Consider the following 333,955-nt stretch of genomic DNA (forward strand, 5'->3'; position numbering starts at 1 on the left):
TGCCGGCCGGAACCTCGACGGCCTGGGCGATGGGGAAATCCGAGCCCGGTATCTTGTGGCGCACCACCTCCGCGGCCGAGGCGCCGGCCGCGGCCATCGCCAGTGTCCCGAACACGATAGCGCCGGTCAGAAATTTCATGTCGATGCTCCTATCTTGCGTCCTTCACGTCCTCGGCCGTCGCGGCATCCTTGTAGTCGTTGCCAAAATGGGTGCGCACGTAGTTGACGACGGCCGCCACCTGCTCGTCCGACATCATCTCGCCGACGGGGGGCATACCCTTCTGGCCGTGCAGGATGATGTAGATCGGGTAGCCGGCGGATTCGAGGTTCTCGTTCTTGGCGAGCGGCGGATACTTGCCCGCGCCGACCGCCCCCTCTCCTTCCGGCATGTGACAGGCCTGGCAGACATGGGTGTAGATATCCTCGCCCGTCTTCTGCGTGACCGTATCCGAGCGCGCAGGCGTCGCGCCGGCGGAATCGGCAAGCGCGGTCCCGGCGGAAAGGCCGGCGGCAAGGAGCGTTGCGAGCCCCAGCGTGTATTTTCTGTGATTGGACATGGCAGAATCCCTCACTGAATCCTCGAGGTCGATTGAACGGGCGCGCGTCATCCCTGCATCACCCGCTTGTGCAGGCGCTCGATGGCGTCGAGCGAGGACAGGATCGCCCCCTCCTGCCAGGCCGGGATGTAGGACGCATGCTCGCCGGCAAGGACGATGCGGCCGTCGATCTGGCAGAGGTTGTCGTAGTGCTGCTTGCGGGCCTCCTCCGTCCAGTCGCCGGCGCAGCCGAGCGTGAACGGGGAACGGTGCCATGCCCAGGACACGCCGTTCTCGAACTCGTCCTTGTATTGCGGGTGGATGATCGTGCCCTGCTCGACGACCGCCTTGACGCGGTCCTCCGGCTTCATCGCCGTGAAGGCGTAGGAGGCCGGGCCGTTCCAGGTATAGCAGCCGAGGAGGACGCCCTTGCCGCCCCTGTTGTAGTCGGTGCTCGGGTAGGAGATGTTGGTGATCGGCAGGTCCGTATAGGTGACGCCGCCGAATATCAGCTCGTCCTCCTCCCAGAAGCGGCGCTTCATCTGGAGGCCCACCTTGACCGAGGAGGCGTAGGGCACCGCCCCGATGGCGGCCTTCATCTTGTCGGAGACCTGGATGTCGATCTGGCTGAGGATCGTCAACGGAATGGTGCACACGCACCAGTCGGCGCTCTCCGTGCGGGTCTCGCCGGGCTTCTGCGCGTCCTCGTAGGTCACGGTCACGCCCTTGTCGCCCTGCTCGATCTTCACCACCTTGGCGTTGAAGGTGATGAGGTCCTTGACCTCCTTGGCGAAGGCATCGCCGATCCGCCCCATGCCGCCGACCGGCTGGAACATGGTCGTCTGGAACTCGTACAGCGCGAAATTGGCGAGCGAGCCCCACAGGCCGGAGGAGAGCAGGTCGTTGAAGGCGAGCGGCTCGCCGGGCACCGGCTCGGCCCCGAGGCCGCCGCCGGGATCCTTCGCATAGCCGCGGAACTCGCCCGAGACAGCGCCCTTGGCGTAGCTGTAGTCCTTGTCGAGCGCGCCCCAGGAGCGAAGCGCCTCCAGGAGCATTTCCTGGTCTTCCTTGCCGACGCCCTCTTCCAGCTTGCCCTTCTGCACGACCTTGGCCAGAAGCTCGGAGACGTGGCCCTGGAAGTCGATCTTGACGTCGCGCACGCGCTGCGGCTTGCCACCGAAGCCCTTGGTGGAATGCAGGAACGCATTGTGGTTGAGCTGCTGGAACGGCTCGAGCTGCACGCCGAGCCGACGACAGTAGGCGAGCAGCCCGTTATGGTGATAGGGAATGCGCCACGGGCCGGGATTGATGTAGAGCCCTTCGTCGAACTCGCATTTCTGCGTGAAGCCGCCGAGTTCCGTGACGGTGTCGCCGCCGCGGATGGTCCAGTTCCGCCCGCCCGCGCGGTTGTTGTATTCGAGGATCTTGACCTTGTAGCCGGCCTGGCGCATTTCCATCGCCGCCAGCATGCCGGCAAGCCCGGCGCCGAGGATGAGGACGGACGCCCCCTTGGGGTCGCCCTCCAGCTTCACCGGCCCCTTGTAGCCGGACTCGGCGGCAAGGCCCAGAGTGGTCATCGCCTGGTACATCGCGGCCGTGCCGGCCGTAAGCCCGATCATCTGCAAGAGCCTGCGCCGGCTCATCCCGATAAAGGGTTGCTCGTTCATCATCTCCCACCTCCTGATTTCATTGGGGCGCTGACGGGATTTCTATTGGGAAAACTGCTTCAGGTAGGCGATGACATTGGCGATGTCCTCGTCCTTCTTGAGCCCCGCGAAGGCCATCTTGGTCTTGGGAACGACATCCTTCGGCTTGCGAAGGTACTTGGTCAGCGTCTCGTCGTTCCAGACGAGGCCGTTCGCCCCCGCATCCTTCATCGCGGGGGAATAGCTGTAGTCGGCATGGGTGCCGGCCGTGCGCCCGATGACGCCCTTCAGCGAGGGACCGACCTTGTTGGTGTCCTCATCGGCGACGTGACAGGCTTTGCATTTGTTGAAGACTTGCTGGCCTTTCCCGGCATCCTGTGCCAGAGCGCCGGACCCGGCGGCGAAGGCGAGCGTCATGGGAAGCAAAACGGCAAAAAATCGCATTTTTCCAATCCGCGGAACATGGTGTGTTGCATCTGCGCGCAAGCGCGAAAAGCGGATTCTCGACGCCTGCCAGAACTCTACATAGAGCGCTGCCGGGCGGATCAATACGATCGGGGAACTTTTTAAAACTTGATATTTATCCACCACTTAACGGGTGGCGGTGGAGCGGGAACGTGCCCGTTCCCGCCCGGGCGGGCGCCCTTCGGCGCCCGTCATCCCGGCCGGAAAAGACGGCTCAGAGGAGGCCGTAGCGGCGGAGAATGCCGGCGATCTTCTCGTCCTGCTCCGCATTCGGCAGAAGGGCCGGCTGGCGGCTGGCGCCGACGGAAGAATCCTGCAGGTAGAGCGCGCGCTTGACCATCGCCGGGGCGAAGCCGAGGGCATAGAGATCCGTGCGGAAGGCGGCGAAGGTCGCCTGCTGCTTTTCCGCCTGCGCAATGTCGCCCACGTTGTAGGCCTTGAGGAGATCGGCGAGCACCTGCGGCATGGCGTTGCCGAGGCCGGAGATGCAGCCGGCCGCGCCGTTCTGCAAGGCCCAGAGCACCAGATGGTCCGGGCCGGAATAGACCTCGAAGCCGTCCACCTCCTTCGCCACCTGGAGATAGGCTTCCAGCGTCTCCCTGGCGCCGCCGGAATCCTTTATGCCGGCGATGTTGCCGTGGCCGGCGAGCGTGCGCGCGGTCTCCGGCTCGATGTGGTTCTGCGTGCGGGCCGGGATGTCATAGAGATAGACCGGCGTCGTCACCGCATCGGCGACCGTCGAGAAATGGCGGATGAGGCCGTCCTGCGTGCAGGCGATGAAGAAGGGCGTGATGACGGCGATGCCCGTCACGCCGATGCGGTCGAATTCGCGCGCCAGCTTCAGCGTCTCGAAGGTCGCGGGCATGCCGGCATTGACGATGACCCTGACGCGTCCGCCCACCTCGTCGACGACCTCCTCCGTCAGGCGCACTTTCTCCTCGAAGGTGAGTGCCGAGAAGTCGCCGTTGGTGCCGGCGCACATGATGTTGTTGCCGGCCTCGACCTGGCGGCGGACCTGCGCGCGCGTCGCCTGATAGTTGACGGTCTCGTCCTCGTTGAAGCAGGTGACGAGGGCGACGAAGGCTTGTTTGGTCATCGGTCTTCCTTTGGCTCGGGCGCGCTCAGGAGGCGGCGCGTTGAAGGCGGGCGGCGCGATGGGCGGCCTGGACGTCGGGATCGGGGTCGAGGCCGGCGGAAAGGAGCGCACGGGTGTACTCCTGCCGCGGCGTCTCGAAGACCGCGCGCACCGTGCCGAGCTCCACGATATCGCCCTTCTGCATGACCATCACATGGTCGGCGAAATCGCGCACCACCGGCAGGTCATGGGCGATGAAGATGAAGGCGATGCCCATCTCGCGGCGCAGCTTGTCGAGCAGCTCGATCACCTGCGCCTGCACCGAGACGTCGAGCGCGGAGACCGCCTCGTCGCAGATGATGAGCTGCGGTTCGAGCGCGAGCGCCCGGGCGATGGCGATGCGCTGGCGCTGGCCGCCGGAGAACTGGTGCGGGTAGCGGCCCATGTGCTCCGGGCCGAGGCCCACCTGCACGAGGAGTTCGGCGACGCGCTCACGCCATTTCGCCTTGGGCAGGATATCCGGGTGGATGACCCAGGCCTCGGAAATGAGCTGGAAGACCGTCATGCGCGGGTTGAGCGACTGGGTCGGGTCCTGGAAGACCATCTGGAGGTCGCGGCGCAGCTTGTAGAGCTCGGCCGGCGACAGGGTGAAGAGATCGCGCCCCTTCCAGTGCGCGGTGCCGGCGTCCGGCTCGTCGAGCCGCAGGAGGATGCGGGCGAGCGTCGACTTGCCCGACCCGCTCTCGCCGACGACCGCCATGGTCTCGCCGGGCATGAGGTCGAAGGAGACGCCCTTCAGCGCCTCGAAGGAGCCGTAGGTCTTGCGCACGTCGCGCACGGAAAGGACCGGCTCGGCGCGGGCGGCGGGCGCGTGCATCTCGCCCTTGCCGGGCGCGGCGGCGATCAGCTTCTTCGTATAGGGATGCTGCGGGTTCTTGTAGACCTCGCGCACCGTGCCGGCCTCCACCAGCACGCCCTTCTCCATCACCACGACGCGGTCGGCGATCTCCGCGACGACGCCGAGATCGTGCGTGATGATGAGGACGCCCATGCCCGTCTCTTCCTGCAGTTCCTCAAGAAGGGCGAGGACTTCCGCCTGGACGGTGACGTCGAGCGCGGTGGTCGGCTCGTCGGCGATCAGGAGGTCCGGGCGCAGCGCCAGCGCCATGGCGATCATGACGCGCTGGCGCTGGCCGCCGGAAAATTCATGCGGATACTTGCCGAGCGAGCGTTCCGGCTCGGGAATGCCGACGCGCGTCATGAGCCGCAGCGCCTCGGCTGCCGCGGTGGCGGCGTCCGCCCCGTGGGTGGTGAGCGCTTCGCGGATCTGCCAGCCGACCGTATAGACCGGATTGAGATGGCTGAGCGGATCCTGGAAGATCATGGCGATCCGCCGGCCGTTCACCGCGCGCCGCTCGTGCGGCGGCAGCTTGAAGAGGTCGACGCCGTCGAGCAGGACTTCGCCTGAGGTGATGCGCCCCGGCGGCATGTCGATGAGGTTCATGATCGCCGAGGAGGAGACGGACTTGCCCGAACCGCTCTCGCCGAGGATCGCCAGCGTCTCGCCGCGGTCGAGATGGTAGGAGATGTCGCGCACGGCATGGACCACGCCGCTAGCGGTGTGGAACTCGACCGAGAGGTTACGCACTTCCAGGAGATGGTCAGCCATTCTTGCGGCCTTTCATTTCGAGACGCCAGCGCTGCACCGGATCGAGCGCGATGCGCAGCCAGTTGGAAAGCATGTTGAGCGACATGGTGGTGAGGATGATCGCAAGGCCCGGCCAGAACGAGAGCCACCAGGCATTGGTGAGATACTGCCGGCCCTGCGAGATCATCAGGCCCCAGGTGATTTCCGGCGGCTGGATGCCGATGCCGAGGAAGGAGAGCGCGCTTTCGGCCAGCATCACATAGGCGAAGTCGAGCGTGGCGAGCGTCGTCAGCGTCGGCAGCACGACCGGCAGGATGTGCCGGAAGAGGATGCGCCGGTCGGACGCGCCCATGACGCGGGCGGCCTGCACGAACATGCGCTCGCGGATTTCCAGCACCTCGGCCCGCGTCGTGCGCAGATAGACCGGGATACGGGTGATCGCCAGCACCAGCATCAGGTTGAGGATGGACGAGCCGAGGATATAGAGCACGATCACGGCGATCAGCAGCGAGGGGAAGGACATGATGACGTCCGCCAGCCGCATGATCACCTGGTTGACGCGCGGCGAGGAAAAGCCGGCGACGAGCCCGAGCAAGGTGCCGACGGCGGCCGAGAGTGCCACCGCGCCGGCGGCGACCATCAGCGTGTTCTGCGTGGCGACGACGATGCGGGCGAGCAGCGGCCGGCCGAGCGCGTCGGCGCCCATCCACCACACCCAGCCGCGCTCCCAGTCGAAGGGCGCGGCGTTGCGGCCGCGAAGGTTCTGCTTGGTCGCCAGCTCCCCGAGCCAGCTCGGCCCGACGATGGCGAGGATCACGATGAAGACGAGGAAGATCGCCGCGCAGAGCGCGAACTTGTCGGCAAGCAGCATGCGGACCATGCGCGTTGCGAAATTCGGTTCGTCGGCGAGGATGGTATCGGTCTGAAGGGTCATTTCCGCCTCCTCAATGCCGGATGCGCGGATCGAGCAGCGCATAGGCAAGGTCGATCAGAAGGTTCATGAGGAAGATCGCCAGCGCCGTGACGAGGATCGCGGCGAGCACGACGTTGAAGTCGCGCTGGAGGATGGAATCGATCATCAGCTTGCCGACGCCCGGAAAGCCGAAGATCGTCTCGACGATCACCGCGCCGTTGAGGAGGCTCGCCGCCTGGTCGCCGATCACCGTTATGACCGGCAGCATGGCGTTGCGCAGCGCATGGACGAAGATGATCGAGCGCGATTTGACGCCCTTGGCCCGGGCCGTCTTCACATAGGCCGACGAAAGGGCGCCGATCATCGAGCCGCGCACCACCTGCACGATGATGCCGAAAGGACGGATGAACAGGACCGCGATCGGCAGGATCCAGTGCAGCAGCGAGCCGGTGCCCGAGGTCGGCAGCCAGGCGAGGTTCACGGAGAAGACGACGATCGCGACGATGGCGACCCAGAAATCGGGCACGGAAGCACCGATCAGCGAGATGATCGAGGAGAGGCGGTCGAAGAAGCCGCCGGCGCGAAAGGCGGCAAGCGAGCCGACGAGGATGGCCGCGCCCGTGACGAGGCTCATGGTGATGACGGCAAGCCAGAGCGTCCAGGTGAAGGCCTCCAGCACGACGTCCAGCGCCGGCCGCGCCTTGCGCAGCGATTCGCCGAGGTCGCCCGTCAGCACGTCGCCGACATAGTGGGCGAACTGCACCAGCAGCGGATCGTTCAGGCCGTGCAGTTCGCGGAACTGCTGCTTCATTTCCGCGGACGCCTCGACCGGAAGGAAGAGCGCGGCCGGATCGCCCGTCAGGCGGGACAGGAAGAAGACCATGACGATCAGCCCGACGAGGGAGATCAGACTGGCCACAGCGCGTTTTCGAACGAATTTCAGCATGGCGCCCTCGGATAAACCCGGCGGCGGGATCATCCCGCCGCCTTGATTGCTGTTGTGGCCGGCGAACGCAGGGTTCGCCAGAGGCATTTACTTGATCTTGATCTCCGAGAGCTGGAGCGTCCCGTTCGTCGCCATGGTGGGCGTGAAATCGAGACGTTCGGAAACCCGCGAGAAGCCGACCATGTGGAACAGGAGCACATCGGCGACGACGTCGTCATGCAGATAGGCGATGAGTTCCTTCCAGAGCTTGGCGCGTTCATCGCCGACGGCGGCCGAAGCGCGCTTGATCAGGTCGTCGACCTTCGGATCGGAGAAGCCGGACTGCGTGCCTTCGGAGTCGTACTTGAAGAACATCGAGAACGACGGGTCGCCCTTGGAGTTGTCATGCATGGCGGCGACGAGGATCGGGCCGCGGCCTTCCTTGAAGGGCTTGGAGTAGTACTGCTCGTGCTCGGCGACCTCGACGAACTTCAGGTCGATCTTGAAGCCGACGTCCTGGAGCTGCGCCTGGATGGCCTCCATGATCTCGGTGACGTTCGGGAAGTTGGCCGTGCGGGCGATGATGGTGATCGGCGTGTCGACCTTGACGCCGTCGGCCTTGGCTTCTTCCAGGAGCTTCTTGGCGCCGTCCGGATCGAACGGGAAGACCTTCACGTCCGGATTCCAGCCGAGCGTCGGCGGCGGCACGATGGCGGTCGCCAGCAGCGCGCCCTCGGGCACCAGCGTGCCGAGGAAGGCCTGGCGGTCGATGGCAAGGTTCAGCGCACGGCGCACGCGCACGTCGTTCAACGGCTCGATATTGTGGTCGATGCGCAGGTAGACGGTCTCGCTGTCGAGATAGGAGAAGTCGGTCGCCGGGTTGGTGGCGTCGAGCTGCGAGATCGACGGGGAAAGGTCCGCCTCGCCGGTCTGCACCATGGCGGCGCGGACGGACGGATCGGCGCGGAAGAGATAGGTCGCTTCCGTCACTTCCGGCTTCTCGCCCCAGTAGTCGTCGCGGGCGGTGAGCACGATCTGCTGGCCCGGCGTCCATTCGGTCAGCTTGTAGGGGCCGGTGCCGACGGGCTCGCGCACGAATTCCATCGGCGTTTCCTCCGGAACGATCGTCAGCAGCGACATCAGTAGCGGCAGGATCGGCTGGACCGGATCGGCCTTGAAGTCGATCGTGTAGTCGTCGACGACGGTCGGCGTGATCGTCATGCCGCCGAAGTAGCGGCGCGACTCGCAAGAGTTCTTGTCGCTCATGATGCGGTTGAAGCTGTGCTCGACGTCCTTGGCGTCGAAGCCCGTGCCGTCGGAGAACTTGACGCCCTGGCGCAGGTGGAAGCGCCAGCTGCCGTCGGCGTTCTGCTCCCACTTCTCGGCAAGGCGCGGCATCAGGCCCTTGTCGCCGCGCACGTCGAGCTCGGTCATCGTCTCGCTGACATTCTCCATGATGACGCGGCCGATATTGGAGCGCGTCGCCATGCAGGGCTCGAGCAGGTCGGCCTCTTCCGGAAGCACGATCTTGATCGGGCCGGACCCGGCGAAGGCGGTCGAAAGGGTGGACCCCAGCATGAGGGCACCCAGGATGAGCATTTTTTTCACGGCATTTCCTCCCTAGTGAAAGTCGTTCAGGCAGATGTCGGTTTTCCCGATCGCGCGGCGATCAGTGCCGCGCAACAGATGAGCCCGCCGCCGCACAGCGTCGTCAGGGCGATGTTTTCGCCGAACAGCGCGAACCCGCCGAGCGCCACCAGAGGCAGGCGCAGGAAATCGACGGGGGCGACGATGGTGGCGGGGGCGAGCGAGAAGGCATGGGTCATCAGCCCCATGCAGGCGGCGCCGATGACGCCCTGCAGCGCGAGCAGCCCCATCTCCTTCGATCCGGGCATGGTCCAGAACGGAAGCGCGAAGAGGAGCGCAATCGGCACGGTCAGGAGAAGGTTCCAGACGACGAGCGTTCCGGTCGCATCCCCCTTCGACATGGATTTGAGGATGAGCTGGATGGCCGACTGGAGCACCGCGCCCGCAAGCGCAAGAAGAATGGCAAGGCTGAAGCCGGCGCCGGACGGCCCGATGACGAAGAGCGCGCCGACGAAGCCGATGGCGACGGCGCCGATCATCGCCGGGCCGGGCCGTTCGCCGAGCGTCAGTGCGGCGCCGAGCACGAGAAAGACCGGCGAGGTGAAGGCGATGGCCGTGACGTCGGCAAGCGGACCCCAGCTGAAGGCGGCGAAGAAGGCGACCATGGCGAGAAGCTTGAAGCCTGCGCGCACCGCATGCTGGCGCAGGGGATGGACCGAGCGCAGCACCGAGGGGCGCAGGGCGATCCACGGAAGAAGCACGACGGCGCCGAAGAAGGCCCGGAAGAAGCCGATGACGAACGGATGCACCGCACCGTCGAGGGCGCGCACGATCACCGCATCGCTCGCCGCCAGGATGGCGGCGCCGACGGCAAAGATGACGGCCGCCCTGGCCTTCGGGGGTTTGCCGGTTACCGGCATGGAATCCTCCTTCCCGGCGTCCTCCCGCCGGCTTGACCAGACCATCCCCTTTTCAGGCAAGTTTGTCAATTTGTTTCGCAATGTAAAATCGTACGTTTTAAAACCATAAAAATTATTCGTTTTAAATCAGTTATTTATGTAAAGATAACAGCAAAAATTAGAAGACGAGTAACATACTTAAACTTGACAACTTTGGAAATTTCGCGATTTTCGACACCATGCAGGAGGAGGAGCGCGAAATGGACCCGCAAGAAATAGCCCGCAACATGAATGGCCTGCTCCAGGCCGTTTCGCCCGAGCGCGCGGAGGCCCTGCTGCCCTCGCCCATGGTGCAGAACCATGCGGCGTTCCTGCACATGCTCTCCGACGGGGCGCTCGTCTGCGCCTGGTTCGGGGGCACGCTGGAAGGCAAGTCGGACATCTCCATCTTCGCCTCCGTCCTGCCGCAGGGCGCGACGCAATGGGGGCCGCCGCAGCGGCTGAGCTTCGATGCGGATCATTCCGAGCAGAACCCGGTACTCTTCACCGCCCCGGACGGCCGGCTCTGGCTCTTCCACACCTCGCAGCCCTCCGGCAACCAGGACGAATGCCGCATCCGCATGGCCGAAATCCGGCGCGACGCATCCGATCCGCTGGTGCTGACCGCATCCGAAGGCCGCTACCTCGACCTGCCGCGCGGCTGCTTCGTGCGCGCGCCGCTGGTGGTGCGCGACGACGGGGCGTGGCTGCTGCCGATCTTCCGCTGCGTCCAGCGTCCCGGCCAGAAATGGAACGGCAGCCACGACACGGCCGCCGTCGGCATTTCGCCGGATCAGGGCGCGACCTGGCGGCTGGAGGATCTCGGCCAGTCCATCGGCTGCGTGCACATGTCGCCCGTCTCGCTGGGCGAAGGGCGCCTTGCCGCCTTCTTCCGCCGCCGGCAGGCCGACCATGTCTACCGCACCGAGAGCCGCGACGGCGGGCGCTCCTGGTCCGCGCCTGCGGCCAGCGACGTGCCGAACAACAATTCCTCCATCGCCGCCGTCCACCTTTCGGACGGGCGGGTCGCGATGATCTGCAATCCCGTCAGCGCCGCCCAGTCGGCAGACAGGCGCGTCTCGCTCTATGACGAGCTCGGCGAAAACGACGACCGGCCCGACGCGGATCCGGCCGGCGGCTGCGTACCCGTCTGGGGCGTGCCGCGCGCGCCGGTCGCCCTTTGCCTTTCGGAAGACGGCGGGAAGACCTTCCCCGTGCGCCTTCTCATCGAGGACGGCCCGGGCACCTGCCTTTCCAACGACTCGACCGACGGCCGCAACAAGGAAATGTCCTATCCCTGGCTACTGGAAGGGCCGGACGGCACGATGCACCTTGCCTACACCTACCACCGGCGCGCCATCAAATATGTCCGCCTTGCCCCCGGCTGGGCGAGCGCCGACGCACGGAGACTTTCATGAGCAACATCATCGGCATAACCATGGGCGACCCGTGCGGGGTCGGCCCGGAGATTTCCGTCCGCGCGCTGGCCGGCATGTCCTCCGGGGAACGGGCGACGATCCGCATCTACGGCAATCTCGCGACGCTCGAGGCCGCCCGCACGGCGCTCGGCATCGATATCGACCTTGCCCCTTACGTCGTGGACCTTCCCGTCGAGGGGGCGCCGCTGCCCTGGGGACAGCTCAGCCCCGTGGCGGGCGACGCCGCCTTCCGCTTCATCGAGAAGGCGGTGCGCGATGCCGAGGCCGGCGTGATCGGCTGCATCGTCACCGCGCCCATCAACAAGGAGGCGCTGAACCTTGCGGGCCACCACTACGACGGCCATACCGGCATGCTGCGCAGCCTGACCGACGCCAAGGCGGCCTATATGCTGCTCGCCTCGGACCGTCTCAAGGTCATCCACGTCTCCACCCATGTCTCGCTGCAGGAAGCGATCCGCCGCTCGACGACGGAGCGGGTGCTGGCGACCATCCGGGCGGGCAACGCCCACCTCAAGCGCATCGGCTATGCCGCCCCGAAGATCGCGGTCGCCGGCATCAACCCCCATTGCGGCGAGAACGGCCTTTTCGGCACGGAGGACGACGACCAGATCGCGCCGGCCGTCGCCGCCGCGCGCGCCGAGGGCATCGACGTGCAGGGCCCGATCTCGGCCGACACCGTGTTCTACCGCGCCTATTCCGGCGCCTTCGACCTGGTGGTGGCGCAGTATCACGACCAGGGCCACATCCCGATCAAGCTCGTCGCCTTCGACACGGCCGTCAACGTCTCGGTGGACCTGCCGATCGACCGCACCTCCGTCGACCATGGCACGGCGTTCGACATCGCCGGCAAGGGCATCGCCAATCACGGCAACATGAATTCCGCCATCGCCTATGCCCGCAAGCTCGTGGCCGGCGACGCCAAGCGAGGATGACACCATGACCATCGCTCCCATCACCCTTCACCAGCCCCGCCGCCTTGCCGTCGGGGCCGGCACGGTCGCGGACGTCGGCGCCTGGGCGGGCGATGCCGCCACCATCCTCGTTATCGCGACGCCGGTCACCGCCGGCTTTGCGGATCGCCTGAACCTTTCCGGCCGCGTCACCGTCTTCGACGCGATCCCCGGCGAACCGGATATCGTAACCCTCGACGCCGCGCTCGACGCCGCGCGGCGGGCGAGGCCCGACCTCGTCGTCGGCCTCGGCGGCGGCTCGGTGCTCGATGTCGCCAAGCTCGTCGCCGTGCTGTGGGACAGCGAGCAGACGCTCGCCGACGTCGCCGGCCCGAACCGCGTCGCCGGCCGCCGCACGCGGCTCGCGCAGGTCGCCACCACCGCCGGCACCGGCTCGGAAGCCGGCATCCGCTCGCTGATCACCGACCCCGCCAAGGGCAACAAGATCGCGGTCGAAAGCCCGCACATGATCGCCGACTTCGCCGTGCTCGATCCGGAACTCACCTATTCCGTGCCGCCGGCCGTGACCGCCGCCACCGGCGTCGACGCCATGGCGCATTGCGTCGAGGCCTTCACCAACCGCCGCGCCCATCCGATGATCGACGGTTTCGCCCGCATGGGCTTCCGCCTCGTCGGCAAATATCTCGCCCGTGCCGTGAGGGACGGGGCGGACACGGAGGCGCGCGAGGGGCTGATGCTCGCCTCCTACTACGGCGGCATCTGCCTCGGCCCGGTGAACACCGCCGCCGGCCACGCCATCGCCTACCCGCTCGGCACGCGCCTGCGCCTGCCGCACGGCCTTGCCAATGCGGTCATCTTCCCGCACGTCCTTGCCTTCAACCGGCAGGTGGCGGCGGACAAGACGGCGGAAGTGGCCGAAGCGCTCGGCCTCGGCGAGAACCTTTCCACGGAAGCGCTGCTCGACACCGCCTGCGGCTTCTGCCGCGACCTCGGCATCGAGATGTCGCTTGCCGCGCACGGCGCGATGGCGGACGACCTGCCGCTCTATGCCGGCGAAGCCCACGCCAACCGCCGCCTGATGGACAACAACCCCATCGACATGAGCGTGGAAGACGTCCTCGCCATCTACAAGGCGGCCTTCTAGAAGGACCGCCGATCCTCCCAAGGGAAAAGCCGCCGGATCGCTCCGGCGGCCTCTTTCGTTTGGCGGGCAGCCGAAGCCTCCCCCACCGTCGTCAAGCCCGAGCATGACGGAAGAGAGAGGGAAAGTGAACGAAGCCTACTTGCTCGTCTGGAACAGGCGCTCGCGCGAGCCGCTGAGGTGGTCGTGCATGAGCTGGCGGGCCTTGGCGCCGTCCCGGCGCGTAATGGCGTCGGCGATCGCCTCGTGCTCGGCGAAGACCCGGCTGAGGCCGGTCGTCTCGCGCTTTACCGAGGCGCCGTGGAAGCGCATGCCGACGGCGATATGGTCCTTGAGGGCTTCCATGGCCGTGAAGAAATAGCTGTTCTGCGCCGCGCGGGCGATGGCGAGATGGAACTGGAAGTCCGCATCCTCGCGGTGGGACTGCCGGTTGGTGGCGTCGCGCATCAGCTCGAGCGCCTGGCGGATGGCGCTCATCGTATCGGCGTCGTGGCGCTCCGCGGCCGCAGCGGCCGCGGCCGGCTCGACGGTCAGGCGGAACTCGTAGCAGTTGAGGAGATCGGCGACGTTTTCGAGCTGCCCGAAGCCGAGCGGCTCGCGCATGCCGACGGCGCGCACGAAGCTGCCGGCGCCCCGGCGCGAATAGATGAACCCCTGCTCGCGCAGCCGCCGCAGCGCCTCGCGCACGACGGGGCGGGAAACCTCGAACTCGATCGCCAGGTCATGCTCCGTCGGCAGCCGCTCGTCCGCCTGGTAGGCGCCCGACTTGATGGCGCGGTGCATGCGCTCGAAGACGATGTCGCCGAGGCTCTTGCGTGCTGTTCCGTTCTCCAGTCCCATCTGTCATCCCGTCCTGCGGAGGATTTCCTCCGCGATCTCCTTCAGCGTCTCCGGCCCGCCGAATCCGCCCGATTTCGCGATGATGCAATGTCCCTCGGCGTGCGCCAAGCCCAGGCCGGGCAGGCATTCCCCCATCAGGCGAAACCGCGTGATCCCCATTTTCGAAAGCACGGCCTCCGCCGTCGCCCCACCGGAAAGAAGCAATGTCGATGCGCCCTCCGTCAAGGCTGGGCAGACACTTTCGGCAAGCGCTAGCGAAACCGCCTGCCCCGTCGCGGCCGTCGCGCCCGGCACGGCCTGCACCAGCGTGATCGCGCCCGCGTCACGCACGGCGCCGGGAAGGCGGCCGTTCGGCGCCGGCAGGTAGCGCGGATCGACGGCCGCGCGCAGCGCCTCGATCTGGGCAAGGGTGATCGGATCGCGCGAACCGATGACGAAGAGCCCCCTGCCCGCGGGGATTTCCGCGGCCCGCGGCGCTACATCCCCGGCCATCCGCTCGGCCAGCGCCTCGGCAAGGCCGCGCGCGCCGATGAGGAGGTCGACGCCGTCCTCGATCGCAAGATCGAGCGCCGCTGCCATGTCTTGCGCGGTCATCGTGTCGGGGATGCGGGCCCGCGCGGCATGCCGGCCGAGCCTTTCCGCGACGGAGATCGGCGTTTCCACGCCGAAGCCCTGCACATGGCCGTTCCTGACCACCCGGCCGAAGGCCGGGATCGCCGGCGCCACCAGCGCCGAGCGGAACGGCACGGCGTCGAGCTCTTCGGCGATATGGCCCTTGAGGCGGGAATCCACCTTCTTGAAGAGGCGCGTTCCGGGCGGCAGCGCGGCAAGCGCGGCGGCCGCCACGTCACGCGCCGCGGCGGCGTCGATCTCGCGCGAGGCAAGCGTGACCGAGAGAACGGCCGGGTTTTCCCGCACCGCCGCCGCAATGGCCCCGACATCCAGGGCCACCTCGACATGGAGCCCCCGGCTCGCGAAAGGCGCGGCCGTATCCAGCGCTCCCGTCAGGTCATCGGCGACTATGGCAAGCATGCAGAACCCGTTATTTGTTGTTATCTTTATAACGCGCTTCAATATTGAAATGTCAATGTAATTCTACTGGAATTAACAAATCTTGTCCACGCCGGAAACCCGGCCGGAACAATGCCTCCCACAGCCGGCTTCTTCGACCGTTTCGCGGACCGCCGCGTCGTCCTCCTCGGCGAGGCGAGCCACGGCACGTCGGAATTCTACCGCGCCCGCGCCGCCATCACGCAGCGCCTCATCGAGCGGCACGGCTTCACCATCGTCGCGGTGGAGGCAGACTGGCCGGATGCCGCCGCCGTCGACCGCTTCGTGCATGGCGGAACGATGGAAGGGCGGGAGCCGCCCTTTCGGCGCTTTCCAGCCTGGATGTGGGGGAGAACGGCCGGGACAGGTGCCGGACACGTTCCCGTTCGGGCTTTGAGCCCGTTACCGCACATGCCGGGCAGGATCGTCGTTCTCGTCCGGATTGGGGGTCGGGTCCTCGTCGGGCAGGCGGTCGGGCTCCGGCTCCTTGATCGGCGGAACCGGCTTGTCGATGGGCGGCAGGTCCGGCACCGGGTTCGGGCCGGGCTGCGGATTGGGATCGTTCGGAATGATGGCCATGGTGATCTCCTACTCGTCTGCGTCGCGCGGCAGGTGGCTATCGACGCCGCGGGCAAGCAGCCCCTCCGCCTTGAGGCCGCGCAGGCCCTTCACCCCGCGCAGAAGCGCGATGAGATGGCGCCGGTCCTCCTCGCCGTCGACCGAGCCGTCCAGTTCGACGACGCCGTCGCGTATGGTGATCTCCAGCAGGGCGAGATCGACGCGGGGATCGTTCTCGAGCGCCTGCGTGATGCGCTCCTCCAGGTCGTCGTCCGCGATGACGTCCTCGCTGCCGTCGAAAAAGGGCAGCGGCGCGCCGTCGACGTCGCGCAGCTCGGGGTCCGCGGTCACCTCGACGCCCTTGTTGTCGCGCACGTCGAAATTGGCGCCGGGCGCACCATAGGAGGCATTCTCACCTGCCTTGCGGTCGCCGTCGCTGTCCGAATAGGGCCAGCCGTCGCGGGTGTCGCGCTCCTCGTAGTCGCGAAAATCCTCTTCGCGGGAGCCTTGCTTGCGGTCGTTCATCGCCTTCTCCACTTCGTCGCTCGTGCCTTTGGCTGTGTGGATCGAACCGATCAGGGCGGCCATTGTTCCACCGCCCGGAACCATTCGCCGCGCGGCCAGTTGCCCCTCCAGCGAAACCGGACAAGGAGCATCCCATGCCGATCACCTATCATGTCGTGCCGCACGAGGACGGATGGGCCTATCGGCTGGAGGACGTCTTTTCCGAAACCTTCCCGAACCATGCCGACGCGCTCGCCGCCGCCCGCATCGCCGCCGAGCGCCACGAGCAGACCGACGAGGACCGCTTCATCTCCTATCAGGCGGAGGACGGAAAATGGCACAACGAGGTGGCCGCGGGACGCGACCGGCCGGAAACGGAAATCAGCGATTGCGCAAAGACGGCAGGCGACGATCCCGCCGCATGATCCTCAGCCTTCGAGGTAGGGCTTGATCTTCCGCAGCTCCGCCACGAAACGCCCCCTTTCCTGCTCGGCATCGGGGCGGCCGCGCGTGCGCAGGAGCGCGGAGGGATGGACGGTGATCAGCGTCGGTATACCGCTTTCCGTCTCGACGATGCGGCCCCGGTCGGCGGTGACGGCATGGCGCTTTCCGAGAAGGGCGAAGGTCGCCGTCGCGCCGAGGGCGACGAGGAGTGCCGGCTTCAGCCGCGCGATCTCCCCGCCCAGCCACCAGGCGCATTGCCGGACCTCGCCGGTGTTCGGCCGTTCGTGGATGCGCCGCTTGCCGAACCGCTTGAACTTGAAATGCTTGACCGCATTGGTGAGGTAGCAGTCCGCCCGGTCGATGCCGGCCTCTTCGAGGCAGCCGTCGAGGAAGCGGCCCGCCGGCCCCACGAAGGGATGGCCGAGCTGGTCCTCCCGGTCGCCCGGCTGCTCGCCGACCAGCAAGACCCTCGCGCGCGTCGCGCCTTCCCCGAAGACGACCTGCGTCGCCTCGCGGTAGAGGTCGCAGCGGCGGCACTCCGCCGCCGCCGCATGCATGGTTTCGAGATCGTCCTGCGCATGCTCCTGAAAGGCCGGCGCGGGGGCGTTCACCTTCTTCAGCATCGTCTTGGGTCCCGGGTCGCGATGGCCTTGGGCGGAAGGCGGCCGGGATGGCCGCCGTTCCGTGCGGCGTCAGGCCGCCTTCTTCGCCTTCGGATTGGCGGCCGTCTCGGCGAGCTTCGTCAGCTTCTTGTCGGTTGCCGCCTCCTCGTCGAGATTGGCCTGAAGAAGCGGAACCGCCTTGTCGAGGCCGATCTGACGGGCCCAGGCGATCAGCGTGCCGTAGCGGGCGATCTCGTAATGCTCCACGGCCTGCGCGGAGGAGATGAGGCCGGCATCGAGCGCCGCCGTGCCCTTGAACTCGTCCATGATCTCCTCGGCTTCGGCGATGATGCCCTGGATGGCTTCGCAGGTCTTGCCCCGGGCATTCTTGCCAAGGAGCTCGAAGACCTCTTCGAGGCGCTCGATCTGGCCCTGCGTTTCGTCGCGATGGTGGAGGAAGCCCTGCTTGCCCTCTTCCGACTGCGCTGCCCGCGCCATCTTCGGCAGGGCCTTCAGGATCTGCTTTTCGGCGAAGTAGATGTCCTTGAGCGTATCGAGGAACAGGTCGTCCAGTGTCTTCTCGGTTGCCATTGATATCTCCATGGGTTGAGGGAACGGATACCAATCGCAAGGCCGGCCGAATGTTCCGTGACGCGGAGACTTTCCCGCCGCGGCACGCGGTAAACCGCCCTGCCACACTCATAAAATCGTGGCCGGGGCAAAAAACCTGCGGCGCGGCCGGCAAAGACAGGGTAATCGAGCGTCATGACTCAAGGACCGATACCGAAAGCCCGCATGCCGATGCGTGACCTCCTGAAGCGCTTTGCATTCTACTACCGCCCGCATCGCGCCCTCTTCGCGCTGGATTTCTCCTCCGCCGTCGCCGCCGGCCTGCTGGAGCTCGCCTTCCCCGTCGCCGTCACGCTCTTCATCGACCGGCTGCTTCCGACCGGCCGGCTCGACCTCATCGCGCTCGCCGCCGTCGGCCTCTTCCTCATCTACCTCCTCAATGCGGGCCTCCAGGTCATCGTCACCTATTGGGGCCACATGCTCGGCATCCGCATCGAGGCCGAGATGCGCCGCAAGGCCTTCGACCACCTGCAGAAGCTCTCCTTCGGTTTCTTCGACAACCAGAAGACCGGCCATCTCGTCGCAAGGCTGACGAAGGACCTCGAAGAGATCGGCGAGGTCGCCCATCACGGGCCGGAGGACCTCTTCATCGCCATCATGACGCTGGTCGGCGCCTTCTTCCTCATGCTCTGGGTGCACGGGCCGCTGGCGCTGATCACCGCCGTCATCGTGCCGCTGACGGCCTTCGTCACCACCCATTACGGCGCGCGCATGACCTCGACCTGGCACGCGATCTACGGCCGCGTCGCCGATTTCAACGCCCGCATCGAGGAGAATGTCGGCGGCATCCGCGTCGTGCAGGCTTTCGCCAACGAGGACCACGAGCGCCGGCTCTTCGCCGAGAGCAACCGCAACTATCTCACCACCAAGCTCGAGGCCTACAAGGTGATGGCCGCGTCCGCCTCGCTCTCCTATCTCTCCATGCGCTTCGTGCAGGTGGTGGTGATGCTGGCGGGTGCGTGGTTCGTCACGCGCGGCGAGCTCTCTGCCGGCGGCTTCGTCGGCTTCCTCCTCCTCGTCAACGTGTTCTTCCGGCCGATCGACAAGATCAACTCGATCATCGAGACCTATCCGAAGGGCATTGCCGGCTTCACGCGCTATACGCAGTTCCTCGATACCGAGCCGGACATCATGGACCGGGCGGGGGCGAAGGACGTCGCGCGGCTTGCGGGCGATATCGAATACCGCGGCGTCGGTTTCGGCTATGGCGGCGGAAGGGCGGTCTTTGCCGGGCTCGACCTTGCGGTGAAGGCGGGCGAGACGGTCGCCTTCGTCGGCCCGTCGGGCGCCGGCAAGACGACGATCTGTTCGCTGCTGCCGCGCTTCTACGAGGTGGCTTGCGGCGCGATCACCATCGACGGCATCGACATCCGCGACATGACGCTGAAATCGCTGCGCTCCAATATCGGCATCGTGCAGCAGGATGTCTTCCTCTTCGCCGGCACGGTCCGCGAGAACATCGCCTACGGCCGGCTCGGGGCGGGCGAGGCGGAGGTCCGGGACGCGGCCCGCAGGGCGCGGCTCGACGACGTGATCGCCAGCCTGCCGGACGGTCTCGACACGGTCATCGGCGAGCGCGGCGTGAAGCTCTCCGGCGGGCAGAAGCAGCGCCTCGCCATTGCCCGCATCTTCCTGAAGAACCCGCCGATCCTCATCCTCGACGAGGCGACGTCGGCGCTCGACACCGAGACGGAACGGGCGATCCAGCAATCGCTCGCCGAGCTTTCCGAGGGCCGCACGACGCTCGTCATCGCCCACCGCCTCGCCACCATCGCGAATGCCGACCGCATCCTCGTCGTCGACGAGGGCCGCATCGTCGAAAGCGGCACCCATGCCGAGCTCATCGCGCGCAAGGACGGACGGTACAGGAACCTTCAGGCGGCGCAGACGGAGAGCGGAAAAACGCCGCCCGCGGCAAAGGTGGCCTGCCCGGCGGACGGCGAGCCCTCCTGAGGCGCCTTACCCGCGATCGAAGATGACGCGGTTGCGGCCGGCCGCCTTGGCGGAATAAAGGGCGTGGTCGGCACGCGAGATGCCCGAACTGACGCTCTCGCCCGGCGCGCAGATCGCGGCCCCCATGCTGGTCGAGACCGGCAGGCACGTCTTGGCGACGAGGAAGGGCTGCGCACAGACCGCAAGCCGGATCTCCTCGGCGACCGCAAGAACGTCCGTCATGCCCTCCGGCCGGGCGAGAACGATGGCGAACTCCTCGCCGCCCATGCGCCCGAAGCAATCCTCCGCCTGGAGCACGGCGTTGCAACGCCGTGTGAACTCGACGAGGACCAGGTCCCCGACGCCGTGGCCGTACTTGTCGTTGATGGTCTTGAAGTGGTCGATATCCAGCATGAGGAAGGCGACCGGCCGGCCCTTCCCGTGGCGGCGGTCGGCCTCCTCGAAGAAGCGGCGCCGGTTCATCGCCCCCGTCAGCGGATCGGTGTCCGCCAGCACTTTCAGCTCCCGGGCATAGGCCCGTTCGCGCGTGACGTCGATATAGAGGTTGACGTTGAAATTGCCGATCGTGCGGTGGCGGAACTGGATCGTCCGCCGCTCGCCGCGCGCCGTCGCCACGTCGAGGTCGAACGGCGTCATCTCGCGGTTCTCGGCGCGCGCGGCGGCAATCGACGTGTACCATTGCGAGCGTGCGAAGGCGCGGTAGTCGGGATCCGGATAGGCAAGCCGCCACCAGTCGTCGATATTGGCGATATCGTCCTGCGAATAGCCGAACATGTCCTTGAAGGTCGAATTCGCGAACTGGATCTGGTCGTCGGCGCTGGCGATCTCGAAGCCGAAGGGCAGCCAGTTGAGCAGGGAAAGGACGTTCTCCTGCCAGCCCGCCAGCGTGACGGAGCCTTGCGGCGGGGCATCCATGAAGGTCAGCAGCCGCAGGGTCTCGCCCTCGACGACGATCTTGGTCGCCTGCACCATGAGGACGCGCTCCTGCCCCTGCACGACGGCGCGGATGAGGAAGGGCTCTCCCGGCACGCCGACGGGCGCGACACTCCAGATCTGGCCCAGCATGAGCGTCGCCTCGGGGCCGACGAGGCCCTCGACCGGATGATCGCGGAAGGCTTCTAGGCCGATGCCGAAGAGGATCGCCGCGTTGCGGTTCGCATAGCGCACCGTCAGCACGGTCTTCTCCACCAGCACCATCGGAGCGCCGATGCAGTTCATCCAGAAATCGAGTTCCTGCCAGGAACGGCCCGAAGCCGGCTCCCCGCATGCCGCATCGTTCGATGCATCGCCAATCGAAGCTGCGATTTCAGGCTTCTTCATGCGTTCGACACTCACAACGGACCGGCGCGACGCTTCACGCCTCGCGCGAGACTAGGGTGTCGGCGTAAGGATTTGGTTTACTCGATAAAGCGTGAACGGCGGCAGCGGCTTGCTCCTTCGGAAACCCCGCGAAAGCATTCCATTTTCCGTGCAACAGGAAACGGTAAATAGAATTTTTTTCCGTAAGTGTGGACATTACGGCATCGCCATGCCATAAGGTGTCCAAATTGCGACGCGCTATCTTTTTTGCGAAACCCTTTCGCATGCGCGTCTTTCATCCCGCTGATTGCTTCATCGGCTCAAGGCAGACAAAGGAGAGCGCCCCGCTTGCGGAGCCGGGCCCAGGACAATATGGCATTTTCAACTGAGAGCGGCCTTCCGGCAGACGACCGGCCGGTCAAGATCAGTATCAGGAACGTTTTCAAGGTTTTCGGCGAGCGCCCGGAAAAGGCGCTCGCCCTTCTCGAAGCCGGCAGGACCAAGGCGGAGATCCACGCCGCGACGGGCTGCACCATCGGCGTCAACGACGCCAGCTTCGATATCCGCGCCGGCGAGATCTTCGTCATCATGGGGCTTTCGGGTTCCGGAAAATCCACCATGCTGCGCCTCGTCAACCGGCTGATCGAGCCCACCTCCGGGGCGATCGAGATCGACGGGCGGGACGTCGCGCGCATGCCGCGCAGCGAACTGATCGCGCTGCGCCGCCGCGACATCAGCATGGTCTTCCAGTCCTTCGCGCTGTTGCCCAACCGCACCGTCATCGACAATGCCGCCTTCGGGCTGGAGGTCGCCGGCGTCGGTGAGGCCGAGCGCAGGGAGCGCGCCCGCGCCGCGCTGCGCGCCGTCGGGCTCGACGGATACGACGACAGCCGCACGGACCAGCTTTCCGGCGGCATGAAGCAGCGCGTCGGCCTTGCCCGGGCGCTTGCCGGCGAGCCTTCGATCCTGCTGATGGACGAGGCCTTTTCCGCGCTCGACCCGCTCATCCGCACGGAGATGCAGGACGAGCTTGTCCGCCTCCAGGCCGAGCACAGCCGCACCATCGTCTTCGTCAGCCACGACCTCGACGAGGCCATGCGCATCGGCGACCGCATCTGCATCATGCAGAACGGCGAGGTGGTGCAGGTGGGCACGCCCGACGAGATCGTGCTGAAGCCGGCCAACGACTATGTGCGGTCCTTCTTCCGCAATGTCGATGTCTCGCAGGTCTTCCGCGCCGGCGACGTCGCCCGCAAGACGCAGGTGACGATCATCGAGCGGCAGGGCGTTTCCGCCGCCGCGGCACTGGAGCGCATGGAGCACTACGACCGCGAGGTCGCCATCATCCTCGGCCGTGACAAGACCTATCACGGCATGGTCAGCCGGTCCTCGCTGATCGAGACCGCCCGCGACGGGGCGAGCGATCCCTACCGCCGCGCCTTCCTGCCGGACATCGAGCCGATCCCCGCTGCCGAGAGCCTTTCCAACGTACTCGGCAGGGTCGCCGCCAGCGCCTTTCCGGTGCCGGTCGTCGACGAGGCGAACCGCTACCTCGGCTCCATCAGCAAGTCCGCGCTTCTCGAAACGCTCGACCGCACCGCCTGACCGCGCCCCTTCGGAGACAATCCCATGACTTTCGATATCGGTGACGGCGTCGACAGCGCCGTCAACTACATCCTCGACAATTTCGCCCCGCTGCTCGATTTCATCGCCGCCGCCATCGGCGCGGTGACGAACAGCATCCAGGCGCTGCTGCTGGCCGCGCCCATGCCGCTCGGCCTTGCCGTCTTCATGCTGCTGTCGCTCTGGCGCGTCGGCTTCGGCTTTGCCGTCTTCACCGCCCTCTCGCTCTGGCTGGTCGACCATATGGGCCTGTGGCCCGCCATGATGGAGACGCTGTCGCTGGTCATCGCCTCGACGCTCGTTGCCATGCTGATCGGCCTGCCGCTCGGCATCGCCATGGCGCGCAGCAACCGGGTCGCCGCCGTCGTGCGGCCCGTGCTCGACCTCATGCAGACCATGCCGGCCTTCGTCTACCTCATCCCGGCGGCAATGTTCTTCGGCCTCGGCGCCGTGCCCGGCACCATCGCGACGGTCATCTTCTCGATGCCGCCCGTCGTGCGTCTCACCAATCTCGGCATCCGCCAGGTGCATGTGGAATTCATCGAGGCCGGCAACGCCTTCGGCTGCACGGCCTCGCAACTGCTCTTCAAGGTGCAGCTTCCCAATGCGCTGCCCTCCATCATGGCCGGCATCAACCAGACGATCATGCTGTCGCTCTCCATGGTGGTCATCGCCTCGATGATCGGCGCGGGCGGCATCGGCAACACGGTGCTGACCGGCATCCAGCGCCTCGACGTCGGCACCGGCTTCGAGGGCGGCATCGCCGTCGTCATCCTCGCGGTGATCCTCGACCGGATCACCCAGAGCCTCGGGAAGGAGCGCGCCAGCTTCTGGCGCGGCCTTTTCCGCCGACAGGCAGACCAGCAGGTGGCCTCCACCGCTGCGGCCTGAAAAGGGCGGCCCCGCGCCGCCACATGCGAACCTTCCAAAAAGGAGCAAAGATGTTAAAGACACTCGTTACAATGAGCCTTGCAGCCGGTCTCTTCGCCGGCACGTTCGGCACGGCATTCGCAGAAGACAAGGCGCCGGTGAAGATCGGCTGGGCTGCCTGGTCCGACGCCGAATTCGTGACCAAGCTCGCCGCGAAGCTCATCGAGGACGAGCTCGGCCGGAAGGTCGACCTGGTCCAGACCGACGTCGCGCCGCTCTACCAGGGCGTCGCCCGCGGCGACCTCGACGCCATGATGATGGCCTGGCTGCCGCAAACCCATGCCGACTACTTCGCCAAGGTGAAGGACAAGGTGACGACGCTCGGCACCGTCTATGACGGGGCGAAGCTCGGCTGGGTCGTGCCGAAATACATTCCCGAGGATGCCATCTCCTCCATCGAGGACCTGAAGAAGGACGAGGTGAAGGAGAAGCTGAAGGGCCGCGTCGAGGGCATCGACCCGGGCGCCGGCCTCACGCGCCTTTCGGAAGAGGCCGTCAAGGACTACGGGCTCGACGGCTACAAGCTGCAGATATCCAGCGAGGCCGGCATGCTGACGACGGTCGACCGGGCGATCCGCAAGAAGGACTGGTTCGTCGCCACCTCCTGGAGCCCGCACTGGATGTTCGGCAAGTACGAGCTTCGCTACATCGACGACCCGAAGGGCGCGCTCGGCGAAGCCGAGCATGTCGACGTCCTCGCCCGCAAGGATTTCGAGAAGGACGATCCGGAAGTCGCCGGCTTCCTGTCACGCATGAAGCTGCCGATCGGCGATCTCGAAGCGGCGATGTTCGACGCCCAGGAGACCTCTTACGAGAAGGCCGTCGACAAATACATCGCGGCCCATCCGGACGAGGTCAAGGCCTGGCTCGGCAAGGAAGACGGCTGATCCCGCGCCTCGATGCAAAAAACGCCCCGCGGACGATCCGCGGGGCGCCCCCAGACAAGGAGTACCGACATGCCTTATGACGCAACCCTTGCACCGCACGCTGCGGCCGACACCGCCCACGACACGATCGGCGGCCGGATCTCGCTTGCGCGCGATGCCGTCGGCCTCACGGTCGAGCAGATTTCCGCCGTTGCCGGCGTGACCGTGGAGACATGGACCAACTGGGAAAACGACCGGGCCGAACCGCGCGCCAACCGCCTCGACATGCTGGCGCGCATCCTGCAGGTCAGCATAAGCTGGCTTCTCGACGGCCAGGGAACGGGCCCCGCCGACACGGCGGCCTGAAATTTGTAAACGGCCCCGCATGCCTTCGCATGCGGGGTCGTTCGCTTGCGCGTCGGCCCGTCAGTGCAGGCCGAAGAGGTTCAGCAGGTCCTCGCGATAGCGCACGAATTCCGGCGCGCTGCGGTCGCGCGGGCGGGGAAGATCGATCTCGATCAGCCGCGGCGCGGCATTCTTCTCCCGCGGCAGGATGAGGATGCGGTCGGCAAGGTAGACCGCCTCTTCGAGATCGTGGGTGACGAGGATGGTCGTCACGTCCTCGTCGCGCCAGATGCGGGTCAGTTCCTGCTGCATGCCGATCTTCGTCATGGCGTCGAGGGCGCCGAGCGGCTCGTCGAGCAGGAGGATTTCCGGCTGCACCGCCAGCGCCCGGGCAATGCCGACGCGCTGCGCCATGCCGCCGGAAAGCTGCCGCGGATAGGCGTTCTCGAAGGCCTGCAGGCCGACGAGCTGGACATAGCGGCGCGCCCGGCTCTTCGCCTCCGCCCGGCTGACGCCGCGCGTATCGAGGCCGAAGGCGACATTCTCGATGACCGTCAGCCAGGGCAGCAGGCGCGGCTCCTGGAAGATGACGGCGCGCTCGGCGCCGACGCCCGAAACCGCCTTGCCGTCGATCAGCACCTCGCCGCCGTCGGCATTCTCAAGCCCGGCGAGGATGCGCAGCAGCGTGGTCTTTCCCGAGCCGCTGGCACCGACGATGGCAAGGCTCTCGCCCGAGCGGATCTGCAGGTTGAGGTCGGCAAGGACGGGCAGCGGCCGTCCGTTCAGGGTGTAGTTCTTCGAGAGGTGACGGATCGTCACCTCTCCACGGATCGTCTCGGCGGAAAGGCTCATGGGTCGCGCCTCAGTTCGTTGCCGTTTCGGGGGAATAGAGGATGTCCTTGGCGACGAGCTGGCCTTCCTTCAGCTTGCCCTCGCGCACCAGCACGTCGATCCAGAACTGCACGTCCCGCTCGACCGGCAGGCCGCCGGCGCGAACGCCGTAGCCCTGGAAATACTGGGCGATATCCGGGTTCTCGCCGCGCGCCTCCAGGGCCTTCGCGAGGATCTTGCGGGTTTCCTCCGGGTGTTCGCGGGCGTAGTCGAGCGCGCGGGCCGACTGCTCCACGAAGACCTTGGTCGCCTCGGGATGCGCCTTCACGAAATCGCGCCGCAGGACGACGAAGCCGCCGGCGATCTCGCCGAGCACGTCCGTATCGTCGAAGACGGCGCGCAGGCCGCCGTTCTTGCGCGCCGCGCCCTCGAAGGTCGATTGCCAGTAGCCGAAGGCCGAGATGTCGACCTGGCCGGAGCGCAGGACCTGCTCGAGCTGCGGGCCGGGCACGACGACCTGGTTGGCCGCGTCGGTCGGCAGGCCGACGGAATGCAGCGCCTCGCGGATCGTGTGGTCGAGATGCGCGCCGAGCGTATTCACGGCGATGCTCTTGCCGGCGATGTCCTTGATCTCATGGATGGGGCTGTCCTCCAGCACATAGAAGATGGACTGCACCTCCTTGTTGATGCCGTTCGAGGGATAGGCGGCGATGAAATCGTTGCCGACGGCGATCGAATTGAGGACGGCGGCGGTCGCCGCGCTGCCGATCTCGACGTCGCCGGAGGCGAGCGCGATCAGCGAGGCCGGGCCGCCGCCGGCATAGCCGACGTTTTCCAGCGTGATGCCGGTGCCCTTGAAGTAGCCGAGCTCGTCGGCAAGCTCGTGGGCGGCAAGGCCGCCCTGGCTTGCAAGATAGCGCAGCTTCACCTCTTCCGCCGAGGCGGCGTTCGCAAGACCGAGAAGGAGCGCGGCGGAAAGAAGCAGTTTACGGGAATGGAGGGTCATGTCGGTTTCCTTTGGGAAAATGGAGAAGGGGAAAGATCAGACGGCCGGCTGCGCCCAGCGGCACAGCTTGCGCTGGAGAAGGACGAGCGCGGCATTGGCGGCAAGGCCGAGGAGCGCCAGCAGCAGGATCGCCGCGAACATCAGCGGGATCTGGAAATTGTACTGCGCGTTCATCACCTGGAAGCCGATGCCCTTGTTGGCGCCGATCATCTCGGCGGCGATGAGGAGCAGCAGCGCCGTGGTGGCCGAAAGGCGCAGGCCCACGAAGATGGCCGGAACCGAGGCCGGCAGCACGACCCGGCGGAAGATGGCAAGCCGGCCTGCCCCATAGGTCCGCGCCATTTCGATCAGCTTCGTGTCGACCTCCTTCACCCCGCCGATGGTCGACAGCAGGATCGGGAAGAGGGTCGCCCAGAAGATGACGAAGACCTTCGAGGTCTCGCCGAGCCCGAGCAGCAGGATGAAGACCGGATAGAGCGCCAGCGCCGAGGTCTGCCGGAAGAACTGGAACAGCGGGTCGAGCGCCTGTTCGACAGCACGCGCCTGCCCCATGACGAGGCCCAGCGGAATGCCGACGGCGACGGCCGCGGCAAAGGCGATGCCGGCCCGCTGGAGGCTGATCGCGATGTCGTCGACCAGCGCCCCGCTGGAAATGCTGCCCCACAGGACCGAGACGATGACGTCGAGCGGCGGGAAGACGGCCGGGTTGACCCAGCCGCGCGTGGCGGAGATTTGCCAGAGCGCAAGGAAGCCGACCACCAGCCCGTAGCGGGCGAGGAAGGGCGAGAGGCCCGCCTTGAGCCTTGCGGCGAGCACCAGGACCGGACGCGGCCGGGCCGTCAGGCGGAAATCCGCGCCGAGGGTGGAGTTGACGTTCTCGTAGGACATTGCTTTCTCCTTACTCGGCGGCCTGGACGGCGGCGCGCGCGCCGGCCCAGCGGTTGACGGGGAACGGCAGGCCGAGGTTTTCCCGCAGCGTCCGGCCTTCGTACTCGGTGCGGAACAGGCCGCGGCGCTGGAGCTCGGGGATCACCAGGTCGACGAAATCGTCGAGCGCGGTCGGCAGCCACGGCGGCAGGATGTTGAAGCCGTCTGCAGCTTCGTTCTCGAACCATTCCTGCAGGGTATCGGCGATCGTCTCGGCCGTGCCGACGACGGTGAAATGACCGCGGGCGGTGGCGACCCACTGGTAGAGCTGGCGGATCGAGAAATTGTTCTCGTCGGCGATCTGGCGGATGAGCGCCTGCCGGCTCTTCATGCCTTCCGTCGGCGGGGCCGGCGGCAGCGGCCCGTCGAGATCGTAGCCGCGAAGGTCGAGCGTGCCGCCGGTCAGGCCGTTGAGGAGGCCCACGCCGTCCGCCTCGAGGATATACGACGTCAGGCGGTCGTATTTCTCCTCAGCCTCGGCCTTCGTGCGGCCGACGAAGGGTGCGACGCCCGGCATGACGAGGATATGGTCGGGGTTGCGGCCGAGCCCCCGGGCGCGGGCCTTGATGTCGCGGTAGAATTCCTGCGCCGTCTCGATGTGCTGGTGCGCGGTGAAGATCACCTCGGCGGTGGCGGCGGCAAGCCCGCGCCCGTCATCCGACTGGCCGGCCTGCACGATCACCGGATGGCCCTGCGGCGAGCGGGGCACGTTGAGCGGTCCGCGCACCTGGAAATGCTCGCCGCGATGCTCGCTCTCGTGCAGCTTTTCCGGATCGTAGAAGACGCCGCTCTCCTTGTCGCGGATGAAGGCGTCGTCCTCGAAGCTCTCCCAGAGCTTCCTGACCACCTCGACATGCTCGGCGGCGCGGCGATAGCGGGCGGCATGGGGAAGCTGGGTCTCGAGATTGAAGTTCTGCGCGGTCGGATCGCCCGTCGTCGTCACGACGTTCCAGCCGGCGCGCCCGCCGGAGATGAGGTCCAGCGAGGCGAATTTGCGCGCCGTGTTGTAGGGCTCCTCGTAGGTCGTGGAGGCCGTGGCGATGAAGCCGAGATTGGTGGTGAAGCCGGAAAGCGCGGCAAATAGCGTCACCGGCTCGAAGCCCGCCACGCGGGCGCTGCCCCCCTCCCGCGCGCCGCCGAAGCCGATGGACAGGTTGTCCGCCAGGAAATAGGCGTCGAAGAGGCCGCGTTCGGCCGTGCGGGCGAGCTGCTTGTGGAATTCCAGACTGGTGGCGCCGTCGGCCGGCTGGTCCGGATGCCGCCACGAGGCGATGTGCTGTCCGCCACCGGGAAGGAAGGCGCCAAGCCTGATCTTGCGTGTCATGTCGTTTCCTTTCGTCTCGACAGGTCGGCCGTCGTGCGGCCGCGGGTTCTCGATCCCGCCGGCGGCGGGTGGTGCATGCGTTGAATTTCGTGCCGTGGAATGGGGCCGTTCAGCCGGTGCCGGCGACGGCGTGGTAGCGGCCGTCCTGGTAGAGCAGCGAGCGGCCGGCGCCGATGCGGATCGCCAGTACCTTGCCGATGACGAGGACGTGGCTGTGGCGCTCGATGGCTTCCTCGACGGTACAATCGATCGCGGCGACCGCATCGGCAAGCAGCGGCGCGCCGCTGACCGCCGTCGTCCATTCCGCACCGTTGTAGCGGGCGGGGCCGCGCAGGCCCCCGCGCCCGGCGAACTGGTTGGCGAGCCCCTCATGCTCGGCGCCGATCACGTTGATGCCGAGATGGCCGTAGCGCTCCACGACCGGCCAGGTGGACGAGGCGCGGTTGAGGGAAACGAGCATGCGCGCCGGCTCGACGGAAAATGCCGTCGCGGACGTGACGGTGGCGCCGGTGCGGGCCTCGCCTTCGCCCGCGGTGATGATGCTGACACCGCCGCCGAGCGTGCGCAGGGCCGCCCTCAGGTGATCGGCATCGACCGGCCGCTCGGCCGCGACCGTCCGTTGTGGATTGAAATGCGTGTTCTCGATATGGGCATTCATCGTTCCCGCTCCGCTATCTCCTTGGGTCTTCATAGGGATAACAAACGAAAACGGGCGGCAGCAGGCACGCCGTTCTTTATTTGACTATTTTTATAGAAAATATGCTTTTCTCAATTCCAAGGCGTGCAACGAAGGCCTCGGAAGCACGGGGGCCGGGCCGCACGAGGCTGCGGCCCGGCCGGAAGGATGCGGGCCGGCTAGGCCGCTTCGGGCCGCCGGTCCTCGATCCGGGGCAGGAACCAGGTGAGAAGCCCGGCAAGCGGCAGGAAAGAGCAGATCCGGTAGACGCTCTCGATGCCGATGCTGTCGGCAAGGCCGCCGAGTATGGCCGCGGCGATCCCCGCAAGGCCGAAATTGAGGCCGTAGAACAGCCCGCCGACAAGCCCGACCCGGGTCGGCGCCAGTTCCATCGCGTAGATCAGGATGGAGGCGAAGGCGCTCGCCATGATCAGATTGATCAGGACGGTCAGCACGCCGGTCCAGAAGAAATCCGCATAGGGCAGCAGGAGCGTCAGCGGCAGCGGGCCGAGCACGGATATCCAGATGATGCGGTAGCGACCGATCCTGTCGCCGATGATGCCGCCGATCAGCGCACCGGCGGCCGAGGCCAGCAGGAACACGAAGAGCATGACCTGCGAGGTCTGGATCGAGGCGCCGAAATGATCGATCAGGTAGAAGGTGTAGAACGAGCGGAAGCTCTCGCCATAGGCATTCTTGGAGAACATCAGCAGCGTCAGGACGATGAGGCCGAGCAGCACGGTCGACGGCGGATGCGGGCTGGCGGCCTTGGCCGGGTTCGAGGCCTTCGCCGCCGCCAGCCGCTTGCGGATGGTCGTGTGCTTGCCCGCGGTCCAGACCATCAGCAGCATGGCGAGCAGCGCGGCGGCCGCGAACCAGGAAAGGCTCGTCTGCCCGCGCGGAACGATGATGAAGGCGGCAAGCAGCGGCCCGAGCGCGCCGCCGGCCTGCCCGCCGATCTGGAACAGGCCCTGCGCCAGCCCCTGCCGGCCGCCGGAGGCGTTGCGGACCATGCGCGTCGCTTCGGGATGGAAGATCGACGAGCCGATGCCGATGCAGGCGGACGAAACGAGGATGAGGCCGTAGCTCGAGGCGAAGCCGAGCCCCAGCAGCCCGACGAGCGTGAAGACCATGCCGGCGACCGTCGAATAGGGCATCGGGTGCTGGTCGGTGACGTGGCCCACGACCGGCTGCAGCAGGGACGCCGCCACCTGGAAGGTCATGGTGATCATCCCGATCTGCACGAAGTCGAGCATGTAGGCGTCCTTGATGATCGGGTAGACCGCCGGGATCAGGGACTGGATGAGATCGTTGAGCAGATGGGTCAGGCTCAGGACGAGCAGGACGGCCATGTGCGTTTGCGGGCGAGCGGCCACGGGCAGGGTCTCATTCATCGCTCACGTCTTCTCCTTCAACTGCAATCTGCCGCCCGCCCGCATCGGGCAGGCGGCGATCCAGTTGTTTGATGTTTGCGAAGTCGCGTCAAGTAATGAAATCCGGTAAGCCGGAGGGGACGGAGCCGGCATGTGCGGCTCCGTCCGGAGCGTCATCCCACGACGGTCGCGAGCACGCCGACGCAGTCGCCAGGCTTGACGAGGCCCGGGAAATGGCGGGCGGTGAGGATGCCGTCCATCCGCGCCTTCACCTCCAGCGGCTCGGCGCCGGTGCGCCCGGCGGGATAGATGCGGGCGAGGACGTCGCCGGTCCCGACCTTTTCTCCCAGATCGAACAGCGGTTCGAGAAGCCCGCCGTCCTCGGCAAAGGAGAAGCAGTTGCCGTCCGGCATGTCGAGCCAGGTGGTCGCGGCCGCCTCGACCGCGCCCTTGAGGATACCCGCCGCCTTCAACACGTTCGCAACGCCCCGCTTGGCGATGCCGGCGCTTTTGGCCGTCGCCGTGCCGCCGCCGCCGAGCTCTGTCGTGATAAAGACCTTGCCCATCTCCTCGGCCGCCGTGTCGTACATGCCGACCGCATCGATCTCCAGCATCTTCATCGACCAGGGCGCGCCGAAGGCGGAAACGAGGTCGAAGGCTTTGGCCTCCTGCGCCTTGTCGGGCAGGATATGCGCGGCGCAGAACGGCAGGAAATCCAGCGTCCTGCCGCCCGAATGAAAGTCGAGCACGATGTCGGCGAGCGGCAGCAGTTCGCGCTGGAAATAGTCGGCAATCTTCTGCGTCACCGTGCCGTCCGGCGCGCCGGGGAAGCTGCGGTTCATGTTGCCCTTGTCGATGGACGAGGTGCGCGTGCCGGCAAGGAAGGCCGGATAGTTCATCGCCGGGACGATGATGACGCGGCCGGTCACGTCCTCGGCCTTCAGCGTGCGCGCAAGGTCGAAGAGCGCGATCGGCCCTTCGTATTCGTCGCCGTGGTTACCGCCGGTCAGCAGCGCCGTCGGCCCCTCGCCGTTCTTCACGACCGTGAGCGGGATCATCACCGAGCCCCAGGCGGAATCGTCCCGGCTGTAGGGCAGGCGCAGGAAGCCGTGCTGCACCCCCTCGGCCGAAAAATCGACCGTGGGGCTGATCGGCGAGGGACGCAGGGGACGATCCAGCATGGCTCAGTCCTTCACCAGCAGCTTGCGCGGCACGTCGGCAAGGCATTCGACGCCGGTTTCGGTGATGAGGATGCTTTCCGTCGTCTCGAAGCCCATGTCCTCGAGCCAGAGGCCCGTCATGAAGTGGAAGGTCATGCCGGGCTTCAGCTCGGTCTTGTCGCCGGGGCGCAGGCTCATGGTGCGCTCGCCCCAGTCCGGCGGATAGGAAAGACCGATCGGATAGCCCGTGCGGTTGTCCTTGACGATGCCGTATTTCTTGAGGACGGCGAAGAAGGCGTTGGCGATGTCCTCGCAGGTATTGCCGGGCTTTGCCACTGCAAGGCCCGCCTCCATGCCTTCCAGCGTCGCCTTTTCCGCATCGAGGAAGGCCTGCGTCGGCTTGCCGAGGAAGACGGTGCGCGAGAGCGGCAGGTGGTAACGGTTATAGCAGCCCGCGATCTCGAAGAAGGTCCCCTCGCCCGACTTCATCGGCCGGTCGTCCCAGGTGAGGTGCGGCGCGGAGGCCTCGACGCCCGAGGGCAGCAGCGGCACGATGGCGGGGTAATCGCCGCCGATGCCGTCCGTGCCGCGGATGCCGGCATCGTAGATCTCGGCGACGAGGTCGCATTTGCGCATGCCGACCTCGATCCTGTCGAAGATGCGCTGGTGCATCTTCTCGACGATGCGCGCGGCGTTGCGCATATATTTGATTTCCGTCTCGCTTTTCACTGCCCGCTGCCAGTTGACGAGCGCGGTGGCATCGACGAAGCGGGCGTTCGGCAGGTGCTTTTGCAGCGAGGCGAAGGCGGCGGCGGAGAACCAGTAATTGTCCATCTCGACGCCGATCACCAGCTTGTCGAGGCCGCGCTCGGCGAGCTTGGCGGACAGATAGTCCATCGGGTGGCGCTCGGTGGACTGCACGTAATTGTCCGGATAGCCGATGATATTCTCGTGGCTGAGATAGGCCGTGAACTTCGCGCCGTTGGCATCCTGCCCGCGGCCGTACCAGATCGGCTCGCCCGTCGGCGGTACGACGACGCACTGGTGCACATAGAAGGACCAGCCGTCATAGCCCGTCAGCCAGTTCATGTTCGACGGGTCGCTGGCGATCAGCACGTCGATGCCCTTGGCCTCCATGGCTTTCCGCGTCTTTTCAAGGCGCGCGTCGTACTCCGCTCTGGAGAACTTCAGGTTCGCTTGTTTCATGGCTGTTTCCTCAGCTTTCGAATGTCGTTCCGGCCTGCGCCGCCGCCGCGCGGGCGGCCGCGAGCGTGGCGATGGCCGTGTCCTGGATGCCCGTGCCGGTCAGGTCCGCCACGGTGATCTCGTCGGGGCCGCTGCGGCCCGCCTTGCGCCCGGCGACGATCTCGCCGAGCTCGGCGAAGACCGCGCCCTCGGTCACCAGGCCGGCTTCGATGGCATGGTGGAGTTCGCCGAGCCGGCGCGTCTGCTTCAAACTGTCGGCGACATAGAGGCCGGCGCCCGTGATGACCGCGGGCTCGATCTCGTTCTTATGCTCGGCATCCGAGCCCATGGCCGTGACGTGCTGGCCGGGCTGGAGCCATTCGGCCCGGAGCACCGGCGTCTCGGAGGGCGTGGTGGTGACGACGACGTCGGCCCCGTCGACCGCCGCCCAGCCGTCCGCCTCGGCGCGGACGGGAAAGCCGAGCTTCACCGTCAATTCCGCCGCCGTCGCCTCGGCCTTCACGACGTCGCGCGCCCAGATGCGCGCCTCGCGGATCGGCCGGACGAGGCTGAGCGCTTCAAGCTGCAATTTCGCCTGCATGCCTGCGCCGAAGATGGCCGCGACCGAGGCATCCGGCCGGGACAGATGCCGCGCCGCCACCGCGCCGGCGGCCGCCGTGCGCACGTCGGTGAGATAGCCGTTGTCGAGCAGCACGGCCTGAACGAGGCCGGTCTTCGTCGAGAACAGCACCATCAGGCCGTTGGTGCTCGGCAGGCCGAGCTTCGGATTGTCGAAGAAGCCGGGGCTGATCTTGATGGCGAAGCCGTCGAGGCCCGGCACATAGGCCGTCTTGACGTCCACCTCGCCGCGATGCTCGGGAATGTCGAGCCGGAGGATCGGCGGCATGGCGACGGCCTTCGTGGCGAGCGCATGGAAGGCCTCCTCCACGCAGGCGATGGCTTCGAGGTCGAGCGGCACGATGCGCCGGAGGTCCGTTTCGGTGAGGATCTTCATCTTCGTCATGCCGCATCCCCGCCGTTGGCGACCCGAAGGTGCTGGCCCATGTCCACGTTACGGCCGGAAAGGATGACGGCGACCGGCCCGTCCAGCCGGCCGAGCCGGCCCGAAAGCAGCGCCGCGATGCCGACCGCCCCCGCGCCTTCGACCACCTCGCGCTCCTCGCGATAGGCATGGCGCATGCCGGCGGCGATCTCGGCTTCGGAAAGCAGGATCACGTCGTCGAGCAGCGCACGGCACATCTGGAAGGTCACCTCATTGGCAAGGCCGATGCCGCCGCCGAGCGAATCGGCAAGGCTTTCAACCTCCTCGACCTCGACCGGATGACCGGCATCAAGGCTCGCCTTCATTGCCGCCCCGCGCTCCATGGTGAGGCCGATCACGCGCGTCCTCGGCGAACGCCCCTTGACGGCCGCGGCGACGCCCGCCGCGAGCCCCCCGCCGGAGAGCGGCACGAGCACGGTCGCCACGTCCGGCATGGCCGCGACGATCTCCAGCCCGAGCGTGCCCTGCCCCGCGACGACGGCGGGGTGATCGAAGGGCGGCACCATGACGAGGCCGTCTTCCGCGACCAGCCGGTCCACCTCGACCTGCGCCTCGTCCTGCGACTTTCCGATGATGCGGACATTCGCGCCGAGCCGGCGGATTTCCGACACCTTGTTCTCCGGCACGAGCCGCGACATGCAGATCGTCGCGATCGCCCCTTCCGCCTTGGCGGCATGGGCGAGCGCGCGGCCATGATTGCCCGTCGAGGCCGCGACGACGCCGCGTGCCCGCGCCTCCGGCGAGAGCGAAAGCACCGCATTCGTCGCGCCGCGCAGCTTGAAGCTGCCCGTCGTCTGGTGATGCTCCAGCTTGAGGCCGACCGGTACGCCGCAGCGCTCGGTGAGCGCGGCGGACAGCACGAAAGGCGTTTCGAGGACGCGGCCTTTTATACGGCGCGCCGCCTGTTCGATCTCCGCCAGCGTCACGGGAAGGTTCGCCATGGCTTACATACCCGGATAGGCGAGCGTCATCAGCCGCCCGCGCTCCGGCCGCGGCGTGTCGTCGCCGCAAAGGCGCAGGCACGCCCAGGCGGTGGCGAGGTTGCTGGTGACGACCGGCTTGCCGATGGCCGCCTCGATCCGCGCCGCGACGCCCGCCGCCCGCACCGCGGTGCAGGAGATGAAGAGCGCATCGCTGTCGGGCGTCGTCGCCTCCTTCGCGAAGGCGACGATCTCGTCCGGCGAGATGCGCGCCATTTCACGGTCGTCGGTGAGGCCGAGGCAGGTGAAGCGGGCGATGTCGAAGCCGAGCCCCTCGAAATAGTCGGCCATCGACCGGCTGGTTGCCAGCGTATAGGGCGTGAGGACGGAGATGCGCTCCGCGCCGAAGGCCCTGAGGCCGGACACGGCGGCGGCGGTCGGCGTAACGACGGCCGCCGTGGGCTTTGCGGCCTTCACCGCCGTCTCGATCTCCGCATCCCCGATGACCACCGAGGCGGAGGTGCAGGAATACATCACCACGTCGAGCGGCTCGTCCGGCAGGATGAGCGCGGCGCCCGCCGTCAGCGAGGGCTGCATGGCGCGCAGGTTCTCCGGCGTCACCGGATTGGCGTAGGGGATGCGCGTCGCATAGACGCCGATCCGCTCGCCCGCCACCATGCGCTGGAAATCCACTTCGCTCGTGTGGTCGGTCGCAAGGATGATGAGGCCGACGCGCTTTTCGAGCGGGCGGTCGTCGAGCTTCGGCGCGCGGGAGGCCAGTGTCAGGTCCATCAGCGTTCCTCCAGGCGGGAATAGCGTTCTTCCAGCCAGCGCAGGAAAACGACGGAGATGAGGCTCATGATGAGGAAGAACACACCCACCAGCGTCATCGGCTCGATATAGCGATAGCTGCTGTTGGCGACGCTCTTCGCCTGGTTCATCAGCTCCAGCACTGTGATGGCCGAAAGCAGCGGCGTTTCCTTGAACATGGCGATGAGATAGTTGGCGAGCGCCGGGATCATCGGCGGGATCGCCTGCGGCAGGATGACGTGGATCCAGGTCTGCCGGCCGGTGAGGTTCGTTGCCTTGGCCGCCTCCCACTGGCCGCGCGGTACGTTCTCGATGCCGGCGCGATAGACCTCCGCCGCATAGGTGCCGTAGTGAAGGCCGAGGCCGATGACCCCGGCCGTCAGCGCCGGCAGGCGGATGCCGATATCCGGCAGCACGTAGAAGATGAAGTAGAGTTGCACGAGCAGCGGCGTGCCGCGGATGAACTCGACGATGAAGCTCGTCGCCCTCGCGACCGGCTTGGGCGCCGTCATGCGCAGGATGGCGAAGACAAGGCCGATGACGGCGGCGACGACCGATCCGAGCGCGGTGGCGAGGATGGTGATCTTCAGGCCCTCGAGGAGGGTCGGCATGATCTGCCAGACGAAATTCCAGTCCCATTCCATCGTCAGGTCCTCACGCCGTCGAGCCCGCGGGTCATGCGCCGCTCCAGCCAGCGCATGGCGTAGGAGATGGCGAGCGCCATCAGGAAGTAGAGAACGAGGATCGTCGCGAAGGGGATCAGCGTGCTGCCGGTCTGCGCGCGCACCACCTGGGCCTGGAAGGTCATGTCGGTGAGCGAGATCAGCGAGACGACGGCCGTGCCCTTCAAAAGCTCGATCGCATTGTTGCAGAAGGTCGGCAGCATGAGGGGAAGCGCCTGCGGCAGGATGACGTAGCGCATCGCCTGTCCGCGCGTCAGGTTGAGCGCGATGCAGGCCTCGCGCTGCTCGCGGCCGATGGCCTTCACCGCGCCGCGCACCACCTCGGCCCCATAGGCCCCGACATTGAGGCCCAGTGCCAGAACGCCCGCCTGCAGCGGCGAGAGCGTGACCCCGGCAAAGGGCAGCACGAAATAGACCCAGAAGAGCTGCACGAAGATCGAGGTGCCGCGGAAGAACTCGATATAGGTGGTGGCAAGCGCCCTCACCGCCATGAAGCGGCTGACCCGCCCGAGCCCGGCGAGGAACGCCATGACGACGGCGAGCGCCGAACCCATGACGGTCAGCTCCACCGTCACCAGCGCGCCTTGCAGGATCAGACCTATGTAGCCGGACCAGTCGGTCATGACGTACCCAATCCGGTAGATGCGGCGATCTGCGGTACACCCCCCTCTGCCCTGCCGGGCATCTCCCCCTCAGGGGGGGAGATCAGCAAGAAGCATGAGCCTCGCTCCCGTCGCACCAGCGGAGATGGGCGAAGCGCTGCTCCATCCAATCTCCCCCCTTGAGGGGGAGATGCCCGGCAGGGCAGAGGGGGGTGCCTTAGCGTCATATGCGAGTGTCCAGGTTACCTATTTCGCCGCGCAGAGCTTCTCGCGCGTCGTCGACATCGCGGCCTTGGCGGAGAAGCCGTAGGGCTCGATGATCTTGGCGAACTCGCCGCTTTCCTTCAGCTTGGCGAGCTCCACGTCGAAGGCGTCGCGCAGCGCCTCGTCGCCCTTCTTGAAGGCCGCGCCGTCGCAATAGACCGGCGCACCCTCGACCGGGGCCACGACCTCGATGCCCGGATCGTTCGCCTTGGAGACGAGGTCGTTGATGGAGAGGACCGGCAGCGAATAGACATCGATGCGGCCGTCCTGCAGCATCTTCAGGCCGCTCTGGCCGTCCGGCACGACGATGACGCGGTCGCGCGGAACGCCCGCCTCGAGCGCCAGCTTCTCTTCCGTGCCGCCGCCGGGCGCGCCGATCTTGGCATCCGGATTGTCGGCGATGTCCTTGTAGCTCTTGAGGCCGAGCGGATTGCCCTTCTTCAGCGCGAAGGCTTCGGCATCGCACAGGATCGGCTCGGAATAGGCGACGGCCGCGCAGCGCTCCGGCTTCATGAAGAGGCCGGCGGTGATGACGTCGTGGCGGCCGGCCTGAAGGCCCGGGATCATCGCGCCGTATTCCGAGATCGAGGCGACGATGTCGGCGACGCCGAGCCGCTTGAAGACCTCGCGCGCCACGTCGGGCGCCGCGCCCGAGACCTTGCCGTCGGCGGCGACGGCGGTGAACGGCGGCTCGTTGGCGATGGCGACGCGGGCAAAGCCCTGCGCCTTCAGCTCCTCCAGCTTGCTGTCGTCGGCAGCGGCCGGCATGACCGAAACGCTTGCCGCCAGCGCGGCGACACCGGCGGCCATGGTCAAAAACTTCCTGATCGTCATGGTTGCGAACTCCTCTGGCTGTCCTTGGTTGTTGCTTGGGGCCTTGTTTCCGGCGACGGATGTCGCTCAGACGCGGTGCCCTGCCGCGATGATCTTGCGCAGGAAGGCCTGCGTGCGTTCCTGCCTGGGATTGCGGAAAATCTCGTCCGGCTTGCCCTCCTCGACGATCTTGCCGCGGTCGAAGAAGAGGATCCGGTCGGCGAAGTCGTGGGCAAAACCCATCTCGTGGGTGACGAGCAGCATGGTCATGTCGGTCTCGGCGGCAAGCTTGCGCATGACGTTCAGCACCTCCTCGACCAGTTCCGGGTCGAGCGCCGAGGTGACCTCGTCGAAGAGCATGATCTTCGGCGAGAGCGCGAGGGCACGGGCGATGGCGACGCGCTGCTTCTGTCCGCCGGACAGCTGGGCCGGCATGCTCTTCGCCTTGTCGGCAAGGCCCACCATGTCGAGAAGCTCCATCGCCCGCTTCTCCGCCGCCGCCCGCGCCACGCCCTTCGTCAGCATCGGCGCGAGCGTCACGTTGTCGAGCACGCATTTGTGCGGGAAGAGGTTGAAGTGCTGGAAGACCATGCCGATCTTCTCGCGCATCCGGTGCAGGTGCCGGTCGTCGGCGGCCACGAGGCTGCCGTTCTTCGGCATATGGTAGAGCTGGTCGCCGTCGACCTCGATATGGCCGTCGCTGATCGTCTCCAGCGTCATGAGGATGCGCAGGATCGTCGTCTTGCCGGAGCCGGACGGGCCGATGAGGGCGAGCTTCTCGCCGGGCAGCACCTCCATCGACAGACCGTCGAGCACGGTCAGCGGACCGTAGCGCTTCACGATGTTGTCGATGCGGATGATGGGTGCGGCCATGCATGTCTCTCCCTGCTGAGACAAGTGATGGCCTAACGATGCGCGGCGATCAAAATCATGTCAATCCGAATAATAATATCATGACAATTATTCTTCGGACGCTCATTTGATGGGCAATTCCGTCAGATCGCGAGCAGCAGCGCCTCCGGGCTTCCGCTGGCGAGCGAAGCGAGGATGCCGAGCCCCGTGCGCAGGTCCTGCTCGCTGGTCGAGCCGAGCGAGATGCGCACGGCCGGGTGCCAGCTCTCGCCGCAGGTGCGGAAGGACGAGCCCGGCGCGATGGCGACGCCGCGAAGGCGCGCCTGCGAGACGAACCCCTCCTCGCTGTGCCCTTCCGGCAGCGGCAGCCAGACATGCAGGCTCTGCGGATGGGCGTTGTAGGGCAGGCCCGCGAAGGCTTCCTCCGCAATGGCATGGCGCACCGCGAGCGCCCGGCGCTGCCAGTTGACCAGTTCCAGCGCCGTGCCGTCACCGACCCAGCGCGTGGCGATCTCCGCGATGGAGGGCGTCGCCATCCAGTTGGAGACGAGGTGGCGGTTGGCGACGGCCGCGACATAGCGGTCGGGCGCGGCGAGATAGCCGATGCGCAAGCCCGGCACCGTGATCTTGGTGAAGCCGGTGACGTAAAGCGTGCGTTCCGGCGCGAAGGCGGCGAGCGGCGGCGTGCCGCCCTCGACGAGCGGCCCGAGGATGTCGTTCTCGACGATCGCGATATCGTGGCGCCGCGCGACCTCGGCGAGCGCCTGCCGGCGCGCCGCGCTCATCAGCGTCGCGGTCGGGTTGATCACCGAGGGCTGGAGGAAGACGGCGCGGATGACGCCCTTGCGGCAGGCCTCGTCCAGCGCCTCGGGGATCATGCCGTCACGGTCGATCGGCAGGCCCTCCAGATGTAGCCCGAGATAGCTGGACAGCGGCACCAGCGTGTGGTGGCTGATCGCCTCCGCCGCGATGGTCGAACCGGGCGGGGCGACGCTCATCAGCGCGGTGGTGATGCCGGACGTCGCGCCGTTGGTGAGGTTGATGTTGAGCGGCGAGATATCGAGCCCGCAGCGCACCAGCCATTCGGCCGCGACCTTGCGGTGACGCGGGAAGACCATGTTCGGCCGGAAGGAGAGCGCCGAGCTCGACGGCAGGTTCTCCGCAAGCCAGCCGAAGGCCTCGCGCATCCGCTCCAGGTGGATCTGCTCGCAGACGGGTTTCAGGATCGACAGGTCCACCAGCTCGCCGAGGCGTTCGGGCAGGTAGGGCGGCTCCGGCTCCTTCGGCCGCGTCTGCACGAAGGAACCGCGGCCGATCTCGCCGGAAATCAGCCCGCGGCGGATCAGCTCGTCATAGGCGCGGCTGACGGTCTGGACCGAGAGCTTCAGGTCGTCGGCGAGCTTGCGATGGGTCGGAAGGCGGGCGCCGTTCGCCAGCAAGCCTTCCTGGATGGCGCGGGCGATCTGCTCGGCAAGGGAGAGGTAGGCCGGCCGGCGCAATTGGGATATATCTGGTCGCCAACTTGTCATGATTTCAACACTGCGCAAATTCAGTTCAATTGACAACGCCAAAATGGCTTTCCATTGTCTTTTTCCCTGCTTTGACATGATCCCCGCCCGGAGGGCGACCCGCATGAAACTCGACGCCATCGACCTGCGCATCCTGGAAGCGATCCAGGAGAACGGACGCATCACCAAGCTGGCGCTGGCGGAACGGGCGGGCCTTTCGCCCACCCCCTGCTGGCTGCGCCTGCGCAAGCTGGAAAAGGCGGGCATCGTCACCGGCTATCATGCGCGGGTCGCGGTGCGGCGCCTCGCCCCGGTCGCAAGCGTCCTGATGGAGGTGACGCTCGCCAATCACCGCCAGGCCGATTTCGACCGTTTCGAGCGCGCCGTGGCGGCAACGCCGGAGATTGTCGCCTGCTGGTCCGTCGGCGGCGGCGTCGATTACATCCTGAAGATCATGGCGGCCGATATCGACGCCTACCAGCGCCTCGTCGACGGCCTGCTCGACCGCGACCTCGGCATCGACCGCTACTTCACCTACATCGTCACCAAGACGGTGAAGGAGGAGACCGTGCTGCCGCTTCCGACGCTGCTGCCCTCTTCCGAATAGAGAGATTGTCTACGGCGCCCCGCACCTTTGGCCAAAGTCTCTGCGGCCGGCCCCGCCAATAGACAATCTGACGCCCGCCCCTCTGGCAGACTCCGTCCGACAGCCAGAGGAGGCCGCCATGACCGCCGTATTTGCCAGAACCGTCTTCCACGAAGCCCTTGCCCGGCTCGGCGATCCCCACCTGCTGCGCGAGCTCGCCTATGTCGGCGGCCGCTGGGTGGCGGGGCGCGGCGGCAGCAGCTTCCCGGTGACGGACCCCGCCTCCGCCGCCACGCTCGCCCATGTCGCCGCCCTTGACGGCGACCAGACGGCGCAAGCCGTCGATGCGGCCGCAGAGGCCTTTCCCGCCTGGCGGGACAGGCTGCCGCAGGAGCGCGCCGCGATCCTGCGCAAATGGCACGCCCTCATGCTGGAGGCACGCGAGGACCTCGCGCTGCTGATGACGCTGGAACAGGGCAAGCCGCTGGCGGAATCCCGCGGCGAGATCGACTATGCCGCCTCGTTCATCGAGTGGTATGCCGAGGAAGGAAAGCGCCTCAATGCCGAGAGCGTCACCAGCCACCTGCCCGACGCGGAGATGATCGTGCGGCGCGAGGCGCTCGGCGTCGTCGGCATCGTCACGCCGTGGAATTTCCCCTCCGCCATGATCACCCGCAAGGCGGCCGCCGCGCTCGCCGCCGGCTGCACCGTCGTCGCCCATCCTTCGAGCGAGACGCCGCTTTCCGCGCTCGCCCTTGCCGAGCTCGGCGAGCGCGCCGGCCTTCCGGCCGGCGTCTTCAACGTCGTGACGGGGGACGCGGCCACCATCGTCGGCCGCATGAATGCCGATCCGCGCGTGCGGGCGATGAGCTTCACCGGCTCGACGGAGATCGGCCGGCGGATCGCCGCCGAAAGCGCCCCGACCATGAAGCGCCTCGTCATGGAGCTCGGCGGCCACGCGCCGCTGATCGTCTTTGCCGATGCCGACATCGACAGGGCCGCCGACATCGCGGTCAACGCCAAGTTCGCCACCTCCGGCCAGGATTGCCTTGCCGCCAACCGCATCTATGTCGAGCGCCCGGCGCTTGCCGCCTTCACCAGGGCCTTCGAGGCGCGCATCGCGGCGCTGAAGGTGGGTCCCGGACTGGAGCCGGGCAGCGAGATCGGCCCGCTGATGCACGAGCGCGCCATCGCCAAGGTGGAGGAGCAGGTGGCCGACGCGGTGAAACGCGGCGCGAAGCTGCTGGCCGGCGGCAAACGCCACAAGGCCGGCCCGCTGTTCTACGAGCCGACGCTGCTGGTGGATGTGCCGGACGACGCGCTGATCATGCGCGAGGAAACCTTCGGCCCCGTCGCAGCCGTCACCGCCTTCGACGGCGAGGCGGAGGTGGTCGCCCGGGCCAACGACACCGAATACGGCCTCGTCGCCTATGTCGTCACCGAGAACGGCGCGCGCCAGATGCGCCTTTCCCGCGCGCTGGAATACGGCATGGTGGCGATCAACCGGGTGAAGATCACCGGCGGCCCCATTCCCTTCGGCGGCTGGAAACAATCCGGCCTCGGCCGCGAGGGCTCGCGCCACGGCATGGAGGCCTTCACCGAACTCAAATACCTCTGCATCGACACCGCTGCCTGACCCTCCCACGTCATCCTCGGGCTTGACCCGAGGATGCACAACCCGGGTGCCGCATGGATCCTCGGGTCAAGCCCGAGGATGACGGAGGTAAAGGGTGTACGGCTTGAAATAAACCGACCTCGAAAGGAAAGACCATGGCCGACAGACGCAACGAACTCACCGCCTGGGACCGCGACCACTTCTTCCATCCCTCCACCCATATGGGCATGCACGCCCGCGGCGAGACGCCGACCCGCGTCATCGGCGGCGGCGAGGGCGTCTACATCACCGACACGAACGGCAAGACGAGCCTCGACGCCTTTGCCGGCCTCTATTGCGTGAATGTCGGCTACGGCCGCCAGAAGATCGCCGACGCGATCGCCGAACAGGCCAAGAACCTCGCCTACTACCACGCCTATGTCGGCCACGGCACGGAAGCCTCGATCACCCTTTCCAAGATGATCATCGACCGCGCGCCGGAAGGCATGAGCCGCGTCTATTTCGGCCTTTCGGGCTCGGATGCCAACGAGACGAACATCAAGCTCATCTGGTACTACAACAACATCCTCGGCCGGCCCGAGAAGAAGAAGATCATCTCCCGCTGGCGCGGCTATCACGGCTCGGGCGTCATGACCGGCTCGCTGACGGGCCTTCACCTCTTCCACAACGCCTTCGACCTGCCGCGCGCGCCGATCCTGCACACGGAAGCGCCCTACTTCTTCCGCCGGCCCGACCGCGCGATGGACGAGGAGCAGTTCTCGCAATACTGCGCCGACAAGCTGGAGGAGATGATCCTCGCCGAAGGCCCGGAGACGGTCGCCGCCTTCATCGGCGAACCCATCCTCGGCACCGGCGGCATCGTGCCGCCGCCGAAGGGCTACTGGCAGAAGATCCAGGCCGTGCTCGACAAGTACGACATCCTGCTCGTCGCCGACGAGGTCGTGACCGGCTTCGGCCGCCTCGGCACCATGTTCGGCTCCGACCACTACGGCATGAAGCCGGCGCTCATCACCATCGCCAAGGGCCTCACCTCGGCCTATGCGCCCCTCTCCGGCACCATCGTCTCCGACAAGGTCTGGGACGTGCTGGTGAAGGGCTCGGACGAGCTCGGCGCCATCGGCCACGGCTGGACCTATTCGGCCCATCCGATCTGCGCGGCGGCGGGCGTCGCCAATCTCGAACTCATCGACGAACTCGGCCTCGTCGAGAACGCCGGCTCCACCGGGGCCTATTTCCGGGACGGGCTGGCAAAGGCCGTCGGCGACCACAGGCATGTCGGTGAAGTCCGCGGCGACGGCCTGATGGCAGCCATCGAATTCGTCGAGGACAGGGACGACCGCGCCTTCTTCGATCCGGCCCGCAAGGTCGGCCCGCAGGTCGCCGCCGCCCTTCTCGAGCGCGGCGTCATCGGCCGCGCCATGCCGCAGGGCGATATCCTCGGCTTCGCCCCGCCGCTCTGCCTCACGAAAGAGGAGGCCGATATCGTGGTGAAGGCCACGGCCGACGCCGTGAAGTCGGTTCTCGGCTGACCGGGATCGAAACAGCCGGGGCGGCCGCCGCGCCGCCCCGGCCACGCCGCAAGAGGGGACGTTCGAGCAGGGAGTAGCCCGCGATCCCCACGGCGATACCGGCGCCGGCCGACAGGGCGAATGTCACGCCCTCCGGCAAGCCGAGCATCGGGCCCACCCTTGCGGCAAGGGAGACCGCGAAGGTGTGCCAGAGATAGATGGAGTAGGACGCGCTGCCGAGGAGGGCCGGAACCGAAAGGTGCGGAACGCCGCCCCGCCTTTCCAGCGCCGCGGTGCCATAGACCAGCGCACAGGCGAGCGGCCCGCAGGTCCATTCATCGAAAGGCAGCCTGAGGATGCCGATGGCCGCGAAGCCCAGAAGGCCGACGGCGACCAGCCCGAGCGCCAGCGGGCGACCCGGAACGTAGCCGGCAAGCCAGAGCCGGGCGATCCCCATGCCGGCAACGAATTCCAGGATGATCGGCCGCGTATAGGTGACGATGAGCGGAGCGTCGCTTTTCACCACAAGGCCGATGGCGACCAGCAGGCAGAAGACCGCGGCCATGACGGCGAAGCGGATGCGCGACCGCAGCATCAGGCAGGCCGCGAAGACCAGGTAGAAGAACATCTCGTAGTTCAGCGTCCAGCCCTGCACGAGCACGGGCCAGAGCTCGCCGCTGCTCGGCGAGCGCGCCGGCACGAAGAAGAGCGAGGCGGCGACGTGGCCGGCCGTCAGCACGAGATTGGGAAAGAGGCCGGCAAGCCCGCCCGCCACCATCACGCCCGTCGCGAGCCAGTAGACCGGCACGATACGGCGGATGCGCTCGGCAAGGAAGCGGCCGGGCGAGACGGGACGCCGCTCGACGATCACCCACATGATGAAGCCGCTGATGACGAAGAAGACGTCGACGCCGGCCGCGCCGATGGCGAAGGCATGGCCGGTGCGCTCGGCGGCATGGAAGACGACGACGGCAAGGGCGGCGAACGCACGCAGGTACTGGATGCCGTAGAGCGTTTCCCGGCTCTCCGCCGGCAGGCTGCGCGCCGTCATGCGAGCGCCGCCCGATAGGAAAGAGGCTGGCGGACCGGGCTCCTGCGCCCGTCGGCCAGCTTGCCGGCGGCGAAATAGAGCAGGAACGAGCCGACGTGATAGGGATTGAGGATGTCGATCTCCACGAAAGTACGCACCGTCAGCAGCGCGGCGACGGTGAAGAGCACCAGCGCCTCCCCGTCCCGCGTCGCCGAGAGCAGCCGGCCGAGATGGCCGCCGAGGGTGACCAGGAGCACCATGGTCAGGAGCAGGCAGCCGACAAGCCCGGTCTCGACGGTGGTGGCGATGAAGGTATTGTGGAAATGGAAGCCGCTGCGCGTGCCGATGAAGAAATCCGCCCAGAGCCGCTCCGCATCGGCGAAACCCTGCACCCAGAACGCCTGGTAGCCGATGCCGACGAAGGGCGCCCTGCCCGCCGCCTCGATGCCCTGCTGCCAGAGATAGGTGCGCCCGGTCAGCGTCGCGTCCTTGCCGAAGGCGGCAAGGAGCATCTGGTAGCCGCCGCCATAGGCCGCCGCAAGGATCGCCAGAACGCTCAGCACGCTAAGCGACAGGAACAGCATCTTGCGATGGCGCGGCGCGAGGCGCTCGAGCGCCCGCAGCGAAAGGCAGAGGCCGGCGATCACGACGGTGGTCAGCACCGAGGTCGCCGACTGCGAGGCCTTGAGGCAATAGAGCGCGACGAGGATGCAGCCGACGGCGAGAAGCTTCCAGACCCCGCGCTCGACACCGAGGAAGAGCGCAGCAAAGGCGAAGAGCACGGCGAGCGAGGCATAGAAGCCGAGCTGGTTCTTCGAGGCGAAGGCGCCGACGAAGCTGTAGGTGCCGTCGAGCGGATCGAGATGATAGACGCCGAAGGCGAGCGAATAGGCAAGCACCAGCCCCGTGCCGATCAGCCCGCCGCGCACGAGCATGCGCGTATCGGCAACGCGCATGGCGATCAGCGCGCAGATGACGTGGGAGAGATATTGCACGCCGGCACGCGCCGTCGTGCCCGGGGCCTGCGACCAGAAGACGGAAAGGCAGGCAAAGAGCGCGAAGGCGAAGATCCACGCATAGCGCGCGTAGTTGCCGAGCACCCGCCGGTAATCGAGGGCGACGAGCGGCAGCCACAGCGCGTAGTAGGCAAGGATCGAGACCTGGCCGAAGCGGAAGGAATAGGCGAAGACGAAGAAGGAGAGCGCCAGGGCGAACGCGGCATAGGCCTCGTTGCCGACGGGTCCGATCAGGCGCGCCTTCGCGATCCGCATGGCCGCCTCACTGCGTCGCGAGGCTGATATCCACCTTGACGACATCGCCCGGCAGGATGGGCGTCGTCTCGGTGGCGCGGATCTGCTCGGCCTTTCCCTTCACCGTGCGCAGGATCGAATAGCCGATATTGGCGGCGGAAGCGCCGCCCTTCAGCGTCACGGCATCTGCCGACTGCAGCATGGCCTCGGACATGAGGTCCCGGCTCGTGCCGAGCTTGAGGGTGAGCGTATCCAGCTCCTGCTCGGTATTCTGCATTTCCTGGGCGAGCTGTGCATCCCAGTCGTTCTGGAGATTGGTCTCGTCCTGCGAGGCCTTGTTGATATCCTGCTTGGCCTTCAGCGAGGCCGTGTCGATATCGAGGAGCGCGGCCTGCAGGTCCGCCGCGCGCTGTTCCAGCGCAAGGCGCCGGGAGCTGATGGCAAGGCCCTTCTCGGCAAGCGAATCCACCTTCGTCAGGTCGCCCTGCACCAGTTCGAGCTGGCGCGTCTGGGTCTCGGATTTCTTGCCGAGCGCGTCGATCTCGTTGGTGAGCAGCGACTTGAGGTCGGCCAGCGCCGTCAATTGCAGGCGCAGGCGCTTTTCGCGCGAGGCCATCAGCGCCTTCTCGCTTTCGAGGATGGCGCGCGCCTCGTCCGAATCGCCGAGCTCCTTCGGCATGACGATATCCTTCGCCGCACCCATCTCGGCGGCGATGCGGGCGCGGCGGATCAGGAGGCGGTTGCGCTCGGCAAGCTGCACGGCGGCCTCGCCCTCCGAGCGCAGGAAATCGCGGGTGAAGCGCTGGCCGGGATCGGCCCGCTTGAGCCCGCCGCCGAGGCTGACGGCCTTGAGGACGGTGAGGCCCGGCGCATAGGGATAGGCGCCCGGCGTCTGCACCTCACCGGCAAGATAGACGGGCCTGTACTCGGCGATCTCCACCGAGGCGGAGGGCAGGTCCTTGAGGCCGAACAGGACCTGCATCTTCCTGCCGATCTCCTCGGCAAGCTCGGCGGTCGTGCGCCCGTCCGCCGGCAGCGTGCCGATGAACGGCAGGGAAAGCGCGCCGTCCGCGCCGATGCTGTAGTCGCCGCTGACGGCGCTCCAGTCACGGATGGCGCCCTCCGCCGTCTGCCATTCGGCAACGCGGATGCGCAGCTTGTCCATCACGCCCAGCCGATACTCCTCCGCGAAGGCGGCAGCCGGGGCGGCAAGCGCGAGCGCAAGGCACAGCCCGCCGAGCATTCTCACGGGAAAGGCGGTCGCGGCGGAAGCCGCGTTCGGGAACGTCTTCATGAACCTGTCCTTCTTTCGGATCAGTAGCTGCCGCGCGACAGGCAGACGGCCGGAATGGTGCGGGCGACGATGACGAGATCGGAGGCCAGCGACCAGTTGCGGACATAGTGCGTATCGAAGGCGACGCGCGTCTCGTAGGACACGTCGTTGCGCCCGCTGACCTGCCAGAGCCCGGTGAGGCCGGGACGGGTCTGCAGGTAGTAGACGGCGGCGGCCTCGTAGAGCTCCAGCTCGTCCTCCACCACCGGGCGCGGGCCGACGAGGCTCATCTCGCCGCGGATGATGTTAATGAGCTGCGGCAGCTCATCGAGGCTGAGCTTGCGCAGCACGGTGCCGACGACCGTGACGCGCGGATCGTACTGCAACTTGCGCGTGTTGCGCCATTCCTCGTAGGCGGCCGGGTTCTGCTCCAGATACTCCTGGAGGAGGGCATCGCCATTTTCCGCCATGGTGCGGAACTTGAGGCAACGGAAGGTCGATCCGTTGTAGCCGATGCGGCGGTGGCCATAGAAGATGCTGCCGCCGTCGGAATATTTCACGAGTGCCATGACCAGCACGAAGATCGGGCTGAGCAGGACGAGGGCGGCGAGTGCCACCAGAATGTCAAAGCTCCGTTTCGATATCCCCCCTACCGGCGGAGCACCGGCTGCTGGCGAACTGAAAAGCGGCGAACTGGCCGATCGGGTCGCGGACTTCATAGAGATGGCTCCATTGGATTTGCGATTTGGTCGGGTCCTTGGGACGCGTTCGAACATCCAACGGGGAGTGTATGGTCACAGTTTGTTTTTTGAAGCGCGGGCCGGGGATAAAGATTCCAGACGGCGAATTTGAGAAGATTTTAATGTCCTAAATTTCGATTCCTCTTCTCTCTCCTTCAGTATAGTTTCGACCAATTGCAAATAACCTCCCGCAATACGCCCGCATCAATACGGAATCCGCCCGCGACATCACGTCTTTTGACATAGTGCCAGAGCGAAACTATACGTGATTTTACATCGGCCGCAGAACGTTCCTGCCTGTTTCCCGTACGAAAGACGTTCGATGGAAGGACAATTTCGCAACGCAATATCATTTTGCAGTGCAAAATTTTCAGACCGGCGATTCTCGAATTGTAACAAAAGTTGATCGCGCCATCCTTCCCGCGCAACCCCTCGAGTGCAGCCCGGAATGGCGTTTCGCGTCATCGGGGTGGCTTTCCTGCGAACCCTCTCCAACCGTGTCGGAATCAGGGCAAAAACGGGAGCGGGCGATTCCGATTAACCGAAGCACAACACAAACCGGCGAGAATCAGGAACCCGTCCCGCTTGCGTCTGGTTAATACCAGTGATTGCACGGATGGCGGCGGCATCCTATAGTCCTCGGGAGCCTCAGAGGAGAAGGCAGTTCCACCGATGAAACGCACGCAGGAAACCAGATGGCGGGAAAGCCCGGCTTACGGGCCGCGTTTCTTCCTGAGCATGGTTTTCGCGCTGGCGGCATTCGCGGTCGTTACCTACCTCTCCAGCGGTTCGCTCGCCACGACCGCGATCCAGACCCTCATCTGCGCCGTTCTCATCCAGGTCGGCTATTTCGTTGCGGTGCTCTTCCTCGTCCGGCGGACCGCCAGGGCCCGCAAGGCCGATTTCGAGGGCGGCGCGCGCGGCGCATCGGGCCTCGACAAGACCAAGACGCAGGTCCCCGTCTCGATGAACAAGCCCGGCCACTCGCAATCCTGACCCGAGGGGCCGTTTTTGTGCCCCTTTCCCCTTTCATGCTGCGTTGCAGCGCGGCCCGCCGCGCCTTCAACGCGTGAAAGGGGGTTGCCGTGACCCGAAACGAGACGGTCTGCGTCATCATTGCCGCGAAGAATGCGGAAGAAACCATCGGCCGCGCCGTGCGCTCGGCACTGGCCGAGCCGGAGGTGGCGGAAGTCGTGGTCGTGGACGACGGCTCGGGCGACCGCACCATGGCGGCGGCCGGCGCTGCCGACGACGGCAGCGGGCGGCTCGACATCGTCCGCTTCCCGGCCAATCGCGGGCCATCGGCCGCGCGCAACCATGCGATCAGCCATTCCCGCGCGCCGCTGATCGCCATTCTCGATGCGGACGATTTCTTCTTTCCCGGCCGCTTCCGGCCCATGCTGGCCTGCCGGGACTGGGACTTCATCGCCGACAACATCGCCTTCATGGAGCGCGCCGAGCCCGCCCGCCTGCCGGCGGACTTCGCCCCCAATCCGCGCCCGCTCGACCTCGAAGCCTTCGTTCTCGGCAATATCTCCCGCCGCGGCGCGGCGCGCGGGGAGCTCGGCTTTCTCAAGCCCGTCATGCGCCGCGCCTTCCTCACCGCCCACGGCCTTGCCTATCGCGAGGACATGCGGCTCGGCGAGGACTACGACCTCTATGTCCGGGCGCTGATGGCGGGCGCGCGCTACACGCTCATCGAAAGCTGCGGCTACGGCGCGGTGATCCGCGCCGATTCGCTGAGCGGCCGGCACCGCACGAAGGACCTCGAAGCGCTGCTTGGAGCGGAGCATGCGATCCTCTCGGCGGGGAATGTGCCTTCCGGCGCGGCGGACGCGATGCGCCGGCACCATCGGCAGATCGGCCGGCGGCATGCCCTGCGCGCTTTCCTCGACCGCAAGCGTGCGGACGGCATGGGCGGGGTGCTCGCCTATGCGCTGGAAAACCCCGCCGCCATGCCGGCCATTGCCGGCGGCATCCTGCGCGACAAGCTGGCAGCGGCGCAGCGGCGCGTGAAGCCGCCGCAACCCGCCCCGAAGGGCGGGCTGCGCTACCTCCTGCCCGTCGATCAGAAATAGGCGCGGCGAACGCCTTCCAGCACCGCATGGAAGCGCGCCTTGCGCTCGCGAAGGCGCGTATCGCTGCTGAGTTGCGGCTCGGCCCGGGCCGCCTGCCACAGCGCCAGCGTCGATGGCACCGCAAGGGCATGCTTGGCCGCATGGCGCAGGCCCGACCGGGGCGGCGCCTCGGCAACGGCGACCGCATTCCCCTCCGCCACCGCGGGCGCCGCCCCCTCGTAGTCGACGCCCCAGAAGCGGGCGCCCTTGACGATCGCCTCGGCCCTCGTGGAGATGGGGATGCGCCGGGGCCTATGCTCGACACCGAGCGTTGCGGCCCAGTCCCGCCATTTGAAGCTGTTGATGTTGGCGGAGGTCGAGACCGCCACCCACGGCACGCGGAAGGCGTCGGCGAGGATGGCGCCGTGCATGGATTCGGCGACGATCAGCTCGGATTGCGCGATCTTGCGGATCACCGCCTTCGCCTCGCCGCGCGGATCGATATAGTCGAGGCCCGCCGCCTTGCAGACGGCCGGCCAGAGCCCCGCCACCGCCGATTCCCAATGGGGAACGAAGGCGCGCTTGTAGCGCTTCAGCCGGTCCGTAAAGTCCGGCATGTCGGCGACCATCACCGCCGGATCGACAATGCCGAGCTCCTCGCGCACGCCCACCTTTTCGGCCGTCAGCGGCCCCCGCACGCAGCGGATGTCCCAGAGGTCCCTGTCGCGCATATCCGGCGGGCTGCCGTAGCCGAAGCCGCTGCCGAGCACCAGCTTGCGGCCCTCCTTCGGCAGGAGGGCGCTGTTCAGCACCGTGCCGACGCCGACGAGAAGCACGTCCGGATGCACCTCGCGGAACCCCGGCAGCAGGAAATCCCAGAGCCAGAGATTGAGGTCGTCACCGAAATTGCCGTGCTGCGATTCCCAGTAATAGGGCTTCATATCCTCTCCTTGGAAAAAGGTTGGCTCAGCGGGAAAGTTTTCCCACGGCAAGGGCGAAGGCGCTCGTGAAGAGGCGCGGATCGCGGATCGCCCAGCGGGCGAGCATGTCGAATTGCGGCAGCTTGCGACGCTTGACGCGCCGGGCCTGGCTCCACAGCGCCTGACGCCGCGCCGTCTGCTTGTAGGAGCGCAGCGAGGCGATCTCGGCCGGCCGCTCGGCAAAGCGTTGCTCCAGCCGGTCGAGCGCCACCCAGGTGTTGAACTGCTGGTGCAGGAACTGCGGCGAATCGTTGTCGACGCCGTGGAAGATGTTGAGCCCCTCGCCGCGCACGGCGCCGGCGGCCGCGCTCAGCACCACCCGCCGGGCGGCGAGCACGCAGTCGCAGAAGAAGAGCACGTCTTCCGCCGCAAGCCGCAGCGCCGCGTCGAAGCGCACGCGCTCGAACAGCGGCCGGCCGATCACCATCGCGGAGAGGTGGAGGAAGCTCCAGTTCTTCAGCATGACCTGCGTGAGGCCGGGAATCTCGATCAGCGGCGGATCGTCAGAAAGCCGGACGACGGCCTCGCTCGCCGCAAGATCCGCGACGCCGAAATGATAGTAGAATTCATCGCCGCCGGTGATCGAGGCGAAATAGCAATCGGCGTTAAAACGCGTCATCGCCGCCTCCGCCGCGGCAAGGTGGCCCGGCGTCCAGGTGTCGTCCGAATCGAGGAAGGCGACAAGCTCGGTCTGCGCCGAAACATGGTCGAGCCCGGCATTGCGGGCACCGCCGGGGCCGGCATTTTCCTGGCGCACGACGCGCACGCGCGCCTGCTGCGCCTCGCAAAAGTCAATCAGGTCGCCATCGGCCGGATACGGGGATTCGTCGTCGACGACAATGACGTCGAAGTCCTTGAAACTCTGGGCAAAAACCGACGTGAGCGCACGCCTGAGGATACCCGGCTCCTTCTGGTAGAAGGGGATGATTACTGTCAGCTTCGCCATCTTTTCGTCCCTGTGGTTTCTCTAGAAAGAGGTTCGTCTGGTCTCCTCCCACCGGGGCGCGGCCGTTTCCGGCGCAGGCTTGTCGTCGTCGTCAAAGCTCCTTTTGCGAAACAGGAATCCGCCATGTCCCAGCCCGTGAATGCAAGATCGGTTACCCGGAACGTCGGCTGGAGCGTCCTATCCAAGACAAGCACATTCGGGCTTAAGTTTGTCACCGTGCCCATTCTCGCCCGGCTCCTGACGCCGGAAGAGTTCGGCGCGGTGGCCGTCGCGCTCGCCGTCGTGCAGTTCCTCGCCATGATCGGCGGGGCGGGCCTGGCCTCCGCCCTCATCCTTGAGCCGAAGGAGGATGCCGAGACGATCCACTCGGTCTTCTGGGCCAATCTCGCCCTCGCCTTTTCGATGGCGGCGGGGCTCTACGTCTTCGCCGAGCCGCTTGCCGGCTGGTTCGGCGCATCGGACGCCGCATACCTTCTGCGCCTCATGTGCCTGCTCATTCCGCTCCAGCTCGCCGGCGACGTCGCCTATGCGCTCGTCGCCCGGCGCATGCAGTTCAGCCGGGATGCGCTGTGGAGCATGATCTCCGAATCGATCGCGGCGATCGCCGCCGTGGTCCTCGCGCTCGTAGGCTTCGGGATCTGGGCGCTGGTCGCGCAGCTTTTCGTGGCCGGGGCGATCCGGCTTGTCGGGCTCTTCTTCGTCTCACGCTACCTGCCGCGCCTCCGCTTCCGCCTGGAGGGCGTCGTGCGCCTTGCGCGCTTCAGCCTCGGACTGATGGGCTCGGAAGTCGCCAACTTCGTCACCTTCCAGTCGCCCATGGTGGTGATCTCGCGCTTCCTCGGCCTTGCCGATGCCGGCGCCTACTCCGCCGCCAACCGCTTTTCCAGCATCCCGAACCAGGTGGTGCTCTCCGGCGTGATGGGCGTGCTCTTTCCCGCCTTCAGCACGATGATGCACGACCGGGAGCGCCGCTCGCAGGCGCTGATGCTGAGCACGCAGGTGACGACCCTCATGCTCGCGCCGATGATGTTCGGCCTGTGGGCGCTCGCAAAACCCTCCATGCTGCTGCTGTTCGGCCCGCAATGGGCCGCGGCCTGGCCGGTGCTCGGCCTGCTCGCCCTTTCCAAGGGCCTCCTGACGCCCTGCAGCACCTTCATTCCCTACCTCAAGGGCTCCGGCCACGGCGGGGCGCTGTTCTGGTGGGCCGTCGGCCGCGCCGCCGCCACCACCGCCGCCGTCGCCTGGGGCGCGCATGACGGCACGCTCATCGAAGCCATGGTCGCGCTCTGCCTCGTCAACGCCGTCGTGCTTGTCGGCTATTCCTGGGTGGTGTTCCGGGCGGACGGCACGCCCTTCCTCTCCGGCTTCTACCGCTCGGTCCGCCCCATGCTGACGGCCGCCCTGATGGCGTTCGCCGTGCGCCTTGCGCTCGACCACTACCTCGCCCAGCACGTCCACCCGGTCCTGCAGGTCGGCATCGGCATCGCGCTCGGCGGCCTCCTCTACGCGGTCCTCGTCCTTCTCACCGAGGGTCCGCTGTTGAGGAAGCTCCTCGAACTCGTCCGCCGGCCGAGGACCGCCGCCGTCGCCAGCCTGCCTTGAGCCCGCCCCAATTCCGGCCCGGCCGGCCCCAATCGCGATTCTCCCCGGCAGGATAGCCGAGGAACCCCGAAAAAATTTCGGCCCCGCCTGCACCCAGAAATTGCGTATAGATCAGTATATGCGAATAGTCCGCAAGGTATTGAAGGCCACCGGATCGCACTTGCTTTCCCACGCCGGAAAAGACTGATTTCAAGCTCTGCCGCTCCGGCGGAGTTTGCTGCAATGCAACCTTCCGAACCGACAAGTTTGCTGCGCCGCCATATTTTTCGCCCGCCCGTCACCCACACTTCTCTTCGCAGACGCAAGTCTCAACTTGTTTGAACGCCGTCCAGGGGGGACGGCCGGCAGAGGGTGACGGACATCGTGGATATCGACGCGACCGTTTCAGCGCGCATCAACCTCATGCGCATCGTGCTGATCTCCGGGATCATCTTCGTGCATGTTCCCTACGATCCGGCGACGAGCCCCTATGCGGGCACGTTCGGCGGGCTCGACTGGCTGCGGGTGTTCCTCGCCGACAGCCTCTTTCGCATCGGCGTGCCGTGCCTCAGCGCCATTTCCGGCTACCTGCTTTTCCACCGCGGCCTTGCGGCCTTCGACTATCGCAAGACCCTGCGCGGCAAGGCCTCGACGATCCTCCTGCCCTTCCTTCTGTGGAACACCGCCTTCCTCGTGCTGGTCTATGCCGCGCAGTCGCAGGGCATCGGCTTCGGCTACCTGCCGGACGTCGTGCATGCCGGCCCGCGCGACTGGATGAACCTCGCCCTTGCCGTCGAGGCCTGGCCGATCAACATCCCGCTCTATTTCCTGCGCGATCTCCTGCTCTGCCTCGTCCTCTCGCCGCTGATCGCCTTTGCCGTCCGGCGCTATCCGCGCATCGTGCTCGCCCTGATGCTGGCCTATGCGGTGCTGCCGCTGCCGAACGGCATCTTCCTCAAGAAATCCATCCTGTTCGGCTTCAGCCTCGGCGCCGCGCTCGCCCTGCACCGCGTCGACATCAGGCACCTCGACCGCTTCGCCGTTCCGGTCGTCGCCGCCGCGCTCGCCATGGCCGTGCTCCTCTCCTTCGCGCTCTATGCCTACGGCCCGGATTTCCCGGCCTGGCTCGACATGCTGCGAAGCCTTGCGGCGATTGCCGGCATCTTCGGCGCCTGGGCGCTTTCCGCGCTGCTCATCCGCACCGGCACCGGCCGGGCGCTGTCGCGGCTCGGCGGCCTCAGCTTCTGGATCTTCTGCGGCCATTACCCGTTGCTCATCCTGTTCTGGATGGTGTGGAACCGGCTCGGCATTCCGGACTACCCGCTGTTCTACGCCGCAAGCCCGGTTCTCGCCCTTACCATCCTCGTATCGACCCACGCAGCGGCACGGCGCTTTGCGCCCGGCCTTTCCGCCGTCCTCACCGGCCGCCGCATGGGCGGCCAGAAACGGCCCGTGGCCGGCCATCCGCAGATGAAGCCCGCCGGCTCCATCGCCCAACGGAGGTGACAATGCACATTCCCCTGAGAAAGACCTTCTGCGCCGCCGCGCTTCTGCTTTCCGCCGGCCCGCTCGCCGCGCAGGACGGCGCGAACGGCGCCTCCTTCGTGGAAGAATTCGACCGGCTCGACACCGCCTTCTGGTACGTCTCCGACGGCTGGAACAACGGCGCACACCAGAATTGCACCTGGTCGAAGAACGAGGTCTCGGTGGAGGGCGGCAGGCTGTCGCTCGCCTTCGACGCAAGGCCCGCCGGCGACCGCCGATATGCCTGCGGCGAGATCCAGACCCGCAAGCGCTACGGCTACGGCACCTACGAGGTGCGCATGAAGGCCGCGACGGGCCCGGGCCTCAACTCGGCCTTCTTCACCTTTATCGGCCCCACCGACAAGAAGCCGCACGACGAGATCGATTTCGAGGTCCTCGGCAAGGATACGAACCGCGTGCAGCTCAACCAGTACGTCGCCGGCAAGGGCGGCAACGAGAAGCTGGTGTCCGTGAAGGGCGGCGCCGACAGCGGCTTCAACGACTATGCCTTCGTCTGGCAGAAGGATCGCCTGCGCTACTACGTCAACGGCGCGCTCGTGCACGAGGTGACGGATCCGCAGAAGTTGCCGTCGAATGCCCAGAAGGTCTTCCTCTCGCTCTGGGGCACCGACACGCTTTCCGACTGGATGGGCCGCTTCGCCTTTGCCGGCAAGGCGACGCTCCAGGTGGAGCGCATCGCTTTCACCGCCGAGGGCGAGCCCTGCCAGTTCGACGGCTCCGTCGCCTGCCTCGTGAACTGAGAGTGCTGCCGATGCTGCGCGTCCTCTACCTCGTCCACGACCTTTCCGATCCCGCCGTGCGCCGGCGGGTGCTGATGCTCGCAGCCGGCGGGGCGGAGGTGACGCTCGCCGGCTTCCGGCGCGGCGAGAACCGGCTCGCCGATATCCAGGGCGTCACGCCGCTGGATCTCGGCACCACCGCCGACGCCCGTTTCGCCCAGCGCCTCCTCGCCGTCGCCGGCGCCGCGGCCGGCCTTGCGCGCCGGCTTGCCGGCATCGCCCGGCCGGACGTGATCCTCGCGCGCAACCTCGAAATGCTGGCGCTTGCCGGCCGCGCCTCGGCCCGCTTCGGCGGCGTCCCGATCGCCTATGAATGCCTCGACGTGCACCGCCTCCTGCTGAAGGACAGCCTCGCCGGCAAGGCGCTGCGGGCGGCGGAAAGCCGCTTCGCCCGCAATGCCGGCCTGCTCGTCACCAGTTCCCCGGCCTTCGTCGAGCAGTATTTCAGGCCGCTCTCCGGCGTCCGCGCGCCCGTGCACCTGCTGGAGAACCGGGTGCTGGAACTCGACGGCGACGAAACGGACCTGCCCGCGCGGACAAGGCCCGCGGGCGCGCCGTGGCGCATCGGCTGGTTCGGCGCGATCCGCTGCCGCAAGTCCCTCGACCTGCTCGCCGCCTTCACCCGCCGCATGGAGGGCCGCTTCGAGGTCGTGCTTCGCGGCCGGCCGGTGCGCAGCGAATTTGCCGATTTCGACGGCCTCGTCGCCCGCGAGCCCTTCCTTCGCTTCGAAGGCCCCTACCGCAACCCGGAAGACCTTGGCGCCATCTATGGCGAGGTGGATTTCGCCTGGGCCATGGACTTCTTCGAGGAGGGACAGAACTCGCTCTGGCTCCTGCCGAACCGGCTCTACGAAGGCTGCCGCCACGGCGTCCTGCCGATCGTTCTCGAAGGCACGGAGACCGCCCGCCTTGCCGCGCGCTACGGCATCGGCGTGGCGCTTGCCGATGCGCGGCCGGAGACGCTCGCCGAGCGCTTCGCCGCCCTCGACGCCGCCGCCTACCAGGCGCTCCGGGCCGATCTCACCCGGCACGGGACGCGGCCATGGGTCCTCGACCGCGCCGATTGCGCCGCCTTCGTCCAGTGCCTTGCCGCCCTGCGCCAGCCTGCCGGGCAGGCCGCGGCCGCGCACCCCGTTCCTTACCTCGTCGCAAACAAGGTGGACTGCCATGACCGTTGACGCCGTCGCAGCCGTGCGCTGCCTGATCGTGATCCCGTGCCTCAACGAGGCGCCCTACCTCGAAGCGCTCGTCCGCCAGCTCGAACCGGGCCTTGCCGGCCTCAACGCGACGCTCGTCGTCGTCGACGGCGGCAGCACGGACGGCACGCGCGAGATCGCCCACCGCCTCGCCGACGCCCGGCCGGCCATGCGGGTGCTCGACAATCCCAAGCGCATCCAGAGCGCGGCCGTCAATCTCGCCGTCGAGGCCTTCGGCGTCGAGCACGATTACCTGATCCGCATCGACGCGCACGGCACCTATCCGCAGGACTATTGCCGCGTCCTGGTGGAGGAAGCGCTGGAAACGGGCGCGGATTCCGTCGTCGTCGCCATGCAGACCGTCGGCTTCGGCACGTTCCAGAAGGCGACCGCCGTCGCGCAGAACTCCGTGCTGGGCAATGGCGGGGCGAAACATCGCGTCGGCGCAAAGAGCCATTGGGCGGAGCACGGCCACCACGCGCTGATGCGCATCGCCGCCTTCCGCGCCGTGGGCGGCTATGACGAGACGTTCACCGCCAACGAGGACGCCGAATGCGACTACCGGCTCCGTGAGGCCGGCTATTGCATCTGGATGACCGCGCGCACCAGCATGATCTATTATCCGCGCGAGAGCGCCCTGCCGCTCTTCAGGCAGTATTTCGGCTACGGCCGCGGCCGGGCGCGCAACTTCCTCAAGCACCGCGCGCGGCCGAGCCTGCGCCAGATGCTGCCGCTGATGGTGGCGCCCGTCGCTATCGGCGCGTTCCTGGCCGCCCTCACCTGGATTGCGGCCGTGCCCTTCGTTCTGTGGGCGGCGGCCTGCCTTGGCTATGGCGCCTGGATGGCGCTCGGCGAACGCAATCCCTACGGCCCGCTTGCCGCCGTCTCGGCCATGATCATGCATTTCGCCTGGTCGGCCGGCTTCTGGCGCGAGCTCCTCGACATCCGCCGGCGGAGGGTGCCGGCATGAGCGCGCCGCTTCGCATCGACATCGCCGTCTGCACGTTCCGGCGCAAGGCGCTCATGGACACGCTCGCCTCGCTCGCGCGCCTCATCGTGCCGCCCGGCGTTCGCCCCCGCGTCGTCGTCGCCGACAACGATATCGAGCCGAGCGCCCGGCCCTGCGTCGAGACGGCAGGGGCGCTGCTGGCGATGGAGATCGTCTACGTCCATTGCCCGGCCGGCAACATCTCCATCGCCCGCAATGCGTGCCTCGAGCGGAGCGACGCCGATTTCCTCGCCTTCGTCGACGACGACGAGACCGTGGAGCCGCAATGGCTGGACCGGCTGCTCGCCGCCGCTGAGGAAAGCGATGCGGACGTGGTGCTCGGCCCGGTGCGTGCGCTCTACCGGCCGGACGCGCCCCGCTGGATGCAGCGCGGCGATTTCCACGCCACCCGCCCCGTCTGGGTGAAGGGCGAGATCCGCACCGGCTATACCTGCAATGTCCTGATGCGCCTTGCCGCGCCGGCGATTGCCGGCCGCCGCTTCGACCTCGCGCTCGGCCGCAGCGGCGGCGAGGACACGGCCTTCTTCAGCGCCGTGCACGGCGCGGGCGGGCGCTTTGCCTTCGCCGCGGATGCCTGGGTGGAAGAGGCGGTTCCCGCCCCCCGCGCGCGCTTTTCCTGGCTCGCGCAGCGCCGCCTGCGCATGGGCCAGACGCACGGCCGGCTCCTCGCCGCACGCCAAGAGGGTGCAGTCCGGATCGGGGCTGCCGCCGTCGCCCTTGCAAAATGCGCCGCCTGCCTTGCGGGCGCGGCGGCCTTCGCACCGTCTCCAGTGCGGCGCAACCGCTTCGCGCTGCGCGCCTTTCTCCATGCCGGCGCCGTCGGCGGCCTGTTCGGCGCCCGCGCCATCGAGCCCTACGGCAAGCTGGAGGCGGTGCGATGACCGCCCCCGACGCCAGCATCGTCATCGCCGCCTACAATGCGGCGGATACGATCATCGAAGCGATCCGCAGCGCCCTTGCCCAGCAGGACGTGACGGTCGAGGTGATCGTCGCCGACGACGGCTCGACGGACGGAACGCGTGAAGCGGTCGCCGCCTTCGGCGATCCGGCCGTGCGGCTCGTCGCCCTCGACCGCAACCGCGGCCCGGGCGGCGCGCGCAATGCCGGCTTTGCCGCGGCAAGCGGCCGGTGGATCGCCGTGCTCGATGCCGACGATACGATGCGGCCCGAACGCCTACGCCGGATGATCGCGCTCGCCGAGCGGGAGGAAGCGGCCGTCGCGGTCGACAATATCGAGGTGCGGCATGCGGACGGCGGCACCGAAAGAATGTTCCCGGACGATCTCCTCGCCCGTGCCGAACTGACGCTTCCCGACTTCATCGATTCCAACCGGATTTTCCGCAGCACGCACAATTTCGGCTACATGAAGCCGGTCTTCCGCCGCGCCTTCCTTGGAGAGAACCGGCTCGCCTATGACGAGGCGCTGCGGATCGGCGAGGACTACCTGCTGCTAGCCTCGGTGCTGGCCGCCGGCGGCCGCTGCGCGGTCGCGCCGGAAGCCGGCTATGTCTACCATATCCGCGACGGCTCGATCTCGCGCGTGCTGCGCCTCCATCATGTCGAGGCCATGCTGGCCGGCGACCGGCGCTTCCTCGCCCGCTTCCCGCTGATGGCCGCCGCGGCGGCCGCCGCGCAGCGCCGCCGCACCCGCAACCTTCAGGAAACGCGGGCCTTCCTGGCGCTCGTCCAGCATCTCAAGAACCGTTCGTTCGGGCCTGCCCTCAAGGTGGCGCTCGGCGATCCCGTCGCGCTCCGGCATCTTTCGATGCCGCTCGCCGCCCGATGGCGCCGCCTCACGGCGCCGTCGCCCCATACCAAGGCAGCCGCGCCCCATGGCGCGGCCTCCTCCCCATCGACAGCGCCGGACCCGGCGCTCAAGAACAAAGGATAACGCCATGGAGCGAAACCAGACCGTCCGCAAGGCCGTCATTCCCGTCGCCGGCCACGGAACGCGCTTCCTGCCGGCCACCAAGGCCATGCCCAAGGAAATGCTGACCATCGTGGACCGCCCCGTCGTGCAATATGCCCTCGACGAAGCGCGCGAGGCCGGCATCGAGCATGTCGTCTTCGTCACGAGCCGCAACAAGCAGGTCATCGAGGATCACTTCGACGACACGCCGGAACTCATCGCCTCGCTGGAGAAATCCGGCAAGGACGACAAGGTGGACGAGCTCGGCCGGCTGCTGCCGAAGGCCGGATCGGTCAGCTTCACCCGCCAGCAGGCCCCGCTCGGCCTCGGCCATGCGGTCTGGTGCGCCCGCGACCTCATCGGCGACGAGCCCTTCGCGCTCCTGCTTCCCGACATGATCTCCTTCGGCCCGCGCGGCTGCCTTGCCGGCCTGATGGACCTTCACGGCGAGGTCGGCGGCAATGTCGTCGGCGTCGAGCAATGCGCGCCGGAAGAGGTCTCGCAATACGGCATCGTCGGCAGGGGGGCGGCCGTGCGCCACGGCTTTGCCGTCACCCACATGGTGGAAAAGCCGAAGGCGGGCGACGCGCCGTCCAATCTTTTCCTCAACGGACGCTACATCCTCCAGCCGGAGATCTTCGGCCATCTCGCCCGCCAGCAGCGCGGCGCCGGCAACGAGATCCAGCTGACCGACAGCATGCTGAAACTCTCGCAAGAACAGCCGTTCCACGCCCATGTCTACGAGGGGCGGACCTACGACTGCGGCTCCAAGCACGGCTTCATCGAGGCCAATGTCGCCTTTGCGCTGGCGCGGCCGGACATCGGCGGCGCGATCTACGAATCCCTCCGCGACATGATGACGTCGCACGAGGGCCGGATTCGCGCGGCATGATACCAGGGCCCCGGATGGAGGATCCGGGGCCGCCTCCGGGAGGACAGAGTTTCCATCGCGCCGAAAGGCAGAACGGAGCCCCATGCATCAACGCACCGTATCGCACAGCAGCATCCTCAGCCGGGAACCGGACCCCGCCGATTCCTTCATCGATCTCGACCGCCTGCTGACGATCCTCGTTCGCCGGGCGCGGCTGATCGGCCTTTCGGTCGCGCTCGCCGTGGCGCTGGGCGTGGCCTATCTCCTCTTCGCGACGCCCGTCTACACGTCGATGACGCAGATCCTGCTCGACGAGGACCTGTCGCGCTATGCCGAGGAAAGCGAGCCCTCGCCGCAGAGCAGCCAGCAGGTCGACATGCGCATCGCCAGCGCCGCCGAAATCCTGAAATCCGGCCGGCTGGCGCTGCGCGTCGTCGACGACCTGAAGCTCGCCGACAACGAAACCGTCCTCAACCCGCCGCAATCGCCCGTCGCCGTCGTCAAGGGTTGGATCAAGGCGCTGGCATCGTTCGGCTCGGCCGGGCCGGAGGCCTCCGCGGAGGCGCTTGCCAACGGCCGGCGCGAGAAGGCGGCGGCCATGCTGCAGCAATCGCTGGCGGTGGAACGCGTATCGCGGAGCGCCGTGCTCGCCGTCTCCTTCCGCTCCACCGATCCCGAACTGGCGGCCGCCATCGCCCGGCGCTATGCGCAGGCCTTCTTCGAGGAGCAGCTCAGCGCCAACTTCACCGCGACGGAACAGGCCTCCACCTGGCTCCAGGAGCGGCTGACCGACATCCAGGCGCGCGCCCAGGAGGCCTCGCTGGAGGTCGAGCGCTACCGCGCCGAGAACGGCCTTACCACCTCCCGCGGCGAACTGATGTCGGAACAGCAGCTCGCCGACCTCAACAGCCAGCTCATCCTGGCGCAGGCCGATGCGGCAAGCGCCTCGGCCCGCTACGCCCAGTTCAAGGCGATCGTCGAGCAGGGGCCGGACAGGGCCGTCGCCAATGCGACCATTCCCGTGCAGCAGGCCGACGCCACCGCGCTGCAGGAGCTGCGCGGCCGCTACAATTCCATCCTCAAGCGCGCCGAGGACATCACCCGCAATTTCGGCGCCGACCATCCGCAGGCCGTCGCGCTCCAGGCCGAGAAGAAGGACCTCGCCGGCCAGATCTACCGCGAGCTCCAGCAGCTCACGGCAAGCTACCGCAACGAATACGACGTCGCCCGCTCGCGCGAGGTCTCGCTGCGGGAAAGCATCAAGAAGGTCGCCGGCAACAATGCCGACGCGAACCGCTCCTCGGTGCGCCTCCAGGAGCTCGAGCAGAAGGCGACGGCGCTGAAGGCGCTGTCGGAATCCTATCTCGCCCGCTACGAGCAGGCCTCGCAGAAGCAGTCCTTCCCGATTCCCAAGGCGCGGGTGATCTCGGATGCCGGCGTGCCGGTCTCCCCGTCGAGCCCGGGCAAGACCATGGTGCTCGGCCTCTCGCTGGTGCTCGGCCTGATGGCCGGCGGGGCGCTCACCTTCGTGCAGGAGATGCGCGAGCGCGCCTTCCGGCTGGAGAACGACGTGCGCACCATCCTCGGCCTGAAGCCGCTCGGCTACCTGCCGCTCGTCGGCGGCGGCCGGAAGAAGCGCAAGCCCGCGATGATCGGCGCCAAGGCTGTGAAGGCCGAACCGCCAGCCGACGCCGAGGAGGAAGTCATTCCGCTCGAACGCATGACGCGCGTGGTTCTGGACGCGCCGCGCTCGGCCTTCACGGAGACGCTGCGCAATGCAAGGCTCACCGCCGACACGATGCTGCAGGGCCGCGAAAGCCGCGTGATCGGCGTTACCTCGGCGCTGCCCGGCGAGGGAAAATCCACGGTCGCGACCAATTTCGCGGCTCTCCTTGCCGTCAGCGGCAAGCGCACGCTGCTGATCGACGCCGACGTGCGCCGGCCCGGCCTCAGCACCATGATGAAACCGACCCCGCAGGTCGGCCTCGTCGAGGTGCTGCGTGGCGAAGTCCCATGGACGCAGGCGCTCAAGACCGACCGCCGCTCGCAGCTCGCCATCCTGCCGATCGCGCTGCGGCCGGGCGAGGCGCGCCGCTACGAGGCGAACGAGCTGATGTCCTCGCCGGCGATGAAAGAGCTCATCGACGAGGCGCGCCGGGCCTTCGACTATATCGTGGTCGACCTGACGCCGCTCGGCCCCGTCATCGACGCCAAGGCCTTCGAGCCCTTGGCCGACGGGTTCCTCTTCGTCGTGGAATGGGGCAAGACCTCCGCCAACCTGGTGCGCGACCTGCTTGCCGCCGAGCACCGGATCGAGGGCAAGACCCTCGGCGTCATCCTCAACAAGACGGACATGGACGCCCTTGCCCGCTACAGCGACGCGGGCGCGGCGGAGAAATACCGCGACCTCTACGACCGCTACTATACGGACAGCCTGCAGGGAGCGCCGCGCTGATCGCGGCGCGGCGGCCGGGCCTCTATCGAAAATCACGGGGTAGATTTGGGTCGAGCCTTGGCCGCGGCCTTGTGCTATCAGCGGGTCCAAATAGATCCGAGTTGTATGCCCCAATGAGCCCAAAGACCCGCGGTTATCTCTTCGCCTTCCTGGCCATCTGCATCTTTGCCGGCCAGGATGCGATCACCAAATATCTTGGCGACCGTTATCCCGCCCTTTTCATCACGATGATCCGGTTCTGGGCCTTCGCGCTCTTCGTCTGCGGCTTTGCCGCCTCCTCGCCGGGCGGCATCCGCGCGGCCATCCGCACCCGCCGGCCCTGGCTGCAGGCCGCGCGCGGGCTCCTGCTCGTGGCAGAAATCGTCCTCATCGTCTTTTCCTATGTGCATGCCGGCCTTGCCATGAGCCAGTCGGTGTTCCAGGCGACGCCGCTCATCGTCACCGTCCTGTCGATCCCGCTGCTCGGCGAGGCCGTCGGCTGGCGGCGCGGGACCGCCGTGCTGGTGGGCCTTGTCGGGGTCCTCGTCATCATCAACCCCGTCGGCGTCCACTTCGACCTCTCGCTGCTCCTGCCGCTCGGCGCCTCCCTCCTCTTCGCGCTCTACAGCATCGCCACGCGCAAGGTGGGCTCCGAGGACACGGCCGTGACCAGCCTCTTCTACGCCGGCATCGTCGGCGCCGTGGCGATCTCGCTGATCGGCCCGTTCTACTGGACGGATGTCGAGCCGGCCGACTGGTTCGCGCTTGCCGCGCTCTGCGTCTGCGGCACGCTCAGCCACTACTATCTCATCCGGGCCTACGGGCTGCTGCAGGCGGCGGAGGTGCAGCCGGTCACCTATTTCCAGCTCGTGCTCAACGTGATCATCGCCGTCGCCTTCTTCGGCGAGGCGCTGTCGCTCCACATGGTCGTCGGCGCGCTGATCGTCGTCGGCGCCGGCCTCTTCACGATCTGGCGCGAGCACCAGCTCATCCGGCGGACGGCCGCCGGCAACTCGCCGGGCTGATCACGGCCGTTCAGGCCAACCGCTTCTCGTCCTGCCCTGCGGCGAACATCGGCCCGCCCTTGTGCGCGGGAAAGCCGTAGCCGTTGATCATGACCAGGTCGATATCGCCCGGCCGGGCGGCGATGCCTTCGGCAAGCAGCGCTCTCCCCTCGTCGGCCATCGCTTCGAGGAGACGGTCCACGATCTCCTGCGCGGTGAACGGGCGGGGCGTGATGCCCTTTGCCGCCCGCGCCGCTTCGATCATCGCCGTCACGGCGGGATCGTCCGTCCGTTTCCCGTCCGGATAGGCATACCAGCCGAGGCCGGTCTTGCGGCCGAGGCGGCCGGCCTCGCAGAGCCTGTCGGCGATCTTGACATAGCGCTCGGCGGGATTGCGGCTCGCGGCCTGCCGCTTGCGGCGCGCCCAGGCGATCTCGAGGCCCGCCATGTCATTGACGGCGAAGATGCCCATCGGAAAGCCGTAGGCTTCCAGGGCGGCGTCGATCTCGTGCGGCAGCGCGCCGTCCTCCAGCATGAATTCCGCCTGCCTGCGATAGGCCGAGAAGATGCGGTTGCCGATGAAGCCCTCGGTAACGCCACAGACGATGGGGAGCTTGCCGAGGCGCTTGACGAAGGCGAGCGCGCTCGCCAGCACGCCGGGCGCCGTGGCGGCGCAATCGACGACCTCCACCAGCCGCATGACATTGGCCGGCGAGAAGAAATGGAGGCCCACCACGCGGGAGGGATGGGCCGTGGCGGCGGCGATCGCATCGGGATCAAGATAGCTGGTATTGGTCGCGAGAATGGCGTCCGGCGCGACGATGCCGTCGAGCCTGCGGAACAGGTCGGTCTTGACCGCAAGGTCGTCGAAGACGGCCTCGATGACGAGATCCGCCGTTGCAAGGTCGGCCGCCTCGGCGGTCGTTTCGAGCCGCGCGAAGCAGGCATCGCGGGCCTCGCCGGTCAGGCGGCGGGATTGCACGGCCTTGTCGAGAAGGCCGGCCATGCGGACGCGCCCGTCAACGGCGGCCTCCGGCGTCTGCTCCAGCGCGACGACGCGATAGCCGCCGACGAGCGCCGAGACGGCGATGCCGGACCCCATCAACCCCGCGCCGACGACGCCCACGGTCCCGACCTGCCGCGGTGAAACCCCGTCGAGCTTGTCGACCTTGCCGGCGGCGCGCTCGGCGAAGAACACATGCCGCAGGGCTGCGGATTCGACGGAATCGCGCAGGCGCACGAAGGTCGCGCGCTCCTCTGCAAGCCCCCGCTCAAGGCCGAGTTGCCCTGCCGCCGCAACGAGCCGGCCGGCCTCGGCGGGCGCCGCCTGCCCCCGGCTTTTCGCAACGACCTTGGCCTGCGCCGCGGCAAGGGCAGCGGAATCCGCAGCGGGAACGGCAAGTTCGCCCGTCCGGCGGAGCGGCCGTCCGGCCTGTTCGCGCACGGCGGCGATGGCCGCGGCAACCGGATCGGCGGCGAGGGCATCGGCAAGGCCGAGCGCGACGGCCTCATCCGCCCTGACCGCGCGCCCCGTGCCGATGAGCTCGACGGCCGCGACCGTGCCGATCAGGCGCGGCAGGCGCTGGGTCCCGCCGGCGCCGGGAACGATGCCGAGCTTGACCTCCGGCAGGCCGAAGGACGCCTTCCCGCCGGCGATGCGGCCGTGGCAGGCAAGCGCCACCTCGCAGCCGCCGCCGAGCGCGGCGCCGTTCACGGCGCAGACGACCGGCTTTCCGAAGGCCTCGATGCGGCCGACGAGCGCGGGAAGCTGCGGCTCGGCCGGCGGCTTGCCGAATTCCCGGATATCGGCCCCGCCGATGAAGGTGCGGCCCGCGCCGGAAAGGACGAGCCCCGTGACAGCCGGCTCCCCGGCGGCGTGGTCCAGCGCCGCGGCAAGGCCGGAGCGGACATGGGCCGAGAGGGCGTTGACCGGCGGATTGTCGATGGCGACGACCAGCACGCCCTCCTGCAGGCGGGCCGTTACACTTTCCGAAAAACGCATCTCGTCCATCACGGCAGGCCTATTCGGGAATGACGGCGGTGGCCTGGATCTCGATCTTCGCCCGGTCTTCCACCAGCGCGACCACCTGCATCGCCGCCATGGCGGGATAATGCCTGCCGATGATCTCGCGGTAGGCCTCGCCGAGGCCGCGGAGGTTGGCGAGATATTCCTGCTTGTCGGTGAAATACCAGGTCATACTGGTGATGTGGCGGGGCTCCGCGCCGCCCGCGGCAAGCACGGCAACGACGTTCTTCAGCGTCTGGCGCACCTGCCCGACGAAATCGTCGGTCTCGAATTCGGAGTTCCCGTTCCAGCCGATCTGGCCGCCGACGAAAAGCGTGCGGCCGGTCGCCGCCACGCCGTTGGCATAGCCGATGGGCTTTGCCCAGCCTTCAGGTTGCAGGATGGTGTGCATGGGCCGTCTCCAGATGATGGGTCAGTGCGGCGCGGATATCGTCCGGCCAGGCAAGCGAGGTATTGGTGTCGAGCGAGGTGGCGACGATGCGGTGCCGCGCCGTCCAGAGCACGGTGTCTCCCCTCGAAACCGTGTGCTCCAGGTCGAGCGAAGAGCGGCCGATGGCGCGCACCGCAAGGGCGAAATCGAGCCTGTCGCCCTGAAAGCCCGGGCTCCTGAAGGTGAGGTCGAGGCGCACCGTCGGCACGCTCATGCGCCGCACCTCGTTCATCGCCCGCCAGGGAAAGCCGAGCGAGGTGAAGAAATCCTCCAGCACCCCGACGAGGATATCGAGATAGGACGGGAAATAGGCGATCCCCGAAGGGTCGCAATCGCCGAACCGCAGCGGCTTGCTGGTCGTGAACACGATGGCCGCTCCTATCCCGTTGCGCCCTTCATCAGCTCGCGGCCGATGACGAGCTTCTGGACCTCCGTCGCGCCCTCGTAGATGCGCAGCGCCCGGATCTCGCAATAGAGCCGTTCCGTGATCGCGCCGGATTGCACGCCCCTGCCGCCGAAGAGCTGGAGGGCCTGGTCGATGACCCATTGCGCGTTTTCCGTCGCGGTCATCTTGGCCATCGCGGCTTCGCGGGTCGTCGGAAGCTTCTGCACGTCGCGCCTCCAGGCGGTGCGGCCGGTCAGGAGTGCGGCGGCGTCGATGGCCGTCGCCATCTCGCCGAGCGTGCTCTGCGCGGTCGGCAGGTCGGCGAGCGTCGCGCCGAACATCTTCCGCCCTTTCGCATGCGCAACCGCCTCGTCGAGCGCGCGGCGGGCAAAGCCGGTCGCGGCGGCGGCGACGGAGGGGCGGAAGATATCGAGCGTGCGCATGGCGATCTTGAACCCCTCCCCCGGATTGCCGAGAAGCTGCGCGGCGGGAATGCGGCAATTCTCGAAGCGGATGCGGGCGAGCGGATGCGGCGCGATCGTCTCGATGCGCTCGGCGATGGTGAAGCCGGGCGTATCGGCGAAGACGACGAAGGCGGAGATGCCGCGCGTGCCGGGCGCCTCGCCGGTCCGCGCGAAGAGCGTGTAGACGTCGGCGATGCCGCCGTTGGAAATCCAGGTCTTCTCGCCGTTAAGGACGAAGTCGTCCCCCTCGCGCCGGGCAGCGCAGGCCATGGCGGCGACGTCCGATCCGGCATCGGGCTCGGAAAGGGCGAAGGCGGATATCCATTCGCCACGCGCGACTTTGGGAAGAACCTCTTCCTTCAGCGCCTGCGAGCCGGAGAGGCTGATCGCGCCCGTGCCGAGGCCCTGCATGGCGAAGGCGAAATCGGCAAGGCCGTCGGCATAGGCGAGCGTTTCGCGCAGGAGGCAGAGCGCCCGGCTGTCGATCTCCTCGCTCGCCCCGCCGAAGGCCTTCGGCACGCAATGGCGCAGAAGGCCGGCGGCTCCCAGCCTTGCGACCAGTTCCCGGCAGGCGGCATCGACATCGTGATGATCGATCGAACCGAGGCCGCCGCCGGCGACAAAGCCGTCGAGCTCGGCCGCAAGGGCGCGGTGGCCCTCGTCGAAGAACGGCCAGTCGAGATGATCGCGGGTCGGGGCCCTTGGCGGCATGGTCAGTTCCCCTCGAAAGCGGGCTTCGCCTTGGCGGCAAAGGCCTCGAAGGCGCGGCGGAAATCGCCGGTCGCCATGCAGATCGCCTGCGCCTGCGCCTCTGCCTCTATCAATTGGTCGATGCCCATCGCCCATTCCTGGTCGAGCATCTTCTTCGTCATGGCATGGGCGAACCAGGGACCGTCGGCGATGGTGCGGGCGAATGCCTGCGCCTCGGCGAGCAGGACCTCGCGCGGATGGAGGGCATTGTAGAAGCCCCAGGCGTGGCCTTCCGCAGCGGTCATGACCCGGCCGGTGAAGAGCAGCTCGGCGGCGCGGCCCTGCCCGATGATGCGGGGAAGGATGCCGCAGGCCCCCATGTCGGCGCCGGCAAGGCCGACGCGGGTGAAGAGGAACGCCGTCTTCGCCTCGGGCGTCGCCACGCGGAAATCCGCCGCCATCGCCAGGATCGCACCGGCGCCGGCGCAGATGCCGTCGACGGCGGCGATGACCGGCTGGGGGCAGGCCCGTATCTGGCGCACAAGCTCGCCCGTCATGCGGGTGAATGCCAGGAGATCCGGCATCGCCATCCGCGTCAGCGGCTCGATGATCTCGAACACGTCCCCGCCCGAGGAGAAATTGCCGGCGGCACCCGTCAGCACCACGGCGCGGACGTCGGCGGCATTTGCGAGCGAGCGGAAGAGATCGCCGAGCTCCTCGTAGCTCTCGAAGGTCAGCGGGTTCTTCTTGTCCGGACGGTTGAGCGTGATCGTGGCGACCCGGCCGTCGCCGTCCGTCTCGAACAGGAAGTGCCTTGCCTTGTGATCCTTGAAGGAGCGCTTCTTCGCCGCGATGGGATTGGTCATGTCGTCCTCCCTCAGAGAATTTCGCCGCCGGCGACCGCGATGGCCTGGCCGGTGATCGCGCCCGCCCCTTGCGAGACGAGCCAGGACACGGCATCGGCCACCTCGCCGGGCGTCACCAGCCGGCCCTGCGGATTGGAGCGCGCGAGGCTGGCGCGCGCCTCCTCGCGCGAGCGGCCGGTCTTCCGGCTGATCGTCTCGAGCGCGCCGTCGATGAGCGGCGTATCGGTGAAGCCCGGGCAGACGGCGTTGACGGTGACGTCCGTGCGCGCCAGCTCCAGCGCCAGCGCCCGCGTCAGGCCGATGACGCCGTGCTTGGAGGCGCAATAGGCCGAGACGTAAGGATAGCCGGTAAGGCCGGCGGTGCTGGCAACGTTGACGATGCGGCCGTTGCCGGCCCGGCGCACGGAGGCGAGCGCGGCCTGCGTCACCAGATAGACGCCCGTGAGGTTGATCGAGAGGACGCGCTGCCAGAGCGCAAGGTCCGTCTTCTCGAACGGCGCGGACGGCGCCTCGCCGGCGCAGTTGACGAGGACGGCGATCTCGCCTGCCGCCTCGATGGCGGCGGCGACGCCGCGCTCGACGGCTTCGGCGTCGGTCACATCGAAGCCGTCATGGACGAAGGCCTTTCCGCCGGATGCATGGATTTCGTCACGCACCGCCTCAAGGGGCGCCGCACGCCGGCCGGCAAGGCTCACGGCATGGCCGCTTCCGGCGAGCGCCAGCGCGATTGCCTTTCCGATGCCGCTTCCGGCGCCCGTGACGAAGGCGTGGCGCCTGCTCATCACTTGCCCGCCGTGGTCGCCGCGCGGGCGAGGTTGTTCACATATTGCGCGCGGGCGGAAAGATATTGCTTCGGCCAATGCTGCTCCTCGTAGCCGATCTTCGCCGCCTCGTGCATGACGAAGGACGGATCGGCAAGATGCGGGCGGGCGATGGCGCAAAGATCGGCGCGGCCGGCGGCGATGATGGAATTGGCGTGGTCGGCCTCCGAGATCGCCCCGACGGCGATGGTCGGAACCTGGATCTCGTTGCGGATCTTGTCGGAGAACGGCGTCTGGAACAGGCGGCCGTAGACCGGCTTGTCGTCCGTCACCACCTGGCCGGAAGAGCAGTCGATCATGTCCGCGCCGGCCTCCTTGAACAGGCGGGCGAAGATGGCGGCATCCTCCGGCGTGTTGCCGCCTTCGTGCCAGTCATTTGTCGACAGGCGCACGGAGATCGGCCTGTCCTCGGGCCAGGCCTTGCGGATGGCGCGGAACACTTCGAGCGGGAACCGGGCGCGGGCGGCATGGTCGCCGCCGTAGTCGTCGGTGCGACGATTGGTGAGCGGCGAAAGGAAGCTCGACAGCAGGTAGCCGTGCGCGGCATGGAGTTCGAGGATATCGAAGCCGATGTCGCGCGCCCGCTCGGTCGCGGCCACGAAATCCGCAACGACCCGGTCCATGTCCGCCCGCGTCATCTCGCGCGGCACCTGCGAATGCGCCAGATACGGCAGGGCCGAAGCCGAGATCAGCGGCCAGCCGCCTTCGGAAAGCGGCTGGTCGATGCCTTCCCAGGCAAGCTTCGTGGCGCCCTTGCGCCCGGCATGGCCGAGCTGGACGCCGATCTTGGCCGGCGTTTCGCGATGCACGAAATCGACCATTCGGCTGAAGGCTGCCTGCTGCTCGTCGTTCCACAGGCCGAGGCACCCGGGCGTGATGCGGGCATCGGGCGAAACGCAGGTCATCTCCGGGAAGACGAGCGCCGCCCCGCCCATGGCGCGCGCGCCGATATGCACGAGATGGAAATCGTTCGGTACGCCGTCCGTCGCCGAATACATCGCCATGGGCGAGACCACGATGCGGTTGCGGAGCGTCAGGCCGCGGATGGTGAACGGCGTGAACATCGGCGGGGGAACCGTCCCGTTCGCCGACGGCTCCAGGCCCGCCCGCCCGGCGAACCAGCGCTCGAAGCCTTCGAGCCAGTCCTTGTCGCGCAGGCGAAGGTTCTCGTGGCTGATGCGCTGCGAGCGCGTCAGCATGGAGTACATGAACTGCTCGGGCTCCAGCGTATCGGCGTAGCGCGTGCCGACCACCTCGAACCATTCCATGGCGTTGCGCGCGGCGTTCTGGATGCGGGCGACGTCGACGCGGCGCACCTCCTCGTAAGCGGCGAGCACGGCCGGGATGCTGGCCGTGTCGTGGCCGAGGATATCGAACTGCCGGGTGAGCTCGATCGCGTCGTCGATGGCGAGCTTGGTGCCCGAGCCGATGGCGAAATGGGCGGTGTGGGCGCTGTCGCCCATCAGCACGACATGGCTGTTGCCGTTGAAATGGCTCCATTTCTCGCAGATCAGCCGGCCGAAATTCAGCCAGGCCGAGCCGCGCAGGTGCCGCGCATTGGTCATCAGGCCATGGCCGTCGAGCGTTTCGGCGAAGAGCTTTTCGCAGAACTCGATGGACTGCTGCTGGTCCATCCTGTCGAGGCCGTGGGCCTTGTAGACCTCGTCCGTCGTCTCGACGATGAAGGTCGAGGTCGTCTCGTCGAAACGATAGATATGCGCCTGGAACCAGCCGTGCTCGGTGCGCTGGAAATCGAAGGTGAAGGCGTCGAAGCGCTTGTTCGTGCCGAGCCAGATATAGCGGTTCGGGCGCATCACCATGTCGGGCCGGAAGACGTCGGCATATCTGTTGCGGATGCGGGAATTGACGCCGTCGGCGGCGATGACGAGGTCCGCGTCCGGAAATTCCGTATCGCTCTCCACGTCGCGCTCGAAGAGGAGCTCGACGCCGAGCTCCAGGCAGCGGTCCTGCAGGATGTTGAGCATTTTCTTGCGGCCGATGCCGACGAAGCCATGGCCGGTGGTGCGGATCCTGCGACCCTTGAAGACGAGCTCGATATCGTCCCAGTGGTTGAAGGCGACCTCGATCGCCTCGGCCGTTTCCGGATCCCACTGGCGCATCGACTGCATGGTGGCGTCGGAGAAGACGACGCCCCAGCCGAAGGTATCGAAGGGCCGGTTGCGCTCGACGACGGTGACATGATGGGCGGGATGCTGGCGCTTCATCAGCAGCGCGAAATAGAGACCGGCCGGTCCACCACCGATGCAAACGATCCGCATGTCGTTCTCCTCCCGCGCCGATGCCGTTTCCGCATTCCGGACTGCGAAAGGCAGGGTGGACTCGTTCCGAAGAAATTTCAAGCTTAAAATTGTTTGGTGGAACGCCGCGGAGGAAGGGCCGGTCAGGCGCCCCGCGCAAGCGATGCGATGATGGAGCGCTTGAGCCTGGCGAGCTCGTCCATCAGCACGCTGCCGTCGTCCGGCGCGAGGCCGGCGAAGAGGTCGGAGATCCAGTCCGCGTGGCGTGCCGCCATCTTCTCGAATTCGGCGCGGCCGAAGGGCGTGAGCGCGATGATCTGCACGCGCCTGTCCGTCGGCAGGGTCGAGCGGCTCAGATGCCCGCTCTCGGTCAGCCGTTCCACCAGGACCGTGATATTGCCGGGCGAGACCATCATGCGCTTGGAGACTTCGCCGAGCACCATGCCGTCGGGCGCGCGTTCGAGCTGCGCCATCAGGTCGAAGCGCGGCAGGGTGGAATCGAACTCCTCGCGCAGCCGGCGGCGCACCTCGCTTTCGACCAGCGTCGAGCAGGTCAGCAGGCGCAGCCACAGCCGAAGCTCGGCGCGATGGTCGTGCGGCGCCTCGAGAGCCTTGGTTTCGCCATCCACCCAGTCCGGCGCGATGTCGAACGTGTCGTCACCCGTCATTGCAAACGCCCGCTTTCTATCCCGTCGCCTTGCCTTTTAGAGATGTTTCCCGCTCTTGGACAGGGCGGACGTCATGCAAGGGCGCGGCCGCCGTCCTCGGACTGCGAAAAGACGTGGATCGTAAAGCCGATATGGTCGGTCATCAGCGCCCTTGCCCGGTCGATGTCGCGGTCGAGCGCCGCTTCCATCAGCGCCGTGTGATGCTCGATCGCCATGGCGTCCTCAAGCGCGGCGACGGCCTCCCGGTATCCCTCGCTCATGCCTTCCGCAGCCCGCAGCGTCGGGGCGAGGCTGAGGAAGCGGTGATGGCGGCGCAACTGGTCGGAAATCGTCGACTGGAAGCGCGAGAGCCAGTTCGACCGCGCCGCGCCGATCAGCGCCGCATGGAAGGCCGCGTGCCGCTCGTCCCATTCGTCGATCTCGCTTTCCGAGACGTTGTCGATGGAGAGCCTACAGCGCGAAAGCCGGTAATGCGCGGTGACGACGGCGGATTCCCATTCGCTGCCGCCGTTCCCGATGGATTCGAGAAGAAGGGGAAGCTCGACGACCATGCGCGTGCGGGTGAGGTCTTCCAGTTCGGCGCGGGAGACGGGCGCGACGGCGAAGCCGCGATTGCTGACGGCGGTGACGAGCCCCTCGGCCTCCAGCCGCGACAGCGCCTCCCGCAACGGCGTCCAGCCGATCTCGTAACGGTCGCGCAGCGCGCCGAGCTTCATCGGCGCACCGGGCCTGAGGCGCGTTGCGAGGATATCCCGCCGCAAGAGCCGATAGGCCGATTCCGTCTTGGTCGATTGCACCTGATCCTGCATCGGGCTCCCTTAGCGCCTGATTCCGGCTGGCGCAAATATATATAGTTCCGGCCTCTCGATCAAAATATATATATTATTTGACAAGGCACCCCGCCCCCGCCATCATTCCCCGCAAGCCGCTGAGGGAACGGCGGCCGCTTGTCATATCTGGGAGGGTTACATGAGCAGGCTTGCAAAGACATGGCTTTCGGGATTGTTCGTCGCCGGGGCGCTCGCCTTGGGCGCGGGCACGGCTGCGGCCGAGCCGATCCGCATCGGCATCGCCAATTTCGGCGAGCATCCGCAGCTCGCCGCATCCATCGCCGGCTTCAAGAAGGCGATGGCGGAGAACGGCTTCGTCGAGGGCACCGACGTCGTCTATTCGGAGAGCCACACCAATTTCGACGCGTCGCTGGTGCCGCAGATGATCGCGAAACTGCAGGCCGAACAGCCGAAGCTGATCTACACGATCACCACGCCCGTCTCGCAGATCGCCAAGAAGGCGCTCGCCGGCTCCGGCATCCCGGTCGTCTTCTCGGCCGTCACCGATCCGGTCGCCGCCAAGCTGGTGCCGTCCTGGGAGGCCGGCGACGAAGGCATGACGGGCGCGACCGACCTTCAGGACGTCGCCGCCGTGATGGAATTCACCCACAAGCTGCTGCCGAATGCCAAGCGCTTCGGCGTGCCCTACAATCCGGGCGAGGCGAACGACACGGCGCTGCTCGACAAGATCAAGGAAGCCGCCCCCGCGGCCGGCTTCGAGGTCGTGGCCGTCGGCGTCGACAACGTCAACGACATCCAGCAGCGTATCGCCTCCTTCGCCGGCAAGGCCGACGTGATCTATACGCCGGCCTCCAACCTGCTGCAGCCGGCGATCGCCGCCGTTTCCGCCGCCGCGCGCCAGGCGCAGATCCCGATCGTCAACTCCGACGACGGGGCCGTGCGCGACGGCGTCGTTCCGGCAAGCTTCGCCGTGAACTACGAGCAGGTCGGCCTTGCCGCCGGCAGGATCGCCGCGGAAATCCTCAAGGGCAAGGATCCCAAGACCATCGCCCCCTGGCGTCCGGCCTACGAGGACCACCGCGCGCTGATCTCCAGGAAGACGCTCGCCGCATTCGGCGCCGAAGTGCCGGCTTCGCTTGCCGATTGCGGCTGCCAGATCGACTGACCGCACCTTCGGCCATGACGGGAACGGCGCGTGCCGCGCCGTTCCTCAAGAAAACAGGGGGAGCCAATGCTGGAAATCCGGTCGGCCCGCAAGGTGTTCTACAAGGGGCAGGCGGACGAGAAGATCGCCCTCGACGATCTCGACCTGCGGCTCGAAACAGGCGAGTTCGGCGTCGTCATCGGCTCGAACGGCGCGGGCAAGAGCAGCATGCTCAATGCCATTTCCGGGGCGCTCGTCCTCGATGCCGGCCGGATCGTCATCAACGGCGACGACGTGACGGCGATGCCCGTCCACAAGCGCGCCATGCGGCTGGCCCGCGTGTTCCAGGACCCGATGAAGGGCACGGCCGCCTCGATGACGGTCGCGGAGAACATGCTGCTCGCCGAGCTCCGGGCGAGCCGGCGGACGCTTCGCCGCGGCCTGAATCCGGCGCGGCTCGCCGCCTACCGGGAGCGCCTTTCGCTGCTCGGCCTCGGCCTCGAAAACCGCCTCGACACGCGCGTGGAGCTGCTTTCCGGCGGCCAGCGGCAATCGCTCTCGCTGATCATGGCGGTCGGCGGCTCGCCGGACCTGCTGCTGCTCGACGAGCACACGGCCGCGCTCGACCCGCGCACCGCCGACATCGTCATGCAGGCGACGGTCCGCGCCGTCGAGGCCCTGAAGCTGACGACGCTGATGGTGACGCACAACATGCAGCACGCCGTGGACTTCGGCCACCGGGTCGTCATGCTCGATGCCGGCCGCGTGCGCCTTCAAATCGCCGGCGATGAGAAGAAGGCGGTCACGGTCCCCGACCTGATCGGCCATTTCTCCGTCAAGACCGACCGCATGTTCCTGGCGAGCTGAGATCATGGATTTCCTGCAAGACACCCTCGCGAGCTTCGTCTCGCTCGTTCCCGTCACGCTGGCGCAGAGCCTCATCCTCGCCTTCGTCGTGCTCGGCATCATGATCCCGTTCCGCATGCTGAGCTTTCCGGACCTGACCAGCGAGGGCGCCTTCCCGCTCGGCGGCTGCGTCTGCGGCGTGCTGATGGCGGCCGGAATGCCGCCGGTTCCGGCGATCCTCGCCGCGCTCCTCGCCGGTTTCCTCGCCGGCTGCTGCACCGCCTTCATCCACCTGCGCTTCCGCATCCATACGCTGCTTGCCGGCATCCTGATGATGACGATGCTCTATTCGGTCAACCTGCGCATCATGGGCCGCTCGAACCTCTCGGTCTTCGGCTCGCCGACCGTCTTCGACCGGGTGCCCTTCCTTCAGCCGGGCTTCCCGGCGAGCAAGATCGTGATGGCGGGCGCCATCGGCCTCCTCGCCTTCCTCCTGCTCCTGCATTTCTTCCGCACGGAGAAGGGCACGGCCGTGCGCGCCGTCGGCGCCAATCCCGAAATGGCCGAGGCGCAGGGCATCAATGTCTGGCTCGCCACCATCGGCGGGGTCGGGCTTGCCGGCGCGTTCTCGGCGGCGAGCGGCGCGCTGATGGTGCAGTCGCAGGGCTTCGCCGACGTCAATATGGGCCTCGGCATCCTGATCAACGGGCTTGCCGCGCTGATGATCGGCGAGGCGATCGTCGGCAAGCAGAGCGTGCTGCGCCAGCTCGCCGCGCCCTTCGTCGGCGCGGTCGTCTATTACCAGCTCGTCTCCTTCTGCCTTGCCGCCGGCATGCCGCCGCCGGACCTCAAGCTGGCGACGGGCCTCTTCGTGCTCGCCATGCTGGCCCTGCCGAGCCTCAAGCGCAGCCGCGGGCCGGCGCCCGCCCGCGAGACCTTCCGTGAATAGCCAAGGACTGCCCTCATGACCGCACTTCCCGATCTTGCCGCAATCGAGGCCATGGACGCCGCCGACGGCCTGCGCGCCATGCGCGAGCGCTTCATCCTGCCGGAAGGGCTCGTCTATCTCGACGGCAATTCCCTCGGTGTCGCATCGAAAGCCGCCTTCACGGAATTGCAGGCGGCCGCCGCCGAGGAATGGGGGCAAGACCTCATCCGAAGCTGGAACACGGCCGGCTGGTTCGACATGCCGCTCACGCTCGGCGACCGGGTCGGGCGTCTCGTCGGGGCGGCCGCCGGCCAGACGGCCGTCTGCGACACGACGTCGATCAACATCTACAAGGCCCTGCACGCGGCAATGGCGCTGCGGCCGGACCGCACGATCATCGTCGCCGAGGCCGGCAGCTTCCCGACGGACATCTACATGGCCGAGGGCGTCGTCTCGACGCGTCCGGGCGCATCGCTCCGCCTCGAAGGCGTCGACGCGCCGGAGATCGAGGACCTGATCGACGGCGATGTCGCCGTGGTCCTCGTCAACCACGTCAACTACAAGTCCGGCGAGCTGCGCGACATGGCGGCGCTGACGCAGAAGGCCCACGAACACGGCGCGCTCGTCATCTGGGACCTCTGCCACACGGCCGGCGCCCTGCCGGTCGATCTCGACGGCGCGAAGGCCGACTTCGCCGTCGGCTGCACCTACAAGTATCTCAACGGCGGCCCCGGCGCGCCGGCTTTCGTCTATGCCGCGGCCCGCCACCACGGCGCCATCAGCCAGCCGCTCAGCGGCTGGTGGGGTCACGCCCGGCCCTTCGCCTTCGAAAAGCACTATGCGGCCGGCGAAGGCATCCGCCGCTTCCTCTGCGGCACGCAGCCGATCCTCTCGCTTCGCGCGCTCAAGGGCGCGCTCGACATCTGGGACGAGGTCGACATGGCGGCGCTACGCGAAAAGAGCCTCGGCCTCACCGATCTCTTCATCGCGCTCGTCGAGGAAAAATGCGCGGCCTACGGTCTCGAATTCGAAAGCTCGCGCGAGCGGGAAAAGCGCGGCAGCCAGGTCTCGTTCCGCCATCCGCACGCCTACGAGATCATGCAGGCGCTGATCGCCCGCGGCGTCATCGGCGACTTCCGCGCCCCCTCGACCATGCGCTTCGGCTTCACGCCGCTCTACCTGCGCTATGCCGACGTGTGGCGGGCGGTCGAGATCCTGGAGGAGATCCTGCGCACCGGCGCGTGGCAGGATGCGCGCTTCGCGGTCCGGTCCGCCGTGACCTGAGGCCGCGGTCAGACGCCGAGATAGCGGTCCTGGAGCTCCGGCGTCAGCGCCGCCGGCGCGCCCTCGAAGACCGTCCTGCCCTTTTCCAGCACGAAACAGCGATCGGCCACCGGCAGGAGTTCGGCGAGCGTCTTGTCGACGACGAGGATCGATTGTCCCGCCGCCTTCAGCTTGCGGATCGCCGACCAGATATCCTGCCGGATGACCGGGGCAAGCCCCTCCGTCGCCTCGTCGAGGACGAGGAGGCGCGGATTGGTCATCAGCGCGCGGCCGATGGCGAGCATCTGCTGCTCGCCGCCCGAGAGCGTCCTTGCATATTGATTGCGCCGCTCGCCGAGACGGGGGAAGAGGTCCACGACCTTCTCGAAGGTCCACGCGCTGCCGCGCGCGGTGGCAAGGAGGTTCTCCATCACCGTCAAGTTGGGAAAGCAGCGCCTTCCCTCCGGCACGAGGCCGAGGCCGAGCCGCGCGATCCGGTGCGGCCGCATGCCGAAGATCGCCGTGCCGCCGAAATTGATCGCACCGGCGCGCGGGCGCACGAGGCCGATGATCGAGCTGATCGTCGTCGTCTTGCCCATGCCGTTGCGCCCCATCAGCGCGACGACCTCCCCTTCCCCGATATCGAGATCGACGCCGAAGAGCGCCTGCGAGGCGCCGTAGAAGGTTTCAAGGCCCCTGACTTCGAGAAGGGTCACGCGGCTTCTCCGAGATAGGCGCGGCGGACCTCCGGGTCGCTGCGGATTTCATCGACCGTCCCCGTCGCGACGATGCGGCCGTAGACGAGCACCGAGACCCGGTCCGCCAGCGCGAAGACCGCGTCCATGTCGTGCTCCACCAGAAGCATCGGCGCTTCGTGGCGAAGCCCGTCGAGGAACCGGGTCAACTGCTTGGATCCTTCCGGCCCCATGCCCGCCATCGGCTCGTCGAAGAGGAAGGCCTTCGGCGAAAGGGCGAGCGCGATGGCGATTTCGAGCTGCCGGCGCTCGCCGTGTGAGAGCTCGGCCGCCGGCACATGAGCGCGGGCGGCAAGGCCGACGCGCTCCAGCATGGCCATTGCCGGCTCGATGAGGCTTTTGTCGCCCGCCACCTGCCGGAAGAAGCGGAAGCTGCTGCCCTTCTTCGCCTGCACGGCCAGCATGACGTTGCGCAGCGCCGAGAACTCCTGGGCGAGCGAGGAGATCTGGAAGCTGCGGGCAAGGCCGAGTTGCGCACGCGCCGCCATGTCGAGCCCGCCGATATCCCGGCCGAGGAAGCGGATCGTGCCGCTGTCGGCGCGGAGCGTGCCGGCGATCTGGTGGATGAGCGTGCTCTTGCCGGCGCCGTTCGGGCCGATCAGCGCGTGGATCTGGCCGGGTTTGAGGTCGAGGCTGACCCCGTCCGTCGCCTTCAGCGCATTGAAGGACTTGCGCAGGTCCCGGATTTCGAGAACGGGCTCAGACATGGCGCGCCTTTCCCGAAAGAAGCCCCAGCAGGCCGCCGCGCGCAAAAAGCACGATGACGAGCAGGATGAGGCCGAGGAAGAATTGCCAGCGCTCGGTGATGCCGCCGAGCACGTATTCGAGGCAGACGAAGATCATCGCGCCGGCGACCGGCCCGAAGAGCCGCCCCTTGCCGCCGAGGATGATGAGGACGATGAGTTCGCCCGACATCTGCCAGGAGAGCATGGACGGGCCGACGAAGCGGTTGAGATCGGCATAGAGCGCGCCGGCAAGCCCGGTGATCATCGCCGACAGCGTGAAGGCGGCAAGCCGGATTTTGAAGGGCGGGATGCCGACGGCGGCAAGACGCGTGCCGTTCTGCCGCGCCGCCTGCAGCGCGCTGCCGAAGCGCGAGCCCTCGACGAGGCGGAAGAGGAGGAGCGTCGCCATCAGCACGGCAAGGCAGACGAGGAAATAGGGCAGCGGCTTCGCCGTGTTGACGCCGGGAAAGGCGTTGCGCACGTAGATCGACAGGCCGTCCTCGCCGCCGTAGGCCGGCCAGGAGATCGCGAAATAGTAGATCATCTGCGCGAAGGCGAGCGTGATCATGATGAAGTAGACGCCGGTGGTGCGCAGGCTGATCGCGCCGATCGGCAGGGCGACGAGGCCGGCGACCGCGACGGCCACGAGCCAGATCAGCGGCATGAAGGTCGTGCCCGGAATGCCGGCGAAGAGCGGCTCGGCGTTGAACGCATGGGTTGCCAGGATGCCCGCGACATAGCCGCCGAGACCGAAGAAGGCGACATGGCCGAAGGAGAGCAGCCCGCCGAGGCCGAGCGCCAGGTTGAGGCCGGCAGCGGCGAGCGCCAGCACGACGACCCGGGTGGCGAGCGTCACGTAGAAGGGCTCGCCCATGCCGGCCGCGATCAGCGGCACGCCGATGAGCAGGAGAGCGAGCAGAAGGTTGACGGCGGATTCGCGGTTCATCGGCCCCCTCACGTCTCGGCCGCGAACAGGCCGCTCGGCCGGAAGGCGAGGATGAGGGCCATAACGACGTAGATCAGCATGGAGGCGAGCGCCGCGCCGATGGTGGTGGCCTGCGCGGCGGGCATGGTGAGCGCCAGAAGCGAGGGCAGCAGGAAGCGGCCCATCGTATCGACGACCCCGACGATGACGGCGCCGACGAGCGCTCCCTTGATGGAGCCGATGCCGCCGATGACGATGACGACGAAGGCGAGGATGAGCACGGGCTCGCCCATGCCGACCTGCACGGACTGGAGCGCGCCGACGAGCGCGCCGGCAAGGCCGGCAAGCGCCGCGCCGAGCGCGAAGACGACCGTATAGAGCGTGCTGATATCGACGCCGAGGGCCGCGATCATCTCGCGGTCGGATTCGCCGGCGCGGATGCGCATGCCGAGGCGCGTCTTCGAGATCAGGAGATAGAGGCCGATGGCGACGAGGAAGCCGACGGCGATGATCGCGAGGCGATAGAGCTGGTACTGCCCGCCGCCCGGCAGCGGCACCGCGCCCTGCAATTGCCTGGGGATGTCGAGATAGAGCGGGAACGAGCCGAAGAGCCAGCGCGCGCCCTCCGACAGGATCAGGATGAGGGCGAAGGTGGCGAGCACCTGGTCGAGATGGTCGCGGTCGTAGAGCCGGCGGATGACGGCGACCTCGATGAGCGCGCCGACGCCGGCGGCGGCCGCAAGGCTGGCGACAAGGCCGAGCCAGAAGGAGCCGGTCGCCGCCGCAATCGTCGCGCAGGCGAAGGCGCCGACCATGTAGAGCGAGCCGTGGGCGAGATTGATGAGGCCCATGACGCCGAAGATCAGCGTCAGGCCGGCGGCCATCAGAAACAGCATCACGCCGAGCTGCAGCCCGTTGAGCAATTGTTCGATCAGGAGTGCGGTGAACACGGCGTCGATCCAAACTTCGGGTCGGGAGCGCCCGGGCACCGGCGGAAGGCCGGATGCCCGGGCGGTCGGACGTCAGCGGTTCCTAGAGGCCGCACTGTTCGGCATAGGCGTCCTTGTGCTTTTCGAAGGCGGTCGCGATGATCTTGTTGGTCAGCACGTCGCCGTCCTTCACCACCTCGCGCACGTAGATGTTCTGGATCGGATGCTGGTTGTTGTTGAAGGCGAAGTCGCCGCGCACGGACTTGAAGTCCGCGGCCTTCAGCGCCGCGCGGAAGGCGTCCTTGTCCTTGACGCTGGCTTTCGACAGCGCCGAGAGGATGAGGTTCGCCGTATCCCAGCTCTGCGCCGCATAGATCGACGGCAGGCGGTCATATTCGGCCTTGAAGCTTTCGACGAAGGCCTTGCTCGCCTCGTTGTCGAGGTCGGGCGACCAGCTCGCGGAGTTCTTCACGCCGAGCGCCGCATCACCCACGGCCGGCAGCACGTCCTGGTCGAAGGAGAAGCTCGGCCCCATGACCGGAATGCCGACGCCGGACTGGGCATACTGCTTCATGAAGGCGATGCCCATGCCGCCGGGCAGGAAGAAGTAGACGGAATCAGCGCCCGAGGCGCGGATCTGCGCGATCTCGGCCGCATAGTCCGTCTGGCCGACCTGGGTATAGACCTCGCCGGAAAGCGTGCCCTTGTAGTAGCGCTTGAAGCCGGTCAGCGCGTCCTTGCCGGCCGGATAGTTGGGCGCCAGGATGAAGGTGTTCTTGTAGTCCTTGTTGGCGTATTCGCCCATCGCCTCGTGGAAGTTGTCGTTCTGGTAGGCGACGTTGAAATAGTTGGCGTTGCAGTTTGCGCCGGCAAGCGCCGACGGGCCGGCATTCGGCGACAGGTAGATGATGTCCTGCGCCACCGCATTCGGCACGACGGCCATGGCGAGGTTCGACCAGATGATGCCCGTCATCAGGTCGACCTTGTCGCCCTGGATCATCTTCTCGGCGATCTGCACCGCCAGTTCCGGCTTCTGGGCGTCGTCCTCCACGACGAGCTCGATATCCTTGTTGCCCGACTGCTTGATGGCGAGCTGGAAGGCATCGCGCATGTCGATGCCGAGGCCCGCGCCGCCGCCCGAAAGCGTGGTGATGACGCCGATCTTCACCGGCTCGGCATGGGCAAGGCCGGATGTTGCCAGCGAAAGGCCGAAGAGGCTTGCCGTCAGAATGCGCTTCATGCTGTTCTCCTCATTATGGTTCGATTATTATTGTGTTCTATCAAAGGTCTGTACGTACATGCCATAACTCGGGGAAGAGTTCTACTTCGAGCATCTTCTTCAGGTAGGACGCGCCGGAGGTTCCGCCCGTGCCCCGCTTGAAGCCGATGATGCGCTCGACGGTCGTGACGTGGTTGAAGCGCCAGCGGCGGAAATAATCCTCGAAATCGACCAGCTTCTCGGCAAGCTCGTAGAGCATCCAGTAGCGCCTCGGATCGCGGTAGACGGCCTGCCAGGCCGCAAGGACCTTCTCGTTCTCCGCGCGCGTCTCGCGCCAGTCGCCGCGCTCCTCCTCCCCGCCGACGTCGAAGCCGTTGCGCGCGAGGAGCCGGATCGCCTCGTCGTAGAGCGAGGGCGCGGCAAGGATCGCCTCCAGCTTCTCAAGGATGTCCGGCCGGTGGGCGTGCGGGCGCAGCATGGCGAGGTTGCGATTGCCGGCCAGGAACTCGATCGCCCGGTATTGCCAGGACTGGAAGCCGGAGGACTGGCCGAGCGACTGGCGGAATTCGGTATATTCGCTCGGCGTCATCGTGCGCAGCACGTCCCAGGCGTTGTTGAGCTGCTCGAAGATGCGGGCGACGCGCGTCAGCATCTTGAAGGCGGGCTCCAGCCTGTCCTCGCGGATCGAGCGCACCGCCGAGCCGATCTCGTGCAGGGCGAGCTTCATCCAGAGCTCGGAGGTCTGGTGCTGGATGATGAAGAGCATCTCGTCATGCGCGGACGAAAGCGGCTCCTGCGCGGTCAGCACCTTCTCCAGCATGAGATAGTCGCTATAGGACATGCGCCCTTCGAACGACATCTGCGCGCCTTCGCCGGAAGGATCGTAGGGCTTGCCCATCTCAGTTTCCCCGCAGGCGGAACCGCTGGATCTTGCCCGTCGCCGTCTTCGGCAGGGCCTCCAGGAATTTCACCGAGCGCGGATATTTGTAGGGGGCGATCATCGCCTTCACATGGTCCTGCAGGCGCTTGACCGTCAGCTCGTCCGCCGCGATGCCGGCGACAAGCACGACATGGGCCTCGACGACCTGGCCGCGCTCGTTGTCCGGCGCGCCGATAACGGCGCATTCCAGCACATCCGGATGGGCGATCAGGGCCGCTTCTACCTCCGGGCCGGCGATGTTGTAGCCGGAGCTGATGATCATGTCGTCCGAGCGGGCGGCGAAATGGAAGAAGCCGTCCTCGTCCTCGTAGAAGGCGTCGCCCGTCAGGTTCCAGCCGTCGCGGACATAGGCCTTCTGGCGGTCGTCGGCCATGTAGCGGCAGCCGGTCGGCCCGCGCACGGCGAGCTTGCCGATCGTGCCGCGCGGCACCTCGCGCATGTCCTCGTCGACGATGCGCGCCTCGTAGCCGCCGACCGGCTTTCCGGTCGAGGCGGCCTTGCGGTCCGCGAAGCGGTTGGAAATGAAGATGTGCAGCATCTCGGTGGCGCCGATGCCGTCGAGGATCGGCTTGCCGGTCTTCTCGCTCCATTCCTCGAAGACAGGGCCGGGCAGCGTCTCGCCCGCGGAGATCGCGACGCGCAGCGAGGAAAGGTCGGCGCCCGCATCCATCGCCTTCAGCATGGCGCGATAGGCGGTCGGCGCGGTGAACGAGATCGTCGCCTTGTAGGTCTCGATGATCTCCACCATCAGCGCAGGCGTCGCCTGTTCGAGGAGCGTCGCGGCCGCGCCGAAGCGCAGGGGGAAGATCGCAAGGCCGCCGAGGCCGAAGGTGAAGGCGAGCGGCGGAGAGCCGACGAAGATATCCTCCGGCGTCACGCCGAGAACCTCCTTCGCATAGCCGTCGGCAATCGCCATCAGGTCGCGGTGGAAATGCATGGTCGCCTTCGGCACGCCGGTCGTGCCCGAGGTGAAGCCGAGGAGCGCCACGTCGTCCCGCCCCGTCCGCACGGCCTCGAAGGTGACGGACTTGTCGAGCGCGACCCGGTCGAGCTCGGCGTCGTGGTTGGCCGTGCCGTCGAAGCCGACGACCTGCCGGAGATGGCGGCTGTCCTTGGCGCAGGCGATCATCTCGTCCATCAGGCGCGTATCGCAGAGCGCAAGGCCGATCTCCGCCTTGTCGACGATCTTGGCGAGTTCCCCGGCCCGCAGCATCGGCATGGTGTTGACGACGACGGCGCCCGCCTTGGTGGCGGCAAGCCAGCAGGCGACCATGGCCGGGTTGTTCGCCGAGCGGATGAGGATGCGGTTGCCGGGCCTGACGCCGTAATTCTCGACGAGCGCGTGCGCCAGCCGGTTCGTCCAGTCCGAGAGCTCCTTGTAGGTCCGCCGCCGCCCGTTGCCGATCAGCGCGGTACGGTCGCCGAAACCGCGGGCGACCATGGCATCCGTCAGTTCGACGGCCGCGTTGAGGTGGTCGGGATAGTCGAACCCTTCGAGCAGGAAATCCGGCCATTCCTCGGGCGGGGGCAGGTTGTCGCGGGTGAACGTGTCGACATGTGCGGTCGGTCCAAGCATGTGGCGGCTATTCCCCTGTTCGTATCCTGCCTTCCGGAAAGGCCTGTTCAAAGCCGGCTGTTTTTCGGGTGATCGCGCGAGGACGGCCGGCCGGGCATGGCCGGACCGTGTCGTCGCGCGGGAAACGTCATCGATGGTGATGGGCACAGCGAAGACCTCCACTTCCGCGCTGAACATGGGGCAGCATGGCACCTGTCAAAAATCATTTCAAGCCTAAAGTTTCTTCCGCGACGCCATTGCCTTTGGCCGCCGTCCGGGCGATTGCTATGGCGCTGGCCGCATCAAAGGGAGGATTGCAGCGATGCTGGAACACCGCGTTTCGGACTGGGACGACGCCTATGCCAACGGCGTGAACATCGCGCGCGGCGACCGCTGGCCGGCGGCCTGGGCGGGACCTGCCGAGACCTTCCGCAACGCGCTTTCCGCGGCGGAGCGCGCAAGGCTGGACCTTGCCTATGGCGGACGCCCGCGCAACCGCCTCGACCTTTTCCTCCCGGAAGGCAAGCCCAAGGGCCTCGTCGTCTTCGTGCATGGCGGCTTCTGGCTGCAGCTCGACAAGAGCGTCTGGTCGCATCTTGCGGCGGGCAGCGTGGCGCGCGGCTATGCCGTCGCCATGCCGTCCTATACGCTCTGCCCCGAGGTGCGCATCGCCGATATCGGCAAAGAGATCGCGGCGGCCGTCACGGAAGCCGCAGGTCTGGTCGACGGCCCGCTGATGCTGACCGGCCATTCCGCCGGCGGCCATCTCGTCAGCCGCATGGTCACGGCGACGGCGCCGCTGGCGCCCGAGGTCCAACGGCGCATCCGCAACGTCGTTTCCATTTCAGGGCTGCACGACCTGCGCCCGCTGCTTCTCACCGCGATGAACGAGAGGCTTCGCCTCGACGAGGCGGAAGCGCTTGCGGAAAGCCCCGCCCTCCTCCGCCCGATGGCGAATGCCCGCATCACCTGCTGGGCCGGCGCGACGGAGCGCGCGGAATTCCTGCGCCAGAACGCCCTGCTCGCCAATATCTGGACCGGCCTTGGCGCAACCACCGCCGCCATCGTCGAGCCGAACAGGCACCACTTCGACATCCTCGACGGCCTGACGGATGCGAACCACCCGCTGACGCGGACGCTGCTGTCGGAGGCCTGATCGCCCGCTTCGCGTCACGCCGCCTGCTGCTGCTTGGCCCTTGCGACGATCTGCGTCGGGCTGACGAATTGCAGGGCGAGCACCAGCCAGAAGAGCGTCGTGACCATGTAGATCACCGCCATGGCGTCGATCGACTGGCCGGCGCGCACGCCGGAGGCGAAGACGGCATAGTAGAGCGAGACCACCAGCGTCTGGGTCGTCGGCCCGGCGACGAGGAAGGTCAGCTCGAACATGGCGATGGTGCGCACCAGCACGAGGAGCAGCGCGGCCAGCATGCCGGGCAGGAGCAGCGGCAGGAGGATGCGCAGGAAGAGGCTTCCGGTGCCGGCGCCGAAGACGCGGGCCGCCGCCTCGATGCGCGGGTCGATCTGCTCGATGAAGGGAATCATCACGAGGATGACGAAGGGCAGCGACGGCACGACATTGATGAAGACCACGCCCCAGAACGAGCCGCCGAGGCCGACCTGGTAGAGCACGGTCGCAAGCGGGATGCCGTAGGTGAGCGGGGGGATGAGGAGCGGCAGCAGGAAGAGCAGGATGACCGCCCGCTTGCCCGGAAAGTCCCGGCGCGCCAGCGCATAGGCGGTGACGACGCCGACGATGCCGGAGATCAGCACCACCGTGAAGACGATCTGGAAGGTGACGAGCACCACGTTGGAAAGCTGGAACTCGCGCCAGGCATCGAAATACCAGCGGGTCGTCCAGCCGGCGGGCAGCCATGTGCCGAGCCAGCGGGTGGCGAAGGAATTGACCAGCACCGCCGCGATGACGGCAAGGAGGTTGAGAACGAAGAGGCCGGCGAGCGCCCATACGGCAAAGCGCCACAGCTTCGAGCCTATGCCCTGGTCACGGATCATGGCGTGCCCTTTCCGATGAATGGTGTCCGAAGGATCGCAGCGTGCATGGCCTTATCCCTTCGTGCCGCCGGCAGGGCCGCGGTAGAAGAAGGAGCGCAGGCCCAGGACGGCCACGACGATGACCAGCTCGACGACGCCCATGATGATGGCGATGGCCGTGCCCATCGAGTGGTCGTATTGCTCGAAGGCGGCCTGGTAGGCGGCAATCGAGATCACCCGCGTCGCCCCTGCCGGCGCACCGAGCAGGACGGCGGAGGGGAAGACCGCGAAAGCCTGCACGAAGGAAAGGCAGAAGGTGACGGCAAGCCCCGGCACGAGAAGCGGCAGGAAGACGCGCATGAAGCGCTGGCGCGGCTTCGCGCCGAGCGTGGCGGCGGCCTGCTCGATGGCCGGGTCGATGCCGGTTACGTAGGAGAGCGTCAGCAGGAATGCGAACGGAAAGCCCGTGATCAGCAGCGAGGCGAAGACGCCCCAGTAATTGTTGGTGAGCTTCACCGGCGCATCGAGGATGCCGACGAGGATCAGCGTCCGGTTGAACCAGCCCTGCGGGCCGAGGAAGGTCAGGAGCCCGTCCGCGACGAAGACCGTGCCGAGCGTCACCGGCAGGACGAGGATCGTCGTCAGGAGGCGCTGCCGGTTCATCAGCCGCACGCGGAAGGCGATCGGCAGGGCAAGGGCCATGTTGAGGATGGTGACGGGCAGCGCCAGCCAGAGCGTGGCGGCGATGGTGCCGTACTGGAAGCGGTCGCTGAAGAAGCGCGTATAGTTCGAATACCAGACGCCTTCCTTCGGCGTCAGCGAATCGACGATGCCGTAGAGGAAGGGATAGACGAACAGCGCCACCATGACGGCGATGCCCGGCAGCACGAGCAGCGTCGTGCCGTCGATGCCGCGCGCGGCAAGGCGCGTGCCGAGCGACGGCCCGCTCATTGCGCCTCACCCCGGAAGACGAGCGCCCGGCCGGCGGCCGGCTGCAGCTTTGCCGCCGCCCCGCGGGGCAGGTGGCTGTCGGCGCGGAAGAACAATTCCGACCCGTCGCCCGCATGGGCAAGGCCGAAGAAGGCGCGGCCGCGATATTCCATGTTCGACACGACGGCGGGAATGCCCTCCCCTTCGTCGACGGCGACGAGGTCCTCCGGCCGCACGGAGAGAACGGCGGCATCGCCCGGCTTCAGCGCGTCGCGGGCAATCCCGGCAAGGCGCGCGCCGGCGGCCTCGATGAGGACTTCCTCGCCCGATACCGAGACGACGCGGCCGGCAAGGCGCGTGCGGAAGCCCATGAAATCGGCGACCTCGGCATGGGCCGGCCGCTGGTAGAGGTCTTCCGGCGTGCCGATCTGCATGATGCGGCCCTGGCTCATCACGACGATGCGGTCGGCGAGCGACAGGGCCTCGTCCTGGTCGTGGGTGACATAGATGGTCGTCGAGCCGATCTGGTCGTGGATGCCGCGGATTTCGGCGCGCATCTCCAGACGCAGCTTGGCGTCGAGGTTGGAAAGGGGTTCGTCCATCAGCACGACCGGCGGGCGGATGACGACGGCGCGGGCGATGGCCACGCGCTGCTGCTGGCCGCCGGAAAGCTGGCCGGGCAGCTTCTCGGCCTGCGAGCCGAGGCGCACGAGCGCCAGCGCCTCGTCGATGCGGCGGTCCGCCTCCGCGCCCTTGATGCCGCGCATGGCAAGACCGAAGCCGACATTCTTGCGCACCGTCATGTGCGGGAAGAGCGCGTAGCTCTGGAACACCATGCCGAAGCCGCGCTTTTCCGGCTCCAGCGTATCGATGCGCTGGTCGCCGAGGCGGATTTCCCCGCCGGTGAGCGCCAGAAGGCCCGCAAGGCAATTGAGCGCGGTCGACTTGCCGCAGCCGGACGGGCCGAGAAGGGCGATGAATTCCCCGGGCTCGATGGAAAGATCGATCCCGTCGAGCGCATTGTAGGAGCCGAACGAACGGCGCAGGCCATTCAGCTCGAGCCGGGCGCGCTGCCGGGACGAAGGGACTGTCGTTGCGGTCTGGGCCTGCTGGCTCAAGAGCGCCTCCTGTTTGTACGGCACTGTCGACATTGCGGCGCCCGTGACCGGGGCGCCGCGAGAGCACATGTTGGCGTTCAGCCCTTGGCCGAACCGACCTGCTCGTCCCAGATGCGGAAGGCATCGACCATCCGGGCAGGTTCCAGCGGAATCTCCAGCGGATTGTTGGCGATCCAGTCCTCGTATTCCGGGCGGCCGAATTCGGCGATCACGTCCTGGCTTGCCTGCGGCGCCATGTCGAGCGTCACGTCCTTGACGGCCGGGCCCGGATAGAAATAGCCCTCGTCATAGGCGATGGCCTGCTGCTTGGGCTGCAGGATGAAGTTGATGACGTCGAGGAGGACATTCACCTTCTCGTCGGAAACGCCCTTCGGAATGACGGCATAATGCGCATCGGTGACCCAGTGGAAGCCGGCGAGCGTGCCGACCTTCGCCTCCGCCGGAACGATGCCGAGGGCGCGCGGGTTGATGTCCCAGCCGGTCGTCGAGACGATGATGTCGCGCGTGCCTTCGCCGAGCTCCTTCATGGTCTGGCCGGTACCCGTGCCGTAATATTCGACATGCTTGCCGAGTTCCTTCAGGTATTCCCAGGTCTTGCTCCAGCCTTTGACCGGGTCGAGCGGATCGCTGTCGCCGAGGAGGTAGGGAAGGCCCATCAGGAAGGTGCGGCCGGGGCCGGAATTGGCCGGGCGTGCATAGATGAACTTGTTCGGATTGGCCTTCGCCCATTCCAGCAGCTCTTCGGCCGACTTCGGCGGCGTGGCGACGCGGTCGGGCATGTATTCGATCAGCGGGCCGGAAGGATAATAGGTCACGACGACGCCGCGGTCCTTGGCGAGCGCCTGCATCTTGGAGGCCTGCGGGATGTAGATCGAGGCAAGATCGGGAAGCTCGCCCTTGTGGGCGGAAAGGTCGATCCACAGGTCCTGGTCGAGACCGGCGGAGAGCGCGTCGGTGCCGGTCAGCACGAGGTCGATATCGACATGGCCGGCGGCCTGCTGCGCCTGGATCTTGGCGGGAAGCTCGGGGGCCGGCGCCTTGGTGAAGGCGAAGCTCGAGACCCATTCGGGCTTGGCCGCCGCATAGTTCTCGAACATGCCCTGCGTCAGCGCGAGGTTGCCCGCGACGTCGACGATGGTGATCGTGACCGGGCTGGCGGGCGCCGTGAGGGCCGCGAAGCTGCGGGCGGGCAGCAGGCCGAGGCCCGCCATGCCGGCGACGCCGCCGACGAATGTTCTGCGTGTGATCTGCATTTCGTTCTCCTCCATCGTTAAACCGGCCGTCTCCGGGCGCCCGGCGTTTTCATCTCAAAGGCGATAGGCTTTCTTCGCGAGGCCGTAGGCAAGGTCACGCGCAAGATCGTGCGCCTCCGCCTCGTCGAGGCGGTGATCGGCAACGAGCCGGGCGAGGTAGGCGCAGTCCACCCGCCGCGCCATGTCGTGCCGCGCGGGGATCGACAGGTAGGCGCGGGTATCGTCGTTGAAGCCGACCGTGTTGTAGAAGCCGCAGGTCTCCGTCGTCGTCTCGCGGAAGCGGCGCATGCCCTCGGGGCTGTCGAAGAACCACCAGGCGGGGCCGAGCCGCAGCGCCGGATAGTGGCCGGCAAGCGGGGCGAGCTCGCGCGAATAGGTACTCTCGTCGAGCGTGAAGAGGATGAGCGTGAGGGCCGGGTCGTTGCCGACGGCATCGAGCAGCGGCTTCAGCGCGCGCACATAGTCCGTCGCCTTCGGGATGTCGGCGCCCTTGTCCGGCCCGAAGGCCTCAAAGAGCGAGGGGTTGTGGTTGCGGAACGAGCCGGGATGAAGCTGCATGACGAGGCCGTCGTCCTGGCTCATGCGCGCCATCTCCGTCAGCATCTGGCCGCGGAAGGCCTCGGCCTCCGCCGCATCCGCCTTGCCGGATAGCACCTTGTCGAACAGGGCGGCCGCTTCATCCGCCGGCAGGTTGCTCGTTTGCGCGCTGGGATGGCCATGGTCGGAGGCCGTCGCGCCCTGCGCCTTGAAGAAGGCGCGCCGGGCGTGGTGCGCGGCAAGGTAGCCCGCCCACGTCGCCGGCTCGCCCGTCATGGCGAGAAGCCGTTCCACGTTGCCCGCAAAACCGGCCGCTTCCGGGTCCACCACGGCGTCCGGCCGGTAGGTCGGCAGGACGCGGCCGTGCCAGCCCGAGCGGCGCACTGCATCGTGGTGGGCAAGGTCGTCGAGCGCACCGTCCGTCGTGGCGATCGCCTCGATGCCGAAGGTGTCGTAGAGCGCACGCGGACGCAGTGCCGGGGTGGCGATGGCCGCGGCGATCCGGTCGTAGAGCGCATCGGCGTTCTGCGGCGTCAGGCGCTCGTCGATACCGAAGACGAGCTCCAGCGAATGCTCGAACCAGAGCCGCGTCGGCGTGCCGGCGAAGAGGTGGAAATGCTCGGCGAAGAGCCGCCAGATGCGGCGGCCATCGGGGCGGACACCCGTTCCGTCGCGCCGCGCCACGCCGAGGTCTTCCAGCCGCACGCCCTGGGAATAGAGCATCCGCGTGGCGTAGTGATCGGGCGTGATGAAAAGCGCGGCCGGATCGGGGAACGCCGGATCCTCCGCGTACCAGACGGGGTCCGTATGGCCGTGCGGCGAAACGATCGGCAGGCCCGCCACGCCGTCGTAGAGGCGCCGGGCGATTGCCCGGATGCCCGGCTCGGCAGGCAGAAGCCGATCAGGATGCAATGCCATTTCCGCCGTCTCCTCCCGCGGTCAAGTCCTCAGGGAGTTTTGTATACTAGTATGCAAAACCGAGTCAACCGACGGATTCCATATTACGAGCGACATTTCGCGCAGCTCGCGGAGCCCCGGCAGCGCGGGGTTTCGCAAGCACGCGCGCGCCGGAGCGGCGCGGTTGGCATGTCTGGATCAGGTGAAGAGGAGAGATGCGGCGATACGGCGCCGGTGCTGCCATCGCGCACGCCGTCGGCCGGCGGCAAGGCAAAGGGCGGCGGCGCCGGTCGATGGCGCCGCCGCGGTCCGTCAGGTGTTGTTCTGGCCCATCCGGGCGTAGGCGGCCGGGTTGGTCGCCTTGAGCCGGCTCGCCATGGCGAAGCCGACGATGCCCGCGGCGGGGATGAGCGCCGGCAGGATGATGCCGAGCGAACCGCCGGCAGTCTGCGTCAGGTCGCCGAAGTTGATGAAGATGTAGACGAAGAGCGCCGCCATCACGAGGCCGGACACGGCCGGCAGGATCAGCGTCGTCAGCGCCGGATTGCCGCCGCCCTTCTTGCGGAAGAAGACGATGACGGACAGCGAGGTGATCGTCATCATGCCGAGCACGCCGAGCGTGCCGATCTGGCTGATCCAGGTGAACATGTTGAGCACCGGATCGAGGCCGAGGCCGGCGAAGACGGCAAGCACGACGAGCGCCATGACCGTCTGCACGACCGAGCCGATATGCGGGCTCTGGTGGGCGTCGTGCGTGCGGCCGAAGGCGGCCGGCAGCAGGCCTTCGCGGCCGGCCACGTAGCTGTAGCGGGCAATGTAGTTGTGGAAGGCGCTGATCGCGGCAAAGAGACTGGAGACGAGCAGCAGGCCGGCAATCGCCGGCACCGGCCCGCCGACATAGGTGCCGGCCAGATCGAAGAAGAACGAGGTCGGATCCGGCAGGGCGCCGATGGCCGGCACGAGCTTGTCGGCCCCGACGCCCGCGATCATCAGCCACGTCGTGAAGACGAAGAAGAGGCCGATCATCAGCACCGAGAGATAGGTGGCGCGCGGAATGGTCCTTTCCGGATCCCGCGCCTCCTCGGCATAGATCGTCGTCGCCTCGAAACCGATGAAGGAGCCGAGGCAGAAGAGGATCGCCGCGGTGAGCGAGCCGGAGAAGATCGCCGTCGTGTCGAAGAAGTTGAAGGAAAGGCCCTCGGCCCCGCCGCTGCCGAGGATCGCGAAATCGACCAGCAGCACGACGAGGTATTCGAGCACGACCAGCACGATCATCACCTTTGCCGAGAGGTCGACCTGCCGGTAGCCGAGCGTGCCGACGAGGAGGACGGCGACGAGGCTCCACAGATACCAGGGCAGGTTGACGCCGAAGCCGGCGAAGACGCCGCTGGCGATGCCGCCGAGAAGGCCGATCAGGCCGAACTGCATGGCGTTGTAGGCGACGACCGCGATGATCGCGACCGCGCCGGCCATGCGCCCGCCAAGGCCGCGCGCGGCATAGGCGTAGAAGGCGCCGGCATTGGTGACATGGCGCGACATCGCCACGTAGCCGGCCGAAAAGGCCAGCATGATCAGCGTCATCAGGAGGAAGGTGGCCGGAATGCCGGTCCCGTTGCCGATGAGGAAGGAAATCGGCACCGCGCCGGCAACGCCGGTCAAAGGTGCCGCGGCCGAGATCACCATGAAGGTCACGGCGATCAGCCCCAGCGAATTTCTGCGGAGCTGGTTCAGCCCCGCCGTTGTCACGTCTGTCATTGTTCTCTCCAGTTTTGGTTCCCCATTCGCCGGCTCACCGCACCGGCATCCGCAGCCTCGGTTTGTTTTTCTTGCGCGCTACGACAGTTGAACCGCCCGGTGATAGGCCCGGTGGCCGTAGAGCAGAGAGGCCGGGTTTTCCGACAAGCGGACGTTCATGACACGTCCGATGATGATGTGATGCGTTTCCCAGAGCACGGAGGTCGCGACCTGGCACTGGAAGCTCGCCGTCGCGCCGACGAGGGCCGGCTGGCCGAGCTCGCCCGGCGACCAGGGCGCCTGCTCGAAGCGGGCCGCGTGTTCGCCGGCGGCAAGGCGTCCCGCGAAGAGATCGGAGACCTGATGCTGGTCCTCGTGGAGGAGATTGGCGCAGAAGGCGCGGTTCTTCAGGATCGCCGCCGCGACGGGGCTCATGTGGTGGAGGCAGGCGAGCAGCGACGGGTGGTCGCCATCGGCCGAGACCGAGGTCAGCGAACTGATCGTGACGCCGAAACGTCCCGCCTCGCCATCCGTCGTCACCACCGCGACGAAGGTGGCCGCACGGCTCATGCCTTCGAGGAATTGCATGCGAAGTTCCGGTTTCATGGCGCTACCCCAGGTCAAAGAAGCGTTGCAGTTCTACATCGGGCACTTTCTTGCAGAATTCGTCGTGCTGGCTCTGGCGGCTGGCGGCGAAGGCCTCGACGAAACGCTCGCCGAGCCAGTCCTTCGCGAAGGAGGAGGTGCGCAGCCGCGCGATCGCCTCCGGCATGGAGCGGGCGAAATCCGGCCCCGCGCCTGCCTGCACATAGCCGTTGCCGATCACCTCCGGCTCCGGCTCGATGCCTTCCAGAATGCCGGCAACGCCCGCCGCCACGGTCGCGGCGACCGTCAGGTAAGGATTGGTGTCGGCGCCCGGCAGGCGGTTTTCGACGCGCAGCGAGCCCGCGTCGTGGCCGACGACGCGGAAGCAGGTCGTGCGGTTCTCGAAGCCCCAGGTAAGGCCCGGCGGGGCGAAGGTGCCGGGCGCAAAACGCCGGTAGGAATTGACGGTCGGCTGGAAGATCAGCGTCATGTCGCCGATATATCTCTGCAGGCCGCCGATGAAGTGGCGGAAGGCCTGCGACATGCCGTTTCGGCCGGCCGGATCGTGGAAGACCTTTCGCCCCTGCCCGTCCGTCAGGCTGACATGGAGGTGGATCGACTGGCTGTCGGCATCCTCCGTCCAGCGCGGCATGAAGGTGACGCACTTGCCCTGCCGTTGCGCCAGCGCCCGCACGAAATTCTTCAGCAGCACGAGCTGGTCGGCCGGCTCCAGCCCCGTGCCGGCCGCAATGCACGCCTCGAGGAAACCGCCGCCGATCTCCTCGTGCATCTTGGCAAGGTCGATCCTCAACGGCTCGCAGATCCCGGCCAGCGCCTCGTACCATTCCGTCTGCTGCACCTGGTAGAGCACGAGGTCGTGGCTCTTGTGCATGGTCGCGGTCCTGAGATTGCGGTAGCCCTTTTCGCGGGCGCTTTCCGGCGTCTCGTCGAACAGCGTGTATTCCAGCTCCATGCCGTAGCGCGGCGCAAAGCCCGCCTTGCCGGCGCGGGCCAGAACGCGCGTCAGGAGCGAGCGCGGGCAAAGCTCGGCCATCGGCCCGCCATAGTTGGAAAGGACGAGCAGGTCGTGCCCCGGCTTCGACCAGGGCAGGCGTCGCACCGTCGCGGGATCCACCACCAGCGGGTCGTCGTGGAAATCCGACGCGTCGTCGGAGACGCCCGGGATGTTGAGGACGACGTCCGTCGGGTCCAGCGCGAAGGTGACCGGGGACATGCCCATGCCGGCGCGGGCGATGCCGGCGAGCGACCGCACGGACACCATCTGCCCGCGAAGAAGGCCGTTCGTATCGGTCATGGCGACGGTGGCGAAACGGCTTGCAGGATCGGCGAGGTAGGCGTCGAGGGTCATGGTCACTCCGTTTCGGTGGCCGGCGGCGGCGTCAGGGATGAGAGAACGGCAAGGTCCCTGTCCGGCGCCGTGGAATAGGCGCGCAGGAAGACGCGAAGGCCGTTGCGGATGTAGCGCTCGATGGTCGCCCGGTCGGGCACGGCATCGGGAATGTGCAGCGCCTTGTTGCGCGGCGCCGAGAGGATGAGGCCCCAGAGGTCTTCCGCCGCAAGCTCGGCATCGTCGAAGACGAGCCGGCCCGCCGCGCGCTGGCGTTCCAGATAGGCGATCATGCCGGCGAGCACCCGGTCGGGGCCGGACGCCTGGTAGGCGCGGCCGACATCCGGCAGCCGCTGCGCCTCGCCGATGATCAGCCGGGCGAGGTTCAGCATGTCTGGACGGAGCACGACATCGGCATAGTGCCAGGAGAAGGCATAGAGTTCGGCGACCATGCCCGAGGCGGTGGGATACTCGAAGGATTCGAGCATGTGGTCCCGCTCCTCGGTCATCATGGCGGTGAAGAGCTCGTCCTTCGAGGGGAAATACTGGTAGAGCGTCGGCTTGGAGAGCCCCGCTTCCGCCGCGATGTCGTCCATCGAGGCGCTGACGAAGCCCTTCTGCGAGAAGACGGTGAGCGCGGCATCGAGAATGCGGCGCTCGCGCAGGATGCGGTTCTGCTGGCGCTTGGGAAGAGCGGTCATCGCACGACCTCCGACAGGAACGCGCAGAGGACCCTGTTATAGGCCTCGGGCCGCTCGACATTGCAGACATGGCCCGCATCCTCGATCACCTCGAAGCGGACGAAGGCGCGCGGCGCGGCCGCGACGATGCGGCCCGCAACCCCGCGGATCTCATCGGGGGACGCGAGCCGGTCGTGCCGCCCCGTCATCATCAGCACCGGCATGGCGAGCCGGGAGAAGTCGAAGCGTTCCGGCGGATGGGTGAAGCAATGGAGCGCATCGCGGTAGGTCGCGGCCGGAATGGCCGCCATGGAGGCGAACAGCGCCTGCCGGACCGCCTCGTCCGCATCCGGCCCTGCCAGCACGTCGACGACCGCCGGCGCGAAATCGGCCGGCGTCCTGCCGGCGTTCAGCGGCACTTCGCGGGCGGCCTGGAATGCCTCGCGCTCGGCGATGCCGGCCTCCGACATGCCCGTGCAGCCGCCGGAAAGGACGAGGCCCGCCAGCCTCTCCGGATGGCGCATGGCGAAGGACGTGGCGATCCACGACCCGTAGGAAAGGCCGCAGAGCACGAGCCGCGCCGCGCCCAGCGCATCGGCGACCCGGAGGATGTCGCCGCAATAATCCTCGACCGTGCTCTGTGCCGCGCCGCGCCCGCTTTCGCCATAGCCGCGCAGGTCGAGCGCGGCGGCCCGCGCCGCCGGCGCCACAGCGCGAAGCTGCGCCAGCCAGTTCGTCCGCCCGCCGCCGATGCCGTGCAGGAAAAGCACGAGCGGCCCCGGCCTTTGCGGCGTGACGGTCAGCGCCAGCGGCGGCTCGCCGTCGAGGAAGACGGTTTCGAGGTCTCCGGAAAGCTCGCCGAGCGCGGCGATCCCCATCTCGAAGATCGCCTTCGTGCCGGCGGCAATCGCCGGGGCGCGCTCGGCGGAGGCGGAAAACCGTGCCGACCATTCGATCCGGCTGCCACCGCCCTCGTCGGGAAAAACCGCAAGCCGGGCGTCGTAACGCTCCACCCCGGCAATGCCTTCGAGATGCGTATAGGCGAGCACCCGGTCGGTATCGGAGCGGTAGGTGAGCTGTTCGCGGTAGAGCGTGTCCTCGCCCTTTGCCGTGAAGGCGCGGATCAGGGCGCCGCGCGCGTCGCGCTCGGCCCGGATCTCCGCAATCGCCGGGTGCCAGGCGCCGCAGAAATTCCCGGCAACGGCCCACACCGCGGCAGGTTCCGCCGCGCAATGCCCGATGACCTGAACCTGCTCCTCGGCCATGGCTCAGCGAAGCCCCTTCAGCGTTCCGCCCGTGCCGCGCCAGAGCGAGGAGCGCGCGCCGCCCTCGTCGCCCGGCGCCTTGTCGAGCTCGTCCAGGTCGTAGAGCGTCAGCACGGAGAGGTAATCCTCCATGATCTCGGACGTATAGGGCAGCATCAGCGCGCCGCAGCGGCTGTCGCGATACATGCGCTCCAGCGGCAGGGATTTCAGCATGGACTGCCCGCCGCAGGTGCGGATGGCGAGCGCCGCGATCTCCTGCACGCCCTCCATCACGTTGTACTGGGCGGCATACATGCGCATGACCTGCGCCTTGCTCGGAAAGCCCTGCGCCTCCATGAAGGCCTGCCACCAGAGCGCGCGCATGGCGGCGAGCTGGGCGTACATCTTGCCGACGGTGATGCGCTTCGTGCCGAACATGCGCCGGTCGGCCGGCGGCTGGCCGGGCAGCTCGCCGCGCAGATACGCCACGGTGAAATCGAAGGCCCCCTGCGCCACGCCCATATAGGTCGGCGAGAGCGTCGCCATCATGTGCGGCCAGTGCGGCAGGGTCTTGATGAAGATGCCGCGCGGCATCATCAGGTCTTCCTCGGTGACGAAGACGTCCTTCAGCACGAGGTCGCGGCTGTTGGTGCCGCGCATGCCGAGCGGATCCCAGCTTCCGGTGACGGAAAGGCCGGGCGCATCCTTGTGCACGACGAAGATCATCGTGTCCTCGTGACGCGGCTCCACGCCCTCGAAATGCTCGGTGCAGACGATGGAATAGTAGTCGCAATAGCCGGCGAGCGAGGCGAACTTCTTGAAACCGTTGATGACCCAGCCGCCGTCGACCTTGCGGCAAGCAGTCTGCGCAGGCTTCGACGTCCAGTTCTGCCCGGCCTCGGAGATGGGCTGCGAATAGATGCCCTGCTCCTTGACCGCGCGGCGGAACTGGCGCTCGCGCAGCGGGGCGAAGGCGGCGCGGTCCTCGTCGGTGAGGCTCGGCAGTTCGTACATGAACCGCGACCACATCATGGAGGAGTTGTGCATGTTGAAGGTGAGTGCCGTCGCGCCGCAATACTTGCCGATCTCCGCGCCGACCATCGCATATTCGCCGAGGCTGAAGCCGTGCCCGCCGAATTCCTGCGGCACCGTCAGCGTCAGGAAGCCCTCGGCGGCGAGGTCCTTGTAGTTCTCCACCGGAAAGGACGCCTCGTCGTCGATGGCCCTTGCGCGCGGCGCGAAACGCTCGCGGCCGAGCTCGTTGATGCGGGTGAGGACCGCCAGCACTTCGGGCCGGATGCGGGAGAGGTCGTAGTAGTCTGCAGGTTCGCTCATCGTCAGTCCTTCTCAAATCCGGTCAGAGGGCGAGATCGCCCTGGAGACGGCCTTCCTTCACCACAACGAGGCCATCGAGCGTGATCGTGCACTTGCGCATCGGCAGGTCGAAATGCCCCTCGGTGAAGCGGCCGGCATATTGGTTGGCGCCGGTCGACCAGAGGAAATTGCCGGCCCAGGCGCGGAACTCGACGGCCTGCATGTCGCGCTTGTCGTAGAGCGCGCCGGAGACCCAGCGGGCGGCAGGGTTCATGCCCCAGCCGACATGGGAAAAGCCGTAGGCCAGCGGATCCTCCCAGGCTTCCATGTAATCGCGGAAGAGCTCGGCATCCAAACCGTCGCCCTTGATTTCCTTGACGAAATCGTTCTCGACGGTGAAGTCGATGCGGCTCGTCAGGTAGCTCTTGAAGGTGAGGTTCATGTCGCCGACATCCATGACGATGCGGCCGTTGACCGTGTTCGGCCCCGGGAAGGCGAGGCAGAGCCCGCCCGGCCAGTGGGCGACCGCGCCCGGCGTGGTGCCGAAGCCCGGCGTGCCGCCGCAGGGGGCGTTGCGAAGGTCGATGGCAAGGTCCGTGCCCGCCGCCGAAGTCACGCGCATTTCGCTCGCCTCGCGCAGCATGCGGATGCCGAGCGCCACCTTCGGGCCGAGCTCGGCCTTCGGCTCGCAGCGCTCGAGGATTTCCGGATGCTCGTTGCAGATCACGAGGATGCGCGCGCCCGCCTCCTCGATCTCCGGCCATTCGGCGGCGTGGATCATGCCCTCGACGGTGCAGTCGACGATGATCTCGCACTGCTTCATGGCCTCGATCGCCGCCCGGTTGCCCTGGATGGCAAGGGAGGTGCCCGTCGACTTGACGGGAACCGGCGCCGTCTGGCGCGGCGTCGGCATGGTGATCATGCAGTAGTCGGCACCAAGATCGTGGCAGGCAAGGTCGGCAAGCTGCACCAGCACGGGCCGCGACTGCGTCTCCGCAACGATGGCCACGCGCGTTCCACGGCCTATGCCATTGAGCACGAATACCCGTCGGAAGCAGGCAAGCCACTTCCCTTCAATGCGCTCCTGCAACATTGAATTCTCCCGGTTCTGGATCGCCCCTCAGCGATTTCTTTACTTATGAGTTAAAAATTCTTTTAAGTCTGAAGTTTTGTCAAGTGATAATTCCAGAGGGAATTTCACGCCGCGAAACTGGACGATTTCCGCCCGTTCGCCGGCGATGGGAAAGCGCACGGCGTTGCTCGATATGTGCTTGTTTTGTCGGGAAAAGACGGTGCCGTCAGTAGGTGGCCCGGCCGCCCGAGAGGTCGAAGACCGCCCCGGTGGTGAAGCTGTTTTCCTTCGAGACCAGCCAGGCCACCATGGCGGCGGCTTCCTCGACGTCGAGGAAGCGCCCGCGGGGGATCTTGCCGCGCATGTATTCGATGAATTCGGGCGTGAGCTGTTCGAGGATGCGCGTTTCGGCCGTCGCCGGCGTTATGGCGTTGACGGCGATGTCGTAGCCGGCAAGTTCCTTGCCGAGCGACTTGGTAAGCCCGATCACGGCAGCCTTCGATGCCGAATAGGCCGAGGCGTTCGGATTGCCCTCCTTGCCGGCGATGGAGGCGATGTTGACGATGCGCCCGTAGCCGCGCGCCTTCATGCCCGGCACCGCCGCGCGGCAGACATGGAACGTGCCGTGCAGGTTGACGTCGATGATCGCCTTCCACATCGCCACGTCATAGGCGTCGAGCGGCGCGGCGGGGCCGGCGATGCCGGCGGAGTTGACGACGATCGAGACCGGCCCGGAAATATCCTCGCTCGCTTTCATCGCGGCCTCGACGGCGGCATGGTCGGTGACGTCGACAGCGATGCTGCCGCCACCGAGGCTCGCCGCCGCATCGCGTGCGAGCGGGCCGTCGATGTCCCACAGCGTCACCCGGGCGCCGGACGCCGCCATGCGCCTCGCCATGGCATAGCCGAGGCCCTGGCCGCCGCCGGTGACGACGGCATGCTGCCCGGAAAGGTCGATCTGGTTCATGGCTCCGCCTTCCTATTCCTTCACCGCGCCCGTCATGGACGAGACGTAGTAGTCGACGAAGAAGGAATAGAGGATGACGACCGGCAGCGAGCCGAAGAGCGCGCCCGCCATCAGCGATCCCCATTCGAAGACGTCGCCGCGCACGAGCTCCGTCAGCACGCCGACGGGCACAGTCTTGTTCTCGGAGGACTGGATGAAGGTGAGCGCGTAGATGAATTCGTTCCACGACAGCGTGAAGGCGAAGATGCCCGCCGAGATCAGGCCGGGCACGGCGAGCGGCAGGATGATCCTGACGAGGATCTGCCAGCGCGAGGCGCCGTCCACCAGCGCGCTTTCCTCCAGCTCGAAGGGGATCGAGCGGAAGTAGCCCATCAGCAGCCAGGTGCAGAAGGGGATGAGGAAGGTCGGATAGGTGAAGATCAGCGCAAGGCGCGAATCGTACATGCCGAGCTTGAAGACGATGAAGGCGAGCGGAATGAAGAGGATCGACGGCGGCACGAGATAGGCGAGGAAGACGAGCAGGCCGACGGAGCGCGAGCCGGTGAAGCGCACGCGCTCGATCGCATAGGCGCCGAAGACGGAGGCGAAGAGCGACAGGGCCGTCGAGCAGACGGCGACCAGCATCGTGTTCCACAGCCAGCCCGGATAGGACGTCTGGAAGAGCAGGTACTTGATGTGGTCGAGCGTCGGCCCCACGACCCAGAACGGGCTGTAATTGTTGTAGTCGGTGAGCTGCGCATTCGGCTTCACCGCCGTGATCGCCATCCAGTAGAACGGGAAGAGCAGCACGAAGACGAAGACGGCCATCGGCAGGTAGAGAACGACGATGCGGCGCGGCAGGCGGTTGAGATAGCTCATGCCCTCGTTGTCGTCGGTGAGAACGTCGGCGGGGATCGTGGTCCTGGTCGTGTTCATGGTCTTCCTCCCGGTCTCAATCCTGGCCGCCCTGCTGCCATTTGCGGCGTTGCAGGCCGAAGAAACTGAACATGATGGCGGCGAGCAGGAACGGCACCATCGCCACGGCGATCGCCGCGCCTTCGCCGAGCTGCCCGCCCGGAATGCCGCGCTGGAAGGAGAGCGTCGCCATGAGGTGCGTCGCGTTCACCGGCCCGCCCTTCGTCAGCACGTAGATGAGCTGGAAATCGGTGAAGGTGAAGAGGACGGAGAAGGTCATGACCACGGCGATGATCGGCGTCAGCATGGGCAGCGTCACATAGCGGAAACGCTGCCAGCTCGTGGCCCCGTCGAGCGAGGCGGCTTCCTGCAGCGAGGCCGGAATGGTCTGGAGGCCGGCGAGCAGCGAGATCGCGACGAACGGAATGCCGCGCCAGACGTTCGCCGCGATGACAGAGGCCCTGGCATTCTGCGGGTCGCCGAGGAAATTGATCGGCCCGTCGATGACGCCGAGCTTCATCAGGGACCAGGAAACGATCGAGAACTGGCTGTCGTAGATCCACCAGAAGGCGAGCGCCGACAGCACCGTCGGCACCACCCAGGGCAGAAGGACGATGGCGCGCAGGAACGACTTGCACGGCAGGTTCTCGTTGAGCAGCAGCGCGAGCCACAGGCCGAGGGCGAATTTCAGCACCGAGGCGACGGAGGTGTAGAGCAGCGTGTTGAAGACGGAGAGCCAGAAGACCTTGTCCTGCGCCAGGAACTCGTAGTTCTCCAGCCCGATGAAGACGCCGTCCCGGCCGATCCGCGTATCGGTGAAGCCGAGCCACACGCCGAGGCCGAGCGGATAGGTGAGAAAGCAGACGAGGAACACCGCGGCCGGCAACATGAAGAGGAAGCCGAGCACATTGTTGTTCTGCATCAGCGACGCCATGGCGGATGGCGGCTTACCGGACGGCACGACGGACATGGCTTCTCCCCTGGATCTCGTCTGGAAACCCCGGCGGCAACGCGCCGCCGGGGCCTGGAGCTGTGCGTCGCGTCAGACGCGGTAGTAGCGGTTGGCGCGGCGTTCGGCTTCCGCGGCCGCCTCTTCGGGCGTCATCTGGCCGGTCACGGCCGCGGCGAACATGTCGACGAGCACGTAGTCGGCCATCACGCCGGCGGAGGCATAGCCCAGCGGGCCGGCATAGCCGTTCGGGCGCAGCGTCTCCGAGGCGCGCGCATAGGGCGCGTGGATCGGGTCGGCCGTCCAGACCGGGTTGTCGGCGAAGGCCTTGAGCGGCTGGCAGCAATAGGCGCTCGCCCCGGTGATCCAGGAATTCATCTGCTCGGCTTCCATCATGAACTTGATGTAGGCCTTGGCCGCTTCCGGATACTTCGTGTGGCTGAAGAGCAGGAGCGAGCTGGTCTGGTGCAGCTCGACGCTCTGGCCGACGGGGCCGATCGGGAAGTTGGTCGTGCGGATGTCCGCCGCGATCTCGGCGAGCGCCGGGTCCTTCTTCGCCGCGTAGTAGACCGAGACGCCGTTGGCGATCAGCGATACCTGGCCGGCAAGGAAGGCGCGGTTGTTGTTGATGTCCTGCCAGCTCTCGGTGCCCGGGATGAAGGTCTCGTAGAGCGCCTTGGCATAGTTGATCGCCTTGATCGTCTCCGGGCTGTTGATGGTGACGGCACCGCCCTCGTCCACCATCTTGCCGCCGTGGCTCCACAACAGCCAGTGGGCATAGTTGTTGCCGTCGCCGACGGCCTTGCCGTGCGGGAAGCCGGCGGGCGTGCCCTTGGCCTTCAGCGCCTTGCACAGTTCGAGGAAGCCGTCCGTATCCTTCGGGAACTCCTTGAAGCCGGCGGCCTCCATGTGGCTCTGGCGGTAGACGACCGCGTTGCCGATGGCCGTCAGCGGCATGGCGATGAACTTGTCGCCGCGCATCGCATAGCCCTTCATGCCGTCGTACCAGCCGCCGTACTTGCCGCCGAGATAGTTGGCGAGCTCCGTCAGGTCGACCAGCTTGTCGGGATACTGGTGGGCATCGTCGAACCAGCACATGACGAGGTCCGGCCCGGAGCCGACATTGGCGGCCACGGCAGCCTTCGGGCGGATGTCCTCCCAGCTTTCCTTGTCGACGCGGACCTCGACGCCGGTCGCCTCGGTGAACTTCTTGGTATTGGCGAGCCAGGCGTCCTCGTCGCCCTGCACGAACGGCGTCCAGCGCAGGAGGCGAAGGCTGGCGCCCTCCTCCGGCGTGTAGGTCGGCTCGGCCGCCTGGGCGAAGCTCGGTCGGATGCCGAGACCGGCAAGGCCGGCCGCAGCGGCGGATGCTGCAAGAAAATCGCGTCTTTTGAACGTCATTTGCACTCCTCCTAGGATGCGGGCTTTGCTCGTTCGAGCATTCGCCGTCCCGCTTCGGCGAATGCCTCGCATCGGTGCCCGGCCTTGCCGGGACCCAATCGCCGCCAGCACCTCCGGGCCCTCCTCCCGGCGGCGCTGGGCGATGTTCAGTCGACGAGCCTCACGCCCGTCTCGGCATCGAACAGATGCACATGGTTCGCGTCGATCGCGATGCGGATCGTCTCGCCGGGCCGAACGGTCACCCGCTCGCGAAAGACGCAGGTGACCTCCGCGCCGCCGAGCTTGACGACCAGTTGCGTCTCGTAGCCGGTGGGCTCGATCACCACGACCTCGGCCGCAAGGCCTGCCGCATCGAGGGCGATGTATTCGGGCCTGAGGCCGTAGACGAGATCCTTGCCCCTTGCGGCGGCCGCGGGGCGGGCGACCGGCAGGCGCGTGCCGTCCGCCGTCACGAACGCATGGGCGTCCTCCGGGTCGAGCCGGCCGCTGATCATGGTCATGGCGGGCGAGCCGATGAAGCCCGCGACGAAGAGGTTCGCCGGATTGTCGTAGAGGTCGAGCGGCGCGCCGATCTGCTCGACGATGCCGTCGTGCATGACGACGATCTTGTCGGCCATGGTCATGGCCTCGATCTGGTCGTGGGTGACGTAGACGGTCGTCGTCTTCAGGCGCTGGTGAAGCTCCTTGATCTCCGAGCGCATGGCGACGCGCAGCTTCGCATCGAGGTTGGAGAGCGGCTCGTCGAAGAGGAAGACCTGCGGGTCGCGCACGATGGCGCGGCCCATCGCCACGCGCTGGCGCTGGCCGCCGGAAAGCTGGCGCGGATAGCGGTCGAGAAGCTTGGAAAGGCCGAGGATATCCGCCGCCCTGGCGACGCGGCTGTCGATCTCCGACTTCTGGCTGCCGGCGAGCATCAGCGAGAAGGCCATGTTGGCCGCCACGGTCATGTGCGGATAGAGCGCGTAGTTCTGGAACACCATCGCGATATCGCGCTCTTTCGGCGGCAGCGTGTTGACGACCCGGTCGCCGATGCGGATCTCGCCGGCCGTGATGTTCTCCAGCCCCGCCAGCATGCGCAGCAGCGTGGACTTGCCGCAGCCGGACGGACCGACCAGGATCACGAACTCCCCGTCCTCGATCTCGATGTCGACGCCCTTGATGACCGGAAAGGCGCCGAAGGATTTCCTCACATCGACGAAGTCAACGCCTGCCATATACGTTCCTCCCAGAACCGATTTGCCGTGCCGTGCCGGGGCGGGTCCTCCTCAAGACCTTGCGCCCCGGCGGTCCGCCACGCTTATTCCTGCCCGTCAGCCATGCCCGATGCGACCCTGCAGCTCATCCTCGATATGGATGCGGATGATCTCGTCGAACGTGCTCTCGGCCGTAAAGCCCAGTTCGCTCGCGCGCTGCGCGTCGAAGTCGGTCGCCCAGCCGGCGACGATCCGGCGGATCACCGGATCCGGCTCACGGCGGATGAGGGCGACCGTCTTCGGCCCGGCGATCCGCCCCAGCGCCTCGATCTCCTCGCCGACGAGGGCGGAAAGGCCGGGCATCGTCAGATTGCGGCGCGGGCCGATGCGGGCCGTGTCCATGCGCGCGGCATGGACGAAGAACCCCACCGCCGAGCGCGGGCTTGCGAACCAGTGGCGCACGCTCTCGTCCACCGGCAGCACGGCTTCCTTGCCGGCGAGCGGCTCGCGCAGGATGTTGGAGAAGAAGCCGGACGCCGCCTTGTTCGGCGTTCCCGGGCGGATGCAGATGGTCGGCAGGCGGATGCCGATGCCGTCGAAGACGCCCTTGCGCGTATAGTCGGCAAGCAGCAGTTCGCAGATCGCCTTCTGCGTGCCGTAGCTCGTCAGCGGCGTGGTGAAGAACGTATCGCCGATCTTCTCCGGGAAGGGCTCGCCGAAGACCGCAATGGAAGAGGCGAAGATGACGCGCGGCGCATAGGGCGCCCGAAGGCCCTCCTGCCGGATCGCCTCGAAGAGGAAGCGCGTGCCGTCGAGGTTCACCTTGTAGCCGAGGTCGAAATCGGCCTCGGCCTCGCCCGAGACGATGGCGGCGAGATGGAAGATGACATCGGGGCGACTAGCGACGAGCCCCGCGGCGACGCCGGGATCCGAAACGTCGAGCGCCAGCGCGGAGGCAACCACCGAAAGCCCGGCGGGAACCGGCGGAAGCACGACATCCACCAGCGTCATCGCCGTAACGTCATAGCCGAGCGCGCCGGGATCGGCCGCGATCTTCTCCACCAGCTTGCGGCCGATCATGCCGGCCGCTCCGATCACCATTACATGCATATGCGGCGGACCTCCCCGTCGTGCCTGTCCGTAGACCGGACCTTATTGCTGCTCTTGCCCGGAACCCTTCATGCGGCTGCCGGCATCCGCGACCAGTTCCCTCGTGGTCGCGTAGATGCGCTGCAGATGTTTACGGAATGCCTGCGTCACCGCCTCGCGGTCGCGCCGGCGCAATGCCTCGACGATCTCCACATGGTCGCGGTAGCTCGCGTCGATCGCCCCCGGCCGCGACATGGCCGAGCGGCGGAAATCCATCATGTAGGTGTAGAGATCGGTGACGAAATCGGCGAGCAGCGGGTTGCCGCAGGCCCGGTAGATCGAGACGTGGAATTCGCGGTCGCAGATGAGGAAGCGCATGGCGTCGTCGCCGCCGAGCCGGTGCGCCTCCAGCAGGTCCTCGAGCTTGGCGATTGTCTCGTCGTCGATGGCCTCGGCCGCATCGCCCACCACCTTCAGTTCGACATGCAGGCGCGCGGCATGCACGGCATCCAGATCGTAGCTGTTGATGGCGTTGGACGAGACGATCGTCACCGGCAGGTGGCTGAGGTCGATATTGCTGATGCGCGTGCGGCTGCCCTGGGCGACGTCGAGGATATTGCGCGCGGCAAGCTGCTGGATGGCGCCGCGCACCGTCTCCCGGCTGACATGCATGACATTGGCAAGCTCGCGCTCGCCCGGCAGCTCGTCTCCCGGCCGCAGCATGTTGGTCGCGATCAGGACCATGATCTTCTCGGCGATGATGTCGCGCGCGGTGCGCCGGTCGAGCGACTTGCCCACCTTCGGCATTTCGACCAGCACGGGGCGTTCGCCCATCGCCATCCCGACCTCCCACTGATCTACTGGTTGGTCCAGCAGATCAGTTGCCAGCAAAGCCGGAAAGGCCGGGGCCGTCAAGTGAGCTTCGTCGCCGCGCCGCATCAAAAGGGCGCCCTCCAATTGTGCGCCGCACGGCTATCCTGTGGGTCGCATGCGCGCTCCAGCCAGCCGAGGCCGTCGAGGGTCGCGCCGGCGGGGCGGTATTCGCAGCCCACCCAGCCCTCGTATCCGAGCGCATCGAGCGCCGCGAAGATGCGGAAATCGTCGAGCTCGCCGGTGCCGGGTTCGTGGCGCAGCGGCACGGAGGCGGTCTGCACATGGCCGATCGCCGGCAGCAGCGCTTCGAGGCCCTTCAGCACGTCGCCGTGCAGGATCTGGCGGTGGTAGATGTCGAACTGGAGTTTCAGGTTCGGATGCCCGAGCCTGTCGATGATCTCGGCCGCCCGGCCGAAATCGTCGAGGAAATAGCCCGGCATGTCGCGCCGGTTTATCGGCTCAATGAGGAGCGTGCGCCCCGCTTCGCCGGCCGCATCCGCCGCAAAGCGCAGCGCGTCGAGATAGGCGGCGGTCGCAGCCGGCTCTCCGGCCGGGGCAAGGCCCGCCATCGCATGCAGCATGGGCGCATCCAGCGCCCGGGCATAATCGAGCGCCGTTGCGACCGACCGGCGGAATTCCTCCGCGCGCTCCGGCAGGGCCGCAAGCCCGCGCTCGCCCTTCGCCCAATCTCCCGGCGGCAGGTTGAAGAGCACCTGCCGCAGGCCCGCCGCCCGCAGGGCCGCAGCAACCTCATCGGCCGGATGATCGTAGGGGAACAGGTATTCGACCGCCTCGAACCCCGCCGCCGCCGCCGCGCCGAACCGCTCGAGGAACGGCCGCTCGGTGAACATCATGGAGAGGTTGGCGGCAAATCGCGGCATCTCAGTCCTTCTCCTCCGGCCCCATGCCGGGCAGCGTGAGCCCGGATATGCCGGCGAGAAGCCGGGCGACGGAGGAATCGTCGTCGCGCCCCATGCCCGCCGCCTCCGTCATGACGAAGAGCTGCAGCGCAGCGCTCGTCACCGGCAGCGGGAACTTCTGCCTTCGCCCGAGATCGGAGACGATGCCGAGGTCCTTGGTGAAGATCGAGACCGCGCTCATCGGCGTGTAGTCGCCGGCCAGCACATGCGGGATGCGGTTCTCGAACATCCAGCTATTGCCGGCCGATTTCGTGATGACGTCGAAGACACGGGAGATGTCGAGCCCGAGGCTGCCTGCAAAGGTGATCGCCTCGCATGCGGCGGCGATGTGGACGCCGGCCAGAAGCTGGTTGACGATCTTGAAGGACGAACCGATGCCGACGCTGTCGCCGAGCCGGTAGACGGTCTCCGCCATGGCATCGAGCGCGGGCGCGGCCGCGGCGAAGGCTTCCGGTGCGCCCGAGGCCATGACCGTCAGCGCCCCGGCCGCCGCCTTCGCGGCGCCGCCGCTGATCGGCGCGTCGAGATAGAGAAGACCCGCGGCTTCCGCGCGCCGTGCGAAATCCTGCGCTTCCTGCGGGGCCATGGTCGGCGATGCGATGACGACCGCGCCGTCGCCAAGCGCCGCCGCGGCGCCCTCCGCGCCGAACAGTGCGCTTTCGACCTGCGCGGCGTTGACGACGACGAGAACGAGGATATCGGCGCCGCGCGCGGCCTCTGAGGCGCTCGCCCCTGCCCGGCCGCCCGCGGCCTTCAACGCGTCGAGCGCATCGGGATTGGTGTCGTAGCCGGAAACGGAAAGGCCTGCGCGCAACAGCGAGCGCGCCATGCCGAGACCCATGGCGCCAAGGCCGATCACGGCGACCGATTTCGCTGGATCCATGCCGTCCTCCCCCCGCCGTTCTTATGACAGCGCTAACATAAACCCAGTCAAACACATTGACGCGGACCCTGCAAGAAAAATATGTTAGCGCTGTCATAGAGCTTGAAACCGCCTGAAAGACCGCGCATGCCGCCGATCAAACCCACGCTGACCGATGTCGCCCGCCTTGCCGGCGTGAGCGAGATCACCGTCTCCCGGGTCGTGCGCGGCAAGGGGCCGATCGCCGAGGAGACGCGGCTTCGGGTGCGCGGGGCGATCGAGGCGCTCGGCTACGTGCCGAACCGGGCGGCCGGCACGCTCGCCTCTTCCGCCTCGCTGTTCATCGGCGTCATCCTGCCCTCGATGCACAACATCGTCTTTCCCGAAGTGCTGCGCGGCATCTACGAGGGGCTGGCCGGCAGTCCCTACCAGCCGCTGCTCGGCGTCAGCGAATACGACCGCGACAAGGAGCAGGAGATCCTCGCCTCCCTGCTCGCCTGGCAGCCGATGGCGATCATCACCGCCGGCTCGGACCATACGGACGTCACGCGCCGGCTCCTGTCGGAAAGCGGCGTGCGCGTCGTCGAACTGATGGATACGGAGGGCGATCCCGTCGACCTCGTCGTCGGCTTTTCCCACCGGCAGGCCGGCTATGACAGCGGCCGGCACCTGATCGCCCGGGGCTATCGCCGCATCGGCTATGTCGGCCACGACTGGGCCGCCGACCGGCGCGCGCGGCTCCGCTACGAAGGCCTCGTCGCGGCGCTTGCCGATACGGGCCTTTCCCTTGCCGCGGAGGTGCATGCGGACGGGCCGAGCTCCGTCACGGGGGGAACGGAGATGCTGCCGAGGCTGCTGGCCGCGGCGCCGGATATCGATGCCGCGGTTTTCGTCAACGACGACATGGCGGTCGGCGGCTATTTCCATTGCCTTGCCGCCGGCATCGCCGTGAAGAAGGACCTCGCGCTCTTCGGCTTCAACGGGCTCGATATCGGCCAGGCGATCCCCATGCCGCTGTCGACCGTGCGCTCCAACCGCTTCGAGATCGGCCGCATCGCCGCCGAGCGCATCATCGCGGAGCCGAAGCGGCCGGCCGTAACCGAGGTGGTGAATACCGGATACGAGATCATCGAGGGCGCGACCGCCTGACGGGCGCAAGGAGGACGAGATGTTCATTGGGGCCATTGCCGACGACCTGACGGGGGCGACCGACCTCTGCCTCATGCTGGCGCGCGGCGGCATGCGCGTGGTGCAGGTGATCGGTGTGCCTGAGGCGGCCTTCGATTTCGGCGCGGCGGATGCGGTCGTCGTGGCGCTCAAGTCGCGCACCGTCCCCAAGGAAGATGCCGTCGCCCAGTCGCTCGCGGCCGCCCGCCGGCTGCTGGATGCCGGCGCGCGGCAGATCTTCTTCAAATATTGCTCGACCTTCGATTCCACCGACGAGGGCAATATCGGCCCGGTCACCGAGGCGCTGCTGGAGGCGACCGGCGCGGCGCTGACGATCGCCTGCCCCGCCTTTCCGGCCAATGGCCGCACGGTCTACAGGGGCCACCTCTTCGTCGGCGACCTCCTGCTTTCCGACAGCTCGATGAAGGACCATCCGCTGACGCCGATGCGCGACGCCAACCTGGTGCGCGTGCTGGGCAGGCAGACGGCGCTGCCGGTCGGGCTCGTCGGCTACGAGACGGTGGAAAAAGGCGCAGGCGCGATCCGGGCCGCATTCGACAGGGCCGGAGGCGAGGGCCTGCGCATGCTGATCGTCGACGCCGTCACGGACGACCAGCTGAGGGCCATCGGCAAGGCGGCGGCGGGGCTGAAGCTCGTCACGGGCGGCTCGGGCGTCGCCATCGGCCTGCCCGCCAATTTCGGCTTTCAGGAAGGGGCGGCGAGCGCCCATCCCTTCTCCGCCCCGGCAGGGCGCGCGGCCATCATCGCCGGCTCGTGCTCGGCGGCCACCCGGCGGCAGATCGCCGCCGCGCGCGCGGCCGGCGTTCCCGCGTTGAAGGTCGACCCGCAGGAGATCGCCGAAGGGCGGATGACGGCGGAAGCCGCCGCCCGCTGGGCCATCGGCAGCGACCACGCAACGCCCCTCGTCTTTTCGAGCGACGATCCGGCGGAGGTCGCCCGGGCGCAGGCCGCCCTCGGCCGCGATGAGGCCGGCGCGCTGGTCGAGCATCTTCTGGCCGAGGTCGCGGTGCGGCTCAGGGCGGCCGGCTTCCGCCGCTTCGTCGTCGCCGGCGGCGAGACGTCCGGCGCGGTCACCCATGCGCTCGGCCCCAAGGCGCTCGCCATCGGGCCCGAAATCGACCCGGGCGTGCCCTGGACCGTCAGCCTCGGCGACGACGAGCCCGTGGCGCTGGCGCTGAAATCCGGCAATTTCGGCACCGACGATTTCTTCCTCAAGGCATGGGACCTGCTGCGATGACCGCCACTCTCTCGGAGGAAACCAGGGCGCGCGACGCGATCGCCGCCGTCGGCAAGTCGATCTTCGATCGCGGCCTCACCTTCGGCTCGACGGGCAATATCAGCGTGCGGCTTTCGACGGGCGAGACGCTGATGACGCCGACCAATGCCTCGCTCGGCGCGCTCGATCCGGCGCGGCTCTCGCGCTTTTCCGCGGAAGGCGTGCACACCGGCGGCGACAAGCCGACCAAGGAAGCCTTCCTCCACCAGTGCATGTACTGCAAGCGTCCGCAAAGCGGCGCGGTCGTGCACCTGCATTCCACCCATTCCGTCGCCGTCAGCATCCTTGCCGATACCGATCCCGAGGACGTGCTGCCGCCGCTCACCGCCTACTACGTCATGCGGGTCGGCAGGCTGCCGCTGGTGCCCTACTTCCCGCCGGGCGCGACGGCGCTCGCCGAGGCCGTCGCCGCAAGGGCGGAGAAGAGCCATGCCGTGCTCCTGGCGAACCATGGCCCCGTCGTCGCAGGAAAGACGCTCGCGGACGCACAATATGCGACGGAGGAGCTGGAGGAGACGGCAAGGCTTTTCCTCCTCCTGCGCGGCTCCAATATCCGCCCGCTGACGGAAGAGCAGCGCAAGGCTATAGAGGAGAATGCAAGCCGCTAGCGGCCTTCCATCGCGCCGTTCGCCCGGAACCATTCCGCCCCGTCCGCCTTGAAGACGTGTTCAGTTTTCCGAACGGCAGGGAGGGATGGAATTGCCGATCATCGCAACGGCCGCCTGGTCTATCCCGAAGGCGGTCGCGCACCGCTTTCCCGAGGAGGGCACGGTTCTCAGCCGGTATGCGGCGGTCTTCAGAGGCGTGGAGATCAACTCCACCTTCTATCGCCACCACAGGCCTTCCACCTATGCCCGCTGGGCCGGGTCCGTGCCGGATGATTTCCGCTTTGCCGTGAAGATACCGAGGGAGATCACCCACGGCCGGAGGCTGCGGGACATCGGCGCACCGTTCCAGCACTTCATCGGGGAGATTTCCCCGCTCGGCGAAAAGACGGGCCCCCTGCTGTGCCAGTTGCCGCCCTCGCTCGCCTTCCATGCCGGGGAGGCGGAGCGGGCGTTCGCCGCGATGCGGCAGGCCCATGCCGGCCCGCTCGCCGTCGAGGTCCGCCACAGGAGCTGGGCATCGGAGCCGGCGCTGACGCTGCTGCGCCGCTACGCGCTGGACCGGGTGCTCGCGAGCCCCGCCCCCGTCTGGCAGGCGGACGATTTTTCCGAGCCGCCGCGATATGTCCGCCTGCACGGCACGCCGCAGATGTACTATTCCAGCTACGGCGACGAGGAGATCGCCGCCTTCGCGCGGCTGCTTGCCGACGATGGCTGGTGCGTCTTCGACAACACGGCCTCCGGCGCTGCCGGCGAAAACGCGCTGGCGATGCTGGAGCTTTGCGGTCAGGGGTGATGCAGCACGCTCATGCCGCCGTCGACCGTCAGGCAGGTGGCGTTCATGAAGGGGCATTCGTCCGAGACCATGAAGAGCGCGGCCCTGGCGATCTCCTCTGGCGCCGCGATGCGCCCGCCGGGATGCAGCTTCATCGTCGCCGCTTCCGCGGCGGCCGGATCGGGGAAGCCGTTCCAGTAGTCGACGACCTTCTGCGTGCGCACATAGCCGGGCGCGAGCGCATTCACCCGCACGCCCCTGCCGGCATATTCGAGGCCCAGCGCCTTGGTCATGCCGAGCAGCGCATGCTTGGCGACGGGATAGGGAAAGGTGTGCGGGATGATGGTGAAGGCGTGGGTAGAGGCGATGTTGAGGATGACGCCGCCGCCCTCCTCCAGGAGCCCCGGCAGGACGGCCCTGCTGCAATTCCACGCGCCCTTGAGATTGATGTCGAAGCAGCGCTGCCAGTCGGCATCCGAAAGGTCGAGCGGCTCGGAAAAGACGTTGACCCCGGCATTGTTGACGAGGGCGTTCGGCCGGCCGATCTTTCGCGTTGCGGCGGCGACGGCCTCCTCGATGGCCGCGGCATCGGTGATATCGGCCGCGGCGTGACCGACGATGCCACCCGCCGCGCGGAGCCTCTCCGCTTCGCGCGCGAGGAGATCGCCGTCGCGGTCGATCAGGAAAAGGCGTGCGCCCTCGGCAAGGAAGACCTCGGCGATGGTGAGGCCGATCCCCTGCGCCGCGCCGGTCACGACCACCCGCTTGCCGTCCAGTCGTCCAGCCATCCCGTTTCTCCTCAGCGCTCGGCAGGTGCCGGGTGGTTGCGGACGGCGATCGCGATGTCACGGGCGGCGATATCCAGCATGCGGTGCGAGCATTCGCGCGCCGCCGCCCTGTCGCGCATGCGCAGCGCCTCGACGAGCCGCCGGTGGATCTCCACCGCCTCGTCGCGCGCATCCGCCGCCTCGTTCGAGGCGTGCAGCGAGAATTCCAGCGCCGCCTGGATAATGCTCGCAAGCTGCATGAAGACCTGGTTGTGACTGGCCTTCAGCAGGCCGGCATGGAAGGCGACGTCCGCCTTCGTGAAGGCTTCGAGGTCCCCTTCGGCATCCCGCATCGCCTGCCAGGCCCGCTCGATCTCGGCCACTTCCTGCACCGTGGCGCGCTCGGCGGCGAATTCCGCGGCGAAGGGCTCGATGGCGCGGCGCGCATCGAGCACGCAGGTCAGAAGATCGAGCTCGAAGATGCGCGGGCCGATCCATTCCAGCACCTGCTGGTCGAGGATGTTCCATTCCTCCTTCGGGCAGACCACCGTGCCGACGCGCGAGCGCCCGCGCACCAACCCCTTGGATTCGAGGATCTTCAGCGATTCCCGGATGACGGTGCGGCTGACGCCGTAGCGCAGGCACAGTTCCGCCTCCGTCGGCAGGAAGGCGCCGATCGGGAAGACGTCGGCACAGATGTCGGTGGCGATCGCCCGTGTCACGTTCTTCTGCACGCGGGGGCGGCGCACGCTCCCCTCGCCTTCGGGCGCATTCGAGCGCCCACTCTGTTCCTGCACGGTCATTCTCCACCCCGTTCCGTCTGCGATGCATACCGCGTTTCCTTCGCGATGGCGACGACCGGATCCGCATCATTCCGACATGAATGTCATACATTGATAGACAATTCATCATACAAAGGCAATTGACGAATATGATGAAAGCCACTACACCCAAGGGACTGCTGGCGCAGTTAATTTGGGAGAGAGACAATGGGCTTTATCAAGACAGCCATCCTGGCTGGCACCGTCGCCGTCATCGCCGCAACCTCCGCCTTCGCTGCCGACGTGAAGATCGGCTTCATCGTGAAGCAGCCGGAAGAGCCGTGGTTCCAGGACGAATGGAAGTTCGCCGACGTCGCCGCCAAGGAGAAGGGCTTCACCCTGGTCAAGATCGGCGCCGAGGACGGCGAGAAGGTCCAGTCGGCCATCGACAATCTCGGCGCACAGGGCGCGCAGGGCTTCATCATCTGCACGCCCGACGTGAAGCTCGGCCCCGGCATCGTCGCCAAGGCCGCCGCCAACGACCTCAAGCTGATGACCGTCGACGACCGCCTGGTCAACGCCGACGGCAGCCCGATCGAGGACGTGCCGCACATGGGCATCTCGGCCACCAAGATCGGCGAGGCCGTCGGCCAGTCGATCGTCGACGAGATCAAGAAGCGCGGCTGGGACATGAAGGACGTCGGCGCGATCCGCGTCTCCTACGACCAGCTTCCGACCGCCGTCGACCGCGTCGAAGGCGCGCTCTCGGTGCTGAAGGCCGCCGGCTTCCCAGAAGCCAACATCTTCGACGCCCCGCAGGCCAAGACCGACACGGAAGCGGCCCTCAACGCCGCGACGGTCGTTCTCAACAAGAATGCCGGCATCAAGAAGTGGGTGGCCGTCGGCCTCAATGACGAAGCCGTGCTCGGCGCCGTGCGCGCCAGCGAAAGCGTCGGCATTCCCGCCGACAGCATGATCGGCGTCGGCATCGGCGGCGCGGACTCGGCCATCAACGAGTTCAAGAAGCCCGCGCCGACCGGCTTCTTCGGCACCGTGATCATCTCGCCGAAGCGCCATGGCTACGAGACCGCACTCAACATGTACGAGTGGATCGCCAACGGCAAGGAGCCGGAAAAGCTGACGCTCACCGCCGGCCAGATCGCGCTGCGCGACAACTACGAGCAGGTTCGCAAGGACCTCGGCATCGAATAATCATCGTCTCGTGATGATTTCATCCCGGCGGCACCAGCCGCCGGGCCTCCTTACGGAGCCGACCATGCAGGACTTTCTCGAATTCAGGGCGATATCCAAGGGATATCCCGGCGTGCAGGCGCTCGCCGACGTTTCCTTCTCCGTGAAGAAGGGGGCCGTGCACGGCCTGATGGGCGAAAACGGCGCGGGCAAATCGACCCTCATCCGCGTGCTTTCCGGCGACCAGTCCGCCGATACCGGCGACATCCTCATCGACGGCAAGCCGCAGCGCTACCGTTCCGTGCGCGATGCCTTCGAGGCGGGCGTCATCGTCATCCACCAGGAACTCCAGCTCGTGCCCGAGCTGACCGTCGCCGAGAACCTCTGGCTCGGCCGCTTTCCCGGCAAGGCCGGCGTCATCGACCGCACGCGCCTGACCGGCGTGGTCAAGGAGAAGCTCGCGGAGATCGGCATCGCCATCGATCCGGCCGCCAAGGTCGCCTCGCTTTCCATCGGCGAGCGCCAGATGGTGGAGATCGCCAAGGCCGTGATGGCTGATGCGCGCGTCATCGCGCTCGACGAGCCGACCTCCTCGCTCTCCTCGCGCGAGAGCGAAATCCTCTTCGCTCTGATCGACCGCCTGCGCGCGCAGGGCAAGGTCATCCTCTACGTCTCGCACCGGCTCGACGAGATTTTCCGCTTGTGCGACAGCCTCACCGTATTGCGCGACGGCAAGCTTGCCGCCCACCATCCTGATATATCCGAGGTGACGCGCGACCAGATCATCGCCGAAATGGTTGGCCGGGAGATTTCCAACATCTGGGGTTTTCGCCCGCGCGAGCGCGGCGCGGTCCGGCTGGAGGTCAGGGACCTTGCCGGGCGCAAGCTGCGCACGCCGATCAGCTTCTCCGTCCGGCAGGGCGAGATCCTCGGCTTCTTCGGCCTCATCGGCGCCGGCCGCAGCGAGATGGCCCGCCTCGTCTACGGCGCGGACAGCCGGTCGCAGGGCACCGTCAGCGTCGACGGCAAGGCCGTCACGCCGGACAGCCCGCCGCAATCGATCCGCTCCGGCATCGTGCTCTGCCCGGAGGACCGCAAGTCCGACGGCATCGTGCAGGGCCGCAACATCGAGGAGAACATGGCGATCTCCTCGCGACGGCATTTCTCCCCCTTCGGCCTTCTCCAGCCGAAGAAGGAGGCCGAGCTTGCCGAGCGCTTCATCGCGAAGCTGCGCGTGCGCACGCCCTCGCGCAAGCAGGACATCGTCAACCTGTCGGGCGGCAACCAGCAGAAGGTCATCCTCGGCCGCTGGCTTTCCGAGCAGGGCGTCAAGGTCCTCATCATCGACGAGCCGACGCGCGGCATCGATGTCGGCGCCAAGTCGGAAATCTACGAGATCCTCTATGAACTCGCCGGCCAGGGCATGGCCATCGTCGTCATCTCCAGCGAGCTGCCGGAGGTGATGGGCATCACCGACCGCATCATGGTCATGTGCGAGGGCAAGGTCGCGGCAAATATCGAGCGGGCCGATTTCGACGAGCGCCGCATCCTCGCCGCCGCCCTTCCCGATGTGGCCCCCGATGGGGCCAATGCCAGCGAACTTCCCAACCAGCAGGTCCAGTCCCGATGACGTCCTTGAAAAAACTCCTCCTCGGCGAGCAGGGCCTCGTCGTCATCTTCGCCGTCGCCTTCGCCGTCGTCGCGCTCACGGTGCCGAACTTCCTGACCGAGCGCAACATGCTGGGCCTGCTGCAGTCGGTCGTCACCATCGGCATCGTCGCCTGCACCATGATGTTCTGCCTCGCCTCGCGCGACTTCGACCTTTCGGTCGGCTCGACGGTCGCCTTTTCCGGCATGATCGCCGTCATGGCCTCGAACGCCTCGGGCTCGATCGTCGTCGGGCTTGTCGCCGCGCTCCTGTGCGGCGGCGCCGTCGGTTTCGTCAACGGCCTCGTCATCGCCCGCTTCCGCATCAATGCGCTCATCACGACGCTCGCCACCATGCAGATCGTGCGCGGCTTCGCGCTGATCGCCTCGGACGGGCGCGCCGTCGGCATCAACGATCCCGGCTTCTACCAGCTCGCCCTCTCCAAGTTCCTCGGCATCCCGACGCCGATCTGGGTCATGGCGATCTTCTTCATCGTCTTCGGCTTCGTGCTGAACCGCACCGTCTTCGGCAAGAACACGCTGGCGATCGGCGGCAATCCGGAGGCCTCGCGCCTTGCCGGCGTCGACGTCTCCAGCATGCGCATCTGGATCTTCGCGCTGCAGGGCCTCGTCTGCGCCGTCGCCGGGGTTCTGCTCGCCTCGCGCATCACCTCCGGCCAGCCGAATGCCGCCACCGGCCTCGAGCTCTCGGTCATCTCGGCCTGCGTGCTCGGCGGCGTATCGCTTGCCGGCGGGCGTGCGGCCATGACGGGCGTCATCGTCGGCGTGCTCATCATGGGCATCGCCGAGAACGTCATGAACCTCCTCAACATCCAGGCCTTCTACCAGTATGTCGTGCGCGGCCTGATCCTGCTGCTCGCGGTCCTGCTCGACAACCTGCGCTCGGCCGCCGCCGGCCGGCGCGGCTGACGCCGTGGCAGAGGATATCGTCCGCCTCGAAAGGAACGGGCTCACCGTCGATGTGAGCCCGCTCGGCGGTGCTGTCCTCGCCGCGCACTGGCACGGCGTCCCCATCCTTGCGCCGACACCGTCGCCGGGCCTTGCCTCGCAGGCCTTCGGCGCGGAAGCCTGCTTTCCGCTCGTTCCCTTCGGCAACCGCATCGAGGGCAACGCCTTCCGCTTTGCCGGCGAAACTTATGCGCTGGCGCCGAACACCGCCGATCCGCTCGTCCTGCACGGCGACGGCTGGCTTCGGCGCTGGTCGATCCTGCGGCAAGAACCGCACGGTATCGTCTTCCACGACCGGCACGAGGCAAGCAGCGCCTCCCCTTTCGCCTACGAGGCCACGCAGGCCATCACGCTCGGCGACGACAGCCTGACGCTGTCGCTCACCGTCACCAACAGGGCGCCGCGAGCGTTACCTTACGGCCTCGGCTTCCATCCCTATTTTCCCCGCACGCCGAAGATGCGGCTCGTCGCCCGGGCAGAGCGCTTCCGGCCGGAACGGGAAAACCACCTGCCGGGCGCTGCCGGCCCGCTGCCGCGGGATCTCGACCTTGCGGCAGGCACGACGCTGCCGGACCGCTGGCTGAACAACGCCTTCGACGGCTGGGACGGGCGCGCGCGGATCGAATGGCCGGAGACCGGCCTTGTCTTGTCGCTGGAGGCCGGCGAAGGCCTCCGCCATTTCGTCATCTATTCGCCTTCGGCGTCGGACGGGTTCGTCTGCTTCGAGCCGATGAGCCACCGGCCGCACGCCCACCATGACGACGAGGGCGGCGGCCTCGTCGCACTCGCGCCGGATGCCGAACTTGCCGGGCGGATGACCTTGCGTTTGACGCAAGCCGGCCGCCCTACTTCCGCGTGAAGCTGAAGGTGAAGTGGCTGCCGCGGTGATAGTCGCGGGCGAAGTTGACCGGCGCGCCGACGGCGTTGAAACAGGTCTCGGTGATCAGCAGCGCGGGGCCGAAATTCCTGAGGTCGTGCCGCTCGACGGCATCGTCGGGAAGCATCACGGCCGAGACGTTCGCCGCCGACATGCGCGGGCGGTTGCCGTATCGCTCGAGCAGGTCCATCAGCGACCCGGTCCAGTCCACGTCGTAAAGCCTGCCGGCGACGATGCCGCGCGGCACGTAGTCGATGCAATAGAGGATCGGCTCCTCGTCGTGCAGGCGCAGGCGCTCGATGCGGATGACGCGGTCGGCCGCGCCGAGCCGTAGGCATTCCGCGACATGCCTGTCCGGCGCCTCCTCCGAGATCGACAGGACCTTGTTGACGGTGCGGTAGCCGTACTGCCGCGCCATGTCGGTCACGCTCTCGAAGACGGTGATCGGCCGGTCGACCTGCACGGCGGAAAGCGCGGAGACGAAGCGGCCGCGGCCGTGCTCCACATAGATCACGTCGTCCTGTTCCAGCAGCTTCAGCGCCTCGCGCAGCGCCGGGCGCGAAATGCGGAAGCGCTGGGTGAGCTGCGCCTCGGTCGGCAGCTTGTCGCCCGGCTTCAGCCCCTCTTCCCGGATGAGATCGGCGATCCGGTCCCTGAGCTGGACGGCGAGCGTGCGCGAATCGCGAAGGGGTTCTTCCACCGCCTGCCTCGTTCGATGATTGGTTTCCTCTTCTTGTCTGACGAATCCCGGAGGGTCAAGCGGAAGGCTGGAAAACCCGGAGGACGCCGCCGCCCTCGCCGTGCTCCGTCCTACCCCAGCGGGCGCGGCTTGACAGCGCGAAACCATGATGTCAGTTGTCTTACAACTTTGATCTATCTATCGGGGCAGGACATGCTGAATTTTGACGAACAGAGATTCCTTCGCATCCAGTCGGGCGCGGTCGGCCTGCAGAAACGGCTGGAAACGGTGATCGCCTCCTGCCTTGCGGCCGGCGCGGAGAACATCTTCTTCCTCGGCACGGGCGGCGCGGCGATCCTGATGCAGCCGGCAGCGCAGCTCCTCCAGTGCCGCTCGCGCTTTCCCGCCTTCATCGACATGCCGGCCGAACTCGTCATCACCGGCTCGGCGCACCTGACGGAAAAGTCGATCGTCGTGATGCCCTCCCTTTCCGGCACGACGAAGGAGAGCGTGGCGCTCCTTGCGAAGCTGAAGGAGACCGGCGCGACCGTCCTCACGCTCGTCGGCCACGCGGAAACGCCGCTCGGCAAGGGCGGCGACCACGTCTTCGTGAACTTCGCCGAGGACGACACGTCCTGCGAATCCTTCTACCTGCAATCCCTCTTCATCGCGCTCGCCGTCATGAAGCACCGCGGCGAGATCGCCAACCACGACGCGATCGTCGCCGAGCTCGCCCGGATGCCGGACCTGCTTCTGGAGGTGAAACGCGCCTACGAGCCGAAGGCCGAGGCCTTCGCGAAAGTGCTGGCCGGCGCGGATTACCACATCGTCACCGGCGCGGGGAACGTCTGGCCGGAGGCCTTCTACTACGGCATGTGCATCCTGGAAGAGATGCAATGGATCCGCACCCGCCCCGTCCATGCCTCGGACTTCTTCCACGGCACGCTGGAACTGGTGGAGAAGGGCGTCAGCGTCATCCTCTTCAAGGGCGAGGATGCCCTGCGGCCGCTGGCCGACCGCGTCGAGACCTTCGCGCCGACCTATACCGACAGGCTGACCGTGCTCGATACCGCCGAATTCGACCTGCCCGGCATTTCGCCGGAGGTGCGGGCGCTCGTCTCGCCGGTGCTGCTGGCGACCGTGCTCGAGCGCATCAGCGCCCATCTTGAAGTCCTGCGCGACCATCCGCTGACGACGCGCCGCTACTACAAGCGCGTCGCCTACTGAAAACCGCGGCTTGACGCATGCCCCTCCCAGGCCGCGAATGCACCATCCGCATTCGCGGCCTTGTCGCCCATTCGAGACCCGCATGAAGACCTTCCGCTTCGCCGCCGTCGGCGACAATTGCATCGACCGCTACCGTCCCCCCGTCTCGCAGGCGCTTGTCGGCGGGAACGCGGTGAACGTCGCGGTGCAGCTTGCGCTTCTCGGGCATGCCGCCTTCTATTTCGGCGCCGTCGGGCCGGACGATGCGGGGCGTCACACGCGGCGGCTTCTGGAGGAGAACGGCGTCGATGTCACACATCTGCGCGAGCGCCCCGGCGTGACGGCCTGTACGGACATCGAGACGCTGCCCTCCGGCGACCGGGTCTTCCTCCACGAGGACTTCGGCGTCTGCGCCGGCTACCGCCCCGATGCCGCCGGGATCGCCTTCCTTGCGACCATGGACCATGTGCATATCGGCTGGATGGACGACGGAGGCGCGCTGCGCCGCGCGCTTGCGGGCGCGGGGGTCAGCGTCTCGCAGGACATTTCCGTCAATGCCGACCCGGCCGATCTCGGCACCGAGGGCCTTTCCATCGCCTTCGCCTCGGCGGGCGACGACGATGCGGCCCTGGAGGCCCTGCTGCGACGCCTTGGCGACGACGGCGTGCCGCTCGCCGTCGTCACCCGCGGCGGCAGGGGATCGGTGGCGAGCAACGGCAAGGTGCGCGTCGAGGCAGGCGTAAGGCCTGTGGAGGTCGTCGATACGACCGGGGCGGGCGACAGCTTCATCGCCGGTTTCCTCGCCGCGCATATCGCCGGCCTGCCGCTTTCCGATTGCCTTGCAGCGGGGCGGGACCGGGCCGCGCGCACCTGCACCCATGTCGGCGGATTCCCGCAGGTGCCGCAGCCGCTTTGACGCGGCCTACTTCAGGACGAGCCAGCCCGAGACGATGATGATCGCCGCGCCGGCGAGCGTGTGCACCTCCACCGGCGTTGCAAAGAGAATGAGGCCGTAAAGGCATCCCCAGATGATCTGGCTGTACTGGAACGGCGCGACCACCGAGGCCTCGCCGACGCGGAAGGCCCGCACCAGCAGCGCATGGCCGCCCAGCATCATCGCCCCGCCGACGGCGCCAAGAAGAAGGTCTGCCGAAGCCGGCATTACCATTCCGCCGGAGGCTGCCGCGACGGAAAGGGCGACCGGCGTCAGCACGACGAGGAGGCTCGCGACGAGCGCCTCGTCCGTCTCCGCCACTTTCGCACGGCGCAGCAGGATGAGCGAAAGGGCGAAGAAGACCGCCGAGCCGAAGGCGGCCGCATGGCCGAGGTTGAGCGGCGCCACGCCGGGCTTCAGCGCCACCACGACGCCGGCGAACCCCACCAGCACGCCCGCCCAGCCGATGGCCGAAAGCCGCTCCCGCAGGAAGACGAAGCCGAGGACGGCAACGAGGATCGGCGTCAGGAAGGCGATGAGATAGGCATCCGCCAGCGGCAGCCGCGCGAAGGCGTAGTGGATCAGCAGCGTGTCGAGCGCAAGCAGCAGCGCCCGCCAGAAGGCGAGCGACGGCTGGCGCGGCAGTAGGCGGTGCAGGCGGCCGGTAGAAAGCGCATGGAGCAGCAGCAAGGCAAGCGCGGCGGCGGTGACGAGGAACGTCACCTGCGGCGCCGGCATCGCCGCGGTCATGATCTTCACGACGGCATCCGTCGCCGAGAAGATGGAGAAGGCGGCAAGGACGAGCACCGCGCCGCGCCCGTTCGACGGCGTGAAGGGAGCGCCGCCCTCCATTGCGGAGGCGTCAGCGGGCATTGAAGCGTCCGAAGCGTTCCTCGATGCGGGACTGGGCATATTCCAGGCAGATCGACAGGATCCAGTAGATCATCGAGGCGGTGATCAGCATCTCGATGTGGCGGAACTCGGTCTGGCCCTGGGTGCGGGCGAGATACATGATCTCCCAGACGCCGACGACCGACACGAGCGAGGAATCCTTCAGCATGGCGATGAACTGGTTGCCGGTCGGCGGGATGATCACCCGCATGGCCTGCGGCAGGATGACGAGCGCCATGGTCTGTGCCGGGCTGAGGCCGAGCGCCGTCGCCCCCTCCGTCTGCCCGCGGTTGATGCTCTGGATGCCGGCGCGGAAAATCTCGGTCATGTAGGCGCCGTAGCAGAGCGACAGCGCCAGGATGCCGGCCGGCACGGCGCTGATCACATAGCCGACCTGCGGCAGGCCGAGATAGATGATGTAGATCTGCATGAGCAGCGGCAGGCCGCGGAAGAGCGAGGTGTAGAAGGTCGCAAGGCCGTAGATGACGCCGTTGCTCGACAGTTTCGCGATGGCGCCGGCGAGCGCGATCACCGTGGCGATGACGATGGAAATGGCGGAGATGTAGAGCGTCGTCGTCACGCCCTGCGTGATGAGGAAGCCGATCTTCTTGGCGATGAAGGCGAAGGAGAGATCGAAGGAATAGAAGAACAGCATCAGGAGCACGAACAGCTCGATCCAGACCGCGACGACCTGCTGGCGCCGCGAAAGCTGGCGCAATGCCTTCCAGTTGGCGGCGAGGATGAGCGCGATCAGCAGCGCGGAGACCAGCCGGCCCGCCGCCGGGTTCTCGCCGAGCCAGCTTGCCGAGGGCGGCAGGAGATGGCCGATCCAGGCCGAGCTGATGCCCATGGAATAGAGCCCCGCCACGACGACGGCGAGAACCATGAGGGCCCCTGCCCGCCGCGAGGCTTCGGGATAGGTGAGTATCAGACGACCGATCATGTTCCGCCCTTCCTTCTTACGCCGCGCGTTCGCGCCACCAGTCCTGCGCCTGGAGCTTCCAATAGGTGAGCTGGGCGACCGCAAGGCCCGCAAGGCCGCCGGCCCAGACGAGGCCGAAGGGCTCGTAGAGCCGGTGGCGCTCGCTTGTCCCGAGAATGCCTTCCGCGATGACCTTGCCGCCGATCGCCGTCGTGTTGAGGCCGTGGCCGCCGAAGGCGGTGCAATACCAGACGCCGGGGCTCATCCGCCCGATCTGGGGCATGAGGTGGCGGGCATAGGACATGAGGCCGGACCAGGCGAGCTCCGTCCTGAGGCCGGCAAGCTGCGGATAGGTGCCGACCATTTCGGCGCGCAGCTCCTTCACGAGGCCGGCGGTCGAGGCGGCATGGGTGGTGATGCGGCCGCCCCAGAGGACGCGCCGGCCGTCGTCGATCACGCGGTAGTAGTCGCCGGCCCGGCGGTTGTCGCCGATGGCGTCCGTCGTGGCGATGGCCGAGGCGATCAGCTCCGGAGCCTCCTCGCTGACCATGACATAGGTGGCGATGGGCAGGAAGGCGCGCTTCAGCCGGCCGTTGAGCGGGCCGGTATAGCCGCCCGTCGTGAAGAGGACGTCGCGCGCCTTCACCGCGCCGCCGGCCGTCGCCAACCGTTTTTCCGCGCCCCCGAGATCGGTGGCCGTTACCGGCGACTGCTCGCATATGCGCCCGCCGAGCCGCTCGATCTCGCGCGCGATGCCGCGCAGATAGTTGAGCGGGTGCATGTGGAAGGCATTGGGATTGCGCAGCGCCTGGAAATAGCGTTCCGACTTCAGCACCGCGCGGACCGCGTCGCGGTCCATGTATTCGAGCTCGTAGCCGTATTCCCGCTGCACCTCCTGCGCATAGGCCTTGAGGCTTGCGCCGTCGTCGTAGCGCAGCACACTCATGATGCCCGGCACGGGCCTGGCGTCGGCAATGCCGAGCGTGCGGATGTTGTCGCGGACGAAATCCACGCCCTCGACGGAAAGAAGATGAAGCTGGCGCGCCTTCTCCTTGCCGGCGATACGGGCGATCTCCTCGCCGCCCGTCGCATAGCCGGGGCTGACGAAGCCGCCGTTGCGGCCGGAGGCGCCGAAGCCGACGCTTTCGGCCTCCAGCACCGTGACGCTCCTGCCGGCACGGGCAAGCTGCAGGGCCGCCGAAAGGCCGGCAAGGCCCCCGCCGACGATCGCCACGTCGCATTCCACCGTGCCCGAAAGCGCCGGCCGCGCGGTCTGGTCCGCCATGGTGCGTTTGTAATAGGTATCCGGATAGGCCATGTCGCTCCCCCTCAGGCATGGGGCGCGGGCACGAATGCCCCCGCGCCGAAAGTTCCGGCAGCCTCAATCGGCGCTGTAGTCCTTGCCGTACCACTTGGTGGTCAGCGCGGCGAGCGTGCCGTCCTTCTTCATCTCCTCGATGATGCCGCCGACCTTGGCGGTCCATTCGGCATCGCCTTTCTCGGCGATGACGACGAGCGGCTCGCGGAAGGCATATTCGCCCTCGATGACCTTGACCGGGTAGCCGTTCTTGATGGCGTTCATCGCCGTCTGCTCCGGCGCGATGACCGCGTCGAGGCGCACGCCGTTGCCGAGGCGCAGGTCGTCGAAGGGCAGCATGGAATCGGCGAAGGTGCGCACCTCGCCGGGCTCCAGCTTGTATTCGATCGGCGGCAGGCCCGGCGCGTCGATCTCCAGGCGGCGGTTGATGAAGTCCTCCGAGGTCGTCGCCGTCTCGACGCCGATCACCTTGCCGTTGAGATCGGTGACAGTCTTGGCGTCGCTGTCCTTGTGGACCACGTAGACATAGGGGCTGTAGTAGTAGATGCCGACGAAGTCGATGACCTGGGCGCGCGCCTTGGTCGGTGTCACGGAGCCGACGCCGAGGTCGTAGCGCCCCTGCCAGCGGCCGCCCGTCAGCGTCGCCCAGTCCGGCGTCTCGAAGCTGACCTCGACGCCGAGGCGCTTGGCGATCTCGCGCGAGACGTCGATGTCGAAGCCGACCATCTCGTTGTTGTCGTCGAGATAGCTCTGGGGCGGCCAGCCGCTGTTGGTGGCGACGACCATCGCCTTCTTTTCCATCACACGGTCCAGCGTCTGGCCGGCATGGGCCGAGACGGCGGCAGCGACGAAAGCGGCCCCTACGGCCAATCGCATGAAGAGCTTTTTCATGTGTCCTCCTTGTGATCCGTCAGGCTGGATCCCCATTTATGTAAGTTGTCTGACAACCATATGTCTCAATACCCCTCGACCGGAGTCAAGGGGCTTGCCCGTCGTCTTCATGAAAGATTCAGATTATCGCATGCCCGCGCGCAATGACCTTGCGGCGCGCCGGCCTTTGCCTACCGGCTTGCGAGCGTGAAGAGGAGGAGAAGGGCGGCGGCACCCGCCATGCGCTGCCAGAGCGGCATCGCCCGCCCGCGGCGGGCCCTTGCGCGAAGGCGGCCCCGCAATGCCGCAAGGTCGGCGCGCAGGGCCGCAAGGTCGCGGCGCGCGCGGTTTTCGGCCGAGCGGGCCTCCATGTCCTCGATCTCCTCGAGGTGTTCCCGCCACTGCGCATCGCTTTCGAAACCGTGCCTGCGGATGTCCGTCATGGTCGACCTTTCGGGCAAGCAACGCCCCCGGGCGCTGGGCGAACCGGGGGCGGTGGGGATCAGTTGTCCTCGTCGCGGACCTTCTTTGCCTCTTCGGCATCGGTCCGGCCGGCGGGGATGGACGTGGTCGTCACGGAAACCGGGTCGGAGCCCGGAAAGGTTTCCTTGAGGCCCTCGTTGAGGGCGTCTTTCGGCGGCCGTTTCTTCTGTTCCTGCTTGAGGGATTCGACCGCCGGTGAAGAACGATGGCTTTCCAAGTCATTTCTCCTTCGTTGCCGGATTTCAACGGAAGAGCGGCCGTTTTGTTCCACCGCATGCTCCCTGCGAAGACCATGCGGTGGACATCACGGATTCAGCAGCGGTCGATGTAACGGCGGCCGTAGCGGTCGCGATAGTAGCACTGGCCGGGCTGGTCTTCGACGCTGCCGATCAACGCGCCGGCGACACCGCCAACGGCTGCGCCGACCGCGGCGCCGCGGACATTGCCGGTCGCAACCCCGCCGACGACGGCGCCCGTCGCCGCACCGACCCCGGCGCCCCGTTCCGTTGCGGTACAGGCGGCAAGCGACATGCCGATGCAGGCAATAAGGATCATCTTCTTCATCGTAGCCTCCGTGTTTCAACGAGCGGATAACCCGCAGAAGCCCGGTAAGTTCCGACGAAGCGGGACCTTGACGCAAAACGCCGGGGCATCCACCCCGGCGTTTTCCTCTCCGCGCTTAGCGCGAGGTCAGGTCGTCGGGCAGTTCGGCATTGTGGAACTCGCGATAGATGTCGCGCAGCACCTTGTTGTCGAAATTGGTCTTGACCCACTTGTCGAGCCATTCCTTCAAAGCCGTCTCGCCCTTCGGGATGCCGATGCCGAGAACGGTTTCCTTCTGGATGAACTTCGTCTCCAGCGGGTTGCTCGCCATCTTCTTGTTGATGCCGTTGATGACCGCCGACTGGCTGGAGAGGATGTTCACCTGGCCGGAAACGACGGCCGTGATCAGCGTCGCGTCATCCTCGAAGCGGACGATATCGGCGCCCGGCGCATTGGCCGTGATGTCCTGGTCGTTGGTCGTGGCGCGCGTCACGGCGATGCGCTTGCCGGCAAGGTCGGCATAGTCCTTGATCGCAACGTCCGCCGGCGCGGCGACGACGAGCGCCAGCGTCGCATAGGGAACCGAATAGTCGATCGCCTTCTTGCGCTCGTCGGTGATGCCGAGCGAGGAGACGACCATGTCGGCCTTGCCCGTCTGGACCGAGGGAACGCGGGCGGCATTGGTGATTTCCACCAGTTCCAGCTCGACGCCGAGGTCCTTGGCGATCAGCTTCGCGGTCTCGACGTCCGAGCCGGTCGGCTTCAGGTTCTCGTCCACGAAGGAATATTCCGGAATGCCCATCGCCACGGCGATGCGCACCTTGCCGGCCTTCTTGATGTTGTCCAGCACATCGGCATTGGCGACCGATGCGAAGGCCAGAAGGCTTGCGCCGGCCAGGACGGCCAGCTTCGAGATCATTTTCGTCGGCATGTGAGTCTCCTCTCTCGTTGATCCGACCCTGCGCGAAAGCGCAGGTCCTCCTCCTTGAATTCAAAGCTCCTCGGCCATGAACTCCTTCAGTTCCGGCGTCTGCGGGTTGGAGAGGATGTCTGCCCCTCCCGTCTCCCAGACCTTGCCGGTATGCATGTAGATGACGCGGTTGGCGGCCCGCTTGGCGAAGCCCATCTCGTGGGTGACGACGATCATCGTCATGCCGCCGCGGGCGAGGTCCTCCATCACGCGCAGCACCTCGCCCGTCAGCTTCGGGTCAAGCGCGGACGTCACCTCGTCGAACAGCATCACCTTCGGCTGCATGGCGAGCGAGCGGGCAATCGCCACGCGCTGCTGCTGGCCGCCGGAAAGCTGCTCGGGATAGCTGTCGATCTTCTCCGAAAGGCCGACCTTGGCAAGCACGGGCTTGGCGACCTCGTAGGCCTCGTCCTTGCGCATGCCCTTCACGCGGCGCAGCGCCAGCATGATGTTCTGCGCCACCGTCATGTGCGGGAAGAGATTGTAGCTCTGGAACACCATGCCGATATCGCGGCGCAGCGCCCGCACGTCGAGCTTCGGGTCCTCGACGCGGTGGCCGCACACCTCGATGGAGCCGCCCTGGATCGTCTCGAGCTGGTTGATGCAGCGCAGCGCCGTCGACTTGCCCGAGCCCGACTGGCCGATGAGCGCGACGACCTCGCCGGAATTGATCTCGAAGGACACGCCCTTCAGCACTTCCAGCTCGCCGAAGCGCTTGACGACATTGGTGAGTTTAACGGCGACCGACATTGAGTTTCCTCTCGAGCGAACGGCTCCATGCCGACAGCGGGTAGCAGACGCAGAAGTAGAAGAAGGCTGCGACGCCGAAGACCAGGAAGGGCTGGAACAGCGAGTTGTTGATGACCTGCGCCGCGCGCGTCAGCTCCAGGAAGCCGACGACGGAGGCGAGCGAGGTGTTCTTGACGAGTTGCACCAGGAAGCCGACCGTCGGGGGCGTCGCGATCTTCAGCGCCTGGGGCAGGATGACGTCCTGCAGGGCCTGCCAGCGCGTCAGGCCGAGGCATTCGGCCGCCTCGAACTGCGTCTTGGCGATGGAGCCCACGGCCCCGCGCCAGATCTCGCCGAGATAGGAGCTGGTATAGACCATCATGCCGAGGCCGGCGGCGGCGAGCGGCGGCACCGAGATGCCGAAGACGCCGAGGCCGAAATAGAGGATGAACATCTGGATCAGCAGCGGCGTGCCCTGCACGATCTGGATATAGACGAGCGCCACGCGCCGCAGCCAGCGGAAGCGCGAGATGCGGGCCAGCATCACGAAGAAGCCGGCGATGCCACCGAGCAGGAAGGCGAGCGCGGACAGGATGACCGTCCACAGGAGGCCGTCGAGCAGGTAGATCAGATGGTTGGTGGAAAAGGCTCCGAACATCCTGGTCCTCACACGCCGAGCCCGAGCCGGCGACGGCGCGGGAATGCGATGAGGCCGAGCCCGAAGAAGGCGGCGCGCATCAGGTAGGTGATCGCGATATAGAGCAGCGCGACGACGAAATAGGTCTCCAGCGAGCGGAAGGTGTTCGATTGGATGTTGTTGGCGACCCCCGTCAGCTCCTCCGCGGAGATCTGCGAGCAGATCGAGGTCGCCAGCATCATCAGGATGAACTGGCTGGAGAGCGAGGGATAGACCCGCTCGATGGCCGGCAGCATGATGATGTCGCGGTAGATCTGGAACTTCGACAGGCCGAGCGCCTGGGCCGCCTCGATCTGGCTCGGATGGATGGAATCCATGCCGGCGCGCACGATCTCGGCCGTATAGGCGCCCACGTTGATGACCATCGCGAAGACCGAGGCCGCGATGATCGGCATGCGGATGCCGACCGACGACAGGCCGAAGAAGATGAAGAAGATCTGCACGATGAAGGGCGTGTTGCGGACGGCCTCGATATAGACGCCGACGACCGCGCGCAGAACGGCGACCTGGGAGCGGCGGGCAATCGCGCAGGCGATGCCGATCCCCAGGCCGATGATCACCGAGAAGACGGTGATCTCGATGGTGGTCAGCGCGCCCGACAGGAAGCTCTGCCAATAGGGCAGGAGCGCCCCGAAATCGAACTGATAGTGCATTTCCTCCTCCAATGCGTGCGGATCACGCTGCGGCTAGCGGGCGAGCCAGCCCCCATCCACCGGGATGACCGTTCCGTGGACGTAGTCGGACGCGGCCGACGCCAGGAAGACGGCCGCTCCTCCAAGCTCGGCCGGCGTCCCCCAACGCCCGGCCGGTATGCGCGCGAGGATCGCCGCGCTGCGGTCCGGGTCCTCCCGCAGGGCCGTCGTGTTGTTGGTCGAGAAATAGCCCGGCGCGATAGCGTTGACGTTGACGCCCCTGCCCGCCCATTCGCAGGCGAGCAGCTTGGTGATGCCGGCAAGGCCGCTCTTGGAGGCCGTGTAGGACGGGATGCGGATGCCGCCCTGGAAGGACAGGAGCGAGGCGATGTTGATGATCTTGCCGCTCCCCTGTTCGAGCATGTGGCGGCCCGCCGCCTGCGACAGGAAGAACGCCGTCTTCAGGTTGGTGTCGATGACGGCGTCCCAATCCTCTTCCGTGAAGTCGACGGCGTCGGCCCGCCGGATGATGCCCGCATTGTTGACGAGGATATCGAGGCGGCCGAAGGCCGAGAGCGTCTCGGCGACGATGGCCTTGACGGGTTCGATGGTCGAAAGGTCGGCCTTGATGGCGTGAAAGCGGCTGCCCGCCTTCGAGACCAGGGCCTCGGTTTCCTCCATCGAGGAACGGCCGACGGCGGCAATCGACGCGCCTGCCTCGGCAAGCGCCACGGCGATCGCCTGGCCGATGCCGGTATTGGCGCCGGTGACGATGGCGGTGCGGCCGGAAAGATCGAAGGGATTGGCCATCGTCCTACCTCAGGTCCGCAATCGCGATATGGTCCATGTCGGTGAAGCTCTTGTTGTCACCGCCCATCGCCCAGATGAAGCTATAGTTCTTCGTGCCGGCGCCCGAATGGATCGACCAGGGCGGCGAGATGATCGCCTGCTCGTTGGCGACCAGCATGTGGCGCGTCTCCTGTGGCTCGCCCATGAAATGGAAGACGCGCTGGTCGGCATCGAGGTCGAAATAGAGATAGGCCTCCATGCGCCGGTCGTGCGTGTGGGCGGGCATGGTGTTCCAGACGCTGCCCTCCTCGATCATGGTGAAGCCCATGGTGAGCTGGCAGGACTGGCAGACCTCGGGATGGATGAACTGGTAGATCGAGCGCTTGTTGGCGGTCGCCGCCTCGCCGGGCGTCAGGTGGCGCGCCTTGTCGCGGGTGAGCAGCACCGTCGGATGGGCCTGATGGGCCGGCGTGGAGACGAGATAGAACTTGGCCGGCGCGGCGGCGTCGACGCTTTCGAAGCGGACATCGCCTGCACCCTTGCCGACATAGAGGCAATCGTATTTCGAAAGCGCGTGGCGCGTTCCGCCGACGACGACATGGCCGGCCCCGCCGACATTCAGGACGCCAAGCTCGCGCTCGGCCAGGAAGCTGTCCTGGCCGATCTCCTTCGGCGCGCCGAGGGCGAGCGCCTCGCCGAGCGGCGTCGCGCCGCCGACGACCATGCGGTCATAATGGGAATAGGTGAGCCGGATCTCGCCGGCGGCAAACACCGTCTCGATCAGGAAGTGCCGGCGCAGCGTCTGCGTGTCGTAACCGCGGACCGCTTCGGGATGGGAGGCGTGACGCACCTCGATCTTCATGGGTTCTTCTCCTTCTGTTCGGCGGATGCCACGGGAGATTTCGCATCCTCGATGAAATAGTTCGGATCCCAGATCTCGGCCGTCTCGACCTCGCCGAGCAGCTTGCCGAGATGGAAGCTCATGGCGGCCGTGGCGCCCGCCTTGTCGCCGGCCTTCATGCAGTCGATCACGGCCGAATGCTCCTCGATGACGCGGGCAAGGCGGCCCTCCTGCGGCAGGGTGAGGAGGCGGTAGCGGTCCGAATGGACCTTGACCTGCTGGATGAGGGCCCAGATGCCCGGGAAGCCGGCGATATCGCTGATCAGCTTGTGGAAATCGTTGTCGAGCACATGGAAGGCGGCGACGTCGTCGTCCCGCACGCAGGCGCCGAGATCGGCAAGGTTGCGCTCCAGCGCGCGAAGCCCCGCCGGCGTCATCTTCTCGACGGCGATGGAAACGGTCGTGTCCTCCAGCGCCTTGCGCACCAGGATCGCCTCGTAGAGGGCATGGCGCGGGATGCGCGAGACGAAGGTGCCCGACTGCGGGAAGACGTCGACGAGGCCTTCGTCGGAAAGCCGCAGCATCGCCTCGCGGATCGGCGTCCGGCTGACGCCGAATTCGGCCTCCAGTTCCTTCTCGTTCAGGAGGTCCATCGGCTTGCGGCGGAGCGAGATGATGTCGTCGCGCAGCGCATTGTAGACGAGCGTCGCCGCACGCGGGGCCGCCGCGCGCTGATGGGAGATCGGCGTGACGCCGGCAAGCGAACGCTTCCTGCGGGCCTGGGTCACGACAGAGCCCTCCCCGCCCGCACAACGATATGACGCCCGTTCCTGCCCACCGACCAGCACCTCCGTTTGATCGACAGAAGTAGTATATTAGTATCCAACTAAGCGCAACAGTCTTCGCAAGAAAATTGGAGACGCCCGCCGAAAACGCGATTCCGCGCGCTATCGGATCGTGCCTTTTCCATTGAAAAAGCTCGGCAATTATCGACAGGGATTTTGGCGGGAAGAAGAGACGGCCGCGGCCTTCTGCTTTATGCCGGCAGGTTTTCCGTCAGGCGGAATTCCGGGCTCCAGCCAAGTTCCGCAATGGCCTTTTCCGTCGCGACCGCGTCGTTCGGCTCGGCGATGTTGAAGGCGCCCGGCGCGCCGCGGTCGACCGCGAGGAATGCGGCATAGGCGGCCGCATCCACATGAAGCGGCAGGGCGGCGGGAGGCGCCGCAAAGCCGGTGCCCGGCCCGTAGCCCTTCACCGAGGCGTCGCCCCTTTACACCGGCGCCATCGAGCAGGACATCGTGAACGGCCTGTCGGCGGAGGAAGAGACGGCCATCCGGCGCTGGCTGGCCCGCGTCGCTTCCCCCGAAAGGCAGGAATGAGGGACGCGTCCGTCAGTTGAGGAAGGCGGCGCCGGTCTTGCGCCGGGTCATCATGAGGAACGCCTGCACATCGATACCGGCGGGCGGGGCGGGTGGCGGATTGATGAGGATGCCGCGGTTCGGCCGTCTTGCCACCGGCAGACGGTTGAGGGCCCGCCGCGCCTTCTCCACGTAATCCGTCCGCGTCCCGGTGGGGGCGCCGTGCTCGACGAGCTGGGACCAGGCCTGCCTTGCCGCTTCGCGCTCGCCGAGCACCAGCGAGGCGACGCCGAGCTTGTAGAGCGCCTCGCCCTTGTACGGCTCGAGGCGAAGCACGTCGCGCAGGGCCTCGATCGCCCGCGGATAGGCGGAGCGGGCAAGGCACACGTCGGCAAGGCGCATCAGCACGGGCCTCGGGTCCGGCGTGCGCGGCAGGAGCGCGCGGAAGGCCTCCTCGGCCTCGGCCAGGTTGCCGCGCAGGACCTGGAGATTGGCAAGGCCGAACTCCGCGCCGAGATGGTCGGGAGCCGCCTCCACCACCTGGCGGAAGGCGCGCTCGGCATCGACCCGCTTGCCGCGGCGGTTGAAATCGAGCGCCTGCCGGTAGACGAAATCGATGCTGTCCGGATTGAGCTTGCCTCCGAGGTTCTTGCCGTCGCGGGTCTTGAACTCGACGCAGCTTATCCGGTGCTCCTCGACGCCGAACATGTATTTGTAGGGCTCGTTGCCGCGCAGGAAATCGTAGAGGCGGAAGCCGTCCGCAATCGCCCGGCGGATGCAGTAGCCGTGGAGGATCAGCCCCGGCGAGGGCGTGGTCCAGGTCTCGTCGCGTCCGGTGATGTAGAAGCGGATCGCCTTCTTGCCGGCGTCGACGATATTGGCGAGCGCGGCCAGCGGCCGCTCGCCGTGCCAGAGCACCGGCACGTCGAGATCGCCCTCCTCGAAGCAATCCATGAGCATCTGCCGCGTGCTGCGGATCAGTTCTTCCGTCCTTTCCGCCCCCTTGACCGGCGACCAGCGGGTCCGCCAGAAATCGAAGAGGATGGTGAGGTCGCGATCGATCGTCTCGGCATCGGCATGGGTGATGCGGAATTCGTCGCCCCCTTCCACCTTGCGCAGGAACCGCCGCAGCTTCTGCCGAGTCTGGCTGCTCATGTGCCGTTCCAGATAGGCGTCCCAGCTCTCTGGAAGATGGATCTGCGGGCAGATCGTGGCGTCGATCTTCTGCTCGTTGAGCGGGGTTCTCCTGCGGAACATCACCCGCGGGCCCTCCAGCGCGCGGATCATCGCCTCGCGCCGCTCCGGCGGGCCGTTGAAATAATCGAGCTTGATCTCCTTCCAGACCTGCTGCCTGAGGACCTTGCAGAAGCCGGCCACGGCATAGCGCTCGTACTCCGGAAGGCACAGGAAGCCGGTATAGTCGGCGGCATAATTGCCGGCCATGACGATCTCGTCGAAGAACAGGCCGTCCTTGTCCTGCCGGGTCTGGAGACGCAGCGGAAAGAAGGCGACGAAGGGGGCGCCCGGATCCTTCTCCTTCAGGGCGAGGATGAACCATCGCTTCTTGCGGGCAAGGAAACGCCGGAGCCAGCCATGAGAGAGGAAATGCTGCGCATGGGGATCGGCCGCAAACACCGCCTCCCAGTTGTCCTTCAAAGCGACGAAGGCCTCCATCGTCTCGATGCATTTGACCTGCATGACACCCACCCCATCGACCGACCTCGCCCCATAGTAGAGGCTTTCGGGGGGCGCCGACATGGACCGAAGGGGTCATCGGCCCCATCAAATAGGGCTAATCCGGCACAGCTTAGAGGGCATCCTTCAGGAAGGGGCTCGCATGGATGAAGGCCCACAGCGCCTTGCTGATGTCGGCGATCTCGGAAATGCCCTTTTCAAGCTGACGCAACTCCCGCTGGTCCATCTGCTCGACCTTGCCGTAGAGGATGGACTGCTCCGTCTCGACGAGCCGCATCAACTGGGTGCTTGCGATATCGCCCTTCTCGTCGAAGGCGTAGATGCTGTGGTTGTACTTGTTGCGGACCTTGCTGACCCGCTTCAGCCGGCCCATGGCGGCGAGGATGAAATCGCGGTCGGCCGGCGCCGTCGTGCCGCGCTTGGCGAGGCGCTCGACGAGGTCGATGCGCGCCCGCGTCGTGTTCAGCGTGAGGAAGATCACGACGGCGGTTTCCTTGTCGACGCCGAGCTGGTGCGCGATCACGTAGATCAGCAGGCTCTCGGTGTTCGTCCAGACATAGTTGAGCCTGCCCACCTGAAGGAGAACATCAGGCATGTTGCCCATGGCCACCTCCCGACCAACGGTCACCGCTCCTTGAACGCCCGCGACATGCTATCGGCGATCGGCTTGGTGATATACTGGAAAAACGTGCGCTCCGATGTCTGGATCAGCACGTCGGCGGGCATGCCCGGCACCGGATGGAAGCCGGTCACGCGCTTGATCTCCGTTTCGGGCACGCGCACGCGCACGATATAGACGTCCTTGGGCGAGGTCACGGGACCTTCCTCGACCGAATCGGCCGAGACATAGATCACCTTTCCCTCCAGCACGGGTGTCGTGCGGCTGTTCAGCGCCGAAAGGCGGACGGTCGCCTTCTCGCCCTGATGAATCTGGTCGATGGAGGTGCGCAGCACCTGCGCCTCGATGATCAGGGGAACGCCGGCCGGCAGGATTTCCATGATCGGCTTGCCGGTCGTGATGACGCCGCCGGCCGTGTGGTAGTAGGAGCGCACCACCGTGCCGGTGACCGGCGAACGGATGACCGTGCGATCCAGCACCTCGGATGCCTCGCGCATCTGCTCGCGCACGCCGTCGAGGTCGGATTCGGCCGTCTCCAGCGCGTCGAGCGCCGATTGCTTGAGCGTGTTGACGGCGATGACGGCCTCCTGCTTGTAGCGGTCGATCTGCGCGTCGCTCTCGTTCACCTCGCCCTGGATGCGCGAGATGTCGCCCATGGCGTCGGCGATGGCCCGCTCGACGGCGAGGTAGTCCGTCCGCTTCATGTAGCCGATCTTCGCCAGCTTCTCCTTGGAATCGCGCTCTTCCGACAGGAGCGCGACCTGGCGCTCCAGCGCCGCCATCTGGCCGCGATAACCCTTGGAGCGGTATTCCAGCGAGCGGATGTTCTTCTCGATCAGGTTCAACTGCTCTTCCAGCTTGACCTTGCGGCTGTTGAAGATGACGTGCTGGCTCTCGGCGATGGCGACGACATCGGGGTCGCTGGCTTCCTTGCGCACCAGCTCGGGCAGTTCGAAGACCTTTTTCCCGAGCGCCTCGGCCCGCAGCCGCGCGACGACGGCCTCGAGGCGCAGCCAGCGCAGCTTCAGGGCGCGTTCGTTGGAAAGCGCGGCCGTATCGTCGAGCGTCACGAGCATGTCGCCCACGCGGACCTTGTCGCCCTCGTTGACATGCAGCTCCTTGATGATGCCGCCTTCGAGATGCTGGATGATCTTGTTGTTGCCGGTCGCCACGAAGCTGCCGGAGGTGATGATCGCCGAGGCGAGCGGCGCCGTGCCGGCCCACACGCCGAACCCGCCGAACGTCACCCCGATCGCGGTGAGGCCGACGAGCACATGCGAGCGGATCGACCGCGGCACGTCGGCATACCAGTCGGACTGGTCGTGGATCGCCGGTACTTTCCTGTCCTTCGCCATCTCACTTGCCCTCGATGGTGGGGTTGCCCTGGCCGTTCGTGGCGCGCGTCAGCGCTTCCAGCACCTTCACGCGCTCCCCGAACATCGCGACCGTGCCTTCCTTCAGGACGAGGATCTTGTCGACGACCTGCAGCAGGGAGGGCCGCTGGGTGATGGTGACGGTGGTGATGCCCGCCCGCTTGGCATGCTGCAGGGCGCGCGCGAGGGCGGCCTCGCCGGGAGGATCGAGGTTGGAATTCGGCTCGTCCAGCACGACGAATTTCGGATTGCCGAAGAAGGCACGGGCGAGCGCGATGCGCTGCTTCTGGCCGCCGGAGAGCGGTGAGCCGTCGGCTGTCACGATCGTCTCGTAGCCCTGGGGGAAGCTTGCGATCAGCTCGTGCACGTCGGCCAGCATCGCGGCCTCGAAGATCGTGCGGTCCTCCACGTCGTCGCGCATGCGGGCGATGTTGGCCTTGATCGTGCCGGGGAAGAGCTGCACGTCCTGCGGCAGGTAGCCGATGCTCTCGCCGAACTGCCGCTGGTCCCAATTGCGCAGGTCCATGAGGTCGAGCCGCACGGAGCCGGAGGTCGGCATGATCGAGCCGACGAGCATCTTGCCGAGCGTCGTCTTGCCGGAGCCGGAATTGCCGATCACGGCAAGCGATTCCCCCTTCTTCAGCGAGAAGGAGAGGCCGTTGAGGATGACGCGCTTCTGCGGCGGCGGGACGAACAGGATGCGCTCGACATCGAGCCGGCCTTCCGGCTGCGGCAGGCGCAGGCGGGCGAAGTTCAGCGGCGAGGAGAGGAGGAGCTGCTTGATGCGGCCATAGGAGGCGCGCGACTTGTTGAACTGGTTCCAGCCTTCGATCGCCCCTTCGATCGGCGCCAGCGCGCGGCCCGAGATGATGGAGGCGGCGATCACCATGCCGCCGGTGAGCTGCCCCGTCAGGGCGAGATGGGCGCCCCAGCCGAGAAGGGTGATCTGCGTGAGCATGCGGCACGCCTTGGAGCAGCCCGTGAAGACGATGTTACGGTCCTGCGCCCTGACATGCGCCTTCAGCGAACCCGCCGTGTCATGCCCCCACATCTTCACCGCTTCCGGGATCATCGCCAGCGCGTTGATGATCTGCGAGTTGCGCGACATGGAATCGAGCTGGAGATTGGCGCGGCTGAGGAACCCGGTCGCCTCAGCATAGTGCCGCGCCGTGAACCTCTGGTTCAGGAAGGCGATGAAGAACAGCACCGAGCAGCAGGTCATGATGATGATGCCGAGATGCGGATGGACGAGGTAGACCACCAGCACGAAGAACGGCATCAGCGGCGCATCCAGGAAGGCGATCAGCGTGCCCGAGGTCAGGAAGCTGCGAAGCTGCTGGAGGTCCTGCAGCGTCTGGTAGTCCTTGCCGCTGCCGTGCAGCGAGGCGCGCGCGGCCGCGCTGAGGACGGGCGCGCCGAGCTGCACCTCCAGCTCGACCGCCGTGCGCATGAGGATGAAGCGCCGGATGCTGTCGGCGAAAGCCTGCAGCAGGACGGCCCCGACGACGACGACCGTCAGCATGATCAGCGTGTCCATGGACCTGCTGGTGAGGACGCGGTCGGAAATCTGGAAGAGATAGAGGGGAATGGCGAGAAGCAGGATGTTGATCGCCACCGTGAACACCATGACGATCGAAAGGTTGTGGCGGACAACCGCCATGGCCTTGGCAAGACTCGCGGCGAAATTGACCGGGCCGCTGCGCTTGTGGAACGCCGCGCCGTCGCCGCCTCCACCGCCGCCCCCTCCGCCATTGCCGGAGGAGATCCCGCCATCGCCGCCGCCACCGCCCTGAGGTCGCCGTTCCGCTGCGCGAACCGGGCCTGTATCGCCCTCGATCGTGCGGCCGAACGGCTGGACCGGCGTTGCCTTCTCCACTTCGGCCTCGCGCAGCCGCGCCTGCGGTTCGGCCTTCTCCTGCACGCTTTCCTCCGCGGCGGCCTGTCCTTTCTCCGCCTTGCGCCTCGATGCGGGCTTTTGCCGGGGAGCGGGGAGCGGCCGGGCGGATTTTTCGGCCATGCGCCTGTTGGCGGCGTCGAGCTCTTCCCGCCGGAGGGAAACCGGCTTTTCCGCCGGGGGCTCCCGAACCTCCGATATGGCGGCCGGCTCCGAGCCGTCCTCCGCCATCTTCGTCAGCGCCGCGACGGCCTCGTCTATCGCCGCGATGCACAGTTCGGTGACCCTGTTCTCGCTCTCGGGATCGGCCTCGGAATGGCGCTTGCCCTTCCTGCCGATATCGACCGAAAGCGACGTATGGACGCCGAGCCGGCGGGTATTCTGCGGAATGAAGTTCATGGGTCCCCTCCCCGGTCTCAGGCAACCACGGTCTGCATGGCATCGGACGGCATGGCGGTGTTCCATGAATAGTCATGGCCGGACGTGATGGCGCCGTCCGCCGCATCCGGGTTGTCGTCGCCGGCGTCGTCGAGGAAGGCAATCACCTCGTTGGCGAGCCGCGTTTCGACCGGCTGGGGCTGCGTGTCGTCCTCCTCGATCAGTCCGCCCTGGATGAGGATGGCATCCGTATAGAGGCCGCCGCCCAGATAGGTGGTGGAACCGAAAGCGTCGTAGTCGACGATTTCTGCGATGTTGACGACGGCATTGTTGCCGGTCCGAACCGTGACCTCCGCATCGTCGTTTTCGGCGAGATATTCCACCGCCGCCTGGCTGACATGGTCGGCATCGCCGAGGACGCTCACCTGGCTGACATAGTTCAGCTTGTAGAAATCGCCGGTGATGTAGAGCACGCTCAGCGTCTGCTGGCCCTCGAACAGGCTGTCGCCCGCAAGGCCCTTCGGCATGTCGACATCGCGGTCGTCGATGGCCTGGACGACATTCTGCATGTAGTCCGGCATGGCCTCGAAACGGTCGCCCGCACCCACATTGGTGATGGAGGCCTGGTTCCAGAGGAGATTGCCGCTGGAATCGAACGTGGTCGCGCTCGGCGTTTGCCCTTCGCGCACCAGCCAGTCGTTGTCGTAGAGGACGGCGACCTGGTTGATGACGTTCATGTCGTAGACGTCGCCGCCGATGATCACGAGATCGTAGTACATGCTCATGCCGAAGAAGGTCGACACGTTGATCGCGGTGTTGCCGCCGGTCAGGATGGTCACGTCGCTGCCCGTCGACGTGATGACGAGCTGGTCGTTGTCGGTGACGAAATTGTACTGTTCGATCCACTCCATGAAGCAGACGTCGCCGTCGATCCGGCTGACGATCCAGTCGGTCGGGAAGACCGGCGCCCCGCCGTCGCCCGCCTCGCCGCCGCCGGCCTCGAAGAGTACCTCCTGGAAGGAGGCGATGTTGAACGCCTGCGTGGTCGAGCCGCCGTGGCCTGCCGCCACGCCACCGGCATCGCGGCTGTCGTCGTCCACGTCGCTGTAGATCGTCGCCTGGGCGATCACGTCGACCTGATGGTAGTTGCCCATCACGCTCATGACCGGGGTCACGATGCCGACATTGGTGACGGCGGCGACGTTGGCGACGACGTTCGCGCCGGCATCGATGACGAGGTTGTCGGCCGGGGGAGCGGTTTCGGCAAGCTCCGTCTCTTCATCCTCCTCGTCCGGATCTTCCGGCGGTTCGGCAAGGCCCCGATCGGGCAGGAGGTCCTCGAGCGAAGGGATTACCTCGCGCAGCTCGCCGTTGACATGGATGCCGGCGACATCCGCGCCGGTCGCGACGAACTCGCTGCCGGCGCCCTCGTGGATCGGCGGGCGGTCCTGCCTCGCCAGGTCGTCCTCCAGCGTATCGAGGAAGCCTGCGATCCTGCCGAAGGTCTCGTAGCTGTCGGTCCGCAGGAAGGTGGTCCGGTCGGTGTAAACGGATGCCTCGTCGACATATTCGAGCATGCGCTCGTGCACGAAGGCCGTGCTCACCAGCGGATGCGGCTCGCCGGTCATGTTGACGTAATCGTTGTCGAAAAGCAGGTTGACCTGGATCATGTGCGTATGCGCCGAACCGGGGCCTGCGAAGATGAAGAGCTCGGGCGTCGGCATTTCGATCACCGGCAGCGGCAGGCGAAGGCTGGGCAGGTCGAGATCGGCAAGCTCCAGCGGCTGCCACTTGAAGCTGAGGCTCATATGGGAGCCGTGGAAATGGCTGCCGCCGTAAAACCCGTAGGCAACGCCCCTGTAGGGCACGTCGGGGATATATCCCTTGAGGTCGAAGTCCGAGGCGAAGCCGGGCGCAAGCGCCTCGAAATCCGCCACGGGCCTGTCGTTTTCGACGACGACGGCGCCTTCGGTCTGGCGGATGCGCAGCCGCGCCTCCTCGATCACCATGTCGAAATAGCCGATGAAATGGGCGATGGTCTGTGAAGTCCTGTCGAGCAGCATGTCGATCTCCCTCGCCTTGGGACAAGGGGGGCAATGATCTGGCCGCAGTCGGCGGCCGCTGCTCTCACCCCTTGACGCCAGGCCTACATGCCATGGAGGTCGCGCCGGCACGCCGGCGCGACCTCGTCTTCGGATGAGATGTCATCAGGAACCGGATGTGTCTTCGCCGACATTGGTGACGTAGTGGTCGGCACCGACGACGCTGCTGTCGATGGAGTTGGTGAGCAGGTTGGCGCCCTGCACCAGCTCGAAGTGGAAGCCCGAATTGGCGAGGATCGCCGAGGCATCCGCGGTGCTGGCCCCGGAGACGTCGTCGCCCGCTCCCAGATCCCAGCCCTTGCCGTCCATGTTCATACCTTCGTCGCCAAAGGCGGTGCCGCCGTCGGCCTTCAGGTTGTTGTCGGCATCCTCGTTGTTCATGCGCAGGTCATAGGCGACGTCCTGGTCGGCCAGGTGGTTCGCCTGGATCGCGCTGAAGCCGGAATCGTTGCCGGCGCCGTTCAGGGAATCGTTGAGGATCCGGTCCACGTCGAGCGTGAACGAGAAGTCGTCGCCGATGTCGAAGGTCAGGTCGCGGCCGGCGATGCCGAGATTGTCGAAGTCCTTGACGTCGTCGAGGATCGCGAAGTCGGTATCGGTGTGGTTGAAGCTGTCGGCCGTGTTCGTGGTGACCGTCTTGGTATCGTTGTCCGAGACGGTCTTGCTGTCATTGTCGGAGACCGTCTTGATGTCGGTGTCGACGTCCGTCACGGTCTTCGTGTCGTTGTCCGAATAGGACTTGCTGTCGTAGCTCCAGTCATATTCGGACGAATTGTAGCTGCCTTTCACGGACTTCATGTCCGTGTCGATGTCGGTGTCGATATCCGTCACGGTCTTCGTGTCGGTGTCGTTCAGCGTCGTGGTCTTGCTGTCGTAATCCCAGTCGTAGGAATTGTTGCGGTCGTTGCCGTTGTTGGCATCCACATCGACCTTGGCGTCCACGTCGACGTCGGTGTTGTTGCGGTTGTCGCCATTGGCGAGGCCGCCGACATAGCCGGTCGAATCGTCGCTGATCTCGGTTTCGTTGATGGCGCTGTTGGCAAAGCCTTCAGCGAGTGCGCCGACATTGGTTTCGTCGCCTTTCGGATCGTAGGACATGACTTTCTCCATTCGGAAAGAAATGGAGCCGCTCACGAAATCCCTCTCATCTCAAATGGGATTTACTCGCGCCTGCTCCAGGTTTGCCCAATGCAGAGGAACTTTAGACATCTCCCCTGCAGCGAATAGCCGATCAGGAAGAACCTTTGCGAACCGCAAGCATCCTCCCTTGCCGCGAAACTATTCAAAGCTCCGCAGCGATAATCTTTTCAGATCTCAGCTAGAAAACGCGACCTCGGTTTCTGTTTATCTGTCGAAGGCCGGTTCACGGTACGAAATAAATACGAAACAGATATGCAATCCTAGACCCGAATTGGGATTAGTCTCTTGAGGTCTAATCCCTTCACCTCACCCTTCGGGAGCGTTACTGCCGTCTAATCCATTCAGGCGGCACCCGTTTCAATGGCTGCGGATGCATGCAGCCTGGCGGCCCTGGCAGGAGGCACCGGGCTACTCCTTTTCCGTTCCGGGAACGGCGTGCCGCGCATTCCGGGTCTGGGGGCCGTCGAAGCACCGCAGGGCCGCCTCGGTCCGGTTGCGGACATGCAGCTTCCTGTAGATGTTGCGGACATGCGCCTTGATGGTGTTTTCCGACAGGTTCAGGCGATGCGCGATAAGCTTGTTCTGCGTGCCCTTGCACAGGAGGTCGAGGATCTCGACTTCCCGCGTCGTCAGGTGCGATTCATGGGAGCCGATCTGTTCGATTTCGATATTGGCGTAGCGTGTCAGGAGATCGGACACGCTCCGCGCGCCGGGGGGCCCCGGGGAGGTCCTCGCCGCCTTCAATCGCCGCAGCAAGGCCGACGGGAAATGTTCTCCCCCCTTCACCAGGAGGTCGACGCCCGCAAGGAACACGTCGAGCCGCACATCGAGCGGCAGGATGCCATCGATATGCAGGCCTTCGACCAGAAGGTTCAAAAGCGGGTCGAGCGAGCCCGGATCGTCGATCAGTACGCCGACAGCCGTCGAAGGCGCGTAGGCCTCGATACCGCGCAGCACCCTTGCGATGTCCCGCGCGTCCTTGCGATGGAAGAGCACCAGGCGAACGTCGGCCGTGTGGTGCTTGAGCACGTCGCCGGCATCTTCGGCGACGATGATGTCGTGATCGGGAAAGCGGCGCTCGAGCACCTCTGCGAGGCACTCCACCAGAAAATCCGGTTCCGCCACGACGAAAATAAGCTGCTGTTCACTTTCTCCATGCCCAGGTCTCGAAAGACCCGGCCTGGGTGTCTCGGTCGCAAGCATTGTGTCACCTCAACGCAACTCGGGTCGCTTGTCACAGGCGGGATTATCCCACCTCACCATTTGAGCAGTGCTTTAAAAGTACAGTATTAATTAAATTGAAGTCAAATAACCCTTTCGGATGAATCCAGGTACCTTGACGAGCATTCACGTCGACTTCAAATGCGATTCCAATATACCATATGGCCATGTATCGCATCTGTTGATTGCCATATGTAAATTTCCAGAAGCGGAAAATATTCAATATTCCACTAAATAAGTGTTTTTACTTGGCTTAGTATATGAAACGATACACTACAGCCAACACTTTGGTTTCGTTTCGCTTTCGCTGCACTATATCCGGATATACATTTATGGAAATGATCGCGATCAAGCCGCCGGGCATGCACGGCCGGCCGGCGTCTTCACTCTAACGTTTGACGCGGCCGATTCCATCCAGCGGTCCATGACGATTGCGTCGTTTTGCCTTCAGCGGACGATAAGGAACAAGCCGCTGACGATGGCAAAGCTCAGGACGGCGATGCGCAGGCCCCTGCCGCCGATACGGTGATGTGCGAGCCGGGAGACCGCGCTTCCGAGCAGGACCGCGGGCGCGAGATAGAGGGCGGCGAGGAGCTGCTCGGAGCCGATACGCCCGGAGATCGCCAGCACGATCAGCGACATCACCTCCCCGACGAGAAAGCACAGCGCCACGGTCGCCCGGAGAACCGGGGCCTTGGCATGCTGGTAAAGCAGGGCGAGCGGGGGGCCGCCGATGCCGGTCGCGGTTTCGGTGATGCCCGTGAAGAGGCCGACGCCGAGCGCGCTCGGCCTGTTCGGCGTGAACGGCGGGGCGACAAGGGCGGCGCCGGCGGCAACCACCGTGAAGACCCCGACGGCAAGATCGAGCTGGTCCAGCGAAAGCGCGGCCAGAAGCCAGAGCCCGGCGAACGTGCCCGCCAGGCGACCGACCGTGATCCAGGTCGCGCCCGGCCAGTCGACATGCTCGCGCTCGCGCACCGCCACATGCAGGTTGAGCGGCAGCATCAGGAGAAGCAGCGTGACCGGAAGCAGTTCGGGCTTCAGCATGCCGACGACGGGGGCGACGATCAGCGCGAAGCCGATACCGAGGGAACCCTGGATGAAGGCCGACACGAAGGTCACCACGGCCAGGATGGAGAGAAGTTCAAAGCTCATTTATAGTGTCCGAGACCACGATATACTTCAGAAAGCGGATGAATGCGCTGGATCGGCGCCTTGGCGATGGCCGCGGCGGCATCGCCCCGCACTTCGGCCAGCAGCGCGCGCGCATCCCAGTCGACCGGCCAGCCCTGCCAGAGCCGGAGCCGGCCGTCGGTGAAGACGGCATCGATCTGGTCGCGGTTGCCGTAGCGCACGAGCTCCCAGGAAAGATCGTAGGACGGGGTGAATTCCGGCCGGTCGAGATCGACCAGTAGGAAGTCCGCGGCAAGGCCTTCCGCAATGGCGCCGGTGATGCCCGAAAGCCCAGCCGCATCGGCCGCGGCGGACGTGGCATGGTCGAGCCAGAGCCAGCCGCCGCCGGCCGAGGAATCGCCCGTCGCAAGGCCGAAGCCCGCACGCTGCAGCCCCTCGCCCGCATCCATCAGGCGGAACCCGTCCGCGCGCGTTCCGTCCGTGCCCAGCCCGAAGCGGATGCCGAGCGCCGCCATCTGCAGCGCCGGTGCCACCGCATTGCCCTTCCAGAGGCTCGCCACCGGATTGTAGGCGACGGCCGTGCCCGTTTCCTTCAGGAGATTGAGCTCATGCGGCGTGACGAGCGTGGAATGGGCCAGCAGGACCTGGGGGCCGAGAGCCCCCAGATGCGCCAGATGCTCGATCGGCCGTCGGCCCCGCGCCACGAGCGAACGTTCGACGGCGACGAGGTGCTCGTTGACATGGGTCTGGAACACGACGCCGGCCGCGGCCGCCATGTCGGAGACCGCCTTCAGCATCCTGTCGCTCGCCGCTTCCGGAATGGAGATGGCGAGCGAAGGATGGATCAGCGGGTCGTCCCTCAGGGCGGCTAGGTGCTCTTCGGCCTGACGCAGGATGGTGTCCGGTTCCGGCACTTGCGCGGTGCCGCCGAGATCGTTGCAGATGAAGCCGACGACGCTGCGAAGCCCCGTCTCCCGCGCCGCCCGCACCAGCGCGCCGACATGGCCTTGCGAGCGCGTGCCGGCATCGACGGCGGTGGTGAAGCCGCCGCGCAGGCATTCGAGGGCCGCGAGCTTTGCGGAAAGATAGACCATGCGCTCGTCGAGGCTGCCTTCCAGCGGCACCCAGATCCGCCGGAAGATCTCCGACGGCTCGCCGAAGACCAGCGCCTTGCCGAGCGACTGGGTGAGATGCGTGTGCGTGTCGACGAAGCCGGGCATCAGGAGATGATCCGGCAGGTCGAGCGGCGTCAGGCCGGGGAATTCCTCCGCCACCGCCTCGGCCATACCGATCCGGTGGAAAGTCCCGGCCCGCACGACGACGCCCATGCCCGCGCGCGGCCCCTCCGGCAGGAGGACTTGGCCGGGGCGCAGAAACAGGTCCCCGGCCTTGGACAGTTGCTCGCGGATTGCAGTCACTCGTTTGCTCCCTGGACAGAAGATTGCAGCGAAGGCGCGGCATCCAGCGGCTGCTCGCCCGCACCGTTGTGGGAAAAGAGGGCATTGACCACGACGGCGGTGATCGTGCCCGCGGCAAGCCCGTTGCCGAGGATCATCTGGACCCATTGCGGGAACTGGCTGTAGACGCCCGGCACGAGGATCGGCAGCAGGCCGATCGAAAGGGCCGAGCCGAGCGTGAACATCGGGCCGTGCTCGCGCAGGTCCACCCGGCGCAGGAGGTTGATGCCGATGACGCCGATGATGGAGAAGACCATGACCGCCGTTCCGCCGACGACCGCGCCGGGCAGCGCCGTCGCAAGGCGGCCGATGGGCGCGAAGAGCGCGATGACCACGAGGATCGCCCCGGCCATCGCCGTCACATAGCGCGACTTGACGCTGGTCGCCCGCACGATGCCGACGTTCTCGCCGCTGGTGATGATCAGCGAGGTGCCGAACAGGCCGCCGACCAGCGACATCAGCGCATCGCCGCGGATGGTTGCGGGAACCATGGCATGGGCGTCGCCGCGCCGCCCGACGATCTCGGCCGTCGCGATGGTCTGGCCGGTCGCCTCCGCCATCGAGATGATCGAGAAGACGATGAGCGGAATGGCGGCGACGACGTCGAACTTCGGCATGCCGAACGGAAACAGTTGCGGCACGACGACGACCGGGCCGGAAAGGACCCCGGACAGGTCCATATGGCCGAGGGCGAGCGCGACGAGCGAGCCGCCCACCAGGCCGAGCATGACCGCAAGCCTGCGCAGCGTGCCGCTGAAGACCCGCGCGGCGGCGATCGTCAGGACAATGGTGAGAAGGGCAAGCCCCACCTCGACCGGCGCGGCGAAACCGTCGGTCCCCGGCCGGCCCGTGATCGTCACGCCGTAGATGCGCACGAGGTTGACCGAGACCAGCAGCAGCATCGTCCCGACGACGATGGGCGGGAAATAGCGCAGCAGCCGGCGGAAGACCGGCAGCGCGAGAAAATAGAACAGCGCGGTCATGATGACGGCGCCGACCGCCGTCTGCACGTCCGACTGCTGGGCGATCGCCAGGAAGATCGCGATGGGCGCGCCGCCCGGCACCATGACGAAGGGCAGCCGCGCGCCAAAACCCTTCGGCCCGAAACTCTGCAGCATCGAGCCGATGCCGCAGACGAAAAAGGTCGCGCTGATCAGCGAGACCGTCAGCGCATCGGAAAAACCGAGCGCCTTGCTGACAAGGAACACGGCGGTGATCGGCGATGCCGCCATGACCAATACGTGCTGCAGGCCGAACAGGAACAGGCTGCGCAGGGGCAGCCGCTCGTCGACCGGATCGATCGTCAAATTCATCTCATGTTGCATGATTTCCTCCTCCCGGCCTCCTCAAGCCGCTATGCAAAACGATTTGCATGACGCAATTCCTAACACGGTTTTTGTGTTTTGCAAATCGTTTTGCAGCCCCCCCGGCCGCGTGCTAAGGAGGGCGACGGGAGAAACCATGAGCAAACCGACAATCGCCGACCTCGCGAAGGCGGCGGGCGTATCGCCCACCACCGTCTCGCACGCCTTCAGCGGCCGCCGCTATGTGGACCCGGAAACGCGCAAGCGCATCGAGGCGCTCGCCGAGACGATGGGCTATCGGCCGAACCACCGGGCGCGGCGGCTGCGCACCGGCGGGGCCGGCTCGATCGCCCTCGTCTCCTCGATGCCCTTCGCGGTCGCCGCCGGCCCGTCGCGGCTCGGCTTCCTGATGGAGATCGCGGCGGCGGCGGCGGTCGCCGCCTTTTCGCGTGACATCGCCCTTTGCCTCGTGCCGCCGCTCGGGCCGCGCGACCGCCTCGACGCGCTCGAAGTGGACGGCGCCATCGTCGTCGAACCGGAACGGAACGATCCGGTGCTGGATTTCTTTTCCGACCGCGGCGTCGAGGTCGTCTCCATCGGGCGGGCGCCCGGGCGGGAAGACCTTCCCTTCGTCGATCTCCAGAGCGGCACGACGGCCCGCCTCCTCCTCGATCACCTGTTTGCGGGCGGAGGGCAGATCGGCCTCATGACCGGGCTGCAAAGGCGCAATTCCTATCTCGAAGTGGAAGCGGCCTATGCGGCCTTCGCCGCCGAAGCGGGCTTTGCCCCGCTCGCCGTCCGCGTGGACGAACGGGGCGGCGAGCAGGCGGCAGCCGCCGCGGCCGAAACGCTGCTGCGGGAGAACCCCGCCCTTTCGGCGCTCTGCGTTCCGGTCGATGCCTTCGCGGCCGGCGCCCTCGAAGCGGCACGGATCGTCGGACGCAGGGTGCCGGAGGATCTTCGGCTCGCGACCCGCTATGACGGCATGCGCGCCAAGCTCGCCAAGCCGCCCCTCACCGCGGTCGACCTCCACCTCGACCAGGTGGCCGCCGCCGCCGTCGATCTCCTCCTGGCCCGCCTCGGGCAGCCCTGCCCCGAACCGAGCCTGCCCCCGCCGCCGAGCCTGGTGCTGCGCGCATCGTCGGCTCAGGCGGGAACGTAGGTCAGCCTGATCACGTCCTCGCAAATCGGGTCGTGGGCCATGAGGCGGAGCGGCGGCCGGGGTCCGGCGAAATAGGGCCTGCCGTGACCGAGCACGACGGGATGCAGGTAGATGCGATATTCGTCGATCAGGCCGAGCTCGGTAAGGCTCTGCGCGAGATCGGGACCGGCGACTTCGATCTCCCCGTCGCGCCCGGCCTTCAATGCGCGGATCGCGCCTTCGAGGTCACCTTCGACAAGCCGGGCATTGGGGCCGACGGAGGCCAGCGAACGCGAGACCACCCATTTCGGCTGCCTCCGCCATGCCGCCGCGAAGGCACGCTCGTCCTCATCCCATTCAGGATGGTCGTCGTCCCAGTAACGCATGATCTCGTACATCTTGCGGCCGTAGATGCTGCCCGCCTGCCCTTCCGCCTCCTCGATGAAGTGCCGGAAGAGCGCGGGGCCCGGCGCGAACGCCGTGTGGTCGACATAACCGTCCAGCGACTGGTTCATTCCGAATACGAGCCTGGCCATGGCCACATCCTTTCCATAGATGGCATGTCCGCGCGGAAACCGATTGCGCTTGGCAATCGGTTACAGGCTAGATTGACTGCTTTCAATTCGCAAGCGGTTTCTGGAACGCGGTGGGCCCGATGCCGGGGTCGGCCTTTCGTCCTCTTGTGCAGCGCAAGGAAATTGTCCGAAATCCGCGGCGACCGAAACAAGTTGACAAAACCGGCATCGGCTCGGTAATTTTCGGGAAATTTTCCAATTGGCATTTGGGCCCTCCCGGAACCGACCGTTCCGGCGGGGCTTTTTTGTTTGGTGGTCGAGCATGGTTGCAGACGGCAGAAAGACCATCCCCGTGGGGGTGCTTTTCTCACATTCCGGCCCCTACGCGAAGCTGGGGCACGAGGGGTATTGCGGCGCCGTGGCCGCGATAGAGGCCGTCAACGCGCATAATCTGCCGTTCGAGCTGAAGCCGGTCCCCGCCGATCCCGGCGGCAACACCGATCGCTATGCCGGCCTGTGCGACGACCTCATCGTGCGCCACGGCGTGCGCCACATCGTCGGCTGCACAACCTCCTGGAGCCGCAAGGAGGTCATTCCCGTCGTCGAGAAGCGCGATGCGGTGCTCTGGTATCCGTGCGTCTACGAAGGTTTCGAGGCGAGCGACCGGGTCGTCTATGTCGCAGCCTGCGCGAACCAGCATCTGGTGCCCCTGATGGAATTCATCATGCCGCGCTTCGGCAAGCGGGCGATCCTGCTCGGCTCGAACTACATCTGGGGCTGGGAGACCAACCGGCTGGCGCGCGAGATGCTGCATGCCGCCGACGGCGAGGTGCTGGGCGAGCGCGCCATCGCCATCGGCGACACGGATATCGGCCACCTGATCCGCGAGATCGAGGCGAAGAAGCCGGACTTCATCCTCAACAACCTCATCGGCGAATCCTCCTACGCCTTCCTGAAGGCCTATGCCGAACTGGGCCGGCGCGATCCCGATTTCCGCTCCTCCGTCCGGCCCGTCGTGAGCTGCAATTTCTACGAAAGCGAGCTCGAACGGGTGGGACTGGATGCGCAGGACAATTTCACCGTGAGCTGCTACTTCCGCTCGCTGCCCGGCGAAGCCAACCGGACCTTTGTCGAGGCGGCGCGGACGCGCGGGGCCGATAGCGGAATTTCCGCCTTCTTCGCCCAGAGTTATGCCAGTATCCTGCTGATCGCCGCCGGCATCGCGCACGCCGGAACCGACGCCATCGAGCCGGTGCTTGCGGCCGCCAAGACCCATGCGACCGGCACGCCGCTCGGCGACATCATCGTGGATGCCCGCACCAACCATATCGCCTTGCCCGCCCATATCGGACGGGCGCGCGGGGACGGCGGGTTCGATATCGTGCATCAGGCAGACCATGCGATCCAGCCGGACCCGTTCATGGCCCGGACCTATCTCCAGACTTCCGCGGACAAGGGCCAGCAGCCCGGTTTCCTGAGGCTCGTCAAATGACCAAGACAGACCGACCCTCCGCCTTCCCGACCTGGGGCGCCTTCGAAAACTGGACGGCGCTGATCGTCCACCGCCGCCATGCCAATGTCGACGCCATCACGCAGCAATTGCAGCGCATCGGCGTCGATGCCGTGGAGTGCTGGCCAGACGTGCCGGAAAACGCCGACATCACGCCGTTCAACATCGTCTTCTTCGATGTGGACATGGGCTACGACGGGCAGTTCCCCTGGCAGCCGCAGCAGGCGCCGGTGCCGACCGTGGCGCTGATCGGCTCGGAGGCCCCCGGCCGCATCGACTGGGCGCTCCGCCAGGGCGCGGACGCGCAGCTCATCAAGCCGATCGGCAGCGCCGGCGTCTACAGCGCGCTGGTCATCGCCATGCACAATTTCCACCGGCGGCATGCGCTGGCGACCGAGATCGGCGCGCTCCGCGAAAGCCTCGACCAGCGCGAGGCGGTGGCGCAGGCGACCGCGATCGTGATGCTGGCGGAGAACCTCTCGCCGAAACAGGCCTACCAGAAGCTGCGCCTTGCCGCGATGGCCGAACGCATCAGCGTCGAAGCCGCGGCACGGCGCTTCCTGAACGAACAGCAGGCAGGACCCGACCGTGAGCGCGCTTGAGACCCTTCCCGGCAACCGGAAAAAGGCCGAGCGCGGCGTCTTCGCCCGCATCGTGCGCCGGCCGCTGGCGGCATTCGGCCTCTTCGTCATCGTCCTGACGATAGCCGCGGCGGTCTTCGCGCCGTGGATCATGCCCTTCGACCCGAACGAGCAGTTCTTCGACGGGCTGACGCTCGAGGGCGCACCGCTTCCGCCCGACGGCAAGTTCTGGTTCGGCACCGATCTCGTCGGCCGCGACCTCTTCTCGCGGCTGATCTTCGGCGCGCAGACCTCGCTGATCATCGGCGTCGTGGCGAACGGCATCGCCGTGCTGATCGGCTCGACGGTCGGCATCTGCGCCGGCTATTTCCGCGGCCTGGTCGAAACCGTGCTGATGCGCTTCACCGACCTGATGATGGCCTTTCCAGCCCTTCTCCTCGCCATCGTGCTCGCCGCGATCTTCACGCCGAGCCTGTGGATCGTCGCCATGGTGATCGCCATGGTCAACTGGGTGCAGATCGCGCGCGTGCTCTACACCGAGACGCGCTCGCTCTCCGAGCGCGATTTCATCGAGGCCGAGCGGGCGATGGGCGCGGGCGCGCCGCGCATCATCCTCAAGCATATCCTGCCGCACCTCTTTTCCACGATGATCGTCTGGGCGACGCTCGGCATCGCCACCACGGTGCTGCTGGAGGCGACGCTCTCCTTCCTCGGCATCGGCGTCCAGCCGCCGACCCCTTCCTGGGGCAACATCATCTTCGAGAACCAGACCTATTTCACCAGCGCGCCCTGGCTGGTCTTCATTCCCGGCGCGGCGATCCTGCTTCTGGCGCTGGCCTTCAACCTCGTCGGCGATGCCCTGCGCGACGTGCTCGACCCGACCCAGCAGGGACACCACTGATGCTAGCCTATATCGCCCGACGGCTGCTCCAGACGCTGATGATCCTGATCGGCATCAGCTTCGTGACCTTCATCCTGCTCTATCTGGTGCCGGCCGATCCGGCGCGCCAGATCGCGGGCCGCAGCGCCACGGCGCAGACCGTCGAGAACATCCGCGAGCAGCTCGGGCTGAACCTGCCCTTCTACGAGCAGTATCTGCGCTACCTGAAGGACCTCGTCCACGGCGACCTCGGGCGCTCCTACCTGCAGAAGACGGAGGTCGCCTCGCTCATCTGGTCGCGCCTTCCGGCAAGCCTGCTGCTGATGGCCGGGGCGATCGTCAGCGAACTCCTCATCGGCATCACCATGGGCGTCATCGCCGCCACCCGGCGCGGCAGCCGCACGGACAACGCGCTGATGATCTTCTCCTTCGTCGGCGTCTCGGCGCCGCAATTCGTCATCGGCATCCTGATGCTCTACGTCTTCGCGGTGCGGCTCGGCTGGTTCCCCATCGGCGGATACGGCACGTTCCAGCACATGGTCCTGCCGTCGCTGACGCTCGGCCTTCTCGGCGCGGGCTGGTATTCGCGCATGATGCGCTCGTCGCTTCTCGACGTGCTGCGCCAGGACTATATCCGCACCGCCCGCGCCAAGGGCCTCGCCCGCTGGACGATCCTCGTGCGCCACGCCATGCCCAACGCCATCCTGCCGATCGTCGCCATGATCGGCATCGATATCGGCCTGTTCATGTCGGGCATCGTGGTGGTGGAAAGCGTGTTCGGATGGCCGGGCATCGGCCAGCTCGCCTGGCAGGCCATCCAGCGCGTCGACATACCCATCATCATGGGCGTCACCATCGTCTCCGCCTTCGCCATCGTTCTCGGCAACCTCCTTGCGGACCTCATCACTCCGCTGATCGACCCGCGCATCAAGCTGCGGTGAAAAAACACTCCAGAGAGAAAGGGACAGACATGAAGAAATCGCTTCTCATCGGCGCCTCGGCGCTTGCACTCATCCTTGCCGCCCCGCTCGGCGCGGCAGCCGAAACCGCCAAGCAGGGCGGCTCGATGATCGTCACCTACAAGGACGACGTGTCCACGCTCGACCCGGCCATCGGCTACGACTGGCAGAACTGGTCGATGATCAAGTCGCTGTTCGACGGCCTGATGGACTACGAGCCCGGCACCACGAACCTGCGCACGGAAATCGCGCAGGACTACACGATCGCCGAGGACGGCAAGACCTTCACCTTCACCCTGCGCAAGGGCGTGAAGTTCCACAACGGCCGGGAGCTGACAGCCGACGACGTCAAGTATTCCATCGAGCGCGTGGTGAACCCGGCAACGCAAAGCCCCGGCGCCGGCTTCTTCGGCTCCATCGCCGGCTTCGAGGAGGCATCGGCCGGCAAGGCCGATCACCTCTCCGGCATCACCGTGGTCGATCCCTACACGATCAAGTTCGAGCTGAGCCGCCCCGACGCGACCTTCCTGCATGTGCTGGCGCTGAACTTCGCCCATGTGGTCCCCAAGGAGGAAGTCGAGAAATACGGCGCGGACTTCGGCAAGCATCCGGTCGGCTCCGGCGCCTTCAAGCTGGCCGAATGGACGCTCGGCCAGCGCATCGTCTTCGAACGCTTCAAGGACTATTACAATCCCGAGCTGCCCAAGCTCGACCAGATCACCTTCGAGGTCGGCCAGGAGCCGGTCGTCGCGCTGCTGCGCCTGCAGAACGGCGAGATCGACATTCCCGGCGACGGCATTCCGCCGGCCAAGTTCATCGAGGTCACCAAGGATCCGAAGTTCAAGGACCTGATCATCCAGGGCGGGCAGCTCCACACCGGCTACGTGACCATGAACGTCAAGATCAAGCCGTTCGACGACGTGAAGGTGCGCCAGGCCGTCAACATGGCCATCAACAAGGATCGCATCGTCCGCATCATCAACGGCCGCGCCCTGCCGGCCAACCAGCCGCTGCCGCGCTCCATGCCGGGCTATGCGGAAGACTACAAGGGCTATCCCTACGATCCGGAAAAGGCCAAGGCGCTGCTCGCCGAAGCCGGCCTTGCCGACGGCTTCGAGACCGAGCTCTTCGCCGCCAACACCGACCCGCAGCCGCGCATTGCGCAGGCCATCCAGCAGGACCTCGCCGCCATCGGCATCAAGGCGTCGATCAAGTCGCTGGCGCAGGCCAACGTCATCGCGGCCGGCGGCGAGCCGGACGGCGCGCCGATGATCTGGTCGGGCGGCATGGGCTGGATCGCCGACTTCCCCGATCCGTCCAACTTCTACGGCCCGATCCTCGGCTGCGGCGGCGCGGTCCAGGGCGGCTGGAACTGGTCGTGGTACTGCAACGAGGACCTCGACAAGAAGGCGCAGGAAGCCGACTCGATGGTCGACCCCGCAAAGAAGGCGGAGCGCGAAGCGCTGTGGCGCGACATCTACCTGAAGATCATGGACGACGCGCCGTGGGCGCCGATCTTCAACGAGGAACGCTTCTCCGTGCGCTCCGAACGCCTTGGCGGCCCGGATGCGATCTTCGTCGATCCCGTCCACATCCCGGTCAATTACGACGAGGTCTATGCAAAAGATGTGCAGTAACTGCCAGTACACCATCCATGGCCGGCACCATCACTTCGGCTGGGACAATTCGTTCCAGCCGGCAGAGACGGTGGCGCCGGGCTCGACGCTGAAATTCGAATGCCTCGACAGCGGCGCCGGGCACTATCATCCCGGCAGCACGGTCGCGGATGTGTCGACGATGGACTTCTCCAAGGTCAATCCGGTCAGCGGCCCCATCTACGTGGATGGGGCCAGGCCCGGCGACGTCCTGAAGATCACCATCCACCAGTTCGAGCCCTCGGGCTTCGGCTGGACGGCCAACATTCCCGGCTTCGGGCTTTTGGCCGACGACTTCAAGGAACCGGCGCTGGCGCTGTGGAACTACGACGCCTCGACGCTGGAACCGGCCCTCTTCGGCAAGCACGCCCGCGTGCCGCTGAAGCCCTTTGCCGGCACCATCGGCCTCGCGCCGGCCGAAAAGGGCCTGCACTCCGTCGTGCCGCCGCGGCGCGTCGGCGGCAATCTCGACATCCGCGACCTTGCGGCGGGAACGACGCTCTACCTGCCGGTCGAGGTGGAGGGCGCGCTGTTCTCCATCGGCGACACGCACGCCGCACAGGGCGACGGCGAAGTCTGCGGCACGGCGATCGAAAGCCGGATGGACGTCGCGCTCACGCTCGACCTCATCCGCGACACGCCGCTGAAGATGCCGCGCTTCACCACGCCCGGCCCCGTGACCCGTCATCTCGACACCAAGGGCTACGAGGTCACGACCGGCATCGGCCCGGACCTGTGGGAAGGCGCGAAGGCGGCCCTTTCCAACATGATCGACCTTCTCTGCCAGACGCAGAACCTCGATCCGGTGGACGCCTACATGCTCTGCTCGGTCTGCGGCGACCTGCGCATCAGCGAGATCGTCGACCAGCCGAACTGGGTCGTGTCCTTCTACTTCCCGCGCTCGGTCTTCGAATAGCCATGCACGGGGCGGCTCCGGCCGCCCCGCCCCACGACTTGGAAAGCATAGACATGAACACCGTTTCTCCGCTCTTGCAGGTCCGGGACCTGGTAACGCAGGTCGCAACGCCCGACGGTGCGCGCACCGTCGTGGACCGGCTGTCCTTCGACCTGCGGCGCGGGGAAACGCTTTGCATCGCCGGCGAAAGCGGCTCGGGCAAGTCGATGACCGTGCTGTCGCTGATGCAGTTGCTGCCGAAGAACCTGGCGCGCGTGACGGGCGGCTCGGCCGTCATGAACGGCCGCGATATCCTCAGGCTCGACGAAGGCCAGATGCGCGGCGTGCGCGGGCGCCATATCGGCATGATCTTCCAGGAGCCGATGACCTCGCTCAATCCGGTCCTGACCATCGGGCGGCAGATCGCCGAAGCCGTCGGCCCGCAGTTCGGCCTCTCTGGCGCGGCGATGACGCAGCGCTGCAAGGAACTGCTCGACGAGGTGCAGATTTCCGACGCCGCCCGCCGCCTGCTGCAATATCCGCATGAACTTTCGGGCGGCATGCGCCAGCGCGTGATGATCGCCATGGCGCTGGCGCAGAAGCCGGAAATCCTGATCGCCGACGAGCCGACGACCGCGCTCGACGTGACGGTGCAGGCGCAGATCCTCGCGCTCATCCGCAAGCTCCAGGCCGAAAACGGCGTCTCCGTCATCCTCATCACCCACGACATGGGCGTGGTGGCGGAGATGGCCGATCATGTGCTCGTCATGAACAAGGGCAAGGACGTGGAGCACGGCCCGCTGCGCGAGGTCTTCCACCATCCGAAGGACGAGTATACGCGGAAATTGCTCGCCGCCGTGCCGCGGCTCGGCGAGATGACCGGAACGGACAGGCCCAAGCGCGCGCCCGCCGAGGCGAAGGCGCCCGCAAAGGCGGAGAACGCGGCCGGCCCGGTGCTGGCCGTGGAAGATCTCATCGTCCGCTTCGACATCAAGGGCGGCATCCTGCAACGGCCGGTGCGGCGCGTCCATGCGGTGGAAGGCGTGTCCTTCACCGTCAATCGCGGCGAGACGCTGTCGCTGGTCGGCGAATCCGGCTGCGGCAAGTCCACGACCGGCAAGGCGCTGCTCAACCTCGTGCCGTGGAGCGGCGACATCCGCATAGGCGGGAAAAGCACGAGGGGGCTGAGCCGTTCGGCCATGCGGCCGGTGCTGCGCGACATCCAGATGATCTTCCAGGATCCCTATGCCTCGCTCGACCCGCGCATGCGGGTGGGCGACCTCGTCGCCGAACCGCTCGTCATCCACAAGCTCGCCTCGGGCAGCGAGCTGACCGACCGCGTCGAATATCTCTTCCGCCGCGTCGGTCTGTCGGCAGAGCAGATGAAGCGCTATCCGCACGAATTCTCCGGCGGCCAGCGCCAGCGCATCTGCATCGCGCGCGCCCTGTCGCTGTCGCCGAAGCTGATCGTTGCCGACGAAAGCGTCGCGGCGCTCGACGTCTCCATCCAGGCGCAGGTGCTCGATCTCCTGCAGGACATCCAGAACGAGACGGGCATCTCCTACCTGTTCATCAGCCACGACATGGCGGTGGTGGAACAGATCAGCCATCGCGTCGCCGTGATGTATGCGGGCCGCTTCGTCGAAACGGGCACGCGCGCGCAGGTGTTCGAAAATCCGCAGCACGCCTATACGCGCAAGCTGATGGACGCCGTCCCCGTCGCCGACCCGGACCGCGACCGCCGCCGCTTCATGCCCAACGAGGGCGAGCTGCCGAGCCCCGTCAAACCCCTCGACTACGTGCCGCCCCGGTCCGTCCGCACCGAGATCGCGCACGGGCACATGGTCTGGCAGGAAGCATAGGCTTCCGCGATATCCATCAGGAAATTCGCTTCAGCCCTCCGGCAGCGGTTGATCGTATCAAAATCTCTGATACAGATCAGATGCAATGCCTGGAGGACATATGAGCACGCGATTTCTGATGATCGGCCCGGAAGACGGCAAGGAGGTGCTGAAATGCCTTGCGGCACCGGCGCGGGTTTCCATGCTGGAGCTGCTGCATATCCGCGGGCCGCTGAACGTCAACGAGATCGCCGAGGCGCTGGACCTGCCGCAATCGACCACGTCGACGCATCTCAACCTGCTCGAAGAGGCGGGCCTGATCCGCACCGAGGTCTCGAAGGCGCGCAAGGGCAGCCAGAAGGTCTGCCATGCCGTGCACGAGGAGATCGTCCTTTCGTTCGGCAGCCATGCCCGCACCGCCGAGGAGGCGATCGAGGTGGCCATGCCCGTCGGGCTCTATAGCGGCTACGAGGTCTTCGCGCCCTGCGGCATGTGCTCGCGCGAGAGCATCATCGGCTATCTCGACAGTCCCGACACGTTCCTGGCGCCCGACCGCATGAAGGCCGGCCTCCTTTGGTTTACAAGGGGTTATGTCGACTACCAGTTTCCCAACAACGCCCGCATCAAGGGGGCGGAGGTGAAGGAGCTGGAGGTCGTCCTGGAACTCTCCTCGGAAGTGCCGGGGACCTCGGACAACTGGCCGTCCGACATCACGCTCTCCATCAACGGCAAGAGCATCGGCGCCTGGACCTCGCCCGGCGATTTCGGCGACCGCCGGGGCAAGTATACGCCCGACTGGTGGAAGCTGCGCGGCAGCCAGTACGGCGTGCTCAAATGTTTCCGCGTGACGGAAAACGGCACCTTCATCGACGGCATGCACGTTTCCGAGACCAGTCTTTCGGATCTGAACCTGCTTGAGCACCGCTCGATCCGCCTGCGGATCGAAGTGCCGGAAACGGCCGAACATCCCGGTGGAATCAATATCTTCGGCCGCGGCTTCGGCAATTACGATCAGGACATCGTGCTGCGATTGAAGACCTGATCACTCCCCGATCGCGCTTTGCCGCTCGAAGGCGGCTTGACGCTCGCCCCTTCCTGTGCAAATTATCATACTAATTGATATATATCTGGTTTCCAGATATACAGGGAGGCAAGCATGCGCGCAGTCGGTACCGCCCACAGCGGTTACGTCATCAGTACCATCGATCCCCGTCTTTACGGTTCCTTCGTCGAGCATCTCGGCCGCGCCGTCTATACGGGCATCTACGAGCCGGACCATCCGACCGCCGACGAGAACGGCATGCGCCGGGACGTCATCGATCTGGTGCGCGAGGCCGATGTTCCGATCGTGCGCTATCCCGGCGGCAACTTCGTCTCGGCCTACAATTGGGAAGACGGCATCGGTCCGCGCGAGGAGCGCCCGGTGCGCCTCGACCTCGCCTGGCATAGCTCCGAGAGCAACCATGTCGGCATCCACGAATTCGCCGACTGGGCGGAAGCGGCCGGCACCGACATGATGCTCGCCGTCAACCTCGGCTCGCGCGGCCTCGATTCCGCCCGCGCCTTCCTCGAATACGTCAACCATCCGGGCGGCAGCTACTGGTCGGACCTTCGCCGCAAGAACGGCCGCGAAGAGCCCTGGAACGTCAAGATGTGGTGCCTCGGCAACGAGATGGACGGCCCCTGGCAGATCGGCCAGAAGACGGCGGAGGAATACGGCCGCATCGCCTTCGAGACCGCCAAGGCCATGCGCGCCTTCGACACGTCGATCGAGCTCGTCGTCTGCGGCTCGTCCTCACCGAAGATGCCGACCTACCCGGCCTGGGAAGCGACCGTCCTCGACTACACCTACGATTCCATCGATTACATCAGCCTGCACATGTATTTCGACAACCATGCGGGCAACACGGCGGACTACCTCGCGCAGAACGCCCGCCTCGACGATTACATCGCCACCATCGCCGGCGTCATCACCTATACCAAGGCCAAGAAGCGCTCGAAGAAGGATGTCTATATCAGCTTCGACGAGTGGAACGTCTGGTATCACTCCCGCGAGGCGGACCGGAAGGTGCTGGAAGGCAATGACGGCTGGCCGCATGCCCCGGCGCTGCTGGAAGACATCTACAATTTCGAGGACGTGCTTCAGGTCGGCTGCATCCTCAACACCTTCATCCGCCGCTCGGATGTGGTGAAGGTCGGCTGCCTGGCGCAGCTCGTCAACGTCATCGCCCCGATCATGACCGTTCCGGGCGGCCCGGCCTGGCGCCAGACCACGTTCTTCCCCTATGCCTATGCCTCGAAATACGGGCGCGGCAAGGCCCTGAACCTGTCGCTCGACTGCCCCGGCTATTCGACCGACTTCGCCGCGAACGTGCCCTATCTCGACGTTTCCGCCGTCGAGACCGAGGCCGACGGCGCTCTCACTTTCTTCATCGTCAACCGCCACCAGAGCGAGGCGGTCGACCTCGATCTCGCGCTCGAAGGCTTCGGCGAGCGCAAGGTTATCATGGACAAGGTCATGGAAGGTCACGACCTTCGCGCCGTCAACGGCCCCGGCGCCGAGACGATCGCGCCGAGGGACGGCGCGGGCGCATCGGTCGTCGACGGCCGCCTTGCCGCCGGCATCGCGCCGCTCAGCTACCGGATGATCCGGCTCGGCGCGTAAGGCCATAGCGACAGGGAGGAGGCACCATGTCGGCATCGATCGAAATCACCAACGTCACCAAGCGCTACGGCGCGCTCACCGTGCTGGACGACGTTTCCCTGTCCATCGAGGCGGGCGAGTTCGTCGTCTTCCTCGGCCCCTCGGGCTGCGGGAAGTCGACGCTGCTCAGGATGATCGCCGGCCTCGAGGACGTGACGGCCGGCACGATCGCCGTCGGCGGGGAGCGCGTCGACACGCTGCCGCCGGGAAAACGCGGCGTCGCCATGGTCTTCCAGTCCTATGCGCTCTATCCGCATATGACGGTCGCGCAGAACATGTCCTTCGGCCTCGAGAATATCGGCATGGCGAAGGCCGAGATCGGGCGCCGCGTGGAGCAGGCGGCGGCAACGCTCGAGATCGCCCATCTCCTCGACCGCAAGCCGGCGAAACTCTCCGGCGGCCAGCGCCAGCGCGTCGCGATCGGCCGCGCCATCGTCAAGGAGCCGAAGGCCTTCCTGTTCGACGAGCCGCTGTCGAACCTCGACGCGGCGCTTCGCGGCCGCACGCGGCTGGAGCTTGCCCAGCTCCACGCCCGGCTCGGCAGCACGATGATCTTCGTGACGCACGACCAGGTGGAGGCTATGACGCTTGCCGACCGCATCGTCATCATGCACGACCGCAAGATCGAGCAGATCGGCACGCCGATGGAGATCTACCAGCGCCCGGCAAGCCGCTTCGTCGCAGGCTTCGTCGGCTCGCCGGCGATGAACTTCGTGCCGGTCAAGGGCGTGAATGAGAATGGCGGCACGCTGAGAATAGAAACCTGCGGCCTCGGCGACGTCGCCGCCGCCATTCGCCTGCCCGCCCGCTTTTCCCCGGAAGGGGGATGCCTCGGCATCCGCGCCGAGGACGTCACCGTGCTGCCGGCGGGTGAAGCGGGCATTCCGCTGAAAGCCGACGTCGTCGAGCGGCTCGGCGACCGCACCCTGATCTACGGCCAGCTCGCCGACGGCACGAAACTTGCCGCCGAAACGGACGGGCGCAGCGAAGCGCGCAGCGGCGACACGCTGCAGATCGCACTCGACACCTCGGCCCTGCATCTTTTCGACGCCGCCGGCATCGCCCACCATGCGGGGGGCGATTGACATGGCCGAGAGCTATCGCCGCAGCCAGTGGAGCAACGGCCTTTTCGTTCTCCCCTATCTCGCCGTCTTCCTGGTCCTGCTCGTCTTCCCGCTCGTCTGGGGCGCGTGGCTGAGCCTGCACAAGGTCGACCTCTTCGGCCCCGGCCGCTTCGTCGGGCTGGCGAACTACGGCCGCGTTCTGGCCGATCCGGTGTTCCTTCAGGCGCTGCGCAACACCGTCGTCTTCGTGCTGGTCAGCGTTCCCTCGCTGGTGGCGCTCGGGCTCTTCCTCGCGCTCGCGCTCAACAAGACGACGCGCGCGACCTCGTTCCTGCGCGCCCTGTTCTTCTCCTCCTCGGTGCTGTCGGTCACCATCGTGACGCTGATCTGGCGCTTCGTCTTCATCCCCGGCGACGGGCTGCTCGCGGTGATCAGCGAACAGCTCGGCATTGCGCCGGTCAATTTCCTGTCGACGAGCGGCTGGTCGCTGTTTTCCGTCGGCGTCGCCACCGTCTGGTGGTGCCTCGGCCTGCCGATGATGCTGTTCCTCGCCGCCCTCCAGCAGATCCCGAGCGATCTCTACGAGGCCGCCGCCCTCGACAATGCCGGCCCCTGGCGCGTCCTGACCCGCGTGACGCTGCCCTCCATCGCCCGCACCATCATGCTGGTGACGATCATCCAGATCGTCATGCAGTTCCAGCTCTTCGGCCAGGCGCAGCTCATGACCAACGGCGGCCCGAACGGCACGTCGCGCCCGCTGGTCATGTACATCTACGAGGTCGGCTTCGTGCGCTGGGATGTCGGCAAGGCGGCGGCGGCCTCCGAGTTCCTGTTCCTCATCATCCTCGTCGCGGCCATGGCCCAGTACCTGGTGTCGACCCGCAAGTCGGAGGTGTCCGAATGAGCCAGGATCAAACGACCTACCGCCCCGAAGGCCTGACCGCCAACCGTACCCTGCTGACGATCTCCATCATCCTCTCCATCGTGATGATGGCGCCGGTCGCATGGCTCGTCGGCCTGTCGATCAAGGACAACAAGGAGCTGATGCTCGGGACGGAATCCGTCTTCGCGTTCCCCTACACGCTCGTCAACTACCTCAACATCCTCTATTCCTCGCAGGCCTTCGGCTGGTTCTTCAACAGCCTCGTAGTGGCGGTCGGCCAGACCATCGGCGTGCTCGTCCTGTCGTCGCTCGCCGGCTATGCCTTCGCCCGCCTCGAATTTCCGTTCCGCAGGACGATCTTCGTCATCGTGCTCTTCGGGCTCGCCGTGCCGGAGCAGGCGGTGATCATCGCCCGTCACCAGATGTTCAACTGGTTCGGCCTGCACAATTCCTATCTCGGCCTGATCCTGCCGGACCTGTCGTCCGCCTTCGGCGTCTTCCTGATGACGCAGTTCTTCAGGGCGATCCCCCGCGAGATCGACGAAGCGGCCCTGCTCGACAATGCCTCGCCGCTTCGCATCTTCTGGAAGGTGCTCCTGCCCCTGACGCTGCCCGCCCAGGCGACGCTCGGCATCTTCACCTTCCTGCATGCCTGGAACGACTACTGGTGGCCGCTCATCTCCGCCACGAAGAAGGAGATGTTCACGCTCACCATCGGCATCGCCTCGTCCCAGACCAATTTCGCCCAGAGCGAAGGGCTCGGCTTCCTCAGCGCCCAGGCGGTCTTCGCCAGCCTGCCGGTTCTGATCGTCTACGTGATTTTCCAGCGCCATATCGTCACCGCGGTTTCAGGTGGCGCTGTGAAGTGACTGCCGCTGCGGCCGGGAGGGATTTGGCCGCAGCATGTTCAACCGGGGCAAGGCCCCTTCAATGGGAGAGACAGACCATGAGACGTTTTCTACTGAGCACGGCGGCCCTGGTCGCGCTGGCCTGCAGCGCTCCGGCGCACGCCGAAACGAAGATCGAGCTGCAGCGCTTCTTCGGCGCCTGCGACGCCGACTACGGGAAGGTCACCGACGTTTCCAAGGCGGTCGGCGAATGCGGCATCATCACCTCGCTCGTCAACAAGTTCGAGGCGGAAAACCCGGATATCGACGTCAACGTCACCACGGTCGAATGGCCGGGCTACGACCAGCTCAACGCCCAGCTTGCCTCGGGCGCCGCGCCGGACGTCGTGTCGATGCACTATTCGGCGATCTCCGACTACCAGTCGCGCGGCCTGATCGACCCGGTCGACGATATCCTCTCCGCCGAGGGCATCTCGCCCGACAGCTTCACCGACGCCGCCCGCGGCGGCGTGACCAAGGACGGCCAGATGTTCGGCCTGCCCTTCGACAACTGGACGATGCTCTTCCACATCAACATGAACCTGATGAAGCAAGCCGGCCTCGTCAACGCCGACGGCACGCCGATCCTGCCGAAATCGGCCGACGAGCTGATCGCCCAGGGCAAGCAGTTCCGGGAGAAGACCGGCAAGCCGTATCTCGTCCAGATCCTCGCCAACGAGACGGCCGCCTATGCCCGCATCCTCTACACGCTGCTCCAGCAGCAGAAGTCCGACTTCTTCGCCGATCCGACGAAGATCAAGCTCGATACGCCGGAAGCCCGCAACGCCATCGAACTGATGAAGCGCATCAAGGACGAGGGCCTGTCGACGACCGGCCTCGACTATGCCGCGGCCGTGACGGCCTTCACCCATGGCGACGGCGGCATCGCCGTCAACGGCACCTGGCTGATCGGCGATTTCGTCGCCCAGTCGGAAAAGGACGGCACGGCGCTCGCCAAGGGCTATGCCGTCTATCCGGTTCCCCAGCTCTATCCGGGCCAGGACAGCACCTATGCGGACGGCCATAGCTGGGTCCTGCCGCACAAGGACCGCACGCCCGAACAGACGGCGGCCATCGGCAAGCTCTTCAAGTTCCTCGCCGACAACGACTACGAATGGGCGCGCACCGGCCACCTGCCGGCGGTCAAGGCCGTCTTCGACAAGCCGGAATTCAAGGCGCTGCCGCATCGCGAGAGCATCGCGAAGATCGCCGAGACCGGCCGTTCGCTGCCGGGCGCCGTCCAGCGCCAGTTCGCGATCCAGGACATCATCGGCGAAGAGGTCGGCGCAGCCGTCAACGGTGACAAGTCCGTCGACGAGGCCCTGAGCAGCGCGGAAAGCCGCATCAACGACCTGCTCGCCAACATCTGAGGCAGGCGTGATCACTCCCAAGACGGCGTGCGGGATGGACAGCCGTCCCGCACGCCGGCCCGTATCGATCAGACGGCCTGATTGAGGCTCATCGCGGTTTCCTTCTCGTCGCGGCCGGTCTTCATGCGCTCGGCAAGGAGGAAGGCGAGCTCCAGCGCCTGGTCGGCGTTGAGGCGCGGGTCGCAATGGGTGTGGTACCGGTCGGCGAGATCGGCCCCCGTCACGGCGCGCGCACCGCCGGTGCACTCCGTCACGTCCTTGCCGGTCATCTCGATATGGATGCCGCCCGGGTGCGTGCCTTCCGACCGATGGATCTGGAAGAAGCTCTCGACCTCCGACAGGATCCGCTCGAACGGGCGGGTCTTGTAGTTGTTGAGCGTGATCGTGTTGCCATGCATCGGATCGCAGGACCAGACGACCTTGCGGCCTTCCTTCTCGACGGCGCGGACGAGCTTCGGCAGGCAGTCGGCGACCTTGTCGGAACCGAAGCGGCAGATCAGCGTCAGGCGGCCGGCCTCGTTGGCCGGGTTCAGCGCGTCGATCAGCGCGATCAGGTTGTCGGGCTGGAGCGACGGGCCGCATTTGAGGCCGATCGGGTTCTTGATGCCGCGGAAATATTCGACATGGGCATGATCGAGCTGGCGCGTGCGGTCGCCGATCCAGATCATGTGGCCGGAGGTCGCATACCAGTCGCCCGAGGTGGAATCGATACGGGTCAGCGCTTCCTCGTAGCCGAGCAGCAGCGCCTCGTGGCTGGTGAAGAAATCCGTCTCGCGCAGGCTCGCATTGTTTTCCGCGGTGATGCCGATGGCCTTCATGAAGTCCATGGTCTCGGAAATCCGCCCCGCCAGCGTGCGATAGCGCGCGGCCTGCGGTGAATCCTTGACGAAGCCGAGCATCCAGCGATGCACGTTTTCGAGATTGGCATAGCCGCCCATAGCGAAGGCGCGCAGGAGATTGAGCGTCGCGGCCGACTGGCGGTAGGCCATCATCTGGCGCTCCGGGTCCGGCGTGCGGGCAGCCCCGGAGAAATCGGTGCCGTTGACGATGTCGCCGCGATAGGTCAGCAGCGTCTCGCCGTCCTGCGTCTCGTGCGAATTGCTGCGCGGCTTGGCGAACTGGCCGGCGATGCGCCCGACCTTGACGACCGGAAGGCGTGCGCCATAGGTCAGGACGACGGCCATCTGCAGGAACGAGCGGAAGAAGTCGCGGATATTGTCCGCGCCGTGCTCGGCAAAGCTCTCGGCGCAGTCGCCGCCCTGAAGCAGGAAGGCCTTGCCTTCCGCGACGTCCGCGAGCTGCTTCTTCAGGCGGCGCGCCTCGCCGGCGAAGACGAGCGGCGGAAAGGTCGCAAGCTGCGCTTCCGTCGCGGCAAGCGCCGCCCTGTCCGGATAGTCCGGAACCTGCTGGATCGGTTTGCCCCGCCAGCTGCTCGGGGTCCAGTTCTGTGCCATTATCGTCATGCTCCCTGCGCCGGCGCCCGCCCTGATGACGGCCGCGCCGAACTCCTTGTCCGATCAGAGTATATACGTTCGGCCGAGATTTTCGACAGCCCGCCGGCTCATCACGGCGACGAGATGGGCGCGGTAGTCAGCCGGCGCATGCATGTCCCCCATCATCAGCGACGGATCGAGGGCCAGTCCGTCGAGCGCCGCCGGCGTGAGGTCGTCGGCAAGCCGCTCCTCCGCCTCGCTCCAGCGGAAGACGCCGCCATTGCCCGCCCCGGTGATCGCCACGCGGACCTTCCCGTCTCGATGCCTGCTGACGAAGGCCGCCGCCATGGAATAGCGGGAAGCGGGATTGCGGAACTTCGCATAGCCGGCGATTTCCGGGATCCTGAATTCGATGCGGACGAGAATCTCGCCCGGCGCCAGCGCTGTCGTATAGAGCCCCTGGAAGAAGTCGTCCGCGGCAAGGACGCGCCGGTCGGTGTGGACGACAGCGTCGAGCGACAGGACGGCGGAGGGATAGTCGGCGGCCGGATCGTTGTTGGCCGTCGAGCCGCCGATCGTGCCCATGTGGCGCACCTGGACATCGCCGATGGAGCCGGCAAGGCCGCAGAGCGCGGGGATGGCCGCCTTCACGTCCTCGCACGCCGCAACGGCGGCATGGCGCGTCGCCGCGCCGATGACGACCCGGTCCGCCGTCACCGCGATGCCGGAAAGCTCGGGGATGGCGCGGACGTCGATGAGATGCTGCGGAGCGGCAAGGCGGTTCTTGAGCGCAGGGATCAGCGTATGGCCGCCGGAAAGATAGGAGGCGTCCTCGGAGCCTTCGTAGAGGGCGACGGCTTCGGCGATGGTCTTCGGCCTGTGATATGTCGTTGCGTACACGGGTTTCCCTCCCCTTACTCGGCGGCCGCGGCGTGGGCCGCGCGATGCTTTTCCGCAGCGTCCAGCACCGCCTTGACGATGTTGTGGTAGCCCGTGCAGCGGCAGATATTGCCTTCGAGCTCGTGGCGGACGGTCGCCTCGTCGAGCACGCCGTCATGACGGCGGATCATGTCGACGCTCGCCATGATCATGCCCGGCGTGCAATAGCCGCACTGCAGGCCGTGATGCTCGTGGAAGGCCTGCTGGACGGGGTGCAGGGTCCCGCCCTCGGCAAGGCCCTCGATGGTCGTCACCGCCGCGCCGTCGGCAGCGACGGCGAGCACGGTACAGCTCTTCACCGCGACGCCGTCGAGATGGACCGTGCAGGCGCCGCACTGGGTCGTGTCGCAGCCGACATGGGTGCCGGTGAGCCCGACATGCTCGCGGATGAACTGGACGAGCAGCGTACGGTCCTCGACCTCCCGCGTTTCCGGCTTGCCGTTGATCGTGATGGTCACTTGGGACATGGGGCTTCCTTTCACGCTACCGGACGATCAGCGCCGCGACGATGACGACGGCGACAACCGCAAGGCCGACGAGGAGATAGGGCGAGCGGCCTTGCGGCGGCACGGCCTCCACGGACGGGGCGGCCTCGACGACAGCAGCGGGAGCCACATCGTCCTGCGCCGCCGATGCCGCCTGCGCGGCCAGCTTCTCGAAGAATTCGTCGGCCAGCTTCTTGGCGGTGGAATCGATGAGCCGCGCGCCGAGCTGGGCGAGCTTGCCGCCGACCTGCGCCTTGGCGAGATAGGTCAGCACGGTCTGCGCGCCGTCTTCGGCAAGGTGCACGTCCGCACCGCCCTTGGCGAAACCGGCGACGCCCCCTTTTCCCTCGCCGGAGATCGTCAGGCTTTCCGGCGCGTTGACGTTGGAAAGCGCGACATTGCCGGCGAACGTCGCCTTGACCGGGCCGATCTTCGTCGTGACGCGGGCGGCAAAGCCGGTCTCCGGCGTGCCTTCCAGGCTGTCGCAGCCCGGGATGCAGGCGCGAAGCACGGCGGGATCGTTGATGAGCGCCCAGACCTCTTCGCGCCGGGCGGCGATGCGGTATTCGCCCTTCATATCCATGGACTGTTCTCCTCCGTCACGTCACTTGCCGCCGGCGACCGCCTCGAAGAACGAGAGGTCGAGGTATTTTTCGATATCGGTGAGCGTCTCGCCGCCCTTGCCGTAGCGCGAGCGCAGGTCGAGGACCGTCCTCATGCCGTCCGGCAGGATGTGCGCGCCGGGGGTGAGGCCGGATCGCGGCGAAAGCAGGCTCGCCATGATCGACGGCACCGCCGCCGGCTGGATATCCGGCATCCGGCTCTGGAGGAGCGCGGCACCGGCCTCGCGGTTCGCCGGATCGAGCGTCCAGGCAAGCCCCTTCAGATAGGCGCGGATGAACGCCTTCACCGTTTCCGGGTTTTCCGCGGCATAGGCGCGCCGGGCGGCGATGGTCCCGCCCTGGTAGCTGGCGAAATGGTTCGAGGAGACGTCAAGCACGTTGAAGCCCGAGCGCCGGGCGATGCTGGTGAAGGGCTCGATGGTGAGGGTCGCGGCATGGTCGCCGGCCTTGACCGACTGCCAGCGCTGCGGCGTCGCGCCGACGGCGGCGAAGGTCACGTCGTCACGGCCAAGGCCGCTCTTCTCCATCATGTCGAAGAGCACGAAGGCAAAGCCGGTGGTCAGCGCATCGAGCGCGATCGAGCGGCCCTTCAGGTCCGCATAGGCCTTGACCTCGGGCGCCGTGACGATGGCGAGCTCGAGCTGGGTCGCGCCCGTCAGCACCACGTAATCAGGATCGACGCCGTCCGCTGCCGCGCCCTGCCCTTCCCCGTAGGCGACGACATTGTCGAAGGCGGTGAAGACGATGTCGAATTCGCCGGCGGCGGTCCGTTCCGCCTGCGCGACGGAACTTGCGGTCAGCGCCAGTTCGACCGCAAGGCCCTCGTCGGCGAAATAGCCCTTCTCGATGGCGGCGAAGGTCGGCAGGTTCGGCGCGCCCGGAAACGCGATGATGCGGACGGGCTTCAGGTCACTCATTCAAAGTCCTCCTCAGGACGCGTTGCGTCCAGTGTTCATGGCGCGCCAGACGGTCGCCGGCGTGACCGGCATCTGGATGTCCGTGACGCCGAATTCCGAAAGCGCGTCGACGACGGCGTTGACGACGGTGGCGAGCGCCGGCGTCGTGCCGCCCTCGCCGCCGGCCTTGATGCCGAGCGGGTTGGTCGGCGAGAAGACCTCGGCGATCTCGCAGGTGAAGCTCGGCATGGTATCGGAACGCGGCATGCCGTAGTCCATCAACGAGCCGGCCAGCGGCTGGCCGCTCTCCGCATCGATGGCGCAGAGCTCCCACATGGCCTGGCCGACGCCCTGCGCGATGCCGCCATGGGTCTGGCCGTGGACGATCAGCGGATTGATGCAGCGCCCGACATCGTCGATCGACGTGTAGCGGACGATCTGCACATGGCCGGTTTCACGGTCGACCTCGACCTCGCAGATCGCCGCGCCGTTCGGGAAGACCGGTGTGTGCATCTCGTTGTCGCGCACGACGCGCAGCGTGCCGTGGCTGGCGCGGGTGCGCCGGCCGAGCTCAAAGATATCGACCGCATGATTGGTGTTGCGCTGCCTGAAGACGCCGCCCTCGAAATCGATCTCGCCGGGCGTGGTGCCAAGCAGCTCGGCGGAGCGCCTGCGGCCTTCCGCCAGAAGATCGGCCGAGGCCATGGCCATGACCGTGCCGGCATGGCGCATCGAGCGGCCGGAATGCGAGCCGCCGCCGACGCTGACGATGTCGGTGTCGCCGATGACGATCCAGACCTTCTCGACCGGGACCTGCAGCATATCCGCCACGACCTGGGCAAAGCTCGTCTCATGGCCCTGCCCGCTCGGCTGGGTGCCGATGACGACCTCGACGGTTCCGTCGTCCTTGATCTCGATCTCGGCGCGCTCCTTCGGCGTGCCGATGGAGGATTCAACATAGTTGGCGAAACCCCGGCCGAGCAGCTTGCCGCGGGTGGCGGCCTCCGCCTTGCGGGCCTCGAACGTCGACCATTCGGCAAGCTCGAGCGCCCGATCCATGTTCTTTTCGTATTCGCCGCTGTCGTAGACCGAGCCGACCGCATTGACATAGGGCATGGCGGAGGGCGGAACGAGGTTCATGCGGCGCAGTTCCAGCTTGTCGAAACCGAGCTGGTCGGCAGCAAGCTCGCACATGCGCTCGATGGCGAAGGTCACTTCCGGGCGGCCGGAGCTGCGGTAGGCCTGCGTGCACATCGTATTGGAGAACACGGCGCGGGCACGCAGCGTCGCATAGGGAATGTCGTAGGAGCCGGTGATCAGGCCGGAGCCCTTGCTGAGCGGCGAGAGCGAGACGGCCCGGCCGCCGACATTCGACAGGTTGTCGGCGCGCATCGCCAGGAACCTGCCGTCCTTGCGGATCGCCAGTTCCACCTTGGTCACGAGGTCGCGGCCCTGATAGTCGGTCAGGAAGGATTCCGAGCGGGTGGCGGTGAACTTCACCGGCCGGCCGAGCTTACGGGAAGCCCAGAGCACGAGGCCGAATTCCACATAGACGCGGTTGCGGGTGCCGAAATTGCCGCCGACGTCGAAGGACAGGACGCGCAGGTCCTTCGGCTCGATGCCGAGGACCTTGGAAAGCTCGTTCTTCTGGCGCACCGCCCCGCCGCTGCCGGCATAGAGCGTGTAGCGCTTCGTCTCCGGATCGTAGGAGCCGAGCGAGGCGCGCGGCTCCATCGTCACGCCGGTGACGCGATGGATGTGGAATTCCGCCTTGACCACATGGTCCGCCGCGGCGAAGGCGGCATTGGTGCCCTCGACGTCGCCGAAGGTCGTGTCGATGAAGACGTTGCCCGGAACCTCGTCCCAGACGGCCGGCGCGCCCGGCTCGGCGGCCTTGGCCGTATCCGTCACGAAGGGCAGCTCCTCCCAGTCGACCATCACCTTTTCCGCGCCGTCGGCGGCCTGCGCCGCCGTCTCGGCGACGACGATCGCCACCGCCTCGCCGACATGGCGGGCCTTGTCGGCAGGCAGGAGGTAATGCGGGCCGGTAAAGGCGTGGCTGCCGTCCTTGGCCCTCAGCTTCATGTCGAAATTGGTGGAGGGGACCGGATTGTGCGGGATCGGCAGGATGTTGTCGGCAAGGATGTCCTCGCCCGTCAGCACGAGAAGGACGCCGGGGCTTTCCAGGGCTTCCGTCTTGTCGATGCCGTTGATGCGCGCATGCGGATAGGGCGAGCGGACGATGGCCGCATAGGTCTGGCCGGGCAGCGAGAAATCGTCGGAAAACCGGCCCTTGCCGGTGATCAGGCGGCCGTCCTCCTTGCGCGGGAGGGGCTTGCCGACGTGGCGGAACAGCGCCTCCTGCACCAGCTTCATCTCCGGCGAAAGCTCGGCCGGCTTCGGCTGTTTCAGCGGATGCACGACCTCGCCGGCCGAGGCGGTGTTCTGCAGACTGCTCATGGCTCCTCCCTATTCCGTATGCGCGGCGGCCGGGCCGTTTCCGGCATCCACCGCCTTCTTGCACACGGCATGCGCTATGCCGTTGCTCTTCGTATTAATGTATGACAGTATGGCGGTCATAATGCAAACGAAAAGATCGCCCTTGACAGGAGGGCGATTGCCATAGCCGGCTCGGCGCTTCGGAAAGGTTTGGGAGAACAACATGACAGCATCCGCGCGCAAGGCGCCGCTCGACTTGCAGGAGCATATCGAGAGACTGGAGGCCAAGGGCCTCATCACCCGGATCCAGGTTCCGATCGACAAGGACAGCGAGCTGCATCCGCTGGCGCGCTGGCAGTTCCAGGGCGGCCTGCCGGACGAGCAGCGCCGCGGCTTCCTCTTCACCGACGTGAAGGGCGCCAGGGGCGAGAACTACGATATCCCGGTCGCCGTCGGCGTCCTTGCCGCTTCGCCCGCCATCTACGCCGCCGGCCTCGGCGTTTCCGAAGAGGAAATCGGCGACGTCTGGGTCAATGCCATGGAACACCCCATCGACCCGGTCACGGTCGAGGACGCGCCCTGCCAGGAAGTCGTCATCACCGGCGACGAGTTGAGGCAGGAGGGCAAGGGCCTCGGCTCGCTGCCCGTGCCGGTCTCCACGCCCGGCTTCGACAGTGCCCCCTATTTCACCGCCACGCTCTGCATCACGCGGGACCCGGAAAACGGCATCCGCAACATGGGCACCTACCGCGCCGCCCTCAAGGCGGAAGACCGCCTCGGCGTGCGCATGGCGAGCCGCCTGTCCGGCGCCGGCGGCTACCAGCACTGGCTGAAATACCAGAAGATGGGCAAGCCCATGCCCTGCGCCATCGTCATCGGCTGCGCGCCCGCCGTCCTCTTCACCGGCCCGCAGAAGTTGCCGATCGACCAGGACGAGCTCGGCGTCGCCGGCGGCCTGATCGGCCAGCCGATCCGCATCGTCAAGTGCAAGACCATCGACCTCGAGGTGCCGGCCGACGCGGAAATCGTCATCGAGGGCCTGATCGACCCGGTCCTGCTGGAACCGGAAGGCCCGTTCGGCGAAAGCCACGGCCATGTCGCGCTGGAAGACTTCAACATGTCCATGCAGGTGACGGCGATCACCCGCAAGAAGAAGCCGGTCCTCGTCTCCATCGTCAGCCAGGTCACGCCGAGCGAATCGAGCGTGCTCAAGCGCGTGGCCTACGAGCCCCTGTTCCTCAACCACCTGAAGAAGGTGCTGAACGTCAAGGGCATCAAGCGCGTCGTCATGCATGAGCCGCTCACCAACATCCGCAAGGTGATCTTCCTGGAATTCGACCGCTCGGCGCCGCAATCGGAAATCTGGCGCGGCCTGCAGGGCGCGGCGACGCTGCAGGCCCAGTGCGGCAAGATCGTCATCGCCGTTTCCGACGATATCGACAGCCGCAACGCGGACGCCGTCTTCTGGTCGCTCGCCTACCGGGCCAACATGATCGACGACGTGCATGTCACGCCCTACCGCTCCGGCGGCCACGGGCCGAAATCCGGCTCGAAGAACGCCGAGGGCACGCTGCTGATCGACGCGACGCTGAAGGCGCCCATGCCGCCGCTGGCGCTTCCGGCCGAGCCCTACATGGTCAGGGCGCGCAGGATCTGGGAGGACCTCCAGCTTCCCCGCCTCTCGCCGCAGCCGCCGTGGCACGGCTATTCGCTGGGCGACTGGAGCGACCTGTGGACCCGGTTCGCCGATGCGGCCGTTGCCGGCGACTGGCGCGAGACGGGCGAGAACACGCTGGCGCGCCGACAAGGCGGCATGAAGCCGGAAACGCCGGTGCGCGACATCGAAAAATAGCGCCGGCACGAAAAAACACGGCAGGCGGCCCGCCGGTCGCCTGCATCGCGGCTTGCCCGGTTCCCCGAATATGGCAAGAGATGACGAAAGCGTGATTTTCTCGTATGACAATCATGCGGTCACACCGAGATGAGCCCCGTCACGAGGACACCATGAGCACACCGTTTGAAGAAACCTTGAACCCGCTGGTCCACGAACCTGCTCCCTTGCGCAACAAGATCATGAATTCGCTGCGCAAGGCGATCGAGACCGGCGCGCTGGAGCCGGGCACGCACCTGGTCGAGAAGGACCTGTGCGAGAAGCTCAATGTCAGCCGCACCTCGCTTCGCGAGGCGCTGCGCCAGCTTCAGGCCGAAGGTGTCCTCACCGACCACAACAACCGCGGCCTGACCGTGGTGACGGTGACCCGCACCGATGCGGACAACATCTACCGCATCCGCGGCGTGCTGGAGCCGCTCATCGTCGAGCAGTTCATCGAAAACGCCCCGGACGAGGAAATCGAGGCCCTGAAAAAGCAGAGCGAACGGCTGAAGAAAGCCTATCTGGAAGGCAATGCCGAAGAGATCGTCGCCACCAAGCGGGAGTTCTACGACCGCATCTGCACGGGAGCGCGCAATCCCATCGCCTTCGACCTTCTGAAGAAGCTCACCCTGCTGACCTCTCCTCTTCGCCGCAGCTCGGTCGTGCGCCCGGAGCGCCGGAACCAGAGCATTCAGGAAATCGACGCGATCGTGGCGGGCATCGCCGCGCGCGACAAGGCCGCGGCCAAGGCGGCCGCCGAGGCGCATGTCGCCAATGCGGCCGTGTCGGCCTTCCGCGTCGCCTATACGTCGTAACCGCAGGACAATCGCATGCGCCGCTTCATCGTCGCCATCACCGGAGCTTCCGGCATCATCTACGGCGTGCGGGCGCTGCAACTGCTTCGCGCGGTCGAGGATATCGAGACCCATGCGGTGATCTCGCCCTCGGCCTACCGCACCGCGCAGGACGAGATCGACATGAGCGCCGACGCGCTCAAGGGACTTGCCGACGTGGTCTACAGCCACAAGGACATCGGCGCGGCCATCTCCTCCGGTTCGTTCCGCACCGCCGGCATGCTGGTCGCTCCCTGCTCGGTGAAGACCCTGAGCGGGATCGCCAACTGCTACAACGACGAGCTGATCGTGCGGGCTGCGGATGTCTGCCTCAAGGAGCGCCGGCGCGTCGTGCTGCTCTTCCGCGAAACGCCGCTCCATGCCGGCCATATCGCGCTGATGGACCAGGCGACCCGCAACGGCGCGATCGTCATGCCGCCGGTCCCCGCCTTCTATACGATGCCGAAGACCATCGACGACATGGTCACGCAGACGGTCGGGCGGGCGCTCGACCTCTTCGACATTCACCTGCCCGCCGTCAGACGCTGGAAGGACGACGGCTGACCGTAAGCCCGGGGTGTTACAGCGCGGCGAGCGCGCCCTCGATGACGGCAAGGGCCTGCCGCGCCTGCGCATCCGGCTCGCCCTCGCGGAAATGACGCAGGACGAGGGAAAGATTGTCCCCGGCCGGGCCCGGCGCGGCGCCGGCAAGCGCGGCGCCCTCGGCCTCCAGAAGCGCAAGCGCGATCTTTTCCGACGCAAGCTCCACGGCCTTGACGCCGTTGCGCAGGTTCTCGGTCTGCGGGCCCGGGGCGGGATGGGGGCCGGTCTTCAGCCGGCGGCGCACCGCCCGCAAGGGCTTGATCACCTCGTCGCGCCAGGCCTTCACGAGGCCGTCGATCCGTGCGAGTTCGCTTGGCGTCAACGCCACGGAGGAGCTGGCAAGCCAGGCGGAGAACAGAAGGACCGGCACGTCGACGCCGCTTTCGTCCTGAAGGACGAGGCAGGCGTCGCTGACGCCCGGGGCGCCGTAAAGGCGCAAGGCAAAGGCCCAAAGCCCCTCATTCTCGCTCGACATGATATCCCTCCCCTGCTGCGCCCGATGTACCAGACCCGCTTGCGGCAGGAAAGGATCTCCCGCCTATGCCGCTTCTACCTGCGCAAGTTCGGCAAGGATGGAGAGCGCGATGTCGCCGGCGCTCTTGCTTCCGGCGAAAAGGCCCGCGGGCCCATGGATCCGCTCGCGGCTCGCGCGGTCGAAGCCCAGCGCCTCCAGCTTTTCAAGGCGCAGGCGATGGGTCGCATGGCTTCCCATCGCGCCGAGATAGAAGGCATCGGTCGCAAGCGCGGCGGGAAGCAGCGCCATCTCCCAGTCGTGGTCGTGGAACATGAAGACGATTGCCGTCAGCGCATCGGCTTCGAGGGGCGGCGTGCGGCCGTGCCCCGTCAGGCGCACCGTCGCAGCGCCGAGCGCTGCCAGCCGCTCCAGCGTCGGTTCATCATAGGACCAGCCGATCACCTCGAAGCCCGCGACCTGCGCCATCCGGGCGAGCTGGACGGTCGCCGGCCCGACACCGGCGATAATCAGCCGCTTGCGCGGCCGGTAGAGACGGACCATGCGGGCATTGAAGCGATTGTCGGGATCGATGGGAAGCTCCGCCGTCTGGCGCTGCTTCAGCCGCCTGTCGATGGCGATCAGGCTCTCCGCGCCGATGCCGACGTCGAAGAAGAGTTCGATCGCGCTGCCGCAGGGAAGCTGGATATCGAAATATTTCGATCCGCGGCCGTAGCGGACCAGCCGGTTCCCGCTGGCGGCGATGGCATCGAGCGCTTCGGCGACGACGGCCCGTTCGATGCAGCCGCCGGAGAGATAGCCCACCCAGTCGCCCGTTTCGGATACGGCCATCTGCGCGCCGGGAAAGCGCGGCGAGGAGCCCTCGATCCTGACGAGCGTGACAAGGGCCAGCCTCTCGCCGCGCGAGAGCCGTTCGATCGCGAAATCGAGGACGTAGTCATCGAAGACGTCCCATTCGCCCTGCCCGTTTCGCATCGCCGTCAGCTCCCGTTCAGGCCACGAGGTCTTTCAGCGCGGCGGCGATGCGCTCCGGAACCTCCAGCGGCGAGAAATGCCGCACGCCGTCCATCACCTCGATGCGGGCGCCCCTGATATTGTCGGCAAGATAGCCGGCCATGTCCGGCGGCGTGGCGTAGTCTTGCGAGCCGACGCGGATTTCGCAGGGGAAGGTAAAGCCCGGGAGGAACGCCCGCAGGTCCGCCGCGCCGAGCATGGCGCAGGTCGCCGCATAGGCCGGCAGGTCGTTGGCGAGGAAGACGCCCACGGCCTGCTCCACGACGGCCGGGTTCGCCTCGCGGAAGGCATCGCCGAACCAGCGCGTCTTCTGGAAGCCGACCAGTGCGGAAAGGCCTTCGTTCCTCGCTTTTTCGGCGCGCTCGGCCCAGGCGGCCGGAGCGTTCTCGCCATACCAGGCGGTGGTGTCGAAAAGACCGAGCCCTCGCACCCGCCCGGAGTGCCGGCCGGCAAAGGCCAGAGAGACGCAGCCCCCCATCGAGGCGCCGGCGACGATGGCCGAAGGCCAGCCGACATGGTCCATCAGGTCGGCGATGTCGTCGGCGAACTGCTCGACGCTGTAGGGGCCTTCCGGCTTGTCCGACCGGCCATGGCCGCGGCAGTCGAAGGTGAGCACGCTCGCCGTTCCCTCCAGCGCCTTGACGGTCGCGTCCCAGAACGTCTTGTCCATGGCGAGCGAGTGGACGAGGACGATGCGGCCGGAGCCGCTCCCCGGCACGAGGCGGTAGGAAAGGCGCGCGCCGTCCCGCGCCGTTGCGAAATCGGATCCTGCATTGGACATTCTGGATTTCCTCTGTCGTCGTTGTGTCGATCCTGCCGGCGGCCGCTGCGGCCGCCGGTCCGGGCCCGGCGGATCAGCCGGCCGCCGCGTGGGGCGCGCCCTTGGGAAGGTCGAACAGGCCGCGCGGCAGGCTTTCCATGAAGGCCAGCACTTCCGGGCTTTCGATCACGTCGGCGTATTTGGCGTTGAGGTCGCAGAGCGCCATCGCATGGCTCGCCTCGGACCGCTCGAAGCAGGCGTCCTCCACCATCGTCACCCGGTAATTGTGGCTGAAGGCGTCGACGACCGTCGCACGCACGCAGCCGCTCGTCGCCGTGCCCGTGACGATGAGGCTGTCGCAGCCGAGCTGGGTGAGGTAGCCGAGGAGATTGGTACCGTGGAAGCCGCTCGGCTTCTGTTTATAGACCACGATATCCTGCGCACCCGGCGCGACCTGCGGCATGATCTCGTTGCCCTTCCGGTTCGACCCGGCGGGCTTTTCCCCGGTGCGGGCATTCTTCCACGCCCAGGCGCCGGCATCCCAGTTGTCGTCGCGGCGGATCCCGGTCGTGTAGATCACCGGCAGCTCGCGGTCGTGCGCGACGTCGATCAGCTTGCGGATGACCGGCAGGGCATCCCACGCCGCCTCCCCGCCGGACTGGCGCCAGCGCTTGATGGATTCGAGAACCGGCTCGCGCCGGTCGCCGCAGAAGGCGTAGTTCACGTCGATGACGAGCAGGGCGGGCCTTTTTCCAAATCCCTGCCGCACGCCGTAGCCGGCAAGCGCGAAGACCTGTTTATCCCGCTCCGTCAGGAACTTGTCCCAGATTCTCTCAGCCATTCAATCCTCCCGAAACATGGACAAAACCGGGCAAGGCACGCCCTGCGCGCCTGCCGACTTGACTTATGCCACAGATGTGTTTGTATGGCAAACACACATTATGACAAGCCTACATTGATGAGGCGATGTCGTGTGGCTCCGGCCCTCGAGGGCCCGAGGAACGATTCAAGGCTTTTGGGAGGAGGCGCATATGGTGTCCAGGATAGTTGTCGGCAGCCGCTGGTTCGCAATCGCGGGAGGCTTCGCCGCCGCGCTCGCATTCACCCCGGCTCATGCAGGAGAGGTCTGGAAACACGGCATCGTCGAGGCCAAGGGAGACTCGGGCTTCCTGTTCCAGGCCGCCGAAGGGGGCTTCGGCGAGAAGCGCGGCCTCGATATCGACATGGTCGAGTTTACCGGCGGGCCGACGGCCCTCAAGGCGCTCATCGCCGGCGAGCTCGACAGTTTCGAGGCAAGCCCCGTCGTGGCCTTCGCCGCCATGCACCAGAACGCCGACATCAAGATCATCGGCTGCGACTGGCCGGGCATGACCTACACGGTCTTCGCCGCCAGGGACATCAACTCGCCGGCCGATCTCAAGGGCAAGGCGATCGGCGTTTCGGCGCCGGGTTCGCTGCCGGCGCTCTTTGCGCAGCTCGCGCTGGAAGCGGCCGGGGTTGCCGCCACGGACGTGACCTATGCCAATGCCGGCGGCAGCGCGGACCGCGTGCGCGCCATCAGCTCCGGCGTCGTCGCCGCCGCGGCGAGCTCCAGCGAATTTGCCGTCAGCGCCGATACGCTCAACGTCAAGCCGCTGCTCGCCGGCGCGGAAGTGACGCCCAAATTCGTCAAGGTCTGCATCATGACGACCGGTGCCAAGATCGCCGAGCGCCGCGCCGACATGGTGAACTTCCTCGCCGCCGAGATGGAGGGCCTTGCCCACGCCATCGGGAGCAAGGAGGCGATGGTCGCGCTGGCGCGCAAGGTCGCACACCTGCCCGAAGACGACAAGACGGCCGAATTCATCTACGATGAGGCGATAAAGTACAACGCGGTCTCCGCGACCCTCGATATCCCGCTGGAGAACCTGCAATGGACGGACGACCAGATGGTCCGTCTCGGCGCGCTGCCGGAAAAGGCCGACGTCAGCACCTTCGTCGATACGAGCCTGCGCGAGGAAGCGCTGGCGGCCGTCGAAAAGAAGTAACGCGTTCATTCGAGGAGGATCCTGCATGGCCCATCTGGAAGTGCAGAATATCGTCAAGACCTTCAGCACACGATCCGGCGTTGCGTTCGCACGCGCGCTGGACGGGGTCTCATTCGACGTCGAGAAGGGCGAGATCATCGCGCTGATCGGCCCCAGCGGCTGCGGGAAGACGACCTGTCTGCGCATCATCATGGGCCTCGAAACCGCATCGTCCGGCCAGGTTCGCGTGGCCGGGCGCGCGGTCTCGGGCTGCGGCTACGACCGCGGCATGGTCTTCCAGCACGCCGAGCTCCTGCCCTGGCGCAACACGCTCAGCAATGTCGGCTACGGCCTCGAGATGAAGGGCGTCAGGGAGCCGGAACTGTCGAAGGCGTCCAGCCACTATCTCGAGCTCGTCGGCCTTGGCCATGCCGCCAGGCGCAGGCCGCACCAGCTTTCGGGCGGCATGAAGCAGCGCGCCGGCATCGCCCGGGCGCTCGCCATCGACCCCGAGGTCCTGCTGATGGACGAGCCGTTCGGCGCGCTCGATTCCCAGACGCGCGAGACGCTTCACGGCGAGCTCCTGTCGATCCACGGCAAGACGGGCAAGACGATCATCATCGTCACCCACGACCTCGACGAGGCCGTCATGCTGGCCGACCGCGTCATCGTGATGCAGAAGGGCGCGGTCAGCGAGATCGTCCCCATCGAGATCGGCCGCGACCGGCAGGACATGCGCGCCGTGCGCACGTCCGCGGAATATTCCAAGAAACGCACGTTGATCTGGGAAGCCCTCCACGATCACGAGACCCAGGCAGCCTGAGAGGATCGATACCATGTCCACAGCAACGCAGCCCGACGGCGCGCTGTCCTCCGGGCAGGCCGAAACCGTAAACCGCCGCTGGTCCGTGCCGAACTGGATGATCACGACCATTTCCGTGGTCATCGCCCTCCTGATCTGGGAATATTTCGGCCGGCACGCCAATCCGCTGCTCGCCACCTACCCCACCGCGATCCTGGTGGCCGCCGGCAACATGTTCAGCGACGGACGGCTTCTCTCCGCGCTTCTCCAAAGCAGCCAGCCCTTCGTCGCCGGCTATATCGCCGCGGTCGTCCTCGGCATTCCGGCGGGCCTGCTGCTCGGCCGCTACCGCCTGTTCGAGGCCGGCTTCGGCATCTATGTCACCGCCGGCTACGCGACGCCGCTGATCGCCCTCGTCCCGCTGATGATCCTCTGGTTCGGGCTGGGCTTTGCGGTCAAGGCGGTCATCGTCTTCCTGCTCTCCTTCTTCCCGATCTGCCTGAATACGTGGTTCGGCGTGAAGGCCGTGCCGAAGACGCTGATCGAGGTGGGCACGGCCTTCTGCGCGCCGCAGTCGCAGATCATGCGCGGCATCATCCTGCCGGCGACGATCCCCTATATCATGGCGGGCCTCAGGCTCGGGATCGGCAAGGCCGTGATCGGCATCGTGATCGCGGAATTCCAGACGGCGATCTCGGGCCTCGGCGGCATCATCATCACCTCGGCCAACGCCTTCAGGACCGCCGAGATGTTCGTGCCGATCGTCCTGATCATGGTCATCGCGGTCGTCCTCACGGAACTCGTCGGCTCGCTCGAACGGATCGTCGCGCCCTGGCAGAGCGAGATCACGGGACAGGATTCCGCATAAGCACCATCGGCCAACGCAACACGGACTGAAGGAAGAGCGGGAAGGTGACCTTCCCGCTCTTCCTCTTTTTGCACCTACCGCTTCGGGCCCGTCTGCACGCGGATATCCTTCAGGCAGACGGCCGCAAGCAGCCCCAGCGCGATGGTGCCGGCCATGGTGAGGAACACCGGATGGAAGGCATCCGTATAGGCGGCGGCGACCAGCGCGCGGGCCCGTTCCGGCAGGGTCGCAAGTTCCGCGGGCGTCAGGCCCTCGATGCTCGCGACGCCCGGTATGGCGCCTGCCTTTCCGGTCACGAAGGCGGTCAGGATGGCGCCGTAGATGCTGATGGCGATCGAGGCGCCCGCCATGCGGGTCAGCGTGACGGCGCCGGTCGCCGCGCCGAGATCGGCCGTGCTGGCGGCATTCTGCACCCCGATCACCGGCACCTGCTGGCCGAAACCGACGCTGACGCCCTGGAGGAGCATCAACAGGCCGATCAGGTAGACCGGCGTGCCGGGATGGACCGTGGTGAACAGGGAGAAGGTGAGAAGGCTGCCGGTCGTGCTGATGATCGAGAAGATCTTGTAGCGGCCGGTCAGCGAGATCAGCCGCCCCGCCGTCAGCGAGCCGGCGGCGATGCCGCCCGTGAGCGCCATGAAGAGGAGGCCGGCCTGCGAGGGCGTGAGGCCCGTGGTGGTCTGCAGGAAGAGCGCGATATAGTTGACCGAGCCGATGCCGATCGCCCCGCTCACCAGGGAGACGACCAGCAGCAGGCTGACGGTCGGGTTGGCGAACAGGCCGAGCGGGATGATCGGCTCGGGCACCCGGCGCTCGACCTGGACCCAAGCGATAAGGCAGGCCGCGCCGAAGCACACCACCGCAAGGCTCTGCGGGGCGACCAGCGAACCGAAGATCTCGCGGCTGTCGGCCCAGAGCACCATGCTCGCCACCGCGCCGGCCAGAAGGATCGCGCCGGCATAGTCGATCTTCGGCCGGCGGCTCGGCTTGCGGTAGGGCAGGATGAAGGCAAGGCCCGTGAGCACGACAATGCCGATGGGCAGGTTGACGAGGAAGATCGAGCGCCAGCCGAAAAGGTCCGAGAGCACCCCGCCCAGCGTCGGGCCGACCGCGCCGGCCGCCATCAGCATCAGGCTGGAATAGCTCTGGTAGCGCGCCCGCACGCGCGGCTCGAAGAGATCGGCATTGATCGAGAAGATCGAGACCATGATGCCGCCGCCGCCGAGGCCCTGCAGCACGCGGGCGGCGATCAGCGTGTTCATCGACACCGCAAGGCCGCAGGCGAGCGAGCCGAGCGTGAAGATGAAGATCGCCGTCATCATCACGTATTTGCGGCCGAAGAGATCGCCCAGCTTGCCGTAGACCGGCATGACGGCGCTGGTCGCCAGCAGGTAGGCCGAGCCCACCCAGCCGAACCGCTCCAGCTCGCCGAACTCCCCGACGATGGTCGGAAGCGCGGTCGAGACGATCTGGTTGTCGAGGGCCGCCATGAACATGCCGGACATGAGCAGGCAGACGACCAGCATCCGACGGCGCGGATCGGGCACGAGCGAGGCATAGGCGGCATCGTCGTCGGTACGGAGGCGGGAATCCATGGGGCAACTCGGTCTGGAGTTTTGTCGGAGGCAGCTTATGTGCTTTCAGCACATATATGTCAATCGCACATATGTGACAAAGACACGAAATTTGTTTGGCACCGGGCGGAAATCTGCTAATGCTCGTGGCCATGAGCAGCGATGACGACGAAAAGACCGGCCCAAGCGCCTTCGCCCGCATCGGCGCGGCGATGGGGCGGATGCGCATCATGACCGGCCGGCGCTATATCGGGCGCCTTGCCATTTCGCGCGTCGGCGCGGGCCTGGAGCTTTCCCATCTCGACGTCCTCTCGCTGGTGCGGCGCCTCGGCCTCGAACAGGAGGTCACGGTCGGCGCGGTCGCCGAGCAACTGCGCATCGACCATTCGCGCGCAAGCCGCATCGTCACGGATCTCGTCAAGCGGGGCGTCGTGCGCCGCGCCGCCTCGCAGGAAGACGGCCGCCGCACCATCGTCACCCTGACGGAGGACGGCATGCAGCTTCTCGCCAGGGTGAACGGCGTCAAGGAAGAGGTCCTTGCGAAGGTCCTCGGCGACTGGTCGCAGGAAGACATGGCTGCCTTCGCGACCCTCTACACCCGCTTCATCGAAGGGCTCGAGGCACAGGCGCGGGATTTCGACGCCGAGAATGCCGGCAAATAAGGCTGCTTCCCAACAACTCTAGCCGGACGCCGTGTCCAGCCAGATCGTCACGGGGCCGTCATTGGCAAGCTCCACCCGCATGTCCGCCCCGAAGATGCCGTTCGCAACGGGAATGCCGAGGGCCGCGACATTCGCGGAGAAGGTCTCGTAAAGACGCTTCCCCTCCTCCGGCGGCGCGGCCGTGGAAAAGCCCGGCCTGTTGCCCTTCGTCTCGGCGGCCAGCGTGAACTGGCTGACGATGAGCGCGGCGCCGCCCACATCGGCAAGCGAGCGGTTCATGCGGTCCGCCTCGTCCCTGAAAATGCGCAGGTTGACGAGCTTGCGCGCCAGTCACTCGCTCTCCTTTTCCGTGTCGCCCCTCATCGCGCAGATGAAGACCAGAAGGCCGTTGCCGATCTCCCCCGTCACCGCCCCGTCGACGACGACCCGCGCGGACGAAACCCGCTGGACAAGCGCTCTCATGGCAAAGCCCTTCCTATCGCCTGCGGGCTCCTGCCGACGATCTTCTCGTAGAGCGCCGGGTCCGTCGCGCCTTCGGTGTTGACCACGAGGACCCGGGCGTCACGCCCGATGCCGAGCCTGCCGGCAAGCACCGGATCCCTGAGGACCGTCAGGAGGCCGGCAAGGCCCGCGCCGCCGCTTTCGCCGGCGACGATCGCGGGATCGCCGGGCAAGGGATCGGCAAGCCGGCGCATGACTGTAACGGCGACATCCTCGTCGACCGTCATGAAGCCGTCGGCCACCCGCTCGAGAATGCGGAAGGCTACCGGCGACGGCTCGTAGCATTCCAGCATGGCCATGATCGTCGGCTGCGTCTCCTCGACCTTCAGGGGCCTGCCCTGCCTTGCGCTCTCGTAGAGGCAGGCGGCGCGGGCCGGATCCACCACCGTCACATGCGGCCGCCTGTCGCCCAGCACGATGGCAAGATGCCCCGCCACGGCCGCTGCGAAGCCGCCGACACCGGCCTGGAGGAAGACATGGGTCGGCGGCTCGTCCAGTTCGGCAAGGATTTCGCGGACCAGCGCGGTATAGCCCTGCGCCACGAGGCCGGGGATCGTTTCGTAGCCGGGCCAGGACGTATCGGAAAGAACCGTCCAGCCGCGCTCGACCGAGACGCGGGCGGCCTCGGCGACGGAATCGTCGTAGTTCCCGGCGACGCGGACCATCTCCGCACCGAACCGCGCGATCGCCGCGACCCGCCCCTCGCTGACGCCGGCATGGACGAAGATGACGGCTTTCGCGCCCATGAGCTGCGCGCCCTGCGCGACGGAGCGGCCGTGGTTGCCGTCGGTGGCGCAGGCGAACGTCATGCTTTGCGCGACCGCGCGCACCTCGTCGGAGAGCAGCTCCCCGATCTGAACGGCACGGCCGAGACGGCGGCTCGCCTCCTCCTGCACGAGGATCATCAGGGCATAGGCGCCGCCGAGGGCCTTGAAGCTGCCGAGCCCCAGCCGCAATCCCTCGTCCTTGAGGTGAAGCGACCTCAGCCCCAGTTCGCCGGCAAGCCCCGGCAGCGCGTGCAGCGGCGTCGCCGCGCTGTTCTCGCGCAGCGCAAGGACCTTCGCGACGCGGTCGGCGGCCTCCACGGAGAGCGTTTCGGCATCCTGCGGCGTCAGCGGCTTGCCGTATGTTGCAAGCGTATTCGTAAGATAGGGGTCGGCCATGGCAACGGCACTCCGGATCGGCATTGCGCAAATCTAGTGCAACGCGCGGGAAAGTGCGGCCGTATTTCCATTATCCACACCTCATTGCGAAGGCCTCGCAAAGGCGCCGGACGACGCGGGCACGCGCGACGCGTTTCCCTCAATCCGGGCAATTATTTGGCAAACCGGCCCTTCGGAACTTTACTTAATTGTAACATGACCCGCGCCGGAATCCGGGTTTATAGATGATGCCGGGCTGGATGCCGCCGGCGGGAAGGAAGCCGCGACGCAACGACACCGGACAGCCCGGAGGGACGCACCGTCCCGTCATCGAGGATACGCATCATGCGCTCGACACTCAAAACCATCACCTTCGCAACCATCGCCCTTTCGCTCGCCGCCGGCGGCGCCTTCGCTGCCGGCAAGCCCCATCAGATCATCAGGTCCGATTCCGACCATGGCGACGACATGTCGATCTCCCGGCCGATGCCGGTGGAAACGCCGATGATGGTCCGCAAGCCGCATCTCGACCAGATTCTCGCCGGTCTGCACTCGGCGGAACGGAAGATCGAGCACGGCGAAGCCGCCCACAGGCTTTCGGCCAGCGCCGCGCGCAAGCTCGAAGGCGAGGCCGGCGGCATCCGCCACCACGCCATGACCGTCGCCGACGCCCATCACGGCGCGATCCCCAACGCCACCTTCCAGCGCCTGCGGGGCGACATCCGCAAGCTCGACCGGGATATCGTCCGGATGAGCTGATCGTTCCGGCGGCGGGCAACACCCTATCCGCCTTCCCTACCCTCCCAACGAGAGACCGGCCGCGTTGCACCGGCGGCCCGGTCTCGTGCGCTCCGGCGCCTGCAAGAACCGGCACCGGAGCGCTGAACAAAGGAAAACGACCATGACCAGAATCCTTGCAAAGCATCGTGTCGCCGCGCTTCTCGGCGTGGCCCTGCTGGTGGTGCCGATGGCCGCCTCCGGCCTTCTTGCCACCGGCGCCGCACAGGCCGCCGCCCCGCAAAGTTTCGGCTCCGCCCTCGCAGGCGGCTCCTTCGCCACCATCGTTTCGGCAGACAAGCCCGCCGTCGTCACCATCACGACGGTGCTGAAGGCCGAGAACGCCTCGAGCGACGGCATATCCCCCTTCGGCGAGGATTCGCCCTTCGACCAGCAGTTCCGCGATTTCTTCGGCGAGCGGCAGATGCCGATGCCGCAGCAGCGCCCGAGCGGCAAGGCCGAGGCGCTCGGCTCCGGCTTCGTGCTGACGAGCGACGGCTACATCGTCACCAACAACCACGTCATCGACAAGGCGAGCACGATCAAGGTGACGCTGGACGACGGCACGGAACTGCCCGCCAGGCTGATCGGCACCGATCCGAAATCCGACCTCGCCGTCCTGAAGATCGACAGCGACAAGCCGCTCTCGACCATCGGTTGGGGCGATTCCGACAAGCTGCGCGCCGGCGATCCGATCCTTGCCATCGGCAATCCCTTCGGCATCGGCACGACGGTGACGGCCGGCATCGTCTCGGCCCGCGGGCGCGACCTGCACAGCGGCCCCTATGACGACTTCATCCAGATCGACGCGCCGATCAACCACGGCAATTCCGGCGGCCCGCTCGTCGGCATCGACGGCAAGGTGGTCGGCATCAACACGGCGATCTATTCGCCGAACGGCGGCAGCGTCGGCGTCGGCTTCGCCATCCCCTCCGACCAGGCGCAGCGCGTCGTCGCCAAGCTGATGAAGGACGGCTCGATCGAGCACGGCTTCATCGGCGTGCAGATCCAGCCGGTGACCGCGGACGTCGCCGAGGCGATCGGCCTTGCCAAGCCGGCCGGCGCACTCGTCGCACGCGTCGATGACGGCACGCCCGCCGCCAAGGCCGGCATCCGCTCCGGCGACGTCATCACCGCGCTCGGCGGCAAGGCGGTCGCCTCGCCGCGCGACCTCTCGCGCATGGTGGCCGATCTGTCGCCCGGCGAGAAGCAGGACCTGAAGGTCTGGCGCGACGGCAGCGACAAGGACCTGTCGATCACCATCGGCGCCAACGACGACGGCAGCGGCCAGGTTCTTGCCGATGCCGGCGGCGGCAAATCCGGCAGCGCCGCGCAGCATGTGCCGACCATCGGCATCCAGCTCGGCGACATCACGGCGGACATGCGCCAGTCGCTCGGCCTGCCGAAGGGCGAAGCCGGCGCGGTCGTCGAGGACGTCAACCCGGACAAGCCGGCCGCTGACGCGGGCCTTGAGCCCGGCGACGTCATCCTCTCGGTGAACCAGAAGACGGTGACCTCGGCAAGCGAGGCCAAGGCCGCCGTCGCCGAAGCCGGCAAGGAAGGCCGCAAGGCCGTACTGCTCCTCGTGCAGCGCCAGGACGAGCAGAGCTTCGTCACCGTGCCCTTCGCTGCCGGCTGACGGACGATCCCGCTCCCGGCATCGCCGGGGGCGGCCCATCCCACGGGGCACCAGACGGGTTGCGTTCAGGTGGCCCGTTGGTATGGTGGGCTTCACCCTTCCGGCCGGGTCTCCGGCTGCTTCATTCACCTTCAGGACAAGCGCGATGGGCTTGAGGCACCTTTCGGACGAGGCGCTGGTCCGCCGGCTTCAGCGCGCGGCCTTCTCCTATCTGATCGACTATGCGGACCCGGACACCGGCCTCGTCGCCGACACCTCCCGCGACGGCTCGCCCTGTAGCATCGCCGTCGTCGGCTTTGCCCTGTCCGCCTATCCGGTCGCGGTGGAAAACGGCTGGCTTTCCCGCAAGGAGGCGGCGGACCGGACCCTCAAGGTGCTGCGCTTCTTCCTGAACAGCGTCCAGAGCGCGGCGGCGGATGCGACCGGCTACAGGGGTTTCTACTATCACTTCCTCGACATGCGGTCCGGCAGGCGCGTCTGGCAATGCGAGCTCTCGCTGATCGACACCGCGCTGCTGATCGCCGGCGTCCTGGTGGCGGCAGGCTATTTCGACGGCGATGGCGAGGAAAGCGAGATCCGCGACCACGCCGATGCCCTCTACCGCCGGGTGGACTGGCACTGGGCGCAGAACGGCACCTCCGGCCTCTCGCAGGGCTGGAAGCCGGAATGCGGCTTCCTCCATTACGGCTGGGAGGGATACAACGAGGCGACGATCCTCTACATCCTCGGGCTCGGATCGCCGACCTTTCCGCTCTCGGCCAGTTGCTTCGAGACCTGGAGCCTCACCTACCAGTGGGAGAACCTGCTGGACCGCGACGTCCTTTATTGCGGCCCGCTGTTCACGCATCTGTTCTCCCATGCATGGATCGATTTCCGCGGCATCCGCGATGCCTTCATGCGCGAGAAGGACAGCGACTATTTCGAGAACACGAAGAGCGCGATCGCCATCCACCGCGAGTACGGCGAGCGCAACCCTTACGAATTCGAGGGCTATTGCCGCGATTTCTGGGGCGTGACGGCCGGCGACGGGCCCTCCGTCCCGGCACTGCGCCAGAACGGCAGGGACCGCCGCTTCTTCGGCTACATGTCGCGCGGCGTGCCCTATGGCCCGGACGACGGCACGATCTCCCCCTGGGCGATGCTGGCAACGCTGCCCTTCACCCCCGAGGCCGCGCTTTCCGGCACGCGATACCTGCTCGAACATTACCCTGAGGTCTGCCCCGGCGACAGGTTTTCGAGCGGCTTCAACCCGACACTGCATTCGGCCCCCGGCGGGTGGCTTTCGGAAGGCTGGTACGGGCTCGACCAGGGCCTTCTTGCCGTAAGCATCGAAAACCATCGCTCGGGGCTTATCTGGGATATCATGCGGCGCTGCCGCTATATACGCGCCGGCCTTGCGCATGCCGGGTTCACCGGCGGATGGTTATAGACATGCAACGCACCGCACCCGAGGCAAGGCCCGACGACGAAGCCCGCTTTCTTGAGCGGGTGCGCCCCGGCAACTGGCGCAATCCCCGGCCGAAAGGCCTCTACGATCTTGCCGTCATCGGCGCCGGTCCGGCGGGGCTTGCGGCGGCCGAACATGCGGCAAGGCGCGGCTTTTCCGTCGCCCTCGTCGAGCGCGCGCATCTCGGCGGCAACTCCCTCAATGCCGGCTCCGTGCCGTCGAAGGCGATCATCCGCACCGCCCATGCCTATGACGCGATGCGCGATGCCGGCGAATTCGGCGCGCCGGAGGTAGAGGACCCCGCCCTCGATTTTACCGCCGCCATGGCGCGCATGCGCCGCATCCGCACGCGCATCTCGGTCTATCACTCCGCCCATGACCTTGCGGCGCTGGGCATCGATCTCTTCTTCGGCGAGGCGCGCTTTGCCGGCGCCAACGCGCTCTTCGTCGACGATGAGCGCCTCGCCTTCAGGAAGGCGCTCATCGCCACGGGCGCACGCCCGCGGATCCCCGATATCCCGAACCTCGAACGGACAGGCTACCGCACGAGCGCGACGATCTTCGAGATGACCGCGCTGCCGAAGCGCCTTGCCGTCATCGGCGGCGGGCCGCTCGGCTGCGAGCTGGCGCAGGCCTTCTGCCGGCTCGGCGCGCATGTGACCATCGTGCAGAACAATCCGAAATTCCTGCCGCGCGAGGAGCGCGACGCCGCCGAGATCCTCTCCTGGTCGATGGCGCGCGACGGCATGGAGATCCGCCTGAACACCACCGCCACCGGCACCCGGCGCAAGGGCGACACGAAGATCCTCGAAACCCTCAACAACGATGTCAGCGGCGAGATCGAGGCCGACGAGATCCTGGTCTGCACCGGGCGGGTGCCCAATATCGAGACGCTCGACCTTGCGGCGGCCGGCATCGCCGCCGATCCCCGGCGGGGCGTCACCGTCGACGAGTTCCTGCGCAGCAGCAATCCCGACGTCTATGCCGCGGGCGATGCCTGCCTGCCGCTGAAATTCACCAATGCCGCGCAATCCTCGGCGCGCATGGCCGTCGGCAACGCGCTGCTGGGGACTCGCCAGCGGCACGACAATTCGGTCATTCCCTGGTGCACCTTCTGCGATCCCGAGATCGCCCATATCGGCCTGCAGGTCTGGGATGCCCGCCGGCAGGCCATCCCGATCAAGAGCTATACGGTCATGCTGAACGATGTCGACCGTGCCATCACGGACGGCCAGGAGACCGGCTTCGTCAAGATCCACGTCGCCGAGGGCAGCGACAGGATTCTCGGCGCGACCATCGTCGCCTCGCGGGCAAGCGAGCTGATCAACGAGATGGCCGTGATCATGAGCGCCGGCATCGGCATGCAGGCGCTCGCCGACGTCGTCCACACCTATCCCGCACAGTCCGGCGCGATCATGCTGGCCGCGCAGGCCTACAGGCGCGACACCGACGGCACCGTCCGGAACGATCCGTCCCGAAAGCCCCTTGCCTGACCCGGATCAGCCGCTCACGAGGCGCAGCGTGCGGGAAAACAGGTCGCCGTGCCCCTCTCCGGCCCCCATCGCGATGATCGCGGCGGACGCCAGGTCGTCGCGGAATATGGCAGCGACCCGCGCGCCGTTCTCGCCGTCGGTCAGGTCGTCGACATCGTCGATCACGATCCAGCCGGGGCGTTGCAGCAGCACCCGGACGAGGCTCAGCATCCGGCGTTCCGCGTTGCCGAACTCGTGCTCCCAGCGGGCGCTGCGGTCGAGCCACGGCGACAGGCGCTCCAGCCCGGCCCTCGTGAGGCCCGCGACGATCGCCTCGCTCGAACAGGCCTCGGCCGTGCGCGGGTAGCAAAGCGCCGCGCGCAGCGTGCCGGGCGGCATGTAGGGATCGCGCACCACGAAGGCGATGCCGCCCTCCTGCGGCAGGCGGACGACGCCCTTGCCCCGGCGCCAAAGCCCGGCGATGGTGTGCGTCAGAAGCGTCTTGCCCGCCCCCATGGGGCCGGTGACGAGCACCCGGTCGCCCGGGTGGACCACCACATGCGGCTGCGACAGCCGCACCGGCCCGGAGGGCGCATCCATCTCCAGATTGTCGAGGACCATGGCGGGTGCGGGCGATGCGACGAAGGCGATGCGGTCCGCCGCCCCGTCTTCCGCGCCGGCCTCGACCAACGCGAGGCGGAAGGCGGCGACGCGGCGGAGCGTTGCGCGCCAGTCGGCGATGGAGCCGATATTGTCGACGAACCAGCGCAGCGAGGCATGGAACTGGTTGAAGGCGCCGACGGCCATCATCAGCCCGCCGAAGGTCATGTCGCCGCCGAAATAGACCGGCGCATCGATGATGATCGGCGCGACGATCGTCACCCAGCCGTAACCCGACGTCACCCAGGCAAGGCGCACCATCGCCGAGACGATGCGGCGCGTGGCGGCGATGACCGCGCCGAGATCGCCCTCCAGCCGCCTCGCCTCGTCCGCCTCGCCGCCGGAAACGGCAATCGCGTCGAGCTGCTCGTTGACCCGCACCAGCGAATAGCGCAAGTCCGCCTCGCGGGCATAGCGGTCGCCGTTGAGGGCGATCAGCGGGCGGCCGACCATCCAGCTCAGCGAGGATGCCGTGCCCGAATAGAGGATCGCGGCCCAGACCATGTAGCCCGGGATCTGGAAGGCCGCACCCCAGACATGGAAGACGAAGCCGGACGAAAGCGCCCACAGCACGCCGACGAAGCTGACGAGCAGCACGCCCGCCTGCAAGAGGCCGACGCCGAGATCGACCGACAGGTCGCAGAGGTGGCGGACGTCCTCGTGCAGCCTCTGGTCGGGATTGGCGCCGATCTGACCGCGCTGCGCCACGCTGAAGGCGCGCCCGGGCTTCAGCCATTCCTCGATCATGTCCCGCGTCAGCGCCTCGCGCAGCTTCAGGTGCAGCATCTGGTTGAGCCAGAGCTGCGCGACGTTGAGCACGAGCAGCGCGCCGGCGATCTCGAAGAACACCAGGAGCTGGGCGAGGAAGGCCTGCTCGTCGCGGTGCTGCAGCGCATCGTAGAACGGCTTGTTCCAGCCGTTGAGCACGATCTGCCCGTAGGCGGTAGCGAGGATGACGGCGAATATGCCCGCGGCCAGCCCTATCAGGACGCGCCGCAACGGCGAGGCCCCGAACGCGGCCGCCATGGTCGCCACATACCGGCGCAACGGCCGTTCCTCCACACCGTCGCGCATCCGTTTCAGATCGGCCATGGCCGGCACCTATGCATGTCTATGCCATAAAGCCCGCTCCGCGCCCGAAGCGGAGAGCGGCAACGGAAGGTCTCGTGGAACAAACGCTGGAATCTCTTGTTGAACTCCGGGCCGACCGCCGGCGCTTTTTGCAACGAGGAGACTGCAATGCCCACGCGGGCAATGGAAGACCTCTTTGCCGGCCGGGTCAAGGATATCCGCCGCGCGGCCTGAGCACGCGGGGCGAACCGATTTAAGCGAGTGCCGTCATGTTCGGAAACTGGCGCCATATCTGCGTCGACATGCAGCGAATGTTCGCCGAGGAAACGCCATGGCGCGTCGCCTGGATGGAAGCGGTGTCGCCGCAGGTCATCGAGGTGGCGGAGCGTCACGCCGCCCGCACGACGTTCTCGCGGTTCTGCCCGCCGGCCCGGCCATCCGACGCGCCCGGCATGTGGCGGACCTATTACGAGAAATGGTGGATGATGACGGGCGAGCACCTTCCCCCCGACATGCTCGCTCTCGTTCCCGAACTTGCGCGCTATTGCCCGCCCGCCACGATATTCGACAAGCGGGCCTATTCGCCCTGGATCGACGGCCGGCTGCACGCCTTTCTCGCGATGCAGGCCGTCGATACGCTCGTCGTCACCGGAGGCGAGACGGATGTGTGCGTCCTGGCGACGGCGCTCGGCGGCATCGATCTCGGCTACCGCGTCATCGTCCTCAAGGACGCGGTGTGCAGCGGGGCCGACGAGACGCATGACGCATCGCTCACCCTGCTCGGCAACCGCTTCTCCGCGCAGGTGGAATTGATGCTCACCGAGGATTTCCTGTCATCCGAACAGGAAAGCCGCTGAGCGGCCCCGTGTCATCGGGCAAGCGGCAGGAACAAGTCCGGGCCTTCCCCGTTTCCAGCGATGCACCGGGACCGGACGCCGCGTCATCGGCCTGCGCAGACCATCCTCAAGCCGCCGAGGTCCCCTGAATGGATCAATTTTTCGCACGATTCGCCACGGCGACAGCCCATGCGACGGGAAGCCCCATCACCTTCATCCTGTGCGTGGCCGCCGTCCTCCTCTGGGCGATATCCGGCCCGCTCTTCGGCTTCTCCGAGACGTGGCAACTGGTGATCAACACGGGAACGACGATCGTGACGTTCCTCATGGTGTTCCTCATCCAGAACACGCAGAACCGCGACAGCGCGGCAATCCAGGCCAAGCTCGACGAGATCATCCTGTTCTCCGATGCCGAAAACGATTTCGTCGGCATCGAGCGGCTGACGGACAAGGAGCTGGAAGAGCTTCACGCCCGTTGCGAGAAGGCGGCCGAGCGCTCGCAGGCGATGCTGCAAAACACCCACGCCGAAAGAAAAGCGAGGAAGAGCCGGCAACCGTAACCGTTTTCGCGCGGACCAAATGAAGGAGCCGGGGAACATCCGGCGCGTCTTCCTGTTGGAAAGGAATATCCACGCAAAGGAGAATGGCATGGCCACGACCGAGGATACCTATCCACCCGCCCTCCACCGCCATACCCCGCAGGAACTGATCGCGGCCTTCGCCATCGCCTGCATGATCGGCGGGCTGCTGACGGATATCGCCTACTGGAAAAGCGCCGAGTTCCTCTGGGCCGATTTTTCCGCCTGGCTGGTTTCGACGAGCGCGGTGGCCGCCGTCGTCGCGATCCTCGCCGCGCTCATCGGCCATCTCGTCGCCCGCCCGCGGCGACGGCTCGTGCCGCGCCTGCCCTATCTTCTCGCCGGCATCCTCGTCGTGGTGCTCGCCGTCTTCAACACGCTGATCCACAGCCGCGACGCCTGGACCTCGGTCGTCCCGTGGGGGCTGACGCTCTCGGCGGCCACGGTCTTCGTGCTGCTGCTGACGGCCATCTGGCGCATGGTCGAACTTCGCCGCGCCGACCGGGAGGTCCAGCCATGACATCGCTCCGCAACGCTCTCCTGCTCCTGCCCCTCCTCGGGCTGGCCTCGGCCTGCAGCGACGACGATTTCGACCCGCAAACGCAGATCGGCGCCGATCCTGAACTGCCCGAACAGCAGCAATATCTGTTTCCGCCCATGCATATCGCCTCGGTCGTCGGCTGGAAGAAGGACGAGACGCCGGCGGTCGCGCCGGGCCTCAAGATCACCGCCTTCGCCACCGGCCTGCAGCATCCGCGCTCCGTCTACGTTCTGCCGAACGGCGACGTGCTGGCGGTGGAATCCAAGGGGCCGGGAACGGAACCCGCCCGCCGGCCGAAGGACCTCGTCATGGGCTGGATCCAGTCGCTCTCGACCGGCGGCGGCGGCGACCAGCCGAGCAACCGCATCACCCTGCTTCGCGACGCCGATGGCGACGGCGTGCCGGAGGTGAAGAGCGTCTTCCTCGACCATCTCGATTCGCCCTTCGGCGTCGCCCTCGTCGGCAACGATCTCTATGTCGCCAACACCAACGCGATCATGCGCTATCCCTACCGGACCGGCGAGACCGCGATCACCGCCAAGCCGACGATGCTGACCGCGCTTCCCGGCGGGCCGATCGATCACCACTGGACGAAGAGCCTCGTCGCCAGCCCCGACGGCACCAAGCTCTATGTCGGCGTCGGCTCCAACAGCAACATCACCGAGAACGGCATACAGGCCGAGGAAAACCGCGCCGCCGTCTGGGAGATCGACCGGACGACCGGGGCCTGGCGCATCTTCGCCAGCGGCCTGCGCAACCCGAACGGCCTCAGCATCGAGCCGGTGACGAAACAGCTCTGGGCCGTGGTGAACGAGCGCGACGAGCTCGGCCCGAACCTCGTTCCCGACTATATGACCTCGGTCCGCGACGGCGCCTTCTACGGTTGGCCCTATAGCTACTACGGCCAGCACGTCGATCCCCGCGTCATGCCGCAGCGGCCCGATCTCGTCGAGAAGGCCATCGCGCCGGATTATGCGCTCGGCTCCCATGTCGCGCCCCTGGGGATGACCTTCTACGCGGCCGGGGCCCTGCCGGAGAAATATCGCGGCGGTGCCTTCGTCGGCGAGCACGGCAGTTGGAACCGCCAGAAGTTCAACGGCTACAAGGTCGTCTTCGTGCCCTTCGAGGACGGCCGTCCGAGCGGCAAGGCCGAGGACGTGGTGACCGGCTTCCTCGACAAGGACGACGAGGCCCGCGGACGCCCGGTCGGCGTCGGTGTCGATGCGAAGGGGGCGCTGCTGATCGCCGACGACGTCGGCAACACCGTCTGGCGCGTCACGGCCGGCTCCTGATCAGGCAAGCCCGCGCGTCAGATAGTCGGCGGTGACGAAGGCGAGGAGCACGAACACCCAGAAGAGCGCGCCGAGCGCTGCGATCCGCAGCAGACCCGAGGCTTCCCGCAGGTGCATGTAGCGCCAGAAGACGAGGCCGGATTTCACGCTCGCGACAGCCAGCGCGACGGTGAGCCCGATCATGCCGCTGAGGACGAAGCTCGCCGCGAGGGTCAGCCCGAGCAGGGCGAGCAGCACGATCCAGACGACGACGGGGGACGCGGTGCGCATGGCCTCACCTCGCAAGATAGAAGACGGGATAGAGGAAGATCCAGATCACGTCGACGAGGTGCCAGTAGAGCCCGGCATTCACCATCACGATGCTGCGCTCCGGCAGGGGCAGCGTGCCGCGCAGCAGCCGCACCGCCAGCGTCGCCAGGAGGCCGAGGCCGATGGAAAGGTGCACGGCATGCAGCGCCGTCGCGATCAGGTAGAGGTTCATGAAGGCGTGCCGGGCCGGCGACGAAAATTCCGTCACGGCGCCCGGCAGCGGCAGGATGCCTTCCGCATACTCCATCCGGTATTCCACCGCCTTCAGGGCGAGGAAGCCGAGGCCGAGCAGGATGGCCGTGGCCAGCACCGCCGGGCGGGCGCGGCCCTCGCGCGCCGCCTCCACCGCCAGCGCGACCAGCAGGCTCGATGTCAGGAGCAGCGCCGTGTTCGCCGCGCCGATGAAATAATGCATCTGCCGCGAGGCGGCGACGACTTCCGGCGCATGTTCCAGCCGTAGATGGAGCGCGACGAGGAAGAGGCCGGAAAACAGCATCGTCTCGCTGGCGAGGAAGATGTACATGCCCATCATCGCCGCCTCGCGCTGCTGGCCGGGCGCGGCATAGGGCTCGCGGACGCGGTCAGCCATCCTCGTCTCCCTCCATCTCGACATGGTAGTCGTAGGGCGGGCCGTCGACGACCGGCACGGCGTCGAAATTGTGCTTGGGCGGCGGCGAGCGGGTCTGCCATTCGAGGCCCGTCACGCCCCAGGGATTGTCGCCGGCCGGCGGGCCGTAGCGCAGGGCGTAGAAGAGATAGGCGAAGGGCATGAGATAGGCGAGGCCGAGAATGCCCGCGCCCGCCGAGGACAGGACATGCAGCACCTGGAATTCCGGCGGATAGACGTGGTAGCGGCGCGGCATGCCGAGATAGCCGAGCAGGAACTGCGGGAAGAAGGTGAGGTTGAAGCCGAGGAAGATGAGGAGTGCCGACAGCCGCCCCCAGACCAGCGAATAGCGGCGGCCGAACATCTTCGGCCACCAGAAATGCAGCGCCCCGAAGAAGGCGGAAACGGCGCCGCCCACCATGATGTAGTGGAAATGCGCCACCACGAAATAGGTATCGTGCACATGCACGTCGACCGCCAGCATGGCGAGGATGAGGCCGGTGAGCCCGCCGACCACGAAGAGGCCGATGAAGGCCATGGCGAAGAGGAAGGGCGGGTCGAGCGAGATGTGGCCCTTATAGAGCGTCGCCGTCCAGTTGTAGACCTTGACGCCCGAGGGAATGGCGACGGCGATGCTGAGGAAGGAGAAGACGGCGCTCGCATACATCGACTGGCCGGAGACGAACATGTGGTGCCCCCAGACGAAAAAGCCGAGGACGGCAATCGCCATGGAGGAGCCGGCGACGAAGGCATAGCCGAAGATCGGCTTGCGGGCGGCGGCCGCCACCAGCTCGCTCACCACGCCGAGCGCCGGCAGCACCATGATGTAGACGGCCGGATGGCTGTAGAACCAGAAGAGGTGCTGGTAGAGCAGCGGATCGCCGCCGACCGCGGGATCGAAGACGCCGAGGCCGAACAGCCGTTCGGCGGCGATCAGCGCCAGCGTGATCGACAGCACGGGCGTCGCCAGCACGAGGATCAGCGACGTGGCGTAGATCGACCAGACGAAGAGCGGCAGCCGGCCCCAGGTCATGCCGGGGCAGCGCAGCTTGTGCACCGTGACGATGAAGTTCAGCCCCGTCAGGATCGAGGAGAAGCCGGCGACGAAGACGGCGGTCGCCGCGAGCACCACCTGGCCGTGGGCGAACATCGAGGAGAGCGGCGTGTAGAAGGTCCAGCCGGTATCGACGCCGCCGAGGATCAGCACCGCCAGGGTTAAGAGCCCGGCCAGCATGAAGATGTACCAGCTGAGGAGATTGAGCCGCGGAAAGGCGAGGTCGCGGGCGCCGATCATCAGCGGCAGGAGGAAGTTGCCGAAGGTGTTGGGGATCGACGGGATCAGGAAGAACCAGACCATGATCACGCCATGCAGCGTGAAGGCGCGGTTGTAGCCCTCGTTGCTGAGGAGGTCGCCCGCCGGGGTCAGGAGATCGAGGCGCACCAGCGCCGCCGCCGCCCCGCCGACGAAAAAGAAGAAGGTGATCGAGATCAGGTAGAGGATGGCGATGCGCTTGTGATCGGTGGTCAGGAGCCAGGATTTCAGCGTATGGCCGGCGCGCAGGTAGCTGACGCGCTCCGCCGGGGTTTCCGACAGGCCGGTATCGGCGAGGTTTTCCCGGTCTGGCCGTTCCTGCAGGGTCATTGCCGCTCCTTTCCGCCCTTCAGCGACTGGATATAGGCCACGAGCTTCAGCACCTCCTCCTCGTCGAGGACGTTGGCGAAGGTCGGCATGATCGGCGGATAGCCGGCCGCGATCTGCGCTTGCGGCAGGAGGATGCTGTCGCGCAGGTATTGCGCATCGGCGATCACCGTCCCGCCGCTTTCCAGCGGCACGGGGCGCATGTAGAGGCCGGCAAGATCCGGCGCGTGCACCGTGGATGCCGGGTCGTGGCAGCCGCTGCAGCCGCGCTGGCGGAAGAGCACGGCGCCCTCGGCGGCGAGCGTCCGGTCGGTGCCCGTCTCCTCCAGCCAGCGGGCATAGTCGGCCGGTTCCATGACGACGACGCTGCCCCCCATCACCGAATGGTCCGCGCCGCAGAATTCCGCGCAGGCGAGGCGGTAGGTGCCCGGCGTATCCGCCGTGAACCACATCGACGTATAGCGCCCCGGCACGACGTCCTGCTTCAGCCGCAGCGCCGGCACGAAGAGGCTGTGCACCACGTCCTGCGAGGCCATGACGAGGCGCACGGGCTCGCCGGCCGGCACATGCAGTTCGTTGATCTCGCCCTGCCCTTCGGGGTGCCTGAACTTCCACATCCATTGCTTTGCGATGACGTCGATCTCCAGCGCTTCGGCCGGCGGATGGTAGAGCCCGGCGAAGAGATGGGTCGACCAGATATAAAAGCCGATCAGCAGCAGGAAGGGGACCAGCGTCCAGGAGACCTCCAGCCAGACGTTGCGGTCCGGCGCATGCCGGCGGTTCGCCGGCTTGCCGCGGCGATACTTCGTGGCAAAGACGACGATGAGGATGAAGACGGGCGCCGAGAGCGCGACGATCAGCACCGTGAAGGCGCCGATCAGCAGATCGACCTCGCGGCTGTAGGCGGAGGCCGCGCCGGGCCAGAGCGCGATGAAATCGCTCATGCCCCCTCCTTCCGCGCCTTGCAGCGCTCCCGCCGGAAAGCGGCCGCCAGCGCCAGCCCGCCGGCCCCGACCGTCACGCCGCCGGCGAGCCGCAGCGCCGTCCAGACCAGCGGCGAATAGCGGCCTGTCTCTGGATCGTAGTGGTAGCACAGGAGCAGCAGTTTTTCGGCAAGGCCGCCGATGGCGCCTTCGCCGGCTTCCGTCAGGGCCAGTTGCACATCGTCCGGCGCGGGGGCGAGGCCATAGAGCCAGCAGCTCAGCCGCCCGTCCGGCGTCAGCACGGCGACGGCGGCGACATGGGCGTACTGGCCGATCCCGTCATCCCATTGGTAGCGGTAGCCGAGCGCATCGGTGACCGCCCGGATATCCGCCCTGCTGCCGGTCAGGGCATGAACGCCGCTTTCGAGGAGCGCCGGAAAGCGCAGGCGCAACTCCCGCAGGGATGCGGCAGCGGCGTCCGGGCCTTCTTCAGGGTCGATGCCGAAGGCGACGAGGGTAAAATCCTGCCCCGGCCGGTATTTCTGGGCGGAGATCGCTTGCATCAGGCCCGAAAGGGTGACGCCGCAAATATTGGGGCAGCGGTGCAGCACGGGGGCGAGCACGATCGGCTTGCCGTTGGCAAGGGCGCGCAGGCTCGTCCGCGTGCCATCGGCCTGCGTGAAAGGAAGATCGAGCGGCACGGCAGCGGCGGGTTTCTCATCGATGCCGGCCGCCTGGAACGGGTCGAAGGCATGGGCGGCACCGCCGATGGCGAGAAACGCGATGATGAGGAGGAGGCGGATCATGGCCCGCCCTCCTTCGGCTTGTCGGCGGTCTCGTCCGGCCAGCCGCGTTCGGCAAGAAGATCCATCGCCCTTTCGATCGGGATATGGACGCGGCCGGCGGAGGCGTCGGTCCAGCCGTAGCCGGCGAGCCGCGCGGCCGCCTTCTCCTGCAGGCGCCGGCGCTCCCCGGCGGGATCGACCTGCAGGCGGATGCCTTCCCTGACCTCGCCGCGGCCCCTGGAAGGCGCCGGCTGGAAGGCATGGACGATCCAGCCGACGAAGGCGAAGGAGACGATCAGCCCCGCCGTCACGGCCGCGCCGAAGAGCAGGATCCGGCCGGCGCCGACATCACGCTTCTCGAAAGCGGGTTGGGATCGTTCGGTCATCGCATCCCTCCCCTGATCAGGCCGAGGAGTGACAGGGCGAAGGCGGCGAACGCGATGCCGCCGCCTTCCGGCAGCGAAGGCAGGACCAGCCAGAGATATTCGAGCGCGTTCGCCAGGAGGCTCGCCGCCGCGATGAGGCGCAGGAGGCCGATATCCCCACGCACGGGCGGAAAGAGCAGCGCAAGGAGCGCGACAAGACGAAGCCCGGTGAAGACCTCTGCCGCTACCGCCCAGGGCCCGGCGCCGCGGGCCAGATACCATTGCGCCAGCTTGGGCAGGTTGTCCGACCAGACGATGAAATATTGCATGAAGGCGAAATAGGGCCAGAGCAGTTGCACCGAGAGGAACAGCGCACCCAGCAGGCGGACGTTCTCCGCCGGCGGATCGGGCTCGGTTACCAGCACGATGAAGCTGAAGGCGGTGAGGACCTGAAGCGCCAGAACGTAGAGCCCGAAGCCCGAGGAATGGAAATCCGTGTCGAGCGACATCAGCCAGTCGACGGCAAGCACGCCGTCGAGAAGCACGAAGGCGACCAAGGCGATCACCGCAGCGCCCTTGCTCGCGGTTCTGAGCGCAAGGCCGAGCACGATAAAAAGCGCAAGGACGGCAACGCCGCGCAGGCCGAAGAACAGCGGCGTCAGGTAGACCGCCTTGAACCCGTCCAGATCGTTCGCCCCGGCCCAGGGATAGAGCCACGCCGCTCCGGCAAGGATCGGCAGCGCCGCCGGCAGCGCGAACGGAAGCAAGGACAGTCCGCTCTCCGCCTCTCGGCCCATCGCCGTGCGCCATTTTCCCGGCACGAGCCGCATGACCGCGACGAAGAGGAAGCAGCCGAACGGCACGCCGATTGCCAGACAAAGCGCCGCCAGCCATCCGGCAAGCGCCGCCCGCAGGTCCGCAAGCCCGAGCAGCAGCGCCGCGGCCAGGGCCACGGTCGCCGACATCGGGCGGGGAAAAGCGAGCCCGGCCCTCATGATCCCGCCTTTCCGAGCTTGCGGCGCTCGTCCTTGGAGAGCTCCGAGGCTGCCGCGTCCTGGCTGAGTTGCAGGGCGCGGATATAGGCGGCGATGGCCCAGCGGTCGGCCGGGGAAACGCGGTTCGCATAGGAATACATGACGCCGTGGCCATGGGTGATGACATCGACGAAATGGCGCGACGGCGCGGTGCGCAGCCGGGCGATATGAAAACTCGGCGGCTGCGGAAAGCCCCGTGCCGGCACCGTGCCTTCGCCGAAACCGGCGGCATCGTGACAGGGCGTGCAATAGATGCCGTAGCGCTCGCGGCCGCGCACCAGCAGGGCCGCGGTCAGCGGCGGCCGCTCTGCCAGCGCGCGCTGCTGCTCCGCCGCATCGCGCGCCACCGTGCCCTCGGGCGGCGCCTGCAGCGCCTTGCCGTCGGCGAAGAGCTTGCTCTCCTCGTAGGAATCGTAGCGCGGCTGGTGGCGCATGTCGTCGCAACCGGCGAGAAGGAGAGCGATCAGCGGCAGGAGCAGCCTCATTCCGGCTCCTCCGTCGATTGGATCGCCTCGACGCGGAGCGGCTCCAGCGATTGGAGGAAGGCGGCCGTTTCCGCGATTTCGAAACGGGGATCGTTGCAGAAGATGGCGAGGAAGAAGCGGTCGGCGCTCGCGCGGTGGAAATCCGTGACCCCGAAGACCGGATGGTGCAGGCGCGGCAGGTGGTTCAGCACCAGCATGCCGGCAATCGCGAAGCCGACCGCGAACAGCACCATCAGCTCGAAGGTGATCAGCATGAAGGGCTGCCAGGCAAAGAGCGGCCGCCCGCCGATGGCGATCGGATAGGCGTCGTTCGTGTAGAGCTGCAACCCGTAGCCTGCCGCCGCGCCCAGCACGCCGCCGGTGAGGCAGAGCCAGGGTACGACGTTCCCGGTCATTCCGAGCGCTTGCCGCATCTCCTCGAGCGGATAGGGCGAATAGGCATCGAGCGAGCGGTAGCCGGCCTCGCGGCTCCGGCGGACCGCATCGACCAGTTGCTCCGGCGCGCGGAATTCCGCCATCAGCCCGAAGGGTTCCTTGTCGGCGGAGGGCTCACGCATGGCGGAGATCCCCCGTTTCGCGCAGCGCTTCCTTCACCTCGAAGGCCGAGATCACCGGCAGGAAGCGGACGAAGAGCAGGAAGGGCGCAAGGAAGACGCCGATCATGCCGGCAAACAGCAGCCATTCCCACAAGCTCGCGTGGTACTCGCCCCAGGAGGAAACGAGATAGTCCCGGTAGAGCGCCGTCATCAGCAGCATGTAGCGCTCGTACCACATGCCGACGACGACGGAGGTGGCGATGAGGAAGAGCACGGCCGGCCTTGCACGGATGCCGCGGAACCACAGCAGTTGCAGCGGCACGAAATTGAAGATCACCGCGCCCCAGTAGCTATAGGCGTAAAGGCCGGTGAAACGGTCGTGCAGCGTGGCGAGGTCCTGCTTTTCCCCGCCGTAGAGCGCGTCGAACACCTCGTAGACGTAGCCGTAGGCCGTCATCAGGCCGGTGGCCAGCAGGAAGCGGGCGAGCAGGTCGAGATGCCGTTCGGTGACGATATCCCGGAGCGACAGCGCATGGCGCAGCGTTACCGCGATCATCAGCACGACGGCAAAGCCGGAAAAGGCGGCGCCCATGACGAAATAGGCCGGGAAGACCGTGGAGGTCCAGCCGGGAATGGGCCCGGCGGCAAAGAGCAGCGAGATTTCCGAATGCACCGAGACGACGAGCGGCACGGCGATCGCCGCCGTCAGCCGATAGGCCTGCTGCCAGCGCGCCCAATGCCGGCCCGAGCCGCGCCAGCCGAGCGCCGCAAGCCCGTAGAGGACCTGGGCGCGGCGGGTCTTCGCCCGGTCACGCACGGAAGCGAGATCGGGCACGATGCCGATATACCAGAAGAGCAGCGACACGGTGAGATAGGTCAGCACCGCGAAGAAATCCCAGCTCAGGGGGCTCTTGAACTGCGGATAGAGCGTCATCGTGTTGGGATAGGGCGCCATCCAGTAGAACAGCCAGGGACGCCCGAGATGCAGGATCGGATAGAGCCCGGCGCAGACGACGGCAAACAGCGTCATCGCCTCGGCGAAGCGGTTGAGGGAATTGCGCCAATGGGCATTGGTGATCAGGAGCAGCGCGGAGATCAGCGTTCCGGCATGGCCGATGCCGAGGAACCAGACATAGTGAGAGATCGCCAGTCCCCAATTGACCGGAATATTGTTGCCCCACATGCCGACGCCGTTGAGGAAGAGCGCGCCGGCCGCGACGAAGAAACAGCCGAGCAGGAGCAGGGACAGGCCGAAGAGCAGCCACCAGTTGCGCATATGCGGATGGTGAAGCGGGATGCGCGTGATCTCGGCGGTGATGCGGGTATCGGAGGCGGTCTCGCTCATCCCTTCTCCTCCGCAGGATCGGATATCCGCGCCAGGTAGGTGGTGCGCGGCCGGGTGTTCGCCTCGGCAAGCAGGGTGTAGTTGCGCGGATCGGCCTTGCCTTTCGAGACGGCGGAGGCGTTGTCGGCGATATTGCCGAACACGATCGCCTTCGTCGGGCAGGCCTGCTGGCAGGCGGTGACCACCTCGCCCTCGCGGATATCGCGGCCTTCCCTGTCGGCCGCGATGCGCGCGCCGGCGATGCGCTGGACGCAGTAGGTGCACTTCTCCATCACGCCGCGGCTGCGCACCGTCACATCGGGATTGCGCATGGCCCGGACGGTCTCCGGATCGTTGCCGGTGAAATCGAACCAGTTGAATCGCCGCACCTTGTAGGGACAGTAGGACGAGCAGGTGCGGGTGCCGATGCAGCGGTTATAAATCTGCAGATTGAGCCCGTCGGCGCTGTGGACGGCGGCATTGACCGGGCAGCCCATCTCGCAGGGCGCATCCTCGCAATGCATGCAGGGCACCGGCTGGAAATGGTGTTTCGGGTCGGCGACATCGCCTTCGTGGTAGTGATCGATGCGCAGCCAGTGCATCTCGCGCCCCTCGGCGACGAGGTCCTTGCCGACGACGGGAATGTTGTTTTCCGCCTGGCAGGCGGTCACGCAGGCATTGCAGCCGATGCAGAGGTCGAGGTCGATCACCATGCCCCAGGACGGATCCTGCACCGGCGCCTTGGGATAGAAGGACGCGTTCTCCTCCGCCTGCTTCCCGTCAGGCACGGCGCCGCCGGGCAGGACCGTGCGGACGAAATCGAAGCCGTCCATCGCCTGATGCGGCTGCGTCGTCGCAATCGCCTCGCGCCGGCCCGCCGGCTCCAGCCGCACGCCGCCGCGCTGCCAGCGATTGGCGCCCTGCTGCAGGGCATAGGCATCGTGGCCGAGGCCTTCGGCCAACCCGCCTTCATGCCGCCGGCCATAGCCGAGCGTCACGGAAACGACCCCGTCGTGCTGGCCGGGCGTGACCCGGACCGGGCCGGCGACCGAGGCGCTTCCCACGGAAACGGTGACGACATCGCCGGTCTCAAGTCCGCGTTCCAGCGCCAGTCCCGGCCCGATGCCGATGACATTGCCCCAGGTGACCTTGCTCAGCGGGCGCGGCGTTTCCTGCGCCCAGGCATTGTCGGAAAGGGAGCCGTCCCACACGCCGGCATCGGGGCGGATCACCAGCGTAAGGCCTTCGGCCGCAGTTTCCGGCGCGATGGCCGGCGCAGCCCCGGCCGGGGTCGGCAAGACGGCGGGCGGCACCGTATCCACCACCCGGCCCTCCAGCAGGGCTTGCTGCCAGCGGGCGGAAAAATCCGCGCCCCAGCGCTCCCGCCAGGTCTCCTCGACCAGGGTGCGGTCCGAGACGTTCCGCCCCATCAGCCCGGCCAGCAGGACCGGGGCGGTCCGCACGTCGTAAAACGGCCGCACCAGCGGCTGGAGGATAGAGGCGCTCCCGTCGACGGCGCGGGCATCGCCCCAGCTTTCGAGATCGTGCTGCAGGGGCAGGTGCCATTGGCACAGCGCCGCCGTTTCATCCCGGTGGGTGCCTGCATGGACGGTCGTCGCGACCGCCTTCAGGCGCCGGGCAAGATCGAGGTCGCCCGGCGCGGCATAGACGGGATTGGCGCCGACGATCATCAGCGTCGAGACCGCGCCGGCATCGATATCCCGCGCCAGCACCGAAAGGCTCTCCTCGCCATCCGGCGGCGCGGCAAGCACCGGCGCGGAAAACCGCATCGTCTCGCCGAAGCTGCCGAGATGGTGGTTCATCCGCATGGCAAGCGCCTGCCAGTCGGCCGGCAGGCAGTCGCCGGCGATCACGAGGCCGCGCGGGCCTGCGGCCTTCAAGGCCTTTACGGCATCGGAAAGCCAATCGCTCTGCGTGCGGGAGAGGCCGGCGACCGGCACCGTCCCGCTTTCCAGTCCCTCCGCCAGCGCCGTCAGCAGACGGCTGATCCGCCCGGGGCTTGCCACCAGCCGCCGGTCGGCCGCAACGCCGGTCGCCGACGGCACCGGCTCGGCCGCCAGAAGCCCTTACCTGCCTGCCGCCTGCGCCGCGCTTCGGCGAATTTCCGCGCATTCGGCGTCTGCCGCGGCCCCGGCCCCAGGAAATCGCCGTCGAAGCTCACCACGACCTCCGCCGCGTCGAAGGCCGGCTGGCGATCGAGGACGCGGCCGAAAAGCTGCCGCGAGGCGCGGCGCCATTCCGCCGGTCCCGCCGGGTCGCTCACATGCCAGCGCGCCTGCGGCCAGCGCCGCATCATCGCGGCGATCTGCGCCAGCATGGTCGGCGACGAGAGAGGCCCCGTCAGAAGGCGCAGGCCCCTGCCCTTTTCCTGATCGAGCCGGACGGCAAGGTCGTCGGCGAACCGCTCGAACAGGCTCCAGGCGACGGGCCGCCCTTCCCGGCGGGGCGCCTGCGAGCGGGCGGGATCGTAGAGGCCGAGCAAGGCGGCCTGGGTAAAGGCATCCGTCGCGCCGCCGCAGACCGGGTGATCGGGATTGCCTTCCAGCTTGATCGGCCGGCCGGAGACGGTCTTGCCGAGAACCGGCTGGGCATAGCCCTCGAAGAGGGCCGCCGTCGCATACCAGCGAACCGCGCCGTCCGCAAAGCCCTCCGGCTCGCGCACATAGGGCAGCGCCTTTTCATCCGCCTGCGCGCCGCAGCCGGAAAGCCCGGCCAGCGCCAGGCTCGCGGCCATGGCCTTGAGCAAGGTCCTCCGATCGACACCCTCCGGGCGGCCCGCCGCCGCTCTTTCCCACCTTTCGCGTTGCCGATCCGCTGTCATGACATCACCTGTGACAGATATTGCATTGGGTGAGCTTGGCCGGCTCGATCCCGTAGACCTTGGTCATCAACTCACCGTAGACGGCATGGATGCCGGGCTCTTCGTCCCAATTGCTCCAGTCCATGCGGGTGATTTCGGCGGGCGGGCGCAGATGCGGGGCGGGATTGCGATGGCAATCGAGGCACCATTGCATCTGGAAGGGCTGCGCCCGGCTCATCAGCGGCATGCGGTCGACCCGGCCGTGGCAGGTGACGCAGGGCACGCCCCGGGAAAGATGGATCGAATGGTCGAAATAGACATAGTCCGGCAGGCGCGCCACGCGCTGCCATTCGAGCGGCTTGCCTGAAGCAAGGCTCGCCCGCACCGGCGCCAGCATCGGCGCACCGGTCCAGACCTGCGAATGACAGGTCATGCAGGTGAAGGTCGAGGGCAGGCCGGCATGGGCGCCGGTTTCGGCCGCCGCGTGGCAGTAGCGGCAATCGATGCCGAGTTCGCCCACATGATGCTGGTGGCTGAACGGCACCGGCTGGTGCTCGACCCAGCCGACGAGCGTGGCATAGCTCGAATCCGCGTAACCGCCGAGAACGACTAGCGCCATCACAAGGGCCACCACCCCGAGCAATGCCGCCGCCCGCAGCCGGGTGTCCGCCGATGCTGTGAAGATCTGCGCCACGCTCTCCCCTCCAATGCACGCAACGATCGGCAGCGGCTTTGGTTCCACGCCTCGATGGCCACGGGCGGCGGGAACATCGACCCGGCAGGAAAGTTTGGTCGTAGATCCAGCATCTTTCCGGCGAGGAGGCATCATGACCCGGCAATCGATCGCGGGCGGGCGGGCCCGGCCCTGGTGGACCATCGTGACCGGGGTTGCCGCCGGCCTTCTCGGGCTCGGGCTTCTCGGCCTCGGCGCATGGCTGCTTCTTCTCGGCGGAAGCCCCTATTATGCGGCCGCCGGCCTGTTGCTGCTTGCTGCCGGCATCCTCATCGTCCTCGGCCGGCCCGCCGGCATCTGGCTCTATGCGGCCCTGCTCGTCGGCACGGTCCTGTGGTCGCTCTACGAGGTGGGCCTCGACGGGTGGGCGTTGATCCCGCGGCTCGTCGCGCCGGCCGTCCTCGGCATCTGGCTGTTCTCGCCGCTGGTGGCGGGCCGGCTACAGGTTTTCCGGCAAAGCACCGTCTGGCCCTGTTATGCGGCAATGGCCGCGTGCGCGATCCTGATCGGACTGGTCTTCCTCGCCGGCTACCGCATCACCGAGCGGCGCACGATCGAGGCCGCCGCGGCGCCGGCAAACACCGTGGCTGGAATCGCGGCCGGGGATGACGACGGCGTCGCTCCGGAAAACTGGAATTTCTACGGCCGCACCCCGGCCGGCGACCGCTATTCGCCGCTCGACCGCATCACGCCGGAAAACGTCTCGCATCTCACGCAGGCCTGGTCCTTCTCGACCGGCGACCTGCCGAAGGAGGGCGAGAACGGCAACGGCCGCGAATTCAGCTTCGAGGCGACGCCGATCAAGGTCGGCGACAGCCTTTATTTCTGCACGCCGCACCGGGACGTCGTGGCGCTCGATGCGACGACCGGCCAGCAGAAATGGCGCTACAGCCCCGGCGGCGACATGTCGAAGAACGTCTATCAGGCCTGCCGCGGCGTTTCCTATTTCGAGGCGCCGCAGACGTCCTGCCCGCACCGGATCATCTCCACCGCATCGGACCTGCCGCGGCTTTTCGCGCTCGATGCGGAGACGGGCAAGCCCTGCGAAACCTTCGGAAGCAATGGCCAGGTCGACCTGCGCGAGCATATGGGCCCGGTTCCGCCGGGCTTTCACTTCATCTCCTCGCCGCCGATGATCGTCAACGGCAAGATCATCCTCGGCGGCTGGGTCTACGACAACCAGACGGTGGGCGAGCCGTCCGGCGTCGTGCGCGCCTTCGACGCGGTCTCCGGCGCGCCCGCCTGGTCCTGGGATATCGGCAAGACGCCCGCCAACAGGAAGCCCGCGCCCGATGAGACCTATACGCGCGGCACGCCGAACGGCTGGGGCGTCTATACGGCCGATCCCGGGCTGAACCTCGTCTATGTCCCGCTCGGCTCGCCGACGCCGGATTATTTCGGCGGCAAGCGCCGGCCGTTCGACGATGCCTATTCCAGTTCGCTCGTCGCCCTCGATATCGCGACCGGCGCGGAGCGCTGGCATTTCCAGACCGTTCATCACGATCTGTGGGATTTCGACCTGCCGGCCGGCCCGGCGCTCGTCGACCTGCCGGACCGGAACGGCAGCGTCGTTCCCGCCCTGATCCAGACGACGAAACAGGGCGAGATCTTCGTCCTCGACCGCCGCAGCGGCCAGCCGGTCTTCCCGGTCGAGGAAAAGCCGGTCCCAAGCGGCGACATCCCCGGCGAGCGCTATTCGCCGACCCAGCCCTTCTCGACCGGCATGCCCTCCCTACGGGCACCGAAGCTCACGGAAAAGGACATGTGGGGCGCAACCCCGGTCGACCAGTTGCTCTGCCGTATTGAATTCCGCCGGATGCATGACGAAGGCCTGTTCACGCCGCCGGGCCTCAGGCCCACCATCGGCTGGCCGGCCTTCGACGGCACGTCCGACTGGTATGGCGCGACCGTCGACCCGGCCCGACGCACGATGTATATCAACACCACCTTCATGCCCTTCAAGCTGCGCATGCTTCCCTATGGAAAGGCCCTCGAAAAGGGCCTGTTCCAGGCGTGGTCGGGCTGGAACGAGCCCTATCCGCAGCCGCCTTTCAAGAACAATCCGCAGCACGGGACGCCGTTTTCGATCGTCGTCGAACCCTGGCTCAGCCCTCTGGAAATCCCTTGCGTCCAGCCGCCATGGGGCCAGATGCAGGCAATCGACCTTGCGAGCCGCAAGGTCCTCTGGCAGCGCCCGTTCGGCACGACCCGCGACATGGGGCCGTTCGGCCTGCGCCTGCCCGTCGGCCTGCCGACCGGCGTGTTCAGCATGGGCGGCAGCATCGCGACGAAAAGCGGCCTCCTGTTCATCGGCGCGACGACGGACCAATATATCCGCGCCCTCGATGCGAAGAGCGGCAAGACCCTCTGGAGCGACCATCTTCCCGCCGGCGGCAACGCCACGCCCCTGACCTATCTCGGCCGCGACGGCCGTCAATACGTCGTCATCGCGGCCGGGGGACACGGGGGCCTGAGGTCGAGGAACGGCGACCGGATCGTGGCCTACGCCCTGCCGGGGCCGTAGCGCGCCTCTCCCCGTGGAAACGGGCAGCCTTGCCCCGGAACAAAAATATGATAGTTCTAGTCATCTTACGGCCCTGCCAGACTTGGGGCCGTTCAGCCAGGCCCCATCCAACGAGGAGCGTCCCGGGCGGTGAGCTATCTGCACTCGATGACCTGCTATACCGAAGGCATCAAGGTCCTTGCGCCGGTGAAATGGCGCAGCCTCGACGGCCTCGTCGGCGTCTTCTGGGATGCGGAGGGCCAGCCGGGCGCGAAGGGCTACTATCTTTCGCCCGATCCCCGCATCGTGATCTTCTTCAACGACGTGTCGCCCTTCATCCGGATGACCAACCGCGAAGGCGGGATGGGAGACCATGCGCGCCCCATGACGCGGGCGATCTACGTGCCGGCCGGCGTGCCGCTGTGGACGGGCTTTACCGCCGCGCACCGCTTTTCCCATCTCGACCTGCACATGCACAAGGACCGGCTCTCGCGGTTCCTCACCCCCTCGGTCGGCGCATCGGCCGCGCTGGCCGCACAGCGCCGGCCGGTCGAGCTGCAGGATGCCGGGGCGATCGAGACTTTGGCCGGCCTGCTGGTCGACGAGGTCGCGACGCCGACGCGGCACGCGGTCTATGCGGAAAGCCTCGTCGCGGGCATCGTCACGGGCCTGCTCGATATTCCCGAGCAGGGCAGCGAACAGTCCAACGGCCGGCTCACCCAGGCGCAGATGAACAGGCTGACCGCCCGCATCAGGGCCTGCGGCGGCCGGCCCCTCAGCGTCGCCGACATGGCCGAGACCGTCGGCCTTTCCGAAAGCTGGTTCGCCAACGTCTTCAAGCAGACCACCGGCAAGACGCCGCTGCAATGGCAGCTCGGCAAGCGCATCGACCTCGCGCAGGCGCTGCTCGTGGAAAACGAACTGACCATCGCCGACATCGCCGCCCAGCTCGGCTTTTCCGACCAGGCGCACCTCACCAAGGCCTTCCGCCAGGTCGTGGGCGGAACACCCGCCGCCTGGCGGCGGATGCAGCAGGCGCGCTGAAGGCCGGAGCCCCACCCGGAGAAAAAACCCGGGCGGGACGCATGCTCACCAGGTCTGGCGCAGGGTCGCGTAGATCGCGCGGCCCGGATTGTAGTAGTAGGCGCCGCCGTCGTCGTTGGCGATGTGCTTCTCGTCGAACAGGTTGCTGACGTTGAGCTGGAGCGTCGTGTTCTCCTGGATCTTGTAGGTGAAGGCCGCATCGAAGACGATCGCCGGGTCCGACTTGCGGGTGTTGGCGTTATCGAAATAGTACGACCCCGTATAGCGCGCGCCCAGCCCGAAGGTCATGTCGCCGCGGCGCCCGTCACCCTCCAGCGTATAGGTGCCCCAGATCGAGGCCAGATGCTCGGGGACCTGCGCGAAGCTGTTGCCGTCCAGCTTGCCGCCTTCCTCGACGATCCGGGAATCGACGTAGGAATAGGCGGCGATCAGGTTGATATTGTTCGGCATCTCGACCTTGGCTTCGAGATCGAGACCGCGATGGCGGATCTTGTCCACCGTGGCAGGCAGGTATATGGGCGCGTCGCGGGTCGTGATGTTCTCCAGCGTCAGATCGTAGATGGAGGCGCTGAGCAAGGCCGGGAATGCGTCCGGGCGATATTTGACCCCGACTTCATACTGCTTGCCGGTGGTGGGCTCGATTCCCACGCTCGGCGGCGCAACGGATTCGGCGTAGCTGACATAGGCGGCGACTTCGTCCGTGATCTTGTAGTTCAGGCCAAGCCGCTTGGTGAACTCGCTGTAGTCGTCCCTCGTCGTGGCACCGCTCGCCAGATCCGTTTCGCTGAGATCGAGCCAGTCGTTGCGCAGACCGATGCTCGCGGTCAGCCTGTCGAAGAAGGTCAGATCCTGCTGGAAGTAGATGGCCTTGGTCTTCTGGTCGTTCTCCTGCCATGCGCGGTTTGCAAACGAACCGGATGGGCCGGAAAAGACCGGGTTCTGCCAGTTGATGCCCGCCGCCGAACCGCCCCAGACCGGGGGATATTCATAGCGCGTGTCGCCTTCCGATTCGAATTTGCTGTATTCGACGCCGGCAAGCGTGCGGCTGTCCACCTGGTCCAGGCTCGCCTCGTAGAGCATATGCGCATCGAGGACGAACTGCTGGTTGGACCCTTCGCTCTTGAAGAAAATACGATCCGCCTCGGTGTCCGCCGGATCGAACGCGCCCTTTTCATCGAAGATGTAAGCATAGCCGAAGCCGGTGTTCGCCTTGCTGTAGCGGGCGCTGGAATTGAAGGTCAGGCCGTTGCCGAAATCGTGGTCGAGCATGACGCTGTAGGTGTTCCGGTTCGTCGTGTCGTAGTTGAAGTCCGGTTCGCCGAAGAAGCGGTCCCTGTCGAAATCCGTGCCGCGCGGGTGGCCGCCGCCGCTCGGCGTGCCGTCCCTGTCCAGATGGTCGAAGGTGAAGGTCAGGCTGGTCGTATCGGTCGGGCGCCAGGTCAGGCCGCCCAGGATGAAGTTCTCATCGTCCTGGGAATAATCGTATTCGGCGTCGGAGCGCTGGAACTTGCCGGTCAGGCGGTAGGAAAGCGTATCGTCCTCGGTGATGTTGTCGCCGAAGTCGAAGCCCGTCTCCTTGTGCGCGAACGAGCCGCCCGTGCCGTAGACCTCGCCGAAGCGCTCGCTCTTCGGGGTCTTGGTGACGTAGTTCACCGAACCGCCCGGGTCGGATACGCCGAAGCCGGTGGAATTGGCGCCCTTCAGGATTTCGATGCGCTCGAAGGCATAAGGTTCCTCGAGAATGCCGCTCCAGGTCCGGCCGACGACCAGCCCGTCGCGGTAGGTGAAGGGCGTGAAGCCGCGGATCTTGAAGTAGTCGTAGCGGTCGTCCGAACCGTAATAGTCCGTGACGACGCCCGCGGTATATTGCACGACCTGCTCGACGCTGCTCGCGGCGCGCTCCTGAATTTCCCTGGAGGTGATGACGGAGACCGTGGCAGGCGTTTCCAGGATATCCGACGGCATCTTGCCGACAGCGGTGGTCTTCCTGGCGACGATCGTCTTGGAATCGTTGTCGGCACCCGTACCCTCGCCGTCGACGGTGATCGTCTCCAGAACCGTGGCGGAAGCCCCGTTCGCCTCCTGCGCGCGCAGCGAAGCCGGCGCGAAGGCAACAAGCGCCGTGCATCCCAGAAGAAGCGCATTCCTGTAGCGGATGAAGGATTGCCTGCCGGCGCTGCCTGTCTTTTCGATGTGCATTGGTTCCGTTCCGAAAGCCGGTGTTTCCATTGCCGTCCCGGCAGGCAAAGCCCCCATGCCGAAGTCCAGCCCGGACACACGACCCCTTCCGGACCGGATCCTTTCGGCCCGGTCGTCGGCAGCGATACGCGATGTCCCCTGAGACGCCAATAACTTGAGACATTTACTCCGGTATTGTAGAATCCTGCGGTTTTGTAGAAACCCGCGGAAACTTCGCAGCTACCGCAAGGAGGGGCCGGCATCCGCCTTGACGGCGCCGGCTGAACCTGAAACGGAAACTCCACTTTAAACAGCCTGGAAGGTTTCGCCAATGCCGCGGCTTTTCCGCTTTCCCCTGGCCCTTTTCGCCGCCTGCCTCTGGATCGCGGCGGGCGCCCTTGCCGCCGATGGCACCGCCTATCCCATCGTCATCGAGCATGCCTTCGGCACGACGGTCATCCCGAAAAAGCCCGTGCGCGTGGCGACCGTCGCCTGGGCGAACCACGAGGTTCCGCTGGCGCTCGGCATCGTTCCGGTCGGCTTTGCCGCCGCCAATTTCGGCGACGACGACGGCGACGGGCTGCTGCCGTGGGTCGCCGAGAAGCTGAAGGAGCTGGGCGGGGAAAAGCCGGTCCTCTTCGACGAGGGCGACGGCATCGATTTCGAGGCGGTCGCCGCCACGAAGCCGGACGTCATCCTCGCCGCCTATTCCGGCCTCAGCCGGTCGGACTACGAGACGCTGAGCCAGATCGCCCCCGTCGTCGCCTATCCGCAATCGCCCTGGTCGACCGACTGGCGCGAGACGATCCGCCTCGACAGCGCAGGGCTCGGCATGGCCGCCGAGGGCGAAGCGCTGATTTCCCGCATCGAGAAGGAGATCGCCGATACGGTCGCGGGCTATCCGATCCTCAAGGGCAAGTCGGCAATCTTCGTCACCCATCTCGACGTGACGAACCTCAGCACCGTCAACTTCTACACGGCCAACGATACCCGCGTGAAGTTCTTCGCCGACCTTGGCCTCACCTCGCCGAAAAGCGTGCTGGAGGCGACGAAGCCGGGCCAGTTCGCCGCCAGCGTCAGCGCCGAGAAGGTCGATGCCTTCGACGACGTCGACATCGTCGTCGCCTATGGCGGCACGCCGCTGCTCGATGCGGTGAAGGCCGACCTCCTTCTCTCGCGCATGCCCGCCGTCGGCAAGGATGCCCTCGTCATGCTGGGCCGCGGCCCGACAGGCACCGCCGCCAATCCAACGCCGCTCTCCATCTCTTGGGTGCTGAAGGACTATGTCGCGCTGCTTGCCGAAGCCGCCGGGAAGGCGAAATGACGGCCACCGCCACGGCATCGAACCTGCGCGGCCTCTGGCTCTTGCTGGCGGCGGCCGCGCTCGTCGTGGTGGCCGCGCTGTCGGTGGCCATAGGCACGCGGGATGTCGGCCTCAACGATATCGTTTCAGCCCTTTCCGGCCGGGTCGGGACGATCGGCGAGGCCGCCGTCGCCATGCGCATCCCGCGCACCCTCCTGGCGCTGCTGGCCGGCGCCGCCCTCGGCCTTTCCGGGGCGATCATGCAGGGTGTGACGCGCAACCCGCTCGCCGATCCCGGCATTCTCGGCGTCAACATGGGCGCCTCGCTCGCCGTCGTGGTCGGCATCGCCTGGTTCGACATGGCCTCGGCCTATGCCTATATCTTCACCGCCATCCTCGGCGCCGGAGCGGCGGCGGTCTTCGTCTATGCCATCGGCTCGATGGGACGCGGCGGGGCGACGCCGCTGAAGCTCGCCCTTGCGGGAGCGGCCACCTCCATCGCCTTCTCCTCGCTGGTCATTGCCGTCGTGCTGCCGCGCGCCGACATTGCCGGCGGCATCCGCGCCTGGCAGATCGGCGGCGTCGGCGGGGCGACCTTCGAGCGTATCGGCCCGGTGCTGCCGTTCCTCGCCGCCGGCTTCGTCCTCGCGCTTTTCTCCGCCCGCAGGCTGAACGCGCTGGCGCTCGGCGACGAGCTTGCCGCCGGCCTCGGCGAGAACGTCGCCGTTGCCCGGGCGCTCGCCGCCTTCGCCGCAATCCTTCTATGCGGCGCGACGACGGCGGTGTGCGGGCCCATCGGCTTCCTCGGCCTCGTCGTGCCGCATCTTTGCCGGCTGCTCACCGGCAGCGATCACCGCTGGCTGCTGCCCTTTTCCGCCCTCGGCGGGGCCGGCCTGCTGGTCGTCGCCGATATCGCCGGGCGCATCCTCGCAAGGCCCGCCGAGCTCGACGTCGGCATCGTGACGGCGCTCGTCGGCGCGCCGGTCTTCATCTGGATCGTCCGGCGCCAGCGGGTGCGGGACCTGTGACCATGCCCCTGTCCCTCACCGCGCGCGTTGCCGAAAACCGCCATCGGCGCGCCCGCCGGCACCGCCGCCTCATCGGCCTTTTGCTTGCCCTTATCGCCGCGGCCTTCGTGCTGACCCTCCTTCTCGGCCAGTCCTTCACGCCGCCGCGCGATATCTTGCGCACGCTGATGGGCGAGGACGTGCCGGGCGTCGCCTTCACGGTCGGCCAGCTCCGCCTGCCGCGCGCCGTCCTTGCCGTTCTCGCAGGCGTCAGCTTCGGCCTCGGCGGCGTCGCCTTCCAGATCATGCTGCGCAATCCGCTGGCAAGCCCGGACATCATCGGCATAAGCTGGGGGGCAAGCGCGGCGGCCGTCTTCGCCATCGTCGTGCTCGGCCTCAAGGGGCCTTCGGTCTCGATCCTCGCCGTTGCCGCCGGCCTCGGGGTAGCGCTTCTCGTCTACGGCCTTTCCTTCCGCAACGGCGTCGCGGGCACGCGGCTCATTCTTGTCGGCATCGGCGTTTCGGCCATGCTGGAAAGCGTCATCGCCTATATCCTCTCCACCGCCCCGGCCTGGACCCTGCAGGAGGCGCTGCGCTGGCTCACCGGTAGCGTCAACGGTGCGCAGCTTGCCGAGACGCTGCCGCTTCTGGCCGCCCTTGGCGTCTTCGGCGGGCTGCTTCTCTCGCGCGGCCGCGATCTCGAGGCGCTGAGGCTCGGCGACGACACGGCCGCCGCGCTCGGCGTATCGGTCGGGCGCACGCGCGTGCTCGTCATCGTCGCCGCCGTCGGCCTCATCGCCAGCGCCACCGCCATTTCCGGGCCCATCGCCTTCGTCGCCTTCCTCTCCGGGCCCATCGCCGCCCGGATCGTCGGCAACAACGGCTCGCTCCTTGTCCCGGCGGCCCTCGTCGGCGCGGCGCTCGTGCTCGTCGGCGACTATTGCGGCCAGTTCCTGCTGCCGAGCCGCTATCCCGTCGGCGTCGTCACCGGGGCGCTCGGCGCGCCCTACCTGATATTCCTGATCGTACGGGTCAACCGATCCGGAGGTTCGCTATGAAACCCCATACCCTGATTGCGGACGGGCTTTCGGCCGGCTATGGCGAGGCCGTCATTCTCGACGGGCTCGACCTCGCCATCCCGCCCGAAAAGATCACCGTCATCGTCGGCGCCAATGCCTGCGGCAAGTCCACGCTGCTGCGCACGCTTTCGCGGCTCCTGCCGGCGCGACGCGGCAAGGTGCTGCTCGACGGCAAGTCAATCCACCACCTGCCTTCGCGCGAGCTTGCGCGCACGCTGGGCCTGCTTCCCCAGTCGCCCATCGCGCCGGAGGGCATCGCCGTCGCCGACCTCGTCAGCCGCGGGCGGCATCCGCACCAGGGTGTCTTTTCCCGCTGGCGGCGCGAGGACGACGAGGCGGTCGCAGCCGCGCTTGCCGCAACAAAGACGGAGGACCTTGCCGAGCGGCCGGTCGACGAGCTTTCCGGCGGCCAGCGCCAGCGGGTCTGGATCGCCATGGCGCTCGCCCAGGAAACGGACCTCCTGCTGCTCGACGAGCCGACGACCTTCCTCGACATCAGCCACCAGATCGAGGTCCTCGACCTTCTGACCGACCTCAACCAGACGCGCGGCACCACCGTCGTCATGGTGCTGCACGACCTCAACCTTGCCGCCCGCTACGCCGATCACCTCGTCGCCATGGCGAACGGGCGGCTGCATGTCGCAGGGCCGCCGGAAGCCGTGCTGACGGAGGAGAACGTGCGGCAGGTCTTCGGCCTTCAAAGCCGCATCGTCACCGACCCCACTTCCGGCCGGCCGGCCATGCTGCCCATCGGCCGGCACCGCATGATCGCAGAAGGCCTGTCCGCCACGAACGAGGATCCCGCATGACCGCCGCTTTCACCTTCACACTCTCCGGCATCGCGCTGCCGGCAAGCGCCACGACCATGGTCGACGAAATCTGCGAGCATTTCGTCGAGCATGCCGAAGTGCGGCGCGACGGCGATGCCGCGGTGCTGAAGAGCGAGGCGGGAACCGCCCATATGCGCATCGATGAAGGCCGCCTCCTGATCGACCTTGCCTGTCCGAGCGAGGAGGCGCTTCAGATGAGCCGTACGATGCTCGCCGAGCACCTGTTCTATTTCGCCGGGGACGATCCCTTCGAGCTCACATGGTCGAAGCCCGCCCCGCAGGCGCGGCTCGCCAATCTCCATGAGGCGACCGTCGTTTCCGCCGGGGACGTGACGGCGAACATGCGGCGGGTGATCGTCGCCTGCGCCGACGTCACGCCGTTCATCGGCGGCGACATGCATGTGCGCCTGCTCGTGCCGCCGAGGGGCCGGCCGCCGGTCTGGCCGGGCTTGCGCGACGACGGGCGCATCGCCTGGCCGGAGGGCGACGATGCGCTTGTGGTGCGGGTCTACACGATCCGCGCCGTCGACGCCGACCGCAAGGAACTGTGGATCGACTTCCTGCAGCATCCCGCCCCGGGCGTTGCGACCCCCGGCGCGGATTTCGCGCGGGATGCGCGGCCCGGCGACCGGATCGCCCTCATCGGTCCCGGCGGCGGAGACCTGCCGCAGGCGGAAAGGATCCTGCTTGCCGGAGACGAGAGCGCCCTGCCCGCCATTGCCCGCATCGCCGCCGAAGTGCCGGCGCAAACGCGCCTCACCGCGATCATCGAGGTCGCGGATGCGGCCGAGGAACAGCCGCTGCCGACGGCCGGATCGCTGGAGGTGCGCTGGCTGCACCGCAAGACCTATCCGCCCGGCGCCCGGAACGGGCTCGCGCAGGCAGCCATCGACGCCATCAAGACCGTCGACGGCGAGACCTTCGTATGGGCGGCCTGCGAGCGGGAGGACATCCGCCTCATCCGCAGCGCCCTGAAGAACCGCCACCATGACAGGAAGCGCATGTATGTCGCCTGGTACTGGGAGCGGGACAAGGCGGGCTACTAAGCCGGGCCGGTGAGGCGCTTTCGTCCCGTCCTCGACCCACCCGCTTTCCGGCCGGCATAGTGCTCCAGCAGGATGTTCAGGAACAAAAGCCCGGTGTGCCGGTTAAAGGGGCGCCGACGTCAAAGGGACATCGGAACGACCGGAAATGAAGGCAGACCGATACCCGCGACGGCGGCATCCCATCGCACCCGTCCCCACCCCTTGCGGGCTTGCGGCGACCGTCCCGCGACGGCAACGGCAACGCCCGCGAGCGTTCTTGAAGTCGCAAATGCATTGCCCATATCGAATGGGCCAGATGTCCAATTGAAAGGAGGAACCCGATGCTGGCTGACATATTCTTCGCAACGCCCCTGCATGTACACCTGTCCAACGGCCTCAGCCGCACCTTCGACAGTGTCAACGACACCCTCGACTTCCTGGAAAACGAATGGCCGCTCCGGCACGGCGAGCGCTACAAGCGCGCCTGCGAGAAATGCCGCGCCGCGCTCCGCAGGCAGACGCCGGTCGCCGTCGCCCGCGAAGCCTTCGTCGCCGCATGCCTCGAAGCGGGCCTGCCCGTTCAGGCTCTGCCCCCGGCCTGGCAGCGCTCCGGCCCCTCGACGCCGCCTCGCATGAGCGCCTGAACGCAGAGGCCGCCCGGCCGGTAAACCGGGCGGCCCCGGCCGCCGGTCGCGAGGCCGCATCGATCTGCGGGATGGAACAAGCGGCGGTCGGGGAAGTTGGGTCCTCCAAAGGAGAACCCTCATGAAGAAACTTTCCGCAGCCCTCGCCATGTTCATGATCCCGGCCGCCGCTTTCGCCCAGTCGGCGGCGGAAACCACCGGCATCAACTCCACGCTCGGCATTCCGCCGAAGACCGGGGACTTCGTGAAGGAGGCCTCGATGAGCGACATATTCGAGATCGAATCCAGCAAGCTCGCACTTCAGAACGGCAATGCCGCAACCAAGGCCTTCGCCCGGCAGATGATCGACGACCACCAGAAGACGACGAGCGAACTGAAGGCGCTCCTCGACAGCGGCAAGGTACAGGCCAAGGCGGCCACGGGCATGTCCGACGCGCAGAAGGCATCCTTCGACAAGCTCAAGGACCTCTCGGGCAAGGACTTCGACGAGGTCTATCAGGACGATCAGGAAGACGCACATGAAGATGCCGTCGATCTTTTCAAGCGCTATGCTTCGGAGGGCGACAATCCAGACCTCAAGGCCTGGGCCGCAAAGACGGTTCCCGCGCTCGAACATCACCTGAAAATGGCCGAAGACCTCGAAGGCAAATGACGGTATCCCAAGGAGACGGATATGACATCGCGTAAAACGGACAAACGGCCGTCAGCGGCCAAGCAGGATGCGCGCGGCCAGTTCGCGCCGTCCCAGGCGGACCGGCACGCCGACGGCGTGGTGAGCGCCAAGCCGACCGTCATCACCGGATCGCAAGACGCGACCGCCCACCGGAGCCCGCCCGGCAGGAAGCGCGGGAAGGACTGGGAAGCCGGCTTCGACGAGCGCCAGCCCGACCGATCCTGAGGAGGAACAGATCATGCAGGAAAGAACCGCAAACGCCGGGGAAGACCGCAAGGAACGCCCGGCGCCGCCGCGAACGCCGGGAGAGGACGTTTCGGATCCGCATCCCGGAAGCGTCTCGGACGGCACGCATCCGGAGGCCTCAGAAGTCAAACGGCCCGATGGCGACCCCGGCCAAGCTAGGAGGCGTCCGTCATGACATCCTTTGCCGGATCCTGCCTTTGCGGGCGCGTGAGCTTCACCGTCGGGGGCCTGCCGAAGAGGATCGGCATCTGCCACTGTACGGATTGCCGTCAGGAAAGCGGCTCCGCCTTCACCTTCTACGGCATCTGGCCGGCAGGGCAGTTCGAAGCCGCGGGCGAGACCGCCGCCTTTTCGGGGCGCTGCTTCTGCCCGCATTGCGGCTCCCGGCTCTTCTCGCTCGATGCGGACGAGGCCGAGATCAAGCTCGGCGCGCTCTCCGAAGCACCCACGCCGTTCACCCCGACCTACGAGCTCTGGATCAAGCGCCGCGAACCCTGGCTTCGGCCCATCGAGGGAGCCGAACAATACGAAGAGGACAGGCCCGCCAGCCCGACGTGACGGCCGGCTTCCCCCGGTCTATCGCGCCAGCACGTTGCGCGCGCCGGCCTCGCGGAAGGCGCGTTCGGCCCCGAGGACATCCGCGTCGGCATGGCCGCGGCTCTCCGGTCAAGGTCAGGGGGACCTCCATCGGTTGCCATTGCGTCAACCGATGGAGGGCGCCTCAGGTTCCGGGAAGGCTCATGACGGCACCGCCAATGTCTGCGGCGCGGCCTGCCGGAGGCGGGTCAGCAGCCAGGTGCGCTGGCGTTCGTTCCGGCTTTCGATGCCTTGCAGGTCCTTCTCCAGCGCGCGGTCGCCGAGCGCGCGGGCACCCTGGATGAGCACCGCCGTGGACACGAAGCTCTCGTTGACCATCAGCCATAGCCCCTGCAGGTCGCGCATCAGGCCGAAGCCGGTCTGGGGCCGGCCGATCGCCAATGCCTTGTCGAGCGCGGCCGCCTCGCCCTCGCGCCCTGCGCCATAGGCCGCCGCATGCGGGCGCAGGGCGGCGGCGCTCTCCTCGGACCAGCCCATGAACAGCGCGCTCTGCTGGCCGATATCCGGCGTCATCGGGTGAGCCTTGCGCAACGTCTCCCAGCCGCGAACCAGGCATTCCTCGCTCGCCAGCAGCAGCCCGATATAATCGGCGAGACAGGGCCGGCTCGCCGCCCCGCCGTCCAGCGCCGCGGCCTCCCGCTTCGTTTCGGCCGGCTGCGGCAGCGGTGAGAGGCCCGCCGCCTTCTCCAGCCTGACGGCCGCATATTTGAAATGCGGCTGCTTGCTCACCGGGTCCCATTCGTAGAGCGTCAGTTCGTTGGCCGCGCGTTGCCGTCCGGGGTCGTCCCAGTAGCCGTAGTGGAACGGCATGAACAGCGTGCCGGGCTCGATGTCGCCGATCCGCGCCGGAGCCTCCGCCATGCCGCGCCGCGAGGTGACGCGCAGCATCTCGCCTTCGGCTATGCCGAGGCGGCTCGCATCCTCCTCGCTGACCTGGATGAAGGCATCGGGCGCGGCATCGCGAAGCGCCTTCGACCGCCCGGTCTTGGTGCGGGTGTGGAAATGGAACACGACGCGCCCGGTGGAGAGATAGAAGGGATAGTCCGCATCCGGCTCCTCCGTCGGCGGCACGTATTCGGCAGCGCGCAGGAAGGCGCGGCCGTCCGGCCGTTTCGCACGGTAGTCCTCCTCCGTGACCGCCGCCCCGGTGAGAAGGTCGTGGCCGTAGCTCTCGCAATAATCGGGATCCGTCGGGAAATGGAGATCGGCATAGTAGCGCTCCGAGCCGTCGGGGTGCCGGTCGTTGCACGGCCAGGGAATGCCCGAGCCGCCGGTCAGCTTCGCATAGGAAAGTCCCGAATAGTCGCAGGGCCGGCCGCGCGAACATTCCCGCCATGCGTCGAACGCGCCCTCGGCATCGGTCCATTTGATGAGGGGCGCGCCGTCCTTGTCGCGGAAATCCATGCGGCGGGCGAAATCGAGGAAGATGTCGAGGTCGGACCGGGCCTGCCCCGGCGGCTCGACGGCCTTGCGGTTGAGATGGACGACGCGGTCGACATTGGTGGAACAGCCCGTCTTCTCGCCCCAGATGGCGGCAGGCAGGACCACGTCCGCCATCTCCGTCGTCTCGGTCATGAAGGCGTCCTGCGCGATGACGAACACGCCCCGCCGGCCGAGGTCCCCGCGCAGCCGGGCAAGGTCCGGCATGGAGACGGCCGGATTGGTGCCGACGATCCACAGCACCCGGATCGAGCCGTCCCGGACATAGTCGAAGATCTGCAGGGCATGGGTCGGCGGCCCCCAGTCCGGCAGGGTGGCCGGATCGACGTTCCAGAGCCGCGCCATCTCCTCGACATGGCGCGGATTGCCGAAGTTGCGGAAGGCCGACAAGTCGCCGCCCGATCCGGTCTCGCGGCTGTTCTCGGCGGTCGGCTGGCCGTTCATCTGCAGGATGCCGCAGCCGGGCCGGCCGATCCGGCCCAGCACCAGGTTGACGTTGTTGACCTGCACGGCCGCCGCCGTGCCCTGGTTGGACTGGTAGACGCCCTGCAAGCAGGTCGACAGCAGCATGGTCGAGCCGCCGATCATCGCGGCGGCCTCGCGGATCTGGTCGGCGGGGATACGCGCGATCTCCGCGACCTTCCCGGGCGTGTAGCTTGCGACGGTGCGGGAAAGTTCGTCATAGCCCAGCGTATGCGCCTCGATAAAGGCGCGGTCGGCATGGCCCTGTTCGATCAGTTCCCGGATCAGCCCGTTCAGCACCGCGACATTGGTGCCGAGGCGCGGCTTGATGTGGAGGTCGGCCTCGGCGGCCGTCGCCGTGCGGCGGGGATCGACGACGATCATCTTCGAGGGCCGGTCGGCCCGCCGCCGGTCGAGCACCCGCGACCAGAGCACGGTGGCCGTCGCCGCCATGTCATGGCCGACGAGGAGGAAGCAATCCGTGGCCTCCACGTCCGAATAGGTGCCGGGTTGCCCGTCCGCGCCGAAGGTCTCCTTCAGCGCCGCGCCGGCGGTTGCCGTACAGAGCCGCGTGTTGCCGTCGATGTGGAGGGTGCCGATCCCGGCCGTGCGAATGACGCTCAGCGTGTAGTTCGCCTCCGCGAAGAGCTGGCCCGACGTGTAGAAGCCGATGGAGCCGGCGGTGTACTTCTCCTTCGCCGCCTTCATGCGGGCGACGATCAGGTCCATCGCCTCGTCCCAGCTTGCCGGCTCCAGCCGGCCGCCGCGGCGGACGAGGGGCTGGGTCAGCCGGTCGACGCTGGCATTGGCGACCCAGCCGTGCAGGCCCTTGGGGCCGAGCCGGCCGCGGTTGACGATATCCGCCTCGCGCCCGCGCACGCCGACGATGCGCCCGCCCGGCCGGTCGTCCTTGACGGCGATGTCGATGCCGCAGCCGTTCGAGCACAGGAAGCAGGAGGCCTGCACCCAGCGGTCCGGCTCCTCCTCGACATTCTGGTCGACGCGGATCGGCCAGTGCGACCCGAGGGACGGCGTTCGCGGCCCCCAGATATCGGTGATGCTGTCGCGCGTGCTGACCATCTTGACCTCCCTTTCATGGCCCGGTCATGCCCGAAGGGGCAGATCCGATTTCTTTTCCGCCGGCAGGCGCCGCGCGCGGGAAGGCGGGCCTACAGAACGGGCCCGACGATCGCGAGCGCGTTGTTCCAGAGGCGCCGGCCGACCGGCCACCGCTCGACCTCCTGCGGCAGGATCCGTCGGCATTGCGCAAGGTAGCTTTCCTGCCGCGCGCGCATGGCGATGGTCGTTTCGGCATCCTCGAGGAGGATGTTGTTCTCGTAGTTGAGGTCGAAGCTGCGCCGGTCCATGTTCGCCGAGCCGATCAGCGTCACCTGCCCGTCCATGGTCAATGTCTTGGCGTGGAGCAGCCCGGCTCCGTATTCGTAGATCGTCACGCCGGCGCGAAGAAGATCGGGATAGTAGCTGCGGCTTGCCGCGGCGACCGCGAAATCGTCGTTGCGCGCGGGAAAGACGATGGTGGTGTCGACGCCCCGGTTGGCGCAGGCGCAGAGCGCGGCCTGCATGGCAGCGTCCGGCACGTAGTAGGGCGTCGTGACGAACAGCGAGCGCCGCGCGGCATAGACCAGCGTCTCGAACATCTCCGGCATGGCCGAATTGCGGAATGTCGGGCCGGTCGCGACCACCTGGGCGGTAAAGCCCGGCCTTGCCGCCGGCATCGGGCGGCGCAGCAGGTCGCCGATGTCCTCGCCGCCGTTGCCCATCCAGTCGCTGGCGAAAAGATGCTGGTTCTGCCGCACGACCGGCCCCTCGAAGCGCATCAGCACATCGACCCAGGGCGCGTATTTCGCCTTGGGCAGGAACTGCGGATCGGCACAGTTCTGGCTGCCGCAATAGGTGATCCGGTTGTCGATGACGGCGACCTTGCGGTGGTTGCGCAGGTCGACGCGGCCGGTAAGCGCCCTCAGGAGCGGATTGCCGATCGTCAGCGCCCGGCGCACCTTCACGCCCGCCGCCGCCATGTCCTGCCAGAGCGGGCCGCACACGAGATCGCGCGAGCCGAGATCGTCGACGAGGGCCCGGCAGGCGACCCCGCGCCGTGCGGCCCGCTGCATCGCCTCGGCGACCTTCGTGCCGTTGCGGTCGGCAAGCCAGATGTAGAACAGGAGATGGACGTGATCGCTCGCCGCGTCGATATCGGCAACCATCGCGTCGATGGCCGCATCGGAATTCTCCATCAGGACGGCGCTGTTGCCGCCGACCGGCTCATAGCCGCTGATCGACCGGCCGACCGCGAAAAGCGCCTCGTGCCTGTCGGCCGTCTCCAGCGCCGCCGGCCAGCCCGGCGCGTCCTGCGGGCGCGGAAGGTCGTGAAAGGCCGCCTTCAGCCGTTCCACCCGCTTGCGCCCGACATTGGTCTGCCCGACGAGAAGGTAGGCGAGCGCCCCGACATAGGGCAGCGTCAGGACGAGGACGAGCCAGGCGGCGCGCGATTCCGGCTGCCGGTGCGCCCGAAGCAGGATATGCGCGGCGGTGACCGCGACGACGGCGATGTGCAGGACCACGAATGTGCCACCGCCGCCCGTCATGCGGCCGGCCCATAGAGAAGATCGAGCGCGGCGAGCACGATGAGGAGATAGGTCCCGTTGCCGGAGGCATCCTCGTCCTCGGAAAGGTCGAAGCGCTTCCACGTATCCCGCCGGTCGCCGGCCTCGTATTCGCGGATCACCGCCTCGGCGATATCGCGGATCTCGGCGAACCGGGAACGGTCGAAATGCAGCCCCTCGCCGTCGACGAAGAGGCCTTCGCCCTTCAGGAAGTCCGCCATCGGCATGGAGGTCTGCGACAGATAGAACAGGAGGTCGCCTGCCTCCATCGGCTGATCCACGGATTGCGGCACGAGGCCGGCGCGATCGACCAGCAGGCCGGCTTTCGCCTGCATGTCCTGCGTCAGCCGCTTCGTCGTCACGAGGGTCATGACGCATCTCCATCCAGAAGCGTGAGGGCGGCGCCCTTGTGGGCGGCGACATGGTCGGTCCTGTCGCTCCTGATCTCGTATTGCGGCACGTCGGGCGATGCGCGGTGGGTATGGCCCTTGTAGTCGAAATCGCTGGTATGGATGGCGATGATCGTGCCCGATACCCGGCCGGCTTCCGAATTCCAGGCGACATGGTCGCCGATGGCGAAACGCTTGCTCATTGCGATCTCCTTTCCCGAAGTTGGGTATCCGCCCCGGTGATGAGGCGGGCGCTGCGCTGGCCGGTCGAGTAGATCCACAGCCAGCTCAAGGCGACGGCGAGGCGGTTGCGCAGGCCGATCAGGAAGTAGACATGGGCGATGCCCCAGGTCCACCAGGCAAGCCGCCCCTTGAGCCTGATCCAGCCGAGATCGACGATGGCGGCCCGTTTGCCGATGGTCGCGAGGTTGCCGTCGTTGCGATAGGCGAAAGGCACCGGCACCGGCTTCCTTTCGCAGCGCGCACGGATCACGCCGGCGACATAGCGCCCCTCCTGCTTTGCCGCCGGGGCGATGCCGGGCACGGTCCTGCCCTCGCCCATCGCGACATGGGCCGTGTCGCCGATCGCGAAGATGTCCGTAAAGCCGGGAACGGAAAGGTCGGGTTCGACGACGATCCGCCCGGCGCGGTCGGCCGGCGCCTTCAGCCATTCGGCGGCCGGCGAGGCGGCGACGCCCGCCGCCCAGAGGATCGTCGCGGCCGGCAGGAATTCGCCGCCAAGCGCGATGCCTGCCGCGCTGCATTCGGAGACCGCCTGGCCGGTGCGTACCTCGACACCGAGGCGCGAAAGCGCCCGCTCGGCATAGGCCGAAAGGTCCTCGGTGAAGGCCGAGAGGATGCGCGGGCCGGCTTCGACCAGCACCACCTTCGCCTCGCGCGTGTCGATGTTGCGGAAATCGCGGCGCAGCGTCTCGTGGGCGAGTTCGGCGATGGTGCCGGCAAGCTCCACGCCGGTCGGCCCGGCGCCGATGATGGCGAAGGTCAGCAGCCGGCGGCGCTCGGCGGGATCCGGCTGCCATTCCGCCCGCTCAAAGGCGGAGAGGATATGGCGGCGGATCGTCGTCGCATCCTCCAGCGTCTTCAAGCCCGGCGCGTAAGGCTCCCATTCGTCATGGCCGAAATAGGCATGGCGCGCGCCGGTGGCGAGGATCAGCGTGTCGTAGGGGACCCGCCTCCCGTCCTCCAGCAGCACGGCCTTTCCCGCCGTGTCCACGCCGCTTGCCGCGCCCAGAAGCGTCGTCGCGTTCTCGTGGCGCCGCAGCAGGGAGCGGATCGGCCAGGCGATCTCGGAAGGAGCGAGCGAGGCCGTCGCCGCCTGGTAGAGCAGGGGCTGGAACAGGTGATGGTTGCGCCGGTCGAGCACCGTGATGCGGAAAGGTCCCGAGGCAAGATGGCGGGCCGCCTCCAGCCCGCCGAAACCGCCGCCGACGATGACGACGTGATGATCGTCCTTTTCCGTCATGACGGCCTCCAGCCGCTGGTGTTACTCCGCCGTAAGCGCGACCGCCGCTTCCGTCGTCAGCGTGCGGAAGGTGAAGCTCTCCTCGACGTAGAGATCGACGGTGGTGGCGGTGTGGCCGAGATAGCCGATGGAGAAGTCCTCGCCGACGGTCAGCTCGAAATCGCCGCCGCGCAGCGACAGGACGAGCCCGCCCTCGATGGCCGGCGCCCAGATGACGCCGCCGTCGACGATCCGCTCGATATGGTGGAGGACGGGATAGCCGTCGTCGCTGCCGCCGCTCGCCGCCGTATAGGCCTCGGCGCCGAGGACCAGCGCATAGGGCCCTTCGACACCGGCAAGACGAAGCTGGCCGACCGCCCGCGCCACCGCGTCCGAATAGCGCTTCGCCCCGGGTGGCAACGGCATGGCCGGGTTGCTCGCCGCGGCGCGGATGCCCTCGATGCCGGCGGCCGCATAGCCGTCGAACACGGCCCGGTCCTCGGCGAAGGCGATCTTGCGCATGGCCTCCTTGACCGGCGACCAGTCGCTGTCGAGCGCACCGCGCTCCACGTCGTCGATGGCGCGGCGCGAAAGCTGGAAGGGCACGCGCACTTCGACGAGCGCCTTGACCTCGCGCGCCAGCGCCTGCACGCCCTCCTCGGGCGGCGCGATGGAAGCGACATGGCCCGTGCCGACCGCCGAAAGGCCGGGACCGGACGGGCCGACCATGTCGACGACCCGGCGGGCGGCGAGGTGGCGCTTGAGCGTGCGCTTCGCCTCTTCCTCGATCTCCGCCCAGGCGGCCTCGGAAACGGGCGCGAGTTCACGGTGCAGGTTATTCATGGGAAGCCCCTTTCCTGAGCGAGCCTATGCCGAGCGATCCATCGCCGCGCGGCGCGGACGGTTGCGAAGGTTCCTCCGCCGCCAGCGGGGGCGCCGGCGCAGGTGCCGGAGCCGCATCCGGCGCGACCGCGTCGAGGAACGAAGCGGAAGGAACGAAGAACAGCGACCCCGTGACGGCGCGGCTGAAATCGAGCAGCCGGTCGTAATTGCCGGGCGGCAGGCCGATGAACATGTTCTCCAGCATGCGCTCGATGCGATCCGGCGAGCGCGCATAGCCGATGAAATAGGTGCCGAACTCGCCCTTGCCGATATCGCCGAACGGCATGTTGTCGCGCAGGATCTCCAGCGGCTCGCCGTTCTCCTCGATGGAGGTGAGGACGTTGTGGGCGTAGCTCGGCTTGGCGGCGTCGTCGAGCTCGATGTCGGAGAGCTTTTCGCGGCCGATGATCCGCTCCTGGTCGGCAACCGGCACGCGGTTCCAGGCGACGAGGTCGTGCAGGTACTTCTGCACGATCACATAGCTGCCGCCGGCAAAATCCGGGTCTTCCGCACCGATGATCGTGGCGGCGACGGCGGCCGCGTCGACGGGGTTTTCCGTGCCGTCGACGAAGCCGATCAGATCCCGGTCGTCGAAATAGCTGAAGCCGTGCACCTCGTCCTGGGTCGTAACGAAGCCCGAAAGCCGGCTCATGACCTGGCTTGCCAGCTCGAAGCAGAGGTCCATGCGCGTGGCGCGGATGTGGAACAGGAGGTCGCCGGGCGTCGCGACCGCATGGTGGCGCCCACGGATCTCGCGGAAGGGGTGCAGGCCCTTGGGGCGCGGCGCGCCGAAGAGGCGCTCCCAGGCATCCGAACCGATGCCGAGCACGCAGGAAAGCCCGCCTTCAAGGTCGCGGAAGCCGACGGCGCGCAGCAGGCCGGAAAGATCGGCGCAGAGCTTGCGCACGGCCCTTTCGGCATCGTCGCCGGGCTCGAGCGTCACGACCAGGAAGATGGCGGCGCGGGTCAACCGCGCCGCGACCGGCTGCGGGACTACGGAGGGGAGGACTGCATCCATGCGTGATCCATTCGGCAATAGCAGAAGAGACGAAACCGGCGGAAGGCCGGCTCAATCCATGTCGCGGAAGGCGTGTCCGTTCGCCTCGACCGCCTTCACCACGTCGGAAGGTAGCGAGTCTTTTTCCACCGTGCCATCGAAAATCCAGTCCTTTCCATCGGCGATGTCGGGCAGGCCGGCGCCGGCACGCACATAAAGGCCGATCGAAGGTTTTGCGGGGTTCAGGTAGAGGTCGTAGTTTTCCATGGGAGCACCTTGCATCGAAGGGGAACGGGCCGGCTGGAGGGGCCGGCCCGCAGCTGGTCAGAGGTCGACCGGACGACCCGATTTTTCCTCTTCCAGCGTCACGGCGATGTCGGCATTCGCCGAAAGGCGCACCTTGTCGCCCTCGACGCCCGCCACGAAGCCCATCTCGATATAGTGGTGATGGCCCTCGTGGTGGCCGAAGCTGTCGCTCTTCTTCAGCTTGATGCGGCCGTCCTCGACGCGGTCGACGGTTCCCACATGCACGCCGTCGGCGCCGATGACTTCCATGTTCCCGGTGATCTTGTGGCTCATGCGCGTTCTCCTTGTTGAAATGAAATCGGTCAGATCATATCGAAGTCGTCTTCATCGCCGAAAGCCGGCTTCTGGCCATTGAAGGTGAGGTCGGCACCGTCGGCGGAAATCTCCACGCTGGTCCCGTCCCGCACCGCGCCGGCAAGGATCATCTCCGCCAGCGGATCTTGTACATAGCGTTGGATCACGCGTTTCAAAGGGCGGGCGCCATAGGCCGGGTCCCAGCCCTTCCCGGCGAGCCATTCGCGCCCCGCCGGCTCCAGCCTGAGCGCGATCTTGCGCTCCTCCAGCATGCGGGCGAGCCGCGCGAACTGGATGTCGACGATCTTGCCCATGTCGCTCTTCTGCAGGCGGTGGAAGAGGATGACGGCATCGATGCGGTTGAGGAATTCCGGGCGGAAATGCGCCCGCACCATGGCCATCACCTCCTCGCGCACGGCGCCGGTCTTCTCGCCCTCGGCCTGACCCACGAGATATTCGGCGCCGATGTTCGAGGTCATGATGATGAGCGTGTTGCGGAAATCAACGGTGCGCCCCTGCCCGTCCGTCAGGCGGCCGTCGTCGAGCACCTGCAGCAGGATGTTGAACGTGTCGGGATGGGCCTTCTCGATCTCGTCGAAGAGGATGACCTGATAGGGCCGGCGGCGCACGGCCTCGGTGAGGACGCCCCCCTCGTCATAGCCGACATAGCCGGGCGGCGCGCCGATGAGCCTTGCCACGGAATGCTTCTCCATGAATTCCGACATGTCGATGCGCAGCATCGCGGTGTCGTCGTCGAAGAGGAATTCGGCGAGCGCCTTGGCAAGCTCGGTCTTGCCGACGCCGGTCGGCCCGAGGAACATGAAGGAGCCGATCGGCCGGTTGGGATCATGAAGGCCGGCCCGCGCGCGGCGGACGGCGGTGGAGACGGCGCGCACCGCCTGCGCCTGGCCGACGACGCGCTTGCGCAGCGCCTCCTCCATGGCGAGGAGCTTCTCCTTCTCGCCCTCCAGCATCCGGTCGACCGGGACGCCCGTCCAGCGCGAGACGACCTGCGCGATATTGTCCGCGGTCACCGTCTCGCCGGTCGCGGTGTGGTCGCTCTCCTCGACGGCGGCAAGTTTCTTCTCCAGTTCCGGAATGGTGCTGTAGGCAAGCTCGCCGGCGCGCTGGAACTCGCCCTTGCGCTGGGCGTTGGCCAGCTCCGTGCGACGCTGCTCCAGCTCGCCCCTCATCTTCTGGGCGTCGGACAGCTTGCCCTTCTCCGCCTGCCATTTCGAGGTGAGGTCGGCCGAGCGGCGTTCCATCTCGGCCACTTCCTTTTCCAGCGTCTTCAAGCGGCTTTTCGAGCCGGCGTCGTGCTCCTTCTTCAGCGCCTCCTGCTCGATCCTCAGGCGGATGATCTCGCGGTCGAGCGTGTCCAGCTCCTCAGGCTTGGAATCGACCTGCATCTTCAGCCGGGCGGCCGCCTCGTCCATCAGGTCAATGGCCTTGTCCGGCAGGAAGCGGTCGGTGATGTAGCGGTTGGAGAGCGTTGCCGCCGCGACGAGGGCGGAATCGGCGATGCGCACGCCGTGGTGCAGCTCGTACTTCTCCTTGAGGCCGCGCAGGATCGAGATCGTGTCCTCCACCGTCGGCTCCGGCACGAAGACGGGCTGGAAGCGCCGGGCGAGCGCCGGATCCTTCTCGACATGCTTGCGGTATTCGTCGAGCGTGGTGGCGCCGACGCAATGCAGCTCGCCGCGGGCAAGGGCTGGCTTCAGGAGGTTCGAGGCGTCCATCGCCCCGTCCGTCTTGCCCGCGCCGATCAGCGTGTGCATCTCGTCGATGAAGAGGATGATGCCGCCGGCCGCCGAGGTGACCTCCTGCAACACGGCCTTCAGCCGCTCCTCGAACTCGCCGCGGTACTTCGCCCCGGCGATCAGCCCGCCCATGTCGAGCGCCATCAGCGCCTTGTCCTTCAGGCTCTCCGGCACGTCGCCGTTGACGATGCGCAGCGCAAGGCCCTCGACGATGGCCGTCTTGCCGACGCCCGGCTCGCCGATCAGCACGGGATTGTTCTTGGTGCGGCGCGAGAGGACCTGGATCGTGCGGCGGATCTCCTCGTCGCGGCCGATCACCGGGTCCAGCTTGCCTTCGCGGGCGGCGCGCGTGAGGTCGCGGGCATATTTCTTCAGCGCGTCATAGGCGTTCTCGGCCGATGCGCTGTCGGCCGTGCGGCCCTTGCGCAGCTTGTCGATGGCCGCGGCCAGCAGCGCCGCGTCGAGCCCGCTGCGCGAAAGCAGCTTGCCGGCATCGCTCTGCCTGTCCTCCAGCATGGCCTGGAACAGGCGCTCGACGGTGACGAAGCTGTCGCCGGATTTCTGCGCCAGTTTCTCGGCAGCCGAGAGAAGCCGGGCGGCCTCGGCGGCAAGATAGACCTCGCCCGAGCCGCCGGTGACCCTGGGCAGCTTGGCAAGCTCCGCCTCCGTCACCGAAAGAAGGGTGCGCGCGCTGCCGCCGGCCCGCTCGACGAGGCCCGAGACAAGCCCCTCCTCGTCGTCCAGCAGCACCTTGAGCAGGTGCAGGCTGGTGAATTGCTGGTTTCCTTCGCGCGCCGCCAGCCCCTGCGCCGACTGGATGAAGCCGCGTGCGCGATCGGTGAATTTCTCGACGTCCATCGACCTACCTCTTCCCATGGCCAATCGGAAGAGAACCTGCAACCGCCGTGCCAATCGCACCCCATCGGGAATCCGGCAGCTTTGCCGGCTCCCTCCGCCCGACCCGGGACAGATTGTCGGAAAGGCCGCGGACATTCTGTCCGCCGCCCGTCAGAAGGCGTCGTCGGAGGCCGGCAGCCAGAGCGTGAATGTCGTGCCCTCGCCCCGCTGGCTGCGCACCGCGATGCTGCCGCCGTGCTGGGCCATCAGCATCCGGCTGATCGACAGGCCGAGGCCGGTGCCCTCGCGGGCCTTCGTGGTGAAGAAGGGATCGAAGATGCGCGCCGCCACCTCGGCCGTCATGCCCTCGCCCGTGTCGCTGACCTCGATGGCGACGCCGCTGCCCGAATCGAAGGTGCGCAGGCCGAGGCGCCCGCCTTCCGGCATGGCGTGGATGGCATTGACGACGAGGTTGACGAGGACCTGCTGCAGCTCCGTCCGGTTCATCTGGACGAAGCGCGTGGCGCGGTCCTCCCGCTCGACGGCGATCATCGTCTTGCGGAGAAGGTGCTGGACGAGCGGCAGCGTGTCGGCGATCACGCCGGCCGGGTCGTATTCCTCGGCAAGGCGCGCATATTCCTGCGGCTTGGCGAACTGGAGCAGCTTCGTGACGATCTCGGTGATGCGGTGCATCTGCTGGTCGATCAGGCGGAACTCCGTGCGCGCCTCCTCGGCCGCCGGCCCCATGAGGTCGCGGATGATCTCCAGATTGCCCTGCATGACGGCGATGGGATTGTTGATCTCGTGGGCGACGCCTGCGGTGATCTCGCCGATGGCGGCCAGCTTCTCCGACATGACGAGCTGGCGCGTCGTCGTCTCAAGGCGCTCGGCGGTATCGCGCAGCTCGAGCGTGCGCTGCTCGGCTTTTTCGCTCAGTTGCGCGTTCCACAGCCGCAACTCGGCGTCGCGCGCCTGGATGCCGTCGAGCAGCCGGTCGAGCTCCGAGGCGACGAGGCCGATCTCGTCGCGGTTCTCCACCGGCCCCGTCCGCGCGGCAAGATCGCCTCCATCGACCCGCGCGATGGTGCGCGTCATGCGTTCGAGCGGCTTGAAGATGCCGCGGGCCCAGCGCAGGAAGAGCGGCACCGTGGCCGCGACGGCGATGAGGAAGGCCGCGGCGATGGTCAGCCACGTCTCCTCCTTGGCTTCGAGGAATGGCGCTTCGAGGAAACCAGCATAGAGCATGCCGACCCGGCGCCCGCCGCTGTCAAGGATCGGTTCATAGGCCGAGACGTACCAGTCGTTGACGACGAAGGCGCTGTCGAGCCAGGTCCGGCCCTCGTCCAGCACCGCGTTGCGCACCTCCTGCGAGACGCGCGTGCCGATGGCGCGGCGCTCGCCGAAGAGGCGCACATTCGTGCTGATGCGGATATCGTCGAGGAAGAGCGTCGTCGTGCCCTGCCGGCCTTCCGCCGATGCGGCGCCGTGAAAGATGAGGTCGTTGATCGCATCGACGAAAGCAAGGTTGCGATTGAGCAGGATGCCGCCGACAAGCGCGCCGCGGCGCCCGCCGGGCAGGAGCAGCGGAGCGGCCGACTGGAGGACGAGGCCCCGCGTCTCGACCATGCCGTCCGGGGCGGCGTTGCCGGCGGTCGGCACGATGTCGATGCGCGCGCGCTCGGCAAGCTGCGGCGAGATAGCGGCAAGCTCCGAGCCGGCGAACACGTCGATGCCCGTCCGCGCCTGCCCGGCGAGCGCCGAGACGATCACCGGCCAGTCCCAGCGCGGCGCCCTGGCAAGGTCCTCGCGGCCGGACGTCACCACCGTCCCATCGTCGTCGACGACATAGAGGAAATCGAACCCGCCCTGCCGCCCCGTCGCATCGAGATAGAGGGGAAAGGTCTTGCGGGCATCCGCCCCCTGCCGCAGCAATTGCCGGAAGCGCTCGGATTCGCTGACGGCGACGAGCCTGCTTCCGGTGTTTTCCAAAATGCGGGAGAAATATTGCCGGGCAATCGTCAGGTCGTCGTTGACCTTGGCGATCGTCACCGCATCGAAACGGGCGTTCCAGCGATGGATGCCGATGGCAAGAAGAAGCGGCAGGACGACGAGCATGGGCACGAGCGCGATCACCAGCAGCCGGTAGCGCACCGACCGTCGCAGGGTGCCCGCCTGTTCGCCCCCCTCAGCCATGCCAGTTCGCATATTTGCGGTCGATCGTCTTGCGCGAGATGCCGAGGCGGCGCGCGGCCTCCTCCCGGTCGCCGCGCGTCTCGCGCAGCACCGCGAGGATGTGGCGCCGCTCCACTTCCGCAAGACTTTCGCTGCGCGGCGCTTCCTCCTCCGGCGCCGTCCCCTCCATCCTCTCCGGGAAGGCGCCGAGGATGACGGTCCGCTCGATGAGGTTGCGCAACTCGCGGATATTGCCCGGCCAGTCGTAGCGCAGGAGAAACGCCTCCACCTTCAGATCGATGGCGACCGGCGGCATGCCGAGCTGGCGGGAAATCTCCTCCATGAAGAGCCGGGCGAGTTCCAGCACGTCCTCGCCCCTTTCGCGAAGCGGCGGCAGGCGGATCTGCATCACGTTGATGCGGAAATAGAGGTCGGCCCGGAAGGTGCCCGCGTCCACCCGCCGGGCAAGATCGGCATTGGTGGCGAAGACGAAGCGCGCGTCGAACGGCACTTCCCGTTCCGAGCCGACAGGGCGCACCCGGCGGTCTTCGAGGACGCGCAGCAGCCTCGTCTGCAGAGGCGGCGGCAGTTCGCCCACCTCGTCGAGGAACACGGTCCCGCCCTCGGCATGCATGAGCAGGCCTTCGCGGCTGCGCATGGCGCCCGTGAACGCGCCCTTCACATGCCCGAAAAGCTCGCTCTCGATCATGTCGGCAGGAATGGCGCCGCAGTTGATCGGCACGAACAGCTTGTCCGCCCGGCCGGAAAGAAGATGCAGGGAGCGCGCCGCCACCTCCTTGCCGGTGCCCGACGGGCCGGTGAGGAGCACCGAGGTCGGCAGCGGCGCGACGCGGGCGAGGGCATCGCGGACCTGCTGGATGGTCTTCGACGAGCCGATCAGCCTGTCGCGCAGGAATATCTGGTGCGAGGGCGAGGTCAATTCGTGGCGCAGGACGTCGTTTTCCCGCTGCAGCCGCTTGCGGTCGAGGCAGCGGGCGATGGCGTTCAGGAGCTGGTTGGAGCGGAACGGCTTCAGGATGAAATCGACCACGCCGACCCGCAGCGCGTCGATCGCGGTATCGAGATCGGCATAGGCGGTCATCAGGATGACGTCGGCGAAGAAGCCGAGCGCCCGCTGCTCGGCCAGCCATTCGAGCCCGGTCTTGCCGGGCATGATATTGTCCATGATGACGACGTCGAAATTCTGCCCGTCCACCTTGCGCGAGGCCTCGGCGGCATTGCTTGCCACGTCGATCAGCCGGCACCGCGGCCGCAGCGTCTTGATCAGGAAGTTGCAGATGCCGGGCTCGTCGTCGACGACGAGGATCGCCGCCTGCGCGAGCCACGGCCCGAACTCCGCCTGCCCGGGCAATTCCGCCGCGCTCCGCCCCTCGACCATGCCGTCCTCCTCTGTTTGCCGCCTGCCGCTCAGGCCTGCGGGCCGCCCATATCGCGCCTGAGCTCTGCCATGGCGCGGCGCATGCCGTGGAGCTGGTCCATCAGGTGCAGGATCACGTCGATCCCCGCGTCATTCGCACCGATCCGCGACTGCAGCTCCCGGATCAGCCGGACCCGCGCCACATCGATCTCCTCGAAGAACACACCCGACGCCGTCTGCTGCGGCACAAGCCATTCCTGCTCGATCCACAGCTCCAGGACCTTCACCTGCAGGCCCGACGTCTTCAGGAACGTCTGCTTGTCCATCCTCATCGTCAGCCCTCCTTGCGCGGGTCGAACGCCTTGCCCTTCGCCCAGCCCGAAACGAACGCCTCGAGCTCCGCATCCGGCGGGCTCGGCAGCACCACCTTCAGCTTCACGAACTGGTCGCCGGACCCGCCGCCGCGCTTCGGCGCGCCCTTGCCCTTCAGCCGCAGCACCGTGCCCGTGTTCGACCCCTTCGGCACCGCCATCGTCACCGCCCCCGTCGCCGTCGGAACGCGGATGCGACCGCCAAGCACCGCCTCGCTCAGCGAGACGGCAAGCTCGATCGTGATGTCGTCGCCCTCCCGTTCGAAGCGCGGGTCGGGCAGCACCTCCACCTCGATCAGCGCATCGCCCGGTCCCCCGGTTCCCGCGCCCGGTGCGCCCTTGCCCTTCAGCCGAAGCGTCTGGCCGCTGACGAGGCCCGGCGGGATCTTCACGTCCAGCGTCCCGCCGTCCGGCAGCGTGATGCGCTTGCTCGCACCGGCGATCGATTCGGAAAAGTCGATCGCCAGCCGGTAGTGCAGGTCCTGACCGCGCCGGTTGGCCTGCGCCCGCTGGCCGCGCCGCAGGAGATCGGCGAAGATGTCGTCGCTGTCCATGAAGTCGGAGAAGCCCGACGTATTGGCATAGGGATGGCCGGTATCGGCGCCGGCATAGTCGCGGTAGTAGTTCTGGCGCGGCGGCGGCCGCTCGGCGCCCGACGCGTCGATCTCGCCGGCGTCGAAGCGCCTGCGCTTGTCGGCATCGCCAAGAAGGTCGTAGGCGGCCGCCACCTCCTTGAACTTCTCCTCCGCCGACTTGTCGCCCGGATTGAGGTCGGGGTGCAGCTTCTTGGCAAGCTTGCGATAGGCACTCTGGATCTCGGCCGGCGAGGCGCTCGCCGAAACGCCAAGAACCTCATACGGATTGCTCACGGGTACGCTCCGGTTGGGGTGAAGCTGAACGACTATAGGAGGCCGCAGGCGCTTCCGGCAACGAGGCAGGCGCGCCCCGCCGCCGGATTTTTCTTCAGGACCTTACGCCCTACTTGCGCTCGTCGTCCGGAACCTCGGTGAACTCGGCATCGACGACGCCGTCCTCCGCGGGCTCCGGGGCGGCCGCGCCGGCCGCCGCGGCCGATTGCGCAAGCGCCATCACCGCCTGCTGCAGGGCCTCCGCCCTGTCGCGGATCGCGGCGGCATCCTCGCCGTTCAGCGCGTCGCGCACGGCGGATGCGGCGGTTTCCACCGCCTGCCTGTCGGCGGGGCCGGCCGTCTCCTGCTCGGCCAGCGCCTTTTCGGCCGTGTGCAGGATGGCTTCGGCGATGTTGCGCGCCTCCACCAGTTCCTTGCGCTTGCGGTCTTCGGCGGCATGCGTCTCGGCATCCTTGACCATGCGCTCGATATCGGCCTCGGAAAGGCCGCCCGAAGCCTGGATCTGGATGCGCTGCTCCTTGCCGGTGCCCTTGTCCTTCGCCGAAACGTTGACGATGCCGTTGGCGTCGATGTCGAACGTCACCTCGATCTGCGGCACGCCGCGCGGCGCGGGCGCGATGCCCATCAGGTCGAACTGGCCGAGCATCTTGTTGTCCGCCGCCATCTCGCGCTCGCCCTGGAAGACGCGGATCGTCACGGCGCTCTGGTTGTCCTCGGCGGTGGAGAAGGTCTGGCTCTTCTTGGCCGGCACCGTCGTGTTGCGCTCGATGAGGCGTGTGAAGACACCGCCGAGCGTTTCGAGGCCGAGCGAGAGCGGGGTGACGTCGAGCAGCAGCACGTCCTTCACGTCGCCCTGCAGGACACCGGCCTGGATGGCCGCGCCGACTGCCACGACCTCGTCCGGATTGACGCCCTTGTGCGGCTCCTTGCCGAAGATCTTGGCGACCGTTTCCTGGACCTTCGGCATGCGCGTCATGCCGCCCACCAGCACCACCTCGGCGATGTCCTTGGCGGCAAGGCCGGCATCCTTGAGCGCATTGAGGCAGGGATCGATGGTCCGCTGCACGAGGTCGTCCACCAGCGCCTCGAAGCGCGAGCGGGTGATCTTGACCTGAAGGTGCTTCGGCCCGGTCGCATCCGCGGTGATGAAGGGCAGGTTCACCTCGGTCTGCGTGGAGGAGGAGAGCTCGATCTTCGCCTTCTCGGCCGCCTCCTTGAGGCGCTGGAGGGCGAGCTTGTCCTTGCGCAGGTCGATGCCCTGCTCCTTCTGGAACTCGTCGGCGAGATAGTTGACGAGGCGCATGTCGAAGTCCTCGCCGCCGAGGAACGTGTCGCCGTTCGTCGACTTCACCTCGAAGACGCCGTCGCCGATATCGAGGATGGAAATGTCGAACGTGCCGCCGCCGAGGTCGTAGACGGCGATCTTCGCCTGCTTCTGCTTCTCCAGCCCGTAGGCAAGCGCTGCCGCCGTCGGCTCGTTGATGATGCGCAGCACCTCGAGGCCGGCGATCTTGCCGGCGTCCTTGGTGGCCTGCCGCTGGGCGTCGTTGAAATAGGCGGGAACCGTGATGACGGCCTGGGTCACCGCCTCGCCGAGGTTGGCTTCCGCCGTCTCCTTCATCTTCTGCAGGATGAAGGCGGAGATCTGCGAGGGCGAATAGGCCTTGCCCTCCGCCTCGACCCAGGCGTCGCCATTGCCCGCCTTGACGATCTTGTAGGGCACGAGGCCCTGGTCCTTTGCCACGGTCGGGTCGTCATAGCGCCGGCCGATCAGCCGCTTGACCGCGAAGATCGTGTTGGTCGGGTTCGTCACCGCCTGCCGGCGCGCCGGCTGGCCGACCAGCCGCTCGCCGTCGCTGGTGAAGGCGACGATCGAAGGCGTCGTGCGCGCCCCTTCGGAATTCTCGATGATGCGCGCCGTCTTGCCGTCCATGACGGCGACGCAGGAGTTGGTTGTTCCCAGATCGATGCCGATGACTTTTCCCATCGCGAGTCCTCCTTGCTGCTGTTGATCATCGATCGGCATGGGCCGACCCTTCACGTTCAGGCGAGCAACCCGCATGCCAGGTGGCAGGTTCCGGGTTTCCAGCCATTTGGCAACCGCGGCGGCTTAAAGGACGGACAAGTTGTCCGGGCGGGCCGGACAATCTGTCAGGCCCTCAGCCAGAACCGCAGGATCGCGGCGACGACGCCGAGCGCGACAACGCTCATCGCCCAGATGGCGACCATCCAGCCGAACTGCTTCAGTCGGCGCATCGCGGCCGGCATCAGTGATATCCGTGCGTGCCGACCTTGCCGCGGAACACCCAGTAGGCCCAGGCGGTATAGGCAAGGATCAGCGGGATGATGACGATCGCGCCGGCAAGCAGGAAGCTGAGGCTTTCTTCCGGCGCGGCGGCGTCGCGGATCGTCACCGCGGGCGGCACGATATAAGGATAGAGGCTGACGCCGAGGCCGACGAAGCCGAGCAGGAAGAGCCCGAGCGCCATCAGGAAGGGCAGACGCTCGTGGCCGCGCCTGAGGCTCCAGAAGAGCGTCACCGCACAGACGACGACGAGCAGCGGCACCTGCGCGGTCAGGAGCACGCCGGGCATCTCGAACCAGCGGCGCCAGTATTCATAGGCAAGGTAGGGCGTCGCGGCGCTGACGGCGGCGAGCGCCACGAGCGTGGCGAGGGCGAGGCGGAAGGCCATCGCCTGCGCGTGGCGCAGGCTCGAGCCCTCCGTCTTCCAGATCAGCCAGGTCGCGCCGAGCAGCGCATAGCCCACGACGACGGCGATGCCCGTCAGCAGGCTGAACGGGCTCAGCCAGTCGAGCCAGCCGCCGGCATAGGCGTTGTTCTCGACGGTGATGCCTTGCAGGATCGCGCCCAGCGTCATGCCCTGCGCAAGGGCCGCGACGACCGAGCCGACGGTGAAGGCGACGTCCCAGAAGGCGCGGTGGCCCGGATCGCGCCAGCGGAACTCGAAGGCGACGCCGCGGAAGATGAGCCCGAGCAGCATGGCGATCATCAGCGGATAGGTCGCCGGCAGGATGATGGCGTAGGCGAGCGGGAAGGCGGCGAGCAGCCCGCCGCCGCCCATGACGAGCCAGGTCTCGTTGCCGTCCCAGACCGGGGCGATGGAATTCATCGCCTGGTCGCGCTCCTCGCCGACCTTGAAGGTCGGGAAGAGGATGCCGATGCCGAGGTCGAAGCCGTCCATGACCACATAGGCCATGACGGCGAAACCGATGATCGCCGCCCAGACGAGGGTCAGGTCGAAGCCCATCATGACGCTACTCCTTCGTGGCAAAGGGGGCGGTAACCCCGGAGGCCGGCGTGATGCCCGCCGCGCGCTGCGGCAGGTGCGGCGGCTCGCTCTCGCCGCGCTCCGGCGGCCGGGCCATCAGCCGCGCGAGGTAGTAGGTGCCGGCGCCGAAGGCGACGAAGTAGACGACGACGAAGGCGAGGAGCGAGGCGGCGACGGCGGGCGCGGCGAGCGGCGAGACGGAATCGGCCGTCCGCAACAGGCCATAGACCGTATAGGGCTGCCGCCCCACTTCCGTCGTCACCCAGCCGGCGATGACGGCGACGAAGCCGGACGGGCCCATGACGACGGCGGCCCGGTGCAGCCACGGCCATTCGTAAAGCCGCCGCCGGTAGCGGGCGAAAAGGCTCCACAGGCCGATGCCGAGCATGGCGAAGCCGAGCGCCACCATGATGCGGAACGACCAGAAGACGATATGGACGGGCGGCCACTCCTCCCGCGGAAAATCGGTGAGGCCCGGCAGCGGCGCGAAGGGATCGTGCTTGAGGATGAGCGAGCCGAGATGCGGCAGCGACAGCTCGTAGCGCACCTCGGCGGCCTCGCTGTCCGGCAGGCCGAAGAGGATGAGGGGCGCACCGTCGGGGCTCGGATGATAGTCGCCCTCCATGGCGAGCACCTTGACCGGCTGGTGCTCCAGCGTGTTGAGGCCGTGCGCATCGCCGGCGAGGATCTGGACCGGCGCGACGAGCGCCGCCATCCACATCGCCATGGAGAACATCTTGCGCGCACCGGGATTGGCACGGTCCTTCAGGAGGTGCCAGGCGCCGACCGCACCGACCGCGAACGCGGTCGTCAGGTAGGCGGCGATGACGGTATGGACAAGGCGATAGGGAAAGCTCGCGGTGAAGATGATGTCGGCCCAGGACCCGCCCGGCACGAACTGGCCGGCCGCGTTGATCGCATAGCCGGCCGGCGTCTGCATCCAGCTGTTGACCGCGATGATCCAGGTCGCCGAGATCAGCGTGCCGAGCGCCACCATCGAGGTCGCGAAGAAGTGCAGCCCCTTGCCGACCTTGTTCATGCCGAACAGCATGACGCCGAGGAAGCCCGCCTCGAGGAAGAAGGCCGTCAGCACCTCGTAGGCCATCAGCGGCCCGACCACCGGCCCGGCCTTCTCGGAGAAGACCGACCAGTTGGTGCCGAACTGGTAGGACATGACGACGCCGGAGACGACGCCCATGCCGAACACCACGGCGAAGATCTTCAGCCAGTAGCGGTAGAGATTGGCGTAGACGCCCTGCCCGGTCTTCAGCCAGAGGCCCTCCAGCACGAACAGGTAGCTGGCAAGGCCGATGGAAAAGGCCGGGAAGATGAAGTGGAAGGAGATGGTGAACGCGAACTGCGCGCGCGCCAGCACCACGGGATCGAGGCCTGCAAACACTGTCCTTACTCCTTGCTCACGGCCGGATCACCCGGCGACGACGCGCACCGGGATGGATTTGGCTGCCGGCGTGCCGCTGAGCCTGTCGTAGTAATCAAGCGGCAGGAGGGGATTGAGTTCCGGATAATATCCCGCGACCGCCCCGCGCGGCATCGGATAATCGAGCACCGTCAGGCCGTCGACACGCCGCGCCAGCCCGTCCGTGCTGATCGTCTCGAGCGCGACGCGCGTGCCGGAGGCGAGCCCCCGCGCTGCGATATCCTCCGCGTTCATGAACAGTACCATGCGGTCGTTGTAGACGCCACGGTAGCGGTCGTTGTTGCTGTAGATCGTCGTGTTGAACTGGTCGTGCGAGCGCACGGTGGCAAGGCGCAGCATGGCCGGGTCGTCGACCACGTCGTTGACCTCCAGTCCCGGCATGGAGAGGAAATTCGCCTTGCCGTTCGCCGTCGGCCAGACGCGCCGGCGCGGCGGGATGTCGAGATGGAAGCCCTTCGGGTTTTTGACCCGTTCGGAAAAGCCGGCATAGATTTCCGGGTAGACCTCGGCGATCTTGTCGCGGATGAGGTCGTAGTCCTCGATGTAGCGCGCCCATTCCACCTTGCTGTCGGGCAGCGCGGCCATCGCCATGCGGCAGACGATCTCCACCTCCGGCTTCACATCGGGGCTTGCCGGCGTCAGCACGCCGCGCGAGGGCGTGACGTTCGACATCGCGTCCTCGATGGTGACGAACTGCTCGCCTGCCGCCGTGCGGATCCATTCCGAACGGGCGACGACCGGCAGGATCAGCGCCTCGCGCCCGTGCACGAGATGGCCGCGGTTGAGCTTGGTGGCGATGCCGACCGTCAGATCCAGCCGGCGCATCGCCTCGTAGGAGCGGTCGGTATCGGGGATGGCGCGCACGAAATTGCCGCCGAGGCCGATGAAGACCTTCGCCGTGCCGTTCTCCATCGCCTCGACGGATTCCACCGTGTGGTGGCCGTATTCGCGCGGCGGCTCGAAGCCGAAGACGTCGCGCACCCGGTCGAGATAGTCCTGCGCCGGCCGCTCGTCGATGCCGACCGTGCGGTCGCCCTGCACGTTGGAATGGCCGCGGATGGGCGCGATGCCGGCGCCCGGCTTGCCGAAATTGCCGCGCAGGAGCAGGAGGTTCGCCACCTGCTGCAACAGGCGCGAGCCCTGCTGGTGCTGGGTGAGCCCCATGCCGTAGCAGATGATGGTGGCGCGCGAGCGGATGTAGATTTCCGCACAGCGGCGGATCTGCGCCTCGTCGAGCCCCGAGACCCGCACGATCTCGGCCCAGTCCTGCGAGAGGGCGTCGGCGCGGATCGCCTCCACCCCGACGGTGTGCTCGGCGATGAAATCCGCATCGAGCACCTTTTCGCCGGCCGCCTCGCGCTCGAACATGACCTTCATCATGCCCTTGATGAGGGCAAGGTCGCCGCCGATCTTGATATGCACGAACTCGCTGGCGATCCGGGTGGAGCCGAAGGTCGCCATCTGGACGACGTCCTGCGGCTCGGTGAAGCGGATCAGCGCCCGCTCCGGCATGGGATTGACCGCGACGATCGGCGCGCCGCGTTTGCGCGCCTCGACGAGATTGGTCATCATGCGCGGCGAGTTGGTGCCGGTGTTCTGGCCGATGACGAAGATCGCCTCGGCATGCTCGAAATCCTCCAGCACCACCGTGCCCTTGCCGATGCCGATCACCGGCGGCAGGCCGCGGCTCGTCGGCTCGTGGCACATGTTCGAGCAGTCGGGGAAATTGTTGGTGCCGAACTCGCGCACGAAGATCGAATAGAGGAAGGCCGCCTCGTTGGGCGTGCGGCCGGAAGTGTAGAACTCGGCCTCGTGCGGACTGGAAAGCCCCCGCAGATGCCGGCCGATCGTCGCGAAGGCCTCGTCCCAGCCGCACGGCACATACTTGTCGCTCGCCGCGTCGTAGCGCATCGGCTCGGTCAGCCGGCCCTGCATCTCCAGCCAGTAGTCCGACTGCTCCATCAGCTCGGCGACGGTGTATTTCGCGAAGAACTCCGGCGTGACGCGGAACTTCGTCGCCTCATGGGCGAGCGCCTTGGCGCCGTTCTCGCAGAATTCCAGCGTCTTCTTGCAATCGGCATCGGGAAAGGCGCAGCTCGGGCACTTGAAGCCGCCCGGCCGGTTCATCGCCAGAAGCGCGCGCGAGCCCTTGGTGATGACGCTCTGCTCCATCAGCACCTTCGCCGTCGCGGCCGCGGCGCCCCAGCCGCCGGCGGGATGATTGTAGGTCTTGTATTGCGGCTTGCCATCGGCCATGATCGAGCGCTCCGAAAGGTGACAGGCCTCAATTACATCACTTTATCCTATTGAAATCCATGGACGATTTGTCTCAGTCCCGATGGACAAATTGTCCATCGTCCCCATGCGGCAACCCGCAAGGCCTTGAAAAGCCTGCCTGCCCGGCTGGCACGCATCCTGCAAGGCAATGCCTCGTGCGTAAAAACCCCGTCCCGTCCCGACATTCGCCGACACACCGATGATCCTGCGTTCCAAGCCGAGCTTCAAAGATATCGTCTCCACCTTCAACGGCTCGATCCTGCCGCGGATCGCCTGGCATCTGCTGGCGATGACGGTGCTCAGCGTCGTCGCGATCTTCGCCGCACGGGAGCATCCGGGGATTTTCGCCAAGATCAGCGCCATCCCTTTCACGCTGACGGGTATCGCGCTCTCGGTCTTCATGAGCTTCCGCAACAATGCCTGCTACACGCGCTGGTGGGAGGGACGCGTGCTGTGGGGCGAACTGATCATCGCCTGCCGCTCCTTCGCCCGCCAGACCGCGGCGCTGAACGAGGACGATCGCCGGTTCCTCCTCCACAATCTCTGCGCCTTCTCGGCGGGCCTCGTCGCACGGCTGCGGGGCGAGGACGAACTGGAGGCGATCCGCCGCTGGTCGGCGGACGGGATCGACCCGCACAATCCCAACCCGACCAATGCGGTGCTGGACAGGATCGGCGGGCACTGTCTTGCGCTGATGCGGGCACACCGGATCAGCGAGATCCACTATTCGGTGCTGGAGATCCAGCTTTCGGCCCTCGCCAGGGTGCAGGGCGGCTGCGAGCGCATCGCGCTGACGCCGGTGCCCTTCGCCTATTCCCTGCTGCTCCACCGCACGGCGCTCGTCTTCTGCGTGACGCTGCCCTTCGCGCTCGCCGGCTCGCTCGACTGGTGGACGCTGCTGCCGGTGCTGCTCGTCGCCTATACGTTCTTCGGCCTCGAAGCGCTCGGTCACCAGTTGGAGGAGCCCTTCGGCTTCGAGCCGAACGCACTTCCCCTCAGCGCCATGCTGCGCACCGTGGAGCGCGACATGCTCTCCCTCCTCGGCGAGGCGGACCTGCCCGCCCCGATCGAGCCGCAAGACAATGTGCTGAGGTGAAATACGCCGGCCAGATTCATCGCAAAGCCTCCTCGTCGATATTGAGTTTTCGAGCATGAAGGGCGAGGATCAACCTCCCACAAAGACTGGAGCCAAACATGACCAACGTCGCAGTTCTCGTCGGCAGCCTCCGCAAGGAATCGTTCAGCCGCAAAGTCGCCAAGGCCCTTGCCGCGTTGACACCGAACCTGACATTCGAGTTCCTCGACATCGGCTCGGTCTCCTATTTCAACCAGGACCTGGAAGCGGCGCCGCCGGCCGACTGGACCGCGCTGCGCGAGCGCATCGCCGCCGCCGACGCGATCCTCTTCGTGACCGCGGAGTACAATCGCTCGGTCCCCGGCGTGCTGAAGAATGCGATCGACGTCGCCTCGCGCCCCTATGGGCAGGGCGCGCTCATGGGCAAGCCCGCGGCGATCATCTCGACCTCGATCGGCGCGATCGGCGGTTTCGGCGCCAACCATCACCTGCGCCAGTCGCTCTGCTTCCTCAACATGCCCGTTCTGGAGCAGCCGGAAGCCTATATCGGCGGCACCGGCAGCCTGTTCGACGATGCAGGACAGCTCACCAACGACGGGACGCGGGATTTCCTCGTCAATTTCGGCAAGGCGTTCGAAAAGCACATCGCACGGAACGCGCGCTGATCTTCGCTCCGGCGCGCGCTTCTATGCATCGCCTCCCGTAGACGAGCACTCGTAGAGCACCGCGCCGCTGGCGGCATCGATCCCCGTGAGGCTCAGGCCATATCCCCAGAGACGGCGGATATGGCCGAGCGTCGCATCGCGCTCGCCCTCCTCCAGGAGAATGCCGTTCCTTACCCTGTGCTGCAGCCGGAGACGGCGGTCGCCGAGAAGGTCGACATCGACCACCTGGATATCCGGCTGGTGGGCACCGGGATCGTAGCTGCGGGCAAGGGCCGAGCGGACGGCGGAATAGCCCCGCTCGTCGTGGATGGAGGCGACCTCGCAGAAGCGGTCGGTGGCCCGGTCCGTAAGATGGAACAGGCGGAATTTGCGGATCAGCGCCGGGCTCAGATATTGCAGGATGAAGGATTCGTCGCGGTGGTTCTCCCAGGCGTCGATCAGCGTGCCCATGCCGTCGCCGCTGCCGGCGATATCGGGGAACCAGTCGCGATCCTCCGCCGTCGGCCGCGTCGCGATGCGCTCGATATCCTGCATCATCGCAAAGCCGAGCGCATAGGGATTGATGCCGGAAAAGCGCGGATCGTCGAAACCCGGCTGGAAGACCACGTTGGCATGGCTCGCCAGCAGCTCCAGCATGGCCCCCTCCCCCATCCGGCCCAGGTCGAACAGGCGGTTGATGATCGTGTAATGCACGAAGGTCGCGCAGCCCTCGTTCATCACCTTGGTCTGGCCCTGCGGGTAGAAATATTGCGCGATCACGCGGACGATCCTCAGGATCTCGCGCTGCCACGGCTCCAGGATCAGGCTGTGCTTTTCGAGGAAATAAAGCAGGTTCTCCTCGGGAAGGTGCAGGGCGTTCTTGCGCTCCAGCGCCTCCTGCTCCGCTTCCTCGATATCGGCGGTTCCGGCCGTTGCCGGCAGGGTGCGCCAGAGATCGCTATAGACCTGCTCCTCGTATTCCAGCCGTTCGCGCGCGCGCTCCGTCACCTTGGCGGGGGAAAGCCGCGGCGGCCGGCGATAGTGGAAGACGCCCTGGTTCATCAGCGCATGGGCCGAATCGAGGATTTCCTCCACCGCCGCGACCCCGTGCCGCTCCTCGCATCTGGCGATGTATTTCTTGGCGAAGTCCATATAGCCGAGGATCGCCCCGGCATCCGTCCACTGGCGGAAGAGATAGTTGTTCTTGAAGAAATGGTTGTGCCCGAAGGCGGCATGCGCCGTCACCAGCGCCTGCATCGGCATGGTGTTCTCTTCCATGAGATAGGTGATGCACGGATTGGAATTGATGACCAGTTCGTAGGCGAGGCCCCTGCGGCCCTTGCGGTAGAGATGGCTCTCGAAGGCGAAGCGCTTGCCGAAGGACCAGTGCTGGTACATCAGCGGCATGCCGATGGAGGAATAGGCATCGAGCATCTGCTCGGAGGAGATGACCTCGATCTGGTTGGGATAGACATCGAGACCCATTTCGCCGACGGCGATCTCCTCGATGGCGTCATAGGCGCGCGACAGCGTGGCGAAATTCCATTCGGAGCTTTCAAACAGCAAGGTGGCGTCGCGTGCCATGATCGCTCCTCATCGGCCGGGCCGCCCGGCGGCCTTGTGCCGGGCAAAGAGCTTGCGGAACACCGGGTAGATGTCGGCGGGCCTGGCGATACGGGTCATCTGGAAATTCGGTATCGCGCTCTCCACGGCGCGATAGGCGCGCCAGAGCGCGGTCCCGTTGTCCGTCGAGCCGAAGATCTCGCTTTCCCGCTCGTCGATGATCTCGACATAGGCATAGTACTGGCAGAGCTTCATCAGCTCGTCGCGCAGGAGCTGCGCGCAGCTTTCCGAATCCCCGCTCGCATTGTCGCCGTCGGAGGCCTGCGCGGCATAGATGTTCCACAGGTTGGCGGGATAGCGGTCGAGGACGATGCGCTGCATCTCCTCGAGCGCCGTCGAAACGATGGTGCCGCCGCTTTGCCGGCTGAAGAAGAAGGTCTCCTCGTCCACCTCCCGCGCCTCGTCGGTATGGCGGATGAAGACGATGTCGATGCGCTCGTAGCGGCGCTTCAGGAAGAGGTGGAGGAGCACGAAGAAGCGTTTGGCAAGATCCTTCTCCCGCTCGCCCATCGAGGCCGAGACGTCCATCAGGCAGAACATCACGGCGTTGGCGTTGGGAAGCGGCTGCCGCTCGAAACGGTTGAAGCGCACGTCGACCGGGTCGACATAGGCGATGCGCTTTCGCCGCCGTTCGAGGGTCTCCAGTTCCTCGCGCAGCGCGGCGAGCCGCCTGCGCTCCGGCTGGGAAAGCCCCCCCTTCGCCTCCAGCGCGGCGATCTCGTCGGCAAGGGCCCTATATTCCTTCTCGCCCGGGCGGCGTAGCGCGATGCGCCGTCCGAAGCTGTTGCGCATCGTGCGCCCGACATTGATGTTGCTTGGCGTGCCGAGGGTGGTGAAGCCGACGCGATGCGGCTTGTAGACCACCGTTTCCTTGAGGTTGAGCTTGACCATGTCGGGAAGTTCCAGATCCTCGAAGAAGAGATCGAGCACCTCCTCGCGCGAAAGCACGAAGAGGAAGTCGTCCTCCCCTTCGCCGCGCCCCGGGCCGTGGCCGGCGCCCCCGCCCCCGCCGCTTTCGGACTTGCCGATACGGTCTCCGGCCGAAAAGCTCTCGTTGCCGGGCAGGACATATTGCCGTTCGCCGGAGGAGGCGGAATTGCGGAAGCTCGGCTCGTCGGCGCCGCGCCTGGGCACGGGCACGCCATGGGCCGCGTCGACATCGGCGATCCTGTCGGATCTGACCTGATCGTTGATCACGCGTTTCAATTCGTCATGCACGCGCTTGACGAAGCGCCGCCGGTTACCGAGGCTGCGGTCCTTGGGGTTGAGCCGTCGATCGATGAAATTCGGCATGGGCCAGCCCCCGCGACGGCATTGTCAGCCGGCCTTGTTGACGCGCATGTACCAGTCGACCAGCCGGCGCACCTGCCGCACGGTATAGCCCCGCTCGGTCATGCGCGCGACGAAGTCGGCATGCTGCTTCTCGGTGGCGCTGTCCTTCTTCGAGCCGAAGCTGATGACCGGAAGAAGATCCTCGACCTGGCCGAACATGCGCTTCTCGATGACCTCACGCAGCTTCTCATAGCTCGTCCAGGCGGGGTTGCGCCCGCCGTTGCGGGCGCGGGCGCGCAGGGTGAACTTGACCACCTCGTTGCGGAAATCCTTCGGATTGGCGATGCCGGCCGGCTTTTCGATCTGCGACAGCTCGCTGTCGAGGATATCGCGGTTAAGGATCTGGCCCGTATCCGGGTCCTTGAAGTCCTGGTCTTCCAGCCAGGCATCGGCATAGGCGATGTAGCGGTCGAACAGGTTCTGGCCGTATTCGCTGTAGGATTCCAGATACGCCTTCTGGATCTCGTGGCCGATGAATTCGGCATAGCGGGCGGCAATTTCCGAGCGGATGAAATCGAGATAGCCGGCCTCGACCTCCTTCGCAAACTGCTCGCGGCGGACCGCCTGTTCGAGAATGTACATGAGGTGGACCGGATCGGCCGCCACTTCCTTCGTGTCGTAGTTGAAGGTCTCCGACAGGACCTTGAAGGCAAAGCGCGTGCTGATGCCGCTCATGCCCTCGTCGACGCCGCCGGCATCGCGGTATTCCTGCAGCGATTTCGCCTTGGGGTCGGTATCTTTCAGGTTCTCGCCGTCATAGACGCGCATCTTCGTATAGGTCGGCGAATTCTCGTGCGGCGTCAGGCGCGTTGCGACGGTGAAACGGCTGAGATTCTCCAGCACCTCGGGCGCGCAGGGACTGTCGGAAAGCTCGCTCTCGCGCAGCAGCTTTTCGTAGATCAGCCGCTCCTCGGTGACGCGCAGGCAATAGGGCACCTTGACGACGAGGATACGGTCGAGGAAGGCCTCGTTGTTCTTGTTGTGCTTGAACTGCAGCCATTCCGACTCGTTGGAATGGGCGAGCACGATGCCCTGATAGGGGAAGGCGCCGAAATTCTCCGTGCCGTTGTAGCTGCCCTCCTGCGTGGCGGTCAAAAGCGGATGCAGCACCTTGATCGGCGCCTTGAACATCTCGACGAATTCGAGAAGGCCCTGGGTCGTGCGGTTGAGGCCGCCGCTGTAGGAATAGGCGTCGGGATCGGCCTGGCTGAAGTTTTCGAGCTGGCGGATATCCACCTTGCCGACCAGCGCCGAGACGTCCTGGTTGTTCTCGTCGCCCGGCTCCGTCTTGGCGATGGCGATCTGGCGCAGGCGCGAGGGCATCATCCTGACGACGCTGAACTTCGAGATGTCGCCGCCGATCTCATCGAGCCGCTTCGTCGCCCAGGGCGAGATGAGGCCGGTGAGGCGCCGCCTGGCGATACCGTATTTCTCCTCGAGGAGATCGCCCATGCGTTCGCGGCTGAAAAGGCCGAGGGGGGATTCGAAGACCGGGCTGATCTTGCCGTCGATGGCGAGCGTGTAGATCGGCTGCTCCTCCATCAGCTTCTTCAGCCGTTCGGCCAGCGAGGATTTGCCGCCGCCGACCGGCCCGAGGAGATAGAGGATCTGCTTGCGCTCCTCGAGGCCCTGTGCGGCATAGCGGAAATAGCCGACGATCCGCTCGATCGTGTCTTCCATGCCGAAGAAATCGGAGAAGGAGGGATAGAGCTTGATCGTGCGGTTGGCGAAGATCCGCCCCAGCCGCTCGTCCATGCTCGTGTCGACGAGCTTCGGCTCGCCGATGGCCGCGATCATCCGCTCGGGCGCGCTGGCATAGAGGCTCGCATTGTCGCGGCACGCGAGCAGATACTCCTGGAGGCTCAGCGTTTCGCGGGCTTCACTGGCATAGGCTTTGGAAAAAAGGTCGAAAACGTCACTGCCGTCGGTTCGCATGGAACCCTCCCACAGTCGCCGGACCAAGCCGCACCGGTCGGCGGCCTCTATGAAGTATACTACGAAAGAGGCAGGGATTTTGTTCCCATCATCGTGAAAGAAATCAAATTCATGTGCGCACATACCCTGATCATGGATTCGGCGACCGCCGCCTATATTCTCGACCATATAACGACGGACCGGCGCTGACGGAGCCTCCTCTTGTCAGACCTCCACCCTGTTACCCGTTTCACGATCGAGAAGGTGTAGCTTGTCCGCCGCCAAGTGCACGTTGACCTTCTCCCCGACGTGATGGCCGGCGCTATCGGAGGTGCGGGCGATGGACGGCCCTCGCCCGCGCTGAGACGGACATGCTCCGGGCAGATGCCGACGGTCAGCGCTGCCGGGAGATGGCCGGCACCCGATAGGCTCAGGGCGCCGATGCGGACGCCGCCCTCTGCTCGCCCCTCGAAAAAATTCATCGGCGGCGAGCCGATGAACTTGGCGACAAAGAGATTGGCGGAGCGGTGATAGACCTCTTCGGGCGTGCCAAACTATATGAGGTTCGAACGTCCGGCCTGCTTGAGGGGTGCAAGCACGGCGATGCGGTCGTCCATCATCCAGTCGACCGAATGGTTGTCGGCGGCGATGTGGTCGCGGATCGCCGCACCGAGGATCGTATCGTCTTCGATCAGAAGGATTCTCATGAACACATCGTCCTGTCTGTTCTGAACCCTTGCCGGCAAACCTGTCAGCCGGCTGACGGACAAGACGCGACGGCTTCAGCTATTCGTCAGGAACGAGTGCCACCTTTCCTGCGCTAAGCGACACTTTTATTGATACGCAAATCCTGCCTGTGATCGGGCGGGGTCGCGGAATTCGCCATCAGTTCTCTCAGAGCCATACGCTTGTAGATTTCGACGAGCCGATCGCCTTCGGCGCGATCGACGGAGATCGCCAATCGCATCGTCGCTTCGCCGAGCTGCCAGATGAGAAATGCCGTGGCGGTGAGCCGGACGGGGTCGGCTTCCGGCTGCAAGCGTTGCCAAACGTTTGCCAAGGATTCCGCGCTTGCACGACTGTCTGCAAGCTCAAGTTCCCGCAGGGTCTTGTCGACCTGCGTACCAGACCAGATTTCACGCATCACCGGCTCGGCCAGGCAGATCGTATAGTAGGCATCGATAAGCCGGGCAAACGCGGCAAGCAGGTCCTCCTCGCTCGATACGTCGGCAAGCTCTGCATCAATGCAGGCGCGGTTTTCGACAGTGAAGCGCTCGGCCAGCGCGCGGATGATGGCACTCTTGTCGGGAAAGAACTGATAGAGCGAGCCGATGGATACGCCGGCACGCTCGGCGACCTCGCTCATCCTCATCGCATCGCTGCCATATTGGGCAATCAGGTCGCGCGCAGCCGCCAGCATGCGCTCGACGCGCTCGCGGCTGCGCTGCTGTGTCGGTTCCTTGCGGATCAATGGCGCAGGTGACGTTGCAGCCGGCATATATGAGTATCCTTCACATTTTTCTTGACGGGCAGAATATGAGTACTTATCACGTTTATCAATATGAGGAATCCTCTTGGGGCATCGGTTCTGGAAGGCATGCCCACTGATACCGATGAAACTGCCGCGAGCGGTCACTGGAACCCGGCAAAGCCTGCGTAAATCGCCATTCAACTCTTGATATGAAGGGAAGCAGACATGCTTTCAATGCTCGTTCCCGTGATCACCCTGCTGGCCCTGCTTGGCAGCGGGATGATGGCCGGCCTGTTCTTTGCCTATTCCAATTCGGTGATGCCGGCGCTGGCGAAATTGCCCGCCCCACAAGGCATTGCGGCAATGAACCATATCAACGTGGTGATCCAGAACCCGCTCTTTCTCACGATTTTCATGGGTACGGCGCTGCTTGCGCTGATCTTGGTCGCTGCTGGGCTGTTGGGCTGGTCGGCCAAGCCTTCCTGGGTGCTGATCGGCGCCGGGCTCTATCTCGCCGGCAACATCGTTGTCACCGTCACCATCAACGTGCCGATGAACGAGGCCCTCGCCGCAAGCGGCGAGGGGCCAGACGGCATTGCATTCTGGGCGACTTTTCTCGACCGATGGGTGTTCTGGAACCATGTGCGAGCGGCGGCTTGCACAGGAGCGCTGGCCGCGTTCGCCATGGCGATAAGATAGCAGCAGTCGTCAGCCTCACACATGCGCAAGATGGCAGGCAATGACGGGGCACGAACTCGCTGACCAGCTCGAGGTTTCAATCCGCACGCTCTTATGGCGACATTGCCGAACTGATGGCCCAGCGTGTGCCCGTGCGCGGCGAGGCAAGTACCGGATACATCTCGACAAGGGCTACGACTTGCCGCCGCTGATGCTGGCGCCGGACGAGCTCGAGACGGCTGTTCTTGGCGCGAGCTGGGTGGCGCGCAACTGGCGCAGGGGGGCGCTTGATCTGATCGCCAGGCTGACCGCGGTCGCACCCCGGTGTTGCAACCGATCGTGCTGGATTTCGGCCTGAAGTTCATCCGCACGATCAAGCAGCCGGTCGCAACCATCGACATCGCTGAACTGCGCCGGCTATTCGCGACCGGAGGAAGGTTGCGATCACCTATGTCGATGCCTGCAGCATATCGCACCGACAGCTTCAACCTTCACGTCCACCAGGCGCGAACCGCTTCGGACTGGAAGGCGCGGCGGACGCAATGCGGGCCGCAAGGGTAACGCCCGCTGGGCATCTGGATGCCTCCGACATGGGTTGTAGCCGCTGCACTCACAACCATGCCACTCCCTGCACAAGCCGCACCAAATACAGCGCCCCACTACTAGCGATACAAATCGTTACTGCTCGAATCATCGCGAACATGTCGGTGGAAAATTAATTCCTATAAGAAATAATCCCGTATCTCTCGAAAATTCTCGGTCCCTTATAGCTACAAGGTACGACTTCAATGAAAAAGAGGGTTCAGATTAGCCATATCTGCGTCGGTATGTACATAGAAGAGCTTGAGGATCGCTCTCATAGCCGCCTTGATAATCGTCAATTCCTGATTACTTCGGAGACTGAACTTAAAGTCGTCTTGGCCAGCAAAGCCATGAGTGCCGTTATCAACACGTCGAAGGGCAAGGATGTCGTTGAAGAGACCGCTCCAGCCTGGAATGTTGTACGCTCTCGGTTCGAGGTCGAACTTGATGCCACATTTCCCGCTAGCGAACTCCAGCAGGCGCGCAAATGCATCGAAACAACCCGACCATTGATAAAGCGCGTCTTTTGCGATGCGCAGCGGAATGGGACATTCGATTTCGACAGCGCGCAAGCCGTTGTCGAGACAATCATGTCGGATGCCCTCCAATGCGCCAGTGCGTTGATTGCCACAACCAAGCTCAAGGAGCACGACGAAGGCACTTTCCTGCATTGCCTGGCCGTAAGCGCACTGATGATCGCCTTTGGACGGAGCCTTGAGCTTGAGGAGGAGATGATCCGCGACCTGGGGCTTGGCGGCCTCGTTCACGACATTGGCAAGGCAACGATCCCTCTCGCCATTCTGAACAAGCCGGGCAAGCTGACCGCAGCGGAGTTTGCCTTGGTACGGGAACACCCTGTACGCGGAGCGGCATTATTGCGCGGCGTCCCTGGCATATCGCAAACCGTGACGGGTATCTGTCTATACCACCATGAGAAACATGATGGCGCCGGCTATCCATTCGGATTGAAGGATGAGGCCATTCCGCTGGCAGCACGCATCGCCGCAATCTGCGATGTCTACGATGCGATGGTGACGGACAGGCCCTATAAACGCGGCTGGTCGCAATCGCAGGCAATTGCCATGATGCTCGACTCGCATGGGCACTTCGACCGTAGTTTGCTGAAACGATTTGTTTCGCAGCTCGTCGTCGGCGGAAGCCTCCGATAGCCCAGGCCAAGGCTTGTCCTCGCCAACAGCATCGTCCCGGCGCGGTTTGCACAAGCACAGCATATCCAGGCAAATGCGCGCCACCACGGTCCTCAGCCAACCGTCATGGTTCCCGATGCCGCCAACGTCTGTTCGGTCCAGTCGCAGCCATGCTTCTTATACAGCATCTTCCGCCTCTGTGCGGGGGCCAAGCCTTCGGAAGGCGACGGCTCTCGGATAAGCGCGGTTGCCTCGAATTGTCCCCGCCAGAATCTTTTCTCCCTCCATCGGTCACATTCCCAGTCTGCCGCGCGTCATGCCTGTGACGAACGAAATCCGGTCGATGTGACCAACAGGCGCTATCCCCGAGGCGATGCAAGCGCTGATGGCGCTGAACAAGGCAACGGGAAAGAGCGGCCTTTCGGAGGTCACCATCAAGCTGGTCCATCTCCGGCCAGCCAGATCAATGGGTGCAGCGTATGCGTAGACATGCATGCACAGGAACCGATGAAGGCAGGTGAAACAGACCGACGCATCTTCGCTGTTGCCGCCTGGCGCGACACGCCGTTCTTCACCGAGGCCGGGCGGGCGGCACTTGAGCGAGCGCTACAATTTGAAGGACGAGAGGCGCGCGATGAATTCCGTTTGTCGGCTGGACCCCGTTTTGGCGAGCAGGCTTTTAACATGGGTTCGCACCGTCTCTATACCTACTCCCCCAATTGCAGCGATGTCTTTCGGCGATAGGCCTTGCAGAAGTCCTTCGGCAACCTTCGCCTCAGCCTGTGTGATATCATAGAGGATTTGGAGCAACGGTTTGATGGGAAGGCCGGGGAGATTTATCGGCGCCAGAACAACGATAGCGTCCATGCCGGAGAAGACATCCCGCGCATTCAACGAAATGGGGATGACGTGCAGCACCACCGGGTTGTTATCGCTTGCAACGAATGGAATCGACTTGGGCGTGCCCGGATCATGAAGGGCTTGCAACGCATCCCTTAACATCATGTCCGCGCGGCGATCCGCTATGCGGAGGATATCGAAGGCCATGACATCGAGGCTCTCCGTGGCACGCTCGAACTGGCGGTTGTGCAGACGAACTCTTCCGCGGCGATCGCAGGCGACGGCCGGCACACCGAGATGTGAAAGGCTTTCAAGCGTACCGTTCACGCGCTCCAACCTGAAACGGGCTGCCAACATCGATGCCCGGGCGATATGGGGACGCAGCTCGTTCAAGAAGGCTTTTGTTTCATCCGCAATCGGGCCACGCTCATAAAGCTGATCAATCGAGAAAATGACGATATCGTCGTCGATACCGGTAACGTGCGTGGCAGCGCTCCAACCAATTCCGCGAGGACGCAAGAACTCCGTATATATCGGATGGTTCTCAATTTCCTCTTCTGAGCAGACGTCGTGATCGGTTACAAATTCCTGTCTCGCGAATTCAAGCACTCGCTTCGCGCGGATGTTTCGCTCAGCCCACCCTTCCTGCATCATCGCCGTCAAATGCGGTTGACAGCTTTGCGTCGCACACGATGCCGAACCATACTTTCCTAAAGTGAAAAGGGCCCCACCATAACAGTCAGTTGCCTCAGAAACACGTTCCAGCACTCTCGGCCAGAACTCGGGCAGAACGGCGGCCTCATAGATTTCATCGATGATTGATCGGTCGTGGTACAATCGGCCCCCTATACACAAGCAATGCCTGAATTAACGCAATGCGCTTGCACGAGCAATCACTATGGGTTGCAATGGTTAAATCCGAGCCTGTTGGGCCGAGATCATCAGTTTTGCCGGGTACCAAGGACGTAACCTTCAGACAGGTGTAACGCAGCAACTTTTGCATCTTGGGAAGATCGATCGGCGAGGATCAAGACGTCGATCTCTTTCGTCCATTCTTGCGTTGCCGCGGCCAGCTTGGCTTGTCGAAGGATCGCCGAAGGCGGCACGCCTTAGACTGAAATGCAGTAACAGCCATCGACGGCTTCGACTGTCTCGAGCCGAAGAAAAATGCGGTGCAACGACGGTTTTATGCCTTTATTCCTGCACCGCAGGTTGCTTGTTTTACCGGCGGTTAACCATGCCGGTTTACAAACGGGTAACTTCTGGAGGAACCCGTGCGTCGGCAAACTATTCTTCTTACCGTTTGCTGTTTCACCATGCTCGCGGGTTGCTCCACGACGCGTCCGCAGGCAGGCAAGTGCGATAACGGGGAAGCTGCGAAGGTCTGTTCGACAACCAGGACCGGTGTGGAGGCTTTGCGCCGTTCGGCGACCAACGACGTCCCGATGCCGCCGAGCGCCATTTCCGATGTCATACGCAACGCGGCCGTGGTCAGGGCGTCCGAAGCGCGCATTGCAGCGGCTGATGCCGATATCGGCAAGGCACGGGCCATGTATATGCCAACGGCCTCTTTCGATGCCTCCGGCACGCTAAGGGCCAGCGATCGCCATCCCGCTTTCGCAAATGATCCGAACAATCCCTATTCCTACGCACTGACCGTTCGCGTTCCGATCTACCAGGGCGGCCGTGCCGAGAGCGCCGTGACCGTCGCCGAGGCCAGCAAGCGTGTCGCGATCGAAAATGCACGGGACGTCAGCCTTTCGACGACCTATGAGCTCGCACTGGCCCTGGTTGATACGGAGCGCTTCCGCGCAACGCTCGCGATCCTCTCCCGCCATGAAAAGCGCCTGCGCGCGCTGCAGCGCGACGTGAAAGGCGAGCGCGAGGCCGGCGGCGCCACGGGTGTCGATGTGAGCGATGTCGAGCGGCAACTGGCAAGCCTTGCAGTCAATCGCCAGCAGACCGCACTGCAACTGGCGCAGAGCGAGGAGACCTTGCTGCGCCTCGACGCCGGCCACGGCCTGAAGATGACCGCAGTCTCGAACCTTTCCGCACGGCTGCCATCCGATGAAAACGCGCTCCTTCAACTGGCGCTCGACCACAACCCGCGCCTCAGCGAGCGCGCGGCGCGGATCGACGTGGCGGAGGCCCGCATCCAGCAGGCCAAGAGCGCCTACAATCCGAACCTGGCACTCGATCTTTCTGCCGGCGGCGACGGCCACGCGAATAGCTATAACCGCCAATACGAAGCAAGCGCGGTCCTGAAGCTTTCCGTTCCACTCTTCACCGGCGGCGCGCGCAGCGCCGAAATCCAGGGAAGCCGCGAAGAGTTGCTCGCCACTACCCTCGACCGCGATGCGGCCCTCAGCGGCGTGCGGGCAGCCTTGCTTACGGCGCGCGCACGCCTGGACCAGGCACGCCAGATGCTGGCGGCTGCACGCCGCGAACAAGGCGCGGCCAATCGGCTGCTCGATGGCATAAGGTCCGAGCGCAAACTCGGCGAACGTTCCGTCTTCGACGAAATCCGCACGATCGGCGACGTCGCCAATGCCGAACTGAACATGAATACGGCGCATGCCAATGTGCTGGCCGCCGAAGTGACCCTCGCCGCCGAAACCGGCATGCTTGCCGATTTCCTCGGCATAGCCCAGCCATCGGGCGCGGAAGAAGTCGCTTCGCTGAAGTGACGCCGGTTACGCCCCTACTGACGGAAAGCGCGCTGGAAGCTCTGGATGAAGGGTTCCGCGATATAATCGGCGAAGGTCCGCTCGTGCGTCACGAGATAGACTTCGCTCGGCATGCCGGGGAGGATCTCGGGAAGCCTGGCGCGCTCGGCCTCATCGACGGACAGGCGGATAGTGTAATAGGCGGGCTGGTCGGCGCGCTCCTGACGGGCGTCCGCGCCGACGAACGTGACCTTCGCATCGACAGGGTCGTAGAGGCGGCGGTTGAAGGCCGACAGTACCGTCTGCGCTTTCTGGCCCGGATAGACATCGTCGATGTCGCCGGGGAAAACCTTCGCCTCGATCAGCAGGGGCTGGTCGTTCGCGACGATCTCGAAGAGCGGCGCGAAGGGTTCTACAGCGCTACCCACCGTGTTGACGTGCAGCTTGTTGACGACGCCGTCGACCGGAGAGCGCACCTCGATGCGCGCCACGGCATCCGCCTTGCCGGAAAGCGCCTCCAACGCCTCGATACGCTCGGAGCGAACCCTCGACAGCTCGTCACCCACCTTCTGCAGGAAGGCGGAACGCTCGGCTGCGATACGGCTCTCCGTCTCGGCGATCTGGTGGCTGAGAGCGGCGATACTCGCCTCCGCCTTGGCGATACCGCCGGTCACGCCGTCCGCCTGCCGTTCCAGTTCCCGCAGGACATTTTCACGCCCGAGCCCCTTGGCCACGCCTTCGCGCCGTAGCGCGATGTCTTTGCCGAGGCTTTTGCGCTGCTCCTCCAGCGCATGAAGCTCACCTTTGATACCTTCCCTCTGCACTGCAAGGCCCTCGCGTTGCGCCGCCAGCACCTGAACGGCATCGCCAAGCTGCCTGCGCCGGGAGTCGAACTCCTGCTCCTGGTCGGTCACGAGCTGCAAGAACAGGGCGGGCGCTACGTCTCCACCGACAGAAGGCAGGTCGCCCGGCGTGACGTCGAAGTCCTCCTCGCCCTGCTGCTCGGCCGAAAGACGCGCCTGCTTGACCGTCAGGCTCGCCACGCGCGCTTTCAGTTCCTCGGCGGATGCCCGGTCTTCCGCACGGGTCAGCGTGGCCAGCACCGCGCCCTTGCGCACCGCTTCGCCTTCGCGGATGGCGAGCGCGGCCAAAACGCCGCCGCGCTCGTGACGAACGACCTGCACACTGCCGTCGGTTATGACGGTGCCCTGCGCGATGATCGCCCCGGAAAGCGGCACGCTGAAGGCCCAGGCGGAAAAGCCGCCAAGAAACAGCACGCACGCGCTCGCGCCCGCAAGCAGCGTCCCGCGAATGGATGTGACCCGGCGAACCGTCTTTACGCTCTCGATACTGGTCATGGCGTTCTCCTCAGGCCGCCGTCGTCGGGACGCCGTTGCCGGCAAGCGGAAGCACCTGCCCGCGCCCCGGGACTGGTTTGGCCTGCATCGGCAGGGGCCGCAGCCGCCCGCCCTCCATCAGGTACACCGAATCGGCGATGGCGAGCAGGCTTGTGCGGTGCGTGGCGACGACTACCGCCCTCCCCTTTGCCCGCTGGTCGGCAAGCGTACAGATCAACGCCTCCTCCCCGGTGCTGTCGAGATGCGCGTTGGGCTCGTCGAGAACAAGCACGGCCGGTTCGGTATGCAGCGCCCGCGCCAGCGCGATGCGCTGCACTTGCCCACCGGAAAGGCGAACGCCGCCGGGGCCGATCGGCGTGTTGTAGCCCTGCGGCAGGGTAGCGATGAAGTCATGCGCCTGCGCCCGCTCGGCCGCCGCGATGATTGAGGCATCCGTCGCCGTTGCATCGAACCGGGCGATGTTCTGCGCCACCGTTCCCTCGAAAAGCATCGTCTGCTGCGCCATGTAGCCGAGCGCGCGGCCGCGCTGGACCGAAGGCCAGTCGGAAAGCTTGAAACGGTCGAGCCGCACTTCACCGGACGACGGCGCCAGCGCGCCGCTGAGAAGACGCAGCAGCGTCGACTTGCCGGACCCGGAGGGACCGATGACAGCCGCAATCTGCCCCGGCTGCACGGAGAAGCTCAAATCGTCGACGAGAACAGGCGCGTCCGCCGAATTGCCAGCCGCATATCGCAACCCCTTTGCCGCCAGATGCCCCGCCGGAACAGGAAGGTCGATCCGCGTCCGCCCGGCCTCCGCGCGTGTCACAAGCGCAAGCGCCTGCCGCACGTCCCGCACGGCACGCCGGGCTTCGGCGATCGCCTTCCACGCGCCGACGACCTGCTCGATGGGCATCAGCGCGCGCGCCGAGACGATGGAGGCCGCGAAGATGAGGCTGGCCGCCATGTCGCCATGGATGACCAGGAAAGCGCCAAGCCCGAGCACGGCCGTCTGCAGTCCTTGCCGCACGAAGCGCGTCAGCCCGTAGAAGCGCGCATTGACGCGGCCGGCGCTTTCGCCGGCATCGGCCGCAGCAAGCGCGTGCTGCGTCCAGCGCGCCGCCATCGCCCGGCCCATGCCCATGGCCCGCACGTCCTCGCGCGCGCCGAGCGCATCCTGGCCGGTGCGGGCGGCAAGGGCCTGTGCCCGCGCCATCGCCTCGCCCGCCCGGCGTGAGCCCCACTCGTTGAGCAGCGTTACTACGACGAGCAGCACCATGCCGGCGGCCGTCGCCCAGCCGAGCAGCGGATGGGCGAGGAACATCAGGCCGAGGAACAGCGGCAGGAACGGCAGGTCGAACAGGTTGATGAAGGCGGAAGAGGCAAGGAACCGCTTCACGGTCTGCGCCTTGGCGGCCACCTGCGGTTCGATGCCGAGCGCGCCGTCGTCATCCGCCGCGATCAGCCTAGGCATGACGGCAAGCTCGTAGCGGGCGGCAAGCTTGCGCGCCAGCGTCTGGCGCACCGTCTCCACGAGACCGAGCACCGCCAGCGCGACCAGCGCGATGAGGCTCAGTGCCGCGAGCGTCTCGAAGCTGCGCGTCGGCAGGATGCGGTCATAGACCTGGGTCATGTAGATGGGCGAAACCAGCATGAGCACATTCGCCACCGCGCTGAAGGCGGCGAGCGCGATGACCGGTCCCTTCAAGGATATCCCGGATGCTTTGCCCGTTTCCTGCATGCTGTCATCCATTGCCGGTCCGTTCCAACGAGAGCAATTCCGGCAAGGGTGCGAGACGGCTGCGCCCGGAATTGCATGAAAACTGGGAGAGAAAGCATTCCCGCTTGGCGGGCGTTAACGCTACAACTTCTCCGGTTTATCCTTAATGCCGCGCCCCCGGTGGGAGGCGCGGCGCAGGTTCAGGCCACGACGTTGAAGTCGGAAGCCTGCAGCAGGTTCACGTTGGAAAGCTCGGCGATCTTGATCGCATCGCTCGCCGACCCGCCATTCGCGTCCCAATAGAGCGAGCCGGCATCCGGCCCGTTCATGTCGTAGAAGAAGTAGCCGCTCGTGCCGCCGGACACGGCCGACAAGGGATCGGCGGTGTTCGTGACGGTGACGCTCCCGCCGGCGGCCAGCCCGCCGCCGAAGCCCGAGGCGGAAATCTCGAAGCTATCCTCGCCCCGGACGAAATCGTCGATCCGGTCCATCCCCTCGGATGCGGCGGTGAAGACGACGGTATCGCTGCCGCCGCCGAGCCGGATACGGTCATTGCCCGCACCGCCGATGACGCGATCCGCCCCGTTGCCGCCGATCAGCAGATCGTCGCCGTCACCGCCGGACAGCACGTCGTCGCCGATGCCGCCATGCAGGGTTTCGGAGGCTGCGGTGCCCGTCAGCGTCTTCGGCGTGGCGGATGCGCCGAAGGCATTGCCGTAGATGACATAGGACGAACCGGCATCCGTCTTGCCGGAAGCGTCGGAACCATAGGCCCCGACGATAAGGTCGTCATAGCCGTCGCCGTTCACATCCCCCGCAGACGAGACGGAATAGCCGCTCAGGTCATTGGCCGCCGCACCGTCGATGCGGAAGCCGGCGCTGCCGAGATTGGCCAGATCGACCGTGCCGAAGCCGGAGGCCTTACCGAACACCACATAGGACGAACCGGCATCCGTCTTGCCGGAGGAGGGATCGGCATAAGGAGCCCCGACGATGAGGTCGTCATAGCCGTCGCCGTTCACATCGCCCGCAGACGAGACGGAAATGCCGCTGTAGTCATCCGCCGCCGCGCCGTCGATGCGGAAGCCGGCGCTGCCGAGATTGGCCAGGTCAACCGTGCCCGTGCGCGATGCTCCGCCGAACACCACATAGGACGAACCGGCCCCCGCCTTGCCAGAAGGATCGGCGCCATAGGTACCGACGATGAGATCATCATAGCCGTCGCCGTTCACATCGCCCGCAGACGAGACGGAAATGCCGCTGTAGTCACCCGCCGCCGCACCGTCGATGCGGAAGCCGGCGTTGCCGGGATTGGCGAGGTCGAGCACGCCCGTTCCGGTGGTGGAGATACCGGACTGGACGCGCACTTCGGCGGCGCCGTTGACGTAGCGGCTGAAGGATGTGCTGCCGATGAAGACCTGGCCGGCACTCGTCCACAGGCCGGAGTCGAACTCGACGACATCGCCGTATTTGCCGCGGACCGTCAGCACCGCCATGCCGCCGCTGCGCTCTTCCGTCAGGTCGAACACCGCCTGCTGGTCGAGCCGCAGCGTCTTGCTGGCGGACGATCCGCTGAAGTCGATCTCCTCGATGCTGCGAAGGGACGAGCCGCGCTGCGCCGTAAGGTCCAGCACCATAGGCCCGCTGTTGAGCAGGAGTGTATCGTACCCCGTGCCCCCGTCCACCTGCTGGAACGTCAGGTCCGCAACGGCGATACGATCGTTCCCGGCCCCCGCCTTGATGACATCAGCCCCGCCATTGCCGAAGAGAATGTCATTCCCGCGCCCCCCATGCAAAACCTCCGCCGCCCCGCCACCATAAAGATAAACCGGCGTCGTCGCCTCACCGAACGCTCCGCCATAGATCACATAGGACGACCCGGCATCCGTCTTGCCGGAAGGATCGGCACCAAAGGCCCCGACGATAAGGTCATCATAGCCGTCGCCGTTCACATCGCCCGCAGACGAGACGGACCGGCCGCTGTAGTCATACGCCGCCGTACCGTCGATGCGGAAGCCGGCGCTGCCGAGATCGGCCAGATCGACCGTGCCCGTGCGCGATGGCCCGCCGAACACCACATAGGACGAACCGGCATCCGTCTTGCCGGAGGAGGGATCGGCAGAATGAGCCCCGACGATGAGGTCGTCATAGCCGTCGCCGTTCACATCGCCCGCAGACGAGACGAAATTGCCACTGTAGTCATTATCTACTGCACCGTCGATGCGGAATCCGGCGCTGCCGAGATCGGCCAGATCGACCGTGCCCGTGCGCGATGCCCCGCCATAGACCACATAGGACGCCCCAGCCAAGTACCTTCCATAAGGGCTGGTTGTATACGCTCCGATAATCACGTCGTCATAGCCATCGCCGTTCACATCGCCAGCTGCCGAGACGGACACGCCGCTTCTGTCCCCGCTGGCGGCACCGTCAACACGGAAGCCCGCGCTACCGAGATTGGCTAGATTGATGTCACTAAAGCCATCACTCTTACCGAACACTATATAGGACGAACCGGCTTCGGACTTATCCGCCAGATTTGCGCGATAGGCACCGACAATGATGTCATCATATCCATCGCCGTTCACATCGCCGGCCGAGGAGACGGAATAGCCGCTGTAGTTACCCCACGCCGCACCATCGATGCGGAAGCCGGTGCTGCCAAGGTTGTCGAGGTTAACGGTTCCGAAGCCGGATGCCTTGCCGAACACCACATAAGATGAACCGGCAGTGCCGTTGCTATATTCAACTCCGACAATGATGTCGTCATAACCATCGCCGTTCACATCGCCAGCTGAAGATACGAATTTGCCACCCTTCGCCGTGCTTTCAATGCGGAAACCATCGGCGTCGGTTAGAGTGGCAAGATTGACCGTGGTGAAACCGGACCCTTTGCCAAAAACAACATACGACGGGGATTTCGTTGTCCGAGATGGATCTGAATAAGTTCCGACGATAATGTCATTATATCCGTCACCATTCACATCCCCAGCCGATGAAACGGAATATCCACTCTGTCCTTCAGTGATCTCGCCTTCGATGCGGAAGCCGGCGCTGCCAAGATCGGCCAGATTGAGCGTGCCGAAGTCGGATGCCGAGCCGAATACGACGTAAGAAGAGCCGGCAGAGGACGTATTCGAAGACTCAGCGTAACGAGCTCCCACGATGACGTCATCATAGCCATCGCCGTTTACATCGCCCGCCGAGGAGACGGAATAGCCGCTGGCATCTCCAGCCGCCGCACCATCGATGCGGAAGCCCAGACTACCAAGATTACCGAGGTCGATCGTCGCAAGGCCATCACTGGTGCCGGTCACCTGCCAGCTCACCGTCGCCGCAGTCGTCGCCCTGCCGTCGGAGATGCCGTAGTTCACCGTCACCGTCGTCGTCTGGCCTTCGGCGAGCGCCTGGAAGGCCGCATGGGACGGATCGAGGACGAAGCTCTTCGCAGCCGCATCGTAGCTGACGCCGTCGGGAAGCGTGGCGGGCAGCACGACGGACAGCGCGTCGCCGTCGATATCGGACGCATTGGCAAGGGCGGAAAGCGCGACCGCCGCCCCATCCTCCACGGCCGCGCCGAGCACCGGCCCGGAGACCACCGGCACATCGTTCTTGCCGCTGATGGTCACGGTCACGCTCTGCGTCGTCGTTGCGCCATGTTCATCGGCAACGGTGACTGCGAAAGTTTCCTGCTGCGTCGTGCCTTCGCCAAGCGCCTGCGCGACGGCATTGTTCAGCGCAAAGGTCCAATTGCCCGTCGCCGGATCGATGGAGAAGTCGCCATAGACTCCCGCCGCATTGCCCGTGAAGGTCAGCGTATCTCCAAGATCGGCATCGCTGGCCTTCACCGTACCTGTAGCGATCAGGGTCGCATCCTCGACCACCGCGCCTTCCTGCACCCCGGATGTGATCATCGGTGCGTCGTTCGTGCCGGTGATCGTCACGATGATCGCCTGGCTCGCGGTACCGTCGAGCGAGGTGACCGTCAGCCTTTCCGTGACGGTCTGGCCTCCTTTCAGCGCCTCAGCACGGGTATCGAGCGCATAAGTCCATGCGCCGGATACCGGATCAAAGGTGAAGCTTCCGTAGGAGCCTTGCAAATCGGAAACTGGCGCGAAGGAAGCCTGTCCGGCATCCGGATCGACAACCGTTAGCTGGCCGGACGCCGTCGTCACGTCACCTCCCTCCGTTAGCGCAGCATCTGCCGCGCCGTGGATCGAGGCTGCATCATTGACGGGACGGACGACCACCATGAAAGACTTGGTCGTCGTTGCGCTGTCTACGGCCTGCCCGGTGGAAAGTGTGGCCGTATCCACCGACACCGCGGTTACGGACAACTCGAACGCGCCGTTATAGTTCACTGGCGGCAGAACCGTGAGGTTCGCGAGATTCCAGCCAAGAACGGAAACCTTTCCATCGGCGTCGATCTGGACGCTGTTCACACCATCGCTCACGATGGCGCCTTCAGGCAGATTGGAAAGGGCGAGCGTCGCCAGGCTTTCCGATCCGTCCAGATCGGCAACGGCGGCCGAAATGCCCGGCAGCCTGATCGCCGTGTCCTCCGCCCCATCAACCTGCTGGACCGGGCCGGTGACACCCAGCCGGATCACGGTCCCCTTGGAGTAGGGCAGCGACTCGAAGTTGATGAAGATGCCGTCCTCTGTCCAACTGATTCGTGAGGCATCCAAGCCGGCCATGTTGCTGGAGAGGATCGAAACGTTGCCAATGGCCGAAAGATCGTTCGAGCCGGTATCGAGAATCCTGAGGCCGTTGAATATCGCATTCGAGAAGAACGCCGTTCCCGTTCCACTGAAATTGTTATCGGCAAAGCTGAAGGTGATTTCCCCGTCCGTGAAATCAACGGTGAAGTAATCCGTGTAGGTCCAGTCGATGCCATCGCCTGCGACGATGGCGCCAGGGTTGGACGGCTGTCCGGGGCCGTAGATGTTGGAGGCGGTGGGAAAAAGATAAGCGACCTGAAGTGTCGCACCTTCAAACACGACCGGCATCAGGCCGAAGTTGAGAACCGGCTGATCAGCATGAGGCTGCACATCGACATGCACGCTCGCCAGGTCGGACAACTGGCTGCCATTGCTCGCGCGGTAGGTGATTTCCGCTTGGCCGGAGAAATTGGCATTTGGCTGAAAGTGGATTTGGTTGCCGACTAGGGTGACGGTACCGTTTGTCGAAGAAACCGATGCCGGATCGATGGAAAGCGGCAGACCGTTCGGGTCGCTGTCGTTTAGCAGCACATCGATAATGATTGGCGTGTCTTCGGTGCCGGTGACGTGGTCAAAAACGACGATCGGCGCATCGTTCGTGCCGGTGACCATCACAGTAATGGTCTGCGTCGCGGTGCCGTCTGATGATTTGACCGTCAGTGTTTCCGTGGCGGTCTGACCGTCGGTCAGCGCCTGGGCGCGGGTGTCGAGCGTGTAGCTCCAGTCGCCCGATGCCGGGTCGAAGGTGAAATTGCCATAGGCGCCAACCAAGGATGACGGAGCCTGGAAGCCAGCTTCTCCCATATCGGCGTCCGACACGGCCAGCGTGCCGCCCGTCGTTACCGCAACGTCTTCAGTGACGGAACCGCTAAAATCGCCGGAGATGCTTGCACCATCGTTCGCCCCCGTGACCGTCACGGTGACGATCTGCGTCGCGGTCGCGCCGTGCTCGTCGGTGACCGTGACGGTGAAGGTCTCCTGCCGTGTCTCGCCCTCGCCGAGCACCTGAGCGGTGGCGTTGTCCAGCGTATAGGACCATTCCCCCGTCACCGCATCGACGACGAAGCTGCCATAAGCGCCCGCCGCATCGCCCGTGAAGGTCAGCGTGTCGCCAAGATCCGCATCGCTGGCCGCGACCGTGCCCGTCGCGATCAGGGCCGCATCCTCGACCACCGCGCCTTCCTGCAAAGCCGACGTGATGACCGGCGCGTCGTTCGTGCCGGTGACCGTCACGATGATCGACTTCGCGGTACCATCAAGCGACCGAACCGTCAGTGTCTCGGTAACGACCTCGCCGCCGGCAAGCGCCTCGGCGCGGCTATCCAGTGTATAGGTCCACGCGCCGGTCGCGGCGTCGAAGGTGAAGCTGCCGAACGAACCGGCAAGAGAGGTCGCAGGACGGAAGCCGGCCTCGCCCGCGTCCGCATCCGAGACGGTCAGCGTGCCGCCCGTCGTCACGTTCGTATTTTCCGTGACAGAGCCCGTGATGGCGCCGAGGATCGTCGCGCTGTCGTTCGTGCCGGTGACGGTAATGGTCGCTGTCGCCGTATCGCTGTCACCGTCAGCATCGACCACCTTGTAGGTAAAGCTGATCGTCGTGCTTTGCCCCGCGCGCAGCCAATCGAACGCATTGCCCGCCGAATAGGAAAAGCTGCCGTCGGCATTGAAGGTAAGCGAACCGGCGGACGGGCCACTGACCAGCGAGACCGACTTCACCAGGTCGGCCACGCTGTCATTCGCAAGAACCTGGCCGCTCACCGAGCCGTTTTCAAGGACAGTGTAGCTGTCGTTTACGGCCTTGACCGCCTGGTCACGCGGATCGAGTTCGACCCCGTCGACGAATACCTTCAGATTCTCGATGCTCTCGACCGTGAGGTTGAAAGCCTTGAACTGGAACTTATTCGGAAGGCAGAACCAGAAGGACGGCTGCTGGACAGCGTTGACGAGAAAGCGCGCGATATCGCTCTGCACCGCGCCCGTCATCCACTCGGCGCGCGTCAATTGCAGGACGAGCGTATCGTTGCCGCTGTCACCGTCGTAGAAGTCCGAAGCGCCGGCGTTCTCGCTGACGCGATGGACGAAGACGTCCCGACCGGAAGAACCGTACGCGCGATCGCTGCCGGCTCCCCCATCAAAATAGTCATTGCCGGAACCGCCGTAGAGCGTGTCGTTTCCAGCGCCGCCGATCAGTTCGTCATCGCCGGAACCGCCATCCAGCATATCGTTCCCGGCGCCGCCTTCGAGACGATCGTTACCGCTGTCGCCATAGAGCCTGTCATCACCGCCGAGGCCTTTGAGAACGTCGTCGCCACGCCCGCCGATCAAAATATCGTTGCGGTTGTCGCGGCCGGTCAGAACGTCGCCGTGGCGCGTGCCGATGGCGACGCTGTTCAGGAGGTTGTGCAACAACCACTCGAGCGAACTCAGAAAATTGACCGACATGCAACATCCCCCCATCGACGCAACGGCCCTCAGCGCGGGTGAAGCCTGACGGACCTGGAAACACATGGGGCAGAAGTTAACATTTTACTACTTTATCGCGCATCACCCAAATTGGGTAGACGGCACGCAAAGTCCGGGATTGGAAAACTAATCTAACTTATTATCCTTAACGCTTGGAGAGAAAGTAAATTCATCCAAAGAATATCCGCGCTCACGTTAGATGTATAAATTTGAGACAGAAAATGAATTCTCGATTTCACACACATGAATCACAATGAAACATGCCTACCTTGTCATGCGATGCCCATAAAAGGCGGAGACTTGATTGTGTAATCAGCAGGAATAGACGCGCAAGAAATGCAATGTACAGGATTGCCTCATGGAAGGAGGCAATTGAACCGAACAACGCCGTCGGCTTCTCCCGGCCTGGTAAATTTCAGACAAGCCTCACCCGGATAATGTGCGCCATGCCTAAAAGGGGCCATGACCGTGACCGATCTCTCCGCCATCATCGACCAAATCTACGAAGCGGCATTCCTGCCTGACACCTGGTATCCCATTCTCGACCATATGGCAGCGGCGGCTGGCGCGCAGGGCACGTCTCTCGTCAGCACGATGGCACCCAGCACAAAATGGCTCGCCTCGCCGTCGCTGGAAGACATGAAGATCAAGATGATCGATGAAGGCTGGTATCGCTACAACACGCGGACGGACAAGCTGCTCTCCATCGAGCATCACGGCTTCGTCAATGAAGCCGACTTCTTTACCGAACACGATTACAACACCATGCCGATCTTCACAGGCATGATGCAGCCGCTCGGCTACGGTTTCGGCACCTCGACCTTCATCAGCACACCGAGCGGTGAAAAGATCATCGTTGCGGTGGAAAAGAAGAAGGCCACCGGACCGGTGGAGCGATCCGCAATCGCCTATCTCGATCAGTTACGGCCTCATTTGGCGCGTGCCGCCATGATGTCGAGCCGGCTGGAATTCGAGCGCATCAATGCGGCAGTTGAAGCCTTGCAGATGGCGAACCTACCCTGTGCGGTGCTGCGTCATGACGGCAAGGTCGTTGCCGGCAACCGGTTGCTGGAAGAATTCGCACCGCAATTGACCATAGCGGCCCGCAATCTCGTCCGCTTTGAATGTGCGCCTGCCAACGCACTGCTGACGGAAACACTTGAGAACGCGCGCAACGGCGGCGGCATCGCCAGCCGATCGTTTCCCCTGCCGCGTACCGGGGACGCACCGCCCGCCATCGTTCATCTGATGCCGGTTCGCGGCAGCGCGCGCGATATTTTTCTGAGCGCGGCCCTTTTTCTGATTGTGACCCCTGTGGATCGCTCGCGGGTACCGACGGCCGAAACGATCCAGGGACTATTCGATCTCACGCCGGCCGAAGCCCGCGTTGCGCGCTCCCTCGCTGCCGGACGCGACGTCACTGCGACGGCAGGGCAACTTGCGGTCAGCGCAGAAACCGTCCGAAGCCACGTCAAATCCATCCTGTCGAAATCCGGTATGCAGCGACAGACGGATTTCGTCGCCGCTGTCGCCAGCGTCCGTTCACTCGAATAGAAATCTTGCTGGCGATCCCGGAACGCTACCCACATCGACTTCATCTCCCGTCGCACACAGGACAACGTGCAAGCAGCGGATTCTACGGCAAAGTCCCCGCTCGCCATGGCGTGACCTGCCCTCGCGTTATGGGCCACACACCACGGTCTACAACCGCTATAACCGGTGGTCGAAGGCGGGGGCTGACTGGGGGTGTTCGAGGCGCTGTCGGCGACATCGCCTCAGTCCATGCACCTGATCGATAGTTCCATCATCCGCGCCCATCAGCATGCCGCTGGCCCGCGCCCCGCCTGGCTGACCGGCGAAGACGAGGTGGGCTATGAGGCCACCGGCTGCGACGAGCCCCTCAATGTCGGTTCCGCCGCGTCGATGAGGAAGGAGGGCGAGGCGAAGCGCTCCAGCGTCGCGCGGTCGCAAAGCTCGATGCGATTGCCGTCCGACACCACGCCATAGTCGGCGAGCACCGCAAAGCCGCGCGACAGGTTCTCCGGCGTCATGCCGAGATAGGAGGCGAGCACCCTCTTTTCGAAAAGAAGCTTAATCGCGCCGGAACCGCCCTGGTTGTCGTCCTCGCGCAAAAGCCAGTTGGCGAGCCTCTGCGTGCCGTGCCTGAGCTTCTGCCTCTTCAGTTCCTTGACCGTGCGACGATATGCGCGGGCCAGCTCGAATACGACGGAACGCATGAAATCGGAATCCTCGACCATGAGATCGCGGATCAGCGAGGCCGGGATCATCAGGATCCTCGCAGGCGTCAGCGTCCTGGCGGATTGAAGACTGACGTCGTTGTTGAGGACGGCCGCCAGGATGAACAGGCTTGTCGGACCGAGAATTTCAATCACCGTCTCGTTTTTCATGGAGGAGGCAGACATCTCCACCAATCCTTCAAGGGTGATATAAAGGAAATCAGCCGGACTGTTTTCTTCGAGCAACACGGTCCCTGCGGGAAAAGACTGCAGGAAGCTCGGAACGATAATCTTCTCGAAGGTGCTTTGCTTGACGCCCTCGAGGATATTCAGATGCTTGAGTTTTTCGACATCATCGGATCGCATCGGTGCAGCCTTGCCTCATAGTTGATAGCATCAGTCAACAAAACAAAAAATATCAATCGAAGAGCATAAATAAGAAGACCACAGTATATATAAAAATCATCCAAGCGCCAAAAAGAGTTGTCCTTGTCTTAAAATGTATACCTCTGAAGAGGATTGACCCAGATCAACAACAAACCCCGGCACATATCTCCTAATCGCCAGGAGAATTCGGTCAAATTCGAACCGGGGTAGGACTATGACTAGCGCGACAACCGCCAGTCCCCAGGGTCAGAAGACAGCCTTGGCGATGAGTACCATCGCCTTCACCGCCTGTTTCGCCGTGTGGACGATCTTTGCAATCATCGGCATCCAGATCCGCCAGGATCTGGGTCTTTCCGAAACACAGTTCGGCCTTCTGGTCGGCACGCCCATCCTGACCGGTTCGCTGATCCGCGTGGTGCTGGGCATCTGGGCAGACCGCTACGGCGGCCGTGTGGTCTTCGTCTGCACGATGCTCGCCGCCGCCGTGGCGACGTTCCTGCTCACTTACGCCACGACCTATCCGCAGATGCTGCTCGCCGCGCTCGGCGTCGGCATCTCGGGCGGCTCCTTCGCCGTCGGCGTCGCCTATGTGTCGCGCTGGTATCCGGCCGAAAAGCAGGGCACCGCGCTCGGCATCTTCGGCGCGGGCAATGTCGGCGCGGCGGTTACGAAGTTCTTCGCCCCCCTCGTGCTCGTCGCCTTCGGCTGGCACACCGTCGCCGAAATCTGGGCCGCCGCCCTCGTCGTCATGGCGGTCGTCTTCTGGTTCACCACCAGGGACGATCCGGTTCTCACCGAGCGCCGCCGCTCCGGCGAGCAGCCCAAGAGCACCTGGATGGAGCTGGAGCCCCTGAAGAATATCCAGGTCTGGCGCTTCTCGCTCTACTATTTCTTCGTCTTCGGCGCCTTCGTCGCCCTGGCGCTGTGGCTGCCGCAGTATCTCATCAAGGTCTACGGCGTCGACATCCGCCTCGCCGGCATTATCGCCGCCTGCTTCTCGGTTCCCGCGAGCCTCTTCCGCGCCTATGGCGGCCACCTCTCGGACGTCTACGGCGCCCGGCGCGTCATGTACTGGACCTTCCTCGTGTCGGTCGCCGCAACCTTCGTCCTTTCCTATCCGCCGACCGACTATGTCGTGCGCGGCGTCAATGGCCCGATCGCCTTCCATGCCGAGCTCGGCGTCGTCGGCTTCACCGTCACCATCTTCATCCTCGGCTTCTTCATGGCGCTCGGCAAGGCCGCCGTCTTCAAGCACATCCCGGTCTACTATCCGAAGAACGTCGGTTCCGTCGGCGGCCTCGTCGGCATGATCGGCGGCCTCGGCGGCTTCATCCTGCCGATCGTCTTCGGCCTGCTTCTCGATCTGACCGGCCTATGGACGAGCTGCTTCATGCTGCTTTTCCTGATCGCCGCCGGCTCGCTCGCCTGGATGCACCTCGCCGTCCGCCAGATGGAGCGGGAGGCCTCGCAGGAGAGCATCAAGGCGCTGCCGCCCTTCCCGGAAATGCAGGGCATGGCGACGCCCGTTCGCAAGCCTGTCAAGGAAAGCGCGGCCGTACTCACCGACTGGCGCCCGGAAGACAGGACCTTCTGGCAGGAGAAAGGCCGCAAGATCGCCAGCCGCAATCTCTGGCTGTCGATCCCGGCCCTGCTTCTGTCCTTCGCGATCTGGCAGGTCTGGTCGGTCGTCGTCGCCAAGCTGCCGCTCGTCGGCTTCACCTTCACCACCGACCAGCTCTTCTGGCTGGCGGCGCTGCCGGGCCTGTCGGGCGCGACGCTGCGCATCTTCTATTCCTTCATGGTTCCGATCCTCGGCGGACGGCTGTGGACGACGCTGACCACCTGGTCGCTGATCATCCCGGCGCTCGGCATCGGCTATGCGGTGCAGAACCCCGACACGCCCTATATCGTCCTCCTGATCCTCGCACTGCTGTGCGGCTTCGGCGGCGGCAACTTCGCCTCCTCGATGGCCAACATCTCCTTCTTCTACCCGAAGTCGGAAAAGGGCAACGCGCTCGCTCTCAATGCCGGCCTCGGCAATCTCGGCGTCTCCGTCGTGCAGTTCGTCGTGCCGCTCGTCATCACCACCGGCATCTTCGGCGGCCTCGGCGGCGATCCGGCGATGGTCCCCGCGACCGCGGCCACCGGCGAGACGCCGTTGTGGTTGCAGAATGCAGGCTTCTTCTTCATTCCCTTCATTATTATCGCCGCCTTCGCCAACTGGTTCGGCATGAACGACATCGCCTCTGCCAAGGCCTCCTTCACCGAGCAGGCGGTCATCTTCCAGCGCAAGCACAACTGGATCATGTGCTGGCTCTACACCGGCACCTTCGGTTCCTTCATCGGCTATTCCGCAGGCTTCCCGCTTCTGTCGAAGACGCTGTTTCCCGACGTCAACGCCTTGCAGTTCGCCTTCCTCGGCCCGCTGGTCGGCGCGCTGTCGCGCTCGGCCACCGGCTGGCTCGCCGACAAGTACGGCGGCGCCCGCGTCACGTTCTGGGTCTTCGTGCTGATGATGGCGGGGGTTTGCGGCGTGCTCTACTTCATCGGCATCAAGGACCAGCCGCATGCCTTCTGGGGCTTCTTCGCTTCGTTCCTGGTGCTGTTCTTCGCCGCCGGCGTCGGCAATGCCTCCACCTTCCAGATGATCCCGGCAATCATGGGCAAGGAAATGGGCCGGCTGATGCCACAGGCGACGCCGGAAGCCCGCCGGCTGCAGGCCGAGAAGGAATCGGCCGCCATCACCGGCTTCACCTCGGCGATCGCCGCCTTCGGCGCCTTCTTCATCCCGAAGGGCTACGGCTCCTCGATCACGCTGACCGGCGGGCCGGAGGCGGCTCTCTGGGCCTTCCTGATCTTCTACGTCACCTGCGTGCTGATCACCTGGGCCGTCTACGCCCGCAAGGGCGGACTGCTCCACGACATCGAGCGCGGCCGGGCTCGCCCGGCCTCCGCGAACGCCTGAACCTGGAGGATAGACCATGAGCCACCTACTCGATCGCCTGAACTTCCTCGCGCGCAAGAACACCGGCACGTTCTCCGACGGTCACGGCGTCACGACGACGGAAAGCCGCGACTGGGAGGACGCCTACCGCAAGCGCTGGCAGCACGACAAGATCGTGCGCTCCACCCACGGCGCCAACTGCACGGGCTCCTGCTCGTGGAAGATCTATGTCAAGGGCGGGATCGTCACCTGGGAGACCCAGCAGACCGACTATCCGCGCACGCGGCCGGACCTGCCCAATCACGAGCCGCGCGGCTGTTCGCGCGGCGCGAGCTATAGCTGGTACATGTATTCGGCCAACCGCGTGAAATATCCTCTGGTCCGCTCGCGCCTCCTCAAGCTGTGGCGCAGGGAGCGGACCGTCAAGACGCCGATCGGCGCGTGGGCGGCAATCCAGGAGAGCCCCGAGAAGCGGGCGGAATATGTCAGGATGCGCGGTCTCGGCGGCTTCGTGCGCGCCACCTGGGACGAGGTCAACGAGATCATCGCGGCGGCCAACGCCTATACGGTGAAGACCTGGGGGCCGGACCGCGTCATCGGTTTCTCGCCGATCCCGGCCATGTCGATGGTTTCCTACGCCGCGGGCTCGCGCTACCTGTCGCTGCTCGGCGGCGTCTGCATGTCGTTCTACGACTGGTACTGCGACCTGCCGCCCGCCTCGCCGATGACCTGGGGCGAGCAGACCGACGTGCCGGAATCGGCCGACTGGTACAATTCCGGCTTCCTCATCCTCTGGGGCTCGAACGTGCCGCAGACTCGCACCCCCGACGCGCATTTCTACACCGAGGTGCGCTACAAAGGGGCCAAGTCCGTCGTCGTCTCGCCGGACTATTCGGAAGCCGCCAAATTCTCCGACCTCTGGCTGCATCCCAAGCAAGGGACGGACGCGGCTCTCGCCATGGCGCTCGGCCACGTCATCCTGCGCGAGTTCCACATCGACCGCCAGGCCGAGTATTTCGAGGACTACTGCCGCCGCTACACCGACATGCCGATGCTGGTGAAGCTTGCCCGAAAGGACGGCTATCTCGTCCCCGATCGCTTCGTGCGCGCCTCCGACTTCGTCGGCGGCCTCGACGAGGCGAACAACCCGGAATGGAAGACCGTGGCGGTCGACGCCGAGACCGGCCAGTTCATCTCGCCGAACGGCTCCATCGGCTATCGCTGGGGCGAACAGGGCAAGTGGAACCTCGAGGCCAAGGACGGCAAGGGCAACGAGGTCGAGCTTGCCATGAGCTTCATCCTCGAGGGCGAGCACGACGCGATCGCCGATGTCGGCTTCCCCTATTTCGGCAACCGCGAGCACGACTACTTCGAGGGCACCGAGCATGACAGCGTGCTGGTGCGCAAGGTGCCGGCCCGCAAGATCAGGCTTGCCGACGGCGAGACCCTGGTGGCGACCGTCTTCGATCTCTTCGTCGCCAACTACGGCGTCGACCGCGGCCTCGGCGATCCGAACTCGGCGAAATCCTACGAGGAGAACCTTCCCTATACGCCCGCCTGGGCCGAGCGCATCACCGGCGTCCCGCGCGCCCAGATCGTCGCGGTCGCCCGTGAATTCGCCAGCAATGCCGAAAAGACCGGAGGCCGCTCGATGGTCATCCTCGGCGCCGGCCTGAACCACTGGTACCACATGGACATGAACTACCGCGGCATCATCAACATGCTGGTGATGTGCGGCTGCATCGGCCAGTCGGGCGGCGGCTGGAGCCATTATGTCGGCCAGGAAAAGCTCCGGCCGCAGACCGGCTGGACGGCGCTTGCCTTCGCGCTCGACTGGAGCCGCCCTCCCCGCCACATGAACTCGACCTCGTTCTTCTACGCCCATACCGACCAGTGGCGCTACGAGACGCTGAAGGTCGAGGAGATCCTGTCGCCGACGGCGCCGGACGGCCCGTGGGACGCGGCGCTGATCGACTACAACATCCGCGCCGAGCGCATGGGCTGGCTGCCCTCCGCCCCGCAGCTCAAGGCCAATCCGCTCTCGGTCTCGAAGGACGCCGCGGCCTCCGGCAAGGCGGCGAAGGACTACGTTGCCGAGCAGCTGAAGGCCGGCACGCTGTCGATGTCCTGCGAGGATCCCGACGATCCGTCGAACTGGCCGCGCAACCTCTTCGTCTGGCGCTCGAACCTGCTCGGCTCGTCGGGCAAGGGCCATGAATACTTCCTGAAGCACCTGCTCGGCACCAAGCACGGCGTGCTCGGCAAGGACCTCGGCGAGGAGGGCCGGCAGGCGGCGAAGGAAGCGGTCTGGCACGACGAGGCGCCGGAGGGAAAGCTCGACCTCCTCGTCACCCTCGACTTCCGCATGTCGACGACCTGCGTCTATTCCGACATCGTGCTGCCGACGGCGACCTGGTACGAGAAGAACGACCTCAACACCTCCGACATGCATCCCTTCATCCATCCGCTGTCGAGCGCCGCCGACCCGGCCTGGGACGCACGGAGCGACTGGGAGATCTTCAAGGGTATCGCCCGCAAGTTCTCCGAGATCGCCCCGGAGGTTCTCGGCGTCGAGAAGGATGTCGTGCTCGTGCCGACGCTGCACGACACGGCCGGCGAGCTTGCCCAGCCGTTCGAAGTCAAGGACTGGAAGAAGGGCGAGATCGACCCGATCCCCGGCAAAACCATGCCGACGGTCGCCGTCATCGAGCGCGACTATCCGAACCTTTACAAGAAGTTCACCTCCGTCGGCACCCTGCTCGACACGCTCGGCAACGGCGGCAAGGGCATTTCCTGGAATACCGGGCACGAGGTCGACCTGCTCGCCCGGCTGAACGGCGTGGTGGAGGAGGAAGGCGTCGCCAAGGGCCGTCCGAAGATCGAAAGCGACATCGACGCGACCGAGGTCATCCTGTCGCTCGCGCCGGAGACCAACGGCGAGGTCGCGGTAAAGGCCTGGGAGGCGCTGTCGAAATATACCGGCCGCGACCACACCCATCTCGCCATCCCCAAGGAGGACGAGAAGATCCGCTTCCGCGACGTGGTCGCCCAGCCGCGCAAGATCATCTCCTCGCCGACCTGGTCGGGCCTGGAATCGGAGAAGGTCTGCTACAATGCCGGCTATACCAACGTCCACGAGCTGATCCCGTGGCGCACCCTCACCGGCCGCCAGCAGCTCTACCAGGATCACCTGTGGATGCGCGCCTTCGGCGAGGGCTTCTGCGTCTACCGGCCGCCGATCGACACCAAGACCGTCAACCCGGCGATCAGGGCGAGGAGCGACGGCAAGCCGCATCTGGTGCTGAACTTCATCACGCCGCACCAGAAATGGGGCATCCATTCGACCTACAGCGACAACCTGATGATGCTGACGCTCAACCGCGGCGGCCCGGTCGTGTGGATTTCCGAGCCGGACGCCAAACGCGCGGGCATTGCCGACAACGACTGGGTCGAGGTCTACAACGCCAATGGCGCCATCGTCGCCCGCGCCGTCGTCTCGCAGCGCATGAAGGACGGCACGATCTACATGTACCACGCCCAGGAGAAGATCGTGAACACGCCCGGCTCGCCGACCACCGGCCAGCGCGGCGGCATCCACAATTCCGTGACCCGCATCATCACGAAGCCGACGCACATGATCGGCGGCTACGCCCAGCAGGCCTACGGCTTCAACTACTACGGCACGGTCGGCTCCAACCGCGACGAGTTCGTCGTGGTGCGCAAGCTCGATACGGTGGACTGGCTGGAGGGCCCGCCCGCCGAAGGCGTCACTCACAACAAGGAGGCGGCAGAATGAAAATCCGCGCGCAAATCGGCATGGTCCTCAATCTCGACAAGTGCATCGGGTGCCATACCTGCTCCGTCACCTGCAAGAACGTCTGGACCAATCGCGAAGGCGTCGAATACGCCTGGTTCAACAATGTCGAGACCAAGCCCGGCGTCGGCTTTCCCAAGGATTGGGAAAACCAGAAGAAATGGAACGGCGGCTGGGTCCGCAAGCCGAACGGCAAGATCGAGCCGAAGATGGGTGCGAAATGGCGCATCCTTGCCAAGATCTTCGCCAATCCGGACCTGCCGGAGATCGACGACTACTACGAGCCCTTCGATTTCGACTACGGCCACCTGCAGACGGCCGGCGAAAGCCGCGCCACGCCGACCGCCCGTCCACGCTCGATGATCACCGGCGAGCGGATGGAGAAGATCGAATGGGGGCCGAACTGGGAGGAGATCCTCGGCGGGGAATTCGAGAAGCGCTCGAAGGACCATAATTTCGAGGGGGTGCAGAAGGAGATCTACGGCCAGTTCGAGAACACCTTCATGATGTACCTGCCGAGGCTGTGCGAGCACTGTCTCAACCCGACCTGCGCGGCGGCCTGTCCTTCGGGGGCGATCTACAAGCGCGAGGACGACGGCATCGTGCTGATCGACCAGGAAAAATGCCGCGGCTGGCGCATGTGCGTCTCCGGCTGCCCCTACAAGAAGATCTACTACAACTGGAACTCGGGCAAATCGGAAAAGTGCATCTTCTGCTATCCGCGCATCGAGGCCGGCCATCCGACCGTCTGCTCGGAGACCTGCGTCGGCCGCATCCGCTATCTCGGCGTCATCCTCTACGATGCCGACCGAATCTCGCAGGCCGCCTCCACGGCGAACGAACAGGACCTCTACGAGGAGCAGCTGAAGATCTTCCTCGACCCGAACGACCCGGCGGTGATCGCCCAGGCCCGCAAGGACGGCGTTCCTGACACGTGGCTGGAGGCCGCCAAACGCTCGCCGGTCTACAGGATGGCGATGGACTGGAAGATCGCCTTCCCGCTCCACCCGGAATACCGCACGCTGCCGATGGTCTGGTACATTCCGCCGCTCTCGCCGCTGCAGTCGGCGGCCCAGGCCGGCAAGCTCGGCATGGACGGGCCGCTGCCGGACGTCCGCTCGCTACGCATTCCGGTGCGCTATCTCGCCAATCTCCTCACCGCCGGCAAGGAGGCCCCTGTCGTTTCCGCACTCGAACGCATGCTCGCCATGCGCGCCTATATGCGCGCCAAGACGATCGACGGCGTGATCGACCCGTCGATCGCCGCCAAGGTCGGCATGAGCGGCCAGATGATCGAGGAGATGTACCACATCATGGCAATCGCCAACTACGAAGACCGGTTCGTCATTCCGACGACGCACCGCGAGGTGAGCGAGGATGCCTACGACGTGCGCGGCTCCTGCGGCTTCTCCTTCGGCAACGGCTGCTCCGGCGGCACGTCGGAGGGCGACCTGTTCGGCGCCAAGCGCCGCAAGGTCGTCAACACCCCGACCGACATCTTCAAGGAGCTCGTCTGATGCACACCGCCCTCAAGATCCTGTCGCTCCTGCTCAGCTATCCGGGCGAGGAACTCATCAACGGCGCCGGCGAGCTGAAGGCGGCGCTTCAGGCGGACGACACGGTCGGCGCGGACGTCGGGCGGCATCTCGTCCGCCTGATCGACGATCTCGCCGGCCAGGACCTCTACGAGGCTCAGGAGCGCTACGTCCATCTGTTCGACCGCAGCCGCTCGCTGTCGCTGCACCTGTTCGAGCACGTGCACGGCGAAAGCCGCGACCGCGGCCAGGCCATGGTCGACCTGATGGAGATGTATGAGGAAAACGGCTTCGTCATCGACAGCAAGGAGCTGCCGGACTACCTGCCGCTCTTCCTCGAATTCCTCTCGACGCGCAGCGCCGAGGAGATCGACGACCTCCTGTCCCAGACCGGGCACATCACGGCGGCGATCGGCGAGCGGCTGAGGAAGCGCGAGTCGGTCTATGCCTTCGCCTTCGCCGCGTTGCGGCTCCTGTCGAAGGCAAAGCCGGACGAAAAGCGCGTGAACGCGCTTCTGGAAGGCGCCGAGGACAATCCCGACGACCTTGCCGCGCTCGACCGCATCTGGTGGGACGAGGCCGTCACCTTCGGCGGCAATGCCGGCGAGAACGCCTGCGGCCCGGACAGGCTGCGCACGCAGATGAGGGCGGCGGCGCGCAAGCCGAACGAGCCCGCAAACACCATACCGGTCTAGGAGGCGGAACATGTCTGGCTATCTCAACTCGCTCGTGTTCGGAATCTATCCCTATGTGGCGCTCGCCGTCCTGGTCCTCGGCTCGATCATCCGCTACGATCGCGAGCCCTATACCTGGCGTTCCGGATCGAGCCAGCTCCTGCGCCGCAAGCAGCTCATCTGGGGCTCGGTGCTCTTCCATGTCGGCGTTCTCGTCATCTTCGCCGGCCATCTGGTCGGGCTCCTGACGCCGATCCGGGTGTTCGACGCGCTCGGCGTCAGCCATGGCGCCAAGCAGTTGCTCGCGATCATCGCCGGCGGCATCGCCGGCCTCATGGCGATCGCCGGCGCGACGCTCCTCGTCCACCGCCGCCTGTTCGACGCGCGCGTGCGCGCCGCCTCGAGCACCACGGATACGCTGATCATCATCCTGCTGTGGATCCAGCTCTTCCTCGGCCTCTCGACCATCCCCGCATCGCTTTCCCATCTCGACGGCCGCGAGATGGTGAAGTTCATGAACTGGGCGCAGGGCATCTTCACCTTCAACCCCGAGGCGGCCTCCTACGTCGCCGATACGGCGGCGGTGTTCAAGCTGCACCTGTTCCTCGGCCTCACCATCCTCCTCCTCTTCCCGTTCACGCGGCTCGTGCACATGCTGAGCGTGCCGGTGCGCTATATGTGGCGTCCGGGCTATCAGGTCGTGCGCCAGCGCCGCCGCCGCGCGGCCGGCAGCCGGATTGCGGCGGAGTAAGGCCATGGTCACGCTTTTCGACAAGACGCAGAACGCAAGCGCCGCCGGGAACGGCGGGCCGCAGGACAGCTATTCCGGCTACCGCGAACCGGATACGAAGGTGCCGCCGAAGGCGCGGCCCGTCCTCGACGCCGTCTCGGTCAACGGTGTCGCCATCGCCGAAAGCGACATCCTCGCCGAGGCGCAGAACCATCCGGCCGACAATCCCGGCGCGGCCCTTGCCGCCGCGGCAAGAGCGCTGGTGGTCCGTCAACTGCTCCTGCAAAGGGCCCGCGAACTCGACCTCCTCGCCGCGCCGCAGGCCGACGGGGACGGGCGCCTGGAAACCGCAGAGGACGCCGCCATCCGCCTCGTGATCGAGCGCGAGGTCTCCGCCCCCTCGGCGAGCGAGGAGGAATGCCGCCGCTTCTACGACAACAATCGCGAGAAATTCCGCAGCGCGCCGATCTTCGAGGCAAGCCATATCCTGCTACCCGCCGACCCGGCCGACGAGGGCGCGCGCGCTTCCCGCCGCATCGAGGCGGAACGGCTCGCCGCCGTCATCGCCGGGCATCCGGGTGAGTTCGCGACCATGGCCCGCACCCATTCGGCCTGCCCGTCTGCCGCAAGCGGCGGCAATCTCGGGCAACTGACGCGCGGCAGCACGGTCACCGCGTTCGAGCGGGCCCTGCAGCGCATGAAGGAAGGCGAGATCACCCGGGCCCCGGTCGAAACCCGCTTCGGCTTCCACATCATCCGCCTCGACCGGCGGGTCGACGGCGAGCAATTGCCCTTCGATCTCGTCTGCCGGCGCATTGCCGGCTGGCTCGAAGCCTCCGCCTGGTCGAAGGCCGTGTCGCAGTTCATCGCCGTCCTTGCCACGGACGCCACGATCACCGGCATCGACGTGACGGGCGCCGACGGCCCGCTGCGACAGTGAGCGCGGGAACGGCACCGCCACCGGCCGTCATTAAGGCGGGCCGGACGGAAAGATTCACCATGCCTGAGCAGACAAAAGACGGATTTCAAAGAAGCGCCCCATGACCGACATCATATTTCCCCTGCAAGCCGCCCTTCTCGTCGGGAGGGACCGCGCAGTGGACGATATCCTCGACGCCGTTGCCCGAACGATGCGCAGCGAGGGCCGGAACGCCATCGGCTTCCTGCAGCGGCAAAACATGCAGGAAGGCGAGTGTTGCGGCCAGATCGAGCTGGAGGATATCGCCACCGGCACCCGCCACGTCATCTCGCAGGCGCTCGGCTCCGGCGCGCGCGGCTGCCGGCTCGACCCGCAGGCACTGGCCGGTATCGCCGGCCCGCTGCTGACCCGTGTCGAGGCCGGACCGGATCTCCTGATCCTCAACCGCTTCGGCAAGGGCGAAGCGGAAGGCGGCGGCTTTCGCGCCGTGATCGAGGCGGCGTGCATGCGCGGTATTCCGACGCTGACGGCGGTGCGGGAAGACTATGTCGAGGCCTGGCGCGCATTTTCCGGCGACCTCGGAGTCCTCATCGCCCCCGACCGCGGCGCGGCGATCGGCTGGGCGCGCCGGGCGATCTCCGGTTCTCCAGAAATCGATATCCTCGCGATCGAGGAAGGCGGCGACCAGATCATCCTTCGTGCCGAAATGGCGGTAGAGACTGGTCTTTGCGACACCCGATCTCTCCACGACGAGATCGACGCCGACGGGGTTTAAAAGCGCCGGCGGCGATTTTCGATGCCGGGAGCTTCCTGCAGGCCCTCACCTCCCGGTCGAACCCCCGGAATTCGAATCCAGATAGGCCGCCGCCGATCCCGGCTTTCCGTCTTATCGATCATTCCTGTGCGGCACCCGCAGCGCGTTGATAAGCGCGGCAAGCGCTGCGGGCTGATGGCGCCGGCTGGGATAGTACATGGAGAAGCCGGGAATGGGGGGTGTCCAGTCTTCCAGCACGCGCAGAAGGCGCCCCTTCGCAATATGTTCCGCGACCTGTTCTTCATAGGCGACCCCTATCCCGACCCCGGAAAGGGCCGCCTGGATCGCGAGGTGCGTTTCGTCGATGATCAGGGGACCGTCCGGGGCTATCGTTACCGACTTTCCTTCCTTCTCGAACTCCCAGCGGTATGGCCCTCCTGTATGCCTGAGGGTGATGCACCGATGGTCATGGAGATCCTTCGGCGTCTGCGGAACGGACCTTGAAGCAAAGTAGGCAGGCGATCCGACGACGGCCAACCGCAACTCGGGCGTGACGCGGACGGCGATCATATCCCTCTGGATATACTCGCCCAGCTGGATTCCTGCGTCGAACTCGCCAGCCACGAGGTCGGCGGGTCCCGTGCCGGTGACGACGTCCAGCACGACCTTCGGATAGGCCTCCGCGAATGCCGCGAGCCGCGGGAGCAGCACCATCGCCGCAGCCGAACGGGACATGAAAATCCGAAGCCGTCCCGCCGGTTCGTGGCGATCGCTTCGCGCCCGGTTGACGGCGAGATCGATTTGCTCGAGCGCAGGCGCCAGGTCCCGCAGGAGCGCCGCGCCGGCAGCCGTCGGCGCGACACTTTTCGTCGTCCGGGCAAGCAGCTGCAATCCGAGTCTCTGTTCAAGCCGCCGGATCGTATGGCTCAGCGCGGATTGCGACACACCCAGCTTCGCGGCGGCCCGCGTAAAACTTCGCTCCGCAGCTACCTTCGCGAACATGGCCAGTTCGTTCAATTCATTTGTCATCATTCATGACTATCAGTCATGAAGCTGATAAATGCAACGCGCCTACTATCATGATCAGCTATCCCATATGTTGAGCCAACGAGCGCGGGGCAATTCCGGCAAGTGCCGGTCCCGCTCGGGAAAATACCGATCGACAGGAGATGACATGCCGACCTTGCAGGAAGAAGACGTACGCGCTCTGCGCTCGCTGGCTCAGACATACTTTGACGCAGCTTATGAGATGGATGCAGAGAAATTTTCCTCCATCTTGCATCCGTCGAGTTCCGTGACGAAGATCGCCGAACATGGCGACGTGGTTGTAACACCGATCGCGACGTGGCTGGAGGCGGTGCGCGGCCTCACGGCTCCGAAGGCGCAGAATTTCGGGCGCGAGGACCAACTCCTCTCGATAGACGTTGAAGGCGATCTCGCGCTGATCAGGCTGAAGCTTCGCGTGCCGCCCCGGTCCTTCACGGATCTTCTCTCATGCCTGAAGGTCGATGGAGGCTGGAAGGTCGTCCAGAAGGTCATGACTTCGAATGCCTGAGCGCATTTGACAAGCCAGGGCCGGGCCGCTCCGCGGCCCGGCAGGTGTATCGGGAGCAGCGGGCGATGAAGCGGCGACCTGCCCGCGGCGTCTCGAAATGCAAGTATTACGGTATCCGATGATTTCGACATCGCACAGTTCCGACGTCCTTGAGTGCAGATCGGGAAATTTCCGCGTCTGGTCGCTCTGCGACGGCTATCTCGACATGCCGGCTGGGCTTTTGCGGGACCTGGAGAATAGTCCCGTACCAAGCGCTGCCGCAGCAGCAAGGTTTCGCCTGTCCGTCAACTGCTTTGCGCTGGAGGGGCCGGGGGTCGATGGCGTTCTGATCGACTGCGGAGGAGGAAGCTGGGCGCCCACACTGGGTCGACTGGCGCAATCCCTGAAGGCGACGGGGCTCAGTCCTTCGGCGATCAGGGTCCTGGCGCTTACGCATGCGCACCAGGACCACACCCACGGCCTGTTGACACCCGACGGACAAGCCGCTTTACCAAACCTGTCCGCGATCCTTCTTCCCGCGGAAGCGGTCGAAAGCTTCCGCTCCGAACGGCGGCTTGCACCGTTTCATCATCTTGTCAGGCCTTTGCAAAACGGGGAACGGCTGGCGAAGCACCTGAAAACGGTGGCGTTGCCGGGTCATGCGAATGGACATTGCGGCTACGCGCTAGACACGGAAGAAGATCTCTTCTTGTTTTTCGGGGACATCGTTCACGTACCCGCCTTGCAGTTCGCCAACCCGACGCTGAGCTGGGGCTATGACGAGAACCAGGCAACGGCCCGTGCGACCCGCTTCGGAGTTTTCGATGAGGCCGCCCGTAACGGCACGTGGATCGCCGGCGCGCACCTGGACCGGCCGGGGATCGGCCGCGTGATATCCAGGGGCGAAGGGTTTCACTTTGAACCGGCAGGCGGATGATTGTGCGCAACGCCGGCCGATCGTCCCGGGCCGGCCCCGACAAATCGGCGAGCTCGGCCAGCCCTTTCGAGGAGAATCCGGGTTTTACCCGGTTGCCGGCGCCGCGAGGCCTTGCCATCGGCACACATCCGGGAAAAACCGGGGACAGGCCCTGTAGCAAGACCGGCGGCCCGACCGCCGGACCCGGCCATGAGGTCAAAGGCTGCACGGCTTGCAGCACAGGGCCTGTCGGGTTGAGCTTACTTCTGTAGATCCGTCCAAATCCGCGTGTAAATCTTCATGACTTCCGGCGAGCAGGTTTCGATGGGGAAGCCGGCCTTTGCCAGTTCCGGCGGGATGTTGACTTCCGGCGCGGTCTTCATGTCTTCCGGCATGTACTTGTCGGAGCCGACGATGCCGTTGCCGTAGCGGGCATAGGCGGAGATCATCGCGGCGTTTTCCGGGTCCATGATGAAGTTCAGGAAGAGCCTGGCGTTGTCGACGTTCGCGGCATCGGCGAGAATGGCGGCATTGTCCATGAAGATGGGGAAGCCTTCCTGCGGGAAGCCGAATTCGAGCTGCGGGTTGATCAGGCGGCTGCGGAAGGAAGAGCCGTTCCAGTTCATACCGGCGGCAATATCGCCCTGGGCGAGCTGCTCGACCGTACCGTAGTCCATCGACACCCAGTTCGGCTTGGCAGCCACGAGCAGGTCGCGCACCTTCTTCAGGACCGTCATGTCGTTGGTGCAGGTCTCGCCGCCGACATAGTGGACCGCGAGCGCCATGAGGTCGTTCATTTCCGGAACGACGTTGATCTTGCCCTTCAGCTCGTCCGGCGGGTTGAACAGGATGGACGAGGTGTTGATATCACCCTTGTAGACCTTGCGGTTGACCGAGACCCCTACCGTGCCCCACTGCCACGGCACGGTGTAGTGGCGGCCGGGATCGAAGGTCGGGTTCGCCCACTTCGGATCGACGTTCTTGAAGTTTTCCATCTGGTCGGGGCGGGCTTCCAGCAGCAAGCCCTTTTCGATCCAGATCGGCACGTAGATGCCGGCCGGGACCACGATATCGAAACCATGGCCGCCGGCCTCCACCTTGGCGAGCGCGGTGTCGTTGCTGTCGTAGTCGGTGACGGTGACCTTGACGTTATACTTTTCCTCGAACTTCCTGATCATGTCCGGGGGCGTGTAGTTGCCCCAGTTGTAGATGTTGAGGTTGCCTTCCGCGAAGGCAGGCCCGGCCAACAGGCAGGCAGCGGCAATGGATGCGATGAGTTGTTTCATGGGTTTCCTCTTCCCTTGGTTTTCGAATGCTTGGTTTTTGTCCTAGTCGTCAGGCTCTAAAGCTGCGCCTTGGCGTGTTTTTCCCGGCTGACGAAGAAGAACGCGACCACCAGCACCACCGAGAACACCAGAAGTACGGTGGCGATGGCGTTGGTTTCCGGCGTCAGGTTGCGGCGCATCTGGCCCAGCATGTAGGTCGGCAGCGTATCCTGCCCGGCGCTCTTGACGAACTCGGTGATGACGACATCGTCGAGCGAGGTGACGAAGGCGAGCATGGCGCCTGCCAGCACTCCCGGCCACAACAACGGGAAGGTGACGCGGCGGAAGACCTGCCAGGCGGAGGCATAGAGATCGGCGGCGGCCTGCTCCAGCGTCTGGTCCATGCCCTGCAGGCGCGCCCGGACCGGCATGAACGCGAAAGGAATGCAGAAGGCCGAATGGGCGAGAATGAGGTAGCCGAGGCCGGAATAGCCGATGGTTGTCTTCACCCAGGCAAAGACGACCAGCAGCGAGACCGCGGTGACGATTTCCGGCACCATCAGCGGCTGGTTGATCAGCGCGAACATGGCGCTGCGGCCACGGAAGGACTTGCCGCGCCCCATCGCGAGGGCGGCGAGAACCGCGACCAGCGTCGACACGACGGTCGCGACCGCGGCGATGACCACCGAGCGGATCGTCGCGGCCTGCACGACTTCGTTGTGCCAGGCGGTCACGTACCAGACGAGCGAAAAGCCTTCCCACCGCGTCAGCGCGAGGCCTCCGTTGAAGGAGAAGATCGCCATCAGCACAATCGGCAGATAGAGCATGACGAAGCAGAAGGCGGCGATGGCGGTGAAGCCGGCCTGCCGGCGCGTGTCGAAGGTCTTGCGCTTGGCCATCTCAGTCTCCTTCGTTCGCGGAGGCGCGGACATAGACGATAAGGGCGACGGTCACCATGACGAGCAGGGTCAGCGAAAGGGCCGCCCCGAGCGGCCAGTTGCGGGCCTGGCCGAATTGCAGCTCGATCAGGTTGCCGAGCATCAGCTGCGTGCCGCCGCCGAGGATTCTCGGGATGACGTAGGCGCCGAGCGAGGGCACGAAGACGAGGATGGAGCCGGCGACGACGCCGGGCTTGACCGCCGGGACAATGACCCGCCGCAGCACCCGGAACGGCGTGGCATAGAGATCGTAGGCCGCATCGATCAGCGAAAAGTTCAAGCGCTCCATCGAGGCGTAGAGCGGCAGCACCATCAGCGGCAGATAGACATAGACCATGCCGAGCAGGATGGCGAAATCGGTGAACATCATCTGGATCGGATGGTCGATGATGCCGAGCCATTCGAGGAGCCCGTTGGCGAGGCCTTCGTTGCGGATGAGACCCATGATCGCGAAGGTCCGGATCAGGAGGTTGGTCCAGAAGGGGATGGTGATCAGAAGCATCCAGCCGTCGCGCTGCGTGACGGGGCGCGTGGCGATGAAATAAGCCGTGGGAAAGCCGAGGATCAGGCAGAACAGCGTCGTCAGGAACGAAAGTTTCACCGACCGCCAGAGGATCGAAATATGGGCGTTTGCAAGGCTCAGCGTGCCATCGAACGGATCGCTCGTGGTGAAGACGCCGAGCCAGCCATCCCAGGAGAAATGCCAGACAACGCCGCCGTAGTCGCCGGCGGTGAGGAAGGAATAGATGACGACGACGATCAGCGGACCGACGGCGGCCGCAAGCAGGATGACGATCGACGGCAGCAGCAGCAGCCAACGATTGCGGGTTTCGCGCCGGTTGGCGATCACGAGATCGGTGTTGGGTTGCGTGACGGCCATGGCATCAGCCCTCAAGAACCTGAACGGCCTGCGGCTCGAAACCGATGCCGAGGCGCTGGCCCTTCTCGAAGGTCACCGGACGGGCCGGGTTGTTCTGGCGGCGGACGACGAAGCGGGCACCGTCGGCAAGCATCAGGTGGTAGTGGGTATCCGTGCCGCAATAGACGACGTTTTCCAGCACTCCCGAAAGCGGCGCCTTCTCCGGCACCTGTTCGAGCACCGTCTGTTCGGGGCGGATGACCAGCGTAACGGGGCGGGCGGCGACGGCCGCATCCTCCTGCAGGCCGGCGCGGATGCGGGCGCCACCCGGCAGCTCCACGGTGCCGTCGGCCGAAAGGTTCGCCTGCACGAAATTGGTATCGCCGATAAAGTCGGCCACGAAGCGCTCGCGGGGGTGATCGTAGATTTCGCGCGGGGTTCCGATCTGGCGGATCGTTCCGGCGCTCATGACCGCGATGCGGTCGCTCATGGTCAGGGCTTCTTCCTGATCGTGGGTAACGAAGATGAAGGTGATGCCGGTTTCGGATTGCAGGCGCTTCAGCTCGATCTGCATTTCCTTGCGCAGCTTCAGGTCGAGCGCGGAGAGCGATTCATCGAGCAACAGCACCTTGGGTTTGGGCGCAAGCGCGCGGGCAAGCGCCACGCGCTGCTGCTGGCCGCCGGAAAGCTCCGACGGACGGCGGCTTGCCATCGCCGTCATCTTCACCAGTGCCAGCATCTCCTCGACGGTGGCGGCGATCTCGGCACGCGGGCGACCGAGCATTTCGAGGCCGAAACCGACATTCTCGGCAACCGTCATATGCGGGAAGAGGGCGTAGTTCTGGAAGACGGTATTGACCGGGCGTTTGAACGGCGGCAGCGACAGGATGTTCTGGCCGGCAAGACGGATCGCACCGCCGCTGGGGTGAATGAAACCGGCGATCGAGCGCAACAGCGTCGTTTTTCCGCAGCCGGAGGGGCCGAGCAGAGTGAAGAACTCGCTTTCGTTGATCGTCACGCTGACGTCGTTGAGAGCGATGAAGGCGCCGGGTCCCTCGCCGAACCGGACATGAATGCGGTCTACTTCGATCACTGGCTTACTTCCTGTTCTTGGCGGCCGCCTCGGCGACGCGTGGCAGGGCGCAGAGCATCTCGTAGAGGAAATTCGCTGCGATCACCGCGGTGTTGCCGGCGGGGTCATAGGGCGGCGACACTTCGACGAGATCACAGCCGACGAGGTTCAGCCCGGCGCAGCCGCGGATGATCTCCAGTCCCTGATGGGTCGTCAGGCCCCCGACCTCGACGGTGCCGGTACCGGGCGCAAAGGCGGGGTCGAGGCTGTCGATGTCATAGGTCAGATAGACCGGCGCATCGCCGATCCTGCTGCGGATATCGGCCATCAGCGGCGTCAGCGATTTCCACCAGCATTCCTCGGCCTGGATGCAGGTCCAGCCCTGCTTGCGGCCCCAGTCGAAATCCTCAGGGCTGTAGCCGGTGCCGCGGATGCCGATCTGGAAGACCTTGTCGTTCTGCAGGCAGCCGTCTTCCCAGGCGCGGCGGAAGGGGCAGCCATGGGCGACGGCCTCGCCGAACATGTGCTCGTTCGTATCCGAGTGGGCGTCGACATGGATAAGGGCGACCGGGCCATGGCGCTCTTTAACCGCGCGCAGGATCGGCCATGTCAGGGTGTGGTCACCGCCAAGCGTCAACGGAATGGCGCCATGGGCGAGCACGCCGCGATAATATTCGGTGATGATGGCGACCGACTTCTTGAGATCGAAGGTGTTGATCGGGACATCGCCGATGTCGGCGACCTGCAGCACGTCGAAGGGAGCAGCCCCCGTCGCCATGTTGTAAGGCCGGATCATGCGGCTTTCGTCGCGGATCTGGCGTGGCCCAAGCCGGGTACCCGACCGGTTCGACGTGCCGATATCCATGGGGATACCGATGAAACAGGCATCCAGATTTGCGGCCGACGAAGCGCCGGGCAACCGCATCATCGTGGCGGGGCCCCCAAAGCGCGGCATCTCGTTGCCGCCTAAAGGCTGGTTGAAAGACATGCGACCTCCCCAAAATGGTATTCCACCAAGTGTGGGAGGAGCCGGGCACCGCTAACATTCCATTGTGCGGAAACTTGCGTTGACAAAACCCAATGTATCGGCGGGCAAGCCTTGCCCGCCCGCGGATGGAAGCCGTCTGGAGAGGCGCGGCAGGCGTCAGGTTCGGGCGACTGCGCCACCGCGCCCCGATGTGCGGGAGCGGTAGAGGCCGACGAGTGTCTCGCGGAAAATCTGGAAGGTCTTCGGGTGGGGGCCGCTACGATGGACGAGCTGCATCATGCAGTCGAAATTGTCCTCATGCGGCGGCAGTTTCCGGAGCCTGCCGGAGACGACATAGGCGTCGGCCGCGTGATCCGGCAGCAGGCCGATGTAGTCGCCGCTCAACACGAACAGCAGTTGCGCCTCGATCTGGTCGACGATGCGGTCGGCCTCGATAACCTGCTGGCTCTTCTTGCGCTCGCGGCTCCAGTAGCCGCGATGCACCCAGACGCATCGGTCCATGTCCTGCTGGGTGATGTCGCCATCCGGTGTCGAAAACAGCGGATGAGCCCTGCCACAATAGAGCGAATGGCTCTCCTCGTAGAGGTTGGCGTAGGACAGGCCTTTTATCTTGTTGTCGAAACTTCCGATGCCGGCATGGATATCGCCTTCGGCGAGCCGGCGCAGGATGCCGCCCTGCTTCTCCACCTCGATCTCGATGCGAATACCCGGCGCCTCGTCGTTCAGCCTGTGAACCGCCTCGGTCAGCTTGAGGGCGGGATCGGAGGCGACGCAATCGACGACGGCGATCTTCAGCTGGCCGACGAGGCTGCCCTTCAGCGCGGTCAGCGAGATCGAGTGCTGGTCGATCCGCCGCAGCAGGTCGACGGCGATTTCATGCACCTGCCGGCCCTTGTCGGTAAGCTGGAACCCGCGCCGGCCGCGTTGGCACAGGATGACGCCGAGCCGCGTTTCGAGCGCGGTGATGTGATTGGAAATGGTCGGCTGGCTGAGGCCAAGCTCGGCCTGGGCCGCCGAAAAACCACCGTTGCGGACCACGGAATCGAACACGGAGAGAAGATGCAGATCGGCGCCTGAGATTTTCATGCATTCATTGAAAGCGGCAAATCCAACGCGATGTAAAGCGTGATTTTTAGGACCGAGGCGGCCCCCTATCATCCTGTCGACCGGCGAGCATGTCGCCACACTCTTCAGACAGGAGAACTACAATGAGCGCAGTCATCCGCCTTTCCCGCGAGGGCCTCGGCAACGGGCCGATGGAAGCCTGCTCGGTCGTTCCGCCGGAGGCCGTGCTGAGCGGCTCGCCGAGCGAAACCGGCGCGATGCACTATGAGGCGGGCAAGGGCAAGTTCCTCGTCGGCACCTGGGAATGCACGCCTTACGCCGAAACGCTCGCCTATCCCGAATCCAGCGAATTCTGCGTGGTGATCTCGGGCCGCGTGGCGCTGACGAACCCAAACGGCAGCATCGAGGAATTCGGCGCCGGCGATTGCTACATCGTGCCGAAAGGCTTCGAGGGCCGCTTCGAGGTGCTGGAGACCCTGCGCAAGATCTACGTGCTTTTCAACGACTGATCCCGGTTTCGAGGAGCGGCCGCAACGGCCGCCCTCGCCTCCCAATATGATGTGAGACTGTCATGCTTGCCGATCGCGCCCTGGCGAACGTCACCTTCTATCCCTTCTGGCTCGACCGGCCGGATGCTCCCGCTCCGCAAGCCCCGCTCGTCGGCCGCACGGAAGCCGATCTCCTGATCGTCGGCGGCGGGTTCACCGGGCTCTGGGCGGCGATCCTGGCCAAGGAGGCGGAGCCGTCGAAGGACGTGGTGCTGATCGAGGCGGAGAATATCGCCTGCGGCGCATCCGGGCGCCCCGGCGCCATCGTCTCGACGTCCGTCATGCACGGCCTGCACAACGCCGTCAGGGTGTTTCCCGAGGATATCGCCATGCTCGAGGCGCTGGGCCAGGCGAATATCGCCGGCTTCCTCGACACGCTGGACCGGCATGCGATCGATTGCGATGCGGAGTGGAACGGCGAGCTTACGGTCGCCGTCGGCAAGGAGAACCTGCCGACGCTGAACGAGGAATACGAACTGCACGCGCGCCATGGCCATGACGTGGTGCTGATGAATGCCGAGGAGACTCGCGGGCAACTGGCCTCGCCTCTGTTCGAGGGCAGCCTCTGGGCGAAGAAGAACAGCGGCACCCTGCATCCGGCACGGTTGGCCTGGGGGCTGAAACGGGCCGCGCTGTCGCTCGGCGTGCGCATTCACGAACACACGCCGCTGCGCGATATCAGCGATGAAGGCAGCACCGTCGTCGCCGCGACCCGTGACGGCAAGGTCAGGGCGCGCAAGGTGCTGCTTGCGACCAACGCCTTTGCCGCCGGGCACGATCACATCAAGAGGCGCGTGGCGATGGTGCGCGACCGTATCCTGATGACGGAGCCGCTCACGCCCGAGCAGATGGACCGCATCGGCTGGCGCAACCGGCAGGGCGTCTACGACACCCGCACCCAGCTCAACTACATGCGGCTGACGAAGGACAACCGCATCCTGTTCGGCGGACGGCTCGGCTATTTCTACGGCGGGCCGCGCGACCCGCGCCTCGACCGCACGCCGGCACCCTACAAGCGGCTGGCGGAAGCCTTCTTCCGCACCTTTCCGCAACTCGACGATATCGGTTTCACCCATGCCTGGAGCGGGCCGATCGCGCTGACGACACGCATGGCGGTGCATTTCCAGACCTATCACCGCGGCAAGGTGGTCTATGCCGGCGGCTATTCCGGCTTCGGGGTTTCCGCCAGCCGCTTCGGAGCCGATATCGGGCTTGCCAAACTGAACGGAGCCACGCGCCCCGAACTCGAATGCGATTTTGCCCGCACCATGCCGGGCATCATCCCGCCCGAACCGTTCCGCTATATCGGCGCCCGGACGACGATGTATGCGCTCGACACCGCAGACAGCAAAGGCGGCTGGCGCAACCTGTGGCTCAAATTCGTGGGCAAGCTCGGCTTCCCTCTCTCCTGACGCAGTGAGCAAGACCATGACGAACTACGATCGCGACCACACCACGTTCATCGACGGCGTCTGGGAGACCGGGCTGGGCGGCACGGTCCTGGAGGTCGCCGACCCCTCGACCGGCGCTGTTTTTGCCAGGGCGAGAACGACGAGCGAGCGGCAGGTCGAGTGTGCGGCAGCCGCCGCGGCAAGGGCATTCGGTCCCTGGGCGCGGCTCTCCGCCGGGGACCGCGCCGGTTATCTGCGTGGCTTTGCCCGCGGGTTGGAAAGCCGGGCAGCGGAGCTTGAAGCGCTTCAGATGGTCAACAGCGGCAAGCCCCGGATCGAAGCCTCGATCGATCTCGGCGATGCGATCGCGACCTTCGATTATTACGCCGACCTCATCGAGGAGCGCGCCCGCAGCCCGCATGCCGAAACGAGCCTTGGCGGCGGCAGCCACAGGGGCCGCGTGCGCCATGAGCCGATCGGGCCGGTGGGGCTGATCGTTCCATGGAATTTTCCGCTGGTCACCAGCGCCTGGAAGATTGCGCCCGCGCTCGCGGCCGGCTGCACGGCTGTCCTGAAGCCCTCCGAGGCGACGCCGCTGGCCGAATTGTGCTACGGCGACATCGCCCGCGAGATCGGGCTGCCGGCCGGTGTGCTGAACATCGTGACCGGCGCTGCTCCTGTCGGCAAGGCGCTGACGGAGGCCAGGGCCCTGCGGAAAATCTCCTTCACCGGCTCGAATGCGGCCGGGGCGAAGGTCATGGCGGCCGCCGCCACGCGCGGCCTTCCGGTTTCGCTCGAACTCGGCGGCAAGTCGGCGATCATCGTGACCGAAGACGCGGATCTCGATCTGGCGGTGGAATGCGTGGCGGCCGGCATCTTCTTCAATGCCGGGCAGGTCTGCTCGGCGACCTCGCGGCTTCTCGTGCATGAGGCGGTCGAGGCGAAGCTGCTGGAGGCGCTGGTGGAGCGGGTGCGCGGCATGGCGGTCGGCTCGCCCTTCGCCGGGCGATGCGACATGGGGCCGCTCACGACGCTGGCGCAGCTTGACAAGGTGAACCGCTATTTCGCAGCCGCTGACGCCGGGGGCTGCGATTGCCTGGCCGGCGGACACAGGCTCGACGGTCCCGGCTATTTCGCCGCCCCGACGATCTATCGCGACGTCGATGTCTCAAGCCCCATCTGGACCGAAGAAATCTTCGGGCCGGTGCTGGCGAGCCGCCGCTTCAGGAACGACGACGAGGCGATCGCACTGGCGAATGCCTCCGAATTCGGGCTGGCGGGCAGCATCGTCGCCGGCGATCCGGCGCGAGCAGACCGGCTGGCCGCACGGATGGAAGCCGGCCATATCTGGATCAACACGCCGCAGATCGTCTATCCGCAGAGCGCCTGGGGCGGCTTCAAGTCGAGCGGCATCGGCCGCGAGCTTGGCCCCTGGGGGCTCGCCAGCTATCAGGGCGTCAAGCACATCACGGCTGCCGCCTGAACTCCATCGAACGACCAGGGACACAACCGGGAGGAGCCCATGACTGTCACCGCCGACCTCATCATCCGCAACGGCGCCATCCGCACCATGGACGAAGCCCGACCGGCCGCGCAGAGCATCGCCGTGCTCGGCAACCGCATCGTCCGGGTCGGCTCGGATGCGGAATGCGCCCCGCTGGAAGGGCCCGAAACCCGCGTGATCGATGCCGGGGGCAACACCGTGCTGCCCGGCTTCAACGAAGCGCACCTGCATATCTTCGGCGGCAGCATTTCGCTGCAGCAGCTCTCCGTCGCCACCGTCAAGGGCGTCGAGGACCTGGCAGCACGCATTGCCGACTGGCGGGCACAGCATCCGGGCCTTCGCTTCATCGTTGGGCATTCGGCGCTCTACAATTTCATCTCCGACGAACGCATGCCGACACGCGAGGACCTCGATGCGGCCTGCCCGGACCTGCCGGTGTTCATCTCCTCGGCCGACCATCACACCGCATGGGCAAACACGGCGGCCCTGAGGCTTGCCGGCATCGAGCGGGGCGCGGAACTCCGCCCCGGAACCGAGGTCGTCGTCGGGGCGGATGGGCTTGCGACGGGCGAGCTGCGGGAAGCCCCGGCCATGAACCTTGTCTATAAGCTTTCCCCCTCCGGCGGGCGGGATATCCTTGGCGCCGTCACCAGCGCGGAAGAGAGCGGCATCACGGCGGAAGAGCGCGCCGGGGACATGGCGGTGCTGCGCAAGGGCCTTGCCTATTGCGCCGCGAACGGCATCACCTCCATCCAGAACATGGACGGCAATTATTACCAGCTCGATATGCTCCGGGAGCTTGACGCCAATGGCGAACTGCCGGTGCGCGTGCGGGTGCCTTATCTGTTCAAGCCCGGCACGGCCCTCGAGGACATCCGCAGCGCCGCCGACTGGCGCGAGGAATTCCAGAGCGACTTCCTGACCTGCGACTTCGTCAAGGTCTTTGCCGACGGCGTGGTGGAATCGGGAACCGCCGTACTCGTCGACGGCTATACCGATGCGCCGGATCACAACGGCACGCCGCTTTTCCCCGGTAACGAACTCAGCGAAGCGATCGTTCTTGCCGATGCTCTCGGGTTGCAGGTTGCCGTGCATGCCATCGGCGACGGCGCCGTCCGGCAGGTGCTGGATGCCTATGAGGATGCACGCGGGAAGAACGGCAAACGCGATTCCCGCCACCGTATCGAGCATATCGAACTGCTGCAGGAGAGCGATTTCCCGCGCTTCGGCGAACTCGGCGTCGTTGCTTCGATGCAGCCGGCCCACCCGCCGGGTGCGATGGATTTCCCGACGGAAACCTATCTGCCACGCATCGGCATCGAGCGCGAAGCCATCGCCTTCCGCACCCGCGAGCTGCTGGAAGCCGCCGTGCCGCTGGTGTTTTCATCCGATTGGCCCATCGCGCCTCTTGCACCGCTGGCGAACATCCAGGCGGCCGTCACGCGGCAGCCCTGGAGGGAAGGCGGCAAAGACCAATCGGTTACCATCGACCAGGCGTTGCATGCCTACACACGGGCCGGCGCCTGGGTGGAATTCAGGGAAAGCCAAAAAGGCAAGCTCGCACCGGGCTTCCTGGCCGACATCGTCATCCTCGACAGCGATCTTGCGCAAGTTCCGCAGACCGATCTCGCGCGCGTCTCGATATCGATGACGATTTGCAATGCATGCATCACCTATTCCAGGGATGGGAATACGCCGACCCCGTGATAAGCACGCTCCTGCCCTCACGTCTCTTCATCGGATTGCCAGCCCCTTGTCGTCGAAGCGGTGGATACGGTTCTCGTCCGGGGTGAGGAAGACGGCGTCGCCATGGGTGGCGGCAAAGTCACCGTCGGCGCGCACCGTCATCGTGCCGACGCCATCGACATAGACGTGCAGAACATGTCGGAGCCGAGATGCTCGGCGCCCACGACGCCCTTCCAGGTGCCGGTCTCCCTGGAAAGCCGGAAGCCGAGCGCCCTATTGATATCCGCCAACACCCCGTAGCCCGGATGCATGATTATGTTCTTCCACACGAGTGCGGCCACCGGCGGCATCACGAAGAAGGACAGATGATCATAATGCACACGATCCCCTGCCCCCACATCGGCTGGTCGAGGAGAAGCGCAATCGCAATCCCCCCGACCACGGTGAGCACTCCCGCTTCAAATCACCCTTATCGGCTAACAGACAGGAGACCGGCAATAGACATTCTACGGGCAGGTACACGATCCTCGGCAAAGGGCCGGAGGCCTGGTTCACCGGGACGGTACACATCGATCCGCTCTTCAACCCGTTCGGTGCAGGGCGCGCAGGTGACCTTCGAGCCGGGCGCGCGCACCGCCTGGCATACCCATCCGCTCGGCCAGACGCTCATCGTCGTCTCCGGCCTCGAACGCGGGAATGGCGGCGCAGTTGAGCGCCATGAAGGGGCGACCACGGCGCCTGCCGAGATCGTAGAGGGCGCGGGCCACCACCTCTTTGCCCGTTCCCGTCTCGCCGTTGACGAGCACGTCGACATCGAGGTCGCAGAGCGGAGCGAGGCGACCGCGGAGTGCGACGACCCCGGGCGACGAACCGATGAAGCGGCTTTCGAGCTCCGCCTTCAGCAAACCCAGACCCGCACCGTGGTCTTCGTCACCCACGATCTCGATGAGGCCATCCGCCTGGCGGACCGCATCGCCATCATGGAAGCCGGCCGCATCATCCAGATCGGTACGCCGGAGGAACTGGTAACCGAGCCCGCCACCGATTATGTGCGCCGCTTCGTCGCCAAGGTGCCGCCGGCCTGCGTCGTTCGTGTCGCATCGATCATGACCGCGGAAGCCGGCCCCGCAACCGCGGGCGTGGATGTCGACGCGACCATCGCCGACATCGCCCCGCAACTCGTCGCCGCCACAGACCGTCTGCCCGTCGTCGACGGAGTGAGGCAGGTCGGCTGGCTCGACCGTTCGGCGGCCCTGGCGACGCTTGCAGCAAGGACATAGGAAATGTCGTGGCGTTGATGGGAATCTTCTATTTGTTCAACATGCGCCACCTGCACCGTACGTCCTTCGGTCTGGCCGGTGCGATGGGCACCCCTGCCGTGTTCGCCGCCATCGCGATCGTCGCAGCCGCGCATCATATCTATCGCAGGCCCATATCGGTATTTATCACTAAACCTTCTCACCCATGTGTGTGCCGAGCCACCAAACGTTACCGAAGGCATCACGTATCCCCGCGGACCGATCGCCATAGCCGAAGGTACCTGGTTCGCTGAGGGACTCGGCACCAAGCGCCAGGCACTTGCGATACGTCTCGTCGACATCCGACACATAGAGATGGGTCGAGTTCTGAAATGTCACATTCCGCGAACCGACCATGACGACCGAGTCGTCGATAGCCACAGCGGCATGCATGATCGTTCCATCCGTCCGCTCGATCCTTGAGATTTCGCGGCCGTCGAAGGCCTGCTTGAGAAAATCAACCAGGCCTGCAGCATCCGATACGAGAAGATAGGGCGACACGGCGGCATGGCCCGTGGGGCGATAGGGTACTGTCATGCTTTTCACCTGTTCGAAAGCGTCGTTTCAACTGCGATACGGAAGCGCTCCAGAAAGTGCAAAACTGCCGGATCGACCTCGTGGCCCAACACGGCGGAAACGGCTGCCGTCCAGCGCTCCCGTTCGCTTCTGATCATCTCCAAAGCAGCCCTGCCTTGGGGTGTCAGGCAGACAAGCGGATAGCGGCGATGCCTTGGGTTTTCATTGAGCGCCGCGGAGCCTTCTGCGACGAGTTCGTTGGCGATCCTTTGGACGCCTTGCCGTGAACCGTTCTTGATCCGCGCAATCTCGGCGACCGTTTTTGGCCCGTCGTCCAATGCGTTCAGCACCTGCCATCGTGCTCCCGTCTGACCTGCCGGCTCGGATATCCGATTGGCTGCCGCCTTCAGCACGTCATCGAGCCGGAAAATCGTAAGGATCAACTCTTGAATCATGTCGTTGGCTTCTGTATCCATTTGTGACAATATGCTGTCATGCATGCAGCTTCGTCAAGTGAAGCGGTGCAAAACACAGTCGGCTCATCGTCGAGGAAATGGCGATTAGGGAGTGACATGAGATGCGCAATGAACGGTATATTGCCCGCTATTTCTGCAGCGTCGACAATCCGGATGCCGTTCGGACATGGTTTGTCTTTGATCGTCAAACCGGCGCGCCATTGAGCGATGAAGATGGCATTCGGATGTTTACGGGCGAAGAAATCCGCGATTTCGTGCGCGCGTCCACGATCGCAGCAATTGTTGATGACGATGCCGCGCCGGGCGAATTATCCGTTTGATTTCGACTGGCCCCGTGAGCCACACTTCATACGCTTTGCCGCCGAATGTCGGGCATGTGCGCAGAGCCGAAAGTCCAAGTCATCGATCCGGAACGTGGGATGGCTTCGACGGCGATTGGTTGCCAAGCAACCCCTTTTATGATCTGCCCAGGGCCGGACAATCGGGCGCAGGCCTGCCCGGCGGTTCCGTGGTCTACGAACATCGTTATGTGATCGGAAAACGCCCGCGCGCGGCTCTCTACTTCGTCAACTCGGAGACGCGGCTCAACGCAGCCGAAAAGCCCTTCAGCGAAATCTTGAGCTCCACGGGCTGAGGCGGCGAAAACGACCGGGCAGCGAGATTGAGCGCCGTGCCGCCCTTGAGCTTCGCGATGTCATCCGCTTCGAACGAAATCGGCGCGAGGCACCCCTGCGGCAGGCAGGTCGAAAACGGCAACACGCGGCTTTTCCCGGCACCGTCGATGGTCACGGTGGCGCCCTCGGAAAGCAGCAATCCAAACGGAAGGAGAAGCGCTCCGTTCAGCTTGTCCTGCGCAGCCGAAAACTCGACCGTCACGACATTCTGCCCCGTCTGCGTGTTGCTCTGCACCTGCCGCATGACGCAGAAGCTTTGCCCGTCGCGCTCCTGGCATGCGACGACCCAATCCTGATAGGTTTCGACGAGCGAGCCGGCGCCGCCCGGCAAAGGCGCTGCCTTTGCCGGTGCAAGCGTTAAACCGAGAAGGGTGGCAGAGGTGACGCTCGCCAGCGTCCATGCGATTTTACCGAGTGACTGTTTGCTGGCCATTTCATTGCCCATTCTCAAAAAGTGTGCCGTCATTCACCGACGCGACCCACGGCCATTCCGGAAAGTCCACCAGCACCGGACCGGCGAGCAGACGCGCAGTATCGAAGACAACAAGTTCGTCCGTCGGAAAGCCCTCGGGCACCAGCGTCAGCGGCGGCAGGGGGCTGGCGAACGGCGCATTCACGTCTGCCGTTGCGACTGCCGTGTCATTGCTCAGCACATAATTCCTTGCGTCGACGCCGCCGAGGCGCAAACCTGTAATGGTGATCGCCTTGTCCTGTCCGGGGCTCGCATCACCGAACTGGCCATGGCCGCTCGCGACCTGCAGCACGTCGCCCGCCACCGCACCGATGAAGACCGTCTGTGTATAGTCGAGCAGCGCTCCGGTGGTTCCGTCATAGGCCTTGTTCACGCCGCGAATACCGGTGATGGCGGAGATCGTCGCACGAGCGATATCGGCCGTCGTCGCCGCGGTTCCGGTGATCGAATAGTTCTCCGCATCCTGACCGAAAAGCGTGATGCCACCAATCGTTACGACCTTTCCGGCACCGGCGTTCTTGTCGGCGAACAGGGAACTCGCATAGGCGAAGAAGACCTCGTCGGATCCAATAATGCCATCGAGCTGGCCGCCCGTGACCGTTGCCGACGTGGTGCCGTCATAGACTTTCCCGGCCGCCGTGAAGCCCGACATCGAGAGGCTTGCGCGCGCGATATCGGCGGCGGCCGCCGCCGTCGTGTCACCGAGCACGTAGTTGCCGGATGATGCACCGCCGAGCACGATGCCCGTAATGTTCACCGTTTTGCCGCTGCCGGCATTCTTGTCTTCGAAGGCTCCGCTGGCGGCGGCGACTTCGAGGTCATCCCCATCGACCATGCCGGTGAAGCCCGCGCCCGACGTCGCGAGCGAAGCGGCGGTGGTTCCGTCGTAGGTCTTGCCGGATGCCGCAATACCCGTGACGGCGGATATCGTCGCCCTGGCAATGTCGGCGGTCGTCGTCGCCGTCGTGTCGGCCAGCGTATAGTTGCCGGCGTCGTCACCCGACAGGGCAATGCCACTGATCCTGACGGTCTTGCCGTTCCCGGCATTCTTGTCTTCGAAGGCGCCGGTTGCGCTGGAAACGATCAGGGTGTCGCCGCTGACCATGCCGGTGAAGCCGGCATCATCGGTGTCAACCGTCGCAACGGTCGAGCCGTCATAGGTTTTGCCGGATGCTGTAATGCCCGTGACGGCGGAAATCGTCGCCTTGGCGATGTCGGCGGTCGTCGTCGCCGTCGTGTCGGCCAGCGTATAGTTGCCGGCGTCGCCGCCAGACAGGGCAATGCCGTTAATCGTGACGGTCTTGCCGTTCCCGGCATTCTTGTCCCCGAAGGCAGCACTGAGGAATGTCGATGACAGATCGTCATCGGCGATCATGTTGTCGATCGTTCCGGCGGTGGTGATCTGCGCCCCGGTCGAACCGTTGTAGACCCTGTCGGCAGCCGCATAGCCGTCGATGGAGACCGCACGCTTCTCGATGGTGGCGGTCGTCGAGGCTGTCGTGCTCGAGAGTGTGTAGTTGCCGGCATCGTTACCCCCGAGGATGAGGCCGGAAATGTTGACCGTCTTGTCGTTCCCCGCGTTCTTGTCGCCGAATGCACCGATAGAACTTGCAACCGTCAGAACGTCGTTCAGGACCATGCCGGAGAAGGATACGCCCGAGAAGTTGAGGGTCGCGTTTGCCGTACCGTCATAGACCTTGTCCGAAGCGGTGATACCCGTGACGCTGCCGATCGCGGCCTTCGTGATGTTCGCGGTCGTGGTGATCGAACTCAGATCCAGGATGTAGTTGTCGGCGTCGGCACCGCCGAGCACGAAGTTCCCGACGGTCACCTCCTTGCCCGTTCCCGCATTCTTGTCCGAGAACGTGCCGGTGGCGGCGGAAAGCAACAGATCTTCGCCGGCGACGAGCCCCTCGAAAGTCACCCCGGAAAAGTCCAGTGTGGCCGAGGTCGAGCCGTCATAGGTCTTGTTTGCGGCGAGTATGCCTGAAATGCCGGTGATCACGGCGCGGATGATATCGACCGCATAGGTGCCGCTGGCGAGCGTGTAGTTTGAAGCGAGGCCGGTGCCATCGGCCAGCGCGAGCGTTCCGAGCGAAACGACCTTGCCTGTTCCCAGGCCGTTGTCGACCATCGCGCCCTGCCCGGTCAGGGTCAGCGTCTCATCATTGGCGAGATTAAGGAGAGTGAAGATGGACGCATCGAGAACGGACGTGCGGTCATAGCCACGATTACCGAGAAGCGACACAACGCGTTTGTTGATCGTCAGGCCGCCGGCGTCGAAGCCCATATAGTAGTCACCGGCCTCGCCCGCCGAATAGGTCATCGCGAAGATGTCCTGCGTTGACCAGTCATAGGTACCGACATTGGTGGACGTCGTGATGGCACTGCCCCACCCGACCGTTACGTTGTCCGCGCCGATGCCGCTGACGACGACACCGTTGGTCGAAGGCGTGTCCCCGTAGGTGCCGGTGGCGTTGCCGCCGACACGCACATAGTAATTGTAGACCGGAGCCGATGTGAGGGTGCGGAGAACCGGTGCGCCGCCGGCCTTGGGCGTGGCCCAGGCAGAGGCGAAATCCCAGCCCGCCGCAATGAGGCGGAACGGATCGATGAGCTGCTGCACCGCAAGGTCCGTCACCGTCCCGCAGGCCGCGTTGCCGCAGGCGCCGCTGCGGCCCGTGGCAGCGGAACTCCAGCTGCTGTCGTCGATCGTGGACTGGTTCTGCCCGACGAGCCCGCCGGTATTGTAGCTTCCGCTGACCGTACCCATAGCGAAGGCATTGCTGACCGTGCCAAGGTTCACCCCGACCAGGCCGCCGACATTCTGGCTACCGTTCACCGTGCCCGAAGCGTAGGAGAATTCGACAGCGTCCTGATTGACGCCAACCAGACCGCCGATGGCATTGCTGCCGCTTACCGCGCCCGTGGCATAGGCATTCCTGATGCTGGCGATTGTCCTTCCCACCAGCCCGCCGACATTGTCGGAGCCGGTAACGCTGCCCGCCGCGTAGGCCGTATCGATCTGCGCGGTGTTCTGGCCGATCAGCCCGCCGGTATAGTTCGCGCCGACTACGCTCGCCGTCGAGAAGACATTCTCGACGACCCCGTTATTGGCCACCCCCGCGAGGGCTCCGGTGCTGTTGCGCCCGATTACCTTGCCGCCGACGAGGCCGACATTGCGGATCGTTGCGCCATACGTCTGCCCGAACAGGCCCACGCCATCCATGTCGCCCCGGTTGATGACGAGATTGGAAATCGTATATCCCCGTCCATCGAAGGTGCCGCTGAACAGGCCCACGCCAGCGTTGTCGCCCACCCCGAAGAAGCCCATGCCGTCGGAAGACGACGTGGCCCACATGTCGGAGCGGCTGCCATCGGTCAGCAGGCTGCCGAAGTCGATATCGTGCAGCAGACTGTAACTTGCACCGGGGTTCAGCACCATGAGCTGAAGCTGGTTGATGCTGGAAATGACGGTCGAATATTCCGACCGCAGGAAGGGGCGGGTATTGCCCTCGATCATGAACCAGTCGTTCACGAAGTCCCATCCGACATAACTCGCCTGCGTCAGCATTTCAGCGGTCGTGTAGGCGGCGACATTGGACGTCTGAGGGGCTGCCCAGTAGGGTTCCTTGAAGATCAGCCGGTCGGTTCCAGCTGTTTCCTTGTCGAAAAAGCTGTCGGTTATGAACGCTTCCCCGTTGGCGACACCGATAAAACCGCCAACATTCTGACCGCCGCTGACCCCGCCTGAAGAGAAGGACTGCGACACGGTTCCCTTCGACAGCCAGCCGACCAGCCCGCCGACGCTGGAATCGCCGGAGACGCTGCCTGTTGCGTAAGACTGTGTGACGCTGTTCGTGTCGCGCGACATATAGCCGACCAGGCCGCCGATATTCGCGCTGCCGTAGACCGAACCGGTCGCATAGGAGCGCAACACGGTGCCACCGTCCAGATAGCCGACCAGACCACCGACATTACCGGATCTGTCTCCGCCCACACTGCCGGTAGTAAAGGAATCCGTGACCGTTCCATTACTGTATCCGACGAGTCCACCCAGGTTCCGGCGGCCTTGAATATTCATCAACCTGACATCGCCCGTCGTGTGGGAGCGACTGATCGAACCCAGTTCATTGTACCCGACCAGACCACCGACATTGCCGTCGGCGCTGCCGTTGTTGCTGACACCGGTTACGGCTGCGCTGGACCAGGTGTTGTCGATCGCTCCCGATGAGGAATAACCCACCAGAGCGCCGACATTGATCATGCCCAAGATGCTGCCACCGGAAATCCCGATATTGCGGATGATGCCGCCATTGCTTCCCGAACCACCCAGAAAGCCGACCAGGCCGATCTCATTTTCACCGGGACGATCAATCGTCAGATTCTTGACGACATGGCCGAGCCCGTCGAGCGCGCCGGTAAACCGCGACCCGTAGTCGCCGAGGGGATCGAAACCCGCACCGCCGTTCCAGCCGGCCGTTGCCGTCGCATCGATATCGGCACCCAGCACATAATAGCCGGAAAGGTTGCCGTTGATGCCCTGAAGGTCGCTGCCGGTCGTGCTGCCGGCCGCACCGAGCGCGGTTATGACGGTCCAGTCGATCGCCGCGGCCGCCCCCTTCTGCGTGCGGAACAGGCTGCCTGCGGCAAGGTTGACGGAAGCATTGATCGTGTAGCTGCCGGTGGCGGTCGTCTGTGCGTACTGGAGCACGAGACCATCCGTCAGGCTCGTGCCTGTCGATGTGAGCGTGGCGTTGATGACGATATTGTTGTCCGCCCGCAAGGTCAGGGCATGCGAGCCCCATGTCACCGAGGCATTGACGTTGATGTTGCCCTCATCACCGCCATTGCCGTCGTTGTAGGTGGAGACCTCCACGTCACCGGTCGCAAGCGCCGTCTCCAGCGCGGTCGCATAGTTGTTGTCGATGGTGATGTTCACCGGGTCGATGACCCATTTGCCGCCGCCGGTATCCACCTTCGCCGTCTTGTCGAGTGTCACCTTTGCGGCGGAGGTTTCCACCCGCTTCGCCTTGAGCTTTCCAGCGACCCTGACCTCGCCGTTCTGCATGTCGCCGAGCAGCAGGATGCGGCCGTCACGCGTCCCGATGGAACTTGCCTCGATGGTGCCGGAGTTGTTGACGACACCCTTCATGGCCGCCGACGCGCCCTTGGCCGTCAGGATGGCGACACCCTTGTCAGCCTTGATGACGCCCTTGTTCTCGACCAGCGTCTCCATGGTCGAGCCCTTCACCTCCACCGACAGCAGGCCGTCGCCGTCGAAGTCGAGAAGGACGTCCGTTCCGCCCGCCAGGGCGGTATTGCCGGTGATTGTGCCCGCATTGGAAACGGATGGCGCGATCAAGGCGACCGTGCCGCCGACGATGTCACCCTCGTTGACGATCGATCCGCCGGTGCCCGTGAAACTGTAGGTGCCGGAGAGGAATTTCTCGTCGCTGATACCGAGGGTGGAGGCAACAAAGGCACCGGTCTGCACGCGACCGGTCTTGCCGATCGCCACGCCGTTGGGATTGATCAGGAAGACCTGCCCATTGGCAGTAAGATTGCCGAGAATCTGCGAGGGGTCCTGCCCGATCACACGGTTCAGGGCGACAGAGGACGCGCCCGGCTGGTTGAAGGTGACGGAATTGCCCGCGCCGACGGAGAAGCTCTGCCAGTTCGCGATCATCCGGTCGGAGGACTGGTTGATCGTCATGGCCCCGCCGTTTACGCCGATCGTCGCCGAGCCGGATACGACCTGCCCGCCCGTTGGCAGGGCATCCTGCGCCATCGCGGAGGAAAGCGCCATCGAGGACAGAAGTCCCGCAAGCGCGCCGGCTGCGATACCGCTTGCCGGCAACCTGTTCCTGCGCCGTCCAGACTTTCCGCCGCCCGCGCCGACGGCGCATTCCGGCACGACGATCAGACGACCGAGGCTCTTCGACCAGATATGCCTGTAGATCCTGTTCATGTTTCCACCCTCAGAACTTGATAGCGCCCTGCAGCCAGAACTGGTGGCGGCGCGTGCTGCCGTCCGCGTTCTCGCCGGTGAGGCGGTCGCGGCCGGGATTGGAGCCGAGCGCATGCGCCCAGGCTGCGGAGAAGCTCAGATTTTCACGAGACCAGCGCGCCGAAACGCCGGCGCTGGCCAAGCCGTAATCGTTGCAGCCGCACACACTGGCGGCAGCAATGCCATTCGATTGCCGGTTCAAGCGCACGTAACCGGCATCCAGGAACGTCGCGAATTGCAGCGCTCCCCACATGTCGGGCACCGGGGCGTCGTAGCGAAGCTCGAGCGTGCCGAGCACGCCCATGTCGCCGCGGCCTTCACCAACGGGATAACCACGCACGCCATACGGCCCCCCGAGCGAAAAATCCTGCGAACTGTCGAGGTTCTTGTTCGCCCACTGGGCACCGACCCGGCCGAACAGCGAAAGATCACCCGGGAGCGCCTGCAGGCGCGATACCTGCGCATTCAGCGTCTGGAAACTGCCCTGTGTCTGCAGGCTTGCCTCATCGGCGGCCATCGCGCCGGGAACGCGGGAAAGATCGAGGTCACCGAGGGTCCACCCGAGCGACCAGCTTGTCAGCCCGCCACCCAGAATGTCATCACGCACGTCACCGGCTATGCCGAAGGTGCCCGCGATAACGCGCTTGTCCTGAAGACGGCCGACAAGGCTGTCGTCGATCAGGGCCTTCCAGTCGAGATCGGCGGTCAGCCGGACATTGACGTCACGCGAACGCACCAGGCTGTAATCGAGACCGACACCGGCATAGTGGGCCTGCCCTTCCAGACCGAGAACGGAACCGACCGCATCGACATTGCGGTAATCGAGAAATCCGTAATTGGCGCTGAAGGAGAGCGGGCCGGTGCCGAGCGGCATGCTGAACGCGGCCTGTGCGAATTTTTGCCCTTCGGAAACGGTGGTCGTAAACCGTGTGACATCGCCGTATCCGGAGAGATCGGTCAGCACAAACTGCCCGTTTGCCTGCGCCCTGCCGGTGGACGACGAGCCGGCATTGTCACCCCAGAGGCTGGCGGAGAAAAGCGGCGCCTGCTCCACGCCAATGACAAGCCGGCTTGTCTGGGGTGCCGCGCCCGCCATCAGCCTCGCTCGCGCCGTGACGCCGGGATGATCGTTCATCCGCAGCAGTACCGCCTCGAGATCCTTCTTCTCCACACCGTCGGCAGGAAGCTCCGCCGCGAGACCTTCGAGCCTGCCCTGGCGGGCTCGGACGTCTCCCTTGCGCTCGACGACTTTTTCGCTGAGATGCCCTTCGCGTATTTCGACGCGCACGACACCTTCGGTAATGTCCTGGGGCGGGAGAACCGCGAAAGCCAGAAGCCGCCCTTCCTTCTGGGCGGCGATCGTCACCGTGTCGGCGATTGCCTTTATGCCGGCAATGCCGAGGCACTGGCCCTGCACGGCCGAGGCGATGCGCGCACGTTCCTTCTCCGGCAGGATATCGACCTTGCCGGTGAAGAGCAGGCTTCGCACAATGATCGTCTGCCCCTGCTGGGCGCCTGCGACGGGCCTTTCCTGCGCGGACGCATCGTCTTCGACGGAGGGCAGCCTGTCGGGGCGCAGACTATCCTCGCGCCTCTGCTGCTCGCGCAAGAGCGCACCCGCGTCCTGTGCCGCAGCCGGCAGGGATGTTCCGGCCAGAAGCAGGCACAGAAGAGCCGAAATCCTGAAATGCACGACAATTTCCTCTAAGGTATCCCCGGCGTTGACGAGCCGCCCGGCGGCGTCATCCGCCCAGATTTATGAAAAGGCGTCTCGATCGTCGCCGTCCATTTTTGACACGTGCCAGTTGGCGCCTGTCTGGGCTGCGGTAACGGTGAAGGCCTTGTCGAGCGCAAGCAGCTTGCAGGCCTGTGCCCGCGCGTACTCCGTGTAAAAATTCTGCGAGATCCAGATACGGGAATGGCCCCGCCTGCCGCTCCAGCCTATTCCCCCGATCGATTCCGCCTCGGCGATCTTCCGGCTGGCATGCGCGCGGGACAGTCCGAAAGAGCGTGCAAGATCCGAAATCGAGCTGACATCGGTCAGGTAACCGCCGTCGACCCGCGCCACCGTCCGGTCGATACCTGCGACGAGCCGGTCCATCAGAAGACCGCCGGCATCCGCCCAGGTGAAGATCGTATAAAGCGGCCCCGGCGTGCGCACGTCCGGGTTCGACAGAATGGTGTTGCCCGCAATGGGGGCGAGACCGACCAGATGGTTTTCGGGATCGGCAAGAAACCAGGCATTCCGGGTTCCGCCATCAAGCATGTCGAGCGCTCGGAAATGAAGGCTGTACCAGCGGATCAGGATCAGCAGGGTGCCGTCCGAGGGCGCGAACACATCGTCGAAGGGCCGGATGACGCCATACTTCAACGCTTCGTCGAAGAACGCATGGGCGGTGTTGCGACTGGCAATGCCATGCTGCAGGGCCAGTTGCGCCATGCCGCGTCGTGTCAGGCGAGGCTGACCGTCCGCAACACCACGAAAATGCTCCGCAAGTGCCGCGTGGCAGAGGAGCCATCGCTGTTGTGTCGCAAACAGCGCTGCGGCTCTGGGGGCGACTTCGTGGATAGCGACGAAATCTGCCGACATCATCGCCACGGCGTCGGCAAACCTCGCGCCCGCTATCAGCCGGTCGGCATCCCCGGCCGCGGCTGCCACGCCTTGTAACTCGAATACATTTCCCATTGCGTGGCGCTCGTCCCGCCTGAATTACACGGAGACAGGCAAGCCTTCGACGCGATCCCGATGGATCGCATCGCCGCTGTCTGCCAGGCTCCGTTCTGTTCCGGTGCATCACAGCGGCCCCGGGCCGCGCGTGAAAAACCCTAGGCCAGGTCGGCCGATGCGGTCCTGAACGCGGCGGCGCAAACGTCTGAAAGATTCTGAAATTTTTCTGAAATTGCGGGAAGATGCCATGCGGGCCATGGCAGAAACCACACCGAAATGCTCTCTCCCAACGCGTGTTGACGGTAGCGCTTCAGCCTCTCTATGGTGCGTCGCCATTGCGGCCAGCAGCTTTGGGGGAAGCGTGTACAGTTTTTCGGGATTCACGCTGGATCCGGACCGGAGGGAAGTACGAGACCCGAACGGTGAACTGGTACGCTTGCGCCCTAAGGCCTTCGAGCTTCTGCGTTTCCTTGTCACGCACCAGCGACACCTGCTCGCCAAATCGGAGCTCATGGACGCCGTCTGGCCAGGTATCCATGTCGGGGAAGACAGCCTCTTTCAGGCCATCCGTGAAATCCGAATCGCGCTCGGTGACGACGACCGGCGAATGGTCCGGCTCGTGTCCGGTCGTGGTTATCTGTTCGCTGTCGACGTCTCTGCAGCAAATAGCACCGAACCGGAGGACGGTGCACCAACCCCACCGCAAACCTCTGCCGGCCGTGCTCCCGGCAACCGCAGGCATGTTGTTCCCGCTGTGCTTGTCCTGCTCCTGGTTGTGGCGATCGCCGCATTCTTCTTGCACGGTAGTGCCTTCAACAACCTTCCGCCCTCGGTCAGTGTTCGTCCGATCGTTCATGATGCCGGAGATGCAGAGGGTACCGCCTTGTCGCAGGGGATTCTTACCCAGCTCGTCGCCGGGCTTTCGAAGATCGACGGCATCGACCTGATCGAACAGGAGGGGCCGCACACGGCGGGGCAACAGGCTGCGACATACGAAATCCAGGGAGAACTGCGTCGCGAGGAGCAATCATGGCACTATCAGGCCCGCCTCGTTGATCTTGCGAGCGGGCGCATTGAATCCGTTGCTGAGATATCGTCGGATGCGGCAGAGGGCAGCGCGCAGTTGCTGCAAACCAGACTGGCGGCGCGCGCCGGCTATGCCTTCGCTGACAGGCTGAACAGTCTTCAGCTCAAAGGGCAGGCAGCACGCGACCCCGCAGGCGACGTCGCAATACGTCAGGCGATAGCCTCGATCAACCAGACGACGCAGGAACGCTTCGCGACGGCGCTTGCAATCCTCGAAAAGAGCCTCTCCGCCGATCCCGACAATGTCGATCTGCAGGTCGCGCTCGCAGCACTTCGCCTGCGTGGCGTGCAGATGGCCTGGTACGATCCGGCCAGAAGCCTCGAGGCCGAGGAAGACGCCCGCGTTCTTCTGGAGCGGGCATTGAAGGCGCGGCCCAACGCGGTCGCCATATTGGGCGCCTACTGTCGCTTCCTGACGGTAACAAACCAGTTTTCCGAAAGCCTGGTCGCCTGTGCGCGGGTTCTTACCGCCAATCCCTGGGACGGGACGGCACTCTTTCATCTCGGCATGACGCACGTTCAGCTGGGCCGTTTCGCCGATGCGCTTGCTGTCTTTTCACAAGCGGATCGTTTCGACACACCCGAGGTGTCACGGTGGACGTGGATGCTGGGCGCAGGCTGGGCGAGCCTCCTGATGGACCGGAACGAAGACGCCGTCACCTGGCTGGAGCGCTCGGTTGCCATCACGCCGGCATCCGGCCGGGCCTACATGCTGCTCGCCGCCGCCTATCAAAATCTCGGCCGAACCGCGGATGCGAAGAACGCCTTTGCCAAAGCGATGGAAATCAGGCCGCAATCCACGGTGCGCAACATCTCCCTGCCCGCCCGCAATACCAGTGATATCTACCTGCGTGCCCGCCAGAGCATCAATCGCACCCTTGCCCAGCTCGGCTTGCCGAATGAAACGCCCTGAAACGACGCTCACCAGCCCACCGACAACACCAGCCAAGCCTAGCTCTCGCAGAGATGTTTGCTCGACAGGAATTATTCGAACTCGAGTGGTATTGTAAATTTCGACAGCACCACCACTACATTAACTCGCTATCGATATGGAATCGCACAGAACGAATAGAAACTGAGTTTGCTACAGGGCTAGGAATCCTACACATTCCACCTGAATTCGGCCTGACTGTTATCGACGGTGGCCCAACGTTGCGGACGGGCTCTATCTGCGAATGCTGGTACGGTAGATACGGCCTAGCTTTCGTCTGTTGTATCCTGCCCATACTTTGAAATCTCTACCATTTCTTTCCGGCTGAGCAGCCCGGCATCCTCCAGCGCCTCGATGTCGGGCAGATCGCGCAGCGTCTGCATGCCGAAGGCTGAGAGGAACTGCTTCGTCGTGACATAGGTGTAGGGCGCGCCCGGCGTCGGGCTGCGCGGGCCGGAGGCGAGGAAACTGGCATTGCGGAGGCTCGCAATCGTGTCGCGGCTGACCTCCTTGCCGAAGATTTTCGACAGGTCGCCGCGGGTGATCGGCTGGAAATAGGCGATGGCCATCAGCACCATGGCCTCGAAGTCGGACATTACAGGCGCCGCATTCCGCGTTGATGTCTGCGACGCCCGGATCGCGGATGCGTAAGCCGAACGGCTTCGATGCTGCCAGCCGCCCGCAACGGCGACGATCTCGTAGGACCGGTCCCGCAATTCCGCGCGCAGGTCGTCGATCAGGAGGTCGATGCTGCAGTCCCTGCCGACGACACGGGCCAACGCCTCCCGGCTGACCGGCTCTGCCGCGGCAAAAATCACCGCCTCCACCCGCAGCATCCATTCGCGCCAGCGCAGGGCCGGCGGCAGTTCGGCCAGTTCCCGATCCAAGAGGACTTCGTCCTCCGGTGACGATCTGCGGTTTCGCCGCGTGCCGCTTGCGTCCGGTTCAACCATCGTCACAGCCCATAGATCCGGAACGAGGTGCGGCCGGACAGCTCCCGCACGGCGCCAAAGCCTTCCAGCCGGTCGAACAGCCGGGTCGCCGCCCAGCGCGAGAGGCCGCTGCCCAGGGCCGAAGCCGGCACGGCATCGTCCTCGAGCAATTTCGCGATGACCGCGTCGGCGCCCCGGGTGCGGACCTTCGGCGCGGCGACGACAAGCGCATCCGCCCGGCGGGCGATTTCCGATGCCGAACGCAACGCCGCGCCGGCTCCTTCGGTCAGGGCAAGGCAGACGGCCCGGGCAAAGGCCGGATCGCCCGGGCGCACGCGTCCCCTGCCCCCGAGCGTCTTGAAGGCCGGGCCGTAGCGCTCGGCCATCAGCAGCGGCACAGCAAAATCCCATTTCAGCATTACGGCGATCAGCCCATCGGCCAACACCCACGCCAGCGGCTCGGCATCCGGGCGCGCTGCGCAGATCGCCGACACCAGGTCCGCCGCGGCGAAGGGGGCCGGCCGCCCGGCCTGTAGCATCCTGTCGCCATGGTCGACGGCTTCGGCAAGCCGCTCATCCCGGACGAGGCCCAGCAGATCGGCCAGTTCCATCATGCTTTTCGTCGAAAAGCCGGGTTTTCGCGCAGAAAACCTCTTGGTGGCCAAGAACACTTTTCCAGCCGGGCCAGGATCGTCACCGGCCGCCGTCAGCAGCACGGCATCACGCAACGCTGCCTCATCCTCGCTGCGGCCCATCAGCCGGATCGCGGCGGCGGCGCATTTCAGCGCCTGTCGCGCGCGCCAGCAACCGGCCCAAATGGGTGCGGCGCGGACAAGATCGTCCAGCGATTTCAAGGCGATGCCAGTAGCAAAGGCGGCATCGAGGTCTCCCGGCTCGCGGCCGCGCGACAGCGCCCAGCCGGGAATGTGCGGCAAAGGCGATGCGGGGACCGGAACGGAGATGGCGCGCGAATCCATGCCGGGAAGACTACAGCAATCGTGCGGTTAGGGCTACGGAGAACCCATAAAACCGCACGGCTTGTCGAACCATTATAACGAACGATAATCTTGCATTATCGTTCATTATGCCGTCCTATGAGGAAATGACCTCTCCCATCGAGCAGAACAGCGAAAAGCCCGCTCCGGAACACGCTACGCCGGCGGATAATACAGCGCTTGCGGTTAATGTTTCGCTTGCGCCGGTGTCGGCCGCCCTCCCCTCCCCTTCCCCGGAAGGCCGTTCCGGCGCGACCGCGCATCTGCAGGATCTCACCGATCGCGCCCGCGCCTATGTCGAGGCCGCCGCCTCCGCCAATACCCGGCGCGCCTATGCCTCCGACTGGAAGCATTTTGCCGCCTGGTGCCGGCGGCAGAACCTTCCGCTTCTTCCTGCCGACCCGCAGGTCGTCGGCCTCTACATCACCGCCTGCGCCGCCGGCAGCGCCGCAAGCACGTCTGCAGGCGCCGGCAGGCCGATGAGCGTTTCGACCATCGAACGGCGGCTGTCGTCGCTTTGCTGGAACTATGCCCAGCGCGGCGGAGAAAAGCTCGACCGCAGGGACCGCGCCATCGCCACCGTCCTTGCCGGCATCCGCAACAGGCATGCCGCCCCGCCGCGGCAGAAGGAGGCGATCCTGCCGGAAGACCTGATCGCCATGCTGGAGACGCTCGACCGGGCAAGCCTGCGTGGCCTGCGCGACCGGGCCATGCTGCTGATCGGCTTTGCCGGTGGCCTGCGCCGCTCGGAAATCACCGGCCTCGACCTCGGGCGTGACCAGAGCGAGGATGGACGCGGCTGGGTCGAAATCTTCGATCGGGGCCTGCTCCTGACACTGCGCGGCAAGACCGGCTGGCGCGAGGTGGAGATCGGCCGCGGCTCCTGCGACGCCACCTGCCCCGTCGTCGCGCTCGAAACCTGGATCCGCTTTGCCAGGATCGCCAGAGGACCGCTCTTCCGCCGCGTGACCGGCAAAGGCAAGGACGTCGGCCCCGACCGGCTCAACGACCAGGAGGTGGCCCGCCTCGTCAGGAAGACGGCGCTGGCCGCCGGCGTGCGCGGCGATCTTCCCGAGGCCGAGCGCGGGCAGAAATTCGCCGGCCATTCGCTGCGCGCCGGCCTTGCCTCCTCGGCCGAAGTCGACGAACGCCACGTCCAGAAGCAGCTCGGCCACGCGTCCGCCGAAATGACCCGCCGCTACCAGCGCCGGCGCGACAGGTTCCGCATCAACCTTACCAAGGCTGCCGGACTGTAGAGTTTCGCAAACGGCCGATGAAACCCACATGGCGCTATCCGGCATTCCCGACGCTATCCCTATTGCCGTTCGCCCGCAGCAGGGCCATGAGCATCGGGCCGAGGGAGAATTCGCCGCGCGCGGCCTTTCGCGTCAGATCGCGCAGATAGCCGCCCGGTGAGCTGATGTGCCCTGCCCTTTCGAGGATGCAGGCGATGGCGACCGCGGCATTTTCAGGCCCCATGACCTCGCAGGCTTCCTGATAAGCCGAGGGACTGACCCCCAGCATCGAGCGGACCACCACCGCGGCCGTCATCAGGTCCCGCCAGTGCGAAATGGCACCGTCCGGGCCATACATCGCGATATCCGGGCATGCCCGCAGCACCATGCCCAAGGGGAACGCCTTCAGCGGCTCATGCCGGCGTTCGTTCTGGATCGCCGGCTTCGCGCCCTGCTCGTCTTCTGAGCGAGGTTCAAGTTCATTGCTGGATTCGGGATTTGAATTCTGTTTGTGCTGACGCCATTCGGCATCATTGGCGTCGGTTTTTTGAGAAAGAAGCAAATCTTCCAGCATGTTGGAGATTTCCTCCTGCAACAGGGAAAGCTCGTCGAGGCAGTCTGCGAGATCGGACAGCGTCTTTGCTGCGCGAAGGCGGGCGACGGCCGCAAGATACTGGTCCTCCACGAACGCCCAGTCGCCCCCGGCGCCCTCTTCCATGGCGGCGGAGATGAGCTTGCGGATGTTGCGGCGGGTAATGGTGATCCGCTCCCGGACGATCTTCAGCCGGCGGCGCTCCTCGGCGACCTCCTGTGCCATCTGCGCCAGCTCCTCGGCGCGGGCAAGCAACGGCGCGAGATTGAAGCCGTAGGCCGTCTCGATCGCCCCGTCCCTGCTCTTGCGGGCGTAGCGCTTGCCGTTCGGGCTGTCCTGGCGATGGATGAGGCCCGCCTGGACGAGGAGCGCCAGGTTCTCACGGAGCGTCGTGCCGGCAATGCCGTTCGCCCGGGCCGAGAGCTGCGCGTTGGATGGAAAGACGACGAGGTTGTCGCCCTCCTTCAATTCCACCTCGGGGTGGAAGGAGAGAAGCGCGTTGAGAACGGCAAGCGCACGGTCCCGCACGCCAAGCAGCGTGCGCGCGTCGCAGGCGTCCCGATAGATCTTCCACTTGTCCGCGGATTTCCCGCTCCTGATATTGGCCGTCTCGAACTGGCCTTTCACCAGCGCAAGCGTCATCGGCCGCCGCCCGAAGGGCGTCGTCACATGTCCACTCTGCATCTTTCTTCACCTTCCAGAAGGCAAAAGAAATCCGCTCACCAAATTCGGTGCCAAAGACTCTTGACTGTGATTCGTGGAAATGCGATTCTCGGAGTGCTTAGATCTGAGAGAGGCTTCCACGTGGGCAACCGCTTGGGGGCCTTTTTCTTTTGCTGTTCAGTCTCCCCTGTTTTCTTCGTCCAGGAACTGCGCATAGAGCGCATCCAGATTGCGTGACAGAAAATCGCCGAAACGCACGGCGTTCTTCGCCTTCATCGAAAGCGAGAAAACCTTCCCGCTGTTCTTGATCTCCGCGACGACCGCGCGGTCCTGCGGCTCCCATTTCGCCTTGCCCGCCGCCGGCTCCGTCTTCTTCACGGTGCGCGCGGAGGTATTGAGCGCGCCGTACAGCGACAGGAAGCGCTCGTCCGAAGGCAGGTCGCGGAAGCCGGGCGCACCGGCGAGCTCGCGCGCCTTGCCGAGGCTGGAGGCCTTGCCGACCAGCAGCGACAGCTCCACCCAGCGCTCGCGCCCGATGCCGGGCGTCTCGCCGATGGCGTGGATAACGTCGGCGGGGATGCGCTCGGTCACCGACATCATCTTCGAGACGGCGGCCGCATTGGCGGCAAGCGCCGCCGAGATCACCTCGCGGTCGTAGCCAAGATCATCGAGCCGGCGCGCAAAGAGGGCCCGCTCGATGAACGTCAGGTTGGCGCGGGCGGAATTCTCCTGCCCCTGGGCGATGACGTGGGTCCGATCGTCGATCGTCTTGACGACGGCCTTCACCTTGCGGCCGAGCTCGCGCGCGGCGCGAAGGCGGCGGTGGCCGAAGACCACCTGGTAGCGCCCGGCAAGGCTCGCATGGGGACGCACGAGAATGGGGGTATCCTGGCCGCGGCTGCGGATCGCCTCGACGAGCTCGCGGAAATCGTCGTTGTCCTGCGCCAGGCGGTCCTGCACGAAGGAATCGTCGATGAGATCGGGATCGAACTCGACGACCGCCTCCCCCTCCAGGAAGCGGTCGGCCTGCCGGGCGAGCTCGTCCAGCGAGCGGACGAGCGACTTGCCCGCCCCGCGCATCGGATAGGACGATGGGCTCGCCGTGTCGTCCGTCAGAGTGGCCAAGCCCTCGAGAAGATTCTTCCGCGCCATTCCTTCATTCTCCGATAGGCTTCAGCCTATTGTTTTTCCTTCATTAAACGTCGTTTTTGTCAGCCGACAAATCAACGTCCCCATGCCCGGTGGATGAGATCGGCGATCTCGCCGTTCACCGCGTCCAGCGATTCCAGCGCCCGGTCGTAGGTCGCGCGGTTCATCGATGCGCGCTCGACCTCGTACAAGGTTTGCTTGGTGATGCCGGCATCCGAAACGGCCGTCGACTTCACCATCTGGTTCTTCAGCATGAATTCGTGGAACATGGTCGACATGAAGCCGACCATCTGCGCCTGCGGCACGTCCGTCGGCTCGTAGCGCGTGATGAGGTAGCGATACCAGGAAAGATTGACCTCCGCGCCCGCCGAACGGATCGGCTTGAGGATGCCGCCGAGCATGAGCAGGAACTGGCCCATCGACATGACGTCCAGCATCTGCGGATGGATCGTGATGAGCACGCTCGTTGCGGCCGTCAGCGCGGTCAGCGTCAGGTAGCCGAGCTGCGGCGGGCAGTCGATCACCACCACGTCGTAGCGGTCGTCCACATCGGCCAGCGCCCGCGAGATGCGGGTGAAGAAGGTGCGCCCCTCGTTGGACGACTTGTCGGCCATGGCGAGCGGGGTGTCGTATTCGTATTCCTGTAGGTCGAGATTGGCCGGAACGATATCCAGCCCCGGGAAATTCGTAGGCCGGATGATATCGGCCAGCGGCTTGCGCTCGCCGTCGTAGCGGATGGCATCGTAGATCGAGGCGACCTGATCCAGCTCCGGCTGGAAGCCGTGGAGGGACGAGAGGGACGCCTGCGGGTCGAGGTCGACCGCAAGCACGCGATGCCCCGTGAGGGCGAGATACTGCGCCAGATGCGCCGCTGTCGTCGTCTTGCCGGAGCCGCCCTTGAAATTGACGACGGCAACGACCTGCAGCTTCTCGCCGCTGCGCCGATGGGGCACATACATGCGGCTTTCCGAACGGCCATGCGCATCGAGGTACTGGCGCAGCTCCAGCATCTGCTCGGCGGTGTAGGACCGGCGGCCGGACGAGGAGGTCTGCGGGGAGGGGCCCTTGCCGTCGAGATGCAGCTTCTTCAGCGTGCTCTGCGACACCCCGACATAGGCGGCGACCTCCGCCAGCGAGAACGACCGCAGGGTCTTCCTCGCATTGGGCGGGAACCGCTGCACGCTGAGCAGATGCAGCTTCTTCGAGATCAGATCGCCCTGTTCGAGGATCTGGTCTTCGAAGTTCATCGGAGCATGCAGCGAAGCGCTCGGATTAGCGTTCATGAACGGTCATTCTCTCAGATAACGATTTTCGGCCGTAAAGAGCCCAATAAGCGTGATTATGAGCGATTCTCTAGGGGGGGCAAGTGGTTTAGGTGGAGGCATCCACCGCTCTTTGCCACGCCTTGCTCCCGGCGGACGCTAATGCCTTGCCGATACTCTCCTTTCCGCAGCAGGAGAGGGATGCAGCGGAAGGGTGCAAAGGGGGCACCTTCAGTCTTTCCGGCGGCACGAACGGGTAGAAAGCAGGGACTTTCGTGCGAATCGGTGCGGCCCGCCACCGGATGATCTTCCTGCCGGAGACGAAAGCAAGGCCGGGCGCCGGAAATCGGGGGAGGGGCTTGCACTACACGGCAAGCTCGTGTGCGATGGGCGAAGAAACAGCACATCGACGGGCCGCATGCCATGTCGCTTCAAAACCGCGTGACACCCTTCGGAGATATCCTTGCCATAGAGCAGCGAGGCCTCTTCACGGGCAATCGCGGCATCATCCATGATCCGGCGACGAAGACCCTTCTGGCCCGTCGCTGGACGAGCAAGGCCTGGATCGTCTGCGCCTGCGAATACAAGGGGCAGCGGCGCACCGTGATGGGCGTGCGGAGCTGGACGGAGCTGTTCTTCCTCGACGAAGCTGTCGCGCTTGCCGCGGGCCACCGCCCCTGCTTCTTCTGCCGCAGGCAGGAGGCGGAACGGTTCCGTGCCTGCTGGGCGGCGGAAAGCGGCAAGGCTCCGCCGCGAGCGAGCGAGATGGACACAGTCCTCCACCGGGAGCGCCTTGAGGGCGGCCGCAAGCGCCTGCACCCCATCCCAGCCCCGCTTGCGGCGCTTCCGGATGGCACGGTGGTCAGTGTCGGCGCGGAAGCCTTCACGCTCCGGGCCGGCCTCGCCCATCGCTGGACACGAGAAGGATACGCGCCGGCACAGCGCCTTCAGCAAGCCGACCGGCTGGTCACGCCGCCGTCGACGCTGCGCGCGCTCCGGGTGGGGTATCGGCCCGTCCTGCATCCGTCCATCGCGTGATCGCCTGGAAAGCGCCTATGGCTGGCTGTAGGCGCCGCCGGCGCCGCTGATCGCGGCGAGGAAGCTCGCAAGGCCCGCCGAGCGGAGCGGCAGATAGGGCTTTGCCTGCTGGCGGCAAAGCCGCTTCACCAGGCCCACCGCCGTATGGCTGATATGGTCGACGGGGAAAAGGACCGTCGCCGCCTGCCCCACGAGCGCGGGCAGCATCGTCGTGCTGTCCTCCATGCCGCCGTCATGCAGCAGGAGCTCGACATTGCGGCTTTCGGCATAGGCGCGCAGGTGATCGAAGAGATTGCGCCGCCCGCCGACATAGAGAACCGGGCCGGCCGGGGAGGGCGGCGCCACGCCCCTGCCCGCCTGGAGCTGCGCGGCGACCGCCGCCTCCAGCGCCTCGTTCTCCCGCAGGATCGAATGGGACAGATCCTGCAACTGCTCGAGTTCGCGCTGCAAGGCGTGGCCGCGTTCCTCCGCCTCGGCAAGGCGATGGGCGAGGGCGTCGGCACGGGCGGCTCCGGCATCCTCTTCAGCATAACGCCTGCGCTCCCCTGCCCGCGTCGAGCGGCCGGCGGCGATGGCGCTTGCCCGCGCACGCGTGATCCATTCCTCGAGCTCGCCAACGCGCTGCTGCAGCCCGGTGCGCTCCGCGGCTGCGGCCTTGAGGCGTGCCTGTTGCCGGCGGCTCCTGTCCTTCTCCGCCTCCAGTTCCCTTTCCAGCAGGGTCAACCGTGCGATGTCGAGGCGGCTGGCACTGCCGACGAGGTGCGAGAGCATGTGGACTTCGCCGAATATCTCGCGGACGAGGGCCGGCGGGCTCGCCGGATGGCTCATCAGCGCCCAGTAGGGGCCGGCAATGTCGCCGCGGTCGAAACTCTCCCGCCAGATCGCGCGAAGCGTCTCCTCGCCCGCCTGTCGCGGAAGGCGCCGGATGCTGTTCTCATGGCGCCTGTCGAGTGCCTTGTTGAGAAGCCGGGCGGCCTGGTCGCGCTGACCGGCGAGGCGCACGCCCCGGCCGTGCAAGGCGTGATCCGTCGCCGTGCGCGCGTCCTCCTGCCCGGCCCGGATCAGCAATTGGCGCAACTCGCCGGTGGTCAGGCAGGTGCCGATGATCGAGCAATGGAACGTCGATGGGATTTCCCAGGTGCGCAACCGCTGCGCACCGGATTTCGCCGCGCCGTCTTCCGGCAGGGCCGGGAAGGGCAGGGGCACGGCGAGGGCCGGAGAACGGGGCGGTACGAGGCGGGGCAGGGTCGGCATGCTTATCCCATTCGTTATATTTATTTGAATATAACGAATGGGAAGACGACTTCACAAGAAAAATCGGCGCGCCGTGGACGCACCGCTTTTCCAATCCGGGGAAGGGGAGGGGATCGGATTTGCCGCAGCCTCAGGAAGCGGCCGCAGGCGCGGCATCCAGCGCCTTCTGCCGGTCGGCATAGATGCGGGCGAGCCAGGCACAGACCATGAGCTGAATCTGGTGGAAGAGCATCAGCGGCAGCACGATCACGCCGATCGGCTGCCCGGCGAAGATGACGCTCGCCATCGGCACGCCGCTCGCAAGGCTCTTCTTCGAGCCGCAGAAGACGGCGGTGATGCAATCCTCCCGGCTGAAACCGAGAAGGCGGCCGCCGATGCTCGTGATGACCAGAACCGCGGCGAGCAGCAGGCAGTCGACGAGGACGATGAGCGCAAGGTCCTGCAATGCGAGCCGGTGCCAGATGCCCTCCGTGACGGCCTCGGAGAAGGCGAGATAGACGACCATGAGGATGGAGCCGCGGTCGAAGGGCATCAGCAGCTTCTTGCGGGCGCGCACCCAGTTGCCAATGAAAGGCTGGAGCGCCTGCCCGAGCACGAAGGGCAGGAAGAGTTGCAGCATGATCTTCCAGATCATGTCGAACGAGATGCCCGCCTGTCCGCCCGTCGAGAAGAAGAGCGCCATCAGCGCCGGCGTCAGGAAGATGCCGAGGATATTGGAGGTCGAGGCGGCGCAGATCGCGGCCGGCACGTTGCCGCCCGCAATGGAGGTGAAGGCGATGGACGACTGCACCGTCGACGGCAGGACGCACAGGAAGAGAAGGCCCATATAGACCGGCTGGTCGATGAGCCAGGGCGAGAAGACGCCGAGCCCGAGGCCGAGCAGGGGAAAGAGGCCGAACGTCGCCACGAGAATGAAGAGCTGGAGACGCCAGTGCAGCACGCCCGCGATCACCACGTCGGTGGAGAGCCGTGCGCCGTGCAGGAAGAAGAGGAGGGCGATCGCGAGATTGGTGGCAACGCCGAACCATTCCGCCGGCCCGCCGGAAATCGGCAGAAGGGAGGCAAGCAGCACGGTCCCGAGAAGGAGGAGGGTGAAGGTATCGGGCAGGAGGCGTTTCATGGCGCTCGATCAGCAGGTCTCGACAGGCCTTGCAATCTAGCTATCCTGTTTCGCGATGCAAACGATAACACTTATCGGGAATCGCGATATGCTTGACCTCGTGCAGTTGCGCAGCTTCGTCATGGTGGCGCAGACGAGAAGCTTCACCCTGTCGGCCGAGCGGCTCAGCCTCGGCCAGTCGACCGTCAGCCAGCACATCCAGCGGCTGGAACGCGCCCTCCGGCGCCGGCTCATCGATCGCGATACCCACGCCGTCCGGCTGACGGCCGACGGCGAGGCGCTGCTGCCCCACGCCCGCCAGCTTCTCTCGCTGGAACGGCAGGCCGTCGCCCATTTCGACGGGGAGGGGCCGCGCGGCACCTTCCGGCTCGGCATTTCGGAAGACCTCGTCAGCGGGCAATTGCCGGGCCTTCTGGAGGACTTCATCGCCGACTATCCCTCCGTCGACCTCCAGCTCTCCGTGGCGCTCTCCAAGACGCTGGCCGAGATGCAGGATCGCGGCGAACTCGATCTCGTCATGGCCAAGCGTCGCATCGGCGAGCAGCGCGGCCAGGCCATCGTCCGCGAGCCGCTCGTCTGGCTGGCGAGCGATCCGGACGCCATGCTCGCCAAGCCGCGCTTCCGCTGATCGTCTTTCCGCCGCCGAGCCTTACCCGCCTCCTTTTGATGGAAGCGCTGGAGCGCAGCGGAACGCCCTGGCGCATCGTCTGCTCCTGCCAGAGCCTCAGCGGGCTCACCGCGGCGGCGCGCGCGGGCATGGGCGTCCTCGTCCAGCCGCGCAGTCTCGCCCCGGCGGGCCTGCGCGAAATCCCCCCGCCGGCCCTGCCGCCGCTGGAGGATGTGGAATTCGTCCTCGTGACAGCGCTTTCCGCGGACCAGGCCACCGTCTCGGCCTTCGCCCGCAAGGTGCGCGAGCGTTTCGGCAAGGGCTTTGCCGGCGTGACGCGGTCCTGACATGCATCAAGGGTGCCGGGCGCGTCATGCGCGCTGAATCCGCGCCGTCCTTTCCGACTGAGCCGGAAAAAGAAAACGCCGCGCGATCCTGCGACCGCGCGGCGCTTCAATCCCGGGAAGATGGCTTCAGAGAAGGCCGGCGGCCGTCATCAGTTCCACGACCTTCTTGCTGTCGAGCGTCGAGGCCTCGACCTTCGGCGCGTCGAGCTCCTTCAGCGGAACCAGCTTGGGGTTGGATTCGCCGGCAACGGCATATTCGAAGGAATCGCCGTCCTTGAGGATGGACTGCCCGCCCTTGCCGGTGACCCACTTGAGGAAGGCCTGCGCCTCCTTCGGGTGCTTGGTGCTCTTGAGCACCGCGCCGCCGGAAATGCTGACGAAGGCGCCCGGATTCTGGTTCCTGAAATAGTGCAGCGCGACGTTGTTGCTGTTCTCGCCGGTCTTCGCCTGGTCGCCGAACCAGTAGTAGTGATAGATCACCGCGCCTTCGATCTCGCCGGCATTGACCGCCTTCATGGCGACGCTGTTGCCCTTGTAGGGCGTCGCGCCTTCCTTCAGCGCCGCAAGCCAGGACGCCGTCGTCTCCTCGCCCTTGAGCTGCAGCAGGGCGCCGACGATCGCCTGGAAATCCGCGCCGGCGGGCGCAGCACCCCAGCGGCCCTTCCAGGCGGGATCGGCAAGGTCGAGCAGCGACTTCGGCAGCTTGTCCTCGGTCAGCTTCGTCTTGTCATAGGCAAAGACCGTCGAGCGGGCGGCGATGCCCGTCCACATGCCGTCGGCCGGGCGGTACTCGGCCGGGACCTGGTCGAGCGTTTCCTTGTCGACCGGCGCAAAGCGCCCGGCATTGTCGAGCAGGACCATGGCCGGGGAGTTTTCCGTCAGGAACACGTCGGCGGGCGTCAGGTCGCCCTCCTGAAGGAGAAGGTTGGCGATCTGCATGTCGCTGCCCTTGCGCACCGTGACCTTGATGCCCGTCTCCTTGGTGAACGCCTCGATCCACGCGTTGCCGAGCCCTTCGTGCTGGGCATTGTAAACGACGATCCCCTCGGAATCCTCGGCCGCGGCGCCGGAGGCGGCCGCCATCAGCAACGACAGCGCCGTCAGCGCGGTCCGGATCGATCTGTTCATACTGCTCTCCTTTTCAAGACGGATGCCGGCCTTTTCCCACCGGCGCCGCGATACTGGCATAAAAACCTGAAAATGACATTCAACTTATTGCGAGAAGAAGATCCGGCAGGCCGCCGGCTCGGGAAATCCGCTAAGGCCTCGTCACCCGCCGGCCTGCCGCATTACAAACCATTGCGTTTTAGTCAAGAAATCCTTAGGGCAGGGGGCTGGCGTCGCACAAGACGCAAATGGTCTTCTCTTTCAGGCATGAGGGCATGGGCCTGTTGCAGGAAAATACGGCAGAGGCACTCGATACGGCGTGGCCCGCGGCGCAGCGACGGCAGGACGCCCGCGTGCCGCATGCGCCCATGGTGGTGCTGGCCGCGCTGATAGCGCTGTTCAGCCTCGTTCCCCTCGGCTTCATCGGCTGGGTGACCTACGATGTCGGCTGGGAGACGGTGAAGACCCTCGTCTTCCGCCCCCGCGTCGGCGAACTGGTCCTCAACACCGTCTATCTCGAGCTGATCGCCATTCCGCTGTCCATCATCGTCGCGGTCGCCACGGCCTTCCTGACGGAGCGCTCGGACATTCCCTTCGCCCGCCTGTGGGCGTGGCTGGCGGTCACGCCGCTCGCGGTGCCCGCCTTCGTGCACAGCTATGCCTGGGTCAGCCTGATCCCCAGCATGCACGGACTTGCTAGCGGCGTCTTCGTCGCGGTGCTCGCCTATTATCCGTTCCTCTACCTGCCCGTCGCCGCCACGCTGCGCCGCCTCGATCCGGCGGTGGAGGATGCCGCCGCCTCGCTCGGCCTTGCGCCGGCCGCCGTGTTCTTCCGCGTGGTGCTGCCGCAATTGCGCATTCCCCTTTGCGGCGGCTCGCTGCTGATCGGCTTGCATCTTCTTTCCGAATACGGCCTCTTCGCCATGATCCGGTTCGACACGCTGGCGACGGCCATCGTCGACCAGTTCCAGTCCTCCTACAACAGCCCGGCCGCCAACATGATCGGCGGCGTGCTGGTCGCCTGCTGCCTCTTCCTGCTGGCGCTCGAAGTGCTTTTGCGGGGCAACGAGCGCTATGCGCGCGTCGGCACCGGCACGGCACGGCCGGCCGACCGGCAGAAGCTCGGCCGCTTCCGCCTGCCCGCCCTGCTGCTGCCCGCGGCGATGGCAGCGCTGACGCTCGGCGTGCCGCTGATCACGCTCGGCCGCTGGCTCTGGCTGGGGGGCCTTGCCATCTGGGACGGCGCGGTGACGGGCGCGGTGGTGCAGACCCTCGTGCTCGCCCTTGCCGGCGGAGTGCTGACGACGATTGCCGCCGTGCCGATGGCCTGGCTGTCGGTGCGCGCGCCGGGCCGGCTGCAACGGCTGCTCGAAGCCTGCCACTACTATGTCGGCTCGCTGCCGGGCGTCGTGGTGGCGCTGGCGCTGGTGTCGATCACCGTGCGCTTCCTGCTGCCGCTCTACCAGACCTTCGCCATGCTGCTTGCCGGCTATGTGCTCATGTTCCTGCCGCGCGCGCTGGTCGGCCTTCGCGCCAGCATCGCGCAGGCGCCCGTCGAGCTGGAGCGGGCGGCCATGGCGCTCGGGCGCACGCCCGGGCAGGCCCTGCGGCAGGTCACCCTGCGGCTCGCCGCGCCGGGCGCTGCGGCCGGCGTCGCGCTCGTCGCGCTCGGCATCACCAACGAGCTGACGGCGACGCTGATGCTCGCGCCAAACGGGGTGGAAACGCTCGCCACCCGTTTCTGGTCGCTGACCAGCGAGATCGACTACGTCGCCGCCGCGCCCTATGCGGTGATGATGGTGGCGCTGTCGCTGCCGCTCACCCTTCTTCTCCATGCCCAATCGAAACGGACGGCCGGTCAATGACGCTGCTCGACCTCGAAGACATCTCCAAGCGCTACGGCACGGTGCAGGCGCTCGACGGCGTCAGCTTCGCCGTCGGTGCGGGCAGCCGCGCGGCGGTGGTCGGCCCTTCCGGCTCGGGCAAGACGACGCTGCTGCGCATCATCGCCGGCTTCGAGTTTCCCGACAGCGGCCGCGTGTGCTTCGACGGCGCGCTGCTGGCAAACGGGCCGGCGGGCGTGCCCGCGCACCGGCGCGGCATCGGCATCGTCTCGCAGGACGGCGCGCTCTTTCCCCACCTCAGCGTTGCCGACAACATCGCCTTCGGCTTCGAGCGCGGTGCGCCGGACCGGGCAAGGCGCGTCGCCGAGCTTCTCGAAATGGTGGAGCTGGAAGACGCCATGGCAACGCGCAGGCCGCACCAGCTTTCCGGCGGACAGCAGCAGCGCGTGGCGCTTGCCCGCGCGCTCGGCCGCCGGCCGCGCCTGATGCTGCTCGATGAGCCCTTCTCGGCGCTCGACACGGGCCTTCGGGAAAACATGCGCAAGGCCGTCTCGCGCGTGCTCCAGGCGGCCGGCATCACGGCGATCCTCGTCACCCACGACCAGTCCGAGGCGCTTTCCTTCGCCGACCAGGTGGCGGTGCTGCGCGAGGGCCGGCTGGTGCAGGCAGGTTCACCACAGACGCTCTACCATCATCCGCGCGACCGCGAGACGGCGCTGTTCCTCGGCGATGCGGTACTGCTGCCCGCCTTCATCCGCGACGGCGTCGCCGACTGCGCGCTGGGACATGTGGCGGTGGAGGGGGATCATGCCGGCAAGGCGGAAATCATGCTCCGGCCCGAACAGATCCGCGTCATCGCCGACAGCGCCTCGCCGCGGAACGGCGGGCGCGTGGTGGACGTGCAGTTCGGCGGCGCCGTCTGCACGGTGGCGGTGGCGCTCGCCGACGTCGCCCTGCCGCCGATCCTCATCAAGACGTCCAGCGTCGCCCTGCCGGCGCCGGGCGACCTGGTGCGCCTCGACGTCGCGGGTAGGGCGCATGTCTTCGCCTGACGGCCGCCGTCAGGCGGCCGCACCCGGCAGGTAGGGCATGACCTCCATCGCGCCGCGATAGATCATGTCGAGCGCGACATAGAGGATGATCGCAAGGCCGACATAGGCGATCCAGCGGTGCTTGCTGAGCAGGCGCGCGATGAAGTTGGCCGCAATGCCCATCAGCGCGATGGAGAGCACAAGGCCGAGGATCAGCACGCTCGGATGCTCGCGCGCGGCGCCCGCGACGGCAAGCACGTTGTCGAGCGACATGGAGACGTCGGCGACGACGATCTGGGTTGCGGCCTGGAAGAAGGTCTTCTTCGGCGCGTTCTCGACATCGACGCCGCTCTCATCCTCATGGCCGGTGGCCCGCAGCTCGCGCCACATCTTCCAGCACACCCACAGCAGCAGGAGGCCGCCGGCAAGCAAGAGGCCGATGATGGCGAGGAGATGCACGGCGACCGTGGCGAAGAGGATACGCAGCACGGTGGCGGCGATGATGCCGACGAAGATCGCCTTCTTGCGCTGCGCGGGATCGAGCCCCGCGGCGGCGAGGCCAATGACCACCGCATTGTCCCCCGCAAGGACCAGGTCGATCGCAATCACCTGCAGGAGCGCCGTCAGGCCGGCCGCTGTCAGAATTTCCATGATGTCCCACCTTCGCTATGCTGTCTGCCGGCGCCGCGCGTCGCGGCCCGAATACTCTCCGCCAGAATGACCCGCCGGACGCGGCAACACGCCGCCATCCCGGCCTTTCGACCAGTACAGCGTCCGCTTTGCCTTTTGCAAGGCCGCGCTGCACTTCTTCAGGCGGTTCGGCGGAATCCTTCGCTGGCGGCCAGCAGGCCGCGCGTATAGTCCTGCGTCACCCGGCGCGCGGCAAGGTCGGCGGCGGTCAATTGCTCGACCGCCCGCCCGTTCTGCATGACCATCAGCCGGTCGCACATATGGGTGACGACGGCAAGGTCGTGGCTGACCATGACGAAGGTGAGCCCGCGCGCCGCGCGGAGCTGTTCGAGCAGGTTCAGCACCTCCGCCTGCACCGAGGCGTCGAGCGCCGAGGTCGGCTCGTCGAGGAGAAGGATGGACGGCTCGAGGATCAGCGCGCGGGCGATCGCCACGCGCTGGCGCTGGCCGCCGGAGAGCTGGTGCGAATAGCGAAAGCGGAAGCCCGCGCCGAGGCCCACCTCGTCGAGCGCGCGCACGATGCGGCTTTCCGTATCGTCGAAGCCGTGGATGGCCAGCGGCTCCAGCAGCAGCCGGTCGACCGTCTGGCGCGGATGCAGCGAACCGTAGGGGTCCTGGAACACCATCTGCACCGTGCGGTAGAAGGCCTTGTCGCGCCTGTCGCCCAGCACCTTGCCGCCAATCGCGATGGTGCCGCCGGTAACGGGCGCGAGCCCCGCCACGGCGCGAAGCAGGGTCGACTTGCCCGAGCCGGATTCGCCGACGAGGCCGAAGGATTCGCCCGGCGCGACGGAGAGGCTGACATCCTCCACCGCGACGAAATCGTCGAAGGCGACGCGAAGGCCGTCGATGGCGAGAGCCGGCGTCATTCTTTCCACTCCGCTTTGCGTTCGAGCACGGGCAGGGGATGCCGGTCCGCACCGATTTCGGGCATGCAGTTGAGAAGGCCCCGCGTATAGGGATGCTCGGCCTCGGCGAGGCGTGCGGCCGGCAGTTCCTCGACGATGCGGCCGGCATACATGACGATGACACGGTCGCAGAAGGAGGAGACGAGGCGAAGGTCGTGCGAGATGAAGATAAGGCCCATGCCACGCTCGGCCACCAGACGGTTGAGGATGGCGAGCACTTCGAGCTGCACGGTCACGTCGAGCGCCGAGGTCGGCTCGTCGGCGATCAGCAGCTCGGGGCCGGCGACCAGCATCATGGCGATCATCACGCGCTGGCCCATGCCGCCGGAGACCTCGTGCGGGTAGAGGTCGAAGACGCGCTCGGGGTCGCGGATCTGCACGGCGGCGAGCATGTCGAGCGCGCGCCTGCGGGCCTCCGCCTTGCTCACCGGCTCATGCGCGCGCAAGGTCTCGACGATCTGCCGGCCGATGGTCATGACCGGGTTCAGCGAATATTTCGGGTCCTGCAGCACCATGGCGATGCGCTTGCCGCGCAGCGCCCGCCGCTCGGCCTTCGAGGCCTTCAGGAGGTCGATGCCGTTGAAATCGAGCCGCTTGGCCGTGATCACGCCATGCTCTGGCGTCAGGCCCATGATGGCGCGGCCGGTCTGCGACTTGCCGGAGCCGCTCTCGCCGACGATGCCGAGACGTTCGCGGCCAAGCGTGAAGGAGACGCCGCGCACCGCTTCGATGATGCCGGTGCGGGTGGGGAAGGTGACGCGCAGGTCCTCGACGGTCAGAAGCGCGCTCACTGGCCGCTTCCCCGCGGATCGAGCGCATCGCGCAGCCCGTCGCCGAGCAGGTTGAAGCCGAGGCTGACGATGAGGATGGCAAAGCCCGGCATGGCGGCGACCCACCACTGGTCGAGGATGAAGCGGCGGCCGGAGGCGATCATCGCGCCCCATTCGGGCAGCGGCGGCTGCGCGCCGAGGCCGAGGAAACCGAGGCCGGCGGCCGTGAGGATGATGCCGGCCATATCGAGCGTCACGCGCACGATGAGCGAGGAGATGCAGAGCGGCATGATATGGCGCAGCACGATACGCCAGGGGGAAGCGCCCATCAGCCGCACGGCAAGGATGTAGTCGGAATTGCGCACGGTCAGCGTCTCGGCCCGCGCGATGCGCGCATAGGGCGGCCAGGAGGTGATGGCGATGGCGATGATGGCATTGCCGATGCCGGGGCCGAGCGCAGCGACGAAGGCGAGGGCCAGCACGAGCTTGGGGAAGGCGAGGAAGATATCGGTGATGCGCATCAGCACCGCATCCACCCAGCCGCCCGCATAGCCGGCGACCGTGCCGACGAGAAGGCCGATGGGCGCGGCGATGACCGCCACCAGCACGACCACCTGGAGCGTGAGGCGCGAGCCGTAGATGAGGCGCGAGAGGATGTCGCGGCCCTGGTCGTCCGTGCCGAGCCAATGGCCCGGCCCCGGCGTCATCAGGCGCGCATTGGCAAGGTCGCCGACATAGGGCGAATGCGGCGCAAGCACGGGTGCGAAGACGGCAAGGACGATCAGCCCGAGAATGATCGCAAGGCCGATGACGGCGAGCCGGTTGGCGGTGAAGCGCCGCCAGGCGACATAGGCGCGGCCGAGCCGGGCCTGCAGGCGCGATTGCGGCCGGTCGGTCAGGAGCCATTCGCGGCGGGTCATGGCGGTCTCGCTCATCGTGTCCTCGTCCTCGGGTCGAGCATGCGGTAGAGCACGTCGGAAAGAAGGTTGATGGCGATGAAGACGGAACCGATGACGATGGTGCCGCCGAGCACCGCGTTCATGTCGGCGTTTTGCAGGGAATTGGTGATGTAGAGGCCGAGGCCCGGCCAGGCGAAGACGGTCTCCGTCAGCACCGAGCCCTCCAGCAGGCCCGCATAGGAAAGCGCGATCACCGTGACGAGCGGCACGGCGGCATTGCGCAGCGCATGACCCCAGATGATGCGGGTTTCCGAAAGCCCCTTGGCGCGCGCCGCGACGATATATTCCTGCCCCAGTTCGTTCAGCATGAAGGAGCGCGTCATGCGGCTGACATAGGCCATGGAGAAATAGCCGAGCAGCGAGGCCGGCAGGATGATGTGCGAGAGGACGTCGCGGAAGACGGCCCAGTCGCGGGCGAGGATCGCATCGAGGAGATAGAAACCCGTGATCGGCGTGAAAGTGTATTCGAACACCACGTCGATGCGGCCGGGGCCGGAGGTCCAGCCGAGGCGGGCATAGAAGACGAGAAGCGCCAGAAGCCCGAGCCAGAAGATCGGCACCGAATAGCCGATGAGGCCGACGATGCGCACCACCTGGTCGGCGACGCTACCGCGCCTGACGGCCGCCAGGACACCGAGCGGAATGCCGATCACCGCACCGATGACCGTGCCGACCGTCGCAAGCTCCATCGTCGCCGGGAAGACGCGGCGGATATCGGTCATCACCGGGTTGGTGGTGAGGACGGACGTGCCGAAATTGCCCTGCAGCACGCCTTTCAGGTAGAGCCAGAACTGCTGGTAGTAGGGCAGGTCCAGTCCCATCTCCAGCCGCACGCGCTCGACGACACGCGCCGGGGCGCGGTCGCCGACGATCGCCAGCACCGGGTCGATCGGCACGACGCGGCCGATGAAGAAGGTGACGGCGACGAGGCCGAGATAGGTGGTGGCGACGACCAGCAGGAAGCCGGCCACCGCCTTCAGCCTCGCCCGGGCGCGCCGGTTCGCGCGCCCTGCCGGCCTTTGCGTTTCACTCATGCTCAAGGAGCGGATCCTTCAGGTCAGTCCTTGGAGATGGGCGCAAGCGGGTTCGAATCGAAGCTCGGCCCCAGCTTGTAGCCCTTGACGTTGCCGCGCACGCCCGCAACCTCGATCTGCTGGTAGAGCATGACGAAGGGGCTGGTTTCGAGCGCTTCCTGCTGGAGCTTCTTGTAAAGCTCGGCACGCTTGTCGGAATCGCGCTCGAGGAGGGCGGCCTTGACCTGCTCCGTCAGCTCCGGAATGTCCCAGGCATTGCGCCAGGCGAGCGTCTTGAGGGAGGCGTCGTCGCCGTTGTCCGGGTTCGAGGTGAAGGCTTCCGCGTTCGAGTTCGGGTCCCAGTAGTCCATGCCCCACTGGCCGATATAGAGGTCGTGGTTGCGGGCGCGGTACTTGGTGAGCGTCTGCTTGCCGTCGCCGGGGATGATCTCGATCTTCACGCCGGCCTGCGCGGCGGTCTGCTGGAAGGATTCGGCAATGCCGGTCACGGGCTGCGTGTTGCGCACGTCGAAGGTCACGGAGAAGCCGTCCTTGAGGCCCGCCTTTTCCAGAAGCTCCTTCGCCTTGGCGACGTCGAACTTGTAGGGGTTCTCCTCCAGCGCGCCGAGCACGCCCTTGGCCTGGTAGGTCTGGCGGACCTCGCCGACGCCCTTGAGCAGGGTGGAGCCGATCGCATCGTAGTCGACGAGGTACTTGAAGGCCTCGCGCACCTCGGGCTTGGCAAGCTTCTCGTTCTTCTGGTTGAGGCTGATGTAATAGACCGTGCCCTTGGCCGCGCTGGCGGTCGTCAGGTCCGGGTTCTTGGAAACGGCCTCCAGGTCGCCCGGCTCGAGATTGCGCGCGACGTCGACGTCGCCGGCTTCCAGCATCAGGCGCTGGGTCGCGCTTTCCTTGACGTGGCGGTAGATGACGCGGGCGAGCGCCGGCTTGTCGCCGTAGTAGTTCTCGTTGCGCTCCATGACGACGATCTCGTTGGCGCGCCAGTCGCGGATCGAGAACGGGCCGGAGCCGGCATAGTGGGTCTTCATCCACGCATAGCCGAAATCGGTGTCGTACTTGTATTCGTCGTTCGGCGTGGTGGCTTCGGCGTGCTCCATCACCAGCTTCTTGTCGAGCACGGCGCCGACCGTGGCGGTGAGGCAATTGAGCACGAAGCTCGGCGCATAGGCCTTGTCGACGGTGAAGACGAAGGTGCCGTCGTCAACGGCCTTGGCCTTTTCCGCGACGTTGTCGCCCGTCAGGCCGAACTGCGTGAGGATGAAGGCGGGGCTCTTGTCGAGCTTGACGACGCGCTCGAACGACCAGGCGACGTCCTCGGCGGTGATGGGGTTGCCGGAGGCGAACTTGATGCCGGGCTTCAGCTTGAACGTATAGGTCAGGCCGTCGTCGGAGACGGTCCAGCTGTCGGCGATGCCGCCCTTGACCTTGGTGGTGTCGTTGATGTCGAGGCGCACCAGCATGTCGTAGGCGTTGCCGATGAACTCGGCCGGCGACAGCTCGAAGGATTCGGCCGGGTCCAGCGTGATCGTGTCGTCGATGGCCCAGGCCTCGACCAGCGTGTCGGCCGGCGTTTCCGCGAAGGCCGGCGCCATGCCGCCGGAAACCAGCAGCAGCGAGAAGGCAGCCCCCGCCAGCAGCGGACGCATGCGCATGGTGATGTTTTCGCTCTTCATGAAAGTTCCCCGTTCCATCGTGATTGTTCTCTTTCGAAATTCAATCACGAGAGTGCGGGTAAAGACAATCCCTCTTTGAATTCATCCCCTTCGCAAGCAAAGGCGCATATAGAGGGCCGTTTCAGGCGCGGCTCCGGCCGGCGAGCCAGAAGCAGGCCTGCGCGAGCAGCCCCGCGCCGAGAAGGACGCTGCCGGCCGCCAGCATCGGGTTGCCGCCGAGCCCGCCGAGCGCCGTGCAGGCCGCACCGATCGCCATCTGCGCCGCGCCGTAGAGCCCGGAGGCGGAGCCGGCCGCCTGCGGATTGACGCCGAGCGCCTCCGTCAGCGCGGCGGGGGAGGCGAAGCCCGCGCCGAAGCTGAAGAACAGCATGGGCACGACCGCGAAGGCCGCGTTCGGCGGGCCGGCGAGCGCAGCGGCGAAGAAGAATGCGGCCGCAACGCAGCTCACGATATTGCCCATGACCATCACCCGCGTCGTCGGCATGCGGCTGACGGCGCGGCTGGCGGCAAGGCTGCCGAACCAGATGCCGGCGACGTTGATGGCGAGATATACGCCCACCTCGTAGGTCGGCAGGTGCAACTGGTCGACGAAGATGAAGGGCGCCGCGCCGATATAGGCATAGAGCGCGGTCGTGGCGCAGCCGCCGCCGATCGTGTAGCCGAGGAAGGGGCGCGAGCGCAGCAGGGCGAGATAGTTGCGGGCGACCTGCCGCACGTCGTTGCCCGGCTGCGCCGGTCCGTCCTTGAGCAGCCCGTGGATCAGCACGAGGTTGGCAAGGCCGAGCACGGTGAGCGCCACGAAGATGGAGCGCCAGCCTGTGGTTTCGGCAAGCGCGCTGCCGAGCAGCGGCGCAAGGCCCGGACCGGCCATCGTCATCAGGTTCATCAGCGAAAGCTTGCGCGCGGCCTCGGCGCCCGAGGCCCCGTCCCGCACGATCGCCCGGCCGAGCACGAGGCCCGCGCAGCCGCCGAGCGCCTGGAACAGGCGGGCGACGATGAGGATGCCGATGGTCGGCGCAAAGAAGCAGGCCGCGCTCGCCGCCGTGTAGAGCAGCATGCCGGCGACCAGAACCGGGCGGCGGCCGTAGCGGTCGGAAATCGGGCCGTAGACGAGCTGGCCGACGGCAAGGCCGACGATATAGGTGCTGAGCGTGAGCTGCGTGGCGTGCGTCGTCGCCCCGAGCGCCTTGGCGGCAACGGGGAGCGCCGGCACGAAGATGTGCATCGCCAGCGTCCCGCTGAGCGTGATGAGCGCCAACAGCCAGAGCGGCGTGCGGACGGTGCCGGCCCGCGGGCCGCCATGGCTCGAAACGACGGTCATGATCTTCTGTCGCCTTCGTTTGCCGCCATCAGGCGGCGGCACACCGCCACGAGGACGCGGCGCGCCGCATCGGCATCGCCCGAAGGCAGGCCCTTCAGCACCTCGCGCTCGACATCCTCGGAAACGCTCTCCACCTGCCGCACCAGCGCCAGCCCCGCAGGGGTGACGCTGATCGCCTTGGCGCGGCGATCCTCATCGTCCGGCCGCTGCTCGATGAGGCCGGCCGCGTCGAGATTGCCGAGGATGCGGACCATGGAGGAAGTATCGAGCGTGAGCACGGCGGCAAGGTCCTTCTGCCGCATGGGCTTTCCCGCCTGCGCGAGCCGCAGGAGCGGCAGCCACGTCGCCTCCGTCAGCCCGAAGGCCTGGAGGCGCGCATCCACCGCCCGCCGCCATTGCCGGGCGGCGAGGCTGACGAGCGCGCCGAAGCGGCTGGTCGAAAGGGTATCGTCGATATCGGAGGTCATGCTGCCCGGGGCTCGATTGTTTGCATGCCAACTAAATAAATGACATGCAAACTAATTGCAAGCGGGATCGTGCAACCGCCGCTCAGGCCGGGGAGGGGAGGGGAGGCGTCAGCCCGCCAGCAGGCGCCAGGCCACGTAGAGCCCGATGAGGACGACGGCGACGGCGCCGAGAATGAGCCCCAGGCGCTTTTCGATGAAGGCCTGGATCGTCACGCCGTAACGCTTCAGCAGGAAGGCCAGGAGATAGAAGCGCAGGCCCCGGGCAATGACGGCGGACACCACGAAATGCCAGAGCTTCACATGCGCGACGCCGGCAAGGATCGTCACCACCTTGATCGGCGGCAGGTGCGCAAGGCCGGAAGTGACGAGCAGCAGGTTGAGCTGCTCCTCCCCGACATGGGACTTCAACTGCTCGAACGTATCCAGCTTGCCGTAGAAGGCGAGGATCGGCTTGGCGATGCTTTCATAGGCATAGAAGCCGAGCAGCCAGCCGGCGATACCGCCCGCCACGGACGCCGCCGTCGCGACGAACGCATAGCGGTAGACCCGCTCCGGCCGCGCCAGCGCCATGGGCAGGAACAGGACGTCCGCCGGAACGAGGAAGATGGAGCTTTCGACGAAGGCGATGAGCGCAAGCCAGGCTTCCGCCGCCTTGCGGCCTGCCAGCGACAGCGTCCAGGCATAGAGTTTTCGTAGCATGAAGTCTGCGCCCTGCGGAAAGCCGGATGGCGGCAGGCCCGCGCGGGCGCCGCCCGGGTGAGGTATATCGTTCGCCGGCCGAACTCAACCCTTCTTCGCCATATCGCGCCTGAGCTCTTCCATGGCGCGGCGCATGCCGTGGAGCTGGTCCATCAAGTGCAGGATCACGTCGATCCCCGCGTCGTTCGCACCGATCCGCGACTGCAGCTCCCGGATCAGCCGGACCCGCGCAACGTCGATCTCCTGGAAGTGGAGGCCCGTCGGCGTCTCTTCGGGAACCAGCCATTCCTGCTCGATCCACAGCTCCAGGACCTTCACCTGCAGGCCCGACGTCTTCAGGAACGTCTGCTTGTCCATCCTCATCGTCAGCCCTCCTTGCGCGGGTCGAACGCCTTGCCCTTCGCCCAGCCCGAAACGAACGCCTCGAGCTCCGCATCCGGCGGGCTCGGCAGCACCACCTTCAGCTTCACGAACTGGTCGCCGGACCCGCCGCCGCGCTTCGGCGCGCCCTTGCCCTTCAGCCGCAGCACCGTGCCCGTGTTCGACCCCTTCGGCACCGCCATCGTCACCGCCCCCGTCGCCGTCGGAACGCGGATGCGACCGCCCAGCACCGCCTCGCTCAGCGAGACGGCAAGCTCGATCGCGATGTCGTCGCCCTCCCGTTCGAAGCGCGGGTCGGGCAGCACCTCCACCTCGATCAGCGCATCGCCCGGTCCCCCGGTTCCCGCGCCCGGCGCGCCCTTGCCCTTCAGCCGAAGCGTCTGGCCGCTGACGAGGCCCGGCGGGATCTTCACGTCCAGCGTCCCGCCGTCCGGCAGCGTGATGCGCTTGCCCGCACCGGCGATCGATTCGGAAAAGTCGATCGCCAGCCGGTAGTGCAGGTCCTGCCCGCGCCGGTTGGCCTGCGCCCGCTGGCCGCGCCGCAGGAGGTCGGCGAAGATGTCGTCGCTGTCCATGAAGTCGGAGAAGCCCGACGTGTTGGCATAGGGATGGCCGGTATCGGCCCCGGCATAGTCGCGGTAGTAGTTCTGGCGCGGCGGCGGCCGTTCGGCGCCCGACGCGTCGATCTCGCCGGCGTCGAAGCGCCTGCGCTTGTCGGCATCGCCAAGAAGGTCGTAGGCGGCCGCCACCTCCTTGAACTTCTCCTCCGCCGACTTGTCGCCCGGATTGAGGTCGGGGTGCAGCTTCTTGGCAAGCTTGCG

At 66.1% G+C, this 333,955-nt stretch carries 297 protein-coding genes and 12 pseudogenes (1 of these 309 cut by a window edge); 111 read left to right on the forward strand and 198 right to left on the reverse strand.

What is annotated here, in order from left to right; genetic code table 11:
- The 10 genes from HNQ66_RS07560 to HNQ66_RS07605 form a co-directional block, all read right to left on the reverse strand.
- Positions 1-139: the 5' end (the start) of a RidA family protein gene (locus tag HNQ66_RS07560; protein ID WP_210308706.1), read on the reverse strand. Its footprint begins 359 nt before the window's first position; the window shows 139 of its 498 coding nt (coding positions 1-139); the start codon lies at positions 137-139; its stop codon lies beyond the left edge, outside the window.
- A gap of 10 nt (positions 140-149) precedes the next feature.
- Complete coding sequence (locus HNQ66_RS07565) at positions 150-557, reverse strand: c-type cytochrome (RefSeq protein WP_184142521.1); 408 nt, start codon at positions 555-557, stop codon at positions 150-152.
- Between the two features lie 47 nt (positions 558-604).
- The gene (locus tag HNQ66_RS07570; protein WP_246434231.1) at positions 605-2,206 is read right to left on the reverse strand and encodes a flavin monoamine oxidase family protein; all 1,602 of its coding nucleotides are present in this window, start codon (positions 2,204-2,206) and stop codon (positions 605-607) included.
- Positions 2,207-2,245: 39 nt separating this feature from the next.
- Entirely contained in the window at positions 2,246-2,626 is a 381-nt protein-coding gene (locus tag HNQ66_RS07575) for a c-type cytochrome (RefSeq protein ID WP_184142524.1), read from the reverse strand.
- Between the two features lie 235 nt (positions 2,627-2,861).
- Entirely contained in the window at positions 2,862-3,743 is an 882-nt protein-coding gene (locus tag HNQ66_RS07580; protein ID WP_184142526.1) for a dihydrodipicolinate synthase family protein, read from the reverse strand.
- A gap of 25 nt (positions 3,744-3,768) precedes the next feature.
- A complete protein-coding gene (locus tag HNQ66_RS07585) occupies positions 3,769-5,391 on the reverse strand; it encodes a dipeptide ABC transporter ATP-binding protein (RefSeq protein ID WP_184142529.1) in 1,623 nt (540 codons plus the stop codon).
- Complete coding sequence (locus HNQ66_RS07590) at positions 5,384-6,304, reverse strand: ABC transporter permease (protein WP_184142532.1); 921 nt, start codon at positions 6,302-6,304, stop codon at positions 5,384-5,386. The genes HNQ66_RS07585 and HNQ66_RS07590 overlap by 8 nt, the downstream gene beginning before the upstream one ends.
- Positions 6,305-6,314: 10 nt before the next feature.
- The gene (locus HNQ66_RS07595; protein WP_184142535.1) at positions 6,315-7,229 is read right to left on the reverse strand and encodes an ABC transporter permease; all 915 of its coding nucleotides are present in this window, start codon (positions 7,227-7,229) and stop codon (positions 6,315-6,317) included.
- 87 nt (positions 7,230-7,316) lie between these two features.
- Entirely contained in the window at positions 7,317-8,816 is a 1,500-nt protein-coding gene (locus HNQ66_RS07600) for an ABC transporter substrate-binding protein (protein ID WP_184142537.1), read from the reverse strand.
- A 26-nt stretch (positions 8,817-8,842) separates the two neighbouring features.
- Positions 8,843-9,715 carry a DMT family transporter gene (locus HNQ66_RS07605; protein ID WP_184142540.1) on the reverse strand — a complete coding sequence of 291 codons (873 nt, stop codon included), beginning with the start codon at positions 9,713-9,715 and terminating at the stop codon, positions 8,843-8,845.
- A 239-nt stretch (positions 9,716-9,954) separates the two neighbouring features.
- Here HNQ66_RS07605 and HNQ66_RS07610 point away from each other — a divergent pair, with 239 nt between their 5' ends.
- The 3 genes from HNQ66_RS07610 to HNQ66_RS07620 are packed head-to-tail and all read left to right on the forward strand — an operon-like array spanning position 9,955 to position 13,227.
- A complete protein-coding gene (locus HNQ66_RS07610) occupies positions 9,955-11,151 on the forward strand; it encodes a sialidase family protein (RefSeq protein WP_184142542.1) in 1,197 nt (398 codons plus the stop codon).
- A complete protein-coding gene (pdxA, locus tag HNQ66_RS07615) occupies positions 11,148-12,104 on the forward strand; it encodes a 4-hydroxythreonine-4-phosphate dehydrogenase PdxA (RefSeq protein ID WP_184142544.1) in 957 nt (318 codons plus the stop codon). The genes HNQ66_RS07610 and pdxA overlap by 4 nt, the downstream gene beginning before the upstream one ends.
- 4 nt (positions 12,105-12,108) lie before the next feature.
- Positions 12,109-13,227 (forward strand): iron-containing alcohol dehydrogenase, encoded by a 1,119-nt coding sequence (locus HNQ66_RS07620; protein ID WP_184142545.1) that lies wholly within the window; start codon positions 12,109-12,111, stop codon positions 13,225-13,227.
- A 135-nt stretch (positions 13,228-13,362) separates the two neighbouring features.
- Here the strand turns inward: HNQ66_RS07620 and HNQ66_RS07625 are convergent, their stop codons facing one another.
- On the reverse strand, positions 13,363-14,064 hold the full coding sequence (locus HNQ66_RS07625; RefSeq protein WP_184142546.1) for a FadR/GntR family transcriptional regulator: 702 nt from the start codon (positions 14,062-14,064) through the stop codon (positions 13,363-13,365).
- Between the two features lie 3 nt (positions 14,065-14,067).
- Positions 14,068-15,096: a four-carbon acid sugar kinase family protein gene (locus HNQ66_RS07630; protein ID WP_184142549.1), complete on the reverse strand. Its 1,029-nt coding sequence runs from the start codon at positions 15,094-15,096 to the stop codon at positions 14,068-14,070.
- Between the two features lie 129 nt (positions 15,097-15,225).
- Between HNQ66_RS07630 and HNQ66_RS07635 the strand changes: the two are divergent.
- Positions 15,226-15,462 (forward strand): annotated as a pseudogene (locus HNQ66_RS07635) (erythromycin esterase family protein); the annotation flags it as partial.
- A 54-nt stretch (positions 15,463-15,516) separates the two neighbouring features.
- Here the strand turns inward: HNQ66_RS07635 and HNQ66_RS07640 are convergent.
- Both HNQ66_RS07640 and HNQ66_RS07645 read right to left on the reverse strand, forming a co-directional pair.
- A complete protein-coding gene (locus HNQ66_RS07640) occupies positions 15,517-15,693 on the reverse strand; it encodes a hypothetical protein (RefSeq protein WP_184143305.1) in 177 nt (58 codons plus the stop codon).
- A 9-nt stretch (positions 15,694-15,702) separates the two neighbouring features.
- Positions 15,703-16,260 (reverse strand): BON domain-containing protein, encoded by a 558-nt coding sequence (locus tag HNQ66_RS07645; protein ID WP_184142551.1) that lies wholly within the window; start codon positions 16,258-16,260, stop codon positions 15,703-15,705.
- Positions 16,261-16,331: 71 nt separating this feature from the next.
- Here HNQ66_RS07645 and HNQ66_RS07650 point away from each other — a divergent pair, with 71 nt between their 5' ends.
- A complete protein-coding gene (locus HNQ66_RS07650) occupies positions 16,332-16,601 on the forward strand; it encodes a DUF2188 domain-containing protein (protein WP_184142553.1) in 270 nt (89 codons plus the stop codon).
- Between the two features lie 3 nt (positions 16,602-16,604).
- Here HNQ66_RS07650 and HNQ66_RS07655 read toward each other — a convergent pair whose 3' ends face one another.
- Together HNQ66_RS07655 and HNQ66_RS07660 are read right to left on the reverse strand one after the other, a co-directional pair.
- A complete protein-coding gene (locus tag HNQ66_RS07655; protein ID WP_184142556.1) occupies positions 16,605-17,243 on the reverse strand; it encodes a UdgX family uracil-DNA binding protein in 639 nt (212 codons plus the stop codon).
- 69 nt (positions 17,244-17,312) lie between these two features.
- Entirely contained in the window at positions 17,313-17,813 is a 501-nt protein-coding gene (locus HNQ66_RS07660; RefSeq protein ID WP_184142559.1) for a YciE/YciF ferroxidase family protein, read from the reverse strand.
- Between the two features lie 210 nt (positions 17,814-18,023).
- Between HNQ66_RS07660 and HNQ66_RS07665 the strand changes: the two genes are divergently transcribed.
- On the forward strand, positions 18,024-19,805 hold the full coding sequence (locus HNQ66_RS07665) for an ABC transporter ATP-binding protein (protein WP_184143277.1): 1,782 nt from the start codon (positions 18,024-18,026) through the stop codon (positions 19,803-19,805).
- Positions 19,806-19,811: 6 nt separating this feature from the next.
- On the opposite strand, the gene HNQ66_RS07670 is transcribed toward HNQ66_RS07665, so the two are convergent.
- A complete protein-coding gene (locus HNQ66_RS07670; protein ID WP_184142562.1) occupies positions 19,812-21,125 on the reverse strand; it encodes a GGDEF domain-containing protein in 1,314 nt (437 codons plus the stop codon).
- Positions 21,126-21,476: 351 nt separating this feature from the next.
- On the opposite strand from HNQ66_RS07670, the gene proV reads away from it, so the two are divergent.
- The 4 genes from proV (at position 21,477) to HNQ66_RS07690 (ending at position 24,889) form a co-directional block, all read left to right on the forward strand.
- On the forward strand, positions 21,477-22,709 hold the full coding sequence (gene proV / locus HNQ66_RS07675) for a glycine betaine/L-proline ABC transporter ATP-binding protein ProV (protein ID WP_184142565.1): 1,233 nt from the start codon (positions 21,477-21,479) through the stop codon (positions 22,707-22,709).
- Positions 22,710-22,733: 24 nt separating this feature from the next.
- Positions 22,734-23,618 (forward strand): ABC transporter permease, encoded by an 885-nt coding sequence (locus HNQ66_RS07680; protein WP_184142568.1) that lies wholly within the window; start codon positions 22,734-22,736, stop codon positions 23,616-23,618.
- A gap of 50 nt (positions 23,619-23,668) precedes the next feature.
- On the forward strand, positions 23,669-24,544 hold the full coding sequence (locus HNQ66_RS07685; RefSeq protein WP_184142571.1) for a glycine betaine ABC transporter substrate-binding protein: 876 nt from the start codon (positions 23,669-23,671) through the stop codon (positions 24,542-24,544).
- 69 nt (positions 24,545-24,613) lie between these two features.
- The gene (locus HNQ66_RS07690; protein ID WP_184142574.1) at positions 24,614-24,889 is read left to right on the forward strand and encodes a helix-turn-helix domain-containing protein; all 276 of its coding nucleotides are present in this window, start codon (positions 24,614-24,616) and stop codon (positions 24,887-24,889) included.
- Positions 24,890-24,949: 60 nt separating this feature from the next.
- Here HNQ66_RS07690 and HNQ66_RS07695 read toward each other — a convergent pair whose 3' ends face one another.
- The 16 genes from HNQ66_RS07695 to ehuR form a co-directional block, all read right to left on the reverse strand.
- Positions 24,950-25,720: an ABC transporter ATP-binding protein gene (locus HNQ66_RS07695; RefSeq protein WP_184142577.1), complete on the reverse strand. Its 771-nt coding sequence runs from the start codon at positions 25,718-25,720 to the stop codon at positions 24,950-24,952.
- Between the two features lie 10 nt (positions 25,721-25,730).
- Positions 25,731-26,705: an ABC transporter substrate-binding protein gene (locus HNQ66_RS07700; protein ID WP_184142580.1), complete on the reverse strand. Its 975-nt coding sequence runs from the start codon at positions 26,703-26,705 to the stop codon at positions 25,731-25,733.
- 36 nt (positions 26,706-26,741) lie between these two features.
- Positions 26,742-27,593, reverse strand: a complete 852-nt coding sequence (locus HNQ66_RS07705) for an ABC transporter permease (RefSeq protein ID WP_184142583.1) — start codon at positions 27,591-27,593, stop codon at positions 26,742-26,744.
- A gap of 10 nt (positions 27,594-27,603) precedes the next feature.
- On the reverse strand, positions 27,604-28,956 hold the full coding sequence (locus HNQ66_RS07710) for an LLM class flavin-dependent oxidoreductase (RefSeq protein WP_184142585.1): 1,353 nt from the start codon (positions 28,954-28,956) through the stop codon (positions 27,604-27,606).
- A 109-nt stretch (positions 28,957-29,065) separates the two neighbouring features.
- Positions 29,066-29,614, reverse strand: a complete 549-nt coding sequence (locus HNQ66_RS07715) for a flavin reductase family protein (protein WP_184142588.1) — start codon at positions 29,612-29,614, stop codon at positions 29,066-29,068.
- 197 nt (positions 29,615-29,811) lie between these two features.
- On the reverse strand, positions 29,812-31,026 hold the full coding sequence (locus HNQ66_RS07720; RefSeq protein ID WP_184142591.1) for an MFS transporter: 1,215 nt from the start codon (positions 31,024-31,026) through the stop codon (positions 29,812-29,814).
- A 152-nt stretch (positions 31,027-31,178) separates the two neighbouring features.
- Positions 31,179-32,186: a N(2)-acetyl-L-2,4-diaminobutanoate deacetylase DoeB gene (doeB, locus tag HNQ66_RS07725; RefSeq protein WP_184142594.1), complete on the reverse strand. Its 1,008-nt coding sequence runs from the start codon at positions 32,184-32,186 to the stop codon at positions 31,179-31,181.
- Positions 32,187-32,189: 3 nt separating this feature from the next.
- Positions 32,190-33,371, reverse strand: coding sequence for an ectoine hydrolase DoeA (doeA, locus tag HNQ66_RS07730; protein WP_184142597.1), 1,182 nt, complete (start codon positions 33,369-33,371; stop codon positions 32,190-32,192).
- A 10-nt stretch (positions 33,372-33,381) separates the two neighbouring features.
- On the reverse strand, positions 33,382-34,374 hold the full coding sequence (gene eutC / locus HNQ66_RS07735) for an ectoine utilization protein EutC (protein ID WP_184142600.1): 993 nt from the start codon (positions 34,372-34,374) through the stop codon (positions 33,382-33,384).
- A complete protein-coding gene (eutB, locus tag HNQ66_RS07740; RefSeq protein WP_184142603.1) occupies positions 34,371-35,354 on the reverse strand; it encodes a hydroxyectoine utilization dehydratase EutB in 984 nt (327 codons plus the stop codon). The genes eutC and eutB overlap by 4 nt, the downstream gene beginning before the upstream one ends.
- A gap of 3 nt (positions 35,355-35,357) precedes the next feature.
- Complete coding sequence (gene eutA / locus HNQ66_RS07745; RefSeq protein WP_184142606.1) at positions 35,358-36,125, reverse strand: ectoine utilization protein EutA; 768 nt, start codon at positions 36,123-36,125, stop codon at positions 35,358-35,360.
- Positions 36,125-36,787, reverse strand: a complete 663-nt coding sequence (gene ehuD / locus HNQ66_RS07750; protein ID WP_184142609.1) for an ectoine/hydroxyectoine ABC transporter permease subunit EhuD — start codon at positions 36,785-36,787, stop codon at positions 36,125-36,127. The genes eutA and ehuD overlap by 1 nt, the downstream gene beginning before the upstream one ends.
- 2 nt (positions 36,788-36,789) lie before the next feature.
- Positions 36,790-37,449: an ectoine/hydroxyectoine ABC transporter permease subunit EhuC gene (gene ehuC, locus HNQ66_RS07755; RefSeq protein ID WP_184142612.1), complete on the reverse strand. Its 660-nt coding sequence runs from the start codon at positions 37,447-37,449 to the stop codon at positions 36,790-36,792.
- A gap of 225 nt (positions 37,450-37,674) precedes the next feature.
- Positions 37,675-38,526: an ectoine/hydroxyectoine ABC transporter substrate-binding protein EhuB gene (gene ehuB / locus HNQ66_RS07760; protein ID WP_184142615.1), complete on the reverse strand. Its 852-nt coding sequence runs from the start codon at positions 38,524-38,526 to the stop codon at positions 37,675-37,677.
- Between the two features lie 66 nt (positions 38,527-38,592).
- Positions 38,593-39,378 (reverse strand): ectoine/hydroxyectoine ABC transporter ATP-binding protein EhuA, encoded by a 786-nt coding sequence (gene ehuA, locus HNQ66_RS07765; protein WP_184142618.1) that lies wholly within the window; start codon positions 39,376-39,378, stop codon positions 38,593-38,595.
- A gap of 122 nt (positions 39,379-39,500) precedes the next feature.
- A complete protein-coding gene (ehuR, locus tag HNQ66_RS07770; RefSeq protein WP_184142621.1) occupies positions 39,501-40,886 on the reverse strand; it encodes a MocR-like ectoine utilization transcription factor EhuR in 1,386 nt (461 codons plus the stop codon).
- A 103-nt stretch (positions 40,887-40,989) separates the two neighbouring features.
- Between ehuR and HNQ66_RS07775 the strand changes: the two genes are divergently transcribed.
- The 3 genes from HNQ66_RS07775 (at position 40,990) to HNQ66_RS07785 (ending at position 44,595) form a co-directional block, all read left to right on the forward strand.
- Positions 40,990-41,472, forward strand: coding sequence for an Lrp/AsnC family transcriptional regulator (locus HNQ66_RS07775; RefSeq protein ID WP_184142624.1), 483 nt, complete (start codon positions 40,990-40,992; stop codon positions 41,470-41,472).
- 118 nt (positions 41,473-41,590) lie between these two features.
- Positions 41,591-43,087, forward strand: a complete 1,497-nt coding sequence (locus tag HNQ66_RS07780; protein WP_184142627.1) for an NAD-dependent succinate-semialdehyde dehydrogenase — start codon at positions 41,591-41,593, stop codon at positions 43,085-43,087.
- A gap of 134 nt (positions 43,088-43,221) precedes the next feature.
- The gene (locus HNQ66_RS07785) at positions 43,222-44,595 is read left to right on the forward strand and encodes an aspartate aminotransferase family protein (protein ID WP_184142630.1); all 1,374 of its coding nucleotides are present in this window, start codon (positions 43,222-43,224) and stop codon (positions 44,593-44,595) included.
- On the opposite strand, the gene HNQ66_RS07790 is transcribed toward HNQ66_RS07785, so the two are convergent.
- From HNQ66_RS07790 to HNQ66_RS07805, 4 genes are all read right to left on the reverse strand, one after another.
- Entirely contained in the window at positions 44,528-45,625 is a 1,098-nt protein-coding gene (locus HNQ66_RS07790; RefSeq protein ID WP_184142633.1) for an acyltransferase family protein, read from the reverse strand. The two genes, HNQ66_RS07785 and HNQ66_RS07790, sit on opposite strands and share 68 nt — an antisense overlap.
- Complete coding sequence (locus tag HNQ66_RS07795) at positions 45,622-46,875, reverse strand: O-antigen ligase family protein (protein WP_184142636.1); 1,254 nt, start codon at positions 46,873-46,875, stop codon at positions 45,622-45,624. The genes HNQ66_RS07790 and HNQ66_RS07795 overlap by 4 nt, the downstream gene beginning before the upstream one ends.
- A 7-nt stretch (positions 46,876-46,882) precedes the next feature.
- Entirely contained in the window at positions 46,883-48,097 is a 1,215-nt protein-coding gene (locus HNQ66_RS07800) for a polysaccharide biosynthesis/export family protein (RefSeq protein WP_246434247.1), read from the reverse strand.
- A 71-nt stretch (positions 48,098-48,168) separates the two neighbouring features.
- A complete protein-coding gene (locus HNQ66_RS07805) occupies positions 48,169-48,846 on the reverse strand; it encodes a sugar transferase (protein ID WP_184142642.1) in 678 nt (225 codons plus the stop codon).
- Positions 48,847-49,539: 693 nt separating this feature from the next.
- Here HNQ66_RS07805 and HNQ66_RS07810 point away from each other — a divergent pair.
- Together HNQ66_RS07810 and HNQ66_RS07815 are read left to right on the forward strand one after the other, a co-directional pair.
- Positions 49,540-49,863, forward strand: coding sequence for an exopolysaccharide production repressor protein (locus HNQ66_RS07810; protein WP_184142645.1), 324 nt, complete (start codon positions 49,540-49,542; stop codon positions 49,861-49,863).
- 89 nt (positions 49,864-49,952) lie between these two features.
- Positions 49,953-50,945 carry a glycosyltransferase gene (locus tag HNQ66_RS07815; protein WP_184142648.1) on the forward strand — a complete coding sequence of 331 codons (993 nt, stop codon included), beginning with the start codon at positions 49,953-49,955 and terminating at the stop codon, positions 50,943-50,945.
- On the opposite strand, the gene HNQ66_RS07820 is transcribed toward HNQ66_RS07815, so the two are convergent.
- Both HNQ66_RS07820 and HNQ66_RS07825 read right to left on the reverse strand, forming a co-directional pair.
- Positions 50,936-51,865: a polysaccharide pyruvyl transferase family protein gene (locus HNQ66_RS07820; RefSeq protein WP_184142650.1), complete on the reverse strand. Its 930-nt coding sequence runs from the start codon at positions 51,863-51,865 to the stop codon at positions 50,936-50,938. The genes HNQ66_RS07815 and HNQ66_RS07820 overlap by 10 nt on opposite strands.
- Before the next feature lie 25 nt (positions 51,866-51,890).
- Entirely contained in the window at positions 51,891-52,850 is a 960-nt protein-coding gene (locus tag HNQ66_RS07825) for a glycosyltransferase family 2 protein (protein ID WP_184142654.1), read from the reverse strand.
- A 123-nt stretch (positions 52,851-52,973) separates the two neighbouring features.
- On the opposite strand from HNQ66_RS07825, the gene HNQ66_RS07830 reads away from it, so the two are divergent.
- The 10 genes from HNQ66_RS07830 (at position 52,974) to HNQ66_RS07875 (ending at position 65,199) form a co-directional block, all read left to right on the forward strand.
- The gene (locus tag HNQ66_RS07830) at positions 52,974-54,452 is read left to right on the forward strand and encodes a lipopolysaccharide biosynthesis protein (RefSeq protein ID WP_184142656.1); all 1,479 of its coding nucleotides are present in this window, start codon (positions 52,974-52,976) and stop codon (positions 54,450-54,452) included.
- 369 nt (positions 54,453-54,821) lie between these two features.
- The gene (locus HNQ66_RS07835) at positions 54,822-55,937 is read left to right on the forward strand and encodes an acyltransferase family protein (protein ID WP_184143279.1); all 1,116 of its coding nucleotides are present in this window, start codon (positions 54,822-54,824) and stop codon (positions 55,935-55,937) included.
- Positions 55,938-55,939: 2 nt separating this feature from the next.
- Complete coding sequence (gene exoK / locus HNQ66_RS07840; protein WP_184142658.1) at positions 55,940-56,716, forward strand: endo-1,3-1,4-beta-glycanase ExoK; 777 nt, start codon at positions 55,940-55,942, stop codon at positions 56,714-56,716.
- A gap of 11 nt (positions 56,717-56,727) precedes the next feature.
- Positions 56,728-57,933, forward strand: coding sequence for a glycosyltransferase family protein (locus HNQ66_RS07845; RefSeq protein WP_246434233.1), 1,206 nt, complete (start codon positions 56,728-56,730; stop codon positions 57,931-57,933).
- Positions 57,923-58,921, forward strand: a complete 999-nt coding sequence (locus tag HNQ66_RS07850) for a glycosyltransferase family 2 protein (protein WP_184142660.1) — start codon at positions 57,923-57,925, stop codon at positions 58,919-58,921. Before HNQ66_RS07845 ends, HNQ66_RS07850 begins: the two co-directional genes overlap by 11 nt.
- The gene (locus tag HNQ66_RS07855) at positions 58,918-59,841 is read left to right on the forward strand and encodes a glycosyltransferase family A protein (protein WP_184142662.1); all 924 of its coding nucleotides are present in this window, start codon (positions 58,918-58,920) and stop codon (positions 59,839-59,841) included. Before HNQ66_RS07850 ends, HNQ66_RS07855 begins: the two co-directional genes overlap by 4 nt.
- A complete protein-coding gene (locus tag HNQ66_RS07860) occupies positions 59,838-60,851 on the forward strand; it encodes a glycosyltransferase family 2 protein (RefSeq protein WP_184142664.1) in 1,014 nt (337 codons plus the stop codon). Before HNQ66_RS07855 ends, HNQ66_RS07860 begins: the two co-directional genes overlap by 4 nt.
- 4 nt (positions 60,852-60,855) lie before the next feature.
- A complete protein-coding gene (locus HNQ66_RS07865) occupies positions 60,856-61,761 on the forward strand; it encodes a UTP--glucose-1-phosphate uridylyltransferase (protein ID WP_184142667.1) in 906 nt (301 codons plus the stop codon).
- 82 nt (positions 61,762-61,843) lie between these two features.
- On the forward strand, positions 61,844-64,195 hold the full coding sequence (locus tag HNQ66_RS07870) for a polysaccharide biosynthesis tyrosine autokinase (protein WP_184142669.1): 2,352 nt from the start codon (positions 61,844-61,846) through the stop codon (positions 64,193-64,195).
- 113 nt (positions 64,196-64,308) lie between these two features.
- A complete protein-coding gene (locus tag HNQ66_RS07875; protein WP_184142672.1) occupies positions 64,309-65,199 on the forward strand; it encodes a DMT family transporter in 891 nt (296 codons plus the stop codon).
- Between the two features lie 10 nt (positions 65,200-65,209).
- Here the strand turns inward: HNQ66_RS07875 and HNQ66_RS07880 are convergent, their stop codons facing one another.
- The 9 genes from HNQ66_RS07880 to HNQ66_RS07920 all read right to left on the reverse strand — a co-directional run bounded on the left by HNQ66_RS07880 (position 65,210) and on the right by HNQ66_RS07920 (position 74,595).
- The gene (locus HNQ66_RS07880) at positions 65,210-67,189 is read right to left on the reverse strand and encodes a 3-hydroxyacyl-CoA dehydrogenase NAD-binding domain-containing protein (protein WP_184142675.1); all 1,980 of its coding nucleotides are present in this window, start codon (positions 67,187-67,189) and stop codon (positions 65,210-65,212) included.
- A gap of 10 nt (positions 67,190-67,199) precedes the next feature.
- On the reverse strand, positions 67,200-67,595 hold the full coding sequence (locus tag HNQ66_RS07885; RefSeq protein WP_184142678.1) for a RidA family protein: 396 nt from the start codon (positions 67,593-67,595) through the stop codon (positions 67,200-67,202).
- Entirely contained in the window at positions 67,573-68,004 is a 432-nt protein-coding gene (locus tag HNQ66_RS07890; RefSeq protein WP_184143281.1) for a thioesterase family protein, read from the reverse strand. Before HNQ66_RS07890 ends, HNQ66_RS07885 begins: the two co-directional genes overlap by 23 nt.
- Before the next feature lie 8 nt (positions 68,005-68,012).
- Entirely contained in the window at positions 68,013-69,194 is a 1,182-nt protein-coding gene (locus HNQ66_RS07895) for an acyl-CoA dehydrogenase family protein (RefSeq protein WP_184142681.1), read from the reverse strand.
- Positions 69,195-69,196: 2 nt separating this feature from the next.
- Positions 69,197-70,039, reverse strand: a complete 843-nt coding sequence (locus HNQ66_RS07900; RefSeq protein ID WP_184142684.1) for an enoyl-CoA hydratase family protein — start codon at positions 70,037-70,039, stop codon at positions 69,197-69,199.
- Between the two features lie 11 nt (positions 70,040-70,050).
- A complete protein-coding gene (locus tag HNQ66_RS07905) occupies positions 70,051-70,821 on the reverse strand; it encodes an SDR family NAD(P)-dependent oxidoreductase (protein WP_184142687.1) in 771 nt (256 codons plus the stop codon).
- Positions 70,821-73,139 carry a bifunctional salicylyl-CoA 5-hydroxylase/oxidoreductase gene (locus HNQ66_RS07910; RefSeq protein WP_184142689.1) on the reverse strand — a complete coding sequence of 773 codons (2,319 nt, stop codon included), beginning with the start codon at positions 73,137-73,139 and terminating at the stop codon, positions 70,821-70,823. The genes HNQ66_RS07905 and HNQ66_RS07910 overlap by 1 nt, the downstream gene beginning before the upstream one ends.
- Positions 73,140-73,261: 122 nt before the next feature.
- The gene (locus tag HNQ66_RS07915) at positions 73,262-73,786 is read right to left on the reverse strand and encodes a MarR family winged helix-turn-helix transcriptional regulator (RefSeq protein WP_184142693.1); all 525 of its coding nucleotides are present in this window, start codon (positions 73,784-73,786) and stop codon (positions 73,262-73,264) included.
- 71 nt (positions 73,787-73,857) lie between these two features.
- Entirely contained in the window at positions 73,858-74,595 is a 738-nt protein-coding gene (locus tag HNQ66_RS07920; RefSeq protein WP_184142696.1) for a GntR family transcriptional regulator, read from the reverse strand.
- A 160-nt stretch (positions 74,596-74,755) separates the two neighbouring features.
- On the opposite strand from HNQ66_RS07920, the gene HNQ66_RS07925 reads away from it, so the two are divergent.
- The 4 genes from HNQ66_RS07925 (at position 74,756) to kynU (ending at position 78,779) form a co-directional block, all read left to right on the forward strand.
- A complete protein-coding gene (locus HNQ66_RS07925) occupies positions 74,756-75,742 on the forward strand; it encodes an ABC transporter substrate-binding protein (RefSeq protein ID WP_184142699.1) in 987 nt (328 codons plus the stop codon).
- 66 nt (positions 75,743-75,808) lie between these two features.
- A complete protein-coding gene (locus HNQ66_RS07930) occupies positions 75,809-76,588 on the forward strand; it encodes an ABC transporter ATP-binding protein (RefSeq protein ID WP_184142702.1) in 780 nt (259 codons plus the stop codon).
- 4 nt (positions 76,589-76,592) lie between these two features.
- On the forward strand, positions 76,593-77,516 hold the full coding sequence (locus HNQ66_RS07935; RefSeq protein ID WP_184142705.1) for an ABC transporter permease: 924 nt from the start codon (positions 76,593-76,595) through the stop codon (positions 77,514-77,516).
- Between the two features lie 15 nt (positions 77,517-77,531).
- Entirely contained in the window at positions 77,532-78,779 is a 1,248-nt protein-coding gene (kynU, locus tag HNQ66_RS07940; protein ID WP_184142709.1) for a kynureninase, read from the forward strand.
- 8 nt (positions 78,780-78,787) lie between these two features.
- On the opposite strand, the gene HNQ66_RS07945 is transcribed toward kynU, so the two are convergent.
- The 7 genes from HNQ66_RS07945 to HNQ66_RS07975 form a co-directional block, all read right to left on the reverse strand.
- Positions 78,788-79,474, reverse strand: a complete 687-nt coding sequence (locus HNQ66_RS07945) for an ATP-binding cassette domain-containing protein (protein WP_184142712.1) — start codon at positions 79,472-79,474, stop codon at positions 78,788-78,790.
- The gene (locus HNQ66_RS07950) at positions 79,471-80,220 is read right to left on the reverse strand and encodes an ABC transporter ATP-binding protein (RefSeq protein ID WP_184142715.1); all 750 of its coding nucleotides are present in this window, start codon (positions 80,218-80,220) and stop codon (positions 79,471-79,473) included. The genes HNQ66_RS07945 and HNQ66_RS07950 overlap by 4 nt, the downstream gene beginning before the upstream one ends.
- On the reverse strand, positions 80,213-81,184 hold the full coding sequence (locus HNQ66_RS07955) for a branched-chain amino acid ABC transporter permease (protein WP_184142718.1): 972 nt from the start codon (positions 81,182-81,184) through the stop codon (positions 80,213-80,215). Before HNQ66_RS07955 ends, HNQ66_RS07950 begins: the two co-directional genes overlap by 8 nt.
- Before the next feature lie 8 nt (positions 81,185-81,192).
- Positions 81,193-82,113, reverse strand: a complete 921-nt coding sequence (locus HNQ66_RS07960) for an ABC transporter permease subunit (protein WP_184142721.1) — start codon at positions 82,111-82,113, stop codon at positions 81,193-81,195.
- Positions 82,114-82,195: 82 nt separating this feature from the next.
- Complete coding sequence (locus HNQ66_RS07965) at positions 82,196-83,332, reverse strand: ABC transporter substrate-binding protein (RefSeq protein WP_184142723.1); 1,137 nt, start codon at positions 83,330-83,332, stop codon at positions 82,196-82,198.
- Positions 83,333-83,372: 40 nt separating this feature from the next.
- Positions 83,373-84,209 (reverse strand): tryptophan 2,3-dioxygenase, encoded by an 837-nt coding sequence (kynA, locus tag HNQ66_RS07970; RefSeq protein WP_184142725.1) that lies wholly within the window; start codon positions 84,207-84,209, stop codon positions 83,373-83,375.
- 1 nt (position 84,210) lies between these two features.
- The gene (locus HNQ66_RS07975; protein ID WP_184142726.1) at positions 84,211-85,827 is read right to left on the reverse strand and encodes a benzoate-CoA ligase family protein; all 1,617 of its coding nucleotides are present in this window, start codon (positions 85,825-85,827) and stop codon (positions 84,211-84,213) included.
- 301 nt (positions 85,828-86,128) lie between these two features.
- Here HNQ66_RS07975 and HNQ66_RS07980 point away from each other — a divergent pair, with 301 nt between their 5' ends.
- On the forward strand, positions 86,129-86,962 hold the full coding sequence (locus HNQ66_RS07980; RefSeq protein ID WP_184142728.1) for an alpha/beta hydrolase: 834 nt from the start codon (positions 86,129-86,131) through the stop codon (positions 86,960-86,962).
- Between the two features lie 14 nt (positions 86,963-86,976).
- Here HNQ66_RS07980 and HNQ66_RS07985 read toward each other — a convergent pair whose 3' ends face one another.
- The 21 genes from HNQ66_RS07985 to ltnD form a co-directional block, all read right to left on the reverse strand.
- Positions 86,977-87,819, reverse strand: a complete 843-nt coding sequence (locus HNQ66_RS07985; protein ID WP_184142730.1) for an ABC transporter permease — start codon at positions 87,817-87,819, stop codon at positions 86,977-86,979.
- Positions 87,820-87,870: 51 nt separating this feature from the next.
- Positions 87,871-88,749, reverse strand: a complete 879-nt coding sequence (locus HNQ66_RS07990) for an ABC transporter permease (RefSeq protein WP_184142732.1) — start codon at positions 88,747-88,749, stop codon at positions 87,871-87,873.
- The gene (locus HNQ66_RS07995) at positions 88,746-89,846 is read right to left on the reverse strand and encodes an ABC transporter ATP-binding protein (protein WP_246434234.1); all 1,101 of its coding nucleotides are present in this window, start codon (positions 89,844-89,846) and stop codon (positions 88,746-88,748) included. The genes HNQ66_RS07990 and HNQ66_RS07995 overlap by 4 nt, the downstream gene beginning before the upstream one ends.
- A 77-nt stretch (positions 89,847-89,923) precedes the next feature.
- Positions 89,924-91,099 carry an extracellular solute-binding protein gene (locus HNQ66_RS08000; protein ID WP_184142737.1) on the reverse strand — a complete coding sequence of 392 codons (1,176 nt, stop codon included), beginning with the start codon at positions 91,097-91,099 and terminating at the stop codon, positions 89,924-89,926.
- A gap of 54 nt (positions 91,100-91,153) precedes the next feature.
- Positions 91,154-92,554, reverse strand: coding sequence for a glucuronate isomerase (gene uxaC / locus HNQ66_RS08005; protein WP_184142740.1), 1,401 nt, complete (start codon positions 92,552-92,554; stop codon positions 91,154-91,156).
- Between the two features lie 291 nt (positions 92,555-92,845).
- Complete coding sequence (locus HNQ66_RS08010; RefSeq protein WP_184142743.1) at positions 92,846-94,288, reverse strand: APC family permease; 1,443 nt, start codon at positions 94,286-94,288, stop codon at positions 92,846-92,848.
- Positions 94,289-94,366: 78 nt separating this feature from the next.
- Complete coding sequence (locus tag HNQ66_RS08015) at positions 94,367-94,855, reverse strand: flavin reductase family protein (RefSeq protein WP_184142746.1); 489 nt, start codon at positions 94,853-94,855, stop codon at positions 94,367-94,369.
- Positions 94,856-94,877: 22 nt separating this feature from the next.
- On the reverse strand, positions 94,878-96,221 hold the full coding sequence (locus tag HNQ66_RS08020) for a glutamine synthetase family protein (protein ID WP_184142749.1): 1,344 nt from the start codon (positions 96,219-96,221) through the stop codon (positions 94,878-94,880).
- A gap of 2 nt (positions 96,222-96,223) precedes the next feature.
- Positions 96,224-96,901 carry a TetR/AcrR family transcriptional regulator gene (locus HNQ66_RS08025; protein WP_184142753.1) on the reverse strand — a complete coding sequence of 226 codons (678 nt, stop codon included), beginning with the start codon at positions 96,899-96,901 and terminating at the stop codon, positions 96,224-96,226.
- Positions 96,898-98,145 carry an alpha/beta fold hydrolase gene (locus HNQ66_RS08030; protein ID WP_184142756.1) on the reverse strand — a complete coding sequence of 416 codons (1,248 nt, stop codon included), beginning with the start codon at positions 98,143-98,145 and terminating at the stop codon, positions 96,898-96,900. The genes HNQ66_RS08025 and HNQ66_RS08030 overlap by 4 nt, the downstream gene beginning before the upstream one ends.
- Positions 98,146-98,148: 3 nt before the next feature.
- Positions 98,149-99,459, reverse strand: a complete 1,311-nt coding sequence (locus HNQ66_RS08035) for an acyl-CoA dehydrogenase family protein (RefSeq protein WP_184142759.1) — start codon at positions 99,457-99,459, stop codon at positions 98,149-98,151.
- Between the two features lie 22 nt (positions 99,460-99,481).
- Positions 99,482-100,531 (reverse strand): 2,5-dihydroxypyridine 5,6-dioxygenase NicX family protein, encoded by a 1,050-nt coding sequence (locus HNQ66_RS08040; RefSeq protein WP_184142762.1) that lies wholly within the window; start codon positions 100,529-100,531, stop codon positions 99,482-99,484.
- A 205-nt stretch (positions 100,532-100,736) separates the two neighbouring features.
- The gene (locus HNQ66_RS08045) at positions 100,737-101,477 is read right to left on the reverse strand and encodes an SDR family NAD(P)-dependent oxidoreductase (RefSeq protein ID WP_184142765.1); all 741 of its coding nucleotides are present in this window, start codon (positions 101,475-101,477) and stop codon (positions 100,737-100,739) included.
- Positions 101,478-101,489: 12 nt separating this feature from the next.
- Positions 101,490-102,392, reverse strand: coding sequence for a carbohydrate ABC transporter permease (locus tag HNQ66_RS08050; RefSeq protein WP_184142768.1), 903 nt, complete (start codon positions 102,390-102,392; stop codon positions 101,490-101,492).
- 16 nt (positions 102,393-102,408) lie between these two features.
- The gene (locus tag HNQ66_RS08055; RefSeq protein ID WP_184142771.1) at positions 102,409-103,341 is read right to left on the reverse strand and encodes a carbohydrate ABC transporter permease; all 933 of its coding nucleotides are present in this window, start codon (positions 103,339-103,341) and stop codon (positions 102,409-102,411) included.
- Positions 103,342-103,413: 72 nt separating this feature from the next.
- The gene (locus tag HNQ66_RS08060) at positions 103,414-104,721 is read right to left on the reverse strand and encodes an ABC transporter substrate-binding protein (RefSeq protein ID WP_184142774.1); all 1,308 of its coding nucleotides are present in this window, start codon (positions 104,719-104,721) and stop codon (positions 103,414-103,416) included.
- A 146-nt stretch (positions 104,722-104,867) separates the two neighbouring features.
- Positions 104,868-105,935: an ABC transporter ATP-binding protein gene (locus HNQ66_RS08065; protein ID WP_184142777.1), complete on the reverse strand. Its 1,068-nt coding sequence runs from the start codon at positions 105,933-105,935 to the stop codon at positions 104,868-104,870.
- 96 nt (positions 105,936-106,031) lie between these two features.
- Positions 106,032-107,024, reverse strand: coding sequence for a D-erythronate dehydrogenase (denD, locus tag HNQ66_RS08070; protein WP_184142780.1), 993 nt, complete (start codon positions 107,022-107,024; stop codon positions 106,032-106,034).
- A gap of 42 nt (positions 107,025-107,066) precedes the next feature.
- Complete coding sequence (locus tag HNQ66_RS08075; protein ID WP_184143283.1) at positions 107,067-107,837, reverse strand: FadR/GntR family transcriptional regulator; 771 nt, start codon at positions 107,835-107,837, stop codon at positions 107,067-107,069.
- Between the two features lie 104 nt (positions 107,838-107,941).
- The gene (gene otnI / locus HNQ66_RS08080) at positions 107,942-108,757 is read right to left on the reverse strand and encodes a 2-oxo-tetronate isomerase (RefSeq protein ID WP_184142784.1); all 816 of its coding nucleotides are present in this window, start codon (positions 108,755-108,757) and stop codon (positions 107,942-107,944) included.
- Between the two features lies 1 nt (position 108,758).
- Positions 108,759-109,679 carry an L-threonate dehydrogenase gene (gene ltnD / locus HNQ66_RS08085; protein WP_184142787.1) on the reverse strand — a complete coding sequence of 307 codons (921 nt, stop codon included), beginning with the start codon at positions 109,677-109,679 and terminating at the stop codon, positions 108,759-108,761.
- 126 nt (positions 109,680-109,805) lie between these two features.
- Between ltnD and HNQ66_RS08090 the strand changes: the two genes are divergently transcribed.
- The 4 genes from HNQ66_RS08090 to HNQ66_RS08105 all read left to right on the forward strand — a co-directional run bounded on the left by HNQ66_RS08090 (position 109,806) and on the right by HNQ66_RS08105 (position 113,523).
- Positions 109,806-110,807 carry a LacI family DNA-binding transcriptional regulator gene (locus HNQ66_RS08090; protein ID WP_184142790.1) on the forward strand — a complete coding sequence of 334 codons (1,002 nt, stop codon included), beginning with the start codon at positions 109,806-109,808 and terminating at the stop codon, positions 110,805-110,807.
- Between the two features lie 19 nt (positions 110,808-110,826).
- On the forward strand, positions 110,827-112,083 hold the full coding sequence (gene otnK, locus HNQ66_RS08095) for a 3-oxo-tetronate kinase (protein WP_184142793.1): 1,257 nt from the start codon (positions 110,827-110,829) through the stop codon (positions 112,081-112,083).
- A complete protein-coding gene (gene otnC, locus HNQ66_RS08100) occupies positions 112,080-112,730 on the forward strand; it encodes a 3-oxo-tetronate 4-phosphate decarboxylase (RefSeq protein ID WP_184142795.1) in 651 nt (216 codons plus the stop codon). Before otnK ends, otnC begins: the two co-directional genes overlap by 4 nt.
- A 91-nt stretch (positions 112,731-112,821) precedes the next feature.
- Positions 112,822-113,523, forward strand: a complete 702-nt coding sequence (locus HNQ66_RS08105; protein ID WP_184142798.1) for a DUF72 domain-containing protein — start codon at positions 112,822-112,824, stop codon at positions 113,521-113,523.
- On the opposite strand, the gene HNQ66_RS08110 is transcribed toward HNQ66_RS08105, so the two are convergent.
- The gene (locus HNQ66_RS08110; RefSeq protein WP_184142800.1) at positions 113,514-114,290 is read right to left on the reverse strand and encodes an SDR family oxidoreductase; all 777 of its coding nucleotides are present in this window, start codon (positions 114,288-114,290) and stop codon (positions 113,514-113,516) included. The genes HNQ66_RS08105 and HNQ66_RS08110 overlap by 10 nt on opposite strands.
- A gap of 11 nt (positions 114,291-114,301) precedes the next feature.
- Positions 114,302-115,072: a FadR/GntR family transcriptional regulator gene (locus HNQ66_RS08115; protein WP_184142803.1), complete on the reverse strand. Its 771-nt coding sequence runs from the start codon at positions 115,070-115,072 to the stop codon at positions 114,302-114,304.
- Between the two features lie 186 nt (positions 115,073-115,258).
- Here HNQ66_RS08115 and HNQ66_RS08120 point away from each other — a divergent pair, with 186 nt between their 5' ends.
- From HNQ66_RS08120 to HNQ66_RS08135, 4 genes are all read left to right on the forward strand, one after another.
- Entirely contained in the window at positions 115,259-116,242 is a 984-nt protein-coding gene (locus HNQ66_RS08120) for an arabinose ABC transporter substrate-binding protein (protein WP_184142806.1), read from the forward strand.
- 64 nt (positions 116,243-116,306) lie between these two features.
- The gene (araG, locus tag HNQ66_RS08125) at positions 116,307-117,851 is read left to right on the forward strand and encodes an L-arabinose ABC transporter ATP-binding protein AraG (RefSeq protein WP_184142809.1); all 1,545 of its coding nucleotides are present in this window, start codon (positions 116,307-116,309) and stop codon (positions 117,849-117,851) included.
- On the forward strand, positions 117,848-118,798 hold the full coding sequence (gene araH / locus HNQ66_RS08130) for an L-arabinose ABC transporter permease AraH (protein WP_184142812.1): 951 nt from the start codon (positions 117,848-117,850) through the stop codon (positions 118,796-118,798). The genes araG and araH overlap by 4 nt, the downstream gene beginning before the upstream one ends.
- Positions 118,799-118,802: 4 nt before the next feature.
- Positions 118,803-119,696: an aldose epimerase family protein gene (locus tag HNQ66_RS08135; protein WP_184142815.1), complete on the forward strand. Its 894-nt coding sequence runs from the start codon at positions 118,803-118,805 to the stop codon at positions 119,694-119,696.
- On the opposite strand, the gene HNQ66_RS08140 is transcribed toward HNQ66_RS08135, so the two are convergent.
- On the reverse strand, positions 119,683-120,414 hold the full coding sequence (locus HNQ66_RS08140; protein ID WP_184142817.1) for a UTRA domain-containing protein: 732 nt from the start codon (positions 120,412-120,414) through the stop codon (positions 119,683-119,685). The genes HNQ66_RS08135 and HNQ66_RS08140 overlap by 14 nt on opposite strands.
- A 192-nt stretch (positions 120,415-120,606) precedes the next feature.
- On the opposite strand from HNQ66_RS08140, the gene HNQ66_RS08145 reads away from it, so the two are divergent.
- Both HNQ66_RS08145 and HNQ66_RS08150 read left to right on the forward strand, forming a co-directional pair.
- Complete coding sequence (locus HNQ66_RS08145) at positions 120,607-121,620, forward strand: SIS domain-containing protein (protein WP_184142820.1); 1,014 nt, start codon at positions 120,607-120,609, stop codon at positions 121,618-121,620.
- An 82-nt stretch (positions 121,621-121,702) separates the two neighbouring features.
- Positions 121,703-122,515, forward strand: coding sequence for a PfkB family carbohydrate kinase (locus HNQ66_RS08150; RefSeq protein ID WP_184142822.1), 813 nt, complete (start codon positions 121,703-121,705; stop codon positions 122,513-122,515).
- 6 nt (positions 122,516-122,521) lie between these two features.
- Here HNQ66_RS08150 and HNQ66_RS08155 read toward each other — a convergent pair whose 3' ends face one another.
- The 25 genes from HNQ66_RS08155 to HNQ66_RS08275 form a co-directional block, all read right to left on the reverse strand.
- On the reverse strand, positions 122,522-123,406 hold the full coding sequence (locus HNQ66_RS08155; protein WP_246434235.1) for a DMT family transporter: 885 nt from the start codon (positions 123,404-123,406) through the stop codon (positions 122,522-122,524).
- Positions 123,396-124,367, reverse strand: coding sequence for an amino acid ABC transporter permease (locus tag HNQ66_RS08160; RefSeq protein WP_184142825.1), 972 nt, complete (start codon positions 124,365-124,367; stop codon positions 123,396-123,398). The genes HNQ66_RS08155 and HNQ66_RS08160 overlap by 11 nt, the downstream gene beginning before the upstream one ends.
- 16 nt (positions 124,368-124,383) lie before the next feature.
- On the reverse strand, positions 124,384-125,664 hold the full coding sequence (locus HNQ66_RS08165; RefSeq protein ID WP_184142828.1) for an NAD(P)/FAD-dependent oxidoreductase: 1,281 nt from the start codon (positions 125,662-125,664) through the stop codon (positions 124,384-124,386).
- A 63-nt stretch (positions 125,665-125,727) separates the two neighbouring features.
- Entirely contained in the window at positions 125,728-126,555 is an 828-nt protein-coding gene (locus tag HNQ66_RS08170) for a transporter substrate-binding domain-containing protein (RefSeq protein WP_184142831.1), read from the reverse strand.
- Positions 126,556-126,725: 170 nt separating this feature from the next.
- Positions 126,726-126,977: a hypothetical protein gene (locus HNQ66_RS08175; protein ID WP_184142834.1), complete on the reverse strand. Its 252-nt coding sequence runs from the start codon at positions 126,975-126,977 to the stop codon at positions 126,726-126,728.
- Positions 126,978-127,036: 59 nt separating this feature from the next.
- Entirely contained in the window at positions 127,037-127,288 is a 252-nt protein-coding gene (locus tag HNQ66_RS08180; protein ID WP_184142837.1) for a hypothetical protein, read from the reverse strand.
- Between the two features lie 41 nt (positions 127,289-127,329).
- Positions 127,330-127,581 carry a glycine zipper domain-containing protein gene (locus tag HNQ66_RS08185; protein WP_184142839.1) on the reverse strand — a complete coding sequence of 84 codons (252 nt, stop codon included), beginning with the start codon at positions 127,579-127,581 and terminating at the stop codon, positions 127,330-127,332.
- A 115-nt stretch (positions 127,582-127,696) separates the two neighbouring features.
- Entirely contained in the window at positions 127,697-128,491 is a 795-nt protein-coding gene (locus HNQ66_RS08190; RefSeq protein WP_184142842.1) for a transporter substrate-binding domain-containing protein, read from the reverse strand.
- Positions 128,492-128,551: 60 nt separating this feature from the next.
- The gene (locus HNQ66_RS08195; protein ID WP_184142845.1) at positions 128,552-129,280 is read right to left on the reverse strand and encodes an amino acid ABC transporter ATP-binding protein; all 729 of its coding nucleotides are present in this window, start codon (positions 129,278-129,280) and stop codon (positions 128,552-128,554) included.
- Positions 129,264-129,917: an amino acid ABC transporter permease gene (locus HNQ66_RS08200; protein ID WP_184142848.1), complete on the reverse strand. Its 654-nt coding sequence runs from the start codon at positions 129,915-129,917 to the stop codon at positions 129,264-129,266. The genes HNQ66_RS08195 and HNQ66_RS08200 overlap by 17 nt, the downstream gene beginning before the upstream one ends.
- A gap of 8 nt (positions 129,918-129,925) precedes the next feature.
- Positions 129,926-130,609 (reverse strand): amino acid ABC transporter permease, encoded by a 684-nt coding sequence (locus tag HNQ66_RS08205; RefSeq protein WP_184142851.1) that lies wholly within the window; start codon positions 130,607-130,609, stop codon positions 129,926-129,928.
- 33 nt (positions 130,610-130,642) lie between these two features.
- The gene (kduD, locus tag HNQ66_RS08210; RefSeq protein WP_184142854.1) at positions 130,643-131,398 is read right to left on the reverse strand and encodes a 2-dehydro-3-deoxy-D-gluconate 5-dehydrogenase KduD; all 756 of its coding nucleotides are present in this window, start codon (positions 131,396-131,398) and stop codon (positions 130,643-130,645) included.
- A 4-nt stretch (positions 131,399-131,402) separates the two neighbouring features.
- Positions 131,403-132,239, reverse strand: coding sequence for a 5-dehydro-4-deoxy-D-glucuronate isomerase (kduI, locus tag HNQ66_RS08215; protein WP_184142857.1), 837 nt, complete (start codon positions 132,237-132,239; stop codon positions 131,403-131,405).
- Positions 132,236-133,006: an FCD domain-containing protein gene (locus tag HNQ66_RS08220; RefSeq protein WP_184142860.1), complete on the reverse strand. Its 771-nt coding sequence runs from the start codon at positions 133,004-133,006 to the stop codon at positions 132,236-132,238. The genes kduI and HNQ66_RS08220 overlap by 4 nt, the downstream gene beginning before the upstream one ends.
- A gap of 248 nt (positions 133,007-133,254) precedes the next feature.
- The gene (locus tag HNQ66_RS08225) at positions 133,255-133,473 is read right to left on the reverse strand and encodes a hypothetical protein (RefSeq protein ID WP_184142863.1); all 219 of its coding nucleotides are present in this window, start codon (positions 133,471-133,473) and stop codon (positions 133,255-133,257) included.
- A 136-nt stretch (positions 133,474-133,609) separates the two neighbouring features.
- Positions 133,610-135,274 carry a GNAT family N-acetyltransferase gene (locus HNQ66_RS08230; protein ID WP_184142866.1) on the reverse strand — a complete coding sequence of 555 codons (1,665 nt, stop codon included), beginning with the start codon at positions 135,272-135,274 and terminating at the stop codon, positions 133,610-133,612.
- Positions 135,275-135,383: 109 nt separating this feature from the next.
- Complete coding sequence (locus HNQ66_RS08235) at positions 135,384-135,875, reverse strand: hypothetical protein (RefSeq protein WP_184142869.1); 492 nt, start codon at positions 135,873-135,875, stop codon at positions 135,384-135,386.
- A gap of 20 nt (positions 135,876-135,895) precedes the next feature.
- Positions 135,896-137,245, reverse strand: a complete 1,350-nt coding sequence (locus tag HNQ66_RS08240; RefSeq protein WP_184142872.1) for an HlyD family type I secretion periplasmic adaptor subunit — start codon at positions 137,243-137,245, stop codon at positions 135,896-135,898.
- 1 nt (position 137,246) lies between these two features.
- Positions 137,247-139,556 carry a type I secretion system permease/ATPase gene (locus HNQ66_RS08245; protein ID WP_184142875.1) on the reverse strand — a complete coding sequence of 770 codons (2,310 nt, stop codon included), beginning with the start codon at positions 139,554-139,556 and terminating at the stop codon, positions 137,247-137,249.
- Between the two features lie 17 nt (positions 139,557-139,573).
- On the reverse strand, positions 139,574-141,598 hold the full coding sequence (locus tag HNQ66_RS08250; protein ID WP_184142877.1) for a hypothetical protein: 2,025 nt from the start codon (positions 141,596-141,598) through the stop codon (positions 139,574-139,576).
- A gap of 144 nt (positions 141,599-141,742) precedes the next feature.
- Positions 141,743-142,735 (reverse strand): fibrinogen-binding protein, encoded by a 993-nt coding sequence (locus HNQ66_RS08255; protein ID WP_184142880.1) that lies wholly within the window; start codon positions 142,733-142,735, stop codon positions 141,743-141,745.
- Positions 142,736-143,185: 450 nt separating this feature from the next.
- Positions 143,186-143,980, reverse strand: coding sequence for a helix-turn-helix transcriptional regulator (locus tag HNQ66_RS08260; protein ID WP_184142883.1), 795 nt, complete (start codon positions 143,978-143,980; stop codon positions 143,186-143,188).
- A gap of 465 nt (positions 143,981-144,445) precedes the next feature.
- Positions 144,446-145,153 (reverse strand): sulfite exporter TauE/SafE family protein, encoded by a 708-nt coding sequence (locus HNQ66_RS08265; protein ID WP_184142886.1) that lies wholly within the window; start codon positions 145,151-145,153, stop codon positions 144,446-144,448.
- Positions 145,150-146,550 carry an amidohydrolase family protein gene (locus tag HNQ66_RS08270; protein ID WP_184142899.1) on the reverse strand — a complete coding sequence of 467 codons (1,401 nt, stop codon included), beginning with the start codon at positions 146,548-146,550 and terminating at the stop codon, positions 145,150-145,152. Before HNQ66_RS08270 ends, HNQ66_RS08265 begins: the two co-directional genes overlap by 4 nt.
- Positions 146,547-147,914: a uracil-xanthine permease family protein gene (locus tag HNQ66_RS08275; protein WP_184142902.1), complete on the reverse strand. Its 1,368-nt coding sequence runs from the start codon at positions 147,912-147,914 to the stop codon at positions 146,547-146,549. Before HNQ66_RS08275 ends, HNQ66_RS08270 begins: the two co-directional genes overlap by 4 nt.
- 136 nt (positions 147,915-148,050) lie before the next feature.
- Between HNQ66_RS08275 and HNQ66_RS08280 the strand changes: the two genes are divergently transcribed.
- Positions 148,051-149,055, forward strand: a complete 1,005-nt coding sequence (locus HNQ66_RS08280; protein ID WP_184142905.1) for a substrate-binding domain-containing protein — start codon at positions 148,051-148,053, stop codon at positions 149,053-149,055.
- Here the strand turns inward: HNQ66_RS08280 and HNQ66_RS08285 are convergent.
- On the reverse strand, positions 149,040-149,570 hold the full coding sequence (locus HNQ66_RS08285; RefSeq protein ID WP_184142908.1) for a dihydrofolate reductase family protein: 531 nt from the start codon (positions 149,568-149,570) through the stop codon (positions 149,040-149,042). The two genes, HNQ66_RS08280 and HNQ66_RS08285, sit on opposite strands and share 16 nt — an antisense overlap.
- A 301-nt stretch (positions 149,571-149,871) precedes the next feature.
- Between HNQ66_RS08285 and HNQ66_RS08290 the strand changes: the two genes are divergently transcribed.
- The 13 genes from HNQ66_RS08290 to HNQ66_RS08350 all read left to right on the forward strand — a co-directional run bounded on the left by HNQ66_RS08290 (position 149,872) and on the right by HNQ66_RS08350 (position 164,778).
- Complete coding sequence (locus tag HNQ66_RS08290; RefSeq protein WP_184142911.1) at positions 149,872-151,041, forward strand: transporter substrate-binding domain-containing protein; 1,170 nt, start codon at positions 149,872-149,874, stop codon at positions 151,039-151,041.
- On the forward strand, positions 151,038-151,661 hold the full coding sequence (locus HNQ66_RS08295) for an ANTAR domain-containing response regulator (protein WP_184142913.1): 624 nt from the start codon (positions 151,038-151,040) through the stop codon (positions 151,659-151,661). The genes HNQ66_RS08290 and HNQ66_RS08295 overlap by 4 nt, the downstream gene beginning before the upstream one ends.
- Positions 151,648-152,541, forward strand: a complete 894-nt coding sequence (locus HNQ66_RS08300; protein ID WP_184142916.1) for an ABC transporter permease subunit — start codon at positions 151,648-151,650, stop codon at positions 152,539-152,541. The genes HNQ66_RS08295 and HNQ66_RS08300 overlap by 14 nt, the downstream gene beginning before the upstream one ends.
- Positions 152,541-153,461 (forward strand): ABC transporter permease, encoded by a 921-nt coding sequence (locus tag HNQ66_RS08305; RefSeq protein ID WP_184142919.1) that lies wholly within the window; start codon positions 152,541-152,543, stop codon positions 153,459-153,461. Before HNQ66_RS08300 ends, HNQ66_RS08305 begins: the two co-directional genes overlap by 1 nt.
- Positions 153,462-153,490: 29 nt before the next feature.
- Entirely contained in the window at positions 153,491-155,116 is a 1,626-nt protein-coding gene (locus tag HNQ66_RS08310; protein WP_184142922.1) for an ABC transporter substrate-binding protein, read from the forward strand.
- Positions 155,106-156,050, forward strand: coding sequence for an acetamidase/formamidase family protein (locus HNQ66_RS08315; RefSeq protein WP_184142925.1), 945 nt, complete (start codon positions 155,106-155,108; stop codon positions 156,048-156,050). Before HNQ66_RS08310 ends, HNQ66_RS08315 begins: the two co-directional genes overlap by 11 nt.
- Positions 156,051-156,103: 53 nt before the next feature.
- The gene (locus tag HNQ66_RS08320) at positions 156,104-157,891 is read left to right on the forward strand and encodes an ABC transporter ATP-binding protein (RefSeq protein WP_184142928.1); all 1,788 of its coding nucleotides are present in this window, start codon (positions 156,104-156,106) and stop codon (positions 157,889-157,891) included.
- Between the two features lie 100 nt (positions 157,892-157,991).
- Positions 157,992-158,912, forward strand: coding sequence for an ArsR/SmtB family transcription factor (locus HNQ66_RS08325; RefSeq protein WP_184142931.1), 921 nt, complete (start codon positions 157,992-157,994; stop codon positions 158,910-158,912).
- A 114-nt stretch (positions 158,913-159,026) separates the two neighbouring features.
- The gene (gene arfA, locus HNQ66_RS08330; RefSeq protein ID WP_184142934.1) at positions 159,027-160,535 is read left to right on the forward strand and encodes an arabinosylfuranosidase ArfA; all 1,509 of its coding nucleotides are present in this window, start codon (positions 159,027-159,029) and stop codon (positions 160,533-160,535) included.
- A gap of 26 nt (positions 160,536-160,561) precedes the next feature.
- Positions 160,562-161,659: an ABC transporter ATP-binding protein gene (locus HNQ66_RS08335; RefSeq protein WP_184142937.1), complete on the forward strand. Its 1,098-nt coding sequence runs from the start codon at positions 160,562-160,564 to the stop codon at positions 161,657-161,659.
- Position 161,660: 1 nt separating this feature from the next.
- Positions 161,661-162,542: a carbohydrate ABC transporter permease gene (locus HNQ66_RS08340; RefSeq protein WP_184142940.1), complete on the forward strand. Its 882-nt coding sequence runs from the start codon at positions 161,661-161,663 to the stop codon at positions 162,540-162,542.
- Positions 162,539-163,390, forward strand: coding sequence for a carbohydrate ABC transporter permease (locus tag HNQ66_RS08345; protein ID WP_184142943.1), 852 nt, complete (start codon positions 162,539-162,541; stop codon positions 163,388-163,390). The genes HNQ66_RS08340 and HNQ66_RS08345 overlap by 4 nt, the downstream gene beginning before the upstream one ends.
- Before the next feature lie 77 nt (positions 163,391-163,467).
- On the forward strand, positions 163,468-164,778 hold the full coding sequence (locus tag HNQ66_RS08350; protein WP_184142945.1) for an extracellular solute-binding protein: 1,311 nt from the start codon (positions 163,468-163,470) through the stop codon (positions 164,776-164,778).
- Positions 164,779-164,846: 68 nt separating this feature from the next.
- Here HNQ66_RS08350 and HNQ66_RS08355 read toward each other — a convergent pair whose 3' ends face one another.
- The 6 genes from HNQ66_RS08355 to HNQ66_RS08380 all read right to left on the reverse strand — a co-directional run bounded on the left by HNQ66_RS08355 (position 164,847) and on the right by HNQ66_RS08380 (position 171,614).
- Positions 164,847-166,232, reverse strand: coding sequence for a class II 3-deoxy-7-phosphoheptulonate synthase (locus HNQ66_RS08355; RefSeq protein WP_184142948.1), 1,386 nt, complete (start codon positions 166,230-166,232; stop codon positions 164,847-164,849).
- Between the two features lie 63 nt (positions 166,233-166,295).
- A complete protein-coding gene (locus HNQ66_RS08360) occupies positions 166,296-167,111 on the reverse strand; it encodes an FAD binding domain-containing protein (protein WP_184142951.1) in 816 nt (271 codons plus the stop codon).
- A 14-nt stretch (positions 167,112-167,125) separates the two neighbouring features.
- Positions 167,126-167,617, reverse strand: coding sequence for a (2Fe-2S)-binding protein (locus tag HNQ66_RS08365; protein ID WP_184142954.1), 492 nt, complete (start codon positions 167,615-167,617; stop codon positions 167,126-167,128).
- A gap of 16 nt (positions 167,618-167,633) precedes the next feature.
- Entirely contained in the window at positions 167,634-168,218 is a 585-nt protein-coding gene (locus tag HNQ66_RS08370) for an SRPBCC family protein (protein ID WP_184142957.1), read from the reverse strand.
- 21 nt (positions 168,219-168,239) lie between these two features.
- Positions 168,240-169,175 carry an ABC transporter substrate-binding protein gene (locus HNQ66_RS08375; RefSeq protein WP_184142960.1) on the reverse strand — a complete coding sequence of 312 codons (936 nt, stop codon included), beginning with the start codon at positions 169,173-169,175 and terminating at the stop codon, positions 168,240-168,242.
- A 12-nt stretch (positions 169,176-169,187) separates the two neighbouring features.
- A complete protein-coding gene (locus HNQ66_RS08380; protein ID WP_184142963.1) occupies positions 169,188-171,614 on the reverse strand; it encodes a xanthine dehydrogenase family protein molybdopterin-binding subunit in 2,427 nt (808 codons plus the stop codon).
- A gap of 202 nt (positions 171,615-171,816) precedes the next feature.
- On the opposite strand from HNQ66_RS08380, the gene HNQ66_RS08385 reads away from it, so the two are divergent.
- The 3 genes from HNQ66_RS08385 (at position 171,817) to HNQ66_RS08395 (ending at position 174,863) form a co-directional block, all read left to right on the forward strand.
- Complete coding sequence (locus tag HNQ66_RS08385; RefSeq protein ID WP_184142966.1) at positions 171,817-173,445, forward strand: UbiD family decarboxylase; 1,629 nt, start codon at positions 171,817-171,819, stop codon at positions 173,443-173,445.
- 152 nt (positions 173,446-173,597) lie between these two features.
- A complete protein-coding gene (locus HNQ66_RS08390; protein ID WP_184142968.1) occupies positions 173,598-174,281 on the forward strand; it encodes a GntR family transcriptional regulator in 684 nt (227 codons plus the stop codon).
- Positions 174,282-174,296: 15 nt separating this feature from the next.
- Positions 174,297-174,863, forward strand: a complete 567-nt coding sequence (locus HNQ66_RS08395) for a UbiX family flavin prenyltransferase (protein ID WP_184142972.1) — start codon at positions 174,297-174,299, stop codon at positions 174,861-174,863.
- A gap of 16 nt (positions 174,864-174,879) precedes the next feature.
- Here HNQ66_RS08395 and HNQ66_RS08400 read toward each other — a convergent pair whose 3' ends face one another.
- The 4 genes from HNQ66_RS08400 to HNQ66_RS08415 form a co-directional block, all read right to left on the reverse strand.
- Positions 174,880-175,377 (reverse strand): TIGR02444 family protein, encoded by a 498-nt coding sequence (locus HNQ66_RS08400; RefSeq protein ID WP_184142975.1) that lies wholly within the window; start codon positions 175,375-175,377, stop codon positions 174,880-174,882.
- 63 nt (positions 175,378-175,440) lie between these two features.
- Entirely contained in the window at positions 175,441-176,349 is a 909-nt protein-coding gene (locus HNQ66_RS08405; RefSeq protein WP_184142978.1) for an XdhC family protein, read from the reverse strand.
- 16 nt (positions 176,350-176,365) lie between these two features.
- The gene (locus tag HNQ66_RS08410; RefSeq protein ID WP_184142981.1) at positions 176,366-177,169 is read right to left on the reverse strand and encodes an alpha/beta fold hydrolase; all 804 of its coding nucleotides are present in this window, start codon (positions 177,167-177,169) and stop codon (positions 176,366-176,368) included.
- A gap of 73 nt (positions 177,170-177,242) precedes the next feature.
- Positions 177,243-177,989, reverse strand: coding sequence for a cysteine hydrolase family protein (locus tag HNQ66_RS08415; protein ID WP_184142984.1), 747 nt, complete (start codon positions 177,987-177,989; stop codon positions 177,243-177,245).
- A gap of 190 nt (positions 177,990-178,179) precedes the next feature.
- Here HNQ66_RS08415 and HNQ66_RS08420 point away from each other — a divergent pair, with 190 nt between their 5' ends.
- The 3 genes from HNQ66_RS08420 to HNQ66_RS08430 are packed head-to-tail and all read left to right on the forward strand — an operon-like array spanning position 178,180 to position 180,824.
- The gene (locus tag HNQ66_RS08420; protein ID WP_184142987.1) at positions 178,180-179,175 is read left to right on the forward strand and encodes an ABC transporter substrate-binding protein; all 996 of its coding nucleotides are present in this window, start codon (positions 178,180-178,182) and stop codon (positions 179,173-179,175) included.
- Positions 179,176-179,200: 25 nt separating this feature from the next.
- Positions 179,201-179,977: an ABC transporter ATP-binding protein gene (locus HNQ66_RS08425; RefSeq protein WP_184142990.1), complete on the forward strand. Its 777-nt coding sequence runs from the start codon at positions 179,201-179,203 to the stop codon at positions 179,975-179,977.
- Between the two features lie 13 nt (positions 179,978-179,990).
- Positions 179,991-180,824: an ABC transporter permease gene (locus HNQ66_RS08430; RefSeq protein ID WP_184142993.1), complete on the forward strand. Its 834-nt coding sequence runs from the start codon at positions 179,991-179,993 to the stop codon at positions 180,822-180,824.
- A gap of 74 nt (positions 180,825-180,898) precedes the next feature.
- Here the strand turns inward: HNQ66_RS08430 and HNQ66_RS08435 are convergent, their stop codons facing one another.
- Positions 180,899-182,419: an MDR family MFS transporter gene (locus HNQ66_RS08435; RefSeq protein WP_184142996.1), complete on the reverse strand. Its 1,521-nt coding sequence runs from the start codon at positions 182,417-182,419 to the stop codon at positions 180,899-180,901.
- 119 nt (positions 182,420-182,538) lie between these two features.
- On the opposite strand from HNQ66_RS08435, the gene HNQ66_RS08440 reads away from it, so the two are divergent.
- A complete protein-coding gene (locus HNQ66_RS08440; protein ID WP_246434236.1) occupies positions 182,539-183,060 on the forward strand; it encodes a MarR family winged helix-turn-helix transcriptional regulator in 522 nt (173 codons plus the stop codon).
- Between the two features lie 18 nt (positions 183,061-183,078).
- On the opposite strand, the pseudogene dtd reads toward HNQ66_RS08440, so the two are convergent.
- Positions 183,079-183,522 (reverse strand): annotated as a pseudogene (gene dtd / locus HNQ66_RS08445) (D-aminoacyl-tRNA deacylase).
- Entirely contained in the window at positions 183,519-184,724 is a 1,206-nt protein-coding gene (locus HNQ66_RS08450) for a diaminopropionate ammonia-lyase (RefSeq protein ID WP_184142999.1), read from the reverse strand. The pseudogene dtd and the gene HNQ66_RS08450 overlap by 4 nt, the downstream one beginning before the upstream one ends.
- A gap of 324 nt (positions 184,725-185,048) precedes the next feature.
- Here HNQ66_RS08450 and HNQ66_RS08455 point away from each other — a divergent pair, with 324 nt between their 5' ends.
- The 4 genes from HNQ66_RS08455 to HNQ66_RS08470 all read left to right on the forward strand — a co-directional run bounded on the left by HNQ66_RS08455 (position 185,049) and on the right by HNQ66_RS08470 (position 190,059).
- A complete protein-coding gene (locus HNQ66_RS08455; RefSeq protein WP_184143002.1) occupies positions 185,049-185,462 on the forward strand; it encodes a hypothetical protein in 414 nt (137 codons plus the stop codon).
- A 142-nt stretch (positions 185,463-185,604) separates the two neighbouring features.
- Complete coding sequence (locus HNQ66_RS08460) at positions 185,605-187,119, forward strand: DegQ family serine endoprotease (protein WP_184143004.1); 1,515 nt, start codon at positions 185,605-185,607, stop codon at positions 187,117-187,119.
- A gap of 145 nt (positions 187,120-187,264) precedes the next feature.
- Entirely contained in the window at positions 187,265-188,548 is a 1,284-nt protein-coding gene (locus HNQ66_RS08465; protein ID WP_184143007.1) for a glucoamylase family protein, read from the forward strand.
- Between the two features lie 2 nt (positions 188,549-188,550).
- Entirely contained in the window at positions 188,551-190,059 is a 1,509-nt protein-coding gene (locus HNQ66_RS08470; protein ID WP_184143009.1) for a mercuric reductase, read from the forward strand.
- 6 nt (positions 190,060-190,065) lie between these two features.
- On the opposite strand, the gene HNQ66_RS08475 is transcribed toward HNQ66_RS08470, so the two are convergent.
- Positions 190,066-191,790, reverse strand: coding sequence for an ABC transporter ATP-binding protein/permease (locus HNQ66_RS08475; protein WP_184143012.1), 1,725 nt, complete (start codon positions 191,788-191,790; stop codon positions 190,066-190,068).
- A gap of 248 nt (positions 191,791-192,038) precedes the next feature.
- Between HNQ66_RS08475 and HNQ66_RS08480 the strand changes: the two genes are divergently transcribed.
- The 4 genes from HNQ66_RS08480 (at position 192,039) to HNQ66_RS08495 (ending at position 195,016) form a co-directional block, all read left to right on the forward strand.
- Positions 192,039-192,626, forward strand: coding sequence for a cysteine hydrolase family protein (locus HNQ66_RS08480; protein ID WP_184143015.1), 588 nt, complete (start codon positions 192,039-192,041; stop codon positions 192,624-192,626).
- Between the two features lie 128 nt (positions 192,627-192,754).
- Complete coding sequence (locus tag HNQ66_RS08485) at positions 192,755-193,165, forward strand: low affinity iron permease family protein (RefSeq protein ID WP_184143018.1); 411 nt, start codon at positions 192,755-192,757, stop codon at positions 193,163-193,165.
- An 88-nt stretch (positions 193,166-193,253) separates the two neighbouring features.
- Positions 193,254-193,703: a DUF2231 domain-containing protein gene (locus HNQ66_RS08490; RefSeq protein ID WP_184143021.1), complete on the forward strand. Its 450-nt coding sequence runs from the start codon at positions 193,254-193,256 to the stop codon at positions 193,701-193,703.
- Positions 193,700-195,016 (forward strand): PQQ-dependent sugar dehydrogenase, encoded by a 1,317-nt coding sequence (locus tag HNQ66_RS08495; protein WP_184143024.1) that lies wholly within the window; start codon positions 193,700-193,702, stop codon positions 195,014-195,016. Before HNQ66_RS08490 ends, HNQ66_RS08495 begins: the two co-directional genes overlap by 4 nt.
- Here HNQ66_RS08495 and HNQ66_RS08500 read toward each other — a convergent pair whose 3' ends face one another.
- From HNQ66_RS08500 to HNQ66_RS08560, 13 genes are all read right to left on the reverse strand, one after another.
- Entirely contained in the window at positions 195,017-195,286 is a 270-nt protein-coding gene (locus HNQ66_RS08500; RefSeq protein WP_184143026.1) for a cytochrome C oxidase subunit IV family protein, read from the reverse strand. It abuts the gene before it with no gap.
- 4 nt (positions 195,287-195,290) lie between these two features.
- Complete coding sequence (locus HNQ66_RS08505; protein ID WP_184143028.1) at positions 195,291-195,914, reverse strand: cytochrome c oxidase subunit 3; 624 nt, start codon at positions 195,912-195,914, stop codon at positions 195,291-195,293.
- Entirely contained in the window at positions 195,907-197,574 is a 1,668-nt protein-coding gene (locus HNQ66_RS08510) for a cytochrome c oxidase subunit I (protein WP_184143030.1), read from the reverse strand. The genes HNQ66_RS08505 and HNQ66_RS08510 overlap by 8 nt, the downstream gene beginning before the upstream one ends.
- A complete protein-coding gene (gene coxB / locus HNQ66_RS08515) occupies positions 197,571-198,515 on the reverse strand; it encodes a cytochrome c oxidase subunit II (protein WP_184143033.1) in 945 nt (314 codons plus the stop codon). Before coxB ends, HNQ66_RS08510 begins: the two co-directional genes overlap by 4 nt.
- Entirely contained in the window at positions 198,512-199,300 is a 789-nt protein-coding gene (locus HNQ66_RS08520; RefSeq protein ID WP_184143035.1) for an SCO family protein, read from the reverse strand. Before HNQ66_RS08520 ends, coxB begins: the two co-directional genes overlap by 4 nt.
- Complete coding sequence (locus tag HNQ66_RS08525; RefSeq protein ID WP_184143038.1) at positions 199,297-199,665, reverse strand: hypothetical protein; 369 nt, start codon at positions 199,663-199,665, stop codon at positions 199,297-199,299. The genes HNQ66_RS08520 and HNQ66_RS08525 overlap by 4 nt, the downstream gene beginning before the upstream one ends.
- Positions 199,662-200,639, reverse strand: coding sequence for a hypothetical protein (locus HNQ66_RS08530; protein WP_184143040.1), 978 nt, complete (start codon positions 200,637-200,639; stop codon positions 199,662-199,664). Before HNQ66_RS08530 ends, HNQ66_RS08525 begins: the two co-directional genes overlap by 4 nt.
- A complete protein-coding gene (locus tag HNQ66_RS08535) occupies positions 200,636-201,163 on the reverse strand; it encodes a c-type cytochrome (protein WP_184143044.1) in 528 nt (175 codons plus the stop codon). The genes HNQ66_RS08530 and HNQ66_RS08535 overlap by 4 nt, the downstream gene beginning before the upstream one ends.
- On the reverse strand, positions 201,160-201,720 hold the full coding sequence (locus HNQ66_RS08540) for a DUF3341 domain-containing protein (RefSeq protein WP_184143047.1): 561 nt from the start codon (positions 201,718-201,720) through the stop codon (positions 201,160-201,162). The genes HNQ66_RS08535 and HNQ66_RS08540 overlap by 4 nt, the downstream gene beginning before the upstream one ends.
- The gene (gene nrfD, locus HNQ66_RS08545) at positions 201,713-203,044 is read right to left on the reverse strand and encodes an NrfD/PsrC family molybdoenzyme membrane anchor subunit (RefSeq protein ID WP_184143050.1); all 1,332 of its coding nucleotides are present in this window, start codon (positions 203,042-203,044) and stop codon (positions 201,713-201,715) included. Before nrfD ends, HNQ66_RS08540 begins: the two co-directional genes overlap by 8 nt.
- Positions 203,041-205,089, reverse strand: coding sequence for a 4Fe-4S dicluster domain-containing protein (locus tag HNQ66_RS23765; RefSeq protein ID WP_184143052.1), 2,049 nt, complete (start codon positions 205,087-205,089; stop codon positions 203,041-203,043). Before HNQ66_RS23765 ends, nrfD begins: the two co-directional genes overlap by 4 nt.
- A complete protein-coding gene (locus tag HNQ66_RS08555; RefSeq protein WP_184143055.1) occupies positions 205,017-205,778 on the reverse strand; it encodes a molybdopterin-binding domain-containing protein in 762 nt (253 codons plus the stop codon). Before HNQ66_RS08555 ends, HNQ66_RS23765 begins: the two co-directional genes overlap by 73 nt.
- Before the next feature lie 91 nt (positions 205,779-205,869).
- The gene (locus HNQ66_RS08560; RefSeq protein WP_184143058.1) at positions 205,870-206,538 is read right to left on the reverse strand and encodes a cytochrome c3 family protein; all 669 of its coding nucleotides are present in this window, start codon (positions 206,536-206,538) and stop codon (positions 205,870-205,872) included.
- Positions 206,539-206,671: 133 nt separating this feature from the next.
- On the opposite strand from HNQ66_RS08560, the gene HNQ66_RS08565 reads away from it, so the two are divergent.
- Positions 206,672-209,101 (forward strand): membrane-bound PQQ-dependent dehydrogenase, glucose/quinate/shikimate family, encoded by a 2,430-nt coding sequence (locus tag HNQ66_RS08565; RefSeq protein WP_184143061.1) that lies wholly within the window; start codon positions 206,672-206,674, stop codon positions 209,099-209,101.
- A gap of 129 nt (positions 209,102-209,230) precedes the next feature.
- A complete protein-coding gene (locus tag HNQ66_RS08570; RefSeq protein ID WP_343059459.1) occupies positions 209,231-210,124 on the forward strand; it encodes a helix-turn-helix domain-containing protein in 894 nt (297 codons plus the stop codon).
- A gap of 45 nt (positions 210,125-210,169) precedes the next feature.
- Here HNQ66_RS08570 and HNQ66_RS08575 read toward each other — a convergent pair whose 3' ends face one another.
- The gene (locus HNQ66_RS08575) at positions 210,170-212,323 is read right to left on the reverse strand and encodes a TonB-dependent siderophore receptor (protein ID WP_184143064.1); all 2,154 of its coding nucleotides are present in this window, start codon (positions 212,321-212,323) and stop codon (positions 210,170-210,172) included.
- 310 nt (positions 212,324-212,633) lie between these two features.
- Here HNQ66_RS08575 and HNQ66_RS08580 point away from each other — a divergent pair, with 310 nt between their 5' ends.
- The 9 genes from HNQ66_RS08580 to HNQ66_RS08620 all read left to right on the forward strand — a co-directional run bounded on the left by HNQ66_RS08580 (position 212,634) and on the right by HNQ66_RS08620 (position 219,667).
- Positions 212,634-213,626: an iron-siderophore ABC transporter substrate-binding protein gene (locus tag HNQ66_RS08580; protein WP_184143067.1), complete on the forward strand. Its 993-nt coding sequence runs from the start codon at positions 212,634-212,636 to the stop codon at positions 213,624-213,626.
- On the forward strand, positions 213,623-214,633 hold the full coding sequence (locus tag HNQ66_RS08585) for a FecCD family ABC transporter permease (protein WP_184143069.1): 1,011 nt from the start codon (positions 213,623-213,625) through the stop codon (positions 214,631-214,633). The genes HNQ66_RS08580 and HNQ66_RS08585 overlap by 4 nt, the downstream gene beginning before the upstream one ends.
- Before the next feature lie 2 nt (positions 214,634-214,635).
- Positions 214,636-215,670: a FecCD family ABC transporter permease gene (locus tag HNQ66_RS08590; RefSeq protein ID WP_184143072.1), complete on the forward strand. Its 1,035-nt coding sequence runs from the start codon at positions 214,636-214,638 to the stop codon at positions 215,668-215,670.
- Positions 215,667-216,500 carry an ABC transporter ATP-binding protein gene (locus tag HNQ66_RS08595; protein WP_184143075.1) on the forward strand — a complete coding sequence of 278 codons (834 nt, stop codon included), beginning with the start codon at positions 215,667-215,669 and terminating at the stop codon, positions 216,498-216,500. Before HNQ66_RS08590 ends, HNQ66_RS08595 begins: the two co-directional genes overlap by 4 nt.
- Positions 216,497-217,567 carry a DUF2218 domain-containing protein gene (locus tag HNQ66_RS08600; protein WP_184143078.1) on the forward strand — a complete coding sequence of 357 codons (1,071 nt, stop codon included), beginning with the start codon at positions 216,497-216,499 and terminating at the stop codon, positions 217,565-217,567. Before HNQ66_RS08595 ends, HNQ66_RS08600 begins: the two co-directional genes overlap by 4 nt.
- A gap of 320 nt (positions 217,568-217,887) precedes the next feature.
- A complete protein-coding gene (locus tag HNQ66_RS08605) occupies positions 217,888-218,190 on the forward strand; it encodes a DUF982 domain-containing protein (protein ID WP_184143081.1) in 303 nt (100 codons plus the stop codon).
- A 121-nt stretch (positions 218,191-218,311) separates the two neighbouring features.
- The gene (locus HNQ66_RS08610) at positions 218,312-218,842 is read left to right on the forward strand and encodes a DUF4142 domain-containing protein (RefSeq protein WP_184143084.1); all 531 of its coding nucleotides are present in this window, start codon (positions 218,312-218,314) and stop codon (positions 218,840-218,842) included.
- Positions 218,843-218,863: 21 nt separating this feature from the next.
- Entirely contained in the window at positions 218,864-219,088 is a 225-nt protein-coding gene (locus HNQ66_RS08615) for a hypothetical protein (RefSeq protein WP_184143088.1), read from the forward strand.
- A gap of 192 nt (positions 219,089-219,280) precedes the next feature.
- Positions 219,281-219,667, forward strand: a complete 387-nt coding sequence (locus HNQ66_RS08620) for a GFA family protein (protein WP_184143090.1) — start codon at positions 219,281-219,283, stop codon at positions 219,665-219,667.
- A gap of 180 nt (positions 219,668-219,847) precedes the next feature.
- Here the strand turns inward: HNQ66_RS08620 and HNQ66_RS08625 are convergent, their stop codons facing one another.
- From HNQ66_RS08625 to HNQ66_RS08715, 19 genes are all read right to left on the reverse strand, one after another.
- Positions 219,848-222,688, reverse strand: coding sequence for a molybdopterin oxidoreductase family protein (locus HNQ66_RS08625; protein ID WP_184143093.1), 2,841 nt, complete (start codon positions 222,686-222,688; stop codon positions 219,848-219,850).
- A gap of 89 nt (positions 222,689-222,777) precedes the next feature.
- Positions 222,778-224,214, reverse strand: a complete 1,437-nt coding sequence (cls, locus tag HNQ66_RS08630; RefSeq protein WP_184143096.1) for a cardiolipin synthase — start codon at positions 224,212-224,214, stop codon at positions 222,778-222,780.
- Positions 224,211-224,603: a hypothetical protein gene (locus HNQ66_RS08635; RefSeq protein WP_184143099.1), complete on the reverse strand. Its 393-nt coding sequence runs from the start codon at positions 224,601-224,603 to the stop codon at positions 224,211-224,213. Before HNQ66_RS08635 ends, cls begins: the two co-directional genes overlap by 4 nt.
- Positions 224,600-224,824: a hypervirulence associated TUDOR domain-containing protein gene (locus tag HNQ66_RS08640; RefSeq protein ID WP_184143102.1), complete on the reverse strand. Its 225-nt coding sequence runs from the start codon at positions 224,822-224,824 to the stop codon at positions 224,600-224,602. The genes HNQ66_RS08635 and HNQ66_RS08640 overlap by 4 nt, the downstream gene beginning before the upstream one ends.
- On the reverse strand, positions 224,821-226,104 hold the full coding sequence (locus HNQ66_RS08645) for an NAD(P)/FAD-dependent oxidoreductase (RefSeq protein ID WP_184143105.1): 1,284 nt from the start codon (positions 226,102-226,104) through the stop codon (positions 224,821-224,823). Before HNQ66_RS08645 ends, HNQ66_RS08640 begins: the two co-directional genes overlap by 4 nt.
- Before the next feature lie 21 nt (positions 226,105-226,125).
- Positions 226,126-226,926 (reverse strand): family 1 encapsulin nanocompartment shell protein, encoded by an 801-nt coding sequence (locus tag HNQ66_RS08650; protein WP_184143108.1) that lies wholly within the window; start codon positions 226,924-226,926, stop codon positions 226,126-226,128.
- Entirely contained in the window at positions 226,919-227,983 is a 1,065-nt protein-coding gene (locus HNQ66_RS08655; protein WP_184143111.1) for a Dyp-type peroxidase, read from the reverse strand. Before HNQ66_RS08655 ends, HNQ66_RS08650 begins: the two co-directional genes overlap by 8 nt.
- Before the next feature lie 51 nt (positions 227,984-228,034).
- Positions 228,035-228,229, reverse strand: a complete 195-nt coding sequence (locus tag HNQ66_RS08660; protein WP_184143113.1) for a hypothetical protein — start codon at positions 228,227-228,229, stop codon at positions 228,035-228,037.
- A gap of 57 nt (positions 228,230-228,286) precedes the next feature.
- The gene (locus tag HNQ66_RS08665; protein ID WP_184143115.1) at positions 228,287-228,541 is read right to left on the reverse strand and encodes a DUF2171 domain-containing protein; all 255 of its coding nucleotides are present in this window, start codon (positions 228,539-228,541) and stop codon (positions 228,287-228,289) included.
- Positions 228,542-228,570: 29 nt separating this feature from the next.
- Positions 228,571-231,180, reverse strand: coding sequence for an ATP-dependent chaperone ClpB (gene clpB / locus HNQ66_RS08670; RefSeq protein WP_184143117.1), 2,610 nt, complete (start codon positions 231,178-231,180; stop codon positions 228,571-228,573).
- A gap of 150 nt (positions 231,181-231,330) precedes the next feature.
- Complete coding sequence (locus HNQ66_RS08675) at positions 231,331-233,352, reverse strand: sensor histidine kinase (RefSeq protein ID WP_184143119.1); 2,022 nt, start codon at positions 233,350-233,352, stop codon at positions 231,331-231,333.
- Positions 233,345-234,730, reverse strand: a complete 1,386-nt coding sequence (locus HNQ66_RS08680; protein ID WP_184143121.1) for a sigma-54-dependent transcriptional regulator — start codon at positions 234,728-234,730, stop codon at positions 233,345-233,347. Before HNQ66_RS08680 ends, HNQ66_RS08675 begins: the two co-directional genes overlap by 8 nt.
- Positions 234,731-234,759: 29 nt before the next feature.
- Positions 234,760-235,041, reverse strand: a complete 282-nt coding sequence (locus tag HNQ66_RS08685; RefSeq protein WP_246434237.1) for a chaperone modulator CbpM — start codon at positions 235,039-235,041, stop codon at positions 234,760-234,762.
- Between the two features lie 2 nt (positions 235,042-235,043).
- Positions 235,044-235,949 carry a DnaJ C-terminal domain-containing protein gene (locus HNQ66_RS08690; protein ID WP_184143123.1) on the reverse strand — a complete coding sequence of 302 codons (906 nt, stop codon included), beginning with the start codon at positions 235,947-235,949 and terminating at the stop codon, positions 235,044-235,046.
- Between the two features lie 109 nt (positions 235,950-236,058).
- Positions 236,059-237,936, reverse strand: coding sequence for a molecular chaperone DnaK (gene dnaK, locus HNQ66_RS08695; RefSeq protein ID WP_184143125.1), 1,878 nt, complete (start codon positions 237,934-237,936; stop codon positions 236,059-236,061).
- Between the two features lie 164 nt (positions 237,937-238,100).
- Entirely contained in the window at positions 238,101-238,217 is a 117-nt protein-coding gene (locus HNQ66_RS08700) for a DUF2474 family protein (protein ID WP_184143127.1), read from the reverse strand.
- On the reverse strand, positions 238,217-239,221 hold the full coding sequence (gene cydB, locus HNQ66_RS08705) for a cytochrome d ubiquinol oxidase subunit II (RefSeq protein ID WP_184143129.1): 1,005 nt from the start codon (positions 239,219-239,221) through the stop codon (positions 238,217-238,219). The genes HNQ66_RS08700 and cydB overlap by 1 nt, the downstream gene beginning before the upstream one ends.
- Positions 239,222-239,225: 4 nt before the next feature.
- Entirely contained in the window at positions 239,226-240,638 is a 1,413-nt protein-coding gene (locus HNQ66_RS08710; protein WP_184143132.1) for a cytochrome ubiquinol oxidase subunit I, read from the reverse strand.
- Between the two features lie 27 nt (positions 240,639-240,665).
- Positions 240,666-242,933, reverse strand: coding sequence for an FdhF/YdeP family oxidoreductase (locus tag HNQ66_RS08715; RefSeq protein WP_184143134.1), 2,268 nt, complete (start codon positions 242,931-242,933; stop codon positions 240,666-240,668).
- 220 nt (positions 242,934-243,153) lie between these two features.
- Here HNQ66_RS08715 and HNQ66_RS08720 point away from each other — a divergent pair, with 220 nt between their 5' ends.
- Positions 243,154-244,050, forward strand: a complete 897-nt coding sequence (locus tag HNQ66_RS08720; protein WP_184143137.1) for a bestrophin family protein — start codon at positions 243,154-243,156, stop codon at positions 244,048-244,050.
- Between the two features lie 98 nt (positions 244,051-244,148).
- On the forward strand, positions 244,149-244,694 hold the full coding sequence (locus HNQ66_RS08725) for an NADPH-dependent FMN reductase (RefSeq protein ID WP_184143139.1): 546 nt from the start codon (positions 244,149-244,151) through the stop codon (positions 244,692-244,694).
- A gap of 21 nt (positions 244,695-244,715) precedes the next feature.
- Here HNQ66_RS08725 and HNQ66_RS08730 read toward each other — a convergent pair whose 3' ends face one another.
- From HNQ66_RS08730 to HNQ66_RS08750, 5 genes and pseudogenes are all read right to left on the reverse strand, one after another.
- Positions 244,716-246,257: a SpoVR family protein gene (locus HNQ66_RS08730; RefSeq protein ID WP_184143141.1), complete on the reverse strand. Its 1,542-nt coding sequence runs from the start codon at positions 246,255-246,257 to the stop codon at positions 244,716-244,718.
- Between the two features lie 9 nt (positions 246,258-246,266).
- A complete protein-coding gene (locus tag HNQ66_RS08735; RefSeq protein ID WP_184143144.1) occupies positions 246,267-247,589 on the reverse strand; it encodes a YeaH/YhbH family protein in 1,323 nt (440 codons plus the stop codon).
- A gap of 24 nt (positions 247,590-247,613) precedes the next feature.
- Complete coding sequence (locus HNQ66_RS08740; RefSeq protein ID WP_184143146.1) at positions 247,614-249,563, reverse strand: PrkA family serine protein kinase; 1,950 nt, start codon at positions 249,561-249,563, stop codon at positions 247,614-247,616.
- Between the two features lie 596 nt (positions 249,564-250,159).
- A pseudogene (locus HNQ66_RS08745) lies at positions 250,160-250,249 on the reverse strand (DNA-binding response regulator); the annotation flags it as partial.
- Positions 250,250-250,362: 113 nt separating this feature from the next.
- Positions 250,363-251,040 carry a TetR/AcrR family transcriptional regulator gene (locus tag HNQ66_RS08750; RefSeq protein WP_184143148.1) on the reverse strand — a complete coding sequence of 226 codons (678 nt, stop codon included), beginning with the start codon at positions 251,038-251,040 and terminating at the stop codon, positions 250,363-250,365.
- A 198-nt stretch (positions 251,041-251,238) separates the two neighbouring features.
- Between HNQ66_RS08750 and HNQ66_RS08755 the strand changes: the two genes are divergently transcribed.
- The 4 genes and pseudogenes from HNQ66_RS08755 to HNQ66_RS23565 all read left to right on the forward strand — a co-directional run.
- Positions 251,239-251,712: an anthrone oxygenase family protein gene (locus tag HNQ66_RS08755; RefSeq protein WP_184143149.1), complete on the forward strand. Its 474-nt coding sequence runs from the start codon at positions 251,239-251,241 to the stop codon at positions 251,710-251,712.
- Positions 251,713-252,015: 303 nt separating this feature from the next.
- Positions 252,016-252,252 carry a hypothetical protein gene (locus HNQ66_RS08760; RefSeq protein ID WP_184143151.1) on the forward strand — a complete coding sequence of 79 codons (237 nt, stop codon included), beginning with the start codon at positions 252,016-252,018 and terminating at the stop codon, positions 252,250-252,252.
- A 227-nt stretch (positions 252,253-252,479) separates the two neighbouring features.
- On the forward strand, positions 252,480-253,442 hold the full coding sequence (locus tag HNQ66_RS08765) for a cyclic di-GMP phosphodiesterase (protein ID WP_184143153.1): 963 nt from the start codon (positions 252,480-252,482) through the stop codon (positions 253,440-253,442).
- Between the two features lie 352 nt (positions 253,443-253,794).
- Positions 253,795-254,018, forward strand: a pseudogene (locus HNQ66_RS23565) (carboxymuconolactone decarboxylase family protein); the annotation flags it as partial.
- Positions 254,019-254,027: 9 nt separating this feature from the next.
- Here HNQ66_RS23565 and HNQ66_RS23570 read toward each other — a convergent pair.
- A complete protein-coding gene (locus tag HNQ66_RS23570; RefSeq protein ID WP_246434238.1) occupies positions 254,028-255,098 on the reverse strand; it encodes a helix-turn-helix transcriptional regulator in 1,071 nt (356 codons plus the stop codon).
- A 608-nt stretch (positions 255,099-255,706) separates the two neighbouring features.
- Here HNQ66_RS23570 and HNQ66_RS08775 point away from each other — a divergent pair.
- A complete protein-coding gene (locus HNQ66_RS08775; RefSeq protein WP_184143155.1) occupies positions 255,707-256,948 on the forward strand; it encodes a TolC family protein in 1,242 nt (413 codons plus the stop codon).
- Positions 256,949-256,962: 14 nt separating this feature from the next.
- Here the strand turns inward: HNQ66_RS08775 and HNQ66_RS08780 are convergent, their stop codons facing one another.
- The 3 genes from HNQ66_RS08780 to HNQ66_RS08790 all read right to left on the reverse strand — a co-directional run bounded on the left by HNQ66_RS08780 (position 256,963) and on the right by HNQ66_RS08790 (position 267,144).
- A complete protein-coding gene (locus HNQ66_RS08780) occupies positions 256,963-258,285 on the reverse strand; it encodes an HlyD family type I secretion periplasmic adaptor subunit (protein ID WP_184143157.1) in 1,323 nt (440 codons plus the stop codon).
- A gap of 10 nt (positions 258,286-258,295) precedes the next feature.
- Positions 258,296-259,972: a type I secretion system permease/ATPase gene (locus HNQ66_RS08785; protein WP_184143159.1), complete on the reverse strand. Its 1,677-nt coding sequence runs from the start codon at positions 259,970-259,972 to the stop codon at positions 258,296-258,298.
- Between the two features lie 212 nt (positions 259,973-260,184).
- Positions 260,185-267,144, reverse strand: a complete 6,960-nt coding sequence (locus HNQ66_RS08790) for a VCBS domain-containing protein (protein WP_184143161.1) — start codon at positions 267,142-267,144, stop codon at positions 260,185-260,187.
- Positions 267,145-267,627: 483 nt separating this feature from the next.
- Between HNQ66_RS08790 and HNQ66_RS08795 the strand changes: the two genes are divergently transcribed.
- Positions 267,628-268,719: a helix-turn-helix transcriptional regulator gene (locus HNQ66_RS08795; protein WP_184143163.1), complete on the forward strand. Its 1,092-nt coding sequence runs from the start codon at positions 267,628-267,630 to the stop codon at positions 268,717-268,719.
- A pseudogene (locus HNQ66_RS23820) lies at positions 268,604-268,900 on the forward strand (transposase); the annotation flags it as partial. The gene HNQ66_RS08795 and the pseudogene HNQ66_RS23820, both read left to right, overlap by 116 nt.
- A gap of 136 nt (positions 268,901-269,036) precedes the next feature.
- Here HNQ66_RS23820 and HNQ66_RS08805 read toward each other — a convergent pair.
- The gene (locus HNQ66_RS08805) at positions 269,037-269,768 is read right to left on the reverse strand and encodes a helix-turn-helix domain-containing protein (protein ID WP_184143167.1); all 732 of its coding nucleotides are present in this window, start codon (positions 269,766-269,768) and stop codon (positions 269,037-269,039) included.
- A 235-nt stretch (positions 269,769-270,003) separates the two neighbouring features.
- Here HNQ66_RS08805 and HNQ66_RS08810 point away from each other — a divergent pair, with 235 nt between their 5' ends.
- From HNQ66_RS08810 to HNQ66_RS08840, 7 genes and pseudogenes are all read left to right on the forward strand, one after another.
- On the forward strand, positions 270,004-272,754 hold the full coding sequence (locus HNQ66_RS08810) for a nitrate/nitrite transporter (protein WP_184143169.1): 2,751 nt from the start codon (positions 270,004-270,006) through the stop codon (positions 272,752-272,754).
- A 16-nt stretch (positions 272,755-272,770) separates the two neighbouring features.
- A complete protein-coding gene (locus HNQ66_RS08815) occupies positions 272,771-276,529 on the forward strand; it encodes a nitrate reductase subunit alpha (protein WP_184143172.1) in 3,759 nt (1,252 codons plus the stop codon).
- Complete coding sequence (narH, locus tag HNQ66_RS08820) at positions 276,526-278,064, forward strand: nitrate reductase subunit beta (protein WP_184143174.1); 1,539 nt, start codon at positions 276,526-276,528, stop codon at positions 278,062-278,064. Before HNQ66_RS08815 ends, narH begins: the two co-directional genes overlap by 4 nt.
- A complete protein-coding gene (gene narJ / locus HNQ66_RS08825; protein WP_184143176.1) occupies positions 278,064-278,777 on the forward strand; it encodes a nitrate reductase molybdenum cofactor assembly chaperone in 714 nt (237 codons plus the stop codon). Before narH ends, narJ begins: the two co-directional genes overlap by 1 nt.
- 10 nt (positions 278,778-278,787) lie before the next feature.
- On the forward strand, positions 278,788-279,507 hold the full coding sequence (narI, locus tag HNQ66_RS08830; protein ID WP_184143178.1) for a respiratory nitrate reductase subunit gamma: 720 nt from the start codon (positions 278,788-278,790) through the stop codon (positions 279,505-279,507).
- Between the two features lie 4 nt (positions 279,508-279,511).
- Entirely contained in the window at positions 279,512-280,426 is a 915-nt protein-coding gene (locus HNQ66_RS08835) for a peptidylprolyl isomerase (RefSeq protein ID WP_184143180.1), read from the forward strand.
- A gap of 100 nt (positions 280,427-280,526) precedes the next feature.
- Positions 280,527-281,027, forward strand: a pseudogene (locus HNQ66_RS08840) (DUF2478 domain-containing protein); the annotation flags it as partial.
- Positions 281,028-281,036: 9 nt separating this feature from the next.
- Here the strand turns inward: HNQ66_RS08840 and HNQ66_RS08845 are convergent.
- Positions 281,037-281,171, reverse strand: a pseudogene (locus tag HNQ66_RS08845) (helix-turn-helix domain-containing protein); the annotation flags it as partial.
- A 120-nt stretch (positions 281,172-281,291) separates the two neighbouring features.
- A complete protein-coding gene (locus HNQ66_RS08850; protein WP_184143182.1) occupies positions 281,292-282,191 on the reverse strand; it encodes a LysR family transcriptional regulator in 900 nt (299 codons plus the stop codon).
- A gap of 142 nt (positions 282,192-282,333) precedes the next feature.
- Here HNQ66_RS08850 and HNQ66_RS08855 point away from each other — a divergent pair, with 142 nt between their 5' ends.
- On the forward strand, positions 282,334-282,714 hold the full coding sequence (locus HNQ66_RS08855) for a nuclear transport factor 2 family protein (RefSeq protein WP_184143184.1): 381 nt from the start codon (positions 282,334-282,336) through the stop codon (positions 282,712-282,714).
- A 118-nt stretch (positions 282,715-282,832) separates the two neighbouring features.
- A complete protein-coding gene (locus tag HNQ66_RS08860) occupies positions 282,833-283,630 on the forward strand; it encodes an MBL fold metallo-hydrolase (protein ID WP_184143186.1) in 798 nt (265 codons plus the stop codon).
- Between the two features lie 239 nt (positions 283,631-283,869).
- Here the strand turns inward: HNQ66_RS08860 and HNQ66_RS08865 are convergent, their stop codons facing one another.
- The 6 genes from HNQ66_RS08865 to HNQ66_RS08890 all read right to left on the reverse strand — a co-directional run bounded on the left by HNQ66_RS08865 (position 283,870) and on the right by HNQ66_RS08890 (position 289,817).
- Positions 283,870-284,895 carry an extracellular solute-binding protein gene (locus HNQ66_RS08865; protein WP_184143188.1) on the reverse strand — a complete coding sequence of 342 codons (1,026 nt, stop codon included), beginning with the start codon at positions 284,893-284,895 and terminating at the stop codon, positions 283,870-283,872.
- Positions 284,896-284,951: 56 nt separating this feature from the next.
- Positions 284,952-285,773 carry an ABC transporter permease gene (locus tag HNQ66_RS08870; RefSeq protein WP_184143190.1) on the reverse strand — a complete coding sequence of 274 codons (822 nt, stop codon included), beginning with the start codon at positions 285,771-285,773 and terminating at the stop codon, positions 284,952-284,954.
- 1 nt (position 285,774) lies between these two features.
- Positions 285,775-286,692, reverse strand: coding sequence for an ABC transporter permease (locus HNQ66_RS08875; protein WP_184143192.1), 918 nt, complete (start codon positions 286,690-286,692; stop codon positions 285,775-285,777).
- A gap of 4 nt (positions 286,693-286,696) precedes the next feature.
- Positions 286,697-287,764: a polyamine ABC transporter ATP-binding protein gene (locus tag HNQ66_RS08880; protein WP_184143194.1), complete on the reverse strand. Its 1,068-nt coding sequence runs from the start codon at positions 287,762-287,764 to the stop codon at positions 286,697-286,699.
- Between the two features lie 4 nt (positions 287,765-287,768).
- The gene (gene speB / locus HNQ66_RS08885; protein WP_184143196.1) at positions 287,769-288,731 is read right to left on the reverse strand and encodes an agmatinase; all 963 of its coding nucleotides are present in this window, start codon (positions 288,729-288,731) and stop codon (positions 287,769-287,771) included.
- Between the two features lie 156 nt (positions 288,732-288,887).
- Positions 288,888-289,817 carry a LysR family transcriptional regulator gene (locus tag HNQ66_RS08890; protein WP_184143198.1) on the reverse strand — a complete coding sequence of 310 codons (930 nt, stop codon included), beginning with the start codon at positions 289,815-289,817 and terminating at the stop codon, positions 288,888-288,890.
- Between the two features lie 122 nt (positions 289,818-289,939).
- Between HNQ66_RS08890 and HNQ66_RS08895 the strand changes: the two genes are divergently transcribed.
- The 4 genes from HNQ66_RS08895 (at position 289,940) to HNQ66_RS08910 (ending at position 294,946) form a co-directional block, all read left to right on the forward strand.
- Positions 289,940-290,305: a cupin domain-containing protein gene (locus HNQ66_RS08895; RefSeq protein ID WP_184143200.1), complete on the forward strand. Its 366-nt coding sequence runs from the start codon at positions 289,940-289,942 to the stop codon at positions 290,303-290,305.
- A gap of 62 nt (positions 290,306-290,367) precedes the next feature.
- Positions 290,368-291,756 carry an NAD(P)/FAD-dependent oxidoreductase gene (locus HNQ66_RS08900; RefSeq protein ID WP_184143202.1) on the forward strand — a complete coding sequence of 463 codons (1,389 nt, stop codon included), beginning with the start codon at positions 290,368-290,370 and terminating at the stop codon, positions 291,754-291,756.
- A 16-nt stretch (positions 291,757-291,772) separates the two neighbouring features.
- The gene (locus tag HNQ66_RS08905; RefSeq protein WP_184143204.1) at positions 291,773-293,218 is read left to right on the forward strand and encodes an aldehyde dehydrogenase family protein; all 1,446 of its coding nucleotides are present in this window, start codon (positions 291,773-291,775) and stop codon (positions 293,216-293,218) included.
- A gap of 39 nt (positions 293,219-293,257) precedes the next feature.
- Positions 293,258-294,946 (forward strand): amidohydrolase, encoded by a 1,689-nt coding sequence (locus HNQ66_RS08910; protein WP_184143206.1) that lies wholly within the window; start codon positions 293,258-293,260, stop codon positions 294,944-294,946.
- Positions 294,947-294,973: 27 nt separating this feature from the next.
- Here the strand turns inward: HNQ66_RS08910 and HNQ66_RS23575 are convergent.
- Positions 294,974-295,182: pseudogene (locus HNQ66_RS23575) on the reverse strand (sugar ABC transporter ATP-binding protein); the annotation flags it as partial.
- Positions 295,183-295,376, reverse strand: a pseudogene (locus HNQ66_RS08915) (sugar ABC transporter permease); the annotation flags it as partial.
- 46 nt (positions 295,377-295,422) lie between these two features.
- Here HNQ66_RS08915 and HNQ66_RS23580 point away from each other — a divergent pair.
- A pseudogene (locus tag HNQ66_RS23580) lies at positions 295,423-295,638 on the forward strand (cupin domain-containing protein); the annotation flags it as partial.
- 36 nt (positions 295,639-295,674) lie between these two features.
- On the opposite strand, the pseudogene HNQ66_RS23705 reads toward HNQ66_RS23580, so the two are convergent.
- Positions 295,675-295,863: pseudogene (locus HNQ66_RS23705) on the reverse strand (sigma 54-interacting transcriptional regulator); the annotation flags it as partial.
- Here HNQ66_RS23705 and HNQ66_RS08925 point away from each other — a divergent pair.
- Positions 295,846-296,205 (forward strand): ATP-binding cassette domain-containing protein, encoded by a 360-nt coding sequence (locus tag HNQ66_RS08925; RefSeq protein ID WP_246434256.1) that lies wholly within the window; start codon positions 295,846-295,848, stop codon positions 296,203-296,205. The pseudogene HNQ66_RS23705 and the gene HNQ66_RS08925 sit on opposite strands and share 18 nt — an antisense overlap.
- A gap of 168 nt (positions 296,206-296,373) precedes the next feature.
- Here the strand turns inward: HNQ66_RS08925 and HNQ66_RS08930 are convergent, their stop codons facing one another.
- Positions 296,374-296,760 (reverse strand): VOC family protein, encoded by a 387-nt coding sequence (locus tag HNQ66_RS08930; protein WP_184143208.1) that lies wholly within the window; start codon positions 296,758-296,760, stop codon positions 296,374-296,376.
- Positions 296,761-296,765: 5 nt separating this feature from the next.
- Positions 296,766-297,239 (reverse strand): MarR family winged helix-turn-helix transcriptional regulator, encoded by a 474-nt coding sequence (locus tag HNQ66_RS08935; protein ID WP_184143210.1) that lies wholly within the window; start codon positions 297,237-297,239, stop codon positions 296,766-296,768.
- Positions 297,240-297,316: 77 nt separating this feature from the next.
- On the opposite strand from HNQ66_RS08935, the gene HNQ66_RS08940 reads away from it, so the two are divergent.
- Positions 297,317-297,535 (forward strand): hypothetical protein, encoded by a 219-nt coding sequence (locus HNQ66_RS08940; protein ID WP_184143212.1) that lies wholly within the window; start codon positions 297,317-297,319, stop codon positions 297,533-297,535.
- A 238-nt stretch (positions 297,536-297,773) separates the two neighbouring features.
- Here HNQ66_RS08940 and HNQ66_RS08945 read toward each other — a convergent pair whose 3' ends face one another.
- From HNQ66_RS08945 to HNQ66_RS08960, 4 genes are all read right to left on the reverse strand, one after another.
- Positions 297,774-298,322 (reverse strand): invasion associated locus B family protein, encoded by a 549-nt coding sequence (locus tag HNQ66_RS08945; protein WP_184143214.1) that lies wholly within the window; start codon positions 298,320-298,322, stop codon positions 297,774-297,776.
- 1 nt (position 298,323) lies between these two features.
- Positions 298,324-304,332, reverse strand: a complete 6,009-nt coding sequence (locus HNQ66_RS08950) for a YDG domain-containing protein (protein WP_184143216.1) — start codon at positions 304,330-304,332, stop codon at positions 298,324-298,326.
- 10 nt (positions 304,333-304,342) lie between these two features.
- Positions 304,343-306,064: a ShlB/FhaC/HecB family hemolysin secretion/activation protein gene (locus HNQ66_RS08955; RefSeq protein WP_343059460.1), complete on the reverse strand. Its 1,722-nt coding sequence runs from the start codon at positions 306,062-306,064 to the stop codon at positions 304,343-304,345.
- 63 nt (positions 306,065-306,127) lie between these two features.
- Positions 306,128-307,057 (reverse strand): hypothetical protein, encoded by a 930-nt coding sequence (locus HNQ66_RS08960; protein WP_184143218.1) that lies wholly within the window; start codon positions 307,055-307,057, stop codon positions 306,128-306,130.
- A 343-nt stretch (positions 307,058-307,400) separates the two neighbouring features.
- Here HNQ66_RS08960 and HNQ66_RS08965 point away from each other — a divergent pair, with 343 nt between their 5' ends.
- Positions 307,401-309,038 (forward strand): winged helix-turn-helix domain-containing protein, encoded by a 1,638-nt coding sequence (locus HNQ66_RS08965; RefSeq protein WP_343059461.1) that lies wholly within the window; start codon positions 307,401-307,403, stop codon positions 309,036-309,038.
- Positions 309,039-309,322: 284 nt separating this feature from the next.
- Here HNQ66_RS08965 and scpB read toward each other — a convergent pair whose 3' ends face one another.
- Together scpB and HNQ66_RS08975 are read right to left on the reverse strand one after the other, a co-directional pair.
- Positions 309,323-310,009, reverse strand: a complete 687-nt coding sequence (gene scpB / locus HNQ66_RS08970) for an SMC-Scp complex subunit ScpB (protein ID WP_184143220.1) — start codon at positions 310,007-310,009, stop codon at positions 309,323-309,325.
- Between the two features lie 2 nt (positions 310,010-310,011).
- Positions 310,012-310,965, reverse strand: coding sequence for a DUF1403 family protein (locus tag HNQ66_RS08975; RefSeq protein ID WP_184143223.1), 954 nt, complete (start codon positions 310,963-310,965; stop codon positions 310,012-310,014).
- Positions 310,966-311,090: 125 nt separating this feature from the next.
- Here HNQ66_RS08975 and HNQ66_RS08980 point away from each other — a divergent pair, with 125 nt between their 5' ends.
- Positions 311,091-312,239 (forward strand): tyrosine-type recombinase/integrase, encoded by a 1,149-nt coding sequence (locus tag HNQ66_RS08980; RefSeq protein ID WP_184143225.1) that lies wholly within the window; start codon positions 311,091-311,093, stop codon positions 312,237-312,239.
- 34 nt (positions 312,240-312,273) lie between these two features.
- Here the strand turns inward: HNQ66_RS08980 and repC are convergent, their stop codons facing one another.
- The 3 genes from repC to repA form a co-directional block, all read right to left on the reverse strand.
- Positions 312,274-313,494 (reverse strand): plasmid replication protein RepC, encoded by a 1,221-nt coding sequence (gene repC / locus HNQ66_RS08985; protein ID WP_184143227.1) that lies wholly within the window; start codon positions 313,492-313,494, stop codon positions 312,274-312,276.
- Between the two features lie 156 nt (positions 313,495-313,650).
- On the reverse strand, positions 313,651-314,625 hold the full coding sequence (repB, locus tag HNQ66_RS08990; RefSeq protein ID WP_184143229.1) for a plasmid partitioning protein RepB: 975 nt from the start codon (positions 314,623-314,625) through the stop codon (positions 313,651-313,653).
- Between the two features lie 71 nt (positions 314,626-314,696).
- A complete protein-coding gene (gene repA, locus HNQ66_RS08995; protein WP_184143231.1) occupies positions 314,697-315,905 on the reverse strand; it encodes a plasmid partitioning protein RepA in 1,209 nt (402 codons plus the stop codon).
- A 402-nt stretch (positions 315,906-316,307) separates the two neighbouring features.
- Between repA and HNQ66_RS09000 the strand changes: the two genes are divergently transcribed.
- Complete coding sequence (locus HNQ66_RS09000) at positions 316,308-316,922, forward strand: hypothetical protein (protein ID WP_184143233.1); 615 nt, start codon at positions 316,308-316,310, stop codon at positions 316,920-316,922.
- Positions 316,923-316,937: 15 nt separating this feature from the next.
- Here HNQ66_RS09000 and HNQ66_RS09005 read toward each other — a convergent pair whose 3' ends face one another.
- Positions 316,938-318,176 (reverse strand): DUF2325 domain-containing protein, encoded by a 1,239-nt coding sequence (locus HNQ66_RS09005; protein WP_184143235.1) that lies wholly within the window; start codon positions 318,174-318,176, stop codon positions 316,938-316,940.
- A 130-nt stretch (positions 318,177-318,306) separates the two neighbouring features.
- The gene (locus HNQ66_RS09010) at positions 318,307-319,296 is read right to left on the reverse strand and encodes a bile acid:sodium symporter family protein (protein WP_184143237.1); all 990 of its coding nucleotides are present in this window, start codon (positions 319,294-319,296) and stop codon (positions 318,307-318,309) included.
- A gap of 121 nt (positions 319,297-319,417) precedes the next feature.
- On the opposite strand from HNQ66_RS09010, the pseudogene HNQ66_RS09015 reads away from it, so the two are divergent.
- A pseudogene (locus HNQ66_RS09015) lies at positions 319,418-320,250 on the forward strand (LysR family transcriptional regulator).
- Between the two features lie 126 nt (positions 320,251-320,376).
- Here the strand turns inward: HNQ66_RS09015 and HNQ66_RS09020 are convergent.
- A complete protein-coding gene (locus HNQ66_RS09020; protein WP_184143239.1) occupies positions 320,377-321,378 on the reverse strand; it encodes an iron ABC transporter substrate-binding protein in 1,002 nt (333 codons plus the stop codon).
- A 347-nt stretch (positions 321,379-321,725) separates the two neighbouring features.
- Here HNQ66_RS09020 and HNQ66_RS09025 point away from each other — a divergent pair, with 347 nt between their 5' ends.
- Together HNQ66_RS09025 and HNQ66_RS09030 are read left to right on the forward strand one after the other, a co-directional pair.
- Entirely contained in the window at positions 321,726-323,222 is a 1,497-nt protein-coding gene (locus HNQ66_RS09025; RefSeq protein ID WP_246434255.1) for an ABC transporter permease, read from the forward strand.
- Complete coding sequence (locus HNQ66_RS09030; RefSeq protein ID WP_184143243.1) at positions 323,219-324,253, forward strand: ABC transporter ATP-binding protein; 1,035 nt, start codon at positions 323,219-323,221, stop codon at positions 324,251-324,253. The genes HNQ66_RS09025 and HNQ66_RS09030 overlap by 4 nt, the downstream gene beginning before the upstream one ends.
- Positions 324,254-324,262: 9 nt before the next feature.
- On the opposite strand, the gene HNQ66_RS09035 is transcribed toward HNQ66_RS09030, so the two are convergent.
- The 11 genes from HNQ66_RS09035 to HNQ66_RS09085 all read right to left on the reverse strand — a co-directional run.
- The gene (locus tag HNQ66_RS09035) at positions 324,263-324,883 is read right to left on the reverse strand and encodes a TerC family protein (protein ID WP_184143245.1); all 621 of its coding nucleotides are present in this window, start codon (positions 324,881-324,883) and stop codon (positions 324,263-324,265) included.
- 158 nt (positions 324,884-325,041) lie between these two features.
- A complete protein-coding gene (locus tag HNQ66_RS09040; protein WP_184143247.1) occupies positions 325,042-325,791 on the reverse strand; it encodes an ABC transporter ATP-binding protein in 750 nt (249 codons plus the stop codon).
- Positions 325,788-326,621 (reverse strand): ATP-binding cassette domain-containing protein, encoded by an 834-nt coding sequence (locus HNQ66_RS09045; protein ID WP_184143249.1) that lies wholly within the window; start codon positions 326,619-326,621, stop codon positions 325,788-325,790. Before HNQ66_RS09045 ends, HNQ66_RS09040 begins: the two co-directional genes overlap by 4 nt.
- Positions 326,618-327,535: a nickel transporter permease gene (gene nikC / locus HNQ66_RS09050; RefSeq protein ID WP_184143251.1), complete on the reverse strand. Its 918-nt coding sequence runs from the start codon at positions 327,533-327,535 to the stop codon at positions 326,618-326,620. Before nikC ends, HNQ66_RS09045 begins: the two co-directional genes overlap by 4 nt.
- A complete protein-coding gene (locus tag HNQ66_RS09055) occupies positions 327,532-328,593 on the reverse strand; it encodes an ABC transporter permease (RefSeq protein ID WP_184143301.1) in 1,062 nt (353 codons plus the stop codon). The genes nikC and HNQ66_RS09055 overlap by 4 nt, the downstream gene beginning before the upstream one ends.
- Before the next feature lie 23 nt (positions 328,594-328,616).
- Complete coding sequence (locus HNQ66_RS09060) at positions 328,617-330,266, reverse strand: ABC transporter substrate-binding protein (RefSeq protein WP_246434239.1); 1,650 nt, start codon at positions 330,264-330,266, stop codon at positions 328,617-328,619.
- Between the two features lie 121 nt (positions 330,267-330,387).
- The gene (locus HNQ66_RS09065) at positions 330,388-331,587 is read right to left on the reverse strand and encodes a multidrug effflux MFS transporter (RefSeq protein WP_184143253.1); all 1,200 of its coding nucleotides are present in this window, start codon (positions 331,585-331,587) and stop codon (positions 330,388-330,390) included.
- Complete coding sequence (locus HNQ66_RS09070) at positions 331,584-332,054, reverse strand: MarR family winged helix-turn-helix transcriptional regulator (protein WP_184143255.1); 471 nt, start codon at positions 332,052-332,054, stop codon at positions 331,584-331,586. Before HNQ66_RS09070 ends, HNQ66_RS09065 begins: the two co-directional genes overlap by 4 nt.
- A gap of 108 nt (positions 332,055-332,162) precedes the next feature.
- Positions 332,163-332,753 carry a YqaA family protein gene (locus HNQ66_RS09075; RefSeq protein ID WP_184143257.1) on the reverse strand — a complete coding sequence of 197 codons (591 nt, stop codon included), beginning with the start codon at positions 332,751-332,753 and terminating at the stop codon, positions 332,163-332,165.
- A gap of 84 nt (positions 332,754-332,837) precedes the next feature.
- Positions 332,838-333,116, reverse strand: coding sequence for a chaperone modulator CbpM (locus HNQ66_RS09080; RefSeq protein WP_246434240.1), 279 nt, complete (start codon positions 333,114-333,116; stop codon positions 332,838-332,840).
- A gap of 2 nt (positions 333,117-333,118) precedes the next feature.
- Positions 333,119-333,955, reverse strand: an 837-nt coding sequence (locus tag HNQ66_RS09085) for a DnaJ C-terminal domain-containing protein (protein WP_184143259.1), incomplete at its 5' end; no start/stop codon positions are given.

Origin of the sequence: Shinella fusca (assembly GCF_014203155.1) — a bacterium.
In the GTDB taxonomy this organism is placed as follows: Bacteria; Pseudomonadota; Alphaproteobacteria; order Rhizobiales; family Rhizobiaceae; genus Shinella; species Shinella fusca.

Excerpts from the sequence above, each read along its gene's own strand:
- HNQ66_RS07565 (WP_184142521.1), bottom strand. The coding sequence starts at position 557 with ATGTCCAATCACAGAAAATACACGCTGGGGCTCGCAACGCTCCTTGCC.
- HNQ66_RS07570 (WP_246434231.1), bottom strand. The coding sequence starts at position 2,206 with ATGATGAACGAGCAACCCTTTATCGGGATGAGCCGGCGCAGGCTCTTG.
- HNQ66_RS07575 (WP_184142524.1), bottom strand. The coding sequence starts at position 2,626 with ATGCGATTTTTTGCCGTTTTGCTTCCCATGACGCTCGCCTTCGCCGCC.
- HNQ66_RS07580 (WP_184142526.1), bottom strand. The coding sequence starts at position 3,743 with ATGACCAAACAAGCCTTCGTCGCCCTCGTCACCTGCTTCAACGAGGAC.
- HNQ66_RS07585 (WP_184142529.1), bottom strand. The coding sequence starts at position 5,391 with ATGGCTGACCATCTCCTGGAAGTGCGTAACCTCTCGGTCGAGTTCCAC.
- HNQ66_RS07590 (WP_184142532.1), bottom strand. The coding sequence starts at position 6,304 with ATGACCCTTCAGACCGATACCATCCTCGCCGACGAACCGAATTTCGCA.
- HNQ66_RS07595 (WP_184142535.1), bottom strand. The coding sequence starts at position 7,229 with ATGCTGAAATTCGTTCGAAAACGCGCTGTGGCCAGTCTGATCTCCCTC.
- HNQ66_RS07605 (WP_184142540.1), bottom strand. The coding sequence starts at position 9,715 with ATGCCGGTAACCGGCAAACCCCCGAAGGCCAGGGCGGCCGTCATCTTT.
- HNQ66_RS07610 (WP_184142542.1), top strand. The coding sequence starts at position 9,955 with ATGGACCCGCAAGAAATAGCCCGCAACATGAATGGCCTGCTCCAGGCC.
- pdxA (WP_184142544.1), top strand. The coding sequence starts at position 11,148 with ATGAGCAACATCATCGGCATAACCATGGGCGACCCGTGCGGGGTCGGC.
- HNQ66_RS07620 (WP_184142545.1), top strand. The coding sequence starts at position 12,109 with ATGACCATCGCTCCCATCACCCTTCACCAGCCCCGCCGCCTTGCCGTC.
- HNQ66_RS07625 (WP_184142546.1), bottom strand. The coding sequence starts at position 14,064 with ATGGGACTGGAGAACGGAACAGCACGCAAGAGCCTCGGCGACATCGTC.
- HNQ66_RS07630 (WP_184142549.1), bottom strand. The coding sequence starts at position 15,096 with ATGCTTGCCATAGTCGCCGATGACCTGACGGGAGCGCTGGATACGGCC.
- HNQ66_RS07640 (WP_184143305.1), bottom strand. The coding sequence starts at position 15,693 with ATGGCCATCATTCCGAACGATCCCAATCCGCAGCCCGGCCCGAACCCG.
- HNQ66_RS07645 (WP_184142551.1), bottom strand. The coding sequence starts at position 16,260 with ATGGCCGCCCTGATCGGTTCGATCCACACAGCCAAAGGCACGAGCGAC.
- HNQ66_RS07650 (WP_184142553.1), top strand. The coding sequence starts at position 16,332 with ATGCCGATCACCTATCATGTCGTGCCGCACGAGGACGGATGGGCCTAT.
- HNQ66_RS07655 (WP_184142556.1), bottom strand. The coding sequence starts at position 17,243 with ATGCTGAAGAAGGTGAACGCCCCCGCGCCGGCCTTTCAGGAGCATGCG.
- HNQ66_RS07660 (WP_184142559.1), bottom strand. The coding sequence starts at position 17,813 with ATGGCAACCGAGAAGACACTGGACGACCTGTTCCTCGATACGCTCAAG.
- HNQ66_RS07665 (WP_184143277.1), top strand. The coding sequence starts at position 18,024 with ATGCGTGACCTCCTGAAGCGCTTTGCATTCTACTACCGCCCGCATCGC.
- HNQ66_RS07670 (WP_184142562.1), bottom strand. The coding sequence starts at position 21,125 with ATGAAGAAGCCTGAAATCGCAGCTTCGATTGGCGATGCATCGAACGAT.
- proV (WP_184142565.1), top strand. The coding sequence starts at position 21,477 with ATGGCATTTTCAACTGAGAGCGGCCTTCCGGCAGACGACCGGCCGGTC.
- HNQ66_RS07680 (WP_184142568.1), top strand. The coding sequence starts at position 22,734 with ATGACTTTCGATATCGGTGACGGCGTCGACAGCGCCGTCAACTACATC.
- HNQ66_RS07685 (WP_184142571.1), top strand. The coding sequence starts at position 23,669 with ATGTTAAAGACACTCGTTACAATGAGCCTTGCAGCCGGTCTCTTCGCC.
- HNQ66_RS07690 (WP_184142574.1), top strand. The coding sequence starts at position 24,614 with ATGCCTTATGACGCAACCCTTGCACCGCACGCTGCGGCCGACACCGCC.
- HNQ66_RS07695 (WP_184142577.1), bottom strand. The coding sequence starts at position 25,720 with ATGAGCCTTTCCGCCGAGACGATCCGTGGAGAGGTGACGATCCGTCAC.
- HNQ66_RS07700 (WP_184142580.1), bottom strand. The coding sequence starts at position 26,705 with ATGACCCTCCATTCCCGTAAACTGCTTCTTTCCGCCGCGCTCCTTCTC.
- HNQ66_RS07705 (WP_184142583.1), bottom strand. The coding sequence starts at position 27,593 with ATGTCCTACGAGAACGTCAACTCCACCCTCGGCGCGGATTTCCGCCTG.
- HNQ66_RS07710 (WP_184142585.1), bottom strand. The coding sequence starts at position 28,956 with ATGACACGCAAGATCAGGCTTGGCGCCTTCCTTCCCGGTGGCGGACAG.
- HNQ66_RS07715 (WP_184142588.1), bottom strand. The coding sequence starts at position 29,614 with ATGAATGCCCATATCGAGAACACGCATTTCAATCCACAACGGACGGTC.
- HNQ66_RS07720 (WP_184142591.1), bottom strand. The coding sequence starts at position 31,026 with ATGAATGAGACCCTGCCCGTGGCCGCTCGCCCGCAAACGCACATGGCC.
- doeB (WP_184142594.1), bottom strand. The coding sequence starts at position 32,186 with ATGCTGGATCGTCCCCTGCGTCCCTCGCCGATCAGCCCCACGGTCGAT.
- doeA (WP_184142597.1), bottom strand. The coding sequence starts at position 33,371 with ATGAAACAAGCGAACCTGAAGTTCTCCAGAGCGGAGTACGACGCGCGC.
- eutC (WP_184142600.1), bottom strand. The coding sequence starts at position 34,374 with ATGACGAAGATGAAGATCCTCACCGAAACGGACCTCCGGCGCATCGTG.
- eutB (WP_184142603.1), bottom strand. The coding sequence starts at position 35,354 with ATGGCGAACCTTCCCGTGACGCTGGCGGAGATCGAACAGGCGGCGCGC.
- eutA (WP_184142606.1), bottom strand. The coding sequence starts at position 36,125 with ATGGACCTGACACTGGCCTCCCGCGCGCCGAAGCTCGACGACCGCCCG.
- ehuD (WP_184142609.1), bottom strand. The coding sequence starts at position 36,787 with ATGGAATGGGACTGGAATTTCGTCTGGCAGATCATGCCGACCCTCCTC.
- ehuC (WP_184142612.1), bottom strand. The coding sequence starts at position 37,449 with ATGACCGACTGGTCCGGCTACATAGGTCTGATCCTGCAAGGCGCGCTG.
- ehuB (WP_184142615.1), bottom strand. The coding sequence starts at position 38,526 with ATGACGATCAGGAAGTTTTTGACCATGGCCGCCGGTGTCGCCGCGCTG.
- ehuA (WP_184142618.1), bottom strand. The coding sequence starts at position 39,378 with ATGGCCGCACCCATCATCCGCATCGACAACATCGTGAAGCGCTACGGT.
- ehuR (WP_184142621.1), bottom strand. The coding sequence starts at position 40,886 with ATGACAAGTTGGCGACCAGATATATCCCAATTGCGCCGGCCGGCCTAC.
- HNQ66_RS07775 (WP_184142624.1), top strand. The coding sequence starts at position 40,990 with ATGAAACTCGACGCCATCGACCTGCGCATCCTGGAAGCGATCCAGGAG.
- HNQ66_RS07780 (WP_184142627.1), top strand. The coding sequence starts at position 41,591 with ATGACCGCCGTATTTGCCAGAACCGTCTTCCACGAAGCCCTTGCCCGG.
- HNQ66_RS07785 (WP_184142630.1), top strand. The coding sequence starts at position 43,222 with ATGGCCGACAGACGCAACGAACTCACCGCCTGGGACCGCGACCACTTC.
- HNQ66_RS07790 (WP_184142633.1), bottom strand. The coding sequence starts at position 45,625 with ATGACGGCGCGCAGCCTGCCGGCGGAGAGCCGGGAAACGCTCTACGGC.
- HNQ66_RS07795 (WP_184142636.1), bottom strand. The coding sequence starts at position 46,875 with ATGCGGATCGCGAAGGCGCGCCTGATCGGACCCGTCGGCAACGAGGCC.
- HNQ66_RS07800 (WP_246434247.1), bottom strand. The coding sequence starts at position 48,097 with ATGCTCGGCGGGCTGTGCCTTGCGCTCGCGCTTGCCGCCCCGGCTGCC.
- HNQ66_RS07805 (WP_184142642.1), bottom strand. The coding sequence starts at position 48,846 with ATGAAGTCCGCGACCCGATCGGCCAGTTCGCCGCTTTTCAGTTCGCCA.
- HNQ66_RS07810 (WP_184142645.1), top strand. The coding sequence starts at position 49,540 with ATGAAACGCACGCAGGAAACCAGATGGCGGGAAAGCCCGGCTTACGGG.
- HNQ66_RS07820 (WP_184142650.1), bottom strand. The coding sequence starts at position 51,865 with ATGAAGCCCTATTACTGGGAATCGCAGCACGGCAATTTCGGTGACGAC.
- HNQ66_RS07825 (WP_184142654.1), bottom strand. The coding sequence starts at position 52,850 with ATGGCGAAGCTGACAGTAATCATCCCCTTCTACCAGAAGGAGCCGGGT.
- HNQ66_RS07830 (WP_184142656.1), top strand. The coding sequence starts at position 52,974 with ATGTCCCAGCCCGTGAATGCAAGATCGGTTACCCGGAACGTCGGCTGG.
- exoK (WP_184142658.1), top strand. The coding sequence starts at position 55,940 with ATGCACATTCCCCTGAGAAAGACCTTCTGCGCCGCCGCGCTTCTGCTT.
- HNQ66_RS07845 (WP_246434233.1), top strand. The coding sequence starts at position 56,728 with ATGCTGCGCGTCCTCTACCTCGTCCACGACCTTTCCGATCCCGCCGTG.
- HNQ66_RS07850 (WP_184142660.1), top strand. The coding sequence starts at position 57,923 with ATGACCGTTGACGCCGTCGCAGCCGTGCGCTGCCTGATCGTGATCCCG.
- HNQ66_RS07855 (WP_184142662.1), top strand. The coding sequence starts at position 58,918 with ATGAGCGCGCCGCTTCGCATCGACATCGCCGTCTGCACGTTCCGGCGC.
- HNQ66_RS07860 (WP_184142664.1), top strand. The coding sequence starts at position 59,838 with ATGACCGCCCCCGACGCCAGCATCGTCATCGCCGCCTACAATGCGGCG.
- HNQ66_RS07865 (WP_184142667.1), top strand. The coding sequence starts at position 60,856 with ATGGAGCGAAACCAGACCGTCCGCAAGGCCGTCATTCCCGTCGCCGGC.
- HNQ66_RS07870 (WP_184142669.1), top strand. The coding sequence starts at position 61,844 with ATGCATCAACGCACCGTATCGCACAGCAGCATCCTCAGCCGGGAACCG.
- HNQ66_RS07875 (WP_184142672.1), top strand. The coding sequence starts at position 64,309 with ATGAGCCCAAAGACCCGCGGTTATCTCTTCGCCTTCCTGGCCATCTGC.
- HNQ66_RS07880 (WP_184142675.1), bottom strand. The coding sequence starts at position 67,189 with ATGGACGAGATGCGTTTTTCGGAAAGTGTAACGGCCCGCCTGCAGGAG.
- HNQ66_RS07885 (WP_184142678.1), bottom strand. The coding sequence starts at position 67,595 with ATGCACACCATCCTGCAACCTGAAGGCTGGGCAAAGCCCATCGGCTAT.
- HNQ66_RS07895 (WP_184142681.1), bottom strand. The coding sequence starts at position 69,194 with ATGCCGCCAAGGGCCCCGACCCGCGATCATCTCGACTGGCCGTTCTTC.
- HNQ66_RS07900 (WP_184142684.1), bottom strand. The coding sequence starts at position 70,039 with ATGACCAATCCCATCGCGGCGAAGAAGCGCTCCTTCAAGGATCACAAG.
- HNQ66_RS07905 (WP_184142687.1), bottom strand. The coding sequence starts at position 70,821 with ATGAGCAGGCGCCACGCCTTCGTCACGGGCGCCGGAAGCGGCATCGGA.
- HNQ66_RS07910 (WP_184142689.1), bottom strand. The coding sequence starts at position 73,139 with ATGCGGATCGTTTGCATCGGTGGTGGACCGGCCGGTCTCTATTTCGCG.
- HNQ66_RS07915 (WP_184142693.1), bottom strand. The coding sequence starts at position 73,786 with ATGACGGGTGACGACACGTTCGACATCGCGCCGGACTGGGTGGATGGC.
- HNQ66_RS07920 (WP_184142696.1), bottom strand. The coding sequence starts at position 74,595 with ATGCAGGATCAGGTGCAATCGACCAAGACGGAATCGGCCTATCGGCTC.
- HNQ66_RS07925 (WP_184142699.1), top strand. The coding sequence starts at position 74,756 with ATGAGCAGGCTTGCAAAGACATGGCTTTCGGGATTGTTCGTCGCCGGG.
- HNQ66_RS07930 (WP_184142702.1), top strand. The coding sequence starts at position 75,809 with ATGCTGGAAATCCGGTCGGCCCGCAAGGTGTTCTACAAGGGGCAGGCG.
- HNQ66_RS07935 (WP_184142705.1), top strand. The coding sequence starts at position 76,593 with ATGGATTTCCTGCAAGACACCCTCGCGAGCTTCGTCTCGCTCGTTCCC.
- kynU (WP_184142709.1), top strand. The coding sequence starts at position 77,532 with ATGACCGCACTTCCCGATCTTGCCGCAATCGAGGCCATGGACGCCGCC.
- HNQ66_RS07950 (WP_184142715.1), bottom strand. The coding sequence starts at position 80,220 with ATGTCTGAGCCCGTTCTCGAAATCCGGGACCTGCGCAAGTCCTTCAAT.
- HNQ66_RS07955 (WP_184142718.1), bottom strand. The coding sequence starts at position 81,184 with ATGAACCGCGAATCCGCCGTCAACCTTCTGCTCGCTCTCCTGCTCATC.
- HNQ66_RS07965 (WP_184142723.1), bottom strand. The coding sequence starts at position 83,332 with ATGAAGCGCATTCTGACGGCAAGCCTCTTCGGCCTTTCGCTGGCAACA.
- kynA (WP_184142725.1), bottom strand. The coding sequence starts at position 84,209 with ATGGGCAAGCCCTACGATCCTTCCGGCGAAGGCGCGCAGATGTCGTTC.
- HNQ66_RS07975 (WP_184142726.1), bottom strand. The coding sequence starts at position 85,827 with ATGCTTGGACCGACCGCACATGTCGACACGTTCACCCGCGACAACCTG.
- HNQ66_RS07980 (WP_184142728.1), top strand. The coding sequence starts at position 86,129 with ATGCTGGAACACCGCGTTTCGGACTGGGACGACGCCTATGCCAACGGC.
- HNQ66_RS07985 (WP_184142730.1), bottom strand. The coding sequence starts at position 87,819 with ATGATCCGTGACCAGGGCATAGGCTCGAAGCTGTGGCGCTTTGCCGTA.
- HNQ66_RS07990 (WP_184142732.1), bottom strand. The coding sequence starts at position 88,749 with ATGAGCGGGCCGTCGCTCGGCACGCGCCTTGCCGCGCGCGGCATCGAC.
- HNQ66_RS08000 (WP_184142737.1), bottom strand. The coding sequence starts at position 91,099 with ATGCAGATCACACGCAGAACATTCGTCGGCGGCGTCGCCGGCATGGCG.
- uxaC (WP_184142740.1), bottom strand. The coding sequence starts at position 92,554 with ATGGCATTGCATCCTGATCGGCTTCTGCCTGCCGAGCCGGGCATCCGG.
- HNQ66_RS08010 (WP_184142743.1), bottom strand. The coding sequence starts at position 94,288 with ATGACAGACGTGACAACGGCGGGGCTGAACCAGCTCCGCAGAAATTCG.
- HNQ66_RS08015 (WP_184142746.1), bottom strand. The coding sequence starts at position 94,855 with ATGCAATTCCTCGAAGGCATGAGCCGTGCGGCCACCTTCGTCGCGGTG.
- HNQ66_RS08020 (WP_184142749.1), bottom strand. The coding sequence starts at position 96,221 with ATGACCCTCGACGCCTACCTCGCCGATCCTGCAAGCCGTTTCGCCACC.
- HNQ66_RS08025 (WP_184142753.1), bottom strand. The coding sequence starts at position 96,901 with ATGACCGCTCTTCCCAAGCGCCAGCAGAACCGCATCCTGCGCGAGCGC.
- HNQ66_RS08030 (WP_184142756.1), bottom strand. The coding sequence starts at position 98,145 with ATGGCCGAGGAGCAGGTTCAGGTCATCGGGCATTGCGCGGCGGAACCT.
- HNQ66_RS08035 (WP_184142759.1), bottom strand. The coding sequence starts at position 99,459 with ATGAGCGAACCTGCAGACTACTACGACCTCTCCCGCATCCGGCCCGAA.
- HNQ66_RS08040 (WP_184142762.1), bottom strand. The coding sequence starts at position 100,531 with ATGTTGCAGGAGCGCATTGAAGGGAAGTGGCTTGCCTGCTTCCGACGG.
- HNQ66_RS08045 (WP_184142765.1), bottom strand. The coding sequence starts at position 101,477 with ATGAACCAGATCGACCTTTCCGGGCAGCATGCCGTCGTCACCGGCGGC.
- HNQ66_RS08050 (WP_184142768.1), bottom strand. The coding sequence starts at position 102,392 with ATGAACACGACCAGGACCACGATCCCCGCCGACGTTCTCACCGACGAC.
- HNQ66_RS08055 (WP_184142771.1), bottom strand. The coding sequence starts at position 103,341 with ATGTCCGTCGTGCCGTCCGGTAAGCCGCCATCCGCCATGGCGTCGCTG.
- HNQ66_RS08060 (WP_184142774.1), bottom strand. The coding sequence starts at position 104,721 with ATGACGTTCAAAAGACGCGATTTTCTTGCAGCATCCGCCGCTGCGGCC.
- HNQ66_RS08065 (WP_184142777.1), bottom strand. The coding sequence starts at position 105,935 with ATGGCAGGCGTTGACTTCGTCGATGTGAGGAAATCCTTCGGCGCCTTT.
- denD (WP_184142780.1), bottom strand. The coding sequence starts at position 107,024 with ATGCATGTAATGGTGATCGGAGCGGCCGGCATGATCGGCCGCAAGCTG.
- HNQ66_RS08075 (WP_184143283.1), bottom strand. The coding sequence starts at position 107,837 with ATGGGCGAACGCCCCGTGCTGGTCGAAATGCCGAAGGTGGGCAAGTCG.
- otnI (WP_184142784.1), bottom strand. The coding sequence starts at position 108,757 with ATGCCGCGATTTGCCGCCAACCTCTCCATGATGTTCACCGAGCGGCCG.
- ltnD (WP_184142787.1), bottom strand. The coding sequence starts at position 109,679 with ATGGATCCAGCGAAATCGGTCGCCGTGATCGGCCTTGGCGCCATGGGT.
- HNQ66_RS08090 (WP_184142790.1), top strand. The coding sequence starts at position 109,806 with ATGCCGCCGATCAAACCCACGCTGACCGATGTCGCCCGCCTTGCCGGC.
- otnK (WP_184142793.1), top strand. The coding sequence starts at position 110,827 with ATGTTCATTGGGGCCATTGCCGACGACCTGACGGGGGCGACCGACCTC.
- otnC (WP_184142795.1), top strand. The coding sequence starts at position 112,080 with ATGACCGCCACTCTCTCGGAGGAAACCAGGGCGCGCGACGCGATCGCC.
- HNQ66_RS08110 (WP_184142800.1), bottom strand. The coding sequence starts at position 114,290 with ATGGCTGGACGACTGGACGGCAAGCGGGTGGTCGTGACCGGCGCGGCG.
- HNQ66_RS08115 (WP_184142803.1), bottom strand. The coding sequence starts at position 115,072 with ATGACCGTGCAGGAACAGAGTGGGCGCTCGAATGCGCCCGAAGGCGAG.
- HNQ66_RS08120 (WP_184142806.1), top strand. The coding sequence starts at position 115,259 with ATGGGCTTTATCAAGACAGCCATCCTGGCTGGCACCGTCGCCGTCATC.
- araG (WP_184142809.1), top strand. The coding sequence starts at position 116,307 with ATGCAGGACTTTCTCGAATTCAGGGCGATATCCAAGGGATATCCCGGC.
- araH (WP_184142812.1), top strand. The coding sequence starts at position 117,848 with ATGACGTCCTTGAAAAAACTCCTCCTCGGCGAGCAGGGCCTCGTCGTC.
- HNQ66_RS08145 (WP_184142820.1), top strand. The coding sequence starts at position 120,607 with ATGCTGAATTTTGACGAACAGAGATTCCTTCGCATCCAGTCGGGCGCG.
- HNQ66_RS08150 (WP_184142822.1), top strand. The coding sequence starts at position 121,703 with ATGAAGACCTTCCGCTTCGCCGCCGTCGGCGACAATTGCATCGACCGC.
- HNQ66_RS08155 (WP_246434235.1), bottom strand. The coding sequence starts at position 123,406 with ATGCCCGCTGACGCCTCCGCAATGGAGGGCGGCGCTCCCTTCACGCCG.
- HNQ66_RS08160 (WP_184142825.1), bottom strand. The coding sequence starts at position 124,367 with ATGATCGGTCGTCTGATACTCACCTATCCCGAAGCCTCGCGGCGGGCA.
- HNQ66_RS08165 (WP_184142828.1), bottom strand. The coding sequence starts at position 125,664 with ATGGCCTATCCGGATACCTATTACAAACGCACCATGGCGGACCAGACC.
- HNQ66_RS08170 (WP_184142831.1), bottom strand. The coding sequence starts at position 126,555 with ATGAAAAAGCTCTTCATGCGATTGGCCGTAGGGGCCGCTTTCGTCGCT.
- HNQ66_RS08175 (WP_184142834.1), bottom strand. The coding sequence starts at position 126,977 with ATGACGGACATCCGCAGGCACGGTTTCGAAAGCGATGCGCAGTGGCGG.
- HNQ66_RS08185 (WP_184142839.1), bottom strand. The coding sequence starts at position 127,581 with ATGAAGAAGATGATCCTTATTGCCTGCATCGGCATGTCGCTTGCCGCC.
- HNQ66_RS08190 (WP_184142842.1), bottom strand. The coding sequence starts at position 128,491 with ATGCCGACGAAAATGATCTCGAAGCTGGCCGTCCTGGCCGGCGCAAGC.
- HNQ66_RS08195 (WP_184142845.1), bottom strand. The coding sequence starts at position 129,280 with ATGTCGGTCGCCGTTAAACTCACCAATGTCGTCAAGCGCTTCGGCGAG.
- HNQ66_RS08200 (WP_184142848.1), bottom strand. The coding sequence starts at position 129,917 with ATGTTCGGAGCCTTTTCCACCAACCATCTGATCTACCTGCTCGACGGC.
- HNQ66_RS08205 (WP_184142851.1), bottom strand. The coding sequence starts at position 130,609 with ATGCACTATCAGTTCGATTTCGGGGCGCTCCTGCCCTATTGGCAGAGC.
- kduD (WP_184142854.1), bottom strand. The coding sequence starts at position 131,398 with ATGGCCAATCCCTTCGATCTTTCCGGCCGCACCGCCATCGTCACCGGC.
- kduI (WP_184142857.1), bottom strand. The coding sequence starts at position 132,239 with ATGAAGATCGAGGTGCGTCACGCCTCCCATCCCGAAGCGGTCCGCGGT.
- HNQ66_RS08230 (WP_184142866.1), bottom strand. The coding sequence starts at position 135,274 with ATGCAGGTCAAATGCATCGAGACGATGGAGGCCTTCGTCGCTTTGAAG.
- HNQ66_RS08235 (WP_184142869.1), bottom strand. The coding sequence starts at position 135,875 with ATGGGCAACATGCCTGATGTTCTCCTTCAGGTGGGCAGGCTCAACTAT.
- HNQ66_RS08240 (WP_184142872.1), bottom strand. The coding sequence starts at position 137,245 with ATGGCGAAGGACAGGAAAGTACCGGCGATCCACGACCAGTCCGACTGG.
- HNQ66_RS08245 (WP_184142875.1), bottom strand. The coding sequence starts at position 139,556 with ATGAACTTCATTCCGCAGAATACCCGCCGGCTCGGCGTCCATACGTCG.
- HNQ66_RS08250 (WP_184142877.1), bottom strand. The coding sequence starts at position 141,598 with ATGCTGCTCGACAGGACTTCACAGACCATCGCCCATTTCATCGGCTAT.
- HNQ66_RS08255 (WP_184142880.1), bottom strand. The coding sequence starts at position 142,735 with ATGTCCTACGATCCGAAAGGCGACGAAACCAATGTCGGCGCACTCGCT.
- HNQ66_RS08260 (WP_184142883.1), bottom strand. The coding sequence starts at position 143,980 with ATGCTTGCGACCGAGACACCCAGGCCGGGTCTTTCGAGACCTGGGCAT.
- HNQ66_RS08265 (WP_184142886.1), bottom strand. The coding sequence starts at position 145,153 with ATGAGCTTTGAACTTCTCTCCATCCTGGCCGTGGTGACCTTCGTGTCG.
- HNQ66_RS08275 (WP_184142902.1), bottom strand. The coding sequence starts at position 147,914 with ATGCAACATGAGATGAATTTGACGATCGATCCGGTCGACGAGCGGCTG.
- HNQ66_RS08280 (WP_184142905.1), top strand. The coding sequence starts at position 148,051 with ATGAGCAAACCGACAATCGCCGACCTCGCGAAGGCGGCGGGCGTATCG.
- HNQ66_RS08285 (WP_184142908.1), bottom strand. The coding sequence starts at position 149,570 with ATGGCCAGGCTCGTATTCGGAATGAACCAGTCGCTGGACGGTTATGTC.
- HNQ66_RS08290 (WP_184142911.1), top strand. The coding sequence starts at position 149,872 with ATGGTTGCAGACGGCAGAAAGACCATCCCCGTGGGGGTGCTTTTCTCA.
- HNQ66_RS08295 (WP_184142913.1), top strand. The coding sequence starts at position 151,038 with ATGACCAAGACAGACCGACCCTCCGCCTTCCCGACCTGGGGCGCCTTC.
- HNQ66_RS08305 (WP_184142919.1), top strand. The coding sequence starts at position 152,541 with ATGCTAGCCTATATCGCCCGACGGCTGCTCCAGACGCTGATGATCCTG.
- HNQ66_RS08310 (WP_184142922.1), top strand. The coding sequence starts at position 153,491 with ATGAAGAAATCGCTTCTCATCGGCGCCTCGGCGCTTGCACTCATCCTT.
- HNQ66_RS08315 (WP_184142925.1), top strand. The coding sequence starts at position 155,106 with ATGTGCAGTAACTGCCAGTACACCATCCATGGCCGGCACCATCACTTC.
- HNQ66_RS08320 (WP_184142928.1), top strand. The coding sequence starts at position 156,104 with ATGAACACCGTTTCTCCGCTCTTGCAGGTCCGGGACCTGGTAACGCAG.
- HNQ66_RS08325 (WP_184142931.1), top strand. The coding sequence starts at position 157,992 with ATGAGCACGCGATTTCTGATGATCGGCCCGGAAGACGGCAAGGAGGTG.
- arfA (WP_184142934.1), top strand. The coding sequence starts at position 159,027 with ATGCGCGCAGTCGGTACCGCCCACAGCGGTTACGTCATCAGTACCATC.
- HNQ66_RS08335 (WP_184142937.1), top strand. The coding sequence starts at position 160,562 with ATGTCGGCATCGATCGAAATCACCAACGTCACCAAGCGCTACGGCGCG.
- HNQ66_RS08340 (WP_184142940.1), top strand. The coding sequence starts at position 161,661 with ATGGCCGAGAGCTATCGCCGCAGCCAGTGGAGCAACGGCCTTTTCGTT.
- HNQ66_RS08345 (WP_184142943.1), top strand. The coding sequence starts at position 162,539 with ATGAGCCAGGATCAAACGACCTACCGCCCCGAAGGCCTGACCGCCAAC.
- HNQ66_RS08350 (WP_184142945.1), top strand. The coding sequence starts at position 163,468 with ATGAGACGTTTTCTACTGAGCACGGCGGCCCTGGTCGCGCTGGCCTGC.
- HNQ66_RS08355 (WP_184142948.1), bottom strand. The coding sequence starts at position 166,232 with ATGGCACAGAACTGGACCCCGAGCAGCTGGCGGGGCAAACCGATCCAG.
- HNQ66_RS08365 (WP_184142954.1), bottom strand. The coding sequence starts at position 167,617 with ATGTCCCAAGTGACCATCACGATCAACGGCAAGCCGGAAACGCGGGAG.
- HNQ66_RS08370 (WP_184142957.1), bottom strand. The coding sequence starts at position 168,218 with ATGGATATGAAGGGCGAATACCGCATCGCCGCCCGGCGCGAAGAGGTC.
- HNQ66_RS08375 (WP_184142960.1), bottom strand. The coding sequence starts at position 169,175 with ATGAGTGACCTGAAGCCCGTCCGCATCATCGCGTTTCCGGGCGCGCCG.
- HNQ66_RS08380 (WP_184142963.1), bottom strand. The coding sequence starts at position 171,614 with ATGAGCAGTCTGCAGAACACCGCCTCGGCCGGCGAGGTCGTGCATCCG.
- HNQ66_RS08385 (WP_184142966.1), top strand. The coding sequence starts at position 171,817 with ATGACAGCATCCGCGCGCAAGGCGCCGCTCGACTTGCAGGAGCATATC.
- HNQ66_RS08390 (WP_184142968.1), top strand. The coding sequence starts at position 173,598 with ATGAGCACACCGTTTGAAGAAACCTTGAACCCGCTGGTCCACGAACCT.
- HNQ66_RS08395 (WP_184142972.1), top strand. The coding sequence starts at position 174,297 with ATGCGCCGCTTCATCGTCGCCATCACCGGAGCTTCCGGCATCATCTAC.
- HNQ66_RS08400 (WP_184142975.1), bottom strand. The coding sequence starts at position 175,377 with ATGTCGAGCGAGAATGAGGGGCTTTGGGCCTTTGCCTTGCGCCTTTAC.
- HNQ66_RS08405 (WP_184142978.1), bottom strand. The coding sequence starts at position 176,349 with ATGCGAAACGGGCAGGGCGAATGGGACGTCTTCGATGACTACGTCCTC.
- HNQ66_RS08410 (WP_184142981.1), bottom strand. The coding sequence starts at position 177,169 with ATGTCCAATGCAGGATCCGATTTCGCAACGGCGCGGGACGGCGCGCGC.
- HNQ66_RS08415 (WP_184142984.1), bottom strand. The coding sequence starts at position 177,989 with ATGGCTGAGAGAATCTGGGACAAGTTCCTGACGGAGCGGGATAAACAG.
- HNQ66_RS08420 (WP_184142987.1), top strand. The coding sequence starts at position 178,180 with ATGGTGTCCAGGATAGTTGTCGGCAGCCGCTGGTTCGCAATCGCGGGA.
- HNQ66_RS08425 (WP_184142990.1), top strand. The coding sequence starts at position 179,201 with ATGGCCCATCTGGAAGTGCAGAATATCGTCAAGACCTTCAGCACACGA.
- HNQ66_RS08430 (WP_184142993.1), top strand. The coding sequence starts at position 179,991 with ATGTCCACAGCAACGCAGCCCGACGGCGCGCTGTCCTCCGGGCAGGCC.
- HNQ66_RS08435 (WP_184142996.1), bottom strand. The coding sequence starts at position 182,419 with ATGGATTCCCGCCTCCGTACCGACGACGATGCCGCCTATGCCTCGCTC.
- HNQ66_RS08440 (WP_246434236.1), top strand. The coding sequence starts at position 182,539 with ATGCTCGTGGCCATGAGCAGCGATGACGACGAAAAGACCGGCCCAAGC.
- HNQ66_RS08450 (WP_184142999.1), bottom strand. The coding sequence starts at position 184,724 with ATGGCCGACCCCTATCTTACGAATACGCTTGCAACATACGGCAAGCCG.
- HNQ66_RS08455 (WP_184143002.1), top strand. The coding sequence starts at position 185,049 with ATGCGCTCGACACTCAAAACCATCACCTTCGCAACCATCGCCCTTTCG.
- HNQ66_RS08460 (WP_184143004.1), top strand. The coding sequence starts at position 185,605 with ATGACCAGAATCCTTGCAAAGCATCGTGTCGCCGCGCTTCTCGGCGTG.
- HNQ66_RS08465 (WP_184143007.1), top strand. The coding sequence starts at position 187,265 with ATGGGCTTGAGGCACCTTTCGGACGAGGCGCTGGTCCGCCGGCTTCAG.
- HNQ66_RS08470 (WP_184143009.1), top strand. The coding sequence starts at position 188,551 with ATGCAACGCACCGCACCCGAGGCAAGGCCCGACGACGAAGCCCGCTTT.
- HNQ66_RS08475 (WP_184143012.1), bottom strand. The coding sequence starts at position 191,790 with ATGGCCGATCTGAAACGGATGCGCGACGGTGTGGAGGAACGGCCGTTG.
- HNQ66_RS08480 (WP_184143015.1), top strand. The coding sequence starts at position 192,039 with ATGTTCGGAAACTGGCGCCATATCTGCGTCGACATGCAGCGAATGTTC.
- HNQ66_RS08485 (WP_184143018.1), top strand. The coding sequence starts at position 192,755 with ATGGATCAATTTTTCGCACGATTCGCCACGGCGACAGCCCATGCGACG.
- HNQ66_RS08490 (WP_184143021.1), top strand. The coding sequence starts at position 193,254 with ATGGCCACGACCGAGGATACCTATCCACCCGCCCTCCACCGCCATACC.
- HNQ66_RS08495 (WP_184143024.1), top strand. The coding sequence starts at position 193,700 with ATGACATCGCTCCGCAACGCTCTCCTGCTCCTGCCCCTCCTCGGGCTG.
- HNQ66_RS08500 (WP_184143026.1), bottom strand. The coding sequence starts at position 195,286 with ATGCGCACCGCGTCCCCCGTCGTCGTCTGGATCGTGCTGCTCGCCCTG.
- HNQ66_RS08505 (WP_184143028.1), bottom strand. The coding sequence starts at position 195,914 with ATGGCTGACCGCGTCCGCGAGCCCTATGCCGCGCCCGGCCAGCAGCGC.
- HNQ66_RS08510 (WP_184143030.1), bottom strand. The coding sequence starts at position 197,574 with ATGACCCTGCAGGAACGGCCAGACCGGGAAAACCTCGCCGATACCGGC.
- coxB (WP_184143033.1), bottom strand. The coding sequence starts at position 198,515 with ATGAGCGATTTCATCGCGCTCTGGCCCGGCGCGGCCTCCGCCTACAGC.
- HNQ66_RS08520 (WP_184143035.1), bottom strand. The coding sequence starts at position 199,300 with ATGATCCGCCTCCTCCTCATCATCGCGTTTCTCGCCATCGGCGGTGCC.
- HNQ66_RS08525 (WP_184143038.1), bottom strand. The coding sequence starts at position 199,665 with ATGACCGAACGATCCCAACCCGCTTTCGAGAAGCGTGATGTCGGCGCC.
- HNQ66_RS08530 (WP_184143040.1), bottom strand. The coding sequence starts at position 200,639 with ATGAGGGCCGGGCTCGCTTTTCCCCGCCCGATGTCGGCGACCGTGGCC.
- HNQ66_RS08535 (WP_184143044.1), bottom strand. The coding sequence starts at position 201,163 with ATGAGGCTGCTCCTGCCGCTGATCGCTCTCCTTCTCGCCGGTTGCGAC.
- HNQ66_RS08540 (WP_184143047.1), bottom strand. The coding sequence starts at position 201,720 with ATGCGTGAGCCCTCCGCCGACAAGGAACCCTTCGGGCTGATGGCGGAA.
- nrfD (WP_184143050.1), bottom strand. The coding sequence starts at position 203,044 with ATGAGCGAGACCGCCTCCGATACCCGCATCACCGCCGAGATCACGCGC.
- HNQ66_RS08555 (WP_184143055.1), bottom strand. The coding sequence starts at position 205,778 with ATGGCCGCGAGCCTGGCGCTGGCCGGGCTTTCCGGCTGCGGCGCGCAG.
- HNQ66_RS08565 (WP_184143061.1), top strand. The coding sequence starts at position 206,672 with ATGACCCGGCAATCGATCGCGGGCGGGCGGGCCCGGCCCTGGTGGACC.
- HNQ66_RS08575 (WP_184143064.1), bottom strand. The coding sequence starts at position 212,323 with ATGCACATCGAAAAGACAGGCAGCGCCGGCAGGCAATCCTTCATCCGC.
- HNQ66_RS08580 (WP_184143067.1), top strand. The coding sequence starts at position 212,634 with ATGCCGCGGCTTTTCCGCTTTCCCCTGGCCCTTTTCGCCGCCTGCCTC.
- HNQ66_RS08585 (WP_184143069.1), top strand. The coding sequence starts at position 213,623 with ATGACGGCCACCGCCACGGCATCGAACCTGCGCGGCCTCTGGCTCTTG.
- HNQ66_RS08590 (WP_184143072.1), top strand. The coding sequence starts at position 214,636 with ATGCCCCTGTCCCTCACCGCGCGCGTTGCCGAAAACCGCCATCGGCGC.
- HNQ66_RS08595 (WP_184143075.1), top strand. The coding sequence starts at position 215,667 with ATGAAACCCCATACCCTGATTGCGGACGGGCTTTCGGCCGGCTATGGC.
- HNQ66_RS08600 (WP_184143078.1), top strand. The coding sequence starts at position 216,497 with ATGACCGCCGCTTTCACCTTCACACTCTCCGGCATCGCGCTGCCGGCA.
- HNQ66_RS08605 (WP_184143081.1), top strand. The coding sequence starts at position 217,888 with ATGCTGGCTGACATATTCTTCGCAACGCCCCTGCATGTACACCTGTCC.
- HNQ66_RS08610 (WP_184143084.1), top strand. The coding sequence starts at position 218,312 with ATGAAGAAACTTTCCGCAGCCCTCGCCATGTTCATGATCCCGGCCGCC.
- HNQ66_RS08615 (WP_184143088.1), top strand. The coding sequence starts at position 218,864 with ATGACATCGCGTAAAACGGACAAACGGCCGTCAGCGGCCAAGCAGGAT.
- HNQ66_RS08620 (WP_184143090.1), top strand. The coding sequence starts at position 219,281 with ATGACATCCTTTGCCGGATCCTGCCTTTGCGGGCGCGTGAGCTTCACC.
- HNQ66_RS08625 (WP_184143093.1), bottom strand. The coding sequence starts at position 222,688 with ATGGTCAGCACGCGCGACAGCATCACCGATATCTGGGGGCCGCGAACG.
- cls (WP_184143096.1), bottom strand. The coding sequence starts at position 224,214 with ATGACGGGCGGCGGTGGCACATTCGTGGTCCTGCACATCGCCGTCGTC.
- HNQ66_RS08635 (WP_184143099.1), bottom strand. The coding sequence starts at position 224,603 with ATGACCCTCGTGACGACGAAGCGGCTGACGCAGGACATGCAGGCGAAA.
- HNQ66_RS08640 (WP_184143102.1), bottom strand. The coding sequence starts at position 224,824 with ATGAGCAAGCGTTTCGCCATCGGCGACCATGTCGCCTGGAATTCGGAA.
- HNQ66_RS08645 (WP_184143105.1), bottom strand. The coding sequence starts at position 226,104 with ATGACGGAAAAGGACGATCATCACGTCGTCATCGTCGGCGGCGGTTTC.
- HNQ66_RS08650 (WP_184143108.1), bottom strand. The coding sequence starts at position 226,926 with ATGAATAACCTGCACCGTGAACTCGCGCCCGTTTCCGAGGCCGCCTGG.
- HNQ66_RS08655 (WP_184143111.1), bottom strand. The coding sequence starts at position 227,983 with ATGGATGCAGTCCTCCCCTCCGTAGTCCCGCAGCCGGTCGCGGCGCGG.
- HNQ66_RS08660 (WP_184143113.1), bottom strand. The coding sequence starts at position 228,229 with ATGGAAAACTACGACCTCTACCTGAACCCCGCAAAACCTTCGATCGGC.
- HNQ66_RS08665 (WP_184143115.1), bottom strand. The coding sequence starts at position 228,541 with ATGAGCCACAAGATCACCGGGAACATGGAAGTCATCGGCGCCGACGGC.
- clpB (WP_184143117.1), bottom strand. The coding sequence starts at position 231,180 with ATGGACGTCGAGAAATTCACCGATCGCGCACGCGGCTTCATCCAGTCG.
- HNQ66_RS08675 (WP_184143119.1), bottom strand. The coding sequence starts at position 233,352 with ATGGCTGAGGGGGGCGAACAGGCGGGCACCCTGCGACGGTCGGTGCGC.
- HNQ66_RS08680 (WP_184143121.1), bottom strand. The coding sequence starts at position 234,730 with ATGGTCGAGGGGCGGAGCGCGGCGGAATTGCCCGGGCAGGCGGAGTTC.
- HNQ66_RS08685 (WP_246434237.1), bottom strand. The coding sequence starts at position 235,041 with ATGAGGATGGACAAGCAGACGTTCCTGAAGACGTCGGGCCTGCAGGTG.
- dnaK (WP_184143125.1), bottom strand. The coding sequence starts at position 237,936 with ATGGGAAAAGTCATCGGCATCGATCTGGGAACAACCAACTCCTGCGTC.
- HNQ66_RS08700 (WP_184143127.1), bottom strand. The coding sequence starts at position 238,217 with ATGCCGGCCGCGATGCGCCGACTGAAGCAGTTCGGCTGGATGGTCGCC.
- cydB (WP_184143129.1), bottom strand. The coding sequence starts at position 239,221 with ATGATGGGCTTCGACCTGACCCTCGTCTGGGCGGCGATCATCGGTTTC.
- HNQ66_RS08715 (WP_184143134.1), bottom strand. The coding sequence starts at position 242,933 with ATGGCCGATGGCAAGCCGCAATACAAGACCTACAATCATCCCGCCGGC.
- HNQ66_RS08720 (WP_184143137.1), top strand. The coding sequence starts at position 243,154 with ATGATCCTGCGTTCCAAGCCGAGCTTCAAAGATATCGTCTCCACCTTC.
- HNQ66_RS08725 (WP_184143139.1), top strand. The coding sequence starts at position 244,149 with ATGACCAACGTCGCAGTTCTCGTCGGCAGCCTCCGCAAGGAATCGTTC.
- HNQ66_RS08730 (WP_184143141.1), bottom strand. The coding sequence starts at position 246,257 with ATGGCACGCGACGCCACCTTGCTGTTTGAAAGCTCCGAATGGAATTTC.
- HNQ66_RS08735 (WP_184143144.1), bottom strand. The coding sequence starts at position 247,589 with ATGCCGAATTTCATCGATCGACGGCTCAACCCCAAGGACCGCAGCCTC.
- HNQ66_RS08740 (WP_184143146.1), bottom strand. The coding sequence starts at position 249,563 with ATGCGAACCGACGGCAGTGACGTTTTCGACCTTTTTTCCAAAGCCTAT.
- HNQ66_RS08750 (WP_184143148.1), bottom strand. The coding sequence starts at position 251,040 with ATGCCGGCTGCAACGTCACCTGCGCCATTGATCCGCAAGGAACCGACA.
- HNQ66_RS08755 (WP_184143149.1), top strand. The coding sequence starts at position 251,239 with ATGCTTTCAATGCTCGTTCCCGTGATCACCCTGCTGGCCCTGCTTGGC.
- HNQ66_RS08765 (WP_184143153.1), top strand. The coding sequence starts at position 252,480 with ATGAAAAAGAGGGTTCAGATTAGCCATATCTGCGTCGGTATGTACATA.
- HNQ66_RS08775 (WP_184143155.1), top strand. The coding sequence starts at position 255,707 with ATGCCGCCGAGCGCCATTTCCGATGTCATACGCAACGCGGCCGTGGTC.
- HNQ66_RS08780 (WP_184143157.1), bottom strand. The coding sequence starts at position 258,285 with ATGACCAGTATCGAGAGCGTAAAGACGGTTCGCCGGGTCACATCCATT.
- HNQ66_RS08790 (WP_184143161.1), bottom strand. The coding sequence starts at position 267,144 with ATGTCGGTCAATTTTCTGAGTTCGCTCGAGTGGTTGTTGCACAACCTC.
- HNQ66_RS08795 (WP_184143163.1), top strand. The coding sequence starts at position 267,628 with ATGACCGTGACCGATCTCTCCGCCATCATCGACCAAATCTACGAAGCG.
- HNQ66_RS08805 (WP_184143167.1), bottom strand. The coding sequence starts at position 269,768 with ATGCGATCCGATGATGTCGAAAAACTCAAGCATCTGAATATCCTCGAG.
- HNQ66_RS08810 (WP_184143169.1), top strand. The coding sequence starts at position 270,004 with ATGACTAGCGCGACAACCGCCAGTCCCCAGGGTCAGAAGACAGCCTTG.
- HNQ66_RS08815 (WP_184143172.1), top strand. The coding sequence starts at position 272,771 with ATGAGCCACCTACTCGATCGCCTGAACTTCCTCGCGCGCAAGAACACC.
- narH (WP_184143174.1), top strand. The coding sequence starts at position 276,526 with ATGAAAATCCGCGCGCAAATCGGCATGGTCCTCAATCTCGACAAGTGC.
- narJ (WP_184143176.1), top strand. The coding sequence starts at position 278,064 with ATGCACACCGCCCTCAAGATCCTGTCGCTCCTGCTCAGCTATCCGGGC.
- narI (WP_184143178.1), top strand. The coding sequence starts at position 278,788 with ATGTCTGGCTATCTCAACTCGCTCGTGTTCGGAATCTATCCCTATGTG.
- HNQ66_RS08835 (WP_184143180.1), top strand. The coding sequence starts at position 279,512 with ATGGTCACGCTTTTCGACAAGACGCAGAACGCAAGCGCCGCCGGGAAC.
- HNQ66_RS08850 (WP_184143182.1), bottom strand. The coding sequence starts at position 282,191 with ATGATGACAAATGAATTGAACGAACTGGCCATGTTCGCGAAGGTAGCT.
- HNQ66_RS08855 (WP_184143184.1), top strand. The coding sequence starts at position 282,334 with ATGCCGACCTTGCAGGAAGAAGACGTACGCGCTCTGCGCTCGCTGGCT.
- HNQ66_RS08860 (WP_184143186.1), top strand. The coding sequence starts at position 282,833 with ATGATTTCGACATCGCACAGTTCCGACGTCCTTGAGTGCAGATCGGGA.
- HNQ66_RS08865 (WP_184143188.1), bottom strand. The coding sequence starts at position 284,895 with ATGAAACAACTCATCGCATCCATTGCCGCTGCCTGCCTGTTGGCCGGG.
- HNQ66_RS08870 (WP_184143190.1), bottom strand. The coding sequence starts at position 285,773 with ATGGCCAAGCGCAAGACCTTCGACACGCGCCGGCAGGCCGGCTTCACC.
- HNQ66_RS08875 (WP_184143192.1), bottom strand. The coding sequence starts at position 286,692 with ATGGCCGTCACGCAACCCAACACCGATCTCGTGATCGCCAACCGGCGC.
- speB (WP_184143196.1), bottom strand. The coding sequence starts at position 288,731 with ATGTCTTTCAACCAGCCTTTAGGCGGCAACGAGATGCCGCGCTTTGGG.
- HNQ66_RS08890 (WP_184143198.1), bottom strand. The coding sequence starts at position 289,817 with ATGAAAATCTCAGGCGCCGATCTGCATCTTCTCTCCGTGTTCGATTCC.
- HNQ66_RS08895 (WP_184143200.1), top strand. The coding sequence starts at position 289,940 with ATGAGCGCAGTCATCCGCCTTTCCCGCGAGGGCCTCGGCAACGGGCCG.
- HNQ66_RS08900 (WP_184143202.1), top strand. The coding sequence starts at position 290,368 with ATGCTTGCCGATCGCGCCCTGGCGAACGTCACCTTCTATCCCTTCTGG.
- HNQ66_RS08905 (WP_184143204.1), top strand. The coding sequence starts at position 291,773 with ATGACGAACTACGATCGCGACCACACCACGTTCATCGACGGCGTCTGG.
- HNQ66_RS08910 (WP_184143206.1), top strand. The coding sequence starts at position 293,258 with ATGACTGTCACCGCCGACCTCATCATCCGCAACGGCGCCATCCGCACC.
- HNQ66_RS08930 (WP_184143208.1), bottom strand. The coding sequence starts at position 296,760 with ATGACAGTACCCTATCGCCCCACGGGCCATGCCGCCGTGTCGCCCTAT.
- HNQ66_RS08935 (WP_184143210.1), bottom strand. The coding sequence starts at position 297,239 with ATGCATGACAGCATATTGTCACAAATGGATACAGAAGCCAACGACATG.
- HNQ66_RS08940 (WP_184143212.1), top strand. The coding sequence starts at position 297,317 with ATGCGCAATGAACGGTATATTGCCCGCTATTTCTGCAGCGTCGACAAT.
- HNQ66_RS08945 (WP_184143214.1), bottom strand. The coding sequence starts at position 298,322 with ATGGCCAGCAAACAGTCACTCGGTAAAATCGCATGGACGCTGGCGAGC.
- HNQ66_RS08950 (WP_184143216.1), bottom strand. The coding sequence starts at position 304,332 with ATGAACAGGATCTACAGGCATATCTGGTCGAAGAGCCTCGGTCGTCTG.
- HNQ66_RS08960 (WP_184143218.1), bottom strand. The coding sequence starts at position 307,057 with ATGGGAAATGTATTCGAGTTACAAGGCGTGGCAGCCGCGGCCGGGGAT.
- scpB (WP_184143220.1), bottom strand. The coding sequence starts at position 310,009 with ATGGTTGAACCGGACGCAAGCGGCACGCGGCGAAACCGCAGATCGTCA.
- HNQ66_RS08975 (WP_184143223.1), bottom strand. The coding sequence starts at position 310,965 with ATGGATTCGCGCGCCATCTCCGTTCCGGTCCCCGCATCGCCTTTGCCG.
- HNQ66_RS08980 (WP_184143225.1), top strand. The coding sequence starts at position 311,091 with ATGACCTCTCCCATCGAGCAGAACAGCGAAAAGCCCGCTCCGGAACAC.
- repC (WP_184143227.1), bottom strand. The coding sequence starts at position 313,494 with ATGCAGAGTGGACATGTGACGACGCCCTTCGGGCGGCGGCCGATGACG.
- repB (WP_184143229.1), bottom strand. The coding sequence starts at position 314,625 with ATGGCGCGGAAGAATCTTCTCGAGGGCTTGGCCACTCTGACGGACGAC.
- repA (WP_184143231.1), bottom strand. The coding sequence starts at position 315,905 with ATGAACGCTAATCCGAGCGCTTCGCTGCATGCTCCGATGAACTTCGAA.
- HNQ66_RS09000 (WP_184143233.1), top strand. The coding sequence starts at position 316,308 with ATGTCGCTTCAAAACCGCGTGACACCCTTCGGAGATATCCTTGCCATA.
- HNQ66_RS09005 (WP_184143235.1), bottom strand. The coding sequence starts at position 318,176 with ATGCCGACCCTGCCCCGCCTCGTACCGCCCCGTTCTCCGGCCCTCGCC.
- HNQ66_RS09010 (WP_184143237.1), bottom strand. The coding sequence starts at position 319,296 with ATGAAACGCCTCCTGCCCGATACCTTCACCCTCCTCCTTCTCGGGACC.
- HNQ66_RS09020 (WP_184143239.1), bottom strand. The coding sequence starts at position 321,378 with ATGAACAGATCGATCCGGACCGCGCTGACGGCGCTGTCGTTGCTGATG.
- HNQ66_RS09025 (WP_246434255.1), top strand. The coding sequence starts at position 321,726 with ATGGTGGTGCTGGCCGCGCTGATAGCGCTGTTCAGCCTCGTTCCCCTC.
- HNQ66_RS09030 (WP_184143243.1), top strand. The coding sequence starts at position 323,219 with ATGACGCTGCTCGACCTCGAAGACATCTCCAAGCGCTACGGCACGGTG.
- HNQ66_RS09035 (WP_184143245.1), bottom strand. The coding sequence starts at position 324,883 with ATGGAAATTCTGACAGCGGCCGGCCTGACGGCGCTCCTGCAGGTGATT.
- HNQ66_RS09040 (WP_184143247.1), bottom strand. The coding sequence starts at position 325,791 with ATGACGCCGGCTCTCGCCATCGACGGCCTTCGCGTCGCCTTCGACGAT.
- nikC (WP_184143251.1), bottom strand. The coding sequence starts at position 327,535 with ATGAGCGAGACCGCCATGACCCGCCGCGAATGGCTCCTGACCGACCGG.
- HNQ66_RS09055 (WP_184143301.1), bottom strand. The coding sequence starts at position 328,593 with ATGAGTGAAACGCAAAGGCCGGCAGGGCGCGCGAACCGGCGCGCCCGG.
- HNQ66_RS09060 (WP_246434239.1), bottom strand. The coding sequence starts at position 330,266 with ATGAAGAGCGAAAACATCACCATGCGCATGCGTCCGCTGCTGGCGGGG.
- HNQ66_RS09065 (WP_184143253.1), bottom strand. The coding sequence starts at position 331,587 with ATGACCGTCGTTTCGAGCCATGGCGGCCCGCGGGCCGGCACCGTCCGC.
- HNQ66_RS09070 (WP_184143255.1), bottom strand. The coding sequence starts at position 332,054 with ATGACCTCCGATATCGACGATACCCTTTCGACCAGCCGCTTCGGCGCG.
- HNQ66_RS09075 (WP_184143257.1), bottom strand. The coding sequence starts at position 332,753 with ATGCTACGAAAACTCTATGCCTGGACGCTGTCGCTGGCAGGCCGCAAG.
- HNQ66_RS09080 (WP_246434240.1), bottom strand. The coding sequence starts at position 333,116 with ATGAGGATGGACAAGCAGACGTTCCTGAAGACGTCGGGCCTGCAGGTG.